Annotated in this window: 414 protein-coding genes, 6 tRNA genes, 3 rRNA genes, 1 other RNA gene and 2 pseudogenes; 132 read left to right on the forward strand and 294 right to left on the reverse strand. The window is 64.9% G+C overall.

The genetic code is table 11. From position 1 onward, the window contains the following. Positions 1-14: 14 nt before the first annotated feature. Positions 15-587, forward strand: a complete 573-nt coding sequence (locus ATC04_RS10850) for a hypothetical protein (protein WP_082123870.1) — start codon at positions 15-17, stop codon at positions 585-587. Here the strand turns inward: ATC04_RS10850 and ATC04_RS10855 are convergent. Then, on the reverse strand, positions 584-1498 hold the full coding sequence (locus tag ATC04_RS10855; RefSeq protein WP_047118898.1) for a glycosyltransferase family 2 protein: 915 nt from the start codon (positions 1496-1498) through the stop codon (positions 584-586). The two genes, ATC04_RS10850 and ATC04_RS10855, sit on opposite strands and share 4 nt — an antisense overlap. Before the next feature lie 127 nt (positions 1499-1625). Between ATC04_RS10855 and ATC04_RS10860 the strand changes: the two genes are divergently transcribed. From ATC04_RS10860 to ATC04_RS10875, 4 genes are read left to right on the forward strand one after another with little or no spacing between them, the layout of a single operon-like run. Continuing rightward, positions 1626-2588, forward strand: a complete 963-nt coding sequence (locus ATC04_RS10860) for a glycosyl transferase (protein ID WP_231735963.1) — start codon at positions 1626-1628, stop codon at positions 2586-2588. Then, positions 2585-3577, forward strand: a complete 993-nt coding sequence (locus ATC04_RS10865) for a glycosyltransferase (protein WP_047118896.1) — start codon at positions 2585-2587, stop codon at positions 3575-3577. Before ATC04_RS10860 ends, ATC04_RS10865 begins: the two co-directional genes overlap by 4 nt. Next, positions 3574-4680 (forward strand): glycosyltransferase family 4 protein, encoded by a 1107-nt coding sequence (locus tag ATC04_RS10870; protein ID WP_052772330.1) that lies wholly within the window; start codon positions 3574-3576, stop codon positions 4678-4680. Before ATC04_RS10865 ends, ATC04_RS10870 begins: the two co-directional genes overlap by 4 nt. A gap of 2 nt (positions 4681-4682) precedes the next feature. Beyond that, positions 4683-6011, forward strand: a complete 1329-nt coding sequence (locus ATC04_RS10875; RefSeq protein ID WP_047118895.1) for an oligosaccharide flippase family protein — start codon at positions 4683-4685, stop codon at positions 6009-6011. A gap of 452 nt (positions 6012-6463) precedes the next feature. On the opposite strand, the gene ATC04_RS10880 is transcribed toward ATC04_RS10875, so the two are convergent. From ATC04_RS10880 to ATC04_RS10905, 6 genes are all read right to left on the reverse strand, one after another. Further along, positions 6464-10303 carry a LamG domain-containing protein gene (locus ATC04_RS10880; protein WP_052772329.1) on the reverse strand — a complete coding sequence of 1280 codons (3840 nt, stop codon included), beginning with the start codon at positions 10301-10303 and terminating at the stop codon, positions 6464-6466. Continuing rightward, positions 10300-11064: a hypothetical protein gene (locus ATC04_RS10885; protein WP_047118894.1), complete on the reverse strand. Its 765-nt coding sequence runs from the start codon at positions 11062-11064 to the stop codon at positions 10300-10302. Before ATC04_RS10885 ends, ATC04_RS10880 begins: the two co-directional genes overlap by 4 nt. Next, a complete protein-coding gene (locus tag ATC04_RS10890) occupies positions 11061-11903 on the reverse strand; it encodes a CDP-alcohol phosphatidyltransferase family protein (RefSeq protein ID WP_082123868.1) in 843 nt (280 codons plus the stop codon). The genes ATC04_RS10885 and ATC04_RS10890 overlap by 4 nt, the downstream gene beginning before the upstream one ends. Positions 11904-12089: 186 nt before the next feature. Further along, positions 12090-13241: a DUF1972 domain-containing protein gene (locus ATC04_RS10895; RefSeq protein ID WP_047118893.1), complete on the reverse strand. Its 1152-nt coding sequence runs from the start codon at positions 13239-13241 to the stop codon at positions 12090-12092. Positions 13242-13322: 81 nt separating this feature from the next. Then, entirely contained in the window at positions 13323-13811 is a 489-nt protein-coding gene (locus ATC04_RS10900) for an adenylyltransferase/cytidyltransferase family protein (protein ID WP_047120683.1), read from the reverse strand. Positions 13812-14201: 390 nt separating this feature from the next. After that, positions 14202-16358, reverse strand: coding sequence for a helix-turn-helix transcriptional regulator (locus ATC04_RS10905; RefSeq protein WP_231735964.1), 2157 nt, complete (start codon positions 16356-16358; stop codon positions 14202-14204). A gap of 552 nt (positions 16359-16910) precedes the next feature. On the opposite strand from ATC04_RS10905, the gene ATC04_RS10910 reads away from it, so the two are divergent. After that, complete coding sequence (locus tag ATC04_RS10910; RefSeq protein WP_052772327.1) at positions 16911-22625, forward strand: DUF4082 domain-containing protein; 5715 nt, start codon at positions 16911-16913, stop codon at positions 22623-22625. Positions 22626-22756: 131 nt separating this feature from the next. Here the strand turns inward: ATC04_RS10910 and ATC04_RS10915 are convergent, their stop codons facing one another. The 4 genes from ATC04_RS10915 to ATC04_RS18845 form a co-directional block, all read right to left on the reverse strand. Continuing rightward, positions 22757-23788 carry a hypothetical protein gene (locus ATC04_RS10915; RefSeq protein ID WP_047118890.1) on the reverse strand — a complete coding sequence of 344 codons (1032 nt, stop codon included), beginning with the start codon at positions 23786-23788 and terminating at the stop codon, positions 22757-22759. Further along, entirely contained in the window at positions 23788-25104 is a 1317-nt protein-coding gene (locus ATC04_RS10920) for an MFS transporter (RefSeq protein WP_113607804.1), read from the reverse strand. Before ATC04_RS10920 ends, ATC04_RS10915 begins: the two co-directional genes overlap by 1 nt. A 3-nt stretch (positions 25105-25107) precedes the next feature. Next, the gene (locus ATC04_RS19885) at positions 25108-25848 is read right to left on the reverse strand and encodes a hypothetical protein (protein ID WP_146956118.1); all 741 of its coding nucleotides are present in this window, start codon (positions 25846-25848) and stop codon (positions 25108-25110) included. 345 nt (positions 25849-26193) lie between these two features. Then, a complete protein-coding gene (locus ATC04_RS18845; RefSeq protein WP_200899414.1) occupies positions 26194-27390 on the reverse strand; it encodes an acyltransferase in 1197 nt (398 codons plus the stop codon). Positions 27391-28696: 1306 nt separating this feature from the next. Here ATC04_RS18845 and ATC04_RS18850 point away from each other — a divergent pair. The 5 genes from ATC04_RS18850 to ATC04_RS10950 all read left to right on the forward strand — a co-directional run bounded on the left by ATC04_RS18850 (position 28697) and on the right by ATC04_RS10950 (position 35919). Then, positions 28697-29374: an acyltransferase gene (locus ATC04_RS18850; RefSeq protein ID WP_082123865.1), complete on the forward strand. Its 678-nt coding sequence runs from the start codon at positions 28697-28699 to the stop codon at positions 29372-29374. Further along, positions 29349-32048, forward strand: coding sequence for a WecB/TagA/CpsF family glycosyltransferase (locus tag ATC04_RS18855; protein WP_082123864.1), 2700 nt, complete (start codon positions 29349-29351; stop codon positions 32046-32048). Before ATC04_RS18850 ends, ATC04_RS18855 begins: the two co-directional genes overlap by 26 nt. Beyond that, positions 32048-33415 carry a hypothetical protein gene (locus ATC04_RS10945; RefSeq protein ID WP_152666821.1) on the forward strand — a complete coding sequence of 456 codons (1368 nt, stop codon included), beginning with the start codon at positions 32048-32050 and terminating at the stop codon, positions 33413-33415. The genes ATC04_RS18855 and ATC04_RS10945 overlap by 1 nt, the downstream gene beginning before the upstream one ends. Before the next feature lie 297 nt (positions 33416-33712). Then, positions 33713-35098: an O-antigen ligase family protein gene (locus ATC04_RS18860; RefSeq protein ID WP_160309075.1), complete on the forward strand. Its 1386-nt coding sequence runs from the start codon at positions 33713-33715 to the stop codon at positions 35096-35098. Between the two features lie 128 nt (positions 35099-35226). Continuing rightward, on the forward strand, positions 35227-35919 hold the full coding sequence (locus tag ATC04_RS10950) for a chain-length determining protein (RefSeq protein ID WP_152666820.1): 693 nt from the start codon (positions 35227-35229) through the stop codon (positions 35917-35919). A gap of 57 nt (positions 35920-35976) precedes the next feature. Here ATC04_RS10950 and ATC04_RS10955 read toward each other — a convergent pair whose 3' ends face one another. The 14 genes from ATC04_RS10955 to rfbB all read right to left on the reverse strand — a co-directional run bounded on the left by ATC04_RS10955 (position 35977) and on the right by rfbB (position 56254). Continuing rightward, positions 35977-36864, reverse strand: coding sequence for a DUF6492 family protein (locus ATC04_RS10955; RefSeq protein WP_152666819.1), 888 nt, complete (start codon positions 36862-36864; stop codon positions 35977-35979). Between the two features lie 70 nt (positions 36865-36934). Continuing rightward, positions 36935-37768, reverse strand: a complete 834-nt coding sequence (locus ATC04_RS18865) for a glycosyltransferase (protein ID WP_160309074.1) — start codon at positions 37766-37768, stop codon at positions 36935-36937. Positions 37769-38111: 343 nt separating this feature from the next. Beyond that, positions 38112-39380 carry a glycosyltransferase gene (locus ATC04_RS18870; protein WP_047118885.1) on the reverse strand — a complete coding sequence of 423 codons (1269 nt, stop codon included), beginning with the start codon at positions 39378-39380 and terminating at the stop codon, positions 38112-38114. Continuing rightward, a complete protein-coding gene (locus ATC04_RS10970) occupies positions 39377-40897 on the reverse strand; it encodes a lipopolysaccharide biosynthesis protein (RefSeq protein WP_231735965.1) in 1521 nt (506 codons plus the stop codon). Before ATC04_RS10970 ends, ATC04_RS18870 begins: the two co-directional genes overlap by 4 nt. Further along, positions 40894-42027, reverse strand: a complete 1134-nt coding sequence (locus ATC04_RS10975) for a DegT/DnrJ/EryC1/StrS family aminotransferase (RefSeq protein WP_047118884.1) — start codon at positions 42025-42027, stop codon at positions 40894-40896. The genes ATC04_RS10970 and ATC04_RS10975 overlap by 4 nt, the downstream gene beginning before the upstream one ends. Then, positions 42024-42716 (reverse strand): NeuD/PglB/VioB family sugar acetyltransferase, encoded by a 693-nt coding sequence (locus ATC04_RS10980; protein ID WP_047118883.1) that lies wholly within the window; start codon positions 42714-42716, stop codon positions 42024-42026. Before ATC04_RS10980 ends, ATC04_RS10975 begins: the two co-directional genes overlap by 4 nt. Position 42717: 1 nt before the next feature. Beyond that, the gene (locus ATC04_RS10985) at positions 42718-43872 is read right to left on the reverse strand and encodes a DegT/DnrJ/EryC1/StrS family aminotransferase (protein ID WP_047118882.1); all 1155 of its coding nucleotides are present in this window, start codon (positions 43870-43872) and stop codon (positions 42718-42720) included. Positions 43873-43940: 68 nt separating this feature from the next. Continuing rightward, on the reverse strand, positions 43941-44951 hold the full coding sequence (locus tag ATC04_RS10990) for an NAD-dependent epimerase/dehydratase family protein (protein ID WP_152666923.1): 1011 nt from the start codon (positions 44949-44951) through the stop codon (positions 43941-43943). An 8-nt stretch (positions 44952-44959) separates the two neighbouring features. Next, a complete protein-coding gene (locus ATC04_RS10995) occupies positions 44960-46054 on the reverse strand; it encodes a Gfo/Idh/MocA family oxidoreductase (protein WP_047118880.1) in 1095 nt (364 codons plus the stop codon). Then, positions 46055-47584, reverse strand: coding sequence for a sugar transferase (locus tag ATC04_RS11000; RefSeq protein ID WP_052772322.1), 1530 nt, complete (start codon positions 47582-47584; stop codon positions 46055-46057). It abuts the gene before it with no gap. A 580-nt stretch (positions 47585-48164) separates the two neighbouring features. Continuing rightward, positions 48165-50837 carry a LuxR C-terminal-related transcriptional regulator gene (locus tag ATC04_RS11005; RefSeq protein ID WP_047118879.1) on the reverse strand — a complete coding sequence of 891 codons (2673 nt, stop codon included), beginning with the start codon at positions 50835-50837 and terminating at the stop codon, positions 48165-48167. Beyond that, positions 50834-53278 (reverse strand): helix-turn-helix transcriptional regulator, encoded by a 2445-nt coding sequence (locus tag ATC04_RS11010; protein WP_160309073.1) that lies wholly within the window; start codon positions 53276-53278, stop codon positions 50834-50836. Before ATC04_RS11010 ends, ATC04_RS11005 begins: the two co-directional genes overlap by 4 nt. 523 nt (positions 53279-53801) lie before the next feature. Beyond that, the gene (locus ATC04_RS11015) at positions 53802-55235 is read right to left on the reverse strand and encodes a bifunctional dTDP-4-dehydrorhamnose 3,5-epimerase family protein/NAD(P)-dependent oxidoreductase (RefSeq protein ID WP_047118877.1); all 1434 of its coding nucleotides are present in this window, start codon (positions 55233-55235) and stop codon (positions 53802-53804) included. Beyond that, positions 55232-56254, reverse strand: coding sequence for a dTDP-glucose 4,6-dehydratase (gene rfbB / locus ATC04_RS11020; RefSeq protein ID WP_047118876.1), 1023 nt, complete (start codon positions 56252-56254; stop codon positions 55232-55234). Before rfbB ends, ATC04_RS11015 begins: the two co-directional genes overlap by 4 nt. Positions 56255-56356: 102 nt before the next feature. Here rfbB and rfbA point away from each other — a divergent pair, with 102 nt between their 5' ends. Then, on the forward strand, positions 56357-57265 hold the full coding sequence (gene rfbA, locus ATC04_RS11025; protein ID WP_047118875.1) for a glucose-1-phosphate thymidylyltransferase RfbA: 909 nt from the start codon (positions 56357-56359) through the stop codon (positions 57263-57265). Positions 57266-57271: 6 nt separating this feature from the next. Here rfbA and ATC04_RS11030 read toward each other — a convergent pair whose 3' ends face one another. Next, positions 57272-57700, reverse strand: coding sequence for a hypothetical protein (locus ATC04_RS11030; protein ID WP_047118874.1), 429 nt, complete (start codon positions 57698-57700; stop codon positions 57272-57274). 113 nt (positions 57701-57813) lie between these two features. Here ATC04_RS11030 and ATC04_RS11035 point away from each other — a divergent pair, with 113 nt between their 5' ends. Continuing rightward, positions 57814-58425, forward strand: coding sequence for a hypothetical protein (locus ATC04_RS11035; RefSeq protein ID WP_047118873.1), 612 nt, complete (start codon positions 57814-57816; stop codon positions 58423-58425). 100 nt (positions 58426-58525) lie between these two features. Here ATC04_RS11035 and ATC04_RS11040 read toward each other — a convergent pair whose 3' ends face one another. From ATC04_RS11040 to ilvD (ATC04_RS11060), 5 genes are all read right to left on the reverse strand, one after another. Further along, the gene (locus tag ATC04_RS11040) at positions 58526-59224 is read right to left on the reverse strand and encodes a methyltransferase domain-containing protein (RefSeq protein ID WP_047118872.1); all 699 of its coding nucleotides are present in this window, start codon (positions 59222-59224) and stop codon (positions 58526-58528) included. Positions 59225-59362: 138 nt separating this feature from the next. Next, a complete protein-coding gene (gene ilvC, locus ATC04_RS11045; protein ID WP_047118871.1) occupies positions 59363-60394 on the reverse strand; it encodes a ketol-acid reductoisomerase in 1032 nt (343 codons plus the stop codon). 143 nt (positions 60395-60537) lie between these two features. Then, the gene (gene ilvN / locus ATC04_RS11050) at positions 60538-61056 is read right to left on the reverse strand and encodes an acetolactate synthase small subunit (RefSeq protein WP_047118870.1); all 519 of its coding nucleotides are present in this window, start codon (positions 61054-61056) and stop codon (positions 60538-60540) included. Positions 61057-61059: 3 nt separating this feature from the next. After that, positions 61060-62943: an acetolactate synthase large subunit gene (locus ATC04_RS11055; RefSeq protein ID WP_047118869.1), complete on the reverse strand. Its 1884-nt coding sequence runs from the start codon at positions 62941-62943 to the stop codon at positions 61060-61062. 299 nt (positions 62944-63242) lie between these two features. After that, positions 63243-64946 carry a dihydroxy-acid dehydratase gene (gene ilvD, locus ATC04_RS11060; protein ID WP_047118868.1) on the reverse strand — a complete coding sequence of 568 codons (1704 nt, stop codon included), beginning with the start codon at positions 64944-64946 and terminating at the stop codon, positions 63243-63245. 510 nt (positions 64947-65456) lie between these two features. On the opposite strand from ilvD (ATC04_RS11060), the gene ATC04_RS11065 reads away from it, so the two are divergent. Further along, positions 65457-65918: a hypothetical protein gene (locus ATC04_RS11065; protein WP_047118867.1), complete on the forward strand. Its 462-nt coding sequence runs from the start codon at positions 65457-65459 to the stop codon at positions 65916-65918. Positions 65919-66020: 102 nt separating this feature from the next. Here ATC04_RS11065 and ATC04_RS11070 read toward each other — a convergent pair whose 3' ends face one another. From ATC04_RS11070 to ATC04_RS11080, 3 genes are read right to left on the reverse strand one after another with little or no spacing between them, the layout of a single operon-like run. Beyond that, positions 66021-67943, reverse strand: coding sequence for a glycosyltransferase (locus ATC04_RS11070; RefSeq protein ID WP_047118866.1), 1923 nt, complete (start codon positions 67941-67943; stop codon positions 66021-66023). Beyond that, positions 67940-69643: a hypothetical protein gene (locus tag ATC04_RS11075; RefSeq protein WP_047118865.1), complete on the reverse strand. Its 1704-nt coding sequence runs from the start codon at positions 69641-69643 to the stop codon at positions 67940-67942. The genes ATC04_RS11070 and ATC04_RS11075 overlap by 4 nt, the downstream gene beginning before the upstream one ends. Then, positions 69633-71540 (reverse strand): cellulose biosynthesis cyclic di-GMP-binding regulatory protein BcsB, encoded by a 1908-nt coding sequence (locus ATC04_RS11080; protein ID WP_047118864.1) that lies wholly within the window; start codon positions 71538-71540, stop codon positions 69633-69635. Before ATC04_RS11080 ends, ATC04_RS11075 begins: the two co-directional genes overlap by 11 nt. A 274-nt stretch (positions 71541-71814) precedes the next feature. Between ATC04_RS11080 and ATC04_RS11085 the strand changes: the two genes are divergently transcribed. Both ATC04_RS11085 and ATC04_RS11090 read left to right on the forward strand, forming a co-directional pair. After that, on the forward strand, positions 71815-73326 hold the full coding sequence (locus tag ATC04_RS11085) for an EAL domain-containing protein (RefSeq protein WP_047118863.1): 1512 nt from the start codon (positions 71815-71817) through the stop codon (positions 73324-73326). Positions 73327-73417: 91 nt separating this feature from the next. Next, positions 73418-73807 (forward strand): hypothetical protein, encoded by a 390-nt coding sequence (locus ATC04_RS11090; RefSeq protein WP_152666818.1) that lies wholly within the window; start codon positions 73418-73420, stop codon positions 73805-73807. Positions 73808-73890: 83 nt separating this feature from the next. Here the strand turns inward: ATC04_RS11090 and idi are convergent, their stop codons facing one another. From idi to ATC04_RS11130, 8 genes are all read right to left on the reverse strand, one after another. Beyond that, positions 73891-74412, reverse strand: a complete 522-nt coding sequence (idi, locus tag ATC04_RS11095) for an isopentenyl-diphosphate Delta-isomerase (RefSeq protein ID WP_047118861.1) — start codon at positions 74410-74412, stop codon at positions 73891-73893. Between the two features lie 79 nt (positions 74413-74491). Continuing rightward, entirely contained in the window at positions 74492-75352 is an 861-nt protein-coding gene (locus tag ATC04_RS11100; RefSeq protein WP_047118860.1) for a prenyltransferase, read from the reverse strand. Beyond that, a complete protein-coding gene (locus tag ATC04_RS11105) occupies positions 75349-75696 on the reverse strand; it encodes a lycopene cyclase domain-containing protein (RefSeq protein ID WP_047118859.1) in 348 nt (115 codons plus the stop codon). The genes ATC04_RS11100 and ATC04_RS11105 overlap by 4 nt, the downstream gene beginning before the upstream one ends. Then, positions 75686-76033: a lycopene cyclase domain-containing protein gene (locus tag ATC04_RS11110; RefSeq protein WP_047118858.1), complete on the reverse strand. Its 348-nt coding sequence runs from the start codon at positions 76031-76033 to the stop codon at positions 75686-75688. Before ATC04_RS11110 ends, ATC04_RS11105 begins: the two co-directional genes overlap by 11 nt. Beyond that, complete coding sequence (crtI, locus tag ATC04_RS11115; protein WP_047118857.1) at positions 76030-77628, reverse strand: phytoene desaturase family protein; 1599 nt, start codon at positions 77626-77628, stop codon at positions 76030-76032. Before crtI ends, ATC04_RS11110 begins: the two co-directional genes overlap by 4 nt. Then, a complete protein-coding gene (locus tag ATC04_RS11120; RefSeq protein WP_082123860.1) occupies positions 77618-78595 on the reverse strand; it encodes a squalene/phytoene synthase family protein in 978 nt (325 codons plus the stop codon). The genes crtI and ATC04_RS11120 overlap by 11 nt, the downstream gene beginning before the upstream one ends. Before the next feature lie 2 nt (positions 78596-78597). Then, positions 78598-79692, reverse strand: coding sequence for a polyprenyl synthetase family protein (locus tag ATC04_RS11125; RefSeq protein WP_052772321.1), 1095 nt, complete (start codon positions 79690-79692; stop codon positions 78598-78600). Between the two features lie 7 nt (positions 79693-79699). After that, entirely contained in the window at positions 79700-80206 is a 507-nt protein-coding gene (locus tag ATC04_RS11130; RefSeq protein ID WP_052772320.1) for a MarR family transcriptional regulator, read from the reverse strand. 111 nt (positions 80207-80317) lie between these two features. On the opposite strand from ATC04_RS11130, the gene ATC04_RS11135 reads away from it, so the two are divergent. Both ATC04_RS11135 and ATC04_RS11140 read left to right on the forward strand, forming a co-directional pair. Continuing rightward, on the forward strand, positions 80318-81130 hold the full coding sequence (locus tag ATC04_RS11135) for a hypothetical protein (RefSeq protein WP_047118856.1): 813 nt from the start codon (positions 80318-80320) through the stop codon (positions 81128-81130). Further along, a complete protein-coding gene (locus ATC04_RS11140) occupies positions 81127-82605 on the forward strand; it encodes an SDR family oxidoreductase (protein ID WP_047118855.1) in 1479 nt (492 codons plus the stop codon). Before ATC04_RS11135 ends, ATC04_RS11140 begins: the two co-directional genes overlap by 4 nt. Here ATC04_RS11140 and ATC04_RS11145 read toward each other — a convergent pair. From ATC04_RS11145 to ATC04_RS11165, 5 genes are all read right to left on the reverse strand, one after another. Then, on the reverse strand, positions 82602-83192 hold the full coding sequence (locus tag ATC04_RS11145; RefSeq protein WP_231735966.1) for a MarR family transcriptional regulator: 591 nt from the start codon (positions 83190-83192) through the stop codon (positions 82602-82604). The genes ATC04_RS11140 and ATC04_RS11145 overlap by 4 nt on opposite strands. A 156-nt stretch (positions 83193-83348) precedes the next feature. Continuing rightward, positions 83349-83433: transfer RNA gene (locus ATC04_RS11150), tRNA-Leu, on the reverse strand. A gap of 90 nt (positions 83434-83523) precedes the next feature. Beyond that, positions 83524-84018 carry a thioredoxin-dependent thiol peroxidase gene (gene bcp / locus ATC04_RS11155; RefSeq protein WP_047118853.1) on the reverse strand — a complete coding sequence of 165 codons (495 nt, stop codon included), beginning with the start codon at positions 84016-84018 and terminating at the stop codon, positions 83524-83526. Between the two features lie 64 nt (positions 84019-84082). Beyond that, positions 84083-84155, reverse strand: a tRNA-Lys gene (locus tag ATC04_RS11160). Positions 84156-84418: 263 nt separating this feature from the next. Then, positions 84419-84898 (reverse strand): hypothetical protein, encoded by a 480-nt coding sequence (locus tag ATC04_RS11165; RefSeq protein WP_047118852.1) that lies wholly within the window; start codon positions 84896-84898, stop codon positions 84419-84421. 129 nt (positions 84899-85027) lie between these two features. Here ATC04_RS11165 and ATC04_RS11170 point away from each other — a divergent pair, with 129 nt between their 5' ends. After that, entirely contained in the window at positions 85028-85840 is an 813-nt protein-coding gene (locus ATC04_RS11170) for a hypothetical protein (RefSeq protein ID WP_152666817.1), read from the forward strand. 132 nt (positions 85841-85972) lie between these two features. Here ATC04_RS11170 and ATC04_RS11175 read toward each other — a convergent pair. Both ATC04_RS11175 and ATC04_RS11180 read right to left on the reverse strand, forming a co-directional pair. Beyond that, positions 85973-86045: transfer RNA gene (locus ATC04_RS11175), tRNA-Lys, on the reverse strand. A 47-nt stretch (positions 86046-86092) separates the two neighbouring features. After that, positions 86093-86165: transfer RNA gene (locus ATC04_RS11180), tRNA-Lys, on the reverse strand. 172 nt (positions 86166-86337) lie between these two features. On the opposite strand from ATC04_RS11180, the gene ATC04_RS11185 reads away from it, so the two are divergent. The 3 genes from ATC04_RS11185 (at position 86338) to ATC04_RS11195 (ending at position 90882) form a co-directional block, all read left to right on the forward strand. Beyond that, positions 86338-87270 carry a 2-hydroxyacid dehydrogenase gene (locus ATC04_RS11185; RefSeq protein ID WP_047118851.1) on the forward strand — a complete coding sequence of 311 codons (933 nt, stop codon included), beginning with the start codon at positions 86338-86340 and terminating at the stop codon, positions 87268-87270. 177 nt (positions 87271-87447) lie between these two features. Then, entirely contained in the window at positions 87448-89304 is a 1857-nt protein-coding gene (locus ATC04_RS11190) for an ABC transporter substrate-binding protein (protein ID WP_047118850.1), read from the forward strand. A gap of 87 nt (positions 89305-89391) precedes the next feature. Further along, a complete protein-coding gene (locus ATC04_RS11195; protein ID WP_181728162.1) occupies positions 89392-90882 on the forward strand; it encodes a malate:quinone oxidoreductase in 1491 nt (496 codons plus the stop codon). 90 nt (positions 90883-90972) lie between these two features. Here the strand turns inward: ATC04_RS11195 and ATC04_RS11200 are convergent, their stop codons facing one another. After that, a complete protein-coding gene (locus ATC04_RS11200; RefSeq protein ID WP_047118849.1) occupies positions 90973-91263 on the reverse strand; it encodes a hypothetical protein in 291 nt (96 codons plus the stop codon). A gap of 29 nt (positions 91264-91292) precedes the next feature. Further along, entirely contained in the window at positions 91293-91733 is a 441-nt protein-coding gene (locus ATC04_RS11205; RefSeq protein WP_047118848.1) for a hypothetical protein, read from the reverse strand. A 216-nt stretch (positions 91734-91949) separates the two neighbouring features. Between ATC04_RS11205 and ATC04_RS11210 the strand changes: the two genes are divergently transcribed. Beyond that, positions 91950-95408, forward strand: coding sequence for an efflux RND transporter permease subunit (locus ATC04_RS11210; protein ID WP_047118847.1), 3459 nt, complete (start codon positions 91950-91952; stop codon positions 95406-95408). Between the two features lie 77 nt (positions 95409-95485). On the opposite strand, the gene ATC04_RS11215 is transcribed toward ATC04_RS11210, so the two are convergent. Next, entirely contained in the window at positions 95486-96247 is a 762-nt protein-coding gene (locus tag ATC04_RS11215) for a hypothetical protein (RefSeq protein ID WP_047118846.1), read from the reverse strand. Between the two features lie 54 nt (positions 96248-96301). Continuing rightward, the gene (locus ATC04_RS11220; protein WP_060617025.1) at positions 96302-97225 is read right to left on the reverse strand and encodes a PRC and DUF2382 domain-containing protein; all 924 of its coding nucleotides are present in this window, start codon (positions 97223-97225) and stop codon (positions 96302-96304) included. A gap of 530 nt (positions 97226-97755) precedes the next feature. Between ATC04_RS11220 and ATC04_RS11225 the strand changes: the two genes are divergently transcribed. Next, positions 97756-98004 (forward strand): hypothetical protein, encoded by a 249-nt coding sequence (locus tag ATC04_RS11225; RefSeq protein WP_047118844.1) that lies wholly within the window; start codon positions 97756-97758, stop codon positions 98002-98004. A gap of 477 nt (positions 98005-98481) precedes the next feature. Here ATC04_RS11225 and csrA read toward each other — a convergent pair whose 3' ends face one another. The 30 genes from csrA to ATC04_RS11375 form a co-directional block, all read right to left on the reverse strand. Beyond that, the gene (gene csrA, locus ATC04_RS11230; RefSeq protein WP_047118843.1) at positions 98482-98742 is read right to left on the reverse strand and encodes a carbon storage regulator CsrA; all 261 of its coding nucleotides are present in this window, start codon (positions 98740-98742) and stop codon (positions 98482-98484) included. 48 nt (positions 98743-98790) lie between these two features. Next, complete coding sequence (locus ATC04_RS11235) at positions 98791-99762, reverse strand: hypothetical protein (RefSeq protein WP_047118842.1); 972 nt, start codon at positions 99760-99762, stop codon at positions 98791-98793. Further along, the gene (locus ATC04_RS11240) at positions 99746-101797 is read right to left on the reverse strand and encodes a flagellar biosynthesis protein FlhA (RefSeq protein WP_047118841.1); all 2052 of its coding nucleotides are present in this window, start codon (positions 101795-101797) and stop codon (positions 99746-99748) included. The genes ATC04_RS11235 and ATC04_RS11240 overlap by 17 nt, the downstream gene beginning before the upstream one ends. 15 nt (positions 101798-101812) lie before the next feature. Continuing rightward, the gene (locus ATC04_RS11245) at positions 101813-102904 is read right to left on the reverse strand and encodes an EscU/YscU/HrcU family type III secretion system export apparatus switch protein (RefSeq protein WP_047118840.1); all 1092 of its coding nucleotides are present in this window, start codon (positions 102902-102904) and stop codon (positions 101813-101815) included. Next, positions 102901-103665: a flagellar biosynthetic protein FliR gene (fliR, locus tag ATC04_RS11250; protein ID WP_047118839.1), complete on the reverse strand. Its 765-nt coding sequence runs from the start codon at positions 103663-103665 to the stop codon at positions 102901-102903. The genes ATC04_RS11245 and fliR overlap by 4 nt, the downstream gene beginning before the upstream one ends. Then, entirely contained in the window at positions 103665-103940 is a 276-nt protein-coding gene (locus ATC04_RS11255; protein WP_047118838.1) for a flagellar biosynthetic protein FliQ, read from the reverse strand. The genes fliR and ATC04_RS11255 overlap by 1 nt, the downstream gene beginning before the upstream one ends. Positions 103941-103943: 3 nt before the next feature. After that, entirely contained in the window at positions 103944-104777 is an 834-nt protein-coding gene (gene fliP, locus ATC04_RS11260; protein WP_047118837.1) for a flagellar type III secretion system pore protein FliP, read from the reverse strand. After that, positions 104774-105292 carry a flagellar biosynthetic protein FliO gene (locus ATC04_RS11265; RefSeq protein ID WP_047118836.1) on the reverse strand — a complete coding sequence of 173 codons (519 nt, stop codon included), beginning with the start codon at positions 105290-105292 and terminating at the stop codon, positions 104774-104776. The genes fliP and ATC04_RS11265 overlap by 4 nt, the downstream gene beginning before the upstream one ends. A 2-nt stretch (positions 105293-105294) precedes the next feature. Further along, complete coding sequence (gene fliN / locus ATC04_RS11270; protein WP_047118835.1) at positions 105295-106041, reverse strand: flagellar motor switch protein FliN; 747 nt, start codon at positions 106039-106041, stop codon at positions 105295-105297. Positions 106042-106043: 2 nt separating this feature from the next. After that, entirely contained in the window at positions 106044-106961 is a 918-nt protein-coding gene (locus tag ATC04_RS11275) for a flagellar motor switch protein FliM (RefSeq protein ID WP_231735967.1), read from the reverse strand. Between the two features lie 97 nt (positions 106962-107058). Beyond that, positions 107059-107898, reverse strand: coding sequence for a flagellar motor protein MotB (locus tag ATC04_RS11280; RefSeq protein ID WP_047118833.1), 840 nt, complete (start codon positions 107896-107898; stop codon positions 107059-107061). Continuing rightward, positions 107895-108707 carry a MotA/TolQ/ExbB proton channel family protein gene (locus ATC04_RS11285; RefSeq protein ID WP_047118832.1) on the reverse strand — a complete coding sequence of 271 codons (813 nt, stop codon included), beginning with the start codon at positions 108705-108707 and terminating at the stop codon, positions 107895-107897. The genes ATC04_RS11280 and ATC04_RS11285 overlap by 4 nt, the downstream gene beginning before the upstream one ends. A gap of 15 nt (positions 108708-108722) precedes the next feature. Then, entirely contained in the window at positions 108723-108962 is a 240-nt protein-coding gene (locus ATC04_RS11290) for a flagellar FlbD family protein (protein WP_047118831.1), read from the reverse strand. A 67-nt stretch (positions 108963-109029) separates the two neighbouring features. Next, a complete protein-coding gene (locus ATC04_RS11295; RefSeq protein ID WP_047118830.1) occupies positions 109030-110208 on the reverse strand; it encodes a flagellar hook protein FlgE in 1179 nt (392 codons plus the stop codon). Positions 110209-110265: 57 nt separating this feature from the next. Further along, positions 110266-110808, reverse strand: a complete 543-nt coding sequence (locus ATC04_RS11300) for a flagellar hook capping FlgD N-terminal domain-containing protein (RefSeq protein WP_082123855.1) — start codon at positions 110806-110808, stop codon at positions 110266-110268. Between the two features lie 17 nt (positions 110809-110825). After that, complete coding sequence (locus ATC04_RS11305; RefSeq protein WP_152666816.1) at positions 110826-112295, reverse strand: flagellar hook-length control protein FliK; 1470 nt, start codon at positions 112293-112295, stop codon at positions 110826-110828. Then, positions 112292-113113 (reverse strand): C40 family peptidase, encoded by an 822-nt coding sequence (locus ATC04_RS11310; RefSeq protein WP_047118828.1) that lies wholly within the window; start codon positions 113111-113113, stop codon positions 112292-112294. Before ATC04_RS11310 ends, ATC04_RS11305 begins: the two co-directional genes overlap by 4 nt. Next, positions 113110-113532 (reverse strand): flagellar FliJ family protein, encoded by a 423-nt coding sequence (locus tag ATC04_RS11315; RefSeq protein ID WP_047118827.1) that lies wholly within the window; start codon positions 113530-113532, stop codon positions 113110-113112. The genes ATC04_RS11310 and ATC04_RS11315 overlap by 4 nt, the downstream gene beginning before the upstream one ends. Then, positions 113532-114860: a FliI/YscN family ATPase gene (locus ATC04_RS11320; RefSeq protein ID WP_047118826.1), complete on the reverse strand. Its 1329-nt coding sequence runs from the start codon at positions 114858-114860 to the stop codon at positions 113532-113534. Before ATC04_RS11320 ends, ATC04_RS11315 begins: the two co-directional genes overlap by 1 nt. Next, positions 114857-115438 carry a FliH/SctL family protein gene (locus tag ATC04_RS11325; protein WP_052772315.1) on the reverse strand — a complete coding sequence of 194 codons (582 nt, stop codon included), beginning with the start codon at positions 115436-115438 and terminating at the stop codon, positions 114857-114859. Before ATC04_RS11325 ends, ATC04_RS11320 begins: the two co-directional genes overlap by 4 nt. A gap of 16 nt (positions 115439-115454) precedes the next feature. Beyond that, complete coding sequence (locus ATC04_RS11330) at positions 115455-116477, reverse strand: FliG C-terminal domain-containing protein (protein ID WP_082123853.1); 1023 nt, start codon at positions 116475-116477, stop codon at positions 115455-115457. Then, entirely contained in the window at positions 116474-118075 is a 1602-nt protein-coding gene (fliF, locus tag ATC04_RS11335; protein ID WP_047120666.1) for a flagellar basal-body MS-ring/collar protein FliF, read from the reverse strand. The genes ATC04_RS11330 and fliF overlap by 4 nt, the downstream gene beginning before the upstream one ends. An 8-nt stretch (positions 118076-118083) precedes the next feature. Then, entirely contained in the window at positions 118084-118389 is a 306-nt protein-coding gene (gene fliE / locus ATC04_RS11340) for a flagellar hook-basal body complex protein FliE (RefSeq protein ID WP_052772314.1), read from the reverse strand. Next, complete coding sequence (locus ATC04_RS11345; protein WP_047118824.1) at positions 118389-118784, reverse strand: flagellar basal body rod C-terminal domain-containing protein; 396 nt, start codon at positions 118782-118784, stop codon at positions 118389-118391. The genes fliE and ATC04_RS11345 overlap by 1 nt, the downstream gene beginning before the upstream one ends. Next, entirely contained in the window at positions 118781-119122 is a 342-nt protein-coding gene (locus ATC04_RS11350) for a flagellar basal body protein (RefSeq protein WP_047118823.1), read from the reverse strand. Before ATC04_RS11350 ends, ATC04_RS11345 begins: the two co-directional genes overlap by 4 nt. A 123-nt stretch (positions 119123-119245) precedes the next feature. Next, positions 119246-119569 carry a hypothetical protein gene (locus ATC04_RS11355; RefSeq protein ID WP_047118822.1) on the reverse strand — a complete coding sequence of 108 codons (324 nt, stop codon included), beginning with the start codon at positions 119567-119569 and terminating at the stop codon, positions 119246-119248. After that, positions 119562-119975, reverse strand: coding sequence for a flagellar export chaperone FliS (gene fliS / locus ATC04_RS11360; protein ID WP_047118821.1), 414 nt, complete (start codon positions 119973-119975; stop codon positions 119562-119564). The genes ATC04_RS11355 and fliS overlap by 8 nt, the downstream gene beginning before the upstream one ends. Further along, a complete protein-coding gene (gene fliD / locus ATC04_RS11365; RefSeq protein WP_047118820.1) occupies positions 119975-121279 on the reverse strand; it encodes a flagellar filament capping protein FliD in 1305 nt (434 codons plus the stop codon). The genes fliS and fliD overlap by 1 nt, the downstream gene beginning before the upstream one ends. 147 nt (positions 121280-121426) lie before the next feature. Beyond that, the gene (locus tag ATC04_RS11370) at positions 121427-122293 is read right to left on the reverse strand and encodes a flagellin (protein ID WP_047118819.1); all 867 of its coding nucleotides are present in this window, start codon (positions 122291-122293) and stop codon (positions 121427-121429) included. Positions 122294-122406: 113 nt separating this feature from the next. Continuing rightward, positions 122407-123225, reverse strand: a complete 819-nt coding sequence (locus ATC04_RS11375; RefSeq protein ID WP_047118818.1) for a sigma-70 family RNA polymerase sigma factor — start codon at positions 123223-123225, stop codon at positions 122407-122409. Between the two features lie 257 nt (positions 123226-123482). Between ATC04_RS11375 and ATC04_RS11380 the strand changes: the two genes are divergently transcribed. The 6 genes from ATC04_RS11380 to ATC04_RS11405 all read left to right on the forward strand — a co-directional run bounded on the left by ATC04_RS11380 (position 123483) and on the right by ATC04_RS11405 (position 128453). Then, positions 123483-123974 (forward strand): flagellar protein FlgN, encoded by a 492-nt coding sequence (locus ATC04_RS11380; protein ID WP_047118817.1) that lies wholly within the window; start codon positions 123483-123485, stop codon positions 123972-123974. Between the two features lie 9 nt (positions 123975-123983). After that, a complete protein-coding gene (flgK, locus tag ATC04_RS11385) occupies positions 123984-125396 on the forward strand; it encodes a flagellar hook-associated protein FlgK (RefSeq protein ID WP_047118816.1) in 1413 nt (470 codons plus the stop codon). Positions 125397-125405: 9 nt separating this feature from the next. Further along, entirely contained in the window at positions 125406-126281 is an 876-nt protein-coding gene (gene flgL, locus ATC04_RS11390) for a flagellar hook-associated protein FlgL (RefSeq protein ID WP_047118815.1), read from the forward strand. Beyond that, positions 126278-126652, forward strand: a complete 375-nt coding sequence (locus ATC04_RS11395) for a flagellar assembly protein FliW (RefSeq protein WP_047118814.1) — start codon at positions 126278-126280, stop codon at positions 126650-126652. Before flgL ends, ATC04_RS11395 begins: the two co-directional genes overlap by 4 nt. A 222-nt stretch (positions 126653-126874) precedes the next feature. Next, the gene (locus tag ATC04_RS11400) at positions 126875-128011 is read left to right on the forward strand and encodes an LLM class flavin-dependent oxidoreductase (protein ID WP_047118813.1); all 1137 of its coding nucleotides are present in this window, start codon (positions 126875-126877) and stop codon (positions 128009-128011) included. Then, the gene (locus ATC04_RS11405) at positions 127995-128453 is read left to right on the forward strand and encodes a MarR family transcriptional regulator (RefSeq protein WP_231735968.1); all 459 of its coding nucleotides are present in this window, start codon (positions 127995-127997) and stop codon (positions 128451-128453) included. Before ATC04_RS11400 ends, ATC04_RS11405 begins: the two co-directional genes overlap by 17 nt. A gap of 78 nt (positions 128454-128531) precedes the next feature. Here the strand turns inward: ATC04_RS11405 and ATC04_RS11410 are convergent, their stop codons facing one another. After that, on the reverse strand, positions 128532-129008 hold the full coding sequence (locus ATC04_RS11410) for an SRPBCC domain-containing protein (RefSeq protein ID WP_047118812.1): 477 nt from the start codon (positions 129006-129008) through the stop codon (positions 128532-128534). Between the two features lie 117 nt (positions 129009-129125). Here ATC04_RS11410 and ATC04_RS11415 point away from each other — a divergent pair, with 117 nt between their 5' ends. Beyond that, complete coding sequence (locus ATC04_RS11415; RefSeq protein WP_047118811.1) at positions 129126-129731, forward strand: dihydrofolate reductase family protein; 606 nt, start codon at positions 129126-129128, stop codon at positions 129729-129731. A gap of 28 nt (positions 129732-129759) precedes the next feature. Here ATC04_RS11415 and ATC04_RS11420 read toward each other — a convergent pair whose 3' ends face one another. After that, on the reverse strand, positions 129760-130269 hold the full coding sequence (locus tag ATC04_RS11420; RefSeq protein WP_047118810.1) for an N-acetyltransferase: 510 nt from the start codon (positions 130267-130269) through the stop codon (positions 129760-129762). A 433-nt stretch (positions 130270-130702) separates the two neighbouring features. Between ATC04_RS11420 and ATC04_RS11425 the strand changes: the two genes are divergently transcribed. Next, complete coding sequence (locus ATC04_RS11425) at positions 130703-132292, forward strand: MFS transporter (protein WP_047120663.1); 1590 nt, start codon at positions 130703-130705, stop codon at positions 132290-132292. Positions 132293-132303: 11 nt separating this feature from the next. Here ATC04_RS11425 and ATC04_RS11430 read toward each other — a convergent pair whose 3' ends face one another. The 5 genes from ATC04_RS11430 to ATC04_RS11450 are packed head-to-tail and all read right to left on the reverse strand — an operon-like array spanning position 132304 to position 138085. Continuing rightward, positions 132304-133449, reverse strand: coding sequence for a cysteine desulfurase family protein (locus tag ATC04_RS11430; protein WP_047118809.1), 1146 nt, complete (start codon positions 133447-133449; stop codon positions 132304-132306). Next, positions 133446-134312, reverse strand: coding sequence for a carboxylating nicotinate-nucleotide diphosphorylase (gene nadC, locus ATC04_RS11435; RefSeq protein ID WP_082636917.1), 867 nt, complete (start codon positions 134310-134312; stop codon positions 133446-133448). Before nadC ends, ATC04_RS11430 begins: the two co-directional genes overlap by 4 nt. Continuing rightward, entirely contained in the window at positions 134309-135988 is a 1680-nt protein-coding gene (locus ATC04_RS11440) for an FAD-binding protein (protein ID WP_082123849.1), read from the reverse strand. Before ATC04_RS11440 ends, nadC begins: the two co-directional genes overlap by 4 nt. After that, complete coding sequence (nadA, locus tag ATC04_RS11445; protein ID WP_047118807.1) at positions 135985-137286, reverse strand: quinolinate synthase NadA; 1302 nt, start codon at positions 137284-137286, stop codon at positions 135985-135987. The genes ATC04_RS11440 and nadA overlap by 4 nt, the downstream gene beginning before the upstream one ends. 58 nt (positions 137287-137344) lie before the next feature. Further along, the gene (locus tag ATC04_RS11450; protein ID WP_047118806.1) at positions 137345-138085 is read right to left on the reverse strand and encodes an NUDIX domain-containing protein; all 741 of its coding nucleotides are present in this window, start codon (positions 138083-138085) and stop codon (positions 137345-137347) included. A 180-nt stretch (positions 138086-138265) separates the two neighbouring features. Between ATC04_RS11450 and ATC04_RS11455 the strand changes: the two genes are divergently transcribed. The 3 genes from ATC04_RS11455 (at position 138266) to ATC04_RS11460 (ending at position 140042) form a co-directional block, all read left to right on the forward strand. Continuing rightward, the gene (locus ATC04_RS11455) at positions 138266-138970 is read left to right on the forward strand and encodes an alpha/beta fold hydrolase (protein WP_160309072.1); all 705 of its coding nucleotides are present in this window, start codon (positions 138266-138268) and stop codon (positions 138968-138970) included. A gap of 131 nt (positions 138971-139101) precedes the next feature. Further along, positions 139102-139785 (forward strand): hypothetical protein, encoded by a 684-nt coding sequence (locus ATC04_RS19365; RefSeq protein ID WP_152666814.1) that lies wholly within the window; start codon positions 139102-139104, stop codon positions 139783-139785. Then, positions 139785-140042 carry a hypothetical protein gene (locus ATC04_RS11460; RefSeq protein ID WP_047118804.1) on the forward strand — a complete coding sequence of 86 codons (258 nt, stop codon included), beginning with the start codon at positions 139785-139787 and terminating at the stop codon, positions 140040-140042. The genes ATC04_RS19365 and ATC04_RS11460 overlap by 1 nt, the downstream gene beginning before the upstream one ends. 21 nt (positions 140043-140063) lie before the next feature. Here ATC04_RS11460 and ATC04_RS11465 read toward each other — a convergent pair whose 3' ends face one another. Further along, on the reverse strand, positions 140064-140843 hold the full coding sequence (locus ATC04_RS11465; RefSeq protein WP_047118803.1) for a helix-turn-helix transcriptional regulator: 780 nt from the start codon (positions 140841-140843) through the stop codon (positions 140064-140066). Positions 140844-140927: 84 nt separating this feature from the next. Here ATC04_RS11465 and ilvD (ATC04_RS11470) point away from each other — a divergent pair, with 84 nt between their 5' ends. The 6 genes from ilvD (ATC04_RS11470) (at position 140928) to hpaD (ending at position 151273) form a co-directional block, all read left to right on the forward strand. Further along, positions 140928-142856: a dihydroxy-acid dehydratase gene (gene ilvD, locus ATC04_RS11470; protein ID WP_047118802.1), complete on the forward strand. Its 1929-nt coding sequence runs from the start codon at positions 140928-140930 to the stop codon at positions 142854-142856. 826 nt (positions 142857-143682) lie between these two features. Further along, complete coding sequence (locus ATC04_RS11480) at positions 143683-145266, forward strand: HNH endonuclease signature motif containing protein (protein WP_047118800.1); 1584 nt, start codon at positions 143683-143685, stop codon at positions 145264-145266. Positions 145267-146422: 1156 nt separating this feature from the next. Beyond that, the gene (locus tag ATC04_RS11485; protein ID WP_047118799.1) at positions 146423-147925 is read left to right on the forward strand and encodes a fumarylacetoacetate hydrolase family protein; all 1503 of its coding nucleotides are present in this window, start codon (positions 146423-146425) and stop codon (positions 147923-147925) included. Further along, the gene (locus ATC04_RS11490; RefSeq protein WP_047118798.1) at positions 147925-148584 is read left to right on the forward strand and encodes a GntR family transcriptional regulator; all 660 of its coding nucleotides are present in this window, start codon (positions 147925-147927) and stop codon (positions 148582-148584) included. Before ATC04_RS11485 ends, ATC04_RS11490 begins: the two co-directional genes overlap by 1 nt. A gap of 52 nt (positions 148585-148636) precedes the next feature. After that, positions 148637-150142: a 5-carboxymethyl-2-hydroxymuconate semialdehyde dehydrogenase gene (gene hpaE, locus ATC04_RS11495; protein WP_047118797.1), complete on the forward strand. Its 1506-nt coding sequence runs from the start codon at positions 148637-148639 to the stop codon at positions 150140-150142. A gap of 33 nt (positions 150143-150175) precedes the next feature. Next, positions 150176-151273 carry a 3,4-dihydroxyphenylacetate 2,3-dioxygenase gene (gene hpaD / locus ATC04_RS11500; protein WP_047118796.1) on the forward strand — a complete coding sequence of 366 codons (1098 nt, stop codon included), beginning with the start codon at positions 150176-150178 and terminating at the stop codon, positions 151271-151273. 112 nt (positions 151274-151385) lie between these two features. Here hpaD and ATC04_RS11505 read toward each other — a convergent pair whose 3' ends face one another. Beyond that, the gene (locus tag ATC04_RS11505) at positions 151386-151679 is read right to left on the reverse strand and encodes an META domain-containing protein (RefSeq protein WP_047118795.1); all 294 of its coding nucleotides are present in this window, start codon (positions 151677-151679) and stop codon (positions 151386-151388) included. Between the two features lie 140 nt (positions 151680-151819). On the opposite strand from ATC04_RS11505, the gene ATC04_RS11510 reads away from it, so the two are divergent. The 4 genes from ATC04_RS11510 (at position 151820) to ATC04_RS11525 (ending at position 155899) form a co-directional block, all read left to right on the forward strand. Beyond that, positions 151820-152296 carry an HD domain-containing protein gene (locus tag ATC04_RS11510; RefSeq protein ID WP_047118794.1) on the forward strand — a complete coding sequence of 159 codons (477 nt, stop codon included), beginning with the start codon at positions 151820-151822 and terminating at the stop codon, positions 152294-152296. A 44-nt stretch (positions 152297-152340) separates the two neighbouring features. Next, on the forward strand, positions 152341-153006 hold the full coding sequence (locus tag ATC04_RS11515) for a phosphoribosyltransferase family protein (protein WP_047118793.1): 666 nt from the start codon (positions 152341-152343) through the stop codon (positions 153004-153006). A 32-nt stretch (positions 153007-153038) separates the two neighbouring features. Then, positions 153039-154679 carry an ABC-F family ATP-binding cassette domain-containing protein gene (locus ATC04_RS11520; RefSeq protein WP_047118792.1) on the forward strand — a complete coding sequence of 547 codons (1641 nt, stop codon included), beginning with the start codon at positions 153039-153041 and terminating at the stop codon, positions 154677-154679. A gap of 122 nt (positions 154680-154801) precedes the next feature. Then, the gene (locus ATC04_RS11525; RefSeq protein ID WP_060617026.1) at positions 154802-155899 is read left to right on the forward strand and encodes an acyl-CoA desaturase; all 1098 of its coding nucleotides are present in this window, start codon (positions 154802-154804) and stop codon (positions 155897-155899) included. Positions 155900-155921: 22 nt separating this feature from the next. Here ATC04_RS11525 and ATC04_RS11530 read toward each other — a convergent pair whose 3' ends face one another. The 7 genes from ATC04_RS11530 to ATC04_RS11560 form a co-directional block, all read right to left on the reverse strand. After that, positions 155922-156299 (reverse strand): META domain-containing protein, encoded by a 378-nt coding sequence (locus ATC04_RS11530; RefSeq protein ID WP_047118789.1) that lies wholly within the window; start codon positions 156297-156299, stop codon positions 155922-155924. 85 nt (positions 156300-156384) lie between these two features. Further along, positions 156385-157875 carry an MFS transporter gene (locus ATC04_RS11535; RefSeq protein ID WP_082123847.1) on the reverse strand — a complete coding sequence of 497 codons (1491 nt, stop codon included), beginning with the start codon at positions 157873-157875 and terminating at the stop codon, positions 156385-156387. A gap of 140 nt (positions 157876-158015) precedes the next feature. Then, entirely contained in the window at positions 158016-158759 is a 744-nt protein-coding gene (locus ATC04_RS11540) for a TetR/AcrR family transcriptional regulator C-terminal domain-containing protein (RefSeq protein ID WP_047118788.1), read from the reverse strand. Positions 158760-158811: 52 nt separating this feature from the next. Continuing rightward, complete coding sequence (locus ATC04_RS11545; protein ID WP_152666813.1) at positions 158812-159801, reverse strand: hypothetical protein; 990 nt, start codon at positions 159799-159801, stop codon at positions 158812-158814. Between the two features lie 84 nt (positions 159802-159885). Beyond that, positions 159886-160779, reverse strand: a complete 894-nt coding sequence (locus tag ATC04_RS11550) for a sugar ABC transporter permease (protein ID WP_047118786.1) — start codon at positions 160777-160779, stop codon at positions 159886-159888. Beyond that, complete coding sequence (locus ATC04_RS11555) at positions 160779-162374, reverse strand: ABC transporter permease subunit (RefSeq protein WP_047118785.1); 1596 nt, start codon at positions 162372-162374, stop codon at positions 160779-160781. Before ATC04_RS11555 ends, ATC04_RS11550 begins: the two co-directional genes overlap by 1 nt. Before the next feature lie 129 nt (positions 162375-162503). Further along, the gene (locus tag ATC04_RS11560) at positions 162504-163766 is read right to left on the reverse strand and encodes a maltose ABC transporter substrate-binding protein (RefSeq protein WP_047118784.1); all 1263 of its coding nucleotides are present in this window, start codon (positions 163764-163766) and stop codon (positions 162504-162506) included. A gap of 266 nt (positions 163767-164032) precedes the next feature. Between ATC04_RS11560 and ATC04_RS11565 the strand changes: the two genes are divergently transcribed. Together ATC04_RS11565 and ATC04_RS11570 are read left to right on the forward strand one after the other, a co-directional pair. Continuing rightward, entirely contained in the window at positions 164033-165712 is a 1680-nt protein-coding gene (locus ATC04_RS11565) for a glycoside hydrolase family 13 protein (RefSeq protein WP_047120660.1), read from the forward strand. Positions 165713-165823: 111 nt separating this feature from the next. Then, positions 165824-166837 (forward strand): LacI family DNA-binding transcriptional regulator, encoded by a 1014-nt coding sequence (locus ATC04_RS11570; RefSeq protein WP_047118783.1) that lies wholly within the window; start codon positions 165824-165826, stop codon positions 166835-166837. 119 nt (positions 166838-166956) lie between these two features. Here the strand turns inward: ATC04_RS11570 and ATC04_RS11575 are convergent, their stop codons facing one another. Continuing rightward, entirely contained in the window at positions 166957-168327 is a 1371-nt protein-coding gene (locus tag ATC04_RS11575; protein WP_047118782.1) for an MFS transporter, read from the reverse strand. 279 nt (positions 168328-168606) lie between these two features. Here ATC04_RS11575 and ATC04_RS11580 point away from each other — a divergent pair, with 279 nt between their 5' ends. Next, positions 168607-169302, forward strand: coding sequence for a helix-turn-helix domain-containing protein (locus ATC04_RS11580; protein ID WP_047118781.1), 696 nt, complete (start codon positions 168607-168609; stop codon positions 169300-169302). A 105-nt stretch (positions 169303-169407) separates the two neighbouring features. Here the strand turns inward: ATC04_RS11580 and ATC04_RS11585 are convergent, their stop codons facing one another. The 3 genes from ATC04_RS11585 to ATC04_RS11595 form a co-directional block, all read right to left on the reverse strand. Beyond that, positions 169408-170637, reverse strand: a complete 1230-nt coding sequence (locus ATC04_RS11585) for an MFS transporter (RefSeq protein ID WP_231735969.1) — start codon at positions 170635-170637, stop codon at positions 169408-169410. A gap of 158 nt (positions 170638-170795) precedes the next feature. Next, the gene (locus tag ATC04_RS11590) at positions 170796-173900 is read right to left on the reverse strand and encodes an SMC family ATPase (protein ID WP_047118779.1); all 3105 of its coding nucleotides are present in this window, start codon (positions 173898-173900) and stop codon (positions 170796-170798) included. Continuing rightward, positions 173897-175063, reverse strand: a complete 1167-nt coding sequence (locus tag ATC04_RS11595) for an exonuclease SbcCD subunit D (RefSeq protein WP_047118778.1) — start codon at positions 175061-175063, stop codon at positions 173897-173899. Before ATC04_RS11595 ends, ATC04_RS11590 begins: the two co-directional genes overlap by 4 nt. A gap of 52 nt (positions 175064-175115) precedes the next feature. Here ATC04_RS11595 and ATC04_RS11600 point away from each other — a divergent pair, with 52 nt between their 5' ends. Further along, complete coding sequence (locus tag ATC04_RS11600) at positions 175116-176057, forward strand: ADP-ribosylglycohydrolase family protein (protein ID WP_052772310.1); 942 nt, start codon at positions 175116-175118, stop codon at positions 176055-176057. Between the two features lie 70 nt (positions 176058-176127). Here the strand turns inward: ATC04_RS11600 and ATC04_RS11605 are convergent, their stop codons facing one another. From ATC04_RS11605 to ATC04_RS11625, 5 genes are all read right to left on the reverse strand, one after another. Continuing rightward, positions 176128-176517: a hypothetical protein gene (locus tag ATC04_RS11605; protein ID WP_047118777.1), complete on the reverse strand. Its 390-nt coding sequence runs from the start codon at positions 176515-176517 to the stop codon at positions 176128-176130. Positions 176518-176613: 96 nt separating this feature from the next. After that, positions 176614-177615 (reverse strand): exonuclease domain-containing protein, encoded by a 1002-nt coding sequence (locus tag ATC04_RS11610; RefSeq protein ID WP_047118776.1) that lies wholly within the window; start codon positions 177613-177615, stop codon positions 176614-176616. A gap of 331 nt (positions 177616-177946) precedes the next feature. Continuing rightward, positions 177947-178630, reverse strand: a complete 684-nt coding sequence (locus tag ATC04_RS11615) for a hypothetical protein (RefSeq protein WP_231735970.1) — start codon at positions 178628-178630, stop codon at positions 177947-177949. An 8-nt stretch (positions 178631-178638) separates the two neighbouring features. Beyond that, on the reverse strand, positions 178639-179556 hold the full coding sequence (locus ATC04_RS11620; protein WP_047118774.1) for an ABC transporter ATP-binding protein: 918 nt from the start codon (positions 179554-179556) through the stop codon (positions 178639-178641). A 36-nt stretch (positions 179557-179592) separates the two neighbouring features. Beyond that, complete coding sequence (locus tag ATC04_RS11625) at positions 179593-179952, reverse strand: GntR family transcriptional regulator (protein WP_047118773.1); 360 nt, start codon at positions 179950-179952, stop codon at positions 179593-179595. A 333-nt stretch (positions 179953-180285) separates the two neighbouring features. Here ATC04_RS11625 and ATC04_RS11630 point away from each other — a divergent pair, with 333 nt between their 5' ends. From ATC04_RS11630 to ATC04_RS11640, 3 genes are read left to right on the forward strand one after another with little or no spacing between them, the layout of a single operon-like run. Beyond that, positions 180286-180954, forward strand: coding sequence for a DUF4956 domain-containing protein (locus ATC04_RS11630; RefSeq protein ID WP_082123846.1), 669 nt, complete (start codon positions 180286-180288; stop codon positions 180952-180954). Continuing rightward, positions 180951-181742, forward strand: coding sequence for a polyphosphate polymerase domain-containing protein (locus ATC04_RS11635; RefSeq protein WP_047118772.1), 792 nt, complete (start codon positions 180951-180953; stop codon positions 181740-181742). Before ATC04_RS11630 ends, ATC04_RS11635 begins: the two co-directional genes overlap by 4 nt. Before the next feature lie 11 nt (positions 181743-181753). Continuing rightward, the gene (locus tag ATC04_RS11640) at positions 181754-183439 is read left to right on the forward strand and encodes a CotH kinase family protein (protein WP_052772309.1); all 1686 of its coding nucleotides are present in this window, start codon (positions 181754-181756) and stop codon (positions 183437-183439) included. 81 nt (positions 183440-183520) lie between these two features. Here the strand turns inward: ATC04_RS11640 and rdgB are convergent, their stop codons facing one another. From rdgB to ATC04_RS11655, 3 genes are read right to left on the reverse strand one after another with little or no spacing between them, the layout of a single operon-like run. Next, positions 183521-184156, reverse strand: a complete 636-nt coding sequence (gene rdgB / locus ATC04_RS11645) for an RdgB/HAM1 family non-canonical purine NTP pyrophosphatase (protein WP_047118771.1) — start codon at positions 184154-184156, stop codon at positions 183521-183523. Beyond that, complete coding sequence (gene rph, locus ATC04_RS11650) at positions 184153-184887, reverse strand: ribonuclease PH (RefSeq protein WP_047118770.1); 735 nt, start codon at positions 184885-184887, stop codon at positions 184153-184155. The genes rdgB and rph overlap by 4 nt, the downstream gene beginning before the upstream one ends. Before the next feature lie 45 nt (positions 184888-184932). Further along, positions 184933-185592: a helix-turn-helix domain-containing protein gene (locus ATC04_RS11655; RefSeq protein ID WP_152666811.1), complete on the reverse strand. Its 660-nt coding sequence runs from the start codon at positions 185590-185592 to the stop codon at positions 184933-184935. Between the two features lie 90 nt (positions 185593-185682). On the opposite strand from ATC04_RS11655, the gene ATC04_RS11660 reads away from it, so the two are divergent. From ATC04_RS11660 to ATC04_RS11670, 3 genes are read left to right on the forward strand one after another with little or no spacing between them, the layout of a single operon-like run. Further along, positions 185683-186156 (forward strand): hypothetical protein, encoded by a 474-nt coding sequence (locus tag ATC04_RS11660; protein ID WP_052772567.1) that lies wholly within the window; start codon positions 185683-185685, stop codon positions 186154-186156. Next, a complete protein-coding gene (folE, locus tag ATC04_RS11665; protein ID WP_082123845.1) occupies positions 186153-186815 on the forward strand; it encodes a GTP cyclohydrolase I in 663 nt (220 codons plus the stop codon). Before ATC04_RS11660 ends, folE begins: the two co-directional genes overlap by 4 nt. 56 nt (positions 186816-186871) lie before the next feature. Beyond that, entirely contained in the window at positions 186872-188104 is a 1233-nt protein-coding gene (locus tag ATC04_RS11670; RefSeq protein ID WP_047118769.1) for an FAD-dependent oxidoreductase, read from the forward strand. A gap of 100 nt (positions 188105-188204) precedes the next feature. Here ATC04_RS11670 and ATC04_RS11675 read toward each other — a convergent pair whose 3' ends face one another. The 5 genes and pseudogenes from ATC04_RS11675 to clpS form a co-directional block, all read right to left on the reverse strand. Then, positions 188205-188654 carry a PACE efflux transporter gene (locus tag ATC04_RS11675; RefSeq protein WP_047120653.1) on the reverse strand — a complete coding sequence of 150 codons (450 nt, stop codon included), beginning with the start codon at positions 188652-188654 and terminating at the stop codon, positions 188205-188207. A gap of 381 nt (positions 188655-189035) precedes the next feature. Further along, a pseudogene (locus ATC04_RS11680) lies at positions 189036-189830 on the reverse strand (MBL fold metallo-hydrolase); the annotation flags it as partial. Continuing rightward, on the reverse strand, positions 189827-190750 hold the full coding sequence (gene murI, locus ATC04_RS11685) for a glutamate racemase (RefSeq protein ID WP_047118767.1): 924 nt from the start codon (positions 190748-190750) through the stop codon (positions 189827-189829). The pseudogene ATC04_RS11680 and the gene murI, both read right to left, overlap by 4 nt. A gap of 5 nt (positions 190751-190755) precedes the next feature. Then, on the reverse strand, positions 190756-191334 hold the full coding sequence (locus tag ATC04_RS11690; RefSeq protein WP_047118766.1) for a DUF2017 domain-containing protein: 579 nt from the start codon (positions 191332-191334) through the stop codon (positions 190756-190758). 2 nt (positions 191335-191336) lie between these two features. Further along, positions 191337-191621 (reverse strand): ATP-dependent Clp protease adapter ClpS, encoded by a 285-nt coding sequence (gene clpS, locus ATC04_RS11695; RefSeq protein ID WP_047120652.1) that lies wholly within the window; start codon positions 191619-191621, stop codon positions 191337-191339. A gap of 143 nt (positions 191622-191764) precedes the next feature. Between clpS and ATC04_RS11700 the strand changes: the two genes are divergently transcribed. Together ATC04_RS11700 and ATC04_RS11705 are read left to right on the forward strand one after the other, a co-directional pair. Next, positions 191765-193063, forward strand: a complete 1299-nt coding sequence (locus ATC04_RS11700; RefSeq protein WP_047118765.1) for a nicotinate phosphoribosyltransferase — start codon at positions 191765-191767, stop codon at positions 193061-193063. Between the two features lie 89 nt (positions 193064-193152). Continuing rightward, the gene (locus ATC04_RS11705) at positions 193153-193746 is read left to right on the forward strand and encodes an isochorismatase family protein (RefSeq protein ID WP_047118764.1); all 594 of its coding nucleotides are present in this window, start codon (positions 193153-193155) and stop codon (positions 193744-193746) included. A 76-nt stretch (positions 193747-193822) separates the two neighbouring features. Here ATC04_RS11705 and ATC04_RS11710 read toward each other — a convergent pair whose 3' ends face one another. The 5 genes from ATC04_RS11710 to ATC04_RS11730 are packed head-to-tail and all read right to left on the reverse strand — an operon-like array spanning position 193823 to position 199236. Beyond that, complete coding sequence (locus tag ATC04_RS11710; protein ID WP_052772308.1) at positions 193823-194545, reverse strand: DUF998 domain-containing protein; 723 nt, start codon at positions 194543-194545, stop codon at positions 193823-193825. Then, entirely contained in the window at positions 194542-195417 is an 876-nt protein-coding gene (locus tag ATC04_RS19370) for a hypothetical protein (protein ID WP_052772307.1), read from the reverse strand. Before ATC04_RS19370 ends, ATC04_RS11710 begins: the two co-directional genes overlap by 4 nt. Further along, complete coding sequence (locus tag ATC04_RS11720; protein ID WP_047118763.1) at positions 195417-197108, reverse strand: phosphatidylglycerol lysyltransferase domain-containing protein; 1692 nt, start codon at positions 197106-197108, stop codon at positions 195417-195419. The genes ATC04_RS19370 and ATC04_RS11720 overlap by 1 nt, the downstream gene beginning before the upstream one ends. Positions 197109-197159: 51 nt before the next feature. Continuing rightward, a complete protein-coding gene (locus ATC04_RS11725) occupies positions 197160-198926 on the reverse strand; it encodes a DEAD/DEAH box helicase (protein ID WP_047118762.1) in 1767 nt (588 codons plus the stop codon). Positions 198927-198984: 58 nt separating this feature from the next. Continuing rightward, a complete protein-coding gene (locus ATC04_RS11730; RefSeq protein WP_047118761.1) occupies positions 198985-199236 on the reverse strand; it encodes a DUF3039 domain-containing protein in 252 nt (83 codons plus the stop codon). 310 nt (positions 199237-199546) lie between these two features. On the opposite strand from ATC04_RS11730, the gene ATC04_RS11735 reads away from it, so the two are divergent. Continuing rightward, positions 199547-201484 carry an HNH endonuclease signature motif containing protein gene (locus ATC04_RS11735; RefSeq protein WP_060617027.1) on the forward strand — a complete coding sequence of 646 codons (1938 nt, stop codon included), beginning with the start codon at positions 199547-199549 and terminating at the stop codon, positions 201482-201484. 78 nt (positions 201485-201562) lie between these two features. On the opposite strand, the gene ATC04_RS11740 is transcribed toward ATC04_RS11735, so the two are convergent. The 4 genes from ATC04_RS11740 to ATC04_RS11755 all read right to left on the reverse strand — a co-directional run bounded on the left by ATC04_RS11740 (position 201563) and on the right by ATC04_RS11755 (position 206638). Continuing rightward, positions 201563-203128, reverse strand: a complete 1566-nt coding sequence (locus tag ATC04_RS11740) for a hypothetical protein (RefSeq protein WP_047118759.1) — start codon at positions 203126-203128, stop codon at positions 201563-201565. Next, entirely contained in the window at positions 203104-203868 is a 765-nt protein-coding gene (locus ATC04_RS11745) for an ABC transporter ATP-binding protein (protein WP_047118758.1), read from the reverse strand. Before ATC04_RS11745 ends, ATC04_RS11740 begins: the two co-directional genes overlap by 25 nt. 140 nt (positions 203869-204008) lie before the next feature. Then, complete coding sequence (locus tag ATC04_RS11750; RefSeq protein ID WP_047118757.1) at positions 204009-204920, reverse strand: tetratricopeptide repeat protein; 912 nt, start codon at positions 204918-204920, stop codon at positions 204009-204011. Between the two features lie 2 nt (positions 204921-204922). Next, on the reverse strand, positions 204923-206638 hold the full coding sequence (locus tag ATC04_RS11755; RefSeq protein ID WP_152666809.1) for a hypothetical protein: 1716 nt from the start codon (positions 206636-206638) through the stop codon (positions 204923-204925). A gap of 161 nt (positions 206639-206799) precedes the next feature. On the opposite strand from ATC04_RS11755, the gene ATC04_RS11760 reads away from it, so the two are divergent. Further along, positions 206800-208203 (forward strand): AI-2E family transporter, encoded by a 1404-nt coding sequence (locus tag ATC04_RS11760; RefSeq protein ID WP_082124043.1) that lies wholly within the window; start codon positions 206800-206802, stop codon positions 208201-208203. 27 nt (positions 208204-208230) lie between these two features. Here the strand turns inward: ATC04_RS11760 and ATC04_RS11765 are convergent, their stop codons facing one another. Beyond that, entirely contained in the window at positions 208231-208611 is a 381-nt protein-coding gene (locus ATC04_RS11765; RefSeq protein WP_047118755.1) for a hypothetical protein, read from the reverse strand. 60 nt (positions 208612-208671) lie between these two features. Between ATC04_RS11765 and nucS the strand changes: the two genes are divergently transcribed. Both nucS and ATC04_RS11775 read left to right on the forward strand, forming a co-directional pair. Then, positions 208672-209367, forward strand: a complete 696-nt coding sequence (nucS, locus tag ATC04_RS11770; protein WP_047118754.1) for an endonuclease NucS — start codon at positions 208672-208674, stop codon at positions 209365-209367. Positions 209368-209376: 9 nt separating this feature from the next. Beyond that, positions 209377-210585: an N-acetylglucosamine-6-phosphate deacetylase gene (locus ATC04_RS11775; protein WP_047118753.1), complete on the forward strand. Its 1209-nt coding sequence runs from the start codon at positions 209377-209379 to the stop codon at positions 210583-210585. A 171-nt stretch (positions 210586-210756) separates the two neighbouring features. Here the strand turns inward: ATC04_RS11775 and ATC04_RS11780 are convergent, their stop codons facing one another. The 20 genes from ATC04_RS11780 to argS form a co-directional block, all read right to left on the reverse strand. Continuing rightward, the gene (locus ATC04_RS11780; RefSeq protein ID WP_052772306.1) at positions 210757-211185 is read right to left on the reverse strand and encodes a DUF2550 domain-containing protein; all 429 of its coding nucleotides are present in this window, start codon (positions 211183-211185) and stop codon (positions 210757-210759) included. An 8-nt stretch (positions 211186-211193) separates the two neighbouring features. Beyond that, positions 211194-211463, reverse strand: a complete 270-nt coding sequence (locus ATC04_RS11785; RefSeq protein ID WP_047118752.1) for a F0F1 ATP synthase subunit epsilon — start codon at positions 211461-211463, stop codon at positions 211194-211196. 2 nt (positions 211464-211465) lie between these two features. Then, the gene (atpD, locus tag ATC04_RS11790) at positions 211466-212914 is read right to left on the reverse strand and encodes a F0F1 ATP synthase subunit beta (RefSeq protein ID WP_047118751.1); all 1449 of its coding nucleotides are present in this window, start codon (positions 212912-212914) and stop codon (positions 211466-211468) included. Positions 212915-212947: 33 nt separating this feature from the next. Then, complete coding sequence (locus ATC04_RS11795; RefSeq protein ID WP_047118750.1) at positions 212948-213841, reverse strand: F0F1 ATP synthase subunit gamma; 894 nt, start codon at positions 213839-213841, stop codon at positions 212948-212950. A gap of 78 nt (positions 213842-213919) precedes the next feature. Beyond that, entirely contained in the window at positions 213920-215557 is a 1638-nt protein-coding gene (atpA, locus tag ATC04_RS11800; RefSeq protein ID WP_047118749.1) for a F0F1 ATP synthase subunit alpha, read from the reverse strand. A gap of 124 nt (positions 215558-215681) precedes the next feature. Next, the gene (locus tag ATC04_RS11805) at positions 215682-216494 is read right to left on the reverse strand and encodes a F0F1 ATP synthase subunit delta (RefSeq protein ID WP_047118748.1); all 813 of its coding nucleotides are present in this window, start codon (positions 216492-216494) and stop codon (positions 215682-215684) included. Continuing rightward, positions 216494-217048: a F0F1 ATP synthase subunit B gene (locus tag ATC04_RS11810; protein ID WP_047118747.1), complete on the reverse strand. Its 555-nt coding sequence runs from the start codon at positions 217046-217048 to the stop codon at positions 216494-216496. Before ATC04_RS11810 ends, ATC04_RS11805 begins: the two co-directional genes overlap by 1 nt. Positions 217049-217128: 80 nt before the next feature. Further along, positions 217129-217335, reverse strand: a complete 207-nt coding sequence (locus ATC04_RS11815) for an ATP synthase subunit C (RefSeq protein WP_022876338.1) — start codon at positions 217333-217335, stop codon at positions 217129-217131. 105 nt (positions 217336-217440) lie between these two features. Then, complete coding sequence (gene atpB, locus ATC04_RS11820) at positions 217441-218232, reverse strand: F0F1 ATP synthase subunit A (protein WP_082123843.1); 792 nt, start codon at positions 218230-218232, stop codon at positions 217441-217443. Between the two features lie 284 nt (positions 218233-218516). After that, positions 218517-218951, reverse strand: a complete 435-nt coding sequence (locus ATC04_RS11825; RefSeq protein WP_047120647.1) for a hypothetical protein — start codon at positions 218949-218951, stop codon at positions 218517-218519. 166 nt (positions 218952-219117) lie between these two features. Continuing rightward, entirely contained in the window at positions 219118-220236 is a 1119-nt protein-coding gene (locus tag ATC04_RS11830; protein WP_047118745.1) for an MraY family glycosyltransferase, read from the reverse strand. Beyond that, entirely contained in the window at positions 220233-220919 is a 687-nt protein-coding gene (locus ATC04_RS11835) for an L-threonylcarbamoyladenylate synthase (protein ID WP_047118744.1), read from the reverse strand. The genes ATC04_RS11830 and ATC04_RS11835 overlap by 4 nt, the downstream gene beginning before the upstream one ends. Before the next feature lie 37 nt (positions 220920-220956). Further along, the gene (prmC, locus tag ATC04_RS11840) at positions 220957-221832 is read right to left on the reverse strand and encodes a peptide chain release factor N(5)-glutamine methyltransferase (RefSeq protein WP_047118743.1); all 876 of its coding nucleotides are present in this window, start codon (positions 221830-221832) and stop codon (positions 220957-220959) included. A 17-nt stretch (positions 221833-221849) separates the two neighbouring features. Next, positions 221850-222923 (reverse strand): peptide chain release factor 1, encoded by a 1074-nt coding sequence (gene prfA, locus ATC04_RS11845; protein ID WP_047118742.1) that lies wholly within the window; start codon positions 222921-222923, stop codon positions 221850-221852. 155 nt (positions 222924-223078) lie between these two features. Next, positions 223079-225277, reverse strand: a complete 2199-nt coding sequence (rho, locus tag ATC04_RS11850; protein WP_047118741.1) for a transcription termination factor Rho — start codon at positions 225275-225277, stop codon at positions 223079-223081. Between the two features lie 337 nt (positions 225278-225614). Beyond that, a complete protein-coding gene (thrB, locus tag ATC04_RS11855) occupies positions 225615-226544 on the reverse strand; it encodes a homoserine kinase (protein WP_047118740.1) in 930 nt (309 codons plus the stop codon). Between the two features lie 139 nt (positions 226545-226683). After that, positions 226684-227784: a threonine synthase gene (gene thrC, locus ATC04_RS11860; RefSeq protein ID WP_047118739.1), complete on the reverse strand. Its 1101-nt coding sequence runs from the start codon at positions 227782-227784 to the stop codon at positions 226684-226686. A gap of 1 nt (position 227785) precedes the next feature. After that, positions 227786-229075, reverse strand: a complete 1290-nt coding sequence (locus ATC04_RS11865) for a homoserine dehydrogenase (RefSeq protein ID WP_047118738.1) — start codon at positions 229073-229075, stop codon at positions 227786-227788. Then, on the reverse strand, positions 229076-230497 hold the full coding sequence (gene lysA, locus ATC04_RS11870) for a diaminopimelate decarboxylase (RefSeq protein ID WP_047118737.1): 1422 nt from the start codon (positions 230495-230497) through the stop codon (positions 229076-229078). It lies immediately after the preceding gene. 6 nt (positions 230498-230503) lie between these two features. Then, on the reverse strand, positions 230504-232147 hold the full coding sequence (gene argS, locus ATC04_RS11875; protein ID WP_047118736.1) for an arginine--tRNA ligase: 1644 nt from the start codon (positions 232145-232147) through the stop codon (positions 230504-230506). 152 nt (positions 232148-232299) lie between these two features. Between argS and ATC04_RS11880 the strand changes: the two genes are divergently transcribed. Further along, positions 232300-232375 (forward strand) — tRNA-Arg (locus tag ATC04_RS11880). Positions 232376-232521: 146 nt separating this feature from the next. Here ATC04_RS11880 and ATC04_RS11885 read toward each other — a convergent pair. The 3 genes from ATC04_RS11885 to ATC04_RS11895 form a co-directional block, all read right to left on the reverse strand. Beyond that, on the reverse strand, positions 232522-233313 hold the full coding sequence (locus ATC04_RS11885; RefSeq protein ID WP_047118735.1) for an ABC transporter ATP-binding protein: 792 nt from the start codon (positions 233311-233313) through the stop codon (positions 232522-232524). Next, positions 233306-234226, reverse strand: coding sequence for an ABC transporter permease (locus ATC04_RS11890; RefSeq protein WP_047118734.1), 921 nt, complete (start codon positions 234224-234226; stop codon positions 233306-233308). Before ATC04_RS11890 ends, ATC04_RS11885 begins: the two co-directional genes overlap by 8 nt. Before the next feature lie 102 nt (positions 234227-234328). Next, complete coding sequence (locus tag ATC04_RS11895; protein WP_047118733.1) at positions 234329-235327, reverse strand: ABC transporter substrate-binding protein; 999 nt, start codon at positions 235325-235327, stop codon at positions 234329-234331. Positions 235328-235726: 399 nt separating this feature from the next. On the opposite strand from ATC04_RS11895, the gene hrpA reads away from it, so the two are divergent. Then, positions 235727-239719: an ATP-dependent RNA helicase HrpA gene (gene hrpA / locus ATC04_RS11900; RefSeq protein WP_047118732.1), complete on the forward strand. Its 3993-nt coding sequence runs from the start codon at positions 235727-235729 to the stop codon at positions 239717-239719. A 136-nt stretch (positions 239720-239855) separates the two neighbouring features. Here the strand turns inward: hrpA and ATC04_RS11905 are convergent, their stop codons facing one another. The 3 genes from ATC04_RS11905 to ATC04_RS11915 form a co-directional block, all read right to left on the reverse strand. Further along, entirely contained in the window at positions 239856-240284 is a 429-nt protein-coding gene (locus tag ATC04_RS11905; protein WP_047118731.1) for an HIT family protein, read from the reverse strand. Between the two features lie 76 nt (positions 240285-240360). Then, the gene (locus tag ATC04_RS11910; protein WP_047118730.1) at positions 240361-241203 is read right to left on the reverse strand and encodes a sulfurtransferase; all 843 of its coding nucleotides are present in this window, start codon (positions 241201-241203) and stop codon (positions 240361-240363) included. Continuing rightward, on the reverse strand, positions 241200-241940 hold the full coding sequence (locus ATC04_RS11915) for an MBL fold metallo-hydrolase (protein WP_047120646.1): 741 nt from the start codon (positions 241938-241940) through the stop codon (positions 241200-241202). The genes ATC04_RS11910 and ATC04_RS11915 overlap by 4 nt, the downstream gene beginning before the upstream one ends. A 169-nt stretch (positions 241941-242109) precedes the next feature. On the opposite strand from ATC04_RS11915, the gene ATC04_RS11920 reads away from it, so the two are divergent. Beyond that, a complete protein-coding gene (locus tag ATC04_RS11920; protein ID WP_047118729.1) occupies positions 242110-242514 on the forward strand; it encodes a Fur family transcriptional regulator in 405 nt (134 codons plus the stop codon). Positions 242515-242732: 218 nt separating this feature from the next. Here the strand turns inward: ATC04_RS11920 and ATC04_RS11925 are convergent, their stop codons facing one another. Beyond that, positions 242733-242924 carry a hypothetical protein gene (locus ATC04_RS11925; RefSeq protein ID WP_047118728.1) on the reverse strand — a complete coding sequence of 64 codons (192 nt, stop codon included), beginning with the start codon at positions 242922-242924 and terminating at the stop codon, positions 242733-242735. 467 nt (positions 242925-243391) lie between these two features. Between ATC04_RS11925 and ATC04_RS19890 the strand changes: the two genes are divergently transcribed. Further along, positions 243392-243637: a hypothetical protein gene (locus ATC04_RS19890; protein ID WP_231735971.1), complete on the forward strand. Its 246-nt coding sequence runs from the start codon at positions 243392-243394 to the stop codon at positions 243635-243637. Between the two features lie 170 nt (positions 243638-243807). Here ATC04_RS19890 and ATC04_RS11935 read toward each other — a convergent pair whose 3' ends face one another. The 4 genes from ATC04_RS11935 to ATC04_RS11950 all read right to left on the reverse strand — a co-directional run bounded on the left by ATC04_RS11935 (position 243808) and on the right by ATC04_RS11950 (position 248121). Then, positions 243808-244665, reverse strand: coding sequence for a metal ABC transporter permease (locus tag ATC04_RS11935; RefSeq protein ID WP_047118727.1), 858 nt, complete (start codon positions 244663-244665; stop codon positions 243808-243810). A gap of 2 nt (positions 244666-244667) precedes the next feature. Continuing rightward, positions 244668-245540: a metal ABC transporter ATP-binding protein gene (locus ATC04_RS11940; RefSeq protein WP_231735972.1), complete on the reverse strand. Its 873-nt coding sequence runs from the start codon at positions 245538-245540 to the stop codon at positions 244668-244670. Between the two features lie 194 nt (positions 245541-245734). Then, positions 245735-246805, reverse strand: a complete 1071-nt coding sequence (locus tag ATC04_RS11945; RefSeq protein WP_047118725.1) for a hemolysin family protein — start codon at positions 246803-246805, stop codon at positions 245735-245737. Then, positions 246802-248121 (reverse strand): hemolysin family protein, encoded by a 1320-nt coding sequence (locus tag ATC04_RS11950; protein ID WP_047118724.1) that lies wholly within the window; start codon positions 248119-248121, stop codon positions 246802-246804. Before ATC04_RS11950 ends, ATC04_RS11945 begins: the two co-directional genes overlap by 4 nt. Before the next feature lie 430 nt (positions 248122-248551). On the opposite strand from ATC04_RS11950, the gene ATC04_RS11955 reads away from it, so the two are divergent. Beyond that, positions 248552-252286, forward strand: coding sequence for a multifunctional oxoglutarate decarboxylase/oxoglutarate dehydrogenase thiamine pyrophosphate-binding subunit/dihydrolipoyllysine-residue succinyltransferase subunit (locus ATC04_RS11955; RefSeq protein ID WP_047120645.1), 3735 nt, complete (start codon positions 248552-248554; stop codon positions 252284-252286). A 169-nt stretch (positions 252287-252455) separates the two neighbouring features. Then, positions 252456-253061 (forward strand): GDSL-type esterase/lipase family protein, encoded by a 606-nt coding sequence (locus ATC04_RS11960; protein ID WP_181728173.1) that lies wholly within the window; start codon positions 252456-252458, stop codon positions 253059-253061. 293 nt (positions 253062-253354) lie between these two features. Here ATC04_RS11960 and rsrA read toward each other — a convergent pair whose 3' ends face one another. Next, positions 253355-253615, reverse strand: a complete 261-nt coding sequence (rsrA, locus tag ATC04_RS11965) for a mycothiol system anti-sigma-R factor (RefSeq protein ID WP_047118722.1) — start codon at positions 253613-253615, stop codon at positions 253355-253357. Between the two features lies 1 nt (position 253616). Continuing rightward, the gene (locus tag ATC04_RS11970; protein WP_047118721.1) at positions 253617-254264 is read right to left on the reverse strand and encodes a sigma-70 family RNA polymerase sigma factor; all 648 of its coding nucleotides are present in this window, start codon (positions 254262-254264) and stop codon (positions 253617-253619) included. A 194-nt stretch (positions 254265-254458) separates the two neighbouring features. On the opposite strand from ATC04_RS11970, the gene aroA reads away from it, so the two are divergent. The 7 genes from aroA (at position 254459) to crcB (ending at position 259930) form a co-directional block, all read left to right on the forward strand. Beyond that, a complete protein-coding gene (gene aroA, locus ATC04_RS11975; protein WP_082123842.1) occupies positions 254459-255904 on the forward strand; it encodes a 3-phosphoshikimate 1-carboxyvinyltransferase in 1446 nt (481 codons plus the stop codon). Beyond that, positions 255904-256998, forward strand: a complete 1095-nt coding sequence (locus ATC04_RS11980) for a ribosome small subunit-dependent GTPase A (protein ID WP_181728172.1) — start codon at positions 255904-255906, stop codon at positions 256996-256998. Before aroA ends, ATC04_RS11980 begins: the two co-directional genes overlap by 1 nt. A 12-nt stretch (positions 256999-257010) precedes the next feature. Continuing rightward, positions 257011-257814: an inositol monophosphatase family protein gene (locus ATC04_RS11985; protein WP_047118720.1), complete on the forward strand. Its 804-nt coding sequence runs from the start codon at positions 257011-257013 to the stop codon at positions 257812-257814. Positions 257815-257820: 6 nt separating this feature from the next. Further along, positions 257821-258447: a metal-dependent transcriptional regulator gene (locus tag ATC04_RS11990; protein ID WP_047118719.1), complete on the forward strand. Its 627-nt coding sequence runs from the start codon at positions 257821-257823 to the stop codon at positions 258445-258447. A 57-nt stretch (positions 258448-258504) separates the two neighbouring features. Continuing rightward, complete coding sequence (locus ATC04_RS11995) at positions 258505-258981, forward strand: universal stress protein (RefSeq protein ID WP_052772303.1); 477 nt, start codon at positions 258505-258507, stop codon at positions 258979-258981. A gap of 62 nt (positions 258982-259043) precedes the next feature. Next, positions 259044-259550 carry a CrcB family protein gene (locus tag ATC04_RS12000; protein ID WP_082123841.1) on the forward strand — a complete coding sequence of 169 codons (507 nt, stop codon included), beginning with the start codon at positions 259044-259046 and terminating at the stop codon, positions 259548-259550. Beyond that, positions 259547-259930, forward strand: coding sequence for a fluoride efflux transporter CrcB (gene crcB / locus ATC04_RS12005; RefSeq protein ID WP_047118718.1), 384 nt, complete (start codon positions 259547-259549; stop codon positions 259928-259930). Before ATC04_RS12000 ends, crcB begins: the two co-directional genes overlap by 4 nt. A gap of 88 nt (positions 259931-260018) precedes the next feature. Here the strand turns inward: crcB and ATC04_RS12010 are convergent, their stop codons facing one another. From ATC04_RS12010 to ATC04_RS12075, 14 genes are all read right to left on the reverse strand, one after another. Next, positions 260019-260525 (reverse strand): DUF2568 domain-containing protein, encoded by a 507-nt coding sequence (locus ATC04_RS12010; RefSeq protein ID WP_047118717.1) that lies wholly within the window; start codon positions 260523-260525, stop codon positions 260019-260021. A 171-nt stretch (positions 260526-260696) separates the two neighbouring features. Further along, positions 260697-261065, reverse strand: a transfer-messenger RNA (tmRNA) gene (gene ssrA / locus ATC04_RS12015). A 130-nt stretch (positions 261066-261195) separates the two neighbouring features. After that, the gene (gene smpB / locus ATC04_RS12020) at positions 261196-261675 is read right to left on the reverse strand and encodes an SsrA-binding protein SmpB (RefSeq protein ID WP_047118716.1); all 480 of its coding nucleotides are present in this window, start codon (positions 261673-261675) and stop codon (positions 261196-261198) included. A gap of 54 nt (positions 261676-261729) precedes the next feature. Then, positions 261730-263163 (reverse strand): M23 family metallopeptidase, encoded by a 1434-nt coding sequence (locus ATC04_RS12025; protein WP_047118715.1) that lies wholly within the window; start codon positions 263161-263163, stop codon positions 261730-261732. 59 nt (positions 263164-263222) lie between these two features. After that, the gene (gene ftsX, locus ATC04_RS12030) at positions 263223-264137 is read right to left on the reverse strand and encodes a permease-like cell division protein FtsX (RefSeq protein ID WP_047118714.1); all 915 of its coding nucleotides are present in this window, start codon (positions 264135-264137) and stop codon (positions 263223-263225) included. Beyond that, positions 264134-264940 carry a cell division ATP-binding protein FtsE gene (gene ftsE / locus ATC04_RS12035; RefSeq protein ID WP_047118713.1) on the reverse strand — a complete coding sequence of 269 codons (807 nt, stop codon included), beginning with the start codon at positions 264938-264940 and terminating at the stop codon, positions 264134-264136. Before ftsE ends, ftsX begins: the two co-directional genes overlap by 4 nt. Before the next feature lie 328 nt (positions 264941-265268). Then, positions 265269-266384 (reverse strand): peptide chain release factor 2, encoded by a 1116-nt coding sequence (prfB, locus tag ATC04_RS12040; RefSeq protein WP_047118712.1) that lies wholly within the window; start codon positions 266382-266384, stop codon positions 265269-265271. Between the two features lie 49 nt (positions 266385-266433). Beyond that, positions 266434-266895: a hypothetical protein gene (locus ATC04_RS12045; protein WP_052772302.1), complete on the reverse strand. Its 462-nt coding sequence runs from the start codon at positions 266893-266895 to the stop codon at positions 266434-266436. Beyond that, the gene (locus ATC04_RS12050; RefSeq protein WP_047118711.1) at positions 266888-267334 is read right to left on the reverse strand and encodes a hypothetical protein; all 447 of its coding nucleotides are present in this window, start codon (positions 267332-267334) and stop codon (positions 266888-266890) included. Before ATC04_RS12050 ends, ATC04_RS12045 begins: the two co-directional genes overlap by 8 nt. Continuing rightward, positions 267327-267746: a TadE/TadG family type IV pilus assembly protein gene (locus tag ATC04_RS12055; protein WP_047118710.1), complete on the reverse strand. Its 420-nt coding sequence runs from the start codon at positions 267744-267746 to the stop codon at positions 267327-267329. The genes ATC04_RS12050 and ATC04_RS12055 overlap by 8 nt, the downstream gene beginning before the upstream one ends. A gap of 7 nt (positions 267747-267753) precedes the next feature. After that, complete coding sequence (locus tag ATC04_RS12060) at positions 267754-267987, reverse strand: hypothetical protein (protein WP_231735973.1); 234 nt, start codon at positions 267985-267987, stop codon at positions 267754-267756. A 55-nt stretch (positions 267988-268042) separates the two neighbouring features. Next, complete coding sequence (locus tag ATC04_RS12065; protein ID WP_047118709.1) at positions 268043-268984, reverse strand: type II secretion system F family protein; 942 nt, start codon at positions 268982-268984, stop codon at positions 268043-268045. Next, positions 268981-269832 carry a type II secretion system F family protein gene (locus ATC04_RS12070; protein WP_047118708.1) on the reverse strand — a complete coding sequence of 284 codons (852 nt, stop codon included), beginning with the start codon at positions 269830-269832 and terminating at the stop codon, positions 268981-268983. Before ATC04_RS12070 ends, ATC04_RS12065 begins: the two co-directional genes overlap by 4 nt. After that, on the reverse strand, positions 269829-270029 hold the full coding sequence (locus tag ATC04_RS12075; RefSeq protein ID WP_197413533.1) for a hypothetical protein: 201 nt from the start codon (positions 270027-270029) through the stop codon (positions 269829-269831). The genes ATC04_RS12070 and ATC04_RS12075 overlap by 4 nt, the downstream gene beginning before the upstream one ends. Before the next feature lie 97 nt (positions 270030-270126). On the opposite strand from ATC04_RS12075, the gene ATC04_RS12080 reads away from it, so the two are divergent. From ATC04_RS12080 to ATC04_RS12130, 10 genes are all read left to right on the forward strand, one after another. Then, a complete protein-coding gene (locus ATC04_RS12080) occupies positions 270127-271536 on the forward strand; it encodes a recombinase family protein (protein WP_052772301.1) in 1410 nt (469 codons plus the stop codon). 748 nt (positions 271537-272284) lie between these two features. Continuing rightward, on the forward strand, positions 272285-272443 hold the full coding sequence (locus ATC04_RS19375) for a hypothetical protein (protein WP_157359287.1): 159 nt from the start codon (positions 272285-272287) through the stop codon (positions 272441-272443). 749 nt (positions 272444-273192) lie between these two features. Further along, positions 273193-273654: a hypothetical protein gene (locus ATC04_RS12095; RefSeq protein WP_047118704.1), complete on the forward strand. Its 462-nt coding sequence runs from the start codon at positions 273193-273195 to the stop codon at positions 273652-273654. Positions 273655-273657: 3 nt separating this feature from the next. After that, the gene (locus ATC04_RS12100) at positions 273658-274125 is read left to right on the forward strand and encodes a hypothetical protein (RefSeq protein WP_047118703.1); all 468 of its coding nucleotides are present in this window, start codon (positions 273658-273660) and stop codon (positions 274123-274125) included. A gap of 4 nt (positions 274126-274129) precedes the next feature. Then, positions 274130-274741 (forward strand): hypothetical protein, encoded by a 612-nt coding sequence (locus ATC04_RS12105; RefSeq protein ID WP_047118702.1) that lies wholly within the window; start codon positions 274130-274132, stop codon positions 274739-274741. Then, the gene (locus ATC04_RS12110; RefSeq protein WP_047118701.1) at positions 274738-275166 is read left to right on the forward strand and encodes a helix-turn-helix domain-containing protein; all 429 of its coding nucleotides are present in this window, start codon (positions 274738-274740) and stop codon (positions 275164-275166) included. The genes ATC04_RS12105 and ATC04_RS12110 overlap by 4 nt, the downstream gene beginning before the upstream one ends. A 400-nt stretch (positions 275167-275566) precedes the next feature. Beyond that, positions 275567-276304, forward strand: a complete 738-nt coding sequence (locus ATC04_RS12115) for a hypothetical protein (protein WP_152666808.1) — start codon at positions 275567-275569, stop codon at positions 276302-276304. Beyond that, positions 276301-276768, forward strand: coding sequence for a hypothetical protein (locus tag ATC04_RS12120; RefSeq protein WP_047118699.1), 468 nt, complete (start codon positions 276301-276303; stop codon positions 276766-276768). The genes ATC04_RS12115 and ATC04_RS12120 overlap by 4 nt, the downstream gene beginning before the upstream one ends. Before the next feature lie 4 nt (positions 276769-276772). Beyond that, positions 276773-277537: a hypothetical protein gene (locus ATC04_RS12125; RefSeq protein ID WP_060617028.1), complete on the forward strand. Its 765-nt coding sequence runs from the start codon at positions 276773-276775 to the stop codon at positions 277535-277537. A 4-nt stretch (positions 277538-277541) separates the two neighbouring features. Continuing rightward, positions 277542-277802: a hypothetical protein gene (locus tag ATC04_RS12130; protein WP_152666807.1), complete on the forward strand. Its 261-nt coding sequence runs from the start codon at positions 277542-277544 to the stop codon at positions 277800-277802. On the opposite strand, the gene ATC04_RS12135 is transcribed toward ATC04_RS12130, so the two are convergent. Further along, complete coding sequence (locus ATC04_RS12135) at positions 277799-278179, reverse strand: hypothetical protein (protein WP_047118696.1); 381 nt, start codon at positions 278177-278179, stop codon at positions 277799-277801. The genes ATC04_RS12130 and ATC04_RS12135 overlap by 4 nt on opposite strands. Before the next feature lie 225 nt (positions 278180-278404). On the opposite strand from ATC04_RS12135, the gene ATC04_RS12140 reads away from it, so the two are divergent. The 3 genes from ATC04_RS12140 (at position 278405) to ATC04_RS12150 (ending at position 284080) form a co-directional block, all read left to right on the forward strand. Further along, positions 278405-278995, forward strand: coding sequence for a recombinase family protein (locus tag ATC04_RS12140; RefSeq protein WP_047118695.1), 591 nt, complete (start codon positions 278405-278407; stop codon positions 278993-278995). Between the two features lie 91 nt (positions 278996-279086). Beyond that, positions 279087-279563 (forward strand): hypothetical protein, encoded by a 477-nt coding sequence (locus ATC04_RS12145; protein WP_047118694.1) that lies wholly within the window; start codon positions 279087-279089, stop codon positions 279561-279563. Positions 279564-279700: 137 nt separating this feature from the next. Further along, positions 279701-284080, forward strand: a complete 4380-nt coding sequence (locus ATC04_RS12150; protein ID WP_152666806.1) for a phage tail tape measure protein — start codon at positions 279701-279703, stop codon at positions 284078-284080. Positions 284081-284093: 13 nt separating this feature from the next. On the opposite strand, the gene ATC04_RS12155 is transcribed toward ATC04_RS12150, so the two are convergent. From ATC04_RS12155 to ATC04_RS12170, 4 genes and pseudogenes are all read right to left on the reverse strand, one after another. Beyond that, positions 284094-284783, reverse strand: a complete 690-nt coding sequence (locus tag ATC04_RS12155) for a hypothetical protein (RefSeq protein ID WP_152666805.1) — start codon at positions 284781-284783, stop codon at positions 284094-284096. 169 nt (positions 284784-284952) lie between these two features. After that, positions 284953-286065, reverse strand: a complete 1113-nt coding sequence (locus ATC04_RS12160) for a site-specific integrase (protein ID WP_047118692.1) — start codon at positions 286063-286065, stop codon at positions 284953-284955. 126 nt (positions 286066-286191) lie between these two features. Continuing rightward, on the reverse strand, positions 286192-286443 hold the full coding sequence (locus ATC04_RS12165; protein WP_047118691.1) for a hypothetical protein: 252 nt from the start codon (positions 286441-286443) through the stop codon (positions 286192-286194). A 120-nt stretch (positions 286444-286563) separates the two neighbouring features. Further along, positions 286564-287541 (reverse strand): annotated as a pseudogene (locus ATC04_RS12170) (ATPase, T2SS/T4P/T4SS family); the annotation flags it as partial. A gap of 285 nt (positions 287542-287826) precedes the next feature. On the opposite strand from ATC04_RS12170, the gene ATC04_RS12175 reads away from it, so the two are divergent. Further along, complete coding sequence (locus ATC04_RS12175) at positions 287827-291549, forward strand: FHA domain-containing protein (RefSeq protein ID WP_047118690.1); 3723 nt, start codon at positions 287827-287829, stop codon at positions 291547-291549. On the opposite strand, the gene ATC04_RS12180 is transcribed toward ATC04_RS12175, so the two are convergent. Continuing rightward, the gene (locus ATC04_RS12180; RefSeq protein ID WP_047118689.1) at positions 291550-291963 is read right to left on the reverse strand and encodes a hypothetical protein; all 414 of its coding nucleotides are present in this window, start codon (positions 291961-291963) and stop codon (positions 291550-291552) included. A gap of 349 nt (positions 291964-292312) precedes the next feature. Between ATC04_RS12180 and ATC04_RS12185 the strand changes: the two genes are divergently transcribed. Together ATC04_RS12185 and ATC04_RS12190 are read left to right on the forward strand one after the other, a co-directional pair. After that, on the forward strand, positions 292313-292561 hold the full coding sequence (locus tag ATC04_RS12185) for a WhiB family transcriptional regulator (protein WP_047118688.1): 249 nt from the start codon (positions 292313-292315) through the stop codon (positions 292559-292561). A 202-nt stretch (positions 292562-292763) separates the two neighbouring features. Next, positions 292764-294983 (forward strand): Stk1 family PASTA domain-containing Ser/Thr kinase, encoded by a 2220-nt coding sequence (locus ATC04_RS12190; RefSeq protein ID WP_047118687.1) that lies wholly within the window; start codon positions 292764-292766, stop codon positions 294981-294983. An 88-nt stretch (positions 294984-295071) separates the two neighbouring features. Here the strand turns inward: ATC04_RS12190 and ATC04_RS12195 are convergent, their stop codons facing one another. Continuing rightward, complete coding sequence (locus ATC04_RS12195; RefSeq protein ID WP_047118686.1) at positions 295072-296463, reverse strand: class II 3-deoxy-7-phosphoheptulonate synthase; 1392 nt, start codon at positions 296461-296463, stop codon at positions 295072-295074. A gap of 104 nt (positions 296464-296567) precedes the next feature. Then, complete coding sequence (locus ATC04_RS12200) at positions 296568-297242, reverse strand: lysophospholipid acyltransferase family protein (RefSeq protein WP_047118685.1); 675 nt, start codon at positions 297240-297242, stop codon at positions 296568-296570. 145 nt (positions 297243-297387) lie between these two features. Between ATC04_RS12200 and ATC04_RS12205 the strand changes: the two genes are divergently transcribed. The 3 genes from ATC04_RS12205 (at position 297388) to ATC04_RS12215 (ending at position 300513) form a co-directional block, all read left to right on the forward strand. Next, entirely contained in the window at positions 297388-298161 is a 774-nt protein-coding gene (locus ATC04_RS12205) for an alpha/beta fold hydrolase (RefSeq protein WP_047118684.1), read from the forward strand. Then, complete coding sequence (locus ATC04_RS12210) at positions 298158-298592, forward strand: hypothetical protein (RefSeq protein ID WP_047118683.1); 435 nt, start codon at positions 298158-298160, stop codon at positions 298590-298592. Before ATC04_RS12205 ends, ATC04_RS12210 begins: the two co-directional genes overlap by 4 nt. Positions 298593-298701: 109 nt before the next feature. Next, a complete protein-coding gene (locus tag ATC04_RS12215) occupies positions 298702-300513 on the forward strand; it encodes an AMP-dependent synthetase/ligase (RefSeq protein WP_047118682.1) in 1812 nt (603 codons plus the stop codon). Here ATC04_RS12215 and ATC04_RS12220 read toward each other — a convergent pair. Beyond that, positions 300486-301028: a hypothetical protein gene (locus ATC04_RS12220; RefSeq protein WP_047118681.1), complete on the reverse strand. Its 543-nt coding sequence runs from the start codon at positions 301026-301028 to the stop codon at positions 300486-300488. The genes ATC04_RS12215 and ATC04_RS12220 overlap by 28 nt on opposite strands. A 134-nt stretch (positions 301029-301162) precedes the next feature. Next, positions 301163-304615 (reverse strand): pyruvate carboxylase, encoded by a 3453-nt coding sequence (locus ATC04_RS12225; RefSeq protein ID WP_047118680.1) that lies wholly within the window; start codon positions 304613-304615, stop codon positions 301163-301165. A gap of 352 nt (positions 304616-304967) precedes the next feature. On the opposite strand from ATC04_RS12225, the gene ATC04_RS12230 reads away from it, so the two are divergent. Further along, positions 304968-305783 carry a ParA family protein gene (locus ATC04_RS12230; protein WP_047120635.1) on the forward strand — a complete coding sequence of 272 codons (816 nt, stop codon included), beginning with the start codon at positions 304968-304970 and terminating at the stop codon, positions 305781-305783. A 97-nt stretch (positions 305784-305880) separates the two neighbouring features. Here the strand turns inward: ATC04_RS12230 and ATC04_RS12235 are convergent, their stop codons facing one another. The 4 genes from ATC04_RS12235 to ATC04_RS12250 form a co-directional block, all read right to left on the reverse strand. Next, a complete protein-coding gene (locus ATC04_RS12235; RefSeq protein ID WP_047118679.1) occupies positions 305881-306471 on the reverse strand; it encodes a MerR family transcriptional regulator in 591 nt (196 codons plus the stop codon). Between the two features lie 247 nt (positions 306472-306718). Further along, complete coding sequence (locus ATC04_RS12240) at positions 306719-307201, reverse strand: bifunctional nuclease family protein (protein WP_047118678.1); 483 nt, start codon at positions 307199-307201, stop codon at positions 306719-306721. A 41-nt stretch (positions 307202-307242) separates the two neighbouring features. Beyond that, positions 307243-307998 carry a MerR family transcriptional regulator gene (locus ATC04_RS12245; RefSeq protein WP_231735974.1) on the reverse strand — a complete coding sequence of 252 codons (756 nt, stop codon included), beginning with the start codon at positions 307996-307998 and terminating at the stop codon, positions 307243-307245. A 74-nt stretch (positions 307999-308072) separates the two neighbouring features. Then, positions 308073-308525: an FHA domain-containing protein gene (locus tag ATC04_RS12250; protein ID WP_047118677.1), complete on the reverse strand. Its 453-nt coding sequence runs from the start codon at positions 308523-308525 to the stop codon at positions 308073-308075. Positions 308526-308763: 238 nt separating this feature from the next. Here ATC04_RS12250 and ATC04_RS12255 point away from each other — a divergent pair, with 238 nt between their 5' ends. Beyond that, positions 308764-309123 carry a DUF488 family protein gene (locus ATC04_RS12255; RefSeq protein WP_047118676.1) on the forward strand — a complete coding sequence of 120 codons (360 nt, stop codon included), beginning with the start codon at positions 308764-308766 and terminating at the stop codon, positions 309121-309123. Positions 309124-309316: 193 nt separating this feature from the next. Here ATC04_RS12255 and ATC04_RS12260 read toward each other — a convergent pair whose 3' ends face one another. Together ATC04_RS12260 and ATC04_RS12265 are read right to left on the reverse strand one after the other, a co-directional pair. Then, positions 309317-311206, reverse strand: a complete 1890-nt coding sequence (locus tag ATC04_RS12260) for an FAD-binding monooxygenase (protein ID WP_047118675.1) — start codon at positions 311204-311206, stop codon at positions 309317-309319. Positions 311207-311356: 150 nt separating this feature from the next. Next, positions 311357-313072 (reverse strand): ABC-F family ATP-binding cassette domain-containing protein, encoded by a 1716-nt coding sequence (locus ATC04_RS12265; RefSeq protein ID WP_052772299.1) that lies wholly within the window; start codon positions 313070-313072, stop codon positions 311357-311359. Positions 313073-313305: 233 nt separating this feature from the next. Between ATC04_RS12265 and ATC04_RS12270 the strand changes: the two genes are divergently transcribed. Next, the gene (locus tag ATC04_RS12270) at positions 313306-313761 is read left to right on the forward strand and encodes a hypothetical protein (RefSeq protein ID WP_047118674.1); all 456 of its coding nucleotides are present in this window, start codon (positions 313306-313308) and stop codon (positions 313759-313761) included. 26 nt (positions 313762-313787) lie between these two features. Here ATC04_RS12270 and ATC04_RS12275 read toward each other — a convergent pair whose 3' ends face one another. The 9 genes from ATC04_RS12275 to ATC04_RS12315 all read right to left on the reverse strand — a co-directional run bounded on the left by ATC04_RS12275 (position 313788) and on the right by ATC04_RS12315 (position 321856). Next, positions 313788-314618 carry a PhzF family phenazine biosynthesis protein gene (locus ATC04_RS12275; protein WP_047118673.1) on the reverse strand — a complete coding sequence of 277 codons (831 nt, stop codon included), beginning with the start codon at positions 314616-314618 and terminating at the stop codon, positions 313788-313790. Between the two features lie 74 nt (positions 314619-314692). Next, positions 314693-314769: transfer RNA gene (locus tag ATC04_RS12280), tRNA-Pro, on the reverse strand. A 102-nt stretch (positions 314770-314871) separates the two neighbouring features. Further along, positions 314872-316404 carry a ribosome biogenesis GTPase Der gene (gene der / locus ATC04_RS12285; protein ID WP_047118672.1) on the reverse strand — a complete coding sequence of 511 codons (1533 nt, stop codon included), beginning with the start codon at positions 316402-316404 and terminating at the stop codon, positions 314872-314874. A gap of 66 nt (positions 316405-316470) precedes the next feature. After that, a complete protein-coding gene (cmk, locus tag ATC04_RS12290; RefSeq protein ID WP_231735975.1) occupies positions 316471-317166 on the reverse strand; it encodes a (d)CMP kinase in 696 nt (231 codons plus the stop codon). Then, positions 317163-318263 (reverse strand): prephenate dehydrogenase, encoded by a 1101-nt coding sequence (locus ATC04_RS12295; protein WP_047118670.1) that lies wholly within the window; start codon positions 318261-318263, stop codon positions 317163-317165. Before ATC04_RS12295 ends, cmk begins: the two co-directional genes overlap by 4 nt. Before the next feature lie 3 nt (positions 318264-318266). Further along, positions 318267-319400 carry a pseudouridine synthase gene (locus ATC04_RS12300; RefSeq protein WP_047118669.1) on the reverse strand — a complete coding sequence of 378 codons (1134 nt, stop codon included), beginning with the start codon at positions 319398-319400 and terminating at the stop codon, positions 318267-318269. A 98-nt stretch (positions 319401-319498) separates the two neighbouring features. Continuing rightward, positions 319499-320089: an SMC-Scp complex subunit ScpB gene (gene scpB / locus ATC04_RS12305; protein ID WP_047118668.1), complete on the reverse strand. Its 591-nt coding sequence runs from the start codon at positions 320087-320089 to the stop codon at positions 319499-319501. After that, complete coding sequence (locus tag ATC04_RS12310; RefSeq protein ID WP_047118667.1) at positions 320082-320999, reverse strand: segregation/condensation protein A; 918 nt, start codon at positions 320997-320999, stop codon at positions 320082-320084. Before ATC04_RS12310 ends, scpB begins: the two co-directional genes overlap by 8 nt. Next, positions 320999-321856, reverse strand: a complete 858-nt coding sequence (locus ATC04_RS12315) for a ParA family protein (protein WP_047120632.1) — start codon at positions 321854-321856, stop codon at positions 320999-321001. The genes ATC04_RS12310 and ATC04_RS12315 overlap by 1 nt, the downstream gene beginning before the upstream one ends. A gap of 307 nt (positions 321857-322163) precedes the next feature. Here ATC04_RS12315 and ATC04_RS12320 point away from each other — a divergent pair, with 307 nt between their 5' ends. Further along, entirely contained in the window at positions 322164-322547 is a 384-nt protein-coding gene (locus ATC04_RS12320) for a VOC family protein (RefSeq protein ID WP_231735976.1), read from the forward strand. Positions 322548-322690: 143 nt separating this feature from the next. Here the strand turns inward: ATC04_RS12320 and ATC04_RS12325 are convergent, their stop codons facing one another. Further along, on the reverse strand, positions 322691-323992 hold the full coding sequence (locus ATC04_RS12325; RefSeq protein WP_047118666.1) for a cation:dicarboxylase symporter family transporter: 1302 nt from the start codon (positions 323990-323992) through the stop codon (positions 322691-322693). A 69-nt stretch (positions 323993-324061) separates the two neighbouring features. On the opposite strand from ATC04_RS12325, the gene ATC04_RS12330 reads away from it, so the two are divergent. The 3 genes from ATC04_RS12330 to ATC04_RS12340 all read left to right on the forward strand — a co-directional run bounded on the left by ATC04_RS12330 (position 324062) and on the right by ATC04_RS12340 (position 327476). Then, a complete protein-coding gene (locus tag ATC04_RS12330) occupies positions 324062-325873 on the forward strand; it encodes a sensor histidine kinase (protein ID WP_052772298.1) in 1812 nt (603 codons plus the stop codon). Positions 325874-325918: 45 nt separating this feature from the next. Beyond that, the gene (locus ATC04_RS12335) at positions 325919-326668 is read left to right on the forward strand and encodes a response regulator (protein ID WP_047120629.1); all 750 of its coding nucleotides are present in this window, start codon (positions 325919-325921) and stop codon (positions 326666-326668) included. A gap of 67 nt (positions 326669-326735) precedes the next feature. Continuing rightward, positions 326736-327476, forward strand: coding sequence for a VIT family protein (locus ATC04_RS12340; RefSeq protein WP_047118665.1), 741 nt, complete (start codon positions 326736-326738; stop codon positions 327474-327476). Positions 327477-327557: 81 nt separating this feature from the next. On the opposite strand, the gene ATC04_RS12345 is transcribed toward ATC04_RS12340, so the two are convergent. Continuing rightward, positions 327558-329474: an AMP-binding protein gene (locus ATC04_RS12345; RefSeq protein ID WP_047118664.1), complete on the reverse strand. Its 1917-nt coding sequence runs from the start codon at positions 329472-329474 to the stop codon at positions 327558-327560. Positions 329475-329661: 187 nt separating this feature from the next. Between ATC04_RS12345 and ATC04_RS12350 the strand changes: the two genes are divergently transcribed. The 6 genes from ATC04_RS12350 (at position 329662) to ATC04_RS12375 (ending at position 334938) form a co-directional block, all read left to right on the forward strand. Further along, positions 329662-330306 carry a GntR family transcriptional regulator gene (locus ATC04_RS12350; RefSeq protein WP_047118663.1) on the forward strand — a complete coding sequence of 215 codons (645 nt, stop codon included), beginning with the start codon at positions 329662-329664 and terminating at the stop codon, positions 330304-330306. Between the two features lie 7 nt (positions 330307-330313). Further along, positions 330314-331831: an MmgE/PrpD family protein gene (locus ATC04_RS12355; protein WP_047118662.1), complete on the forward strand. Its 1518-nt coding sequence runs from the start codon at positions 330314-330316 to the stop codon at positions 331829-331831. 2 nt (positions 331832-331833) lie between these two features. Then, positions 331834-332763: a methylisocitrate lyase gene (prpB, locus tag ATC04_RS12360; RefSeq protein ID WP_047118661.1), complete on the forward strand. Its 930-nt coding sequence runs from the start codon at positions 331834-331836 to the stop codon at positions 332761-332763. Between the two features lie 112 nt (positions 332764-332875). Beyond that, positions 332876-334018 (forward strand): bifunctional 2-methylcitrate synthase/citrate synthase, encoded by a 1143-nt coding sequence (locus ATC04_RS12365; protein ID WP_047118660.1) that lies wholly within the window; start codon positions 332876-332878, stop codon positions 334016-334018. Between the two features lie 168 nt (positions 334019-334186). Beyond that, on the forward strand, positions 334187-334684 hold the full coding sequence (locus tag ATC04_RS12370; protein ID WP_047118659.1) for a DUF2975 domain-containing protein: 498 nt from the start codon (positions 334187-334189) through the stop codon (positions 334682-334684). Continuing rightward, positions 334684-334938 carry a helix-turn-helix transcriptional regulator gene (locus ATC04_RS12375; protein WP_047118658.1) on the forward strand — a complete coding sequence of 85 codons (255 nt, stop codon included), beginning with the start codon at positions 334684-334686 and terminating at the stop codon, positions 334936-334938. The genes ATC04_RS12370 and ATC04_RS12375 overlap by 1 nt, the downstream gene beginning before the upstream one ends. On the opposite strand, the gene ATC04_RS12380 is transcribed toward ATC04_RS12375, so the two are convergent. From ATC04_RS12380 to ATC04_RS19740, 10 genes are all read right to left on the reverse strand, one after another. Further along, positions 334925-335422 carry an NUDIX domain-containing protein gene (locus ATC04_RS12380; protein WP_047118657.1) on the reverse strand — a complete coding sequence of 166 codons (498 nt, stop codon included), beginning with the start codon at positions 335420-335422 and terminating at the stop codon, positions 334925-334927. The two genes, ATC04_RS12375 and ATC04_RS12380, sit on opposite strands and share 14 nt — an antisense overlap. A gap of 21 nt (positions 335423-335443) precedes the next feature. Then, positions 335444-336343 (reverse strand): site-specific tyrosine recombinase XerD, encoded by a 900-nt coding sequence (gene xerD / locus ATC04_RS12385; protein WP_353580005.1) that lies wholly within the window; start codon positions 336341-336343, stop codon positions 335444-335446. Positions 336344-336383: 40 nt separating this feature from the next. Continuing rightward, positions 336384-337046 (reverse strand): NUDIX hydrolase, encoded by a 663-nt coding sequence (locus tag ATC04_RS12390; protein ID WP_047118655.1) that lies wholly within the window; start codon positions 337044-337046, stop codon positions 336384-336386. A gap of 155 nt (positions 337047-337201) precedes the next feature. Continuing rightward, complete coding sequence (locus ATC04_RS12395) at positions 337202-338884, reverse strand: CTP synthase (protein ID WP_047118654.1); 1683 nt, start codon at positions 338882-338884, stop codon at positions 337202-337204. Positions 338885-338991: 107 nt separating this feature from the next. Then, positions 338992-340746: a DNA repair protein RecN gene (gene recN, locus ATC04_RS12400; RefSeq protein ID WP_047118653.1), complete on the reverse strand. Its 1755-nt coding sequence runs from the start codon at positions 340744-340746 to the stop codon at positions 338992-338994. Between the two features lie 125 nt (positions 340747-340871). Continuing rightward, positions 340872-341900 (reverse strand): NAD kinase, encoded by a 1029-nt coding sequence (locus tag ATC04_RS12405; protein ID WP_047118652.1) that lies wholly within the window; start codon positions 341898-341900, stop codon positions 340872-340874. A gap of 91 nt (positions 341901-341991) precedes the next feature. After that, positions 341992-342783, reverse strand: a complete 792-nt coding sequence (locus ATC04_RS12410; RefSeq protein ID WP_047118651.1) for a TlyA family RNA methyltransferase — start codon at positions 342781-342783, stop codon at positions 341992-341994. After that, a complete protein-coding gene (locus tag ATC04_RS12415) occupies positions 342780-342983 on the reverse strand; it encodes a hypothetical protein (RefSeq protein ID WP_047118650.1) in 204 nt (67 codons plus the stop codon). Before ATC04_RS12415 ends, ATC04_RS12410 begins: the two co-directional genes overlap by 4 nt. After that, a complete protein-coding gene (locus ATC04_RS12420) occupies positions 342980-343996 on the reverse strand; it encodes an HAD-IIA family hydrolase (protein WP_047118649.1) in 1017 nt (338 codons plus the stop codon). The genes ATC04_RS12415 and ATC04_RS12420 overlap by 4 nt, the downstream gene beginning before the upstream one ends. Positions 343997-344042: 46 nt before the next feature. Beyond that, positions 344043-344849, reverse strand: a complete 807-nt coding sequence (locus ATC04_RS19740) for a hypothetical protein (RefSeq protein ID WP_047120628.1) — start codon at positions 344847-344849, stop codon at positions 344043-344045. Here ATC04_RS19740 and ATC04_RS19745 point away from each other — a divergent pair. Further along, on the forward strand, positions 344802-346196 hold the full coding sequence (locus ATC04_RS19745; RefSeq protein WP_047118648.1) for a hypothetical protein: 1395 nt from the start codon (positions 344802-344804) through the stop codon (positions 346194-346196). The genes ATC04_RS19740 and ATC04_RS19745 overlap by 48 nt on opposite strands. 461 nt (positions 346197-346657) lie before the next feature. Here ATC04_RS19745 and rrf read toward each other — a convergent pair. The 8 genes from rrf to argH all read right to left on the reverse strand — a co-directional run bounded on the left by rrf (position 346658) and on the right by argH (position 359454). After that, positions 346658-346774, reverse strand: a 5S ribosomal RNA gene (rrf, locus tag ATC04_RS12435). A gap of 151 nt (positions 346775-346925) precedes the next feature. Continuing rightward, positions 346926-350064: ribosomal RNA gene (locus ATC04_RS12440) — 23S ribosomal RNA — on the reverse strand. Between the two features lie 579 nt (positions 350065-350643). Further along, positions 350644-352169, reverse strand: a 16S ribosomal RNA gene (locus ATC04_RS12445). Together the 16S, 23S and 5S rRNA genes form the textbook arrangement of a ribosomal RNA operon. Positions 352170-352685: 516 nt before the next feature. Further along, positions 352686-354005 carry a tyrosine--tRNA ligase gene (tyrS, locus tag ATC04_RS12450; protein ID WP_047121191.1) on the reverse strand — a complete coding sequence of 440 codons (1320 nt, stop codon included), beginning with the start codon at positions 354003-354005 and terminating at the stop codon, positions 352686-352688. 159 nt (positions 354006-354164) lie between these two features. Then, a complete protein-coding gene (locus ATC04_RS12455; RefSeq protein WP_082124115.1) occupies positions 354165-356444 on the reverse strand; it encodes an AAA family ATPase in 2280 nt (759 codons plus the stop codon). 106 nt (positions 356445-356550) lie between these two features. After that, complete coding sequence (locus tag ATC04_RS12460; RefSeq protein ID WP_047121190.1) at positions 356551-357090, reverse strand: adenine phosphoribosyltransferase; 540 nt, start codon at positions 357088-357090, stop codon at positions 356551-356553. Between the two features lie 106 nt (positions 357091-357196). Continuing rightward, a complete protein-coding gene (locus ATC04_RS12465) occupies positions 357197-357937 on the reverse strand; it encodes a maleylpyruvate isomerase family mycothiol-dependent enzyme (RefSeq protein ID WP_047121189.1) in 741 nt (246 codons plus the stop codon). A gap of 98 nt (positions 357938-358035) precedes the next feature. Further along, on the reverse strand, positions 358036-359454 hold the full coding sequence (gene argH / locus ATC04_RS12470) for an argininosuccinate lyase (protein ID WP_047121188.1): 1419 nt from the start codon (positions 359452-359454) through the stop codon (positions 358036-358038). Between the two features lie 296 nt (positions 359455-359750). Between argH and ATC04_RS12475 the strand changes: the two genes are divergently transcribed. Then, entirely contained in the window at positions 359751-360302 is a 552-nt protein-coding gene (locus tag ATC04_RS12475; protein ID WP_047121187.1) for a macro domain-containing protein, read from the forward strand. Between the two features lie 321 nt (positions 360303-360623). On the opposite strand, the gene ATC04_RS12480 is transcribed toward ATC04_RS12475, so the two are convergent. The 6 genes from ATC04_RS12480 to argC are packed head-to-tail and all read right to left on the reverse strand — an operon-like array spanning position 360624 to position 366598. Further along, a complete protein-coding gene (locus ATC04_RS12480; protein ID WP_047121186.1) occupies positions 360624-361127 on the reverse strand; it encodes an arginine repressor in 504 nt (167 codons plus the stop codon). Positions 361128-361129: 2 nt separating this feature from the next. After that, on the reverse strand, positions 361130-362089 hold the full coding sequence (gene argF, locus ATC04_RS12485) for an ornithine carbamoyltransferase (protein ID WP_047121185.1): 960 nt from the start codon (positions 362087-362089) through the stop codon (positions 361130-361132). A 29-nt stretch (positions 362090-362118) separates the two neighbouring features. After that, positions 362119-363327, reverse strand: coding sequence for an acetylornithine transaminase (locus ATC04_RS12490; protein ID WP_047121222.1), 1209 nt, complete (start codon positions 363325-363327; stop codon positions 362119-362121). A gap of 56 nt (positions 363328-363383) precedes the next feature. Further along, positions 363384-364322 carry an acetylglutamate kinase gene (gene argB / locus ATC04_RS12495; RefSeq protein ID WP_047121184.1) on the reverse strand — a complete coding sequence of 313 codons (939 nt, stop codon included), beginning with the start codon at positions 364320-364322 and terminating at the stop codon, positions 363384-363386. A 33-nt stretch (positions 364323-364355) separates the two neighbouring features. Further along, positions 364356-365528, reverse strand: a complete 1173-nt coding sequence (gene argJ, locus ATC04_RS12500; protein WP_047121221.1) for a bifunctional glutamate N-acetyltransferase/amino-acid acetyltransferase ArgJ — start codon at positions 365526-365528, stop codon at positions 364356-364358. Positions 365529-365566: 38 nt separating this feature from the next. Next, a complete protein-coding gene (gene argC, locus ATC04_RS12505) occupies positions 365567-366598 on the reverse strand; it encodes an N-acetyl-gamma-glutamyl-phosphate reductase (protein WP_047121183.1) in 1032 nt (343 codons plus the stop codon). Between the two features lie 178 nt (positions 366599-366776). Between argC and ATC04_RS12510 the strand changes: the two genes are divergently transcribed. The 3 genes from ATC04_RS12510 to ATC04_RS12520 all read left to right on the forward strand — a co-directional run bounded on the left by ATC04_RS12510 (position 366777) and on the right by ATC04_RS12520 (position 369087). Beyond that, on the forward strand, positions 366777-367745 hold the full coding sequence (locus ATC04_RS12510; RefSeq protein ID WP_052772615.1) for a quinone oxidoreductase: 969 nt from the start codon (positions 366777-366779) through the stop codon (positions 367743-367745). 77 nt (positions 367746-367822) lie between these two features. After that, positions 367823-368107, forward strand: coding sequence for a hypothetical protein (locus ATC04_RS12515; RefSeq protein WP_047121182.1), 285 nt, complete (start codon positions 367823-367825; stop codon positions 368105-368107). 62 nt (positions 368108-368169) lie between these two features. Continuing rightward, positions 368170-369087 (forward strand): amidohydrolase family protein, encoded by a 918-nt coding sequence (locus tag ATC04_RS12520; protein ID WP_047121181.1) that lies wholly within the window; start codon positions 368170-368172, stop codon positions 369085-369087. A gap of 68 nt (positions 369088-369155) precedes the next feature. On the opposite strand, the gene ATC04_RS12525 is transcribed toward ATC04_RS12520, so the two are convergent. The 3 genes from ATC04_RS12525 to ATC04_RS12535 form a co-directional block, all read right to left on the reverse strand. Next, entirely contained in the window at positions 369156-370670 is a 1515-nt protein-coding gene (locus ATC04_RS12525; protein ID WP_082124113.1) for a DUF5129 domain-containing protein, read from the reverse strand. Positions 370671-370886: 216 nt separating this feature from the next. Further along, positions 370887-371267, reverse strand: a complete 381-nt coding sequence (locus tag ATC04_RS12530) for a hypothetical protein (RefSeq protein WP_047121179.1) — start codon at positions 371265-371267, stop codon at positions 370887-370889. Further along, the gene (locus ATC04_RS12535; RefSeq protein ID WP_047121178.1) at positions 371264-371608 is read right to left on the reverse strand and encodes a PadR family transcriptional regulator; all 345 of its coding nucleotides are present in this window, start codon (positions 371606-371608) and stop codon (positions 371264-371266) included. The genes ATC04_RS12530 and ATC04_RS12535 overlap by 4 nt, the downstream gene beginning before the upstream one ends. Before the next feature lie 331 nt (positions 371609-371939). Between ATC04_RS12535 and ATC04_RS12540 the strand changes: the two genes are divergently transcribed. The 3 genes from ATC04_RS12540 to ATC04_RS12545 all read left to right on the forward strand — a co-directional run bounded on the left by ATC04_RS12540 (position 371940) and on the right by ATC04_RS12545 (position 373054). After that, positions 371940-372464, forward strand: a complete 525-nt coding sequence (locus tag ATC04_RS12540; protein ID WP_047121177.1) for a phosphoribosyltransferase — start codon at positions 371940-371942, stop codon at positions 372462-372464. Positions 372465-372546: 82 nt separating this feature from the next. Beyond that, on the forward strand, positions 372547-372777 hold the full coding sequence (locus ATC04_RS19895; protein WP_231736124.1) for a hypothetical protein: 231 nt from the start codon (positions 372547-372549) through the stop codon (positions 372775-372777). Further along, the gene (locus tag ATC04_RS12545) at positions 372746-373054 is read left to right on the forward strand and encodes a GNAT family N-acetyltransferase (protein ID WP_052772614.1); all 309 of its coding nucleotides are present in this window, start codon (positions 372746-372748) and stop codon (positions 373052-373054) included. The genes ATC04_RS19895 and ATC04_RS12545 overlap by 32 nt, the downstream gene beginning before the upstream one ends. On the opposite strand, the gene ATC04_RS19380 is transcribed toward ATC04_RS12545, so the two are convergent. Continuing rightward, on the reverse strand, positions 373012-373230 hold the full coding sequence (locus ATC04_RS19380) for a hypothetical protein (protein WP_146955850.1): 219 nt from the start codon (positions 373228-373230) through the stop codon (positions 373012-373014). The two genes, ATC04_RS12545 and ATC04_RS19380, sit on opposite strands and share 43 nt — an antisense overlap. A gap of 146 nt (positions 373231-373376) precedes the next feature. On the opposite strand from ATC04_RS19380, the gene ATC04_RS12550 reads away from it, so the two are divergent. Then, on the forward strand, positions 373377-373982 hold the full coding sequence (locus ATC04_RS12550) for a class I SAM-dependent methyltransferase (RefSeq protein WP_047121176.1): 606 nt from the start codon (positions 373377-373379) through the stop codon (positions 373980-373982). A 65-nt stretch (positions 373983-374047) separates the two neighbouring features. Here the strand turns inward: ATC04_RS12550 and pheT are convergent, their stop codons facing one another. The 8 genes from pheT to infC all read right to left on the reverse strand — a co-directional run bounded on the left by pheT (position 374048) and on the right by infC (position 381810). Continuing rightward, positions 374048-376588, reverse strand: a complete 2541-nt coding sequence (gene pheT, locus ATC04_RS12555; protein ID WP_047121175.1) for a phenylalanine--tRNA ligase subunit beta — start codon at positions 376586-376588, stop codon at positions 374048-374050. Between the two features lie 3 nt (positions 376589-376591). Continuing rightward, positions 376592-377671: a phenylalanine--tRNA ligase subunit alpha gene (gene pheS / locus ATC04_RS12560; protein ID WP_047121174.1), complete on the reverse strand. Its 1080-nt coding sequence runs from the start codon at positions 377669-377671 to the stop codon at positions 376592-376594. A 142-nt stretch (positions 377672-377813) separates the two neighbouring features. After that, positions 377814-378458 carry a DUF3153 domain-containing protein gene (locus ATC04_RS12565; RefSeq protein WP_047121173.1) on the reverse strand — a complete coding sequence of 215 codons (645 nt, stop codon included), beginning with the start codon at positions 378456-378458 and terminating at the stop codon, positions 377814-377816. Between the two features lie 63 nt (positions 378459-378521). Beyond that, complete coding sequence (locus ATC04_RS12570) at positions 378522-378971, reverse strand: NUDIX domain-containing protein (protein ID WP_047121172.1); 450 nt, start codon at positions 378969-378971, stop codon at positions 378522-378524. A gap of 35 nt (positions 378972-379006) precedes the next feature. Continuing rightward, positions 379007-379885, reverse strand: a complete 879-nt coding sequence (locus ATC04_RS12575) for an RNA methyltransferase (RefSeq protein WP_047121171.1) — start codon at positions 379883-379885, stop codon at positions 379007-379009. Positions 379886-379982: 97 nt separating this feature from the next. Then, on the reverse strand, positions 379983-380663 hold the full coding sequence (rplT, locus tag ATC04_RS12580; protein ID WP_047121170.1) for a 50S ribosomal protein L20: 681 nt from the start codon (positions 380661-380663) through the stop codon (positions 379983-379985). 99 nt (positions 380664-380762) lie between these two features. Further along, positions 380763-380957 carry a 50S ribosomal protein L35 gene (gene rpmI, locus ATC04_RS12585; protein ID WP_047121169.1) on the reverse strand — a complete coding sequence of 65 codons (195 nt, stop codon included), beginning with the start codon at positions 380955-380957 and terminating at the stop codon, positions 380763-380765. Between the two features lie 169 nt (positions 380958-381126). Then, entirely contained in the window at positions 381127-381810 is a 684-nt protein-coding gene (gene infC / locus ATC04_RS12590; RefSeq protein WP_152666956.1) for a translation initiation factor IF-3, read from the reverse strand. Positions 381811-382101: 291 nt separating this feature from the next. Here infC and ATC04_RS12595 point away from each other — a divergent pair, with 291 nt between their 5' ends. Then, complete coding sequence (locus ATC04_RS12595) at positions 382102-382467, forward strand: DUF1844 domain-containing protein (RefSeq protein WP_047121167.1); 366 nt, start codon at positions 382102-382104, stop codon at positions 382465-382467. A gap of 120 nt (positions 382468-382587) precedes the next feature. Here ATC04_RS12595 and ATC04_RS12600 read toward each other — a convergent pair whose 3' ends face one another. From ATC04_RS12600 to ATC04_RS12630, 7 genes are all read right to left on the reverse strand, one after another. After that, complete coding sequence (locus ATC04_RS12600) at positions 382588-383922, reverse strand: MFS transporter (RefSeq protein WP_047121166.1); 1335 nt, start codon at positions 383920-383922, stop codon at positions 382588-382590. Positions 383923-383956: 34 nt separating this feature from the next. Further along, a complete protein-coding gene (locus ATC04_RS12605) occupies positions 383957-384838 on the reverse strand; it encodes an SseB family protein (protein ID WP_047121165.1) in 882 nt (293 codons plus the stop codon). Positions 384839-385192: 354 nt separating this feature from the next. Continuing rightward, positions 385193-385930 (reverse strand): bifunctional 1-(5-phosphoribosyl)-5-((5-phosphoribosylamino)methylideneamino)imidazole-4-carboxamide isomerase/phosphoribosylanthranilate isomerase PriA, encoded by a 738-nt coding sequence (priA, locus tag ATC04_RS12610; protein WP_047121164.1) that lies wholly within the window; start codon positions 385928-385930, stop codon positions 385193-385195. Positions 385931-386106: 176 nt separating this feature from the next. Then, positions 386107-386742 carry an imidazole glycerol phosphate synthase subunit HisH gene (gene hisH, locus ATC04_RS12615; protein WP_047121163.1) on the reverse strand — a complete coding sequence of 212 codons (636 nt, stop codon included), beginning with the start codon at positions 386740-386742 and terminating at the stop codon, positions 386107-386109. After that, the gene (gene hisB, locus ATC04_RS12620; RefSeq protein WP_047121162.1) at positions 386743-387363 is read right to left on the reverse strand and encodes an imidazoleglycerol-phosphate dehydratase HisB; all 621 of its coding nucleotides are present in this window, start codon (positions 387361-387363) and stop codon (positions 386743-386745) included. 21 nt (positions 387364-387384) lie between these two features. Further along, positions 387385-388491, reverse strand: coding sequence for a histidinol-phosphate transaminase (locus ATC04_RS12625; protein ID WP_047121161.1), 1107 nt, complete (start codon positions 388489-388491; stop codon positions 387385-387387). Positions 388492-388581: 90 nt separating this feature from the next. Continuing rightward, positions 388582-388935, reverse strand: a complete 354-nt coding sequence (locus ATC04_RS12630) for a LysM peptidoglycan-binding domain-containing protein (protein WP_047121160.1) — start codon at positions 388933-388935, stop codon at positions 388582-388584. Positions 388936-389191: 256 nt separating this feature from the next. On the opposite strand from ATC04_RS12630, the gene lexA reads away from it, so the two are divergent. Continuing rightward, a complete protein-coding gene (lexA, locus tag ATC04_RS12635) occupies positions 389192-389911 on the forward strand; it encodes a transcriptional repressor LexA (RefSeq protein WP_047121159.1) in 720 nt (239 codons plus the stop codon). A 112-nt stretch (positions 389912-390023) separates the two neighbouring features. Here the strand turns inward: lexA and ATC04_RS12640 are convergent, their stop codons facing one another. Together ATC04_RS12640 and hflX are read right to left on the reverse strand one after the other, a co-directional pair. Beyond that, on the reverse strand, positions 390024-392021 hold the full coding sequence (locus ATC04_RS12640) for an ATP-dependent DNA helicase (protein WP_047121158.1): 1998 nt from the start codon (positions 392019-392021) through the stop codon (positions 390024-390026). Next, entirely contained in the window at positions 392014-393582 is a 1569-nt protein-coding gene (hflX, locus tag ATC04_RS12645) for a GTPase HflX (RefSeq protein ID WP_047121157.1), read from the reverse strand. The genes ATC04_RS12640 and hflX overlap by 8 nt, the downstream gene beginning before the upstream one ends. Before the next feature lie 420 nt (positions 393583-394002). On the opposite strand from hflX, the gene ATC04_RS12650 reads away from it, so the two are divergent. Continuing rightward, complete coding sequence (locus tag ATC04_RS12650) at positions 394003-394611, forward strand: methyltransferase (protein ID WP_047121156.1); 609 nt, start codon at positions 394003-394005, stop codon at positions 394609-394611. Positions 394612-394645: 34 nt separating this feature from the next. On the opposite strand, the gene dapF is transcribed toward ATC04_RS12650, so the two are convergent. The 20 genes from dapF to dapA all read right to left on the reverse strand — a co-directional run bounded on the left by dapF (position 394646) and on the right by dapA (position 414392). Then, positions 394646-395575 (reverse strand): diaminopimelate epimerase, encoded by a 930-nt coding sequence (gene dapF, locus ATC04_RS12655; RefSeq protein ID WP_047121155.1) that lies wholly within the window; start codon positions 395573-395575, stop codon positions 394646-394648. A gap of 39 nt (positions 395576-395614) precedes the next feature. Further along, the gene (gene miaA / locus ATC04_RS12660) at positions 395615-396532 is read right to left on the reverse strand and encodes a tRNA (adenosine(37)-N6)-dimethylallyltransferase MiaA (RefSeq protein ID WP_047121218.1); all 918 of its coding nucleotides are present in this window, start codon (positions 396530-396532) and stop codon (positions 395615-395617) included. A 4-nt stretch (positions 396533-396536) separates the two neighbouring features. Continuing rightward, positions 396537-398066, reverse strand: coding sequence for a tRNA (N6-isopentenyl adenosine(37)-C2)-methylthiotransferase MiaB (gene miaB / locus ATC04_RS12665; RefSeq protein ID WP_047121154.1), 1530 nt, complete (start codon positions 398064-398066; stop codon positions 396537-396539). A gap of 64 nt (positions 398067-398130) precedes the next feature. Beyond that, a complete protein-coding gene (locus ATC04_RS18885; protein WP_231735977.1) occupies positions 398131-398928 on the reverse strand; it encodes a regulatory protein RecX in 798 nt (265 codons plus the stop codon). 98 nt (positions 398929-399026) lie between these two features. Further along, on the reverse strand, positions 399027-400079 hold the full coding sequence (gene recA / locus ATC04_RS12675) for a recombinase RecA (RefSeq protein WP_047121153.1): 1053 nt from the start codon (positions 400077-400079) through the stop codon (positions 399027-399029). 233 nt (positions 400080-400312) lie between these two features. Next, positions 400313-400576, reverse strand: a complete 264-nt coding sequence (locus tag ATC04_RS12680; protein WP_353580028.1) for a DUF3046 domain-containing protein — start codon at positions 400574-400576, stop codon at positions 400313-400315. A gap of 62 nt (positions 400577-400638) precedes the next feature. Then, positions 400639-401052 (reverse strand): helix-turn-helix transcriptional regulator, encoded by a 414-nt coding sequence (locus ATC04_RS12685; RefSeq protein WP_047121151.1) that lies wholly within the window; start codon positions 401050-401052, stop codon positions 400639-400641. A 195-nt stretch (positions 401053-401247) separates the two neighbouring features. Further along, positions 401248-401730: a CinA family protein gene (locus ATC04_RS12690; RefSeq protein ID WP_047121150.1), complete on the reverse strand. Its 483-nt coding sequence runs from the start codon at positions 401728-401730 to the stop codon at positions 401248-401250. A 79-nt stretch (positions 401731-401809) separates the two neighbouring features. Further along, positions 401810-402418, reverse strand: a complete 609-nt coding sequence (gene pgsA, locus ATC04_RS12695; protein ID WP_047121149.1) for a CDP-diacylglycerol--glycerol-3-phosphate 3-phosphatidyltransferase — start codon at positions 402416-402418, stop codon at positions 401810-401812. A 5-nt stretch (positions 402419-402423) separates the two neighbouring features. Beyond that, positions 402424-405453 (reverse strand): DNA translocase FtsK, encoded by a 3030-nt coding sequence (locus ATC04_RS12700; RefSeq protein ID WP_047121148.1) that lies wholly within the window; start codon positions 405451-405453, stop codon positions 402424-402426. Between the two features lie 99 nt (positions 405454-405552). Then, complete coding sequence (locus ATC04_RS12705) at positions 405553-406464, reverse strand: ABC transporter substrate-binding protein (protein ID WP_047121147.1); 912 nt, start codon at positions 406462-406464, stop codon at positions 405553-405555. Beyond that, positions 406461-407228 carry an ABC transporter permease subunit gene (locus tag ATC04_RS12710; RefSeq protein WP_082124109.1) on the reverse strand — a complete coding sequence of 256 codons (768 nt, stop codon included), beginning with the start codon at positions 407226-407228 and terminating at the stop codon, positions 406461-406463. Before ATC04_RS12710 ends, ATC04_RS12705 begins: the two co-directional genes overlap by 4 nt. After that, positions 407225-407923, reverse strand: coding sequence for an ABC transporter permease (locus ATC04_RS12715; RefSeq protein ID WP_047121146.1), 699 nt, complete (start codon positions 407921-407923; stop codon positions 407225-407227). The genes ATC04_RS12710 and ATC04_RS12715 overlap by 4 nt, the downstream gene beginning before the upstream one ends. Beyond that, positions 407920-408753 (reverse strand): ATP-binding cassette domain-containing protein, encoded by an 834-nt coding sequence (locus ATC04_RS12720; protein WP_047121145.1) that lies wholly within the window; start codon positions 408751-408753, stop codon positions 407920-407922. Before ATC04_RS12720 ends, ATC04_RS12715 begins: the two co-directional genes overlap by 4 nt. A 237-nt stretch (positions 408754-408990) precedes the next feature. Further along, a complete protein-coding gene (locus ATC04_RS12725) occupies positions 408991-409395 on the reverse strand; it encodes a TM2 domain-containing protein (protein ID WP_082124108.1) in 405 nt (134 codons plus the stop codon). Positions 409396-409557: 162 nt separating this feature from the next. After that, entirely contained in the window at positions 409558-409992 is a 435-nt protein-coding gene (locus ATC04_RS12730; protein WP_152666955.1) for a hypothetical protein, read from the reverse strand. A 94-nt stretch (positions 409993-410086) separates the two neighbouring features. Further along, on the reverse strand, positions 410087-410584 hold the full coding sequence (locus tag ATC04_RS12735; protein ID WP_047121143.1) for a hypothetical protein: 498 nt from the start codon (positions 410582-410584) through the stop codon (positions 410087-410089). A gap of 187 nt (positions 410585-410771) precedes the next feature. Then, the gene (locus ATC04_RS12740; protein ID WP_146955854.1) at positions 410772-411506 is read right to left on the reverse strand and encodes a hypothetical protein; all 735 of its coding nucleotides are present in this window, start codon (positions 411504-411506) and stop codon (positions 410772-410774) included. A 248-nt stretch (positions 411507-411754) separates the two neighbouring features. Continuing rightward, positions 411755-413461: a ribonuclease J gene (locus ATC04_RS12745; protein WP_047121141.1), complete on the reverse strand. Its 1707-nt coding sequence runs from the start codon at positions 413459-413461 to the stop codon at positions 411755-411757. Positions 413462-413480: 19 nt separating this feature from the next. Continuing rightward, positions 413481-414392, reverse strand: a complete 912-nt coding sequence (gene dapA, locus ATC04_RS12750) for a 4-hydroxy-tetrahydrodipicolinate synthase (protein ID WP_047121140.1) — start codon at positions 414390-414392, stop codon at positions 413481-413483. A 67-nt stretch (positions 414393-414459) separates the two neighbouring features. Here dapA and ATC04_RS12755 point away from each other — a divergent pair, with 67 nt between their 5' ends. Continuing rightward, positions 414460-415647, forward strand: a complete 1188-nt coding sequence (locus ATC04_RS12755) for a heparan-alpha-glucosaminide N-acetyltransferase domain-containing protein (protein WP_052772613.1) — start codon at positions 414460-414462, stop codon at positions 415645-415647. Positions 415648-415746: 99 nt separating this feature from the next. Here ATC04_RS12755 and ATC04_RS12760 read toward each other — a convergent pair whose 3' ends face one another. Beyond that, the gene (locus ATC04_RS12760; protein ID WP_047121139.1) at positions 415747-416202 is read right to left on the reverse strand and encodes a tetratricopeptide repeat protein; all 456 of its coding nucleotides are present in this window, start codon (positions 416200-416202) and stop codon (positions 415747-415749) included. After that, complete coding sequence (gene dapB / locus ATC04_RS12765) at positions 416199-416957, reverse strand: 4-hydroxy-tetrahydrodipicolinate reductase (RefSeq protein ID WP_047121138.1); 759 nt, start codon at positions 416955-416957, stop codon at positions 416199-416201. Before dapB ends, ATC04_RS12760 begins: the two co-directional genes overlap by 4 nt. Positions 416958-417200: 243 nt before the next feature. Here dapB and ATC04_RS12770 point away from each other — a divergent pair, with 243 nt between their 5' ends. Both ATC04_RS12770 and ATC04_RS12775 read left to right on the forward strand, forming a co-directional pair. Next, positions 417201-417554, forward strand: a complete 354-nt coding sequence (locus ATC04_RS12770; RefSeq protein ID WP_152666954.1) for a hypothetical protein — start codon at positions 417201-417203, stop codon at positions 417552-417554. 48 nt (positions 417555-417602) lie between these two features. Continuing rightward, positions 417603-418385 (forward strand): alpha/beta hydrolase, encoded by a 783-nt coding sequence (locus tag ATC04_RS12775; protein ID WP_052772612.1) that lies wholly within the window; start codon positions 417603-417605, stop codon positions 418383-418385. 18 nt (positions 418386-418403) lie between these two features. Here the strand turns inward: ATC04_RS12775 and ATC04_RS12780 are convergent, their stop codons facing one another. Both ATC04_RS12780 and ATC04_RS20035 read right to left on the reverse strand, forming a co-directional pair. Further along, positions 418404-419768: a pitrilysin family protein gene (locus tag ATC04_RS12780; protein ID WP_152666953.1), complete on the reverse strand. Its 1365-nt coding sequence runs from the start codon at positions 419766-419768 to the stop codon at positions 418404-418406. 197 nt (positions 419769-419965) lie between these two features. Further along, complete coding sequence (locus ATC04_RS20035) at positions 419966-420112, reverse strand: LPXTG cell wall anchor domain-containing protein (RefSeq protein ID WP_286158848.1); 147 nt, start codon at positions 420110-420112, stop codon at positions 419966-419968. 34 nt (positions 420113-420146) lie between these two features. Here ATC04_RS20035 and ATC04_RS12785 point away from each other — a divergent pair, with 34 nt between their 5' ends. Then, positions 420147-420644, forward strand: a complete 498-nt coding sequence (locus ATC04_RS12785) for an arginine deiminase family protein (protein WP_353580027.1) — start codon at positions 420147-420149, stop codon at positions 420642-420644. A 91-nt stretch (positions 420645-420735) separates the two neighbouring features. Here ATC04_RS12785 and ATC04_RS12790 read toward each other — a convergent pair whose 3' ends face one another. The 15 genes from ATC04_RS12790 to ATC04_RS12860 form a co-directional block, all read right to left on the reverse strand. Continuing rightward, entirely contained in the window at positions 420736-421503 is a 768-nt protein-coding gene (locus ATC04_RS12790) for an SDR family NAD(P)-dependent oxidoreductase (RefSeq protein ID WP_047121135.1), read from the reverse strand. Further along, positions 421500-423179, reverse strand: coding sequence for an FAD-dependent oxidoreductase (locus ATC04_RS12795; RefSeq protein ID WP_047121134.1), 1680 nt, complete (start codon positions 423177-423179; stop codon positions 421500-421502). Before ATC04_RS12795 ends, ATC04_RS12790 begins: the two co-directional genes overlap by 4 nt. Next, positions 423176-424261, reverse strand: a complete 1086-nt coding sequence (locus tag ATC04_RS12800) for an alcohol dehydrogenase catalytic domain-containing protein (RefSeq protein WP_047121133.1) — start codon at positions 424259-424261, stop codon at positions 423176-423178. Before ATC04_RS12800 ends, ATC04_RS12795 begins: the two co-directional genes overlap by 4 nt. Positions 424262-424307: 46 nt before the next feature. Continuing rightward, positions 424308-424592, reverse strand: a complete 285-nt coding sequence (locus ATC04_RS12805) for a YciI family protein (RefSeq protein ID WP_047121132.1) — start codon at positions 424590-424592, stop codon at positions 424308-424310. A 28-nt stretch (positions 424593-424620) separates the two neighbouring features. After that, positions 424621-426399 carry an FAD-dependent oxidoreductase gene (locus ATC04_RS12810; protein WP_060617056.1) on the reverse strand — a complete coding sequence of 593 codons (1779 nt, stop codon included), beginning with the start codon at positions 426397-426399 and terminating at the stop codon, positions 424621-424623. A 69-nt stretch (positions 426400-426468) separates the two neighbouring features. Next, positions 426469-427299 (reverse strand): TIM barrel protein, encoded by an 831-nt coding sequence (locus tag ATC04_RS12815; protein WP_047121130.1) that lies wholly within the window; start codon positions 427297-427299, stop codon positions 426469-426471. Positions 427300-427325: 26 nt separating this feature from the next. After that, positions 427326-428489, reverse strand: coding sequence for a Gfo/Idh/MocA family oxidoreductase (locus ATC04_RS12820; RefSeq protein WP_047121129.1), 1164 nt, complete (start codon positions 428487-428489; stop codon positions 427326-427328). Positions 428490-428555: 66 nt separating this feature from the next. Continuing rightward, entirely contained in the window at positions 428556-429422 is an 867-nt protein-coding gene (locus tag ATC04_RS12825; protein WP_047121128.1) for a shikimate dehydrogenase, read from the reverse strand. A 1-nt stretch (position 429423) separates the two neighbouring features. Continuing rightward, positions 429424-430785, reverse strand: a complete 1362-nt coding sequence (locus ATC04_RS12830; RefSeq protein ID WP_047121127.1) for an MFS transporter — start codon at positions 430783-430785, stop codon at positions 429424-429426. A 98-nt stretch (positions 430786-430883) separates the two neighbouring features. Beyond that, on the reverse strand, positions 430884-431786 hold the full coding sequence (locus tag ATC04_RS12835; protein WP_047121126.1) for a LysR family transcriptional regulator: 903 nt from the start codon (positions 431784-431786) through the stop codon (positions 430884-430886). 16 nt (positions 431787-431802) lie between these two features. Then, positions 431803-433560: an FAD-binding protein gene (locus tag ATC04_RS12840; protein WP_047121125.1), complete on the reverse strand. Its 1758-nt coding sequence runs from the start codon at positions 433558-433560 to the stop codon at positions 431803-431805. A 168-nt stretch (positions 433561-433728) separates the two neighbouring features. Continuing rightward, positions 433729-436248, reverse strand: coding sequence for a polynucleotide kinase-phosphatase (locus ATC04_RS12845; RefSeq protein ID WP_047121124.1), 2520 nt, complete (start codon positions 436246-436248; stop codon positions 433729-433731). Then, positions 436245-437666, reverse strand: a complete 1422-nt coding sequence (locus ATC04_RS12850; RefSeq protein WP_047121123.1) for a 3' terminal RNA ribose 2'-O-methyltransferase Hen1 — start codon at positions 437664-437666, stop codon at positions 436245-436247. The genes ATC04_RS12845 and ATC04_RS12850 overlap by 4 nt, the downstream gene beginning before the upstream one ends. 144 nt (positions 437667-437810) lie before the next feature. Then, complete coding sequence (locus tag ATC04_RS12855) at positions 437811-438188, reverse strand: hypothetical protein (protein WP_047121122.1); 378 nt, start codon at positions 438186-438188, stop codon at positions 437811-437813. 133 nt (positions 438189-438321) lie between these two features. Further along, positions 438322-438813 (reverse strand): S-ribosylhomocysteine lyase, encoded by a 492-nt coding sequence (locus ATC04_RS12860; RefSeq protein ID WP_047121121.1) that lies wholly within the window; start codon positions 438811-438813, stop codon positions 438322-438324. A 125-nt stretch (positions 438814-438938) separates the two neighbouring features. Between ATC04_RS12860 and ATC04_RS12865 the strand changes: the two genes are divergently transcribed. Next, positions 438939-439499 carry a purine-nucleoside phosphorylase gene (locus tag ATC04_RS12865; protein WP_047121120.1) on the forward strand — a complete coding sequence of 187 codons (561 nt, stop codon included), beginning with the start codon at positions 438939-438941 and terminating at the stop codon, positions 439497-439499. 68 nt (positions 439500-439567) lie between these two features. Here the strand turns inward: ATC04_RS12865 and ATC04_RS12870 are convergent, their stop codons facing one another. From ATC04_RS12870 to ATC04_RS19385, 4 genes are all read right to left on the reverse strand, one after another. Further along, positions 439568-439798, reverse strand: a complete 231-nt coding sequence (locus ATC04_RS12870; RefSeq protein ID WP_047121119.1) for a hypothetical protein — start codon at positions 439796-439798, stop codon at positions 439568-439570. Positions 439799-439870: 72 nt separating this feature from the next. Further along, positions 439871-440368: a hypothetical protein gene (locus ATC04_RS12875; protein ID WP_047121118.1), complete on the reverse strand. Its 498-nt coding sequence runs from the start codon at positions 440366-440368 to the stop codon at positions 439871-439873. Then, a complete protein-coding gene (locus ATC04_RS12880) occupies positions 440365-441201 on the reverse strand; it encodes a hypothetical protein (protein WP_047121117.1) in 837 nt (278 codons plus the stop codon). The genes ATC04_RS12875 and ATC04_RS12880 overlap by 4 nt, the downstream gene beginning before the upstream one ends. A 48-nt stretch (positions 441202-441249) precedes the next feature. Continuing rightward, on the reverse strand, positions 441250-441447 hold the full coding sequence (locus tag ATC04_RS19385) for a hypothetical protein (RefSeq protein ID WP_152666950.1): 198 nt from the start codon (positions 441445-441447) through the stop codon (positions 441250-441252). Between the two features lie 243 nt (positions 441448-441690). On the opposite strand from ATC04_RS19385, the gene ATC04_RS12885 reads away from it, so the two are divergent. The 3 genes from ATC04_RS12885 (at position 441691) to ATC04_RS19395 (ending at position 444086) form a co-directional block, all read left to right on the forward strand. Beyond that, positions 441691-442968, forward strand: coding sequence for a DUF2254 domain-containing protein (locus ATC04_RS12885; protein WP_047121116.1), 1278 nt, complete (start codon positions 441691-441693; stop codon positions 442966-442968). A 199-nt stretch (positions 442969-443167) separates the two neighbouring features. After that, complete coding sequence (locus ATC04_RS19390) at positions 443168-443572, forward strand: hypothetical protein (RefSeq protein WP_047121115.1); 405 nt, start codon at positions 443168-443170, stop codon at positions 443570-443572. Between the two features lie 229 nt (positions 443573-443801). After that, positions 443802-444086: a hypothetical protein gene (locus ATC04_RS19395; RefSeq protein ID WP_157359288.1), complete on the forward strand. Its 285-nt coding sequence runs from the start codon at positions 443802-443804 to the stop codon at positions 444084-444086. 350 nt (positions 444087-444436) lie between these two features. Here the strand turns inward: ATC04_RS19395 and ATC04_RS12900 are convergent, their stop codons facing one another. The 4 genes from ATC04_RS12900 to ATC04_RS12915 all read right to left on the reverse strand — a co-directional run bounded on the left by ATC04_RS12900 (position 444437) and on the right by ATC04_RS12915 (position 450433). After that, on the reverse strand, positions 444437-446662 hold the full coding sequence (locus tag ATC04_RS12900) for a polyribonucleotide nucleotidyltransferase (protein ID WP_047121114.1): 2226 nt from the start codon (positions 446660-446662) through the stop codon (positions 444437-444439). 392 nt (positions 446663-447054) lie between these two features. After that, positions 447055-447744: a FadR/GntR family transcriptional regulator gene (locus ATC04_RS12905; protein WP_047121113.1), complete on the reverse strand. Its 690-nt coding sequence runs from the start codon at positions 447742-447744 to the stop codon at positions 447055-447057. Between the two features lie 5 nt (positions 447745-447749). After that, entirely contained in the window at positions 447750-449036 is a 1287-nt protein-coding gene (locus ATC04_RS12910; protein ID WP_047121112.1) for an MFS transporter, read from the reverse strand. Between the two features lie 128 nt (positions 449037-449164). Continuing rightward, positions 449165-450433: an MFS transporter gene (locus ATC04_RS12915; RefSeq protein ID WP_047121111.1), complete on the reverse strand. Its 1269-nt coding sequence runs from the start codon at positions 450431-450433 to the stop codon at positions 449165-449167. A gap of 242 nt (positions 450434-450675) precedes the next feature. Here ATC04_RS12915 and ATC04_RS12920 point away from each other — a divergent pair, with 242 nt between their 5' ends. The 5 genes from ATC04_RS12920 to ATC04_RS12940 all read left to right on the forward strand — a co-directional run bounded on the left by ATC04_RS12920 (position 450676) and on the right by ATC04_RS12940 (position 456169). Next, a complete protein-coding gene (locus tag ATC04_RS12920) occupies positions 450676-451470 on the forward strand; it encodes an IclR family transcriptional regulator (protein ID WP_047121110.1) in 795 nt (264 codons plus the stop codon). Positions 451471-451619: 149 nt separating this feature from the next. Beyond that, positions 451620-452600 (forward strand): PDR/VanB family oxidoreductase, encoded by a 981-nt coding sequence (locus tag ATC04_RS12925; RefSeq protein WP_152666949.1) that lies wholly within the window; start codon positions 451620-451622, stop codon positions 452598-452600. Between the two features lie 9 nt (positions 452601-452609). Further along, the gene (locus tag ATC04_RS12930; RefSeq protein ID WP_047121109.1) at positions 452610-453809 is read left to right on the forward strand and encodes a cytochrome P450; all 1200 of its coding nucleotides are present in this window, start codon (positions 452610-452612) and stop codon (positions 453807-453809) included. 144 nt (positions 453810-453953) lie between these two features. Beyond that, on the forward strand, positions 453954-455312 hold the full coding sequence (locus ATC04_RS12935) for an MFS transporter (RefSeq protein ID WP_047121108.1): 1359 nt from the start codon (positions 453954-453956) through the stop codon (positions 455310-455312). A 443-nt stretch (positions 455313-455755) separates the two neighbouring features. Then, positions 455756-456169 carry a hypothetical protein gene (locus ATC04_RS12940; RefSeq protein ID WP_060617032.1) on the forward strand — a complete coding sequence of 138 codons (414 nt, stop codon included), beginning with the start codon at positions 455756-455758 and terminating at the stop codon, positions 456167-456169. A gap of 172 nt (positions 456170-456341) precedes the next feature. Here ATC04_RS12940 and ATC04_RS12945 read toward each other — a convergent pair whose 3' ends face one another. Then, positions 456342-457277, reverse strand: coding sequence for an MBL fold metallo-hydrolase (locus ATC04_RS12945; protein ID WP_047121106.1), 936 nt, complete (start codon positions 457275-457277; stop codon positions 456342-456344). Between the two features lie 37 nt (positions 457278-457314). After that, positions 457315-458694, reverse strand: a complete 1380-nt coding sequence (locus tag ATC04_RS12950; protein ID WP_047121105.1) for an aldehyde dehydrogenase family protein — start codon at positions 458692-458694, stop codon at positions 457315-457317. A 179-nt stretch (positions 458695-458873) separates the two neighbouring features. Between ATC04_RS12950 and ATC04_RS12955 the strand changes: the two genes are divergently transcribed. Beyond that, a complete protein-coding gene (locus tag ATC04_RS12955; protein WP_047121104.1) occupies positions 458874-459674 on the forward strand; it encodes an SDR family oxidoreductase in 801 nt (266 codons plus the stop codon). Positions 459675-459765: the final 91 nt, after the last annotated feature.

The following is a 459765-nucleotide window of genomic DNA, read 5'->3' on the forward strand; positions in this document are numbered from 1 at the left end:
CGAGGGATGTTCACATGTTTCAAATGCTGGTGCTGTGCCAGGCGAACGTCTGCCGCTCGCCCTTTGCGCAGACCCTGCTGGCCAATGCGCTGAGCGAAGATCCCGGGGTGCACATCGCCAGCGCTGGCGTGCAGACCAGGCCAGGATACGAATTGTGCCAAGTCGCCGGGCGGCTGCTCGGGACAGCCGCACCGGCAGAGCATCTTTCCCGCCCCGTCAGCGAAGAGCTGGTCATGGGTTCCGATCTCATACTGACCATGGAGCCCGAGCACAGCGCCATGGTCTCGGCACTGTGCCCCAGCGCCAGGCACCGCACCTACACGCTCGTGGAAGCTTCCGCCTTGGCTGTCGAAGCCAAGGCGCGGGGCATGCTCTCCGGCCCCCAGTGGGTCCGGCAGCTGCCAGAAGTCCTCAATGACCTGCGCGGACTGGTCCCGGTTCCCGAACTGCAGAATCCACGCGGACGCTGGCGCGGCCGCCTTGGGCCGGGGCGCATCGCCGACGGACACGGGCTTGGCTATACGGCCCACGAGCGGGTCCTGCGCCAGGTGGAGCAGCATGCCAAGGACCTGGTCGGGCAATCCTAGCGTTTCGGGCCCCGGACATCCCGCAGTCCGTCATACAGCCCGCGAACCAGCGCCCGCCACGGGGCAAGGGATCCAAGCAGCTGTCGTCGTCCGCCACGCAATATGACGTCCCATGAAGCCCGCAGGGATCCGCGGATCCAGCGGCTTTGTTCCGCGCCGGTCAACCAGATGCGAGCGAACAGCATCCGGTTGCGGATGTTGTAGTAGTAGTACACCTCGGATTTGGCCCGTTGTCCGCCGGCTTGCTGGGTTCCGCCTTCGTCATGGACCACCAGGATGTGCGGCGCGTAGTGGAGTTCCGCCCCGGCGTGCACCGCGCGGAACGAGAAGTCGACATCTTCCCAGTACAGGAAATAGTCGTCGGAGAATCCCCCGAGCTTGCGCCATAGCGACGGGGCGAAGGCCAGGCACGCTCCGGTCAGCCACTCCCGGTAGACTCCGTCGGCCCTGCGCTTCGGCGAGGAGGCGCCCAAGGTTCCGCCGGTCTGCATGTCCAGCAGGGCGCCGGCGAAAAAGACCTTGCCGGCAGTGTCCTCGATGCGCGGGCAGACCAGCCGCTGTTCATCCTCGCGCACCGCATCGGCCAATTGCCTCAGCCCGGAGGCATCGATCACCGCATCCGGGTTCAGCAAGACGATGGTTTCCGGATCAAGGTCCAGTGCATAATCGACCCCGACGTTGACCCCGGTACCGAATCCCAGATTGATCCCGCTGGTGACTAGATCCCAGCCGCGTTCCTCGCACAGTGCGCGGATCTCGCGCCGCTCGGCCTCGGTGCTGAAGTTGTCCACCACCACCATGGCCACGCCGTCTTCCCGCCGCGGGAGGGTGCTGAAATTCCGTGCAATCAGTTCATGGGAACCGTAATTCACCACGAGCACGACACACCAAATGGACTTTTTCTTGGACATATCCTGAAGCCTTACGATATTTACGCTATCGTGAGTTACATTACTTGAGATCGATTCTGTGGGGGGAATCATGATCGTCTTGCAGGGCTTTCCGCCCAATCGCACCACGACAAATCCTTATCTAGTCATGCTCGCCGAGACGCTGCGCGCCCAGCCTGACGTTGAAGTCCAGAACTTCACTTGGAAGACGGCGCTGACCGGCACTTTCGACGTCTACCATGTGCATTGGCCAGAGAACTTGGGCTCCGGCAGTTCGTCGTTGAAATCATTGGCGCGCCAGCTGCTCACCCTGGCTTTCCTGGCCCGGCTGAAGGCCAAGCGCATCCCGATTGTCCGCACGGTGCACAACCTGGAGCGGCCCAGCGGACTGGGACGCCTGCAGCACCGGATCCTGGATATCTTTGAGAACCAGACCGCGGTGCGGATCCGTCTGAATCGTCATACGCCCTGCCCGCCGGGCAGCGCGGTGCGGCTGATCCCGCACGGCCACTACATCGACTGGTTCAGCCGGTTCCCCGCACCGCAAACGGTCCCCGGGCGTATCGCCTTCACCGGGCTGGTACGCCGCTACAAGGGTGTTGAATCCTTGATCACCGCCTTCCGCGCACTGCGCGGCCCCGGGCTGTCCCTGCATGTCGCCGGCAATCCGAGCTCCCAATCGATCAGCGGCGAGATCCGCAGGCTCTGCGGGGACGACCAGCGCATCCATTTGAGCTTGGCATTCCAGTCCGAGGAAGATTTCGCCCGCGAAATCCGCGAGGCGCAGCTTGTGGTGCTTCCGTACAAGCTGATGCACAATTCCGGCGGAACCCTGGCGGCGCTGTCGCTGCAGCGGCCCGTGCTGATCCCCGACAACGAGATCAACAGGGAGCTGGCCCGCGAAGTCGGACCGGGATGGGTGCACCTGTTCTCCGGCGAACTGACCACCGAGGATCTGCAACGCGCGGTGGATGCCGTTGAGCAGAATCCCCCGGCCCAGGCGCCGGACTTGTCGAGCCGCGGCTGGGAGCACACCGGCCGGGCGCACGTGCGGGCCTACGAGCAGGCGCTGCACCGTATCGGCGCGTCCATTCCGGGAGTCCCGGCATGAGCGGGGTCCGGCTCGATGCCGCCATTGCGGTGCTGACCTACCACCGTCCCGACCGGCTTCCCTTGACCATCCATGCACTGCTTGAACAGATCAAGGGATTGCCCGAAGACCTGTCGTCCATGCTCCGGGTTCACATCCGTGTCATCGACAACGCAGAGCAGCCCGAAGCCCAGGACATTGTCGGCCTAGATCCGGCGCGCATCACCTACCACCATGAGCCCAGGCCGGGAATCTCCTCGGCGCGCAACCGGGCCTTGGACGAGTCCGCCGCCGACAGGCTCCTGTTGTTCGTGGATGACGACATCATTCCCCAGCCGCGCTGGCTCGAACTGCTGCTGTCACTCTGGCTCAAGGAACGCTGCCAGGCGGTCAGCGGGCATGTTTTGCCCGAGCTTCCGGCAACGGCCGAGCCGTGGGTGGCGGCGGGACGGTATTTCAACCGTCCCGAACGCGCCACCGGCAGCGCGGTCCCGGCGGCGGCCAGCAACAATCTCCTGCTGGACATGGATTTCCTGCGCCGACACAACCTGCGCTTCAGCCTTGAATTGGGACACATCGGCGGTGAGGATTCCCTGCTGACCCGGCAGCTGGTCGCCTGCGGCGGCCGAATCCTGTGGTGCAACGAGGCTAAGGCCGTGGATCCGGTGCCGGCAGATCGCGCCACCAAGCGCTGGGTTCGCCAGCGCAGTTTCAGGGTTGGCAGCAGCGAAGCACTAGTCGCGCAGTTCCTGGACCGCAGCCCCGGCCACCTGCGCAGCCGCGCGGTATTCCTGGCCGGGGGCCTGGCGCGCATGGCATTCGGCACCATGCGCAGCCTTGCCGGCAAGCTGGCCTCCGATTTACCCAGGCAAGCCCGTGGCGCCCGGACCGTCTACCGCGGCGCGGGACAGCTGGTCGGCGCCTGCGGCTACGCCTACCAGGAGTACGGGCGCGGCAAGAAGTCGATCCGGAAGGTCCATCGTCCTGCGGTCTTGGAGCATGCGCGGTGAGCCGCCGCAGGAGCCACGAGGTACTGGACGCCATCAACGCCTGCGGCGGACGGGTCAAGATCTACCAGACCATCCGCACCGCCCATCTTGAACGCGCCACCGAGTTCGCGCCGGCCGTCTACCTCTACCGGCAGCGGCGCTACGATTTCGATGCCCAGCTGGCCAGCCGGGTCAAGGCCTACCAATCATCCATCTGGCAGACCGCATGGCTGCTGCTGCGTGCCCGGGTCAGCTTCCTGGAGGTCAACGAGCCGCTGATGCGCGAAGGCCTGGCCGGCAGCCTGCTGGCCGCCCTGGCGGTGCGGCTGAACCCGGGACGCAAGACGAAGGTGGTCAGCTACGCGCTGGAAAACCTCGACCCCTTCTCGCGGCCGGCAGCCACCTGGAAATCGAAACTCCGCATCCAAATTGACCGCCGCCTGTCCCGGTCGCTCGCGAGCCGCTTGGACCGGTTGTGCTACGGAACGCCCGGGGCCGAACAGCTCTACCGGACCCTGCTGTCACCCGGCAGCGACATCAAGCAAGAGCTGATCCCGGCCCTGCCGGCAACCTGCCATTGCGAAGAACTGCCGCGCGCCGGGGTGCCAACTCTGGTGTTCATCGGGGATTTCAGCCCGCGCAAGGGATTGGACGCCGTGCTGGCGGCCTGGCCAACGGTCAGGGATGAGCTTCCCGAGGCGCGCATGGTGCTGATCGGCAAGGGGCAGTTGACCGCCCAGGTCCAGGAGCTCGCGGCCGCGGATGAACGCGTGGAGATCCACCTCGACCCGCCGCGCCAACTCATCCATGAGAACCTGCGCCGAAGCCATGTGCTGGTCCTTCCCTCGCGCAGGACCCCGCGCTGGCGCGAACAGGTGGGTCTGCCCATTGTGGAGGCGCTGGCGCACGGCTGCCATGTGGTCACCACCGACGAAACGGGCCTGGCCAGCTGGCTGGACGAGAACGGCCACACGGTCATCGATCATCGAGATTTGGATGTTGAATTGGCATCAAAGCTCAGCACCGCGCTGGCCCAAGCGGCAGCGCAGCTCGAAACCCCTGCGGTATTGCCCGAGGTTGACGGGCGGCATGCGGCAGACCTCTGGATGCATCGGGAGGGCTGAGCATGTGGCGCATCATGGGCAGCACCGCGCTGGCCAAGCTCCTGATCATGGGCATGGGCGGCCTGCTGGCAATCATCACCGGCCGGTTGATCATCTCCAACTTCGGCGTGGACGCCTACGCCCAGTACGGGCTGCTGGCCACGTTGCCGGCGTTGATTCCCTTTGCGGATCTCGGTGTCGGGGCGGTGGTCATCAACGCGATTTCGGCGGCCAAAGATCCTGTCGAGGACGAGAATGTCACCGCCTCGGTAGTCTCGGCGCTGCGCATCCTGGTGATCTCCGGGCTATGCATCGCCGCGGCCGGCGTGCTGTTTTTCCTCACCGGGACCTGGCCGCTGATCCTCGGCGGATCGGTCCTCGGGATCGAGGGGGAAATCGCCGCCACCCTGTGCGCCGTGGTGTTCGGGCTGGCCCTTCCGCTGGGCATTGCCCAGCGGCTGCTCATCGGACTGAAGCGCACCACCAGCCAGACCACGAGCCAGGCGGTGGTCGCGCCCTTCATGCTCGGCATGGTGGCGTTGTGCGTGATCCTGGCGCTTCCCGCCGGGCCATATCTCGCGCTCTTCTCCTACCTGGCTTCGGTGCTGGTCTCGCTGATCTGCCTGGCCATGGTGGCCTGCAGCCTGCCGGGCATGGTGCCGGTGTACTTCCGCCGGATCTTCATGGTCCGCCGCTACCCGGGTGTGCCCACCATGGGCCTTGCCTGGCCCATGCTGCTGCAGATGATTGCCCTGCCGCTGGCCATGCAGACCGACCGCATCCTGCTCAGCCACCTGCGCGGCACCGATGACGTGGCGGAGTACAACCTCGCCGCCCAGCTGTTCGGCATGGCCATCCAGGTCATCAATGCCGGCGGCATGGTGCTGTGGCCCCACTTCTCCAAGGCCCGCAGCGACGGAGTCATCCATTCGCCGTTCAGGATCACCGTGGTGTTCCTCGGCTTCGGACTGGTCATTTCCGCGGTCTTGGCAGTGCTCGCTCCGTGGCTCGCCCAGTTCATGTCCAGCGGAAAAATCACGCTGTCCCTCGGCCTGCTGCTGGCCTTCGTGCTGCTGACCACCCTGCAGGCGGCGAAATATCCCATGGGCATGTACATGACGGATTTCAACGGCCTGCGTTTCCAGGTGCTTCCGATTTTCTGCATGGTGCCGCTCAGCCTAGGCCTGTCCATCTACCTGATCGGCATCTGGGGTCCGGCCGGCACCGTCATCGGTTCATGTATCGCGGTCTTCGCCTGCCAGGTGATCCCGAACTTCTTCTACGTGCGCCGGGACCTGCGCCGGAGGGCGCAGCAGGCGACCGCACCGGTCGCCGCTCCCCCGGCGAGCTGAGCCCTTTCCGGCGGTGCTGTCTTCCTGAAATGTATCAGTACCTATGCATTGCCTGATCGGGTGCCCGCGGGCGTCGGCTCGGACATCTGAGCCGCGCAGCCTCCGAACCGGTTCCCATCCAGCGATGGAGCCATGCCTTTCTTCCCCGTCGCTACGGTGTACAGAGCAGCAGTCAAATCTCCGGTGCCACGCGACGTCCGTTGCCCTGCCTCCTGGCTCCTGATTCAACCTGTGACCCTGCCTGTGCCCCGGTCTCTGACTCCGCCATGCTTCGTTCACCTGGCGGCGCAGCGTGCCGTGACACGGCGGGCGGCGGTTTCCTTACAGCATCCGAAACGCGCCGGACCCGATAGGCGCCGCGAAAACCTGGCTAAGCACGCAGCCGCGGGCTTCAGCATTGTCGCTGAAGCCCGCGGCTGCGTGCCATGTCCCCGGCAATCCGCCGGAGCGGATTATTCGGAATCCACCGCCACATCCAGGTACGAGACCTGGATCGGGCCGTTCGTGGTGGATCCGGACAGGTAGTTCGTCACCGCCACGCCGCCCGGGGTCTGCATGGCCGCGGTGGAGTCGGTGGCCGTGACCTGCCAGGCGGCAGGCTCCGCGGTCCCCTGCTTCCAGGCCTTGGCCGACAAGGTGGTCGGTGCCGTTCCGGAGACATTGAGCTTGATGTTCAGCTCGTCCCCGGCGGTGAATCCGATGGACGACAGCGTCACCACCGCCAGCTGGTTTTCACCGCCCTGGACCCGCTGCAGGAACAGCTGCATGCCTCCGGACAGCGACCGGTAGTACTTCACCTGGTAGTCGCCGACCGTGGGAACCGCGCGTCCAACCACCGAACCGTAGATGCCGCCGGCATTCTGGTTCTTGTCGATGGACAGCTTCACCGTGGTGACGGTGTCAGTGGTGGACACCGCCGGCAGGTCCGCGCGGACGGTGCGTCCGGCCGGGACGCTGAACTTGCCCGCGCCGCCGCCGACCGAGGCCCGCGAGGTGGAGTAGCTGTTCAGCAGCCAGTCGCCGCCCTGGTCCGCACCACCCCAGCCGGTGACCAGGGTGCGATTGAATGCATCCCTTGCCAGCACCCCGGCGCCGGCCGGCGCCTGGACCACAACCTCCTGGGTGCTGCTGGCGGTGGCCTGCTCGTTGTCGGTCACCGTCAGGGTGACCGAGTAGGTTCCCGCCTTGGCGTAGGTGTGGGTGGCAGTCTTCGCGGTGCCGCTGACCGGAGCCGTGCCGTCGCCGAAGTTCCAGGAGTACCCGGTGATGGTTCCATCCGGGTCGCTGGAGCCGGCGCCGTCCACGCTGAGCTTCAAGGCGTCGGTGGCGGTGGTGAACACCGGCACCGGCTTGGCGTTCTGCGGAGCGGCGGCCACGGTGACCTGCTTGGTGAGCACGTTCACCGCACCGTTGTTGTCGGTCACCGTCAGCGACACGGTGTAGTCCCCGCCGGCGGCGTAGTCATGCGTGGTGGAAGCGGTGGTGCGCTCCACCGGCGCCGTGCCGTCGCCGAAGTCCCACAGGTAGGAGGTGATGCTGCCGTCCGGATCAGAGGAGCCGGAGGCGTTCACCGCCAGGCGCAGGTTCTGGGTGCTCGCGGTGAACGCGGCCATCGGAGCCTGGTTGGCGGTGACGGTGACCGACTTGGTCGCCGTGTCGGTGGCGCCGTCCGCATCGCTGACCCGCAGGGACACCGTGTAGGTTCCGGCCTTCGCGTAGCTGTGGCTCGCGGTAGCCGAGGCGCCGGAAACCACCGGGGTGCCGTCGCCGAAGTCCCACCGGTAATCTGTGATGCCGCCGTCGGGATCCGAGGATCCCGCCGCGTCGACGCTCACATCCAGCTGGTCGATGGTGCTGCTGAAGGCGGCGGTCGGCGCCTGGTTGGGTGCGGTCCCGGTGCCCAGGGCCGCGTGGGCGGAGACCTGCGCGGCGCTCAGCGCCTTGTCGTAGGTGGCGACCTCGTCGATGGTGCCGTTGAGGTAGTCGCTGGACCCGCGTCCAGGCCAGCCGCTGAGGTTGTCGCCCCCGACCCGCCAGTAGCCTGCATAGCCCTGGCCGGTGGTGGTGTCGGAGCGTTCGCCCTGCAGCTGCCCGTCGACGTACAGCTTCATGCCCGCCGGGCCCATGGAGGCCGCGACGTGGTGCCACTTGTTGTCGTTGTAGGCGGTGGCGGTGTTCACCGTCCGCACTTGGCCGGGGTACACGCCGAAGTAGATCTGCCCGTTGCCTGCCATGTAGACATGCCGGTCGTAGGAGCTGGAGCTTCCGGCGGCCGCGTTGCCGAAGCCGATGATCTTGCCCCCGCGGGTGCTGGAGGTCTTGACCCAGGCTTCCACGGTGAACTCGTCAGGGCCCTGCACGGCTTCGCCGGAGGCGGAGGTGCCGCTGCTGGATCCGTTGAAGCCGGTGGCGGTGTCGCTGTCAGTGGGCAGGGCCCCGCTCTGGCCGCTGGTGGTGCCGGAAGCCAGGTTCAGCGGCGCGCCGCCGGCCCAGTTCTCCGAGGTGTTCCCGCCGGGCTGCCCGAGGCGCCAGTAGTTCTGGGCCCCGTCCTGCCAGACCTTCGAGACGTAGCCGCTGATGGTTCCGGTGCTCGAGATCTTCACGCTCACCGATTCCGAGCGGGAGATGTTGCCCATCGGGTCCTTGACGAACACCCGGTAGGTGTGCGTGGAGCCGGGCTCCAGTCCCAAGTCCCGATAGGTCATGGTGCCCAGCTGCCAGAACGAGGAAGCGCGGGTCGCGGTATGGATCGGGGTGGCCAGGTTGCCGTCCCGGTACACCTCATAGGTGAGGTTCTGGTTGTCCATGTCCCAGGTCACCGGCCAGGAGATGCTGGCCATGCCCTTGGCGTAGGAGGTCACCGTGGGGTTCAACGCCGCGCCGTCCGCTACCGGACCGCGCTTGTTCGGCGCCTTGGAGCTGACGGCGAAACGCACCAGCCCCTGCTGCCTGGTTCCGTTGACGCTCGGGAACTCGCCGCCCATGACGACATAGTCGTTGGTGCCGGTCACCGACCAGGCGGCCTGCGACTGGCCGGTGAAGGTGCCCACGGAGAAGTCCGGGTACCAGGCCAGCAGCGATGGGCGCTTGGTGCCCGCGTAGTTGAAGTAGCCGTACGGGTCAGCGGTGATGGTGCCGGTGGGCTTGGTGCCGAAGGCCAGCGCATGGTGGAAGCTCCACGGCTCGGTCTGCGGAAAGCCGCCGATATTGCCGCAGTAGTGCGCATGGCTCACGGTGTAGACCGCTGTGGCCCCGCCATAGACGCCGTAGGTGTCGCCGTGGCAGTCTTCCAGCCAGGTGGTGTTGCCGGTGTTCCAGTCGGTGGCGAAGGTGCCCTCGAAGTTGCCCTCCGGGCCGCCGAAGTGGTAGCCCGTGCCGTAGAGCGTGCCGCCCTGGGTGTCGAAGTCCAGCATGGCCGCCTTGGTGCCGGCGTTGCGGACCAGGGAGTTGGTGGCGAAGGGCAGCAGCTGCCCCACCCCGTCGGTGCTCAGCATCGCCATACCCCAGCCGGGGTTGGTGGAGCCGTTCACCGACTTGAAGTTGCCGCCCACCACGATCCTGCTGCCGTCGGCGTTCAGCTCCATGGCCATCACGTCGCCGCCGTCGGTGAGCACCGGGTTCCACGGCAGCAGCGCCGCGTTGGAGGCGGAAACGGCTGCCAGCTTGGTGCGCTGGGCCGACCCGACGTTGTTGAACCAGCCGCCCATGTAGACCTTGTCCGCCGTGGCGGCCAACGCGTACACCCGCGAGCCCACGTTCGGGGCCCAAGAGGTGATCAGCGCGCCGGTGGTGGGATTCAGCGCCGCCACGTAGCGGCGGGCCTGCCCGTTGACGGTGGTGAAGGCGCCGCCCACGTAGATGCGCGAGCCGTCCGGGGCGATGGCGATGGACTTCGCCTGCCCGTTGAGGTTCGCATTGAACGCGGTTTTCAAGGCACCGGTGGTCAGGTCGTAGGCGAGGATGTTGTTCCGCGCCACGGTCTGCGTGCCCGGTGCGGCACCGGCAGGGCGCGCGGTGGTGAAGCTGCCGACCGCGTAGACGGTGTTGCCGTAGATCGCCTGCTGCCAGACCACCCCGTCGATCTGCACCGTGGGCAGCGCGTCGGCGCTGACCGTGGCAGGAGTCGCCGGGTCGGCCGGATTGGCCGGGCTGGTGTCTGCGGCCGCGCGCGGCGCGTACACCAGTCCCAAGGCAATCACCATGGCCAGGCTGGCCATGAATGCCAGCAGGGCGCGCCCCATGCTGCGCCCGTTCCGGACCGCCCCCAGCGGTTCCGGGATGTTTATGCTCATTTCTTTACTCCTGCTGCGCCGGGCCAGGTGCCCTCGAAAACTGCGAGTGGATCGGCGGCACGGTAGTTCACCGTGACGCGAACGGTGGTGCCGGCGTTGTCCGGAAGCACCACGACATAGGTTGCGGTTGCCGTGGCCCCGGGGGCCAGGTTCACCGGAAATTGGTCATTCTCCGCGCTGATCAGCGGAATGCCGGGCAGCTGGTCCTTGCCGAAGAAGATGTCGGTCACCACGTCCCGGGTCAGGATGTCGGCATCCGTGTTGTTGGTGATGCTGACGGGAACCTGGATTGCAGGGCCGCCGATTTCCCCGGGCAGGCTCGCTTCGGCCGTGACCGCACGGATCTTGCCCAGCTCCACCACCACATCGGGAACTACTTGCACCTCGGCGCCCAGCTTGGCGGTCTTGTGCTGCTTCTGCGGCTGCTGCGCCAATTTGGCCTGCGAGGTGGCATCCGGTTCCGAGGAGCGCGGTGCTTCGCTGACTCCGTAGGAATTCTCCACGCCTTGGGAGCCCTGAACCGCCTTGACCTCCGGGGAGGTAGCCTGCTCGGAGGGTTCCACCGGCGCGCCGGAGCTCGTGGCCGGGGATCCGGTGGGCGCCGCAGAGTGCGTATCCGTCCCTGCGGATTCCTGGCTTGTCGCCGCTCCGGCGTCGGTGCCAGTGCCGGTGGTGCACGAGGCGCAGAAGCCCAAGGCGCCTGCCACCAGCACGGCGGCGGCAAGCCGCGAAATCCTGCGGCGAACCGGCCGGGCGCTCATGACGCGTCCTTGGGCTCACGGACCAGCGCGGTGATTTCCTTGAACCACTTGCGCATCGCCAGCACCAGGAAGCCCGCGGCGCCAAGGGTGATCAGCGCGTAGACCGGCAGGAAGAGCTGCGGAATCCCCCACAGCACAAACACCCAGCACATCACGCCGTAATCCATGGGCAGCACCAGCAGTGCGCGGAGAATGCTCGGCTTCGCGCCGTTTTCCGCGCTCACTCCCTTGACGCCCAGCCGCAGCCTGAACTGCTCGGTCAGGATCATCAAGAAGAAGGTGGAGGCACCGATCACGCAGGCAGCCAGCGGGACCAGCAGATACCACTGCGGCTCGATCTGCGCGCGGTACAAGCCGACCGCGACGGCCAGCGGCAAGGCACTGGTCTTGACGGCGTCCACGCAGTGGTCGAGCCATTCGCCGGCCAGCGAGCCGCTGCGCTGCAGCCGCGCGACCTGGCCGTCCGATGAATCCAGTGCGTAGCCCACCGCCAGCAGCACCGCTGCGGCAATGCCCGCGCCGAGGCCTACTGGCACCAGCGCGATCAGCAGGATGCCGGCGGTGGTGAACAGCGCGCTGAGCATGGTGATCTGGTTCGGGCTGACGCCCAGCGGCACCGCAAGGGCGGCGAAGAGCCGGCCTATTTTGCGGTTGACATAACGTGAGTAGGCTGGTGCGCTCTTCGAAGCGCCCTTTTGAGCCTGAGACAGTTCGCGCCATCCCGCAGCCACCTGGGCCGCATAGCTGGAACCGGATGCGCTCGGCGAGCGATCCGCGTCCGCGTAGTTCTGGGCGTCGGGCCGGGCATTTGCCGGCGCACCGCGCTCAATATTCCCCATATGTTGCACACTCCCCCAATGTGACTTTGCTCCGTCGCAGAATCCGTGCCTGCACTGGGCGGTGGCACGGATTTCTGTGTGGAGTATCCCCTACCTTAGGTATTCCAGAATCTTTTGGCACGAGTAAACCCGCAGTAGGCATACTCGAAAATTCAAGTAGTTAGACCGTATGCACGGTACGCACCGCTAGGCCGCGCGAATGTGCTTGACCTCGGCATTTTCCTGCTGCCGGCGCGTCTGGCGCGGATCTTCCACCAGGTCCCGGCACAGCTGTTCGTATCCGTCGGTGACAAGCTCCCAGTCATAGCGTGCAGCTTCGGCTTCGGTGGCCTTGCGCAGCCGGTGCAGCTGCACCGGATCCTGCTCCAGCTCGGTGAAAAGTTCTGCGGCGTGGCCAGCATCGGTGAAGAACCTGCCCGCGGCCCCGGCAACTTCCCGGTTGAAGGACACATCGAACCCTGCCACCGCCGTGCCCGAGCCGAGCGCGCGCAGCAGCGAGGGGTTGGTGCCGCCGACCGAATGGCCGTGCCAGTACACGTAGGCATTGGCATACAGCTCGTTGAGCAGCTCCTGGTCCCAGACGCCACCGAGGAAACGCACCGATTCCGAGGCCTGGGCTTTCACCCGTGCGGTGTATTCATCCGCATAAGGGCTGGACCCCACAACCACCAGCGGCATGGTGCTGCCGGAGCGCCGGTGGCCCTCCACGATCATCTCCACGTGGTTTTCAGGCTCGAACCGTGCCACCACCAGGTGGTAGCCCCGTGGCTTGAGATCCACGGCTGCAAGCCTGCGGTGGCCCACTGCACGGCAGTCCGGGGCGCCGTAGGCAATCAGGTACGACTCCGCGGAGAACTTCTCGGTGTAGTAGTCGGCGATGCCCTGGGCATCGGAGATCAACGCCTTGGACCACTTCACCGCCAGGCTCTCGCAGATCCGGTAGTAGCGCTTTCCGACGCCGCCCCATTTGGCGCGTTTCCATTCAAGGCCGTCCACGTGCGTGGCCGCCGGGATGCGAGCCGCCTTCAAAATCGGAAGCCAGACGGCATTCGCCGCGTTGAATACCAGCGCCGCGTCGGTCCGATGCGCCGCCAGGTGAACGGCCGACAGCCCTGAATGGGTCAGCGTTTCCAGCGACTTGGTATGCAAGGCGGGAAGGTGCACCAGTTCCATGCCGAGGTAGCTCTCCTGCCGCTCGACTTTCGCACTGGTGTCGCGGCAGTAGACCACAACTTCATGGCCGCGCTCAACCAGCCGCTTTCCGACCTCTTCGATGGCCGTTTCAAATCCTCCATAGGTCGCCGGTACCCCGCGCGTACCCATCATTGCTATCCGCATGAGTTCCCCCTCATCTCCGCTTTCGGCTGTTGCTTTCGCTTGCCGGCGCCCACCGTACAGAGGCGGGAGCCGTTTTCCTTCCTATTGCGAAGCTGCCTCCGATTCCTTGGCGGATGCGCTGTCCAGGGACTGCAACGCGCGGCGCAGCAGACTTGAGGAGGTGTGGACCGTGTACGGGAAGTACTGGATCTGCACACCGACTTCGGCGAATCGGCGCTCCAGGTCACGGCCCTTGGCGGTGCCCTTCCAATCGTCGCCCTTGAAGAACACGGTGAAGCCTAGCTCTTTCCATGTCTCAAGACGGTCTTCGTTGGTTTCGAGCACAGCACGGTCGACAATGCTCAGGTTCTTGACGATTTCCAGTCGTTCATATTCCGGAATGACCGGGCGGGCACCCTTGGTGCGCTCCAGCACTTCGTCGCTGACCACGCCGATAATGAGTTCATCGCAGTGTTCCCGCGCCTGCTTGATCAGGTTCAGGTGGCCAATGTGGAACAAATCGAATGCTCCAACTGCGTAGCCAATGCTGCCTTTGTTGTTCCCCCGTGGTTCATGTCCGGCTCGACCCATCGGTTTCGCCCCCTTCTTCCCCTGCTTCGCTGCCCGCGGCATCTTGCGATTCCGCCAGCCCCCAAGAAGCTCTTTTGACCAGTCAAAGTCCTAATGCAGGGTTCACACCCGGTATTAACCGAGTGCCAAGTAGTAAGAAGCGAGGTCAGCCGGTTGCTATCCGAGCCAACGATTCCCCTACGCCGTCTACTACTTAGATCTTTTTGTTGCCGGCAGCGAACTCCCAACAACAATCCCCCAAAGAACGTATTCATCTGTAGATAAATCATCAGATGAAATTTGTATCAGTCTAGTCAGCGCAGGCCCCCGAGAGAGCCAGGTCTGATACCCAAATTTGGGAATACTCGAAACCAAGTAATTATTGGGTACCCGGAACAGGTGGGAAGAAAATTAGGGATCGAGCACTATGCGAGTGAGCTCGTCACGAGTGTCGATGTCCAGCTTTCGAAATGCACGGTACAGATGGCCTTCAACCGTCCGGCGGGAAAGATACAACTCATCCGCAATTTCCCGGTTGTTCGCACCCTGCTGCGCCAGTCGGGCGATTTGCCGCTCGCGAGCGGTCAAGACCGCAGGGGCGACCGGGGGTTCGGGAGTTCGGAGGCCCGATATTTCCGACAGGTCCCGCTCAATCTGCTGCAGGCCGCCTGCGACACGCGGATCCATGGCAATGTCGCCCCGCGGGCCGGGACCCGCGAACGGATTGTTGACCAAGAGGTACGCGGCGAATCGATGACCCCGTTCATAGAGATCCTTGACTTCCTCGAATTCGACGGGAAGTTCCGGATTCATGAAGCCAAGCACTGCACCCAAAGTCCATTTCCACGGGCATTCCACTTGCTGTTCAAGGAGTTGCAGTTGCGCGAGCGTCTCGTCCCTGGGGCGGATCCTGCGGTTGGCTATTGCGGCCGACAGTGCCTGGAACCACAACGGGTGGGCAACCCCAGCAACGTCGCCGTTGAGGCTCTGGCCGGCGAGCGCCTTCAAGTCGGCATTAACGGCGTGGTCATGGGCCTCGTCTGCGTGGTGGCTGCTCAGGGAATCGGCGAGGAAAACTGCAACCGGATACAGTCCCAGCGAGTCGTTGCCTGCGAACTCGCTGGCCGCCTCGCATGCGGCGCTGTGGGCGGCCCTGAAATTTCCAGCCGAATTATGCACGACGGCGGCACAAAGCGACAGCGTGGCGCCATTAAGTTCGCTCCATAGCGGCGGGGCGCTGCGAACTACCCGTTCCAGGAATTCTTCGGCTTGTGGCGGCCCGTCGATGGTCATGAGCGCCAAAAGGCCGTAAATCGTTGAACGCAAGCGCGGGTACCAGCGCCCGGGATGCCCGGTGGACCAGCGGCTCAGCTGCAGGGCAGACTCAGCCGCGGCGTCAAGGTTCATGGCGGAGAAGGATTCATTAATTGAGGCAAGGAGCCTTGCGGGTTTCTCGTCGCCCAGCGGTGCGGGGCGGTAGTCGCCAACCATTTCCCGGGCTGCCGGGATCAGGAGCATAGCGCCTGGTTCGGGGTTCGGGCCGGCTTGCTGCTTGAGCACCTGCTCGTAATTGCCCCGGTCCAGGGCCCGGGCGATGGAGCCCGAATCCGCAGGAAGGTTATTGTCGACAGCAGGTGCCTGGAGCTCCTTGGCGCTGGATTCGCGCTCGGCCAGCAACTGGATGAGCACGTCGGCAGTTGCCGAGATGCTCCCCTGGTCCGCGCGCAGATATCCGCTGTTCAGCAGCCGCGCCAGCTGGACCGGCTCCGGCAAGGAGTCCACGTCGATGGACTGCGTAGGGCTGGTCGCGATGCGTTGCAGCAGCGAGGAAAGTTCCGGATCCATCCTTCCAATCAGGTCGCCCAGCACCAGTCTCAGGTTTTCCGTCAGTTCGCAGCGCAGCAGGTGCGCGGCCCACGGGCCGGTTTCCGCAGGTGGACTGCAGCGGAGCAGTTCGGGGGTGATGGCCTCGACCAAGGCGGGGATTCCCCCCGACAGGCGCAGGACAAGGCGTGCAGTTGAAACCGTGACCTCGCGCTGCGCGAGCCGGGACACGCGTTGCCGCACCTGGTTCAATTCCAGGGGCCCGAGGACTATGACGTTGTCCGGGGCTTCGGACAAGAGCACCTCGTTGACTTCAGCATTCCAGTCCAGACGGGTTGAGAGCACCACCAGTTGGAGCTTGTGCATCGAAGCCACGGTCATCAGGACATAAGCGCTGGCGGGATCCAGGTACTGCCCATCCTGCACCACCAGCAGCTGTCGGCTTGTCTCATTCGCCAGGTGAAGGCTCAGCAGCCTCGCCGCATGGGGAATGGTGATGGAGGCACCCTTGGACAGCTGCAGCAGCTCCGCCAGCGCGCCTAGCGGTTCATTCATCCCCGCCGGGTCGCATTTCAGCATTGCCGGCTGCTCACCGGGATGAGTGATCCGCATGGTCTGGGTCAGGAGCTCGAATTTCCCCATGCCCGGCGAACCGAGGATCAGCACGGTCGGGCAGCCTGGTGTCGCCAAAAACGTCGCAAGCTGGTCCGACGGCTGGCCCAGGGCGAACATCGGCTCAGGCATTTTCGGCACCTCGCGGTCTTTGTCCGCGTAGTGCCGCATACTGTTGCGAAGCACAACTAGTGATGGAGGGGATTTTGGAATAAGTGGTCGATTCAGCGATCATTATTCCCCTCTGGTGCGAGCCCATGTACCGGCGCCTTGAAAATCGCCGTCTAACTACCAACAATATTTCATTGGCACACTAAATGGGCGCGTAGGAGACGAAACCTATGCCCTCATCTGCGATCTGACCTGCCACTGGATCCGGGCCCCGAAAACCCGATTCGGGTTGCGACCTGCGCAATTCCGATTCCCCGAGTCCACGGATGCTTTCCACATGGCGCAAAATTCATACTCAGTAATTTCTCGATTCTCCAATTCGCATACGTTAAGGGTTGTATTTAGCCGTATGCTGGGCATGCCCCGGAGAATTGCTGATTCGGCGGCATCCACGCTCGCGCGTCGTCAGACGCATCATTGGGGGATGAAATGGGCTTTGTCATGGGGATGACACGCCGCTTTATAAAGACACTCAGCCGGACCGCGAGGATCGCCGCGGCGGCTTGTCCTGCGTTGGCACTGGTCGCCGTCGGATTGACGGCGGTTCCCGCAGTTGCGGTAACACCCGGTTGCGGCCCGGACGTCAACGCCATCGTCTGCGAAAACTCCAAAGCGGGGACGTCCTTCGACGAATGGGACATCGACGGTGCCGGGGACGACTCCATCCAGGGATTCGCCACCGACATCAGCGTCAACGTGGGCCAGCGCGTCGACTTCAAGATCGACACGGATGCCAGCGCCTACACCATAGACATCTACCGCACCGGTTGGTACCAGGGCCTGGGCGCCCGCAAGATTGCCTCGGTGCAACCTAGCGTTCCGCTCCCCCAACACCAGCGCGATTGCCGCACCGACGTCACCACGGAACTGACCGACTGCGGCACATGGGATGTCTCCGCGTCCTGGGACGTCCCGGCTGACGCCGTCTCCGGGGTGTACCTGGCCAAGCTCACGCGCAAGGACACCGGCGGATCCAGCCACATCACCTTCATCGTGCGCAACGAGGCAAGCACTTCCGACGTGCTGGTCCAGACCTCGGATCCCACCTGGCACGCCTACAACCTGTACGGCGGCTCGGATTTCTACTCCGGCGCGGACAACGGCCGAGCCTTCAAGCTCAGCTACAACCGGCCCTTCGCCACCCGGGCGGGCGTGGAGGCCCGCGACTTCTACTTCGGGGCCGAATACCCGCTGGTGCGCTTTCTGGAGCGCAACGGCTACGACGTCAGCTACTTCTCCGGCGTGGACACGGACCGGCACGGGCAGCTGCTGAAGAACCACAAGGTCTTCGTCTCCGTGGGACACGACGAATACTGGTCGGGCCAGCAGCGCAAGAACGTCGAGGACGCCCGGGACGCAGGCGTCAACTTGCAGTTCCTGACCGGCAACGAGGTGTACTGGCGCACCCGCTACGAGAAGTCGCCCACTGACCAGAAGGACTACCGCACGCTGGTCACCTACAAGGAAACCTGGGGCAACAACAAGATCGATCCGGCCACCGAATGGACCGGAACATGGCGCGACCCGCGCTTCGCCTCGACCGCCAACGGCGGCGGACTTCCGGAAAACGGACTGACCGGCACCGCCTACGTGGTCAACAGCGGGGATTTGCCAGTGACAGTGAATGCCGAGGAAGGCAAGATGCGCCTGTGGCGCGATACGCCGCTGAATGCGCAAAGCCCGGGCAGCAAAACCGAGCTTGCCCCGCACACCGTGGGCTACGAATCAAATGAAGATCTGCCCAACGGCTTCCGCCCGCCGGGATTGATCCACCTGTCCACCACCACTGGCCAGGTGCCCGAATACCTGCAGGACTTCGGCAATACCGTGGCCGCTGGCAATACCACCCACCATACGACCATGTACCGCGCGGCTAGCGGGGCACTGGTCTTCTCCACCGGCTCGGTGCAGTGGTCCTGGAGCCTGGACCAGTGGCATGACGGCAATGGCGCGCCGGCCGACTCCCGCATGCAGCAGGCCCAGGTCAACCTGCTCGCTGACATGGACAGCCTGCCGACCACCTTGATGAGCGGGCTGGTTATGCCCACCGCCCCCAAGGACACCACGGCGCCCACTGTCAACGTGACCACCGCGCCCACCGGATCGGTGCGCAACGGAGAGAAAATCACCGTCAAGGGCACAGCCAGCGACACCGGCGGCAGGGTCGCCGCCGTGGAGTACTCCTTCGACGGCGGAACCACCTGGAAGGCCGCCCAGGGATCGAGCAACTGGAGCTTCACCGCGGTGCAGGAAGGCAGCGGCGAGGAGCAGCTGCTGGTGCGCGCGGTGGACGACTCCGCGAACTATCCGCAGCAGGCCACCGAAGTGCCGCTGCAGATCACCGGGCCCTACAGCGTCTTCGGCCAACGGGTGCCGGACACCGCTGATGCCGGCGACTCGGCGGCAGTGGAACTGGGCCTGCGATTCACCGCGCAGACCGACGGGTACGTGACAGGGGTGCGCTTCTACAAGTCCAAGGCCAACACCGGCACGCACACCGGAACGCTGTGGTCGCTGAACGGCACCGAGCTGGCCACCGTGACGTTCTCCAACGAATCCGCCGAAGGCTGGCAGACCGCAAGCTTCGCCAAGCCGGTGGAAGCCCGGGCCGGAGACGAGTTCGTGGTCTCCTACCACGCGCCGAACGGGCACTACTCGGCGGTCACCCAGGACTTCGCCTACCGCGGATCCGAGGCGAACCCGATCGGCGCCGCCGGAGGCTTCGGGGTCCCGTCGGCAGGCCTGTTCACCAGCGGCACCGGCTTCCCCACACGTGACTGGGACCGGGCGAACTACTTCGTCGACGCGGTCTTCGAAACCGGGGAATCCATCAGCCTCAACGCCTACGGCCACTCCCCAATCGACACCGCGCGCAGCGTCCCGACCACCACACCCATCACGGCCACCCTGTCCAAGAAGGTGGATCCCGGGTCGGTCCAGATCACGCTGAAGGACGGCTCCAATACGGCAGTGCCGGGCAGCACCGCCTATGACGCGGCAACACGCAAGGCGGTTTTCACCCCGCAGGCGGAACTGTCCAAGGGCACCACCTACACGGCGCAGGTCACCGCCACCGATACCACCGGCAACGCGGTGAGCAGCGGAGGCACCTGGAGCTTCACCACGGTGCTTGCCACGCCGGCGGATCCCAACGACTGCCCGTGCGGCCTGTACCGGGATGCGGAAGTTCCCGCCGTGCCGGCCGTCAATGACGGCCAGCCGGTCACCCTGGGAACCCGCTTCTCCGCCACCGAAGACGGACAGCTGCTCGGACTGGAGTTCTACCGCAGCCCGGGTGAGACCGGAGCGCACACCGGATGGCTGTATTCCGCCACCGGACAGCAGCTCGCCGAAGCCACCTTCCCGGATGACTCGGCCGTCGGCTGGCAGTACGCCGCCTTCGACACCCCGGTGACCATCTCCGCGAACACCGAGTACGTGGCGGCCTACCGCAGCAACGGTATCTACCCGGTCTCCCCCGGTGCACTGGGCAGCCCGACGCAGGTCGGCCCGCTGCGCACCAGCGCTTCGGCAGGGCACTACACCTATGGCGACCAGTTCCCCAACGCGATGGTCTCCAGCAGCTACCTGGTGGACGTCCGCTTCCAGCCGAAGGGCAAACCAGTCAGCCTTGACCAGCGCACCCCGGCCAGCGGCGTCTTCGACGCCCCGGTCGACTCGCGGGTCACCGCGACCTTCAGCCAGCCGCTTCAGGCTGGGGCGCAACTGGAGGTCAGCTCCTCAGGCAACGCCATCGCCGGAACCACGGCGGTGTCGGAGGATGCGAAGAAACTGACCTTCACCCCTGCCGCGCCGCTGCCCGCGGCGAGCGTCATCACCGTCACGCCGAAGAACATCTCCGGTGTGGACACCGGTGCGGCGCAGATCCCTGCGTGGACCTTCCGCACCGCGGGCGGCGATGAGCAGCTGCGCACCTTCCTGGGCGCCCAGGAACCGGCAAACCTCGATCCGTCGGATTCCGCGGCGACTGAGCTTGGCATCAGGCTCACCAGCAGCCAGGACGTCGAGATCCAGGCGCTGCGCTACTACCAGGGTCCGCTGGGATACGGCGAGCACACCGGCAGCGTCTGGGATGCGCAGGGCAACCTGCTGGGCACCGCCCGCTTCCCGGCCACCACCGCCCAAGGATGGCAGACAGCGTTCCTGAGCACCCCGGTCACCTTGGCCGCGGGCGCCGAGTTCACGGTCTCCTACCAGGCACCCAAGGGCGGGTACGTTTTCACCGGAGCTGACTTCGCCAACGGCAAGTCCGATGGCATCCTGTCGCTGAAGGGCTTCAACGGCGTCTTCGGCTACGGCTCCGGGTCCATGCCAAGCAGTTCCTGGAACAACAGCAACTACTTCGCAGACCTGGTCTACCGAAGCCTCTCCGGCTCCGGGCAGCCCACCGAAACGCCATCCCCGAGCAGCTCGGCACCGAGCGACCTGAAGGTCACCTCCCGCAGCCCCGAAGCGCAGGCTTCATCGGTCCAGGCCACCTCTCCGGTGTCCGCCACGTTCAACCGCGCGGTGGCCGAGGGCTCGACCCTATCCCTGAAGCAGGGCGGAACTGCCGTGGGCGGTGCCGCGGCGCTGAACACCGAGCGGACCACGTTGACCTTCACCCCGCAGGCCCCGCTGCAGGCGGACACCGTCTACACCGTGGAATTCTCCATCAGCGGGGAACCCGAAGGCTTCGCCAACCCGTCCTCCTATTCATTCCGGACGGCCGCGGTGCCGGAGGATCCAGCGAACTGCCCGTGCGGACTGTTCGGCAACACCGAGACACCGACAGTCCCGGCGATAGACGACGGAACGCCGGTGACCCTGGGCACCAGGTTCTCCTCGGACGTCGAAGGAAAGCTGACCGGGCTTGAGTTCTACCGGAGCATCGGAGAAACCGGAACGCATACCGGCACGCTGTACTCGACCACGGGCGAGGTGCTGGCAACTGTCCAGTTCCCCGACTCCAACGTTTCCGGCTGGCAGTACGCCGCCTTCGAGACACCGGTGCAGATCCAGCCGAACAACGATTACGTGGCCGCCTACCGCAGCAACGGCATCTATCCGGCGACCCCGGGCAAGTTCGCTGCGGCAACGCAAACCGGGCACCTGAAGACCAGCGCGCAGGCCGGCCACTACACCTACGGCACAGGCTACCCAGCCGGCTCGGTAACCACCAGCTACCTGGTGGATGTCAGGTTTGTCCCGAAGGCCGAGCCGGTCACCGTCACCGAACGCAACCCGGAAGCCGGAGCCTCGAACATCGCCCTGGACAGCACGCTGAGCGCAACCTTCAGCCAGGCGCTGGAAAGCGGAGCCTCGCTGAAGGTCAGCGGCCCGGACGGCGAGATCCAGGGGATCTCGCAGCTGGGCCAGCAGGGCACCACCCTGACGTTCACCCCGGCGGCCGCCCTGCCGGAAAGCAGCGTGCTGACAGTGACGCCGCAGAACATCCGGGGAGTCGACTCCGCCGCGGCCTCCATCGCGCCCTGGACCGTCCACACCTCCGGTGCGGAGATCCAGCTGGACTCCTTCCTGGGAGACCAGGTCCCGCAGACGCTGGATCCGCAGGATACCGGCGAGGTTGAGCTGGGAATGCATCTGGAGGCTTCCGCGGACCTGACGGTCCACGCCATCCGCTACTACCGCGGCAGCACCGGAACCGGGGCATCCAGCGGAAGCCTATGGGACTCCCAAGGCAACCTGCTGGCCACCACGACCTTCGGGCCGGCCGCGGCTCCAGGCTGGTACACCGCCTACCTGAGCGCACCGGTGGCGATCAGCTCCGGCGAGCAGTTCACGGTCTCCTACCACGCGCCCAACGGCGGGTATGTCGTCACTGGTGCGGACTTCGCCAACGGGAAGAGCAACGCGGCGTTGAGCCTGTCGGGCAGCAACGGGTTGTACGCCTACGGCTCCGGCAGCAGGCCGACCAGCTCCTGGAACCACAGCAACTACTTCGCGGATCTGCTGTATTCGGTGACGCAGGCCCCGGCGGCCCGGAAAGCCGCGGGCGGCCCTGCCCCGGCGAAGCAGGACTCCGGTACGCCAGCCGAATCCCCGGCACCGGAGACAACGACGCCGTCTCAGACTGCCGCTTCCTCCGGGCCAGACCAGCCCTCGGAAACTGCCACACCCACCGCGGACGCCGATGAAACACCAACCCCGACGCCAAGCGACACGGACCACGCGGCGCAGCAGCCCTCCAGGCCACCTGAGGCTTGAGAGCAATAGGAGAACCGCAGACGCGGGCACACGGGTTGCAAAGGGAGCAGACGTCGAAAAACATGCGTGGCCGGGGAGAAACATTTCTCCCCGGCCACGCATTCTTTTGTCCCGCCCCTGGCGCCGCCAGGCTAACCGGCCGTTCGCACGACCGATGGCGACCATGCGTGCTCGATGAGCACTTCGGGTTCTGCCTCCGCACGGGCATCAATGACGTAGACGTCGCTGTCGCCCATTTCTCCGGCCCGCGGAACACCGTAGAGCAGCCGGTCGTTGTCCAGCCATTCAAGCTGGTCGTCGAATCCGTCACGCAAGCCGATGATCGTTTCCTTGCCGGTTTTCAGATCAAGCACAGCGATGTCCCAATGCACCGTCGCTCCCAAACCGGTGCGTTTCTTGTAGGCGACACGGCTCCGGTCCGGGGATACCGAAGGGCACTCGGCGTTCTCGATGACCGACGTCAAGGTCTTGGCGGAGAAACTCCCCCTCATCAGCCAGGTTTTGCCTCCGGAGGCGACGGTCACGTAGAACTCGTTTTCGGAGACGAAGCTGACACCCCAGACGTTGCGGTCCACGGCAGTGAGCTCCTCGCCGTCAACCATCATGGTGAAGTCTTCAAGGTTTCCATACCCGGTGCCGTCGGCCCTGGTCACCGTGGTCTCGGTGGAAAAGCTCCCGGCCGCGTAGGAATGACCTGTCACGAATGACGTGGTCGCCACCAGCCCGCCGTCAGAAATACGGGTGCGGCTCGGGATGCCCGGAAGCGGCAGGGTTTCAACAAGATTTCCCTCAGCGTCGAGCACGTCGTTCTCGAAGGTCGTGGGGATTCCACGGCGTGTCTTCATGCATGACACCAGCCCCGCGCGCTCGGCCACCCGGTCGCAGGAGATGTCCGTCAAGGCACGCTGGCCTGACGGCGCATTCAGGGCAACGGCGGCCATTGAACCGTAGCCCTCGCCCGGGGCGGTATTGCGGAAAACGATGCGGTCACCTTCCGGCATGGAATCGCGCAGTGCAGCCGCCGAGGCGCCGCTTGTGCGTTCCTGGTAGCGCTGGAAGGCCTGCACGCTGTAGACGCCGGCAGCACCGAGCACCAGCACCGCAATGACTATCAGGACCAATGTCCTCTTTTTTCCTAGGCCCTTGGGCTCCGTATCGCTCATCAGTTCTCTTCAGCTGGCTGGGAGGATTTTCCGAGCAAAAGATACCAAGCCAGCGGGACTACGAGCAAAAGCAGGGCTGCGGCGCCGAGCAGGGCGAGGTTCGCCCCGAACAACACCCACAGCACGCCGAAGCCCGTGGCGGACAGCAAGCGGGCCACGGCCACCACCGTCTGCGCAGCGCCGATGCCAGTGGACACCGACCCCTCCGGCGACAGCTGGCCAGCCAGGGCCGCCAGCACGCCGTCGGTCGCCGCGTAGAACAGCCCCAGCGCCGCCAGCGCCGAAACGATGAAGATCAGCGATCCTCCCCCGCTGGCGCACAGGTACGCGAGAGCCAAGGCGAGATGGCCCAAGACGAATACCGCGGCCCGGGACGTCCGGTCTGCGAGCTTGCCCAGCGGGATTGCCAGTAGCAGGAACACCAGGTTTGAACCGACGAATAGCAGCGGGAACCAGAAGTAGTCCATCGTCCCGTGCGCCATCAGCGCCAGGTATACGAAACCGTCGCCGACCGTCAGCAGTCCGAGCAAGCCGGCGGCGCACAGCATCCTGCCCATCCGCCCGCGGGACAGCATCCGCAGCATCGGCTTGAATTTCAGCGCCCGGATGCTCCGTCCCGGCTCCTCCGCCGTAGCAGCCGGCGAGTTGTGGGCCTGCGCTGCAGGAAGCGGCTTCGCTCCCAGCTTGCGATTGGGCACTACCAGCACGAGTACCGCAACACCGAGAATCGCCACGGCCAATGACAGTACGAAGACCGCCCGGTATCCGTCCGGTACCAGGAGCAGGACGACAAATGCCAGCATCGGACCCACCGTGGCTCCAATGGTGTCCAGCAGCCGGTGCAGGCCGAAGGAGCGCGCCAAATGCTCGGGCTGGGAGGCCTGCTGGATCATTGCATCGCGCGGTGCCGTGCGGATGCCCTTGCCCACGCGGTCCACGCCGATCACCGCCGCGATGCCGGCGAAGCCCGTGGCAAACAGCAGACCGACACGGGCCACCATTGACAGCCCGTAACCTGCGACAGCTACCGGTTTGGGCCGGCTGGTCTGGTCAGCGGCGTAACCGGCGGCGATGCGGACCAGCGCGCTGGCCGACTGGTTCAGGCCTTCGAAAAATCCATAGGCAATCATGGACAGTCCCAGTGCACCGGTGATGTACATGGGAAGGATGGCAGCGACGGATTCCGAGGAGATGTCGGTCAGCATGCTCACGATGCCCAGGGCAATGACCGTCGGAGAGGCCTTGAACGCCACCTGGGCGGCCCGCGAAGTGTTGGACGCCTTGTTGCTTCTCCAATCCGAGAGGCTCAGATACATTCCCTAGTCCTCGACCTTGAAAACGCCGGCGGCGTTGATTTCGGTCAGTCCTGTGGGCAGCTGGTGCAGCGTCACCGTGGCCGTGTCCTGACCGAATCCCGCCTGCAACCGGGTGCTCCCGTCAGCGTCGGTACTGGTGCTCGCCAGCCACTGGAGATCCTTGAAGTGCGACTCGTAGAACGCGAGGACGTCCTCTACGCTCTGCTTGCTTCGCCCCTGCACTCCAACCATGACCATCGAAGACTGCACGGATACCGAAGACTTCTCTACATCGGAAGATTGTGGCAAAGGAAGCGCTTTTTTGGGGAATCCCTTAGTCAGTTTCCCTTCTGCGGTGGCGGCTTTTGGCGCCTTTTTCAAGACGTCCGTGCGTGGTTCCGTTGAAGGTAAGCCACTTGGTGACGGCGACGACTCAGCCTTGATTTCCAATCGCCTGTCCGGCGCGCTCGGCTTCGGATCCCAACTAGGCCTCGTCGGCTGTGCCTGAGGATCTACTGCAAGACTGTCTTTGTCAGACTGATTGCCGTCTGCAGATGAGGTCGGAGCAGCAGTTGTATTCGTCTGCGGTGTTTGCGAAACCTGAGGTGATTCATCGGCTGCTTTGTCGCTTGATTGCCCGTCCGGAGAAATTTGATCCGTCTGGTCTGATGCTTTGCTATTGCCGGCCTGATTTAGCCCGTAACCGACGCCAAAAAGTAGCGCCGCGATTGCAAGCATGACGATGATAATTGTCCTGATTTTCATTTTTCCCCCAACGTTACCCCTTCCCCCAAGAAGGCACGATAACTCCCACAATCAAGCTTATGACAGTGTCACCGTCTGGCATAGCACCTGTGCGAATTCAGCGCTCATGTCCGACCAAGACCAGCCGTATCAACTGATGTCTGGGGACCGCTGACTCCAAAATTTCTCGCCGGCCAGCCACCTTTGCCGATTTCGAGCAGGCTGGCGTTGGCTACGGCGGAAGTTTGGAGCGCGGCGTTGGGACAAGATGAGTCGGGCCGGAGCACATTCTCTATCGTGTTCGATTCGATTCACCTTGCTTCCGGCAAATTTGCGGACGTGCCGCTTCGGGCCGCGTCTTACACTCTACGAATTTTCAGCGGCAGCCGATGGGGCCTTACGCTCGGCTTTGGTGTAGAAGCGATCCTTGAGTTTAAGACATGGTTTTTCCATCCATGCATAGGAAGCGGCCGGAACAGCTAGGCAGAGTACCGCCTTGGCTGCCAACGCTCCTGGTGAGGATCCGAGAAAAGCCAACGCGCCAATAAGAGGTAAGTTCCACAAGTAAATCCCATAGGAACGTTGCCCCACCCAAACTATGGGTTTACTACTTAAGAATCGATGTACAACACCGCGAGTTCGTTGTGCGGCCCAAACAACAATGACCAATCCCAATAGCGGAATTAGAATGATTCCACCTCTTGAGTAGACATTGACAGGAATCCGGCCGTCCACGAAGGCAAAACCGACAAGCACCACGGCGCTCCCCAGAGCCACAACGGATGGAATCTTAACTTGCATTCGATTAAGAAGAAGGGCTGCTGCACACCCAACGAGGAGTTGCCCGGCACGAGTATCCGGCGCGTAATACAGCCGATCTTGACTCCAACCGGCCGTCAAGAACATGATGACCGGATAGACGAGCACAAGGCCAAGCATGGTGAAAGCGACCCAGCGCCATTGCTTGGGCAACTTGAATCCAAGAACCAGCAAGATCGGCCATACAAGATAGAAATGTTCTTCGACGCTGAGTGACCAAGTGGGAAGCATCGAGCCAAGATCGGCCGCGTGGTTGGCGGCGATCCATGAAGACGAATAAGTGATTGCGGCAGCCGTCCCGACAAGCGATTCATGAGCTTGAGGAATTCCGGGCACCAACCAATAGATCAGCGCCCAGACTGATGCAACTAAGAAGAGTGCTGGGAACAATCGCAGAGCACGACGAAGATAGAAGTTCTTGAAACTAAACGCTCCCGAACGCATGATTTCGGCGCTGATGATCTGAGTAATCAAAAATCCGCTGAGCACGAAAAATACATCAACGCCTATATAGCCGCCTGGTAACAAGGTCGTGCGCGCGTGAAATACAACGACAGCCAAGACGGCTAATGCCCGTAGACCGTCAAGCTGAGGCAAGTACTTCATTTTTAGAGGCGCTGCAGATTCGCTAGCATCTTTTTCCACAGCTGCCTCGACCTCCAGATTCCGGCAATTCTGATTCATCTGATCAATATGGATAGAACCTTGCATTTGACCACTTGAGACACTGTCAGGCGTCATCATCTTCTTTTTTGGAAGCCACACAAAATTCCTCATCAAAACCCTAAGCGATATTTTTGGGGTCGAATCAGCAACTTCGCGATTCGATTTAAAGACAATTCTTGCACCACACTATCGACCGCTACTTGAACACACAATCAATCTTCCATAAATTACAAAAAATGAATCGCTTAGAATGCCCGCAAATGAGCAGATATGGACCTGTGGAGTCTCGGCCAATTATTCACAAAATTAAAGATGGATCAATTCGCGAGACTGAGGTGAACTATAACACTTTCTTGTACTCTAAAAATACTCAGACAAGCGCGATTTCGTCCTCTATTTACACCGGTAATAGAGGAGCTTCTTTCCCCGACTATTATAAGAAACTATCCATAGCCGTATCAAAAATTTGGCTCCTCCGACTTCGCTTGGTCAATCAGCTGAGACGCAACTTTGATTTTCTTAATGCTCAGGTCACAACAACTTGAGAAATCATCCCCGAATTCATTTTCATATCCAGCTGCAAATCAACCTTCCATTCCTCAGATCCGGACCATTCCGATGGCGCCAAACCTCATCGGCCTACACCCTGCGGTTCGCTTTAACTCGCGACTAGTGGAAGGCCGATGGTGGTCCAACTCATTCCCAGTCGACGAGAACACACACGCGGCTTCGGCCTTGCCCCAGCTCGGATACGTTGCGCAGGCTCACTCGCTTAAGTCCTACTCAAACTCAACTTTTCGTCGTCTTTGACGGATAACGAGGGGCCACCAGCCCAAGGGCCTGGCTGACGAGTTTGCCGCACGTTGCTTGGGAGGCCATACACGCAATGTCGACATTTCGATGATGCGAAAGAAGCGACCCTTGATTAGAAGTTCTAGTTTTGGATTCGCGAATGTTATGGCTGTGCATCCGTGCCGCCTTTTGATGAGCATCAGACACAGGCATCCAGAAAATTGGAGATTCATTTATAAAGAAGGGCCGAATGTTGTTACTGCGCTCCACCCGTATATCTGAAAATGGCGCCAGGCGATTCCGCGTCGCTCCGTGCCCAGAGTTCTCACGGGTTTAGCTTCCGATTTCGCGTTGCCGATCAGTCACTTGAAATTCTAAGTAATTGAACCATAACCATTGGGAAGCACACTTGCAACCACTTGAAAAACACTGCAATCATCCTGTCGAAGTTCTCGAATAGCACCGGAAGCAACCACGTTGCCTTGCCTGGCCACATTCGAAAAACTAATCTCGACCTTGTCAACGGTCAGCCAGCTGAGCGAACCGTTCTGACCGCTCCTATCTATTTGGAGCGTCATTTCTTGGGGGAAAAATGACTCATATTGAACGCAGCGCCGATGTTTCCGAGCTGTCGGAAATCGGTGAAAATACTAATGTCTGGCATCTGGCGCAGGTCCGAGAAGGTGCGGTTGTAGGACAGGGCTGCAACATTGGACGCGGCGCATACATTGGTCCAGGTGTGACCGTAGGCGACAACTGCAAAATCCAGAACTATGCCTTGGTCTATGAACCCGCACAGTTGGCCGATGGAGTCTTCATCGGCCCGGCTGTGACGCTCACCAACGACTTGAATCCGCGGGCCGTCAATCCCGACGGCACCGCCAAGTCGCATGATGACTGGGACGCAGTAGCGGTAGTAGTGGAAACAGGAGCAGCAATTGGCGCCCGAGCCGTTTGTGTGGCGCCGGTAAGAATTGGGGCATGGTCCACTATCGCGGCCGGAGCCGTGGTCGTAAAAGATGTTCCCGCACATGCACTGGTTGCCGGAGTGCCAGCTAAGCAAATCGGCTGGGTCGGCAAAGCCGGCTACAAGCTCGTGGAAACCTCACCCGGGCTCTGGGTCTGTCCTAAAACAGACGAGTCCTATCGACTAGCAGGCGGCGTCCTGGCAGAGTGCCCAGAGGACGATTCTGCGAACCTACAGCAACCAATTCAAAATCGCTCGCATCACCTTGAGGTGTCCAATGAATCACCTGCATCCACGCATTAAATTGTCGGGCATCGTCGTTGACCTCATGGATCAAAGCGAAGCCGTTCAACATATCATTAACCATGCTTCAGACCCGCAAGACAGCGCTCTTTCTGTGGTTTCAGCCAACCTGGACCATATCGTGCAATTCGGGCATGGCAGCCGCTGGGATGGCAGTATCGGCCATTCACTAAATCCGACATTCCCACTGCGGGATACAGACACCCTGCAAGATCCGAAGGCAATGTCTTGGTTGACCCTGCTTGATGGTGCTCCTTTGGTTAAGCGATCACGCCAGCTCACGGGACGACAGTGGCCCCGTCTGGCGGGCAGCGATCTCATCGGCCCGATTCTTGACGAAGCAGAATCCAAGAAGTTGTCAGTAGGGTTCTTGGGAGGCTCGCCGCACGTACAGCAGCAGCTTGCGCATCAGCTGGCAGAACAGCGACCCGATCTAGAGGTCACAGGATTCTGGGCGCCGGATCGCAAAGACCTTCAAGACCACGAATACAGCGTTTCGCTCGCGACGCAGATCAAGGATTCGAAGACCGATATTCTCGTCGTTGGACTAGGCAAGCCTCGACAGGAACTTTGGATGGCTTCCTACGGATCATCAACCGGGGCCAAGGTGCTCCTAGCCTTTGGCGCAGTCGTTGATTTTCTTGCTGGCGCCGTCAAGCGAGCTCCATCTTGGGTTGCTCTGAACGGTATGGAATGGGCTTGGCGCCTTGCCTTGGAACCAAAGCGGCTCTCGCAGCGCTACCTCTTGCACAACCCTCTTGGACTTGCCATGATCAGACAGGATGGAAGCATGTTGGCAGCTTCAGGGCCGGTTCCAATGCCCACAAACTATGCAGTCGCGCCTGTGCGTGGACTCAAAGCGTTCGGCCGCTTTGTCGGACCCGACGCGCATGCGGATGTCACCGTCTTAGCTGTTACTTATAACAATGCAGATTCCGTGGAAGCACTGATAGCAAGCCTGCGCGAGCAGGCGCTGACGTTGGATCTGCGTGTCATCGTCGCAGACAACGGCTCCACAGATGAAACCGTTGCGATGCTGGGCACTTATCCAGATGTGATCTGCGTGCCGACCGGTGCCAATCTGGGCTACGCTGGCGGGATCAATCATATCCGGGGGCTTTCCGGAGATTGCGACGCCGTACTGGTCCTCAACCCGGATCTGACCGTAAATCCGGGGGCGATTTCCGCCATGCTTCGAAGGATGCAGCTGTCGGGTGCAGGCATCGTCGTTCCGCGCTTACTTCAACCAAACGGCGAAACATACGTTTCACTGCGCAGGGAACCTACGATCACGCGCGCAGTGGGTGACGCGTTCTTTGGTGAGCGTTTTTCGCAGCGCCCAGGCTGGGCCTCGGAAATCGATTTTGATCGCGAAAGTTACGAGCATCCACACCGAGTGGAATGGGCAACTGGCGCAGCCGTTATGGTGGAGCGCAGGCTTCATGAACTGCTTGGTGCCTGGGATGAACAGTTTTTCTTATATTCCGAGGAGACTGACTACTTCAGACGTGCCAGAGAAGAGGGCGCGCAATGCTGGTACGAGCCAAAAGCTGTCATGATGCATCAAATGGGTGGATCTGGGTCTTCCACAGCACTGAACGCCCTTATGGCAGTGAACCGAGTGAAGTACGTTCGAAAACATCATTCGGCGCGCTTCGCCCAGCTGTATCTGCAAATTGTCCGTTTACACGAGTTGCTGCGCATTACGCGCCCTGCCCACCGCGGCATCTATCGAATCGTGGCCAACGAACGACTGTGGGATAGTCTTCCTGCAGCAGAGACCGATTCAGTAGAACTGGGTCATTTTCCGTTCGGAAGCATAATTATCCCGGCGCACAACGAGTCTGATGTTATACGTCAGACGCTGATGCCGCTTGCTGAATTGGCGGAGCTCAATTTGGTAAAGGTCGTTGTCGCCTGCAATGGATGCACCGACAACACCGCTCAAATTGCCAGGTCCTTCAAGGGAGTGGAGGTTCTTGAAACTGAAGTACCGTCAAAGGTCTTTGCGCTGAACCTGGCCGAAGAAGCCGCCGGAGACTGCTTTCCTCGGCTTTACCTTGATGCTGACATCGTTATCACTCCGTCGGCTTTACGAACGACCTTTGAACACCTTGGGGCGGAAGCAACACTATCTGCGCGACCTGCGTTCGAATACGATTCGAAGAACGCAAGCCCGCTGGTGCGTTCCTTCTACCGTGCCAGGCGGCGTATTCCCTCCACCAGCACGGCGCTGTGGGGGGCCGGGGCCTATGCCCTGAGCCGCAACGGCCGTTCCCGTTTCGCGGAGTTCCCGAGCTTGACAGCAGATGACCTCTACATCGACGAATTGTTCTCGGCCGAAGAGAAAGCCATCTTGCCTACCATTCCCGTCCGCGTTCAGACACCGCGTAACGTGTCCTCTTTGCTTCGGGTCTTGACTCGGAACTACAGGGGCCAACGCGAGGCAAAGAAAGACAAAGACGTACGAAACGAAAGTTCACGACGCACTCTAAGTGAATTGGTCTCCAGCGTCAGTGGTTTTCAGTCACTAGGCGATGCCTGCACCTATGCGTCCTTGGTTTTGATTGCCCGTCGCCGGGCAAAGGCACTGGAAGCGACGGTAGCGCCCCTCTGGGAACGGGACGATTCAAGCCGCACGCAGGCACAAAGCATCGACAAGCAGGGTACCTGATGACAATTCGCCGACGTATTCACACCAGCGGAATTCTGGCCCTGTCGCTGATTCTCGCCGGGTGCAGCAGTGCACCCGGCGAACAACCTGTGAAGTTGAATGCGGAGCCGAATAAACAAGTCAAAGAAAAGGTGTTCGAATCAACGGGTGTTCCTACACCTGAGGAATCGACAGTGCTCAAGACGGTACCTGTCGACGGTGCGAAATCATCAACCGAAAAATTCAAGCACCCGTTGCCCACCTCTGATGGATTCTTTCCCTTGGGTGTATGGTTCGCCACCGCTGTGGAGCCCGCAGATATTCAACGGGATAAGGAGATGGGGCTGAATACCTATGTCGAGTTGACCGGGGGCTCAGATGTCGACGCTATTCGAAGCGCAGGCATGATCGCATTCACCAGCTCAACAGTTCCTGAAGCCAATGGGTTCGTTCTCCCCGACGAAGTGGATATGTGGGGACGCGGCGGAGATGCCAAATGGACCGGCAATTCTCCAGGTGAGGGAACTATTTGTGACCCCGCCGAGCAGGCCTGCGGATTTACAATTTTGGAGGAACTCGGCAAGAAAAAATCTCCTGGGCAGATTGACTACGTCAATTACGGCAAGGGTGTCACTTTCTGGGAATCTGCGGAAACGGCTACGCGATTCGTCAGCGACTTCGGCGACATCGTCTCGGCCGACAATTACTGGTTCACGGATACGAACATCTGCGGCGCATCGGAAGGCGGGACGTTGCTTCCAGAGCAACGGGATCTAAGCACCGAAGAATGCAGAAAGGCTTCAAACTACGGTTGGACCATCGATCGACTACGCGATTTGGTCAGGCCTCAAGGGTCGAAGCCCGTGTGGGCCTTCGTCGAAGTAGGTCATCCTGCGGGTGAAGAACAAAGTCCAACTATCAAGCCAGAACAGATCGAGGCAGCCGTATGGAGCAGCATTGTTCATGGCGCCAGAGGAGTCGTCTACTTCAACCATAGTTTTGGAGGGAGCTGCGCCTCTCACAATGTTCTGCGGGACTGCGGCGACGAGCCGAAAGCGACTGTGACTGCACTCAACCAGCGAATTTCAGAACTGGCGCCAGTTCTAAACGCCCCAACGGTGGAATCAGGAGTCTCGGTGACAGGAAATGTCGATGCTCTGGTCAAGTTGAAAGGCAAGAAACTATACATCCTGTTGACGGCGACATCATCTGGTAATCAAGAATATGAGGTGCACGTCCCATGTATCGACGAAGGAACTGCGGTAAAGAGCTTCGCCAAGAAACAAGTTCCAATCTCAGGTGGCAAATTTGCCGATGTCCTGACATCGCATGACCAGCTGGCAGTATTTAGCATTGACGCATCAACCTGCAAGACCACGTCCGGATAGGCAGGCAAGCGTCGATGCACGAAAGGTACACGAGATTCTCGGGTAATGCAGTCGTTTCTGCAAATAACCGCTTCCGGCTTTGCCGGATCAAGGATATCGTGTACTTATAGGGGGAAAAATTGGGGAAAATATGTTGTATAAACGAGTGTTCAAACGCAGTTTTGGGGACTGCGGAGCAATGTCCAGTCATGTATCGGCAGCATGTCTTGTACATAGCTGCTGCCAGACATGACTAAGCCGGGGATCCGTCCGGAATCGAAAGACTCGCACAACACAGTAGCAATATCTAAAGTCCATATGGCCGAAAAACTGATACGTGGCAGTATCACGCAAACTTCGGATGATGGCCGTGGATACTACTTATTGAAGATCGCATTGTTCTCGATCTTCGCCATTCCGTCAAGCATGGTGTTGGAACCAATTGGTGCGTCTGGATCAGTCCCGATGTTGCTCGCGTTGTCGTTGTTTGCAGTCTGGTTCGCTTCAAGTATTTTCGGACTCCATAACCCACTGGAAGATAAACATCCAGGGCGTTTCGCTTTGGGAGCGCTGGTGATAGCAACGTGCCTATCCTATGTTGCGATGTTTTCCGGTTGGACAGGCGGTAGCAATATCACCACGCGGGCAGCCGCTGATCGCTGGTTGCTCCTAATCGCAGCAAGCGCTGGATTGATGCTGACAGTTACCCATGCTGCGCGTTCCGTTGACGGAATTTTGCGAATCGTACGCCCGTTCATAGCTGGCGCTGTAGTCTGCTCAGTCATTGCGGCCATTCAGTTTACGTTGCGAATCAATCCAGTGGAATGGATCCAGCAGGCTATGCCCGGATTCACCTACAACGGTGGGGATACCACTTTTCAGGTTCGCGGAACTTTTCTTCGTGTTGCCGGCACCACTTTTACATCAATTGAGCTGGCAGTTGTCTCTGCGATGGTGCTTCCTCTTGCAATCTGGCGGGCGTTATACGATCCCAAAGGTAGCAAAATGCTTCACTGGCTAGGTTGCGCACTGCTGACGTTCTCGATGGTGGCAACTGTCTCCCGATCGAGCATTCTCGGCCTAGTAGTCTCCCTTCTCATCTTCTTTCCTTTCCTGCCGGCACTTGCCCGAAAATGGGCAACCTTAATTATTCCTGTGGTTGGAGCGCTCGTATTTCTCACGATACCGGGAATGGTGACCACACTGACAGGATCTCTATTCTCTGGAACATCTGACCCTTCCATCAGCACACGAACCGATAATTATCCTCGTGTTGCTCGGATGATCGACGCAAATCCTGTATTGGGGTTAGGCCCTGGCAACTACATACCGGACTTCGCCATCTACTTCCTTGACAATCAGTATTTGAGTGCCGCAGTGACGTTGGGCTTAGTCGGGATGGTAGCCACAATCATGTACTTCGCTGTGCCGGCAGTCTCCACGGCTGTTGCCGCCTGTTCGCTGAAAGACCCAGCGCTCAAATGCTTTGCCGGTGCCGTAACTGCGGGAATTTCAGTGGGCGCTGCGTGTTCGCTAACCTTTGACTCCCTCTCATTTCCAGTTTTCGCCTTGGCATTCCCGGTCTTGTCGGGACTTGGTGGAGTTGCTTGGAATTTGGCCCGCGGAAGACCGTCGCACAAACACAAACTCAGTGGTGCAACAACTTCTACTAAAAAACACAATCGCAGAAAGGTGGGTACCTAATCATGGATCCGCTAGCCGTCCTTAAGACACTTTGGACTTACAAGTTTTGGGTACTGCCTGTACTCATAATTACCATCGCCTCGGGCGTCTATGTCTACCAATTCGGCCCTCGGTCCTACGAATCGAGCATGAGCGTTGCGGTAGTAAATCCAACATTGCCTAGCGAGCGAGAGTTGGAAAAGAATCCAGCCCTGGCGAAATTGAACAAGGACAATCCATACTTGCGTTCATCGGATCCGTCTTTGATCACCGATGTCATGGTTACCCAGCTGAAATCAGCCAGCACGGCGGCTGAAATTGAAGGTGCCGGCCTTGGACCGGAGTATGCGGTGGGCCAGGGCGTGAATAGCAACGGGTTCGTCATCGATATTTCTGGCGTGGCCAGTACCCCGGAGAATGCTGTCGCAACTGCGGTGGCGCTAGGTAAACATCTAGAAAAGAATTTGTACGATGCCCAGAAGATCAACGGGGCTGATGACATGTATCTCTTTACGTCGCTGACTGTGGTCGCTCCAGAGAAACCTACCGAACAGTTTTCAAGCAGGCTACGTTCGGTCATCGTAGTGTTCATCGGCGGCGCCGTTCTCATGCTGACAAGCGTCTCGCTGGGTGTGGCGGTCAAGAAGGCTCGGCTTAGAAAACAGGCTCGCAAGTCCTCTTCTAAGCACAACGGTTCGGACGCGAATGCTGCAGATGCAACTGATGATGCCTCCTCGCACGCGGCTGCTGAACAACCAGATACATCGCAGGAAAACAAGACGGTCGCCCAAGGGCCAGTTCTGGTTCCTGTTGAACGCACACGCAGGATTAGTTCAAGATAGCCAAAAAACCTGCCGGAAATACCCTGAGGTATTTCCGGCAGGTTTTCGTTTCGGAACCTAACCGTGGAACTCTGTGAAAGCCTGACGTCGAACTTCCGAAGGCGTGTTGGACCTAGCCGAAATCATGACTGCAAGATGCTCGCCTCGCACGCCACTTAGGAATTCCTTCATCCCGTCCTGGTCCAACGGTACTTCGTCCCAATAATTGTGAACCTGGCTAGCATCCGTAGTCAGTAGTGGTTCTGCCTGATCATGGAAGTGTTCTGCGTATACGCCATAGAGCATCATTTCTGAGAAGTGCAGGTTGCGCCCGATTGCGGTGGCCCAATGCTCGCCCGTGGTAATTTCTATGTGTTCCAGCAAATTGGAGACCATTGTTGGCTCCCACAAGCAAGGACACGTTATGTAGTCGGGAAGAGGGCAGGGCCCAGGGTCTTCGAGGCCCAAAAGTCGATGAGAGACTTGATGCCAGATAACGTGCCTCTGCATGTCTTCGGTCACTCCTCCCCTGCGCCGGAACAAGGGGGCTTCCCCCTCATGCGTGTAGCTGTCTGTCGTGACAGGGTTGATGAAGACAATGTCTGAATCGATCAACAGCGCCAAGTCTGCAGCCAAAGAAGCCACGTAGCCCAGCTTCACCAGTTGTTGCACGATCCATCCTCGTAGAGGAGGGAACGGACGAGCCAAATTGATCCAAAGGTTCGCACCGGGAATCCTGAAAATATTCTTGGGAAGAAGGCTATCCACCCCGATAATTTTCGTTCGTTCATTGGCCATGTCGGCGAAAAGGTTCAAATCGCGATTGGGCACGAGGATATGGTGTTCGATGTCAGGTGAACAATACTTCATGACAGAAGCATTGAGGTCACGACAAAGTTCCGCATCTGGGCGATAGCTGGGTGTCACAACCACCATGGTTTTTTTGGGTCTGGTTGAATCAGTCATCTTAACCCCTCGCTTTCTACCGGGTCGATAATCGGGATTGACCGAAGAATCGGCCAGCCTTGATAAGAAACTACGGTTCCTTAATTGTCGATACGCTCTTCAACGTGCCTTGAGCTTCTCCGTGTTCCGATGGCGTATTACCAACGGGCGAATGGCCAATCAGTTCGGAGAACTGGCGGGCCCGTTGGCGCCAGCTATGGTTCTTGGCGAAATTGCGCCGTTGTTCTTCCTCGGCCATGTCCCACGAAGCGTCCAAAAGTTCGAGCGTACGCCCGACAAATGAAGCAGTGTCTTCTGCCCCGTAGATTTGGTCGCATTGCAGCCAATCCACAGCTGGTGAAGAGGTAGCCACAACAGGGACTCCGGCGGCCAGATATTCCAGGGTCTTGAGCGGAAAACTCGATCGATTGAATTCGGTATCAGCGTATGGAGTGATACCCACACTGATTCTTGCGAGATACTGCTGGAGCTCGGTAGAAGAAACCGCGCCGACCCATTGGACATTCTCGGATTCCAAAAATCTCGTCAGCTTCGAACCAAAGGCTTTGTCAGTATCGGTGCGCGGTCCAGCCACGAGTATACGAACGCCGCTAAGCTGTAGCTGCTCAAGAATTTCGAGATCCAGTCTCTCGTTCAGTTGCCCAAACAGGCCTATTTCCCGGCGACGGCGCACTTCACCCCGTGGAGATATTTCGGGGCATCCATTGGGAAAGACAATTCCCCTCGTAAATGATGCGGTCTTATTCAGGCTCTCCAGAAGTACCGGGGTAACAGCAGCGACAACATCTGCCGCGCTAAGGTTCCGGGCAACGATTTTTCGCATGTATTGCTGCGAGAATCCAGTCAGGTGTGCGCTGCTTAGCCAGTCATCGGTGACGTAGAAGATTCGTTGTCCAGTGTTCATGGATGGAAACCGGGCTATCGGAAAAGCTACGACTGTTGCAATGGGACTGCGCCCCATCGTCCGCAAGGCAGTCTGAATATTTCGTTGGAGTATCCAACTAGTAATTCTTCGTATTACAGGTCTGGTAATACCAGGCAAAGTGTAGATGGGCAGGCGCCAAACTCGCGGCTGAACTTGCTTGATCTCTTGAGAGGCAATAGCACCCTTTGGGAGTCGCACCGGTGGGTCAACCCAAATTACGTCAAAGTGCTCTGCAAGCTCGTCAACAAGTCGACGATCTGTACCTGGAACGCTGTCCCATGACGTACCTGCAATCCAAAGAATTGTGTCTGGGATAGCCATACTATTCAGCCCCTACGCGGTGTACTTGTGGACGTTCCGTGACGATCGGGGAAGCATTAAAATCATCGTCTTTTATGGTCCTCCCTCGCAGGTTGGACCATCGTCGGCGGAACTCATAATTTGCTAATTTATACAGGCTCGCAAGCCCATGAAGGCGTTCGTTGGCCCGTTGCGGAGAACTATTCAGAGCTGCTTCATAGGCTTCCAGTTGGATCTGCGCTGCACGTTCTAGCGAATAATGCTCCAGCACTGTTTCGAGGGAAAATTGCCCCAGTCGCTCACGTAGGACCGCGTCTGCGATGAGCTGGTCAAGAATCTTTGCCAAACGTTCCGGTCCAGCGTGCAAGCTATCGCCGCGACCGTACCACCCGTGCCATCGGAAATCAGGAAGTGAGCGCGAAGTCAGCAGCTTCCAATACCCATTTTCACCTTGAACTATCAATGGCTTTTCAAACGCCATGGCACGGAGAGCGGAACCACCCATGCCTAAGACGACATCAGCGGCCGCATAGGCTTCTCGGGGATCGTTCAGTGAGCCAGTCATCACTACTCGGTGGGGAGTCGCCCCAAGGCCGGCGCTTTCGATTGCGGCTCGCACCTCGGGCTCGGAAGGTCCGTCGCCGACAATGACCAGCTGCACGGGCTGATTGCTTCCAAGCAATGGCAGGGCCTTGATCGCGGCTAAGATTCCCTCAAGTTTTAGTTCAGGAGCAAGCCGTGAAACGACTGCAACGGTGAAGGCCTGATGCGAAAGGTTCCACCGTTCAAAGAACGCATCGGTGGATCCGACCGCGCCCAAGCTGTTATGGTCCAAGTCCACGGGTGGCTCCTGGACAGTTACGATCGAACGACCGGACTCGCGTTCATGATGGGCAATAGCCTCGGTGCCGACGATCAGTGGAGTAGTTCGTGGAATGAACGGCGCAACCGACATCGACATCACGGTAGAAACGTGCCTCGTTGCTGGACGCAGATGGCTAGCGATTGCGCATTCAAGGCTCGGTGGCCATTCAAATCCGTGAAGTATTTGAATATCGCGTTCGTCAATAATCTGAACCAGGGCCTTAACGATGCTCGGCGTAGGTCGAACTCTTGGACGTGGAGCTTCGATGTATTCGAGACCGAGCTCCGAGATCCGGCCGTTGAGCTGACCCGGGTTGCCAAAGATGACACACTCATGTCCCTGATCCCTCAGCGTCGCGGCGATCTCTACCGCGTTCAGCTGGCTGCCGCCGATACCAAAATCGTGTGGAAAAACAAGAATCCTCATTGAAGCTCCTCTTTGGCAACACTTACTGTTGTTGCATCGCCTACTGGTTCCGCCTCGGTTTTGGCCTGTCCAATACCTCGAACTACAGCCAGATCGGCTCGTCGCACATAAAGCATTGTTGCGGTGCAAATGAACGCCAGCGTCCCACCCGCTGCCAGACCCCAGAATGTCGACGGGATAGACAGCGTGATGTAGTAGGACGCGATTCCCACTCCCAGCCCGATTAGGACTGGCGATAGTGCACGGCGGACAATGGCTGAGATCTTGACCCCAGCCCGCGAAAGCTGGAAGCCGTACATTGGCAGGATTACCAACCAGGAAACCAAAGCGTGCGCAGCGCTCAGGCCGACCAACCCGCGGAGATATCCACCCAGCAGCAAGGCCGGAACCATGATGCAGAGGCTCACGAGCTGCACCGCGAAAACTGTTCCGGTGCGTCCAAGAACTACCAGGTAGTCGTACATCAGTTCATAGGCAAGGCGCACCAGCGCCGAGAAAACCAAGAATGACAGAACCGCAGCTGACGGAAGCCATTGGGAACCGTAGATAAATTCAACAAGGGATCTCGAAGCGCCGGAGACGAATGCGAACAACGGAACAGTACACACCGCAAGCAGCCCCATGAGCGTACTCACGGTACGTCCCAACCCCGCGGGGTTCGCTTGCAGATGCGAGAATGCCGCCGGTGCAACCCGCCGAAGCGGTTGGGAAACGATGCTCATCGGCCAGCTGGACAGATTGAAGGCCAGGACATAGAAGCCCAGCGCCGTTGCGCCCAGAGCAGCGCCAACGGTCAATTGGTCTGCATAACCAACAGCGAAAACGACGATACTCGAGCCTGCAAGGGGAAGACCGAATCGGAGAAGTTGCGGGGCAACTTCTCGATTCCAGCCGAAGCGGTAAGGAAGCGGCGACGCGGCCAGGAACATCACGCCGGAAATCAATGATCCAGCGAGCCGGCCGATCGCAAGCGACATCGCCCCGAATCCCATCAGCGCAAGAACAAGGGAAATGATGGCCCCGACCCATACATTGGTCTGGTCAATAACCATACGCGTGCGTTCTTGGAATCTGCGCTGAAGCAGAGCAGCCGGCGTTGCGACCGCACCGTTGATCAAGACACTGACCAGAAGCAGCTGGATCACCTTTGTAGCTTCGGGATCCCCCATTGCCGTGGCTACCGCCGGTGTCAGGACATAGGCACCGCAGAAAATGATGATGCTCGCGACAACGGATATCGTATTGACCGTGGGAGCGATGTGTTTGGGGTCTTGAGGCCAACGCACGATTGCCAGGCTGACGCCCAGCTCGTTGAAGCTCAAAATGGCCATGAGAACGACCAAGGCTACCGCAAAGGTGCCAAACTCTTCCGGTCCGAGAACACGGGCCAAAACGATCCCGATGCCAAGCGTGGCAAAACGCGCCACAATGGTGTTCAGAAGGCTCCACCCGAAGGCGCTTGATGCTCCGGGACCTCCTCGTCTTTTTTCCAGACGCCGACGGCCTTTGGTCTTCATCGTGATACTGCCGCATTGAGGGCCTGGACCACCCGCTGCTGCTGTTCCTCGGTGATGTGCGGGTACAGCGGCAGCGACAGGATTCGCCCGGCGGCCTGCTCGGCCACGGGGAAGGAGCCTGCGCCGTAGCCCAGGTGCTCGAATGCAGGGGTCAGGTGCACCGGATCCGGGTAGTGGATGCCGGCGCCGATGCCCGCCTCGTTCAGTTCGGCCAGCACCCGGTCGCGTTCCTCGACCTGGACGACGTACAGGTGCCACACGTCCTCGTTGCCCTCGGCCTGCTGCGGCAGGACAACACCCGGAACATCCGCCAGCAGTTCAGAGTAGCGGGCCGCGGCGTCGCGGCGCAGCTGGTTCCAGCCGGCCAGGCGCTCCAGCTTGGCGCTGAGCACCACCGCCTGCACCGCATCCAGCCGGGAATTGCGTCCCACTGCCTCGTGCACGTACTTCACGCGGCTGCCGTGGGCCGAGAGCAGGCGGACCCGCTCGGCGAGCTCGGGGTCGTTGGTGAGCACCGCGCCGGCGTCGCCGGCCGCGCCCAGGTTCTTGCCCGGGTAGAAGCTGGTGCCCGCAACGCGGCCCAGGGTTCCGGCATTGCGCCCGAAGCGGGTGGCGCCCTGCGACTGCGCCGCATCCTCGATGATCACCGCGCCGCAGGCGGCAGCGATGGGCTCAAGTTCCTCCACGAAGGCGGTCTGGCCGTACAGGTGCACCGGGATGATCGCCTTGGTCCGCTCGGTGACGGCTTCGGCCGCAGCCAGCGGGTCGATGAGCAGATGCTGCGGATCAACATCCACTGGCACCACGATGGCTCCTACCAGGCTGACGGCCTCGGCGGTGGCCACGAAGGTGTTGGCCGGGATGATGACCTCGTCCCCGGGGCCCACCCCGGCGGCGCGCAGCGCGAGCTCCAGCGCGTCGGTGCCGTTGCCCACGCCGATGCAGTGCCCCGCCCCGACGAAGCCGGCGTACGCCTGTTCGAAGTCTGCCACGGCCGCGCCGCCGATGAATGCCGTATTCTCAAAGATCCGGGCCAGTCCTTCATTAACCTGGTCCTGGACTTCGCGCTGCTGGGCCTTCAGGTCCACCAGCGGAATGGGTGCGTGGGTCGTCATCGCGTTGTTGCTCATCGAGTGGCCTCTTTCAGGCTTGCATTCAAAAGTGTGTTGTTGGTCGGTTCCGGGTTGCGGCCCGGAATCCGGGAGTCCAGCGGGCGGGCCGGATTTCCGGCCCAGGTCTGCCCCGCCGGCAGGTCGGTGATCAGCGCCGCGGCCATGCCGAGCACGGCGCCGCGTCCGATGCGGAGGTTTTCGCGGACCGTGCTGTTGGTTCCCAGATAGGCTTCAGCGCCCACGTGCACGGTTCCGGCCATGGCCGCGCCGGCGGCGAGCGTGGCGTAGTCCCCCAGCACGTCGTCGTGGGTGAGCACCACCCGCGGCATCAGCACCACATGGCGTCCGATGCGCACGTCGCTGGTGGCCACGGTGCCGGCCAGGATGATGCTGCCGGCGCCCACGGCGACCGTGGAGCCCAGCACCGCGTGGGCGCTGGCATGGGTCGCGTAGCGTTCCTCGGGCAAATCCAGCCGCCGGGCGATGGCCGCCCGCGAGGCGCCCTTCCCTGCGCACAGCAGCAGCTTTTCGCTGCGCCGCACGGCCAGGTCGAGTCCCCCGAGCACCGGCACCCCGTTCACTGAGGTGCCGTGCAGCGCTGCATTGTCATCCAGGATCCCGAGCACCTGGTGGTCGCCTGTCTGCCGGATGGATTCGAGTGTCTCCCGGGCCAGCCCGCTGGCGGCCAGGAGCAGGATTTTGGCCATGCTAGGCTCCGGCGGCGGTCAGCGCGCTGGCGGAGAGCACGCTGGAGATCACGCGGTCCTGTTCCTCTTCCCGAAGGTCGTGGTACAGCGGCAGGATCAGCGTGTTGGCGGTCAGCCGCTCGGTGACCGGCAGCGCAACCGTGTACCCGCTGTGCCCGGCGTAGGCAGGCTGCAGGTGCGAGGCCATGATGCCGCGGCGTGCGGAGATCCCGTCCTCGGCGAGCTTGGCCAGCAGCCCCTCGCGGTCCAGCGGGAACGGGCGGCTCACCTCGATCCAGAATGACTGGTAGTTGGAGGTTCCGTACTCCGGGTCCTGCACGAAGCGCAGCCCCGGCACCCCTGCCAGCTCCTGCTGGTAGCGTGCGGCCAGTTCGCGCCGGCGCACCACCATCTGCTCGAGCTTGGAGAGCTGGACCAGTCCCACGGCCGCCTGCATGTCGGTCATCCGGAAGTTGTAGCCGATCTCCCCGTAGCTTTCCTGCGGGGCCAGTGTGGAGCCGTGGCGGTCCGCCGCGGAGACGTCCATGGCGTGTTCACGCAGGCGCCGGGCGCGCTGCGCCCACTGCTCATTGTTCGTGGTGAGCATGCCGCCCTCGCCGGTGGTGAGCAGCTTGCGCGGGTGGAACGACCACGCCGACACGTCGGCGCCCACGCCCACGGGCGCGCCGCGGTAGGTCGAGCCCGCACCGCAGGCGGCGTCCTCGACCAGCGCCAGCCCGCGCTCGTCGCACAGCCGCCGCAACGGCTCCAGGTCCAGCGGCATGCCGCCCTGGTCCACGGCGATGATGGCGGTGGTCTTCGGTGTCAGTGCGGCTTCGATGGTCTGCGCGCTGACATTTCCCGTGGTTTCCTCGACGTCCGCGAACACCGGGCGCGCGCCCAGGTAGGTCGGGGCGTTCGCGGTGGCGATAAACGAGAATGAGGGGAGAACCACATCATCCCCTGCCTGCACCCCGGCGACTTTCAAGGCCAGGTGCAGCGCGGTGGTGCAGTTCGAGGCCGCTACCGCGTGCCCCACCTGCTGATGTTCGGCAAATGCCTGTTCAAATGCTGCGGTGCGCGGGCCTTGTGCGACCCATCCCGAGGCGATGACCTCTGCTACCGCGTCGGATTCGGCCGTCCCCAGCCATGGCTTCATGACGCTGATGCGATCCATGATTCTTCCCCCAAAAAATCGGTGTTCGCGTGATTATTCACAAATGTAGTGCGTACGCGGTGTTTTGCCTAGTGGCTTGCGGCAACCGGCTTCTTCAGCAGCCGGCCGGCGGCGACTTCCTCACGCAGCGGCTCCCACCAGGTGACCAGCCGGCGCAGTCCCTCTTCCAGGCCCACGGTGGACTCGAAGCCGAGGTCGCGGCGGGCCGCGCTGGTGTCGGCCAGGCGGCGGACCACCGAGTTCACCGAGCGCTCCGGCCCGTACTCGATATGCAGGTCCGAACCCATGACCTTCAGCAGCGTTTCAGCCAGCTCCTTCAAGCTGGTTTCGGTGCCGCTGGCCACGTTGTAGATGCCTTCGCGGATCGGGCTGGCCGCGGCCAGCAGGTTGGCGCGGGCGATGTCCTCGGAGAACACGAAGTCCATGGTCTGCGAGCCGTCGCCGAAGATCAGCGGCGGCAGCCCGTCGGCAATGCGCTCCATCCAGCGCACCAGCACCTCGGTGTAGGCGCCGTGCACGTCCATGCGCGGTCCGTAGACGTTGAAGTAGCGCAGCAGCGTGTAGTCCAGCCCGTACATGGCGTGGAAGCTCTTGAGCAGGCCCTCGTTGAAGGTCTTGGCCGCGCCGTACAGCGTGTCGTTGTTGTACGGGTGGTGGCGTTCGGTGGTCGGGAACTCCTCGGCCATGCCGTAGACCGACGCGCTGGATGCGGCGATGACCTTCGGGATCTTGGCCTCCACCGCCGCCTCGATGACGTTGTAGGTTCCGTTGACCATGACGTCCACGGCCAGGCGCGGCTCCTCGGCGCACTGGGTGATGCGGATGGCCGCCTGGTGGAAGACCACGTCCTTGCCTTCGGTGACCTCGCGGACCAGTTCGCGGTCGGCAATGTCGCCCTCGATGAGGTTCACGCGGCCGCTGGACAGGGCTTCGGTAATGTTGCCGCGGCGTCCGCGGACCAGGTTGTCCAGGATGTCCACCTGTTCGGCGCCGGCGGCCAGCAGCTGGTCGACGATTTCTGAACCGATGGTGCCGGCGCCGCCGGTAACCAGGAATTTCTTGCCTTCAAGGCGTGCCAGTGACTGGGTCATGATGCGTTCTCCATTGCGGAAGTCTCGGTGCTGAACTGCGGTGCGGATCCGTTGGCCAGGCTTGCGCTGGCGTCTTCCAGGACGCGCAGGACGCGCAGTGCGGATGCGCCGTCGGTGGGTGCGGGCTTGTTGCCGCGGATGCTGGCTGCGAACTGCGAGACCATGAGCCCCAGCGGTTCGAATTCGGACAGGGCCGGCGACCAGGTGTCGCCCAGCCGGTAGGAGATCGTGGCTCCCTTGCGGTCCTCGGTGTCGGTGCGGATCATTTCTTGGCGGTCCAGGTCCACGCCGCGGTCGAAGATGCTCAAGCGCTGCTGCGGGTTCAAGTCGTCCCAGATCAGGGTCTTCTTGCTGCCGCCGATCACCATCTGGCGGATCTTGGTCGGCGAGAGCCAGTTGACGTTCACGTGGGCCAGCGCCCCGTTGTCCAGCGGCATGCTCAGGTAGCCGATGCAGGACTTGCCCGCCTGCAGCGGGTCTGCCCCCTGTGCGGTGACCGACAGCGGGCGCAGGCCTCCGGGAAGCACGAAGTCCAGGATGGACAGGTCGTGCGGGGCAAGGTCCCAGAACACGTCGACATCCGGCTGGACCAGTCCGAGGTTAATGCGGGTCGAATCGATGTAGAGGATCTCCCCCAGCTCGCCGTCGGCCAGCAGGTCGCGGATCTTCAGCACCGCCGGCGTGTAGCAGTACGTGTGGTCGGCCATCAGGATGGTTCCGGCGCCGGCCGCCGCCTGCACCATTTCCCGTCCGTGCACGCTGTTGTCCGCCAGCGGCTTTTCCACCACTACGTGTTTCCCCGCGGCGATGGCCTGCATGGCGATGGCGTAGTGGGACCGCGCCGGCGTGGCGATGGCTATGGCATCGATGTCGTGGTTGGCCAAAAGTTCATCCAGCGATCCGGCGACCGCGGGCTCTCCGGTCTTGCGGGCCAGTGCCCGGACGCGTTCCAGGTCCATGTCGCAGATGGCGACAAGTTCCCACTCACTGCTCATTGCAAAGTTTCGCGCCAGGTTAGGTCCCCAGTATCCTGCACCGACCACCGCGACTCGCAGTGCGGGGTTGATGCTTGTATCCGGTGCGATGCTCATTTAGTAGGCTCCATCTGGCTTGATCATGACTTTAAAGGTGCGCCACACGATGCGCAGGTCGCTCAGAACCGTCCAGTTTTCTGCGTAGTACAGGTCCAGGCGGATGCTTTCGGCCCAATCCAGATTGGATCGTCCGCTGACCTGCCACAGCCCGGTGACGCCCGGCTTCAGGTACAGGCGACGGTGGTCGTGTCCCGTGTAGGCTTCGACTTCCTTGAACAGCGGCGGCCGCGGCCCGACGACCGACATCTCGCCGCGCAGGACGTTGATGAACTGGGGTAATTCGTCGAGCGAGTGCTTGCGCAGCAGGCGACCGATGCGGGTCACCCGGGGGTCGTCCTTGAGCTTGAACAGGGGCCCTGCGCCCTCATTCTGGGCTTCGAGCTCCGCCAAGCGCTCCTCGGCGTTTTCCACCATTGACCGGAACTTGAGCATGTGGAACGGAAGTCCGTCCAGGCCTGCGCGTTCCTGCTTGTAGAAGATCTTTCCCGGGCCGTCCAGGCGGATCAGCAAGGCGATGACGAGGAATACCGGGCTCAGGCCCAGCAGAGCCAGCGAGGCGAAAACGATGTCGAATCCGCGCTTGAGCAAGAACCGCCACCCGGTGAACCGGGCCAGCTCGACGTGCAGCAACGGCATTCCGTCGACCGGGCTGGTCCGCACCCGGCGGCTGGCGACGTTGGTGAGCGAGGAGACGACGATCAGCTTGGTGCCGGTCTTCTCCAAGCGCCATCCGAGTTCCTGCAACGCGGAGTTTCCTCCGGTCAGCGGGCCGGCCACCACCACGGAGTCCGCTCCGTAGCGAAGGACCTCATCCTCGATGGCTCCGGTGTCGTAAGACAGCGGAAGCGTCGGATCTGCCATTCGAAGAACCTGCTCGGAGTCTTCGTCCTGTGCGCCGTCGAGCAGCACTCCCACCACGCGGTAGGCAGGGCCGGACTGCTTGGAGATCTGTCGAACCACGTACGGCGCGTCCTTGATCTGTCCGTACACCAGCACGTTGCTCAGCGCGAAGCCGCGCTGGCGCTGCCGCGCCAGCCATTGCCGCCAGCCCCAACGCCCCAGGAGCAGCGCTCCGAGGCCAACCGGCAGGCTCAGCAGGATGAACAACCTGTAGTCCAGGTTTCCAGTGATGAGGGCGATCAGCCCAATGCCGCCGGCCACTGCTGCGGTTGCGTAGACCAGGAATTTGTATTCCTGCATGCCTACGGCAATCCGTCCGGCAGCGCGGGTCTGGAAGAAGACCAGGCTGAGAATCCAGGCCAGTGCTACGACGGCCCCGGTCAGCGCGAAGTGCTGCGACAGCTGCTGGGCTTCAGGATTCAGCTGGCCACCGGCCAGGACGAAAACCTCCGGCAGGATGCTGGCTACGGCGATGATGACAAAATCGGTGACGGCAAGGCGTCGAACGTAGCGACGCCCGTCGACTGCTGCGGTTGATGCTGCTGCCGGCTCTGCCGGGCGGGTTGCACCGAAGAGCTTCGATGATCCAAAGTTATTGCTTTCAAGGCGTCCGCTAATCTGCGACATTACCGTACCCCGCTACCTGCGAAGATTCCGTTGCGCGGGCGCAGGCGCGTGAAAGCCCCCCAAAAAATACACATATCGTGCAATCCCCCAAAAAGATGCAAATTCCCCAGTTGAGAGCCGCTTCCCCTTGCGTAGTCCCGCAGCTCTCGTTGATCCGAGCTTATGACGCAAGGTACTTAGTCGCACGAGTGGAGGAACACTCGAATCCTGTGAAGAAACCTTGAGAAGGTACTCGTCTGATACCTAGGAGATACCTAGAGAACACTTGCGCCGCTAAATACCGTTAAATACAAAACAGGTCCCATACCAGTGATCGGGGGAGATCCGGTATGAGACCTGTTTCGCATAAGGGGCGAACGGTTGCGCTGGGGGGTAATCCTTGCGGATTCGCTAACCGCCGCCCCGTCTAAGGGAAGGAGTCCTCAGGGATATTAACCACGTGCATGGTCCCCAGTTCTCTCGTGGACAGTCCAGGATCCATGGATCCGGCGCTGCTCCCTGACAATAGAGACTACTGAAACTCGATAATCGTCCGCACGCGTGTTTCTTACTTCAAGATTGCTTGAAACACGTAGTCAGCTTACTGGGCTGTCCCAAAATCAAGTTCGGCGACGACCAGCTCGGAGCGTTCGGAAATACCCAGCTTCGAGAAAACCCTGTAAAGATGGCCCTCAACCGTACGCTGGGAAACAGTTAACACGCGCGCGATTTGCGCATTGTTTTTTCCTGACAGCGCCAACTGGACGATCTCTGCCTCCCGAGCGGTCAGCTCGGTCAGCGCGAGAGCACGCGCAACATATTTGTTCGGATTGATCCGTTGCTCGTTAACTACTCGCGATGCCTGGCGAAGCAGGGTCCCGCACGTACGCGACTCCCCCGCCTCCGAATAGCGCACCGCAGCACGTGCCAGCGCTTCGACGCCAATGAGCACTTCCTGGCTTCTGAACGCCTTCTGAGCGAGCTCTTCCAACGGCTGAGGCTCGCTCTGCGCGCGATACCTGCTCAGCTGCAGCAGGAGCTGCGACTTCGTGCCTTCGTGTTCATCGCAGAGCTCAATCAGGCGTCTGAGGTCCTTGCTGCCGGCAAGTTCTTCATCTGGCAGATGCGAAATCTTGTGGGCCAGAGCCATCCGTTCGAAAACAGGGAAGTCCTTGAGCTTCTCACTGCCTTGGGGCCTGCCGATTGTCGCGGCCGAAGCCCTGGCGAAGACTCGCTGGCGCGACGGGGTCTCCCCCATGAGCTCAGGCGGCTGTGGTTTGCTTTCCAGAGCTCCGGAAGCCGTGCCTGTCCCGAGACTTCCCCCAAACTCATGAGCCATCGCGTGCAGGTTTCTCGCGAACGTCAGCACCTGGGCGGGATCTCCGAATCGCAACTCGGTGACCGCCTCCGCAAACCTGCGAAGGGCCGACTGGTTGCGTCCCTGCAACAGGTCGGAAAGACCCAGCATTAGAACTACGGCACCTTGGTGTTGTACACCGAAGCGTTCTCCGCCGTAGCGATAGGTGTCCAGCAGTTGCTGCGCTTTCTGGTTCTCCCCCAGCTGCAACAGGTTCCAGCACTGCAGGAACATCAGACGGGTTTCATACAGCGCCCGGATCTTCGGGTCATCGGAGATCAACTCGATGGCTTCCCGGGCGATGGACAGCGCTCGCTCGGAGTGCCCCATAACGCTTTCGGCGTCGCAGTACATCAAGCGGGCAATGATTTGGCCTTCGTCCGGGAAATTTGGATCATTGATGATCCGCTCGAATTCCTTGGCCTCGGGGAACTGTCCGTCGATCGAGTTCACCCGCACCCACAGATCCAGAAGTTGCTGTGCGAATTGCTGGTCCATCACGGCCTTCGCCGATTCGGCATCGGAAGGAAGGCTCGACACCCATTCCTTCCACTGCTGGATGTAGTCGCGCATCAGGGGCAGGTTGTTGCCCAGATTGGTGACGACGACCAGCAGCTGGCTGAAGGCCGAGGTCAGCAGGTGAGGCGCTTTGGCCGTTCCGACGAACCTCAGCAGGATGTTTCGCGCTGACTCGAACCGTCCCAAGCCGAGCAGTACATCCGCTTCGAACAGTGCACCGTGGCCGCTCGAATGGGCAACGTTTCCGGCACGGCAAAGTTCCCATGCCAACGGATAGTTGCCCTCATCCAGGGCCGATGATGCAGCATCCAGAATCCGCTCAGTTGGGAAGGATTGTCCCACTTCGAGGCCCCAAAGAACGTGCGACGCTGACTGTTCCATACCCAGTTCACTCGTGCACTGCTGCCATGAATCGTACAGCTCCGCACTTCGCTGCGCGGGAACCATCAGGCGCAGCACCCGGCGGTGAAGCTCGGAGGCCAACGCCACGGTGTCGTCCGGCAGCTCATGCAGCTGGCCGGCGTCAATCATCCGACGGTAGTCAAGCCGTCCGCAGTCGAGAACGAGCTTAGGCGCCGGTCCGCCCAAGGCCAATAGTTCCAGCGTGCGCCGTTCGTCTTCGGTGCTCAACCGTTGGATCTCGCTGACAAGATTCGTCAGCCGCGAGTCAACACCGATGGTGTCCTGGCTCAGGAGCCAGATGCCCTGTGGTGCGCTGGGACCGTAGTCCATTTCCTTGTCCCGGATCAGCAATCCCTGTTCCAAGCTTGAAGCGATCAGGGCCTCGACGAAGCTCGGGTTGCCTCCCGACAGCCGGTGGATCGTCCCGACTGAGCTTTCGCTGAGGGTGCCCCCGAGCATGGATTCAGCAACGGTCCGGATTCCTGAAACGTCCAATGGCTGCACAACGATCGTCGACATCAACGGCGACTGGGCCAGCTGCCCCACGATCGATTCCGATTCCAAGACGCCTGCGCCGAGCGCGATGAGCTTGATTGCCGCGTTCTCCATCAGGGTTGAAAGCACGAAACAACTCTGGGCATCCAGGTACTGTGCGTCTTCGACAACAACAATCCGCGGCTGGTCGCTATCAGGCACGCTGGCCAGTACGTGGTTGATCTCGCGCAGCACCTGCACAGGTTCGTCCACTGAAGCCAACGCGTCAAGATACGGCGACAATACCCCGTAGGGAACCGCAGCAAGCGTCGGGCTGCAGTAAAGCGTCATTGCGGGCTCGCTGAGCCCGGTGCTGGTCATGACCGCGTCAACCAGGCTGGTCTTTCCCATGCCCACGCCGCCGAGAACCAAGGCACCGCTTGGTTCCGGCGTGCTGACCACGTGCAGCAGGTCCTGGTACTCGCTGGATTTACGTCGGCTCTTGTAGTCTATTGCGTTCACAGCTGTCCCGCCGCACGTCGGCTGGCACGATCAAGTGCAGTCAGTTCTTGCCTATTGCGAACCTGAAGCTTCGAATACACCTGGTACAGGTGCCCTTCAACGGTCCGAATTGAAACGCCGTTGATGCGGGCAATTTCAAGGTTCGTTTTCCCCGAGATCGCCAGCAACGCGATCTGCGACTCGCGCTTCGTCAGGTCTCCGGCCCACGTTGGGGCACCGGTCTTCCCAGATGCCAGCGCATCGGACCTGCTGTTGTCAGCGAGGTACGCAGGACGCTTGACAGTGCCCACGAGCTTTGCCAACTTCCGCTGGTCCTTGGTTGTCAATGACGAAACCAGTGCATTGCCGGATACCGCACCCATCAGAATATGTCCGGAAGCCACCAGATTGCGAAGCACCGCAAAAAGGTCCGCCGATTCTCCATGGTGCTTCTCCGAAAGCTCCGCGTACATTTCAGCCGTAGCCCCTTGGCAGTTTGCGGCCACCGCGCCCAAACGGGAATCGGGATCCGCATAGCCCAGCCGAAGCGCGCAGGCCAACGCGCCCATCTCCAGGGTGAGGTAGCCGCCAGCGCGGGACTTATCGGCAAATGACATCAACTTCGCAATCGCCTGTTCAGGCGATCCGATGAGGGCCAGGCTCATGGCCGAAAAGACTTCGGCCACCCAACTGTGGAAGTTCACCTGCGACGAGGTCGAGATGTCGTCCTGTTCCTGGCTGAGCAGTTCCGTCGCCTCGCTCCGTCGCCCCAGGACCATCAGCGAATGGGAAACCACGGCTTCCATCGCAATCTTCCCTGCGGTTTCTTCCTGCTGGCGCGCCTGAGACAGGCACGGTTCAAGAATTTTCAGAGCACGTTCGTGATCACTTTGCAGTGCGAACAGGATGCCCCGTGCACTCTCGGCCCGGGCGATCAGCTGCGGATATGCAAATTTCCCCGCCGCAAGTTCTGTCGCCCTGACGAGCGCCTCGGAATATTTTCCGCACAGCATTTCAGTCATGAGCAGCTGCTCTTCGATCTCTGCCAGGTCTTCGGCGCACATTCCCCCGTAGGAAGCCATTCCCAGGCGGCGGTTTCGCAGCTCGTTGCCGATATGGTCGACAACTGTCTGGGCGTCCGTCTGGCGTGCGCGCGCCGCGCAATTCGTCGACTGCAGGGCCATGGCACGCAAGTGCAGTCCCCGGGTCATCCACCCCTTCAGCTGCGCCGGAGTGTCGTCGATATGGCAGTCTTCCGACCCTGCATTAACTTCTGCCTGGGCAGAATCAACCAGCTGGGTAAGCAAGTCGAGCTCTTGCTGGGCGCGCAACAGCCGGTCCTGGGACCATGCATCATCAATGGCAGCCAGAAGGTTCTCGTGTGCAAGCCGGATGAGGCTCACGGCAACCGGGACGTCCCCCTGCTGAAGCAATGCGCCAATGTGCAACTTCAGAATTCGGATCCGGGCGAACGGCGCCACAACCCATTTCCCGCTGGCGTATCCGCTGCGCGAATACTCTTCAGCGATGTCGAGCAACGTGGAGTTTTGCCCCAGATCCGACAATAACGACATCGCCGAAAGTGCCACGGCGGTCTCTGGATCCTTGTGCAGGTGTGCCACGACTTCGTTGCTGCGACGCTCCATCTCCGGATCGATGTTCTGCCGAAGCATCAGGCGCAGCAATGGAACCGCAATCATGACGCGGTGGTCCGCCTGCGGCACGACCTTCACGTGGTCCTTGGCGATCAACTGATCCATGGCCTTGGTCTGTTCTGCACGGTGCACCATGTCTCGGGAGACTGCACCACCCATGGCCAGTGCATACAAGAGTACTCGTTCGGAATCTTCAAGCCCCGAGGTCATGGAATTGAACATGGTCTGCACTGCAGGACCATTGCCAAGGTCCAGATCCCGAAGAACCCAGGTTCCGGACTCCTGGCTCAGCTGTCCGTTGGCAATCCAGATCCGCGCCAGCTTGAGAATCAATCCGCGGTTGCTGTCGGCGAGATACTGCAACGTCGAAGCAGCGAAGGCGGAGATTGGCCCTTGAAGCTCGGACTCCAGAAATGCCCGCGTCTCCAAGGTGCTCATCCGGCTGATGCTTACATGCTCCATCTGCCCGGTACGGAACAACGAAAGCAGATCCTGTGGAAGGTCCTGGATTTCGTCGCAGATGACGATGAGCTTGATCTTGTGCATCGCAGCAAGCTGGGCAAGCAACGACCCGGATTCCTCATCGATGAGCTCTGGCTTGCCGAGCAAGACCACGGATGGCTTGCCATCCGGGCACAGTGCCCGCGCAAGCCCATGCACGAGTTCGTGCCGGCTCGGCTGTTCAGCTGTTTCAAGCTGCGCCAGCAGGAAGGCCAGAACGCCCATGGGCATCTTTTGCCCGAAGCTGCTCCCGTTGAGCCGAATAAGTTTTTGCGGATCAATAAGTTGGCTGTGCGCAGCTTCCACGCTTGCACGGCGCCCGCTGCCCGATGGTCCGGAGACTACCGCTCCGGACTTTGCAGGATTCTCTAGGATCCTGCCGATCTCGGTAATTGCATCGGTTGGAGTTGCGACCAATGCGTTGGTCTCGCCCCAGAGCCTGCGTGAATTCCGAGTATCGTCCCCGATAAGTACTCTCGAGTACTCCATTTAAAAACCGCCCCAATCGGTTCATTCCCCAAATATGACTGCGGATGGATCCCCCGACCAATCCGCGTGTTTTCATCCTAGGCTCGCAGTAGATAAAAATCACCATATTTCAGGCCGCTGCGGCAATTCCAAGTACAACTACGCGATAAATCAAGTACTAGTGCACCGAAGCCCCGAAACCTCTGAATTTGGCGGACGCCCTCGCGATAAGGTCCTGACTAGAAGATTTGTAACTTCCATCAAGTTTGCGAACCCTTCTTTTACTTGCGCGCTGTCACGAATCCCTCGAACACAGGACGACTTACTCGTTATTTACTGAGTTACGTGGTGTGTCCGATAGTTAGTCGACCATTTGATTGGCATCCGACTTTGCCTTAAGATATTCCGCCAGACGAACTAAGTACGAAGACGGGCTGTACCCGGTTCCTCGGATCTTTTCGAGACTAAAAGTACTATTCCTAGGACGTGGCGCTGCCAGGTCAACTGAGCGTGAGTACTCGCTTGCGGACGTTGGCTTCACCTGCTCTGGATCGTGTCCAGTGAGTTCATAGATCGTTCTCGCCACTTCGAACCAGCTGGTAGCCGGACCGTCGCATTGAAGATGGTAGACACCGCCAAGCTGCCACGTATCGATCAGGTGCAGAATGGCTCCAGCCAAATCCTCTGCAAAGGTCAGCCTTCCGAATTGGTCGTCAATCACCTGCGGCGAGATGCCGCGCATTGCTAGCTTGAACATCGTGTCGACGAAGTTCTTGCCATCCCCGACAACCCAGCTCGTTCGCACCACCGTGTGTTCGGGGTGTGAGGAAACTGCGGCCTCGCCGGCGGCTTTGCTTTGGCCATATACGCCCAGTGGTGCAAGGGGATGGTCTTCGCCCACGTACTCGTCTTTTCCGTCGAATACGTAGTCCGTGGATACGTGAACAAGCTTCACATCATTCTGGGTGCAGCGGGCCGCCAGATCCGCGACAGCTGTGGCGTTGACCCGCCAAGCATTTCGCCGGCCTTGAGGATTTTCGGCCTCATCCACGGCTGTCATGGCCGCGGCATTAATGACATGGCTGTACGTAGACCAAGGGAAACCGTCGAGGAAATCAGGCCTTTCCAAATCGACCTCGGCGCGAGTGAACACCTCGATCCGCGGATCCTGCTGGCCCATTTGTGCAAGCGCACGTCCCAATTGCCCGTTGCCGCCGAAGACCGCAATTTTCTTTGGCAACACCGGCTTGGCTTTGTCCAACATCGGATGGTTCCGATCCGCGTCGGAGATCACCGCTTCTTCGATAGCAATCGGCCAAGCGATTCCCAAAGCGGGATCCGCCAGGTTGACGTAGCTGTACTCCGAGCGGGCCTGTTCGGTCCAGTGCTCGGTCACCAAGTACGAATAGACCGTTCCTTCTTCAAGAGTCTGGAATCCGTTAGCGACCCCTCGCGGAATGAACAATGCAGAGTCCGGCCCGACAACTGCGGTGTGGACTGCGCCGAATCCCGGACCGGGGCGCAAATCCACCCAGGCTCCGAAAATCTTGCCGGAGAGCACCGAGATGTACTTGTCCCAGGGCTCTGCATGAAGCCCCCGGGTCGTTCCGCGCTCGGCGTTAAAAGAGACGTTGTTCTGCACCGGGCGAAAGTTGGGAAGCCCCGCGGCAACCATTTTTTCGCGTTGCCAGTTTTCCTTGAACCACCCACGCGCGTCTCCGTGCACGGGCAGCGTCAGTTCCAGCAGACCCGCGATCTCGGTTGGTTGGACGATCAGCTCTTTGGCCTCGTTCATGCGGTAGCCGCCTGAGAAGCGTTGCGGAGTTGCTGCGCATATCGACGCTCCGTGTTCGCCTTGCTCGGCTCCCACCAGGCCTGATTACTCCGATACCAGTCAATGGTCTGCGCGAGGCCGCGCTCAATGTCCGTGTACTCAGGCACCCAGCCCAGCTCGGTACGCAGGGTCGTGGAATCGATGGCGTAACGCAGATCATGGCCCGGGCGATCCAGCACATGCTCGAACGCATTCTCCGGCTCGCCCATGAGCCGCAAGATCATCTTCAGTACCTCGACGTTGTTGCATTCACCATCGGCGCCGATCAAATAGGTGCGTCCGGCCTGTCCCTTCTCGACGATACGCTGGACCGCCGAGGAATGGTCCCGAACATGGATCCAGTCGCGGACGTTGGTTCCGTCGCCGTAGAGCTTCGGCGTTTCCCCGATCAGGACATTGGTGATCTGTCGTGGAATGAACTTTTCGACGTGTTGGAACGGGCCGTAGTTGTTGGAGCAATTTGAAAGCGTCGCATTGATGCCGAATGACCGCACCCACGCGCGCACCAAAAGGTCACTGGATGCCTTGGTTGACGAGTACGGGCTCGACGGATTGTAAGGAGTGGTTTCGGTAAACCGCTGCGGGTCATCCAGCGCCAGGTCGCCATAGACTTCGTCGGTGGAAATATGGTGGAAACGCACGTTGTGCCGGCGTACGGCTTCAAGCAGTTCAAAGGTACCCACGACGTTGGTCCGCACGAAGACCCCTGGATCATGCAGCGAGTTATCGTTGTGCGATTCCGCCGCGAAATGCACAACGACGTCGTGCTTCGCGACCAGTTCGTCCACGAGAGCCGCGTCGGCGATGTCGCCGACGACTAGTTTGACCCTGTTGCCTGGAAGGCCTTCAAGAGACAGCCGATTGGCCGCATAGGTCATCTTGTCGAGGATGGTGATGGCGCTGTCGGAGTGCTCGATCATGTGGTGGACATAGTTGACCCCAATGAATCCCGCTCCCCCAGTCACAAGGATTCTATTCATAGCTCTACGCTAACCAGCAATACGCGCGTGATGTGCAGACCTAGAGAATTTCGAGTACGGATACTCTGACAACCAGTATTGCGCCGTTGCTAGGCTCGACTCATGAGGGGAATCATACTTGCTGGGGGAACTGGGTCGCGCTTGCACCCAATTACGAAGGGCATTTCAAAACAACTGGTGCCGGTCTTTGATAAGCCCATGATTTACTACCCGCTATCTACATTGATGCTGGCTGGTATTCGGGACATTCTGGTCATTACGACGCCTCAGGACGAGGCCCAATTTCGAGACTTGCTCGGCGATGGTTCGCAGTTCGGGATCGAGCTTAGCTACAAGGTGCAGCCAAAACCGGAGGGGCTGGCACAGGCGTTCATTATCGGTGCCGAACACATCGGGGACGAGTCTGTTGCTCTGGTCCTGGGAGACAACATCTTCCACGGGCCGGGCTTCGGCACGCAGCTGCGGAAATATGTAGACCAGCCGGGGGCCACGGTGTTCGGATACTGGGTCAAGGATCCGCGGGCCTATGGTGTGGTGGAATTCGACGAATTCCACCGAGCGATCTCGCTGGAGGAAAAGCCGGCAGAACCGAAGAGCCACTACGCAGTGCCGGGGTTGTACTTCTACGACAATTCCGTGGTCGGCAAGGCGCAAACGCTTGCGCCTTCACCGCGTGGCGAATTGGAAATCACGGACATCAACCGCCTGTATCTCGACGAGGGAAACCTGAATGTGAATGTCCTCGCGCGGGGCACCGCGTGGCTGGACACCGGGACTTTCGAGTCGCTGAACGACGCGTCCAATTTCATTCGTACCGTCGAGGCACGGCAAGGCTTGAAAATCGGCGCACCGGAAGAAGTCGCCTGGCGCCAGGGGTTCATCGATGACGCCCATCTGCGCGGTCTGGCCGTCGCGCTGGGCAAGAGCGGCTACGGCGATTATCTCAATGAGCTGCTCGATCACAGCTTCGCAGACCCATATCATGCGGCCACGGATCCGCTCGGCGTCTAGGCACGTTCACATACGATACATACAGATGCGGGAGTCTTGGAACAACCACACGATTGTTCCAAGACTCCCGCCATCATTTTTGCCAAGTCGCGGCAGACCTACCCCTTGTAGTGGCCAGTTCGACGTCTTCGTCAGCACGGTCCTAATGGCGTCCAAGCCTGCCTGCCTGCCTGCCTCCACATCGTGCATGATCTTCAGTTCCTTGCAGTAGAGCGTACCTGGATGGGAGCCGATTTCTCCAATATAGATGACCTTGGAAGTATGCAGGAATGCACGCAGCTGAAATACAGCCAGACCTTTGGTTTCCAGCGGATAGGTGAATTTCTTCGATCTGATCTGGTCACGAGAATGACAAAAGGCACCCGGAGGGAGCACTGTCGAGCCCTGTGCATACCGCACGAGATGGTTCGCCAAGACGTCCGACGCAGCACCCACCTTGCTTCTTTGCGACGGCGGTAAACCAAGTTTCTCCGAGGTTCATCGTTCGACTAGACTCAGCTTTGACATGAGGATTTTCATCTCGGTCATCATCACTTCCTGGGGGAAAAATGAATAAGATCTTGCAGCGGGCACTTATCGTCCTCGCTTCCGGTGCGCTCGTCTTCTCGGGTGCATCAGCCGCCACGGCCCAGCCGCAGGCGGCCGCACCAACCGCCATCAGCGTGGTTGCCGCCAAGAAGGCAGCACCGGCCGTTTCAATCAAGAAGATCGGCAACAAGTCGGTTTCCGGATCGGCAAAGGCCACAATCAAGCCGAGCTATTCCAAGGCGAAGAACGTCAAGGTCAAGTCCGCGACGCTTACCGTGAAGAAGGGCTCCAAGACTGTCGCCAAGAACAAGGCTTCAGTCAAGCTGTCTACCGGGACGTACAAGGTTACGACGTCGGTCAAGTACCAGCTCAAGGGCAAGACCTCGACCGTGAAGAAGACCGAAACCGTGAAGGTGACCAAGAAGGCCGCGAAGAAGGCGCCGGTTTCCAAGAAAGGCTACGGCTACAAGTGCCCGGCCGGCTACCCGGTCAAGGGCAACCGCACTGGCAGCAAGAAAGAGTGGAAGTACCACGTCAAGGGCGGTGCATTCTATGACCGCACGAAGCCCGAGGAATGCTTCAAGAACACCAGCGATGCCCGCAAGGCCGGCTACCGAGCTTCCAAGCGCTAATTTCGGCTAGCCCCACCAACGGCCGGGCACGAACGCGATCTTCGCGTTCGTGCCCGGCCTTTGTCGATCAATCGATTGCTTCCTATTCCGATGCAGCTGTTCAGGTTCGAAGAGAGAAGAAAAGAAAACTCAGGAACGAATCGCGCTCGCGCAGCTTCTCCGGCACGATCTGCTCTGGCGCATCCTTGGAATACGGCGGTTCCCAAATTCTCTCGATGCTGAACCCGGCCTGCAGAAAGGCGTTGGCCATGTCGTGCAAGGGGTGGTGCCAGTAGGTGAGCTCTGCGGGCTGTCCGTTGAAGGTGAATTCGTCGGTGTACTGCGTCGCCTTGAAGTAGTCCTTGCCCGGATGGTTCCACGGATAGAGGAGTGGATGGTTCACCGAAAGGATCAATCGACCGCCAGGCTTCAGGATTCGACGCACTTCCAGCAACGCCTCGTGCCACGTCGGCAGGTAGTGGAAAACGAGCGAGGCCACCGCATCGTCAAAGGTGTCCGATTCGTAAGGCAGAGCGTCACCAAGTCGGGCGACGCTCAGCTCGACGTCCTCCCCCACTCTGCGCTGTGCCAGATTGATCATCGCGACACTCGAGTCGAAGCCCTCGACGCGGGCACCACGATCCACCAGGGCCGCCGCCAGCGGTCCCGACCCGCAGCCGATGTCCAGGATCCTGCGCCCTGAAACGTCTCCGGCAAGCTCTAGCATCGCGGGCCGCTCATAGTAGGCGTTGAGCAGGCTGGAATCGTTCTCGTCCGAATAGGCCTGTGCGAAATCGTCGTAGTTGGTCTGCGTGGTCACCGGTCAGCTCCTTTGGTTTTCACCGAGCCTAGTGACCAGACCTGAAATTTCCCGGAGAATGACAAGGCGCCTGTTGCCGGCATTAATCATGCCGGCAACAGGCGCCTTGGTCGTGAAGACTGCCCGGTCAGGTTCCGCTTAGCGGGCTACGGAACCGTCAACGTAGTCATCGCTCGATGCGTCCGAGATCCAGGAGAACAGCGAGCGCAGCTCGCGGCCGGTGGTCTCGATCGGGTGGGCTTCGCCCTTGGCGCGCAGTTCCAGGAACTCCTTGGCGCCGTTGGCCTGGTCATCCATGAAGCGCTTGGCGAAGGCGCCGGACTGGATGTCGGCCAGGACAGCCTTCATGTTCTCCTTCACCTCCGGGGTGATGACGCGCGGGCCGGAGACGTAGTCGCCGTACTCTGCGGTGTCGGAGATCGACCAGCGCTGCTTGGCGATGCCGCCTTCCCACATCAGGTCGACGATCAGCTTCAGCTCGTGGAGCACCTCGAAGTAGGCGATCTCCGGCTTGTAGCCGGCCTCGGTCAGCACCTCGAAGCCGTACTGCACCAGCTGCGAGGTACCGCCGCAGAGCACAGCCTGCTCGCCGAACAGGTCGGTCTCGGTCTCTTCGGTGAAGGTGGTCTCGATGACGCCGGCGCGGGTGCCGCCGATGCCAGCTGCGTAGGACAGTGCAAGGTCCTTGGCGCCGCCCGTGTAGTTCTGCTCCACGGCGATCAGGTCAGGGATGCCGCGGCCTGCCTCGAACTCGCGGCGCACGGTGTGGCCCGGAGCCTTCGGGGCAACCAGTGCCACGTCGACGTTTGCCGGCGGCTGGATGAAGCCGAAGCGGATGTTGAAGCCGTGGCCGAAGAACAGGGCGTTGCCCTCTTCCAGGTTCTCGGCGATCGAGTCGGCGTAGACCTTGGCCTGGACCTGGTCCGGGGTCAGGATCATGATGACGTCGGCCCACTTGGCGGCCTCGGCAACGGTGGCGACCTTCAGGCCTTCGGCCTCGGCCTTGGCGCGGGACTTGGAGCCCTCGGCCAGGCCGACGGTGACGTCCACACCCGAGTCGCGCAGGCTCAGTGCGTGCGCGTGGCCCTGGGAGCCGTAGCCGATGATGGCTACCTTCTTGCCCTGGATGATCGAGAGGTCTGCGTCGTCGTCGTAGTACAAATCAGCCATGTGAATTGCTCCTTGGTTGTTTCGGAACGGAAGTTTCTGTTGCTGGCACCAGCATCTATGTTCAAGTGTGGTGCCTTGGATTGTGAAATTTGGTGTTCGTGTCCGAAGAAGTCGTATTCGCCTTCTTCGGACACGCTCCGGCGCTAGGCCGAAAGGCTCTTCAGGGCCCTGTCGCTCATCGACTTGGTACCGCGGCCCACGGCCAGGGTTCCTGCCTGGACGATCTCGCGGATGCCGAAGGGCTCCAGCACCGAAAGCAGCGCCTCGATCTTGGCCGCGTTGCCGGTGGCCTCGATGACCAGCGAGTCGGTGGCCACGTCGATCACCGACGCGCGGAACAGCTCAGCGGCCTGGGTGACCTGCAGCCGGGTGGCGGCGTCGGCGCGGACCTTGACCATGATGTGGTCGCGCTGCACGGAGGATTCCGGCAGCAACTCCACGATCTTGATGACGTTGATCAGCTTGTTCAGCTGCTTGGTGACCTGCTCCAGGGAGTCCCCCTCGGCGTCGACCACCACAGTCATGCGGCTGATGCCCTCGATTTCCGTGGGTCCCACGGCCAGCGAGTGGATGTTGAACGCACGGCGGGCGAAGAGGCTGGCAACTCGGGTGAGTACGCCGGGAACGTCTTCGACCAGCACGGACAGCGTGTGCTTTGCCATTCTCTAGTCTTCCTCTTCCCATTCTGGGGTCATGCCCTTGGCGATCTGGATCTGGTCGTTGCTCACTCCGGCGGGGACCATCGGCCACACCATGGAGTCCGCGGAGACCACGAAGTCGATGACCACCGGGCGGTCGTTGATCTCCAGCGCCTTCTGGATCGTGGCGTCGATGTCCTCGTCGCGTTCGCAGCGCAGGCCCACGCAGCCGTAGGCGTCGGCCAGCTTCACGAAGTCCGGAACGCGCGCGGTGCCGTGGCCCGTGTTCAGATCCGTATTCGAGTAGCGTGCGTCGTAGAACAGGGTCTGCCACTGGCGGACCATGCCCAGCGAGGAGTTGTTGATCACCGCGACCTTGATCGGGATGTTGTTGATGACGCAGGTGGCAAGCTCCTGGTTGGTCATCTGGAAGCAGCCGTCGCCGTCGATCGCCCAGACCACGCGGTCCGGCTGGGCCACCTTGGCACCCATGGCGGCGGGCACCGAGTAGCCCATGGTGCCAAGGCCCGCGGAGTTCAGCCACGAGCGCGGACGCTCGTACTTCACGAACTGCGCGGCCCACATCTGGTGCTGGCCCACGCCGGCGACGTAGACGCCCTCCGGGCCGGTCAGCTCGCCGATGCGCCCGATGACGTTCTGCGGGGCAGACAGGCCATCGTGGGTTTCGGTGTAGCCGATCGGGTAGGTTTCGCGCAGGCGGTCCAGCAGCGACCACCAGTTGGACAGGTCCTGCTGCGGCTCGGTCTCGAACCGGGTCTGGCAGGCCTCGATAAGCTGCGGGATGATCTCGTCAAGCGATCCCACGATCGGCACGTCGGCCACGCGGTTCTTGGAGATCTCCGCCGGGTCGATGTCCGCGTGGATCACCTTGGCGTTCGGCGCGAACGAGGACAGCACGCCGGTGACGCGGTCGTCGAAGCGGGCGCCGAGGGTGATCAGCAGGTCGGACTGCTGCAGCGCGGTCACCGCGGAGACGGCGCCGTGCATGCCCGGCATGCCCACGTGCTGCGGATGCGAATCCGGGAACGCCCCGCGGGCGGTCAGGGTGGTGACCACCGGGGCGTTGATGAACTCGGCGAAGGCCTTGAGTTCCTCGTGCGCGTTGGCCTTGATGACGCCGCCGCCCACGTAGAGCACCGGGCGGGTGGCGCCGGCGATCAGCTTGGCGGCTTCGCGCAGTTGCTTGTTGTGGCCGCGGGTGACCACACGGTAGCCGGGCAGCTCGACCTTCGGTGGCCACGAGAAGGTCATCTGCGAGGTCTGGGCATCCTTGGTGATGTCCACCAGCACCGGGCCGGGACGGCCGGTCTGCGCCAGGTAGAACGCGCTGGCCATGACCCGCGGGATGTCCTCCGGGTCGGTCACCAGGAACGCGTGCTTGGTGATCGGCATGGTGATGCCGACGATATCGGCTTCCTGGAACGCGTCGGAGCCGATGAAGGCGCTGTTGACCTGGCCGGTGATCGCCACCATGGGCACGGAGTCCATGTTGGCGTCCGCCAGTGCGGTCACCAGGTTGGTTGCGCCGGGTCCGGAGGTGGCGATGCAGACGCCGACTTCCCCGCTGACCATGGCGTAACCCTGTGCGGCATGGCCGGCACCCTGTTCATGGCGGACCAGGATGTGATTGACCTTGGTCGAGTCCATGAGCGGGTCATAGGTGGGAAGGATGGCCCCGCCTGGTAACCCGAAGACGTCCTTGACGCCCAATTCTTCCAGCGAGCGGACGATGGCTTGTGAGCCCGTCATCTGCGTGGGAGCAACGATGTTATTCGGACCCTGGACCGGGTTCGAAGCTTCCACGACGGAAGAGACAGCGGCGGCGGCATCCTTGGGTCGACTAATTGACTTCGCAACCGACGCCGGATTGGCGGGTGTGGAGTTGCTCATCTGGATCCTTTCCATTTCTATCTCTTCATCTGCGCATAAAAAACGCCCCACGGCCGTCACTGCTGACGAAAGGGGGCTGCGCGTCACCGACGTCCTGCTTGGCGGCAGAACTGGTCTCAGGCTCCGCGCCTGATAACTAGTAGTACATCGGTGGTTGTTTGCATGTGTCTAATCTTTCTTTACCTAGTGGTAAAGATCAACTCGCACCCCGTGCCATCTCATTATATGAGACGAATGTCCATTGGGTGGACGCATGACACGCCCACCCGCGGACAAACTTCTGATTTTCCCCGCAGCTGCTAGCCGCAATAGGCACCTGTGGAGGCCGACTTCACCAGCTTGGCGTACTTGGCCAGCACGCCGGAGGTGAACTTGGCGGGCAGCGGCTCCCAGCCGACCTTGCGGGCCTCGAGTTCCGCCTCGTCGACCAGCAGGTCGAAGCTGCGCGCCTGCATGTCCACGCGGATCCGATCCCCGTCCTTCACGAACGCAATCGGTCCCCCGTCCACGGCTTCCGGAGCCACGTGCCCGATGCACAGGCCCGTAGTGCCTCCGGAGAACCGGCCGTCGGTCAGCAGCAAGACGTCCTTGCCCAGGCCCGCGCCCTTGATGGCGCCGGTGATGGCGAGCATTTCACGCATGCCGGGTCCGCCCTTGGGCCCCTCGTAGCGGATCACCACCACGTCCCCGGCCCGCAGCTCGCCGCGGTCCAGCGCATCCAGGGCGCCTTGCTCGCGCTCGAAGACGCGGGCGGTGCCCTCGAAGACATCCGCGTCGAAGCCAGCGGACTTCACCACGGCTCCCTCCGGGGCCAGCGTCCCGTGCAGGATAGCGATGCCGCCGGTTTGGTGGATCGGGTCCTGCATGGCGCGCAGGATCTTCCCGTCCGGATCCGGCGGGGCGATGTCCGCGAGGTTTTCCGCCACGGTCCTGCCGGTGACTGTCAGGCAGTCCCCGTGCAGCAGCCCTGCATCCAGCAGCGCCTTCATGACCACCGGGACGCCGCCGATGCGGTCCAGGTCGTTCATGACGTAGCGGCCGAAAGGCTTCAGGTCCGCCAGGTGCGGCACCTTGTCGCCGATGCGGTTGAAGTCCGACAGCTGCAGATCCACCCCCGCCTCGCGGGCGATGGCCAGCAGGTGCAGCACCGCGTTGGTCGAGCCGCCGAAAGCCATGAGCACCGCAATGGCGTTCTCGAAGGCCTGCTTGGTCATGATGTCGCGGGCGCGGATGCCCTGGCGCAGCATCTGGACCACGGCCTCGCCGGAACGCCGGGCGAACATGTCGCGGCGGCGGTCGGCCGAGGGCGGGGCGGCGGAACCCGGAAGGCTCATGCCCAGCGCCTCGCCGATGGAGGCCATGGTGTTGGCCGTGTACATGCCGCCGCAGGCGCCTTCGCCGGGGCAGATGGCCTTCTCGATGCGCTCGAGGTCGGTCTCGCTCATCTTGCCGGCGGCGCAGGCGCCCACCGCCTCGAAGGCGTCGATCAGGGTGACGTCCTTTTCCGTGCCGTCCTCCAGCTTCACCCAGCCTGGCATGATGGAGCCGGCGTAGAGGAAGACCGCGGAAAGGTTTAGCCGGGCGGCGGCCATCAGCATGCCGGGCAGCGACTTGTCGCAGCCGGCCAGCAGGACCGAGCCGTCGAGGCGTTCGGCCATCATCACGGTTTCCACCGAGTCGGCGATGACCTCGCGGGAAACCAGGGAGAAGTGCATTCCCTCGTGGCCCATGGAGATGCCGTCGGAAACGGAGATGGTGCCGAACTGCATTGGGAACCCGCCGCTGGCGTGGACGCCTTCCTTGGCGCCCTGCGCCAGGCGGTTGAGCGAAAGGTTGCACGGGGTGATTTCGTTCCACGAACTGGCGATGCCGATCTGCGGTTTGGCGAAGTCCTCATCCCCCATGCCGACCGCGCGCAGCATGCCGCGCGACGGAGCAGCGTGGATGCCATCGGTCACTGCACGCGACCGCGGCTTGATGTCCGGGCTGGAGTCATGGCTCATAAAACATCATTCTAGGAGTCAATATGACCACTTGGGCAACCCATGACGCGCACATGACACAAATAGGTTGCCGAAAGCACTGATCAGATTGCCCAAACGCTGCACTCCGGGAAGGTCCGCCGCTTCTCCTGGTCTTGTTGCGGTGGCACGCATGCCCGGCCGGCAAGCGGAAAATGCTGACGCACTTCCTCCTCCCCGTCCTCCAACCCCTCCTGCCTCCCTGTTCCCGGTGAAGGATTCATGGGCCGTGGCACTCTATTCCGGTCCGATGGGACAAGCTCAACGTCGTGTCGCCCCCATCGTCACCGCTGCCTTGCGTGCGCCCGGTACACCACCTGTAGACACGTAGGCAGGGCAATCGGTTCTACGGCAAGCGGAGCGCAACGGCACGAAATATTCTCGGTGCGCTCGGGCCACTAACCGCTGATCTGGTGTCGTTCACCTGAGAATTCCATGTGGCCAGCCCGCTGCCTCACCGGCCTGTAGGTATTACTTAGTAGAGTGAGATACATGGACACCAGCCCAGCCGAGAACCCGACCGAGCAAGTCAAGACCCGCCTGCACCATGTCTTCGACTCGCAGATCCCGAATTTCGCCAGCTACAACCTGGTGGCTGGAACCGGCATCGCCGGCTCCGGAGGGCTCAAAGTCATCGGCTATCGCCGGCAGCCGGCCGAACTGGTCCTCGCGCCGGTCAACTCCAGCGATCTCACCGCTTCCGAAGACGCCATCACGATCAACAACACCAACGTCAACCAGCTCGCCCTGCTCAATGACGGCGAGTACGAGGTAGCGACCTCCACCGGACGGGTATTCCGATTCTCCATCCCGCTGCACCCGGGCATCGATCTGCAGCTCGATGACGCCGTCTCGCTGTCGACGGTCATCGACCAGGAAGACGATGCCAAGGACTTCGCGGATTTCATGGACCACTTCATGAACACCATCGAGGGCACCGAGAACTTCGTTTAACAGCCCGCACCTAGGCCTGGAAAGAACAACCCCGACACAGCTACCCCGGCATCCCGCACCCAAAGGGGGCAGGATGCCGGGGCTGTTGAGCACCGCTGCTACTCAGCTGGCCAGGAACTCGTCATCTTCATCCAGTCCATGCGGGGTCTTCTCCCACACGTGCGGGGTACGGACCATTTGGTAGGCCGCGCGCCATGCCGCGATGGAATGCAAGACCCAATAAGCGGGGTTCAGCAGCGCGAAGGCCGCCACCCGCGCCCCGTAGCGTCGCCACGCGACGATACCGGAGACCACAATCATCATGGCGTTGCCGAAGATCATGGTGCCCCAGCCCAGGGCGAGCAGGCCTTGGGGAAGATCCAGTCCGATGAACTGCACGCCGATGTAGGTCACGATGGTGAAACCAAGCACCAGCGGATACGCCAAGAACGCCAGCGGGGTTCCGGCAATCAACCCGATCATGCCGACGGCGCCGCCCAGCCCGGTGCGTTTGGCGAAACGCAGCGGGCGGCGCATGTTGACCGCCGCGGTCACCATGTAGCCCTTGATCCACCGGGTGCGCTGCCTGATCCACGCCGGGACCTTCGAACAGGCCTCCTCCCAAGTGGTCGAATTGATGATGCCCACCCGGAAGCCGCGCACGCTGGCGCGAAGCCCCAAATCGGCGTCCTCGGTCACGTTCCACGGATCCCAGCCGCCCAATTCACGCAGCTGGCGCGCACGGAAGTGGTTGGACGTGCCGCCCAGAGGCAGCGGAATCCCCGTGCCTTCAAGGCCGGGAAGCATGGAATCAAACCAATGCGAATACTCGACCGCGAACATCTTGGTGAGCACGTTGTGCTCCGCGTTGAAATAGTTCAGCGCCGCCTGCACGCACACCAGCGGGCGCACGGTGCCGTCAACCTGCGACCTGATCCGCTCGTCTTCGCGGAACGCATCGATCGCCTTGCGAAGCTGGTCCGGTTCCGGCCGGTCCTCCGCATCATAGATCACCACGAACTCTCCCTTAGCCATCGCCAATCCGTAGTTGCAGGCACGGGGCTTGGTCTGCGGCACACCGCGCGGGACCACCAGGATGCGCACATTGCTCGGCGGGGCCGCCGCCTTGGCCGCGGCGATGGTTTCCTGGTCGTCTTCTTCCAGCAGCAACAGCACTTCCAGCTTGGATTTCGGGTAATCCAGCGCGCCGATGTTCTCCAGCAGCTTGGCGATGATGTTCGCCTCGTGGAACGCGGGGATCAGGATGGTGTAGATCGGCAGTTCGTCGTCGGGGATGTGATCCGTGCTCGGCGCCTTGACCCCGTAGCGCCTCCGCCACAGCCCTAGGCTGCGCGCGGCCACCCGGCGGCGGGCGCGCTGGATCGGGGCATTGATGCTGGCAACCGTCTTGAACAGGATGCTTGTGGCAAAGCTGATGTTCGCCGCGAAGAGGACCACGATCATCGTCCGGCGGAAGTCCACCACGAGTCCGGCGATGAACACCGCCAGCAGGATCGCGGGAAGGACCATTTGCCAAATTGTCAACGCGACTTTCGCTGAGTGGGCGGGGTCGTCCACGGACAGCCGGTCCGCCGCGTCATAGAGCATTTCCCGACGGAAGCTCGCCTGGAGCGCCTGCTGGATGTCCCAGTCGGTCGTCGCCACGACATCCACCGGCGCGCCGAGAAGTTGCCGGGCTTCCGCCAGGACGGCAGGGGTCGGCGCAGTGCAGGTAGCGATCGTGATCCGCCCGTCATCCTGCCGCCGGTAGGGCAGCCAGGCCGAAGACAATGCCCATTCATGGTCGAGTTCCGCCAGCAGATCCGGTTGCGGCGGATCTTCGACCAGGTCAACCAGCGTGGTGCCCCACTGTCCGGCGAGCGCGGCGTACATGTCGCGGCGTTGCACGGCCCCGGCCAGCAGCAGGTGGCGGCCGAGCAGTCCGCCTTCGCGGCGCTGGTCTTCCAAGGCCCGGTCGATGTCGGACTGGGTTGCCAGATGCTGATCCACCAGCAGCTGCCCCAAGGGCTTGTAGGCGGAGTTCATCGATCGATCCTTTGCAGCACGGCGTGCGTGGGCGAGGTGTAGACGGTTCGGTAGCTGGCCCGCGCAGAGGGCCGCGCGATGAACGCCTGGTCGACCAGGTCCACCGGCCCTGAATTGACCGGCGCCCCGTCCTTTTCGACATTCAGCAGCACCCAGCGGGCATGCGCCGCCGGGTTGTCCAGGGCCTGGGTGAAGTTGTCCCCGGAGGCGCGCAGGAAGATCTGCGAGATATCGATGCCCAGCAGCGGCACGATCGCGTTGCCTCGGGCGCTTTCATCAAGCAGCAGCCCGCCGCCGTCGTAGTTCTGCGCCAGCCACTGCGCCGCCTCGGTGGAATACCGGGTGGAGCCGGCGCTCATGGCGGCCTCGGCCAGCACCGGCGCGCGATCGACGGGACCGGCAATCCACCAGCCAAGCTGCAGCAGCACTGCCGCGCCGAGCCCGGCCGCCGCGCCCGCGCGCAGCACCTGCCGCGCCTGAAGTCGCCAGTTGTCCTTCCGCGTGAGCCACTGCCCGGCGGCGTCCACTGCCAGCGCCGCCGCCAGCAGGAAAAACGGCATGGCGGTCATGGCGAAGCGGTTGTTCCACCAGGTGCTGGGCAGCGAATGCGCGTTGTTGATCGCTGTCTGGCCCAAGTACATGCTCACCACCGCGAAGACATAGGCGCTGGAGGTCAGCCAGAGCACCAGCCCCGGCGTTTGCAGGCGCCACCGGTAGGCGGCGACCAGCAGGCCCGCACCGGCGAGCACGAGCAGCAGCACTCCGGCGGTGCCCAGCACCGAGGAATGGAACGTGAGCAGGGTCAGCCCCAAATTGCCCTTGGTGGGCAGCAGGCCGCTGCTGCTGATGGAGGACTGCTGGGCGCTGGCCGAGTAGGGGCCGAACATGAATTCCAGCGCATCCCCGTAGATCCCCCAGTTGTAGGCCAGCCACCAGCACACCGCCAGCGCGGGAATCCATGCGTATCCGGCGGCCATGATGATCATCTGCTGGAGCGAACGGGTACGTCGCAGGGTCACCACGCACACGAAAATGGTGCCGGTCAGCGCCAGCATCCATCCTTCGTAGCGCGAGAGCATGGCCGCCGCGGTGGGAATTCCGGCGAAGACCGCCAGCTCCCCGGCGCTCATCCTGCGCGGCGCCAGCGCCCAGCGGCTCAATCCGGACAGTGCGGCGACGAGGAACAGCAGCAGCACCGGTTCGGTCAGCGCCGTGGTGTAGAGATACAGCACGCTGGGGTTGGCCAGCAGCAGAACCAGCATCGCCAGGCGGCCGGCACGGCCGATGCCCAGACGGGCCGCGATGCGGTAGAGTCCCGCGGCAGTACCGGACAAGGCGGCGCTTCCCAGCAGGGCCGCGGCCCACCCGGTATGGAAGAGCGGGTCGATCGCCACCAGCGGGATCAGCAGCAGGTGCGGCACCGGCAGCCATACGGTGCCCAGCTGTTCGAAGCCGGGAGCCATCGAGTCGATCACGCGTCGCGCGATGGTCAGGTGGCTCTGGGCGTCGGAGTAGGCCATGGCCCAGCCGCTGGGGACGGTGACGGCGCTGGCCGCCAGTCCGAGCAGCCCGGCGGCAAGCGCCACCAGCACGGAGCCGGGCACCTTGCGCACCTCCGGCGGGGCGCCCAGCAGCCGCCAGGCACGCTGCAGCCGCGAAACTATTGATTGTTTCGGGGCCGTGCCGGTGCTAGCGCTCATTGGATGAGGGTACGGACTGCGCGCCCCCGGCTGCCGCCTCCGCGGCCGCCTGCGCCTTGGCTCGGCGGTTGGACCTGCGCAAGGCGAACGCGCCAGCCAGACCGGCCAGGACCAGGGCCGCGACGCCTCCGGCTGCCCACCAGGCGTAGGGGCGATAGTCGTCGGTGAGCGAATCCTGCGGGATCAGCGCATTGCTTTCCACCAGGACCGGCGCGGCGCCCTCCTGCGCGACCAGCAGGTTGCGCGAGAGCGAAGACCAGCCGCCGGCGGCTGGCGCCACCCGGTCGGCTAGATCGTGGTACAGCGCGTCGGTGTTTGCTCCGTCAGGCGACCAGCCGCCGGCCAGCAGCACGGCGCGGCCCGAATCCTCGAAGGCCTGCAACGCGGCGTACGGCTCCTCGGTGCCCACCCCCGCGGAGAGCACGGAGGATTCGATGGTGCGGAAACGTTCCAGGCGCAACGGCGCGCCGAGCTCATCGGCAAGCTGCGCATCGCCTCCCACCACCACGGTGCTCAGCGGCGAGCCGGCGACATCCTCGATGGCAAGGTTCTGCACGTGCAACGGCACGGCGCTGGCCTGTTGCAACGAGGCCAGCAGGCTGGTGGCGAGCGCATTTGCCGTCTCCGCGGAAGTCCCGGCGCCCAGGGCGAGGCCCACTTCGCCTGCGGTTTGCTGCGGCAGCATCTCGAAGCCCGCGGCGCGGCCCGCGCCGTACTGCGGGGTCACGGTGCTGGCGCTACCATCCAGATGCACCTGGACCGGCAAAGTGCCGGCGATGGCGCAGTTTGCGCCCTGCGCCGCGGCATCCAGCTGGAGGCGCAAGCCGTTGCGCGAGGTGACCAGCGACTGCGGGATCTGGATGTCCGCGTTGAGCGCGGTGCTCTGATCCAGCACGAAGGAATCGACCAGCTGGTCGTTCCAATACACGTTCAGGGCCGCTTCGGTATTCTCCGGGATGGCGCTGTGCGTCCCGGACAGATGCACCTGGGCTCCGTCTAGGCTTGAACCGAGCTGGGCCTCGTCCACTCCGATGTACAGCGAGGATTGGCCGTAGCCCTCCAGCTTCGGTGCGGTGGCGCCGAGATCCGCGAAGCTCATCACCTCCGCCGGGGTCCAGCGCTCGCCCTGGACCGGCGCTGCCTCGGCGTCTACGTGGCGGCCGACCGCCAGGGTGAGTGCCCGGCTGCGGATCACGGTGTCGAGCTCTGCCAGCTGCTCCGCGGTCCCGCTGATCCGCAAGGTGGTTCCGGCGCGATCCAGGGCAAGCTTCATGCCCTGCTCTGCGAGCTCGAAGGCGACGGTGTAATCCGCATCCGCGGCATTCCAGGAGATATCGGCGGACGGGAAGGCAGCGGCCAGAGCGGGGACCGCGCTCAGCGCAGCCTGCGAGGCTTCGCCTTCACCCTGGATGGACACCGAGCCGGGCGAGCTTGCAAAAAACTGCGCCACCGATTCAGGGGCCTTGGCCTCGCCCGCAGCCTGAAGCTGTACCTGGGAGAGCTCAACCTGCTGCGGTTCGACGCTCAGGCAGCGGCCTTCCCGGGACTCGGGAAGCCAGCGGACCGCGACATCCAAGGTGCCGTTCTCCGCCGCGTGCTTCGCGTTCAGCGGCAGGTCGAATGCGCCGGACTGGGCGACCGGCAGGGTCTTGATGATGTCCTTGCCGACGCGCAGCTGCAGCTGCCCGTCCGTGGCCGTGGTCGAGACCCGGCCCTTGATCGACGCAGGCTTCAGCCCCTGTGCCACGGGCACCGTAACGGTTGCCCAAGCTCCGGTGTCGCTGGTGGAGGCCGGCTGGCTGACCTTCACGGATTCATCGGCCAGCGCAGGTGCCGAAGGCAGCAGGCTCAGCATGAGCGCGGAGCCGAGGACAGGGACCAGGATTTTTCGGTTCACATTTCTCCAAAGGGCCGGGCCCGAAACTTTCGAGACCGGTGGCTAGGACACAGACAGCTGCGGTACCCCACCTAGAAAGACCCGGCAATCCCGATCCAGCGTGCTGCAATCCCCAGAGCAGTGTGCACGTCGTGGCTGCCGCCGGAACCGTTTCCGGACCGGCCTGTCAAACTCCGCACTCTAAAACTACTGACCGTTATGGGCAAAAACAAAAAATAATGTGCTAGAACTCTAGTTGGCTTGGACACAAGCCGGACAATGAAGGGACGCACCTGTGCATGAGTCGGCCGATGACCCGAGGATCAAAGAGCTCATCGACGCAATCCTTCGCACCGCTACCGGGGATTTCAGGACGTTTCTGGAACCCAGCAGCCGGCGCGACGGCATCGATGCGATTATCGTGGGGTTCAACGCCATGTCCGCGCGGCTGTCCGAACTCTATGGCCGGCTCGACGAACAGGTGGTCCGGCGCACCGCCCAGCTCGAATCGGCCGGAGAGCAGCTGCGGATCCTGGCCTACAGCGATCCGCTGACCGGGCTGGCCAACCGGGCGGAGCTGGGCCGGCATCTTGATTCCCAGCTTGCCGAGGTGTCTCGCGGTGAGCCTGCCAGCGCTTTGTTCGTGCTGGACCTCGATTCCTTCAAGCTCATCAACGACACCCACGGCCACCATCTGGGCGACCTGGTCCTGCAGGAGATCACCACCCGTCTGCGGCGCATCGTGCGCGACACCGATGTCGCGGCGCGCCTGGGCGGGGACGAATTCGCGCTGCTGGTGCATCTGGACTCCTCCGATGCCCCGGGCTTTGCCGCACGGCTGCTGGCCGAGCTGAACCAGCCGATGGTTCTGGAGTCAATCGTCATCAATCCCGGGGTGAGCATCGGCTACGCCCAGGCGGATGCGTCATTGGATGCCGAGCAATGGATGCAGCAGGCCGACACCGCCATGTACGAGGCCAAACGTTCCAAAACCGACAAGGTCCAGCGTTTCGCGCAGCACATGCTCGTTGAGCGCGTCACCAAGTCCCGGCTGATCGCGGACTTGCGCAGTGCGGTGCGCACCGAGGAGATTTACGCGGACTACCTGCCGATCGTCGATCTTGAAACCTCACGCGTCCTGGCGTATAAAGCCCGTGCCCGGTGGGATCATCCGGAGAAAGGCCTGATCCCGCCTGAGATCTTTGTACCTCTGGCGAAGCAGTCCGGGTTGCTGCCGGCGGTGCGCCACCGCATGGTGCGCAATTCACTGGACGATTTCTCCTCGTGGCGCCGCAGCGGGGAAATTTCCGCGGACTGCCGCCTGCATCTGAATATCAACCACATCGCCTTGCGGGAGGATGCGTTCGCCGCGCAACTGGGCGAGGAGCTGGCCGCACTGCAAATGCCCGCCGCGAACCTGGTCCTGGAGGTCACCGAGGGGCATTTCATCTCGGAAGACGGCGCGGAATTGCGCACCATGCGCAAGCTCAGGGAGCTGGGCATCCAGGTGTATCTCGACAAGTTCGGTGCCGGATACTCGTCCTTCGGCTATCTCGCGAGACTGCCGTTGGGCGGCATCAAGCTCGATAAGTCCCTGACCAATGGCATCGAGACGGATCGGGTCAAGCACGAGGTGCTGCGCGCGATCGTGGCCATGGCTGATGCCCTGGCACTGGATTGCATTGCCGTGGCGGTGCGCACCGACCAGCAGGCGCAGGCGCTGCGGGCACTGGGAGTGGGCACAGCGCAGGGCTACCACGTCGGCGCCTCGGCGAAACGTGCTTCGCTCCCTCCTGAGCGTGGGTAGACTAGGCATATGCGGGAGCAATCCCCCGGTGGCCTGACTCGCACTCGCGGCACCCGGCGGGGCCCCGTTCACACTGAGCATATGGGGATCTATGAATCAATCATCAATGGCCGGAGCGACCGGCACGTCCGCGCGGGCGTGGAGCATCACGCGCTTACCGGGAAAACTTCTCGAAGTCACCTTCAGCCCGGGCATGAGCCTCGGCGCAGACGACACCGCGCGTCTGGTGCAGAGCCTGCAGCATCATTCGGGCAGCCATCCAGCGCGGGTGCTGATCAACGTTTCGGGCCTGAGCAATGTCTGCCCTGAGGTCGCAGGGGTCCTGTCCTCCAATTCACGACCCACACGGTTGGCCTTCCTGGGCGAGAGCCTGATGGACGAGGTGCTTGCCGGCTTCATCCTGCCCGAGCTGGACGACGCGATCACCTCGCACTACTTCACCGCACGGGCCGCCGCGCTGGCGTACCTCGGCCAGCGCTGAACCGCCGCAACGCCGCTGGGCCCCGGACACGACTGGACGTCGTGTCCGGGGCCCGGCTGCAAGCACGGCGGAGTAATGGCGGTTTAGCCGCGAAGGCCGTAGAGGTCCATGTCCGGGGCCTGCGTGACCAGCCACGGGCTGAACGCCCAGGGGGTGGCGGTCATGGCCCTGCCCAGTTGCAGCGGATCCACCCAGTGGTAGTCCATGACTTCATCGGGCGCCGGAGCCAGCTCCGAGTCGATCACCGCGGTGAACACCGGGCAAATCTCGTTTTCCACGATGCCCGAGGCATCAACAGCCCGGTAGCGGTAGTCGGGCAGCACCACGGACAGGCCGCTGATCTTCATGCCCAGTTCGCGTTGGGCGTGGCGGCTGATGGCGTCCTCGAAGGACTCGCCGGGCTGCGGGTGGCCGCAGAAGGAATTGGTCCAGACCCCGGGCCAGGTTTTCTTGTCCAGCGACCTGCGGGTGACCAGCACCTGTCCCTCGGTATTGAGAACATGGCAGGAAAACGCCTGGTGCAGGGCCGTGTCGGTAGTGTGTACAAGTTCCTTGGGACATGTGCCGATGGGTTCGCCGGTCTCTGAAAGCAGGATTACGTCCATGATCTCAACCGTACCCGAGCTTTCGCGGCCACGGGGCCCGGGCTCGCCAGCGCTGCCGGACGCGGCGGTACCGCGTAGCTCACCCAAAACTCAGCACCGCGATGATCAGCATGGTCAGCAGGAACCCGCAAACGTAGTTGATCCACAAGAACCGCTTCCAGGCCTTGTTGGCGCTCCCCGAGGTCTCATCCGTGACACCCAGGTGGGGCAGGACATTAAGCACGTAGGGAATGGCCAGCAAGCCGGCCAGCGCGGGCAGCCCGTCCAGCGAGGCGAACAGCAGGATGCCCGCCGTCAGGTACGCGATGAGCACCAGGTAGAGCGTGGTCCTTGCCGAGCTGACGGTGGCGATGGATCCCAGCCCGGCCTCGCGGTCCGGGATGATGTCCTGGATGGCCCCCAGCGCGTGGCTGGCGATGCCCCACAACAGGAAGGCGGTGAAGACGAGCCACTGCGCGGCGCCCAGGGCGGTGCCGGCCAGCACCCAGCCGTACACCGCCGGGGAGACGAAGTGCACCGCGCTGGTCACCGAGTCCAGGCCCGGGCGTTCCTTGAAACGCAGCTTCGGCGCGCTGTAGGCGAGCACCGCGGCCAGCGACACCAGCAGCACCAGGTTCGAAGCAGCCGTCCCGGCGAGCGCCAGCACCAGCACGAAGGGCGCGGTGGTCAGCAGGCACCAGCGCAGCACCGCCGTGTGCGATTCCTTCGCGAGCAGCGCGCCCTCGACACCGCCCTTGCGCGGGTTGCGCAGGTCCGATTCGTAGTCGAACACGTCGTTGACCCCGTACATCAGCAGGTTGTAGGGAATCAGGAAGAACAGCGTGCCGACCACGAATTTCCAGTCGATTCCGCCGCCGGCCAGCAGGTAGGCGGCGGCGAAGGGGTAGGCGGTGTTCACCCAGGAGATCGGGCGGGAGGTGAGCAGCAGTTCCTTGATCATCGTGCGCTCCTCGCGGTGGGTTCCGGTCTCGTGTCCTGGTCGCGCGGGGCGGCTGAGAGAAGCCACCAGAGCCCGGAGACGAACAGGACCGCGCACACCGGGTAGAAGAAATCCTCGATCGGCGCCAGGCCGATGCGCACGCCGGTCAGCGTGTGCTGGCCGTAGTCGAAGAGCCCGGCGTAGATCATGAGGTTGTCGAAGATGGCGGTCAGCACCACCATGACGGCCAGCGCCGCTCCCAGCTGGCCCGCGACCCGGCGCAACGGGATCCGGCGGACCAGCAGGGCGGCGGCCAGTGTCAGCGCTGCGGCGGCGGTGAACCAGAGGCTGAGTTCAAGAAACATTCTCCGCTCCCTTCCGCCGCAGTGTGCGGCGCAGCCAGGTGGTGGCCACCGGCCAGCCGGTGACCACGATCATCGATGAATAGCACAGGAACAGCAGGAAAAAGACTTCTTCCAGCGGGAACTGGTCCCCCACCATCAGCCCGGTCATCAGCTCGGACTCGCGGTGCAGGAAGATGCCCCGCTCGATGGCCAGTACGTCCCAGAAGGCGAAGAAGCCGGTGCCCGCGGCCAGGGCGATCACCGCGCGCAATGGGTGGCGGAAGATGAACAGTTTGCCCTTCGCGTCGCACAGCAGCATGCAACCCAGCAGGGCGATCAGAATGAGCAGGTAGATCATGGGGCCGTCCTGTCCCGGGTCGCGAAGCCTGCCGGGTCCAGCGCGCCCGGGGCGCTGATCCCCTCGACGGCCTTGGCCGCCAGCTCGCCGCTGATCAGGCACATGGGCACCCCGACGCCGGGGCGGACGGTGCTGCCTGCATAGTAGAGCCCGTCGACGGTGGAACTGCGGTTGGACGGGCGGAACATGGCGCTTTGGCGCAGGGTGTGCGCCAGGCCCAGGGCTCCGCCCCGGTAGGCGCCGTACTGCTGTGCGAAATCCTCGGGGCCGATGCTCTGGCGCACGATGATCCGCTCGCGCAGGTCCGGGATCTTCGCCCAGCGCGACAGCTGGTCGATGGCTGCGTCCGCGACCTGCTCCACGGCCGGGTCCCCCTGCCCGTCGGGTCCGCCGGTTCCCCAGGCGGCCGCGGCCGGGGCGGGAACCAGGATGAACACGTTTTCGCATCCGGCCGGCGCGACGCCGGGGTCGGTAGCGCTGGGTTTGCACACGTAGATGCTGGTTTCCCCGCGCAGCGGTTGGCCTTCGCGGATGCGGGCGAAGTTGTCGTCCCAGTCCTTGGTGAACAGCAGGTTGTGGTGTTCCAGCTGCGGCAGCGTGCCGGTGATTCCCAAGCAGAGAAGCACCGCGCTGGGGCCCGGGTCCAGGGATTCGAAGCGTTTGGCCGTGTGGGTGTGCAGCTGCTGCGGCAGCAGCGTGGAATCCAGGTGGCGGGCGTCGGCGGCCCCGATCACCGCGTCGGCCGTCGTGTGCTGTTCCCGGCCTTCGGCGTCGATCCAGCGCACCGCGCGCACCGCAGGCTTGTGTCCGTCACGATTCTGGCCGGTGTCGATCCCGGTGGCCGTGGCGCCGAGCTCGATGCGTGCCCCGTGGCTGCGGGCCAGGTCGGCCATCGCGTCGGCCACGGCGGCGAACCCGCCCAGCGGGTACTGCACCCCCTGGCTCAGGTCCAGGTGGCTCATCAGCTGGTAGAGCGCCGGGGTGCGCCGCGGGCTGGAGCCCAGGAACACCGCCGGGTAGCCCAGGATCTGGCGGGCGGGTGTGCTGCAAAAGCGCCGGGCGATGTGCCCGTGCAGGCTGCCGGCCAGCAGCGGAAGCAGCTGCGGCAGGTGCTTGAGGATGCCCGGGCGCAGCAGGCTCCGCGGGTGGTGGAAGTCGTCGTAGAGGAAGTGCTCCAAGGCCAGCTGGTAGCCGGTGGCGGCGCGGGCCAGGTAGGACTCCAGTTTCGCGCCGCTGCCGGGTTCCAGCTGCTCGAACAGCTCGCGCGCCGCCTGGCCGGTGCCCACGTCCACCGGTTCGGCGCCGTGCTCGAAGAAGGTGCGGTAGCCCACCGGCAGCCGGCGCAGCTGCAATTGCTCCGGCACGCTGCTTCCCATCAGGGCGAACCAGTGCTCGAAAACCTCGGGCATCAGGTACCAGGACGGTCCGGTGTCGAAGCGGAAGCCCTCGCGTTCAAGGCGCCCGGAGCGCCCGCCCACGTGCTCGTGCTGTTCGAGCACGGTGACCTGGTGGCCGCGCGCGGCGAGCAGGCCGGCGCTGGCCAGGCCGGAGAATCCGGCGCCGATGACCACGACGTGCTTGGGTTCAGGCTGCATGCGGTCCCCCGCTCAGCGGAAGCTGCGCCACGTGCGGGGCTTGCCCGGCGGGCCCGGGATTGGGTTCGGGGTCGGGGGCGCGCCAGCGGTGCCCCGTGGCGAGCACGCGGGCGGCGATCAGCGCCTTGCGCGGTGCGGAGACCGAGATGCGCGCGGTGAGCAGCTGCTCTGCCGGGGCCTTGTCCAGCTGGCGGTTCAGCCGGGCGAACAGGTCGTGGGCCATGCGCACCGCGCGGGCCGCGGCCGGCGCCAGGTAGGGCAGCCCGGCGCGGGCATGGGCCAGGTCCGTCTCGATGTCCGCCACCAGCTCCCGCTTGCGCGCTTCGGTGAAGTGCGCGGGATCGATGCCCGGGAAGTACACGCGCTCCAGCTGCCGGCTGTCGGTGGCCAGATCGCGCAGGAAGTTCACCTTCTGGAAGGCGGCGCCCAGGCTGCGCGCGGCACGCTCGGCCAGCTGCGCCTGCGCGGGCGTTTCGGCCGGGGCCGAGGGCATGGCCCGGAACACCTGCAGGCACATCAGCCCGACCACCTCGGCGGAGCCGTAGATGTATTCGCGCAGGCTCTGCTCGCTGTGCCGGTGCACACTCAGATCCGCGCGCATCGAGGCGAAAAACGGGTCGGTGAGCCTTTCGGTGATGCCGGTCTCGCGGGCGGTGAGCGCGAAGGCGTGCACCACCAGATTCGTGCTGTAGCCGCGCTGCAGGGCCAGGGCCGTCTGCGCCTGCAACTCGTCCAGGCAGTCGCCCACCGCCTGCGGGTTCAGGCCGGCCTGGCTGGCGACGCCGTCCACCACCTCATCGGCGAGGCGGACCAAGGCGTAGATGTTCGCGATATGCGCGGCGCTGGCGGCATCCAGCATCCGGCAGGCCAGCGAGAAGGAGGTGGAGTACTCCCCGAGCACCAGCCGGGCGCTGCGGGCCGCGGCGCGGGAGTAGGTCTGCAGGGCGGTGGGGCGGGCCGCGGCCATGCTCACCAGCTCCTTTCCAGGATCAGCCGGGTGCAGTGGTGCAGCCGGTATTGGGCGTCTTCGGGCAGGCGCAAAAAGGCCGCCGAACGGGTGGCTGAAGTGCACAGCTGGCGGGCCAGCTGGCGGGCGAAGGCCTCCGCGTCCTGCTCGGCCATCGCCTGGCGCACCTCTTGCGCTGCGACGTTGCCGGCGCGGAATTCATGCAGCAGCACCGCGAAACCGGGATTCTCCGCGGCCAGCGAAAGCAGGATGGTGCTCTTGAATTCGCGCAGGTCCGAATCGACGGGCTTGCCGGTATCCTGCGGATCGCCGAAGGTGCCCAGCACGTCGTCGATCACCTGGTAGGCGACCCCCAGCTTGGAACCGATGGCTCCGAGCAGCTGCGCCTGCAGCGCATCGGCCCCGGCCAGCAGCGCTCCGGCCTGCAGCGGCAGCTGGAACGAGTAGGCGGCGGTTTTCAGCTCCTCCATGTGCAGCACATCGGCTGTGGTGGCCGGGTGCGGGTGCAGCGAGTACAGCAGATCTTCCAGCTCCCCCGCGCCGGCCTGCTCGATGGCCTGGAAGAAGCAGGCTTCGACCTGCTCCTCGTTGTCCAGGCCCGCAGCGGCCCGGGCCGCGACCTTGATGGCTTCGGTCAGCAGCAGGTCTCCGGCGATCAGCGCGGCGCTGTTGCCCACGTGCTCGGCATCGGTGCGGCTGCGCCCGTAGCCGGACGCCTCGTCGCGGTAGACCGCGGAGATGGTCGGCGCCCCGCGGCGCAGGAAGTCTCGGTCGATGATGTCGTCGTGGATGATCAACGCGTTGTGCAGCAGCTCGAACGCGCAGGCCAGGTCCAGCGCCCGGCGGCGGTTGCGCCCGCCAAAAGCCTCGTAGCCGAGCATCACCAGGCCGGGTCTGGCCAGCTTGCCGGTAGCCAGCCGCTCGCCCAGCTGGTCCCAGAGCTGCGCCCCGTGCCGCGAGTAGTTGGCGGTCCGCTGGCGAGCCGATGCGGTGAGGTGTCCTAGATGGCCGGAAATTTCCGACAGCGTTGCGTCATCGGCGAATGCGACGCTGCGCTGCACCGGCTGGGTGTCCGTGCGGTCTGCATGTGTGGTCATGGTGTCCCTACTTCGCTGGTTCATCGGTCTGCGTCGGTGCCGGCCCGGCGGCCGGCAGGGAGGATGCGGCAAGCTCTTCGCTGGCCTGCCGCAGCAAGTCGGCAACCCGGGAGCGGCCGGGCTCGTCCAGTTGTTCACAGAGTCTATGCAGATTGCGCAGCAGCGCCAACCCCGGACCTGTACAGTGCGGATAGTTGGCCCCGGGCCCGATCACGGTTCGGCGGCGGTCTGCGCCATGCGCATGCCGGGAGACGAATCCGCGTGATTCAAGCCGGTCGAGCACGGTGGTTGAGCCGGCCGAGGAAAGGCCCAGGTAGCGCCCCAGGGTCCCGGGGCTCACCGGATCCACCGTCCGCAGCAGGTTCAGTGCCCGCAGGTCGGAATCATTGAGCTCAAGCTGGGAACGGTAACGATTTTGAGCCAGGTCGTAGGACAGGCACAGTTGCTGGACCAGCCGGAAGAGGTCCCCGGTGGAGACCTGAGGGTCGGGCGGAACTTGTGAATTCTCTGGCATGGTATCTCACTTGGTTGATATTTAGCCTGTCTAGATACATCATGGTTTAAGTATTCGGATTTGTCGACTCTTCCCGGAAAGTTTCTCAGCTGACACCCAAGGAGATGGATCATGCAGCAGTCGATAGCAGTCCCCCGCCGGCCAGTCCTGGCGGCCCAAATAGGCACCGCGCTCGCCATTGCGCTGGCCATCTACGGATCATTCCTGGGCAGCGGCGCCGCCGGCGGCACCCCCATCCAAAATGCCGCCGGCGGATACCTCAGCGCGGATGCCACCCTGCTGGCACCGGCCGGCCCCGCCTTCTCCATCTGGTCCCTGGTCTATGCAGGCCTTGCCGTCTTCGCGGTATACCAATTCACTCCCGCCGGCACCCGATCCGAAACCCTGCACCGGCTGCGCGGCCCGGCCTCGCTGTCGGCCCTGCTGAACGCGGCTTGGATCCTGACCGCCCAGGCCGGATGGCTCGCCGTGAGCGTCGCAGTCATCTTCATCCTGCTGGCGTCGCTGGTCTGGGTCGCCATGCTCCTGCGCACCCACGGCAGCGCGACGCGGACTGAGCACTGGATCATGTGGATCACCTTCGGCGTGTACCTGGGCTGGGTCTGCGTGGCCAGCCTGGCGAACACCGCCGCGTGGCTTTCTTCGCTGGGAATCGGCGCCAACGCCTCCTGGCCCGTTGCGGCCGCAATCGTCCTGCTGATCGTGGCCGCCGCCATCGCAGTGGCGCTGACCGGCTACACCCGGGGCCAGCTGGCTCCCGCGGCGGCTATCGCCTGGGGCTTGGCATGGATCGGGGCCAGCCGGCTGTCGGGAACCAATGAATCCACGCTCGTCGGCATCTCGGCGCTGGCCATCGCCGGCCTGGTGCTGCTGGCGGCGCTCGCCGTCGCGGTGCGCGCCCGCAAGGAACGGAGCCTGCCGTGAAGCTGATAGCCGTCACCGGAGCCACCGGCTACATCGGCGGACGGCTGGTTCCGCTGCTGCTGCGCCGAGGACACCGCGTCCGGGTGCTGGCCCGCGACGCCCAGCGGCTGCGCGATGTGCCGTGGCGGGACCAGGTCGAGGTGGTCGAGGGCAGCCTGCAGGATGCCAACGCGGTGGCCGAATTCTGCCGCGGGGCCCACACCGTCTACTACCTGGTGCATTCAATGTCCGGCACCAAAAACTTCATGTCCGACGAGGAACGCTGCGCGCAGACCATGGCCGATTGCGCCAGGAAAGAATCCGTGGCCCAGCTGATCTACCTCTCCGGACTGCACCCGGAGGGCGAACTGAGCGAGCATCTCGCATCCCGGGTGCGGGTGGGCGAGGTGCTCCAGGACAGGAACCCGGATCCGGACGGGCTTCATACCTTGATCCTGCAGGCGGGGCTGGTGATCGGGTCAGGCTCGGCAAGCTTCGAGATGATCCGCCACCTGAGCGACGTGCTCCCGGTGATGCCGGCCCCGCGCTGGGTGAAAAACCGGGTGCAGCCGATCGCGGTGCGCGACACCCTGCACTATCTGGCTGCCTGCGCCGAGCTGGACACTCCGGTGAACGACACCTTCGACATCGGCGGGCCGCGCGCCTACAGCTACGCGGACCTCATGCGCATCTACGCCAAGGTGGCGGGGCTGCGCGAGCCGAGGATCTGGGCCTTGCCGGTGCTCACCCCGCAGCTGGCGTCGCACTGGGTCAACCTGGTCACTCCCCTGCCGCACACCCTGGCCACCGCACTGGTCGGCTCGCTGCAGCACGACTGCGTCATGGGTTCGCACCGCATCGATCAGCTGATCCCCCCGCCCGAGGGCGGACTGACCGACTACCCGGACGCGGTGCGCCTGGCCCTGGAGAAGATCGCCTCCGATTCGGTGGAGACCAGCTGGGCCACCGCGCATCCGGTCTCGGCGCCGGCCGAGCCGCTGCCCTCGGATCCGCAGTGGGCCGGACGCAAGATCTACATCGACCAGCGGACCATGGAAACACAGGCTGATCCCGCAGACCTCTACCAGGTCATCGGACGCATCGGCGGGGAATCAGGCTATTTCGTGTTCCCGAGCCTGTGGCGGATCCGCGGGCTGATGGACAAGCTCAGCGGCGGGGTGGGCCTATTGCGCGGGCGCCGCTCGCGCAGCACGCTGGCCTTGGGAGATGTCGTCGACTGGTGGCGCGTCGAAGCGCTGGAACGCAACCAACTGCTGCGGCTGCGCGCGGAAATGCGGGTTCCAGGCCAGGCCTGGCTTGAATTCCGCCTGGAGCAGCGGCCCGGCGAGCGGGTCCAGGTCACCCAGCGGGCGATCTTCGTGCCCCGCGGGCTGGCCGGGCGGGCCTACTGGTGGTCGGTGAGCCCGTTCCACGCATTCATCTTCTCCGGCATGCTCAAGAGCATCGTGCAGCAGGCCGAGGGAACGAGCCCCTAGGATTGACCGGCTTCAGGTTCCTTGCCCTGATCATCGAGAGCGGTTTGCGCGCCGTTCATGCTGTCCTCCATGGCATCCGAGGTCCGGGCAAGGAACCTGATAATCACCTCGCGCTCGGCGTCGGTGAATTCCCGCGCCACCTCGAACCGCTGCGCATGGTGGCGCCCCACCTGCTGGCGGGCCATCAGGTGCGTCGGCCCGGTGACTTCGATGCACCAGGAGCGGCGGTCGGTGGGATGCGGGCGGCGTGCGACATGCTCGCCCTCGATCAGCCGGTCGATCATCTTGGTGACCGAAGCGCTGGAAATACCCAAATAGCGGGCGAGCTGGCCGGGGGTGACTGCGGTGCCGGCGTGCTTGGCGGAAATCAGCATGCGCAGGGCGCGCATGTCGGTCTCATTGAGCTTCATGAAGCTCTGGGAATTGCGCATGATTTGGCGTTCAAGCTGGCGCATGCGTCCCATCTCGGCCATGATGCGGTCGATCTGCTCCAAGTCTTCCGGGCTCACTCCCTCGCGCTTGATCAGGTTCTGGTCCGGGTCGGATTCCGCCAGACCATACATCGTGGGCAGCTTTCGCTCGTTCACCGTTCCCCCTATCCAATTCATTTCCCGCGCAGTCTCCTATTCGGCCGCGGCCTACCGGCGTTTCTTCGATGGTAAGCCCTGAGGCTACCGGGCATGCTGAAGACTGCGGTGAAATGCGGAAACCCTGCGACCGAAATCGGTTCGCAGGGTTTTCATTGGTGCGAGTAGAGAGACTTGAACTCTCACGTCCGAAGACACTGGAACCTAAATCCAGCGCGTCTACCAATTCCGCCATACTCGCTCGCGCTACACCGGAAAACGGATTTCCGAATGACGACCTCATTTAGTGTAGCGGAAGTGCCAGTCGATAAGAAATCGACTGCACCGGCTATTACTTGGGGTCAATTCCCAAGTCACGGCGGAGCTTTGCGACATGCCCGGTGGCTCGCACGTTGTACTGCGCGAGCTGGACCTTGCCGTCTTCGTCCACCACGATGGTCGAGCGGATCAAACCTTCGTAGACGCGGCCGTAGTTCTTCTTCTCGCCCCAGGCTCCATAGGCCTCGGCGACAGCGTGGTCCTCGTCGGAGAGCAGTGGGAAGTTCAGTTCTTCCTTGGCCACGAACTTTTCAAGCTTGGCGACGCCGTCCGGGGAGATTCCCAGCACCTGGTAACCGAGGCCGGTGAGTGACTCGATGGAATCACGGAAGTCGCACGCCTGCTTGGTGCAGCCCGGGGTGGAGGCGGCCGGGTAGAAGTACACGATGGTCTTCTTGCCTCGGTAGTCGGACAGCGAGACGGCGCTGCCGTTCGAGTCATTCAGGGTGAAGTTCGGGGCCAGACCTCCGACGGAGAGTCGTTCGGTTGGTGCTGCGGCGGTGCTCATCGGTTAAACCTCGTTTCGTAGCTATACAAAAAATCCGGCCTGATGAATCAGGCCGGATCTGCTGTGCGCCCTCCGGGACTCGAACCCGGAACCTAATGATTAAGAGTCATTTGCTCTACCAATTGAGCTAAAGGCGCTAACTTCACTCTGACTAGTTATTTTCGAACCGGTCTTTGCGACGTAGATAATCATACGCAGAAGTCGCAGAAAATCAAAAATCAGCAAATCCGCAATCGCGACTACAGAAGACACTAGTCAGAGTAGGTTCTTGCAAGATTGACGGCAGTGAAGTAATCCATGTCACTCTAGAAATCTAACCCCGAACCAACCATGCCCCAGTTGCATGGGTGAAATCATCCAGCCACCTCTTCAAATAGACGAGATGGGCCGGTTGGCGCAGTTATCCCTTAGCCCGCTCCATCTTGATTGTCTTGGTTGTTCCCTGAATCGAGACCTCGAAACTAATTACGTCGCCTTCGTGAGTGAACTCCTTAGTGTCGCTCCCTGCGGCCAACAAGGCACTTTCAGTCTTTTCCTTGTCGCGCTTAGAGGTCCACGAATAGGAATTTTCGCCACCTTTCGGTGCCTCGTATGAACCAATCCAATAAACGGCTTTCATATCTTCACTTGCGAGGTTCCAATCAACACTGATTACACCATTCTTTATTTCCGCAACCATGAAGTCTTCATCGCTGTTCGAATTGCTCTGTTTCCACTTGCCTGTCAGATCCAAGGCTTTCATAGTCGCCCCGGGAGCGGATGCCGCCGCATTGTCGGATCCAGTTGCCTGCGCTGGAGAGTTCGACATGGAGTCATCATTAACCTGCGCACAGGATGTCAGAAGCAATGTAGCAATGAAGAGTGAAGCAAATTTTTTCATACGCCCATTTTGGCATGATAAACCAATCCCGGTAACCAAAATGAAGTTACAGCTAAGGTAAGAGCCCGCAACGGATTGAACATCGTCACTAAATACTATCCAGTTTAGTAACCCTGATAATCTGATTAAATGCCATCAAAACTAACTAAAACTAAATCGTTCCTCGCTATCACTAGCGCGACGCTCTTGTTGTCTGCCTGTGCCAGCGGGTCATCGACGAATGAAACTGCGTCGCAGGATTCCCAAACCCAAAGTTCATCCGCCGCCCCAACTTCAGCAAGTGCCGAAGCGAAGGCGCAGAGTTCAATCGAGCCGTTGGCTTTCAACGACTCCCCTCTGTTAGGCGGCCCCGCGAAACCGAAATTCGACGAAGGAAATCCAGGCGAAGTCGGTGTGGTTAAAGTCGGCCCCCTTCTGAAAGAACAAGGCACACTCCTCTTCGCATTCAGGAATAACACCGGTGAAGCAATTTCCCATGTTGACTGGTCCGCCACTGCACGAAGCGAGGGCTCCCTCGTCGGTAGCGGGACTAGCCAGGGAACGACGCCGTCACAGATACAGCCTGGCGAAGTCGGGCTGGCCTACATCTACTTTGAGAATGCCGAGGATTTCCCAAAGGGCACCGATTATGAATTCAAGGCCAAGACTTCTCCGGCAGACACCAGCTTCTACAACACTGCCCCGTTTGCGATAGATGAGGTCAACTTTATCGGGGAATCGATTGTAGGTAGCGCAACGAACAGGACAGGCGCAGCTGCGACCGGACCCTACAGTGTCAGTTTCTACTGCTTCGACGATGGAAAGATGGCGCATCAATCCACCGACTACGCCGCAGAAAGCGACCAAGATGTGGCGGACGGAGAAAGCGTGTCTTTCTCAACCAAAATATACGGTCACGAATGCTCTGAATATGTCGTCGGAGTTAGCGGCTACTTTTCATAAGCCGCGAGACATTCGGGCAAATTCATGAAACTTCCGCTCCGGATCTTCCCAGCGATTGGAGATCCGGAGTAGTGGACCGACGAGCAGCTTTAGAAAACACAAAAGGCCAGACCAAAAGTCTGACCTTGCTTGTGCGCCCTCCGGGACTCGAACCCGGAACCTAATGATTAAGAGTCATTTGCTCTACCAATTGAGCTAAAGGCGCATATTCATTTGTGTAAACAATGACTTCTAGAACAAAGAAATTGTTCGTGCGCCCCCCGGGACTTGAACCCGGAACCTAATGATTAAGAGTCATTTGCTCTGCCAATTGAGCTAGAGGCGCCCGCTGCGATGTTCTAGAAGCTTTTGGGCTTCGCGCTTTCGCAACGAGATAAAACTCTACCAGCTTTTGAGCTTCGCGCAAATCGAGAGCCCTCTTTTCGGCGGTGAGCTACATTACATGAGATGACTAGGGGTTACTACCACCGCGACGACGGACTTTGTAGAGTGAATTCATGACTACCCAACGTACGGTTTCCTTCCCCACCCAAGATCTGCTCGACGCCGTGGGCGAACTGCCCGCGAACCTGGAACCGGTCATTTGGGACCTCGAATCAGACCCGGATTCACCGCTGGAAGACATCGACATCGCGATCTTCCCTTATATGGCAGATCCGGAATTCCTGAAGAATGTCCGCAGAGCCGAGAATGTCTCGGTAGTGCAGACCCAGACCACCGGTTACGACGGAATGGTCGACATGATCGGCGATCGCGCGAAAATCAATACCGCATCGGGCGTGCACGCCGCAGCGACCGCGGAGATCGCCCTCGGGCTGGCGCTCGCATCGCTGCGCGGATTCCCGACCTCCGTCCGCGATCAGGACCAGGGACAGTGGAATCCGATGCGCTGGCCGGGCTTGGCCGACCGCACCGTCGGCCTTGTCGGTGTCGGCGGCATCGGCGAGGAAATCCGCAAGCGGCTGGACCCCTTCGAGGTGAACCTGCTGCGTTTCGGCTCGACCGCGCGCACCGACGAGCACGGAGAGGTTTACAGCACCGAGCAGCTGGCCGACTTCGCAGGCCAGATCGAGGTATTGATCCTCATCGTTCCGCTGAACGACTCAACCCATCACCTGGTCGACGCCGAACTCATGGCGAAGCTGCCGGACGGGGCGACCATCGTCAACGTCGCCCGCGGACCGGTGGTCGACACCGACGCGCTGGTCGCCGAAGTCTCCAGCGGACGACTGAACGTCGCCTCCGATGTCTTCGACCCGGAGCCGCTGCCGTCGGACCACCCGCTGTGGAAGTGCCCCAATGCGTTGATCACCCCGCACAACGGCGGCAACACCCAGGCGTTCTTCCCGCGGATGGTGAAGCTGCTCAAGCGCCAGCTGCAGGCCTGGTCCCAGGGGCAGGACGGCGAGAATCTGGTGCACCGCCCCTAGCCACGAGCTATTGCTAACATTTTGATCTCATTGGCGGCATCCCGGGCAGGTTCACGGGGTGCCGCCAGTTCGTTGCGCTATCTTTGATAGATATCCCTGAGCATCCCGCAGTCTTTGCGCACTCGCACAATGCCCTCGCGGTGCGCCTCGGGGAGCCCTGCCTGCCAGATTAGGAAGTTGAGCCGCATCGTGCCCGAAAAGCCGCAAAACCTCGTCTCACGACGCGCATTGTTGACCGGCACCCTGGCGGGCACAGCCCTGGCCCTCACCGCTTGCACCCCGTCGCCGAACAGCTCCGCGACAGCTTCGCCGACGGCCACCGAGGCGGCCGCCGAGGTTCCGCGCACCCTGCGCCTGGCGGCCCCCGCTCCCCCGTCGGGACTCGATCCGGCGATCACCGGTGACAACGAGTCCTTCCGCATCTCGCGGCAGATCTACGAAACGCTGATCTCCATCGACGCCAACACCGGCAGCCCGATCGCTGGTCTGGCCGAATCCTGGACCCAGTCCCAGGACGGGCTCACCTATACCTTCACCCTGCGCCGGGGAGTCCTCTTCCACGACGGCACCGAGATGGACGCCGAAGCGGTGGTTGCGAACTTCACCCGCTGGGCCTCGCTGCCCCGGGAGCTCTCGGACTACTCCAGCCAGGGCTTCACCGACGTCTTCCACCACGTGGACGACATCCCCAAGCTCCCTTCCGAAAAGGACCTGCAGCTCAAGGTCGACGACGAGAACCCACCCACCGAACGCGACCTGGCCGCGCAACAGCAGCGCTTGGAGCAGCTCGCGGCACTGAAGCCGATCTTCGAGCAGGAGCTGTTCACCGGCAAGTCCTCCGCCGGCAGCGCCAGCTACTTCGGCTCGGTCAAGGCCACCAGCAAGTACCTGGTGACGCTGACGCTGCGCCGCCGCCTGCCCATGCTGATCGACGCGCTGTCGCTGCCCGGCATGGCCATCGCCGCCCCGTCCACGCTGACCGGCGGACCCAAGGCGAACCCTGCCAAGTCCCTGCTGACCGCACCGATGGGCACCGGCCCCTACCGCTTCATCTCGCACAAGGACCAGACGGTGCGGCTGGAGCTCTTCAAGGACTACTGGAACCGCGGACGCCTTGAGGCGAACAGCCAGCACCCGCAGGTGGCGCTCATTTCCTCCGTGCCTTCCCCCTACAACCGCGAGAACGCCATGAGCGCGGACGAGATCGACGGCTTCGACCTGGTGTCCGTGGACGTCATGCGCGACCTGGTGCGCAGCGCCAAGCTGGTGGTGCAGCGCGACCCGTTCTCGGTGCTCTACCTGGGCATGGACCTGCGCAACAAGTGGCTGGCCAAGCGCGAGTTCCGCCAGGCCATCGCGCACGCCGTGGACAGCGGCCAGCTGGCCGGCAAGCTATTCATCCAGGGCACCAAGGCCGCGGCGAGCATCATCCCGCCGGCGCTGTCGGTGCCGGAACCCGAGGCGCGCTACAACCACGACGAGAACACCGCCCTCAAGCTGCTGGAACAGGTCGGCTACCGGGGCGAGGAGATCGAGTTCGCCTACCCGCTGCGCGTCTCGCGCAACTACCTGCCGCTGCCCGAGCGCGTTTTCGCCCAGCTGGCCGAGGACCTGGCCAAGGTCGGCATCCGGATCCGTCCGCGCCCGATTCCGTGGACCGAAGGCTACGTGGATACCGTGCGCTCGAACCGGTTCACCGGCCTGCACCTGCTGGGCTATTCCGGCGGCTATCGCAGCGAGGATGATTTCCTATCGGGCATCCTGTCCAGCAAGGCCAATGAATTCGGCTATAGCTCGGCGTTACTTGACTCACAAATCCTCGCCGCCCGCTCGCTGGATCGGGGCGAGGAGCGCACTGCCGCCTATGCCGCAATCCTGCAGACGCTGAACTACGACCTGCCGCTGCTTCCACTGGTATTCCCCATTTCGGCGCTGGCTTTCAACCCGAACGTGGCCTTCTACCCGTCCTCGCCGATGCTCAACGAGTGCTACGCCGATGCGCAGATGAGCAATTCACCGGCTATCTCAAGTTAGCCACCACTGACCCATCTGAGTCAGTTAAGGATTTCTAACCGGCGGGGATATAGGTCTACTCTGGGTTAGAGCAAAGTATCACTGTCGATGGAGATCCTCGTGCCTTCTGTAACGTCAACCGAATCTTTTGACGTAGTACTAATTGGAGCCGGCGTCATGAGTGCCACGTTGGGCACCCTGATCAACCAGCTGGAACCAACCTGGTCTATCGGACTTTTCGAAAACCTTGACCAGGCCGGGCTGGAATCCTCCTCCCCGTGGAACAACGCAGGCACCGGCCACTCGGCACTGTGCGAGCTGAACTACACCGCGGCGAAGGCCGACGGTTCCGTGGATCCCGCCAAGGCCATCGGCATCAACGAGCAGTTCCAGATCTCCCGCCAGTTCTACGCGTGGGCAGTTGAAAACAAGCGCGTGGCAGGCAACGGCTTCATCAACGCCCTGCCGCACATGTCCTTCGTCATCGGCGAAGACCACTCCAAGTACCTGCAGACCCGCTACGACGCCCTGAAGCCGAACGTCCTGTTCGACGAACTGGAAATCACCAACGACCTGGACACCATCAACGAGTGGACCCCGCTGGTCGCCAAGGGCCGCGACGAGTCGCAGAAGGTTGCAGCTTCCCGCGTAGTCTCCGGCACCGACGTTGACTTCGGTCGACTCACCGCCGACCTGACCAACTCGCTGGGCGCAGCCGGCGCCTCGATCAACTTCGGCCACAAGGTCAAGAACCTCAAGCGCGACGGCGCCGGCTGGGAACTGACCGTCAAGGACAAGGCCTCGGGCGCGGTCAAGACCGTGAAGGCCAAGTTCGTGTTCGTCGGCGCCGGCGGCGGTGCGCTGCCGCTGCTGCAGAAGTCGGGCATCGACGAGATCAAGGGCTTCGGCGGCTTCCCGGTATCCGGCCAGTTCCTGCGCTGCACCGATGAGACCATCATCAACCAGCACCACGCCAAGGTCTACGGCCAGGCTTCGGTCGGCGCCCCTCCGATGTCGGTTCCTCACCTGGATACCCGCTTCGTCGACGGCAAGCGTTCGCTGATGTTCGGCCCGTACGCCGGCTTCTCCATGAACTTCCTGAAGTCCACCGGGCAGATGGACCTGCCGCTGTCGCTGCGCCCGCACAACATCATCCCGATGCTTGCAGTGGCCAAGGACAACATGGACCTGACCACCTACCTGATCAAGGAAGTGCTCAAGTCCCGCGCCAAGAAGGACCTGTCGCTGGCAGAGTACTTCCCTCAGGCCGACGGCTCCAAGTGGGAGCTGATCACCGCCGGCCAGCGCGTGCAGGTCATCAAGAAGGATGCCAAGAAGGGCGGCGTCCTGCAGTTCGGCACCGAGGTCATCACCTCCTCGGACGGCACGATCTCGGGCCTGCTGGGTGCTTCACCAGGCGCATCGACCGCCACCCCGATCATGATCGGCCTGCTCTCGCGCTGCTTCCCGAAGCAGTTCGCCGGCTGGGAGTCGAAGCTGAAGGACATCGTTCCTTCCTACGGCCAGAAGCTGAACGACAACCCGGCGCTGTACGCCGAGGTCAAGGCAGCCACCGACAAGGCGCTGGGACTGAACTAGTCGCCGCCTAAACTGATGGCCCACACACCAGCTGGTGTGTGGGCCATCAGTCGTTTCCGCCAGCACCGCATTGCTCGGAAGACAACAAATTCAGGATGCACGCCGGTATTCCAGCTGCGGCCGCAGCTGGAGCAGTACATCGATATAGTTCTCATTCGGCATTTTCAGCCTCTTGTTGAGGTCGGCCACGAATTCCGCATCTTTCGCCAGGCTGCGCAATCTCGAAATCGGAAGCGGCTTGCTCAACTGAACACCACGGCTATCCAGCACCACGAAGATGCCGGGCTCGACTTCGTCCAATGTCAGCGCCAGCTCCGGCGTATCGGTATTGCCCACTGATCGTGAGGTCATGGCCCACTCACCTTCTTCATGTGCTTCCATGTTATTCCTTTTCAGTTTCGCGCTGGTGGTCAGTTCGGCTGTGGCCTTCCGCTGACGGGTTGCTCAAGGTCTTCAACAACGAACTCAGCCACAATCAGTTCGGAAGCCAGCGACCTGACTATCGCCAGCTCCGCCCGGTTCACATGCCACCGGGTTCTTGCCCTCCATCCGTATTTCACGATGTCCTTGCCGTTTTTCCACGCAAGCTCAGGCGCAGCAGTTCCGGCCTGGACCTTCAACAAGCCTATTCCCGTGGCATGCAACGCCTGGTTCTCGCTATCGAGAAGCAGGATCGCATATTCAACACGTTTCCACCATTGGTCAGCATGATCCACGCGAGTCCGCAGTCGCAAGGTACGAACAGCGGCCCACGCCGCGGCTGCCGCAACTATCGGGGCAACCGCCGGCGCAAACTTGCCCAGGCCCTCAATGCCGGGCCCCATCCATTCCCAGAGAGAATCGATCTCCATCCCTGCATGGTATTCGGATAATTGGCACCCGGAAATTGTTTATCCACAGCAGCCGGTGCCGAACGCCCGGCTGGCTAGGCAACCCGTCGCCGCAAGTATCCTCCATTCGGATGATCTTCGGCTCAAACGCCCCCGGATTTTCGGTTGTTTTCGGCCAACGAACTAGAGTTAAACTGATCCCACCCCATTTCGCGACACCGCTAGGACCATACCCGCATGCAGCGCTTGGCCATCTTGTCTCTGAAAAACCGGGCGCTCATCGCGCTGGTCACGGTCTTTGCCGCCGTCTTCGGCGTCATTTCCATGAGTTCGCTCAAGCAGGAGCTCATACCCTCCCTCGAGTTCCCGCAGATCTCCGTCATGGCCACCCAGACGGGCGCGAGCCCCGAGGTCATCGACGAGCAGGTCGCCGGCCCGCTGGAGACCGCCCTGCAGGCGGTGGAGGGCCTTGAATCCTCGACCGCGACCTCGCAGACCGGCTTCACCCGCATCTCGCTGATGCTGGAGTACGGCACGGACATGGACCGCGCCCGCTCCCAGGTGGACCGCGCGATCGCGAACGCCAAGTCCAGCCTGCCGGAAGACGTGGAGCCCACGGCCTTCGCCGGCTCGATCGCCGACTTCCCGATCATGCAGATGGCGATCTCCTCCGACAAGTCGCTTCAGGCGCTGAATGACGACGTCGAACGCATTATGCTGCCCAAGCTGCAGAAGATCGACGGGGTGCGTGAGGCCTCCGTCTCCGGCGGCGCCTCCCAGCACATCGCGGTGATCCCGGACGACGCGAAGCTGCGCGCCGCCGGGCTGACGGTGGCGGATCTGAAGGACGGCATCGAGAACGCCGGTTCCCCGATGCCCATCGGCACCCTGGACGTGGACAACCTGACCCTGCCGGTGATCGCCGGCTCCGCCCCGGACACGCTGGCGGCGATCAAGGAAATCCCGCTGCCGGCCGACAAGGGCCCGGTGCTGCTGCAGGATGTCGCCAAGGTCTCGGTGCAGGCCGATACGGCCACCAGCATCACCCGCACCAACGGCGCCGAAACGCTGTCGGTGGCAATCACCAAAACCCCGGACGGGGACACCGTGGGCCTGTCCCACGAGATCACCGGCATGCTCGACGAGCTGCAGGCGGAGCTCGGCTCCAATGCCAAGATCACCACCATCTTCGACCAGGCCCCGTTCATCGAGTCCTCCATCGAGTCGCTGACCACCGAGGGAGCGCTGGGCCTGGGCTTCGCGGTGCTGGTCATCCTGGTCTTCCTCTTCTCCATCCGCTCCACCCTGGTCACCGCGATCTCCATCCCGCTGTCCCTGATGGTCACCTTCATCGGCATGAACGCCGGCGGCTACACGCTGAACATGCTGACCCTGGGCGCGCTGACCATCTCGATCGGCCGCGTGGTGGACGACTCGATCGTGGTCATCGAGAACATCAAGCGCCACCTGGCGCACGGCGAATCCAAGTCGCAGGCGATCCTGCTGGCCGTGAAGGAAGTCGCCGGGGCCATCACCGCCGCGACGCTGACCACCGTTGCGGTGTTCCTGCCGATCGCGCTGGTCGGCGGCATGGCCGGCGAGCTGTTCCGCCCGTTCGCGATGACCATGACCATCGCGCTGCTTGCCTCGCTGGTCGTCTCGCTGACCATCGTGCCGGTGCTTGCCTATTGGTTCCTGCCGCACCGCCCGGGCAGCGCCGCCACCCAGACCGTGCACCTGGCCGAGGACAAGTCCTGGATGCAGCGCGCCTACGCCCCGGTGCTGCGCGGCACCCAGAAGCACCCGGTCATCACGCTGCTGGCCTCCGTGCTGATCCTGGCCGGCACCGTGGCGATGACCCCGCTGCTGCAGACCAACCTGCTGGGCAACACCGGGGAGAACTCGATCTCCATCACCCAGAAGATGGCCCCGGGCACCTCGCTGGAAACCACCCGCAAGGAAGCCGAGAAGGTCGAGGCCGTGCTGCGCCAGACCGAGGGCATCACCGACGTGCAGATGACCGTGGGCTCGGCCAGCGGCTTCGCGGCGATGTTCTCCTCCGGTTCGGACACCGCGAACTTCACCGCGATCACCGACCCCGACGCCGACCAGCTGGCGCTGGCCGACACGGTGCGCGCCGAGCTGGATACGCTCACCCTGCCCGAGGACTCGTCCCTGAAGTTCTCCGGCAGCTCAGGGGGCATGATGTCCTCCGACGTGACCGTGGAGGTGAAGGCCCCGAACGAGGACATCCTGCGCGATGCCGCCGCCAAGGTCAGCCAGGCCATGGAGGGCACCGAGCACGTCACCCAGCTCAGCGACAACCTCTCCGCGATGCGCGAGCAGGTCAGCATCGACATCGATGCGAAGAAGGCCGCCGCGGCCGGGCTGACCGAGACCGAGCTGTCCGGGATCGTCGCCTCCCAGGTCTCCCCGGTGCCGGCCGGCACGCTGCGCCTGGAATTCACCGACATGAGCGTGCTGATCGGCGAGGGCATGGACTTGACCTCGCTGAAGGAGCTGCAGGAGCTGCAGATCCCGACCGCCTCCGGCGTGAAGCAGCTGCAGGACCTGGCCACGGTGGAACGCACCGACGTGGTCCGCCAGGTCACCACCTCCAACGGCCAGCGCATCGCCACGGTGTCACTGACGCCGCAGGAGAACATGCTCGGCTCGGTCTCCCGGCAGGTCACCGAGCGCCTGGCCGACGTGGAGCTGCCCGAGGGCGCGACCGCGCAAATCGGCGGCGCCGCCACCGAGCAGGCCGAGTCCTTCAACCAGCTCTACCTGGCGCTGCTGGCGGCCGTGGCGATCGTCTACGTGATCATGGTGGCGACCTTCAAGTCGCTTATCCAGCCGCTGATCCTGCTGGTCTCCATCCCGTTCGCCGCCACCGGCGCGATCGGCCTGCTGCTGGCCACCGGCATCCCGCTGGGCCTGCCGTCGCTGATCGGCATGCTGATGCTGGTGGGCATCGTGGTCACCAACGCGATCGTGCTGATCGACCTGATCAACCAGTACCGCCATGCGACGCCCGAACGCGCGGCGATGAGCCTGCAGGACGCGATCACGCACGGCGCCCGCCAGCGCCTGCGCCCGATCCTGATGACCGCGCTGGCCACCATCTTCGCGCTGATGCCGATGGCGCTGGGCCTCACCGGGCAGTCAGGCTTCATCTCGCAGCCGCTGGCCGTGGTGGTCATCGGAGGCCTGGTCTCCTCCACCCTGCTGACCCTGGTACTGGTGCCGGTGCTCTACCACCTGGTCGAATCCCGCAAGGAGCGCTCCGCCCAGCGCCGTTTTGCCCGCCGCGACGCGCAGCGCCAGGCGACCTCGGCTGAGGACCTGGCAGCTGCCATGGACGGCGCGACCGCGCGCATCATCGCGCCGGGTCGGGACAGCGAGTCCGGCCAGCTCGGCGTCGCGGCCAGGCCCGGCAAGTCAGACAAGCCCGCCAAGCCGGCCAAGGCCCCGAAGCAGCCGAGGAAGCAGTCCGGCGCGGATGCGGTTCCCGCGCCGAAGCCCGCTTCCGAGGCGGCCAAGGACAGCGGCCAGATCGTGAACCCGGCGACCGGCCAGTTGCCACTCTCCCGCAAGGAGCGCAAGGAATTCGAGCAGATGCTGCGCGGATCCGCGCAGGACCAGCCGGATTCCGGGGATCCCGGCGCTTCCGGGGAACCGGGCACGCGCCGCTAGGCCGCGGCGCGCAGAAGCCGGGGCGGGTGCATCGACTGATGCTCCCGCCCCGGCTTTGCCGTGCACGGACCCTGGGCCTAGCTGACCTGGCTCCCCGCCTTGTCGACCCGGCGGTGGAAGCGCATGCCTGCCAGCCCTCCGAGCACGGCTCCCAGCAGCGCCACCGCGGCGACGACCACCAGGGCGATGATTCCCGCCGCACTGAGCGTTCCCTCGTTCACCGGAATCCTCGGGAAGCTGTTGACCTGCGCCAGCACGTTGTACTGGCTGCCGCCGATCCAGCCCAGCAGGGCGACAACAGCGGAAATCACCAGCGCCCACAGCCAGACCGCCACACCCTGCCGGGCTCCGTGGAAGCGGGCCATCCGCCCCGCCACGTAGCCTCCGCAGTAGTAGGAGACCAGGACGATGGCGGCCAGCACGATGATCCCGAGCATTCCCACGGTCTGCGGGTCCTGGTTCAGGCTCTGGGCCACCTCATCCGGGTTGGTTCCGGTGCTGACCCCGACGGCCGTCCCGGCCGCGGCCACCAAGGCGGTGAGCACCACGCCCATGCCGGTGGCGCTCAGCCAGCCGAAGAAGGCCGAGCCGATCTTCATCCCGCCGTACAGGTGCTTTTCCCTTTCCACCGCCGCATTCCGGCTTCGCGGCGGATCCTGCGCCCCGGGCCGGTCAGGGCGAGGCGTCGCGTCCGGCTCGTACCGTTCGCTGCCCGCGAGATTCCGGCCTTCGGCCGCGTCCCGGTCCCGGGGCCGGGTCCCATCGTTATCCATTGGCATGCGGTGCGCTGGTTCCGACGCGCCTTCGCCGCGCGGATCGTTTCCTGCACTGGTGCTCATGATTCCTCCTAGCTGACTTGGCCTGTGCCGTCGCCCTGCGACAGGCGGCCCGGGCTAGATCCCGTCATCCCGGGACCGGTCGCGGTTCGCCGGATCCACGCGTCCGGAATCCCCCTCGGTTTCCACTTCTTCCTTGCGCAACCGCTCGGTCACCTGCTCATCCTCGGTGACCGTCTCGGTGCCCAAACTGACCTTCTCCACCGGAACGGCTTCCTTCTCCACGACCGGGCGTTCGGCATGCAGGGTGACTTCTTCTTCCTGCTCGCCAAGCTCGGTCTCGCCGGCCACGCCTGCGGCGCCGTCTCCGGCCAGCGGCTCACGTTCCACCCGGACTTTCTCGTGGCTGACCGGAACCGTGGTCGTGACGTCCTCGGTGACCACGTACTTGCGCAACCTGACTCGCCCGGTCTCCACCGACTCGGTCCCGACACGCAGCTGTTCCTCGGAGCGGGTCATGGACTGGTCCGCGCCATGGCCCGCCACTGGCTCGTCCTGTCCGCGAACCGGGTCCATCTCGTCTTGGACGCCCGCGCTCTCGCCTGGTGCCAGGGTGCCGACACCGCCGCCCAATGGATCGTCGGCGGTGCGGTCCATGCCGGACTCGCGATCCATTCCCGTGCCGCGGTCTGCTTCGATTCCCTCAGGCCCCGTGGCATCGTAGGCGCGGTTGTAATAGCGGTAGAGTTCCTGTTCGTCCGCCGGGCTCAAATGCCCGTCCTGGTCGTCTATGCGCGGTGCGCCCTTGACCGTCTGCTTGTCGAATGGCACGGTCACGGTGTCGCCGTCCACGCTGGCCTCATCCAGCGGGACGAAGCTCTCGGAAAGTCCGAACAACCCCGTGCGCACGGTGACCCACTGCGGTTCTCCGGTCTGGTCATCCAAAAAGACCTGGCCGAACTTGCCGATCTTCTCCCCGTCGGCTCCTACGACTGTTCCGTCGTGGTGCAGCAATTCGTCAATCTGGTGCTTGTCAATCATGATTTCGTTCCTCCCGTGGCGGTATTCGGTAGTTCGATATTCCGGAAAGCGTTGGCTTCACGGATGATCCTGCGCCCATGCCGGGCGTGACGTCGTACCATCGATCCATCCGGCGCCGCGGATTGCGCGGCAGCCGGAGCGTGGATATTTCGTACCCAAGGCAGCGTTGATGCCCTTGGGCCACCGTTTTCCCTTCAGCAGGAAGCACCGGCAGGTACGACTATTGCACCCTGCGTTCTGGCCGGTCCGCTGTCTTGCAGCCGCATGGACGATGCCTTGGCAACGACTGTGAACTTGTAAATCTTCTGCCATCGCCACCGGTTCGGTGACATATTTTGCCGTTTGTTCTCGGCCGTTTGTTTCAGGCATCGCGGCGGGCGAATCGGGCCGTCCCGGCAGCCAGAAGCGCCCCAGGCGACAATTATCTAAAGCGCGGTCCTGAACCGTAGGACCCGGCCGCACCAGTGGCCATGAAGGTGGCGGCGTTCTTCGGAAGATTCTAGTTCAGCGGTTTTCACGCCCTGCAAAATGTGGACAACAAGGTCGTGGCCCTGTCCGTGGAAGATTTCTGTAACATCTCGGTGGGCATGGACTGTTCCGAGGTTGCGCGGTCGGTTGACGCGCCGGGACTGGAAAAGCCGTTCTTCACCATCTCCTCGACCATGGCACCGTCGGAATCCACCTGTTGCGACTACGCGGCACGCACCAGGCTGCTGAGCTACGTGCTGGTTTCCGCAGAGCATCTTCATCCCTTGAAGGAGAACTGCCGATGCCCCTGAACGAAACCGATCCCGTCCGCGTCCTCGTTGCCGAGGATAACAACTCGATCCGTGCCGGGTTGCGCACGGTCCTGTGCACGGACAATACAGTGCAGATCGTCACGGGTTGGAAAACGGCTACCGTTGCATCGGGCATGCCCAGCGTCTGGAACCGGATGTCATGCTGCTGGACCTCCGCATGCCCCAGTTTGACGGGCCCTCGGTGCTTGAGAAGCGGCGAACCCAAGACAGCGCACCCAAGGGAACGCAGCCACGGTCCTGATCCTGACGGCCTTCGGCGAGGAAGACTACATCGACCGAGCCTTGCCCGCTGCATTTGTCGCAACCTTGACCGGACGCGAACTTGAGGTACTGGTCCGGCACGGTTCGGGCAATTCGAACGTCGAAATCGCGGCACCCAGGGTTATCATGGAGGCCACGGCGACGGGCTATGTCATCGCCACTGCGAAGGTGTCGCATGCGCGGCCTTTGCCGGCGCTAGTCAGTCTCGCCGGCGGGCGGCCGGGAAGCCGGGGCGGCGAGCAGGTTGGCAAGCCGGGCGGCTGCGGCATGATCGCTGGCCGAGGCCTTCTGGTTCTCCTCGATCACTGCGGCCAGGACTTCGGCACGATGGATTTTCACACCCTTGGGCGCGTCAATTCCTACCTTGATCGAATCGCCTTTCGACTCAAGGATCGTCACTACGATGCCCTCGCCGATCAGGACCTGTTCTCCGACTTTCCGAGTGAGTACCAGCACCTGACTATCATATCCGTCCGAAAGAGTTCGGGTGTCACCACGAAGCCCTCAGTCGGGCAGCCTGAGCACCGGGTACCCCAGCGATTCGACGGTTTCAGGAGTGGAAGTTTGGTCCGAATACAGCGCGATAATGCACGCTACCGCGTGATGTTCGGCCACCTGCCCCACCCAGATGGCGGTGTCCTCGGCCTTAAGGCGTGCATCGACCACCAGTACCATCCGATCCGCGCCCACACTGCGAATCTTCTCCTGCTCGGCTTGGCTACCTGCCGCCGCGAGCTGCATGGCAAGCAGCACACACGTTTCCTCGGCCACCGCCGCGGCCCGGGCCTCCAGCGCCGCTCGTCGGCCGGCAACTATCCGCACCTGACGGCCCTGGCCGATTCCGGGCGCCGCAGGGCCGCCGGAAGCCATCGGCTCGGTTTGGGCGATCAGGTTGCTCCCGTCGTCCAGAAGCATGGACGCGGTGAGAGCGTCGGCGTCCTTGCCGATCAGCAGCACCAAATCCCCCGGCTGTCCCTGGAAGACCTGCTGATTCGTCGTGGTCGTCGCAGCCTTGCGTTGCGGCTGCCGGGCAGGGGCAGCAGGTTCCGGGTTCGCCGCCCGCCGGCCCGCCGCCGGGTAGAGGGAAAAACTCTGGGCATCGAGCACCGCGTCGAAATCCACGGCCTTTGCGGGTTCGGATCCTTGACCGGCAAGCTGCAATTCGGCAGCCTCGGCGCGTTCAAGCAGCTGGCCCACCACGCTCTGGCCAGCGGCCGGCGCCTGACGGGCAGGAGTCGGCTCCGCGGGCTTCCGCGGACCGCGGAGCACCGGGACCAGCCGATGGCGGCGCACCGGTGCCGGGACTGGTTCCTCACGGACCTGGATCACCGCTTCGTAGTGGAATTCGCGCAGCAGGCCACCTGCGCGCGGGGTTGTGATTTTTTCCGCCGAGACCAGATAGGCCTGCGGACCGAAGTCCGCAATGGCCTTGTCCTGGAGCTCCTGCAGGCTGCGGCCCTTAAGCAGATATTGCATCGGCACCGCGCACCACCCCTACCGTCTCGATCTGGGCCCCGCCGGCGGTGGCCTCCTGGTAGGAGAGCACCGCGTCCAACCCAGAGGCCGGGCCGATCAGCCGACGCACCGCGGGCCGCAGCGCCGGCGCGCACACCAGCACGGCTGACACACCGCGGTTCTGCAGGTCGGCTGCGATCTTCTTGACCGAGTCCAGCACCGCTTCCAGCCTCCGCGCATCGAACATGATCTGGCTTCCGGCGTCCCCCGGACGCAGGGCTTCCAGCATTCCCTGTTCCACCACCGGGTCGATCATGACGACCCGCAACGTGGATCCCTGCAGGTATTTTGCGGCGATCGCCGGACCCAGCGCCTCGCGGGCAGACTCGATCAGGTTTTCCGGCGCGGTGCCGGTTTTCGCCTGCAGCGACAGGGCTTCGAAGATGCGCGCCAAGTCGTTGATGGCCACGGCTTCGCCCAGCAACCCCTGCAGCACGCGCTGCACTTCAGCAAGAGAGAGCAACGAGGGCACCAGCTCTTCGACTGCGGAAGGGCTTTGCTCGCGCAGCGCGTCGGTCATGACACGCACGTCTTCGCGGGTGAGCAGGCGCGGGGCCTGTTCCTGCACGATGGATGACAGGTGCGTGATGATCACCGAGATCCGGTCGATCGTCGTAGCTCCGGCCATGTCCGCGGTGTGCCTTAATTCGGCGGGCACCCATTTGCCGGCCAGCCCGAACACCGGCTCATGGACCAGCTGTCCGGGCAGCGAATCCAGCTGGTCGCCCAGGGCCAGCACCTTGCCGCGCGGAGCGGTGCCGCGTCCGGCTTCCACCCCGGCGATCAGGATCGCGTAGGTGGCCGGGGGCAGCTCCACGTTGTCGCGGGTGCGCACCGGGGGCAGCACGATGCCCAGGTCCATGGCGATGCGCCGGCGCAGGGCGCGCACCCGGGCCAGCAAGTCGTCTCCGCCGCCGTTGACCACGTCCACCAGGTCTGCTGCCAGCTGCACCTCGATGGCATGGACCTTCATGCGTTCAAGCAGTTCGGCCGGGGTCTCCGGGGTGGCGCCCTGCGGTTCTGCCGCCGCCTGCGCGGCGGCCTGCGCCTCTTTCTCGTCCCGGGCCTTGATCCGGCCGGCGAACCAGAGCAGCAGCCCTCCGATGAATACGAAAGGCAGCTTGGGCATGCCCGGCACCAGCGCCAGCGCCACGGCGCAGCCCCCGGCAATGAGCAGCGCCGCCCGCGACTGCCCCAGCTGCGCCGACGCGGTGGCACCCATGTCGTCGGCCGAGTTGGAGCGGGTGACGATCATACCGGTGGAGACCGCCATGAGCAGGGCCGGAATCTGGGTGGCCAGGCCGTCGCCGATGGTCAGCAGCGCATAGGTGTTCAACGCGTCGGCGATCTCCATGCCGCGCGAAAGCATGCCGATGCCGATGCCGCCAAGCAGGTTGATGATGATGATCACCAGGCCGGCGATCGCATCGCCCTTGACGAACTTGCTCGCGCCGTCCATCGCCCCGTAGAAGTCGGCTTCCGCAGCGACTTCCGCGCGGCGCTCCCGCGCTTGGCTGTCGGTGATCAGCCCGGCGTTCAGGTCCGCGTCGATGGCCATCTGCTTGCCCGGCATGGCGTCCAGCGTGAACCGCGCTCCCACCTCGGCCACGCGTTCGGCGCCCTTGGTGACCACCACGAACTGGATCACCACCAGAATCAGGAAGATGACGAACCCGATGACCAGCGATCCGCCGATGGTGATGTGCCCGAAGGCCTCGATCACCTCACCGGCATAGCCCTGGCTGAGCACCAGCCGGGTGGAGGCCACGTTCAGCCCCAGGCGCAGCAGCGTGGCCACGAGCAGCAACGAGGGAAACACGGAGAAGTCCAGCGGGCGCTTGGCGAACATGGTCAGCAGCAGGACCACCAGGGACAGCAGAATGCTGGTGGCAAAGAGGATATCGAGCAGCGCCGCGGGGATGGGCACCACGAGCAGCAGCACGATGCCCACCACGCCCACCGGCACGGCGATCTTGGACAATTGCGAGTAGTTCATCGAGGTCTTCCTGTGCTAGCTGCCGGATCCGGCGGCGGGTGCGGTATGAATGCCTGTGGAGGCGCCACGGGATTTGAGTTTCATGACGAAGGCCAGCACCCTGGCCACGTCGGTGTAGCTGTCAGCGGGGATCTCCTCGCCGACGTCGCACTGCGCGTGCAGGCCGCGCGCCAGTGGAATGTCCCGGATCATCGGAACCCGGTGCTCGGCGGCCACTTCGCGCAGTCGGGCGGCGATGTCCCCTGCCCCCTTGGCCACCACGGTGGGCGCCGAAATGCCTGGCTGATAACGCAAGGCGACCGCCACGTGGGTCGGGTTCACGATCACCACGTCGGCGTCTGCCACGGCGGCGATCATCGCATTGCGGCTGAGCGCCAGCTGCCGGGCCCGGCGCTGGGACTTCACCAGCGGGTCCCCTTCGCTGCGCTTGTGCTCGTCGGTCAGTTCCTTGCGGGTCATCCGCGTGTGCTTGCGGTTGCGCCGCATGACCACCAGCACGTCCGCGGCGGCCAGCACCAGCCCGGCGGCCACCGAAGCCTGGATCAACCAGCCGGCCCCCTGTCCTCCGGTGCTCAGCAGGGAGGACAACGGCAGCGCCCCGGACTGCAGCAGCATCGGCATCAGGGACTGCACCACCAGCCACAGCACCAGCCCGATCACCGCGACCTTCAGCAGCGCCTTGATCCCCTGCCACAGTGCCGCGAAGCCGAACACCCGGGACAGCCCGGCAACCGGATTGAGATTCGACGGATCCAACCGGAACTGGCGGAAACGAATGCCTCCCTGCAGCGCGGAGACAGCGATCACAACCACCAGGCCCACGAGGAACAGCGGGCCCACTGTCGCAGCCATGGATCCCAGCGACTGGGCAAGCAGCGCCACGGCTGCCTCGGGGTCCGGGTGCGCGGCCAGCGGGCGCAGCGCGGCGAAGTGGACTGCCCCGGCTTCCCTGGCGCGTTCAAGCACTCCTGGCACCATCAGGGCCGCGGCACCCAGTCCGAGCCAGGCGGCCAGGTCCTGCGAGCGGCTCATCTTGCCCTTGGAGTGGACTTCCTTCATCCGCTGGCTGGTCGCCTTTTCGCTGCGCTCCCCCGAGTCCGGCGTCATCGCGGCACCATCGCCGGCAGTAGTTCCAGCCCGTCGCGCACCAGCGCGGAGACGATGGAGGGCAGCACCACGAACACCGTTCCGGCCAGGGCCAGGGTGATAAAGATCTTCAGCGGAAAGCCCATGGCGAACGCATTAAGCGCCGGTGCGGCGCGGGTCAGCAGCCCCAGCCCGAAATCCGCGAGCACCAGGACCACCAGCAGCGGACCGGCGATCTGGACGGCCGCCACGAACATCTGCGGCACCGCGGCGGCCAGGGACTGCGCTGCGCCGGACAAGGCCAGCCCGGCGCCCAGCGGCACCGCGGAGAACGAGGTGAACACCCCGGCCAACACCAACTGGTAGCCGTCGGAGGCAACCAGCAGCGCGAGCGCGGCGAAATGGAAAAAGCGGGCGAATTGGGCGCCGTTGACCATGGACTGCGGGTCGAAGCCCTGGGCCATGGAGAAGCCGCCGAACAGGTCGATCAGGTTGCCCGCGGACTGCACCGCGGCGAAAACCAGCAGGATCATGAATCCCATGCAGGCCCCGGCCGCCAGCTCCAGCACCAGCAGGCCAAGGTACCCGGCGGTGTTCGGCGACACGTAGTCCGGGGCAAGTTTCGGGGTCACCGCCAGGGCCAGGGCCACGCCGAGCATGCCCTTGATGCGCAGCGGGATCGAGTTGTGGGAAAAGGGCGGGGCGAGCATCAGGAAGGCGGTGATGCGCACGGCGGCGAGCATCAGCACCTCAAGGAAGTGCAGCTGCAAAGTGAAATGCATCAGCTGCCATCCAGCAGCAGGGGCAGCTTGCCGAACAGCTCGTGGGTGAACAGCACTGCCTCGGAGATCATCCAGTGCCCGCAGACCACGAGCGCCACCGCCACTGCCACCGCCTTGGGCACGAAGGACAACGTGACTTCCTGGATCTGGGTCATCGACTGGAACAGCGAGATGGCGAAGCCGACCACCAGCGAGGTGATCAGCACCGGGGCGGCCAGCTTGGCCGCCAGCATCAGCCCGGAGAGCCCGATGTCCAGCACTGCATTGGAATCCATGGCTCACCCGCCTGCAATCTGGTAGGAACCGACCAAAGCGGTGATGATCAGCGACCACCCGTCGACCAGCACAAACAGCAGGATCTTGAACGGCAGCGAGATCATCACCGGAGGAAGCATCATCATGCCCATGGACATCAGCGCGGAGGCGACAACCAGATCGATGACCAAAAATGGCACAAAAATCACGAAGCCGATGATGAATGCTGCGCGCAGCTCGGAAATCATGAACGCCGGGATCAGGGTGGTCAAGTCAACATCGGCGGGGCTTGCGGGGTTGGGCAGCTGGGCGGCGCGCGTCATCAGCGCGATGTCCGCTTCCCGGGTATGGGCCAGCATGAAGTCGCGCAGCGGCTCCATGCCGATGTCCAGCGCTCCATTCAGATCCAGCTCCCCGGACAGGTACGGCTGCACTCCCAGCTCGTTCATCTGGCCGAGGACCGGCCCCATGATGAACAACGACAAGAACAGGGACAGCCCGGCCAGCACCTGGTTGGGCGGGATGCTCGGCAGCGACAGCGCGTTGCGGGTCAGCGCCAGCACCACAAAAATCTTGGTGAATGAACTCATCATGAGCAGCAACGCCGGGGCCACCGACAGCAGCGTGATGGCGATCAGCGTGACGATCGCGGAATTCGGGGTGCCGTTCGGGCCGTTGATGTCCACCGAGATGCCGCCGCCGGGCACGGCAGGCTCCGGGGTGGCGGGGGTCGCCAAGGCCGCCGGGGCGGCCAGCAGCAACCAGGCCAGATAGGCGGCGGCCAGTACGGCGGCAACCAGCAGCCGCAGCTGGTTCCCGGACCCGGCAGCACCCCGGTTCGCCCGGGGGCGCCTCACCGGCGCGGCCCTCGGCGCAGCGCATGCTGGGCGTCGCGCCAGGTCTGGACGTCCAGGATGGAGCCGGAGAGCATACCCGGGCGCGTGGAGGCCTGGGAACTGCGGCGCAGCTCGGCTTCGAACGCGTTCACTGCGCGCAGGCTCTTGCGGGTGGGCGCCGCCGGCGGGGTGTCGCGGTCCTGTTCGCCGTCCGGCAGATCGTCAACCAGCACCGGGCCGGCGGCAGGCTGCCCGGGCTGCGTGGCCGATTCGGCGACCTGCGCTGCCGCGGGGGCGTCATAACTGTCGATGACGTTGACCGCGGCTTCGCTGACGCCCAGCAGATAGCGCCGGCCCTCGACGTCGATCAGCACCGCCGAGGATTTCGGGCCCAGCGGCTGCCGCTGCACCACTGACAACAGCGAGCTGCCCGGGGTGCCGAGACGGGTGGAGAATTTCCTTCGCAGGTAGAGCAGCAGGCCGAAGACCGCGGCGAGCGAGAGCACTACCCTCAGGAACAGGAGAATGCCGTCCACGCTCAGGCGCCCGCCGAATCCATGTCAAGGATCTTGGTAATGCGTACGCCGTAGTCCTGGTCCATGACTACCACCTCGCCCTGGGCGATCAGCCGTCCATTGAGCAGTACGTCCGCCGGGGCCCCGGCGGAACGGTCAAGCTCGATGACGGCGCCCGGTTCCAGGTTCAGCACATCGCGCACCGACAATCTGGTGCGTCCAATCTGGACGGTCAGCGCCATCTCCACATTCGAGATGCGGCCCAGCCGGCTGGCCATGTCCTCCGGCTCCTCGGCGGAGGGGGCCGGGCCGGAGACCGGGGCGGTTTCGCGAAGGCGCAGGGCGAAGAAACCGGCGTTCTCCCCGGACTGGGTGCGCAGCATGAAGCCCACCGTGTCTGCCGCGGAGAGCGTGCCCTGGGCGTTCTCGCCGGATTCCAGGCTCAGCACCCCGATGCCCAGCACGCCGGTTGCAGCTTCCAGCGCGGGGCGCAGCAGGTCCTCGGTACCCACGCGGGCGGTGCGGCGTTCGGAGGAGCCTCCAAGCTCGCGCTCGGCCACGTGCAGCACCACGTCGGCTGACTGCTCCCCGACAAAGGTCGCGCAGAGCACAGCCCCGGCAGCCGAGGCGACCCAGTCCTGCCGCGGCCCGGTGTGCAGCACCGCGCTCAGCGAGGTGGCGGTGGGCAGCATCGCGGCCAGCGCCTGGGCGGCGGAGGTGTACAGCGCGGTGGAGTGGAGGACCGCGGAGGTCTCGTTGAAGGCTGGCATGGTTAACTTTCCTGATTCGTGACGATGACGGCGGCTGCGCGGCCGTCGCGCGATCCCGCGGCGGCGGTACCGACGCGGTGCCCGCCGGCGAGCAAGTCAAAGGGCTGGTGCACGCGGTGGCCCAGGGGCAGCACGTCTCCCACCGCAAGCTCCAGGATTGCTTGGGGCTTCACCAGGTTAGGGACGGTGGACAGCTGCACCTGCAGCGGGACCGTCCCCAGGGACTGGGCCAGCAGCTCTTCGGAGTTCTCCGCGTCGGACCGCGGGTTGGCCTCGCCGAGCTGTTCAAGCAGCAGCTCGGCCGGCAGCGCCACCGAGGCGCCGGCGCTGCGCTCGCCCACCCTGATCCCCAGCCGGGCGACGATCATCACCTGCGACTTCGCGGCGGCTTGGGCGAACTGCGACTGGTGGGCGATGGAGGCAACGACAAGCCGTTCGGAGAGCAGCGTTCCCAGCGAATAGTGCAGGTCCTCCAGCGCCTCGCCCATCAACGAGCGGATCAGCGTCGCTTCGATGCGGGTAAAGGCCCGGTCCGGCAGGTCGCCGGGGGCATGGCTGCCGAGCATGTGGCAGACCCAGCTCAGCGCCTCGCTGGCGGGGAACTGCAGCACGCTGCGAGCCTCGGTGCTTTCGGCGGCGCAGAGCACCATGGTGGTCAGTGGCGGCAATCCTGCGACGTAGTCGTCATAGGTCTGCATCTGCACCGATTCGAAACTGACCTGCGACATCACCCGGATCTTGGCGGTCAGCTGGGTACCCCACTGGCGCGCAAAGGTCTCGAAGGCAAGTTCGAGCACACGCGCGTGTTCACGGGCAAGGGTCGTGGGGCGGCGGAAGTCGTACACTTCGGCCAGCGCATGCGCGGACGTGGTATCCCGCGGCACGCCGTAGCCCGGGCCTCCCAAAGGCAAAGATGTCACGGTGGCTACTCTCGGCAGCCGGGCGCTGATCGTTAGCCGGTTTCGGCAGGTTGTTCGCCGCCGGCCCCCGACATGGGCTTTTCATCACCCAGGGGTGCTATCCATCGAGTTCCGGGAGTTTCTCGCGAACCGCCTCGCTCTTGTTGGACAGCACCACGATGTCCACCCGGCGGTTCAGCGACAAGTCCCCGCGGTCCTTCAGCGGCCGCGCGTCGCCGTAGCCCACCGAGGAGATCCTGCCCGGCTTGATGCCGCCGTCCTCCACTAGGACCCGCAGGACGCCGGTGGCCCGGCTCGCCGAAAGCTCCCAATTGGTCGGATACGGGTGGACCGGCTGGCGCACGTCAGCGAAGCCCTCCACGGCGATGTTCAGGTTCGCCTGCTTCAGCACCGGTCCGATGGCGTCGATGATCCGGCCCGCTTGGCGAGTCAGCTCGGCGCTGTTGGGGACGAAGAAGGTTTCGGCGCTGACCAGCCGCACCGTCAAGCCGCGCTGGTCGATGCGGTAGACCGCGGCATCGGGGTAGCCCTGCTCGACCAGGGCGTCCTGGATCTGCTCCTTGAGCTTGAGCAGCTTCCGGGTTTCCGCGCTGGCCATGGCTTCCAGCTGCTCGCTGCTCAGTTCCTCACCGGTGCCGGTGCTGAGCAGCCCCTGGGCGCCGGCCATATCGGCCGGGACCACGATGCCTTCGGCGGTATCGGCGAACTGGGTTTCCTGGACGCCGAAGCCGGTGGCCAGCGAATTGCGTAAGGCCGCGAATTTGTCCTGGTCCACCGTGGACATCGCATACAGCACGATGAAAAGGCACATCAGCACGGTAACCATGTCCATGTAGGAGGCCATCCAGCGCTCGGAGTTCTCGGAATGGCCCTGCTGCGCCGATCGCCTGCGGCGGCGCGAACGCCCCGCGGCACGCGATGATCCGGGACGGCTCATGCGGCTTCCTCGAAGTCCTGCTCAGCCAACCTGATGGAGTCCTTGGATCCCGAAGCCTTGGCCGAGTCGGCCGGGAGCATGCCTTCGAGTTTTTCACGCAGCACGAGTGCCGGGGTGCCGGACTGGATGGCCATGAGCCCCTCGACGGCGAGGTTCAGCTGCTCGGATTCAAGTTCGGCCAGCCGTCCCAGCCTCGCCCCGATGGGAAGCCAAATGAAGTTCGCCGAGACCAGTCCCCAGAGGGTCGCAACGAAAGCGGCGGCGATCATGTGCCCCAGCTCGTCGGGTTTGGACAGATTTTCCAGCACGTGGGTCAGGGACACCACGGTGCCGATGATCCCCACCGTGGGCGCGTACCCGCCCAGAGTGGCGAACCACTTGCTGGCCACGGATTTCTCGCGCTCCTGGGTGTCGATGTCGTCTTCGAGCATGTCGCGCAGGTCGTCGGCGTCGACCCCGTCGGCCATCGCCTGCAGGGCGCGGGCCACCAGCGGGTCCTTGGCCTTGGCCACCTCGGCTTCCAGGGCCAGCAGCCCGTCGCGCCGCGCCACCTCGGCGAACTGGACCAGCTGCTCGACCAGATCCCGGGGGTTGCCGATTTTGCCTCGGAACGCCTGCGGCAGCGCCTTGAACGCCGCGAGCATGTCCTTGATGGTACCGCTGGCGATGCCCACCGCGATCGTCCCGAAGAACACGATGATCATCGGTGCGGGCAACAGGATGGAGGACAGGCTGGCGCCCTCCATGAACAGCATGGTGAACATCGCGCCAAAGGCGAGCAGCAAGCCGATAATTGTTGCCGGATCCATGGATATCTCCCCTTATTAAGGCGCTCCGGGAGCCGGCGCCGCACCGGCAGCCTGAGCGGCTGCGGTGCGGGCCGCGGTGAGCACCCGGGCCCGGTAGTCGACGGTCAGGGCAATGATCTCGTCCAGGGTTTCGCGCACCACGTACTGGGCGCCGTTGGCCATCACCACCACGGTGTCCGGCGACTGCGCGATCCGTTCGATCAGGTCCGCGTTCACGGCCAGCCGGGTGGAGTTCAACCTGGTTAACACGATCATGGTGCCCTCACCTCATTAGTCCACTGTCAACTGTCGGCGCCCGGGCGCCGGACGTTAGCCGGAGCGCTTAGCGCTTGAGGTTCGACAGCTCCTGCAGCAGCTCGTCGCTGGTCGTGATGATCCGGGCGTTGGCCTGGAACCCGCGCTGGGCGACAATCAGGTTCGTGAATTCCTGGGACAGATCCACGTTCGACATCTCCAGCATGCCGCCGGCCAACTTTCCGAAACCCGGGCTGCCGGCGGTTCCCAACTGCAGGGTGCCGGAGTTGCCCGTCAGTGTGTAGGAGGACCCGCCGGCCTTTTCCAGCCCGGCAGGATTGGTGACGTTGCCGATGGCGATCTGCGCAACCACCTGCTGCGCGCCGTTGGAGAAGCTGCCGGTGAGGGTGCCGTCTGCCCCCAGGGTGAATCCTTCCAGGGTGCCGGCCTTGTTGCCGTCGACCCCTGAGATGCTCGCGGTGTTCAGTTCCGCGAAGCTGGTCAGGCTGCCCAGGTCCACGGCCACCGCGCCCACCCTGAGCACAGCGTCGGACAGGTTCCCGGAGGCGTCTTCGGTCAGGTTCTGGGTGGCGGTCGCTCCACTGGCGCCGTTTTTGCCTGCCACGCTCCAGCCGGTGGCGGTCCGCGTGAAGGTGAGGGTCAGGGTGTGCTCGGATCCGTCGGCGGCGAAGATCTGGGCATCGCGGACCAGGCTTTCGCCCACTGCGGTGTCCTTGGGCAGGTTGCCGCCGACGCTGGCCTTGCCGGTCGCGGTGCCCGGAGCGATGAGGTTGTTCGGCAGGGTGATGTCGCTCAGTTCCCCACCGGTCGCCAGCTGCCCGTTGGCCCCGGCCATCCAGCCTTGGACCAGTCCGCCGTCCGGGCTGACCAGCCGCCCGTTGGCGTCGAAGTCGAAGGCGCCGGCGCGGGTCAGCGAGGTCGTGCCGCCCGAGCGCGTAATGAAGAATCCGTCGCCGGAGATCATCATGTCCGTGGATCGGCCGGTGTTCTGGCTGGACCCCTGGGCGAAATTGGTGGAGATGCCGGCGACCTGCACGCCCAGACCCACTTGGGCCGGGTTGGATCCGCCCTGGTTGGCGGCCGGGCCCGTGGCGCCCTGGGTGAGCTGCGAGAGGGTGTCCTGGAATTGCACCGAGGACGACTTGAACCCGGTGGTGTTGACGTTCGAGATGTTGTTGCCGGTGGCATCCAGCATGGTCTGGTGGGCGCGAAGGCCGGAGATTCCCGAATAAAGTGAACGCAGCATGAGGGGGGCTTTCTGCGAGTGGAATTTAATTGTTTAATGGGGCAGCTCGGCGGCGGCCTAGCTGGGCAATACGTTGGGCAACGAGTTTGGCAAGGAGGCCGCCGCGTTGGGGTTCGCGGGGGCAGTTTCCTCAGGAGACCTGGTGTTTTCGAGAAGATCGTTGTGCTGCGCCGCAGCGGGGGCTTCGGTCTTCTGCGGGTCCCGGACCGCAATCACGGTGGTCAACGCAATCTGCTTCTCCCCCACGCTGAGCACCGGTCCGTTGGCAGTGAAGGTGACCGCGGTGACGATTCCTTCCACCGGCGGCTGGTCAGCCGAGGTCACGTGCTGTCCCATGAAGGACGAGGCCGCGGTGCGCTGCTGGACTTCCAGCGAGGTCTGCTGCGCGGCAGTCAGCGTGTTGAGCCGTTCCATGGTCGCCAGCTGCACGGTCTGGGAAATCATTTGATTGGTGTCCATGGGCGCACTGGGATCCTGGTTCGCCAACTGGGTGACCAGCAGGTGCAGGAACACTTCCGAGTCCATGGTCTGTTTGGGAACACGCTGCCTGGCGGCGGCGGCTGCCGTGCCGCCTGATGCGTCGAGGGGGCTGATAGTCATCGTCGGAGGTCTTTCGGTTAGGCCAGCAGGTCGAGCCTGGCGACGGGGCGAGCGGGTGGAGCGGGTGTGCCAGGCAGGGCTGGATTCTCCGTTGCAGGGGCGGTATCCGCGCCCTCGGCCAGTGGGATTCCAGGGCTCGGATGCTGCCGGGCGGGAGCGTTGTCGGGGTGACGCTGCTGGAAGTTCCCCTGGCCGGAGCCGGCGAATCCCTGGCCCGCACCGGAACCGGTGTTCCCCGTGGACGCGGCATTCTCTGGCGAGAGCACCTGCACGCTGCCCTGCCCGAGCGCTGCCATCTCACGGCGCAGTTCCGGCAGCAAGGCACGCAAGGCGTGGGTTCCCGCATCGGTCGGTGCCGACAAGTCGACCCGAAGTCCGGAGGGACCCAGCTGAGCGCTGACGGTGATCGGTCCCAACGTTTCCGGTGCCACATGGATATTCATGGTTCGCTGGCCAGGGACGGCACTGAGGACGGTCACGAGCGGCGCGGTGAGCTGCTTCAGCAAGGGCGGGTGCACGGATGCCGGGCGTGCGGTCGGGACCTCTTCCAGCGGTGGCAGGCCGTCAGCCCGCTGCGGCGGAGCGGTTCCCTGCAGGTTGCCAGCGCTCGCCAGCGCCACCGCGGGAAGCGGCGATTCGGGCGGGGCCTGCGCAAGCCGCTCCCCTGCTCCTGCGGCGACCGCACCTGTTGGTTTCGGCTCACCGGCCACGGCAACCTCGGGCAGTTGGGGTGCATGCTGGTGCGGGAGCGCGGGGGGAACTTGGCCCTCGGAAACCTCGAGCGGGGCGGCATCTGCTTCTCTCCCGCCGCCAACAGCGTTCTGCGGCAGCGCGGTTGCGGTCGCGGTCGCGGGGTTCTGCACAGGAATCGTCCCGACAGCACCCGGAATAAAGGTGCCGGCAGGCATCCGCCCTGCCGCTTGCGCGCCGGCGGAGGCGGGGGCGGTGAGCGCAGCCACGGCGGACCCCGGAGCGGCGCTCGGTATTGCCGCGCCGGCCGGCTTCTCGGTCGGGGCGATGCTCCCCGTGGAAGCAGGATCGGCCGAAGGCTCCACCGGCAGCGTGATGCCTGCGGCGGGACCGTCCAACGGCTGGATGCGGGCAGGGACCTTGCCCTGCTGCTCGACTGTCCCGGATGATTCGGTCCCTCCGGACGCACGGTCGAGCACCGGCAAGGACCCAGGCCCGGCTCCCCCGCTGGTTTCGGGAGGCAGCTCGATGGTCAGCAACAGGTTCTGCGCGAGAACCGGCGGCATTGATGATTCCGGCGCGGCGGGCGGGACTGCGGCTTCTGCAGGTAGTGCGCGATGATCCGGCTCCGGCACGGGCAGGGTCCGAGGATCCAGTGCGGCCGCCGGCTCATCCCCGGCCCGGGCCAGCAGCCCGGCGAAACGCTGCGCTCCCGAAGCCTGGCCCGGCGGCATCTGCGCGACAGGTGCCGGAGAGTCCGCCAATTGGAGCGGCAAGGTGGAGGGGATCCTGGTCATCGTAAAACCGCCCGCGCGCTGTCGAACAGTGCCCGCTGCGCGGCCCGTGCGTCAGCTGGACCGGAGTTCGCGGCTGCCTCAGAGGGCACGATGCGGCGGATGGTCATGATGTCCTTGTCGGTTTCGAACAGTTCGCGGATGCTCACGCTCTCGCCCGGCCGCGGGGCATGAATCATCTTGTTCCCACCCAGGTAGATGCCGATATGCCCGCCACCGCGGGTGACAATCAGGTCGCCGGGCCTGGCCTGGGCCAACGACGGCACCTCGGTGCCTTCCTTGGCTTGCTGCCTGGCGACGCGCGGGAGCTGGATCCCCAGATCGCGGAAGGTGTGCTGGACAAAGGAGGAGCAGTCAAGGCCCACCTTCGGGTTGTTGCCTCCCCAGACATAGGGCACTCCCAAGTACTTTTTCGACGCGGCGACCACCCTGGCGCCGTCGACGCCCCCTGCGGCCGCAGGTTCGGAGGCGCCCTGCGCACGCGTGGTAGGTGCAGTCTTGCCAACTGCCTCGCGCTGTCCCCGCTCGGCTTCCCTGGCAGGTCCGGCGCCGGCAGCTGCGGGCGCGGCGCCGTTCGCCGAGGCATCCAGGGCGTTCTGGAGCACCTGCTGGAACTCAGTTCCGGCGGGGGAATCGAACGTGATGCCCGCATTGGTGCTGTTCGCCGCGGCATTCGCCGTCCCCTGCAGGGATCCGCCCAGAACGTTGCCCGCGGTGGCGGCAGACCTGGTTTCAGGCGCGGCGGGCTTCGGAAAGCCGGCCACCCGGGCCAAGTTGGATTCGATGGCCCCGATACGCGCGGCGACGTCAGCGTAGCTCACTGTCGAGTCCTTTCCCGAGCGGTTCCTGCCAGTTCGTCAAGGAGGTGCTGCTCCCGGGCAAGATCTGCGTGCTGCACCGCCTGGTGATGGCGTGCTTCGAGTTTTTCCAGCGCTTTCACCCCGCGGCGCTGTGCGCGGTAGGCCTCGGCCGCCAGCTCGCGGTCCTCGGCCAGCTGGGCTTCCAGCGCCTGGAGATCCGCCAGCGCCGATCGCCCGGCTGACCGGGCGGCGGCAATGGCCAGCAGCGATGCGCTGTCCACCGGATCGTTGGCGCTGCCGTGCAGTTCCTGCAGGGTCTGCTCGCGCTGCAGCGTGTGGGCGCGCACCGCCTGGTTGGCCTCGGCCACGGCGCGCGCCGCCTGGCGTTCGCCGATCTGCCGCAACCGCAGCAGGGACGCCAACGAGAATTTCCGGCTCATCATTCAACTCCCAACCGGGCAAGCAGCGCTGTCAGCTGCGCCCATGATTCGTCGACCGGGCAGCCTTCATCCAGCGGCTGCTGCAGGAAGGCGTCGATGGCCAGCCGATGCTCCACCGCGGCATCGGCCAGCGGGTTCGAGCCGCGCTGGTACGCCCCCACGTCGATCAGGTCCTGTACGCTGCGCCCGGCCGCCATCACCTGGCGCAGCCGCCCCGAGGCGGCCTTGCGGGAGGGATCGTTGATTTTCGAGGCCAGCCGGGAGACCGAGGCCAGCGCGTCGATGGACGGGAAATGCCCCTGCATCGCCAAGGCGCGGTCCAGCACCACATGCCCGTCCAGCAGCGAGCGCGCCGCGTCGGCCACCGGTTCGTTGTGGTCGTCGCCGTCCACCAGGACCGTATAGATTCCGGTGATCGCTCCCTGCTGCGCGGTGCCCGCCCGTTCAAGCAGCCGGGCGAGCAGCGAGAAGGTCGAGGGCGGGTAGCCGCGGGTCGCCGGGGGCTCGCCGGCCGACAGCCCGATCTCGCGCTGCGCCATGGCCACGCGGGTCAGCGAGTCCATCATGAGCAGCACCTGCATGCCGCAGGCGCGGAAATGCTCGGCGATGCGTGTTGCGGCCAGCGCGGCGCGCAACCGCATCTGGGCGGGTTCGTCCGCGGTGGAGACCACCACCACCGACCGGGCCAGGCCTTCGGGGCCCAGGTCGTCTTCGAGGAATTCGCGCACTTCGCGTCCGCGTTCACCGATCAGCGCGATGACGTTCAGCTGCGCCGTAGTCCCCCGGGCGATCATGGACAGCAGCGAGGACTTGCCGACGCCGGATCCGGCGAAAAGCCCAAGGCGCTGCCCGGCGCCCACCGTGCACAGGGTGTCCAGCACCCTGACCCCCAGCGGCAGCGGCCGGGTGATGCGGTGGCGTTCCATGGCCGGCGGGCTGTTATTCTCGATCGGGACCAGCTCGTGCTCGCCCAGTGCGCCAAGTCCGTCGATCGGCTGGCCCAGGCCGTTGAGCACGCGGCCCAGCAGCCCCGGCCCGGCGGGCACCAAGTGCCCGTGGCGTCCGCGGCGCACCGGGTCCCCCAGCCGGATCCGCTGCAGCGAGGCCAGCGGCATGCAGTGCAGCCCGCGGCCGGTGGCCGCAACAACGTCGACCGCAACTTCCTCCGTGCCGACGCTGAGCACCGACCCGACCGGGGCGTCCAGTCCCTGCACGCCCAGGCCCAGCCCGATCAGTTCGCTCACCACCCCAACGCGTTCGGGTGCCGCGGCGGACAGCGCCTGCGCCCAGTGCGGCTGCAGCAGGTTGTGGTGCGCCGGCGCGCTCATGGCGCACCGCCGCACAGCGCGTCCTTGGCCCGGCGCAGCGCGGTGGAAATCCTCGCGTCCAGGAATCCGTGCTCCAGCTCCGCCACGGCGTCCCCGGCGGACAGCGCCGCATCCGCGCGCAGCTCGATCCCGCTGCCGGGAAGTGTCTTCCGTCCCAGCAGCTGCAGGTCCTGCGGGTTCAGCCGCACCGCGCACACCGGCTCGGTGCCTGACAGCTTCGCTGCGCGTTCCATCGCCGCGCGGGCGGCGAACTGCTCATCGCACAGCACCTGCCCGATGATCGCTTCGGCCAGTTCCACGGCCGCCGCGGTCAGCGCAGCGGCGGATTCCTGCACCGGCGGAACTGCCAGCGCGGCGACGGCCCGGCCGGCGGCGCGCAGGGCGGCCAAGGCCTGGGCCTGTTCCTCGGCCTGCCGGGCCTGGGCCTGGGCTGCCTGCAGCTCAACGGCTTCGCGCTGGGCCCGGGCCGCCTGTTCCGCGGCCCGGATCCCCGTCGCGTAGCCCTCGGCGTAGCCGGTGGAACGCGCGTGCGCCAGGACCTGTTCCTGCGGCGCGGAGTCCAGGGAGCGGAAGGCCACGGGACGGAAATTCTGTTCAGGAGACAAAGTCGTCTCCGTCGCCGCGTCGGACGGTGATTTCGCCGCTGGCTTCCAGCGCGCGGATCTGCTGCACAATATCGGCACGGGCCGCCTCGACTTCGGAGACCCGCACCCGGTCCATGACCGCGATTTCCGAGTCCAACAGCTCGGCGGTGCGTTCGGAGATGTTCTCGCGGATGACCGCCTCCAGCTCGTCGGCCGCGCCCTTGAGTGCGAACGCCAGCGTCGTGGCGTTGACTCCGCGCAGCACCCTTTGGATGTCGCGGCGCTCGAAACGCAGCAGGTCGGCGAAGGAGAGCAGCCGCGAAGTGACCTCCTCGGTCAGCGCGGCGTCGAATTGGCCCAGCGAGGCGAGGATCTCCTTTTCCACGGCGATATCCGAACGGTTGATGATGTCCACGAGCGGCTGGATGCCTCCCACCTGTTCCACCGGTTCGTGGCGGGCGACCAGGCTGCCGGTGCGCCGCTTGAGCTCCTCGGAGACCACCCGGACAGCTTCGGGCACCGCGGTACCCATGGTCGCCAGCGCCGCGGCGATCTGCGTGCGCAATTGCGAGGGCAGCCCGGCGAGCACCTGCGAGGCGACCTCGGGGCGAAGGTAGCCCAGCACCAGGGCCGCGGTCTGCGGCAGCTCGCCGTCCAGCAGCGAGATCAGGTGGGCCGCATCGGTTCCTTCGAGAAACTCGAAGCTGCTGCCGGCGGTCGAGGAGGACAGCCGGTTCATGACGATGGTCGCCTTCTCGTTGCCGAACGACGCTTCCAGCAGGCCGGAGGCCGCGTCACGGCCGCCGACCAGGCTCGCGGTGGCCAGCTCGTGGACTTCCCCCAAGGTGCGCTGGATGACCTCGTCGTCCACCCGCCGCAGGCGCAGCAGCTCGGCGGCGATCTCCTCGGATTCGAATTCGTTGAACTGGCGCATCACCTCGGCGGCCTGCTCCTGGTCCAGCTGCATCAGCACCACTGCGACCTTCTGGATTCCGCTCAGTTCACGGGGCGTGCTATCTGTTTCCTGGCTCATGCATCACCCTTTGAATCCATCAGGCTGCGCAGGTGCTGGGCCATCTTGGCGGGGTTCTGCGCGGCCAGGGCGCTCAGTTCTTCGCGTTTGGTCTGGGCGTCCAGCTGCTGAACGTGCGGCGTGCTGACGGTGGCGGGGATCTGGCTGATGGTGGTGGTCGGGGTGTCGGCCACGACGGACACCGCCGCGCTGGGCTCGCGCAGGCTGCGCAGGTCCTGCAACTCGCCCAAATCCACCAGCTCGCTGCTGGGCCGGTTGCGGCGGCGCAGCAGCAGGTAGACGGCCAGCAGGACCAGCACCAGCACGATCGATCCGGCGATGACCAGGGTGCGCAGCAGCTCCGCGTCCCGTGCGGCTTTCGCGGCGTCGGAGGCCTCGGTCAGCGCGTTTTGCGCCGCGGTCGCCGATTCGGTGCTGAACGGCAGCACCGAGACGTTGATGGTGTCCTTGCGCCCGGTGTCGATTCCGGCGGCGGCGCTGATCATGGCGGTCAGCTCCTGCACGTCCAGGCCGGAGGCGGCCTGCGCGTCCAGCGCAACCGAAACGCTCTGCCGGTTCAGGTTCCCGGAAGGCACCAGCCGGTTCTCGGTGACCTTGTTGACCGCGTTGGTCCGGTCGGTTTCGGAGGAGGTGAACGTCCCGTCCTTGGCCTCATCGCTGGGCACCGCGATGTTGTCCGGACCCAGGACACCCGCTTCGCCGCTGCCGTTGCCGCTGCCCTGGTAGTCTTCCTTCTTGCTTTTTTCAGCCAATACCGGGTTGTCCTTGGGTGCGCTGAAGCTTTCCTCGGTCCGCTCCGCAGATTCCAGCGACACGTCGGCGGCCACCGCCACGGTCGCGTTGCCGGGGCCGACCACGCGGTCGAGCATCGTCTGGATCATGGAGCCCACACGCTGCTCGTACTCCGAGGCCTGCTTGCCGGCAGATCCCTCCACGCCAACGCTGGCGGCCGAGAGCAGGGTGCCGTTCGAGTCGACGACGGAGATGTCGGCAGGCTTCAGCCCGTCCACCGCGGCGGAGGTGAGGTGCACGATGGCCTGCACCTGGTCGGCGGTGAGCGTGGTGTTCGGCTTGGGCTGGACGAAGATCGACGCGGTCGGGGTGGTCGCGGAGTCCACGAACACCGTCTGCTCCGGGATGGCGAGCTTGACCGACGCCATGCTGACCGAGTCCAGGGCCATGATGGTGGAGGCCAGTTCGCCCTCCAGCGCCCGCTTGTAGGTCACGTCCTGCTGGAACTCGGAGGCCGTGACACCCATCTGGTCAAGCAGCGAATAGCCGCCGGCGCCCGCGGTAGGCAGGCCGGCGGTGGCGGCCTTCAGCCGCGCTTCGTACACGTTCTCCTGCGGGACCAGGATGGTTCCGCCGGCGCCGGTGATTTCATAGGGCACCGCGTCGGCCTGCAGCTGCTCGACGATGCCCGACGCGTCCTCGGCGGAGAGCCCGGTGAACAGCGGCGTCATCTTCGGCTGGCTGGCGAAACTCACCAGCGCGACGGTTCCCAGCACCACGATGGCCAGGCCGATGACGGCGATGGTGCGCTGGGCAAGGGTGAAACCGCGGATGCTTTCTCCGAGCTTCACCAGGGCTTTGGGCATGGTTGCCACTAGGCTTGCATCCTCATGATCTCGTTGAAGGCTTCCACGCCGCGGTTGCGGAAGGTCGCTGCCGTTTCAAGGGCCAGCGAGGCGCGCGCGGAGGCCAGGGTCGCGGTATGGATGTCGGCCAGTTCGCCGGTGACTGCCTTGAGCGACAGGTCGTTGGAGGTCGACTGCAGCTGCTGCACCTCGGCCAGCGCGCTGCCCAGCGTGGCGGCAAAGGCCGAGCCGTCGCTGCTGCGGGGTTCCGCCTGGCGGTAGCCGGCAGGGGTTGTCGGGGTGGTGGCCGACACGGGGGTGATCTCGAAGTTCATTACTGGCCACGTCCAATCTGCAGGGCGGCTTGATAGCTTTCACGGGCACGGTCGACCACGGCGGCGTTGACCTGGTAGCCGCGCTGGGCAAGGATCAGGGAGCCCATCTGTTCCGACAGGTCGATATCGGGATAACGCACGTTGCCATCGGCATCGGCCAACGGGTGGTCGGGCTCGTGCACGATCCGGCCCTCGGCGTCGCCGCGTTCGATGCCAGCGACGTACACCCCGTTGGCGTCGTCCCCCGCCCGCGCCAGGACGTACTGGGCGCGAAAAGCCTCGTCGTCGGTGCTGCGCGCGGTGTTGGCGTTGGCCAGGTTGTCCGACACCGCGTCCAGCCACTTGCGGTGGACGGTCAGGCCGGTTCCGGCGATTCCGATGGCGTCGAACATCAGCTGCCCTTCAATGCGGTGCGGATGGAGCTGAAGGTGCCCGAAGCGGCCTGGGTCGCGAACTGGTAGCGCAGCATGGTGTCCACGTTGGACAGCGTCTCGGTGTCAAGGTTGACATTCGAGCCGTCCAGCCGCGTGGGTTCCAGGGACCGGTTGGTGCTGGCGACGGCCTCGCCGCTGCCTTGCGAAATCGATGCGGCCAGCGCGGACTCGAAGTCCACCCGACGGGCTTGGTACCCCGGGGTGTTCACGTTCGCGATGTTGTTCGCGATGGCGCGCTGGCGCAGGGAGAGCGCGTTCAGGGCGCTCTCCATCGCTGCAGAGGTCACAGATTCAAACAAGACGTGTCGCTCCAGAGTCTTCAGCTGGGCCCTTCCGTGGGCAACGGGGCTTGCGAGCGATCCATGCTCCCCCATGACAGAAGCAACTATCGGTTGCTTTGCGGACCCGGTTAGCCGAATTCCCTAGCCAACCGCGTCAAGGTACACGGCGGCGTCCAACGGCGGACGGGGCACGCTGTCAACGGCCCTGAGCTGGGCGGCGATGTCGTTTCTGCGTCGGGCGTAGGCATCGATCAGCTCGCCCAGCTGCCCCAGGACCTCGGCGGCGCGCTGGCGAAGCCGGGCAGGAAGCGGCATTCCGGATTCAGGGGCCTTCCAGGCGGCGATGTCCAGGTCGACGAGCTGTGCGTCCACGTGCAGCGCGGCGGCCAGACGGGCGCAGCGGGCCTCAAGTTCGTCGAGCAGCTGGTCCCAGGTGCTGCACTGCGATGCAAGTACTTCAGCCAACGTTGACCCCTGCGTGCTGCACTGCCGGGCCGCCCGGGGAAGCCGCGGCCTCGTGCCATGCTTCCTGCAGCGGCTTGAGCAACTCGATGGCCTGGGCGGTGAGCTGGATGTTGCGCTGGATGTTCGCATCGATGAGCAGCTGGGTGACGAAAACGTAGAGGGATCGCAGCCCCGCGCCGCCGGACCACGCCGAGTCGTCGAGGCTGGAGGACAGCTCGGCAATGATCGCCTGGGCGTGCAGCAGGTTCTCTGCCGCTGCGCCCCAGTTTGCCGAGTCCTGGGCGCTCTTGGCCCGATGCAGGTCGACCATCAGCCGGTCGTAGAGCATGGTCAGCAGCTTGGCCGGGCTGGCGGAAAGGATCGCCTCCCGGTTCAGTTGCGCGATCTTCTGGGCAGGATTGAGCATTATTTCTCCTTGGTGCTCGGCAGCGAGGCAAGTTGCGAAGCGAGGTAGGACTGCTGGGCGTTCATGTTGCTCAGCTGCACTTCCAGGGCTGAATAGATGCGCTTCAGGCTCGCTTCCCGGCTTTCCAGCCGGCGGTCCCAATTCAAGATCTGGTCATTGAGCCGGGTGATCGTCGTTTCCTGCCCCTTGATGCGCGAGCTGATGTCCCCGGAATACTTGTCGGACAGTTCGCTGCTGACAGTTTCCACGCGCTTGGCCAGGGTGGCGAAGGCCGACTGCACCCGCGCTGGGTCGGCGTTCAGCGCCTTGGTGAATTTCTCTTCGTCGAAATCGAGTTTTCCCTCTCGGGTGATCGAAATGCCGATTTCCGATGGCGAACGCCCGTCCACCGGCCTGATCGCCGCATCCGTGAGGCGCTGCGTGATGCTTCGGACCATGCTGTCGCCGGTGAAGATCATGCCGCTGGTGGCGCCACCGGTGCCGATGGTGACCGAGGAGTTGGCGGAGATGAAGTTCAGCAGTCCGTTCAGCGAGTCCACCAGGGAGGAGGCTTCCTTGGCGGCCGCTGCCATGTCGCGCTGCACGGTGAGGGTGACCGGTTCGCTCGACGTCTTGGAAACGCTCACGTCGATACCCGGCATGAGCCCGGCGAAGGTATTCGACGCGGAGCTGACTGTCTGCTCCGCGGCGCTGCCGGCCCAGAGCGTGACCGTGGCATCCTGCGCGGCACGGATCTGGGTGAGGGGAACGGCCGTGCCGGCCACTGAGAAGGAATTCGCCGCTCCGCTGGCGTCCGCGGTGAACTGCACGCGGTACGTTCCGTCGCCGACCGCGAATTTGACGGCCTTGACTCCCGCCTCGGAAGCGTTGACCGCGGTGATCACGTCGTCCAGGGACGCGGAGACGGCGGTGATGCTGTAGTCCTTGCCGGCCGAGCTCAGCGTGAAGGAGGAGCTGTCCCATTCGGTGAGCGGTCCGGTGACGGTAACCTGCTGCTGGGCGAGCTGGCCGACGGTCAATTCCAGAGATCCAGTCGCGGCCCCGTCGGAGGTCTTCACGGTGACCGAGTTTGAGCTGGATACCGAGGTGAATTTCTGCAGCGCCTCGGGTTTGGCCAGGGTGGCCGAAAGTTTGGCTACGTCCGCGACGCGGGTATTCAGCGACTGGAGCGCCGAGACCATGGTCTGCGTTGCGGTGACCCGATTTTTCAGCATGGTCTGGGGAATCGCTTCGACCTGCATCAGCGACTTGATGAGGGCGGCGGTGTCCAATCCACTGGCCAGGCCATCAAGAGAAATTCCCACGGATACTGCCTCCCGGACTGTGAAAGATGATGTACGTGCCCGCGTGCCCGGAAAGGGCCTCTCGGCCTCTTTCCGGGCGCGGGGCGCCAGGCTGCCGGATTCCGGCGCGCCGACGCGCGCGGCCGGCAGCGGCTAGCCAGCGGGTGGTTAGCCCAGCAGCTTCAGGACGCCCTGGTTGGACTGGTTGGCCTGAGCGAGCATGGCGGTACCAGCCTGGGACAGGATGTTCGAGCGGGTGAAGTTCACCATCTCGCCGGCCATGTCCACGTCGCGGATGCGGGACTCGGCCGCCTGCAGGTTTTCGCGCGACACGTTCAGCGAGTTGATCGCCGATTCAAAGCGGTTCTGCACTGCGCCCAAGGCCGCGCGGCCACTGGACACGCTGGTGATGGCGGTGTCGACGGTGCCGATGGTCGCTGCCGCAACCGAGGCCGACGCGAACCCGTCGGTGGTCACGATCGCGGCCTTCAAATCGGTGGCCAGGGTCTTGATGTCGATGCCGCCCTGGCTCAGATCCAGCGTAATCTGGCTGTCGCCGCCGGTGCCGGCGCCGATCTGGAAGGACATGACGCCGTTGCCGGTTGAGCCGGCAGTGGCATCAAGCAGGTTGATGCCGTTGAAGTTGGTCGTGTCGCCGATGCGTCCCAATTCGTCGACCAGGGCGGTGACTTCGGTGGTGATGGCCTTGCGGGATTCCGCATTGTTCGAGTCGTTGCCGGCCTGTACTGCCAGATCGCGCACACGCTGCAGGATCGAGTGGACCTCGGTCAGCGCGCCTTCAGCGGTCTGGATGACGGAGATGCCGTCCTGGGCATTGCGGGCGGCAACGTTCAGGCCGTTGACCTGCGAACGCAGCCCTTCGGAGATGGCAAGTCCGGCGGCATCGTCTGCCGCGCGGTTGATGCGCAGGCCCGAGGACAGCTTTTCCAGCGACTTCGACAGGTCGTTCTGGGTGTTGGACAGGTTGCGGTGAGCATTCAGCGCCGCGAGGTTGGTGTTGATCTGCATACCCATGATGTTTTCCTCCGTGAGAACGGGTGTTGTTTACCTAGGTCCGTCCATGGACCTCGTGAACAACTATCGGCCGTACTCCGCGAGCGGTTAGCGGGATGCTTCCACCTCGAACATCACGCAATATCCGCTGTCATCGGCGGACCGGTCCAGTCGTCCAAGCGTCCGCCTGTTGCCTGGTGGGCAAACTCGTCGAGGTAGCTGTCGCGCCGCGCCTGGGCGGACTTCGTGAGCTTGGGCTGCACGACGGGCGGCCGGTCGGTGAGGTAATGCGTCTGGATGGCTTCGTGCAGCAGCTTGAGGGCGACGGTGCGCTGCTGCGAGATTGCCGAATGCGTCACGCCCGCCTCGGCAGCAATCTGCTTGACCGTGGCGCCTTCGAAAAAGAGTCGGCGGATCAGGATCTGGAGTTTCTGGGGCAGGCACTGCACGGCCGCATGGATCACGCTGATGCGTTCGCGGTGCAGGATGTTTTCTTCCGGGATCCCCATCTCGGACAGGAGGCTGTCATGCATGGTTTCCTCCAGCGCCACCACGCTGCGCTCGGCATCGGCCATCACCGCACGCACGTCCGCGCTGCTCACGCCCATGGCGTCGGCCAACTCATGCTCCGATGGCTGGCGTCCCAGAACACCGGTCAAGGCTTCCTGGACGTTGCGGGTTGCAGTGATTTTCTGGCGCGCCCCACGGGTCGCCCAATCGTTCGAACGCATATCGTCGGCAAAGGCACCCATGATCCGGCGGCGGGCGAAGGCGCCGAAAGGCACTCCACGGGAGGGGTCGAATGATTCGGCAGCGCTGATCATCGCGATGGTGCCGACGGAGACGAGATCTTCGCGCGAAAGATGCGTCGCTTTCGCGCAAAGTTCAGCTGCTAGATATCCGACAAGGGGGAGGTTTGCCAAAACCAATTCATTGCGTGCTTCAAGCTCCACTGTGCCGGAGTCCTTTATCTCAGAGTGCGATTGGCTATGTGTCTACCCCAACTAGACAATCGGCCACGCGAACTAACATTAGAACTACATGAGGGTTTTTGACAAACGCTATTTATGAGGCGTTTTCGGACGTATTGTCTCCGGTTTTTCGGGCCTTCGTAGGCGCCTGTCGACCCGGCGCCGCTAACCGTCTTCCACTCGCCGCCGATACTATTGGTTATCGAGGCATTTTGGGGAAATGCCAGAATTGGAGAATCATGACCAATCGGGTAAATGAGCTGTCGACGCTCCTGTTCAAGGAACGGGAATGCCTTGAACTGCTCCATTTCAAACTCGAGGAACAGAATTTACTGCTCATTGCCGGCAAAACGCAATGGCTTTCGGCAGCGACTCGAGAAATCGAACATGTGCTGGAACGCATGCACCATACCAGCCTGGAACGCACGCTGGTCGCCCGCGAGGTGGCCGAAAGTTGGGGCGGCGACCCGGACTCGTCGCTCTCCGAATTGGCTGCGCTCGCGCCAGTGGGGCCGTGGGGAGAGATCCTCACCTCCCATTTGACGGCGATCCATGAATACACCAACGTCATCGCGGCGACTCGCGACGCCAATGAGCAGTTCCTCCGAGCCGCTCAGCGCTCGGCCCAGGAAACCCTTGCGAACCTCGGCGATTCGGCATCGACCTATGGCCGCAGCGGAGCGGCCGATGTTCCAGGCACCGACGCCCGCATACTCGACACCAATGTCTAAGGAATCCAGATGAGCACCTTCGGGAGCCTGAATACCGCCCTGTCGGGGCTCAACGCGGCGCGAGCTGCCATGGAGGTTGCGGGGAACAACTTGGCCAATGTCGCCACCCCGGGATACACCCGGCAGCGTGCCGAGTTCCAATCCGCAGGGGCGGTGGCCTCCACCGGCAAGATCACCTCGTCCGGGCGCATCGACCAAGGCGTCGTGTTCACCGGCATCGCCCGATTGGCCGACGCCAGCCTGGACGCCCGCGTCCGAGGCACCGTCGCGCTGGCCTCGCAGAGCTCGGTGCGCGCCGATGCGATGGCAGATCTCGAATCAATCCTGCGCGAACCGGGCGAGAACGGCCTCTCCGCGTTGCTCAACGATTTCTGGGCCGGATGGGAAGACGTGGCAGGCCAGCCAGGCGACGCCGCCGCGGGGGCCGTGCTGCTCCAGCGCGCGCAGTCGGCGGTCGACCGCATCGTCCAGATGGATGCCGAGATCAACGGCCAGTGGACCTCCCAGCGCCAGGACCTGAGCACCCGCATCGACGATCTGAATGCCACCGCGCAGGGCGTCGCGGCGCTGAACGGGCAGATCCGTTCGCTCACCGCCGCCGGTGGTTCGCCCGCTGCGCTGCTCGACCAGCGCTCGCAGCTGGTCGAGCGCCTGGCCGAGCTGTCCGGCGCGAGCGTGCGCGAGCTGCCCGATGGAACCGTGGACGTACTGCTGGAGGGCAGCCCCCTGGTCACCGGGACTACTGCCCGCTCGCTGCAGCTGTCCGGAGGCCGGAACAGCGAGGACGCCGCGGTCTCCGTGCGCTGGTCGCACCGGCCTGACGACCAGGTGTCGCTGGATGCCGGCAGCATCGCGGCAGGGCTCGCGGTGCTCTCCCCCGCCACCGGTTCCTACAGCTCGGGGCCGCTGGCGCAGGCTGCCGCGCAGCTGGACCGGATCGCCCTGCGCCTTGCCGAGGCGGTCAACCAGGTGCACCACTCGGGATCGACCAGTGCCGGCACGCCTGGCGGCGACTTCTTCGGCATCGATCCGGCAAACCCAGCCGGCAGCATCAAGGTGCTGCTCCACGACGGGTCCCAGCTGGCCACCGGCTTGCCCGGCGGCGGCGCGCTGGACGGCTCGAACGCCCAGAAGCTGGCCGAGCTGGGCAAGGCGCCGGACGGCGCCGACGCGCTGTGGTCGCGGCTGGTGATCGAGGTGGGAACCACGAGCCGCGCCGAGGCAACCCAGGCGCTGTCCAGCGCGATGGCCGCGGACGGTGCCGTCACCGCGCGCCACAGTGCCTCCGCGGTGTCGTTGGACGAGGAGAACATCGCCCTGCTCAGCCACCAGCATGCCTACCAGGGCGCTGCCCGAGTGCTCACCGCACTGGACGAAATGCTGGACACCCTGATCAATGGCACCGGCCGTGTTGGACGATAGGACCTGCAGATGACACGCATTACCACGTCGGCGCTCAGCTTCAATGCCGAACGCAACCTCGCCGCCGCGGCCGCCCGGCTGGCCACGATCCAGGACAAGATCGGCTCCAACAAGCAGATCAGCCGGCCCAGCGACGACCCGGCGGGGGCCGCCGAGGCGATGGCGGTTCGCACCGAGCAGCGCCAGAACGCGCAGTTTTCCCGGAACGCAGCGGATGCCAATGGCTGGCTGTCTTCCACGGACGTCGCCTTGTCCGCCGCGACCAGCCTGCTTCACCGGGTGCGCGACCTGACCGCCCAAGGAGCCAACGACGGAGCGCTCGGACCGGAGGCCCGGGAAGCGATCGCCCTTGAACTCGACCAATTGCGTGAGCAGATGGTCGGGGTGGCCAACACCCAGTACCGCGGGCGCTTCCTGTTTGCCGGCACCTCGGATGCCGGCAGCGCGCTGGATGAGAACCTGCAGTTCTCCCAGGGCAGCGAGGTCCTGCGCCGGATCGGGCCGAATTCCTCGGTGCGCGTGGACGCCGACGGCGCTGCCGCCTTCGGCCAAGGCCCGGACAGCGTCTTCAGCCTCATCTCCTCCATCGCGCAGGATTTGCGCAATGGCGTCAATGTGTCCTCACGACTTGAAACGGTGGATGCCCACTTGCAGAACATCCTTGCCACCCAGGCCTCCGTCGGCGCCAGCCACGCCACGGTGCGCACGGCCGAGCAGAGCCTGCTGGGCGATGCGGTCAACCTCGAGGCCCGGCGCGCGGGCACCGAGGACATCGACCTCGCCACCGCCATCCTGGAGCTCAAGAGCCAAGAGGTCGCCTACCAGGCGGCGCTGTCCGCCGCGGCCCGCACCCTGCAGCCTTCACTCATGGACTTCCTGCGATGAGCCGCAAACTGATCCCGTCCTCCGCCCTGCCCGGATTCCCGCAGGCGCAAACGCTGGAGCTTTGTGCAGTCGACGGCGCCCCGGGCCTCTTTGCGCTGTCATCCCCCGAGGCGCCATCATTGCGCTGGTTCGTCCTCGAGACCGCAGTGCACCTGCCGCACTACACACCGCAGTTCTCCGAAGACCACCTGGCGGCGGTCGGCCGGCCGGCGCAGAACGCGCGATTGGTCCTTGCCGTGGTCAACACCGCCGACCAGCGACCCAGCGCCAACCTCTTCGCGCCGCTCTTGGTCAACGACGACACCGGGCAGTGCGCCCAGGTCCTGCTTGAATCGCAGGATTGGCCTTTGCGCCACGACCTGAGCGCCTAGCCTCGAACTCCGGCGGAAGGATTGTTTACCTTCCTTCCGGCGGAATTTTCTTTTCCGCCTGGATACTGCATAGTAGCGATTCAGGCGGAATCCGATTTGGTCTCTGCGTCGCAGCTTCCCACCTCGGGAATAATTGACGCCTCAACTTGTTGTTACATGCATACGCATATAAATTGGAGACGAGCACACGATGTGACGTTTCACCAGCTAATAGGAGTAGGCATGCAGTTCGGAGTTTTCTCAGTCAGCGACATCACCCGCGATCCCACCACCGGTCGTGTGCCAACAGAGAAGGAACGCATCGACGCCCAGGTCGCCATCGCCAAAAAGGTCGAGGAAATCGGCATGGATGTCTACGCCATCGGCGAGCACCACAACCGCCCGTTCTTCTCCTCCTCGCCGACCACCACCCTGGCCTACATCGCGGCGCAGACCGAACGCATCATCCTGTCCACCACGACCACGCTGATCACCACGAACGACCCGGTGAAGATCGCCGAAGACTTCGCCATGCTGCAGCATCTGTCCAACGGCCGCACCGACCTCGTGCTCGGCCGCGGCAACACCGGCCCGGTCTACCCGTGGTTCGGGAAGAACATTCAGGACTCGGTCAACCTGACCGTGGAGAACTACAACCTGCTGCGCCGCCTGTGGGACGAGGACGTGGTGAACTGGGAAGGCCGCTTCCGCACCCCGCTGCAGAACTTCACCTCCACCCCGCGCCCGCTCGACGACGTGGCCCCGTTCGTCTGGCACGGCTCGATCCGCACCCCGCAGGTCGCGGAAATCGCCGCCTACTACGGCGACGGCTTCTTCGCGAACAACATCTTCTGGCCGAAGGAGCACTACCAGCAGCTGATCAATCTGTACCGCGAGCGCTACGAGCACTACGGTCACGGCCGCGCCGACCAGGCGATCGTGGGCCTGGGCGGGCAGTTCTACATGGCCAAGGAATCGCAGCAGGCGGTCAAGGAGTTCCGCCCGTACTTCGACAACGCCCCGGTCTACGGCCACGGCCCGTCGCTGGAGGACTTCACCGCCCAGACCCCGCTGACCGTCGGTTCCCCGCAGCAGGTGCTGGAGAAGACGCTGAGCTTCCAGGAGTACTTCGGCAGCTACCAGCGCCAGCTGTTCCTTATTGACCATGCGGGCCTGCCGCTGAAGACCGTGCTGAACCAGCTGGACATGTTCGGCGAGTACGTGCTGCCCGAGCTGCGCAGGGAAATGGACGCCCGCGCGCCGAAGGACCTGACCCCGGCACCGACACATGCAGGCCTCGTGGCCGCTCGTGAGGCTAAACTGAAGGCTGAGCAAGCCAACGCCCCAAAGGAGCCTGAAGTCAGTGACCGGGACCAGTAACACCCCCGCCCCCGTGAAGGTCACCATCGACGCCTGGGAGTCGCTCTTCCGGGCGCAGGTGGCCGTCATGAGGAAGGTCAGCGCCAAGCCGGAGTTCCACAAGCTCTCCATGCGCGAATACGATGTGCTGTTCAACCTTCGCATCTGCCCGGGCGGCCGCAGCCGCCTGGTCGACCTGAACCGCTACCTGCTGATCTCGCAGCCGAGCCTGAGCCGCATGGTCACCCGGTTGGAGGACAAGGGCCTGATCACCCGCGAGGCCGACCCGACCGACCAGCGCGCGATGCAGCTGTCGCTGACTCCCAAGGGGCTGGCGGTCCAGCAGGAGATCGGCCGGGAACACGTCAAGCACATCTACGAGCAGATCGGCACGGCGCTGAGCGAAGACGAGTTCATCCAGCTGCAGCAGCTGACCTCCAAGCTGCGCAGCGCCATCCAGTAGCGCGCACGCCGAACGCCGGCGGATCCAGTCCTGCGGGGCGGTTCCGCCGGCGTTGCCGCGTTATTCGTCCGGCCGCCGCTACTTGTAGAAGCCCTCGCGCAGCACGATGCCGTATTCCAGCCAGCACTTCATGGCCGCGAGCATGCCGGTCCAGCCCTCGCAGTTGCCGAAGGCCGCCGTGGCACCCTCGGCGGTGTCCTGCCACGCGGATTCGGTGATCACGACCTTGGTGCGCGAGTTGTCGTCCTGGGGCTGGAAGTCGAAGGTGACGGTGTTCTGCGCGTCGGGCGCCGCGGAATGGTTCGCTTCCCACTGCAGCACGATGCGCCGCGGAACCTCGGCTTCCAGCACCTTCACCGGGAAGACGCCCGGGAAGTCGTGGAAGTCCCAGCTCACGGTCGCGCCGGTTTCCAGGCGGCCCTTGGCGCCGCCGGTCGTGAAGTAGGCGGAGAGCTGCTCGGGATCTGCCACCGCTTCGTACACCTGGGTGCAGGTCTTGGCGATGTGTCCCGAAACGCTGAAGGACAGCTGGCTGGGGGCTGGGTCGTGGCTCACGGCACTTTTCTACACCTCGTGCTCCCAGCGGGGCAAGAGCCCGTCGCGCATTCCCAGCCGCGGTGTCCAAGGCTATCCTGTCGCCATCGGATTCTCGAACGGCTGAGGGAGCGCATCATGGCACGGGTTACCTGCGACGTCACGATCTCACTGGATGGCTACGTGGCCGGGCCGGAGCAGAGCCTTGAACAGCCGCTGGGCCGCGGGGGCGATCAGCTGCACCAATGGCAGTTCGAAGCCCGGGACGACGACGCCGCGGAGCGCGCCGGAATCCTTGAGGCAGGAGCCTACATCATGGGCCGGAACATGTTCAGCCCCGAGCGCGGGGAGCCCTCGGGCAGCTGGCGCGGCTGGTGGGGCGAGGATCCCCCGTACCACGCACCGGTCTTCGTGCTGACCCACCACGAGGGCGAACCGCTGGCCATGGAGGGCGGCACGGTGTTCAACTTCGTGACCGGCGGGATCCGCCGGGCGCTGGAATTGGCGCGCGAGGCGGCCGGCGGGAAGAATGTCGCGATCGCCGGCGGAGCGTCGACCATCAACCAGTTCCTGGACGCGGGGCTGCTGGACGAACTGCGGCTGCACATTTCCCCGAAGCTGCTGGGCTCCGGCGAGCGCCTCTTCCAGGGCGTGTCCGGGCAGGAGTTCATCCCGCGCTCCTCGCGCAGCACCGGGCTGGTCACCCACGTGATCTACGATCTCGCACCGCGGGAATCCGCCTGATCCTGCGCAGGATTCAGGGCCGAGTGTCCTAGCAGCCGAAGGGGCTGGCGTACCGGTAGTCGCCGCGCGGCAGGGCGCTCTCGTCGAACACGCGCACCATGAAGTGCTCGCCCCAGGTCGGGTCGCTGGGGATGATGCCGCGCCCGGACGCCGGTTCGTAGCCGAAGCGGTGGTAGTAGCCCGGCGAGCCGAGCAGCACGATGCCGCTGAGCTGCGCGTTCTCCGCGGCGTCGTGGATCTGCTGCATCAGAATCGAGCCGACACCGCGGTGCTGGTACTCCGGAGCCACGGCCAGCGGGCCCAGGCCCAGCATCTGCTGCCCGTCGATCCTTCCCCAGGTGGCGATGACGTGGCCGATCACCACGGCGTCGTCGAGCGCGACGATGGAAAAGCGCGCATCGTAGCCCTCGCAGTCGAAGAGCTGCTGCAGCAGCCCGACTTCCTCGGGCTCCACCATGGGATCGATTCCGGCAAAAGCCGCATGCGTCACCGCATAGACTGCGGCCCGGTCATCGAAGCCTTCTGGACGAATCTGCATGATCGCAAACCTACCAAACCAGCATCGTCTTGGTAAATCGAATCTTGCCACCGCCCGGCCTGCTCCCCCTGCTCCTTCCGCACCCGTCCCGCCCGGATTCCTGCAGGCCACAACGCACATCCGCTGGCGGCCAGCCCTTGTGCGCAGCGGCCGGCAGGTGCCATGAGGCGTTCAGCTGCGCGGCGCGCTGCGTTGGTGCCGGGCCGCAGCGCTGGCTGCCGCTCTGTAAGAGGACCCGAACGTTGTCCATATTCAACCATTTGGTGGATGACCAGTTCGGTTTCCCGGATTACGATCATGAATTAAAGGCACACCGCACGGCAGCACGCCGGCGCACCAGCAACCACCAGAGGCCAGAGACGTGACGACAGACAAAACACGAAACACCGCACCCGGCACCGTCCCCCGCTCCGCAGCGCACCCGTGGGCGGCGCTGGGCATCCTGGCCGCAGGCCTTGGACTGGTGGTGCTGGACGGCACCATCGTCGGCGTGGCGCTGCCGACCATCATCGCCGACATCCGCCTGGATCTGGGCGACGCGCAGTGGGTCAACAGCCTCTACGCGGTGGTGCTCGCGGGCCTGCTGCTGTCCACCGGCAGCCTGGCCGACCGCTGGGGCCGCAAGAAGATGTTCATTCTCGGCGTGCTCGTATTCATGGGCGGCTCGCTGCTGGCGGCCAATGCGGATGCCGCCGGGCCGCTGATCGCCGCCCGCGCGGTACAGGCCATCGGCGCCGCGAGCATCATGCCTTCCACCCTGTCCACGGTGAACTCGTTGTTCCAGGGCAAGCAGCGCGCCGCCGCCTTCGGCGTATGGGGCGCGGTGATCTCCGGCGCCGCGGCCATCGGCCCGCTGGCCGGCGGCCTGCTCACCGAATACGCGTCCTGGCACTGGATCTTTCTGGTGAACCTGCCGCTGGGCCTGATTCTGCTGGTGCTGGGACTGATGTTCGTGCCCGAAACCAAGGGCGGAACCACCGGCCGCGGAGTGGATGTGGACGGGGCGCTGCTCAGCGCGCTGGGCATGGGCGCGTTGGTGTTCGCGATCATCGAAGGTCCGGATGTCGGATGGATTACCCCCACCAAGGAACTGAAAATCGGCTCGTTCACTTGGCCGGCCGATGCGGCGGTATCTCTGCCCGGCATCGCGCTGCTGGTCTCGGTTGTGGCCATCACGCTGTTCATCTTCTGGGAGCGGCACCGTGCCCGCAACGGCCGCGCCGCGCTGCTGGAACTGCGCTTGTTCGAGCACAAGACGTTCTCCTGGGGCAACCTGACGGCGGCGAGCGTTGCCATCGGCGAATTCGCGCTGTTGTTCGTGCTGCCGCTGTTCCTGGTCAACGCACTGGGGCTGAGCGTGCTGCATGCAGGCTTCATCCTGGCCGCGATGGCGCTGGGTGCCTTCTTCTCCGGGGCTTCGGCCCGGCACCTGGCCGCGGTGCTCTCGCCTGCCGGCACCGTGCTGCTGGGACTGGGACTGGAAACCGCCGGTGTGCTGGTGCTGGCCCTGGTGCTCAGCGCCGGGGTGTCGGTGTGGGCTGTGGCGGTCACCCTGGTGGTCTACGGGCTGGGCTTGGGGCTTGCCTCCGCGCAGCTGACCGGCACGGTGTTGGCCGAGGTTCCGGTGCAGATTTCCGGCCAGGGCTCGGCTACTCAGAGCACCGTGCGCCAGATCGGTTCGGCGCTGGGCACCGCGATCTCCGGCGCCGTGCTCTCCGCGGCGCTGGCCATCACCCTGCCCTCGCGGCTGGACGACGCCCTGGTTCCCGCCGACCAGGCCTCGCAGCTGGCCGAGTCGACCCGGCAGAGCGCCGGCACCACCATCTCCCAACTGCGCCTGCAGCCCCCGGGAGGGCAAGACACCGCGTCGACCATCGACGCCCTCTCCGCGGGATTCTCCGATGCGACCCGATTGTCGATGCTGGCCGCGGCGTTCTTCCTGCTGCTCGGCGCCGTGGGCGCCTGGCGCCTGCTCTCCGCCCAGCGGGTCGCCACCCGGCTGGCCGCGGCAAGTGATCGCTAGGATGCTCCTGGCTACGCGGCCAGGAGCCCGCCAACCGCGGCGATGACCGCGTTGGCCACCTGGCTCAGCTCGTTCTCCTTGATGCCGCGCCCGAAGGACAGCCGCACCGCGGTGTGCGCCAGCTGCTGATCATAGCCCATGGCGGTGAGCACCGGCGAGGGGTCGGTGGATCCGGCCGCGCAGGCGGACCCGGAGGAGCACAGCACGCCCTTGCGCTCCAGCTCGATCAGCACGGTCTCCCCCGCGGTTTTCGGGAACACGAAGGACACGATGCCGCCGATGCGCTGCTGCCCGCTGCCGGTCAGCTGCACGCTGCCCGGGTGCTTGGCTTCCAGCCCGCGGGTGATCTTCTCGATCAGGTAGCTGCCGAAGCCCTCGCCCAGCCCCTGCGCGCGCTGGGAAGCGCAGACCTGCAGGGCCACCGCGATGCCGGCGGCGGCCGCCGGGTTCTCGGTGCCCGAGCGCATGCCCGACTGCTGCCCGCCGCCATGCAGCAGCGGCACGAAGCGGTGCTTCCCCGACAGGTACAGCGCCCCGCTGCCCTTCAGCCCGCCGATCTTGTGCCCGGAGATGCTCAGTGCATCCACGGCGGCGGCCAGCGGCGCCAGGTCCAGCCATCCGGCGGCCTGCACCGCGTCGGTGTGCATCAGCGCGCCGGCCGCGTGGGCCAGCGCGGCGACCTGCGCCACCGGCTGGATGGTGCCGACCTCGTTGTTCACCGCCATCACCGAGACCACGGCGACGTCGTCGTCGATCAGCTGCGCCGCATGCTCCAAGTCCACCAGCCCGCCGGCGGTGACGTCGATGAGCCGCAGCGTGAAACCGTGGAAGTCCACCAGGTAGCGGCAGGCTTCGAGCACCGCGGGGTGCTCGATGGCGCTGGCCACCACCACCCGGCCGCGCGGATTACCCAGCGCGCCGCCGATCACCGCGGTGTTCGCGCCCTCGGTGCCGCCGGAGGTGAAGTAGATCTCCTCCTCGTGCACCCCCAGCTGCGCGGCGACCTGGGCCCGGGCCCAGTTGGCGGCGCGGCGGGCCTGGTGCCCCGCCTCATGGTGCGAGGCGGGGTTGCCGAAGTCGCGGGTCAGCAACGGCGAGACGGTGTCCAGCACCTCCTGGCGCGGCGGGGCGGTGGCGGCGGCGTCCATGTAGATCATTCGACAACCATATCCAGTCCCAGGTCGATCGCCGCCACCGAGTGGGTGATGGCGCCCGAGGAGATGATGTCCACCCCGGATTCGGCCACCGCGGCGACCGTGCCGACGTTGATGTTGCCGCTGGCCTCCACGATCGCGCGCCCGGCGATCAGCTCGATGGCCGCCGGGATATCAGCAGGGTCGAAGTTGTCAAGCATGATCACGTCCACCCCCGCCTCCAGCACCGCCGGCAGCTGGTCGATGGAATCCACCTCCACCTCCATGGCGGTGGTGTGCCCCAGCCTGGCGCGCACGCCGCGCAGCGCCTCGGTCAGCGCCTGCGGGGTATCGAACAAGGCCAGGTGGTTGTCCTTGGCCATGAACGCGTCGGAGAGGTTGTCGCGGTGGTTCACCCCGCCGCCGCAGCGCACCGCGTAGCGTTCCAGCGCGCGCAGCCCCGGGGTGGTCTTGCGGGTGTCGGCGATGCGCGCCTTGGTGTGCGCGACCAGGGCGACCAGCTCGCCGGTAGCGGTGGCGATGGCGCTCAGGCGCTGCAGCAGGTTCAGCCCCACGCGCTCGGCGGTGAGGATGGAGGCCGCCGGGCCGCTGACCTCGATCAGCGTGTCCCCCGCGGCGAACTTCTCCCCTTCGGCGACCAGCTGGGTGGTGGCGATGCCCGGGTCCACCGCGTGCATGGCGCGGGCGAACACCGTGCCGCCGGCCAGGATTCCGGGCTGGCGGGCGCGCACCCGGCAGGTGGCGACCGCCCCCGCCGGCACGATGGTGTCGGCGGTCAGGTCCCCGCGGGGGTTGTCCTCCTGAAGCGCGAAATTGATGATGCGGTCGATCACGCGCAGCGGGACGGGATGGATGGGTGCGTTCACGCGGTGTGTTCCTTGCTGCTTGGGCTTGAAGTGGTCAGGGGTGGAGAAAGCTGTTCGGCGGTTTGTTCGGCGGTTCGTTCAGCAGAACTCAGCTGCCAGCCGTAGCGGATGGCAGGCTGCGATTGCCCGGGCGCCGAGTCCAGCCGGTGGTGGGCGCCGAGCGATCCTCCGCGCGCCAGCGCGCCGGCCGCGGTGAAGCGGGCGGCCAGCCACAGGTTCTCCAGCTCCAGCTGCCCGCGCGGGGACTCGGCCACCGGAGCGGAGGCGCTCAGCAGCTCGGCGAAGCGTTGAAGCTGCTCGCCGGTGCGGTACACGCCGATGGCCTCGCTGGCCTCGCGCTGCAGGGTGTCCAGGTCCAGCGGGGCCTCGGCCGCACCGAGCGCGGACAGCGCCGTCGGCAGCTGGGCGACGGTCATCCCGTCAAGCCCATCGAGGTCCGCGCAGGCCCCGGGATCGTCGGAAAGCATGGCCTGCACCGCGGTGCGGGCGAACACCATCGCCTCCAGCAGCGAGTTGCTGGCCAGCCGGTTGGCGCCGTGCACCGTGGTGTTGGCGCATTCGCCGGCCGCGTAAAGCCCGGGCACGGTGGTGCGCGCGCTGGTGTCCGTGGCGATCCCGCCCATGGCGTAGTGCTGGGCAGGGACCACCGGGACCAGGTCCGCGGCCAGATCCAGCCCGCAGGCCGCCAGCCGTGCGGTGATCGAGGGGAAGCGCCGGGCGGTGAAGCCGGCGCCACGCTGCGCGTCCAGGCCGCGGGCGTCCAGGTACACCCGGCGCCCGGCCAGCAGCTGGCGGTGGATGCCGCGCGCCACCACGTCGCGCGGGGCCAGCTCGGCATCGGGGTGCTCGGCGGGCATGAAGCGCTCGCCGGTGCCGGTGACCAGCACCGCGCCCTCCCCGCGCACCGCCTCGGAGATCATGCCGGCCTCCGGGTAGGCCGCCGGGTCGACCAGCGTGGGGTGGAACTGCACGAATTCCGCGTCGGCGATCACCGCGCCGGCCCGGGCCGCCAGCCCGATCCCGTCCGCGGTGGCCCCTGCCGGGTTGGTGGTCGCGGAGTACAGCCGGCCCAGTCCCCCGGTGGCCAGCAAGACCGCGTCGGCCTCGATCCGGTGCGACGTGCCGTGCTGCAGGACCTCGACCCCGGCCACCGCACCGCGCTCGTCGAGCACCAAGGACGTGGCCAGCGCATGCTCGCGCACCGTCAGCTCGCCGGCGTCGCGGGCGCGCAGCACCGCGGCGGACAGGGCCGCAACCAGCCCCGCCCCGGTGGCGTCCCCGGCGATGTGCAGGATGCGGTGGGCGCTGTGCGCTGCCTCCAGGCCCAGCTGGTAGCCGCCCTCTGCGGTGCGGTCGAACGCGACCGCGTGGCCTTCCAGCGCATCAACCAGCTCGGCGGCCGAGGCGCACATGAAGTCCACCGCGGCTTGCCCGCAGTGCCCGGCGCCGGCGGCCAGCGTGTCAGCCGCGTGCGCGGCCACCGAGTCCCCGGCGGCGATGGACTGCGCGGTGACGGCGCTCAGCCCGCCCTGGGCCAGCTCGCTGTTCGAGTCCCCCAGCCGGTCCTTAGTCAGCAGCACCGGGTGCGTCCCGGCGGCCGCCGCCTGCAGCGCCGCGGTCAGCCCGGCAACCCCGGACCCGATGATGACCAGCTGCTTCTCCCCCGCGGCGCTCATGGCCGGGCGGCCAGCATGCGTTCCAGGGCGATTTTCGCGTCGCCCTGCTGCTCGGCGGGCACGGTGATCCGGTTGACCACGCGCCCGGCGACCAGCTCCTCCAGCACCCAGGCCAGGTAGCCGGGGTGGATGCGGTACATCGTCGAGCACGGGCAGATCACCGGGTCGAGGCAGAAGATGGTGTGCTGAGGGTACTCGGCGGCCAGCCGGTTGACCATGTTGATCTCGGTGCCGATCGCGAACACCGTGGGCTCGGTCGCGTCGGCGATCGCGCGGCGGATGTAGTCGGTGCTGCCGGCCTCGTCGGCCGCGTCCACGACCTCCATCGGGCATTCCGGGTGCACAATCACGCGCACGCCGGGGTACTCCTCGCGCGCCTTCGCGATCTGGCCCGGGTTGAAGCGCTTGTGCACCGAGCAGAAGCCGTGCCACAGGATGACCTTGGCATCGCGCAGGGTCGCCGCCTCGTTGCCGCCCAGCGCCTTGCGCGGGGTCCACATGGGCATCTGCTCCAGCGGCACGCCCATGGCCTTGGCGGTATTGCGGCCCAGGTGCTGGTCGGGGAAGAACAGCACGCGCCGGCCGCGCTCGAACGCCCATTCAAGCACCGTGGCGGCATTCGAGCTGGTGCACACCAGCCCGCCGTTGCGGCCCACGAACGCCTTCAGCTCGGCCGAGCAGTTCATGTAGGTGACCGGGATGACCGGCAGGCGCCCGTCGTCCTCCTCGTCCTTGTACAGTTCGGTCAGCTCGTCCCAGCACTGCTGGACGCTCGGCCCGTCGGCCATGTCCGCCATGGAGCAGCCCGCGGCGAGGTTCGGCAGGATGACCGCCTGGTCCTCGCGCGAGAGGATGTCTGCGGTCTCCGCCATGAAGTGCACACCGCAGAAGACGATCGCCTCCGCCGTCTCGCGGGTCAGCGCCGCGTTGGCCAGTTGGAATGAGTCGCCGACGAAGTCCGCGTACTTCACCACCTCATCGCGCTGGTAGAAGTGGCCCAGGATCACCGCGCGCTCGCCCAGAGTTTCCTTGGCCGCCAGGATGCGCGCGTCCAGCTCCTGATCGCTGGCCTTCAGGTACTCCTGCGGGATGCTGCCCTGCACCGGGTAGCCGGCAGGCACCTCGTCCGCTTCCGAGGCGCCAGGGCCGTAGCCGCCGGGGGCGTCCCAGGGGTTGGACTTCAAATCGTCCGAGCAGGTGGAGCCCGGGGCCAGCAGGTTCAGCCGCGCGATGTTCTGCGCGACCGAGGCGTTGTGCTGGGCCGAAGCCGCGTCGGTGAAGATGGTGTTGGTGCTCATGGTGCTCCCCCTTCAGGGATTCAACGGTCTAGTTGAAAAAGTGTGGTGAAGTTGCTTCTCAGCCCTGCGGCGGCTCGACCTGCAGGGGGTCGACCTGCAGCGGATCGGGCCCGTGCCCGACGTAGCGGTAGAGCCGCGGCGGGCGGTGCTTGCCGCCGGCCTGGTATTCGTCGGTCGCCTCGACGCTGGCGGTCGAGTTCAGCGTGCGCCGGAAGTTCGCCGGATCCAGTCGGCGACCGAGGATCGCCTCGTACACCCCGCGCAGCGCCGCGAGGGTGAAGCGCTCGCCGAGCAGCCGGTGCGCGATCTGCCCGTATTCGGTTTTGTTGCGCAGCCTCCACAGCGCGTAGTCCACGATCTGGCGGTGGTCGAAGGCCATCCGCGCGATCTGCGGATCGTCGATGTCGAACCACGCGACGTTCTCATCGCGCACCGTCGCGCCCACCTGGTCCACGTGCATCAGCGCGAAGTAGGCGATGGTCACCAGCCGGTGCGTGGGCGAGCGGTCGATGTCCCCGAAGGTGTACAGCTGCTCCAGGTAGTTCGGACGCAGCCCGGTGGTCTCGGCCAGCGTGCGCCCGGCCGCCTGGCCCAGCGACTCGCGCGCCCCCACCGGACCGCCGGGCAGCGCCCACAATCCCGCGTGCGGCTGGCGGATGCGGCGCACCAGCGGCAGGCACAGCTTGTCCGGCCCGCCCTCGACGCCCTCGCGGATGCCGAGGATCACCGTGGACACCGCCAGCGTCGGCGGCATGTTCCGCCGTTCGTCGACGTTTGCCCAGCTTGGTACCGATGTCATCAGGTGTGATGCCCCGTTTCAGGTTTTCCAGCAGTTTCCGCGGTCCGGACCGCGTTAGAGTCATTCTGACATTAACTACCTCGTCGCGCTAGCGCAAGACGATGTTTACCTGTTTTGTGGCCTATGATCGGTAGCATGACCCTTGATCTGAATCTCCGCGTCATTCGCACAAACTCCGAGGTGAGCGGACCATCCGTACTGCTCATCCACGGCTTCGCCTCATCCGGCGAATCGAATTGGGAACGGGCCCGGTGGACGAATTATTTCACCGACCATGGCCGCAACGTCCTGCTTGTCGACCTTCCCGGCCACGGCACCGACCCGCACCGCAACGAAGGCAGCTGGGCTCCGAGCCAGATCCGCCAGGCGCTGGCAGCCATCGTGATTGATCTGGACGAAGGTCCAGTCGACGTGCTGGGCTACTCGCTGGGCTCGCGCCTCGCATGGGAATTCGCCGCGTGGAACCCGGATCTGGTCGAGCACCTGGTCATGGGCGGCCCGGGCGCCAACGACATGCTCGCCGGCTTCGAGATCGAACAGGCCCGCAAGTTCCTTGCCAGCGGCGAGGAGATCAACGACGACCTCACCGCCATGATCATGCAGATTGTCGCCGCCGAGCCGTCCAACGATGCCGAAGCACTGTTCAAGCTGATCGAGGGCATCAAGACCGAGCCTTTCGAGCCCGAAACCAAGGTCCCCTCCACCCCTACCCTGCTGGTAGCCGGCGACCTTGATGACCTGGCTACCACGATGCCGCAGCTGCGCCGTCTGCTCAAAGACGCCGGCACCCGCAACGAGGTGCTCTGGCTGACCGGACGCAACCATGCGAACGCCGTCACGAGCCGCGAATTCAAGGAAAAGACCTTGGAGTTCTTGGGCGCCTAACCCACGTCGAAGCGCTGGCACCTTGGCCGCGGACCTCACGACCTGTCCAGCGAGGTCCGCGGCCACAAGGGTTCTCCACATCTCGAAGCGCGATTCACCGTTGATCCGCTGGCGACGACTATCGTCGCCATATGGACTTCTTCAGCTGGCTGCAGGAATTCTTCAATTCCGCTTGGATTTGGATGACACCAGGCATTTCGGCCTTGGCATCCTGGGGCGCCATTTTGCCGGCCTTGGTTGGATTTATCGCAGCCTTGGCCGCACTCCGGACATTCAAGCTCCGCGCAAGGGTCGACCATGCGGATCAGTGGCGGAAGCTCGTCCAATACGGAATCGAACTGGCAAAAAGTGATTCCACCACGGATCAGGCCTTGGGTTCCCTGATCCTAGGAACTCTTGACGGCCCCCATAAACCATGGGTGTTCAAGAATCCTCACTATTCGAAAAACCGCAATGGCCCGTTGGCCCAACCTGAGCTGCCGTTGACAGCGAAGCCAGTCGAGTCGCATTCATCGTTGCCTGACGAATCAAGCAATGTGCTGGGACGTCTCAGGGCACTTCGCCATTTCAAGAAATCACATCGTGATGGCTGGTTCGTATCGCGAAGTGAGGCCGCCATGCTGGGAGCTATGTCCCGGATCATTTCGGATGACATCTCAGGGCCAGGGAAGTCTACAACCTCGCCTGAAAATTCGAACGACAGCGCAACAGTCGATGCGCGCGAACCGGTCTGGGACGGCATACTCACCGGCTTACGTGACGTTCGGACGAAAGCTAGACTCAGGACAATAGCATCTAGAAAACGGTGGAAATAATGGCCACACGACGAAATCGGAATGCTGAAATCATCGTCGAAGACGAAGTGTCCGCCCCAGATCTGCACGTCGAAAAACGCGGCGATGACGAATACATCATTGTCGATCCAGATGACAACGTGCACTCAAAAGTGCTCAGTTATCTGGCCATGTTCGCAGCCAGGCAACACGCGAAAAATGCGGTGGCTTTCTCGCCGACCATCACGTTGAGCCCGAACATGAAGGCTCTGATCAAGTACCAAATTCCAGGCGAATAGTCCCACCTGTCACAGACAACGCTACAGCGGCGCGTAGAACAGCAGCGTCAAGTCCGAGGCTTCCGCCGGAATCAGGTTGTGCTGTTCGTAGCGGGTCAGCCCCTTGGCCGGGTGGTTGAACAGCCGCTCGCGGGTGCCGAAGCCGGCCACGTCGCGCTCCTTCCAGATCGCCGCGAATTCCGGCGAGGCCGCCGACACACGGGCGACGATGCCGCTCTCCCCCGCAGGGTTCAGCCAGCCGCGCGTCTCGGCGCGGAAGCTTCCCACGAACCCGCGGCTCTGCTCCGCCCAGTCGGGCAGCATCTGCCGCAGCGACGCATCGGTGAATACCAGCCAGAGCAGGTTCCGATCGCCCTCCTCCAGCATCTCAATCCGTGGGTACAGCTGCGCGTAGTGCTGGTTCCAGCCGATGATGCTCCAGTCCGCGGAGAGCAGGAACGCCGGGAACTCCAATGCATCCAGCAATCGCTGCAGCGCCGGGGTCATGCCCTCGGAGGCTGCCGGAATGGTGTCGCGGTGCCCGCCGAGCGAGAGCAGGTAGGTGGTTTCCACCGGGGTCAGCCGGTAGAGCCGGGCCAGCGAGTCGAGCACCTGGCGCGAGGGGTTGATGTCTCGGGCCTGCTCCAGCCACGTGTACCAGGTGACGCTGATGCCGGCCAGCGTGGCCACTTCCTCCCGGCGCAGCCCGCGCAGCCGGCTGCGGCCCACCGCCGGCAGGCCGTGCGCGGCGCGGTCCGCCCGGGCCCGTCGGTCCTTGAGGAAACCGGCGAGCTCCTCCCTGCGGCGCTGACTAGCGTTCATCGGTGCCCCGTCGTCGTCTGGTAGTAGTACTACTAGTATTGTCACCGTCTGGGTCTGCGGCAAAACCTGTGATGTGATTATGCAATGACCACACTTCGTTCCCACACCGTCACCCATGGCCGCAACATGGCAGGCGCCCGCGCCCTGTTCCGCGCGGCTGGAGTCAACGGCGCAGATCTGGGCCGTAAGCCCATCATCGCCGTGGCCAACAGCTTCACCGAATTCGTTCCGGGCCACACCCACCTGCAGCCCGTGGGCCGCATCGTCTCCGAGGCGATCACCGCCGCCGGCGGCATCCCGCGCGAGTTCAACACCATCGCGGTGGACGACGGCATCGCCATGGGCCACGGCGGCATGCTGTACTCGCTGCCCAGCCGCGACCTGATCGCCGACTCGGTCGAATACATGGTCAACGCCCACTGCGCCGACGCGCTGATCTGCATCTCCAACTGCGACAAGATCACCCCGGGAATGCTGATGGCCGCGCTGCGCCTGAACATCCCGACCGTGTTCGTCTCCGGCGGCCCGATGGAATCCGGCCGCGCCACCCTGGTGGACGGCACCGTGCGCACCCTGGACCTGGTCGACGCCATCTCCGAGGCGGTGAACGAGAACGTCTCCGACGCGGACCTGCTGCGCATCGAGGAATCGGCCTGCCCGACCTGCGGCTCGTGCTCCGGCATGTTCACCGCGAACTCGATGAACTGCCTGACCGAGGCCATGGGCCTGTCGCTGCCGGGCAACGGCTCCACCCTGGCCACCCATACCGCCCGCAAGGACCTCTACGAGAACGCCGGCAAGCTGGTTGTCGAGATCTCCAACCGCTACTACGGCGAATCCGACGACTCGGTGCTGCCGCGCAGCATCGCCACCGAGCAGGCCTTCGGCAACGCCATGGCCCTGGACATCGCCATGGGCGGTTCCACCAACACCATCCTGCACCTGCTCGCCGCCGCCCACGAGGCCGGCGTCGAGTTCGGCCTGGACGAGATCGACGCGGTCTCCCGCCGCGTGCCGTGCCTGGCCAAGGTCGCGCCGAACGCGGCAGGCGCCGGCAAGATCTACTACATGGAGGACGTGCACCGCGCCGGCGGCATCCCCGCCATCCTCGGCGAGCTGCGCCGCGGCGGCCTGCTGGACGAGACCGTGCACACCGTGCACTCCAAGACCATGGGCGAATGGCTGGACGCCTGGGACATCCGCGGCGGTGCGGCCACCGAGCAATCCCTCGCCCTGTGGCACGCAGCCCCGGGCGGCGTGCGCTCCTCCACCGCGTTCTCCCAGTCCGCCCAGTGGGAGGACCTGGACACCGACGCAGCCGAAGGCTGCATCCGCTCGGTCGAGCACGCCTACTCCAAGGACGGCGGCCTGGCCGTGCTGCGCGGCAACATCGCCGTGGACGGCGCCGTGGTCAAGACCGCCGGCGTGGACCCTTCCATCTGGACCTTCACGGGCCCGGCTGTGGTCTGCGAGTCCCAGGACGAGGCAGTCGAGAAGATCCTGAACAAGCAGGTCAAGGCCGGCGACGTCGTTGTCATCCGCTACGAAGGCCCCAAGGGCGGCCCAGGCATGCAGGAAATGCTCTACCCGACCTCGTTCCTCAAGGGCCGCGGCCTGGGCAAGGAATGCGCGCTGATCACCGACGGCCGCTTCTCCGGCGGCACCTCGGGCCTGTCCATCGGCCACGTCTCCCCCGAGGCGGCCTCCGGCGGACTCATCGCACTGGTCGAGGACGGCGACTCGATCTCCATCGACATCCCGACCCGCGGCCTGACCTTGAACGTCTCCGACGACGTCCTGGCCGAGCGCCGCGAGCGCCTGCTGGCCACCACCGGCTACCGCCCGGCCAACCGCGAGCGCGTGGTCTCCCCTGCGCTGCGCGCCTACGCCGCTATGGCCTTGTCCGCGGACAAGGGCGCGGTGCGCGACGTCGATCGCGTCGAGCGCGCCCTGCGCGAGGCCGACGAGCGCGCCGCTGCAGCAGAACGTACGGCAGCAACCGCACAGGCCTAACCCGTACTGACAGCCGCGAAGGGCTCGGAGCATTCAGATCGAATGCTCCGAGCCCTTCGCGCATTTGCGGGCCCGTTAGCTCGGCTGCATGATGCCGACAGGCCCAGAAACGACAAATGACCTGGGACTCATCCATTGTGAGTCCCAGGCCTGTCGAGATACTTTCCCACCCCCAAGTGAGCATGCATCCAACAAGACAAAATCTCTCCGCGCACCCCCAAGTGCAATTCCTGAACTGCGCCATCCCCATGGCATGAGTTCGTTGTGCGGCTGATTTCGTCTTTCACCAGTTAAGAGTGCTTCACTGCCGCTTCGTGACGCGGTTTTCTAAAAATAACTCTTTCCTTGGGAATGATTCCGCACCACTGTCCGATAAAAATGCATGTCAGAACACTTTTGCGGATAGGAGAGTCTTTCGAAATTCCACCAAGAATAACTCTCGCAGGATTCAGTCCTTGACGAATTTCTGAGCTTCATCGTTCTGGCATTCCTCCAGAAAGACGTCGAGCGAAGCCACCTGAATGCTTCCCACCGAGGCCTACGGTTCCATGGTCACCCCATGGCAGTGGTTCACGGATTCAGATAACGTCGCCCGACATGAGTTAAGGGCGGATTCGGCCAAGATCGTGACGGGGATGTCGAAATACAATCGGAAGCTTCTCTTCGAAGGCATCCAGTCACGATTAGGCCCTTGGGTGTTCCGGGGCGAAGACCGACGCCACCACCATGATTTTGAATCGAACCTGATCCCTATCGATCAGGAATGAGATATCCCAAAGTCGTAGATACTTACCCATACTGTCGGAAGACGGAGGACAATTAAGTTATGGGTATCAGAGATATTTTCGAGAATGACGACGACTCCCACCGCCTCCCGATTGAAGCACCGGGGCTGAGGGACACCGTCCAAACGACAGGTACATGGGGCGCGGCTATTCAGCGTCAGAAGTACTTCACCGGTCCCCTGGAAGTGCTGACCGAACTCAATAAGCAGATGCCTGCCCAAGACCTGGCCGTCGGGCTAGACCAACTGGCCATGCTTAGCAGGCTCCGCAGCATGCTGGATGCTAGCGAGGCAGTCCTCATGGCGGACACCTACGAACTCTTCGCGCGAGGTGTCGCTCTCCAATCCAACGGCGACAACCGCATTCAAGCAGAGGACGAACCTACCCCTGAACAACTTGCGGAAATGGGTGTCTCCGCCGACGACATTCTGGCGAATTTGTCTGCAGGCTACTATCGCGTCACCCCACATGACCAAGAAATAGCACGCTCCTCGTTTGTTGCCGAAGCATCCATCGCCATGAGAGATACAGACAATCACATTTCCAATAAACTCACCATGGCTGAAGGTTTGCGGCATCTATGCCTTGAAACCTTGAATGCGTTGAGCGCCGGTGAAATTACAACTCAGACCGCGCGCGAGATCATCAAAAATGCTCAGGACCTCGAAACTGAAGACGTGCACCGCATGGAAGAACTCCTGCTGCCATTTGCCAAACACGCCAGCGATTCGGCCGTCCGGCAACGGGCACGCCGGCTTCACGAAAAGATGCACCCGAAGCCAATCGACGAACGCCACAAAGATGCAAAAGAAACCCGGGATCTGCGTTGGTGGATGGAGAAAGACGGTATGGCGGTCGCGCAACTTCGCGGCCCAGCGGAAGATATCATTTCAGTGGTAAACACCGTCGAACATCATGTCGTTTCAAACGTCGATCCCGAAGATCCCCGAACACGCGGTCAATTAAGATACGACACACTGAGGGACGCCTTGCTGGACGGTTGGCCGGAGGGCGGCGGCAGTACGCTGAAAACCAAGGTGGCCGTAACGATTCCGGCTGTCGAGATGCTGGCAGATCCTAGAAAGGCCTTGGCAGACCTCGAAGGATACGGTCCAATCCCGATTGGAACGGCTTTGAAGCTGGCGGCGGATGCCCCGTCGATGCTTCGATTGCTGACTGACCCGTGGAGCGGCGCCGTTATCGACGTCGACCGCAAGAAGTACCGCCCACCGCAAGCTCTTCGAGACCTGCTTAGATTCCGGGATACGCAGTGCCAATTCCCGGGATGCAACCGCTTGCCAGAGCGATCCGAAGTTGAACACATCGATGACTGGGCCAAAGGCGGCGGAACCAACCGCACCAACACCAAGCTTTGCTGCAAACGACATCAGATGTTCAAGCACGCTTTGGGCTGGAACTACACTTACCTCCCCGATGGCTCAGTCATGTGGCGCACTCCTCATGGGCAGACATGCATCGAAATTCCAGGATCAGTGACGAGCGTTCAGAACTTCGATTTCAACGCAGATCGCACCCCGCAACGTCTCGTCATCGAGCTCACAGACCGCGTAAGGAAAGTTCTGGGGTACGAATTCGAAGAACCGCCTGAAGTAGACGCGAACTAGCTCTTGCGAGTTTCCAAAACAGGATTGTTGCCCCGTTCCACAGCCTCACATCGTCGAGCCTACGTATGGATTCAAGGCAGAAAACAACATGTCAATCGACATGTTCGTGTGCTTTGAATTCGGTTCAGCGCCGCGAGTAGTTGCCATCCTCGCATGAACGAATTATTGATTCAATGGACGGCGGCAGTTCGCCTACGGTTTCTGCATTTTCTCTGATCGAGCAAAAGCGACCTGCTAAATGAACAAAAATTCTGTTCATTTCCACCGCGTTATTAGTTGTCGCCGACTCTAGTCATTTGCCGCAACCCTGCAGGGGTTCACCAATATCAGGTTGGACAACTCGCCGCTTTAAGAGCACGGCACACCATCCACCCACATCCCCCGCCGGCACTGTTGTGAACAATTATTCTGTTCACTTTCCGCCATCACGCGCTCTGGATTTGAATTATCGTCATGTTCGGGTCGCATGGATTCCTGAAAGATAGGTCCGGAGTGCTGAGATCCAGAAGTAAGTAGATGCACCGCGTAAATCCAACTCCCTGGCAACAGCGGATTGCAGCATGAGCATTATTTGTGTTCATCGGCAGGACGGGGCTCTCGGATCGCCAATTGCCGGACGTTCCCCAGAGAGTCTCGAATGCACGGCGAACCGGCAGCTCGGGCGCTGGCTTTCCCCACCCGCCCTGCGCATCGCCTGTTTCAGGTGCTACGAGGGATACCTGATATTCGGGCGTCGTGCCGGTCAGCGAAGCGCTCCTATAGGAACTGAACACATTTTCTGTTCATTTTTCACCGGCAGTTCGCTTGTGGTCCATGGCGACGTCTCCACGTATTCGATCCGCCACGCCACGATAAAAGCATCGTGGCAGGCACGGGCAAACTGAGATGAACACCGTGGAAATCGCACACAAACCGAGATATTTACCAGTGCCCAATCGACGTTTGGATCGTATGCCTCTAGCTCCTCGCGTTACGGCACCGCGAAGAATTAAATCACTTGTCGAAACCCGCGGAATCGCTGGAGTTCGGAGCCCTTGGTCCGGTCCCGGAAAACAATTGTGGATTGCCATCTTGACAGTCCCTGAGATTGAGAGCACACTGATCGTATACGATTTGATGTACGAGATCATGTACGACGAAAGTGGGCAATTCACCGATGGGCACTCCGATTCCGGTCACCGAGGAAACCTTCAGCCAAGCAGGAAAGGTTCTGGCCGTACACCTGAGCTACTCTTCGCGTGCAGCGCAGCGCGGTCGCACCCCGAAGTTCCCGAGCTACTTCATGAAGGCTTCCAGCTCCCTGGCTGCCACCAACGGCACCGTTGAGCGCCCGGCCGGCACCGAGCTGTTGGCTTTTGAAGGTGAGATCGCACTGATCATCGGCAAGGCAGCCCGCCGCGTCTCCGTCGAGGATGCCTGGAGCTACGTCGGCTCCATCACCGCATCGAACGACCTGGGCGTGCACGACATGAAGTACGCGGACAAGGGATCGAACATCCGCTCCAAGTCCGGCGACGGCTACACCCCGCTGGGTCCTATGGCACTTGACGCCGCTTCGGTCGACCCTGCCAAGCTGCGCGTGCAGACCTGGGTCAACGGCGTCATCGCCCAGGACGCAGACACCTCCGAGCTGCTGTTCTCCTTCGCGCAGATCGTTGCAGACCTGTCCCAGCAGATGACCCTGCTGCCGGGCGACATCATCCTGACCGGCACCCCTGCCGGGTCCACCGTCTTCTTCCCGGGCGACATCGTCGAGGTTGAGGTCACCGACCTCGTCTCCGGTGCCACCACCGGCAAGCTGAAGACCACCGCAGTGGAAGGCACCGCCACCTTCGCTGACTTTGGCAACCAGCCAAAGGTCAACGAAAAGGACAAGGAAGACGCCTACGGCGACCGCGAGTCCGCCGGCCTGGCTCCGAAGCTGACCGGCAAGGACGTGCTGACCGACGCCATCCGCGAGCAGCTGGCCTCCGTCGCGACCGCCACCCTGTCCGGCACCATGCGCAAGCACGGCATGAACAATGTGAACATCGAAGTTTCCGGCGCCACCAAGGGCATGCAGCGCGTGATCGGCACCGCCGCCACCCTGCGCTACATCCCGAACCGCGAGGACCTCTTCAAGGCCCACGGCGGCGGCTACAACATGCAGAAGCAGGCCATCGACGCGGTCAAGGACGGCGAGATCCTGGTCATGGAGGCCCGCGGCGAGACCGGTTCGGCCACCTTGGGCGACATCCTGGCACTGCGTTCGCAGCAGCTCGGCGCCGCGGCCATCATCTCCGACGGCGGCGTGCGCGACCTGGATGCCGTGAGCAACCTGGATATCCCGGTCTTCCACAACGGGCCGCACCCGGCAGTCCTCGGCCGCAAGCATGTGGCCTGGGACCGCGATATCACCGTCGCCTGCGGCGGAGTCTCGGTGCAGCCGGGCGACGTGATCGTGGCCGATTCCGACGGCATCGTGGTGATCCCGCCGGCCATGGTCGAGCAGATCGCCGCCGAGGCGGCGGCCACCGAGGAGAACGACGAGTTCATCTTCGCTATGGTCAAGCGCGGCCACGGCATCGAGGGCCTGTTCCCGATGAACGCCGAGTGGAAGACCAAGTTCAATGCCTGGAAGGATGCAGGCAGCCCGGACCTGGACTCATGGGCGCTGTAATGACCGCTTCCAAGTCCGAGGCCGCCTATCAGCTGGTCTCCGAGCGCATCGTCAATGGCGCCTACTCCCCGGGCTACCGCCTGGTGCTGGGCACCATTGCCGACGAACTGGGCTGCTCCGTGGTCCCGGTGCGCGAGGCGATCCGCCGGCTGGAGGCTGAAGGGCTGGTGCACTTCACCCGCAACGTCGGGGCGACCGTCGCCCACGTGGATTCCACGCTCTACCTGCACACCATGCAGACGCTGATGATCATCGAACCGGCCGCCACCGCACTGGCAGCCGACGCGATGGACGCCGCGTGGCTGGCCGAAGCGCGCAAGCTGAACGATGCGATGCGCCAGTGCCTTGAGGACTTCGATCCGGTCGCGTTCACCCGCATGAACACCGAGTTCCACAAGCTGCTCTACGGCCAGTGCCCTAACCCGCACATCCTGGACCTGGTCCAGCGCGGCTGGCGCCGACTGGCGGCCATGCGGGCCAGCTCCTTCACTCACATCCCGTCACGGGCCAAGGCCAGTGTCCAGGAGCACGAGGCGTTGCTGGAGCTGATCGCGAACCACGCCACCCCGGCGCAGATCGAGACTGCATGCCGCGCGCACCGCGCGAACACGCTGAACGCGTACCTGGCTTCGGCCGGAATGCCGCCCAGCGCCATCTAGAAAACTTATCCCGCACCAATTTTTCACACCGCACGAAAGGAAATGCCCGCTGATGAGCAAGCACTTCGTTCCAGAAAATCTGCCGGCCAAGATCCAGCACTACATCAATGGCGAATTCGTCGATTCCATTGGCGGCGAGACCTTCGAGGTCCTGGACCCGGTGACCAACACCGCGTACACCACCGCCGCAGCCGGCCAGAAGGCCGACATCGACGCCGCCGTGGCCGCTGCCACCGAGGCATTCAAGAACGGCCCATGGCCGAAGATGAAGGCCCGCGAGCGCGCCAACGTTCTGTACAAGATCGCCGACGCGGTCGTCGCCCAGCAGGACCGCCTGGCCGAGATGGAAACCTTCGACACCGGCTTGCCGATCACCCAGGCCAAGGGCCAGGCCCAGCGCGCCGCGGAGAACTTCCGCTTCTTCGCCGACCTGATTGTCGCCCAGCACGACACCGCGTTGAAGGTGCCGGGCACCCAGATCAACTACGTGAACCGCAAGCCGATCGGCGTCGCAGGCCTGATCACCCCGTGGAACACCCCGTTCATGCTGGAGTCCTGGAAGCTCGCCCCGTCGATCGCTTCGGGCTGCACCGTCGTGCTCAAGCCTGCCGAGTTCACCCCGCTGTCCGCTTCGCTGTGGGCCACCATCTTCGAGGAAGCCGGCCTGCCGAAGGGCGTCTTCAACCTGGTCAACGGCATGGGCGAAGACGCAGGCGACGCACTGGTCAAGCACCCGGACGTCCCGCTGATCTCCTTCACCGGCGAGTCCTCCACCGGCCAGCTGATCTTCCGAAACTGCGCCGAGAACCTCAAGGGCATGTCGATGGAGCTGGGCGGCAAGTCCCCTGCCATCGTGTTCGACGACGCCGACTTCGACGCGGCCATCGACTCCACCCTGTTCGGCGTCTTCTCGCTGAACGGCGAGCGTTGCACCGCCGGCAGCCGCATCCTCGTCCAGCGCGGCATCTACGAGAAGTTCGTCGAGGCCTACGCGGCCCGCGCCAAGAACATCAAGGTCGGCGATCCGCACGATCCGGCCACCCAGGTCGGCGCGCTGGTGCACCCTGAGCACTACGACAAGGTCATGAGCTACGTCGAGATCGGCAAGTCCGAAGGCCGCCTGGTGGCCGGCGGCGGACGCCCGGAGAACCTGCCCGAGGGCCAGGAGAACGGCTCCTACGTCGCACCGACCGTGTTCGCCGACGTCGCCCCGGATGCCCGCATCTTCCAGGAAGAGATCTTCGGCCCGGTTGTCGCCATCACCCCGTTCGACACCGACGAGGAAGCCCTTCAGCTGGCGAACAACACCCGCTACGGCCTGGCTGCCTACGTGTGGACCAACGACCTGAAGCGCGCGCACAACTTCGCGCAGGACATCGAAGCCGGCATGGTCTGGCTGAACTCGCACAACGTGCGCGATTTGCGCAGCCCGTTCGGCGGCGTGAAGGCTTCGGGCCTGGGCCACGAAGGCGGCTACCGCTCGATCGACTTCTACACCGACCAGCAGGCAGTGCACATCACCCTGGGCGATGTCCACACCCCGAAGTTCGGCGCCTAACCACAAAATTTCTGCTTGCAAAGGAGCAACCCAATGAGCAACGAAATCCCCAAGCCAGTCGCACCAGCACCGGATATCCTGCGCTGCGCCTACGCTGAACTGGTCGTCACCGACCTGGCCAAGTCCCGCAACTTCTACGTGGACGTCCTGGGCCTGCACGTGTCCTACGAGGACGAGAACCAGATCTACCTGCGCTCCTTCGAGGAGTTCATCCACCACAACCTGGTGCTGACCAAGGGCCCGGTGGCCGCGCTGAAGGCCATGGCATTCCGCGTGCGCACCCCTGAGGACGTCGACAAGGCCGAGGCCTACTACCAGGAGCTGGGCTGCCGCACCGAGCGCCGCAAGGACGGCTTCGTCAAGGGCATCGGCGACGCCCTGCGCGTCGAGGATCCGCTGGGCTTCCCGTACGAGTTCTTCTTCGAGACCACCCACGTCGAGCGCCTGCACATGCGCTACGACCTGTACTCGGCCGGCGAGCTGGTCCGCCTGGACCACTTCAACCAGGTGACCCCGGACGTTCCGCGCGGCCGCAAGTACCTCGAAGACCTGGGCTTCCGCGTCACCGAGGACATCCAGGACGACGAGGGCACCACCTACGCAGCCTGGATGCACCGCAAGGGCACCGTGCACGACACCGCGCTGACCGGCGGCAACGGCCCGCGCCTGCACCACGTGGCCTTCTCCACCCACGAGAAGCACAACATCATCCAGATCTGCGACAAGATGGGCGCCCTGCGCATCTCGGACCGCATCGAGCGCGGCCCGGGCCGCCACGGCGTGTCCAACGCGTTCTACCTGTACATCCTGGATCCTGACGACCACCGCATCGAGATCTACACCCAGGACTACTACACCGGCGATCCGGACAACCCGACCATCACCTGGAACGTCCACGATAACCAGCGCCGCGACTGGTGGGGCAACCCGGTTGTGCCTTCGTGGTACACCGAGGCCTCCAAGGTCCTGGACCTGGACGGCAACGTGCAGGAAATCATCGAGCGCACCGACGACTCCGAACTGGAAGTCACCATCGGCGCCGACGGCTTCTCCTACACCCGCGCCGGCGACGAGGACGGCTCGTACCACGGCCAGGCTTCGAAGGGCTTCAAGCTGGGCAACCAGCTCTAAACCCTTCGCGCGAATGCAGCCCTTCCCTGGCTGCTACATGAAGAACTGCGGTTCGCACACTGTGCGAACCGCAGTTCTTTTTTGCATCCCGGGGCCCGCAATCCCGGGCGGCTCAGGATTCCAGCGGGGCCAGCCGCCCGATCTGACGGCCCTGCGCGTCGCTGATGACCAGCTGCCCGTCGACCTGACGCGCGCTGGCCAATCTTGAGAGCCAGGTGTCCACCCCCTGGCAATACATCATGGTGCTGGCCATCTGCGAGAACAGATAGCCGTCCCCCTCACGGCTCCACGAGCCCATGAGCCGGTTGCAGCCATCCGAACCGCTGGCCCGGCCGTCTTCCCAGAGCACCAGCGAGGGCTGTCCTGCGGCCTCGCTCCCCCACTGCGCGATCATCTTTTCATCCATACCACCGAGGGTAGTCCCCGTGCCCGGGCTTCCGCCGAATCGACCCCGGGTGTCGCACCGACTTGCTAGCGTGGGACCCAGGAGAAATTCTGCATCCCAAGCCCCGGCATCCCAAACCCGGGCAACCCAGGAGGAGCGCAATGGACAACCGGCAGCCGGCAACAAGCCGGGAAGACGTGGTGGCGTTGGCCCGCGCCATCGCCGCCAAGGCCCACCAGGGCCAGACGGACAAGCTCGGCGCCGCCTATATCGGCCACCCGGCCCGGGTCGCCGAGCATGCCCGGCGCCTTGGCGGCGACGAGTACGCGGTGGCCGCGGCATGGCTGCACGACGTCATCGAGGACTGCGAGGTGAGCGCCACGGACCTTTCCGCAGCCGGCATCCCCCGGGAGGTCTGCGATGCCGTGGTGCTGCTGAGCAAACGGCCCGGGCAGAGCCTGGAAGAGTATTGCACCGGGGTGTTGGCCAACCCGCTGGCGATGCTGGTCAAGCGCGCCGACCTGGCCGACAACACCGACCCGGAACGCACCAGCCTGCTGCCGGAACACACCCGGGCGCGGCTGGCGGCCAAGTACGCGCGCACTGCGCAGCTGCTGGGTGTTCGGCCGGAACATTGACGCAGGAGCATTGACTTTGTGATGCTTTGGGCAAGACTGGGAGCATGGCCCAGCAATCGCACGAGGGATACCGGGATCGCAGCCATGCCGGCGCCGCGCTGGGCATGGCGCTGGCCAGCGAGCTGCCCGCCGGCAACTACACGGTGCTCGGGCTGCTGCGCGGCGGGGTGCCGGTGGCGTCCGAGGTCGCGCGCAGCCTGGGCGGACGGCTCGGGGCGCTGGCGGTGCGCAAGCTCGGGGTGCCGAGCAACCCGGAAATCGCCTTCGGCGCGATCGCCAGCTACGGGATGGCGTCCGGACGCTACCTCGACCAGGAGATCCACCGGCGGGCGCTGCGCTACTTCGGTGAATCCGAACTGGAATCCGTGGAATTCCGCGCCACCCGGGAGCTGATGGAGCTGGCTGGGGAGTTCAAGCCCTACGCCCCGGATCTGGCAGGGCAGCAGGTGGTGGTGTGCGACGACGGCATCGCCACCGGCTCCACGATGCTGGCCGCACTGGATCTGGTGTGGCGGCTGAAGCCCAAGCTGGTGGTGGTCGCGGCCCCGGTGGCCCCGTCGGAGCTGGTGCAGAACCTGGCTTATCCGGCCGACCAGGTGGTGATCGCCTGGCAGCCGCCGGACTTCCGGGCGGTCGGCGCCCACTACCAGGACTTCGCCCCGGTGCAGCGCGAGGAGGCGCTGCGGCTGCTGCGCGCGGCAGGGAATTAGGCAGTGCCGGCAACCCACCTAGAATTGAGTCCATGACTGCAACGCTCGTCGCCAAGGACCTCGCCGGCGGCCACGCCCACCGTACCCTCTTCGCGCACCTGGATTTCACCGCCGCCCCGGGAGATGTGTACGGGGTGGTCGGGGTGAACGGCGCAGGCAAGAGCACGCTGCTGCGCCTGCTGGCGGGGGTGGACGAACCCCAGGGCGGCTCGGTGTCCACCGCCCCGGACGGCGCGTTCATCGGCTGGCTGCCCCAGGAGCACGAGCGCTTCGCAGGCGAGGACATCGCCGCCTACCTGGCCCGGCGCACCGGCTGCGCCCAGGCGACCGGGGCCATGGAAGCCACCGCGCAGGACATGGCCGAGGGCAAACCCGGGGCGGACGACGCCTACGCGGCGGCCTTCGAGACCTGGATGGCCTCCGGCGCCATGGACCTGGAGGACCGGATCCCCGAGACCCTGGCGGAGCTGGGCTTCACGCTGCCGCTGGACACCCAGACCGCGGCGCTGTCCGGCGGGCAGATGGCCCGCGTCGCGCTGGCCGCGCTGCTGCTCTCCCGCTTCGACTTGGTGCTGCTCGACGAGCCGACCAACGACCTCGACCTGGCAGGGCTGGAACGCCTGGAGCAGTTCATCATGGCGCTGCGCGCGCCGGTCATGCTGGTCTCGCACGACCGCGAGTTCCTGGCCCGCTGCACCAGCGGCATCATCGAACTCGACCTAGCGCAGAACCAGGTCGCCGTCTACGAGGGCGGCTACGACTCCTACCTGGAGGAGCGCGCCGTGAACCGCCGGCACGCGCGCGAGGCCTACGACGAGTACGCCGGGAAGAAGGCGGATCTGGTGGCGCGCGCCCGGACCCAGCGCGAATGGTCCTCGCAGGGCGTGCGCAACGCGATGCGCAAGGCCCCGGACAACGACAAGATCCGCCGCCGCGCCAACAGCGAATCCTCCCAGAAGCAGGCAGCCAAGGTGCGCCAAATGGAATCGCGGATTGCCCGGCTGGACGAGGTGGCCGAACCGCGCAAGGAATGGGTGCTGCAGTTCTCCATCGCCGACGCCCCGCGCGGCTCCTCGGTGCTGTGCACGCTGAACCAGGCGCAGGTTTCGCTGGGCGGTTTCGCGTTCGGCCCTACCAGCGTGCAGGTCAACGCCGGTGACCGGATCGGCATCACCGGCCCGAACGGCGCGGGCAAGTCCACGCTGCTGAACCTGCTGCTCGGCCGGCTGGCCCCGGACGCCGGAAGCTCGGTGCTGGGCGCCTCGGTGCTGATCGGCGAGATCGACCAGGCGCGCAGCCAGTTGCCGGCGCAGCTGCCGCTGGGCGAGGCGTTCGAAGCGGCGGTGCCGGAGTACTCCTCGGCGGAGGCCCGCACGCTGCTGGCCAAGTTCGGGCTCAAGGCGGAGCAGACGGCGTCGGCGGTGGGCAAGCTGTCCCCCGGCGAACGCACCCGCGCCTCGATGGCGCTGCTGCAGGCGCGCGGGGTGAACCTGCTGGTGCTCGACGAACCCACCAACCACCTTGACCTGCCCGCCATCGAGCAGCTCGAAGAAGCGCTGGAGGCCTACCAGGGCGCGCTGCTGCTGGTGACCCACGACCGGCGCATGCTTCAAAACGTGCGGCTGGACGCGCGCTGGCAGGTGCTGGACGGGCAGCTGTCCGCCGCCTTCTAGCTCGGCTGCGTCATCGACCAGCGGGCGCTCAGCAATCTGCCGTACAGTGAAACGCAGAGGAGCCGAGACTTTCAGTTCTTTACGACTGAGACGTCGACAGCTGCCACACCCAAGGATCCAACTTGAGTAGCACTCCCGTTTTGCCATCGCCTGCACCCTCGGTGCTGCCCGGAGACCCCAAAAGCTTTTTCCACGTCAAGAAACTGGTCGGCGAAGCCGGGCTGATCCGGCGCCGGCCCGGGCATTACCTGGGTATCGGCATCGTGCTTGCCGCGTTGCTGGCGGGCACCGTGGCAGGCATGCTGCTGCTGGGCGAGAGCTGGTTCCAGCTGCTCATGGCCGCCGCGCTTGGCCTCTTGCTCACCCAGTTCGCCTTCCTGGCCCACGAAGCGGCGCACCGCCAGATCCTGGCTTCCGGCAAAACCAACGACAAGCTCGGCCGCTTCCTGGCCAACTTCGTGGTCGGCATCAGCTACCAGTGGTGGATGAACAAGCACAGCAAACACCATGCAACTCCGAACACCATCGGCAAGGACCCGGACATCGAATGGGACACCATCTCGTTCCAGCCGGCCGACGCGAAGCGCCAGCGCGGCCTGCTCAAGTGGATCACCCAGCGCCAAGGCTACCTGTTCTTCCCGCTGCTGACCTTGGAAGGGCTGAACCTGCATCTGCAGTCGATCAAGTACCTGTTCGTCGGCCGGCGGGTGAAGCACCGCCGCCGCGAACTGATTTCGATCGGCCTGCGCATTGCCCTGTACCTGGGCGCCGTCTTCTTCCTCTTGCCGATAGGCATGGCCTTCGCCTTCCTCGGCGTGCAGCTGGCTGTCTTCGGCATCTACATGGGCGCCTCGTTCGCGCCCAACCACAAGGGCATGCCCCTGGTGCCCGCGGACGCCCGCATCGACTTCTTCTCGCGCCAGGTGCTCACGGGACGCAACGTGTTGGCTCGCTCCAGCTTCGGCAACAGCGTGCTCTCGCACGTCTACGGCGGGTTGAACTACCAGGTGGAGCACCACTTGTTCCCCTCGATGCCGCGCGCCAATCTGGCAGGGGTTTCAAGGATCGTGCGCAGCTACTGCGCCGAGCACCGGATCCCCTACACCGTTGCCAGCGTCCGCGAGTCCTACGCCCAGGTCATCTCCTACCTGAACAAGGTCGGGCTTTCGGGCCGCGACCCGTTCGAGTGCCCCATGATTTCCGGATACCGCAGCAGCTAGGGACCAGATGGACCCTGCCCGGCTACTTGCTGCGTGTGAGCGTGCCGATCTGGTCGCCCTTGGCATCCGAGAAGGTCATCTTGTCGCCGGAGATCGTTGCGGTGGCGGCCCCGCCGAGCCAGGAATCGACGCCCTCGCAGTACATCTGGGTGCTGCCCATGGCGCCGAAGTCCACGGTGCCGTCCTTTTCGGTCCACTGGCCGATGAGGTTGTTGCACCCGTCGCTGCCGCTGATCTTGCCGTCGGAGCCGAGGTTCATCCACGGTTGGCCTTCGGCCTCCGTGCCCCAGGTGCCGTCCGGGCTCGCCGGGGCCTGTTCGGCCGGGCCGCTGCTCGATCCGCATGCGGCCAGGCCCAGCGCCAGCGCTCCTGCTGCCATCAATCCTGCAAGTCGTTTCATCTCTTCCAGCTTAAGCCACGCTTAGCGCGCTGACCAGTGCAATCGCAGACCCGGAGCGTCGTTTCGGCCAGCGGTGCCAGCCCTGCTATTGAGGCTGGGCTCCGTGATGGTCGTGGCGCCAGTCGGCCACGGCGACCCAGAGCGTGGCGATCACCAGCAGGCCCGTGGCGGCGAAGGACAGCGTCATCGCCAGCGGGTAGCCGACAACCTGGTTCATGCCGTAGAACACGGCGGTGATGACCGCGATGCCCACGGCGGTGCCCACGCGCTGCGAGGTCTGCATCAGCCCGCCGGCGGAGCCAGAGTTCTGAACGGGTACCTCCATCAGGGTCAGTGCCTGGTTCGGGGAGATGATGAAGCCCTGGGCGGCGCCGATGAACGCCAGCGAGAGCAGCATCCACCAGATGCTCACGATCCCGCGCGCCTCCAGCTCGACCACGGCCACCGTGACGACCAGCCCGAACAGCGCGCTGAGCGTGCCGCCGATGACCAGACGGCGCCCGGCGGTCATCACGTAGCGGCCGGCGACGTTCGAGCTGAGCGCCGAGAGCAAGGCCGCCGGCAGCGCGATCAGCCCTGCCTGCAGCGCGCTGAAGCCCAGCGCCTGCTGGGTGTAGACTGCCACCAGCACCCAGACGCTGGACACGCCCATGAAGTACAGGCCGGCGATTACTGTGCCGTTGGTGAAGCTGCGCACCCTGAACAGCGCCAGGTCCACCATCGGGGCCGCGCCGCGCGCCTTGTAGCGTTTCTCCCATGCGATCCACAGCAGCATGAACAGCAGCGCCACCGGCAGCAGGGCCCACAGCCACGGGTTCTCGCGACCCTGCACGAACGGGAAGAGGAAGGCGAAGATGCCCAGCGCCAGCAGCAGCCCGCCCACCGGATCCAGATCGAGCCGACCGGAGGGTTTGGTGAACAGCGGACGCGGCAGCCAGATGACTGCCAGCAGCAACGCGATGATCCCGATCGGCACGTTGATCAGGAACGTGGAGCGCCAGCCTGCCTCGGCCCCCAGCCAGTTGATCAGCGCCCCGCCCATCACCGGGCCGATGGCCACGGAGAATCCGATGACCGTGCCCAGCAGCCCGTAGGCCCGTCCGCGTTCCGCGCCGGTGAAATGCTGCTGGATCAGGCCCATGACCTGCGGGTTGAGCAGGCCGGAGCCGACGCCCATGACGAAGCGGGCGATGTTCAGCATCAGCGGGTCGGCGGCCAGCCCGGCCAGCACGGAAGCCAGCGTGAAGATCACGACGCCGGCGATGAACATCATGCCGCGGCCCAGCAGGTCCCCGGCACGCCCGGCGGCTACCAGCACTACGCCGAAGGTCAGCGCGTAGCCGGCGAGCACCCACTGCATGTCGGCCTCGGTGGCCTGCAGGGTGGTTTCGATCGAGGGAAGCACCACGTTGACGATGCTGACCGAGACCAGCGACATGAACATGACGGCCAGCAGCACACCGAGCAGCTTCCAGCGTCCGGCCGGCGAAAGCGCCCCAGGCGCCGGAATGGCGGCTGCGGCGGGCGCAACCTCGGCAGCCAACGGGGGGTCTTGCGGGGGCTGGATGGCAGGCATGGCAACTTTCGGACAACGGCTGGCGGAGCTGGTTCGGTGCGCGCCGAAGCCGCCGGGCGGTTCATGGCACGCGCTGGGTATAGCGCCCGGGGGCACCGGGATATTCCCCGCACCTGCTGCGGGGCTGGCGTTTGCTCTGGTCAGTCAGCGGCTGGCAGCGCGTCCAGCATTCCCTGGATGGAGAGGATGCGCAGCTGGAGCAGCTCTTCGAACAGGTCGTCGCTGTCCATGCGCGGCTGTTTCAGGGATTCGCGTACCAGCGGGGCCTCGGCCTCCGGGTAGCGCTCCAGCCAAGCCTGCGGCACCACACGGGAGATGTAGTCGTTCCGGCCTTCCGGGACACGGTCCAGGAAGTAGTCCGCCTGCAGGGCAAATGACATGATGTCGCGGCTGAACGCCCGGATCAGGGTCAGCGCCTGCGGCATCTCGAAGCCCATGTCCGTGTAGAACCGCAGCAGCCGTTCCATCATCTCGATGTAGCGCGGTCCGCCGTCCACCTCCACGCGCTCGGAGATCGGAACCACCGCAACCAGCGGATAGGTGCGGTACAGCGCTCGGCTGACCCGGTAGAACTTGCGCACGGTGTCACGCCAATTGACCGGGTCGAACTCCAGCAGCGGCGTGCTGCGGATGAAAAGCTCCACCGCCATGTTCACGACCTCCTGCCGGTCGCTCACGTAGTTGTACAACGCCCGCGAGGTGGCCCCGAACCGTCCCGCCAGGCCGTTCATGGTCAGCGCGGTAAAGCCTTCGGAACCGATGATCTTCAACGCTTCGGAAGCGATGGCTTCCTTGGTGATGGGAACCTGGGAGGCGTCCTTGCGCGGGCGTCCCCGCCCCCGCTTCACCGGAGTATCGTCTTCAGTGCGATCCACGTCGCTCATCTGGCTACCCTTTCACGGTGTTCATCGTCCATCATCCGGCAACGACCCCTGGTTACAACAGCGCCAGCAGGTTTCGCGCCCGTTCATGCCACATGCCGGCGGCCAGGGCCAGGTGGCCGCCGGCGAAGGACATCGCCCCGGCAAGCCACGGCCACAGCAGCGGCGCTTCGTAGGTGGTCGGCAGCGCCGCGATGAAGCCCGCGACCGTGACCAGCAGGCCGGTGGCGATCAACGCGATGTGGCTCCAGCGCCGCCGCATCGGAAGTAGCAGCGCCAGGGCCGCAAGCGCCGCCGCCGGAACAAGGATCAGCCACGCATTCCCGGTGAAGCCCTGTAGGCCACGGTAGGTCGTGTAGCCGATGGCCGCAAGCAGGGCCGCGGAAGCGCAGATCAGCCAGGCCGGACCGGGGCTGGCCATGGATCCGCGCATCATCAGCAGCGGGGTAAACACCTGCGCCCAGAGCAGCACCGCCAGCGGGAGGAGGAACGCGCCCAGGCTCGCCAGTCCCAGTACGCAGGCGGCGGTGGTCGCCAACGCTCCAATGACCTGCAGGACCAGGCCGGGAATTCCGTGGACAACCAGCGGCAGCAGGCTGAAGAGCACCGGGATGAAGGCGAAAATCATCACCGCGGAGCCCAGCGACAATTCCAGCTCGGCTAGGGTGCCGAAGATCGTGCCGTCGACGTAGCCGAAGGACAACGGCTCGGCGAGCGCAACAAATTGCGAACCGAGCACCAGCAGCGCGGCGGTGAGCACCGACAGCGCGAAGATCGGCCAGGCCAGAATGCGGGTCAGGAATTGGCGGCCGCCGCTGACCTTCAGCTCCGTTGGTTCGGTAGGGGTGAACCCGGCGGCGACCGCAGCCGGCTCCCCCAGGCGGCGCAGCAGTTCGGACTTGCGCCGGCCCTTGCCGGGTAGCCGGGATATCTGTTCGCGGGTATGTGCAAGGATCTCGGTGCGCTCGGCGTCGGAAAGAAAACTCAATTCCCGACGCAGCTGTTCAAGATAGTTGCGCGCGGCCCGCGGCAGATGAGATTGCATCCATCCAGCTTACGTGGCCAGCCTGAGAGTTGGCGATCGTCTGGCGGTTCGCGCGGCGCGCTCCAGCTGCACGGGGGCGACGCGCTATTTTCCCGCGCCGGCGGTCAAACCGCCCACGATGTACTTCTGCAGGAAGAGGAAGAGCACCATGACCGGCAGCGCCGCCAGTACCGCCCCGGCGGCGAACACCGACCAGTTGGAAGTGAACTCCTCGGACACGTAGGAGTACAGCCCCACCGCAAGTGTCTGGTTTTCCGGCGAGACGAGCACAACCGAGGCGATGACGAAGTCCGACGTGCTGGAAATGAATGACAGCAGCCCCACCACGGCCAGGATCGGTGCGACCAGGCGCAGGATCATGGTGAAGAAGATCCTGGCGTGGCCGGCGCCGTCGATCTTGGCGGCTTCGTCGATCTCCACCGGGATGGTGTTGAAGAATCCGTACATCAGGTAGGTGTTCACGCCGAGCGCTCCGCCCAGGTACACCATGATTAGTGCAATCTTGTTGTCGATCCCCAGAGCCGGGTACACATCGCCCAGCGAGGTCAGCAGGATGAAGATGGCCACGACTGCCAGCAGCTGCGGGAAGATCTGGACGACCAGCAGGCTGACCAATCCGAAACGGCGCCCGGTGAAACGCATGCGCGAGAAGCTGTAGGCCGCCAGTGCGCCGAGGAATACCGAAGCGGCGGCGGTGGTCAACCCGATGAGCAGGGTGTTTCCGAACCAAGCGGCGAAGGGCCGCTGCTCGTTGCGGAACAGGTCGACATAGCTTTGCAGGCCGAGCTGGGTGAACAACCCGTTGGATGAGAGCAGCGTTCCGTTGGGGTTCAGCGACGCCGAGAGCACGTAGAACAGCGGGAACGCCGCGTAGATGCACAGCGCCACGCCGATCAGGTGGCGCCAACCGGTAGTAGCGAACCATTTTCCGAAGCTGCGGCGTGTTGCGGGCTGCTGGACGGGAGTTTGCGTCGACATTAGTTCAGCTCCTCCAGAGCCTTGGTCTGCTTGAAGCTGATGACCGCGATGACGGAGACCAGCACGAAGATGATGATGGAGAATGCACTGGCCAGGCCGTAGTCGCGCTGGGAGCCGACGAAGGCGACCTTGTAGACCATGGAGATCAGGATGTCGGTGGAGCCCACGTTGAGCCCTGCCCCTTCGAGCCGCGGTCCTCCCTCGGTGAGCATGTAGATCACGTTGAAGTTGTTGAAGTTGAACGCGAACGAGCTGATCAGCAGCGGGGCCACAGAGACCAGCAGCAGCGGGAGCTTGATCAGGCGGAAGACCTGGAACGGCTTGGCACCGTCGATCTTGGCCGCCTCGGCCAGTTCATCCGGGATCGACTGCAGCGCCCCGGTGCAGACCAGGAACATGTAGGGGAAGCCGAGCCAGAGGTTGACCCAGAGCACGGAGAACTTCGCCAGCCACGGATCGGTCAGCCATGGGATCGGCGCACCGCCGAAGAGCACCTGGTTCACGAAGCCGAAATCCTTGTTGAGCATGCCTGCCCAGACCAGGCCGCCCAGGAACGCCGGGAAGGCATAGGGCAGGATCGAGATGACTCGGTAGATCTTGCGGCCCTTCATACGCAGGTCGTTGAAAACCAGCGCCAGGAACAGGCCCAGGAAGAAGGTGGTGGCCACCGACAGCAGGGCGAAGGCGAAGGTCCATGCGGTCACCGATCCCAAGGCGGTGCGAATGGAGGAGTCGGTGAAGGCCTTGGCGAAGTTGTCGAAGCCCACGTTGATCGACCAGCCGGGCATCAGCTGGGTGCCGTCCGGGGCGGTGAAGGCGCCGACGCCGGTGTCGCTGTAGACCACCGAGGTGGTGGAGTCCGTCATGGTTCCGGCGGCCTCGTCGTAGACCAGGTTCGACGTGTACTGGTAGGCGGTGCGCCCGTCGGAGGTGCACAGCGACCCCTGGGCCGGGTCATCGCTCATCGGCACCGCCAGGGAGGTGACTTCCTGCTGGCGGCCGAGCAGGTCGGCGAAGCTGAGCTGCGTGTATCCGGCAAGCTCATCCGCGGTGATCGGCTCCAGCGGCTGCTCCGTGGTGCCTGCCATCTGCACCCCGTCGCGCTCGACCAGCAGCGACAATTCACCGCCGTCATCCAGCACCGTCACGGGCAGCCCCGGGGAGTCCGGGACGCGGCTCTGGTTGGACTGGAGCAGCGCCATGACTGCGTCGTCCTTGTCCGAGTTGTGGCCCGAACCGTAGTTGGTGAAGGCGATATAGCCGGTGTAGCCGATCACGAACACCTGGAAGATCAGCAGGAAGATGGTGCCCGGCAGCAGGTACTTGGCCGGCAGCCAGCCCCGCTTGAAATACACGACGTTGATCACCAGCGTGATCACGGCAACCACGGCGGCGATTGCCCAGGCCTCGCGGCCGATGGCGGTGAACAACGCGAAAATGGCGGTGGCGTCCACGATGCCGATCATCGCGATCTTGGCCAGGATCAAGCCGGTGGAGGTTGACGCTGCGGTGGCCAGCCGCTGGGCGACCGGGGACAGGGCGCCGGCCTGCGCCGTGTCGCCGCTGCGCGGCGGCTTCTGGTGGGTTAGTGACATTTGTGGCTTGTTCCTGGGTCGGAGGTCGGCGAACGCGCGGTGCGAGGAGTGCCGCACTGCAGAGGGCTGGACGCGTCGGAGCGGCGGCTTGCCGCTCCGACGCGTCACGCACGCGGACGTGCTGCGGTGCTACTTTGAGATGGCCTTCTCGATATCGGTGGTCATCTGCTTCCAGCGCTTGGCCGGATCGGCCTTGCCGGAAATGATCTCTGCTTCGGCGACTCCCCAGAATTCCCAAACGGCCGCCATTTCAGGGATATTCGGCATCGGAACCCCGTCTTCGCCGACCGCGCCAAAGGCTGCGATGGTTTCATCGGACTTGGCCGCCTCGAAGGCTTCCTTGTTGGCGGGCGGACGGTTGCCCACTTCGTAGAGCTTGGTCTGGACCTCGGCGCTGCCGATGTAGTTGGTCAGGAACTCCGTTGCCGCCAGCAGGTTTTCGGTCTTGGAGGAAACGAAGAAGCCCTGGACTGCTACGAACGGCTGCGCCTCGTCGCCGCCGGCGCTTGGGATCGGGTCGATGGCCAAGTCGATCTTGGCGTCTTCGACGGCGTCCACATTCCATGGGCCGGTCAGCAGGAATGGCGAATCACCGGAAATGAACTTCTCCTTGGCGATATCCGCATCCACGGAGGTCTTCAACGTGCCGGCCTCGCCCTGGTCGGCAAGCCACTGGGCGAATTCAAGGCCACCCTCGTTGCCGATTCGAAGGTCGCTGGGATCGTAGGCGCCGTTTTCATCGGTTCCGAAAACCGGAGCGTCAAAGGAGGTCTGGAACGGGTAGGCGTGGAACGGGTCGCCCAGCTCCGAGACCTGGACCAGGAACGGGAAATCGGTGCCCGCTTTCTCGCCCTCGGCGATCATCTCGTCGAAGGTTGCCGGGGCCTTGTCGACCAAATCCTTGTTGCGCAGCAGTGCCAGGTTTTCCGTTGCGTACGGGACACCGTAGGTGTTGCCCTCGTAGCTCATCGCGTCGATGGCGACATCCTGGAAGTCGGCGCTCTTGTCGCCGAGCTCTACCGGCTGGACTACGCCGTTGTTGACGAGGTTGCCCAGCCAGTCGTGGGCGCCGATGGTGATGTCCGGGCCCTTGCCGGTCGGCACCTGCTTGAGAAAGTCTTCCTGGATCTTGGAGAAGTCCTTGATCACCAGATCGACCTTGACGCCCGATTTGGCCTGGAAATCCGCTGCGGCTTCCTTCAGGACCGGCTCGCGGTTGGCATCGACCCACACGGTCAGCGATCCGGCTTCGGCGGCGGCCGGCGAGGACTGCGCAGCCGTTTCCGAAGGCTGCGGGGCTGAACTGTTCGAACCACCGCAGGCGGTCAGGGAAAGCGCCGCAATTGCGGTCACCGCCCCACCCAGAAGAAGGGAGCGCTTGTTCACCATCATGGGGTGTCCTTTCGTGACAACTTTGTCCAGAGGACCGGATCGACTGCGATTCACCGCGGTATGGGCCGGTCGGTTCTTTCGAGTGCGAGTGGCAACTCGAATGTAAGCGTTTCCAGAGTGGCATAGATCATGCCCTTTGACAAGAATTTCACGTAAATCAGTCATTTTCGTACCAGATTCCCTAAAACAGGCAACACCTAGCGGCGTCTAGTTGGCCAAAAATGCAAGCGTTTACATATGCTGAAAATTCGTTTATGGTTACCGTCATGACTGAAATCCGCTCCCTCGCAGAGACCCGAGAGCCTGAGGCAGCAGCCGAATGGTGGCGCTCCTCGGTGATCTACCAGATCTATCCACGCTCCTTCGCTGATGCAAACGGCGACGGCATGGGTGATCTCCCCGGAATCACTGCACGGCTGCAATCCTTGTCAGACCTCGGGGTCGACGCCATTTGGCTGTCCCCCTTCTTCACATCCCCGCAAAAAGACGCCGGCTACGACGTGTCGGACTACTGCGACGTCGATCCGCTGTTCGGGACGCTGGAGGACTACGATGTGATGGTCGCCCGCGCCCACGAGCTGGGGCTGCGCGTCATCGTGGATCTGGTGCCGAACCACTGTTCGGATCAGCACCCGTGGTTCCAACAGGCGCTGGCGGCCGCGCCGAGCTCCCCCGAGCGTGAGCGATTCATCTTCCACGATGCGCCGGATGAAGGTCTCCCGAACAACTGGGAATCGGTCTTCGGCGGTCCCATGTGGACGCAGACGGAAAATCCTGACGGCACCCCGGGACAGTACTATCTGCATATCTTCGATTCCTCGCAGCCGGACTTCAACTGGCACAACGAGGAGGTCCGGGCGATGTTCCGTGACGTGCTCCGGTTCTGGCTGGACCGCGGAACCGACGGCTTCCGGGTGGATGTGGCGCATGGGTTGATCAAAGCCGACGGACTTCCCGATTACGAGGTCGACCCGACCGGCGCGTCGATGGGCGGCACGGAGGAGCTCGCCCCGTGGTGGGGCCAGGATGGCGTGCATGAAATCTACCGCGACTGGCGCAAGGTACTGGATGAATACGAGGGCGAACGCGTGCTGTGCGCGGAAGCCTGGGTCAGCCCGCTGTCCCTGATGGCCAAGTGGGTCCGCCCCGACGAAATGCACCAGGCCTTCAATTTCCCGTACCTGTCCTGTGACTTCGACGCCGCCCAGATCCGCACCACGATCGACGAATCGCTGCGGGAATTCGCGGCCGTCGGCGCACCGAGCACCTGGGTGCTGTCGAACCACGACGTGGTCCGCCATGCAACCCGGCTGGCGCTGACCGAGGACAACCCCCAGGGCGAGGGCATCGGCCCGCTGACCCCGAACCTCCCTGATCCCGCCGTCGGCCTGCGCCGCGCCCATGCGGCCAGCACGCTGATGCTTGCGCTGCCCGGCGGAGCCTACCTGTACCAGGGCGAGGAACTCGGGCTCCCGGAAGCCGTCGAGCTACCGGACGAAGCGCGCCAGGATCCGACCTGGTTCCGCACCAACGGCAAACGCTACGGCCGGGACGGTTGCCGGGTCCCGATCCCTTGGGAAACAGGAGCACCCGCTGCGGGCTTCTCCCCCACTGGAAACAGCTGGCTGCCGCAGCCCGCGGGGTGGGAAGACTACGCCCGGGACGTTCAAAGCGCGACCCCCGACTCCACCCTGAACCTCTACATATCTCTACTCCGACTGCGCCGCAATCACGATCTGGGGGTGGGGACACTGGAATGGCTGGACACCGGCGACCCCGACGTTCTGGCCTTCAAGAACAATGACGTGGTGGTGGTCTCCAGCTTCGCAGGCTCCGAGCGCGAGCTGCCTGCCTGCACCATAGGCTTGACCGTCATCGCCTCCAGCGCACCTCAGCCGTCGGAACGGCAGATCGCAGCGGAATCCACTGTATGGTTACGCGGCTGATCGCCCCAGCAGGTAGTCTGGTGAACAGGGCGCGACTGGCCTTCCCGGTTCCGTCGCGCCCAGTCAAACCTATTTTGTATTTTCATCCACCACTGTGTCGGAAGGAATTTCTTGGCCGGCATCAAGGACGTAGCCCGAGCCGCGGGCGTCTCCGTGGCGACCGTTTCGCGCGCGCTTTCCGGACGCGGCAACGTTTCCCCTAGCGCGCTGGCCGCGGTCCAGCAGGCCGCCCACGATCTGGGGTACGTGGTATCTTCCACCGCCTCGGGGTTGGCCTCCGGGCGCACCCGGAACATCGGCGTACTGGTACCGGTAATCAACCACTGGTTCTACGCCAGCGTGCTGGAGGGCATCTGCACGGCCCTGATGCGCGAGGGCTACGACACCACGCTTTACCAGCTGACCAAGGATCCCGCACAGCGGCACCAGATCTTCTCCGATTTCCTGCAGCGCCAACGGGTCGACGCAGTTATCGCAGTGAACGTCGAACTCAGCGAGACCGAAGTGGTGGCCCTGCACGCACTGGACAAGCCGCTGGTCGGAGTAGGTGGTCCGCTGCCGGGTGTCCCGACTTTGCAGGTGGACGACGAAGCGGTATCCGCGCTGGGCACGGCGCACCTGCTGTCCCTGGGGCACACCCGAGTGGGCTACATCGGTGGTTCATCGGAAACCGATGTGGATTTCCGTGTCCCTTCCCACCGGCGCATCGGCTACGAACGTGCGCTGGCCGAAGCTGGCATCGACCTCGATGAGGCTCTGTGCGTCGGCGCAGACTTCACGATGGCCCAGGGATACACGGTGGCCAAGCAGCTGCTGGGAAACCCGGATGCCCGTCCCACCGCCATCTTCGCAGCCAGCGACGAAATGGCTATCGGCGCCATCCTAGCTGCCAGGGATCTGGGAATGCAGTTGCCCCGCGAGCTTTCGGTGGTCGGCGTGGACGACCACGAACTGGCCGAGTTCTTCGGACTGACCACCATCCGGCAGCTTCCGCACGAGCAGGGTGAACTCGCCGTTGCGATGCTGCTGCGCTCCATCCGCAAGGAGGAACCAGCACGGGCCCACACACTGGGCCACGAACTGATCGTACGCAACTCCACCAGCCGGCCGCCGGCCGACCATTAGCCACTCCTGGAAGCAGCCCTATTTGCTCCCAGGTTTACGTCCCGAAAAGGGCCAGGCGGCCCGCGTCGAACGCGGGCCGCCTGGGCCTTGGATAGCTACGCCGGCATCGGCGGCTGAGACTAGTTCGAGTGGTGCTTGCGCTCGACCTCTGCCTCGTGGGCGGCCGCGGCCGCCAGCTCCTCGTCGATGTCCTCCACGTGCAGGTTACGCCCGCGGGTCTCGCCGACCCACAGCACAGCCGCCACGGAGATGATGGTCAGCACCATGATGTAGATGGCGATGGAGATCGAGTTGCCGGTGGCTTCGAGCAGGATCTGCGCCACGGTGGCAGCGAACGCGCCGCCGAGGATCGCACCCAGCGCGTAGCCAATGGAGATGCCCGAGTAGCGGATGTGCGCCGGGAACATCTCGGCGTACATGGCCGACTGCGGCCCGTAGGACAGGCCCAGACCGATGGTCAATACGAAGACCGCCACGCCGTAGAGCATGATGTTGCCGGTATTCACGAGCAGGAACATCGGGATCATCCAGACGAACACCAGCGCGTAGCCGATCACGAATGTCGCGCGGCGGCCGATGACATCGGACAGCCAACCGCCAACCAAGGTGAAGATCAGCCAGCCGAACGAGCCGATGGTGGTCGCAAGCAGGACCGGCGCGACCGGCATCTTCAGCACGGACGTGGTGTAGGAGATGAAGAACGCGATCACCAGGTAGCCGGCGGCGTTGTTCGAGATGAAGATCAGTGCGGCCTGGATCACCTGCTTGAAGTTGCTCCGCATGAGCTCCTTCAGCGGGGTGTGCTCCGAAGCCTTGCGCAGTGCCATCTGCTTGAAGATCGGGGATTCCTCCACCGCGCGGCGGATCATGTAGCCGACGATGATCAGCACGACGGACATCAGGAACGGGATGCGCCAGCCCCACGCCTGGAACTGCTCGGGAGTCATCGAAATGCGCAGGACGTACAGCAGACCGGTCGCCAGGATCATGCCCAGGGGCACACCGATCTGCGGGAAGGCGCCGAAGTAGCCACGACGGGTGTCCGGGGCGTGCTCAACGGCCATCAGGGCCGCGCCGCCCCACTCTCCGCCGGCCGAGAAGCCCTGGATGATGCGCAGCGCCACGAGCATGATCGGTGCCGCGATGCCCACGGCAGCGTAGGTCGGCAGCACACCGATCAACGCGGTGGCTACACCCATCAGGATCAGTGTCAGGACCAGAATGCGCTTGCGTCCATAGCGGTCACCGAGGTGTCCGGCGACGATGGCGCCCAGCGGGCGGAAGAAGAAAGAAATGCCGATCATGGCGAAGGAGAGAATCTGTGCCAGACCCGGGTTCGATTCGCCCAGCGGGGCGAGGAACAGCGGAGTCAGCAGCGTTGCCGTCAGCTGGGCGAAGATGAAGAAGTCGTACCACTCGATCGTGGTGCCCACCAGGGTGCCGGCAAGGACCCGGCGCTCCTCCTGAGTGCGCGAAACGTTCTGAGACATAGTGAATGATCCCTTGATGCGAATTAAGTTACCGACCGTTCGGACAGTTACGTAGACAACACTATAAACGACAAGTGAATCACCTCACAACATGGAGTGATCCATATTTCACAGCAGCGAGGTCCGGGTCACGAAAAATCGCCGGGTTACCCACGAAATTAACGAACCGCCAGCGCGATCTGTTCTAATAGAGAACACGAGGACCAGAATTCCCATTCGCTTAAACCAACGGTGCCCGGCCCTGTTCCTGGTCCGCCCCGCGCCAGAATGACTATCGACATGCCAACTTCGCAGACACTTTCCCGAGGCATTCGCGTGCTGGAAATCGTCGCCGCCTCACCGACCTACCTGTCCATCGCCGAGGTCGCCGCCGAGCTCGAAGTGCACCGCTCGATCGCCTACCGCATTATCCGGACGCTGGAAAACCACCGGTTGCTGAGCCGGGACGACGCCGGGCTTATCCGACCCGCCTCCGGACTTGCCGTGCTGGCCCGTTCGGTGCAGCGCGATCTGCAGGCCGCGGCGACGCCCGAACTGACCACGCTGGCCAACAAGCTCTCCATGACCGCGTTCCTCGCGGTGTGGGAACACGATTTGTGCACCACGCTGCAATCCGTGGAACCGCTGCATTCGCACAGCGCCATCGTGCACCGGCCCGGATCCGTGCACGGCATGGATGTCGGCGCCGCAGGCATCGCCATCCAGTCCATGTACACCAAGGAACAGTGGCAGGGGCTGGATACAGAGATCGAATACCGGGCGCAGGCGCGCGAAGCCCGGATCGACGGATACGCCACGAGCGAGAACGAGGTCATCCAAGGCGTTGCGTCCATCGCCGTGCCGATCCCCAGCCCGCTCACCACCCCGGCGTCGCTCGCAGTGGTATTCGCGGCCAGCACCGTCACCGACCGGAACAGCGTGATCCGCGCACTGAAGGAAGCAGCGCTGAACATCGCCGAGGAGCTGGGCAGCTAAGCGCCAGCCGGCTGGACACGCTGGCTGAAATACGAGCGCGAAAAACAAACCCGCCGATGGAATCCGGAAATTCCATCGGCGGGTTCGTGCGTGAAGCTGCAGGTCCTAGCGGACGCGCTTCAGGGAGGCGGCCCGGGAGGCGAGGACCTTCATGATCACGCCGGCCAACAGGATCACGAAGGCTCCCCCGGTGGCGACCCAGAATGCTCCGAGGTAGCCCAGCGAGTCGGCCAGCAGGCCTGCCAGTCCGTTGCCGATGGCGGTGCCCACGACGATGCCCGCCGAGAGCATGGTCATCACGGTGGACAGTCGCTGCGGCGGCGCGACCTCGCCGCCAAGGGTCATCACGGTCACGATCACCGGGCCCACCGCGAAGCCTGCCACGAACAACGCGGCCAGCATCCAGGGGGTCGAATCGGCCACGTGCAGCCCGAAGCTGAGCACGCTCAGCGCGGCGCCGCAGGCGATCCAACGGCTGATCTGGCTGAAGCCCTGCGGCCAGGCGGCGACGGAAATCGCGGCGATGGCGCTGGAGACGCCCATGGCGCCGTAGAGCAGGCCGCCCTGGTTCGAGTCGCCCTGCGCCCCGGCGAAGGCCAGGGTGCCGGCGGCGGTTGAACCGAAGACGGTGCCCAGCGCGATCATGCTCAGCACCAGAGAACCGATCGCGGCAACCTGTCCCGCGGTGATCTTCACCTTGGCGGCGGAATGGGCGGCGGCTCCCGGCTGCAGACCCCCGGCGGTGCGGTGCATGGCGAACAGCGGCACGAGCACGATGGTCAGCGCGGCGGCCAGATACAGCGGAAGCACCGGGGAGACCAGCGAGGCCAGCAGGCCGACCGCCACCGGTCCGAACACGAAGCCGAGCTCGTCGAGCATGGATTCCAGGCTCAAGGCGGCGGTCAGCGTCTTGGGTTTCTGGTTCTGCCTGCGGGACATGGCGATCCAGCGGACCCTGGACATCGGGCCGACCTGCGGACCGGTGGCGCCGGCCAGCAGGCTCAGGGCGACCAGTGTTCCGACGGCGAGCTCGGAGCCGGAATTGGCGAACAGCGTGAAGGTGACCAGCAAGATGGTGTGCAGCACCGCGGCGGCCAGCAGCACCGGACGCTGTCCGCGCCGGTCGGCCAGGTAGCCGATGCTCGGCCCGCCCACGGCCGAGCCGAGCCCGACCATCGCAGCGGCCAGGCCGCCGAGGCCGTAGGAACCGGTGTTGGCGGTGACCAAGGTCATCGAACCGATGGTGAGCATGGCCAGCGGAAGGCGGGCCAGGAAGGTCAGCGGAATGTATGGCAGTCCCACCATGGGGACCAGCGCCGAATATCCGGATTTCATCGCGGATTCCTCAGCATTTTCGCGCGACAAGATATGTTGAGACAACACAACTCCATGACGAAGCGTGCGTCGTCCCACACCCCCCGACGCACAATCTGCCCAAATATGCCGATTGGCACTATCCTCAACATAGCCAGCCCCACCGGACATGTCCAGTTCTAGATGGACACCAGCGGCTGCACCTCGCGTTCGATGCGCGAACCATGCTGGGTCTTCACCACCGTCACCCGGTTGGTGATCCGCTGCTTCATCTCCGCCACGTGCGAGACCAGGCCGATGGTCCGCCCGCCGGCGCGCAGGTTCTCCAGCGCGCTCATGACCTGCTCCAGGGTCTCGGCGTCCAGCGAGCCGAAGCCCTCGTCCACGAACAAGGTCTGCATGTCCACCGCGCCGGAGTGGTGCGAGATGACGTCGGCCAGCCCCAGGGCGAGGGCCAGCGAGGCCATGAAGGTCTCGCCGCCCGAGAGCGTCTGGGTTTCGCGGTGCTTGCCGGTCCAGGCATCCAGCACGCGCAGGCCGAGCCCCGACTTGTTGTTGCCCTGCTTGGAGTCGTCGTGGTGCAGCGAGTAGCGCCCGCCGGACATGACATCCAGGCGCTGGGAGGCGGCCACTGCTACCTCCTCCAGGCGCGCGGCGAGCACGTAGGTGCTCAGCGTCATCTTGTAGAGGTTTTCTCCCCCGCCGCGGATGACGTCGGCCAGCCCGCGAAGCCGCCGGTAGGCCTCGATCACCGGCCCTGAATCCGCGCGCAGCGCCTCCAACGCCGCCACCGACTGCTCGTGCCGGGTGGCGGTGGTCTGCGCCAGCACTTCGCGCTCGCGGGCCTGCTCGAAATCGGCATCCGCCTGGGCCACCGACTCGGCGGCCAGTTCGAGATCCAGTTCGGTGGGAGGCTCGATGCCCTCGGCGGCCAGCTTCGCGGCGCGACGGCAGTCCTCCGAGGCTTCCAGGGTGGTGATGGAGCTGGCCCGGTCGGCATCCGCGGCGGCCAGCGCGCGCAGCTGTGCGCGCTCGGCCTGAGGAAGCAGCGCGGCCTCGTGGGCGGCCGGATCCGGGAAGCCTGCGGCCTTGCGCTCGGTGTGCCAGGTGTTCTCCGCCTTCAGCGCCGCCGCATCGGCCTCGCGATAGTGGTAGACGGCGTTGTGCCCCCGGGTGTAGTCGGCCACGGCCCGCTGCAGCTTGTCGACCAGCTGCTCCAGGCTGCCTTGGCCCTGGCGGACCTTCTCCAGCTTGGCATCCAGGTCCGCAAGCTTCTCGGCCAGCGCCTCGGCGGCCTTCACCGCGGCTGCATGCTCCACCGCTGCCTGCGTGGCGCGCTCCGCTTCCGATTCGATCCGGGTGCGCAGCCGATCGATTTTTTTGATCACCGCGGCGATCCGGGCCTGTTCCTGCTCGGCGGTCTCCAGCTGCTTGGCGCCGGCGGCCAGCTGCTCGCCGAGCACGTCGACGGGCTGCCCGGCGGCCGCTTCGCTGGCGGCCTCGAACTTGGTGACGGCGATGTCTCGTTTGCTGGTGGCCGCATCCAGCGTGGCGCGTTCGGCGCGGACTGCGTCGTCGAGCCGCTGGATCTGCTCGTCATCGACCAGCTCCGCTCCGGCATCGGCCTGGGCGGGGTTCGGATGCTCGGTGGCGCCGCAGACCAGGCAGGCCTGGCCGTCTTCCAACGCCGCGGCCAAGCGCAGGGCACTCTGTTCCAGCTGCTGGCGCTGCAGCGCAACCAGCGACTTTTCAGCCTCGACAACTTTCAGGCTTTGTGCGGCGAAGTCCGATTCGGCCGTTGCCAAGGTCTTTTCCAGCTTGTCGCGGGTCTTCGCATGCTCCAGACGGCTGGCCAGCAGCTGGGTGGATTCGCGCAGCTGCTGCACCAGCGCGGCCGCGGATTCCTGGTCCAAATCCTGTTCTTCCAGAGCTGCGCGTTCGGCGCGCAAGACGGCAAGCTGCTGGTCGGCTGCGGTTTTGGCGCTCTGCTGGGCGGCGACCTGGGCGGTGAGCGCGTCGAGCTTGGACACGAGCCCGGCACGGCCGGCCTCCTCAGCGGCCGCGTCCTTAGCCCGGGTCAGCTCCGCTTCGTTGTCCTTGAGCAGCTTGGCCAGCCGCTGCTGGGTGTCGGCGTCGGCCTGGCCGGTGACATCCCATTCCTTGGCAAGCTTGGCCTGGATCTCGCGCCAGGCGGCGGCTGTGGCCCGGTGCTTCTGCGCGGCCTGGTCGGCCTGCTCCTTGTAGGCCTTGACGGCAACGGCCCGGGCATCGCGGTCGAGTTTCTCCCCGGCGGCTTCCGCGGCCGGATGCTGTTCGGCGTAGGCCGCCTTCAGCTGCGCCAGCTCCTGCCGGCGGGCGAACACCCGGACCTGCTCGGCCAGGTTGGCCGAACGCTCCCGCGCGGCGGACAGCTTGGTGCGCAGCTGGCCTGCGGCGTCGGCGAGCCGGTGGTGGGTGCGCACGATCCGCTGTTGGTAGGCCTCGAATTCCTGCTCCACGCCGATTGCCTCGGCGGCCGGGTCGTCCCCGATTTCCTCCGCGATGTCCACGGCGGGCTCGGCGCCGCCACCCGTTTGTGCAACCGGTTCGAGAACCTCATGGACGGCCAGGAAGCCGGTGGCCTCGGCGCGGATCGCATTCTCGCTGGCGGCCAGCGTCGATTCCAGCGCCTCGGTCTTCTGGCGCTCGGCGGCCAGGCGTGCGGCGAATTCGACCTCGATGGCGGCATAGTCGCTGGTGTCGAAGAGGTTGGCCAGCAACTCCTCGCGGTCCTTGGCCTTCGCGCGCAGGAAATCTGCGAAGCCGCCCTGCGGCAGCATCACGACCTTGGTGAACTGGTCGCGGTCAAGCCCCAGCAGCCCGCCGAGCACCTGCCCGACCTCGTCGTTGCGGGTGGAGAGCTGCTCCCAGGCGCCGCCGGTGAATTCGCGCAGCAGGCTCACTGCCTTCTGCTCGGTGACCTTGTTCTTGCCGCGCTTGGCCGGGCGCATCCACGCCGGGGAGCGGGTCACCTCGAAGCGGCGGTTGCCAATGGTCAGTTCGCAGACCACCTGCGGTTCAAGCCCGGCGGCGGCGTGGTCCGAGCGGATCTGGCGGCTGCCGGTGCGGTTGCCGGGCAGCGAGCCGTAGAGCGCATAGCAGATGGCATCCAGGATGCTGGACTTGCCGGCGCCGGTGGGTCCGTCGAGCAGGAACAACCCGCCCTCGGCGAGCTCGTCGAAGTCGACCACCTCGGTTTCGGCGAACGGGCCGAACGCCTGGATCTGCAGCTTGTGGATTCTCATCGGCTGACCTGTGCCTCTCGGGTGCGCTGGATGACTGACTGGAGGATGTCGCGTTCGGCTTCATCGGCCGCGCGTTCGCGCACGTGCTCGATGAAGTCCTGGACAACCTCCTCGGTGCTGGCTGCCTTGGCCAGCCGTTCGGCGTAGCTGGTCGGCTTGTCCTTGTCCTCGATTCCCTGCGGGTCGAAGTTCAGCACCACGGTGTCCGGGAAGCGGCCGCGGACCGCCTGCATGGCGTCGGCAGGGCGTTCCGGGTCGGTGAGCGTGACCTGGCACCAGGCGTTCACCGCGTATTCCAGCTCGGGGTCCGCCAGCAGCTGCTGCAGCTCGCCGCGCAGGATCACCAGCTGCTTCGGGACACCCAGCAGCACCTCCTCGATGCCGGCGATCCCCTGCGGGCCGGTTTCGATAATCCACACGCCCTTCTTGTGGTTCGCCTCGGAAAAGGAATAGGCCAGCGGCGAGCCCGAGTAGCGCACATGCTCGCGCACCTGCTGGCGGCCGTGCAGGTGGCCCAGGGCCGAATAGTCGAAGTGCTCGAAAAGCTCCACCTGGACCACGTCCAGGTTGCCGGTGCTCAGTTCGCGTTCCGAATCGCTGCCGACTCCCCCGGCGGCGAACAGGTGGGCCAGCGACACGCAGACCACCGCGGTGCCCTCGGCGCGCAGCTGTTCGAGGTGCTCGTCGATGAGGGTGATGGCAGCGGCCACCACCGCCTGGTGGGTGGCCTTCTGCACGCCCAACTGGTCCATGACCATCCGCGGCTCCAGGTACGGAATGCCGTAGATCGCCACCCGGTGGTCCGGCGCGTCGAGCACCGCCGGCTGCAGCATGCGCTCGAGATCCGCGATGATGTGCACCCCGGCGGCGTCCAGCAGGTCCGCGCCGAAGTTCAGCCGCGAGGCGGAGTCGTGGTTGCCGCTGGTCATGATGATCCGCGCCCCGGTGCCGGCCAGCTCGCGCAGCGCCCAGTTGCACAGCTTCACCGCATCCACGTGGGGCAGCGCCCGGTCGTAGATGTCCCCGGCAATCAGCACCGCGTCGATGTTCCGCTCGCGGGTGATGTCGATGATCTCCTGGAGGACCGCCCGTTGGGATTCAAGCAGCGAAGCGCCGTGGAAGGTGCGGCCCAAATGCCAGTCTGAGGTGTGAAGCAATCGCATAAAACCCACCTTATGCAAAACCACCGACACAAAGGACATTAGACTGGGAGATGTGAATGAAACCGGTGAAATTGCACTCCTGCCAGAGAACTACTCAGACAAGGTGTTCGCCATCCTGCTCGGCTTGGCCGACGGCGCAACCCACGCCCGCGACGACATCGATCCCGGTGCCACCGAAATCCTCCCGCTCTACCTGGCCGACGGCCTGCTCGAAGCCCTCGAATGGGCCAACGACGGGGTGGCCAGCGACGAAGCCGCCTGCATGTGGCTCGCCGCGCTGCGCGGCTACAACAAGCTGGCCGGGTCCTTCCCGGACAACGCCCCGCAGCCGCTGAACCGCTGGATCGACGAGGAATTCTCCCGCGTGGAGATCTTCGAGACGATCCACCCCGGCGACCCGCTGAACCTTGCCGGCCTGGACTCCAAGGACATGGGCCAGCCCGGGCGCCCGACAGGTCCCGGCGCCGACTCCACCGGCGTGCTGCCGCGCGCCGCGATCGCCGCGCTGCTCGGGCGCGTGCCGGTGAGCACCACCGCGACCCTGGCCCGCGCTGCCGCGTACCTCACCCACGACGCCCAGGCCGCCGAGACCTGCATCGCCGCCGCGAAGATCATCCGCTCCGCCATGGAACGCGGCGAGGACGCCGCCGCCGAGTGGCAGCAGCTGCTGGAGCCGCTTCAAGGCACCGCCGCGCAGGCGCTGCGCGAGATCGTGTCCCGCGTCGGCGAGGGGCTCGGCCAGTCGCCGGTCGACGCCTACAACGCCTACTTCGCCGAGGACGAGCAGGAGCAGGCCGAGGAGGACTCGGACATCGCCGCCATGCCGGCAGCTTCCTCCCAGGCCGAGGTGGTCCGCGATCCGGAGGTCGACGCCTACGCGGTGGCCCTGCTGTCGGCCATCCACGGCTCGGATGCGGTGGGCGAACGCCCAGCCAGCGCGCTGGATGACATCATCTCCGAGCTGCACGACCGCTGGATGGCGCTGCTCGTCTAGCCCGCACCAAGCCCGGATAAAAACGCCGCGCACCCTTCGGGGTGTGCGGCGTTCTGTTTTAGGTGGCCTGCTATGCGTGCGTGCCGTGCGGGTCGGCGCTTCCCGGCTGCGTGGTGCGCAGTCCCGGGGCGAAGCTAAGGAACGCTGCGGCGGCTCCGGCCAGGCCCAGCCACAGCGCGGTGTCGAACACGGTTTTGGCGACGATCCCGCATTCGCCGGCCGCGGCGCCCAGATCCAGTGCCCCGGCGGGCATGCCGCAGGCGGCCCCCTGGAAGGAGAGCGGACACAGCATGGCCAGCGCTGCAGCGCCGGTCAGCAGGACCGCGCCCCCGGCGATGCAGGCGCCGCAACGGGCCATGCGGGTGCGCCGGGCCAGGAAGATGGCCAGGCAGGCGGCGAAAAGCAGTCCCGCCAGCGACAGGACAAAACCTGCCGGCGGTTCGGAAAGAAAATCGATCATGCACAGTGCTTCGTTCGGCGGCTAGTTCAGTGCAAACCTATCAGCTGCGCGGCGTGCCGGAGGTGAACACCAGCAGTATTCCCAGTGAACTGGCACCTAGGCGGTCAGCCCGAAACCGCCGACCATCTGCAGGAATTCGCCCTCGGAGATGATGGACACGCGCTGGCCCTTTTCGCGCAGGCGCAGCACGTGTTTGGCCTTGTTGGTCAGCCGGCCGGTGGCCAGATCCTGCGGGACGAAGCCGTCGCCGACCACCAGTGCGGTGGTGGCGCGGGTGACGCGGGATGCCGACTGGGCGCCGTGCTCGGCCGCCATTTCCTTGGCCTTGGGCCGCGGCAGGCTCAGGTTGCCGGTGAACACGATGACCTGGCCGTAGAGCGGGTGGCTGGGATCCGAATCCAGGTTCGGCTGCGGGTTGGGGCCTTCCTGCGGCCAGTTGCCGAACTCACCCTGCGGGGGCAGCGGGTTGCCGGAGGCAAGCCAGCCCTGCGCGTCGCGGGTGGCACGGGAAAGCGCGTCGCCCGGGTTCCAGGCCTGGGTCAGGCCAAGCCCCACGCGGTAGTGGTCGGCGGTCTGCAGCACCGAGCTGGTGCCGCTGCGCTCGGCCATGTCGATCATCGCCCAGGCGCAGGCCACGGAGTCGGCGAGCGCCTCGTGGTGGTTCTCGATGGGATGGCCGGCTTCTTCGGCCACGAACGGCAGCGAGTAGCTGGGCAGGTCGTAGGCCTTGCGGGAGAGCTTGACGGTGCACAGGTGCGCGATCTGCGGCACCGGGCGCTCGCTGGCCTCGGAAGCCGCGCGGATCACCCCGGAGTCGAAGGCGGAATTGTGCGCCACGAGCACGTCGGAGCCGACGAAGTCCAGCAGGTCAGGCAGCTTCGTATCCACGCGCGGAGCGTCGGCGACCATGTCTGCGGTGATGTGGTGGATGGAGACGTTGCGCGGGTCGAAATGGTCGAATCCTGCCGGCGGCTTCATGAGCCATTGCTCGGTTTCAACGATGCGCCCGGAGCGTACCTTAACCAGGCCGACCGAGCAGGCCGAGCCGATAAATCCGTTTGCTGTCTCAAAATCTACTGCAGTGAAGTCCAAAGCCACGCCACACAGTTTACTCTGCTTTGCAGCTCCTGGCTGTGACGCAGGCCTGGTGGGGCGCGCTCCCGGCGGCACCTTCTCGTGGGCGGACGGGTTGCGGGCCGAGTTGCCAAGGTGCCGCTCCAGATCCCCGCATCTTCGTGGTGACCAGTGTTTTCATCGGTATTCGGACGGCCTGCCGGGCCGCGACTACTTTCTGGTTTCCGCATCCACCCCGCAAGGCGTCTCACATGGCCGCACGACGAGCGGGCATGGCAACGGCGGACCGGGGTCCTGCCGCATTCCGCACAGGCTCCCCGGTCCGCCGTATCTCCAGGACTTCGTCTCCCGTGCCCTAGATGGTGGCCTTGCGCAGGGTCAGGTAGGACGATCCCGCCAGCAGGACGGCCAGTCCTGCGCCGAGTGCCGTGACCCCCGCCGCGGTCCAGCCTGCCAGCCAGCGGCCGACCTCGGGCCAGCTTTCGGTCAGCGTGATCAGCGCAACCGTTCCCAGCAGGGCAAGCCCCAGTCCGATGGTGAAGACCAGCACTCCGGTGGTCCGCCAGCGCATGTACAGCGTCGCGGCGTAGAAGCCGACCATGAACAGCAGCACCGTGAGCATGAAGTAGAACAGGATCTGCGTCAGCCAGTTGTTCTCGGCGATCCACTGCAGGGCGAAGAACCGGCCGTCCACTCCCCAGCCACCGGTGGCCTCCTCCAGCAGGCCCATCAGGTAGTAGAAGACTGCCAGCACCATGGCGCAGCCGCCGAACAGCGCGAGAGTTCCCAGGTAGAAGCTGCGCCGCGAGACGCTCATGGCCATCGCGAACGGGAAGGTGAGCGTCAGGGCCTGGATGCCGAGGGCCAGGAAGTACCACATGGGCGCCTGGGCACCTCCGCCGTAGAGGGTTCCTTCGCCTCCGCCGCGGCGTACCAGGTACCAGACGGCCAGGGTGAACAGGAACGATCCGGCCAGCACGATCAGGGGGATGCCGATGAACGTCCACTTGTTGATCAGTTGCATGCGTGCGACTTTCATGATGCGGCTCATTTGATGGCCTGCCTCTCGGTAGTCTGTTCCCGGTCCGATTGGGAGCTCAGCGTGCTGCGGACCACCAGCTGCTGCAGCGATACGGGGCTGAGTTCCAGCCCCAGGATCTGCGCCCGTTCGCGCTGTTCGGCGGTGAGCCGGGCGCGGATGGAAATACTGGCCAGCGAGCCCAGTGCATCGCGGTGGATGACCGGGTAGCCGGCGATGAATTCCTCGACCTTCTGGGCGCTGCCGGTGACGGTGACCGCCGCGCCCTGCAGATCCTCGGCCTCGGAATCGATGATGATCCTGCCCTGGTCGATCACGATCACGTGCTCCAGCAGGTTGGCGACCTCGTCGATCAGGTGGCTGGAGAGCACGATGGTGCGCGGGTGCTGCGCGAAGTCCTCGACCAGGCGGTCGTAGAAGATCTGCCGGGCCACGGCGTCCAGTCCCAGGTAGGGCTCGTCGAAAAAGGTGATCTCGGCACGCGAGGCCATCCCGATGATCACGCCCACCGCGGAAAGCTGGCCGCGCGAAAGTTTCTTGATCCGCCGATTGAGCGGAAGGTTGAAGGCCTTCACCAGGTCCTGGGCGAGCTGCTCGTTCCAGTTCTCGAAGAAGATAGCCGCGGCGCTGAATGCCTGTCGGACCTTGAAATCGTCAGGGTACTTCTGCGATTCGCGGATGAAGCACAGCCGCGCCAAGGTGGGGTCATGCTCAAAGGGTGTGTGCCCGAAAATTTCAGCCGTGCCCCGGTCCGCGAAGTTCTGCCCGGTGAGGATGGACATCAACGTGGTTTTGCCCGCTCCGTTGCGTCCGAGCAGCCCGTAGATCCGGTTCGGCGCGAGATTGAGGCTGACCCCATCCAGCGCCCTGACATCCTTGTAGGTCTTGGCCAGGTCCCGGGTGGTGATGGCTGGTGTTTCACTCATGGCTCATTCCTGCCTGTGCTTCTAAGTCCGGCGGTGTTAACCGGCCGAGGTTGATTTGATCATGGCAATCAGTTCATCCATTTCGATCCCGAGCTTGGCCGCTTCGGCGGTCAAGGGTGTGACGAACTGTTTGGCGAAGTGTTCCCGGCGGCTGCTGCGCAGCTTGGCCGGCGCGCCCTGGGCGACGAACATTCCGATGCCCCTTTTCTTGTACAAAAGCCCCTCTTCCACCAGCCTGTTGATGCCCTTGGCGGCGGTTGCCGGGTTGATCCGGTAGAAGGCGGCGAACTCGTTGGTGGATGGAACCTGCGACTCTTCGGGCAGGGTTCCGGAAATGATGTCGTTTTCGATCAGTTCGGAAATCTGCATAAAGATCGGCTTGGAATCATCGATCATCTTTGCTCCTCTCCACGCCCGATCCCACACCTTACTTAGTGGGTTCGTTACTCATGTAACTAACCATAGGACCTTGGCAATGGTGACGCAATACCTCGGGGCGAATGGATTCTAAGAATTCTCAAACTGCTTGCTCAAGCAAAGTCGTCCAACGCCCGGATTCCCGCGGAAATCCAGCGATTCCATTCACAGCAAAAAGCTCCGCCGGAAGCCCGTTGACCCGCATCTGACCTGCGCCTTAGGTGTTTCAGGAGGCAGCCAAAGAAAGCACACAGTCACTGGTACAAAGCTGAAAGCGCCCCTCCCCAACGTCCCCTCCAAGGAAGAAACCCCATGAATATCCTGCTTTTCGCCGCCGTGGACCTGGTAGCCATCGCGGTGCTGGCCATCGGCCTCTACCTGCCCCGGCATCGACGACGCGATCTGGTGGTGTCCTACTTCGGCATCAACATCGGCGTTTTCGCCGTGGCCGCGGCCCTATCCGGCAGTTCCGTCGGCATCGGCATGGGACTCGGCCTGTTCGGCGTTCTGTCGATCATCCGCCTGCGTTCCACCGAGCTTGAGCAGCATGAGATCGCCTACTACTTCTGCGCCCTGGCCATTGGCCTGATTGCGGGCATGGCCCCGGATCCGCTGTGGCTGCCGATCGCGCTGATCACGCTGATCCTGCTGGTCATGTTCGCCGCCGACGGCTCCAAGGTGCTGCCCCGCTACCGACACCAGGAAATCGTCCTGGACCGGGCCGTGGGCGGCGACGAGGAGCTGCACGCCTATCTGTCCTCGGTGCTTCCCGGTGCCCGGATCCACCAGTGCACGGTGCAGCAGGTGGACCTGGTCAATGACAAAACGATCGTCAAGGTCCGCTTCTCCGCCGCCGCGCCGTCCAGCGGGCTTGGCGGCCCTGCTTCGGCCAGACCCGTTCCGCCGCTGCCGCACACGAAGCCGGCCGGCACCGCACTGACCGCCGAAAACCACGAAGTCATCTCCCAGGAGTCGCGATGAACCGGGAAACCGTCACGGATTGGGTCCATCAGCTTCCCTCCATCACCTTGGAGGAGCTCAACGACAACGCGGCGCTGCAAACCCGTGTCGACCGCAAGTACATCCTCACCGCAGCGCAAGCAGGTCAGCTGCTCCCGGCGCTGGCCGCCGGGGCCCAGGTGCTGCAGATCGACCAGCTGCGCAGTTTCAGGTACTCGTCGGTCTACTTCGACACCCCCGAATTGGTCAGCTTCCACCTCGCGGCCCACCCGCGCCGGCGGCGCTTCAAGGTCCGCACCCGAAGCTACCTGGACACCGGTGCCTGTTTCCTGGAAGTCAAGACCGAAGGCGCACGGGAGCAGACGGTCAAGGAGCGCATCGAACACAACCCGGCTGAACGCAGCAATTTGGACGCCGAAGCCCGCGACTACGTCCGGCAGACGCTGGAGCACGAACTGGGCGACTGCCGAATCGACGTGGAACTGCTCGCACCGGTCATCGAGTCCTCCTACCGGCGCACCACCCTCTACCGGGCCGAATCCGGCAGCCGCGTCACGATCGACGAGCAGCTGCGCTGGGCCGATCCGCTCGGGGACGGCCTGCTGCGCTGCAACGAGGTGGTGCTGGAGACCAAGTCGGCGCTGAATGCCGGGGAGGTCGACCGGCTGCTGTGGCGCCACGGGGTGCGCCCCTCGCGCATCTCCAAGTTCGCCACCGGAATGGGCCTGCTGCACGCCGGGCTCCCGGCGAACCGCTGGCACCAGAGCACCAAATACAAGATCACCACCGAGTTTTCCCTCCAGGACTAGGAGCACGGAACATGTATCCCCGCGACAAATTCACGCATTCCGCCCCCGACGGTCCCCGGCGCGGCGCCCGCAACCTGATGACCATGGCCGCGACGCTGTCCATCGCCGCCATGGCGCTGGCCGGATGCAGCCCGGTCCCCGGCGCCCAGGCCTCCGACGGCATCGTCAACACCCAGGTCAGCGCCGAGACCGCGAGCTTCTTCAACAGCGACTCGGTGCACGAGATCAACGTCGAGGCCGACGAGCAGGACGTGGCCGCAGCGCTGGAGGCCTATGAGTCGGAGCAGTCCAAGGAATGGATCAGCGCAACCGTCACCATCGACGGCACCGTATTCCTGAACGCCGGCCTGCGGCTGAAGGGCAATTCCACGCTGCGCCAGGCGGACACCGGTTCGGACCCGCAGGACCTGCCCTGGCAGATCCGGCTGGACAAATTCGTCGACGGCCAGAGCTACGCGGGCCGCACGCAGTTCGTGGTGCGCACCAACACCTCGCAGACCTCGCTGAACGAGGCAGTGGCGCTGGCGTTGCTCGGCGAGGCGGGGCTGGCCACCGAGCAGGCGGCGGCCACCCGGTTCACGCTTAACGGCTCCGCGGCCCAGCTCCGGCTGGTCATCGACAATCCCTCCGATGAGCTGTACAGCGCGGCGGTGTTCACCGGTGAAGGCATCACCTACAAGGCCGATTCCAGCGGCGACTACTCCTACCGAGGCGCCAGCGGCAGCGACTACGACAGCGCCTTCAGCGTGGAGTCAGGGGCCGAGGACCTGACGCCGATCGCCGAGTTCCTGGACTTCGTGAACAACTCCTCCGACGCGGACTTCGCCGCACAGCTGGCCGAGCACCTGGACGTCGACCAGTTCGCGACCTATCTGGCGATGCAGGACCTGGTCGCGAATTCCGATGACATCGACGGGCCGGGCAACAACTCGTTCCTGCGCTACGACACCTCCAGCGGCACGATGACCGTGGTCGCGTGGGACCAGAACCTGTCCTTCGGCGGCATGGGTGGCATGGGCGGTGCTCGCGGCGGCGCCGACGGCCCAGTCGGGAGCGGCCCGGGGACCGACGCGATGCTCGAACGCTTCCTTCCCGCCGGCGCGGATGTGCAGGCGGCGACGGCGCAGATCACGCAGGGGATCTTACCCGAGGGCGCGGCCCTGCCCGAAGGCATGAAGCTCACCGGGGACACCACCTTGCTGCAGGTGCTGCAGCAGCTGGGCAAGGGCGAGCTGCCCGCCGGCCTGTCACCGCAGGACGGGCAGCGCCCCGGGCAGCAGGACGCAGGCGGATCTGCCGACCCCGAGGCGCAGGGCGACGGGCAGGGCGATCTCCAGGCAGGGCGCCCGCGCGCAGCGAACGACAATCCGCTGGTCACCCGGTTCCTGGCCAACACGGACTTCAGTGCCAAGGTCGAACAGGCGAAAACCGAACTGACCGCGAAGCTCTACGATTCGGGGGCGGCGCAGCAGATCCTGGACACCTGGAGCGCGCTGCTCACCAGCCAGGCAGGCGACCTGGTCGACGCGGATACGGTGGCATCGGAGGCGGAAGCGATCAGCGCCTACTTCACCAAGGACACCGGCTCGGGCGCGAGCCAGGCGCCGGGTCTGGTTCCAGGCCAGGCTCCGCAACGCGGTGCCCGGCAGGACGAGGCGACGCAAAACACGGCGGACCCTGACTCCGGCCAGTCCTGAACCATCCAGAGGCAGGAAAAAATCCGGCATCCCGCCGCTGCGAGGCGGAAGGATGCCGGATTGTGATGTGGCAGCCGGCTGCTAGCGGGCGGCGAGCGCCCTGGTCACCTCATCGATGATCACCGGCAGCAGCGCGGCGAACGCGCGGGCGCGGTGCGAGATCGCGTTCTTCTCCTCGGGGGTGTGCTCGGCCATGGTCTTGCCGGAGCCCTCGGGTTCGAAGATCGGGTCGTAGCCGAAGCCGTGGGATCCGGCGCGCTGGGTGCGCAGCACTCCGGCCGAGGTGCCCAGTTCCACGTGCTCGGCACCGGCCGGGGTGGCCAGCGCGGCGGCGCAGACGAACTGCGCGGCGCGGTGCTCTGCGGCGATATCCCCCAGCTGCGCGAGCAGCAGGTCGATGTTCGCCTCGTCGTCGCCGTGCACGCCCGACCAGCGGGCGGAGAAGATGCCCGGGGCGCCGCCCAGCACGTCGACGCTCAGCCCGGAGTCGTCGGCCAGCGCGATCAGCCCGCTGGAGGCGGCGACCTCGCGGGCCTTCTTCAGTGCGTTGCCGGCGAAGGTGACCTGGTCCTCGACCGGGTCGCTGGCCCCGGCGGCGGCCGCGTCGATCACTTGGGTGTCGACGTCCAGCCCCGGCACCTTGCCGCGCAGCAGCTCGCGCAGTTCGCGCAGCTTGCCGGCGTTGTGCGAGGCCAGGACCAGCACGGGCGCGCTCACTGGGCGGCCCGCAGGGTCTCCCGCTGGATCTGCGCGAGCTCGTTGGTGCCGCCCAGGGCGAGGTCCAGCAGCGCGTCCAGCTCGGCGCGCTTGAACGGCGCGCCCTCGGCGGTGCCCTGCACCTCGACGAAGTCGCCGGAGCCGGTGACCACGACGTTCATGTCGGTCTCCGCGCGCACGTCTTCCTCGTAGGGCAGGTCAAGCATCGGGGTGCCGTCGATGATGCCCACCGAGATGGCGGCGACCGAGTCGGTCAGCACCTTGGCGTTCTGCTTCAGGATGCCCTGGGAGCGGGCCCACTCAATGGCCTCGGCCAGCGCCACATAGGCACCGGTGATCGCGGCGGTGCGGGTGCCGCCGTCGGCCTGCAGCACGTCGCAGTCGAGCACGATGGTGTTCTCGCCCAGCTGCTTGGTGTCCACCACGGCGCGCAGCGAGCGGCCGATCAGGCGGGAGATCTCATGGGTGCGCCCGGAGAGCTTGCCCTTGACCGATTCGCGGGAGTTGCGGGTGTTGGTGGCACGCGGGAGCATGGCGTATTCGGCGGTGACCCAGCCGGTGCCCTCGCCCTTCAGCCAGCGCGGCACGCCTTCGGTGAACGACGCGGTGCACAGCACGCGCGTGTTGCCGAATTCGATCAGGGCCGAGCCTTCGGCCTGGGCGGACCAGCCGCGGGTGATGGTAATGTCTCGAAGTTGCGCGGCGCCTCGGCCGTCGGCACGTAAAGTCATGCTTCCATCCTATCCACTGGCCGGGCTCCGCCGCGCACATCGGGCCTACGCTTCGGGGTGGATCACCACACAGCAGCGCCCCTTGGCGGGGCTGAGCTCGGCGCGCCGCGCATCGCAGCGGCATCCGGCGAGCACCCCGGAGACCAGCTCCTGGTTCATCGAGCAGACCATCTGGGTCTGGTGCTGGGCCACCAGGTGGAAGGGGCAGTTGGCCATGGTGATGTCGCCGTTCTCCTCCTGCACCGGCTCGTAGCCCAGCTCGCGCAGCAGCTGCATCAAGTTCTCGCCCGACTCCCCCAGCTCGATCCCCGCGCTGCGCGCGGCGGCCAGCAGCGCACCCATCACGACGCCGCTGCTATCGCTCGCGGCAGCGGTGGCCAGCAGGCTTCCGAGCAGCCGGTAGTTGCGCGGTGGCACGGTCAGCGAGATCTCCTGCTGCGCAGGCTCGTAAAGCTTGGCCGGACGGCCGGCGCCGGGCCCGGTTTTCCCCTGCAGCCGGGCATAGGTATTCGCGAGCAGCCCTGCCTCGCTCAGGTTGTCCAGGTGGTAGGCGGCCAGCGTGCGGCTGATCCCGGCCGCGGCCGCCGCCTCGTCCCGGCTAACCGGCTCGCTACGGGAAAGGACGTAGTCGAAGAGGCGGCGGCGCACCGGATCCGTCAGCGTTTTGAGCATTTGCTGGGTCATGGGTTTCTGCATCTTCGACATGACCGAATTCTATCAACAATAGATCTTGACAAATAGGGTTAAGCGGAGAATTCTAAGATGCACATAGATTAGTTTTAGAGGGTGGTGATCATGAATGCTGCCTACAGCGGACGTCTCCCTGCGTCCCTGGCCCCGGCAACTTTTGGTGCGCGGATCTTCAGTGATCCGTCGTTCGGTGCGTTCTGGATCTTGCGCATCGGTTTTGTCCTCCTGCCGCTGCTGATGGGCGTGGACAAGTTCATCAACGTCATGACCTACTGGCCGGACTACCTGGCCCCGTGGGTTCTCTCGCTGCTGCCGTTCTCGGCGGCCACGGCGATGTACCTGGTCGGGGCGGTGGAGATCATCGCAGGCATCGCGATCGCGATCAAGCCGCGCTATGCCAGCTACATCGTTGCCCTCTGGCTGCTTGGCATCATCGTGAACCTGTTGCTGCTCGGCGGCGTGCTGGATGTCGCCCTGCGCGATGTCGGGCTGCTCGTCGCGGCGCTGGCGCTCTCCCGCCTCGCCGCGGAATTCGATCCGCCCTTCGGTGCGCGCCAGCGGAAGGCACGCACCTCATGAATCCACTCGACCAACTCGACGAGGCCTTGGCCGAGGTGGAGGAACTCGACGGGCAGGCTCCCAGCCTGCCCACCCGGTTGCTGTCTCCTCAGCAGGCCGGGGAAATGGACCTCGCGGCCGCCGAACACGCCGCCGGCGAATTCCTGCGCGCGCTGGGCATGGACCTGGGCACGGCACATCTGCAGCGCACCCCCGCCCGCATGGTGCAAGCCTGGGCGCAGATGCTGACCCCGCGCGACTTCACCTTCACGACATTCCCCAACGAGGAGCACTACGACCAGCTGGTGGTGCTGCGCGATAATCCGGTGCGCTCGGTGTGCGAGCACCACCTGTTCCCCTTCACCGGGCGGGCCTGCGTGGGCTACCTGCCCGGCGAGCGCACCGTGGGCCTGTCGAAGCTGGCGCGCATCGTCGAGCACTTCGCCTGCCGTCCGCAGACCCAGGAACGGCTGACCCAGCAGATCGCCGATTGGCTGCGCAAGGTGCTGAGCCCGCGGGCGGTCGGAGTGGTGATCTCCGCCGAGCATTCGTGCATGAGCCTGCGCGGGGCCAACACCCCGGGCACCAGCACGGTGACCTCCGCCCTGCTCGGGCACCTGCGGGACAACGCCGGCGCACGCCAAGAATTCCTGTCCTTCTCCGGCCTGATGAACAACTGAGATTCCGGCTCGACAGCGCTTTGCCCGGACTGCACGCCTAGTGAAAGGAACATCCAATGAGCACCGATGGACATCTGGTGATCGTCGGCGGTGGGTTGGCCGCGGCAAAGAGCGCAGAGCACCTGCGGCTGCAGGGCTACACGGGGCCGGTCACGATCTTCGCCGGCGAGGACCACCTGCCCTACGAGCGCCCGCCGTTTTCCAAGGACTACCTGCAGGGCAAGTCTGAGTTCGACCAGGCGATGGTGCACCCCAAGCAGTGGTACGCGGTCAACCACGTCAACGTCCGGCAGGCTACCAGCGTCGTGGCGCTCGACCCGGTGGACAAGAAGCTGCGGACCTCGGCCGGGGACACGGTTGACTGGGACGCCATGATCCTCGCCACCGGTTCCGCCCCGCGCCGCCTGCCGCTACCCGGCACCGACGCTCAGAACGTCTACTACCTGCGCACCGTCGAGGACTCCACCGCGATCCGCGAGCACTTCGGGCCCGGCCGGCGGCTGGTGCTCATCGGCGGCGGCTGGATCGGACTCGAGATCGCCGCCGCAGCGCAACTGGCAGGAACCGAGGTGACCATCCTGGAGGGAGCCGCGCAGCCGCTGCTAGCGGTGCTCGGCCCGGAGATCTCCCCGCACTTCGCCAAGCTGCACACCGACCACGGGGTCAACCTGCGCTGCAGCGTGAAGATCACCGAGGTCGCCACCCAGAACGGCAGGGCCGCCGGGGTCCTGCTGGCGGACGGCGAGCTGGTGCCGGCCGATGCGGTGGTCATCGGCATCGGCGTCGCCCCGCAGATCGAGCTGGCGCAGGCCGCCGGGCTGAAAACCGAGAACGGCGTGCTGGTGGATTCCGCGTTGCAGACCAGCAATCCTGACATCTACGCGGTGGGCGACATCGCGAACCACAACCATCCGGTCCTCGAACGCAGGGTGCGCGTGGAGCACTGGGCCACGGCGCTGAACCAGCCGGCCGCCGTGGCGGCGAGCATCACCGGCACACGCACCGAATACACGGAGCTGCCCTACTTCTTCAGCGACCAGTACGACCTGGGGATGGAATACATCGGGCACGCACCCAACGGGTCCTACGACCGCATCATCGTGCGCGGGGATCCGTCGGTGCGCGAATTCATGGCGTTCTGGGTCAATGCCCAGAACCAGGTGCTCGCCTGCATGAACGTGAACATCTGGGATGTCATGGACGACTTCAAGGCGCTGATCCTGTCCCGGAAGGGCGTTGATCCGGCCAAGCTCGCCGATCCGTCAGTTCCCTTGGGCGATCTGTTCTAGGAGATCCGGTCAGGCACCATCAGGTTAAAGCAGTCGGCCATCCGGAACCTCCCTTCTGGGAAGTCCCGGATGGCCGATTGCCTTGGCCGGCAGCCAACGGCTACATGCTCGCGCAGTGCTCCGTGGACGGCGCGGCTGCCTTCTGCTTGGCGCGCGGGACGATCTTGTCGAAGACCCAGGCGAAAACGAAGGTGTAGATCAGGAAGAAGACCAGCAGGCCTGCTTCCAGCATCAGCGCCTCAAGAATCGTGACGCCGAGGATGAGCGCGAGGATGGGGACCAGGATGACCACCAGTCCGCCCTCGAAGCCCAGCGCGTGGGCAATGCGGCGGCGCAGCGTACGCTCGGTGTTGTCCTGCCGCTGCTCCCACGCGTCGAACATCATGTTGAAGAGGTAGTTCCAGATCAGCGCGACCGCCGAGGAAACGACTGCGACGGTGGATGAATGCGATCCGGAAAACCCGAGAAGCGAAAGGCCGAAGGTGGTCGCGACAATGGCGATGAGCTCATAGCTGACGACGTAAACAACCCGGCGAAGCGTGGCGGACACGAAAATCTCTCCCAATACGTTGATGCCACAGGAAGTCCTCGATGAGGTTTCGCGTCCATGGTCAGTGAATAAACCGGCAAGGCGGCGGTAATCCTGCCTGCCCTGCTGATTTAACGCTAGCACCAAGGAAACACCGGGGCATTAACTGGTAATCAAGCTCACCACCTGTGCATTAACTCATCAGGCCCGAAACCGGTGATACCGGTTCCGCGCCTGATGCGCGTTGCCGCGCTGCTACTTCTTGCGCTTGAGCAGCGGGAACTTGCGGGTCTTCTCGTACTTGACCACCGGCAGCGTGCCGGTTTCCGAGACGATGTAGTCGGTGCCGCGGTCGCCCTTGAACAGCTCCGGATCCTTGCCGTCCTTCAGGCTGCCCGAGTACACGCCGTAGGTGACACCGGAAACCGCCACGGCGATGCCGCGGTCGTAGGTTTCCCGGGCCTCTTCGACCACCTTGTTGATGTCGGTCCACACCGGGATGTGGGTCAGCAGCATGCGTTCGGCCTGCGCGGCGGTCGCCATTTCGCCGGCGCGCTTGCCGGTCAGGTGCACGCCGTCGATCGCGTCGTCGCGGCCTTCCTCGAAGGCTGCTTCGCACAGGAACATGTCCGCCTTGTGGGCTGCATCGACCAGGCCCTGGCAGGTGTCGGTGTCGCCCGAATAGGTGAGCACGCTGGTCATGATCTCGCCCTCGGGGGTCGGTTCGCGGGCCTCCACGCGCAGGGCGTAGGCCTCCTCGATCGGGTGGCGCACCGGGTACGGGGTGATCGTGAACGGTCCAAGGTGCACCGGCGTCAGCGGCTCCCAGACCTGGAAGTTGTAGTCCTGGTGCATGGTGTCGCCCTCGGGCAGCCCGTAGGCGGTCTCGATGCGGTTGGCCGTGTCGGCCGGGCCGTGCACCAGCATCTTCTCGCGGCCCCAGCCGGTGGGATCCCAGCGGATCGCCACGTGCAGGCCGCACAAGTCCATGCAGTGATCCGGATGAAGGTGCGAGATCATGATCCCGTCGATGTCCTTCAGATCGGTGTAGCGCTGCAGGACGCCGAGCGCGCCGGAGCCCAGATCCAGCAGGATCTTCCAGTCGCGCGTGCCATCAAAGGCCGACACCAGGTAGCAGGACGCGGGAGAGCCCGGCCCCGGGAACGACCCGGTGCATCCAATGATGGTCAACTTCATTCGGTTCTCGCTTTCGACGCGGCGATCATCTGCGGGGTAATCCGCGCGATGGCTCCGGTCGGATAGTGGGCGGCCACATGGTCCACATGGCGCACCTGCAATACCTCGGGGCCGAGGAAGCGGCGAGCCAGTACCCCAAAGCTATCAGCGTTGCCCGTCGCAAGGAATTCGTGACGCGCCGTCGCCCCGTCCTCGCGGACCAGGGAATGCTTGGTCAGCGCCCTGAACGCGTCCTTGGCGGTCTCCTCCGCGGAGGACACCAGGGTCACCGAATCCCCCATCACGTAGGAGATCACGCCGGTGAGCAGCGGGTAGTGGGTGCAGCCCAGGATCAGCGTGTCCACGCCCTTGGCCTGCAGCGGGGCCAGGTACTCCTCGGCGATGCCCAGCAGCTCCGGTCCGGCGGTGATGCCGGATTCGACGAACTCCACGAACCGCGGGCACGCCACGGAGGTCACTTCCAGGTTCGGGGCGGCGGCGAAGGCGTCCTCGTAGGCGCGCGAGCCCACGGTGGCCTGGGTGCCGATGATGCCGATCTTGCCGTTCTTGGTGCCTGCCACCGCGCGGCGCACGGCCGGCTGGATGACCTCGACCACGGGGATGCCGTAGCGGGCGGTGTAGCGTTCACGGGCGTCGCGCAGCACCGCGGCGGAGGCCGAGTTACAGGCGATGACCAGCAGCTTCACCCCGGCGTCCACCAGTTCGTCCATCACGCCCAGCGCGTTCGCGCGCACCTGGGCGATGGGCAGCGGGCCGTAGGGAGAGTTCTTGGTGTCCCCGACGTAGATCAGCGACTCCCCGGGCAGCTGGTCGATGATGGCGCGGGCAACGGTCAGCCCGCCCACGCCCGAGTCGAAGATGCCGATGGGGGTGTCGGCGTCCGGTGCGGAAACCTGTCCGGTGGCGAAAAATGAGTTCACGTGTGCTAGTACTCCGCATTCATCAGCGCGTGCATCAAGGTGTCCTGCACCCAGGAAACCAGGTTGTAGACCAGGCCAAGGTATTCCTCCGGGGTGGTCACGTCCTTGGCGTCGTTGATCTGCGAGATGCGCTCGGAGTCCGCCTCGCTGCGGATTTCCAGCCGCTCGGAGAGCACCAGGCGCACGTCGTTCAGCGCCTGGGCGAAACGCCGGGCCCCGGCCGGGTCGAGCACGATCTTGTCGGTTTCCAGCAGGAATTGCGCCTCGCGCAGCCGGCCGATCTTCTCACCGATCAGATCCGATTCGGTCAGCCGGCGGTGCTCCTCGGCAACCTGCGGGTCATCGCTCGCGTCGGGCAGCAGCCGGGCCAGCGCCGGGTCGCTGATCGGCGGCAGCTTCAAGTCCGCCGGGCGCATGCCGGTCAGCGCGTACAGCGGATCGATGTCCTCGGGCAGGCGGTGCATCTCGGCGCGCTCTTCGAGCATGTGGATGATGTCGGAAAAGAGGTCGCGCAGCAGCTTGCGCTCGGCCGAATGCAGCGAGCCGGTGATGCCCCGCGAGCCGTACTTGAAGGCTTTCGCCACGCCTAGGCCTCCTGGGTCATGGTGGCCTGCAGTCCGAATCCGTGCATGGCGTGCACGTCGGACTCGATCGCCTCGCGCGCGCCGCTGCGCACGGTGCAGAAGCCGTCGTGATGCACCTGGAGCATCAGCTTGTCGGCTTTTTCCGGGCTGAAACCAAAGTACGAGCGGAACACGTAGGACACGTAGCTCATCAGGTTGACGGGGTCGTTCCACACGATCAGGCGCCAGGCCTTCTCGGTGGATTCCCGGATTTCAGGGGAGGAAAGTACATCGGGCATTGCGGTCATGCCAACCATTTTACGCCCGCTTCCTGAGCGCGGCGCCGTCCGGCCCGAATCACGGCAATGCGGTCAGCCGTTATACAGTAAAAGCTGGTTCGCCTCCTGGGAGGCGGCAGAGTCCAGAGCACACACACGATTCAGGAGCGTTCATGCGCACCAGCCTCTTCACCGACCACTACGAGCTGACCATGCTGCAGGCCGCCTTGGCCTCCGGCGCGGCGCACCGCCCGAGCGTGTTTGAAGCCTTCTCCCGCCGGCTGCCCGAGGGACGCCGCTACGGCGTGGTCGGCGGAACCGGCCGCCTGCTCGAAGGACTGGCCGACTTCCACTTCGGCGATGACGAGTTGAAGTTCCTCTCGGACAACAAGGTCGTGAATGCCGAGACCCTGAAGTACCTGGAGAACTTCACCTTCACCGGCACCATCACCGGCTACGCGGAGGGCGAGCTGTACTTCCCGAACTCGCCGCTGCTCATGGTCGAGTCCACCTTTGCCGAGGCCTGCGTGATCGAGACCTACCTGCTCTCGGTGATGAACCACGACTCGGCCATCGCCTCCGCCGCCTCGCGCATGATCGCCTCCGCCGCGAACCGCCCGTGCATCGAGATGGGCTCGCGCCGCACCCACGAGGAATCCGCGGTCGCCGCGGCCCGCGCCGCGATCATCGCCGGCTTCGACTCCACCTCCAACCTGGAGGCCGGGGCCCGCTACGGCTTGAAGACCGTGGGCACCTCCGCGCACTCCTTCACTCTGCTGCACGACACCGAGCGTGCGGCCTTCGAGGCGCAGGTCGCCTCGCTGGGCCGCGACACCATCCTGCTGGTGGACACCTACGACGTGGAAACCGGCGTGCGCACCGCGGTGGAGGTGGCCGGTCCCGAGCTGGGCGGCGTGCGCCTGGACTCTGGAGACCTGGTCCAGCAGGCCGGCTGGGTGCGCGCCCTGCTGGACGATCTGGGCAACTGGAACACCAAGATCACCGTCACCTCGGACCTGGACGAATACGCCATCGCCGCGCTGGCCAGCGCCCCGGTGGACTCCTACGGCGTGGGCACCGCCCTGGTCACCGGTTCCGGCCACCCGACCGCCTCCATGGTCTACAAGCTGGTCTCCCGGCAGAACGACGCCGGCGACTGGATCCCGGTGGCCAAGGCCGCCGCGAACAAGGCCAGCGTGGGCGGACGCAAGTACGCGATGCGTGAGCTGAACGAGCGCGGCCGCGCCGTCGCCGAGGTCGTCTCCACCTCCGAGTACACCACCGGCGGACCCGAGCGCGACCTGATGGTCCCGCTGGTGGTCAACGGCGAGATCGATGCTTCGTTCATCGGCCCGCAGGGCGTGGCCAAGGCCGCCGCACGCCACCGCGCCTCGATCCAGGAAATGCCCGGCGAGGCCCGCAAGCTGCAGCGCGGCGAACCGGTCATCCCCACCGTCATGGTGCGCAGCTAACCCGCACCCGGCGCCCACCACACGCACAGCGGCGGGCGTTAAGATCCATCCACCCGAGCGTTATACCGCCACGCCCCAAGGAGGCTGCCATGAACCGCGCCCTGCTGATCATCGACGTGCAACCGGACTTCTGCGAAGGAGGTGCGCTGGCCGTGGCCGGGGGCAACCTGGTCGCCGCGGGCATCGCCGGGGACGTGCGCTCGCGCCGCGCAAGCTACGCCGCGATCGCCACCACCCAGGACTGGCACATCGATCCCGGGGCGCACTTCTCGCAGGAGCCGGACTTCATCGACTCCTGGCCGGTGCACTGCGTGGCAGGGAGCGACGGGGCGGCCCTGCACCCGCAGATCGCCGGGCTCCAGGTCGACGCGCATTTCGCCAAGGGCCGCTTCGCCGCCGCCTACTCGGGCTTCGAGGCGCGCCGGCTCGACCCGGCCGCCGACCCCGCCGACGAGTCCGGTGCGCTGCTGGGCGACTGGCTCACCGAACGCGGCATCACCGCCGTGGACGTGGTGGGCCTGGCCGCCGACCACTGTGTGCGCGCCACCGCCCTGGACGCGGCCGCGGCGGGCTTCGCCACCACCGTGCTCGCCCCGCTGACCGCCGCGGTTTCCCCGGAGAACATGCCGGCGGTGAACGACCAGCTGCGCGCCGCCGGGGTCACGGTGCTGACCCTGGGCTAGCTTTCCCCTCCACGCTCCTGCGGCAGTCCGCCGCCGGTTTTCCGGCGGCCTGTTGCGTTGCGCTGACTGGTACCGCCTAGCACGGTGCGACGGCGTGGGCCGGGCCGCTGCTGGCCGGATTGCTGCGGGCAAGGTCCCGGCGGGCGAAGTCCACGCACAGCGCGCTGAATCCCAGGGTGTAGAGGCGCTGCACGGTGCCCGGGTGCAGCTTCGGGGAAACCAGGCTCGCCGCGCTGGCCGCCAGCAGGCCCAGCACCGCGGGAGCCGCCAGCCGGCGGCGCGCCGAGGCCCCTGGCTGCCGGCCGAACTCCCGCCAGTAGCTCGCCACCAGCGCCATCGAAGCGGCCGAGGCCAGCGCCGTGGTTACATAGTGGCGCCCGTGGCTGGCGCTGGTTCCGGAACCGTCCGGGCGCTCGGCGCGCCGCGGGGATCCTGGATCGTCGAAGGACACCGGGTAGTCCAGCGGGCTGAGCGCATCGCCGATGGTCGCGGCCCCGAAGGCGGCCAGCGACGCGCTCAGCAGCCCGCGCGGATCCGAGTCCCCCGGACGCGAGGCGCAGGCCGCCACCAGGTAGCACCCGGCCGAGGCCATATCTGTCCATTGGAAGAGCCCCCGATGCCAGCGGTCCCGGGCCGCCAGCTCGGAGAGCATGGCGGTGCGCGGATCCAGCGGCCAGCCAAGCACCGCCTCCCCCAGGATGCCCAGCGAGTAGGCCGCGGCGCCCGCGCCCAGCGCCGCCGCCCGGATCCTCGCACGCCGCAGTTCCGCGCCCCCGCCAGGGTCTTGGATTTTGTTCATTCTCCTGCGCTCCCTTCGCCGTGCTCCGCTGCGTCGTGCTCCCTCTCGGAGCCGCCCACCTTCAGCGCCGGCTCGGCCGGCAGTCCTGCGCCCGGGCTGCCCAGGGTCAGCCATAGGCAGGATCCAAGGCTCAACGCGATGGCGCCGTACTTGGCCAGCTCCCAGCCCTCGCGGGCCGCATCGCCCAGCAGCAGCATGCCTGCAATGCCCGGCACCACCACCTCGATCACGGTGAACACCGCTGTCGCCGGTCCCACGTGGCCGAATTCCAGCGCCCGGGTGTAGCCGGCCATCGCCACCACCCCGAAGCCGAGCACCAGCCAGAGCATCGGCTCGCGCAGCAGCTGGATCACCCCGCCGTCCAGCACCAGCCCGCGGGCGCCCAGCGCAGCGCCGGAGGCGGCCAGCCCGGCGAGCACCGCGGTCGGCATCGGCGCCCGCTTCCGGTAGAGCACTGCCAGAGCCGCAGCGAGCACCGGCAGCGCTCCGGCCAGCGTCCAGACCAGCGGCTGGGCGGCGGGCTGCGCTGGCTGGGTTCCGGTGGACAGGGCGAGCACCGCCAGCCCTGCGATCAGCAGGCCCATGGCGAGAAGCTGCGCGCGGCTCAGCTCGCTGGCGAACACCCAGCGCGCCAGCAGCATGGTGACCACCAGCGATCCAGCCAGCAACGCCTGCACCGTGAACAGGGTCAGATCCTGCAGGGCCCGCAGCGAGCACAGCCAGGCCAACAGGTCCAGGCCGATCCCGGCGAGGTAGAGCGGGTGGGCGTAGACCTTCGCCCCGCCGACCCGGCGCGCCGCCACGGCTTCCAGCACCGAGGCGGTTCCGTAGCCGATGCTGGCGGCCAGCGCCGCGGTGAGCCCCGGCAGCATCAGGCACGCTCCGGACGCAGCCTGGGCAGCGCCGGCAGCTCGGCCAGCCCCTCGGCCTGGGCCATGCGCAGGCCCTGGGAGAGCCACAAATCCACGGTGCCCACCGCGGCGTAGCGTGGCTGCCAGCGCGGATCGTACTTCGTATTGAAGCGGTACAGCGACTCCACCTGGGCGTGCTTGGAAGCCTGCTTGGCGACCAGGCGTTCGAACCAGCCGCCGGCTGCCTGTTGCCCGCCGGCCACCGCCTCGCGCAGCACCGCGAAGTTCAGCCCCAGCTCGCCGCCACCCTCGCCCGCCAGCTTGCCGAGCATCTCGATGATCAACAAGTCCATCAGGCCGCCGGGCAGCTGCCCGGAGGTGCTGCGCCGCATCACATCCAGCGACCAGCCGCGCAGCGCGGGGGCCGGCACCCACTGGATGAACGCCTGCGGGGTGCCGGCCCCGTCGTAGGCGATGGACAGCAGCAGGCCGGTGTCCGCCGGGTCGAACAGGCGCGAGAGCGTCATGGAGAAGCCGCGCTCAGCCTCCCCGCGCCGGCTCTCGCCGGCCAGGTCGGCCAGCCGGGCGCGCACCGCCGGATCCAGCCGCAGCGGGTCCACGTGTTCGACGCGGTAGCCCGCGCGCAGCAGCCGGGCGTGGGATTGGCGCAGCGACTTGGATTTCTTGCCCGCCAAGCTGAAGCTTGCGCTGTCCACGATCGCCTCGTCGCCCAGGTACACCGTGCGCAGGCCCGAGCGCTCGTAGGTCTCCAGCCAGTTTTCCGCGGCGCCCAGCACGCTGACCGACCAGCCGCGCTGCTCGGCGAACACCATGAATTCGGCCCAGGTTTCCCCGCGCTCGGCGGCCGGCCCGATGGGATCCGGGGAGACCAGGCAGACCGAGCCGCGCACCGCGTAGGCGATCACGCTCTGCCCCAGGAAGAACCAGCGCTTGTCGTCGCGCAGCGCGAAATAGTCAAGGGTGCCGCCGCCGTGGCGGGCGACGATCTCCCGTGCCCGTTCGCGGTCGGCCAGGTGCGCGGCGGCATCGGCGGGGGCGGTGTGCGAGCCGGTGTACTGGTACCACCACAGCAGCCCGGCCAGGCCCAGCAGCACCGCGGCGACCAGCGCGAAGCTCAGCGCCAGGTGGTGTTCATGCAGTTCGGCGTCCAGCACCGCGGCGAACTGCCGGGCGCCGGAGCCCAGGTCCTGGTCGGTGGCCAGGGCCAGGCGCAGCACCAGCGCGCCGACCAGCAGGCTCGCCAGCGCCAGCGCCGCCCCGGCCACCAGCAGCGCGCGCTTCAAGGCCAGCCGCCCGGGCCAGACCGGGAAGGCGCGGTATTGCAGCCCCAGCCAGAGCGCGGCCGCCGCGCAGAGCGCCGCCAGCGGCCAGTCAGCGCGCTTGCCCGCGTGCAGCACCGCGATCAGCGCCAGCAGCAGCACCGATCCGGCCCAGGCCACCCGGTTGCCCGAGCGCAGGTAGCGCGCGAGGACGAACAGGCCGAAGGAGCCGAACACCACGTAGATCGCGGAGACCTGGATGAGGAATTCGGGCAGCACCGCCAGCGGCCCGTGCAGCCACGAGTGCAGCGGGCGCAGCAGCGCGGAGAGCAGGCTGAGCAGCCCGAGTCCGATGCCCAGGTACGCGGACGCCGCCCGGGAGCGGTCGCGCCGCTGCACCCGGACGGCGATGGAGGGATTCCTGCTGGTCATAGCAGGAAGTATGCCACTTAAGCCGGGCGGCGTGCGCCCGGTTCCGGCGGCTTATTTGCGGCCGACGAACCAGTCGGAGAGCTTGTCCAGCCGAGCCTGCAGCTGCTCGGCCGTGGCCTGCGGCACGGCCGGCCCGCCGCACACGGTGCGCAGCTTGGTGTGGATCTGCGCGTGCGGGGTTCCGGTGCGCGCGGACCAGGCCGACACGTTCTTGGACAGCTTGGTGCGCAGGTCCATCATCCGGCGGTGGTCGGAGACCGGGGCGGGCTTGGAGGCGCCGCGGCTGATCTGCTTGTTCTGCTGCGCGCGCAACAGCTCGGAGACCTGCTCGGTGTCCAGCAGCCCGGGGATGCCCAAGAAGCCCAGCTCCTCGTCGCTGCCGATGTCGGCGCCGGTGCCGAACTCGCCGCCGTCGAACAAGACGCGGTCGAAGGAGGCTTGCGAGTTCAGCGCCTCGAACTTGTTGCGCGTCAGCTCGTCGCTGGCCTTGTCCTCCTTGTTGGCTTCTTCCAGCAGCGCATCGTCCAGGCCGTCCTCGACCTTGTCGCCCTCGCGGTCCAGCGCGTGGTCGCGCTCGACCTCCATCTCGTTGGCCAGCGCCATGAGCACCGGCACGGAGGGCAGGAACACGCTGGCGACCTCGCCGCGCTTGCGGCTTCGCACGAAGCGGCCCACGGCCTGCGCGAAGAACAGCGGGGTGGAGGTGGAGGTGGCGTACACGCCCACGCACAGCCGGGGCACGTCGACGCCTTCGGAGACCATGCGCACGGCGACCATCCAGCGCGAATCGGACGCGGAGAATTCGTCGATCTTTTCCGAGGCCTTCGGGTCGTCGGAGAGGATCGTAGTGACCTTCTCCCCGCAGATCGCCTCCAGCTGGGCCGCGTAGCCGCGCGCATCCTCGTGGTCGGTGGCGATCACCAGGCCACCGGCGTCCTTCACGGTGCGGCGCACCTCGGACAGGCGGCGGTCGGCCGCCTGCAGCACCGAGGGGATCCAGTCGCCGTGCGGGTCAAGCGCGGTGCGCCAGGCGTGCGCGGTGACGTCCTTGGTGAAGCCCTCGCCGAGGTTAGCCTCCATCTCCTCCCCGCCGGCGGTGCGCCAGCGCATGTTGCCCGAATAGGCCATGAACAGCACCGGGCGCACGACGTGGTCCGCCAGCGCGCTGCCGTAGCCGTAGGTGTAGTCGGCCTTGGAGCGGCGGATGCCGTCGCCCTCGTCGACGTACTGCACAAAGGGAATCGGGGCCGCGTCGGAACGGAACGGGGTGCCGGTCAGCGCCAGGCGCCGGGCGGCGGGCTCGAAGGCCTCGCGGATGCCATCGCCCCAGCTGAGTGCGTCGCCTGCGTGGTGGACCTCGTCCATGATCACCAGGGTGCGCGCGTTCTCGGTTTTCGCGCGGTGCACCGCGGGCTTGAGCGCCACCTGGGCGTAGGTCACGACGACGCCCATGTAGTGCGAGCCGTGGCGCCCGTCGGAATTCTTGTAGTTCGGATCCAGCGCGATGCCCACGCGCGCCGCCGCGTCCGCCCACTGCTTCTTCAGGTGGTCGGTAGGCGCGACGACGATCATTCGGTTGATCTTTCCGGAGTCGATCAGCACCTTGGCCAAGCGCAGCGCGAACGTGGTTTTGCCCGCTCCGGGGGTCGCCACGGCCATGTAGTCCTTGGGCTCCGCCTCGAAGTACTTGGCCAGCGCCTCGGCCTGCCAGGCGCGGAGCTTCGGCCCGGTGCCCCAGGCCGCTCGCTCCGGATACGCTACCGGTAGCTTGTCTTCCAGAGGAAGCTTGTCACCAAAGTCAAAAAGTGCCTGCGTCATTTACCCTTTTCCCGGCCGCGTGCAGAAGTTGTAGGAAGTGCGTGCTTGAAACGCCGCACTACCCCATCAAGGATTCGTAGATTTCCTTGCACTCCGGGCATACCGGGAACTTCTTCGGGTCGCGGCCAGGGGTCCAGACCTTGCCGCACAGGGCGATCACCGGCTCGCCGGACAGCGCCGACTCCATGATCTTGTCCTTCTGCACATAGTGCGCAAAACGCTCGTGATCGCCGGCCTCGACGCTCTGGGTCGTCTCGGTGCGTTCGATCGTGGCCGTGCCACCGCGGGTTTCTTCAGACTGTTCCACCATGCCATCCAGTCTAGTACGTACGACGCTTTCATGGGGCGCACAGGCATGGGAGCTTGTCCACATCGCCCGCTCCTCCCCCGCCTCCCGGCGCTTCCGCCGCGCACGGTATCTACAGGTCACAGAGTGTTCTATCGATGTTCGACCGCTCCGTCGGCCCGCCGCATCCGCGCCGGACAGCGTCCAATGCCGTGTCCCACACGCCATGGTGCCGCGTGGCATGTCCGGAACCCGCAAAAAAATTTTCCGGCACTTCTCCACAATCCGCACCCCACCCACCACCAGCCAGTGCGCCCGGGCGTTCACTGGAGCCATGAACACCACCGCACTGGCTCAAGGCCTCACCAGCCTGCACCACGTACTGACCCAGGTACGTCCCGCGCCCGGTGCCGCCCTGCCCGAACTATCGGGCACCCAGCTGCGGGATTTGGCCACCAGCCTGCTGGACACCTTCGCCGCCCTGCGCGAAACCCTCTCCGATACCACCGATCCCCGCCTGGCCCTGGAACTGGCGACCACCGCCCAGCAGCTCGGCTTCGAAGCGACCCGCATGGATTTGGTCGCCGCCGAACGCACTGCCGCCACCGCCGCCCACACCCTGGCCCACACCGAACTGGAGCACTTGCGCGAGCACCCCGCCGACACCACCAGCACCCCGGTGCGCGCCTGCGGACGCGCCTGCTACCGCAACCCCGAAGAACTGCTGGCCTCCTGGACCCGCGCCCCCTACTGGCACACCCACCGCCTCATCCTGGATTCCATGGACTTGGTGGGGCGCAAGGACTTCACCGGGGCCCGGGTTGCCCCACGGTTCGAGCACCTGGCCGCCCTGCTCTTCGAGTCCGGGGTGGATCCGACGGTGGTGCGGCAGGCCAGCCGGAAACTGGCCAAGGTCGAACCCGAAGACCGCACCTTCGAAGGCACCGCCACCAGCCCGACCCTGTTGCATGCCGATGGGCGCACCGTGGAGGAACACGCCGCCCACGTCCTGGCCGAGGAGTTCATCCCGTTCGCGGCGGTGAAGAAGATCGCCTGCCTGATCCTGGAGGCCATCAACCGGTCCGGGCCAATCCCGCCGGCCTCGCTGCGCCGTGGCGTGTTCCCGCTGCCGATCCGCAGCCCGCACTTCCGCGAGTTTTTGGTGCGGACTTCCACGGCGGAGGGGGCGTGGGTGGATGCGTTGATCGCGGCGGCGAACAAGGCCAGCACGCAGGCCGGGCAGGCCGCGCGGAGGAACCCGGCCTCGGCGAACCCGAACCGGGGGCCAGGCTCAGGCGGGCCGGTGGCGGGGGCGTCGTTTTTCAAGGACCCTGCCGACAATCCGAACCAACCCACGGGGCAGGACCCGCAGCCGCAGGCGGATGCCGCCACCGAGAGCGAAACCACCGGGGCCGGAGCTACCGGGGCCGGCCCCGACGGGGAAGGCGGCTGGTCCATCCAGGACCTGCTGCCCGAAGGATCCGAGCAGCTGCGCTGGGACGATGACGAGTTGTTCATCCCCGAAGCGACCCCGCCCGAACGCGCGTTGAACGCGCTGCTGGAGATCCTGCTGGACGCCACCGGCGACGACCCGCCCGGAACCGCCTTCGGGGACGGCGGCCCGGGCCAGGGATCCCTCTTCGATTCCGACCCCGCGAACGCCGACGAGGACAGCGCCGGCAAGGCCGACTGGGCCGAGGACGGAGACGAGCGCTCCGCCGGGGACCCCGACAAATCCCCGCCACAGCACAAGCGCAAGCGGTTGCGGCCGGTGGTCATCGCCCACCTGCAGCTGAACGACCTGCAACACTTGGCGTCCTCCACGGCGCAGACCGCGCACGGGGTGGACCTGCCGCCGGCCGCGTTGCGGCAGCTGCTGTGCCAGGCGGATCTGATCCCGGCGGTGTTCAACACGGACGGGGTGCTGCTGGACTTCGGGCGGACCAAACGCTTCGTGCCCGAGGTGCTGCAGCGTGCGGTGCTGGCCAGGGACCGGTACTGCCTGGTGCCCGGGTGCACCGCGACGGTGGAGCAGCTGGAGTTCCACCACACCGACCCGTACGCCTTGGGCGGGGAAACGAACTTGGACAAGATCGCTCCGGGGTGCAAGAACCACCACATCGAGTTCGACCATGAGGTGATCAAGATCGTGTGGGTGAAGGGCCTGCCGTGGGTGCTGCTGCCCAAGGACAGGGATCCGGCGCAGCGGTTGCGCAGGAATTACAGTCCACCGGGCGTCCCGACCAGCATCCCGCTACCGGACTCCGACTGATTCCTCTCCCAGCGGTACCCACGAAAAAGTGGGGTTGCCATTCGACTATTCGAATGGCAACCCCACCATGTGCACCAGCTATCGGTTGATCATGACCGCTTGCATGAGTTCAGACTGGCGGCGATCGAACCACTTGCCACCCAAATGCACGCCACCGATCAGCATCCCGACTCCGAGCAGGAGTCCAATACCCAGTGCGATGAACCCTGCGACCTGCGACTGCGTCGTCCAGGAAATCACAGCCGGGATGATCACTGGAATCAGCAGCACTGCCATGAAACCCATGGTGCCCATCTGGGTCAGCGCTACACGCAGGCCGTTGCCCGGAGGTGTCTTCATCGGGTTCTCGCCCGGCAGCGGCACGGCGTAGGTGTAGCGTGCCGAGACAACGGATGAGACGCCCAGCGATACCAGGAACGCGGCAAGCGACAAGCCCAGATCACTTGGCAGACGCCACAGCTGGTCGGACAGGATGGCAGGAAGCGTTGCCGCCAGCAGCAGCGGGAAGATGCCGATGGCGAAGCAGGCCATGACGCGTCCAGCCCGGTCGGCCTTGCCCGATACCCCCGTCAGCACATGCAGGGCGAAAGCGGTGTTGTCATAGGAGACATCGGCGGAGATCGCGAAACCCATCAGGATGCCGATCAGCGGGCCGAGCGCGAACATCATCGTGTACTCCCCCGACTGGCGTCCGGCGAACCAGAAGATCAGCGGCAGCATCGGCACCATCAGGATGCTCAGCGCGTACCGCGGATCCTTGAACCAGTAGGTCAGCGAGCGTGCCGCCACGGCTCCGGTGGGAGTTGCCGGCAGCAGCTTGAAGAATCCCAGCCCGCGGGCAGTGGCCGCACGCTGTTGCGCAGGGGGCGCGACGGTCGCGGCCCCGGTAGCCCGGACCAGCAGCAGATACAGGCCCACCAGGTAGACGACTCCCAGCACAGCGCACAGCGCCAGCTGCGCCATGTTCCCGGTGGCCAGTGCCCCAGGCAGGGCGGCGAAGGCGCCGAGCGGCGTGTAGGCGAGCACCGCGGAGATCGGGTTGATCCAGTCGGCGATGCTCTCCGCCGCGGCGAACACCGACGACAGCAACGGCCCGAGGGAGACCAGCAGCAGGAAGAGCAGGGCGAAGGTCAACTCGCGGAAACGCCGCTTGGAGCGCAGCGCAGTGGCCATGATGGTCAGGTACTGGCAGACCAGCACCGCCATGATCGCGGTGGCAACCGTGCTGACCATGGCCAGGGCGAGCACCGCCGGATCCAGCCGCCACATCATGGAGGCGCCCAGCAGGCCCAGGAAGGTCAGCACGGCGGGCACCGAGATGAACCCGGCGAGCACCAGCGCGGGGGCCAGCACCTTGGTATCGATGCCGAAATGCACAAAGCGGGCCGGCTCCAGCGTCAGGTCGACACCGGTGAGCAGCGGAGGAATGACCGCCCAGCCCAGCACCACGGCCGAGCCGATGATGATGGTCAGCTGGCCCGGGAACGGGTTCTGCTCCGCGGTAGCCCAGCTCGCCCCGGAGAGCAGCACGACCATGCCCAATGCATAGAGGCCGCCGATGATCACCGCGACCAGCTGGCCGGTGGACCGCTTGAAGCCGTTGCCCAGCAGACGGAGTTTCAGTTGGAGGATGTGCGCAACCATGACAGCCCCTCGTTCGTAGCTCGTCCGCCGACCAGGTCGACGAAGCGTTCTTCCAGGGACTTGCCGGCGCGGACGTCGTCGACGGTTCCCTGGGCCTTGAGCACGCCGTCGGCGATCACCGCGACGTGCGTGCACATGCGCTGGACCAGGTCCATCACGTGCGAGGAGACGATGACGGTGCCGCCCAGCTGGACGTAGCCGTTCAGGATGTCGCGGATGTTCGCCGCGGAGACCGGGTCGACCGCTTCGAAGGGCTCGTCGAGCACCAGCAGGTTCGGCGAGTGGATCATCGCGGTGGCCAGCGAGATCTTCTTGGTCATGCCCGCGGAATAGTCGACGACGAGCTTGTCGCCGTCCTGCGTCAGGTCCATGACGCGCAGCAGGTCTTCGGTGCGGACCGCGACTTCCTCGCGGTCCATGCCACGCAGCAGGCCCGAATAGGTCACCAGCTGGCGGCCGGTCAGCCGGTCGAACTGGCGCACCCCGTCGGCCAGCACCCCGAGGGTGGCCTTGGCCGCGTGCGGGTCCGCCCAGATGTCGATCCCGTTGACCAGCGCGGAGCCCGCATCCGGGCGCAGCAGCCCGGTGGCCATGGAAAGCATCGTGGTCTTGCCGGCGCCGTTGGGCCCGACCAACCCATAGAAGGAGCCGGCGGGAACCTGCAGGCTGACGTTGTTCACTGCGACCTTGGCTCCGAACTGCTTGGCCAGGGAGCGAATATCTAGTGCGATCGGATTCATGCCTCGAGCCTAGCAACAGCCCAAGTCATCCATCATCATCCTTTTGAATTAATCCGCGATCGACAAAGGGCGCCGATGCCTCACGAGAATACTTCTCGAGGTGCACCGGCGCCCTGGGCGTTGGCGTGGAACCGCGTTTGCTAGAAGAGCACGCGGGCCAGCTTCTGGCGCGAGGCGGCGACCCGCGGATCGTTCGTGCCGATCACCGCGTAGAGCTCGACCAGGCGGCGGCGGACGCGTTCGCGGTCCTCGTCGGCCAGTCGGGCCACCAGCGACACCAGGCGGGAGAAGGCATCCTCCACATGGCCGCCGACGATGTCCAGGTCAGCCACGTTCAGCTGGGCGTTCAGGTCGTCGGGGTTCGAGGCCGCCTCGGCGCGGGCCTGGTTCAAATCAAGGTTCTGCGTACGCGAAAGCAGGCGCACCTGATAGAGGCCCACCTGGGCTTCGTGGTCGTTCGGCTTCTCGTTCAGGGCCTGCATGTAGGCGGCCTCGGCGGCGGCGTAGTCGCCCTCCTCGATGGCGTCCACTGCCTTCTGGTGCAGCGGCGGCAGCGCAGGCTCCGCAGGGGCTCCGGCGAACGGAGGCACGGTGCCGCCCAGCCCCTGCTGCGCGGCCAGCTGCTCCAGCTGCCCGAAGACCTGCTCGATCTGCTCCTCGCCGGCCGGGCCCTGGAACAGCGGCACCGGCTGGCCGTTGACCAGCGCGACCACCAGCGGGATCTGCTGGGCCTGGAAGGCCTGGGCGATCTGCGGGCGCGCCTCGGCGTCGACCAGGCCGAGCACGAACTTGCCGCCGCGGGCGTCGACGAGCTTGCGCAGCGAGGCGTCCAGCTCGGTCGAGGCAGGCACGCGCGGGGAACCGAGCGACACGATGGCCGGAACCCGCTGGGACAGGCCCACGAACTGCTGGAATGCCGCTTCGTCCAGCTCCATGGTCCAGGTCGCGCCGGCTTCCGGCGCAGTCGCGTCGGTGGCCTGCAGGCGGTGCGAGGACAGCGCGCTGAGGTCCACGGCGCCGCGGGACGATGGGATCGTTGGCTCTTCGCTCACGGTTACTTCACTTCCTTCACGTTCAGCAGCACTACCTCGGCCGCAATCAGCTGAATCTTATCCTCCGAGCCCTCGGCCGGCAGGTAGAACATGACCGGTTCGGCGTAGTTGATTTCCACGTCGCCGGTGGAGCTGGCCTTGCCCAGCAGCTTCTTGGTCAGCTCGTCAGTGCCCTCCAGCGGATCGGAGTCCTCGGTGCGCTCGAACACCGCGCGCTGGTTCAGCTTACCGGTCACGATCGCGCCGCCGTCGGGGGTGGAGACTACGCGGGTGTCGCCCTCGGTCACGGTGCGCGCGTACTTGACCTTCGCCTCGTTCGCGTTCTGCGACTCGGTCTTCTGGCCCGCGTGGATGGCCTTGATGAACTCGGACTCGGCGAACTTGTCCTTGTTCTTCGACTTCTCGTTGGTCAGCACGTCGGCCAGCGACTTCAGCGCGTCCTTCGGGGTCTGCTGCAGGCCCTTGGCGTTCGCGTCCAGCTGCTTGATCGACGGGTCGCCGACGGCGATGCCCGGGAAGCTGGCGCCGGGCAGCATCTGCTCGGCGAAGATCACCTGGTAGTTGTCGCGGGCGGTGGCCTGCACCAGGGTCAGCGCCTGCGGCAGGGTCTCGGCGTCCGAATCCTTGGCGGTCACCACGGTGATCACGCGCGGGAAGCTGGCGTCCGAGGTGTTGGGCACGGCGGCCGAGCGGATCACCGAGGTATTCAGGGTCAGCGGCTTGGCGACCTTGATGTCGTCGTTCAGGATGTCGTAGCGGCTGGAGCGGATGTACTTGAACGCGCCCGCTGCACGGGATTCGAGCAGCTTCTTATCGCGCTTCTCATCGGCGTTGCCGATCTGCTTCTGCACATCGCCCAGGATGCGGGTCAGCTGCTCCTCGGTGACCACCGGGAAGGCGGTCGGCTCGGCCTCGGCCGGGGCGGATGCCTCGGCGGACTCGCTGGCCTGCTCGGTGGCGCTCGGCGAAGCGCTTTCGGTGGCGTTCTGGGCCGGCGACTGCGAGGCGTCCTCGGACGGGGCCATCGGCAGGGCCACGCCGGAGACGGCCAGCGCGACGACGGCCACGGCGGCCACGGAGTTCTGGGTGGTGCTCTTGGCCTTGGCCGGTGCGGCGGCGCCTGGCTTTGCGGTGCGCATCACCAGCAGCGCCAGCCCGAAGACCAGCAGCAGCGCGCCGGCGATGATCAGCGGCAGCGCGAACGGCATAGCTTCGTCGTTGGCGTAGGTGACGGAGATGTCCACCGGGGCGGCGTCCTTGCCGCCGGCGGCCAGCAGCAGCGACCAGTCGCCGGTGTCCGGGGCGGTCCAGCGGTAGGTCATGGTGCCCTGCGCGGTCTGCGAGTCGAAGAAGATGTCGGCGTTCTTCGGATCCGGCGCGGTGGCGTCGCCCTCGACGAAGTTGGCCTGCATCTGGTGGTTTTCGGTGTCGATGCCGGTGACGGCTGCGTGGGCGGTCTTGCCTACCCAGGCCTCGACGTCGTAGCTGCGTCCCAGCGAGGCGGTGAATTCGCCCTCGCCGCTGATGACCAGTTCGACCGGGGCGAGCTTTTCGGAGTTCACGCTGGATTCAATCAGCGTCAGCGGGGCCTTGCCGTCGAACTGCGGCATGGTAGCGGTCACCGTTTCGGGCGGAGCCCAAAAGGTCTTCTGCCCGATGCCGACAATCAGGGCCGCGGCCCCGAGCAGCATCGCGATCACGGAGATTACTTTTCGCACGATTTCACCTATTCACCTACGTCTCACAGCTGTACTATCCCCAGTCTAACGAGTCCGGTGCCCGCATGGTTCCTGCCACTGCCTGTGAACTGCCTCAATCGCCCAAGTCCGCGGTGTCTTTGGGCACACCGAAAAGCCGTTTGCGCGGTATGCTCGGTGCCATGCAGTCAGATCAGCCGCACGAGCCACACGAGCCAGCTCCGCACACCGGCCAGATCCCCTCCGCCGCGGGGGAATCGGACGGCCGGCAGAACCCGTCGCCGGCCGATCCGCTGCACCAGCTTCCCCGTCGCCAGCACCGCGACCCTGACGCTGAATCCGCCGCTGAGCATCCGGCGCCTGATACCGCATCAACTCCGAGGGTTCCCGGGACGCAGCCTGCGGCCCCGCGCGGCGAGTCCCCCGCCCCAGCCGAGAAGGCTTCGCTGCGCCGCCGGCTCGCCCGGCGTCTGACGGCCATGCTGAACACCCCGCGCCACGATGCGCTGGGCGAGGTGCCTTATGACGACCAGGGCGCACCGGATCCGATCCCGGCGCTGCACCCGATCGCCATGGGCTTCCTGGGCACCACCGGCGTGGGCCTGGCCCTGGGCGGATACTACGTGCTGACCAATGTCGGATCGCTGCTTACCTGGATCGCGATCGCGTTGTTCATCGCGCTGGGACTGGACCCGGTGGTGCGCTGGATGGTCTCGAAGGGGCTCAGCCGTCCGCTGGCGGTGACCGCCACGATGTTCGGCATCCTGGCGCTCTTCGGCGGATTCATGGCGCTCATCATCCCGACGCTGGTCACGCAGATCACCTCGTTCATCACCGATGCGCCGACCATCATCAACAACTTCCTGAGCAGCGACTGGCTGGTGCAGATCGACCGCCAGTACGCGTTGACGCAGCGGCTCGACGACGAGGTCAACCGATTCTTCGGCGACTCCGGCGCGATCACCAACGTCTTCGGCGGCGTGCTGGGCGTCTCGCAGACCGTGGCGCAGTCGATGTTCGGCATCCTGATCGTGCTGGTGCTGGCGATCTACTTCCTCGCCTCGCTGCCCGCCATCATGGCCTTCGGGCTGCGCCTGGCCCCGCGTTCCAAGCGCGAACGCGCCGGCGAGCTGGCGGTGCGCATCACCAGTTCGGTCGGCAACTACGTGATGGGGCAGGCCACCGTCGCGTTCCTCAATTCGCTGGTGGCGCTGCTACTGATGACGATCCTGGGCGTGCCGTTCGCGGCGCTGCTCACCTTGCTGGTCGCGGTGCTGGCGTTCATCCCGCTGGTCGGCGGGGTCATCGCCGGCATCCTGGTCACGCTGGTGACGCTCTCGCTGGGCTGGCAGACGGCGCTGATCTACGCGCTGTGCTATTTCGGCTACCTGCAGCTCGAAGCGTACTTCGTCTCGCCGCGCATCATGCGCCGCGCGGTGGCGGTGCCCGGCGCCGTCGCGGTGATCTCCGTGATCGCCGGCGGCACCTTGGCCGGGGTGACCGGAGCCCTGATGGCCATCCCGGTCGCCGCCAGCGCGATGATCCTGCTGCGCGAGGTGTTCATCGCCCGGCAGGACCGACTCTAGGAATTCCCTGCGGCTGTCCTGCGGCAGCTAGTACTTGTAGGAGCGGGTTTCCCAGCAGCGCGGATGCCAGTGGCGCCGGGCGGTGGCCGCTGCGTCGTCCCCCGACCAGTGATCCGCGCGCCAGGCTACCAGGTGCGCCACTCCCACGGTGATCTGCCGGTGGCAGCCCGGGCAGGTGTAGGTCTTCTGGGCGTTCAGCGGGGAAATCTTGCGCACATGCCACTGGCCGTCGGGCGCGTCCTGCAGCATGACCACCCCGTAGCGGGCCCGTTGCATCCAGTCGTCCTCGCGGCGCGCCGACCCGAAATCCGCCTCGGAGTCGGCCTCGTAGCGCGATCCTCCGCCGGAGGCACCCCGGGAATTGCCTCGGGGTTTGGACTGGCGGCGGGGGCGGTTCGAACGTGGCATGTCATTAATCATGCCGTATCCCGGGCGCGTGCACCGCACGCACCTAGTAGAGTGTGTCAGGTGCGTTTAGTGGTTGCGAAGTGTTCAGTAGATTACGAAGGCCGCCTGCGGGCCCACCTCCCATTGGCTACCCGCCTGATCATGGTGAAGGCCGACGGCTCGGTGCTCATCCACTCCGACGGGGGCAGCTACAAGCCCCTGAACTGGATGAACCCGCCGCTGACCCTGCGGGAAGGCTCCCCCGACGAGGAGGCCGCCGCACTGGGCTCGGTGACCACCTGGACCGTGGCCAGCGCGAAGACCGACGACCGGCTGATCATCCAGTTCCACTCGATCGAGCACGACTCGGCCCACGAGCTGGGCAACGACCCGGGCCTGATCAAGGACGGCGTGGAGGCCGACCTGCAGCGCCTGCTGGCCGAGCAGATCGAGCTGCTGGGCGCCGGGCACAAGCTCATCCGCCGCGAATACATGACCGCGATCGGCCCGGTGGACATCCTGGCCCGCGACGGCGAAGGCGCCACCGTAGCCGTGGAGCTCAAGCGCCGCGGCGACATCGACGGCGTGGAGCAGCTGACCCGCTACCTGGAGCTGCTCAACCGCGATCCCCTGCTCAAGCCGGTCTCCGGGGTGTTCGCCGCCCAGCAGATCAAGCCGCAGGCCCGCACCCTGGCCGAGGACCGCGGCATCCGCTGCCTCACCCTCGATTACGATGCAATGCGCGGCGTCGATGACTCGGAGGGCCGTCTCTTCTAAGCTAGGAGCATGACTGCTTCGCGCTTAGTACTGTTCGCCACCCTGGTCTCCGACGGAATGAAGGTCACCGATGGCGCACTGGCCATCGAAGATGACCGCATCGCCTTCGCCGGCAACCGCGACGACTTCCTCGCCAAGGAGGACGCCGGCCAATTCGCCGTGCATCCGGTGCCCGAGGGCGCCGTCCTGATCCCCGGACTGATCGACTTGCACTGCCACGGCGCGGTGGGCGCCGATTTCGCGGCCCCGGAGCACCAGGCGGTCACCGAGGCCCTGGGCTACCTGCACAAGGCCGGCACCACCACCTTGCTGGCTTCCCTGGTCACCGCCGATCGCGGCGCCATGGTGGAGGCGGCGGAAATCCTCGCCGAATTCGCCGAAGAAGGGCTGATCGCCGGCATCCACGCCGAAGGGCCGTTCCTCTCCGAGGCGCGCTGCGGCGCCCAGGACCCGCGCTTCCTGTCCAATCCGCAGCCCGAGTTCGTCGACGAGCTGTTCGCCGCTTCACGCGGCCAGCTGCGCACCATGACCTACGCCCCGGAGCTGGAGGGCAGCGAGGAGCTGATCAGCCAGCTGGTTTCCTACGGCGTGGTCCCGTCGCTGGGCCACACCAACGCCACCGCCACGCAGACCTCCGATTCGCTGCTGTTCGCCCGCGAGCAGCTGCGCAGCGCCGGCGTGGACGGCTTCACCGAGAAGCCGACGGTGACCCACCTGTTCAACGGCATGCCGCCGCTGCACCACCGCGAGCCCGGTCCGGTGGCCGCCTGCCTGGAGACCGCCCAGCGCGGGGACGCCTACGTGGAGCTGATCGGCGACGGGGTGCACCTGTCCCCCGATACCGTGCGCCTGATGTTCAACCTCGTGCGCGCCCGCAGCATCCTGCTGGTCAGCGACTCCATGGCCGCCACCGGGCTGGCCGACGGCAGCTACTCGCTGGGCCCGCAGGAGGTCAAAGTCGCCGACGGGCAGGCGCGCTTGGCCACCGACGGCTCGCTGGCCGGCGGCACCGCCACGCTGCTGCAGATCGTGCGCGAGACAGTGGCCGCCGGCATCCCGCTGGTGCAGGCCGTCTACGCGGCCACCGTGAACCCCGCCTCGCTGATCGGGCTGGCCGACGAAGTCGGCTCCCTGCATTACGGCTTCGCCGCCGACGTGCTGGTGCTCGATGCCGAGCTGCAGCTGGTGGAAACCTTCCGCAAGGGCCAGCTGCTCTAGCCGCAGCGCCGTCCGCATGATGCATCGGGCCCGCCGCCTCGGAACCAGCTTCCGAAGCGGCGGGCCTTTGCCGTCTGCCTCCAGGACCGCTGACGGCATAAAAAAATCCCGCTCCGGGCGGCCGTTCCACGAAGGGAACGGCCGCCCGAAGGCGGGATCAGAAGTTTTTGTCTAGATCTGCCAGGAGCCGGCAATCGGCCCTGCTTCGAGCCAGGACGAGAACCCGGTATAGTCCCGGTAGTCCATCGCCAGCAGCAGGGGTTCGCCGTTGCGGGTCAGCTCGACGATCACGAAGCCCGGCGGAATCCGCAAGGCCTCCTGCTCGTCGGCGCGACGCCACCCCGTGACATCCAGCCCGCGGCGCTCGACCACGAAGCTGGGGATCGGCGAGACAGAGAAAAACCGCAACAGATCCACATGTCCGCCGCCGTAGCGGCCGATCACCATCATCCACTTGCCCTTGGGCGTGAGGATGGAGGCGTCGAAGGTGCCCAGCGTGCGCCGCAACTGAATGCGGCGCACGGCCATGGCGCCAAAAAACATGACGATGCCGGCTAGAACCAGCAGCGCTATGAGAACTGGTGCGGTAATCTCAATCAATTCATCGCCTACGCTGCGTTTTCCAGAACAGCGTTGTCAGCAACGATCACGACGCGATCCGAGTCGACCGAGAAGAACCCTCCATCGATCTGGACCGTGAAGCGGGATGCGGAAACCGGATCGATTTCCAGATCCCCAGCGGCAAGCACCGACAGCATCGGGACGTGACCGGGCAGAACTCCGATCTCGCCGTCTACCGAACGAGCCTTGACCAGCTTCGCCGGGCCGGACCACACGAAGTGGTCGGCCGCAACGATTTCGACCTGAAGTTCGGCCATCGTTACTTGCTGGCCTTCTGGATCTCAGCCCACTGGCGCTCGACGTCGTCCAAACCACCGACGTTGAAGAACGCCTGCTCTGCGATGTGGTCCAGGTCGCCATCGCAGATGGCGGTGAAGCCCTCGATGGTGTCCTTGATGGAAACGGTCGAACCCTCCACACCGGTGAACTGCTTTGCGGTGTAGGTGTTCTGCGACAGGAACTGCTGGATACGACGTGCACGTGCCACGACGACCTTGTCCTCTTCGCCCAGTTCGTCGATGCCGAGGATCGCGATGATGTCCTGCAGTTCCTTGTTCTTCTGCAGGATGGCCTTCACGCGGATGGCCGTATCATAGTGAGCCTGACCGATGTACTGCGGATCCAGGATTCGCGAGGTCGAGGTCAGCGGATCGATTGCCGGGTACAGACCGCGCGACGCGATTTCACGCGACAGCTCGGTGGTTGCGTCCAGGTGGGCGAAGGTTGCCGCCGGAGCCGGGTCGGTGTAGTCATCGGCCGGGACGTAGACTGCCTGCATCGAGGTGATCGAGCGGCCCTTCGTCGAGGTGATGCGTTCCTGCAGCAGGCCCATTTCATCGGCAAGGTTCGGCTGGTAACCCACGGCGGAAGGCATGCGGCCCAGCAGGGTCGACACCTCGGAACCGGCCTGGGTGAAGCGGAAGATGTTGTCGATGAACAGCAGCACGTCCTGGTTCTGCACATCGCGGAAGTACTCCGCCATGGTCAGAGCGGACAGTGCCACGCGCAGGCGGGTTCCTGGTGGCTCATCCATCTGGCCGAACACCAAGGCGGTGTCCTTCAGAACGTTGGCCTCGTCCATTTCGACCCAGAGGTCGTTGCCTTCACGGGTGCGCTCGCCTACGCCGGCGAATACCGAAGTACCACCGAAGTTACGTGCAACACGGGTGATCATTTCCTGGATCAGCACGGTCTTACCCACGCCTGCGCCACCGAACAGACCGATCTTGCCACCCTTGATGTAGGGGGTCAGAAGGTCGATCGACTTGATGCCGGTTTCCAGCATCTCGGTCGAGCCCTCAAGATCGGAGAACTTCGGTGCCTGGCGGTGGATTGGCCAGCGCTCGGTGACCTGGATCTCCGAGTTGTCAACGTCCAGGGCGTCGCCCAGCACGTTGAAGATGTGGCCCTTGACGCCGTCGCCAACCGGGACGGAGATCGAAGCGCCGGTGTCCTTCACGGCTGCACCGCGGACCAGGCCGTCGGTGGCCTGCAGCGATACTGCGCGAACCAGGCCGTCACCGAGGTGCTGGCTGGTTTCGAAGGTGATGGTCTTGGTTACACCGTTGAGGGTCAGCTCAGCGGTGAGTGCGTTGTAGATTGCAGGCAGTGCATCGGCAGGGAACTCGACGTCCACGACCGGGCCAATCACGCGGGCAATACGACCGGTGGCCCCTGCGGTAACCTGCTCGTTGAGTTGGGCAGTCATCTTTCTCACTTCTTGTCTGGTAGGAGGTTTCGGCTAGTCGTTCAGCGCGTCTGCGCCGGCGACGATTTCCGAAAGCTCCTGGGTGATTTCAGCCTGACGGGCGTTGTTACGCAGTCGCGTGTACTTCTTGATCAACTCGCCGGCGTTGTCGCCTGCGGCCTTCATCGCGCGCTGACGTGCAGCGAGCTCGGAGGCTGCGGCCTGCAGCTGGGCGTTGAACAGACGCGAATCGATGTAACGCGGCAGCAGTGCGTCCAGCACTTCCTCCGGCGACGGCTCGAATTCGTACAGTGGCAACAGCTCGTCGGTAGGAGTCTCGGTTTCACCCTCGACAACCTCCAACGGCAACAGACGGATAACCGTCGGTTCCTGCGTGACCATCGACTTGAACTGGGTGTAAACAACGTGGATCTCGTCCACGCCACCCTGCTCGTAATCGTTAGCGAAGTCCTCAAGGAGGATTTCGCGCAGCTCGCGTGCGGTTTCAAATTGCGGGGAATCGGTGTTCCCGGTCCACACTCGGGCGTACTCGCGCGAACGGAAATCGAAGTAAGCCTGGGCCTTGCGGCCGACCAAGTAGGTCTTGACTTCCTTGCCATCTCCACGCAGGAGTTCCACGAGGTGCTCTGCCTGCTTCAGAACGCTGGCGGAGTAGGACCCGGCGAGTCCGCGGTCCGAAGTCATCACCAGCACCGCGGCACGGCGAACATTCGCCGGTTCCGTGGTCAGCGGGTGTTCAACATCGGCCTGGGACGCGACGGCGGTAACTGCACGGGTGATCGCATTGGCGTACGGCAGCGAAGCCGAAACACGGCTACGTGCCTTGCCGATGCGGGATGCAGCGATCAGTTCCATCGCCTTGAAGATCTTGCGCATCGACGAGGTCGAGGCAATCTTCTGGCGGTAGACCCGAATCTGGGCTCCCATGTGTGTCCTTTCCTTATTCCCAACGTTTGGGGTGCGGCGCCGTCGCCGACGCCGTACCCCTAAACGTCAAGGAAATTGTCAGCGCTTCTGCTTGACGATCTGTTCCTGGTCGACGGACTCGGCATCCAGAGCGTCGTGCTCTTCGTGACCTGCGGCGACCAGCTGGTCGTCGCCCTGGCCGAAGAAGCCGGCCTTGAAGTCAGCAATGGCCGCCTTCATGGCGTCGACGGTCTCGTCTTCCAGCTTGCCGGTCTGAGCCAGAACGGTCAGAACCTCGGTGCGGTGACGCAGGTAGTCGATGAACTCGCGCTCGAAGCGCAGCACGTCTTCCACCGGAACATCGTCCAGGTAGCCGTTGGTGCCGGCCCACACGGAGACAACCTGATCCTCGACGGCGTACGGCTGGTACTGGCCCTGCTTCAGCAGTTCCATCAGACGTGCACCACGGGTCAGCTGCTGCTTGGAAGCGGCATCCAGGTCCGAAGCGAACATGGCGAAAGCCTGCATGTCGCGGTACTGAGCCAGTTCCAGCTTCAGGGTACCGGAGACCTTCTTCATGGCCTTGACCTGTGCGGCGCCACCCACGCGGGAAACCGAAACACCCACGTCGACAGCTGGGCGCTGGTTGGCGTTGAACAGGTCCGACTGCAGGAAGATCTGGCCGTCGGTGATCGAGATGACGTTGGTCGGAATGAAGGCCGAGACGTCGTTCGCCTTGGTTTCGATGATCGGCAGACCGGTCATCGAACCTGCGCCCAGCTCGTCCGAAACCTTGGCGCAACGCTCAAGCAGACGGGAGTGCAGGTAGAAGACGTCGCCCGGGTAAGCTTCGCGTCCTGGCGGACGGCGCAGCAACAGCGACACGGCGCGGTAGGCTTCAGCCTGCTTCGACAGGTCATCGAACACGATCAGAACGTGCTTGCCACCGTACATCCAGTGCTGGCCGATGGCCGAGCCTGCGTATGGTGCCAGGTACTTGAAGCCGGCAGGGTCGGATGCCGGGGAGGCCACGATCGTGGTGTACTCCAGGGCGCCCTGCTCTTCGAGGGTCTGGCGCACGGCTGCGATGGTCGAAGCCTTCTGGCCCACTGCAACGTAGATGCAGCGAACCTGCTTGGTCTGGTCGCCGGTGGCCCAGTTGGCGCGCTGGTTCAGAATGGCGTCGACGGCGATAGCGGTCTTGCCGGTCTGGCGGTCGCCAATGATCAGCTGACGCTGGCCACGGCCGATCGGGATCATGGCGTCGATGGCCTTGATGCCGGTCTGCAGCGGTTCGTGAACCGACTTACGCTCGGTCACGCCTGGTGCCTGGAGTTCCAGTGCACGGCGGCCCTCGGACTCGATCGGGCCCAGGTTGTCCAGTGGCTCACCCAGCGGGTCAACCACGCGGCCCATGAAGCCGTCGCCGACTGGAACCGAGAGAATCTCGCCAGTGCGCTCGACCTTCTGGCCCTCTTCGATGCCGGTGAAGTCACCGAGCACCACGACGCCGATTTCACGGGTGTCGAGGTTCTGGGCCAGGCCCAGGGTGCCGTCTTCGAACTTCAGCAGCTCGTTGGCCATGACGGAAGGAAGACCTTCCACCTTGGCGATGCCGTCGCTTGCTGCGACAACGCGTCCCACCTCGGTGCGCTCTGCCTTACCCGGTTCGTAGGAAGATGCGAACTCGTTTAGGGCATTACGGACGTCGTCGGCATTGATGGTCAAATCGGCCATCTGCAGTCCCTGCTCTCCTAAATTGTGATCCACCCAAAATCATTGGTGGATCGATGTGAATGAAGTCTGTGTTGGTCCCGGCGAGCCGGAACTTTTGCCAGGGGCACAGCCCCTGGCAAAAGTTCTAGCCGGCCAGGGCGCGGCGCAACTCGGCCACACGAGATGCCACGGAAGCGTCGACAACTTCGTCGCCCACCTTGACTACCAGGCCGCCGATCAGCGACGGATCGGTAGTGACGTTGAGCTTCAGCTGGCGACCGTAAACCTTGTTCAAGCTGGTCTCCAGGCGCTCAAGCTGAGCCTCGGAAAGCTTCACAGTGCTGGTCACCGAGGCGATCCAACGCTGCTGGCGCTTGGCCACAAGCTCAACGAAACGCTCAATCAGAGCAATGGGCTTCAGCCCGCGAGGGGCCGAAATTGCCTGGGAGATCAACACCTGCGCGGTCCGCGACGCGTTGGGCACGAGTTTGAGCGCCAGAGCGCTCTTTGCCTCGGCTGGGGCCTGCGCATCATCCAACGCACGCTGCAGTTCGTGGTTAGAACGAACTACCTCGATGAAGGAGAACAGATCCTGCTCCAGCTTGGCCAGCCCCGAAGCGCCGTCCTGCTGCTCGGCCACTGCGGTCACCGCAGTGACAGCCAGCGTTTCGAGCGCATCGCTAATGTCGCGTTCCGAGCTCCAGCGAGTGGAAGCCAGCTGGGCGACGGTGGACTCGGCGTCAGCCGAAACCTTTCCGCGCAGCAGCTGTGCCAACAGGCTTGCCTTCTCGGCAGCTTCACGGGCCGGATCAGTCAATGCTCGGCGAAGACCGGCATTTGCATCCAGTACTTCCAGGACCGCGAACAGTTCCTTCGGCAGCTCCAAAGATGCCAGTGCCAACTTGGGTTCCAGGAACTCCAAAGCCTTTGCCAATGACTCGCTCGATACACTTGCCATTAGTTCGATGCACCTGCGTTCTGCTGAGCTTCCAAATCGTTCAGGAACTGATCAACCACGCGCTGGGCACGGGCATCGTCCTTCAGAGCTTCGTCAACAATCTTGCTTGCAAGTTCGGTGGCCAAAGCGCCCACGTCGGTGCGAAGCGACGACAGAGCGGCGGTGCGCTCGGCCGAGATCTGACGCTGAGCCTGCTCGCTGATGCGAGTAGCCTCGTCGGTTGCCTTGGTCTTCAGATCCTCGAGGATCTGAGCACCTTCGCTGCGAGCTTCCTCGCGGATGCGGTTAGCCTCGGTGCGAGCTTCCAGAAGCTGGGCCTTGTACTGTGCCAAGGTCTCCTCTGCTTCCTTCTGTGCTGCCTCGGCCTTCTCCAGGCCACCTTCGATCGCGGTGACGCGATCTTCGTAGGACTGCTCGAACTTCGGAGCAATCACCTTGATGACGATGAACAGAAGGACCGCGAAACCAACACCCGTGACGAGAATTTCCCACGGATTTGGCATCAGCGGATTGACCGATTCGCCCGCAGCGAGGATGAAGTCAGTGCTATTCATACTCACCATTCCTTATCTATTAGTTTCCACTTGTGTGTACGCCTCGCGATAGTGGCGAGGCCACTACAGCCGGGAAAGACTTACTTGATAACGAAGGCGAAAACCAGGCCCAGGATGGCCAGTGCTTCAGCAAGTGCGAAGCCGAGCATAGCGATTGGCTGCAGGATGCGCTGTGCTTCTGGCTGACGTGCAACGCCGTTGATGTAAGCAGCGAAGATCAGACCAACGCCGATAGCCGAACCAATTGCTGCCAGACCGTAACCGATCATATTCAGGGAGCCGCTCATGCGATTATTCCTTTCAAGATACCGTGCTTCTTGCCGGTAGGTTGTGAGGTTTTCCTTGAATCAATCAAGGAAGAACTATTGGGTTTGAGTAAAGAAGAAATGGCCTTAGTGGGCGTCGGCTTCAAGCGCGCCTTGGATGTAGATCGCGGTCAGCAGCGTAAACACGAACGCCTGCAGAACCATGATCAACAATTCGAGGAAGTACATAGCTACCGAACCGGCGATGACCAGAACACCAACACCATTCAGTGCCAGCGATTCCTGAACGACGATCAAGTGGCGTGCACCTGAGGCTGCCAGCATCACGATGATGTGGCCTGCCAGCATCGTTGCCATGAGACGCAGCGAGTGCGTCAGTGGGCGGACGATAAAGTTCGAAATGATTTCCAAAGGCACCAGCAGGATCAGCATCACCGGGCTCACGCCCGCTGGAGTAACTGCCAGCTTGAAGTAACGAATACCGTGATTCTTCAGACCTACGGCAATCCAGGTGCCGTAGATGATGATTGCCATTGCGTATGCAGAGCCAGCGTGTGAGAACGATGGAAGCTGCAGGAACGGGATGGCACCGAAGAGGTTATTCAGCAAGACGAAGAAGAACGTCGCGAACAGCAGCGGAATCCAAGGACGGAAGTTCTTTTCGCCGATGATGTCGCGGCCGATGCCGTTACGCACGAAGGCGTAGCCGGACTCAGCGAGGTACTGCATCTTGCCTGGAACCAATTTAGGGTTCTTGATAGCTGCGGTGAAGAACCAAGAGATAAGCACGATCGACAGGACGATCATGAGCATCTGCTTGCCGAAACCCGTACCGTACTCAGCCATCCACGGGAAAATCTCCGGGAGGTGGGTATCGGATACGGTTGGCGGGACAAATCCGCCTTCTTCTGAGGCCATTGGGAGCGCAAACGCGAACAACGCGCTGTCCTCTCTGCAGTAACGGTCACGGGCAAAAGGCGGTGACTGGCGGTAACTGCCTTTCACCGTGTGAAGAAAAGATCAAACGGGTACTTCTCACAGCTGTCGCCGGTAGCATCAACTCTGATAAGTGCGACCCCGGGTTTCCCCGAGGATGTTTCCGATTCGTCCGCAGGCAATTAAGCGCACGGCCGAAAATGACCCGTTAGTAAGCTTATCAAACTCACAGCATCTCTCTGACATAAGCGTCAGAGCTCTTAGCCCTATTCCTCGTTATAGATGGCAAGGCGAGCCTTCATGAAGGCTCGGACCTCGCCGACCTGCCAGGCAACAAGGGATACGGCTGCAGCGAGTACGAAAGCCTGACGATCAACCCAAGCGGGCAATCCCAGGCTCAACAGAACGAAGGCGACGCCGAACACCTTGATGACGAATGTCGCCAAGAACGCGGGCATGGCCCACGAGCGGCGGATTCGTCCTGCAGCTTCAGCGATCAGAATGCCAATAGCGAAAAAGCCAATAACCACACCGGCGGCAAAAGCGCCGGATAACGCGTACTCAAGATCGGCAAGCAGCCAAGAAATCAGGAAAAAGGCTGCGGTCGCGATGATCGAGTACACCATTGACAGGCCCAGAATCGGCAACCAGATGGACTTCGATCCAGACGAAGCACTGACGCGGGCAGAACCAGAAGCCAAGTCCGCATCCTTCCTTCGTCTAAATCGATGATCCATGGTGCACCTATCGATGCTGATGAAACTCAAAACCCCCTGCGAACGAAACTGTTCCGGGAGAAGATCCATATTGAATTCTACACGAGATAGAAACAGTTTGTGGGAGGCGGCGGCATGATACCCGAATTGGCTACTTGGACAACTTCTTGCGTAGCGCACCCAACCGGTCGACCACCAGTGGTTTCCATGTGGCAAGTCCCACACCGATAAACAGCAAGATGACGATCGGAACCATCAGAACGACGGGGATGAACGCGATCGAGACCACCGATACGGCGATGAAGCCGGCCCACAGGTACAGCAGGATCACCGCACGGCGCACCGAGTGACCCTGCGCGAGCATCTTGTGGTGGATGTGCTTGGCGTCCGGCGAAAAGGGTGAGCGTTTGTTGGCCAGCCGGCGCAGCACCGAGAGCACAAGGTCCAGTACTGGTAGGAAGACGATCACCATCGGCAGCAACATCGGCATGTAGGCCGGGATGTTGCGGAAGCGCTGGGCTTCCAAGCCCTGCACGTCACCGGTCACCGCGATCGTGGCCACCGAGAGGATCATGCCGATGGCCAGCACGCCGCTCTCCCCCATGAAGATGTTCGCGGGGTTGAAGTTGTGCGGCAGGAAGCCCAGGCACGCGCCCAGCAGCAGGGAGCACAAAAGCGCACCCATGTTGGCGTAGTCGTCGGCGCTGACGTGCGTGGCCAGCACATAGGAGTAGACGAAGAACGTGGCCGCGCCGATGGCCGCGAGCCCGGCGGCCAGCCCGTCGAGCCCGTCGGAGAAGTTGATCGCGTTCATCGTGAGCACGATCAGGAAGATGGTGATGGCGATCTGGATCCAGGTGTGCTCGATTTGCCAGGAACCCACGGGCAGCGACTGGATCACGATTCCGTGCCCGGCGATGATCCCACCCACCAGGACTTGGCCGCTGGCCTTGATCCACCAGCGCAGATCGAACATGTCGTCGGCGAGCCCCAGGATGAGGATCACCAGCAGCGCCAGCACGATGCCGGTGATGGGTTCGGTGTTCCCGAAGACCCCGCGGAAGAAGCTGAGCTGGCTGGCCAGCCCGAGCCCGAGCGCGAACGCGGCGATGATCGCCACGCCGCCGAACTTCACGATCGGCTTCTCGTGCTGGTCGCGGGCACGGACCTTCTGGTTGCCGGTGAACCTCTCGCCCACCGAGCGTACGATGGGGGTAAGCAGGAAGGAGACCGCGAAACTGAACGCGATCAGCAGGACGTAGCTTCTCATGCGCCCTGGCCGGAGTCGTCCTGTCCCAAGTCGAGAATGGCGGGGACGACCACGCGCAGCTCCTCGATGGAGATGGCGCCGGAGCGCACGACCTGCAGCCGCGCGCCGGTGCAGTCCACGATGGTCGAGGGCAGGGTCTCGGCGTCGTCCTGTGCGGCACGCGAGCCGCCGTCCAGGTACACGTCCACCGAATCGCCCAGCTGGGCCACGGCCTCGTCGGCGGTGGTGGCGGCCGGGTTGCCGGTGCGGTTGGCGGAGGAGACGGCCAGCGGACCGGTGGCGGCCAGCAGCTCCAGGGCGGTTTCATCGTTCGGGACGCGCAGCGCCACGGTGCCGCGGGTCTCCCCCAGGTCCCAGGTCAGCGAGGGCTGCGCCTGCAGGATCAGGGTCAGTCCCCCGGGCCAGAAGGCCTCGGCGAGCTTGCGGGCCTCGTCAGGGATGTCACGGGCCAGCCCGTCCATGGTGGCGGCCTGGGCGATCAGCACCGGCGGCGGCATGGTGCGGCTGCGGCCCTTGGCCGCCAGCAGCATCGCCACGCCCTGCGCGCTGAACGCGTCGGCGCCGATCCCGTAGACCGTATCGGTAGGCAGGACGATGCAGCGCTGGGCCGACAGCGCGGTGCGCGCCGCCTCGATGCCTGCAGCGTGTTCCTGCTCGTTGCTGACCAAAAATCGTGTGCTCACGGGATCATTCTTTCATGTGGGGTGGTGGGTGGGTAGTTCAGCGCGGCGCGCGGCCGCTGGTCGAGCGCGGGCGCCCGGACAGGTCCGGGTGCCCGGCGACGGCCGTGAAACCAGCGTCGCGCAGCAGCTGGGCGGCGGAATCCTGCTGCACCTCGGCGTGCTCCATGACGAACAGTCCCCCGGGGCGCAGCAGGCGCAGCGCCTCGGCGGCGATGGCGCGCGGGATCTGCAGCCCGTCCTCGCCCAGCCCGTAGAGGGCCATCTGCGGGTCGTGGTCGCGCACCTCTGGTTCGCGCGGCACCGCATTGGGCGGGATGTAGGGCGGGTTGGAGATCACCAGGTCCATGCTGCCGTGCAATGGCGCCGGCAGCGCGGAGGCGTCGCGGTGCAGCACCGTGACGCCCAGCGGCTCGCAGTTGGCCCGAGTGTAGCCGATGGCGTCCTCGGAGAGCTCCACGGCCCACACGGAGGCCTGCGGGACCTCGCTGGCCAGCGCGGCGGCGATGGCCCCGGAACCGGAGCACAGGTCCGCGCAGCGGGGGGCCGCAAGCCCTTGCTCGGCCAGGAAGTCCAGGCCCAGCTGGACCACGGTCTCGGTTTCCGGGCGCGGCGAGAACACTCCGGGCCCGACCTTCAGGGTCAGGTAGCGGAAGTGGCCTTCGCCGGTCAGGTGCTGCAGCGGGATGCGCGCGGCGCGGCGTTCGAGCAGCGCGGCGTACTGCGTGAACTGCGGCTCGGAGAAGGAATCCCCGCGCAGTTCGCGCAGCTTCAGCTCGGAGCGCTCGATGCCCAGCACGTGGCAGGCCAGCAGGTCGGCGTCGACCGCGGGGCTGGGCACGCCGGCTGCGGCGAGCTGTCCCAGCGCGGCGCGGCGCACGGCGGACAGCTCGCGGACGGGTAGCGGATTCTCCACGGGTGCGCGGGCGCCTGCTACTCGCCCAGCGCCGCCAGGCGCTCTTCCTCGTCCATCTGGATGCAGGATTCGATGACCGGCTCCAGGTCGCCGTCCATCACCGCGTCCAGGTTGTAGGCCTTGTACCCGGTGCGGTGGTCCGCGATGCGGTTTTCCGGGTAGTTGTAGGTGCGGATGCGCTCGGAGCGGTCCATGGTGCGGATCTGGCTGGCGCGCACGGCGGAGTTCTCTGCGTCGATGATCTCCTGCTGGTGGGCCAGCAGGCGCGAGCGCAGCACGCGCATGGCGGCTTCGCGGTTCTGGATCTGCGACTTCTCGTTCTGCATGGCGACCACGATGCCGGTAGGCAGGTGGGTGATGCGCACGGCGGAATCGGTGGTGTTCACCGACTGGCCGCCGGGGCCCGAGGAGCGGTAGACGTCGATCTTCAGGTCGTTGGCGTGGATGTCCACTTCTTCGGGCTCGTCGACCTCTGGCAGCACCAGCACGCCGGCGGCCGAGGTGTGGATGCGGCCCTGGGATTCGGTGACCGGCACGCGCTGTACGCGGTGCACGCCGCCCTCGAACTTCAGGTGGGCGTAGACGCCCTCTGCCGGGTCGCTGGACTTGCCCTTGATCGCGACCTGGGCATCCTTGTAGCCGCCGAGGTCGGACTCGTTGTAGGAGATCATCTCGACCTTCCAGCCCTTGTGCTCCGCGTAGCGGGTGTACATGCGCAGCAGGTCCGCGGCGAACAGGGCGGCCTCGTCGCCGCCCTCGCCGCCCTTGACCTCGAGGATCACATCGCGCGCGTCGTTCTCGTCGCGCGGGATCAGCAGGCGGCGCAGCTTCTCCTCCAGTTCGGGCAGCTGCGCGGTGAGGGTTTCGACCTCTTCGGCGAAGTCCGGATCTTCGTCGGCCATTTCCTTGGCGGCTTCCAAGTCCTCGGTGGCGCTGTTCCACTTGTTGTAGGCCTCGACGATGCCGTTCAGCTGCGCGGAGCGGCGGCCGAGCTTGCGGGCCACTGACTGGTCGGCGTAGACGGACGGGTCGGAGAGCTTCGCCTGAATCTCGGCGTGCTCCTCAAGTAGCGACTTGACGGATTCAAACATGGGGCTGCTCTTCCTTTGTTCTGCGCGGCTCTGGCCAGCGGCCACGAAGGGCCGGGTTAAATTCTATGTCTTAAGCGCCATGGTAGGTGACGCGCCGATGGCGTCCAGCCGGCCGGACAGGTGCCGGCCGGCTGGACGCCATGGGTTTTTGAACGCTAGTGCTTGTCCGGTGTGGTCTTGTTCACCAGCATCAGGAATTCTGCGTTGGACTGGGTCTCGCGGATCTTGCCGGTGAGAACCTCCAGCGCCTGCTGCGGATCGATGCCCGAGAGCATGCGGCGCAGGCGCCACATGATGCGCACCTCTTCGGCGCTCATCAGCTGCTCTTCGCGGCGGGTGGAGGACGCGTTGACGTCGACCGCCGGGAAGATGCGCTTCTCGGCCAGCTGGCGCGACAGGCGCAGCTCCATGTTGCCGGTGCCCTTGAACTCCTCGAAGATGACCTCGTCCATCTTGGATCCGGTCTCCACCAGGGCGGTGGCCAGGATGGTCAGCGAGCCGCCGTTCTCGATGTTGCGGGCGGCGCCGAAGAAGCGCTTGGGCGGGTACAGCGCCGCGGAGTCCACGCCGCCGGACAGGATGCGGCCCGAAGCCGGGGCGGCCAGGTTGTAGGCGCGGCCCAGGCGGGTCATCGAGTCAAGCAGCACGACGACGTCCATGCCCATTTCCACCAGGCGCTTGGCGCGCTCGATGGCCAGCTCGGCCACGGTGGTGTGGTCGTCGGCCGGGCGGTCGAAGGTCGAGGCGATGACCTCGCCCTTGACGGTGCGCTGCATGTCGGTGACTTCTTCGGGACGCTCGTCCACCAGCACCATCATCAGGTGCACCTCTGGGTTGTTGGTGGTGATCGCGTTCGCGATGGACTGCAGGATCAGGGTCTTGCCGGCCTTCGGAGGCGAGACGATCAGGCCGCGCTGGCCCTTGCCGATCGGTGCGACCAGGTCGATGACGCGCGGGCCGACCAGCTTCGGATCGGTCTCCAGGCGCAGGCGCTCGGTCGGGTACAGCGGCACCAGCTTGTTGAATTCGACGCGCTCGCGGTTGTCCTCCGGCTTCTTGCCGTTCACCGAAGTCAGCTGCACCAGGGCGTTGAACTTCTGGCGCGGGTTCGGGGTCTCGCCCTCGCGCGGTGCGCGAATGGCGCCGACGATGGCGTCGCCCTTGCGCAGGTTGTACTTCTTGACCTGGCCCAGGGTGACGTAGACGTCGTTCGGGCCGGGCAGGTAGCCGGCGGTGCGGACGAATGCGTAGTTCTCCAGCACGTCCAGGATGCCGGCGATCGGCAGCAGCACGTCGTCCTCGCTCAGCTGCGGCTCGTCGTCCTCGCGGCGGCCGCGGCGGTTGCGGTTGTTCCGGTCGTTGCGATCCTGGTTGCGGTCATTGCGATCGTTGCGATCGCGGCGGTTGCCGCGCTCGCTGCGGTCGTTGTTGCGCTCACGGCGGTTGGCGTTGCGCTCATTGCGCTCGTTGCGCTCCTGGTTGCGATCGCGGCGCTCCTCCGACTGCTCGGACGCGTCCTGCTCGGAAGACTCGTTGCGGTCGCCGCCGCGGTCATTTCGGTCGTTGCCACGGTCGTTGCGGTCGTTGTTGCGCTCACGGCGGTTGCCACGCTCACGGCGGTTGCCGCGCTCGCGGCGCTCTTCGCGCTGCTCGCCGGACTTCTCCGCCTCGGCGTTCTCCGCGGCATCGGCTTCGGCCGGAGCGGTCTTGGCCTCGGCGGCCGGGGCGTCGGCATCCTGTGCCGGAGCCTCGGATGCCTGCTCTGCCTTAGCGGCGCGGGTGTTGCGGCGCTGGCGCGGTGCGCGTTCCTTGGCCGGTGCGGCGGCTTCCTCGGCCGGCGCGTCCACTGCGGCTTCGGCCTGGGCCGGTGCCTCGGTGGTCGCTGCCTTGGCGGCGTCGTCCTTGGCGGTGATCTTGCCGGAGTCGGTCACGCGGCGCGAGGTGCGGCGGGCGCGGGCCGGCTTTTCAGCCTTCGGCTCGGCGGCCTGCGGGGCCTCAGCTGCTTCCTGGGCGGGGGCTGCGTCGGCCTTCGGGGCCTCTGCAGCGGCCTTCGGTGCGCGACGGGTACGGGTGGTCTTGGCCGGCGCTTCCTTGGCGGCTGGCGCCTGGGCTGCGTCGGCCTTCGGCTCGGCGGCCTTGGCAGCTTCCGCGTCCTTGGCGGCGATCGAGCCGCCGCGCTGGTGGGAGCTGATGGCGGCGACCAGGTCGGCCTTGCGCATGCGCGATCCGCCGGTGATGCCGAGCTGCGACGCCAGCTGCTGCAGCTGGGTCATCTTCAAGGAGGCCAGGCCGGAGCTCTTGGTCTCGGAAGTCTTGGTGTCCACGCCTTCGTTGAGGCTCGTGGTTTCGGTCACGAAAATTCCTTCTGACTCGTAGGATGGGCTGCCTGCGGCAGTCCCACTGTGCCGTAAATATGAGGTGTTGCAGCCCAGAATGAGAGGCTGTTCCACCGAAAACCCGACCCGCCCTCAGGTATCACCGGTGATGGCGGGAAACTGGGTTTGAAAACTGATATCTCGACGGCACGACTGTGCATGGATGTGGGATATCAAGGGTGCTGCGAGCTGCAGGAAAAATCCGGAACGGCTGGACGGCTGCGACAGGCACGGTGCGCCGATCGCGTCCGCTTCAACACTCGCCATAAGGTTCATCATCGGGCTGGCGCCCGCATGATCCGGTCTGCCTTGAGTGCTACAGCACTTCTACTGTAACACCGTTGGCGGCCAGGCGCGGAAATTCAGCACGCCAGGAAACCGAAGATTGTGCGGAGAACTGCTCGATGAGCTCCCCTGCCAGGCGTTCCTGGGCGTCGCCGGCCACCAGCGCAAGCACTGTCGGGCCCGCCCCGGAGACCACCGCGGCCAGCTGGTGCTCGCGCAAAAGCGCGATCAGCGCGCTGCTTTCGGGCATCGAAGCGGCCCGGTAGGACTGGTGCAGGTAGTCGACGGTGCCGCCGAGCAGGTGGGACGGGTCGTTGCTCAGCGCGTGGATCAGTAGCGCGCCGGAGGCAGTGTTCGCCGCCGCATCTGCGTGGGCGATCTGCGCGGGAAGCACCCCGCGGGCCACCTCGGTGGACAGGCCGTTGGACGGGATCGCCAGCACCGCGCGGACCTGCGTGTGCACCGGGACCAGGGCGCAGCTGAAGGTCCCGCCGGCATTGGTCGCGGAAATGCTCAGCCCGCCGTAGACCGCCGGGGCGACGTTGTCCGGGTGGCCTTCCCAGGCCGCGGCGGCCTGGAAGACTGCGTCCAGTCCCCCGCGCTCGGCGGCTGGCAGCAGCGCATCGGCCGCGGCGTAGGCGGCGACGATCGCGGCGGCGGAGGAGCCCATGCCGCGGGCGTGCGGGATGTTGTTGGCCGCCTTCAGCTCGATGCCGACCGGCGCGAAGCCGCGCTGCTCCCAGTAGCGGTGCATCTCGCGGATGATCAGGTGGGATTCGTCACGCGGCAGGCTGTCGGCCCCGTCGCCGCTAATCTGCACGGTGCTCTGCGGCGCGGTGCGGATCTCCAGCCGGTCGCGGAATTCCAGCGCGAGGCCCAGCGAGTCGAACCCGGGGCCCAGGTTGGCGGTGGTGGCGGGCGGGGCGACGACCAGGTGCTGGCCCAGGGCGATCTGCTGCATGGGTTCCTTCGAGGTGGTGAGCTTCAGGTGGTGAGCTAGGGGTGATGAGTGCGGAGGGGCGCCGGAACGCGCAGCGGCCCGCCACGGCCGCACCTGGTGCCGGTGCGGCGGCGACGGGCCGGCAGGCAGCGGGCGGCGTCTAGGACAGGCCCAGTGCGGTGGCGACTTCCACCACGTCGAAGCCGACCTTGGTGGGGGCGACGGCCGAGCCGTCGGCCTGCTTCAGGGCCCAGTCCGGGTCCTTCAGGCCGTGGCCGGTCACGGTGATCACGATCTTCTTGCCCGACGGCACGTTGCCTGCGGCGTGGTGCTTGATCAGGCCCGCGACGCCTGCCGCGGAGCCCGGCTCCACGAAAACGCCCTCGCGGGAGGAGAGCCAGCGGTGCGCGGCGAGGATCTCGTCGTCGGTCACCGAATCGATGAGGCCGCCGGACTCGTCGCGCGCTTCCTCGGCCTGGGCCCAGGAGGCGGGGTTGCCGATGCGGATGGCGGTGGCGATGGTGTCCGGCTCGGTCACCGGGTGGCCCAGCACGATCGGTGCGGCGCCGGCGGCCTGGAAGCCCCACATGATCGGGGTCCTGGTGGATACCGGGGCGAGCACGGCGCCGGCCTGGTTGGTGAACTCGGAGGCGTACTCTTTGTAGCCCTTCCAGTAGGCGGTAATGTTGCCCGCGTTGCCCACCGGCAGCACGTGGTAGTCGGGGGCGTCGCCCAGGAAGTCGACGACCTCGAAGGCGCCGGTCTTCTGGCCCTGGATGCGGGCCGGGTTCACGGAGTTGACCAGGAACACCGGATAGTTCTCGCTCAGCTTGCGGGCGACCTCAAGGCAGTTGTCGAAGTTGCCGTCGATCTGGATGATGTCGGCGCCGTGCGCGATCGCCTGGGAGAGCTTACCCATGGAGATCTTTCCGTCCGGCACCAGCACCGCGCACTTCAGCCCGGCCTGGGTGGCGTAGGCTGCGGCGGAGGCGGAGGTGTTGCCGGTGGAGGCGCACACCACTGCCTTGGCGCCGGCGGCGACCGCGGCGGTCATCGCCATGGTCATGCCGCGGTCCTTGAAGGAGCCGGTCGGGTTCATGCCCTCGACCTTCAGGTACACCTCGCTGCCGGTCAGCTGGGACAGGGCGGGGGCGAAGACGAGCGGGGTGCCGCCTTCGCCGAGCGTGATGACCTTGGTGTTCTCGTCTACTGGCAGACGGTCGGCATATTCGCGGATGACTCCGCGCCACTGGTGGGCCACGTTAGTTTCCTTCAACTCGCATAACGGATGTAACAGAGTGCACCGCGTCCAGCGCCGCGACGGCGTCGACGGTGGTGCGCAGGGCCGCTTCGGCGCCCCGGTGGGTCAGGATGCGCAGCGCGGAGCCCTCGCCGTCGGCATCGCTGTGCTGGCTCATGGACTCGATCGAGACGCCGTGCTCGCCGAAGACCGCGGCGATGCTCGCGAGCACGCCCGGCTGGTCCTTGACCGACAGCCCGATCCAGTAGCTGGTGGTGATCTGCTCGAAGTCCAGCAGGTTCACCGGCTGGTCCGCCGAGCCGTTAGGCAGCCCGGCCCCGGCGGCCAGCTGGCGGGCCACGGCGACGACGTCGCCCATGACTGCCGAGGCGGTCGGGTTGCCGCCCGCGCCGGCGCCGTAGAACATCAGGTCCCCGGCGTTTTCCGCCTCGACGAACACCGCGTTGAACGCGCCGCGGACACTGGCCAGCGGGTGGCTGCGCTTGATCAGCGAAGGGTAGACGCGCACCGAGACTCCGGCTTCGGCGTGCTCCGCGATCGCCAGCAGCTTGATGACGTAGCCGGCCTCGGCGGCGGCGGCCACGTCCTGCGCGCTCACCTCGGTGATGCCTTCGGTGTGCACCTGGTCCGAGGAGACGGTGGTGTGGAACGCCAGCGAGGCGAGGATCGCGGCCTTCGCGGCGGCGTCGTGCCCGCCCACGTCGGCGGTCGGATCGGCTTCCGCGTAGCCCAGCGCCTGGGCCTGGGCGAGCACGTCGTCGAACGCGGCGCCGGTGGAGTCCATGGCGTCCAGGATGAAGTTCGTGGTGCCGTTGACGATGCCCATCACCTTGGTGATGTGATCGCCTGCCAGCGAATCGGCGATCGGGCGCAGGATCGGGATGGCCCCGGCCACGGCCGCCTCGTAGCGCAGCTGGGCGCCGTGCTCGGCGGCCAGCTGGTTCAGCTGCGCGCCCTGGGCGGCGATCAGCGCCTTGTTGCCGGTGATAACGCTCGCCCCGCGCTTCAGCGCCCGGGCGATGTAGTCACCGGCCGGGTGCAGCCCGCCGAGCAGCTCGATGACCACGTCGGCCTGGTCGATCAGCGAATTCGCGTCGGTGGTGAACAGCTCCGCGGGCAGCTGCACGTCGCGCTCGGAGGCGGTGTTGCGCACGGCGATGCCGGTCAGCTCCAGCGCCGCGCCGCTGCGGTCGGCCAGCGCCGCCGCGTCCTCAAGCAGGATCCGCGCGACCTGCGCGCCGACCGTGCCGCAGCCCAGCAGGGCGACCTTCAGGCTCTTTTCAGCGGTCAATTAAACTCCCATGTCGCGGGCCAACAAATCAGCTTCCGTTTCCCTGCGCACGATCAGACGGGCTTGGCCGTCGCGTACGGCTACCACCGCGGGGCGGGTGAGGTAGTTGTAGTTGCTCGACAGGGCCCAGCAGTAGGCTCCGGTGGCCGGCACGGCCAGCAGATCGCCGGCGGCAACGTCCTCGGGCAGGTAAACGTCCTTCACGACTATGTCACCTGACTCGCAGTGTTTCCCAACTACGCGAGAAATAATTACGTCGCTGCGCGTCACACGGCTGGCCAGCACCGCGGTGTACTGGGCGTCGTAGAGCACCGGGCGCGGGTTGTCGCTCATGCCGCCGTCCACCGACAGGTAGCGGCGCGGATGCAGCGTGCCGGAGGCGTCCTCGACCTGGACGTCCTTGCGCACGCCCGCCTCGTAGAGGGTGAAGGTCGACGGGCCGGCGATGGCGCGGCCCGGCTCGATGGAGATGCGCGGGCAGGCCAGGTCCAGCTCGGCGCACGTCGCGGAGACGACCTGCGCCATCTGCGCGGCCAGCTTCACCGGGGTGGAGGGATGGTCCTGCAAAGTGTAGGCGATGCCGTAGCCGCCGCCGAGGTCCAGTTCGCCCAGTTCGACGCCGTGGAGCTGGCGGATCTGCGCCAGGATGCCGAGCATGGTGCGTGCGGCCATGGCGAAGCCCTCGGCCTCGAAGATCTGCGAGCCGATGTGCGCGTGCAGTCCCAGCAGGTTCACGTTGTCCGCATCCAGGGCGCGGGCCACGGCGTCCAGCGCCGGGGAGGTGCCCGAGTCGTTGGCCAGGATGGACAGGCCGAACTTCTGGTCCTCGTGGGCGGTGGCAATGGCCTCGTGGGTGGAGGCGTGCACGCCGGGGGTGATGCGCAGCATCACGTTCGCGCGCTGGCCCAGCGCATCGGCGATGCGGATGACGCGTTCCAACTCGTCCAGCGAGTCCACCACGATGCGGCCCACGCCGGTTTCGATGGCGCGGGTGATTTCCGCGGCCGACTTGTTGTTGCCGTGCAGCGAGAGGTTCTCCCCCGGTACGCCGGCCGCGGCGGCCACTGCCAGCTCGCCGCCGGAGCAGGTGTCAAGACGCAGCCCCTCGGCGGTGACCCAGCGGGCGACCTCGGTGCACAAGAACGCCTTGCCGGCGTAGTAGACGTCCACCCCGCCGCACAGGTCCTTGAAGGCCGCGTCGAACGCGGACTTGAAGCCGGCGGCGCGGGCGCGGAAATCGTTCTCGTCGAGCACGAACAGCGGGGTGCCGAATTCCTGCGCCAGCTGCGCGACGGGGATGCCCTGCACGGCCAGCTGGCCATCGGCGCCGCGGGCCACACCGGTGGCCCATTCGATCTCGCGCAGCGTGTTTACGTCGTTCGGGAAGTTCAGCCAAGCTGGAGCCAGCGGCGATGCGGCCATAGGGTATTACATCCTCTCCGGGGCGGAAACGCCCAGCAGTTCCAGGCCGTTGGCCAGGACGGTGGTGGTTGCGTCGTTCAGCCACAGGCGCGCGGAATGCACCGGCAGCACGTTGGTGTCCTCGCCGATCGGGGTGATGCGGGTGGCGGCGTACCACGAGTGGTAGGCGCCGGCGACCTGCTCCAGGTAGCGGGCGATGCGGTGCGGTTCGCGGAACTCGGCGGCGCCGGCAACCACCGACGGGAACTGGCCGAGCACTGCCAGCAGCTCGTTCTCGGTGGGGTCGGTCAGCTCGCTGGCGTCGAAGGACTCGCGGGTCACGTTCTTCTCCGCGGCGTTGCGGGCCGCGGCGGCGGAGCGCGCGTGGGCGTACTGCACGTAGAACACCGGGTTGTCGTTGGTGTTCTTCTTCAGCTGCTCAGGGTCCAGCGCGATCGGCGAATCGGCAGGGAAACGGCCCAGCGAGTAGCGCAGCGCGTCGGCGCCCAGCCAGTCGATCAAGTCGCGCAGCTCGATGATGTTGCCCGCGCGCTTGGACAGCTTCGCGCCGTTGACGCTGATCAGCTGCCCGATCAGCACCTCGATGTTCTTTTCCTTGTCGTCGCCCGCGCAGGCGGCGATGGCCTTCAGGCGGTTGACGTAGCCGTGGTGGTCGGCACCGAGCAGGTAGATCTTCTCGGTGAAGCCGCGGTCCTTCTTGGACAGGTAGTAGGCGGCGTCGGCCGCAAAGTAGGTCGGCTCGCCGTTCGCGCGGATCAGCACGCGGTTCTTGTCGTCGCCGAAGTCGGTGGTGCGCAGCCAGACGGCGCCCTCCTGATCGAAGATGTGGCCCTGTTCGCGCAGGCGCGCCACGGCGTCGGCCACGGCCCCGCCCTCGTGCAAGGAGGTCTCGGAGAAGAACACGTCGAAGCTGACGCCGAAGTCCGCCAGGGTCTTCTTGATGTCTGCCATCTGCGCCTTGTAGGCCAGCTCGCGGATCTGCGGCAGCGCGGTCTCCTCGTCCAGGCCCTTCAGCTCGGGGGCTTCGGCCTCGACGATGTCTGCCAGTTCCTTGATGTACTCGCCCGGGTAGCCGCCCTCGGGCACCGGCAGGCCGTGCATGCGGTTGTAGACCGAACGGGCGAACACGTTCATCTGGTTGCCGGCGTCGTTGATGTAGTACTCGCTGGTGACATCCGCGCCGGAGGCGCGCAGCACGCGGGCGATCGCATCGCCCAGCGCGGCCCAGCGGGTGTGGCCGATGTGCAGCGGGCCGGTCGGGTTCGCGGAGACGAACTCCATGTTGACCACATGGCCGGCCAGGGAGTCGTTGGTGCCGTAGGCCTTGCCGGCCTCGACGATGGTGCGGGCCAGCTCGCCGGCGGCGGCGGCGTCCAGGGTGATGTTCAGGAAGCCGGGGCCTGCGATGTCCACGGCGCCGACTCCCGGTACCTCGGCCAGGCGGTTGGCCAGCAGCTGCGCGAAGTCGCGCGGGGCCATGCCGGCCTTCTTGCCCAGCTGGAGCGCGATGTTGGTCGCCCAATCGCCGTGTTCACGGCTCTTGGGTCGCTCCACGCGCACGACGTCGGGGATGTCGACGGAGATTTCGCCGGCTGCTACGGCCTGGGTGAGGCATGCGGATATTGCTGCGGAGAGTTCTTCAGGAGTCACCCATCAAGACTACCGGTTTTTCGCGCTCCCCACGGGCATTCATGACGCCGCAGGCTGTGATCATGTAGGCATTCGGCGCGCAAACCGCCGTTGGCGCGGATTCCACGTTTGGCCTTGCGACCTGATAGTATTTTTTCGTTGCCCGGCAACACGCCTCTGTAGCTCAGTGGATAGAGCGTCTGCCTCCGGAGCAGAAGGCCGAAGGTTCGATTCCTTTCAGGGGCACCACCTCACCGCAGGTCCTGGTTTACGCCGGGACCTGCGGTTTTTTTGCGCCCACCCGGACGCCGCCCGGTGGCGGGGACGGCGACGGCCCCGCCGGCGAGGAGTATTCCCATCCGGCGGGGCCGTTGCCAGTTCAGCGACGCGGGCTGCTACTGCAGCATGGTGCGGTCATCGAGCTGGGCGCCCTTGATCTTCTCGAACTCGCCCAGCAGGTCCTTGACGGTCATCTGCTGCTTCTGCTCGGAATCCAGGTCCAGGATGATCTGCCCGTCGTGCATCATGATCAGTCGCGTGCCCAGTTGCAGCGCCTGCTCCATGTTGTGCGTGACCATCAACGTGGTCAGCTGGTGGCGTTCGACGATCTGGTTGGTCAGGCGCGACACCAGCGCGGCGCGCTGCGGGTCCAGCGCGGCGGTGTGCTCGTCGAGCAGCAGGATCTTGGGCTCGGAGAACGTGGCCATGAGCAGGCTCAGCGCCTGGCGCTGGCCGCCGGAGAGCAGGCCGACCTTGGTCTTCAGGCGGTTCTCCAGCCCGAGCTCCAGGGACTTCAGCTCTTCGACGAACAGCTCGCGGCGCTTGGCCCCGACCCCGGCGCCCAGTCCGCGGAAGCGTCCTCGGGCGTAGGCCAGGGCCATGTTCTCCTCGATCGACATGGTCGGCGCGGTGCCGGCCATCGGATCCTGGAACACGCGGCCGATGTATTTGGCGCGGCGGAAGTCGGCCAACTTGGTGACGTTCTTCCCGTCGATCGTCACCGTTCCGGCGTCCGGCTGCAGCTTGCCGGCCACCATGTTCAGCACCGTGGACTTGCCGGCGCCGTTGGAGCCGATCACGGTGACGAATTCGCCGTTCCCCAGAGTCAGGTTGATGTTGCGCAGCGCCTTGCGTTCATTCACCGTGCCGGGGAAGAACGTGCGAGACAGGTTCTTGATCTCAAGCATTGGTGCGAACCTCTTCCTTGGAGTCGGTGACGGGCGCCGGGGTGCGCTTGAAGGACTTCACGATCTTCTGGAAGCCCTTCCACTTCGGCAGCAGCAGGGCGATGACGACCAGCACGGCGGAAATCAGCTTCATGTCATTGACCTCCAGGCCGGCGACCAGGGCCAGCTGGATGACCAGGCGGTAGAGCACCGCGCCGATGACAACGGCCAGGGCCGCCAGCCAGATGTAGCGCTGGGTGAGGATCGCCTGGCCGACGATGACCGAGGCCAGGCCGATCAGGATCACGCCGATGCCCATGCCGACGTCGGCGAAGCCCTGGTATTGGGCCACCACCGCGCCGGAGGCGCCGACCAGGCCGTTGGACAGCGCCAGGCCCAGGATCTTCTGGTTGTCGGTGCTCACGCCGAAGGAGCGGATCATTTCCTGGTTGTCGCCGGTGGCGCGCATGGCCATGCCCATCTCCGTGTGCAGGAACCAGACCACGGCCGCGACCAGCACGAGGCTGACCAGGAAGAAGATGCCGATGGAGGTCCAGGAGCCGAGGATGCCGGCGGCGCGCATCGGGCTGATGAGCGTTTCCTCGCCTAGCAGCGGCGTATTCGCCTTGCCCATGATGCGCAGGTTGATCGAGTACAGCGCGATCATCGTGAGAATACCGGCCAGCAGGCCGTCGATCTTGCCCTTGGTATGCAGCAGGCCGGTGACGGCGCCTGCGGCCATGCCGGCGAGGAATGCCAGCAGGGTGCCCAGCCAGGGATTGACCCCGTTGACGATGCTGACAGCCGCCACGGCGGCGCCGGTGGTGAAGCTGCCGTCGACGGTGAGGTCGGGAAAGTCCAGAATGCGGAAGGTCAGGTACACCCCGAGCGCCATGATGGCGTAAATCAGCCCGAGTTCAACTGCGGTGATCATGTTCGGATCCTTGAGTTGTCAAAATTTGTGGGTAGTCGCGACGAAGGCGGGGCGGCATGGTGCGCGCCCCGCCTTCGTGCCGCAGGTTTGGTCCGGCGAGCCTTAGTAGGTCTGCACGGCCTTCGACTTCATGTCGTCGGAGAACTCGATGCCGACCTTCTTGGCAGCTTCCTCGTTCAGGTACAGCTCGACCTGGGAGATGGTCTCAACCGGCATCTCGGCCGGCTTGGCCTCGCCCTTGAGGATCTTCACGGCCATGGCGGCGGTCTGCTCGCCCAGCTTCTCGTAGTTGATGCCGTAGGTGGCAGTCGCGCCGCGCTTGACGGACTCGCCGTCGGCGGAGATGACCGGAACCTTCTTGGACTGGGCGGTCTGCAGCAGGCCTTCCAGGGCGGAAACCACTGCATTGTCGGTCGGCACGTAGAACGCGTCGACGTCCAGCGAGCTGGCCGCCTGCTGAACCTCGCTCGGAGCGGAGATCGCGGATTCCTTGATGGTCAGGCCCAGCTCAGCGGCGGCGTCCTTGGCCCACTGGACCTGGACTGCAGAGTTCGCTTCGCCCGAGGAGTAGACGATGCCGACGTTCTTGGCTTCAGGCGCCAGTTCCTTGAGCAGCTCCAGCTGCTCCTTGACCGGGTTCTTGTCCGAGGTGCCGGTGACGTTGGCGCCCGGCGCCTCGTTGGAGGCGACCAGCTTGGCGTCCACCGGATCGGTGACGGCGGAGAAGACCACCGGGACGCTGGTGATCGCCTGGGCGGCGGCCTGGGCGGTCGGGGTGGCGATGGCCAGGACCAGGTCGATGTCGCTGTCCGAGGCGAGCTTGCCGACCATGGAGGTGTTGGTGGCCTGGTCGCCCTGCGCGTTGTTTTCGTCGTAGGAGATCTTGTCGCCGGTGTAGCCGGCGTTCTCCATGCCCTTCTTGAAGCCACTGGCCACGGCGTCCAGCGACGGGTGGGACACGTACTGGGCGATGCCGATCTTGACCGGCTCGTCGGTCTTGGCTGCGTCGTTGTTGCCGGAATCGTTGCTGCCGCAGGCGGTCAGGGCCAGGGCGCCGGTGGCGGCGATGGCCGCGAATTTCAAAGCCGTAAAGCGCTTCATGAAGGTTCCTTTCAAAGTTCCCTATGCGAGTGATAACCACCGAGACTTCACTGGTTCCGGAGAGCCGCCAGGCTCGCTGTCGGCTCGGGAACGATCCGGACCAGGTGACGGTGATTACCCCCGATCTTACATGTGAACGACCTCACCTTGACTACAATCAACGCCGTATTGAAGACATTTGCGTGTTGATCGGGCGCAAACGCCGCACAAAATCGAGCGCAAAACCGCGCAATGGACACCTTTTGTATTCCACAGCCTCAAGCTGGCGACGATTGTTTGGACGAAATGCGAACTTGACTTGCGTCGAACGCGATCCGGGTCACGTCGGTTCGCGAAGCGAAAAGCCGCTCCGGGGCGCGGCGGGCGACGCGGCGCGAACGCGCATAGAATGGGGGCATCATGGCGCTAACCATTTCCTATCCCGAAGCCCTGCCCGTCTCCGGTCGCCGCGAGGACATCCTCGACGCGGTATCCAAGAACCAGGTGGTCGTGATCGCCGGCGAAACCGGTTCCGGCAAGACCACCCAGCTGCCCAAGATGCTCATCGAGCTCGGGCTGGCCGAGAAGGGCATGATCGGCCACACCCAGCCGCGGCGCCTTGCGGCGCGCACCGTGGCCGAGCGCATCGCCGAGGAAATGGGCACGAGCATCGGCGAGGAAGTCGGCTTCCACGTGCGCTTCACCGGCGAGGTTTCCAAGCGCACCAAGCTGAAGGTGATGACCGACGGCATCCTGCTGGCGGAGATCCAGCGCGACAAGCTCCTGAAGAAGTACTCGGCGATCATCATCGACGAGGCGCACGAGCGCAGCCTGAACATCGATTTCCTGCTGGGCTACCTCAAGCAGATCATGCCCAGGCGCCCGGACTTGAAGATCATCATCACCTCCGCGACCATCGACCCCGAACGCTTCGCCGCGCACTTCGGCACGCTGGACGCGGAGGGCGAGCTGGTCCCGGCGCCGATCCTCGAGGTCTCCGGGCGCACCTTCCCCGTGGAGCTGCGCTACCGCCCGCTGGCCGCCGAGGTCGACCTGGACGAGGACGCGGACGCCGAGTCGCTGGAGGACGACCGCGACCCGCTGGATGCGGTGACCGACGCGGTCCGCGAGCTGGCCGGCGAGGCCCCGGGCGACATCCTCATCTTCTTCTCCGGCGAGCGCGAGATCCGCGACGCCGCCGATGCGCTGCGCGCGCTGGTCGCCTCCAACAAGCGCCTGCCGCGCTACGAGGTGCTGCCGCTGTTCGCCAGGCTCTCGCTGGCCGAGCAGCACCGGGTCTTCCACCCGGGCGCCGCCCCGCGCATCATCCTGGCCACCAACGTGGCGGAAACCTCCCTGACCGTGCCGGGCATCAAGTACGTGATCGACACCGGCACCGCGCGCATCTCGCGCTACTCGCACCGCACCAAGGTGCAGCGCCTGCCGATCGAGCGCGTCTCCCAGGCCAGCGCGAACCAGCGCTCTGGCCGCTGCGGCCGCGTGTCCGAGGGCATCGCGATCCGCCTCTACTCCGAGGACGACTACCAGAGCCGACCGGAGTTCACCGACCCGGAGATCCTGCGCACCAACCTGGCCAGCGTGATCCTGCAGATGATCTCCATGGGCGTGGTGGCCTCGGCCGCGGAGGTCTCCGAATTCCCGTTCGTGCAGCCGCCGGAATCGCGGGCGATCTCCGACGGCGTGAACCTGCTGCGCGAGCTGGGGGCGCTGGATGGCCAGAAGCGCGCGGGCATCACCCCGGTGGGCCGCCAGCTGGCGCAGCTGCCGCTGGATGTGCGGCTGGGCCGCATGATCGTGGAGGCCGCCGGGCGCGGCGTGGCCAAGGAGCTGATGGTGCTGGCCGCGGCGCTGAGCATCCAGGATCCGCGCGAACGCCCCTCCGAGGACACCGGCCAGCGCGAGCGCGCCGCCGAGCTGCACAAGCGCTTCGCCGACGACAAGTCGGACTTCACCGCGCTGCTGAACCTGTGGGCGTACGTGCGCGAGCAGCAGAACGAGCTGTCCTCCTCCGCGTTCCGCCGGCTGTGCAAGGCCGAGCACATCAACTACCTGCGGGTTCGCGAATGGCAGGACTTGTTCACGCAGCTGCGCCAGCTGGCCAAGCCCCTGGGCATCACCGTGGCCGCCGCGCCGATCGAGCCGGCCGCCAACGAGGACGCCGTGCACAAGTCGCTGCTCTCCGGGCTGCTGGGGCACATCGGGCTCTACGACGAGCGCAAGCGCGACTACGTCGGAGCGCGCGGCACCCGCTTCGCGATCTTCCCCGGCTCCGGGCTGTTCAAGAAGTCGCCGACCTGGGTGATGGCCGCCGAGCTGGTGGAGACCTCCCGGCTGTGGGCGCGCACCAATGCGGTGATCGATCCGGCCTGGGTGGAGGAGCTGGCCCCGCACCTGCTCAAGCGCACCTATTCGGAGCCGCACTGGTCCAAGCGCAACGGTTCGGTGATGGGCTACGAGAAGCTCACGCTCTTCGGGCTGCCGATCGTGCCGCGCCGCCAGTTCCACTACTGGCGCGTGGACAAGGCGCTGGCCCGCGAGCTGTTCATCCGCCACGCGCTGGTGGAGGGCGACTGGCGCACACACCACAAGTTCTTCGCGAAGAACCGCGCGCTGCTGGAGGAAGTCGAGGAGTTGGAAACCCGCATGCGCCGGCACGACCTGCGAATCAGCGATGAGGACCTGTTCGCGTTCTACGATGCCCGGCTGCCGCAGGACATCCTCTCCGAGCGGCACTTCGACCGCTGGTGGAAGAAGGCGCGCGCCGCGGATCCGGCGCTGCTTGACTTCGATCCCGAGGCGCTGCTGGCCGCCGACGCGCAGGCGCTGGACGAGACCGCCTTCCCAAAAACCTGGGCGCTGGGCAGCATCCACCTGCCGCTGAGCTACGAGTACAACCCGGCCGCCGCCAGCGGCGAGGGCGACGGCGTGAGCCTGACCGTGCCGGTGGTGTTCCTGAACCAGCTGGATCCGGCGCGGTTCGCCTGGCTGATCCCGGGCCTGCGCCACGAGCTGCTCACCGCGCTGATCCGTTCCATGCCCAAGGCGATCCGCAAGAACTTCGTGCCCGCCCCGGACGTGGCGGGCAAGGCGCTGGCGATGCTGGAGGCCGATTTCGATCCCGCCACCGACGACCTGGCGCAGTCGCTGGCGCTGGTGCTGCGCCGGCTGCGCGGCATCGTCGTGGACCCGGCCGTTTTCGACTTCTCCACGCTGCCCGCGCACCTGCGTTTCGGCTTCACCGTCACCGACGCCTCCGGCAAGGTGCTGGGCCAGGGCGACGACCTGGGCAAGCTGCAGTACAAGCTGGCCGCGGCCAACCGCGCCGCGCTGGCCAGCGGGGTCAACTCCCCCGGCGCAGCTCTTCCGGGCAAACCAGGCAAGCCGGGGATCCCTGCCGCAGCCGCCAAGGGCGGGCAGGGCAAAACGGCCACGGGCCGGCAGGGCAACAAGGCCGGCAAGGGCACCAGGGGCGCGAAGAACGCCGCGGGGGCCTGGGACCAGCAAAAGCTCGATGCCTGGCCGCAGCTTGACGCCGCCGGGGACACGCTGGGCGACAGGCTGCCGGACAAGGTCACCACCACGGTGATGGGCCAGCAGATCACCGCGTACCCGGGCTTGATCGCCCAGGGCGAGCGCGTGGACCTGACGGTGTTCCGCTCGGCCGTGGAGCGCGACGCGGCGCACCGCACCGGCGTGATCCGGCTGCTGATGCTGCGCCTGCCGCCGGCGGCGAAGTTCGTGATCTCGCACCTGGACAACACCGAGAAGCTGGCGTTCACGCAGAACCCGCACGGCTCGATCGAGCACCTGATCAGCGACTGCACCATGGCGGCGGTGGACAAGCTGGTGCCCGAGCAGCTGCCGATGGACCGCGCGGCGTTCGAGGCGCTGTTCGAGGTGGTGCGCGCGGAGCAGATCGACACGGTCTTCTCCATCACCGCGGTGGTGGCCAAGGTCTTCGCCGCGGCCACGCGGATCTCCAAGGAGCTGAAGGCCACCCGCTCGTTGGCCATGTACGCCGCGATCACCGACATCCGCTCGCAGCTGGAGCAGCTGATCTACCCCGGGTTCATCGCCGCCACCGGTGCGGCGCACCTGCTGCGCCTGCCGCGCTATCTGGCGGGCATCGAGAAGCGGCTGGAGAAGCTCGCCGGCGGCGCGGTCACCCGCGACTCGCAGGCGCTGGTCGTGATCCAGAAGCTGGAGGACGAGTACGACGCCGCCCTGGACAAGGTCCCGGAGGGCGCGCGCCTGCCGGCGGGGCTGCGCGAGGTGAAGTGGATGCTGGAGGAGATGCGCATTTCGCTGTTCGCCCAGGAGCTGGGCACCGCGTATTCGGTCAGCGAGAAGCGCATCCGCAAGGCCATCAAGGACGGCCTGTCGGCGCTGTAGCCGACGGCCTGGAGCCGACGACGCTCCAGCCGCCGGCGCCCCGGCCCGCGCCGGGGCCAGAAAATGCCCGCCGGAGCCGACCTGCATGGCCGGTTCCGGCGGGCATTCGGCGTTCTTGAGCCGGGGGCCGGCGGCGCTAGTCGGCCGGGACGAATTCCGAGTGGCCGTCGGCGCGCAGCCCGTCGCGCAGCGTCTGCGCGTTCGCGTCCATCTGCGCCGGGTCCGGGTTGACCGCGGCATTGGCCAGATCGAAGTCGGCCAGCGAGTTGGTCGGCCAGACGTGCACATGCAGGTGCGGGACCTCGAAGCCGGCGATCATCAGCCCGGCGCGGGCGGAGTTGAACACGCGCTTCTGGGTGCGGCCGATCTTCGTGGCGACCAGGGTCAGGTGAGAGACCAGCTCGTCGGGCGCGTCGGTGAACTCGTTGATCTCCGCGCGCGGCACCACCAGGGTGTGCCCGTCGGACAGCGGGCCGATGGACAGGAAGCCGACGCATTGCGCATCGGACCAGACGAAGCGGCCGGGGATCTCGCCGTTGATGATTTTAGTGAACAGCGTACTCATGGGCTGCCTTTCTGCCCGCGTCGGCGGGCGGTTGCGGGCGCGCGGCGGCCCCTGGTGGAGCGCGCCGCGCGGACATCTAGTGGCGGTGCTGCTCGTCGCTGGTGGCGACCGGGGCCTCGGGGTGCGAGCAGTACTCGGACCAGCTGCCCGGGTACAGCGCCAGCTCGATCCCGGCGGTGTGCGCGGCGAGCACCTGGTGGGCCGCGGTGATGCCGGAGCCGCAGTAGGCCGCGGCGTCCCCGGTGTCAACGCCGAGCTTGGCGAAGTCGGCGCGCAGCACCGCGGCGGGCAGGAAACGCGCCTGCGAGTCGAGGTTGTCGGTGGTGGGGCGGTTGCGGGCGCCCGGGATGTGGCCGGCGACCGGGTCGATCGGCTCCTCGATGCCCAGATAGCGGGCGGTGGCGCGCGAGTCGATCAGCGTGCCGGAAAATCCGGCCAGCTGCTCGAACTCGATGACCGGCATGCGCCCCCAGGACAGGGTGACGTCGCCCGGGGTGTTCGACTGCTCCCCGGTGGCCAGCTGCGTGCCGGGCAGCGCCCTGTAGGCATCCAGTCCTCCGTCCAGCACGGCCGCGTTCTCGAAGCCTGCATGGCGCAGCAGCCACCAGGCGCGGGCGGCGGCCAGCGCGCCGGAGTCGTCGTACACCACCACCTGCGAGTCCTGGCTGATCCCCCAGCGCCGGGCGGCGGCCTCGAAATCGGCCGGCAGCGGCAGCGGGTGGCGGCCGGTCTGGTGCCCGGGGGCGGAGGACAGCTCGCGTTCCAGGTCGACGAACACCGCGCCGGGGATGTGCCCGGCGGCGTAGAGCTCGCGCCCGTCGCTGCGGCCCAGCGACCAGCGCACATCCAGCAGCACCGGCCCGGGGCCCGGAGCGTCGAGCAGCGCGGCCAGCGCGGCGGCGGAAATCAGCGGGTTCATGCGTGCCCCTCCACGCTGCCCGCGTCGGTCTGCGAGGACTCGGCGGCGGCCAGCAGCTCAGCGGCGCGGTACTCCGTCAGGGGCTCCAGGCGCTGGTAGTTCGCCCCCTGGTGCGCGGCGATCGCGCCGAGCTGGCGGTCGAACAGCCCGGTGCCGCGGCCATTGAGCAGCCCGTCGTGGATCGGCACCCAGACCGGGGCGCCGAGGGCCGCCGCGAAGTCGGCGGCCTCGGCCATCTTGCCCCAGGGGCCCATGACCGGCAGCAGCAGCACGTCCGGTCGCACGCCGATCGGCACCTGGTAGCTGTCCCCCGGGTGGAAAACCTGCACCCGGCCCACGGCGCCGTCGCCCACCAGATAGCCCACGTTCGCGATCGGGTCGATCGAGTGGTGGATGGTGGCGTGGGTGCCGCCAAAGGTGCGCACCCGGATCCCGCCGACGATGAAGTCCATGCCTTCGTGCACGGTGTGCACCTGGGCGCGGCGCGCGGCGGGCAGCTCGGTGCGCAGCGCGTCGGCCAGCCCGGCCGGCGCGTACACCTGGAGCACCGGGTCGGCCTCCAGCGCGGCGGCCAGCGCCGGATGGTCGGCGTGGTCAGGGTGCTGGTGGGTGACCAGCACCGCGGCCTTGTTCTCGAACGCCCCGTCCAGATCGCTGAAGGATCCCGGGTCCAGCAGCAGCGACCCGTCGACGGTGCTCAGTTCCAGGCACGAATGCCCTCTGGATGTGATACGCATGTCCTTAGCGTAGGCTCCGGCGGCGTACCGTGCCACCACCAGACACGCCCTGCGGCCCAAAGTTGGCTAAAATTGGGTTAAACCGCCGGTGGCTGGGGTCGATTCAACACCCGCAGGCCGGCGCGGCAACCACGAACATCCCCTAGCAGGAGAGGAATGGTGCACGGCCATGGCACAGCCCGAAACCCGGATCACCAAGCAGCGGGTCGCGGTGGAGGAGGCGCTGGAACAGGTCGACGACTTCGCGACCGCCCAGGAGCTGCACCGCTGGCTGCAGGAGGCCGAAAAGAAGGTCTCGCTGGCCACGGTGTACCGCCTGCTGCAATCCATGTCCGACGACGGACTGGTCGATGTGCTGCGCAGCGCCGACGGCGAGGCCCGCTTCCGCCGCTGCATCACCGAGGCGCACCACCACCACCTGATCTGCCGCGTGTGCTCCAAGACCGTGGAGGTGCTCGCCCCCTCCGTCGAGCGCTGGGCCGCCCGGGTCGCGGCGGAGAACGACTTCACCGACCCGGAGCACACCGTGGAAATCTACGGCATCTGCGCCGCCTGCCGCGAAGCCGGCGACTAGGGCTCAGGGGACCCGGTGCCGGCTGGGGACCAGCCGATCCGGGTCCCGGCCGGCGCACGGCAGGCGCTGCGTGAAGCCTGTCCGGCGCCCCGCGCGGTGCCGCGAAGGTGCGCCACCACCGGGTCGGGCCCTGGATGCGGCAAAGCCCCCGGGCGGTCCGTCGCGGCGCAGTGCGACGCTGCGCGGAACCGCGCGGGGGCTGGGGCGAGAGGGCGGAACTAGCGCTCCTCGTTCCCCTCGGTTGCGGGGCCGTCGGGCGTGGCGCCGCCTTCGTCGGTCCAGTCGTGTCCGACCTCGTCGTTGCGGGCCGGATCGGACAGGTGGTCCCGCTGGGCAGCGGCCGCTTGGTCCTCAGCTGACTCGGGCTGCACGGCATCGCCGTGGTTCGGGAAATCCGCGTTGTTCTCCATGTCGGTGCTCCTTTCATCGGTTGCTGACACCGTAGCAATGAGTGCCGCGGCCGCTCCAACATCGTCAGCTGGTTCCCAGCAAATACCCATACTCCGGATGCGTGCCCGTCGCGGGCGTACCCGCGGTGCTCGCCAGGCACCGCCTCGGGCAATAGCTCGGATCCACGCCCTCGGAACCCCCAGCACCGGGGATCAGCCCTGGCAAGGAGAAGGCGGCATGGAGAACTATTTGCGGGTCGTGAAGGAATCGGAGCAGGAATTGATCCGGGAACTCGTGCCGGCTCGGCTTGAACCGCTGGACGAAGAAGAACTGCTGGCACTGCACCGCCGGGTGCGCCGGGCCAGGAAGAAGCACCCAAGAACTACCGCCGCAAGGCGGCAGCCTCCGTGGCCGAGGAAGCCGGGCGCGGGGCGGCGCACCCCAAGCGCGGCAAGTCGCGCCATCGCGCCGAAGCCCTCGAAGAGGCATGTCCATCGTGTCGGCCAGGCTGGCCGCCGTCGCACGCCAGGAAGCCGAGCGGCTGAAGGCCGAGCGCCCGGCGATGGCGCAGGCCAACCGCAACACCGGGCCGGACGGCGCGGGCGACGCGGTCTCGGGCGCCGGGGTGGGTGCGGGCATCGCCCGCGAGCACTCCAAAATCACCGGAGGGATCAAGCGCGATGCCTCCAGCGCCTCGCAGGGCGCGCAGCGCCAGGCCAAGCGGGACCGCTAGCCTGCAGCGCGCTTAAACCAACCGCGGCCCCGTCACAAGACTGACGGGGCCGCGGTTGAATCATCACTCGCACCTTTTGAGGTACTTTCCACGATACGACCCCCGGCTATGAGAACGCTGAGTCCGCGCCGTGCGCCAGCCCATAGTTACGGCGCAGGGCGGGCACGGCGCTAGACCTGGTGGCGGCGTGGGGAGCGCACCGCCTCGATCGCCCGGCAAACCAGGTAGATCACGAAGGAGATGGTGGTGACGTAGGGGCTGATCGGCAGCGAGCCGGCCAGCGCCAGCAGGATGCCGCCGACCACTGCCAGCTCGGCGAACACCACCGAGAGGATCACGGTGAGCACCGGGGTGGAGCTCACGCGCATCGCCGCGGCGGCCGGGGTGATCAGCAGCGCGAGCACCAGCAGCGCGCCGACCACCTGGATGGTCACCGCCACGGCCAGCGCCAGCACCATCATGAAGATGATCGACAGCCCCGAGGTGCGCACGCCGCGCGCGTTGGCCACCACCGGGTCGGCGCTGGCGAAGGTCAGCGGCCGCCAGATCAGCGCCAGCGCGAGCACCACCACGGCGCTGAGCACCAGCATGCCGCCCAGCTGCACGTCGTCGACCGCGACGATCTGGCCGGTGAGCAGCCCGAACTTGTTGGCGCTGCGCCCCTCGTAGAGCGAGAGGAACAAGATGCCCAAGCCCAGGCCGAAGGGCATCAGCACGCCGGTGATCGAATTGCGGTCGCGTGCCCGGGTGCCCAGCATCCCGAGGATCAGCGCCGCGATGAGCGAGCCGAAGACCGAGCCGGTGACCACGTCCGCGCCGATCAGCAGCGCGAAGGCGGCGCCGGCGAAGGACAGCTCCGCGATGCCGTGCACCGCGAAGGCCATGTCGCGCATCATGATGAAGATGCCGATCAGCCCGCCAACGACGCCCAGCGCGGCGCCGGCGATCAGCGAGTTGCTGACCAATGGCAGCAGCAGCGCGTAGTCCTGGAAGTTGAAGGCCTTCTCGATGAGGTCTGCGAAATCCATGCTCAGGCCCGCTTTCCGGTGGTGTTCGGCGTTCCGGCGGCCGGGCCGGCGTCCTCGGCGTGGTCGTGCCCGTCCGGCGGCAGGGCGCGGTTGCCGTCGCCGCTGACCACCACGATGCGCCCGTTCACGCGCAGCACCTGCACCGGGGCGCCGTAGAGCTCGCTGAGCACCTCGGTGCGCATGACCTCGTCCACGCTGCCCAGGTGGAAGCGGCCCTCGGCCAGGTAGAGCACCCGGTCCACGTAGGGCAGGATCGGGTTGATCTCGTGGGTGACGAAGATGACGGCGCTGCCGCGCTGCACCGCCTGGTGGTGGATGACCTCGCTGATGGCCTGCTGGTGGTGCAGGTCAAGGGAGAGCAGCGGTTCGTCGCACAGCAGCACCTTGGGGTTCCCGGCCAGCGCCTGGGCCGCGCGCAGCCGCTGCTGCTCGCCGCCGGAGAGGTCACTGACCGCGCGGTTGGCGTAGCCGCTGGCGCCGACCAGCTCGAGCAGCTCGTCGACCTTGGCGCGCACCGCGCGGCGGGCCAGCCGGATGCCCGGCTTGGTGCCGTCGATGCCCAGCGCGACCAGGTCGCGGGCGCGCAGCGGCACGTTGTCCCCGAAGGGGCGCTGCTGCGGAATCAGGCCCACCGAATCCGAGCCGCGGCGCACCGGGGCCCCGTCGATGGACACGGTGCCGGCGTCCAGCGAGGTGGTGCCCAGCATGGTGTTGATGAAGCTGGTTTTGCCCGAGCCGTTGGGCCCGAGCACCGCCAGGAACTCCCCCGGCTGCACCTGCAGGTCCAGGCCCTCCCAGAGGACCCTGGATCCATAGGCCAGTCGCGCGTTGTCGAAGGTGACGATCGGGTTCGGGATCATCGGGGTAGGGCTCATGGGGGCGGCTTTCTAAGCAGGTGCTGCATGCGGCGTCCCCCGTCCGGGGTGCGCCCAGCGGGTGCGGATTCGGGCGGGAATGAAAAACTGCGGCACCGCCGAAGCGGTACCGCAGTTAATCCTACCAGTTGCGAGTCATTCGCAATACGCGATCGGCCGGAGGCTGAATTGAAACCCCCTCCGGCCCGGTTGGATCAGCCCTCCGGGTGGCTGCGCGGCGGGGCCACGCGCTTCCGGGTGGAGTCGCTGATCTCGCCGACCAGCACCTCGATGATGTCCTCCAGGAACACCACGCCCAGGGTGGCGCCGGCGTCGTCGACCACCGCGGAGAGATGGTTGCCCTCCTGGCGCATGGTCTCCAGCGCGTCCTCGATCTCGGTGTCCTGCTTCAGCTTGCCCAGCGGATGCAGGTCCAGGTCGAGCAGCGGGGCGGTTGAATGCGCATCGTCGATGAGCATCACGTCCTTAACGTGCCAGTAGCCCACCGGGACCTCGTCGCGGGTGATCAGCAGGCGGGAAAAGCCGGTCTTGCCGACCTTCTTCTCGAACTCGCGCGCGGTGGCGGCGCCCCATTCGAGGGTGAACAGGTCGTCCAGCGGCACCATGCAGGTCTTCGCGGTGACGCTGGAGAACTCCAGCGCCTTGGTCAGGCGCAGCGCGTCCTCCTTCTCCAGCGCCCCCTCCTCGGAGGAGGTGTGGATGATGGTGCGCACCTCGGCGGCCGTGTAGGAGCTGGCCACCTCGTCCTTGGGTTCGATGCCGAAGGCGTGCAGCACCAGGTTCGCCGCCCCGTTGAGCAGCGCGGTGAACGGCTTGAGCACCTTGGACAGGCCCACCAGCGGCATGGCCAGCAGCAGCACCGCCTTGTCTGCCACGGAGACCGAGATGTTCTTCGGCACCATCTCGCCGAAGGTCACGTGCAGGAAGGTCACCAGGACCAGCGCGATCAGGAACGCGACGGTGTCCGCCGCGGCCTCCGCCAGGCCCAGGGCCATCAGCGGCTCGGCCAGCAGGTGGTGGATCGCAGGCTCGGAGATGTTCAGGATCAGCAGCGAGCAGACGGTGATGCCCAGCTGGCACACTGCCAGCATGATCGACACGTGCTCCATGGCGTACAGCGCGATCTTCGCGCGCTTGTTGCCGGCCTCGGCCAGCGGCTCGATCTGCGAGCGGCGCGCGGACATGACAGCGAATTCGCCGGCCACGAAGAAGGCGTTGAACGCCAGCAGGATGACCAGCCAGATCAGTCCCATGAAGTCGCTCATTCGTCCTCCTCCTGCGGCTGCGGCGCCGGTTCGAAGCGGATCTGCGCGATGCGCCGCCCGTCCAGCTCGGTGACGGTGAAGATGCCGGCCGCGGTGCAGACCTGGTCGTTCAGCTCCGCCAGGCGGCCCAGCTCGGCGAGCATGTAGCCGCCGATGGTTTCGTAGGAGGCGTCATCCGGGATGACCTCGCCGCCCACGTGCTCGTTGACCTCGTCCGGGCGGTACATGCCCGGGAAGAGCCACTTGCCGTCGGGCTGGGTGACTGCTTCTTCCTCGTCCTCGTCGTGCTCGTCGGACACCTGCCCGACGATCTCCTCGACCAGGTCCTCCAGGGTCACCAGCCCGGCGGTTCCGCCGTACTCGTCCATCACAATGGCCAGCTGGTACTCGGCCTCGCGCAGCTGCTCCAGCAGCACGTCGAGGTGGATGGTCTCCGGGACGTAGAGCGCGTCGTGGGCGAACTCCCCCACCTGCAGCGCGGCGCGGCGTTCGCGCGGCACCGAGACGACCGCCTTGATATGGCAGACGCCCTGGATCTCGTCGCTGGATCCCTCGGTGACCGGAAAACGCGAGAAGCCGGTTTCGGCGCTGACCGCGATCAGTTCCGACAGCGGCGCCTCGGAGTCGATCGTGGACATCGAGGTGCGCGGGGTCATCACGTCGGCGGCGGTGCGCTCGGAGAATTCGATGGTTGACTGCACGAAGCGGGCGGTCTGCAGGTCCAAGGTGCCCAGCTGCGCCGAACGGCGCACCAGCGAGGCCAGTTCCTGCGACGAACGGGCCGCAGAGATCTCCTCCTTGGCCTCGAGCCCGAAGAAGCGGTGCAGCACCGCGTTGGAGAATCCGTTCAGCACGACGATGGCCGGCTTGAAGACCGCGGTGAACACCAGGTGCGGGCGGGCCAGGGCCTTGCCCACGGCCATGGCCTGGGCGATGGCCATGTTCTTGGGGACCAGCTCGCCGATGAGCATCGACAGCAGCGTGGCGATCAGCATGGAGACGACCACGGAGATCGCGGTGGCGCTGGTCCCGGCGATGCCGACGGCTTCCAGCAGCGGGGCCAGCAGCTTGCTCAGCGAGGGCTCGAGCACGTAGCCGGTGAGCAGCGTGGTCAGCGTGATGCCCAGCTGGCAGCTGGACAGCTGCGTGGACAGCGAGGTCAGGCACTGCATCAGCGGCTTGGCACCGCGTTCTCCGGCGTCCACCGCCTGCTGCACGGTGCTCTTATCGAGTGCGACCAGCGCGAATTCCACTGCCACGAAAAAGCCGGTGCCGAGAATCAGCAGCAGGCCGAAAAGTATGTAAAGCCATTCCATGGGTGGTTAGCTCCACCCGCGCAACGGTTGAGGTGATATTTCTCCGATGCCCAGTTGGGGGCAACTAGAAGGCTCCAATGCGGCGCCGGAACTTAACGGAGATGGACTGACGTGGCCGGCGCTGCGCCTACGGGCGTCGGGCCGGCTAGGAGAGTGTGATTCCATAGTGCGACTCAGTCTAACTAATGGAGCCGAAATCCGCATTACCCCGCGCGGCTGGCGACCAGCGGTATCTGCCACCCGATGAACGGGATGTCATTCGCGCCACTTTCGTGAGTTTTGATACGTGCCGTGGCCAAGCGCGTAGAAAAGTTACTAGACTGGTCGGCAGGTCTAGAAATCAAAGTGAGTTCGGCGGTCATTATCACGTCCTCGTCAGACCACCGGCTCAAGCTAGAACAACGTAGAAATCAGGGAAGAGGCGTTGCACGTGCCAGAGCAAGCACACCACCGGCTGACTGAAGAGTTCGGTGGAAACGAATGGCTAGTAGATGAGCTGTTCGAACAGTATCTCGTTGACAAGAACTCGGTAGACAAGAAGTGGTGGGAGATTTTCGAGTCCCTCGCTGCGGAGAAGTCGGCCCCGGCCGCACCGGCATCGAAGCCGGCAGCCGCCGCTCCAGCCGCACCAGCAGCTCCTGTCGTCAAGGGCGCTCCGCGCGCGGCCGCAGAAGCCCGCGCCTCGGAGCCGGCCCCGGCATCCGCAGCACCAGTCAAGAAGGCCGAGCCGTCGCCGAAGACCGCTCCAATTCCAGCTCAGGCCCCGAAGCCGACCCCGTCGACCGGGCTGTTCGGCGAGGAAAAGCGCACCGCGCTGCGCGGCCCGATGAAGGCCATCGCGACCAACATGGACGCCAGCCTCACCGTGCCGACCGCCACGACCGTGCGCGCCGTGCCGGCCAAGGTGATGATCGACAACCGCATCGTCATCAACAACCACCTCAAGCGCGCCCGCGGCGGCAAGATCTCCTTCACCCACCTGATCGGCTTCGCCGTGATCCGTGCGCTGAAGCAGATCCCTTCGATGAACGTCACCTACGACGTGATCGACAAGAAGCCGACCGCCATCCAGCCGGCCCACGTCAACTTCGGCATCGCTATCGACATGCCCAAGCCCGACGGCACCCGCATGCTGGCGGTGCCGAACATCAAGGCCGCCGAGACCCTGAGCTTCAACGAGTTCTGGGCCACCTACGAGGACCTGATCAAGCGCGCCCGCGGCAACAAGCTGACCGCCGACGACTACGCAGGCACCACCGTGTCGCTGACCAACCCGGGCGGCATCGGCACCGTGCACTCGGTGCCCCGCCTGTCCAAGGGCCAGGCCGCCATCATCGGCGTCGGCGCCCTGGAATACCCGGCAGAGTTCCGCGGTTCGGCCGAGACCACCGTGGCCCGCATGGGCATCGGCAAGCACATCACCCTGACCTCCACCTACGACCACCGCGTCATCCAAGGGGCGGGTTCGGGCGAGTTCCTGAAGCTGGTCGAAAGCCTGCTGCTCGGCGAGCAGGGCTTCTACGACGAGATCTTCGAGCAGCTGCGCATCCCGTACGAGCCGGTGCGCTGGGCCGTGGACAACCAGGTCGACATCGACCTGCAGGTCAACAAGGTCGCCCGCATCCAGCACCTGATCAACTCCTACCGCGTGCGCGGCCACCTGATGGCCGACACCAACCCGCTGGAATACGTCCAGCGCAAGCACCCGGACCTGGACATCAAGTCCTACGGCCTGACCCTGTGGGACCTGGACCGCGAGTGGATCTCCGGCGGCCTGGGCGGCAAGGACCGCGCCCAGCTGCGCGACATCCTGGGCATCCTGCGCGACGCCTACTGCCGCACCATCGGCACCGAGTACATGCACCTGCAGAACCCGGTAGAGCGCGAGTGGTTCCAGTCCAAGCTGGAGCGCGGCTACGCCAAGCCGACCCGCGAAGAGCAGCTGCGCATCCTGTCCAAGCTGAACTCCGCCGAGGCTTTCGAGACCTTCCTGCAGACCAAGTTCGTCGGCCAGAAGCGCTTCTCGCTGGAAGGCGGCGAATCGCTGATTCCGCTGCTTGACGCCATCATCTCCGACGCCGCCGACGAGCAGCTGGACGAGGTGGCCATCGGCATGGCCCACCGCGGCCGCCTGAACGTGCTGACCAACATCGCCGGCAAGACCTACGCACAGGTCTTCCGCGAATTCGAAGGCACCGCCACCCCGGGCTCCGTCCAGGGCTCCGGCGACGTGAAGTACCACCTGGGCACCGAGGGTTCCTACACCTCGGACGCCGGCAACGAGACCAAGGTGTACCTGGCGGCCAACCCGTCGCACCTGGAAGCCGTGGATCCGGTGCTCGAGGGCATCACCCGCGCGAAGCTGGACCGCCTGGGCTCGGGCAACGCAGTGCTGCCGATCCTGGTGCACGGCGATGCCGCATTCGCCGGACAGGGTGTGGTCTCCGAGGTTTTGGCCATGAGCCAGCTGCCGGGCTACAAGACCGGCGGCACCGTGCACGTGATCGTGAACAACCAGATCGGCTTCACCACCGCGCCGTCCTCCTCGCGCTCCTCGGTCTACGCCTCCGACGTGGCCCGCACGGTGCAGGCCCCGATCTTCCACGTCAACGGGGACGACCCGGAGGCAGTGGTGCACGTGGGCCAGCTGGCCTTCGAGTACCGCCAGAAGTTCGGCAAGGACGTCGTCATCGACCTCATGTGCTACCGCCGCCGCGGGCACAACGAGGGCGACGATCCGTCGATGACCCAGCCGATCATGTACAACCTGATCGAGGCCAAGCGCTCGACCCGCAAGCTGTACACCGAGGCCCTCGTCGGCCGCGGCGACATCACGCAGGAAGAGGCCGACAACGCACTGGCGGAGTACAAGGCCAACCTGGAGCGCATCTTCGCCGAGACCCACGCGGCGCAGACCTCGCCGATCCCGATCATCACCCCGGGCTCGACCATCAACGACCTGGAGAAGCCGTTCGCCCAGGCCGCAGACGAGAACACCATGGACGGCGCCCGTCCATCGGCGATCTCCGCGCAGACCCTGGCCCACATCGGCGACGCCCACTCGGCGATCCCGGAGGGCTTCGTGATGCACACCAAGCTGAAGTCGCTGCTTGAGCGCCGCACCAAGATGTCCCGCGAAGGCGGCATCGACTGGGGCTTCGCCGAGCTGGCAGCCCTGGGCTCGCTGTCCATGGAAGGCGTGCCGGTCCGCCTGGCAGGCCAGGACTCGCGCCGCGGCACCTTCGTGCAGCGCCACGCGGTCTTCCACGACCGCGAGAACGACAACGAGTGGTACCCGCTGAAGAACCTGTCCGAGGACCAGGCATCGATGTGGATCTACGACTCGCTGCTCTCCGAGTACGCCGCCCTGGGCTTCGAGTACGGCTACTCCGTGGAGCGCCCTGACGCGCTGGTCATGTGGGAGGCGCAGTTCGGCGACTTCGTCAACGGCGCCCAGACCGTGATCGACGAGTTCATCTCCTCGGCCGAGCAGAAGTGGTCGCAGTCCAGCTCGCTGGTCATGCTGCTGCCGCACGGCTACGAGGGACAGGGCCCGGACCACTCCTCGGCCCGCATCGAGCGCTTCCTGCAGCTGTGCGCGGAGAACAACATGGTAGTGGCCCAGCCGTCCACCGGCGCTAACCACTTCCACCTGCTGCGCCGCCAGGCCTACGCCCGTCCGCGCAAGCCGCTGATCGTGTTCACCCCGAAGCAGCTGCTGCGCCTGAAGGCGGCCGCCAGCGCGGTGGAGGACTTCACCAGCGGCGGCTTCCAGGAAGTCATCGGCGACGCCTCGATCACGGATGCGAACGCCGTGGACAAGGTGCTGCTGTGCTCGGGCCGCGTGTACTACGACCTGCTGGCCGCACGCACCAAGGCCGGGGACTCGAAGACCGCGATCGTCCGCGTCGAGCAGCTCTACCCGGCACCGGTCGAGCAGATCGCCGCCGAGCTGGCCAAGTACCCGAACGCGACCGCGAGCTGGGTCCAGGACGAGCCTGCGAACCAGGGCCCATGGCCGTTCTTCGGCCTGTACGTGGCACCGAACCTGGACCAGAAGATCAACCTGGTCTCGCGTCCGGCATCGGCCGCCACCTCGGCCGGCACCGCCAAGCGCCACGAGGCTGAGAACGCGGTGCTGATCCAGCAGGCCTTCGCCCGCTAGTCCGCCCCGCGTCTGCATCGCATACCCCGACCGGCGAACCGGCTCCCTTTCCAGGGGGCATGGTTCGCCGGTCTAGGTGTTTAATGGGGTGCGACATCCCCGAGCACACGCTGCAACACTGATAATGTTGACAGCGATTCACCTTATTACCCAACGAAAGGCCGCCAAGTTGGAGTTACGCACCATCCGCATTACCGCAATCGGTGATGAACTTCTGGCAGGCCACGGCGACCCGCGGGGCCTGGGCTGGTTCGGCCGCGTCATGGCCCGCACCCAGGACCCGGCCCTGCGTCTGCAGTCCTTCGTGCTCGCCGCCCCCGCCGAGGGCTCCGAAGCCCTGGCCGAACGCTGGCTGGGCGAAGCCTCGCGCCGGTTCAGCGACCAGTTCGAGAACCGCCTGGTGATCGCGCTGTCGGACCGCGACGTCGACCTGGGCGTCAGCACCGCGCGCAGCCGCCTGAACCTGGCCAACATCCTCGATTCGGCCTCCCAGATGAACATCAAGGCACTGCTGGTCGGCCCCGCCCCCGGCTTGGACGACGCGCGCAACGACCGCGTGGCCGAGCTGAACCGCGTGTACGCTGACGTGGCCATGCGCCGCAACCACCACTACGTGGACACCTTCGCCCCGCTGCGCACCCACGCCCAGTGGCGCGCGGACCTGAACGCCTCCGGCGGCGTGCCGGGGCAGGCCGGCTACGGGCTGATGGCGTGGCTGGTGCTGCACCGCGGCTGGTACTCCTGGCTGCAGCTGCCCGAGCCCAGCGCAGGCTAGCGGCGGCGCCTCGGCGAGACCCGGCCCACGCGGGCCCCGTTAGGCTTTTGCCACCGGAATGTGAAAGACTATTAGTCGGCTCGATACCCATCGAGCAGTTTGAAATGATCCCTCTAAGGAGTCACCATGTCGAAGCGCGCTCGTAAGCGTCGCGATCGCAAGCGTGGCGGTGCCAACCACGGCAAGCGCCCAAACAGCTAAGCGATGCGAACAGACGAAGAACCCCGTACCACTCGAAATCTTTCGAGCGATACGGGGTTCTTTCCACGTTCCGGTGCGCGCCGCGCCGGATGCTAGTGGCCGGATTCGATCCTGATCTGCGAGATCCGGGTGATGATGTTGGCCTTGAGCTGTTCCGGGGCGTGCTCCTGGCAGCTGCGGCGCACCACCGAGCGGATGATGCACTCCAGATCGTACTGCTCGGCGCACTCCGGGCAGTGGTCCAGGTGGGCCTTGACCTCTTTCAGGTCGGCCAGCGTGAGGGCGCCGTCGAGGTACTCGTAGATGCGCACGATGCGCGCGTCGGAGCAGTCCCCCAAAGAATTGCAGTCCATCTTACTTCGTCCCTCCATCGACCTGGGCTGCGGGGTTGGCCGCCGCCTGGATTCCGCGTTCTGCGGCGTAGTCCGCCAGCAGTTCCCTCAGTTGCTTGCGCCCGCGGTGCAGCCGCGACATGACCGTGCCGATCGGCACCCCGAGGATCTCCGAGGCTTCCTTGTAGCTGAAGCCCTCGACGTCGACGAAGTACACCGCCAGGCGGAAATCCTCGCCAATGGACTGCAGGGCCGCCTTCACATCCGAATCCGGGAGGTGGTCCAGCGCCTCGACTTCGGCCGAGCGCAGGCCCGTGGGCGAATGCTCCATCGCCTGGGCCATCTGCCAGTCCTCCACCGTGTCCGTGCTGGTGCGCAGCGGTTCGCGCTGGCGCTTGCGGTACAGGTTGATGTAGGTATTGGTCAGGATCCGGTACAGCCAGGCCTTCAGATTCGTGCCCGGCTTGTACTGGTGGAAGGCTGAATACGCCTTCGTGTAGGCCTCCTGGACCAGGTCCTCGGCATCCGACGGGTTGCGCGCCATGCGCAGCGCGGCAGAATACAACTGGTCCACGTAGACCAGCGCGTCCCGCTCAAAGCGCTCGCGGCGCTGCGCCTCGGACTCGGCGCCCGCATCGGGAAGGTTCGCGTCCACACTCTCGTTAGTCATCGCCCTCGAGTCTACGCGCTGTCCGGGGTTTCCGGACAGGGAACGCCCCGGACGCCGGGTCTCCTGCGCGGGGCCTCCGGCGCCTGCCAGGGTGCTGATGTCTTCAATCGTCGTCACACTCAGTTCAACGAACGGCGTCCAACCCTTATTCCCGCGCCGATCTCGGCTAGGATTTAAGCAGGCGGGACGGGGCGATGAACGCCCCGGCAGGCGCCAGAACATCCCATGCTCCGACGCCGCAGCAGCCAGGCCCCACAGTTAGGATCAGCCCCATCAACACCGCACCCAGCACTGGAACCACCCCTTCGCACCATGTCGAGCCGCAGTGGTGGCCCGCCCCCTTCGCCGCCGCGCCGCTGGACGCGACGGTGCTCGTGCCGGCTTCCAAGTCGCTGACCAACCGGTATCTGATCCTCGCCGCGCTGGCCTCCTCCCCCTCCACGATCCACAACACGCTGATCAGCCGCGACACCGAGCTGATGCTCGACGCCTTGGAAGCCTTCGGCGTGCAGCTGGAGCGCACCGCGCAAGCCGACGGCTCCACCACCGTGCGCGTGGTGCCTCCGGAGCGGCTGGCGGCCGGGCCGCTGACGGTGCAGTGCGGGCTGGCCGGCACCGTGATGCGTTTCGTCCCGGCGCTGGCCGCCGTGGCCGGCGCGCAGGCCGACTTCGACGGCGACGCGGCGGCCCGCGTGCGCCCGATGGCCCCGGTGCTCGACGCCCTGGCAGGGCTCGGGGTGCAGTTCAGCTTCCACGGGGCCCCCGGCATGCTGCCCTTCACCATGGACGCGCGGCGGCTTGAGGCCGGCGCCGACGTGCAGATCGACGGTTCGGCCAGCTCCCAGTTCATCTCCGCGATGCTGCTGGCCGCCCCGTCGCTGCCCGGCGGGCTGCGCCTGCGCGCCGCCGAAGGCCCGCTGGCCTCGCCGGACCACATCGCGATGACCGTGGCCACGCTGCGCGAACTCGGTGCCGTGGTGGACCTCGATGAGGACGGGCGCGGCTGGAGCGTGCAGCCGCAGCGGATTGCGGGCTTCACCGTCACCGTGGAGCCCGACCTGTCCAACGCCGGGCCGTTCCTGGCCGCCGCGCTGGCCACCCGCGGCGTGGTGCGCGTGCCGTTCTGGCCGGCCACGACCACCCAGGTGGGCGGCAAGTGGGTGCAGATCCTCCAGGCCATGGGCGCGCAGGTGTCCCTGGGCGCGGATTCGGTGCTCACCGTGCGCGGCACCGGGCCGATCCGCGGCATCGAGTACGCGGATGCCTCCGAGCTGGCCCCGACCCTGGCCGCGCTGTGCGCGCTGGCCGACTCCCCCAGCAAGCTGACCGGCATCGGGCACCTGCGCGGGCACGAAACCGACCGGCTGGCCGCGCTGCAGGCCGAACTGGGCAAGGTGGGGGTGCAGGTAACCGTCACCGACGACGGGCTGGAGATCACCCCGGGCCCGCTGAGGCCCGGCGACCTCGACAGCTATGAGGACCACCGCATGGCCACCGCCGGCGCCCTGCTGGGCCTGGCCATCGACGGGGTGCGGGTGGAAAACATCGCCACCACCTCCAAGACCATGCCGGACTTCCCGCAGCAGTGGGCGGCGATGGCGGCCACCGCCGCGAACCCGGCCGCGGAAGGCTCCCGCTGATGCGCTACTCCGACTACGACGAATCCTCGGTCCGCGTCCGCCCGAACAAGAAGGGCTCGCGCCCGCGCACCAAGGACCGCCCGGCCCATGAGAAGGCGGTGATCGGGCGCATCATCACCGTGGACCGCGGCCGCTACACGGCGATCCTCGACGAGGACACCGCCGCCGAGCGCATCGTGATCGCCGCGCGCGCCCGCGAGCTGCGCCGCCAGGCCATCGTGCCCGGGGACATGGTCGCACTGGTCGGGGACACCTCCGGCAAGCCCGACACGCTGGCGAGGCTGGTGCGCATCGAGGAGCGCAGCACGCTGCTGCGCCGCAGCGCCGACGACACCGACGCCACCGAGCGGGTGGTCGTGGCGAACGTGGACAAGCTGGTCATCGTGGTCGCCGCCGCCAACCCGGAACCGCGCACCGGCTTCGTGGACCGCGCGCTGGTCGCCGCCTACGACGCCGGCATCCAGCCGGTGCTCTGCGTGACCAAGGCCGACGTGGCCGACCCTGCCGAGTTCCTGGCGCACTACGAGGGCCTGGAGCTGCCGGTGGTCATTTCCCGCACCACCGCCGCGGAGGCCTCCGGCATCGACGCGCGCAGCGCCGACGGGGCCAGCGCCCGGCTGGACTCCGCGGCGCTGGAGCAACTGCAGGGCATGCTCGCCGGCTGCGTCTCGGTGGTGCTGGGCCATTCGGGCGTGGGCAAGTCCACCCTGGTCAACGCCCTGACCGGCGCCGAGCGCGCCACCGGGCACGTCAATGCCGTCACCGGGCGCGGACGCCATACCTCCTCCAACGCGCTGGCGCTGCGCCTGGGCGACACCCCCGGCTCCTGGCTGATCGACACCCCTGGCATCCGCTCCTTCGGGCTGGGCCTGGTGGACCCGGAGAACATCCTGGCCGCCTTCGAGGACCTGGCCGACATCGCCACCGGCTGCCCGCGCGGCTGCACCCACGCCGCCGGCGAGGCAGGCTGCGCCCTGCAGGCCTGGGCCGACGACGAATCCACCGGCGCCCAGGCCGCCGCCCGGCTGGCGTCCTACCGCCGGCTGGTCACCACCGAGGAAACTACGCACGAAAAGGAGCTCGGCGCGCACTAGCGCCGCACCACCATGGCTGAATACACCCTGCAGCAGGATCTCGACTTCGCCCTCGCGCTGGCCGACAAGGTCGACGCGTTCACCCTGGCCCGCTACGGCGCCAACGACCTCAAGGTCGAGACCAAGCCTGACATGACCCCGGTCTCCGACGCCGACCGCGGCGCCGAGCAGCTGATCCTCGCGCAGCTGGCCGAGCACCGCCCGGAGGACTCCGTGCTCGGCGAGGAGTTCGGCGTGCACGGGGACTCCTCGCGCCGCTGGGTCATCGACCCGATCGACGGGACCAAGAACTTCGTGCGCCGCGTGCCGGTGTGGGCCACGCTGATCGCGCTGCTTATCGACGACGAGCCGGTGCTCGGGGTCATCTCCTCCCCGGCGCTGGCCCGCCGCTGGCACGCGGCCACCGGGCTGGGCGCGTTCGTCACCGAGCCGGGCGCCGAGGTCGGCTCCACCGCCACCCGCCAAATCAGCGTCTCCGGGGTGAGCGAGCTGTCCGACGCGTCGCTGTCCTACGCCTCGCTGAACGGCTGGAAGGATGCCGGCAAGCTCGACGGGCTGCTTGAGCTGCTGGAGACCGCCTGGCGCACCCGCGGCTACGGCGACTTCTACTCCTATGCGCTGCTGGCCGAGGGCGCGGTGGACGCCGCGTTCGAACCCGAACTGGAGCTCTACGACATGGCGGCCCTGATGCCGGTGGTGCGCGAGGCAGGCGGGCGCTTCACCTCCGTCGCCGGCGAGGAAGGCTGCCATGGCGGCAACGCGCTGGCCACCAACGGCGCGCTGCACGAGATCATCCTGCCCTACCTGAACCGCTAGCCGCCCATGCCCCGCAACCGCGACCCGCGCGCGCTGACCACCAGCGAAGAGGACTACCTCAAGGCCCTGTACCTGCTCACCGAGTGGGAGGACACCGAGGTGAGCACCGGCGCACTGGCCGACCAGCTGGGCCTGACCCCCGCCTCGGCCACCCCGATGGTCCAGAAGCTGGCAGCGAAGTCGCTGGTGCACCACGTGCCGCGCGGGGCCATCACGCTCAGCGAGACCGGGCGGCGCGAGGCGCTGCGCATGGTGCGCCGCCACCGGCTGCTGGAGACCTTCCTGCGCGACGAGCTGGGCTACGGCTGGGACGAGGTGCACGACGAGGCCGAAGCGCTGGAGCACACCGTGACCGACCGCTTCATCGACGCGCTGGACCAGCGCCTGGGCCGGCCGCAGCGCGACCCGCACGGGGACGCGATCCCCGCCGCCGACGGCACGCTGCCTGCCAGCCGGGCGGTGCGCCTCGACCGCTTCACCGGCGGCGCCGCGATCGTGGACCGGATCAGCGACGAGGACCCCGACTTCCTGCGCCGGGCCAGGGACCGCGGGCTGGTGCCCGGCGCGGCGATCACCCTGCCGCACGGCCTGGACTTCGTGGACGCCTCGCTGGTATGGGTGCGCCCGGCCTGAGCGCCCGGGCGTGTGCAAAAATGGTGGCAGGACCCCGCCGGCAGACAGGAGCACCCGATGACCGACAGCTCCGGCGTGCTGCTGCTCGGCGTCTGCCGGGAGCAGGATCCGTCCGCCCCGGCCCAGGCCGCCGCCCTTGCCGCGCAGCTGGGCGCCGAACTGCACTGCGCCTGGGTCGATCCCGCCCGCTACACCGTGCAGCGGCTTGCCGACGGCACCGTGCGCTCGGCGCCCATCGACCCCGAAGTGCAGGATGTAGCCGTCCAGCCGTTCCCGCCGCAGCTGAACGCGCAGCTGGCAGCGCTACTGGACCCGCTGGCGGTGCGCTGGCGGACCCATGCGCTGGCCGGGAGCCCCAGCGCAGAGCTGTCAGCCCTGGCCGAACGGATCGAGGCCCGGATGATCGTGATCGGCGCGAGACGGCCCTCGCTGCGCGCCTCCCTGCACGAACTGCTCAACGGCTCCGTGGCGGCGCAGCTCGCCCGGAACCAGCTGCGCCCGGTGCTCGTGGTTCCCGCCGCGCAGCGCTCCTGAGCCCGGGTCGTGACCGTGCCCACCGCCTCGTGCCCCCATCCGCTACCGACGAACGCTGAGCAATGACCGAAGACCTCCCCCAGCCGCTGCCCCCGGGCCCCGAGCCGGCCGACGCCCTGCGCGCGCAGCGGCGCCGGAAGCGCCGGGCGCACCTGCGACCGGGCCAGCTGCTGCTGGTGTTCCTCGGCGGCGCGGCGGGAACCGCGGGCCGCGAGGCCGTGACTCTGCTGCTCCCTGCGCTGCACGGCTTTCCGAGCGCCACCTTCGCCGTGAACATCCTCGGTGCGCTGCTGCTCGGACTGCTGCTTGAATCGCTGGACCGCGCCGGCTCCAGCCCCAAGAGCGCCCGGCGGATGCGGCTGCTGCTGGGCACCGGGTTCATGGGAGGCTTCACCACCTACAGCACCTTCGCGGTGGACGCTGCGTTGCTGCTGGGCGCAGGCTCCGTCGGCCTCGGCGTGCTGTACGCGCTGGGCTGCGTCGTGCTCGGCGCGACGGCCAGCTGGTGCGGCATCCTGCTCGGGGCCACGCGCCGCCGCCGCGGAGCCCGCGCGGAGGATGCCCGATGACCGCCACGTTATTCATCGTTTTGAGCCTGTGCGGCGGCCTCGGGGCCTGCGCCCGCTACGCGCTGGACGGATTGGTCGCCTCCCGCCTTGCAGGGTCCATGCCGTGGGGCACGATCCTCATCAATCTCAGCGGATCATTCCTGCTGGGCCTGCTCGCGGGCTTGGCCGCCGGCAACCTGCTTCCCGCGGCGTGGCAGCTCGCAGTCGGAACGGGGTTCCTGGGCGGCTACACGACCTTCTCCACCGCCAGTGTCGAGACTGTGCGATTACTGCAGGCTCGCAAGCCGGTAGCCAGCGCGGCTAATGCCTTCGGCACCCTGCTCGGCGCCCTCGCTGCGGCCGGGCTCGGACTGTGGGCCGCCGCATGGCTGTGCTCGTGACCGGACTAACGATTAGTAAGCACGATGAAAAAGCATGAGCCAGGCCTGTCGGCCTGGCTCTACTGATTGAAAACTCGGGTGGTGCGGCTCAGCGTGCGGCGCGGCGGCCGCGGGCTGGTGCTGGCGACTGCGCGGACTGGGCAGTTCGGGCGCCCACCGGCTGCGGTTGTGGCCGGGGGCTGGGCTGGGGCTTGGTCCGGTCATGCGGTACTACGTAGCCGCCGGTGGCGAGGATCAGGATCGCGCTCACGCCTGTGAGCACGAGCATGGCGATGGCCCAGATCTGCGACTGCTCGGTGAACGACCGGTCGATGCTCAACCAGAGCACATAGGAGCCGACCAGGTAGATCAGGTGGATGAGCGTGAGCCTGGTGCGCAGGCGAAGCTTGACGACGGCCTTCGGCGAGAAGAACACCGACCAGAGCGCCAGCAACGGCACCACCACCACGAGGATCGCGGGGATCGTCGGCCAGGGCACATAGGCGATGGCCGCAAGTGCCGCGGCGAACAGCAAACCGACCTCCAGCAGGAAGGCGACGGCCGCGTAGAGCGAAGAGAGGATGGGTGAAACCTTCTGGGTATTGCTCTTGCCCATGGCTGACTGCCTCACTCTAATTCCGCATGTTTTCGCCCAAGGATGCTCTCGGTATCTACTCAATTCTATGTGGTAAACAGAACGCCCGCGAGCAGGCTCGCGCGAGAGGTACAGCACCTCCAACCCGATTCCGGGCAGCAAAAGGCCCCGGAACCGAAGTTCCGGGGCCGTTGGTGGAGATGGGGAGAATTGAACTCCCGTCCGATGTAGTGTTGCCAGGTCTTCTCCGGGCGCAGTTTGCTGCGGAATTTCTCTGCCCCAGCCATCACGCAAACAAGTGGCTGGTCCGGGCACAGTTGCCTAGATATGTACCCAACAGCGGCAACAACTGCCGGATACAGTGGCTATCTAAATGACGTTAGGAACAGGGGCGATAGCATCCCCTGGCTAACGGACTGTCTGGCTGCTTAGGCAGCGAGAGCGAAGTCAGTGCGCTTAGATTCGGCACTTATTGTTTTGCAAAGAGCGTTTACGAGATAACTTTGCGTCCTCGGCCCGCTTCATCTGTCGCGACTTACACCGTCGAAACCGATCATCCCCGTATTTTGTTGTCAGTTCCGGGTTTCCCCGGATGCAACCGCACCGAAGTGCGTTAATCAATCATAGCGCACCTCCCGCTGGAACCCCAACGAGAGATGCGCCACCGATTCAGCGCGTAGCTACAGCCCGATCAGGCATGACCGCGGTTGCGCTCGCGCATGGCACGCAGTGCTTCACGGTTGTCCTGCTTCTCGCGCAGCGTCTGACGCTTGTCGAATTCGCGCTTGCCTCGCGCGATGCCGATCTCGATCTTCGCGCGCCCCGACTTGAAGTACAGGCTCAGCGGCACGATGGTCAGGCCGGCTTCGGAGATCTTGCGCTCGATCTTGGTGAGCTCCTGGCGGTGCAGCAGGAGCTTGCGACGGCGACGAGCCGCGTGGTTGGTCCAGGAGCCGTTGAGGTACTCCGGGATGTAGCAGTTCTCGATATACAGTTCGCCGCGATAGAACTGGCCGAAGCCGTCCACCAGCGATGCCTTGCCTTCGCGCAAGGACTTCACTTCGGTGCCGGTCAGCACCATACCGGCTTCGAATGTGTCGAGAATTTCATAATCGTGGCGAGCTTTGCGGTTGCTCGCGATGACACGATCTTCCTGGTTCTTCTTGGCCATGACACTCCTTGCATGTCGCGGGCGGTTTCCCGCGCACAAATATCAAGTCTAGCGTTAGAGAAGTCCCAATGGGTTCACGGCTTGGCCGTTGACAATCGTTTCGAAGTGCAGGTGGCATCCGGTGGAGTTGCCGGTTGTGCCGACGTATCCGATGACCTCGCCCTGGGAGACCTTCTGCCCGACGCTGACGGCGATCTTGGACATGTGGTGGTAGTTCGTTGCCAGCGCCTTGCCGTTGACGACGCCGTGCGAAATTGTCACCTTGTTGCCCGAGGAGCCTCCCCAGCCTGCCATCCAGACTTCGCCGTCGGCGGCTGCAGTGATCGGCGAACCGCACTGGCCTCCGAAGCCCCAATCGAGACCGGCGTGCACGTAGCCGCCGCGTCCGCCGTAGTCGATGGTGCCGGCAGGCGTCGGGCGCCAGCCGAAGCTGGACGTGATCCGGTTGCCGGTAGTCGGCTTGACCAGTCCCCAGGCGCTGGAGCCTGACGACTGCGGCGCGGCCGGAGCGGAGGTTTCCTTGGGAACGTACTTCTTTTTGGTATAGGTCTGCTTCTTGGCCTTGGCTTCCGCGGCCAGCTTGGCCTGCTGGGCCTCGTAGGCCGCTTTGCGCTTGGCTTCGGCTTCGGCCGCCTTGCGCTTGCGTTCCTGCTCTTCGCGCAGCAGGCGCTCCTGGCGCTCCTTGATATCGGCCTGCACCTGCGCGTACTCGGCCTGTTGGGCCTTCAGCTTGGCCTGGATCTGTGGCTTCTTCGCTTCCAGCTGCGCGCTGAGGGACTCGGTGCTGACAACAAGCGCATCCAGCTCGTCCTTGGCGGACTGCGCCGCATTGCGGGCGGATTCCTCCTGGGCCAGCGCTTCTTCAGCCTGTGACTTCAGCGAGGAAATTTCCTTCTCCACCGCAGCCAGTCGGACCTTGTTGTTCTCGTTGTTCGCCTTCTCCTGCGCCAGATCGTTGTAGGCGGAGTTCTGCGATTCCATGGCGCGGTTGGCCATGTCGAGGCCGTCGGCCATGGCCGTCGCCGATTCCATGTTCAGGATCATGTCCAAGCCGCCGGATACGCCGCCACGCTTGTACGCTTCGGAAGCGATCTTGGCCATGGCGTCTTCCGCCTTGGCCATTTCCGCGTTGTTCGCTTCGATCTCCGCTGCGACCTTGTCACGGGTTCCCTGGGCGCTGATCAACCGGTCATTCAGGTCCGCCACGGTTGCCTGGGCGTTGGCGACGCGGTTCTGCGCATCGGCCAATGCCGCCTGCAGGACCGGGACCTGGGACTGCTGGTCACGCAGCTTCTGGTCGGTTTCCTGGATGTCTGCATCCAGGAACTCCATGTCCTGTTCCAGGTTGTCGATGTTCTCCTGAACCTCGACCTTCTTGTCATCGAGTTCATCGGCGACAACGAGACCAGCTGGCAGTGTCAGGGCGAGAGCCATTGCTCCACCGAGAGTGGCGCGCAGGAACTTGCGCCGAACTGCGTTGGACAGCATAGGTCTCCTTAGAGAAGTGCGAAAAGCAGGTTGAACACGACACAAAGGTCGAAGTGAAGCTAAACCTTCAGGTAACGCTTCAACGTTACCACTGATGAAATTGTTGCCAAAACGATACCAATTATCAAGAGCACCGGAGCTATGAGCCAGACCTCACCGGTGGAAATGAAAGCCACTCCGACGTTCTCACTTGCGAGTTTGTCCTCAACGAGGAACTTCATCAGCAGCCAGAGCGTCCCGGAAGCCAGCACGCCGCCAATGATGGAAGCAATAACGCCCTCGATGATGAACGGAAGCTGGATTGTTGCCTTGGAAGCGCCCACCAGACGCATGATCGTGGTTTCCAGCCGTCGATGCATGGCCGACAGCTGGATCGTCGTGCCAGTGAGGAGCACGGCGCAGGCGATCATGACGATCGCCACGATGGCGGCTGCGGCAGAGGCGACGCGAACGAGCTGGAAGACCTTTTCCAGCAGTTCGCGCTGGTCGACCACCGAATCCACGCCTGCAACGGTTGAGAATGCCTCGTTGATGACCTGGTATTTCTCAGGATCGACCAGGGCGACGCGGAAGGACTCGGGCAGCTGGTCGGCCTTGACCTGGTCGACGAGCGAGGAGTTCTTGTACTGGTCAAGGAAGTTCTTGTAGGCGTCTTCCTTGGACTCGTAGGCGATTTCCTTGACGTACGGCGCGAGCTGCTCGGATTCAAGCATGGCCTTGATGGAGTTGCGCTGATCGTCGGTGACCGGCTTGCCTGCGCAATTCGGCGAAGCGCTGGTGTCGTCGCAGAGGTACACGGCGACCTCCATGCGGTCGTACCAGTAGCCCTTCATCTGGTTGATCTGCAGCTGCAGGAGCGCCGAAGCGCCGACGAAGGTCAGCGACACGAAGGTCACCAGCACCACCGAAACGACCATGACGACGTTCTGGCGCAGGCCCTTGACGGCTTCGCGCAGGATAAATCCTAGTCTCACTGGTCTTCGTCCTTCTTTTCATCCATGGCTTCAAGCGGTTCGCGCTCTTCGTTCGGCTCGGCAGAGGCATCGCCGAAGAGCAGCGCGCGGGATCCGTCCTGGTTCACCACGGTCGTCATCGGCGTGTACTGGCCCTGCGCTTCATCTCGCACAACGCGTCCGGAGCTCAGCTCGATGACGCGGTGGCGGTACTCGCTGACCAGCTCATGGGCGTGCGTCGCCATCAGCACGGTGGTGCCGTTCTGGTTGATGCGGTCCAGCACGTTCATGACTTCGATGCTGTTCTTGCGGTCGAGGTTGCCGGTGGGCTCATCGGCCAGCAGGATGGCGGGCTTGTTCACAATCGCGCGGGCGATGCCTACGCGCTGCTGCTCGCCGCCGGAAAGTTCGGTTGGCTTGCGCCGGGCTTTGTCCTCGAGGCCTACGAGCTTCAATGCGTCGGGGACCCGGTCGCGGATCTGCGCGCGGGAGGCGCCGATGACTTCCATCGCGAAGGCGACATTGTCGAAAACTGTGCGTTCGCGCAGCAGGCGGAAGTCCTGGAAGACGAAGCCGATGTTGCGGCGCAGTTTCGGAACGCGGCGGCTCGGGATACGATTCAGGTTCTGGCCGGCCACGTAGACCGCACCGTCGGTGGCGCGCTTCTCACGCAGGACAAGGCTGAGGAAGGTAGATTTACCGGAGCCGGATTCGCCGACAAGGAACGCGAACTCGCCGCGGTTGATCTCGATGCTCACGTCGTCCAGGGCAGCGTTTTTCTGCTTGGGCTCGTAAACCATCGAGACGTTTTCGAATTTAATCATGTCTTCAATCGCCAGTTTTCGTCGGGGCGCGACCCACGAAAACCAATCTCGAGAGCAAACGTCTTCTGATGCGCCAATCAACCAAACCTTATCGGGGCGCGGCGGCCATCATGAAAGCATTCGCGGGTGTGTTGCCAGATTCATCAGCTACTAACAGCTGACCCAAATTTTGTTCCGGCCGCCGAATCCTGCGCTGGCAACCAGTTTTTACCGGTCGCTGTCGCAGGATCAGCAGGCGGCCTCGGGGACGTGAGTTTTCTCAAACATCCGGTCCCCCGGACCTGCGGAAGCGACCCGCGCCGGCGCGGGTCGCGAGGGATCGTGCGGGCTACTTGCCCGGGCGGCGCTGCGTGGCGCGCCAGCGGATGCCGGCGTCGATGAAGTCGTCGATTTCCCCGTCGAGCACTGCAGCGGTGTTTCCGACTTCATGCTCGGTGCGCAGGTCCTTGACCATCTGGTACGGGTTGAGCACGTAGGAGCGCATCTGGTCGCCCCAGGACGCCTTGACGTCGCCGGCCAGTTCCTTCTTCTGCGCGTCCTGCTCGGCCTTCTTCTGCAGCAGGATTCGGGATTGCAGCACACGCAGCGCGGCGGCGCGGTTCTGGATCTGCGACTTCTCGTTCTGCATGGACACCACGATGCCGGTCGGGATGTGGGTCATGCGCACAGCGGAGTCGGTGGTGTTCACGCTCTGCCCGCCGGGACCCGAGGAGCGGAAGACGTCGACCTTGATTTCGCTTTCCGGGATCTCGATGGAGTCGGTCTGCTCGATCAGCGGGATGACTTCCACCGCGGCGAAGGAGGTCTGGCGGCGGCCCTGGTTGTCGAACGGCGAGATGCGCACCAGACGGTGGGTGCCGGCTTCGACCGAAAGGATGCCGAACGCGTAGGGCGCGTCGATTTCGAAGGTGGCGGACTTCAGCCCGGCTTCTTCGGCGTAGGAGGTGTCCATGACGGTCGCGCTGTAGCCGCGCTTCTCCGCCCAGCGCAGGTACATGCGCAGCAGCATTTCAGCGAAGTCCGCGGCGTCGACGCCCCCGGCACCTGAACGGATGGTGACCACGGCGCCGCGGGCGTCGAACTCGCCATTGAGCAGGGTGACGATTTCCAGGTCGTCCAGCGACTTGCGGATGGCGAGCAGTTCCTTGTCGGCTTCCGCCAGGGTGTCCGCGTCGTCTTCCAGCTCCGCGAGTTCGACCAGGACTTCCAGGTCGTCGATGCGGGTGTGCAGCTTGGTCAAGCGCTCCAGTTCCGACTGGCGGTAGGAGAGCTTGCTGGTGACGATCTGCGCGCTGGCAGGATCGTCCCACAGGTCTGGGGCACCGGCTTCCTCGGAAAGTACGGCGATGTCAGCCTTGATTTGATCGACGTCGCTCACCTCCTCGATGGCGGCGAAGGTCGCGCGGAGTGAGCGGATTTCAGCGGGGAAGTCAGTATTTGCCATGGTGTTCTAAGCCTACGCCATGTGCGGTTCGGTTCAGGATTTTGCGTCGCTAGCGGCTGAGTACGGTTCGCGCGGTGGAATGCACGGTAATGGGGATCCCGGCGGGCACGATCCAGCCGATGATGGGCGGGCTGACGGTGCCGGTAAGCACGATTTCGGCGCCCTGTCCCCCGGGCAGCACGTGGACCGAGGCGATGCCCAGGTTGTCGACGCGCCCCGAAGCGCCGACGTCCGCCAGGTAGCGCCGGGCTCCTTGCTGGACCTGGTCTGCGGTGAGCTGGATGCGCGGGGCGCCGCCGTCGGCGACGAATTCGAATTCGTCCACCGCCGCCACGATGGCCCCGTCGGCCAGGGAGAGCAGCTGCCGCGCTTTGAGGTTCACCGCGCTGGCGGCAAGGACCACGGAGATGGTCAGCAGCGTGATTGCGCACAAGCCGATGGCCAGCACCAGCGACTGGCCCTCTTCGCGCCGCGCGGCCAGGCGCAGCCGGCGCAGGCTGCGGCTAGCCAAAACGGTCAACCCTTTGGGCCGCGGTGGCGTCCACGGTGAAGGCCGAGGCGGAGATGTAGTCGGAGACGAAGGGCAGCGGGACGTCCAAGCTGACGGTGACGGTCACTACCGAGCCCGGGCTGAGGCATTCGCCGCTGCAGGCGATGGCGGTCTTCGATTCGCTGAATCCGAAGTTCGCCATGGCCCGGTCGGCCGCCGCCAGCGCGTTGGACCTGGCCTGTGCCGGGTTCTCGGACACGGCGAACACTTTGGCGGCCTGGTCAGCGGCGGAGACCACCGCGTAGCTGCCGCCTTCCAGCGCCGCGGCGGCCAGCACCAGATAGATCATCGGGATCAGCAGGATCGTGGCGGCGAAGATGAACTCCACGATCGCACTGCCCCGCTCCGCGGCGGCCGCCGTGCGACACCGGCGCAGCAGCTGGCGGCTGGCCCTAGCCATAACGCACCGCATCCGAGCTGACGCTCAGCTCCCACCCGTTGGGCAGGAAACCGATCAGCGGCACCCTGGTGTTGACGGTGACTGTCACCAGCTGGGTGCCGCCGATGGCCGTGGTTGACACGGACACGTCCCTGGCAAAGCCGGCGTGCAGCGATTCGGTGATGAGCGTGCGGGTGCGGCCTGCCGCGTCGGCGGGCGAACGGTTTGCCAGCGCGCCGTAATGGGCGCCGTTGGCGGCGGCGTCGGTGAGCGTATTGCGCACGTGCAGCGCCAAGGCCAGCTGCATGATCGAGAAGGCCAGCACGATCAGCAACGTGGTGATCATGACGAATTCGGCCACGGCCGAGCCGCGTTCCCCGTCCTGCCCGAGCCTGCCGGCGCTGCCGGTACGCCGGCCCGTACGGTTGCGCATGCCGGTCCTAGCCCAACCCGGACACCCTGTCGATGGCCTGGTTGAACAAGTCCTGCAGCCGGGGTCCGGCGATCGCCAGCAGGGCGGCCACCAGCAGGGCGCTCATCAACGTGATCATGACCCATCCGGGCACGTCGCCGCGCTGGTCGCGGGCCCGGGCGGCCGCCCGGTCCCAGAGGTCCCGGCCCGCGTCGGCGACGTGCAGGCTGAGGGTGAACATCATCATGTGGAGCCGTGACATGGTGGCCCCTCCTTCGTGTAGGTGGTGCGGTGTGATGGTTTCAATGTCGGACCCGTCAATAGCTCATCTCCAAAAGCGCTAGTCCCGGGAAGATCGCGAAGACGATGGTCAGCGGCAGCACGCCGAAGATGATGGGCACCAGCATGGAGATTTCGCGTTTGCCGGCGATCTCCATCAGCTCGCGCTTGGAGGCATCGCGCACGTCCTGCGCCTGATCGCGCAGCACCTGCCCCAGGGGTGTGCCCCGTTCGGTGGCCACGACGATGGCGTCCACGAAGCGGGTCATCGCGCCGATCTGCACCCGGTCGGACATGTTGGACATGGCCTGCACCATGCTGGTGCCGGAGTGGATGTCGTTGAGCGTGTGGGTGAACTCGGCGCCGATGTCGCCGTGGCAGATGCGCGAGATGCGCTCGACCGCGCCGGTGGTCGATTCCCCGGCGCCCACGGTCAGCGCGAGCACCTCGGCGACGGTGGGGAACTGCGTCAGGATCCGGCGGGCGCGGCGCTTGACCTGCTCGCCGAGCCACCAGCCGCGCAGGAAGTAGCCCATGACCGCGCAGCCCAGCACCACCGTCACCGCCAGCGGCAGCGACACCGGCTGGCGGAAGGCCAGCAGCGCCATCAGCGCCGAACCGATGACCAGCCCGGTCAGCGCGCACAGCAGCTCTTGGGAGCGGTAGTCGACCAGGCTCAGGCGCAGCCCTGCGGCTTGCAGCCGCTTGCGCACGGTGGCCGAGGAGGGGCTGTGCACGTTGGCCAGTTTCCTGGCCTGCTGCAGCAGCGGGCGGGCCAGCTGCCACAGCGCCGGGGTGGCCGAATCCTGCTGCCAGGAATCCTGCAGCATGCGCGAGGAGCGCACGCCGACGCGGATGTGCGGGGCGACCCGGTCGGCGAAGGCCATGGGACGCCAGGCCGGAAGCCGCAGGAGCATCAGGCACAGCCCGGCCCCGAATCCCAGCCCGCACAGCGCCGCCCACGCGGTGTAGTTGTTCATGACAGCACCCGTTCCTCGATCGGCAGCGCGCCCAGCCGCAGCATCACCCGGTAGCAGAGGAAGGAGACGACCAGCCCTGCCAGCAGCACGAAGACCCCGGCCGGGGTGAGATAGGCGTCCTTCGCCGCCGGCTGGGTGCCGAGCACCAGCAGCAGGATCCACGGGGCGGCGACGGCCAGCCGGGCGGCGGAGACGATCCAGGACTGGCGGGCGGCCAGCTCGCCTCGGGTACGCACGTCGTCGCGCAGGAACGCGGCCAGCGTGGCCAGCGTCTGGCCCAGGTCGGTGCCGCCGACCTCGCGGGTGATGCGCAGCGTGGTCAGGATCTTGTCCGCCACGGGGTCCGCAAGACGTTCGCCCAGCTGGTCCAGCGCCGTGCTGAAGTTCGCGGTGGCTCGGTAGTCCAGGGCGAAGTCGCGGAACACCGGGCGCAGTGTCTCGGGTCCGACCTGCGCCAGCTGGCTGAGCGATTCGGGCAGCGACAGGCCGGCGCGGATGGCGCTGCGCAGGTGGTCGACGACCTCGGGCCACTGCTCGTGCAACGCGCTCTGGCGCTTGGCCGCCTGGTGGCGCAGGTACACCCACGGGGCCAGCACCCCGAAGATCGCGAAGACGCAGGCGAACAGCCAGGAGGCGGTCAGACCCAAGGTCAGCAGCGCGAACACCACCCCGCTGGCCAGGCAGATCAGCATGAACTTGGCCGGGCTTACCGCGGTGACCCCGGCGCGCAGCAGCGCCTGCCCGATCTTCGAGTGCCGGCTGCGGGTGCGTTCCCAGGGCACGAACAGCAGCCAGTCGGCCAGCAATGCCAGCCCCAGCCCGCCCAGCAGCCCCAGGAAAATGCTCATGATTCCTGCCCCAGCCGCTCGGCGACGTTCAGCCCGGCCAGGTTGAACTTCTCATGCGACCAGTCAGCGCCGGAAGCCGGCACCAGCTCCCCGGCCCGGCGTTCGAACAGCGTGGAGGTTTCGATCGCCCCGCCCTCCACCCGGTTGCGCACGGCGAGGATCTCATTGACATAGCGGTTGCCGGAGGCATCGCGCACGCAGTGCACCACCAGGTCCAGGCAGGCGGCGACGGTCTTGATCGTGAAGTCGCTTGGTAATCATGTCAACCTACAGCAAGCCGAGTAAACTAGGATTATGGCTGAAAACTCGCATGATTCCGCGGTTATCTACTGCAGAATATCCAAGGACGAACACGGCACTTTCAAGGGTGTGGACCGCCAACGAGAGGACTGCCACCAACTCGCCACAGCCCGCGGCCTGCAGATCTCCAAGGTCTACATCGACAACGACATATCGGCCTACAGCGGCGCCGTGCGACCCGCCTACCGGCAGATGCTCTCCGACCTACCCCAGCTGAAACCCGCGTTCATCATCGCCTGGCACACCGACCGGCTACACCGGCACCCCCGCGAGCTCGAAGAATACATCGACGCCACCGAACGCGCCGGCACAAGCACGCTCACCGTCAAAGCAGGAGAGATCGACCTCTCCACCGCATCCGGCCGCGCAGTAGCCCGAACCCTCGGCGCCTGGGCCCGGTTCGAATCCGAACACAAATCGGACCGCATCAAGCGCAAGAAACTAGAACTCGCCAAAGAGGGCGCATTCACCGGTGGCCCGGTCCCCTACGGCTACGAGCGCCAGCACGACAAGTCACTGGCGCTACACCCCGAGGAATCCAAGGACGTGGCCAACGCCTACCGCGACTTCCTGAACGGGGTATCCATCGGCAGCATCGTCGACGACTTCAACGAGCGCGGCCGGCTCACGCGCCGCGGCCTGCCATGGAACCATACAGCCATGCGAAACCTCTTGAAGCGGGCCACCTACGCCGGCAAGAGCACGCACCAGGGCAAAGTCATCGGCGACTCGAAAGCGCCGGCCATCGTTTCGGAAGCTGACTGGCTGGCATCCTGCCAAATCCTCGCGGACCCTACGCGTCGCAGGAACGCCGAATCCAAGGTGCGACGGCTATTGGTCGGCATCCTACGTTGCGGCGCTTGTGGCGAGCCTATGAGAGGGTCCACGCGGTCATCCAAGGCTCAGATCAAGAACAAGGAGTACTACAAGTGCGCGACCCGCGGCACCGGCCACAGCTTCCAAACAGCGGATCCCATCGACGAAATGGTGACTGAGCTTGTCCTGGCGCGCTTGTCCGATGATGACGTGCGCACCCGCTTATCAGCTCCACAGGACATGAAACGCGTGATCCAGCTGCAGACAGAGCTTGTTGTGTTGCGCGGCCGGCTAGACCAGGCTTCGAGCGCTTTTGCCGAGGGACTGATCGAAGCGTCGCAGCTGGCCACGATCAGCGCTTCGCTGCGGCATCAGACGCAGGCAGCGCAGAACGAGCTGGCAGCGCTCAGCAGCGGTTCGGCGGTGCCACCGGTGGAGGTCGGCAATATCCGTAACTGGTGGGAGAACGCGAGTATCGAGAGCCGGCGCGCAGTCATCAAGGCGATGATGGATATTTCAATCAAGGCCGTGAACATCGCGGCGCCGCGGCGGTTCGATCCCCGGCGCGTGGAAGTGGTTTGGAAGTAGGGATCGCCATTAACTCGGCTGTTGACGAGCTTGTGGAAAGTTGATTTTGAGACGGCTTTAGGCATCGAAAAAGCGCGCTCCTGCTGGTGATTCCGGCAGTGGGCGCGCTTTCTCGTTTATCCGCGATTTTTGGCACTCGGAAATATATTTCAATATTTTTTGTGCCGCCCAGAGAACTGTGAAAACTTCGCGACTGCCTACCAAGTGATAACCGAATGCCAATTGCATAGCTTCGCTGATTACCTGATTCCATCAGCGGTTATTTTGTGAACGCGGTTGGAACTTGTGATTACTAGAGCCGGGTTTGATAACCAACCGCTTTCCAAAACGAATAGAGTAAAGCTCCAGTAATCACTGATAACCACTGGTCAGAACGGATTTCTCCGGGCGACAAACTCGTAAAAGCATGATTATAGTGGTGTCACAAGGTGCACAAAGCGCCAGAAACCCCGGGCGGTCCTGCAAAGACCACCCGGGGTTCAAGAACCGGAGAAGCTGCAAACAACTCCGGCTCAAACATTCACCGCTAACCCGTCTCGCCAGAAACGAGGGAAACAGAAAATGGTCATCCCTAAGGATCACATTTTTCATTCTATCCGAGCCATCGCCGACCACTACGAAGTCAGCCGCTCCACCGTCCAGCGCCGAATCAAAGACGGCACGCTGAAGGTGTACCGGTTAGGGCCCCGCTCGGTCCGCATCAGGCTATCGGACGCCGAAGCTGCTTTCCGGAGCCAGGACTAACGCTATGTCCGCCGAAGAACTGAATATCGAAACCGACCGCATCCCAACGATTGCGGAACACGTGCGCGCCCTCGTGGCCGCCGCGCCACGCCTCACAGACGAGCAGATCGCAAACATCCGCTTCCAACTCGCACCAGGCGCCTCGGCATCGAAAGCAGCATGAACTATTCCAGCTGCACAATTCCCGCCGAGCCCCATCCAATGAAAGTGAGGTGACCCCGTGGGCGCCAGCAACGTAGCAATGGTATTCGCGCATTGGGCGCACCTCGACCACCGAGAAGCCAGAGCACTCACCTACATGGCCAATGTATCCCTGGACGCTGACTTTCCACCCGTGTATTTCGGAGGTTGGGAAGCTCTCGCTGCGGCTCTTGGCGCTGATATCGATAGCAAGCGGGAGAGCTCACGCCGGACCGCAGTTCGAGTCCTCGGCGCCCTGGCCAAGGCCGGCGCAATAGTGTCTAGCGGCAAGGCCCGGACCGGTGTGCGCGCTGAGTATGCCCTAGCTTTGGACCCGAAGTTCTCGTTTGTTCCGAGTGGTACTGGTCGAAATATCGAATGGCAGCAGGTGCCCAGAACGCTCGAACCTGAGACAGCTACGGGTACCCAGGGTGAGACAGCTAGAGGTATCCACCATGAGACAGCTACGGGTACCCAGGGTGAGACAGCTACGGGTACCCAGGGTGAGACAGCTACGGTTCCGAACCTGAGACAGCTAGAGGTACCCCTAGGAACAACACCAGGAACCACGGAGGAGTACTTGGAGGAGAAATTAGAGGAATACCATCAGCCAGCCTCTCAACTTACGACCGCGCACGCGCACGAAATTGCTGCTGAACCAATAAGCCTCGAAGAAGAACGCAAACGGCAAATGCGCGAACTCGAAAAACTGATCCCCAAGGACCTCCGACCATGATCACCAGAACACAAGCCGCATCACTCGCCATGTTGCTCGCCAACATTCGAACGGACTGGCAACCAAAGAGCATCATGACCTTGCTTGAAAAGAATCATGAAAAATTCGAATTTCCCGCGCTCGCGCAAGCTGCAGTCAACGCTGCAGTAAACCCCGCCAACAGGACACCGGCAATCATTTTCTTGCCAGGGCCTCACTGGGACGGCCAAGCGAACGGCGGCGCATATCTGACGAGCAGCGAACGCCGCCTCAACTACGGCCGCAAAGTCGCAGAGCGGGCCGCCAACCGCCAACCGATGCCCAACCCATTCGAAACATCAGAGTTCGACATAGCCCAAAACAAACTCCTGGCACTCCCGGACTGCGGCAACGAGCTCCTGCAGCAAGTGAAGACCGAGCACCCCGAATCCACATATGCCGAACGAATCAAGCTCGCAGCCCAGAAACTAGGACGCTAACCCATGGACCTCCACACGCTGATCGAAACCCACAAAGACGGCCGCAGCTACCAAGCGCTAGCCGACAGCAGCAACGGCGCCATCAGCCAAAAAGCATTCCAAGCAATCGCCACCCGCGAAATCAAAGCATTCCCCAACGCCGAAACCATCAAAGGCATCGCCCGAGCACTCAACGTCCAAGAACGCCGAGTCATCAGCGCCCTCGCCGAATCCCTCGGCCTATGCCAAGACGACCCCACCGGCCCACGCTCGCCCCAAGCCGTTGCAGACCTCGAAGAACAACACTCCAAGCTGCTCGAAAAGCTCCATCACCTTAAAGAGCAAATCTATTTCTGGCAAAACCACGCCGCCACCTACCGCAAATACCGGCAACACTTCACCCGTCTACAGCCAATCGCCCAACAACGCCCCTGGCTAATCGCCGGCACCCAACACCAGGCAGACCACATGAACGCCAACGAAAGCAGGTGACCCCATGGAACCGACACCGAAACGCCAGTGCAAAGCCAAAGCCAAGGGCACCGGCCAGCAGTGCAAGCGCTCCCCCATCATCGGTGGCGACGTTTGTTCCAAGCACGGTGGCGCAGCCCCACAGGTGGCAGCTAAGGCGGCGGCACGCGCCCAGCAGGACGCCATACGCGGCCTATTGGAGAATCTGGGCACACCAGCCCCGATAGACCCCGGACAAGCGCTCCTAGAGCTGATCGCGGCGAAGAACGGCGAAGTGCAGTGGCTACGCGCCGTCGTCAAAGAACAGGAGCAGGCGGCCCTCGTGTGGGGGCGAGCTGACTATGAAAACGGCATTGGCCCCATGGGCCCGGTCGACAAGTACACCGACAAAGCCGCCGTGAACATCTGGTGGGACATGCTGCGCAAGGCTGAGGACCAGCTGGCCAGCTATTCAAGCCAGGCACTACGAGCAGGCATCGAAGAACGCCGCATCAGGCTAGCCGAGCGCACCGGCAACCAGGTCGCTATGGCCGTGCGCCGGATTCTCGACCGGCTGAACCTGAACACTGCCCAGCAAGGTTTGATCGGCACCGTTGTTCCCGAGGAACTGCGCAAGATGATCGAGGTGGAGCCATGACCTACGTAGCCAAAGACCGGTCCGCACTGCAGCGGGCAGTCATCTCCCCGGCCACGGCCTATGCGATCCTGCGAGTCGTCAAGCCCGAAGACCTGCGGCGCGCATTCCAGAATGTACCCGACAATCTGATCTGGCTACGCGAGCAGGTCAACACCGAGGTGCAGGAATTGATCGTAGCGGCCCAGATCCACAGCGAGCGCATAAACACCCACCGACCGGAATCTGAGCCGTCTACGCCCAGTGGCGAGAGCCCAGAGCCATGGATGACGGTTGCCGAGGTCGCTCAGATGCTCGGCAAGACTGATCGCACCGTTCGAAACTACATCAAGGCCGGTGTGCTGGAAGCCAGGCGCAAGGATGAAAAGTCCTATCTGGTCGATAGGGCAAGCGCCGAGGTGCTGGCCACTGCCAAGAACGCAGCCTAAGGCATTGCCGATAACTCATGTGCTCGCCGAGCTTTTGGGATCCAGGACAGCGGACACCCCATTTCGGTTATGGCAATGAGTTTTAGGACAGGTGACAGGGGTCTGCGCAGTCAGCGCGCAGCACCCCCGGTATTCTCCACACCAACCCGGCATCACTCCCAAGAACTCAATGTTTTTGGCAACCGCGCATGTTCTCCCCTTTCTGGGGGAAAACCGCCCGAGTCGGGGGTATTTCCGGAAATGCGGAAAATCTGAACAGCAAGCCCTGAACCTCGGCAGACTAGGGAATGTGAGGCCGCGCTTTTCCTCCTTTTCGGCGGTCAGCGTGGGGCAAGTTCGCCGGTACCTGAAAAGGGAACTTGCCCCACCATCACCACCGCAACCGAATAGGACTCAGACAATGAGCAAAAAGCACATCACTACGGATATGTACGTGGCCGCCAACCACGGCCGCGACCTTCTCGCTGAAGCAGCCGACCAGGATCTAATCAAGGTGCTCAATGGCCAGCCGACCAGCGCCGAGGAAGCGAAGAACACGCGCCTAGTCGAAGCTCTGCAGGGCGGCCCCTCGACCGACGACGACGCTCTAATCGGTCTTCTGAACGGCAAGTCCCAGACGCTGCAGCTCAACGAAGCCGGCGACCGAACCCCGAACTTGTGGATCGCTGACTTGGCTCTCGAAGCCGCAGACAGCGCCCTCGGCACCGCAATCATGCGCAAGCACCCCGGCATTGTCCCCACGACTCTAGCTAAGCAGGCACGCACCATCCTGCAGGAGTGCTACGACGAAGCCGGGAAGATCGCCGGCGACGAAGCTGAACGCCGACAGGTGGCGGCCGACAAGGCCAACCAGATCGCCGCCGAGATGAACCGCCCAGCCGCGCCAGCCGCCGGCACCATGGCCCAGGAATCCAAGGAAGCAGCCAAGAGCATGGACCCCATCACCGAAGCCAAGCAGCCGGCCACCGGTGACAGCCCCATTGTTGTCATCTACGAAAGCCTGGACGGCAAAGAACTGTCACGCCGGCGCATGACCGCTGCGGAAGCCGACAAGCTGGCCGCCCAGCCGAACGGCGAGCTTGTCATCGAGCAGGCCAAACGCATCCACGAGGTTACCAAGGGAATCGTCACCCCATGATCGCCAGCATACGAGAGAAAGCACTCGGCATCGGCGGGAAGATCCACCCACTCATGGGGCCGATCTTCACCGGCCGCCCGAACGCAACCAGCACCGGCGACCCATGCGCAATGTGCGTAGGACTCGCAGCCACCCCAGCCGATACCGTCATCCGGCGCCGCAACGGGTCCAAAGCGTACCTGTGCCTAGAACATGACCTCATGCTCCACCAAGCCGTGAGCGACCTAGACAGAACCATGAACGCCTACGAGCAGCAGGTACTCGCCCAGATCCTCTACGGGGCCGACCAGCCCCGCTGGATGCCCGCCAAGCTTTACAAGCGTCTTTTGAGCAGGGCGCGGCACTGGGCCCACGTCTGGACGCTCCACATCATCTTGGATCTCACGCAGCGGTTGTTTGAACAGAACGAACAACGACTGAACGACGCATCCCTACGACTACGCACCGAAACAGAAAGAGGATAACCCCATGAGTCTATTCACCAAGCCCATCGAGACCGCCCGCAAGAACCGCGACCAGGCACTAACCGACGCCGCGCAGTGGGAAGCGCAGGCCGCGGCCAAGCGTGCCGAAGCCGACCAGCTGGACGCCGACGCCGCGCAGTGGGAAGCGCAGGCCGCGGCCAAGCGTGCCGAAGCCGACCAGCTGGACGCCGGCGCCAACGCCGCAATCCTCGCAGACGAAAGCGCCGCCGAACGCATCACCGCCCAGGTGCTCACGCTGCAGCGCAAGGCCAGCGCCTACGACCAGGCAGCACGCGAAGCACGTGCCAAGGCCGCCGACGCCGCACGTGACTCGCTGCGCGTGGAAGCCGACGAGCTGGACAAGGCAGCGACGAAAAAGAAGCAGGAGGCCGCGAAGATCGACGCCGAGGTCGACAAGCTGCGCGCCAAGCTCGAAGAATACGACGGGTGCCCGTACATCCGACAGGTCGAAGAATCCGACTGGGATGCCGTCGACGGCCGATACCGAACCACGGTCCGACACCATGGGAAGTCCTTTGCGAGCAAGCAGGAAGCCCTGCACTTGACCACTCAGTCGCAGGTGATCCGCTATTGGCTCGACGAGGGCACCCTGCCAACCAGCTTGGGAGACCTCAACGACAAGTACGGCGCAACCCATAACGTGTTGGCCGGGTGGCGCGGAGATACCCCCATCAGCCAGTACGGCGAACCGATCACCGACGGCCTACGCGAAGCCATGGCCGCCATTACCGGACAAGGGGAAGAATAGACTCATGGCGAAAATTGGAGACTTCCCACCACGTATGGACACGAGCCCGTTTGAAGCGGCCGCGCAACTGATCGAAACCGGCCAGTACCCCATCGGCGGAACCGACCCTACAACGCTCGTGCAGCACACCGCGAACAGCCTACGCAACATGCTGCAGCTGCTCGACAACGACCCCGAATACGCGAAAACCCTGGGCATCAACGCCCAGGGAATCGCTTACCTACACGGCGCAGCAGGCGTGCTCGCCCAGTTCGCCAACGACTAGTTTTCTTGGTCAGCTTCTTCATGCCAGGCCCGGAGAAGTTCCCGGTGCCTGAGCATGTAGAAGCCGCGCAGGGTAGCCGGCATTGTTGCGTTTGCGATGCTCGGGTCCTCGGCGTAGAGACGGTCTACAATGTCGGTCGTATTCGCCCGCAGGTTCTTCACGAGTAGTGGGTCGCTAATCTTTGTGAAAGCCAGGAAGTCATCGAACACAGCATTCATTGCATCCATGTCCCCTGCTGACTTCGCATAGGATTCGGACAGCTTCGCGAGTAGCGATTTCACTTGTCCACGCTTGAAGTGATATTCCCGGTCTCGACCTTGAATAACCATGATGCCGCTTAGGTCTTTCGGTGCTTCGAATCGCATGTTCTGATCCATGCCCACCCCTTTTCTATTCTGGTGCTTCCAGCCTAGTCGTAGGGGCGTGCATTTCCGGCCGGATTTCCGAATTATCGGACAAGATTCTCATAACCTATGGATTCTTGAGAATGCGCTGACTAGGGATAATAAACCAATTTTTTAAACGTGTTGCATTCTCATAACCCATTGCCATAAGCTGTACCCATAACCAATAGGCAATCACGAGTTACTGGGAGTCACCACGTGGGCAACATCATCGGCTACGCCCGAGTCAGCACCGCCAAGCAAGCAGCACATGGCACCTCGCTTGAATCACAAGAGAGCGCACTGACCGACGCTGGCGCATTCAAAATCTTCACGGACCGCGGCGTCAGCGGTGCCAAGGCTCAACGCCCAGCGCTCGATGAAATGCTCGATTACCTACGTCCCGGCGACACGGTGCTAGTGACCAGGCTCGACCGCCTAGGCCGTTCCATGCGCCACCTCGTGGAGCTGGTCAACGAGCTGAAAGACAAGGGCATCGGATTCAAGTCCCTGCAGGAGGGTATCGACACCGGCAACATCAACGGCCAGCTGGTGTTCAACATCTTCGCCTCGCTCGCTGAATTCGAACGCGGCCTAATCATGGAACGCACTGCCAAGGGCCTGCAGTCCGCACGCGAGCGCGGCAAGCTCGGCGGACGACCACCCAAACACGACGCCGAAAAGATCGCCCTGGTGAAGAAACTGCACGAGGCCGGCGAGCTCACGCCCAAACAAATTGCCAGCGCTGCGGAAATCAGCGTCTCCACGATGTACCGGCTTCTCAAAAAGGACGAAGCTGGGACTAAATAAGCGGGCCCAATGCCCGAATGTAGGGCGGTGCTGACCTTCCGCCAAGAACAATCAGCACCGCCTAATTCCACCCCGACAAGGAGTAAGAATCATGAACAATCATAACCACACCCCAAAGACTTCGACGACCGGCATCTGGTCCGGTCTCTTCCACAGCACTTTCACGAGCCTCTTCGCTCGCTCGAAGTACCGCGGAATGATCCGCGTCGTGAACACCCCTGCCGAAATTCCCACCGGCGGCCTCGGCGCATGGCACTGGGAACGCATGTTCCCTGCTTCCAGCGCCGACCAGACCAGCTACGTCGCCCTGACTGTCCTGGACGGTTACGACCCGAAGCACCACGGGGGAATCACCCTCGAAGCGATCATTGCGCACATGCTCGTGCACGTAGAGCGCGGGACCCAATGCACCGCAGCTGACCCCCTGGACTGGACCGACGAATGCAAGGCCACTCATTGGGAAGCCATGAACCGCATGGGATGGTCTGCATGGAAGTGCGACAGCTACGATCCGGAAACCGAAGAATGGATTGAATACGTTCCAAACGTCCCGGAAATCGTCGAATAACGCCGTAATCCCGCCATAGTCCTCCCCTAGTAAGGATCTCCCCCACTTCCGCATTTCCGGAAATTCGAAGCAGAGATTCGACTCAGTCGAAATACTGAATCTAGGAGTCACCCTAAATTTCAAGGGGAGGATTCTGCGTGGCGTCACGTGACATAGTAATTCGGGTTAAGGCCGAGATCGGCGCTTTCAAGCGGGATATGGACGCCGCGGCGGCCAAAGCCAAGGAGACAGCGAAGAAGACCGAGGACGCCGGCAAGGCCTCCGAATCCGGTATCGGCCGGCTCGCGCAGACCGCGAATGCTCACGAGCAAGCCTGGAACCAGGTATCCACTGGCATGGTCGCGTCCGGCACCGCTGTTGTCGGCGCGCTGACCCTTTCTACCAAGGCGGCCATGGACTGGGAGTCCGCGTGGACTGGCGTCACCAAAACAGTGGATGGCACCCCGGCGCAGATGGCGGAGATGGAAACCGGGCTGCGCAAACTCGCCCGCACCCTACCGTCAACGCATGCGGAAATCGCTGGTGTGGCCGAAGCCGCCGGCCAGCTCGGTGTAGCTCGCGATGACATCCTCGGATTCACCAAGACCATGGTCGACCTGGGGGAATCCACCAACCTGACCGCGGAGGACGCCGCCACCAACATCGCCCAGATCTCCAACGTGATGGGCACGATGGAACGCGAAGGCGCCAAGGGCGTCGAACGGTTCGGCTCCGCACTGGTCGCCCTCGGCAACGACGGCGCATCCACCGAAGCCGAAATCCTGTCCATGGCCCAGCGGATCTCCGGCGCTGGCGCAACACTGGGGGCGACCGAAGCCGACGTGCTCGCCCTATCCAACACCCTGGCATCCATGGGTGTCCGGGCAGAGCTCGGCGGCGGTGTCACCACCCGCGTCCTGCTCAAGATGCGGTCCGCCGTGGACGAGGGCGGCGAATCCCTCGAAGCATTCGCCAAGATCGCAGGCCTGTCTGCAGACGAATTCGGTGCCAAATTCAAGGCCGCACCAATCGAAGCGCTCGACCTCGTGTCCAAAGGCATCTACCGGGTCAACGAGGCAGGCGGCAACGTCACCGCCACCCTCAAGGACATGGGCATCAAGGGAACCGAGGAAACCCAGGTCATGCTCGCCCTCGCCAACTCTGGTGACCTACTCGCTGACTCGCTGGAGCTCGGCGCCAAGGCATGGTCTGAGAACAGCGCTCTGGTCGACGAGGCAACGAAGCGGTACGAGACCGCGGAGTCCAAGGTCAAGATCGCTTGGAACAACATCAAGGACGCCGCCATCAGCGCGGGCTCCGTGATCCTCCCGGTGGTCGCTGACATTGCTGGTGTGGTCGCTGACCTTGCCGGCGCGTTCTCCGACCTGCCAGGCCCGGTGCAGACCGCGCTTGTGGTGCTCGGCGGACTGGCCGGTGTAGGCGCGCTGGTCGCCGGTGGACTCATGAAGCTTGTACCAGCAGTCACAGGAACTATCACTGGACTCAAGGGTCTCGACGCAGCCCTCGGCGGTGGAATCATCCCCGGCTTCGGCAAGGCTGACCGCGAGGCCCGCCGGACCGCTACCAGCGTCGCCAACTTCGGCAAGAAAGCCAGCGCAGCACAAATCGCAACGGCCGGACTCAAAGGCGCCCTTATCGGGGCTGCCATCGGCTTTGGTGCATTCACCACTGCAGCCGCCCTGCACAACCGAGGACTTGAAGCCGCGAAGGGACCAGGCCACTACGTCCTCGAACTGCAAAAAATCGGCGATGAAGTATCCAATGTAGATAACCTTTTCAAGAACCTTGATTTCGGGGATTCCACAGCTTTTGAGGGGAAGATCAACGGGATTGGGGACGCTCTCAAGGAGCTGAACCGCGGCGGCCTGGATCACTTCGCCGCCGACATGGGCGCCCGAAACCACATCGCCATTCTGCGAGAGAACGTTGAAGGACTGGACCAAGCTCTCGCAACAGCGGCCGCTTCCGGCAACGCGGAATCCACGGCCAAGGCCTGGGAACAGATCACTGCAGCAGCAGACGGGCAAGGAATGTCCGTCGAGAAGCTGGAGTCATTGTTCCCTGAGTATGTGGATGCACTCAAGAGTGCGGAAGCAGCATCGTCTGGTGCTGGCGGCGGCATGGCTGGCCTCGCCGAGAGCTTGGACGCAGCCGGCGCCTCCGCGGAATTGGCCGCGGAGAAGATCGACAACTTCTACAACGACCTTGTCAACAAGGGCATGGTCGTTATCGGTGAGAATGAGGCCCTTCGCCGGTTGCAGGAGTCGATCAACTCCGCATCGGACACCATCGCCGAGAATGGCAAGGTCGTCAACAAGAACGGTGAAGCCTACGACAAGACGTCGAAGAAGTACCTCGAAAGCTCTGCTGCCCTGGACGGGATCGCATCCAGCACGCTAGCCGTCATCGACCCAATGCGGGCCGCGGGAGCATCCACTGCTGAGATGTCCGACGAGATCGCTCACGGGCGTGAGAACTTCATCAAGCAGGCCGTGGCCATGGGTTACAGCGAGAAGGCTGCGGCGGCCTACGCTGACCAGTTGAACCTGATCCCGGGCGCGGTGTACATCCAGTTCGATTCGAACACGGACGACCTCGCCGGGAAGCTCACGGAGATCCACGAGCTGGTGAAGTCCACCCCGAACGGCAAGGTCACGATCGACGAAAACAGCCCCGCCGTCATCTCGGCGCTGGAAGCCCTCGGCTACATCGTCACCACCCTGCCCGACGGACGCATCCAGGTATCCGAAACCGGCACCGACGCGACCGGCAAGAAGATCGACGAGACCGCGGGCAAGAAACGCACCGCGAAAATCAACGCCGAAGCAATCACCGGCGCCGCAGAGAACGCACTGAACAACGCAGCACGTGACCGTAGCTCCACGATCCACACCCGAGTGGTGACGACCAAGGAAACCTACGAATCCACAGGCCGCGGCGGACGCGGCGGCCAGACCGTCGGCGGTTACACCGGAGGCCTCGTCGGCCAACTCATTAAGGGTGCGGCCGATGGCGGGCTCGTCCCCGGTGTCGTGCCGCTGAACTCCCAAGGCGACAACATCCTCGCAACCGTAAACGGCAAGCCCTTCGGTTTGCGATCCGGCGAGATGGTCGTCAACGAGGAAGCCACCAAGAAGAACTACCCGTTGTTAAAAGCCATCAACGAAGGGGCCGTGGTGAGCCTGCCAGGGCTCGCCGGTGGTGGACTCGTAGGCAAGGCCGAGAAGCGTGTGAAGTCGGCTCAGAAGGCCTACAACTCGATCGACGGGAAGAAAGCCAACAAGGTCCGCAAGCAGGCCGCCAAGGACCAGCTGGAAGCTGCGAAGGCTGAACTGAAAGCGGCCAAGGAGTCGAAGAAGAAATCCGACGAAGCAGCCAAGGAAGCCCGCGAGCGTGCCGGCCGCCTGGGTGAGCTGCGCTTCGACCTTGCCAGGGACCTGAAACGAGGAGACATCACTAATGCCTTCACCTCGGGATCCGGGATGTCCGTCGTTGATCGACTGTTTGAGCAGTCCAAGAACAAGGACCTGTCCAAGGGCAAGCGGTCTGCGTTGCGGTCTGTCGCGTACGGCATGGAATCACAGTTGCTCGGGCTTGAGAAACAGTCGAAGAAGCTGGAAACCCAGCTGGACAAAGCAACCGCGGCCCGCGACCGACTGCTCGAAGTGAGCAAGTCGGTAGCGTCCGGCCTGCGAGGCGAATACTCGCTGGGCGGGGTGCTGTCCAACCTGCTGTCCGGTGAGCAAAAGGGTCCGCTGTCCGCGGGCTCGTTTGTGAAGTCGGCGCAGGGCAAGGCCGCCCAGTTCAAGCGGTTCGGCAAGATGCTGGAACGGCTCCGGAAGAAGGGCTACAACGAGGCCATCATCCAGGAAATCGCAGACCTGGGCACCGTGGAAGGAACGCAGGTTGGCAACGCTCTGCTGAATGCCACCGGCAAGGAACGCCAGCAGCTCAACGACGCGTACAAGTCGATGGATTACTGGTCCGGGCAGGCTGGCGACGAGGTCACCAAGTCTATGTACCGGGGCGGTATCGACGCGGCAGACGGTCTCGTGCGTGGCTTGGAAGGCAAGTCGAAGGATGTGGAAGACGCTTTCTACAAGCTCGGCAAGAGCGCGGAGAAAGCCTTCCGCCGATCTTTGGACATGCATTCCCCATCACGGACGCTCGCGGTCAGCGGACGGGACGCGTTGGACGGGATTCTGGTGGGCCATGATGACCGCCGGCAGGCAGTTATCGACGCATACGCAGGCCTCGGCCATGACGTGGCAGCAGCGTACCAGCCGAACCTCGCACTGGCGGTTCCACCGTCGTACGAGGTCGCCCGGTACGCGCAAGCACAGGCCGCGCCGATCGACTATGAGCGTTTGACGAACATGGTGATTGCTGCGGCCCGGGCCACGCCGGTTGAAGCGTCGATCCATTTGGACGGCGTGAAGCTCGGAAAGGGCATCGCGTATATCCAGAATAATGCGACTCGCGGAAAACCGGCCGCGCCTTTCTTAGCTCGTATATGATGCCTAGGTGGGCTCACTCAAACTCGGGTGGGCTCGCCTTCTTCCGCCGCATCACAAGGCGCAGTTTACCCAAGCATTCCCTGATCCAGCTGGTTCTGGTCGTATTCAGAAGAATCGCAATATGGTCAATAATCTCGGTGAAGTTCTCCCGGAATTCTAAAGCATCGACGTATGAAGATTCCGGCGTATGCCCTTCCTTTTTAAGGGTCAAAGCATGTATCGAGTTGTCCGTGAATTCGGACCAAAGAGAGGCCAACTTCTGATATGCAGCTTGAACGTCTGCTGATGTTGAGTTCACTTTGCCCGCAGTTAAGAGATTCTTAAGCCGTTCGGCATCCTCCCGGTTTTTTCTGCCGGAATCTGTTTCGACGAACTCTAAGAGATCGCTAATCTGCGCTCGATAGTAGAACGGAAAAACCGTGATCATACTGTTGGTCCATCGCTCTAAGACTTGCGCGGTTTCCTCAAGGCGAACTCGTTCCGCACCAATCCGTGTGTAATCATGATTGAGTCGGGCAAGCCTGACAGTGTGCCTATTGGTGGCGAGTACGCCGAGCAAGGTTCCCCCAGAGCCAATCGCAGCGGGAATTACCAACTCACTAAGATCCATAGGATCAAGATATCCCAGCTGGCACCCAAGGGTGAGCTTTGCTTGTCCCCTGCCCCGAAACTTCCCGAATCCACCGCCCATTGTCTGATTCATTCCAGCACGATTAGCTCGCCTCCATTTTGGGGGCGAGCTTGTGCATCCCGTCTTGTGCGCGTGGCCTTTGCGCGACGGTCTAGCGCCGGTTCCGCTAGCGATATGGGTATGACCGGGGATTCATCGTTTTAGGCGCTGAGAATCGAGAAGAGCGCGCTAGGAGAGGTTCTTAGGCTCCCGCCTCGGGGAACGAGAATAGTTCTTCGGAGACTTCGGCCAGGCGGTCATCGTCACCGAACCACATGTGCGCGTAGGTTCGCAGGGTTTCGTTGGCGTCTTTGTGCCCTAGACGTGCGGCTACGGCTACCGGGGAGAATCCCTTAGAGATTAGGGCGCTGGCGTGATAGTGGCGCAGCTGGTGCCAGCCGGGGCCGATTTCTTGGACGTGTTCGCGTGCGTTCTTCCATGCGACTTGGAAGTGATTGCGCAGCAGTGGTTCGCCCGCGCTGTGGAACAGCCGGCCATGGCGCCCAGCGCTGGCACACAGACCGCGGAGCAGTTCGGCGGCCTTGGGCCCGAACTTGATGTTCCGCACCGAGTACCGGGTTTTCAGTGGCCCAGTCTTGATGTTCGACCTGCTGGTGCTCGCGTCCTGCACTCTGAGGTTGATGTGCCCGGTCCGGAAGTTGATGTCTTGTTTGCGCAGCCCGATCAGCTCCCCCGGCCTTAGCCCGGTCGCAGCGCCGAGACGGGCCGCGGTATCGAATGGCGCCGGGAGTACGGCCAGCAGCTCGCCCAAGACTTCGTCGGTGAGTCCTGTCTCGGACTGCTCGAATTGCTCGGGAAGCTTGATCTTTAGGCATGGGGATTCGTTGACCTGTTTGCAGTACACGGCATCGTTGAACACCTGCCGTAGATATGTCAGCGTGAGCTTGACAGTGGACGGGGCCAGCTGGCCGGCCCACTCGTTGACCGCTGCTTGCACGTCTTCCCGCGTGATTTTCTGGATGTACTTGCCCTCGAACGCAGGGAGGATCCAGTTACGCCCCTGGGCATCGAGAGACTTCAACGAGCCTGCCCGCTGGTGCGTCTGTTTGTCGCGCCAGGTCTTCCAGTACGTAGCGAAAGGTACGTCTTTCCGCAACGTGTATGGGTTTCTGGTGGACTCGTAGATCTGTGTGTCGATCCACGCTTTCGCGCCATCTTTCTGCAGGAATGAGCGTTTGGTGACGTTGCCGTGCCCGTCGCTCCAAATAGCCTGCCACCGCTTGCCGATTCCATAGCGTGACGTTGGGGTCTTGTCTTTCGTATGCCAAAGATCGTTGATTCGTCCGGTTCCCATGTCGCCTCGCTTAGATGATGACCGGCGCGCCCGCGGCGGCGCAGATTGCCTGGGGAATGATGACGAGCAGGGCGAAGATACCGCCGAAGAAAACGAGGCGCGTGGTTGACTGCAGGAGGGCGCGCATCAGTTGCTCACCTCGAATGCGACGAGCTCGAAAGCACTGCGGGGTACGTCCCGGCGGACGAATGTCAGGTTGGGGCCGTGGTCGTTTTCGACGGTCAGCCACAGATCAAATTCTCCGGAGGGCCGGAAGCGTACTTGCACGGCGGTGTTCTCTGGGAACGTGAAAGACTGGGCCGGCGCAGTGCCGGGGGCCGAGTGAAAGACAGCTTTTCCAGTGGTGCGCGCATTGGTGCGCAGGGTAGTATTAGACACGTGATCGCTCCTACTAAGCGGTTGCCGTGCCCCGGACTGTTAGCGCAGTGCCGGGGCTTTCAATTCGTTGCCAGTGGTATCGGGAACCCGTATATTCTCTAGCTGTGTCTAAACTTAGTTGGCACTGGTGATGTTCGGCCCGGCCAGCAGCGGCAGCGTGCAGATCTTGATGATCGCGTCGCGGGCCGAGTTCGCGTGCAGCGTGCACAGGCCGGCCACACCAGAGTTCAGCGCAACCAGCAGGTCCAGGGATTCGGCCTCGCGCACCTCGCCGACGATGATGCGGTCAGGGCGCATGCGCAGCGCCTCCTTGACCAGCCGACGCATCGTGATTTCGCCGGTGCCCTCCAGATTCGCCAGCCGCGTCTGCATCGCCACGACATCGCGCAGCGCCAGGTTCAGTTCGAAGATCTCCTCGATGGTGATGACCCGTTCGCGCGACCCGATGGAGGAGGACAGCGCGTTGAGCATGATGGTTTTGCCGGCCTGGGTCGGCCCGGTGACGATGACGTTCAACCCGGCGGAGATCGCCCAGCCCAGGTAGGTGGCCGCCGCGGGGCTGAGCGACTTGAGATCCACCAGGTCTTCGAGCCGGGCGGCCCGGGCGATGAACTTGCGGATGTTCACCGCCCAGTGCTCGTGGGTGATGTCCGGGATGACCACGTGCAGCCGGGAGCCGTCGGGCAGCTGGCAGTCCACGAACGGCTGGGACAAATCCAGCCGCCGCCCGGAGGACTTGAGCATGCGTTCGACCAGTCCGGCGACCTCCGCGGCGTCCAGCCTGATGTGGGTCAGCTCGCTTTGCCCGCCGCGGGCGCAGAACACCTGGTGCGGGGAGTTGATCCAGATTTCCTCCACGCTCGGATCGTCGAGCAGCTGCTGCAGGGCGCCGAATCCGGCGACGTTGTCGTAGACCGTGCGCCGGGCCTGCTCCAGAGATCCCAGGGCAGGGACCGCGCCGAGCAGCGCGCGTTCGTCGTAGTCCCGCACGACGTCCTCGATCAGCGACTTCATCAATGCGGGCTGCTTGGCAGGGTCCAGGCCGCGGCGTCGGACCAGCTCTCGCACTTCATCTTCCACGATGGACAGGGCATCCACGTCAAGATCCTTCGGGCCTTGTGGGAGTTCGGCGTTCCCGGAATTCTCGGGGTCCATCGGCGAGCGCGCGGCCGGTGCAGCGGTGGGCCTCGGGACCGGCCCGAGCCCTATTTCTGGATATGTCTGTGGAGCCTAGCCCCGACGCCAAGTCCTTTCAAGACGTTTCGCGAATTTGTGGATAAAGCTACTGGCGGTTATCCCCAGTCCGGCTTTCGCTGACCCGGTAAAAGCGGTGGTCGTGATGGGCTGGTCAAACTGCTGGACGCGGCCGGGCTGGGAGGGAAGATGCTGCATTATGAACTGCTGCTGTCCGCGCGCACGCTGCTCAATCCCAGGCAGCTGCTGCTGCGGGTCTCCGCGGCCCTGGACGGCCCGCAGCTGGCGTCGGTGCTCGACGAGCAGGTGCCGGGCACCCGCTGGTACGTGGGATCGACGCCGCTGGCGGATCTGGGAGCGCTGGTTCCGGGCAGGCCGCTGCTGCTGGCCGATGTCCCGGGCCCCGGGTTCGCGGCGTCGGCCGGCAGCACGCGGTTGAAGTTGTTCGTCCCCGAGGGGCCGGATGCCGGGGCCTGGATGCAGTTGGAGCGAGGCGCCTACGACATCGGCCGCGGCGCGCCGCTGCGCCTGGGCGATCCGCAGGTTTCGCGGGTGCACGCCCACCTGCTGGTCGACGAGCGTTCCCTGCGTGTGCGGGCGGCTGGCGGACAGCGGCTGCTGGTGCTCTCCGACCGGGGTGCGGTGCCGGTTCGCGGGGAGGTGGAGCTGCATGCGGGCAGCCGGATCCAGCTTGGCGGCACGGTGTTGGAGGTCGGCGATCCCGCGCGCACCGAGGCGGGTTTGGCGGTGGAGGACGGCCAGCTCCAGTTCAGCCTCCCGCCGCGTCCCGAGCTGGGCCGGTTGGTGACGCTGTGCGTGGCCGCGCTGGTCCCGGTGCTCTCCGGGGTGCTGCTGGCGGCGCTGACCGGGTCCATGCTGTTCCTTGCGGTCACCGGGCTCTCCGCGCTGCTGGGTGTGGTCCCTGCGGCGCAGCTGCTCGGCGAGCGCCGCCGGTGGAAGCGCGCGGTGCGTGACCAGCAGCGCAGTGTGGTGCAGGCGCGCGGCCGTTTCGCCTGCCCGCTGGGGGTCGCAGTGGTCGCTGGCATCGACCGGGCGCAGCTGGGGGTGCTTCCCGCGGGGCTGCCTCCCCTGGTGTTCGGCCGCGGCAGCTGGCAGCTTCCGGGAGGGAAGCCTCCCCGGGCGGGCGGCGCCCGGAGGATGCGCAGGGTGCCCGGCGGTAGGCGCTCTGCTCGCAGGATCGCCGGCGTCCCGGTCTTCGCGCCGGCCGCCGCGCAGGTGTGGCAGTTGCGCGGCGGCGACGACCCGGCGGTGGACCGCCTGCTGGCTGCGCTGCTGGCCAGGTTCCTGCCGCACGTGGCCGCCGGCCGCATCGAGCTGGTCGTCGATCCGTCGGTCACCCGGCTTCCGGCAGAGCTGATGCTGTTGCCGCATGCACGCCAGGGCACCGCCGGGCAGCTGGCTCGGCACGCTGAGCCGGCTCCCGGTGCCGCCGGGGCATCGGGCGGTCTCGGGAACACGGCAGCGCCGGAACCGGTGATCGAACGGATTTTCCTGACCATGCTCAGCCCGGTCCGGCTGCCGCGCACCTTGGTGATCAGCCTTCATCCGGTGCCCGCGGCGCAGTGCGACTACTGGGTTGATCCGGTGGGTTGCCGCGCCCAGCTGCCCGACGGGAGCCTGCATCTGGAATCGCCGGACCGCTTGGATGCGGGGAGGCTGGCCCGGATCGTCCAGGCCTGCCTGGCGCTCCGCCCGGATGAACCCGCGCCAGCCGGGCCGCCGCCGGAGCAGGCAAGATTGGCCGCGGTGATCGGAGAGGATGATTCCCATGGGCAGCAGCTACTGGACTTCGACGCGGACGGGCCGCATGTGCTGGTGTGCGGCACCACCGGGTCGGGCAAGTCCGAGGCCTTGCGGCGGATCATCGCGGATCTGGCCGGCCGGTGCAGCCCCGAGCAGCTGGCGTTCGCCCTGGTCGACTTCAAGGGCGGCGCGGGCTTGGCGGTTTTCGAGCCGCTGCCCCACGTGCAGCTGTCGGCCAGCGACCTGGATGCCGCCGGAGCCCAGCGGACCTTGGCGCAGCTGGAGCGGGAGGTGGCCCGCCGTGAACGCCTGCTGGCAGCGCATCGTTGCAGCGACCGCTCGGAGTACGTCCGGCTGGCCGATGTGCCCGCGCTGCCCCGGCTGCTGGTGGTGGTCGACGAATTCAGGGTGTTCACCGAATCCCTGCCCGAAGCCGCCGCGCGCATTGACCGGCTGGCGGCGGTCGGCAGGTCCTTGGGCATCCATCTGCTGCTGAGCACCCAGCGGGCCGCCGGCTCTCTGTCCGGGCAGACCCGCGCGAACCTGAACACCGTCATTGCGTTGCGGGTCCACGACGCGGCCGAGTCCATGGAACTGGTCGGTTCCCCGGCCGCCGCCCGGCTGTCCGGCCCGGGCAGCGCGATCATCGCGGGTCCCGGTCATGCCAACCGCCAGGTCCAGTTCGCCCTGGCGGTCAGCCCCGCCCCGCACGGGAGCGTTGCCGAACGCGGCCCCGGGAACCTGGTGCTGCATCCCGTGGGAAGCTTCGGCCGGCCTGATCCCGAGGCGGAGGGACAGGCCCTGCGCCGGCAGGTGCGCCTGCTGGCCGAAACCTGGGAGCATTCGCACCTTCCACCGTGCCCCTTTGCCCCGCAGCTGCCGCCGCCCCAGAGTGCGGCGCCGTTGCCGGAGCAGTGGGAGGGCGCCGAGGGCGGCACCATCTACTGCGGAGTCGTCGACAACCTCGCCGCGGGCCGGCTGGAGGACTTGAGCGTAGATCCAGCCCGCGGCCAGGGATTGCTGGTGTGCGGCGTCCCGGAGGCCGGCGGCCGCCGCCTGCTCGAGGGGTTCGCCCGCCTGGAGCGCCGGATCCTGTGCTTCGGCGAGGCCCTGTTCCCGGATCCCGCCTTAATGCCCGGGGTGCGCACCGTGGGTGGAGAAGACCAGTATCAATTCCTGGAAGCGCTCGACTATCTTGAGTCGCTGCCCCCTGACCGCCTGACGCTGGTGCTGGTGCACGGCATCGCCCGGCTGCAGTCCCAACTGGATCCGGCAGTCTTCCAGCGATTCGACCAGGCGCTCATCGAACTGTTGCGGCATGGAGCTTCGGCCCCGGCGCAGCTGGTCCTGCTGGCCGACCGCGACCTGAATCTGCTCAAGGCCGCCGGGCTGTGCGCCGAGCAATGGTACTTCCCGCTTAATGCCACCGATTCCCTGCGCATGTCCTGGCCCAAGCTTCCGCCTGCCAGCCAGTTGCCAGGCCGAGGGGTCAGGTTCAGTCCCGCCAACGGGCCGATGACCATCCAGTTGACGGCCGTGACCGCCAAGCAGGAACCGGATTGCCTGCCCGGGACTTTGTGGCCCGCGCGGCAGCCGTTCGTGGGCGATGGGAATCCGCGCGATCTTGCGGTGGGGCGGACCGCATTCACCGGGCAGGCTTTCGGCTTCGACCGACCCCAAACGGCACTGGCCATCTGCCCTCGCGAACGCGACAGGCAGGAGCTCGCTGCCTTCCTGGCCGAACGCTGGCAGGCGGCCATGGTGGATGGCGCCGCGCCCTGGCTGCGCTGGGTCCAGGAGTTCGAAACTGAAGGCGCGGGACCTGCAGCGCCAACGATCTGCGTCGTGCTGCACGACACCACCGACCCCAGGCTTGCCGAGCTGCGCCAGCGAACCGCCGCGCTGGGCACCCTGGCGGTGCTGTTTCTCCCTCCCTCGGCCAGGCTCGCCTACGATCTGGGGTTGCCGGGCATGATGCTCGATGACCGGCAGGCGATTGCCGTGGAGGCATGCCATCCGCAGGACCTGTTGCCGCTGGCCTGGCGCCCGCTGCCTCCTGCGGCAGGCCGCGGCTCGTGCGGGAAAAGGCAATGGCGCGCGATCGCCGGCTTTGCCGGGCAACCACGCGCGATCATCATCGGGCCATGACTACTGCGAGGGACGGTCTCCGAGGAATTGAGTGGTCTTCGGCGCGAACAGCAGCACTACGGTCGTTCCGGCCACAATGATCGACAAAACCGCCGCGGAAATGACGATCGGCATATCGGACTGGAAGAAGGAGACCGAGAGGATCAACTGGAACAATTGCCAGACGATGATCGGGGCTCGGGTGTACGCCCTGCCGCGGAAGAAGTTGATGGCCACCGAGCCCTGCCAGATGGCCAGGAAGAGGCACAGCGCAAGCATGAAAAGACGCCCGCCGATGTTCACCGCGCCATCCGAGGTGAGATGGATGGCGTAGTCGACAGCGTAGGCAAGCACCGCCAGCGCCTCGAACATCACCAGTGCTGCGACGGCAATGACACTGCTCGGACGCGGGATTTTAGTTTCTTCGTTGCTCACCCCAACCATTTTCGTTGAGGCGCTTGCGGAACTCAAACGACAGCGCCGCAACGGGCTTGTAGCCCCTGCCACATCCGCGTCAACTAGCCTAAGCCTAGGCCGATTTCCATGTGAGAAAGCACTCAGGCAATACGACATATTTCGCATCACTGACCCTTGTTTACTTTCTCGTAACATGAAAACCTTATGTGGTTGGCAAAACGATGACCCCGTCGTTCACGTCCGACGATGCGAAAAGCACTACGGCATTAACACCGTCCCCCGCTGACCTTTCCAAGGCGGGGCGTTCGTGTGTTCAGATCATGAGCATTTCGTCCCCCCTCAAAGATTTCAAGGAGCATCAATAAGCATGGATTGGCGTAGCCGCGCGGCGTGTCTGGATAAGGACCCGGAACTTTTCTTCCCGGTGGGTAACACCGGTCCGGCCCTCTTACAGATCGAAGAGGCCAAAAGCGTCTGCCGTCGGTGCGAAGTGACCGAAACCTGCTTACAGTGGGCCATCGAGTCCGGTCAGGACGCTGGTGTGTGGGGTGGAATGAGCGAAGACGAACGTCGCGCTCTGAAGCGCCGCGCTGCACGTGCCCGCCGCGCATCCTAAGAGACCGCTCCCGAGGTAGATCTCGCAACCCGGGAAGCTGCACGAAATCCGCCAGAGGTAGACACCACTGGCGGATTTCGGCTTTAAACCGGAAATTCTCAGGTCGGCTGGGTACATTAAAAGGTAGTAAGCATGTTCGAAAGGAGCTGTGGGTGAATCACGCCTATGCGGCGCGCCATCCCAAGTCAGGAGTGCGTGCACCATGAGCCCTGCTCTTGCCGACCCCAATCTGGGTACGACCCTCGATGACCGTTACCGCATCGACCACCTGCTCGCGCTGGGCGGGATGTCCAGGATCTACCGCGCCATGGACAAGCGCCTGCACCGCGCGGTGGTCGTGAAGATCCTGAACGACAACTTCGCCAGCGAGTCCACCGTCCGCGAGCGCTTCGAATCAGAAGCCGTGATCGCAGCGAACATCACCCACCCGAACGTGGTGTCGATCCGCGACCACAACGTCACGGACAACATCGTCTACCTGGTGATGGAGTACGTCCGTGGACGCAACCTCGACCAGGTGATCTCCGAACGCGGTCGGTTCACGCCGCGCCAGATGCTCAGCGTGCTGGAGCAGGTCTGCCACGGGCTGGGCGCCGCCCACTCAGAAGGCATCATCCACCGCGACATGAAGCCGGCGAACGTGCTGCTGGCGGATACCGGCGAGGTCAAGGTGACCGACTTCGGGCTGGCCCGCGCGGCCAGCGCCCACACCCAGTCCGCAACGCTGGTGGCCACCCTTTCCCATGTCTCCCCGGAGCTGGTCTCCGGCGCACCGGCCGATTCGCGCAGCGACATCTATGCGGTCGGCATCATGATCTACCAAATGCTCACCGGGCGCCTGCCGTATTCGGAAACCAATGCGGCCGCGCTGATGAAGCACCATCTGGACTCCCCCATGCCGCTGCCCTCGGATGTCGTGCCCGGGCTGGCCACCGATCTGGACGAGCTGGTGCAGTGGTGCACCGAGAAGGACCCCGAGAAGCGGCCGCAGAACGCCGAGCTGCTGCTGGACGAGGTCATCCAGATCCGTTCGACGCTCAGCGAAGAGCAGCTGGACTTCGACGCGGACACGCTGGGTGGCATCGAGGACCTGACCCCTGGCTCCATGGCGCACATGCCCACCACCGTGCAGCAGCGCCTGGACGACTGGCAGCGCGAGCGCGAGGAAGCCCGCGAACGCCGTTGGCAGCTGCAGGGAACCGGCGCCACGGCGGACAGCTATTCGCTGGACGCGCAGCCCGATCAGGAAGAGACCACCATCATCGCCGCGTCGGATGCCACCGAGGTGCTGGATCTGCGCGATGCGCAGGCCACCGTGGTCCACGCCCCAACGGCCGGCGCAGGCTCCCCTGGAGCAGATGCCACCGCCGCCTACTCGCGGACAGACATCGAAACCTTCGGCGCCGATGAGCCCAACGAGCAGGATCCACAGCCGGCCGCGCGCTCCCCGCGCGGCGAGAAGCGGGCTACCAAGGCGGCGCAGAAGCAGTGGCGCAAGGAAGCCCAGGTGCCCACGCACCGGCTACGCAAGCCCAGGACCGCAGCGCAGAAGACCGGGTTCATCGCGGCATGGGTGCTGATCGTGGCGCTGGTGGCCGCCGCAGGCTGGTTCTTCGGGCGCGGACCCGGAACGGTGATCCGCATCCCGTCGCTGAACGGCCTGCTGCAGGAACAGGCGGTTTCGCAGATGTCCGAGCAGGGCGTCCCGGTCAGGCTCGGCTCCGCCTTCGACGACGAGATCGCCATCGGGCGCGTCGTCGACTCGCATCCGGCCACCGGCGAGAACATCATGAAGTTCCAGGGGGTCGAGCTGATCGTCTCGCAGGGCCCCGAACGCTTCGAGATCCCGCAGGTAGCGGGCAAGAGCCTCCAGTCGGCCACCGAGCTGCTGGCGCAGCACGAGCTGACCAAGGTCAAGGAGGTCCGCGAATACTCCTCAGAGGTGGAGAAGGGCAAGGTCATCTCCTCCTCGCCGGCCGCGGGCAAGACCGCCGCGCGCAAGGACGCCATCACCCTGACGGTGTCCAAGGGACCGGCCCCGGTACAGGTTCCGGCGCTGCAGGGCTTAAGCGAAGACGACGCCGCTGCGGCCCTCGAGTCAGCGGGACTGCGCCTGCAGGTGGGCGATCCGGTGTATTCCCGCGAGGTCCCTTCGGGCCTGGTCGCCGCGCAGTCACCTCAGAACGGCACCGCCGAGGTGGGAAGCTCCGTGACCGTGAACCTGTCGCAGGGCCCGGAGTTCGCCCAGGTCCCCTCGGTGATCGGGCTGGGTGTCGAGGAGGCGACCCGCGTGCTGGAAGAGGCAGGGTTCACCGTCAAGGCGCACCATGTGCTCGGCGACTTCTCGCAGACGGTGCGCATGCAGTCGCCGCTGAACCAGAGCATCGAGCTGGGCAGCGAAATCAGCATCTACGCGTTCTAGCAGGCAACAGCCGGTGCACGCAAAAGGTCTGGCCCATCATCCCCGCGAGGGGTGACGGGCCAGACCTTTTCAGTTCTCCGGTGCGCGCCTAGCGGCGAGCGCGGCTCTGCAGCGCCGAGGAGACCAGGAAGGCCATTTCCAGGGACTGGCGGTGGTTCAGGCGAGGATCGCAGACCGACTCGTAGAGCTCGTCGAAGTCCTCTTCGCGGATCGGATCGGCGCCGCCGAGGCACTCGGCCACATCGTCGCCGGTCATCTCCACGTGCAGGCCGCCCGGGTTGGTGCCCAGCGAGTCGTGCACCTCGAAGAAACCGCGGACCTCGTCCATGACGTCGTCGAAGTTGCGGGTCTTGTAGCCGTTCTTGCTGGTGACGGTGTTTCCGTGCATCGGGTCGGTGACCCACAGGACCTGCGCACCGGTGGCGGTGACCTTCTCCACCAGATTCGGCAGCTTCTCGCGGATGTTCTTGGCGCCCATGCGGGTGATGAACGTCAGGCGGCCGGGCTCGCGGTTCGGATCCAGCTTCTCGATCAGGGCCAGGGTGTCCTCGACCGAGGTGTTCGGGCCGAGCTTCACGCCGATCGGGTTGCGCACGCGGGACAGGAAGTCCACGTGGGCGTGGTCCAGCTGGCGGGTGCGCTCACCGATCCACAGGAAGTGGCCGGAGGTGTCGTACGGCAGGCCGGTACGCGAATCGGTACGGGTCAGCGCACGCTCGTAGTCCAGCAGCAGCGCCTCGTGGGAGGCGAAGAACTCGGTACGGGTCAGGCCCTCGAAGCCGGCGCCGCAGGCGTCCATGAAGCGGATGGCGGAGTCGATTTCGCCAGCCAGCTGCTCGTAGGCCGAGTGCGCCGGATTGGCCATGAAGCCGCGGTTCCAGGAATGCACGCTGCGCAGGTCGGCGAAGCCGCCCTGGGTGAACGCGCGGATCAGGTTCAGCGTGGCCGAGGAGGTGTTGTAGGCCTGGACCAGGCGCTTCGGGTCGTGGGCACGGGACTCCGGGGTGAAGTCGTAGCCGTTGACGATGTCACCGCGGAACGCCGGCAGGGTGACGCCGTCGCGGGTCTCGTCGTTCGAGGAACGCGGCTTGGCGAACTGTCCGGCCATGCGGCCCATCTTGATCACCGGCATCGAGGCGCCGTAGGTCAGCACGACGGCCATCTGCAAAATGGTGCGCACGCGGGCGGAAATCTTGTCCGCGGTAGCGTCGGCGAAGGTCTCGGCGCAGTCGCCGCCCTGAAGCAGGAAGGCCTTGCCCTGGGCCGCCTGAGCCAGGCGTTCACGCAGAACGTCGACCTCGCCGGCAAAAACCAGTGGCGGACGCGAACCCAGTTCAGCAATGGAAGCGCTATAGTCCGGGTGCTCACTCCAGGTGGGCTGTTGGGCAATAGGCAGATCACGCCACAGATCAAGTTGCGGGTCGGTGGCGGGGCCGGCTACGGATGAGCCGGGCAATGGGGTTCGGTTTTCTTCGCTCACCTTGACAAGTCTACGTGCCTTGCGCGCAAAGCACCGCGTGCAATGTAACAACCGGACGTAACACAGGGCACGCTCCCCGCTGGTTCCCCTGCCCCGGGCGCCGGCTACTTCTTTTTGGCCTTGGTCGGCGCGTAGACGTCGACGTAGCTCTGCCCGGACAGCACGTTGATGGCCTTGCGGATGTCGTCTGCCACCTGGCGCAGCACCGCCGGGTCACCTGACTGCTCGGCGAGGTGGGAGAAGTCCAGCGGCTTGCCGATCTTGATGCCGATGCGGCCCGGGTGCGGCAGGCGCTGGCCGATGGGCTGCACCTTGTCGGTGTTGATCATGGCGATCGGGATCACCGGCACGCGGGATTCCAGGGCCAGCTTGGCGACGCCGAGCTTCGCCCGGTAGAGCCGGCCGTCGGGTGAACGGGTGCCTTCGGGGTAGATGCCCAGCAGCTTGCCCTCGGCCAGGGCGGTATTGGCGCTGGCCAGGGAGGCGGCCGAGCCACGGCCGCCCGAACGGTCCATCGGCAGCTGGTTGATGTTGCGGAAGAACCAGGCGACAAGCCGTCCCTTGGGGCCCTTGCCGTTGAAGTAGTCGTCCTTGGCCAGGAACACGACCGGCCGCTCGATCATCGCCGGCAGGAACACCGAATCACTGACCGAGAGGTGGTTGGAGGCAAGGATCGCGCCGCCCGCGACGGGAATATTATTGATGCCCTGGATGTCAATCTTGAAGAAGATTCGCAGCAGCGGCTTGACCGCGAAGCGTTTCAGAAAGTCGTACAGCACGATGGGGCGGTTCCTTCTTCTCGTCATCAGGCGTCGTGGGCGGACACGCCCGTCGAGGTGTTGACTGGCGTGGGTCCGTACCCTTCAATTGTGCACTACGCTCGAATAAGAATGCAGTACAACGCAGCACCTCAAGGGGGACGTGATGAGCCACGACGTACATCAGGGCGCGGCTGGCCAGCCGGCAAGGAAGCCTGCCGTACTGCTGATCCACGGGTTCACCGGATCCAGGACCGCCATGCTGCCGTGGGCGCAGGCGCTCGAGTCCGCCGGATTCGACACCCTGTGCCCGGTCCTGCCCGGCCATGAGACCTCCTGGCAGGACATGATCGGCCGGAATTTCTCCGAATGGATCCTGGCCACCGAGCAGTCGTTCGACGAACTTGCAGCAACGCACGAGCAGGTGTTCGTCGCGGGGCTGTCGATGGGCGGCGCGCTGGCGTTGCACCTGGCTACCCGGCGCAACGTCGCCGGGGTTTCGCTGGTGAATCCGGGGCTGGTCGTGGACAGTCCGCTGGCCCCCTATACCAAGTACCTGCGGCGTATGGTGCGTTCGGTCGCCCCGATCAGCAACGACATCGCCAAACGCGGGGCCGACGAAAAGGCCTACGGGCGCACCCCGGTGGCCGCGGTGCACCAGCTGTACCAGCTGTTCGCGCAGACCCGCAGCAGGCTTGGCCTGGTCACCGCGCCGGTCCAGCTGTTCCGTTCGACGGTGGACAACGTGGTCTCCGACGCCTCGGTGCACGCGCTGACCGAAGGGCTGAACCCCGGCACCCTGGCCGAACACCACCAGCTGCTGCATTCGAAGCATGTCGCGACCCTTGACTACGACGCCGCGCAGATTTTCGAGGAATCCGCCCGGTTCTTCCACCACCTAGCCGCGCAGGCCACGCACTCCCCGAAGGGCAGGCCATGAACCCTGCAGAAAATAAGCCGTCCGGCGCCGACGATCCGCGCTGGGACGAACTCGTTGAGAATTTCCGCACCCTGGACCAGGGCACCCCGCGCGAACCGAGCGCCGCAGAGCGCCAGGCCGAGCTGCGCCAACTGTTCTCCACCGGCCCCGGCGCGGTCACCGGCCCCCGCGACTACGAGGTCGAGGACACCGAGGAGGAGTTCATCCCCGACGAGCCGGCGGCGCTGGGCTCCGGCAACCCGATGGTCAACCTCGCCTGGACGATGGCCGCCGGCGGGCCCATCGGCTTGCTGCTGTGCGTGATCTTTTTCCGCTCGGCCCCGGCCTTCGTCTACATCGGCCTGGTCGCGCTGTCGATCATCGGCGTGATCTACCTACTCAGAAGGCTACCTACCGAACGCGATCCGGGAGATGATGGAGCAAGGGTCTGATCGACTTTGAACCCGAGGAACGCTAGGTTACTGTAGAGTAATAACAATGTGATGCGGATTACCCCGCATTGCCCACCGGGTCACACCGAGTTCAGGAGATGAGACACAGATGCGCGAATACAGCACTCCGCTACGCATCCACTCGCCGGCAGAGTCGAACATCACCGACCTGCTGCTGCGCCACGCGAATTCAGCTGCTAATCCGGCGCTCTTCTCCAAACCGGCTCCCGGCGGCACCTGGCAGGACGTCACCGCCTCGCAATTCGCCGCGGAGGCCGCAGCCATCGCCAAGGGCTTCATCGCCAACGGCATCAAGGCCGGCGACCGCATCGCCCTGATGGCGCGTACCCGCTACGAATGGACGCTCGTCGACTTCGCGATCTGGTACGCGGGCTGCGTCACCGTCCCGATCTACGAGACCTCCTCCCCTAGCCAGGTCGCCTGGATCGCCGCGGATTCCGAAACCGTGGCAGTGGTCGTGGAAAGCCCCGCCCACGAAGCGGTGGTCCGCGAAGCCGCCCACCAGGAGCAGCTCGAATGCCTGGACCACGTCTGGCAGTTCGACGAGGGCCTGGCCCAGTTGGCCGAGGACGGCAAGGACGTCAGCGACGAAGAGCTGGAGCAGCGACGTTCCTCGGCGAACCTGCAGGACATCGCGACCATCATCTACACCTCGGGCACCACCGGACGGCCCAAGGGCTGCGAACTGACCCACTCCAATTTCGTCGAGCTCGCGGAGAACGCGGTGGCTGAACTGCCGGCGGCCGTGTATCCCGGCGCTTCCACCATCATGTTCCTGCCGCTGGCCCACGTCTTCGCGCGCTTCATTTCGGTGGTCAACGTGGCCGCAGGCTGCCGCACCGGCCACACCCCTGACGTCAAGCACCTGCTCGAAGACCTGCAATCCTTCAAGCCGAACTTCATCCTGGCCGTGCCGCGCGTGTTCGAGAAGGTCTACAACTCAGCCATGCTCAAGGCCGAGGATGGCGGCAAGTCCAAGATCTTCCACGCGGGCGTGGATGTCGCGGTGAAGTACTCGCGGGCCGAACAGTCCGGCAAGATCCCGCTGGGCCTCAACTTGAAGCACAAGCTCTTCGACGCACTGCTCTACAAGAAGCTGCGCGGGGCCATGGGCGGCAACATCCGCCACGCGGTTTCCGGCGGCGGGCCGCTGGGAGAGCGCCTGGGCCACTTCTTCAATGGCATCGGCGTCACGGTGCTCGAAGGCTACGGCCTGACCGAGACCACCGCCCCGGTCACCGTGAACACCCTGGACCGCATCAAGATCGGCACCGTGGGCAAGCCGCTGCCGGGCAACGCGGTGCGCATCGCCGAGGACGGGGAGATCCTGGCCAAGGGCGTGTGCGTCATGCGCGGCTACCGCAACCGCCCCGACCTGGAAGCCGAGACCTTCACCGACGGCTGGCTGCATACCGGAGACATTGGCGAGCTCGATTCGGACGGGTTCTTGAAGATCACCGGCCGCAAGAAGGAAATCATCGTCACCGCCAGCGGCAAGAACGTCATCCCCGCAATGCTCGAGGACCAGATCCGCGCCGATGCGCTGGTTTCCCAGTGCGTCGTCGTCGGCGAGGGGCGCCCGTTCATCTCGGCCCTGGTCACGCTGGATCCCGAGGCGGTGCCGGGCTGGCTGGAACGCCACCACCTGGACAAGAACCTGTCCATGGACGAGCTGTCCACGCACCCCGAAGTGCTGCAGGCCATCCAGAAGATCATCGACAAGGCGAACACCTCGGTCAGCCGGGCTGAATCCATCCGCGCGTTCCGCGTCGTCTCCGAGGACTTCACCGAGTCCTCCGGACACCTGACCCCGTCGATGAAGATCAAGCGCGCCGTGGTCCTCAGCGACTACGATGCGCTGATCGAGGACATCTACTCGGCACCCAGGCCCGTGGCATAGTCCAGCACGGCTCCGGCAAGCTCCCACGATGCGCGGGAGGAAGCGGCCCAGGGAAACCTGAGGCCGCTTTTCCGTGCCTCGGCGGCGAAATTCCGCTCAAGCACCACACGGGCGAAGGCCGGCGCCGGGCGGTTCTTGGGCTGGTGGCCCAGCTGGGCGAAGACGAGGTTCTCGGCCAGCGCGCGGCGCCCGTTGGCCAGCAGCCATTCAACCAGATCCATGAGCCGGTCCTCGGTCTCGACGCCCGCGTCCCCCAGCACCACCAGCACGTCGATTCCGGTGAACTTGCCGTCCATGACCGCGGCAACCCGCTGCGGTCCTGCGATGGCGACTCGGGAGGGCAGCTGCAGTTCGGCAAATTGCTCGGCCAGCTGCTCGGCGAGCTCCGCCAGCGGCAGGGCCGGGTCCAGAGTGAACAGCAGCACGCCCAGTTCGGCGCGCAGGGCGGCGACCTCCTTGGCCTGCTGCTGCCGCGCGGCAGGGACGCCGTCGGAAGTGTTCCTGCCAGCTTTCATATTCCCTCCTGGGTAGTTCGTGGCCGGCGCCGGGTGGGGTGCCGCCTCCATGATCGTGCCATAAACAAGCCGTGGCCCACGACTTTCGTCGTGGGCCACGGCTTGTTTGCGGCAGGTTCGCGTTGCCTAAGATGCTACTTCGGTTCGATGACCACCAGCAGATCCCCGCCCTGGACCTGGCTGGTGCCGTTCAGGGTGATCTGGGTGACGACGCCGGAAGCGTTGGCGGTGATGCCTGCTTCCATCTTCATCGCCTCGATGGTCGCCACCGACTGGCCGGCTTCGATCAGGTCGCCGACCTGGACGTTGACGGTCACGGCGCCGGCGAACGGCGCGGCCACGTGGCCGGCGTTGTTCGGGTCGGCCTTCGGTGCGGACTTGACGGTGGATTCCACCGACTCGTCGCGGACCTTGATCTGGCGGGACTGGCCGTTGAGCGTGACCACAACGGTGCGCATGCCCTTTTCGTCGGCTTCCGAGACGGAGACCAGCTTGACCAGCAGGCGCACGCCGGTGCCCAGCGAGATGACGTGCTCGTGGCCGCGGACCAGGCCGAAGAGGTAGTCGCGGGTGTGCAGCACCGACAGGTCGCCGTAGTTCTCCACCGAGGCCGCGAAGTCGCGGGTCGGGCCGGCGAACAGCAGGCGGTTCAGGGTTCCGCGGATTGTGTCCGAGTCGCTGGTCAGCGCCGCGGCATCCTCTGGGCTCAGGTCCTCGATGTGGGACTTCACGTTGCGGCCCTGCAGCGCCTTGGTGCGGAACGGCTCAGGCCAGCCGCCTGGAGGGTTGCCCAGCTCGCCCGAGAGGAACTGGATGACCGAATCCGGGATGTCGTAGTTCTGAGGGTTGGCCTCGAAGTCCGCGGCCGGAACGCCGGAGCCGACCAGCTGCAGCGCCAGGTCGCCGACCACCTTGGAGGACGGGGTCACCTTGACCACGTTGCCCAGCATTTCGTTGACTGCGGCGTACATCGATTCAATGGCCTCGAAGCGCTCGCCCAGGCCCAGTGCGATGGCCTGCTGGCGCAGGTTCGAGAGCTGGCCGCCGGGGATTTCGTGCTGGTACACGCGGCCGGTCGGCGCCGGCAGGCCCGACTCGAACGGCTTGTACATGGCGCGCACGGCTTCCCAGTACGGTTCCAGCGAGGCGACGGCGTCCAGGGACAGGCCCGGGTCGCGTTCGGTGTTCTCCAGCGCGGCAATCAGCGCGGAGGCCGAAGGCTGGGAGGTGGTGCCGGCCATGGCGGCGCTGGCCACGTCCACTGCGTCCACGCCGGCGTTGATGGCTGCCATCAAGGTGGCCATCTGACCGCCGGAGGTGTCGTGGGTGTGCAGGTGCACCGGCAGATCGAAGCGCTCGCGCAGCGCGGTGACCAGCTTGGCCGCCGCGGCCGGGCGCAGCAGGCCTGCCATGTCCTTGATCGCGATGATGTGGGCGCCGGCGTCGACGATCTGCTGCGCCAGGTCCAGGTAGTAGTCCAGGGTGTAGAGCTTCTCGTTGGCATCCAGCAGGTTGCCGGTGTAGCACAGGGCCACCTCCGCGACCGCGGTGCCGGTCTCGCGCACTGCCTTGATGGCCGGGGCCATCTGGGACACGTCGTTCAGCGCGTCGAAGATGCGGAAGATGTCGATGCCCGCGGCGGCGGCCTCCTTCACGAAGGCGTCGGTCACCTCGGTCGGGTACGGGGTGTACCCCACGGTGTTGCGGCCGCGCAGCAGCATCTGCAGCGGGATGTTCGGCAGCTCGGCGCGCAGCAGCTCAAGGCGCTTCCACGGATCCTCGCCCAGGAAGCGCAGCGACACGTCGTAGGTCGCACCGCCCCAGACCTCCATGGAGAACAGCTGCGGCACGGTGTGCGCGTAGGCGGGCGCGGCGGCCAGCAGGTCCCGGGTACGCACGCGGGTGGCCAGCAGCGACTGGTGCGCGTCGCGGAACGTGGTGTCGGTGATGCCCACGGCGGTGGACTCGCGCAGCGCCTTGGCGAAGCCTTCCGGACCCAGCTCCAGCAGCTTCTGGCGCCAGCCGTCGGCCGGGTGCGCGGTCTTCGACGGGCCGTCGAACGGCGAACGCTCCGGCTCGTCGGACTTGTCGCCCGGGAAGGTCGGCAGCTTCTTGCGCGGGTCGATGCCTTCGATGCGCGCCCCGTTGGGCTGGTTCACGGTCACGTGCGCCAGGTAGTTCAGCGCCTTGGTGCCGCGGTCCTGGGACTCGTTGCCGGTCAGCAGGTCCGGGCGCGAGTCGATGAAGTCGGTGGCGACGTCGCCGGCGATGAACTGCGGGTCGTTGAGCACGTTCTGGATGAACGGGATGTTGGTGGCCACGCCGCGGACGCGGAATTCGGCCAGTGCGCGGCGGGCGCGGGCCACGGCGGTGGCGTAGTCGCGGCCGCGGCAGGTCAGCTTCACCAGCATCGAGTCGAAGTGCGGGGAGACCTCGGCGCCGGTGTAGATGGTGCCGCCGTCCAGGCGCACGCCCGAACCGCCGGCGGAGCGGTACACGGTGATGGTTCCGACGTCCGGGCGGAAGCCATTGGCCGGATCCTCCGTGGTGATGCGGGACTGCAGGGCCCAGCCGCGGACCTGGATGGAGTCCTGGGAGATGCCCAGATCGGCCAGCGATTCACCCGAGGCGATGCGCATCTGCGCCTGCACCAGGTCGATGTCGGTGACTTCCTCGGTCACGGTGTGTTCCACCTGGATGCGCGGGTTCATCTCGATGAACACGTGCTGCCCGGCTCGCTCGCCCACGGTGTCGACCAGGAACTCGACGGTGCCGGCGTTCTGGTAGCCCAGGGCCTCGGCGAACTTCACGGCGTCGCGGAACAGCGCCTGGCGGATGCTCTCATCCAGATTCGGCGCCGGCGCGATCTCCACGACCTTCTGGTGGCGGCGCTGCAGCGAGCAGTCGCGCTCGTGCAGGTGCACGATGTTGCCCTGCTCGTCGGCCAGGATCTGCACCTCGATGTGGCGCGGGCGCAGCACTGCTTGCTCCAGGAAGACGGTCGAGTCGCCGAAGGCGGTGCCGGCTTCGCGCATGGCGGCGCCCAGCGCCTCGGGCAGGTCTTCGCGCTTGTCGACGCGGCGCATGCCGCGTCCGCCGCCGCCTGCAACGGCCTTGACGAAGATCGGGAACCCGATCTTGTCAGCTTCGGCAATGAGCAGCTCAGCATCGTCGCTGGGCTCGGAGGAGGCAAGCACCGGAATGCCGGCAGCCTTGGCGGCCTTCAGTGCGGCAACCTTGTTGCCTGCAAGTTCAAGAATTTCGGCCTTCGGGCCAACGAACTTAATGCCGTTCTCGGCAGCGGCGCGGGCCAGGTCGGGGTTTTCCGACATGAAGCCGTAGCCTGGGTAGATTGCATCTGCGCCGGCTTCCTTGGCGACGCGGATGATCTCGTCAATATTCAGGTAGGCGCGGACCGGATGGCCCTCTTCGCCGATCTGGTAGGCCTCGTCGGCCTTCTGGCGGTGAACGGAGTTGCGGTCTTCGTGCGGGTAGACTGCAACGGTTTTTGCGCCTAGTTCGTAGCCTGCACGGAAAGCGCGGATTGCGATTTCCCCGCGGTTGGCGACCAAGATTTTTTCAAACATAGTGTCCCTACATCGAATCAGCACACATGGGTCCGAGCCGCGTTTCGGAAGGCAACTCCCGGAACTTCGATGGCCCGAGACCGGTGTGTCGGGTCTCTCAAAAATGCTCGTTCGAGCACGTTCTTCAATCACCCTACACGGACGAGGCCTAGATCACCCAAACATTTCTCCCTGTGGTCTGACCATAGGAAATATTGACCGGTGCTGAAGTTTTAATCACTAAGTTGTGTCAAACCTCGAAATCGACCGTTGCAAAGTCGGGGAATCCACACCGGGCACACTATGATGAGGAGAGACTAAAATATTCGGCGGGACGTTCAAGAATCGAACAGCGAAAGGCGTGGTCTGGTCCGTGCACGTAGTGAGCATCAGCAGCCTCAAGGGTGGTGTAGGAAAGACCTCCGTAACACTCGGTTTGGCTTCGGCAGCACTGGCCGCAGGGATTCCGACCCTCGTAATCGATCTCGACCCGCATGCAGACGCAAGCACCGGTCTTGGTGTGCGCGCCAACGGCAAGCAGCCTATCGGGCAGATGCTGAAGAACGCCCGGCGCGTGCGGCTGCAGGACAACGTGGTTGCGTCCGCCTGGCAGTCGAAGGCCGCTGAAAAGAAGTCCCGTACCCGCATTCCAGTTCTGGACGTTGCGGTGGGTGACGCGTTCACTGGGATCTACGACCGACCGGACCTGCGAACCAGGGATCTTCGACGCCTCACCCAGCTGCTCAGCCGCACTAGCGGCTACCAGCTGGTCCTCATTGACTGCCCGCCATCGCTGAACGGCTTGACCCGCATGGCATGGAGCGCCTCGGATCAGCTGGTCCTCGTAGCCGAACCGAGCCTATTCTCCGTTGCCGGAACCGAACGCACCCAGCGTGCCCTGGAACTGTTCCGCCGCGAGTTCGCCCCGTCGCTGGGCCCCGTGAGCGTTGTCGCCAACCGTGTGCGCAAGGACTCCGCCGAGCACACCTTCCGCCTGTCTGAAATGCGCCAGATGTTCGGCGATTCCATGGTCAAGCCTGAAATCCCCGAACACCCGGAATGGCAGCAGATCCAGGGTGCAGCGTACTCGGTGCATCAATGGCCTTCCAAGACCACCGCACCGATGCTCACGCAGTTCGACGCCCTGCTCAAGGACGTCATGGAGAAGGCTGCCCTGCCGAACTCCTAATGGGCTCGAAGCCAGACGTCAAACAAAAAGGCATGGTCCGGACCTCCCGAGGGAAGTCCGGACCATGCCTTTAATGTCTATTAGCCTGGCGCACCTGCTAGCCGACCTGGCGAGCCGCCTTGGCTGCGCGGCGTGCCGCCAGCTCATCTTCCGGCGCTTGCTGCTCGGAGTTCTCCGAGGGAAGCTGCGCCAGCGAACCTTCAACCTCGCGCCAAACTCGGCCTACCGCAATACCGAAGACGCCCTGCCCCTTCTGGACGAGGTCGATGACCTCGTCGGCGCTGGTGCACTCGTAGACCGAGGCACCATCGCTCATCAGGGTGATCTGTGCAAGATCTTCAACACCGCGTTCACGCAAGTGAAGGACCGCAGTGCGGATCTGCTGCAGTGATACCCCGGTGTCCAGCAGGCGCTTGACGACCTTGAGGACTAGGATGTCGCGGAACGAATACAGCCGATGGCTGCCCGATCCCTTGGCGCCCCTCACGGCTGGCTCGACGAGCCCGGTGCGGGCCCAGTAGTCGAGCTGCCGGTAGGTGATTCCTGCGGCCTTGCAGACGATTGGCCCGCGGTAGCCCGCGTGCTCGTCCAGTTGCGGCAGGTCATCCGTGAAGAGCAGGCCTTGGGCATTGGATCGCTGAACGCCGCCGCGAGCCCCGTGATGTGGGCCTGTCTGGCTTGTCTCCATCCAATTGCTCCTTGCGTGTAAGCACGTACCGTTTGCGAGTGTCAAAATATTCGCCGTCCGGCAAGGTGCGAGTGATGAACGACCACGAAACCGGGTGAGCGAAAAATATCCCTATGCAATGACGGTACGGCCATATTCAACCCGGGTCAAAGACCTTCAAGTTTAACTTTAAGGCGTGTCGGAATTTACCGGCGACCTCCCGCAGCACAGCAGTCCGGATGCCAAGCGGCAAAGTCGGTCTGGCGGGCTAGGAGGAGAAGTCTTCCGGGTCGATGTTGTCGAGGAATTCACGGAACTCGCGCATCTGCTCTTCCGGGGCTTCTTCGCCTTCTGCGGCCCCTTCGATGATGACTCCGGCTTCCTGCATGACCTCTTCGGTGCACTTGATGGGGCACTGCACGCGCACTGCCAGGGCTACCGCGTCGGAAGATCGGGAGTCCACGCGCTTGCCGTTGGAGAGCACGAGTTCGGCGGCGAAGACGGCGTTCTGGACCGAAATGATTTCAACCCGGTCCAGGGTGATGCCCAGCGCTTCGAAGACGTTGATCATCAAATCGTGGGTCATGGGGCGCGGAGGGGTCAGCCCCTGCTCCGACATCGCGATGGCCGATGCTTCGGGTGCACCGATCCACAGCGGCAGATAAAGTTCTTTTTCGTGTTGCTTAAGCAGCAGCAGCGGTTGATTCGCCGGCAGTTGAATGCGGATTCCCGCAAACTCCAGATCCAGCATGATAGCCCCCTGAGGGTTGAAAACTCGTTGCTGACTTCAGCTTAGCGATCGATCTGGGAAATAGCACGCTGCACCAGAGCTTCATGCAGCTCCAGGCACTGGCGTGAAATTTCCTGGGCTTCTTCGGCAGCCCGCGCCCTGGCGGATACTTCGGGCTTGCGTAGCTCGTTGCCCACGATCGATTCGATCAGCGAGAATTCGCGTTCAGCAGCGGTGCGGAACTGGCGCAGGTGGCGCGGCTCGATGCCGTGGTTGGAAAGCTGGACTGCAGACTTGGTGATGCGGATGCCGTTGGAATCGAACAGTCCGCCCTGCGTCTCGATCAGCCCGAACTTCATCAGGTCGTGGATGAGTGTCTCGCTGGCACCGGTGATTCCTTGCAATTCCGCCATGGATACCGAGCGGGAATGGTTTTCCACGGCTTCGGCCATGTCCTTACCGACGGCGACCGGCGCCACCGGAGCGCCGCCTGGCAGTGCTGCCGGGGCTTCGCCGCGGTCCACGGCGTCCAGATGGTCCTTGATGACCTTCAATGGCAGGTACTGGTCGCGCTGTACGGACAGGATGAAGCGCAGCCTGCTGACATCGCTAGCGCTGTACTTGCGGTAGCCCGCCGAGGTGCGCTGCGGGATGATCAGGCCCTTGTCTTCGAGGAAGCGGATCTTCGAGGCGGTGACCCGCGGAAATTCATCCTTGAGCTCGGCCAGCACCTCGCCGATGTTGAGCGCGGCCTGCCGCACGCCCTCGTGACGGATCGCCTCGAGTCGTGGGCTACTGGCTGCATTGAACATCGGCAAAGAACTAACACCTCGGTGATTACGTGGTTGCCGGCGCGATCGATGCAGGCAACAAGACCTCTAACTGAACCAGTTTAAAGGTTAGGCACGCTTTGGTAGAAATTGAGTCGGAACTTCCCGATCTGAACCTGGACACCGTTGGTCAGGGTAATGGAGTCGATGCGGTCGCCGTTGATGTAGGTGCCGTTCAGCGAACCGATATCGGTCAGCGTGAAGCCCTTCTCGGTGCGGGTGAACTTGGCGTGGCGGCGCGAGACCGTGACGTCGTCAAGGAAGATGTCAGCGTTCGGGTGGCGGCCGGCGATGCTTTCGTCGGTGTCCAGCAGGAAGCGGGCGCCCTTGTTCGGTCCGGTGTGGGCTACCAGCAGTGCGGAGCCGGACGGGAGCGCGGCGACGGCGCGCTTTTCATCCTCGCTCAGCGTGTAGATGACGGCAGGCTCGGAGGAGCTCTGGAACGAGGGAAGCGAAATATTGGTCGTCTCGGACGCAGACTCGTTGTGCGGGGTTACCGGCCCATTTTCCGACATTTGTGGTCCTCCAGAAGTTCTGCGTTAAGTTCGTGCAAGACGACCTTGAATCAACATTAGTTCGATACGCTCTACCAAACTATTTCCAGATTAGCCTACTCAAGAGGTCGGCGATAACAGAAAAGCCGATATTTCCAGCTCCCCCCATGCTCATTCGTGGGATCATGCAAGTATTGGAGATGGTTCGGGGTCCAAAACATCCGCGAGCCCCGTGGTGCGTAGTGAAAGGGTGAGCGTCATGACCAGGATTCTCCTGAAGCGTGCCTATGCGGATCCTTCGGATTCAGATGGCTACCGGATTCTGGTGGATCGCCTCTGGCCTCGTGGTTTGACCAAGCAGCAACTGGAAATCGAGAAATGGGCCAAGGCGGTGACTCCGAGCTCGGAGCTGCGCAAGGCCTGGCACCACGACCCTGAGCGGTTCTCCGAGTTCGCCGAACACTACCGGCAGGAGCTGAACCAGAATCCTGCGGTGGACGAATTCCTGGAGCTGCTAGCGCAGCACCCGACGGTGACGTTTGTTTACGGAGCGAAAAACGAAGAGGTCAATCACGCGGTGGTGCTGCGGGACTATCTTCTTCCGCAGCTCCAGTCGTAGCAGCGGGTACAAAGCACACGCCGTCGACACAGGCCATGTCCGATTCGACGACGTTCTGCAGGTTGAACGAAAATTCCTGGCTCATGTTTCCCCTTGATGGATTGCCTTCGTCAAGAATCAACTCCCGGCCGGGAGTAAAAATTCCGAAGCGGGCCCTCGGGAGCCCTGAGGCGCCCGCTGGCCCGCTTCTGACCTAGCGCTGTTCGCGCAGCACAGGGGTGAAGAAGTCGCGCAGCTGGTCGGTTGCCTGCAGCGGCAGGATGTTGGCCACGTACATGTCGGGTCGCACGATCACGATGGCTCCCTCGTCGGCGATGCCGCGCTGGGCGAAGATGCTGTTGCCTTCCAGCGCCGTGTACACCTTCTGGTAGTCCATCAGGCCGAACTGGCCGCAGTGCGGGCGGAAGACCGCTGGCGCGTCATTGAGGTTGATGGTGGTGTAGTCCTGGCGGTAGATGACCTTGACGTCGAAAATCGAATCTATGTCGGCGCCGGCCGGAGTGAAGCGTCGCAAGGGCGAATCCTCCGAGTCCAGCAGCCAGTCCGACAGTTTCGCCACGGCTGATAGGGCACCGGCCGCCGCCTGGTCGGCGAATACGTAGATGCGGTAGCGGCCGTCGGCGCGGTGGTGGTGGCCCAGGTGCACCGGGTTGTTGTCACCAAGCCGCATGACCTCGGCCGACTTGAAGCGCTTGCCCACCGGAAATCCCGTGGCCAGGTGCTGGAACTCGTTCACGGCAGTCAGCTCCGACGGCTGGTATTCGGTCATGAAGCCGGCCGGGAATTCAGCGGTGCGGACGTAGAATTCGGCGACGCCTTCCTCGCCTTCGAGCTCCTCGGGCTTTGCGGCCATCAGCGAGGACCATTTCTTGTCGAAATCGATCAGGTCCTTGGCGATGACCTTGCGCTCGGCGGAATACGTGGACAGCAAGCTTTGCGGGGACCGTCCGCTGAGCACGTAGCCCAGTTTCCAGGCCAGGTTGAAGCCGTCCTGCATGGACACGTTCATGCCTTGGCCCGCCTTGGCCGAGTGCGTGTGGCAGGCGTCGCCGGCAATGAAGACCCGGGGATCCCGCATTCCGATCTCCTCCAGCGGCACATCGTCGAAGCGGTCGGTGAGCCGGTGGCCGACCTCGTAAACGCTGTGCCAGGCAACGTTCTTCACGTCCAGCGTGTAGGGCTGCAGAATCGCCCGCGCGCGCTGGATGATCTCATCCAGCGAGGTCTGCCGCACCTTTCCGTTGTCGTCTTCCGCTACCTCGCCCAGGTCGACGTAGAGGCGGAACAGCTGGCCGCCCTCGCGCGGGATCAGCAGGATCGACCCGTTGCTCGAATGAATGGCCGACTTGGTGCGCACGTCCGGGAAATCGGTCAGGGCCAAGGTGTCCATGACGCCCCATGCGTGATTCGCCTTGTCGCCCGACAAGGTCGCGCCGATGGAACGGCGCACCCCGCTGCGGGCGCCGTCCGCACCGACCACGTACTTGGCGCGGACCTCGCGGCTTTGCCCGAGGTTGTTCTCTCCGGTTCCGGTGACGGTGACCTTGACCGGGTACTCCCCCTCGTCTTCAATCACCAGGGTCTCGAAGTCCCAGCCGTAGTCCGGTTCGATGCGCGCGGATGAGTTCCGGGCGAAGTCGGCGAAGTAGTCGATGACGCGAGCCTGGTTCACCACCAGGTGGGGGAATTCGCTGACACCGCTCGCGTCGTCCGGGGTGCGGTCGGTGCGGATGATGTGCTTTGGGTTCTGCGGGTCCGGGTTCCAGAAGGTGGTTTCGGTGATGCGGTAGGCTTCGGCGGTGATGCTCTCAGCGAAGCCGAAGGCCTGGAACGTCTCTACTGTGCGCGACTGGATGCCGTCGGCCTGGCCGATCTGCAGGCGGTGCGGACGGCGGTCGATGATGCGGGTGTGCACGTCCGGGAACTGGGAGAGCTGGGCTGCGGTGATGATGCCGGCCGGGCCTGCACCCACAATGAGCACGTCCATGGTGTCGGGCAGGTCGATGGGACGATCGACCCCGGTCCCCTCCGCAGGCTTGATGCGCGGATCTTCCGAGACGTATCCATTGTGATGAAACTGCACTGTTTCTCCCCATTCAGCTGAGTCGAGTAAATCTTATGTTCAATAATCGAACGCCACGTTCTCATATCGCACTACAACTGTAGCCGAGGCGTGAACCAAGGCACAACAAGACACTTCACAAAAGGCGGGCGCCGCGCAGGCGCCAGCGGTTCATCGGTCGAAGCGCACCTGCCCCTGCTTGACTTCAAGGAGCCGGACCCCGCGATGCACACCTTGCTTTTCCCTCCAGCGTCGGTCGTGGGTCACTGTGACAACGGCTCCGGGATAATCCGCCACCGCATCTTCCAACTGCTCGACCAGGTCCGGAGAAAGGTGGTTGGTCGGCTCGTCCAACAGCAGCAGGTCCGCTTCCCGGCTGACCGCGATGGCCAGTTCGAGCCGGCGGCGTTGTCCTGCTGACAGCGCCCTGGGGTGCACAAAGAGATCGCGCGGGGCAAAGAGCCCGAGCGTGAAAATCCGCGACACCGCCTCGTCCTGGTAGATCCCCAGCGCGGCCGCGAACGCCTCGATCACGGTTTCCCCGGGCAGCTTGCCGAGTTCCTGCCGCAGCCATCCGATGCGCAGCCCTTCCCGGCGGCTGACCAGGCCTCGCTCTACGGGAAGCTCTCCGGCCAGCACCTTCAGCAGCGTGGTTTTGCCGGCGCCGTTGGGTCCGCCCACAAGCCAGCGATCCCCCGCGGCCAGCGTCATGTCGCCAAGAACGAGCCGCGGGACTCCCAGCCGCGCCGCACCGGTGGAGTGCAGCAACGGCTGCCGTGGTTCTTCGGGGGTGTCGCCGCCGTGCGGCATCCTGAATTCGAGCTGTTCCGCCGGCCTGGGCGCGGGGTTTGACGCAAGTTCTTCAATCCGGGATTTTGCCTGCCGAATCTTGCTGGTTGATCCGTGGTCCCTGCTGCGCAGCCTGAAGGAGCCGTGCCCAAAACCAGCTTTGTCCTGCTTTCGCGGGATGGCCGCCACGCGTGCGGCGTTCTTCGCGACCAGGGTTTCGGAGCGTTCAAGCTCGTCGCGCCAGCTGTCGAAGGCGGCGATGGCGGCGGCCCGTTCGGCGGCCTTGGCCCGCAGGAATCCCCGGTAGCCGTCGCCGTAGGCTGTCAGGCCGCGGTTTTCGACCAGGATGATGCGCCGGGCGAAACGCTCCAGGAAGACTCGGTCGTGGCTGACGAGCACCAGTGCGCCACGGTGCCGCCGGAGCGTGGTTTCCAGCCAGTGGAGCGCGGTGTCATCGAGGTCGTTGGTGGGTTCGTCGAGCAGCAGCAGTTGCGCACCGGAGCTGAGCACGCAGGCCAGCGCCAACCGCGAGCGCTGGCCCCCGGACAACGTGCCAACCGGCGTCCCGCAGGGAATGCCTCCGAGCCCGAGCTGCTGCAACGAACTGTCCAGCCGCGGACCGACGGAGTATCCGTCGGCCGCCTCGTACAGGTCGGTCACCAGCTGGAGCTGGGCCAGCAGCCGTTCAGCCTCGGCGTCTTCGGCCTGCGCGAGCCGGGCCCCGATGGCGCCGATCAGTTCTTCCAGCTGCCGCAGCCGGTGATGGTAAGAGTCGATGACCTCGGCGATGCTGGCGGTGCCGGGGAATTGCGGATTCTGCGCGGCGTAGGCGATGGCGCCGGGCACGGTGGCGCGCCGCTCGCCGCGGTCAGGCGCAAGCGTGCCTGCCAATACACGCAGGAGCGTTGATTTTCCCGAGCCGTTGTCGCCGAGCACCGCGATCCGATCGGCCGGTCCGATCGCCAAGTCGATGTTTTCCAGGACGTCGCGGTCGCCGAAGCTCACGCTCAGGTCCAGAAGTTGGCAGGTGAATTCCGCTGAGGGCACCGCGGCCTGCTCAGCCGCAGGGATATTCGAGGGGTCGTGTTGTCGGGTCATGGCCATCCGTCATCTGCTGGCGGCCCGCGAATCAGGCGGAACCGGTACGTTCAAGGGTGCCGCCGCAGGTGACCTGCGGCGGATCGGAACTGTCCATCGCGGAGCACGGCTCAACGCGGCGGCAGTCTTAATGATGCAACGTACCCATGGATTCAGCCTACTCTCAGCCGCTGGTGCGGGCAATGAGACCGTGCGGCAACTAGAATTCAGAGTGCGGCAATCCAGGAGGTTCAATGCGCAGGCTCGCAGTTCCCAGCGTCCTGCTGCTCGTCTGCGCCCTGGTTGGTTGCGCGCCGCTGGAGTTCGAGCCGAGTTCGCCCACGGCCCCGGCGGTATCCCCCAAAGAGCAGACCGAGCTGGAGCGGAAACGCGGCGAAGCCGTTGAGGGCCAACGCTGGGCGGACCAGCTGATGGAAGCCTATTGGCTGCGCGATGATTCCTCGGTGCAGCTGTGGATGCCGGGGACCGCCGAACGCCAGATCGTCAGCTGGGGAGCCTCGAAGCCCGGCGAGCTGGAACTGAGTGTGAACGGCTCGGAACCCACCACGGATCGGGATCTGAAATACTTCGCGCTGCGGCTGCTGGAAGAGTTTGGCGATCCGTCGCTGAAGTCCGTGACGGTGTCCGTGCTGGGTACCGAAGTGAGCGTGGTGGCCAGAACCGAGGAGCTTGACACCAGCCAGGCCTGAATCCGGCAGGACTGCCGCCGCGGTGCTCAGAGCTCTATATGGCCGTCGATCAGCACGTGGGTTGCGCCTCCGGTCCACAAGGCTCCGTCCTCCTGCTGGAATCGAACCAGTCCGCGACGGCCCAGCACGGTGCCCTGGCGGTTGCAGAACGGGGCTTCGGCCAGCTGGTGCGCGACGAGCCACTCGGCCGCGGCGGCGTTCAGGCTGCCGGTGACCGGGTCTTCGCGCACGACGCCGTCGGCGAATTTCAGCGCGCGGACCTCGAAGCCACCGGACTCCAGCGGTCCCAGCACCCCGATCTTCCACATGCCGGGATGGCGCGACGCATCCGGCGCCAGCGCCAGCACCGCGTCGGCGTCCTCCAACAGCACCGCGCGCCACCCCGGACCGTTGTCTGCCCAGAAGGCGGCGGTGATCGCCCCGGCGTCGATGCCCAGGATCTCGCTGATCTCCCGGACTTCTGCCTCCTCCAGCGCCTCGGAGCGCAGCAACGCAGGGCTCTGGAAGAACAGCAGCTCGTCCTGCACCCGCACGGGAACCGGGCCCGCCTGGCATTCGGCGATCACCTCGGCAGCGTTTTGCGGTCTCCCGCCGGCGGCCAGCCAGGCTTTCACCGTGCCCAGGGTGGGGTGGCCGGCGAAGGGGAACTCCTGCTCGCCGGCGAAGATCCTGAAACGGAAATCCGCGCGCCCGTCGCTGGGCGGCAGCACGAAGGTGACCTCGGAGAGGTTGGACCAGCTGGAGTAGTCCTGCATCTGCGCGGTGTCCAGCCCTTCGCCGTCCAGCACGACCCCCAGCGGGTTGCCCTTGTACGGGTCTCGGCTGAACACGTCGACCTGCATGAATCTGCGGCGCATCGTTTTTCCCTTGCTCGGCGGGCGGTTTTCGGGCATGAAAAACCCCGGCGAGAATCTCGCCGGGGTTGATCCGCTGGTCGGGCTAACAAGATTTGAACTTGCGACCTCCTGACCCCCAGTCAGGCGCGCTACCAAGCTGCGCCATAGCCCGATGCCTTCGCAGCCGTTATCCCCAAGTCGTGAGAACCAAGGGTGCCGTCTGCGAAAAGCTCCTAGATAAGCCTACACCAAGTCGGGTGGACTTTTCGAACCGTTACCTGTTGCGGCCGCGGCGTTCGCGGATTCGCATCGATACTTCGATCGGGCTGCCGTCGAAACCGAAGGTCTCACGCAGGCGGCGGGTGATGAAGCGGCGGTAGCCCGGATCCAGGAATCCGGTGGTGAACAGCACGAACTTCGGCGGGCGGGCCGAGGCCTGGGTGCCGAACAGGATGCGTGGCTGCTTGCCGCCGCGCACCGGGTGCGGGTGGGCCGCGACGAGCTCGCCCAGGAAGGCGTTGAGCTTGCCGGTCGGGATGCGCTTGTCCCAGGATTCCAGCGCGGTGTGCAGCGCCGGGATCATCTTGTCCTTGTGCCAGCCGGTCTTGGCCGACATGTTCACCCGCGGCGCCCAGTGGATGTGGGCCAGGTCGCGGTCGATTTCCTGCTCCAGGTAGTAGCGGCGGTCCTCGTCCACCTCGTCCCACTTGTTGAAGACCACCACCAGCGCTCGGCCGGCCTCGATGGCCAGCTGGATGATGCGCACGTCCTGCTCGGACACGGTTTCGTTCGCGGCCAGCAGCACCACGGCGACCTCGGCCTTCTCCAGGGCCGACTGGGTGCGCAGCGAGGCGTAGTAGTCCGAGCCGACGGCCATGTGCTGACGGCGGCGGATGCCCGCGGTGTCCACGAAGCGCCAGACTTCCCCGCCCAGTTCGACCAGTTCGTCCACCGGGTCGCGGGTGGTGCCCGCGTAGTCGTCGACCACCACGCGCTGCGAGCCTGCGAGCTTGTTCAGCAGCGAGCTCTTGCCCACGTTCGGGCGGCCGATCAGCGCGATGCGGCGCGGGCCGCCGGAGGGGATGACTCCCCCGTAGGCCGAGTGGGTGGGCAGCTTCTCCATGACCGCGTCCAGCAGGTCTGCGGTGCCGCGGCCGTGCAGCGCGGAAACCGGCCACGGCTGGCCGAAGCCCAGGCCCCAGAGCACTGCGGCCTCGGCTTCCTGGTTGAAGTCGTCGACCTTGTTGGCCACGAGGAAGACCGGCTTGCCCTTGCGGCGCAGCATCTTCACCACTGCCTCGTCGGTGGCGGTGGCCCCCACATGGGAGTCGACCACAAACATGATGGCGTCGGCCACGTCGGCGGCGATCTCGGCCTGCTCGGCCACGGAGGCGTGGATGCCCTTGGCATCGTGCTCCCAGCCACCGGTGTCCACAATGGTGAACGGGCGTCCCATCCACTCGGCGGAGTAGGACACGCGGTCGCGGGTCACGCCCGGGGTGTCTTCGACGACCGCTTCGCGGCGGCCGATGATGCGATTGACCAGGGTGGACTTGCCCACGTTAGGGCGCCCGATGACGGCGAGCACCGGCGGGATGACAACGTCCTTCTCATCCTCGTCGTACTCGTCCAGGCCCGCGAGCAGCGCGGCGTCCTCGTCGTCCAGGTCGTAGTCGTCCAGGCCCGAAAGCAGGGCCTGGGTGCGAATCGCGGCGTCTTCTTCGCTCAGTTCGGCAAGGCGCTCGGCGATATCGTCGTCTCCAACGGGGATGTATTCCTCGTCGTGGGTGGAGTTGTTCTCGCTCATGATTTTCCCTTCACAGCGATCGGTAATCTTCATCGGCTCTCGCCGAGGATGGGCACCAGCTCGTGGCTAGTTGGTAGTGGCGGTCTCGACGGCGTCGAGCACGGCGGCAATGGTCTGTTCGAAATCCAGGTCCGAGGAATCCACGGTCATCACGCCGTCCGCGGCCTGGGTGAAGTTCACCACGGTCGAGTCCTTGGCGTCGCGCGCCAGCACCTGGGTAGCCAGCTGCGCGTCGTTCTGGGTGCCGCCCAGCTGCAGTCCGCGGCGGCGCAGGCGCGCCTCCTCGGACGCGGTGAGCAGGATGCGGGCGTGGGCGTGGGGGGCGACCACGGTGGTGATGTCGCGGCCCTCGGCCACGATGCGGGTGTTCGCAGCGATAATCTCCTGCTGGCGGCGCACCAGTTCGGCGCGGGCCTCCAAGTTGGTGGCAACCGTGGAGACCTGCTCGGAGATGCGCGGTTCGCGGATGGCGGCGGTCACGTCGGTGTCCCCGATGACCACCAGTTCGGCGTCCGGGTCCACCGAGATGCTCAGCTTGGCGTCGCGCACTGCCTGGGCCACGGCGGCGGCGTCGGCCAGGTCGGTGCCGTCGGCGAGCACCGAGTAGGTGATCGCCCGGTACATCGCTCCGGTGTCAAGGTAGGCAGCGCCCAGCTTGCGGGCCACTGCCTTGGACACCGAGGACTTGCCCGAACCGCTGGGTCCGTCGATGGCGACGACGAGCTTGGCGTCCGCGAGGTCCTGGTTGTTCTCGATGCTCACTGGGCAACCTTCCATCCGTTGAAAATCAATGCGTTTATCAGTTCGTCGCGGCGCCCCGGCAGCACCGAGACGTCCACCAGTCCGACCTGATGGCCCGCGGAGTGCTCCATGCGCAGGTCCTCGATGTTGATCCCGGCCTCGCCGATCTGCGCCAGCAGCGCGGCGATCTGCCCGGGCTTGTCATCCACGACCACGGTGACCAGGGCGAAGGCCTGCGGCGGGGCGCCGTGCTTGCCCGGGATCCGGGCGCGGCCGGCGTTGCCCTCGGTCATCAGCTGCGAGAGGTCAAGCAGCGCGCCGGGTTCCTCCGGGTGCTGCAGGGTGTTGATCAGCCGGTCCAGGTCTTCCTTCATGCCGGTCAGGATCGGGATCAGCGCCTTGGAGTTGTGCGCGAAGATCTGGATCCACAGCTTCTCGTCGCTGGCGGCGATGCGCGTGGTGTCGCGCAGCCCATTGCCGGCCAGGGCCAGCTGGTGGCCCTCGGCGTTCAGCAGCCGAGAGGCGATCATCGAACTGGCGGCCTGCGGGAAGTGGCTGATCAGCGCCACCGACTCGTCGTGCTCGGTCACCGACATGCGGTGCATGGTCGCGCCCAGGTCGATGGCCAGCGATTCGGCGGCAATGACGCGGTCCGGCTGCGCGTTCTGGTGTGCGCAGATGACCCACGGCATGGCGGTGAACAGCTCGCCGCGGGCGGCGGCCGGGCCCGACTTCTCGCGTCCGGCCATCGGGTGGGTGCCCACGTAGCGCGAGGTTTCCGCCTCGCCCAGCCGCTCGTCAGCAAGCACCGCGTCCAGGATCGAGCCCTTGACGCTGGCGATGTCCACCACGGTGGCGTTCGGGTAGGCCAGCAGGGCGTCGCCGACCAGACGGGCGGTGACGTCCGGCGGGGCGCCGATGACCACGAGCTCCGGAGCGATCTTCTCCCCGTGCAGCACCACGCCGGCGCCGATGTCCTGGGCCACGCCCTGGGCGGTCGGCGAAATGTCCTGCAGGTAGACGCTCACGCCCTTGGCGCGCAGCCCCAGTCCCACGGAGGTGCCCAGCAGTCCGGTGCCGATGACCAGCACCGGCCCGGCGAGGTGTGAGGTGGCCATGGGCTACATCCCCACCATTTTCATCAGGTGGCCGACTTCCTGGTTGCCCAGGGAGCGGATGACGCCCTGCTTCTGGTCGCCGAGCTGGATCGGGCCGATGGCCACGCGCACCAGGCGCTCGACCGGGTGGCCCACGGCGTCGAACATGCGGCGCACGATGCGGTTGCGGCCCGAGTGCAGGGTCACTTCCACCATCACGTGCTTCGGGGACTGGTCGATCAGCTTGAAGTCGTCGACCTTGATCCAGCCGTCCTCCAGCTTGACGCCGTCGCGCAGCTGCTTGCCCACGGAGCGCGGCAGCGGGCCGGGGACCTGCACCAGGTAGGTCTTGGGGACCTCGTACTTCGGGTGCTGCAGGCGGTTGGCCAGCTCCCCGTCGTTGGTCAGGATGAGCAGGCCCTCGGTCTTGTAGTCCAGGCGGCCGACGTGGAACAGGCGCTGGGAGAGGTGCTCGTTCTTGAAGTAGTCCGCAATGGTGCGGCGGCCCTCGGGGTCGTCCATGGTGCACATGACGTGCTTGGGCTTGTTGAAGACGTAGTAGCGGGCGGCCTTGTTCAGCTGGATGCGCATGCCGTCCACGTGGATGGAGTCCTTCGCCGGGTCAATGCGGGTGCCCAGCTCGACGACCAGGTTGCCGTTGACCTCCACGCGGCCTTCGAGGATCATCTTCTCGCAGACGCGGCGCGAAGCGACCCCGGCGTTGGCCATGGCCTTCTGCAGGCGCACGCCGTCCATCAACTCGCCGTACTGGGCGCGGGCGGCCTGGCTCTCGGCGCGGGCCTGGGCGCGGGCGCGCTGGGTCGGGCGGGCGTAGTTGGTCGGCACCGAGTTGCCGAAGCGCTCCTTGGAGAAGGCGCGCTCGGAGTTCTTGCGCGCCGCCGAGGTGTTGCGCTTGGCCGAGCCGCCGGCCTGCTTGGATCCGCCTGACTTGGCGCCCGCGGACTTGCCGTAGGGCTTGGAGTCGGCCGGCTTGCCGTAGGGCTTGGCCGGGCCGGAGCCCGGGCGTCCACCGGTCTTGCCGAAGGACTTGCCGCCGGCGCCGGGCTTGCCGCCCTGTCCCGAACGGGAACCGGCTGGCTTGCCGAAGTTTGAATTGTTGCCGCGTGGGTTGCGGCCGGAGGAGGATCCCCTGCTCATGCTAAGACTTGTCCCTTGCTGTTACGTATTCGCGCGCCTGCGGCCGGTGGGCCCAGGCGTCGTTGGTCCTGTCGGGCAATGCTGCACAGCTGCATTGCCTAGTCGTCGTAGGTTGCCGAATCCAGCGATTCGAGATCGGCCACCCCGGGCAGATACGGGGACAGCGCGGGCAGCTCCTGGAGCGAGCCCAGTCCCAGTCGTTCCAGGAAGTATTCGGTCGTTTGGTAGAGCGTCGCTCCACCATCGCCCATCTCCGGATACTCCGTGATCAATCCGCGGGTGAGCAGTGTGCGCACCACCGAATCGACGTTGACACCTCGAATCGCCGAAATACGTCCACGCGAGACCGGCTGTCGGTAAGCGATGACAGCCAGGGTTTCTAGGGCGGCCTGTGACAGGCGTGCTGTTTGCCCGTCGAGCACATAACTGGAGACGAAATCGGCATAATCGGCCCGCGAATAGAAGCGCCACCCGGAGGCGACGCGTCGCAGTTCAAATCCGCGCGGGCGATCCTTACTATCATACTCGTTCGCCAGGTTCTCCAAGGCGGCAGCGATCCGGGGTACCGGCACCTCGAAGATTTCGGCCAAACGCGCCGAGGATACGGGGGTATCTGCGACCATCAGCACCGCTTCGAGCCCCGATTCCAGGCCTCCGGGAAGCTGGTCAATGGGTGCAATCTCACTCATGATCCGCCTCACCACTCCCCTCGTAGTCGTCCTGCACCGCGTCGGCGTCGAAGTCAGACTCCCCGGCCAGGCTGATCTGCAGCGGGCCGAGCGGGTCCAGCTGCTCGAAGCTGATGACCTTTTGCCTGAACATCTCCAACAATGCCAGAAAACGCACCACGACCACCAGATGCTCGGCGGCGTCGGCGACCAGCGCGGTGAAGTCCATGGCCCCGTGCGCGGCCAGCAGTTCCGCGATGGACTCCGCCTCGGCGGCGATGGTGACGTTCGCTCCATGCAGGTGGCCGAGCCCCACTTCGGTGATCGGCTCGGGCTTCGGCGCAAGCGCGCCGGCGGCGATCTGGGCGAAGCGTTCGGGGCCGATCGAGAAGATCAGCTCGGGCAGCAGCGCGGCGAATTCCGGCTCCAGCGCCACCTCGCGCGGACGGCGCGAGCCTTCGGACTCGTAGCGCTCCCCCAGGAAGGCGGCGGCGTGCTTGAACGCCTTGTACTGCAGCAGCCGCGCAAACAGCAGGTCCCTGGCTTCGAGCAGCTCGAAGTCCTCCTCGTCGGCCATTTCCCCACGCGGCAGCAGCCGGGCGGCCTTCAGATCGAGCAGCGTGGAGGCGACGACCAGGAATTCGGTAGTTTCATCCAGGATCTTCATCCCGTCGCTGCCGGCTTCGCGGCTGCTGTCCTGCAGCTCGCGCAGGTAGGCGATGAACTCGTCCGTCACTTCGGCGAGCGCCACCTCGGTGATGTCCAGTTCGCGTTTGGTGATCAGGTGCAGCAGGACGTCAAAGGGCCCGTTGAAATTTGCCAGGGCAAGGCGAAAACCGCCAGCCGATTCCCCCTGGCCCGTGTCGGGGCTTTCGTCGGGGGTGCCGGTGGCGGTTTGTTCGCGTTGGTCCTCGCTGAGCATGGTGCTCATTACGGGGCACCACCACGCCAGATCAGCTCGCGGGCCAGGTTGCGGTAGGCCTCCGCGCCGGGGTGGTTGGCGGCGTAGGAGGTGATCGGCTCTGCGGCCACGTTCGCGTCGGCGAACTTGATGGTGCGCTTGATGACGGTTTCGAAGAGCTTGTCGCCGAAAGCCTCATCCAGGCGGGTGATGACCTCGCGGCTGTGCAGGGTGCGGGCGTCGTACATGGTGGCCAGCACGCCGTCGAGTTCCAGCACCTGGTTCAGGCGGTCCTTGACCTTGTCGATGGTTTCCATCAGCAGGGCCACGGCGCGCAGTGCGAAGAATTCGGCGGTCAGCGGGATGATCACGCCGTGGGCGGCGGTCAGCGCGTTGATGGTCAGCAGGCCGAGGGATGGCTGGCAGTCGATGAGCACCACGTCGTAGTCGTCGATCACGTGGCGCAGCGCGCGTTCGAGCACCTGCTCGCGGGCGACCTCGTTGACCAGCTGCACCTCGGCGGCGGACAGGTCGATGTTCGCCGGGAGCAGGTCGATGTTCTCCACATCGGTCTGGCGGATCGCGTCGGTGATCTTCACATTGCGGTCCATCAGCACGTTGTAGACGGTGACGTCCATTTCATGCGGGTTGGTGCCGAAGCCCGCGGACAACGCGCCCTGCGGGTCGAAGTCCACCAGCAGCACCTTGCGGCCGTACTCGGCGAGCGCTGCGGCCAGGTTGATGGTCGAGGTGGTTTTGCCCACCCCGCCTTTCTGGTTCACCATGGCGATGACGCGTGCCGGGCCGTGGGACGGCAGGGCGGCGGGTACGGGGAATTCCGAGAGTGGTTTGCCGGTGGGGCCCACCGGGCGGGGCTCCTTGAGCATCCCGGCACCGCGGACCTTGCTTGCCTGTTCCTCGCTCACGATGGGTCAACCACACTTCCCGTTATTCCTGACAAAAACTTCGAGCTTTCGGCTCATTTAAAGGTTATCGGGCGGGAGGGACATTCGGCGTATTTTCAACTTTTTCACGGCGAGCCTTTACCTTGAACCTTAACTCAAATGTTGTATGGACGCTGGGTATTTTCTCCGACGCTCCGAAAGGCAGCGAACCCCGGACTCGGGGTCCTCGCGAGGGCACGGACCGTTGCGGACAACGTACCCGAGTGCTCGAATCATTGGAGACTGCACTATGGCCACATCGCAAAAGGAGATTGGGATGTTCAAAAGCTTGCTTGCCAATTGCACGGTTTCGGATCTAAAACGCGCCGAGCAGTGGTACATGAGACTGCTTTCCCGCGAGCCGGACCGCCGCCCGATGGATGGGCTGCTGGAATGGCACCTCGGTCACGGGTTCGGGCTTCAAGTCTGGCATGAGCCTGAACGCGCCGGCCGCTCTACGGTCGTGTTGGAAGTTTCCAATCTCGATTCGGAGGCACTTCGGCTATCCAAGGCGGGATTCGTCCATGGCGGACCGGAACAGGGCGGTGAGGCACGGATCCTGCAGCTGGCAGATCCCGATGGCAATCGGATAGTCATCGCCGGCCCCGGCGTCATTCCGGACCCCGGCGAGTGAACGCACGGCCAATCTCAGTTCCACACCGTGCATAACCCGTGGCCTGTGCAGAGCGGCGTTCCAGTGGCGGTTAATGAGAAACATCCGCCCTCCCGCTGGGTGCGGGAGGGCGGATGCTTGCGAGGCTGGTGGCCGGTTGGCGGCTAGTGCATGCTTTCTTCCATGAGCGCCTCGTCGAACGGGCGCTGTCCGGAGAGCACTGCCTTGGCCTGGTCCAGGTCTACCTCGTGGGTCCACTTGCCGATCAGCAAGGTGGCTACCGCGTTGCCGGTGAAGTTGGTCAGCGCTCGGGCCTCGGACATGAACTTGTCGATGCCCACGATCACGCCCATGCCGCCGAGCAGCTCCGGGCGGTGCGCCTGCAGGCCAGCGGCCAAGGTGGCCAGGCCGGCGCCGGTCACGCCGGCTGCGCCCTTCGAGGCGATGATCATGAAGACCAGCAGGCCGATCTGCTCACCGAGGTTCATCGGCATGCCCATGGCCGTCGAGACGAACAGCGCCGACATGGTCAGGTAGATGGCAGTGCCGTCGAGGTTGAACGAGTAGCCGGTCGGGACGGTGATGCCGACCACCGGCTTCGAGACACCCACGTGCTCCATCTTGGCGATCAGGCGCGGCAGGGCCGACTCGGAGGAGGAGGTCGAGAAGATCAGCAGGTACTCGCGGGCCAGGTACTTCAGCAGCAGGAAGATGTTCAGGCCGGTGACCAGGCGCAGCATGGTGCCCAGCACGAAGACGATGAAGATGATGCAGGTCAGGTAGAACGCGCCCATGAGGATGGCCATGGAACCGATGGCGGCCCAGCCGGTGGCGCCCACGACGGCGGCGATGGCGCCGAAGGCACCGATCGGCGCAACCCACATGATCATCATCATGATGCGGAAGACGACCTTCTGGATGGCCTGGATGCCGTGCAGCACCGGTTCGCCACTCTTGCCCATGCCCTGCAGCGCGAAACCTACGAACAGTGCGACCACCAGGGTCGGCAGCACCGGCAGGGATCCCGGGATCAGCGACATGAAGAAGTCGACGGTGCCGTTTTCGGTCTTCGGCTTGTTCGGATCGTAGGGCTGCAAATCAAGGCCCTCGCCCGGGTGGATGATGTTGCCCACGACCAGGCCCAGGGCCAGCGCGAAGGTGGACATGCCGATGAAGTACAGCAGCGCCAAGCCGCCGACCTTGCCCACGGTCGCAGCCTTGGCGATGGAACCGATGCCGAGCACGATGGTGCAGAAGATCACCGGGGCGATGATCATCTTGATCAGGGCGACGAACCCGTCGCCCAGCGGCTTCAGGGCCTTGCCCAGATCAGGGGCGACCAGGCCGATGATGGCGCCGAGCACCACCGCGGCGATCACCGAGATGTAGAGCCAGTGCGTCCGGTCCTTCTTCTTTGCCTGCTGCGGCGCATCGGATGCCGCCGAATCGTGCTCGGTGATAGCCATGAAAGTGACCTGTCTTGTGAGTGGGAACCGCGACGGCGTCGTTGCCGGACGGCATTCCGTAGAATCGTTATGTCCATCGTGCGCGCCTTCGTGATTTTCATCTCCGTTGAGTTCATATTGGTCACGCACACCAGTGCAGCCACGGCCGGCCGGCCGCGCGGCGGCCACGCGAAGGGGGAAGCCTTGACCGATCATTTCGCCGATCACCCCTTGCCCCGCCCGCTGGATTCCCGCAACGACCCGGCCCCGCTGACCCGCGACGGCTGGTCCTTCGCGGTGCTGATCTTCTCGGCGCAGATGCTCGTGGTGCTGCTGGTGGTCGCCGGGCTGGCGATCGCCACCTACCAGCAGCAGAACCGGGTAATCCTGGAGGACAAGCAGTCAACGGTGGCGGCCATCTCCATCACCCTGGCCAACGACCCGTTCGTCAGCCAGGCCCTGGCGGGCAAGAACCCCACCGAACAGCTGCAGCCCTATGCGAACGAGATCCTGAACCGCGCCCCGGTGGTGGACTTCATCACGATCATGACCCCCGACCGGATCCGCGTCACCCACCCCGACCCGGAGCAGATCGGCAGACCCTATTCCGGCTCCACCAGCCAGGCGCTGCACGGTGAGGTCTACAACGAGCAGGCCGTGGGAACGCTGGGCAACTCGGTACGCACCATCGCCCCGGTCTACCACCAGGGCAGGCTCGTGGGCATGGTGTCCACCGGCATCACGCTGCACAACCTGCAGCTGATCTACCGCAGCGAAATCCCGCAGATCCTGCTGGTCTCCGCGCTGACCCTGCTGCTGGCAGGCTTCAGCGCCTGGTTCTTCTCCCGTTACGTCAACCAGGCCACCCTGGGTTTCGGCCCGCACGGGCTGCGCCGGCTGTACGCGTTCTACTTCTCCGCCCTGCACTCGGTGCGCGAGGGGCTGGTGCTGCTGGACCGTCGGCACCGCATCGTGCTGTACAACCAGGAAGCGGCCCGGCTGCTGGGCTTGCCCGAAGAAGTCCCCGGCGAGGGCATGGATCCGCAGGAAGTGCAGATGCCCGAGACCCTGCGCGAGCTGATGGTCACCGGGCGCAGCTGCAAGGACGAAATCCATCTGGGCGCCCACACCGTGCTGTCAGTTTCCCAAGGCCCGGCGAAGCTGACCAATACGAACCTGCCGCGCGTGGGCGGTTCCTGGCGCGGCTGGTTCGGCATCCAGCCGCTGACCGGGCAGGTGCTCACGCTGCGCGACCTGACCGAGGTGCAGGAACTGGCCGGCGAGCTGCAGTCGCTGAAGACCTTCTCCACCGCGTTGCGCGCCCAGACCCACGAGCACGCCAACCGGCTGCACACTATCGCCACGCTGATCGAGAACGGCAAGGTCGACCAGGCGCTGGCCTTCGCGGTGGACGACCGGCAGCACTCGCAGCAGCTGACCGACGCGATCGTGCACAGCATCGACGACGTCTACCTCTCCAGCCTGCTCGTGGCCAAGGCCGCCCAGGCCCACGAACGCGGCATCCAGCTGGACATCAGCGCGCAGGGCGTGATGCCCACCGACGCGTTCGCCGCCACCGACATCGTCACCATCGTCGGCAACCTGCTGGACAACGCGCTGGACGTCTCGGTAGGCACCGAGGATGCCACGGTCTGGGTGGAGGTCACCGCACTGGACGACGAGCTGATCATTTCGGTGGCCGACTCCGGACCTGGCATCGAGCCCGAGTTCCTGGAGAACCTGCTGCGCTTCGGGGTCAGCACCAAGTCCGGGGCGCAGCCGCGCGGGCTCGGGCTGGCCCTGGTCCAGCAGGCGGTGCTGCGCCTGGATGGCACAATGAATGTGGACAACGACGCCGGGGCGATCTTCACGGTGACCTTGCCCTTCACCCCGCGCAGCTAGCCCGCGCCGAGGGCACAACGATTTCGGGAGGAGCCGATGGGCACCATGCAGACCGCGAACACCCCCGGGCCGGGAACCCTGCACCCGCTGCGGGTGCTGGTCGTCGACGACGAACCTGACACCGCCGCCGCCCACGCGGCCTTCGTCAACCGCATCGAGGGCTTCACCGCGGCAGCGGTGGCGGGCAACGGGCAGCAGGCGCTGAGCCTGCTGGCCGACGCGGTGCAGGCCGGCGAGCCCTTCGACCTGGTGCTGCTGGACATGACGCTGCCCGACCTGCACGGCATCGACGTGGCCAAGCGCATGCGCGGGCGCGGGCTGACAACCGACATCATCGCCATCACCGCGGTGCGCGACCTGGCGGTGGTGCGCTCGGCGGTGGCCACCGGCATCACCCAGTACCTGATCAAGCCCTTCACCTTCGCGGTGTTCGCCGAAAAGCTGGAAAACCACCGCCGCTTCATCGCCTCCATGCGCTCCACCGGGCCGGACGCCAGCCAGGCGGCCCTGGACACCGCCTTCTCCGCGCTGCGCACTTCGAGCGCCTCCACCACGCTGCCCAAAGGGCTGATCCCCGAAACCCTGGCGCAGATCAGCGAGCATCTGAATGCGAGCGCCGGCACAGCCTTCTCCGCCACCGAGCTGGCCGACCAGCTGGGCATGTCCCGGGTCACCGCCCGCCGCTACCTGGAACACCTGGCCGAGTCGAAGGCCGCGGTCAAGCAGCCCCGGCACGGCACCCGCGGACGCCCGGAATACGAGTACAGGGCCGCGTCCGCGTTCTCCGGCAGGTAACCCATGCCAAACTTACCCAAGCCAAACCATCCTTGTCAGCGCCCGATCCACGGCGCATGATGGCAGTATGAGCAATGAAAACCAGGAGATCATCTCCGCGATCCAGCACCCCGGCGAAGCCCACGGCGAGCAGAACGTGGGCCAGCGGCTGAACTGGCTGCGCGCCGGAGTGCTCGGCGCCAACGACGGCATCGTGTCAGTGGCCGGCGTGGTGGTGGGTGTCGCCGCGGCCACCCCGAACAATCTGGCAGCCATCGCCACCGCTGGCATCGCGGCCCTGGTCGCCGGCGCCTTCTCCATGGCCGGAGGCGAATACGTCTCGGTCAGCACCCAGCGGGACACCGAGCGCGCTCTGCTGGCCAAGGAACAACGCGAGCTGCGCGAGCAGCCGGAGGAGGAACTTCAGGAGCTCGCCGGGCTGTACCGCCAGCGCGGGCTGTCCGAAGAGCTGGCCCTGCAGGTCGCCCGGGAGCTGACCAGCCACAACGCGTTGGCGGCGCACGCGGAGGTGGAGCTGGGCATCGACCCGCAGGAGCTGACCAGCCCGTGGCATGCCGCGCTGTCCTCCTTCATCGCCTTCACCGTCGGCGCGCTGATCCCGCTGGCCATGATCCTGCTGCCCTTCGGCAGCGAAATCATCAACACCGCGTTGGCTGTGGTGCTGGGACTGTACCTCACCGGCTGGATCAGCGCGCGGCTGGGCGGCGCCCCGCTGGTTCCGGCCATCGTGCGCAATGTCCTGATGGGTTCGGCCACCATGGCCGCCACCTACCTGATCGGCCTGCTCTTCGGCGTCGCGGTCAGCTGAGGCTTCCGCCCCGATTAAACACCCGTGCCCTGCCTGCGACGATTCGCACGCAGGGCACGGGTGCTTCGGGGTCGCCGGGCTCTAGGCTTCCGGACGCAGCAGCGGCATCAGGTCATCGAGCACCGCGGTGTCCTCGATGGTCGAAGGCACGGTGTATTCCTTACCGTCGGCAATCTGGCGCATGGTCTTGCGCAGGATCTTGCCCGAGCGGGTCTTGGGCAGCGCGGCGACCACGGTGACCTCGCGGAAGTCGGCCACCGGGCCGATGTGCTGGCGCACCAGGGCCACGATTTCCTTCTTCAGCGCTTCCTCGTCGGCTTCGACGCCGGACTTGAGCACCACGTAGCCGCTGGCCCGCTGGCCCTTGAGCGCGTCGGCCAGGCCGATGACCGCGCATTCGGCCACGGCCGGGTGGCTGGAGAGCACCTGCTCCATGGCGCCGGTGGACAGCCGGTGGCCCGACACGTTGATCACGTCGTCGGTGCGGCCCATTACGAACAGGTAGCCGTCCTCGTCCAGGAAACCCGAGTCGCCGGTGAGGTAGTAGCCTTCCAGCTGGCTCAGGTAGGTGTCGATGAAACGCTGGTCGTCGCCCCACAGGGTGACCAGGGCGCCCGGAGGCAGCGGCAGGCGAACCACGATGTTGCCTTCCTCGCCGGTGGGCACCTCATCGCCCAGGGCGTCGCGGATCTGCACGTCGAAGCCCGGCACCGGGGTGGTGGGGCTGCCGGCCTTGGCGGGAAGCTGTTCCAGGCCCAGCGGGTTGGAGGCGATCGGCCAGCCGGTTTCGGTCTGCCACCAGTTGTCCACCACCGGGATGTTCAGCAGCTCGGAGGTGAAGTGGTAGGTGTCCGGGTCAAGGCGTTCGCCGGCCACGAACAGCGCCCGCAGGCTGGACAGGTCGTGGGAGGTCATCAACCCGCCGGTCGGATCCGCCTTGCGCACCGCGCGCAGCGCGGTCGGGGCGGTGAACATGGTGGTGACCTTGTGGTCTGCGATGATGCGGCCGAACACGCCGGCATCCGGGGTGCCCACCGGCTTGCCCTCGTAGAGCACCGTGGTGGCGCCGGCGATCAGCGGCGCGTAGACGATGTAGGAGTGTCCCACGACCCAGCCCACGTCCGAGGCGGTGAACATGGTGTCCCCCGGGTGCACGTCGTAGATGGCGTTCATGGAGAACTGCAGCGCGGTGGCGTAGCCGCCCGTGTCGCGCACCACGCCCTTGGGGGCGCCGGTGGTTCCGGAGGTGTACAGCACGTACAGCGGGTGGGTGGACGGCACCGAGACCGGCGCGGCAGGCTGCGCGGTTTCAGCCAGCTGGTCCCAGTCAAGCCAGTTGATGTCCTGCCCGTTGATCGGCTTGCCGTGGTATTCCTCGATCGAGTGGGCGAAGCCGTCGCGGTGCGCGACGATGACGTCCTTGACCGCAGGCTCGGCGAGGCTCAGCGCCTCGGCGACGGCCGGCAGGTACTCGATGCGGCGCGAAGGCTCGATGCCGCCGGTCGCTGCCACGATGGCCACCGGCGCGCAGTCGGTGATGCGCGCTGCCAGTTCCTTGGGGGCGAAGCCGCCGAAGACCACCGAGTGCACCGCGCCGATGCGGGCGCAGGCAAGCATGGAGACCAGGGCCTGCGGAACCATCGGCATGTAGATCAGCACGCGGTCCCCGGTCTTGACTCCGCGTGCGAGCAGCACGCCGGCGAAGATCTCGACCTCGCGCAGCAGCTGCGCATAGGTATAGGTCTGGACTGTCCCGAGCATGGCCGAATCGTAGATCAATGCGGCCTGGTCGCCACGTCCGGCGGCCACGTGGCGATCCAGCGCATTGACCGACAGGTTCAGCATGCCGTCGGGGAACCAGCTGTACAGCGGCTTGCGCGAAGCATCGACGGCTGATGTCGGCACCGTATCCCATTGGATATCCTTGGCGGCCTCAAGCCAGAATGTCTCCGGATCAGTGCTCGCGTGATCAAAGGCCTGGCGGTAGGTCTGCGCCATGGTGTTCTCCTCCGGCGTCGGGCGTCGCTGCCCGGCATCCTGTTAAATATCTGGACTCGTCCTCGTATACATAAGCCTATGACTACAGTCACACAATCACAACATCCGTGTATACATATTTCGTACTTTTCTAAAATATTTTCCGAGCTTTGCCCCATTTGACTCGGTTTGTGTATACACTCGAAGCATGAGAGCAAGTGACAAGGTCTACGAAAGCCTGCGCACCGACATCGTCGAGTGGCGCTTGCACCCTGGAACCGTACTTGCCGAGGTTGAACAGTCGGAACGACTAGGTGTTTCCCGCACTCCGGTACGCGAAGCCCTGGCCCGATTGGTGGCCGACGGATTGGCGGTTCCTCAGCGGGGCCGCGGAGTGGTGGTTTCAGAGGTCAGCGAAGACCATCTGGAAGATCTCTTCGTGCTGCGCCGCGCACTGGAAATCACCAGCGCCAGGCAGGCCGCCTTGTCGGAAAACCGTGCTCAGTTCGCATCCCTGGCCGAGGATTTCGACCGGTCGGTGCATCTGGCGGATCTCTCCGGGGCCCGCGACGACTACTACCAGCTGGTCGCCCGACTCGACGAGATGGTCGACGACGCGGCCAACAACCCGTACCTGGCCACCGCGCTGCGCACCCTGCGCGTGCATCTGCAACGGGTGCGCCGGCTGGCCAAGGACAATCCCGACAGGCTGCGCGACTCGGCCCGCGAACACGCGGCCATCGCCTGGGCGATTGCCGAGGGGAACGCAGAGGTGGCGGCGGCCGCCACCACCGTTCACCTCCACAAATCTTTTACACACATCAAGACATACACAGTTGGATCCGAAAGGTAGCATCTCCATGATCAACCACCCAGTACGCGTATACCGCTCCGAGGAAAACCTGGCCCGCGAAGACCAGCTGGCCCACAAGATCGCCACCGTCGCCGCCGACCCGGTCGAGGTCACCAGCGAAGTCACCGAGATGATCATCAACCGCATCATCGACAACGCCTCGGTGGCCATCGCGTCGCTGAACCGCGGCCCGATCGTCGCGGCCCGCGCCCAGGCGCTGACCCACGCGCCGTCCACCGGCGGCCAGGGCGCCTCGGTGTTCGGCATCTCCGAGAAGGTCTCCCCCGAGTGGGCTGCCTGGGCCAACGGCGTGGCAGTGCGCGAGCTCGACTACCATGACACCTTCCTGGCCGCCGAGTACTCCCACCCGGGCGACAACATCCCGCCGATCCTGGCCGTGGCGCAGCACACCGGCGCTTCGGGCAAGGACCTGATCCGCGGCATCGCCACCGGCTACGAGATCCAGGTCGACCTGGTCAAGGCCATCTGCCTGCACAAGCACAAGATCGACCACGTGGCGCACCTGGGCCCATCGGCCGCAGCCGGCATCGGCACCCTGCTGGGCCTGGACGTCGAGACAATCTTCCAGGCCGTTGGCCAGGGCCTGCACACGACCACCGCCACCCGCCAGTCGCGCAAGGGCGAAATCTCCACCTGGAAGGCCCATGCCCCGGCCTTCGCCGGCAAGATGGCAGTTGAGGCAGCCGACCGCGCCATGCGCGGCCAGACCTCCCCAGTGCCGATCTACGAAGGCGAAGACGGCGTCATCGCCTGGATGCTGGACGGGCCGGACGCAGCCTACGAGGTTCCGCTGCCTGAGGCCGGCGAAGCCAAGCGCGCCATCCTCGACACCTACACCAAGGAGCACTCGGCCGAGTACCAGGCGCAGGCCTGGATCGACCTGGCCCGCAAGCTGCACGGCGAGCACCCGGAAGCCGCGGACCCGAAGAACGTGAAGTCGGTGCTGATCAAGACCAGCCACCATACCCACTACGTCATCGGCTCCGGCGCCAACGACCCGCAGAAGTACGATCCGACCGCTTCGCGCGAGACCCTGGACCACTCGATCCCGTACATCTTCACCGTTGCACTGCAGGACGGCGCATGGCACCACGTGGATTCCTACTCCCCTGAGCGTGCCGGCCGCGCCGACACCGTTGAGCTGTGGAACAAGGTGACCACCGAGGAAGACGCCGAGTGGACCCGCCGCTACCACTCGCTGGACATCGCAGAGAAGGCCTTCGGCGGTTCGGTGGAAATCACCCTGAACGACGGTACCGTGATCACCGATGAGATCGCCGTCGCCGACGCGCACCCGCTGGGCGCACGTCCGTTCGCCCGCGAGCAGTACATCAACAAGTTCCGCACCCTGGCCGAGGGCCTGGTCGACGAGGCGGAGATCAACCGCTTCATCGCCGCCGCCGAGAACCTGGAGAACCTTGCAGCCGGCGAGCTGGACCAGCTGAACATCCAGGCCGCCGACGGTGTCATCAACCTGGAAACCGCACCTAAGGGACTGTTCTAATCATGTTGTACTCAACCAAGACCCCAGCCGCGAAGCGCGTAGCGCTGCGCGAAATGCTGACCCCGGGAGCTGCCCGCCAGTTCCCCGGAGCCTTCAACCCGCTCTCGGCCAAGCTGATCAGCGAGAAGAACTTCGACGGCGTCTACATCTCCGGTGCGGTGCTGGCCAATGACCTGGGCCTGCCGGACATCGGCCTGACCTCGCTGACCGAGGTCGCCACCCGCGCCGGGCAGATCGCCCGCATGACCGACCTCCCGTCGATCGTTGACGCCGACACCGGCTTCGGCGAGCCGATGAACGTGGCCCGCACCATCCAGGAGCTGGAATACGCCGGCCTGGCCGGTTGCCACATCGAGGACCAGTTCAACCCGAAGCGCTGCGGGCACCTGGATGGCAAGAACGTGGTGGATACCGAAACGATGCTCAAGCGCATCGCTGCCGCCGCCGACGCACGCATCGACGAGAACTTCCTGATCATGGCCCGCACGGACATCCGTGCGGTCGAGGGCCTGGCTTCGGCCGTGGACCGCGCCAAGGCCATGGTGGATGCCGGCGCGGACGCGATCTTCCCGGAGGCCATGAAGAACGTGGCCGAGTTTGAGGCGATCTGCAATGCAGTGGACGTGCCGGTGCTGGCCAACATGACCGAGTTCGGCAAGTCCGAGCTGTTCAACCGCCAGGAACTGGCAGATGCCGGCGTCGCGCTGATCATCTACCCGGTCACCCTGCTGCGCAGCGCCATGGGCGCGGCGGAGCGGGTGCTGGACGCGATCAGCGAAGACGGCACCCAGCAGCGCGAAGTGGATAACATGTTAACCAGGTCACGTCTGTACGAGCTGGTGGACTACGAAGCCTACAACCGGTTCGACACCGGAATCTTCAACTTCCAGGTCCCAACCCTGGACATCGAATCCAACAGCGCGAATCTCTAAACAGGAGCCACCGCACTGTGGCAGCGTCCGGTTGCGCGGGCCGTCTGAATTCTTCGACGGCCCGCGCTACCGGCCTAAAAGTCTTGAAAGACAATTCAGGAGGAGTACGACCATGAGCACGAGCACCGAAGACATCAAGAAGGGTCTGGCTGGAGTCGTCGTCGACTACACCGCCGTATCCAAGGTCAACCCAGAGACCAACTCCCTGCTCTACCGCGGCTACCCGGTACAGGACCTTGCAGCATCCAAGTCCTTCGAAGAGGTTGCCCTGCTGCTGTGGAACGGCGAACTGCCGTCCCAGAGCGAACTGACCGAATTCACCGCCTTCGAGCGCGCCAACCGCACGCTGGATCCGGCCGTCAAGGCCGCCATCGACCTGTTGCCGGCCGACTGCCACCCGATGGACGTGGGCCGCACCGCGGTCTCCGTGATCGGCGCCAACCACTCGCAGTCGGAGAACTCCTCCGTCGAAGCCGAGCTACTGAAGTCCAAGGAGCTGTTCGCCGCCTTCCCTGCTGTCGTGGCCTACGACCAGCGCCGCCGCCGCGGCCTGGACGTCGTTCCGCCGCGCGACGATCTGGATTACGCAGCCAACTTCCTGTGGATGACCTTCGGCGAAGAAGCAGCGCCTGAGGTTGTCGACGCTTTCCGCGTCTCCATGGTGCTGTACGCGGAGCACTCGTTCAACGCGTCGACCTTCACCGCTCGCGTGATCACCTCGACCCTGTCGGACCTGCACTCGGCAGTCACCGGCGCCATCGGCGCCCTGAAGGGCCCGCTGCACGGCGGCGCCAACGAGGCCGTCATGCACACCTTCACCGAGATCGGCATCGACAAGGACGAGTCCCGCGAGGACGCCGCCAAGCGCGCCAAGGCCTGGATGGAAGAGGCCCTGGCAGCCAAGAAGAAGGTCATGGGCTTCGGCCACCGCGTCTACAAGCACGGCGACTCCCGCGTTCCGACCATGAAGGCCGCACTGGATCGCATGATCGAGCACTACGGCCGCCACGAAATGCTGGGCCTCTACGACGGCCTGGAAGCTGCCATGGACGAGGCCAAAGCCATCAAGCCGAATCTGGACTACCCGGCAGGCCCGACCTACCACCTGATGGGCTTCGACACCGAGATGTTCACCCCGATCTTCATCGCGGCGCGCATCACCGGCTGGACCGCACACATCATGGAGCAGCGCGCCTCGAACGCCCTGATCCGCCCGCTCTCTGCCTACAACGGCCCGGAGCAGCGCGCACTGTAAATAGTAGCGCCTTGCCGCCGGCCCGGACCTCGCGTCCGGGCCGGTGGTTTTTTGTGTCCGCCGCACGTCCCCACGGGCGAGCGCCTCCGAACGGGATTGCCTGAATATCGATCAGGAGTTATCGTTTAACGATAGATACCATCTGTTAAACGATAAGTAAGGTGAACTGTGAGCCGATTCAGCATTGTGGCACTCAGGGGGATTTTGGCTGTGGTCCTGGCTGGGACGCTTTTTGTCCAATTGGTCATGGTGCCGATGATCGCGGTGAACGAGGTGTCGCGCCCCGGAGCTCCGGACGTGCCCGCGGTCGCGCTGCTCGCGTACTTGGTCCTGGCCGGGATCGTCATCGAGATCTGCTCGGTCTGCGTCTGGAAGCTGGCCACCCGCGTGGCCCGCAGCACGGTGTTCGACCCGGCATCGTCCAAATACGTCGGACCGATCATCTGGTCGATCGCCGCCGGATCGCTGGCCACCTTCGCCCTTGCAGCCCTGCTGGCGCCCGGCGAGGATATCGCCCCGGGAATGGTCTTGCTCATCGGCGGCTTCGGAATCCTGCTGGCCGGAATCTCGGTGATCGTGTTCGTCTTACGCCAGCTGCTCATCCAGGCCACGCAGACCGAAGCGCAGGCCGCCGCCCTGCGCACCGAGCTCGGCGGTGTCATCTGATGGGCATCCGTGTCGATATCGACGTCATGCTCGCCAGGCGGAAGATGGCGGTCGGAGAGCTGGCAGAACGCATCGGCATCACTCCGGCCAATCTGGCGGTATTGAAGAACGGGCGGGCCAAGGCGGTCCGCTTCACGACCTTGCAGTCGTTGTGCGAGGTCCTGGGCTGCCAGCCCGGGGACCTGCTCGTCTACGAACCCGACAGCGCCCAAGCCGAAGCCGGGCAGGACACCACGCCAGCTACCAGGGGCTGATCTGCACCGACTCGACGCCGAGGTTGTCCTGCGCCATGATTACTGTCGCGGTGAACATCTCGCCGCCGATGATGAGCGGAAGCCAGCGCTCCGCGTCTTGCCACATGTGATCGACCGGCAGGTTGGCCACCGGGTACCAGCGCGGTTCCAGCTCCTCGCTGGCCACCGGCTCACCCTGGTAGCTGGTCGCCAGGAAGACTTGGCAGTCCATGTCCGAGGCAGGCCGTGCGGGAAAACGGAACAGGATCGTGGCCCGGTGGACCGGGGCGCCTTCTGTGACTTGCAGCCCCGTCTCCTCTTCCAGCTCCCGGATCGCGGCGGCCGCGGCCTGCTCCCCCGGCTCGATTTTTCCGCCGGGGGCCACCATGTTGCCGGCCCCGAAGCCGGTGAGCTTGCGGCCCAGCAGCACCTCCTGCCGCTCGCCCTGGCCACGCAGGACCAGCATCAGCACCACCGGCTGGGGATGGATCTTGTTTGCGCTCATGATTGCTCTCCTGCTGGGACTCTAGTTCACGCGCGGGTGCGCCAGCTGATAGGCCTCGCGCAGTGAATCGACGCTGACCTTGGTGTAGATCTGGGTGGTGGTCACCGATGCGTGTCCCAACAGCTCCTGCACCACGCGCACGTCCGCACCGCCCTCCAGCAGGTGGGTGGCGAATGAATGGCGCAAGGTGTGCGGCGAGACTTCGGTGCTGATACCGGCCCGCTGCGCGGCCTTGGACAGGATCATCCAGACGGACTGCCTGGAGAGCCGCCCGCCGCGCTGGTTCAGGAACAAAGCGGGAGTGCCTTTGCCCCTGGCCGCCAAGCCGGGACGGGCGCGGACCAGGTAGTCGCTGACCGCGCGCTGGGCATAGGCCCCCACGGGGACTACTCGTTCCTTGGAGCCCTTGCCGAACAGCCTGACGACCGAGTCATCGGAAAAATGCAGATCGTCTACGTCCAGCGCGACCACTTCGGAAATGCGCGCCCCGGTGGAGTACAGGAATTCAAGGATTGCGCGGTCGCGTAGCCCGGCCGGGGTGTCCACCGCGATTGACTCGAGGATGCTCGTGACCTCGGCGATGGAAATGGCCTTGGGCAGCGATTGTCCCACCGCGGGAGGCTGCACCTCGCGCGCCGGATTAGGGGCGCAAATGCCTTCCAGTTCCCAGTACTTGTGCAGCTGCCGCACCGCCACGGTATGGCGGGCCACCGAGCGGGCGCCGAGCGGTGGGTGCACCTCGTCGCCACGAGCCAGCTGCTGCAGGTACCCGTTGACGTGCGCCTCGGTGATGGCGTCGGGAGTTCCCACGCCGGCCTCTTCCAGCGTTTCAAGATAGCGGGTCAAATCCCGCCGGTACGAGGACAGCGTGTTCTCGGCCAAGCCGCGTTCAATCGCCAGGTGCTGCAGATAACGGCGCAAACCGGGGGCCAGCGAGGGGCCCAAAGCGGTTTCGGCTGGCTTACTGATTGCGAAGCCCCGGGTGCACGTCGAAGGGCTCCTCGGCATCGCGCAGCGTGGCATAGCCAGTGGCGCGGGCCGCGTTGGCCGCCAGCAGGCCGATGACCGCCGTCGGGTTGTGGATCTTTCCGGCTAGCACCTGGGCGATGGCTTCGTCCAGCGGCACCCATTCGGTGATCATTTCTGCTTCCTCGTCGGTACGGATGTGGCGATGGTCTTCGGGGACCAGCTCGACTCCGCGGGCCAGATAGATGCGCACGGCTTCGGAGGATGAGCCCGGGCTCAGAAACACGTCGGTGAGGATCGACCACTGCTGCGCGGTGCGGTCGGCTTCTTCCCACAGCTCGCGCTTGGCGGCGTCCAGTGGCGGCTCCCCCGCGATGTCCAGCAGACCGGCTGGCAGCTCCCACAAACGCATCCCCACCGGGTGCCGGTACTGGTTGACCATGAGCACACGTTCGCTCTCGTCGATCACCAGCACGGTGACCGCTCCGGGGTGCTTGATGTAGTCGCGTTCGATGACGGCGCCTTCGTCGGACAGCTCCACGGAATCATGCAGCACATTCCAGATCCGGCCTTCGTACACGGTTTCGCGGGCGACCAGTGTGCGCGGGGAAAGTTCGTCCGAGATCTGCTGGCTCTGCACGTTGTGGTCCTTGCTCATGAAACTTGGTTCTCCTGTACTAGACGGCGGGTCCGAAAATTCGGCTGGCTCCATGTCCAGCTTAAATGCATACGCGCCGGTCACGATGACCGGCGCGTATGGCTTCAGCTCTGACGCTGCCTGCGAGGCGCCGTCAGCGGCTGAAGTGTGGCTGTTTAGACGTCGCGCTGAGCGATTGCCGCTTCCACCAGACCAGCGAACAGCGGGTGCGGGCGGGTTGGGCGGCTGGAGAGCTCAGGGTGGGCCTGGGTGGAAACGTAGTAAGGATGAACGTCCTTCGGCAGTTCCACGTACTCGACCAGGCTGTTGTCCGGCGAAGTTCCGGAGAAGACCAGACCTGCTTCCTCCAGCTGCGCGCGGTAGGCATTGTTGACCTCGTAGCGGTGGCGGTGGCGCTCTGCGACCTCGGTCTTGCCGTAGGTCTCGGCGACGACGGAGCCTTCCAGCAGCTTCGCGTCGTATAGGCCAAGACGCATGGTGCCGCCCAGGTCGCCCTTGCCCTCGACGATGTCCAGCTGCTCTTCCATGGTCGCGATGACCGGGGTCGAGGATGCTGGATCGAATTCGGTTGAGGAAGCCTCCGGCAAACCAGCCATGTTGCGAGCGTACTCGATCACCATGGACTGCAGGCCAAGGCATAGGCCCAGAGTAGGCAGCTTGTTCTCGCGGGCGAACTTCAGTGCGCCGAGCTTGCCTTCAAGGCCGCGGATGCCGAAGCCGCCCGGGACGCAGATCGCCTCCGCGCCGGCCAACGCCTTCTTGGCACCGGCTTCGGTGGCGCATTCGTCGGATGGGACCCAACGGATGTTGACCTTGGCCTGATTGGCGAAGCCGCCAGCCTTCAGTGCTTCGGTGACGGACAGGTAGGCGTCCGGCAGGTCGATGTACTTGCCGACCAGCGCGATGGTCAGTTCGGTCTTCGGATTGTGCACCACGTCCAGCAGGCGGTCCCAGTCTTCCCAGTCCACATCACGGAACTTCAGGTCAAGGGTCTGCACAATGTAGGCGTCCAGGCCCTGGGCGTGGATGACCTTCGGAATGTCGTAGATGCTCGGGGCATCGGCGCAGTTGATAACCGCTTCGGTATCCACGTCGCAGGTGCGGCCGAGTTTGGCGCGCATCTCGTCCGGGATCTCGCGATCCGATCGGATGACCAGCGAGTCAGGCTGAATGCCGATCGAGCGCAGGGCTGCGACCGAGTGCTGAGTAGGCTTGGTCTTCAGTTCCTGGCTTGGGCCGATGTACGGAACCAGGGAAACATGGACGAAGAACGCGTTCTTTCGGCCGATGTCCTGGCGTACCTGGCGTGCTGCCTCCAGGAATGGCTGGGACTCGATATCGCCAACGGTGCCGCCGATTTCGGTGATGATGACGTCGGGAGCCGACTTGCCTTCACCCGGTTCGGTGGCGGCCAAGCGCATACGGCGCTTGATCTCGTCGGTGATGTGAGGGATGACCTGGACGGTGTCGCCAAGGTACTCGCCGCGGCGTTCGCGTTCGAGGACGGTGGAGTAAACCTGTCCGGTGGTCACGTTGGCGCTGCCCGGTAGGTTCTCATCCAGGAAACGCTCGTAGTGTCCGATATCCAGATCGGTTTCGGCGCCGTCGTCGGTAACGAAGACTTCACCGTGCTGGAAGGGGTTCATGGTACCTGGATCGACGTTCAGGTACGGATCGAGCTTCTGCATGGTCACAGAAAGACCACGAGCTCGAAGAAGATGTCCAAGGCTGGATGCCGTCAAACCCTTACCCAGGGAGGAGGCCACACCGCCGGTGACGAAGATATGCTTTGTCGTTTCAGACGACCGAGAATCACGAGTATTATTACGCTGCACCACGGGATTTCATCCTATCACCATTCTTTTACCAAGCATCCACACTCACTGTAGTGCACGGGTTCGCGAAGCCCTAGTTTGCTTCGAGATTTGCGCGCCGACGTTGAAAATCAAGGCTTCTTCGATTCGCTGGCGGTGAGCGAACACACTAATTTTTGCGCATCCGCCAGCAATTCTTCAGCATGCGCCTGCGCCGTATCGGATTCTTCCTGCCCGGCAAGCATGCGCGCCAGCTCGCGGATGCGGGCTGGCTCATCGAGAGCGACGACGTCGCTGGCGGTGAACCCGGCCCCAGCGTTGGATTTAGCATCCGAATTCTTGATGACACGGATGTGCCGGTCGGCGTAGGCGGCGACCTGCGGCAGGTGGGTCACGACGATAACCTGGACATGACGGGCCAGCATGGCCAAACGTTCGCCGATGCTGACCGCCGCCTTGCCGCCGACGCCTTGGTCGACCTCGTCGAAGACAAATGTCGGCACGGGATCCACGGCCGCCAGCACCACTTCGATGGCCAGCATGACGCGGGAGAGCTCGCCGCCGCTGGCGCCCTTGCCCAGCGGGCGCGCAGAAGCCCCGGCATGCGGCGCGAGCAGCATGGAAATCGAATCCTGGCCGAAGGCTCCCGGTTCTTCGAGTTCGTTGACCTCAATGACGAGCTTGGCATCAGGCATGGCCAGTGCGGTCAACTCCGCCGAAACTCGGGTCGACAGCTTCTTGGCGGCCTTGCGGCGGGCGTCGGAAAGGTCGGAGGCTAGCGCCGCGACCTTCTGTTCCAGCGCGACGACCTCATCTTGGAGCACTTCGATGCGCGAGTCATCCCCTCCCAGAGATTCCAGGCGTTTACGAGCGGTCTGCGCCCACTCGATGACTTCGTCGATGCTGGGTGCGTATTTGCGCAACAGCTTGCCCAGGTCTGCGCGGCGCGCCTCGACCTGCGCCAGCAGCTCGGGGCCTTCCTCGTCCAGATCCGCCACGTAACCGGCAAGATCGCTGGAAAGCTCCGACGCCAGAATGCCGAGTTCAGCGGCCCGTTCAGCAAATCCGGAGAGCACCGGGTCGTCCCCGCTCGCCTGGACCAACACTCCCCTGGCTGTTTCAACAAGGGTGGTGATTCCAGGGCTCTCGAAGTCCTCGGAGTCGATGACAGCCTGGGCCTGCAGGCTGGCGTTGCGCAGGGACTCGATATTGCCCAGCTTCATGGACTGCTCGCGCAACATGTCGTCTTCTCCGGGCTGCGGATCCAGCGAGTCGATTTCATCCAGTGCCAGGCGGAGGTTCTCGGCCTCCCGCACCCGGTTGCGCGAATCCTGCGTCAACGAGGCCAGCTCCTTGGTGGCTGCGCGCCATTGGCGGTAGCTGCGCTGGTAGCTGCCGAGGATACGGGCTACGCCGCTGCCGGCAAATCGGTCGAGCGCGTCACGCTGGGCCCCGGGCTCCTTAAGGCGGATCTGGTCGGACTGGCCGTGCACGGCCACAAGCTCCTGGCCCAGTTCAGCCAGCAAGCCGACAGGCGCGCTGCGCCCGCCTACGGTGGCCCGTGAGCGCCCCTGCGCCGACAGCGACCGCGAGAGCAGCAGTTCACTGCACTGGCCAGCCGGTTCGATGAAGGCGCCGGCCTGGGCGGCCGCGTCGAGCACGTGGTGGTCAGGGTCCAAGTGGATGACGGCCTCCGCCAGGGCATGGTCAGCCCCGGTGCGCACGGCGCCGGCATCTGCGCGGCGTCCCAGCAGCAACGAGAGCGCGGTGATCACCATCGTCTTGCCTGCACCGGTTTCACCGGTGACAACCGTCAGCCCGGGGCCGAGCGGCAGGGTGGCATTGGTGATGACGCCCAGGTTGGAGATCGAGATTTCCTGAATCATGGCCTGCTCCCGAAAGTCGAGTTCAAGTTCAAACGTGCACGATTAGTATATGTGTTCTAAGTGCACTTTCGTAGCTAGATTCGAAGAAGTGGAAAACTTATGGCGTTTTCCGCTGCAGGGAAGGTCTATGGGCGAGGCTCGTCCCCGCTGCCGACCATGGGGATTCCGGGCTCGTCCTTATGGTGCGGTTCGACGCTCTGCAGACCCGGACCGATCACCGGAAGCGCGGTGGTGGCGGCCCGCCGCATGTCGTCCTTGGCCGGCCCGCGCCAGCCGGTGATCGGCAGTTCGAACTTGTTCACCAGGCGCTCGGAGAACGGGGTGGTATTCAACCGCGCAAGGCGCACCGGCGTGTCGCTGCGCGTGACCTCGATACGCGCTCCCGGCGGCAGGTCGATGGTGCGGCGGCCGTCGCACCACAGCACTGCTCCTGCATCCGTGCGCGTGAGCATTTCCACGGCCATCACCGAGTCGGGCGACACGACCAAGGGTTTGGCGAAGAGCGCGTGGGCGGAGATCGGAACCATGATCAGTGCAGCCACGTCTGGCCAGACCACTGGGCCGCCGGCAGAGAAGGAGTAGGCCGTCGAGCCAGTCGGAGTGGCCATGACGACGCCGTCGCACCCGAAGGTGGAAATCGGTCGGCCATCGACCTCGATGACCACCTCGACCATGCGTTCACGGTTGGCCTTTTCCACCGCTGCTTCGTTCAGCGCCCAGGTTTCGGCCAGGCAGATATTGTCTTGCCAGACCTTGACCTCAATGGTCATGCGCTCCTCGACGGTGTAGGTCTTCTCGACCAGCGCCTTGACGGTGGCTGCCAATTCGGTGCGCTCAGCTTCGGCCAAGAATCCCACGTGGCCCAGGTTCACGCCGACCAGCGGCAAAGGGGCGGCGCGGACCAATTCCGCGGCGCGCAGCACCGATCCATCGCCGCCGAGGACCACACCCAACTCGATGTCTTCCACCGCGCAGTCGTCATGCAGGATTTCAACACCGGGAACAGGCTCTCCGACAGCGCGAATCACCGCTTCCTGGTCCTTGGCCCGCATGACCGGTACGGTTCCGGCTTCGGCAAGCAGTTCGCAGGTTTCCAGCGCTGCAGCGATCGCTTCTTTTCGGCCGGTGTGGGCGAAGACTAGGATCTTGCGCAAGGCGGCGTGCCCCTCTCAACAGTGATGAGTGATTGGCTCTGCGATATGCAGTCGGTTTCCCTAAGTTCTCGGAAAACGCCGCATCTCTTAACTAAGAATAGTCAACGGCATGGATCATTGCGGATTTCTCGGCATCATCCTGCGATTTCGCTGCAGCGCTGAGCCAGAGGAAAAACTCCATGTTGCCGTCCTGGCCGGCCAGCGGGCTGCGCGCCAGACCTCGCAACGCGAGACCGCATTCAGCGGCCTTGGCGACCACTGATTCCACCGCGCCTTGGCGCAGCTGGGGGCTCGTGACAACGCCGGTGCGGTTCAGGTGTTCGCGCCCGACCTCGAACTGGGGCTTGACCATCAGCACCAGCGAGCCGCCGGGACGCGTCGCCCCGGCCAGCGCCTCGAGCACAAGGCGCAGCGAGATAAAGGACAAGTCCGCTACAACCAAGTCGACATCTCCACCGATATCCTCCGGCGTCAGGTATCTGACGTTCAGCCCCTCATGGACCGATACGCGGGGGTCAAACCGGATTTCGTCGACGAGTTGGCCATGGCCGACATCGGCGGCGACCACGTGGCCGGCTCCCCGCCGCAGCAAGACGTCAGTGAATCCTCCGGTGGAAGCCCCTGCGTCAAGGCAACGCAAACCTTCAGGAGAAATGGTGGTAAATACATCCAGGGCGCCGGCAAGTTTGTGCCCCGCCCGGGAAACGTAGTGCTCCCCTTCGACCTGGGTGAGCACTACTGACGTTGAGTCGGATACCTTCTTGGACGCCTTGGAGGTTTGCAGCCCATCCACGAGCACCCTGCCTGCCTCGATGAGCTTGGCGGCTTCGGTGCGCGAGCGCGCCAAGCCGCGTACCACCAGCTCCTGGTCCAGACGGTTCACGAGCCTGACTCCGATCGATTCAGTTCCTGCTGCAGGCCGCCGAGCAGCTGCTCGTAGATGCCCGCATGCTCGGTAACGTCATGGTCTGCCAGGGAGGAGAGCGCGGCTTCCAGCGCCTGCTCGTCGAACTGGGGCGCACCGCCGTGCATGGCGCCGGGGACCCCGGGACGCGGCGTCGGCGCGGAAGGAAGATCGCTCACTGCTTTTCACCGTTCTTGCGGCGCAGCATCTGCAAGCCGCGCGAGGTGAATTCGATTTCAGGGGATTCATGGGTGCTCTGGCGCGGGTGCGCGAGCCACCAGGCGTGGCAGGCCGCACGCCAGGCGTTGAGATCCGACTCGTTGCCGTCGACGGCGATCTTGCCGTTGTCGATGCGGGCCACCGCATCACCGACCTGCACGCCGTAGCCCAGCACCTTGATGGTCGGGTAGGGACGGTAGATGTCGGCCAGCGTGGCAATTAGGTAGTTCGGGCGTTGCTCCACCGGTGCACCGAGTGCGGTGGCAGGGGTATCGACACCCGTGAGCACCATGGCGGTGGAGAATCCGGCATGGAATCCGCCGAGGATATCGGTGTCAAGGCGGTCGCCGAGCACCAGCGGGCGCTTGGAATCCAGGCGGTCCGCGGCGCGGGAGAAGAGATAGGATTCGGGTTTGCCGGCCACACGGGGGGTTACCCCGGTGGCCAGCTTCACCGCGTGGACCAGCGATCCGTTACCCGGGGCAATGCCCTCGGCGCGCGGAATGGTCAGGTCCGTATTCGTGGCAACCCATTTGGCGCCGTTCTGGATTGCGTAGGAGGCCTCAGCCAGGTCGTTCCAGGAGACCTCTGGATCGAATCCCTGGATAACCGCTACCGGTTCGTCCTTGTGGGATTCGACCACTTCAAGGCCCCGTACCGCGATGCATTCTCGCAGATACGGGGAGCCCACCACCAGCACCCTGCTGCCGGGATTCAATTCACGGGCCAGCATCTCCGCCCCGGCATCTGCCGAGCCGAAGACCTGTTCCGCGCTAGTCTTCACGCCCAGCTGGCGCAGGTGCGCCGCGACCGACATGGGCGAACGTCCGGCGTTGTTCGTGATGAACGCGTGTGCCACGTTCACCTCGGCCAGCGCGTTCAGCGATTCCACTGCGTCGGGAATCGCGTTCGGTCCGGCGTACACGACGCCATCCAGGTCGGAGAGGACAGAATCAAATCCGGAGATCAGCATGGGGAGGTGGTTCCTACTTCATCAAACGACGGGTACTACTGCGAGTCTACTTTGCGGCGTCCTCGTCGGTGATCTCCGAGACCTCGTCGGAGATGTGATCAGCGTCAACCTCGGCCAGGCCGTCTTCCTCGTCGATACCGGTTTGCTCGGCGGCCGATTCGGTGTCGTCCTCTGCGTCGGATTCGGCGGTTTCCCCAGACGAAGCGCCCTCTTCAGGGGTTTCGTCGGAGTCAGCTGCTGCCTCGGAATCGACCAGATCACGGGCACGAGGAGCTTCTTCTTCCTCCTCGTCCATCTCGGGAGCAAGATCGACGATGAAGGACTCGGTCTCTTCCTCGATGCCCAGGGCACGTTCGGCTACTGCAACCTGCTTCTCCCAACGGGCGGCTTCCTCGGTGCGGCCGGCGGCTGCGAGCAGCTCGGCGTAGACGGCGAACAGGCGAGGGCTGAAGGAGAAGGCGCGGTTGAAGTTCAGCTGCTCCAGGGACTCCAGTGCGGCCAAGGCCTCATCAAGCTTGCCGAGGTCTGCGAAGCAGCCGGCCAGGACGATCTGCATCTCGACCTTGACCGATGGTTCCAGATTGGCGGACTCTTCGGATTGGGCCAGCTCGATGGCCTTCTCCACACGGCCCAGGCCGCGCAGCGAATCAGCGATCAGCGGCAGGTTGTAGTCCGAGCCGGAGATACGGCGGTGGGTGCGCAGCTCGCGCAGCGAATCGGCGTACTTGCCTGCGTGGTAGGCGGCGATGCCAACGGCCTCGCGGACCACCGCCACGCGTCCGCCACGGCGGGAAGCAGCCAGGGTGTGCTCGTAGGCCAGCTCTGGATCCTCTTCCAGCAGACGGCCGGCCATCACCAGGTGCTTGGCAACCCAGCTGGCGGACCGTTCTTCCAGGTAGCGCAGCTGGGCGCGGGCGACGCGGTCCAGTTCCTTGCCGGTGACGTCCTCATCGATCTCCGGGGACTGCGAGCGGTCTGCTCGGTTCGAAATACGCAGATCACCAGGGTTGTGCGCCTTCGGCTCCTGGGCACGGGGATCTTCGAACTTCTTCTCGCCACGAGGCTTGAAGTCACGATCGTTGCGCTTGAAATCGCCGCCACGATTGTCGTCGCGGCGCTTGAAGTCGCCTCGGTCGTTGCTGCGCTTGAAACCGCGATCATCATTGCGGTCATCGCGGCGCTTGAAGTCGCCTCGGTCGTTGCTGCGCTTGAAACCGCGATCATCATTGCGGTCATCGCGGCGCTTGAAGTCGCCTCGGTCGTTACTGCGCTTGAAACCGCGATCATCATTGCGGTCATCGCGGCGCTTGAAATCGCCGCCACGGTTGTCGTCATTACGGCGGAAGCCACCACGGTCATCATTGCGATCCCCGCGGAATCCGCCACGGTTATCGTCACGGCGCTTGAAGTCGCCCCCACGGTTATCGTCACGGCGCTTGAAGTCGCCCCCACGGTTGTCATCGCGACGTTCGCCACGGAAGCCACCGCGGCTGTCGTCGTTACGGCGGAAGCCACCGCGCTCGTCATTGCGGTCATCGCGGCGCTTGAAATCGCCGCCACGGTTGTCGTCGTTACGGCGGAAGCCACCACGATCATCATTGCGATCCCCGCGGAATCCACCACGGTTATCGTCACGGCGCTTGAAATCGCCACCACGGTTGTCATCGCGACGTTCGCCATGGAAGCCACCGCGGCTGTCGTCATTACGGCGGAAGCCACCACGATCATCATTGCGATCCCCGCGGAATCCGCCACGGTTATCGTCACGGCGCTTGAAATCGCCACCACGGTTGTCATCGCGACGCTCGCCACGGAAACCACCACGGCCATCGTTGCGGTCGCCACGGAATCCACCGCGGTTGTCGTCGTTACGGCGGAACCCACCACGATCCTCATTGCGATCCCCGCGGAACCCGCCACGGTTGTCATCGCGGCGCTCTCCACGGAAGCCACCGCGGTCATCGTTGCGGTCGCCGCGGAATCCACCGCGGTTATCATCGCGGCGCTTGAAGTCGCCGCCACGGTTGTCGTCATTTCGCTTGAATCCGCCACCGCGGTTATCGTCACGACGCTTGAAATCGCCGCCACGGTTGTCGTCACGGCGCTCACCACGGAATCCGCCACGATCATCGTTGCGCTTGAAACCGCTGTTGTTGTCATCGCGACGCTTGAAACCGTCGCGGGAGTTGTTGCGGTTTGAATCTGAGTTCCGGAAGTCGCCCTGTCCATTGTCGGAACTACGGCGGAAATCGTTAGACATTTAATGTCCCCTTCAGCGGATATCTCAATACCGCAACCTTCGTGTTCGCCTCAGCGAAACACTTCACTATTTACAAATCACCATGCATCAATGGCATGTACGTCTAGTTCAAGTCTACGGGAGTAAGCACTTCTACCATAGGGATTCGCCTCTAATGTGTGCAGACACTCATGTGACCAGAAGCAGCTACTAATCCGCACCCACGATTCGGGCGAGGCTCATGAATAGGCAGCAAGGAGTTCCGCCGCATGCCCAGGTATGTTGCTTCTTTCCCTGTTAAACAAAAAAGGGGGAGCTTCTGCTCCCCCCGCCGGCCACCCAGCCAGGCCAGGCGCCCAAGCACCGACCGGGTTAAACAGCAGAAGACCCCAACACTGTTGGAGCCTCCCACCACAAGTTAAGTCCGGCGGTGACCTACTCTCCCACACCCTCACGAGTGCAGTACCATCGGCGCAATGGGCCTTAGCTTCCGGGTTCGGTATGGGACCGGGCGTTTCCCCCACGCTATGACCGCCGTAACAATCACGAAGCACACAAACCACTGGTAATCCGGTGGATTCGTCCTTGCAAAGTCTCTTACTTTTTGTGGTTCGAGGTTGTTGTCTCGTAACCGCATAGTGAACGCGAACAATCAAAAATATCATTTTGTCGACACACTGTTTTGATAGTGTGTTGTAAGCCATCGGCCTATTAGTACAGGTCAGCTACACAAGTCTTTGGTCCTTGCTTCCACATCCTGCCTATCAACCCAGTAATCTAGCTGGGGGCCTCACCCACACACAGTGGATGGAAATCTCATCTCGAAGCAGGCTTCCCGCTTAGATGCTTTCAGCGGTTATCCCTTCCAAACGTAGCTAATCAGCGATGCACTTGGCAGTACAACTGACACACCAGAGGTTCGTCCGTCCCGGTCCTCTCGTACTAAGGACAGCCCTTCTCAAATTTCCAACGCGCGCAGCGGATAGGGACCGAACTGTCTCACGACGTTCTAAACCCAGCTCGCGTACCGCTTTAATGGGCGAACAGCCCAACCCTTGGGACCTACTCCAGCCCCAGGATGCGACGAGCCGACATCGAGGTGCCAAACCATGCCGTCGATATGGACTCTTGGGCAAGATCAGCCTGTTATCCCCGAGGTACCTTTTATCCGTTGAGCGACGGCCCTTCCACGAGGTGCCGCCGGATCACTAGTCCCGACTTTCGTCCCTGCTCGAGCTGTCACTCTCACAGTCAAGCTCCCTTGTGCACTTACACTCAACACCTGATTGCCAACCAGGCTGAGGGAACCTTTGGGCGCCTCCGTTACATTTTAGGAGGCAACCGCCCCAGTTAAACTACCCATCAGGCACTGTCCCTGAACCAGATCATGGTCCGAAGTTAGGTGACCGGTACAGCCAGAGTGGTATTTCAACGATGACTCCACCCGAACTAGCGTCCGAGCTTCACAGTCTCCCACCTATCCTACACAAGCTGCACCGAACACCAATACCAAACTATAGTAAAGGTCTCGGGGTCTTTCCGTCCTGCTGCGCGTAACGAGCATCTTTACTCGTACTGCAATTTCGCCGAGTTCATGGTTGAGACAGCGGGGAAGTCGTTACTCCATTCGTGCAGGTCGGAACTTACCCGACAAGGAATTTCGCTACCTTAGGATGGTTATAGTTACCACCGCCGTTTACTGGGGCTTAAATTCTCAGCTTCGCACACAAGTGTGCTAACCGGTCCTCTTAACCTTCCAGCACCGGGCAGGAGTCAGTCCGTATACATCGTCTTGCGACTTCGCACGGACCTGTGTTTTTAGTAAACAGTCGCTTCCCCCTGGTCTCTGCGGCCCACACCCGCCTCCCCACCGCAAGGGTGGTTCACGGGGCAGGCCCCCCTTCTTCCGAAGTTACGGGGGCATTTTGCCGAGTTCCTTAACCATGATTCTCTCGATCGCCTTAGTATTCTCTACCTGATCACCTGTGTCGGTTTAGGGTACGGGCGGACTGGGACCTCGCGCCGATGCTTTTCTAGGCAGCATAGGATCACCGAATCACCCCACAAACGGGGCGCCTATCAGGTCTCAGAAACAATGAACAGCGGATTTGCCTACCGTTCTTCCTACACCCTTGGACCAGGTCAATTCCATTGCCTGGCTCGGCTACCTTCCTGCGTCACACCTGTTAATACGCTGACCTCACAACATCGGTTCCCACCACACCAACCAACAAGACACCTAAAAGGCATCAACGCTGGAATCCGTCATGGTTAGCATCCATTGCTCAGTATGGGCGGTCCTTCGCCGGTACGGGAATATCAACCCGTTGTCCATCGACTACGCCTGTCGGCCTCGCCTTAGGTCCCGACTAACCCAGGGCAGATTAGCTTGACCCTGGAACCCTTGATCATTCGGCGGACGGGTTTCTCACCCGTCATTCGCTACTCATGCCTGCATTCTCACTCGTGTGGCCTCCACCGCTGGTTTCCACCGCGACTTCACCGTCCACACGACGCTCCCCTACCCATCCAAACCACTGGACCACAAAGGCCAATGACATGTTTGAATGACGCAACTTCGGCGGTGTGCTTGAGCCCCGCTACATTATCGGCGCGGAATCACTTGACCAGTGAGCTATTACGCACTCTTTCAAGGGTGGCTGCTTCTAAGCCAACCTCCTGGTTGTCACAGCAACTCCACATCCTTTCCCACTTAGCACACGCTTAGGGGCCTTAGTTGGCGTTCTGGGCTGTTTCCCTCTCGACTATGAAGCTTATCCCCCACAGTCTCACTGCTGCGCTCTAACTTACCGGCATTCGGAGTTTGGCTAAGGTCAGTAACCTTGTAGGGCCCATCGCCTATCCAGTAGCTCTACCTCCAGCAAGAAACACGCAACGCTGCACCTAAATGCATTTCGGGGAGAACCAGCTATCACGAAGTTTGATTGGCCTTTCACCCCTACCCACAGCTCATCCCCTCCATTTTCAACTGAAGTGGGTTCGGTCCTCCACACGCTCTTACACGCGCTTCAACCTGGCCATGGGTAGATCACTTCGCTTCGGGTCTAGATCACGCCACTGAATCGCCCTATTCAGACTCGCTTTCGCTACGGCTTCCCCCCACGGGTTAACCTCGCGACGTAACACTAACTCGCAGGCTCATTCTTCAAAAGGCACGCCATCACAACCACAAGTGGCTGCTCTAACGGATTGTAAGCGCACGGTTTCAGGTACTATTTCACTCCCCTCCCGGGGTACTTTTCACCATTCCCTCACGGTACTGATTCACTATCGGTCATCAAGTAGTATTCAGGCTTACCAGGTGGTCCTGGCAGATTCACACAAGGTTTCACGGGCCCCGTGCTACTCGGGCATCCACACAAGAACGGCAGACACGCATTACACCTACGGGACTATCACCCTCTCTGGTCCGGCATTCCAACCGATTCACCTATACGCCTGCACCTCATCCCACCAGCGTAGATAGAACTGGTACATGTGGACCCCACAACCCCGATGATGCAACGCCTATCCGCTATCACACACCAACCGGTTTAGCCCCATCCGCGTTCGCTCGCCACTACTAACGGAATCACTATTGTTTTCTCTTCCTGCGGGTACTGAGATGTTTCACTTCCCCGCGTTCCCTCCACACAGCCTATACATTCAGCTGCAGGTCACACCACATAACATGGTGCGGGGTTCCCCCATTCGGAAATCCTGGCCTCAACGTCCGGTTATCGACTCCACCAGGCTTATCGCAGATTCCCACGTCCTTCATCGGCTCTTGATGCCAAGGCATCCACCGTGCGCCCTTAAAAACTTCAACACAAAACAAAGTTCTCAAAAATTGAGCTATAAAACAATCAACAAAATCACTACAAACAAGACTCAAACACCACACACACCCAGGACAGGCGCACACGGCTCATCTTGTCTGCAAGATGCTCGCGTTCACTATACAGTTCCCAAACAACAACCCCGCACCCCCAACAACAGCACCCCACACACCAGCCCCAAAAGGACCAGCCAGGACACCATGCCAGCAGACACAGGACAAACACCGAAACACCAAGCACCCAACCACCAAACCCCGCAAAGGGACCAGGCGGCCAGGAGGCTTGTTGCCTCAAAACCCAACAGTGCACCAAACATACCCATTCGCATCACACGACCCATGCGCCCTTCCAACACCACCAACCCCACAAGAGGGCCGGCACTGCGTACTAAACCACACACGCCACACAACACAAACCATGCCAACACCCGAACCTCCGAAAACAACCACACGATCGCCCTCGAAAACCCGTTTCCCGGTGTTGAGTTCATTGACATTCCACCCTCGAGCAACCCACCTGCACCACACTCGGGCACAGACATGGGCAACCAAAACTGGTTAGCTCCTTAGAAAGGAGGTGATCCAGCCGCACCTTCCGGTACGGCTACCTTGTTACGACTTAGTCCCAATCGCCAGTCCCACCTTCGACGACTCCCCCCACACAAGGTGGTTAGGCCATCGGCTTCGGGTGTTACCAACTTTCGTGACTTGACGGGCGGTGTGTACAAGGCCCGGGAACGTATTCACCGCAGCGTTGCTGATCTGCGATTACTAGCGACTCCGACTTCATGGGGTCGAGTTGCAGACCCCAATCCGAACTGAGACCGGCTTTTAGGGATTAGCTCCACCTCACAGTATCGCAACCCATTGTACCGGCCATTGTAGCATGCGTGAAGCCCAAGACATAAGGGGCATGATGATTTGACGTCATCCCCACCTTCCTCCGAGTTGACCCCGGCAGTCTCCCATGAGTCCCCGGCATAACCCGCTGGCAACATGGAACGAGGGTTGCGCTCGTTGCGGGACTTAACCCAACATCTCACGACACGAGCTGACGACAACCATGCACCACCTGTGAACCAGCCCCGAAGGGAAACCCCATCTCTGAGGCGATCTGGAACATGTCAAGCCTTGGTAAGGTTCTTCGCGTTGCATCGAATTAATCCGCATGCTCCGCCGCTTGTGCGGGCCCCCGTCAATTCCTTTGAGTTTTAGCCTTGCGGCCGTACTCCCCAGGCGGGGCACTTAATGCGTTAGCTACGGCGCGGAAAACGTGGAATGTCCCCCACACCTAGTGCCCAACGTTTACGGCATGGACTACCAGGGTATCTAATCCTGTTCGCTCCCCATGCTTTCGCTCCTCAGCGTCAGTAAATGCCCAGAGACCTGCCTTCGCCATCGGTGTTCCTCCTGATATCTGCGCATTTCACCGCTACACCAGGAATTCCAGTCTCCCCTACATCACTCTAGTCTGCCCGTACCCACCGCAGATCCGAGGTTGAGCCTCGGACTTTCACGATAGACGCGACAAACCGCCTACGAGCTCTTTACGCCCAATAAATCCGGATAACGCTTGCGCCCTACGTATTACCGCGGCTGCTGGCACGTAGTTAGCCGGCGCTTCTTCTGCAGGTACCGTCACTTTCGCTTCTTCCCTACTGAAAGAGGTTTACAACCCGAAGGCCGTCATCCCTCACGCGGCGTCGCTGCATCAGGCTTGCGCCCATTGTGCAATATTCCCCACTGCTGCCTCCCGTAGGAGTCTGGGCCGTGTCTCAGTCCCAGTGTGGCCGGTCACCCTCTCAGGCCGGCTACCCGTCGTCGCCTTGGTGAGCCATTACCTCACCAACAAGCTGATAGGCCGCGAGTCCATCCCCAACCGATAAATCTTTCCACCCTCAACCATGCGGTCAAAAGTCATATCCGGTATTAGACCCAGTTTCCCGGGCTTATCCCAGAGTCAGGGGCAGGTTACTCACGTGTTACTCACCCGTTCGCCACTAATCCACCCAGCAAGCTGGGCTTCATCGTTCGACTTGCATGTGTTAAGCACGCCGCCAGCGTTCATCCTGAGCCAGGATCAAACTCTCCATAAAAAACAAAAAGCCACCACAACCCCACCGGAAAAAGACGGGACCACACGTGGTGATGAAATCCTGGCGAATAAAAACACTCGGAACAACACACGGGGGTGCATCATCCCAAGCAAAATGTTTCGTATTCACCAAACAAAAAATAATTTGGTATCAACAAACTTGGCACACTATTGAGTTCTCAAACAACAAACACTCTCGACACCGCATCCCGAACCCAAAGGGTTCGAACTGCTTCGCTCCGGAGCAACTTTTCAAGCTTACCACCTCGTTGACCAGTGTCAACTCGGCGTTCCAAGCCTGTTCGCTTCGCGTTGACTTCCCGTCCGTTTCCGTTCGGTCCGTGTCAGCGGCGCGAGATAAAACTCTACACGCCCTGTACCCCCACGCAAAATCCGCCTAGTACTCCCGGAAACTAACCCATTTACCAGTCTGACTAGGTATTTCATGTTTCGGGTACAACAAAACCGCCAAAAAAGTGTGGTGGTTCACAGATTCTTTGGCGGTTTTGCTTGGTTTTTACTTAGTCAGTTCGACGACAGCCATGTTCTTCTTGCCGCGGCGAACGATGGCGTAGCGGCCATGGAGGAAGTCGGCTTCAGACAGTTCGCTGTCGATGCCCTCGACCTTTTCGTTGTTCACGTAGGCGCCGCCCTCGCCGACGGTGCGTCGCGCAGCAGACAAGCTCTCGCTGAGGCCCGAAGCGTGCAGCACGTTCAGGATGCCGAGGTCGTCGGCCGCCACCTGGACGATTGGCAGTTCGGCAATCACTGCCTGCAGGGTCGACAAGTCGATCTCGCCCAGTTCACCATTGCCGAAGACCGCGGCGGAAGCAGCGATCACCTTGGTGGTGGCGTCTTCGCCGTGCACCAGGCTGGTTACCTGCCAGGCAAGCTCGCGCTGGGCCTGGCGCTTGAACGGACGCTCGGCAACTTCCACAGCCAAGGCCTCGATCTGTTCGCGCGACATGAAGGTAAAGACCTTCAGACGGTCGATCACATCTGCATCGGCGGTGTTCAGCCAGAACTGGTAGAAGGTGTACGGGGAGCACATCTCCGCATCCAGCCAAATCGCGTTGCCCTCGGACTTGCCGAATTTGGTGCCGTCCGAGTTGGTGATCAGCGGGGTACCGTAGGCGTAGGCGGACTTGCCCTCCACCTTGCGGATCAGGTCGGTGCCGCTGGTCAGGTTGCCCCACTGGTCCGAGCCACCAGTCTGCAGGGTGCAGCCGTACTGGCGGTACAGCTCCAGGTAGTCGTAGCCCTGCAGCACCTGGTAGGAGAACTCGGTGTAGCTGATGCCCTCGTCGGAGTTCAGGCGCGCGGCCACGATCTCCTTCTTGATCATCGTGCCCACGCGGAAGTACTTGCCCACGTCGCGCAGGAAGTCCAGGGCGGACAGCGGCGCGGTCCAGTCCAGGTTGTTGACCAGGCGCACCGCGTTCTCGCCCTCGTTGGACAGGAAGCGCGAGACCTGAGCCTGCAGCTTGGCAACCCACTCGGTGACGGTCTCCTTGGTGTTCAAGGTGCGCTCGGCTGTCTGGCGCGGATCACCGATCAGACCGGTGGAACCGCCCACCAGTGCCAGCGGCTTGTGGCCTGCCAGCTGCAGGCGGCGCATGTTCAGCAGCTGCACCAGGTTGCCTAGGTGCAGCGACGGCGCGGTGGGGTCAAAGCCGCAATAGTAGGTAATGGTCTCCTCGGACAGCGCCCGCTCCAGCTCGGCCTCGTCGGTGGACACGTGCACCAGGCCGCGCCACTTCAGCTCCTGCCAGACATTCGCGAAGGAGGAATCATTACTCTGTCCCGCAATAACGGGATTCTGATTGGTTTCAGACATGCTAACTTTGACCATTTTTCTGTCTATGTTCTGCCCCTTTGCTCCCGCTGCTTCCAGCGGAAGTTCACTACGGCGCAGCCAGTTGGGGTTTCCTGGCGTGCGCACTTCCTAGATTATCGGTTCGCGGCGGCTGTATGCCAGTTCGCGCGGCCGACGCTCCTAGGCTTCCATCCCCTCGGGCAGCTCGCCGGTGTAAACCACGCGCAAGCGCTGGGTGGTGCGGGTCATCGCCACGTACAGGTCCCCCACTCCCCCGTCGACCTCGGCCACCAGCTGCTCGGGTTCCAAGATGATCACGCCGTCGAATTCAAGGCCCTTGGATTCGCGGGCGGAAATCACCACGATGTCCTGGCTCAACCCGCCGGAGCCTTCCCCGACACGGTCCCCGTAGGCTGCGGAAATCACGTCGCGCGTATGGGCCAGCTGGTCCTGCGGGACGATGACCGCCTGCAGGCCTCCGGCGGAATACTCCAATTCCTCGGCCAAGGCCGCGCGCAACGTGTCATCCAGCTGCGCGCCCGTGGTCTTGGTCAGCAGCGGAGGCCAGTCGCCCTCGCGCACGGCGCGCGGGGTGGTGATGTTCAGCCCGGCGGCCTGGGCCACGCGCACCGCGGCGTCGGCGATCTGCGCCGGCGTGCGATAGTTGACCGTCAGCTCCTCCAAGGTGAAGCGTTCGCCGAAGAACGGCGACAGCGCCTGCGCCCAGCTGGTCGCGCCCGAGGCCGCGGAGGTCTGGGCGATGTCCCCCACGATGGTGAAGGACTTGATCGGGCAGCGGCGCAGCAGCAGGCGCCACTGCATGGGCGAGAGCTCCTGCGCCTCGTCCACCACGATGTGCCCGTAGGCCCAGGTGCGGTCGGCGACCGCACGCTCGGCTGCGGTCTGGCGGGCGGCGGTCTCCTGGTTGACGCCGGCGACCTGCTCCGCGGTGACCACCCCGTCGATGCCTGCGTTTTCCAGCATGGTATGCATGTTCACCAGCGCGGCCTGCGCGTTTTCCACGTCGCGGTCGTACTGGGCCTGGTTGCTGGCGGCGTGCGGGTCCTCGAACTCGCCCAGCAGCTCGGCGGCCTCGTCAAGAAGCGGCACGTCGGCCTCGGTGAACGGCGCATCGACGCGGCGGTAGAGCGCGTCGCGGTCGGCTTCGGAAAGCTTCGGCGCGGCGGCGGCCAGCAGGTGCGGGTTGGCGAACAGCTCGCGCACCAGCTTCTGCGGGGTCATCGGCATCCAGCACAGGTTCAGCGCCACGCGCACGTCCCAGGACTCGCGCACTTCCTGCGGCAGGTAGGAGCGGTCGGTGGTCGAGGACTGCCCGGCCGATTCCTCCAGCTTGCGGCGCAGTTGCTCGACCAGGTCCCCCACGAGCACCTTCACGAAGGTTTCGCGGGCCTGGTTGTACGGCTTGTGGGTGTGGCGGGCGCGTTCGCGCGCGTTGAGCACCATCTTGCGGGTCAACGTCAGCCGCGTGCCTTCGACCACCACGGTGCGGTCCTCGGGAAGCACGCGCTGGCGGTTGCGCACGGCGGCGGAGATGACCCGGGCCATGGAGGGCCGGCCCTTGAGCCGGGCCACGGTGCGGTTGGTTTCCGGCACTGCCTGCACCCCGTGGTACAGCTCGCCCACGGAGGACATGACCACGCCGGTCTCGCCCAGCGAGGGCAGCACGCGCTCGATGTAGCGCATGAAGGAATTCGAGGGCCCGACGATCAGCACGCCGGCGTTCTTCAGCCGTTCGCGGTATTCGTAGAGCAGGAAGGCGGCGCGGTGCAGCGCCACGGCGGTCTTGCCGGTGCCCGGCCCGCCCTGGACCACCACTGCCCCGGGCAGCGGCGCGCGGATAATGGCGTCCTGCTCGGCCTGGATGGTGCCCACGATGTCGCCCATGCGGCCGGTGCGCTTTTCGCGCAGCGCCGCCATGAGCGCGCCTTCCCCGTGGTGGGTGTGGCCCTCGTCCAGCCAGGTCTCGTCCAGCACGTCGTCCTCGATGCCTGCCACGGTGCGCCCGGAGAGCATCAGGTGGCGGCGGCGGCGCACGCCGCGCGGGTTCAGCGCGGTCGCCTGGTAGAACGGCGCGGCCTCGGCGGCGCGCCAGTCGATCATCAGCCGGTTGAGGTCCTCGTCGCTCAGGCCGATACGCCCGATGTAGCGGATGCGGTTCTCCTCCGCCTGGGGATCCCCGTTGGAGCCGTTGGCCGCGGCCATGTCCAGGCGGCCGAAGACCAGCCGGTCCTGCACTGCATCCAGCTGCGCGATGCGGTCCTCGTACAGGGTCGCGAAGGAGTCGCGCTCGGACATGTTCTGGAAGCTGCCCACGGCGCCCTGCGCCCGGGTGCGTCCGAGCTGCTCCACCTTTTCGGCGCGCAATTCATCAAGCCTGGCGTACAGTTTCCCCACGTACTCGGTTTCGACGGACAGATCCTGTTCGATCGTTTCGGACAACCCAGTTTCCCCTTGCGCTAAATTCACAGGACAGACAATTCTACGCGTGCCGCGGCGGCGGCCGGTAATCCGCTTCGCGGGCGGCGTAACCAGCCGACGTGTTACTTCAGGAGTGCACCAGCTGCAGCGAGACGACCTCGTGCCCGTCCAGCTTGGCGCGGCCGTCTAAGCCGTCGAGTTCCAGCACCACGCCGATGCCCGCGACCACGGCGCCGGTCAGCTCGACCAGGCGCACCGCCGAGCCCACGGTGCCGCCGGTGGCCAGCACATCGTCCAGGATCAGCACCCGGGTGCCCGGGGCGATCTCGTCACGGTGCATTTCCAGGCAGCCGGAGCCGTATTCCAGGGTGTATTCGTCGCGGTAGACCTCGCGCGGCAGCTTGCCTGCCTTGCGGATGGTCAGCATTCCCTTGCCGGAGGCGTAGGCGGCCGCCGCGGCGAGCACGAAACCGCGGGCCTCCAGCCCTGCCACGATGTCGAACTGGCCCTCGAACGGGGCGATCAGCTCGTCGACCATGCGGCGCAGGCCTGTTGGGTCCGCGAAGACCGGAGTCAAGTCCTTGAATGAAATTCCGGGCTGCGGGTAGTCGGGGACAATCGCGCATAAACGGTCCAGCAGGTCGGTAATGCTCTCAGTAGTATTCACGCCTCACAATTTTAGCCGTACTCGGGGCTCTTCGAACCACGCGACTTAACTGCCTCGGCCGCAGTTCCCGGAAGGGAACTGCGGCCTCGGTTTCGGCGGCCCGGCACTAGCGGTTCATCAGCCGGTCGCTCGGCCAGGGCAGCAGCTCGGGGTAGTCGGCGGCGTCTGCGGCCGCGGTGGCCTGCACCGGACCGGCGGCCGGACGGCCGGCAAGCCATGCTGCCAGATCAAACTCGGTTCCGGAGAGCACCCAGGAGTTCTCCCCGGCGCCCAGCACCACCGGGGACTTGCCGTGGGGCTGCAGCACCAGGCGGTCCTCGGAAGGCACCCGGGCGGCCAGCGCGCGGAAGAGATGCTCAGAGAATTCGGCCGGCCAGCTGGAAGCAGGGCGCACGAACTCGTCAAGGTCGGTGGCGTGGATCAGCATCTCTCGCCAGGTGGCGTACATCATGTCCGCAACCTTCGCGCCGGGGCGGTAGCCCACCGATTCCTCCCACTTGCCGGCGGCGGAAGGCAACACCTCGCGCAGCTCGGCCAGCGCGGTGTTGGTCAGCTCCAGCAGCGCCTCGGGGCGCATCAGCGCTGTCATGTTGATGGCCTCGATGCGGCCGGCCGCTCCCCCGTCGTACATTTCCAGCGGCGGTTCCTGCCCGGCGCGCTCGAACTGGCGGCGGGCTGCCTTCGCGAAGGAGGCCAGGTGCGCAATGAGCTGGGCGGTGCTCCAGCCCGGCAGCGAACTGGCCTTGGGGTAGTTCTGGAAGTCGACGCCGCGCACCTGTTCGCGCAGCTCATCCAATGCGGTGGTGACCTGAGAAATGAGTGCGTCCGGCGCCAGTATCTGTGTCATGACCCACACTGTATCGCGAGTAGGGCTTAAATGCGTAGGCGGCCGGATCCGCGCCGCATGATTCCTGCGGTGCGGCTCCGGCCACCGGCCGGTCCAGGCTACTTGGCGATCCAGCCGCGGACCTCGTCAAGCTGGCGCTCGAACTCGGTGATCTGCTGCGCGACAGCGCTCGGGGCGGTGCCGCCCTGGCCGTTGCGGGCGTTGAGCGAGCCCTCGGTGGAGAGCACTTCGCGCACCGCCGGGGTCAGGTGCTCGGAGATGCCTGCATAGTCCTCGTCGCTCAGGTCCCACAGCTCCACGCCGCGCGATTCGGCCAGCTGCACGGCGGCGCCGGAGAGCTCGTGGGCGTCGCGGAACGGCACGCCCTGGCGTACCAGCCACTCGGCGATGTCGGTGGCCAGCGCGAAACCCTGCGGGGCCAGGCCGGCCATGCGCTCGGTGTTGAAGGTCAGGGTTTCGATCATGCCGGCCACGGCGGGCAGCAGGATTTCAAGGGTGTCCGCTGCGTCGAACACCGGCTCCTTGTCTTCCTGCAGGTCGCGGTTGTAGGCCAGCGGCAGCGCCTTCAGGGTGGCCAGCAGGCCGGTCAGGTCGCCGATCAGGCGTCCTGCCTTGCCGCGGGCGAGCTCCGCGATGTCCGGGTTCTTCTTCTGCGGCATGATCGAGGAGCCGGTGGAGAAGGCGTCGTGCAGCTTCACGAAGCTGAATTCCTTGGTGGCCCAGAGGATGACCTCTTCGCTCACGCGGGACAGGTCCACGCCGATCATCGCGGCGATCCAGGAGAACTCGGCGAACACGTCGCGGGCGGCGGTGCCGTCGATCGAGTTGAACACGGCTGAGTCGAAGCCCAGCTCGTCGGCCACGAAGTTTGGGTCCAGGCCCAGGGTCTGGCCGGCCAGCGCGCCGGAGCCGTACGGGGAGACTGCAGCGCGCTTGTCCCAGTCCACGAAGCGCTGCACATCCCGCAGCAGCGGCCAGGCGTAGGCCAGCAGCAGGTGCGAGAGCAGGATCGGCTGGGCGTGCTGCAGGTGGGTGCGGCCCGGCATCGGCGCGTACGGGTGGGCCTTGGCCTGGCCCAGCAGCGCGTCGAGGGTGTCAATGACGCCGCCGGCGATGATACGGGCGTGGTCGCGCAGGAACATGCGGCCCAGGGTGGCGATCTGGTCGTTGCGCGAGCGTCCGGCGCGCAGCTTGCCGCCCAGCTGGGTGCCGGCGCGCTCAAGCAGCCCGCGTTCCAGCGAACCGTGCACGTCCTCGTCGGAGTGCGCGGCGGTGTAGGTGCCGTCCAGCACGTCGGCCTCGAGCTTGTCCAGCGCGGCGATCATGTCGGCCAGTTCCTGCTCGGTGAGCAGGCCGGCACGCTGCAGCACCTTGGCGTGGGCGCGGGAGCCGGCGATGTCGTAGCTGGCCAGGCGCCAGTCGAAGTGGGTGGATTTACTCAGCGCGGCCATTGCGTCCGCGGGACCGTCGGAGAAACGGCCGCCCCAGAGCGATCCTTCATTTGTTGACGAGGCCATGGCTCGTTCCTTTCTGCTGCCCGGATTCCGCCGCGCGCCCAACCGGTTTCGCCGGCGGGCGCGGTGGAGTTTATTTCGCTGAATCCTACTCTAGCAAAGGTTTATGCAATGTTGCTCATAAATATGCATCAACCTCAGGTGAGTTCCCCCAGGCCTTGCGAAACCCCTTCCTGTGGAAAGTGGAAGAAGTCCCGTCGCGCTCGCCAACAGTTGGCGGCTTCCCTCTTCCACGAAGCATGGCCCCGGCGTAAGGTGAAGCCATAGTCGTATACGGATACGTCGTTGGAGGAAATCAAATGGATATCCAGTTGTTCCGCGGTGACATCACCACCCTGAGCGTGGACGCCATCGTCAACGCAGCCAACCCGTCCCTGCTCGGCGGCGGAGGCGTGGACGGTGCCATCCATGCAGCCGCGGGTCCGGCCTTGCTGGCCGCATGCCGCGAAGTCCGCGCCAATCGCTATCCTGACGGCATTCCCTCGGGTGTCGCCGTGGCAACCAAGGCGGGAAACCTCAAGGCCAAGTGGGTCATCCACACGGCAGCCCCGAACCTGGCCCTGATCAAGCCGAACCCCAAGATCCTGGCCGATTGCTTCAAGAACTCCTTGTATGTGGCAGCCCGCCACGAGGCGCATTCGATCGCCTTCCCCGCGCTGGGCGCCGGGGCATTCCGCTGGGATCCCAAGCAGGTTGCGCAGATCGCCTTCACGGCCATCAACGAGTGGGTCCAGACCAACAAGCACATCTCCCCGATCCACCGGATCGTCTTGGTCGCCTACAACGACGAAGTGCAGACGGCCTTCGAGGAAGCCTTCACGCTGAACGCCGTCGAGGAGCTGGCAGCCTAGCAGCGCGCGGCTCCCAAAGCCGCTCATGATGCACAATAGCCGCCGCGGACCGCAAGGTGCGCGGCGGCTTAGCTGTCTTGGCAGCGCGATTGCGGGGCGCCGCCCGGGCGCACCGGCCGCGCTTGGGGGATGCTGCGGCGCGGGCCCGGACGGCTAGGACGGCCGCGCCGGGCAAGGCGCCCGCGGCACCGCGGGCAGGGCCGAGGCCGCCCTTGCACCGATGATGGCGCACCGAGCGCGGGCGCAACGATGCCGGGCGCAGAATGTGGATAACATTCTGCGCCCGGCATCGTCATTGGGCTGCGGAGGATCCGCCGTGTTCTAGCTCGGCTCGGCCAGCTGCAGGAAGCGGGCGGCCACCTCGGCGCCGCCGTCCACCTGGCGGGTGGTGACCATGATGGTGTCGTCCCCGGCGATGCAGCCGAGGATGGAAGGCATCTGCGAGTGGTCGATGGCCAGGGCCAAAAGGTTCGCGGCGCCCGGAGGGGTGCGCAGCACCACGATGTTCCCGGAGGCCTCGGCGGTGACCAGCTGCTCGGCGCAGATCTTGGCCAGCCGGGCGTCCAGCACCTCCTGGGTGATGGCGGTCTGCGGAGAGCGGTCCCCGCCTTCCTGCCGCACCGCGTAGATCAGCTGGCCCAGGTTGTCGCGGATGCGCACCGCGCCGATTTCCACCAGGTCGCGCGAGAGCGTGGCCTGGGTGACTTCCAGCCCGTCGTCCTTGAGCAAGCCAAGCAGCTCGGCCTGGGACTTGACCGAGTTGTTGCCCAGGAATGCGCGGATGCGCGCCTGGCGGGCGGTTTTCGTACTGGGCTGCGAAGCCATGTTTACAGCTCCACCCTGGGGTCTTCGGCCAGGCCGGAGGCGACCATGAGCCAGGTCATGACCGCCTTCTGCGCGTGCACGCGGTTCTCGGCCTCGTCGAAGACGACCGACTGCGGGCCGTCGATGACCTCTGCCTCGATCTCGTAGCCGCGGTAGGCCGGCAGGCAGTGCAGCACAATGGCGTCGTCCTTGGCGTGCTTCATCGCCGCGGAGGTGACCGAGTAGTCGGTGAACAGCTTCAGGCGCGCTTCCTTCTCCTCTTCCTGGCCCATGGAGACCCAGGTGTCGGTGGCGACCACGTCGGCGTCCGCCAGCGCGGCGGCGGCGTCGGTGGTGATGGTGACCGAGCCGCCGGTCAGCGCGGCGCGCTCCTGCGCCGCGGCGACGATGGAGGCCGCCGGCAGGTAGCTTTCCGGTCCGGCGATGGCCACGTGCATGCCCGCGGTGACCCCGGCCAGCAGGTAGGAGTTGGCCATGTTGTTGGCAGCGTCGCCCAGGTAGGCCATCTTCAGGCCTGCCAGCGCGCCCTTGTGCTCGCGCACGGTGAGCAGGTCGGCGATCAGCTGGCAGGGGTGGTAGTCGTCGGAGAGCGCGTTGATCACCGGCACCGAGGAGTTCGCCGCCATTTCCTCCAGGCCCGACTGGGCGTAGGTGCGCCACACGATGGTGGAGACCATACGCTCGAGCACCTTGGCCGAGTCGGAGATGGACTCCTTGTGGCCCAGCTGGGACTCGGCAGAGTTGATGATCAGCGGGGAGCCGCCCAATTCGGCGATGCCGGCGTGGAAGGAGACCCGGGTGCGGGTGGAGGTCTTGTCGAAGAAGACCGCGACGGTCTGCGGGCCGGCGTACGGGGTGAAGCCGTACTTGTCGGCCTTCATGGCCAGTGCCAGGTCCAGCACCTTGGTCTGCTCGGCCTGAGTGAAGTCCAGGTCGGTCAGGAAGTGGCGGGTTGCGCTCATGGTGTGTTCCTTAAAGTCTCAGGTGGTTCTTAGGCTGCGGCAGCGGCCAGCAGGCCGGGCAGCGCCGCGATGAAGGTGGCCAGCTGCTCGCGGGTGATGACCAGCGGCGGGGCCAGGCGGATGGTGCGCTCGTCGGTGGCGTTGATGATGAAGCCGGCGTCCAGCGCGGCGGCGACCATCTTCGGCGCCGAGCCGTTCAGCAGCTCGAAGGCGTTGAGCAGGCCGGCGCCGCGCACCGCGCCCACGCCGTGAACGCCTGCCAGCTGCTCGCGCAGCCAGGCGCCGGTCTCGCGCACGTGGGCCAGCAGGTTGTCCTTTTCGATGGTGTGGATGACCGCCAGGCCGGCGGCGCAGGCCACCGGGTTGCCGCCGAAGGTGGTGCCGTGGTCGCCCGGGGTCAGCCAGGAGGTGTTGGCCTCGCCAAAGACGATCATCGCGCCGATCGGGAAGCCGCCGCCCAGGCCCTTGGCCAGAGTCATCACGTCCGGAATCACCGGCGCGGAAGCGAAGAACTCGCCGGTGCGGCCCATGCCGGTCTGCACCTCGTCGAAGACCAGCAGCGCGCCGGCCTCGGTGGTGATCTCGCGGGCCGCCTGCAGGTACTCGGCGGACAGCTCCAGTACACCCGCCTCGCCCTGGATCGGCTCGATGAACACTGCCGAAACGGTGTGGTCCACCGCCTCGCGCAATGCCTGGATGTCCCCGGCGGGGATCCAGGTGACGTTCTCGGGCAGCGGCGCGAACGGGGCGCGGTACTTCTCCTTGTAGGTCAGCGACAGCGCACCCAGGGTACGGCCGTGAAAGGCATGCTCCAGTGCGATCACCTTGGTGCGCGGCGCCTGCTCGGTGCCCGCGTTGCGGCGGGTGAGCTTCAGCGCCGCCTCGTTGGCCTCGGTGCCGGAGTTCGCGAAGAACACCTTGGAGCCGGCCGGGGCGGCGGAGATCTGCAGCAGCTTCTCGGCCAGCGCGATCTGCGTGGGCGAGGTGAAGAAATTGGAGACATGCCCCAACGTGGCAAGCTGCGAGGTGATCACGGAAGTCAGCAGCGGGTTGCTGTGGCCCAGGGTGTTCACCGCGATGCCGCCGAGCAAATCCAGGTACTGGTTGCCGTCGGCGTCCCACACGTGGCAGCCGGCCCCGCGCACCAGCACGCGCTGCGGCGCGCCGAACACGCCCAGCAGGCTGTTGGAGTAGCGCTCGGCCAGCGCGGCCGATGACTGGTTGCCCAATCCGGCCAGGTCGGCGGCCTGGGAGTTCCGGCTCGGTGTTGCTTCGGTTGCGGCGGCGCTCTCGCTCACTTCTGGCCCTTCTGGTTTGTTGGTGTGGCGGGGACCACCTGGGTACCCACGCCGGCGGTGGTGAAGATTTCTAGCAGCATTGAATGCGGTTCGCGGCCATCCACGATGTGGGCCTGGCCCACGCCGGAGTCCACGGCGTCCAGGCAGGCGCCCATCTTGGGGATCATGCCCGATTCCAGGGACGGCAGCATCTCGCGCAGCTCGTCGGTGCTCAGCGAGGTGATCAGCGAGGACTTGTCGGGCCAGGCGCTGTACAGGCCCTCCACGTCGGTGAGGATCACCAGCTTGGAGGCGCCCAGCGCGGTGGCCAGGGCGCCGGCGGCGGTGTCGGCGTTGACGTTGAGCACCGCTCCGGTCGGTTCGCCCTCGGCGTCGAATTCCGGAGCCACGGTGGAGATCACCGGGATCATCCCTGCGACGATGAGCGAGTCCACCTGGTCGGTGCGCACGCGGGTCACCTCGCCGACCAGGCCCAGGTCCACGGGCAGACCGTCGATGATGGTGCCGGTGCGGATGGCCTGCAAGGTGGCGCCGTCCTCCCCTGACATGCCCACCGAGTAGGGGCCGTGCGAGTTGATCAGGCCGACCAGGTCGCGCTGGACCTGGCCGGTGAGCACCATGCGCACCACGTCCATGGCTTCGGGGGTGGTCACCCGCAGCCCGCCGCGGAATTCCGACTCGATGCCCAGGGTGTCGAGCATCTTGTTGATCTGCGGGCCGCCGCCGTGCACCACCACCGGGTTGATCCCGGCGTGGCGCAGGAACACGATGTCCTCCGCGAAGGCGCGGCGCAGCTGCTCGTTGACCATGGCGTTGCCGCCGTACTTGATGACCATGGTGGTGCCGGCGAAGCGCTGGATCCAGGGCAGGGCCTCGATCAGCGCCTCGGCCTTGCGCTGGGCCAATCCGACGTCGGTGCGGGTGTTCTGAGGCATGTGCTCTTCCTTTGTCCTCGTCGAGGGACGGGCCTAGCTGGAGTAGGCGGAGTTCTCGTGGACGTAGTCGTGGGTCAGGTCGTTGGTCAGCACCGTGGCCTGCGCGGTGCCCGCGTTCAGGTCGATGTCGATGGTGACGTTGCGATCTTCCAGCGAAACCAGCGAGCGGTCCTCGCCCACGCCGCCGTTCTTGCAGACCCAGACGCCGTTGATGGCGACGTTCAGCTCGTCCGGTTCGAAGGCGGCCTGGGTGGTGCCGACCTCGGAGAGCACGCGTCCCCAGTTCGGGTCCTTGCCGAAGACCGCGGTCTTGACCAGGTTCGAGCGCGAGACGGCCTTGGAGACCTCCAGAGCGTCGGCCTCGGTGGCGGCGTTGAAGGTGCGGATCGCGATGGTGTGCTCCGCGCCCTCGGCGTCGTCGATCAGGCGGGCTGCCAGCTCCTGACAGGCGTCGGTCAGCGCGGCGGTGAATTCGGCGGCGTCCGGGGTGATGCCCGAGGCGCCGGAAGCCAGCAGCAGCACGGTGTCGTTGGTGGACATGCAGCCGTCGGAGTCGGCGCGGTCGAAGCTCATCGCGGTGGCGCTGCGCAGCGCGGCGTCCAGCTGCTCGCTGGTGAGCGCCGCGTCGGTGGTCAGCACGACCAGCATGGTGGCCAGCGCCGGGGCGAGCATGCCCGCGCCCTTGGCCATGCCACCGATGATGACCTGGCCGGTGGTGGAATCCCCCACCACGCGGCTGACCTGCTTGGAGACCGAGTCCGTGGTCATGATGCCGGCGGCGGCCTGGTCGGAGGCGTCCTGGGTACCGGCCAGCGCGGCGGCGGCCGCGGCGATGCCCGGCAGCAGCTTGTCCATCGGCAGCTGCTGTCCGATCAGGCCGGTGGAGGCCACTGCGACGTCGCCGGCGGAAACCTTCAGCAGGTCCGCCACGTATTCGGCGCTGCGGTGGGTGTTGCCGAAGCCCTCGGCGCCGGTGCAGGCGTTGGCGCCGCCGGAGTTCAGCAGCACCGCGTCGATGCGGCCGTCGGCCAGCACCTGGCGGGACCACTTGACCGGGGCGGCTGCCACGCGGTTGGAGGTGAAGACGCCGGCTGCGGCGAAGTCGGGTCCGAGGTTGCGCACCAGGACCACGTCGTTCTTGCCGGTGGACTTCAGGCCCGCCGGGACGCCGGCGGCGGTGAAGCCCGCCGGGGCGGTGACGCCCAGGGCGTTGGCGGATGGGTGGGTATTGGTGTGGGCGAGGCTCACGGGGCGACTCCTTGCATGAGCAATCCGGTGTTTTCTTCCAGTCCCAGCGCGATGTTCATCGACTGGACTGCGGCACCTGCGGTGCCCTTGGTCAGGTTGTCCAGCGCCACCGAGACGATCACGCGGTTGGCGTGGGTGTCGAAGGCCAGCTGCAGCTGGACGTGGTTGCTTGCCTGCACCGCGCCGGTGGTCGGCCACTGGCCCTCGGGCAGCAGGTGGACGAACAGCTCGTTGTCGTAGGCCGCGGCCCAGGCCTCGCGCAGCTGCGCTTCGGTGACCCCGGGCTTCACCTTGGCGGTGGCGGTGGTCAGGATGCCGCGCGGCATCGGGGCGAGCGTCGGGGTGAAGGAGACGGTCACCGGTTCGCCGGCCAGCTTGGAGAAGCCCTGTTCCATCTCCGGGATGTGGCGGTGCACGCCGCCCACGCCGTAGGTGCTCATGGAGCCCATGACCTCGGCGCCCAGCAGGTGGGTCTTGGCGTTCTTGCCGGCACCGGAGGTACCCGAGGCGGACACGATCACCACGTCGTCCGGTTCCAGCAGATTGGCCGCGAAGCCGGGAGCCAGCGAGAGCTGGCCGCCGGTCGGGTAGCAGCCGGGCACCGCGATGCGCTTGGCGCCGACCAGCTTTTCGCGCTGTCCGGGCAGCTCGGGCAGGCCGTAGGGCCAGGAACCGGCGTGCTTGGTGCCGTAGAACTTCTCCCAGGCCTCGGCGGATTCCAGGCGGAAGTCGGCTCCGGCGTCGATGACCAGGGTGGATTCGGGCAGCTGCTCGGCCACGGCGGCGCTGGCGCCGTGCGGCAGGGCCAGGAAGACGACGTCGTGCCCGGCGAGGTTTTCCACGGTGGTGTCCACCAGGACGCGGTCGGCGAGCGCATGCAGGTGCGGGGCGATGCCGCCCAGGCGCTGCCCGGCCTGGGAATGCGCAGTGATGGCGCCAATTTCTACGTCGGGGTGGGCGGCCAGGATGCGCAGAACCTCGCCGCCGGCGTACCCGCTGGCACCGGAGACAGCAACTGAAATCGTCATGACCAGAGCTTACCGCAAAATATGCATAGAGGCTAATAAATATTCATAACTTAGTTTGTCATGAAGTCCGACATGGGCGCTTTCGACCAGCCACCATGCAGGCTCGAGTCATAGACTGGGCCTAGCAGTGGCCCGGGCGATGCGGGCCGACGTCAATCTTCCACAGGAGCGCTCCCCCATGCAGCAGCAAGCCATACTCGTTGCCGAACCCTCGGATGCCAAGGGGCTGGTTCTGGGACAGGCGCCCATTCCGTCCGCGGGGCCGGGGCAAGTGCAGGTGAAGGTCGCCGCCGCCGGAGTCAACTTCATCGAAACCTACCAGCGCAGCGGCGTCTACAAGGTCGACTACCCGTTCACCCCGGGCTCGGAGTTCTCAGGAGTCGTCACCGAAGTCGGGCAGGGCGTGCAGAACTTCGCCGTCGGCGACCGGGTCGCGACCGCCTCCGGCACCGCCGGCTACGCCCAGTACGCGGTAGTCGATGCCGCACGGGCGGGCCACGTTCCCGCCGGCGTAGACCTGCAGGTGGCCGCCGCGCTGCCGCTGCAGGGCATGACCGCCCACTACCTGGTGAATTCGAGCTACATCGTGCGCGAGGGAGATGTCATCCTGACCTACGCCGGCGCCGGCGGCGTGGGACTGCTGTTGACCCAGCTGCTCAAGCTCAAAGGCGCTACGGTGATCACCACCGCCAGCACCCAGGAGAAGAAGGACTTGGCCAAGGCGGCCGGTGCGGACTACGTGGTGGACTACGGGCAGGTGGCTCAGACCGTCGAAAAGGTCACCGACGGCCAGGGGGTGCATGCGGTCTACGACGGCATCGGCAAGGACACCTTCGAGACCTCGCTGACCGCGCTGCGCCGTCGCGGCACCCTGGTGCTGTTCGGCGGAGCCAGCGGCCAGGTGCCGGACTTCAACCTCCAGCGGTTGAACGCCGGCGGCTCGCTGACCGTCACCCGCCCGAAGCTCGACGACTTCATTGCCACCGAATACGAAATGCACTGGCGTTTCGGCGACATCTTCCGCTGGGCCTCCGAAGGCAAGCTGGATGTGCGCATCGGCGCGAGCTTCCCGCTGTCCGAGGCCGCGGCGGCCCACACCGCATTGGAGTCCCGCAGCACCACGGGCAAGGTGCTGCTCGTTCCCTAGCCTCGGCGCCGCGGCTGCGGGGCCTGTGCCCCGCGGCAGGCGGCCTCCCGCCATAATCGACTACCTTGAATGAGCTGTTGGCTTCACTGGCGATCTCCTGGTTTCTGGGAGCGGGCCTGTTCCTGCTGTTGTTCCACGCAGTGTTCAGTGCCAAGTCCGAGAATTCGGATGGCGGCCACGGCCGCCACGTGCATCGGAACCGGCAAAGCTCGGCGCGGGCCAAGGCCATCCAGCGCACCAGCATGCGCCAGCGCTTCGCCAATGACTTTTCCTCCTTCGGCGTCGTCGACTGGGCACTTTTTGCCGGAGCGCTGTGCTTCCTGGCTTTCGCCGTCGCCCGGACCGCGGCGCTGCTGGACTGATCCGGCCTCCGGCCCGCGGCCGGCCCTCATTTCCCCGTACCGACAACCCACGGAGTTCACCAGTGGAACATCTTCCCCGGGAGCAACGAAGCCCCGCCAATGATGCCGAGATCAAGGACTACCTGCACCGACTGGGCCTTCCGGGGCTGATCGACCTGCATGTGCATTTCATGCCGCAAAACGTGCTGGACAAGGTCTGGGCATTCTTCGATGGCCGCGAAGCGGATGGCGACCTGCCGTGGCCGATCAGCTACCGCACCGACGAGGCGCAACGCGTCGCGACCCTGGAGCAGCTGGGCGTCGCCCGGTTCAGCACCCTGAACTATGCGCACCGCCCGGGCATGGCCGACTGGCTGAACGAGTACTCGAAGAACTTCGCGGCGCTCCATCCGCAGGCCATCGCCTCCGGGACCTTCTATCCCGAGGAGGGCACCGAACAGCAGGTCAGGGACTGCCTCGAATCGGGCGTCGAGGTCTTCAAGATCCACGTCCAGGTCGGAAACTTCGATCCCAACGATCCGCAGCTGGATCGGGCCTGGCAGCTGGTGGCCGAAGCCCGCACCCCGGTCATCATCCACTGCGGCAACGGCCCGCACAAGGGGCAGCACACCGGCATCGAGCCCATCCGCCGGCTGCTGGCGCGCCATGAGGACTTGGTGCTGGTGATCGCCCATGCGGGGTTGCCTGACTACAGCGAGTTCGCCGAGCTGGCGCTGGAGCACCCGAACGTCTATCTCGACACCACCATGCTGGCCACCGATTTCACGGAGCAGTTCGCGCCGATGCCCGAAGGCTACCGCGCACTGCTGGCGCAGCTGGCAGGCAAGGTCGTGCTCGGCACCGACTTCCCCAATATCCCCTACCCCTACAGCCACCAGCTCCAGGCCCTCGACGCCCTGGGCCTGGGCGAGCAGTGGATGCGCGAGGTCCTCTGGGAAACGCCGCAGCGCCTGCTGGCCCAGGTGCGCGCGGCGGTCTAGCCAGCTCGGGCGACCGGCGCAGATCGAGCCGGTGCGGCCACCTGCTCGACAACTTCGGGTGCAGCGCCCTAGAAACGGGAGGAACCGCCGGCGCCGGAGAAACTGCCGCCTCCGGAGTAACCGGTGGAGACTCCGGAGGACGAGCTGGCCGCCTGGCGGGAACTGTCCACTGCCTTGACCGCGGATTGATAGCCGATGTTGAAAGCACTGACCCGCCAGAAGAATTCTGCCGGGCTGGTGACGTCCAGGATCGACCCGCCGCTGCGGGTTCCGGTGGAGGCGTAGCGTTGCTTGCGCAGCTTCGCGCGCATTTGCTTTTCTTCGGCCTCGGACTTGGCGTAGGCGCCGATCCGCGCGGCCGCGTAGGCGTCGAGGCGTTCGGTTAATTGCTTGCGCAGTTCGCTGAGCCGGTCCAGGGCGGTATCGACATCGATCACCTGCGCGGCCAAGTCCGTGCCGACGGCCTGCACTTCCTGCTGCGCCGTGTCGGCGAATGAGCGCAGCGCGCTCCCGGCCGGGCCCAGCTTCTTGTCCGGGCCGCCGAGCAACTCGGGGAGTTCCGCCAGGTCTTCAAGGATCGGAGCCGTCTGCGCCCGCCAGGCCTCTTGCCACGTGGCAGACCTGGTGTAGAGCGCTGCGGCGGCGATGATCGCGTCATCGGTCGCGTCCAGCTGCTGGGCGGTATCGATGAAGTCCTTGGACAGGGCGACACCGGAGCCGGAGGAGCGGGTTTTCTTCGTCGCGGCTTCAAGCTCCTGTTGCCGGGCGAACAACGTGCGGTACTTGGCCATGAAATCGGCGAAACGACGTTCCAGATCCGCCGCATGGCGCGAGCCGGTCGGCAAGGTACGGGCGGACAGCTCGGTGGTATCTAAATCCATGGTCACATTGCTTAGATGCTCCCGTCCGGTGCTGAGGTTCGCTTCGAACTCCTTGCGCCGTGAAGCCCTGACACCGAGAACCACCAAACCCGTCGCTCCCGCGGCGCCGCCGGCGACACCGGTGGTGATCCACAGGGCGGGGTTCTTGTACCATGGTCGGTTCATGATCTTCGCGCCCTTGGCGCCAACGGCGATCACGCCGTCGGTCCAGCGCGAGAGGTTGAAGTCCTCATATCCTGCCTCGTGGATGGATTCCATCTGGCTCGTTGAAACCTTGCGGTCTTCGCCGAAGTAGGTTCCGATCTGGCCGTCGCCGTGTCCCTCAACCGAGAGTGTGATGATGAAGTATCCGTCGGCCCAATAGTCGCCGTAGTCCTCGGCATCTTGCGAGATCCATTCAGGATGCTCCTCCCGGGCGAACGCGAGTGTTTCGCTGTTGATGTCGTCGGAGTATTCGCCTTGACGGGAGAAGACCGCAACCTTTGTAGGCTCGTTGAAATCGATGCTTGAGAGTGCGTCCTTGATCTTCTCATCATTGAGGACATCGGCCGTGTCGTAGACGCTGATGTCCTCCAGATTCGCTCCGGCGGCGACGCCGATCGTTGAACTGCTGGCAGCAGCTGCCGGAAGTCCCGGGGCTAGCCCCAACAGCACCACGGCCGCCGCGGCAGAGCATCGAGTCAAAGAGTGGCGAAATTGCATGTGCAGAACTCCGGTCCAATAGCAGGTCGATCATCGCAACAATGGCTTTAAGCCATCGTATCGGCTATTTCAAACGAAGTCTTGAACCTCAATTGCATTCCCAACTGACCACGCAGTTCGGATGGCCGCCGCGGGCCACGCTGAGGATGAAGCGGCCGGACCCAAGCGGCGCGAAGCCATTGTCCCGGATCGCTCGTCTCGCGAACGGCCATCGCACTACGAGACTCGGGCAGGCCGGAAGTAGTCCACCAGGAATCCAAGGAGCAAACCCGCGGCGATGACGGCGAGCGCTGGCAGGATCACCAGAGGGCCGACATAATCCCGGATATCGATCCCCGCGAGCGGTTTGCCGAAGAAGGCGCAAAGCAGGTACACGATCGCCAGCACCATGCCGACGCTGGCAATGGCCCGGCCCTGCGTGCGCCGCTTTCGTTTCGGGAACTGCTTGGCGTACTCCTCGGCAGGGCCGAATTCCGTCTCGACGGAGGTTCCCGCTGTGTTCTCATAGGACCGAACCTCTTTGAGCGTCTCAGCGATCTCCGCTTCAGTCATGCCCTGCATCCGCAGGTTGAAGGCCAGCTTCCGTTCGTAGTTCATGATTTCTCCTGGCTGGTCGTTCGGATGCTGGTCAAGGCCCGGGTCATGCCGGTCCACGCGGCTTCAGCACGCAGAAGTTCCGCCTCGCCCTGCGGCGTGAGCTTGAAGAGCTTGCGCGGAGGTCCCGCGTGCTCGTGCGTCCACAGGTGCTGCGTAAGCTTCTGTTCGTCCAACCGCTTCAGCAGCGGGTACAGCGTCCCACCCTTGATCCGCGCAAAACCGTGCTGGCGAAGCTTCTCGGCAATGGCGTACCCGTGGTTCTCCCCATGGCTCAGCACCGCAAGCACCGCCTGCGGCAGCGCGGCCCGCGTCAGTTCCGGATAGTCTTCAAAATCTTCCATCCTTAGATATCCTCACTAGCCAGGTAGCCTTACAACCCAATTCGCTGAATATAGCTCTCAGGGATGATCAGCTCCCCACTGCCCTGCGCCACTCGGCGCAAGACTCCCCGTGCCCCGCCGGCAGCTCGGACTCGCACGCGGGAGCGCAGATCGACGGTATATCAGAGATGCGGGTAACACTTCGTCCGGAACCGATGGCCTTGCAGACTTTCGAATTCAACGCTTCGTCGCATATCAGACCAGCAATAATGATGGGAGAAGAACCAAGAAATCCGAAAGGATGAAACCCTTTCATGTCAATGCGTGTTACAAGTGGTTGTAAAATCGGAGGATGACTAGCATTGACGATTCCGGCGCAGCCGTACTTCCTGAAGCCGAACGCGAAGTTCTCACCTGGGACACCTTCGGTGTGGCATCCCGCGAACTGGCACAGACCGTTGTCGACAGCGGTTTCGAGACCGACGTAGTCGTGGCCATCGCCCGCGGCGGACTGCTGTTGGCCGGTTCCATCGCCTACGCCTTGGGCGCCAAGGCCTGCGGTGCCCTGAACGTGGAGTTCTACACCGGCATTGGCACGGTTCTTGAGGAGCCAGTGGTGCTTCCTCCGATGCTGGACGAGGGCGCGCTGCACGGCAAGAACGTGCTGCTCGTTGACGACGTCTCGGATTCCGGCCGCACCCTTGCCAAGGTCGTCGACCTCATCTCCGAATGGGGCGCAAACGTCAAGACCGTTTGCCTCTACACCAAGCCGCGCACCATCATGGTTCCCGACTACGAATGGCGCCGCACCGACAAGTGGATCACCTTCCCATGGTCGGATTTGCCACCTGTCGAGAAGACCGTATCCGGCAGCTAGAACCGGCAAAGCACTCTGCTGACATGCCGAGGAATGCGAACCCTTCGTTCCATTCCTCGGCATTCACTTTTAAACTTGTCCCATGACAGAACCCGTGCGTTTGATGCCCTTTTCCACAGCGGATCATGATTTCCTGGCCAAGCTCGCCAGTGATCCGCGTGTCACGGCCTTTACCGGCGACGGCAGGCCGTGGACGGGCCCCTATCTTTCGCGACGAATGGAGCAGGCGCTGCAGGATCCGGGCGTCCAATGGTTTATCGCGTGGCAGGGAAAGGACTCCGGTGGGATTCTTCACCGCCACGCGCAAGCCTGAAGCAAGTGAAATCGGCTATTGGGTTGACCCGCAGTTCTGGGGACGGAGCATCGCCGGCCACATGATCCCCCAAGGCGTGTCATTGCTGGCCGACCAGGGCGCCACGGCGTTTATCGCCAGGGCATTAAGGAACAATACCGGTTCGCTCAAGTTGCTGGAGCGCAACGGATTCACCACGCAGGGCACCGATGCCGAGGACCTGGTCACCCTGGCTCTGCGGATCGCCCCGAATACCTACCGCTCGGCAGACTCCGAAGTTTCGGAAGACGGCTTGTAGCCGTCCCTGAATTCTTGTTCGCGCTGCTGGTCCTGCGCTGGTTCGTCCAGATGCGTTCCCGCACCGCGCTGGATCAGCAGCACCGCGCCCCACGCAATGGCGATAGCCGCCACGACAGCCATCGCTCCCAAAACCACAACGAGCAGGCAAGCCCCCGTTTTCCGCGCAGCAGACATGGGTTCCCCTTTCGCACCGAATCAACCCAAGCCACAAGTCTAGCCCGTGGACAAGGCCGGCCGTTCACGCGTTCGCATCCTAGCTAGGACGGGCTTCCTGGGATGATAATGCTCTGCATACCTCAATTACGGCGGAGGGGATCACCATGGAAATCAACTACGGCTTGTACTACCGGCTGGGCTTGCACCCCTGGGAACACTACGCCAAGCTCCACCTCGCCAACTTCGAGCATCAGCTGCAGGTCGAAATCGAGCAGCATGCAGGTGCATCCCCTGGTGTTCTCCCCCGGGCCATTGATCTCGGCTGCGGCAGCGGGATCCACTGCCGCCGCATGGCCGCGGCAGGTTTCGAGGTAGTCGGCGTGGATGCGCAGCAGCGGGCCCTGGTCCGTGCCCGTGACCAGGCCGGGCCGCACGAGACCTACGTACAGGCCGACGTGACAGACCTGTCCGAGCTGACGCCTGGGTTCAATTTCTTCCTGGATTCCGGGTGCCTGCAAGGTCTGGTAGGCGAAGCCCGCAGCCGCTACGGGCATGCGGTCGGCCGGCTGGCCGCGCCAGGCGCGACGTTCCTGGCCTTGCAATTCGGCAACTCCCGATTCAACTCGTTCATCGGAGGGATCTCCCGCGAAGAGCTGCAGGACGTCCTTCCCCAGTGGGCGCTGATCGACGACTACCCAGCCGAAACCCGCGAGCTGGGCTGGTTCCAGAAGCAATCCCGGCCGCACTGGTACCGATTCCTGTACCGCTAGCGGGCAAGGGAAACGCCCCGACTCTCCGGGGTCCGGGGAGTCGGGGCGTGCTGCGCTGTTGCGTCCTAGCGCTGGACGGCGCCGAACTTCTCGGCGGCCACGGCCACCGCGGCGGCACGCGCCTCGGAAGCCTCGTCAGCGGTCAGGGTGCGGTCGGTGGCGCGGAAACGCAGGCCGAAGGCCAGCGACTTCTTGCCGTCCTCGATGCCCTTGCCCTCGTAGACGTCGAACAGCGCGACGTCTTCCAGCAGCTCGCCGGCGCCTTCGCGCAGGGCAGCCAGCACGTCGCCGGCCACGACCTCTCGGTCAACCACCAAGGCAACGTCCTGGGTGGCCAGCGGCTGGGTGGACAGGTGCTCGGCGACCACTACTGCGGGGGCGGCGTCCATCACGGCTGCGGCATTCAGTTCGAAGGCCACGGTGCGCGCCGGAAGATCGGCATCCTTCAGCAGGGCCGGGTGCAGCTCGCCGGCGTAGCCGACGATCTCGCCGTTCAGCTTCAGCGCCGCGGCACGGCCCGGGTGGAACGCCTGGTGGCTGCCCTGGGCGATCTCCAGCTCGGTGCCCAGGATGTCGGCGACGGTGCGCGCGGCATCCAGTGCGTCGGCCCAGTCCCAAACGCGCGGGGCGAACCCGGCGGCGGCCGGAGCCTCATGGCCGGTGAACACGCCGGCGATCTGCCATGGCTGGTTCGGCACGCCGGCGAAGAGCTCGGCCAGCACCTCGTCGCTCGGCTTGGCGCCCAGCGGGGGAAGCACGCTGGAACCCAGCTGCTCGCCCGGAAGGAAGACTAAGCCGCCTTCGTACAGGGCCAGGTCGCGGAAGCCGCGGCCGTTGTTGCGGCGGGCGGTGTCCAGCAGGCCCGGCAGCAGCGAGGTGCGCAGGAAGCGGAATTCCTTGGAGATCGGGTTGGCCAGGGTGGTGGCCTTGACCTGGTCCCCGGCCTGCGCCGCGCCGAAGGTGTTGTTCTGCGCCTCGGAGACGAACGGGTAGCAGAGCACCTCGGTCATGCCGAAGTCGGCCAGGCCCTGCAGCACGCGGCGGCGCTGGGACTGGGAACGGCTCAGGCCGCGGCCCGGAGGGGCTACCGGCAGGGTGGCAGGGATCTGGTCGTAGCCGATCACGCGGGCGACCTCTTCGACCAGGTCTTCCTTGATGGCCAGGTCCGGGCGCCAGCTCGGGGCGGTCACGGTGAAGCCGGCGGCGTCCTGCGACACCTCGGCGCCGATGCCCTCCAGCGCGGAGATGATCTGCGCATCGGTGTAGTCCACGCCGATCAGCGCCGAGGCGAAGCCTGCGGGCAGCACGATCTGCGCGGCCTGCGGCACGGCTCCGGCGTCGGTGATCTTGGCGGTCTCGGTGCCGCCGGCCAGCTCGACCAGCAGGTCCACGGCGCGCTGCGCGGCGATCTGCATGATGCGCGGGTCCACGCCGCGTTCGAAGCGCTTGGAGGCTTCGGAGGGCAGCTTGTGGCGGCGCCGCGAGCGGGCGATGGACACCGCGTCGAAGTGCGCGGCCTCGATCAGCACGCGGGAAGTCGCATCCGACACCTCGGTGCTGGCCCCGCCCATGACGCCGGCGATGCCGATGGCGCCGGACTCGTCGGTGATCAGCAGGTCCTCGACCGACAGCTCGCGTTCCTTCTCATCCAGGGTGGTGAGCTTCTCGCCGGCTGCCGCGCGGCGCACGGTGATGGCGCCGGAGAGCTTGTCCGCGTCGTAGAAGTGCAGCGGGGAACCCAGCTCCAGCATCACGTAGTTGGAGATGTCCACTGGCAGGGAGATCGAGCGCATCCCGGCCAGCTGCAGGCGCGAAGCCATCCAGCGCGGGGTCGGACGGGTCGGGTCGATGCCGGTCACCTCGCGGGTCACGAAGCGGGTGCAGCCCGCCACGCCGTAGATCGGCGCGTCATCGGCGAGCACCACCGGGTGCCCGGCTTCGGCGGCGTTCGTGACCTGGACCTTGGAGGCCGGATCGGTGAACGCGGTGCCGGTGGCCAGCCCGTATTCGCGGGCCACGCCGCGGATCGAGAAGCAGTAGCCGCGGTCAGGGGTCACGTTGATCTCCGCGGCCTGGTCGTCCAGGCCGAAGAGCTCGAGCACGTCGGTGCCCAGCTCCGGGTCCAGGCCCAGGCGGGAGAGCACGATGATGCCGTCGTGGTCGTCGCCGATGCCCAGCTCGCGGCTGGAGGCGATCATGCCGGCCGAGGTGTGGCCGTAGGTCTTGCGCGGGGAGATCTTGAAGTCGCCGGGCAGCACGGCGCCCGGAAGGGTGACGACCACCTTGTCGCCCTCCACGAAGTTGTGCGCGCCGCACACGATGCCCTGCACGCCGGAGGGGTCGATGCCCTTGCCGGTCAGGGTCTGCTCGGCGCCCTCAGGCACCACGCGGACCTGGCACCAGTTGATGGTCTTGCCGTTGGAGGCTTCCTCCTTGACCAGCGAGAGCACCTGGCCGACCACGATCGGCCCGGAAAGCTCGTCGGAGGGGCGGTGGACGTCTTCTTCCTCCAAGCCGACCTTGACCAGGTCCGCCATGAGGTCTTCGGCCGAGGCATCGGCAGGAAGCTGCGTGTACTCGCGCAGCCATGACAGTGGAATACGCATAACTTAGATCTCCATCCCGAAGTGCTGGCTGAAACGTACGTCGCCCTCGATCATGTCGTGCATGTCCGGGACGTCGTTGCGGAACATGAGCGTGCGCTCGATGCCCATGCCGAAGGCGAAGCCGGAGTATTCCTCCGGATCGATGCCTGCGGCGCGCAGCACGTTCGGGTTGATCATTCCGCAGCCGCCCCACTCGATCCAGCGCGGGCCGCCTTTGGCGCCCGGGTGCCAGATGTCGAGTTCGGCGCTCGGTTCGGTGAACGGGAAGTAGGCAGGGCGCAGTCGGATCTGCGCTTCGGCGCCGAACATCTGCCGTGCGAAGTGCTCCAGGGTTCCGCGCAGGTCGGCCATGGTCAGGCCCTTGTCCACGGCCAGGCCTTCGAACTGGTGGAAGACCGGGGTGTGGGTTGCGTCCAGCTCGTCGGTGCGGAAGGTGCGGCCCGGGCATAGCACGTAGACCGGGACTTCGCGTTCAAGCATGGAGCGGACCTGCACCGGGGAGGTGTGGGTGCGCAGCACCAGATGGGCGTCTGCAGGCTCGATGAAGAAGGTGTCCTGCATTTCGCGGGCCGGGTGGTCCGGCTTGAAGTTCAGCGCGTCGAAGTTGAACCACTCGGATTCCACCTCGGGGCCTTCGGCGATCTCCCAGCCCATGCCCACGAAGATGTCCGAGACGCGGTCCTGCAAGACCGACAGCGGGTGGCGGGCTCCGGCGCGGCGGCGGCGCGGGGCGGCGGTGACGTCGACGGTTTCCTCGACAAGGATGCGTGCGGCTTCGGCTTCTTCCAGCACCACGGTGCGGGCGGCCAAGGCCTTGTTGACCCGTCCGCGGGCGCCGCCCACGAGCTTGCCGGCGACGGCCTTTTCCGACTTGTCCAGCTTGCCGATCTGGCGGTTGGCCAGCGACAGCGGCGACTTCTCGCCGGTGTGCGCCAGGCGCGCTTCCTTCAGCTCGTTCAAGTCCCCGGCGGCTTCGATGGCCGCCAGGGCGGCTTCTACTGCCTGGGAAATCGCGGCTTCATCGGTGGGGTGCGGAATGTTCGGCTCCGCGTCCGGAGCCGTTGATGGTGTCTGATCAGACATGGGATCGATCGATCCTTACTCTTATCTTGTAATTACTCGTTCAAGCACTTTGCTTCTATTCTATTGCCAAGGGCCCGTCTTCGTTTCAACGATGACGGGCCCTGAGCGTGGCACTGCTTACGCAGCTGCGGTGAAATCCGCGTTAGTGGGATTCCTTGGCGGCCTTGGGGCTGAAGGCGAGCACGAAGACCAGGGTCAGCACGAGCAGCGCGCCGCCGAAGATCGTCGAGTAGAACAGCGAAAAATCTGCCTTGCCGGTCGCCTGGTAGGTCTCGGCGCCCTGGATCAGGTCGAAGGTCACGGTGTGGTGGTCGACCTCGCCTGCGGTGGTGGAAACGATCGCGCCCGGGAAGGTCACCGCGAAGTTCGCCTCGGTGAAGCTGGAGTCCACGGCGGTCTGGCCGGTGCCCGGCATCGAGAAGCTGAACTCCTGGCCGTTGCCGGAGATGGCGACCGGGAAACCGAAGACGGTGAAGGCGTCGGCAAGCTCCGTGAAGGTCATGGTCTTGGCGGTGGTGAAGGCCAGTCCGACGTTTGTGCCGTCATCGATGTCGGTGGTGGTCCAGACGCCGGCCAGCTGGGAGTTCAGCTGGTCCATGTTGACCTGGGTGGCCAGCAGATCCTGGAAGTCCAGGCCCTGGAGCGCGTCCTTTTTCATGGTGACCTCGACGGTACCGGTGGCCCTGTCGTCGCCCTGGATGCTGACGCCGGCGTTCATGCTGACGCAGCCGGACAGGGCCAGCACGGCAGCGAATGCCAGCGCAATGACGCTAATTAGTCTCTTCACGGAGACGCTCCTTGAATTCTTGGGGACGTGGCTAGCTAGCCACTGTTGACGCTATATACCAGTCTACGGGTGTCCGGCCAGATGGCCGATTCGGCTCAGATCCAGACAGGCCCGGACGATCGGCGCATCGGCGGGAATCCACTGAACCGCTTCGCCCAGCGAATCGTCCAGGTCGAGCCACGCCAGTTGGTCGTGGCCGTCCAAAGGCTGTGGTTCCCCTTGCGTGATGACGGCGAACCAGACGCGCATCGCTGCCTTGTCGTTCAGTTGCCAGCCCTGCGCCAGCGGACCGGTAATTTCGGCCCCGAGGCTCAGCTCGACACCCAGTTCCTCGCGCAGTTCGCGGTGCACCGCTGAGGTGTCGGACTCCCCCGGTTCGACCTTGCCGCCGGGGAATTCCCACAGGCCGGCCAAGGCTTCGGGACGGTTGCGGCGCGCGGCGAGCATCCGGGTCGGCGAGGTGAGGTCGTCCACGATCGCCACCGCGACGATCTGCTTCAGTGAGGTATTCATTCAGGTTTGCTTCCCTCGGGGTCGATTGCGGTCGGTCAGCGCTGCGCGCGGGCCGAGCCGTAGAGGCAGACCGTGGCCGCGGTTCCGACATTGAGAGACTCGGCGACACCGTACAGCGGAACTGCGACGCGGAAGTCGGCCGAGGCTTTTTCGTGGTCGTCCAGTCCTTGCCCTTCGTTGCCGAACAGCCACATGGTGGCAGATTCAAGCACGGGTTCGGTTCCCTCGGAAGGGGTGGCGCTTCCAGCGTGGGCGCGCAGCACCGCCTGGTCCTGCAGGGTGTCGAGGTTGTGGGCTGCATAGCCGTCGGCTGCCAGCACCTGGACGCCGGTAGCCTTGGCAGCCGCCGCGAGGTGGTCGAATTCGATGTTGCTGAGCACCGGGAGGTGGAACAGCGAGCCCACCGTGGAGCGCACGGCTTTCGGATTGTAGATATCCACGCTGCCCTTGGTCAGCACCACCGCGTCCGCGCCGGCGGCGTCGGCTGCGCGCAGGATGGTTCCGGCGTTGCCCGGGTCCTGGACGCGGCAGAGCACAGCGATCAGTTTCGGCTTGGCTTCCAGCACCTCGCTGAGTTGCGGCTGGCTCATGGCCACCACCCCCAGGATCCCCTGCGGGCTCTGCGTATCCGCCATGGCGAGCAGCACTTCCCCGGTGACGAGGCGAGGTGTCAGCTTGCTGTCGGCCAGCAGCGCGTTGAACTCGGGGTGGCTTTCAAGGAATCCGGGAACCGCATAGATGTCCTGGATGAGGTTGTCGTTGTGCCGGTGCGCCAGCAGCGCTTCCCGCACGGCCTGCGGGCCTTCGGCGAGGAACTGACCGGTGGCTTCACGTCCCTTGCGGCTGGCAAGCCGCGCGACGGCCTTGACCCTGTCGGCGCGTGGATTGGACATGAGCTCGGGCGAATAGGTCATGATTCGAGAATACCGGTAGAAACGCCAAAGGGCAGGATCCGCACCTAGTGCGGATCCCACCCTTTGGTGTGATCTCTCCAATAAAGAGGAAGTAGATTTACTTCATCTTCTGGCGGGCTTCGCCGCCGGCAGGCTCGAAGCCTGCGGCCTTGGCAGCCTCGATGGAGTTGAACCAAACTTCAGCGTCAGTCTGCTCGTACCAAGTCGAGCCCGGTACGTGGTACTTGTTGGAGCCTGCATTGCCCTTGATGATGAAGCCCTCTGGGACCTCAGCACCTTCAACTACCTTGAAGACGCCGTTTGCTTGCGTAGCCTCTGCGGCTGGGGCCTTTGCGGCCTCTGGAGCAGCGGCAGCAGCCTTAGCAGCAGCCTTTGGGGCTGCAGCGGCTACTACCTTAGGCGCTTTTGGGGCGTTGACGTCAGCCGGCAGGGCACCCTTTGCTACCTGAACCAGAGTGGCGAATGCGTTGGAGTCCGAGACAGCCAGCTCGGCAAGCATGCGGCGGTCAACCTCGATCTCAGCAGCCTTCAGGCCCTGGATCAGACGGTTGTAGGTCAGACCGTTGGCGCGGGATGCAGCGTTGATGCGCTGGATCCACAGGCGGCGGAAGTCACCCTTGCGCTTGCGACGGTCGTTGAAGCTGTAAACGAACGAGTGGAGCAGCTGCTCCTTGGCCTTGCGGTACAGGCGCGAACGCTGACCGCGGTAGCCCTTGGCGCGTTCCATTACGACGCGACGCTTCTTGTGGGCGTTTACTGCCCGCTTCACACGTGCCACGTGTGTTCTCCTTCAAGTTGGTTCCCCAGGCCGCGGTGGCGGAATGGGAGAAGTCTATGGGTGGTGGGGTGATGCTTCCCCGAATTGCGAAAGGGAGGCTTAGAGGCCCAGCATCCGCTTGATGGTCTTCACATCGGCCTTTGCGACCAGCTGGTCAGAAGCCAGGCGACGGGTCAGTCGCGAGGACTTGTGCTCCAGGTAGTGACGGCGGTTAGCCTGCTGGCGGACGAGCTTACCGCTGCCGGTAACCTTGAAGCGCTTCTTGGCGCCACTGTGAGTCTTGAACTTCGGCATAGCTGCCGTTCTCCTTACGTGCTCCACACGGCAATTGAATGACGTGTAGGGATCATCCGAAGCGGGCCCCTTGCGAAAGGTGACCGCTGCTGTTCTCTTGTAGTTGGATCTTCCAAGGAAGTTCCTTCACCGTCTAGCGGTGACGGGCTCGAAAGCCCAACAGGCTTGGCTAGGCGCCGCCTTCAGCTGCTTGGCGTGCCTGCTCCAGCTTGGCGCGAGATTCCTCGTCCATCGCTGCTGCGACATTCTGGCCTTCGGTCTCGGCTGGAGCGTCGGTGCGGATCTTGCGCTTGGCCGAATCACGGCCACCCGACTTCTGCTGCTGTTCGCGGCGAGCCTCGGCCTTGTTCTTCAGCGGACCTACAACCATGACCATGTTTCGGCCATCGATGCGCGGGCTGGATTCAATGACGCCAACCTCGGCGACATCCGCTGCAAACTTCTCCAGCAGGCGGATACCCATCTCGGGACGCTGCTGTTCACGACCACGGAACTGGATCATGGCCTTGACCTTGTCACCGGCGCCCAGGAAGCGCAGTGCGTGGCCGACCTTGGTCTGGTAGTCGTGGGTGTCAATCTTCAGGCGGAAGCGAACTTCCTTCAGGACCGTATTGGTCTGGTTCTTGCGAGCTTCGCGAGCCTTGACAGCGGCTTCGTACTTGTACTTGCCGAAGTCCATCAGTTTGCACACTGGAGGCTTGGCGTTGGGTGCCACCTCGACCAAGTCCAGATCGGACTCGTGAGCCAGTCGAAGCGCGTCCTCGATGCGGACGATGCCTACCTGCTCACCATTGGGGCCGACGAGACGTACCTCTGGCACGCGAATGCGCTCATTAATGCGTGGATCGCTGATGTGTCACTCCTGAAATCCTAAGTTCCATACCCGCAAACGAAGAAGGCCTCCGGCTGCGATTGCAGGCGAAGGCCACAGTGACGACACAATGGATCTGCGGAAATTTCCGAGTTCCATCTTGGATATGCTCAGGCATATCCTGCCGAATTACCCGGAAGCCTCAAAACGGCGACAGCGGGTGGGAGTTGGCCTCCACTTGCTTGGCTCAATACTAATACGATCCGTCCGCCCGGCGCGAACCGGTGGACCCTGACTGCATGTATCGAGTCGGTCTGTGACAAGCTTAGCAGTATGAGTACCGAAGACACCAACTCGCATCAGCACTCCGTCGACCAGCAGGTGCGTGACATCGCTGAGGTCGCTGCAGTAGAGATCATCACGACCGCTGCCGTTCACCTGATGAGCGCCGCCGCCGTCAAATGCGGCCTGGCCGAAGGCGATGACGCAAATGAACTGAAGGATTTGGACGAAGCCCGCAAGCTGATCACCGCCCTCGCCGGCCTAGTCACCGCGGGTGCACCTGAGATTGGTTCGCAGCATGCAGCGCCGCTGCGCGACGGCCTGCGTAGCCTGCAGCTGGCCTTCCGCGAAGCCTCGCTGATCCCCGACGCACCAGGCAAGGGCCCGGGCGAAAAGTTCACCGGACCGGTCAGCTAGGCTTCGATCCGAAAAAATATTAGAGATTAAGATCATCCTCGGTCCGGCACATTGTGCCGAACCGAGGATGATTTTTTTGTTCTTGTAACCGAAGATCCGCGTAAACGGTATCTACGCCATCTACGCCGCGATGCGGGTACGGGTGCGCTGCCGGCGGACCCGGCGGCGAATCTGCTGGGCAAGCAATGCCAGGACAACAACGATGATGGCCAGCGAACCGATGCCGACGAATGCCAGCGGGGGGCCGAAATTGTCGACCATCACGCCGGTCATCGGGGACCCCAACGCCGTGCCGCCGGTCATGGCCGACCCGTACCAGCCCATGGCCTCGCCACGGCGCTTTTCAGCCACCAGGTCGGTCAGCCACTCCGAGGCGGCGGACAAGGTCGGTGCGCACATGAAGCCAGGCAGCGCGGAGAAGATCGCCAGAGACAGCGGATCCCAGGCGAAGAACATCGGGATCGTCAAGATCGCCATGAGCAGCAGCAGGACAAGGGGCGAAATATTGCGGCGCATGGCACCGTACAGCAGGCCGCCAATCAAGGATGCGCCGCACCAAAACAGGAACACGAGACCAAGCTGTTCGCTGTTCCCGCCAGCTTCAAGTTCAGCCACGATGGATACTTCGGTGCCGGTCAGCAGCATTCCTGCTCCGGAGGCCGCGATGAAGACCGCGAGCACCGAGGCGCTGACCCAGCTGAAGCGGTTTTTGAAGTTCTTGCCGCGCTTCTTGATCCTGGCACGCGCAGATTTCATACCGGCCAGAATCAATTCGCCTTCAACTTCCGGCACGCCTACCGGAGCCGCGGCGATGAAGCTCGCCTCGGCGCCGAGCCGTTCTTCGTGGGCGTTGGACTTGTTTGCCGACGCCTTGGGGTCGGCGCTGCTGGTCGGAGGGTTCAAGAGCATCATGGCCAATCCGGCCGCCGAGGCCGTCACGCCGATGACGCTCAGCCCGATGGTGCTTGAAATCTGCGTTGCCACGATACCTGCGGCTGCCGGGCCGACGATGAACACCAGTTCGGTGGCGGTGGCATCCAGGGCGAACGCGGTGCGCCGTTGCTCGCCGGTGGTCATCACGCCCAAGGCGGTTCGGACCACGGAGAAGACCGGCAGGGCGAAGAGCCCGCCGATGAAAGCCAGCGGATAGATCCATACCAGCGGGACGTGCGGGACTGTGCACCAGACCGCTGTTTCGACGATGACCGAGGGAATCAGCGCCCTGCGCAGACCCCACATGTCTACGCGGGCACCGCGCCAAGGTGCGCCGATCGCGATGCCAATGGTCATCAAGGCTGTCACCAAGCCGGCGGAAACCCAGCTCTGGTCCAGGTTCGTGACCAGATGGAGCAAAAGCAGCATGCCCAACGCCGAATGAGGAAGCCGAGCGACCATGCCGATAACCAGCAGCGAAGCGATCTGAGGCTGACGCAGGATCTGCCAGTAGTTCTTCATGACGCGGAGTATTCCTCTTCGTGTAGGCCCCTCCCTAGCTGGATGAGCTGAGCAAGCTGATTTCTATCGAGTCCACCGCCTCGGCGAACTCGGGTTTTCGAGCCAATAGCCCGTGAATATTTGTCGCGATCTCTCGCGCATCGTTTTCGCTGGTTCCTGCCGCGAAAACGAACTGCAGGTTCAATTCCGGTCCGGAGCCGCCTCCGGGCACTGCGTTGCCCTGCGCATCTCGTGAACCAACTCCTCGGCCTGGTGCTAGCTGCACTTTGCGAAGCTGGGCGTAGCCACTCGTCGCGTCCTGGACGATTTCAGCAATGCCCTGGTTCAGATAGCTCGGTGTCCATTCGATCTGCTTGGCAAGGTTCCACATGCCCGGTCGTCGAAGGACGAACGTGTAGTCGCCGCCCGGATCCAGCACCAGTAATTGGCATTCTTCGCTGACCGCAGACAACGCGGCGCGCGGGGCGTAGACCGCGACTGGTCTCGCTTCGTTGTGCCAGGCCTGGAGCCGCTCCACGGTGGTGAACACCGGCAAGGCCATGCGTCCGTCCGGCCCCTTGATCTTGACCAGGGCCATGTCGGCTTCCTTGTCGGAGGCGAAGCCGTGCTCGGTCATCGCTTCTTCGCCAAGCTGGGCTACTACTGCAACGAAAACCCGGGCGTTGGCCAGCGACTGGTGGACGCCGGACTCGCTGCCGTTGCCGGCTCGCAGATCAGCCAGCGCCTGCATCACCGCCTCATCTGCCAGTCCGTCGTCCTTGTCGAACTTGTGCAGCGGGTTTTCATCACCGGTCAGGTCCCGTCCTTCCCAGCTTTGACCTGCGGAATCAGTCGGGGAACCTGCCTGCGCCAGTGCCGCGGCGATATGTCCGGGCAGGTGGCGCTTGGGTGCGGATTCAGGTTGCGCGGTGCTCATAGATCCATGCTATCTGTGAGAACCCCGGTGGAAGAACAAGTTTCAGGGACTCGGGCATGAGCTTGCCCACGAGACCTTGGGCACACTTCAGATATTCGGGCCTGGCCACAACGCGGCGGATGTGGCATCTTGAAATGATAATGCGCAAGGACACGGAATCCGAGAGCCTGTTTGCCAGAGCAATGCCGGGCTATGTCCCGCAGGGCGCAGTTCGCGGCCTGGGCGGGGGCTCATCCGTCCCCCGCCGTTGGCCACGGACGCCGCAGGAGGTTCATATTCGGCTTCATAAAAAATCGTGGACCGGCTGGATTTTTCCAACCGATCCACGACTTCAAAGGTCTGGCTCAGACCTATTTAGCGACGGCCTGCCACATCAAGCGCCTCGGGCAGCGTGAACTGCCCCGAGTACAGGGCCTTGCCCATGATGGCGCCTTCGATGCCTTCCGGTACCAACGCACGCAGAACACGCAGGTCTTCGAGGGAAGAGATACCGCCCGATGCGACAACCGGCTTGTTGGTTTTCGAGGCGATCTCGCGCAGCAATTCAACGTTGGGTCCACGCAGGGTTCCGTCCTTCGTGACGTCAGTGACGACGTAGCGCGCACAGCCGGCATCCTCCAAGCGGGCAAGCACCTCCCAGAGGTCTCCCCCGTCCTTGGTCCAGCCATGGCCGGAGAGCGTAGTGCCACGCACATCCATGCCCACGGCGATCTTGTCGCAGTGGCGGGCAATGGCCTTGCGGGTCCACTCCGGGTTCTCCAGTGCGGCCGTCCCGAGGTTCACGCGGGTGGCGCCGAATTCCAGTGCGCGATCTAGTGACGCGTCATCACGGATTCCGCCGGAGAGCTCAACCTTGATGGACAGCTCCTGGGCGATTCGCTGGACGATCTCGATGTTGCTGCCGCGACCGAAGGCGGCGTCGAGGTCGACCAGGTGCAGCCATTCTGCACCGTCGTTCTGCCAGGCCAGCGCCGCTTCCAGAGGGTCGCCGTATCCAGTTTCGGATCCGGCTTCACCCTGAACCAGGCGAACCGCCTGTCCGCCGGCGATATCTACTGCGGGAAGCAGTTCGAGAATTGGTTGCTCACTCATGTTGTCCTTCTTCGAAAGTTTGAAACTAGAGGGTTAAGACCCATGCTGCGATGACACAACCAGCTGCCAGGCCCCACGCGGCAATGATCCACGACAGGTGCGCTTTCTGGTTCTTCAAGGAGATTGCTCCGCCGGCAAGAAATGCGCCGACCCCGAGGAGTGCGATCGACCACATTCTAGAGAGTCTCCAGCCAGTTGCTCAGCAGCTTCTTGCCAGCTTCGCCAGACTTCTCCGGGTGGAATTGCACTGCCGACAAGGCACCGTTTTCAACGGCTGCGATGAATGGGGTTCCGTGGGTGGACCAGGTAACCTGCGGCGGAGTCATTGCCGGCTGGGTGACGTCGAATTCCCACTTCTGCACTCCATATGAATGCACGAAGTAGAAGCGCTCGTTTTCAATACCTGCAAAGAGCTTGGTGTTTTCCGGCGGACGAACGGTGTTCCAGCCCATATGCGGGATGACATCAGCCTGCAGCCGCTCTACGGTGCCTGGCCACTCGCCAATACCCGCCGTCTTGACGCCGTGTTCCACGCCTTCGTCGAAGAAGACCTGATGTCCAACGCAGATTCCGAGCACGGGCTTGCCGCCGGCGATACGGCGACCGATCCAGCGCAGTGCACCGAGCTTGGTCAGCTGGTCCATGACCGATGCGTAGGCGCCGACGCCGGGAACGACCAGACCGTCAGCCGCTTGGACCTTGTCCGCGTCTGCGGTCAGCTCTACCTCGGCTCCGGCTGCTTCAAGCGCACGCACTGCCGAGCGAACGTTGCCCGAACCGTAGTCCAGGACAACAACTTTCTTTTTTGCCACTTAAAGGGCACCCTTCGTGGATGGAATCTTGTCGCCCATGCGTTCGTCGTGCTCGACGGCTTCGCGCAAGGCACGGGCGAAGGACTTGAACTGCGCTTCGACGATGTGGTGCGGGTCGCGGCCCGAGAGCACCTCGATGTGGGCACAAATCTGCGCGTGGAACGTGATCGCCTCGAAAACGTGACGGGTCATCGAACCGGTGAAGTGTCCACCGATCAGATGGTATTCCTGGCCGGCCGGCTCGCCGCCGTGCACCAGGTAGGGGCGCCCGGAGACATCTACAACGGAGCGGGCTAGTGCTTCGTCCAGCGGTGCGTAGGAAGTGCCGAAGCGGCGGATACCCGCCTTGTTGCCCAGGGCAACACGCAGCACCTCGCCGATGGTGATCGCGGTGTCTTCCACTGTGTGGTGTACGTCGATATGGGTGTCGCCGGTTGCACGCACGGTGAGGTCGATCAGCGAGTGCTTGGACAGGGCAGTGAGCATATGGTCGAAGAACGGCACGGTGGTGCTGATCTCCGAGACGCCTGAGCCATCGAGATCCAGTTCAACGAATACCGAGGATTCGCTGGTGACTCGTTCCATACGGGCGCGACGTGCGCCAATCAATTCGGCAGACATGTCTTCCTTCGCTTGTCTTTTCTACTTCTGTGCGCTGAGCAGTTCGGTCAGCCGCTCCAAGAAGGCGGTGGTTTCGGCCTCAGTTCCCGCGGTGACTCGCAGGGTGCCGGCGATTCCGTTGTCACGGATGATGATTCCAGCGTCCAGAAGCCCCTGCCAAATGGCGTGGGGGTCGTCCAGGCCGCCGAAAAAGACGAAGTTCGAGTCTGAAACCGAAGGCTTCAAACCCAGCTCGGTCAAGGTGCTCACGATGCGGTCGCGTTGGGTCTTGATTTCTTCGACCTGTGCCAGCAGAAGGTCAACGTTCTTCAGCGCGGCAATGGCGGTCGCCTGGGTCACTGCAGAGAGGTGGTAGGGCAGGCGGACAAGCCGAATCGCATCGGTGACTTCCGGTGCCGCAGCCAAGTAGCCCACTCGGGCGCCAGCCAGGCCGAAGGCCTTGGACATCGTGCGGCTGACAATCAAGCGCTGGCGTCCTCCGAGGAGGCTCAGTGCCGACTTGGTATTGGCCAGTGAAAATTCAGCGTAGGCCTCGTCGACGATGACCATGGCGTTGGTCTCGGAGGCTGCCTCGTAGACAGCCTCGATGACATCCAGTCCCAATGCCGTGCCGGTTGGGTTGTTCGGAGAGCAGAGGAAAACGATATTCGGTGTGTGCTCGCGTACCTGCGCGGCAGCAGAGTCGGCCGAGAGAGTGAAATCATCGGCGCGTTGGCCGGCGATGTATTCGGTATCGGTTCCGCTGGCCAGCAGCGGGTACATGGAATAAGTGGGGCCGAAACTCATGACGCTTCGACCGGGGCCACCGAAGGCTTGCAGGATCTGCTGCAGGATCTCATTGGAACCGTTCGCGGCCCAAATGTTCTCGCGATCCAGATCGTGGCCCAGGTACTTGGCTAGGAGTTCACGCAATTCCACGAATTCACGATCCGGGTAGCGATTCAGCGTGGCCGCTGCCTTGGAGACTTCTTGAGCGATTGCATCAATCACGGTCTGCGGAAGCGGATGGGTGTTCTCATTGACATTCAGCTGAATTGGTACGTCAATTTGTGGCGCACCGTAAGGGGACAGCCCGCGGAGATTCTCACGCAAGGGCAGCTGACTCAATAGTTCACTGCGGACATTCACGTCATTAAGTCTAATGGCGCAGTCGTCGGTTCAAGAATTGGCGACAAACCTTGGTAACAATACCTGTCGCCATTTTGAGGGTTTGACCGGCTAGTTGGCCAACACCGGGATCTCCAAGGTGTCGCCAACGCGGATCTCGCTGGAGTCCAGTGCGTTGATCTCCGTGATATGCTCCATGGCCGCATTCACGTCGTAGCCTACGGCGTATTCACGGGCGAGATCCCACAACGAGTCGCCCGGGATGACGGTCACGGCCACGGTTTCAACACCTTGCGGCGAGTTGGACGCCGCCTGGGCACTTGAAGTGAACATGGTGATCAGGAATGCGGCGGCGATGGTCAGAATGAACACCGGGACCCCAACCAGCACGGCCCAGCCGCGACGATTGATGCGGATCTTCATGTGTTCTTTGGTGCGTTTCGAGTCAAGTGCGGCGGTTGCCATGACTATTCTCCTCAACAGTGGCATGATGCGAACCTGTCTTCGAATACTGTTTTCGAAGATGTGTTCGATTCTCGTATATCTTTTCTAACAGAACTTCGCGGAAATTGTCCAGACACTTTCGAACAAATCTTTGAAAGACTCCCTCACATCGACTAAGATTTCGAAGTAGAAGAGGAACGAATACATAACATCACTGGCTTCCGACAGTTAGGCATCCGCCCAGCTCACGACCGGTGATTAGGGAAGGCTAAAGGTCATGTCAGCTTCAGAGCGCACTCCCCGATCGAATGCACGTTCGCTGACGATCCGCCAGAAGAAAATTCTCGAGACCATCCAGCGCTCGATCGGAAAGAACGGCTATCCGCCGTCGATGCGCGAGATCGGCGACACCGTGGGCCTCAAGAGCCTGTCGAGTGTCACGCACCAGTTGAGCCAGCTTGAAAAGCTCGGCTACCTTCGTCGTGATCCACGCCGACCTCGTGCCATGGAGATCCTGCTGCCGCTGCAGCTCAGCGAGGATGCCGCAGCGGCCGAGGCGCCCAAGCCAGCGGAAGAGGCCGGCAAGGAAGATGCGAAGATCATTGAGCTGAGCACCTCCGCGGACACCACTATGGTGCCGCTGGTTGGCCGTATCGCCGCTGGTGGACCGATCCTTGCAGATCAGACGGTAGAGGACGTGTTCGCGCTTCCGCGCCAGCTGGTGGGCCACGGAGAGCTGTTCATGCTTCGAGTCTCAGGAGACTCGATGGTTGATGCTGCGATCTGCGACGGCGACTGGGTTGTTGTGCGTCGCCAGCAAACTGCGAACAACGGCGACATCGTGGCTGCATTGCTCGATGAAGAAGCTACCGTGAAGACGTTCCGGCAGCGCGACGGTCATACCTGGTTGTTGCCGCAGAATTCTCGGTACGAGCCGATCCTCGGTGATGCAGCGACCGTCATGGGACGCGTTGTATCGGTCATGCGTTCGCTCTAATCCGACAAATCGAAGAGCGCTGGGGTGCAGTTCAATATGACTGCGTCCCAGCGCTCTTTGCTTCGACACGGGCTCAGCCGTGCCGGCTTCCGCGGAATGAACCAATACCGATCTAGCGGTTCGGGTCCATCCGCTTGAGGACACCGGTGATGGTCTTCTTGTCCACGGTGGGCCACATCGGCGGCAACGAGGCCTTGAGGAAACTGCCGTAGCGTGCGGTAGCCATGCGTGAGTCGAGGATTGCCACGACGCCCTTGTCCGACACGGAACGAATCAACCGGCCAGCGCCCTGGGCCAGACGGATCGCGGCGTGTGTGGCCGAAACCTGCATGAAACCGTTACCGCCGTGCTTCTGCACGTCTTCGGTGCGGGCCTTGGAGATCGGATCGTCCGGACGCGGGAACGGGATCTTGTCGATAATAACCAAACGGCAGGAGTCGCCAGGCACGTCTACGCCCTGCCAGAGAGTCATGGTGCCGAAGAGACAAGTGTCCCGTTCCTCGGCAAACTGCGCTACCAGAGACTTCATGCTCGCATCACCCTGGCAGAGGATCTCGACGTCGAGGCGCTCGCGCAAGATCGCCGCCGCTTCTTCGGCAGAACGCTTCGAGGTGAACAGCGCCAACGCGCCGCCGCCCGAAGCCTTGATCAGATCCTCGATTTCGTCCAGGGTCTCGGCGGCAAGCTGCCTGCCGGGTTTGGGCAGGTGCTTGGCGACATACAAGATGCCCTGCTTCGGATAATCGAATGGGCTGCCGACGTCGATGCCTGTCCATGACGGTGCACCGGCACCCATGAGCCCCAGTGAACCGGCCACCGAGTCGAATTGCGCGCCGATGGCCAAGGTGGCGCTGGTCAAGATGACGGTACGACCGTCAAAGAGTCCTTCGCGCAGTTTTCCGGCCACGGACAGCGGTGCCACGTTAAGTGTCGCCGGCTGGTTGTCATCCGCCTCGACATAGCCGCGGCCTTCGACAAATTCTCGCGGACGGGTCGTGTAGAGCACCTCCCGGCGGTCTTCGGCTTCGAGCATGCGGATGGCGTCATCCATGACGGCCTGCATTTGCGACCTGGCGGTCTGGCGACCACCATCGGCCGGCGCGTTGGCTTCAGGCTTCGTCAATGCGAGAATGAGCCGGGCCTGTTCCACGATGTCGTTCAGGGCGATTCCCATGTCCTCGCGCAGGCCGGTCTGCAACAACCCGGTCGGTACGCCGGTCAAGGCCTTTTCAAGTCTGTTGGTGGCTTTGACCAATTCGTCAACGTTGACGGCGCAATGGCGCTTGGCCCCGCCCGCTGCGGTGAGCACCATACGAGCCGACAGCGCCCCTGAGACCGAGCTGGTGACGCGGTCCTGGAGCTCGTGGGCCTCATCGATGATGGCGACGTCGAAGTCCGGGAGCACCGACAGCCCTTCGAAGGCGGAGACCGCCAGCAGGGCGTGGTTGGTAATCACCACGTCGGATTCGGCGGCCCGGGCGCGGGCCATCTCTGAGAAGCATTCATCGGCCATAGGGCATTTCTGGGAGCCAAGGCACTCCATGGCGGACACCGAAACCTGTTTCCATGCCTTGTCGCTGACTCCGGGGACCAGTTCGTCCCGGTCCCCTGTGTCGGTGCGCTCGGCCCATTCGCGAAGCTTCATGACTTCGCTGGCCAGCGGGGAAAATGTCTGTCCCCTGGGCGCGGCGGGCTCATCCATGGAGAACAACGTGCCTTCGTCGTCTTCCGGGTATCCGCCGCCGAGCTTGTACTGGCAGAGGTAGTTGGAGCGGCCCTTGAGCAGGGCCACGTCCATGGGTCGCGAAAGCTTGCCTTTGAGAGACTCCAGGAGCCGAGGTACGTCACGTCCGACGATCTGCGACTGCAACGCCAAGGTTGCAGTCGATACGATTACCGGTTTGGCGCTGGTCTGGGCGTGTGCCAGTGCCGGGATCAGGTAGCCCATGGACTTGCCCGTACCGGTTCCTGCTTGCACCAGCAGATGCTCTTCGTCTTCCAGCGCCGATACAACGTGCTTGACCATTTCCTGCTGGCCGGCGCGCATGGCGCCGCCCATGGAAGTTACTGCGGCTTCCAGCAGGTCAAGGGCCTGCTCTTGCTTATCCATGAAGGTTGAAAGTCTCCAACTCTGCTGCCAACGATTCTCGTACCTTGACGATTAATCTGGTTCCGTTCTCCAGATGCTCGCTTTCAAGGATTTCAGACTCACTCTGATGAAGTTTCGCGATCAGATCCCCGCGGTTATATGGGATCAGCACTTCCATCTGCACTCCCGGGCGCGGAATTGAAGAGCTGACCTTCGCCAGAAGCTCCTTGATTCCCTCACCGGTGTGTGCCGAGACAACCACGGTGTTGGATTCGCGGTTTCGGACCCTTTCAATAACAAATGGGTCAGCCACATCAGCCTTGTTCAGCACGATGATCTCGGGAATGTTCAGCGCATCGACTTCGCCCAGCACCGTACGCACTGCCTGGATCTGGCCTTCCGGATCCGGATGCGAGGCATCAACAACGTGAAGAATCAGGTCGGAATCCGCAATTTCCTCCAGCGTCGAGCGGAAAGCCTCCACCAGCTGCGTTGGCAGGTTGGACACGAAACCCACCGTATCCGCCAGCGTGTAGGTCAGCCCGTCCTCGGTGGCCGCCTGCCGCACCGTGGGATCCAGGGTGGCGAACAGCGCGTTCTCCACCAAGACCCCGGCATTGGTCAGTCGGTTCAGCAGGGAGGACTTCCCGGCATTGGTATAGCCGGCAATGGCGACCGCGGGAACTTCGTTGCGGCGGCGGTTTGCGCGCTTGGCTTCTCGGGCCGGCTTCATCGCCTTGATCTCACGGCGCAATTTTGCCATGCGGTCGCGAATGCGGCGGCGATCCATTTCAATCTTGGTTTCACCCGGGCCACGCGAACCAATGCCGCCGCCCGCGGCGCCCACCCGGCCGCCGGCCTGGCGGGACATGGATTCGCCCCAGCCACGCAGACGCGGAAGCAGGTATTCCAGCTGGGCCAGTTCGACCTGGGCCTTGCCTTCACGGGACTTCGCATGCTGCGCGAAGATGTCCAGGATCAAACTGGTGCGGTCGATGACCTTGACCTTGACAACGTCTTCCAGCGCACGGCGCTGCGACGGGGCCAGTTCGGCATCGACAATCACGGTATCGGCGCCAGTGGAGGCTACGATCTCGCGCAACTCCATGGCCTTGCCCGAGCCCAGATACGTCGACGGGTCTGGCTTGCTGCGGCGCTGCACAACACCGTCGAGTACTTCCGAGCCTGCGGTTTCCGCTAGCGCTGCCAATTCGCGCAGCGAATTCTCCGCTTCGGTGACGCTTCCATCGGTCCAGACTCCGGCCAGCACCACACGTTCAAGGCGCAGCTGACGGTATTCCACCTCGGTGACGTCTTCGAGCTCCGTAGAGAGGCCTGCAACGCGTCGCAGGGCGCGACGCTCGGCCAGGTCGTCCTGCTCACCGTCATAGGTGGAATAGCCGGAGGAAAAACGGTTCAGGGCGGTCGCCTGACCAGAGAAAATGGATTCATCATCGGATGCGAAATGCTGCACCTGAGGCCCCTGGGCCTCGTCTGCCGCAAGGATGCGGTCGATGGCGGCCTGAATCTGGGCGTCGTCCATCGACGATGGATCGTGTTCGTGTGACTCGGAGTTAGTCATGGTCTCCTTTGAAGTACTTCGCTTTCCAGAATAGTGCGGGGCACCCCCACTTCGCGACGTGGCGCGGTCGGTTTCAAGGTGTTCGTTGGTCATTGAGTATCCTTTGCAGAAATCGGTAGCAGCATTCGGTGCTGATGGTGATGCGGTTACGCAAACGCAAAGGCAAGGTGAAGACCCCAACACACTTGGGAGTCTGGAAAGTAGAAAAGACTTTGCCGCCTGCGGATTCCGCCGTCCGGGCGCGCAAGACCAGCGCCGGGGATTCGGGAATCACGGGTAACCGTGTGGGCTACGTATTAGACGAAGAACAAAGTCATAGACAAAACTCTATCAGTCTTGTGCGGCCTGGTACATATTGGCTTTGTCACGTTGCCTCCGCCCATATTTGGCCCGTGCGCACGCAACGATAAACTTTGCAGTATGAGCTCGGATCACTACTTCAGCGCCAGCCCCGCCTCGGCCGATGAACGCCGCACGATTTCAGTCGAGTTGAACGGCACCGTTCGCAAGATCCAGACCGCAGCCGGCATCTTCTCGCCTTCCGGTTTGGACAAGGGCACCGAGGTGCTGTTGAAGAACGTTCCGGCGCCGCGTGGCCGCATCTTGGACATCGGCTGCGGCTGGGGACCCATCACGATTACCGCGGCCGAGCAAAGCCCCGGTTCGGAAGTCTACGGCGTCGACGTCAATGAGCGTTCCATCGAGCTGGCCCGCCTGAATGCGCAGAGCTTGGGCCTGGACAACGTGGTGGTCGGCCGGCCGGAAACTGTGGACCCGGAGCTTGAATTCGACACGATCTGGTCGAATCCGCCGATCCGCATCGGCAAGGAAGCCCTGCATGAACTTCTGCTGCTTTGGCTGCCGCGGCTGGCGCCGGGTGGCGAGGCCTGGATGGTAGTGCAGAAGAACTTGGGCAGCGATTCCCTCCAGAAATGGTTGGTCGAGCAGTTGCCAAACGACTGGCGCGTCACCCGTGAAGCCACGGCAAAGGCCTTCCGCGTTTTGCAGGTTTCACGCCCGGCCCAGTAGCTTCGCCGTGCCAGTTGGCTGTGTGGCCCGCCTGCTAGTCCCGGCTGATGATCCCGCGCGTGACCAGTTCCGCCGGCCCGCTCAGGATGGTATCTTCCCGATCGCCGTTGGCAAGGAATGCAACCCCGACCGTGCCTCCGGGAACTTCAACCGACCAATCATTGATCAAGGCGGTGCCGCGCGCCCAGTAGCGCATCGCAGCGGCGGCCGCGCAAGCTCCGGTGCCGCAGGACAGCGTCTCCCCTACCCCGCGTTCGTGGACGCGCATCTTCACTCTGGCCCGGCCGTCTTCGATCAGCGGCTCGGCGGGAACCACGAATTCCACGTTGGTTCCGTGGGGCGGGGCCGGCGAGACTTCCGGGGCAATAAAGAGCTCCAGATCTTCCAGCATGCCTTGGTCCGGAAGCGCTACCACGGTGTGCGGATTGCCCATCGTGATGCTCAGCGCCGGCAACGCCTGTTCCCAGCCGCTGGGGCGGACCATCGAATCCACCGAGTCGGCGGCGGCCTGGTCCTCATGGATCAGGCCCCATGGCCCCAGGTTGGCTGCGTACCCGTCCGCCAGCCGGGTGACTTCCTTGACGCCGGCGCGGCTGCCGATCTGCAGGCTCTGGCCGACCGCTAGATTGACCAGGCCTTCGGCGATGAGGAAATGCACGAACGCGCGCACTCCATTGCCGCACATCTCGGCGATGGAGCCGTCGTTGTTGCGGTAGTCCATGAACCAGTAGGCCTTGGGATGCTCGATGAACTGCTGCTCATAACCGGACACCTGGGAGGTCGGCACCGCACGGATCAGCCCGTCGCCACCGATGCCGAAATGCCGGTGGCACAGGGCTGCCACCTGTTCGGCGGTGATTTGAAGTGCTCCCGTGGGATCCGCGAGCAAGACGAAGTCGTTTCCGGTTGCATGGCCCTTGGCAAATGCCTGGCCTGCAAGCTGCTGAAGTTCGCTGCGGTACATCCGTGCTCCTCGTGTTTCGTGCTTCGTTCGCTAGTTGCGTCAGTTCCGCTGGGTCCGGGCCACCAGCTCCAGCGCCTGGTCGAGCAGACCGGGCTTGGTCGGGTCGAGCCAGGAGACGCGTTCGTCCGCATTGAACCAGGTGATCTGGCGGCGGGCGAACTTCCGGGTGGCGACCACGGTCTGCTCTATGGCCTCGGCACGTTCGATCTTCCCGTCCAGGAAATCGATGTACTGCTGATAGCCGATGGCCCGCGAAGCGGTCTTGCCTTCGCGCAGTCCCGAATCGAGCAGTCCTGCGACTTCCTGGGCCAGCCCCTTGGAATCCATTTTATGGACCCGGGCTTCCAATGCTTCATGCAACGCGGAGCGCTCGTAATTTAGTCCGATCTGGACTGCAGGCTGGAAGTACTGGCGCTGGGGCATATAGGAGCTGAACGCCCGGCCGGAGATTTCGTAGACCTCCAGGGCGCGGATGGCGCGCCGCTGGTCGAGGTTCCTCGCCGCGGAGACCGGATCCACCTCCGCCAGACGGCGCCGCACCTCTCCGTCTCCATGGGCTTTGACCTCGGCTTCGAGCCGTGCCCGCACCTGTGGATCGGTTGGCGGGAAGTCGATGACGTCCAGCGCGGCACGAACGTACAGTCCGGATCCGCCGACCATGACGGGCACCTTGCCCTTGGCCCGGATCGCCTCGAAGCGTTCGCGGGCCTGAGCCTGGAAGGTTGCGACGGATGCCTCTTCCCGTACGGACATGATGTCCATGAGGTGGTGTTCGATTCCGCCTCGCTCGTCGACGGCGAGTTTGGCGGTACCGATGTCCATGCCCCGGTAGAACTGCAGCGCGTCGGAATTGACGATCTCGCCATTCAAGTTCTGGGCCAGGGCGATGGCCAGATCCGATTTGCCGGTTCCGGTCGGACCGACCACGGCAATGACCGGAAGGTGCGTGGCTTCCATCAAGCTAGCTGCGCACCTTCAGGGTCGGCATCCCCAAGTTGGTGCGTCCCGGCTCGCTGCTGGCGCCGGGAGCCGGCACGCCGCAGCTGTCGGCCTGCGAGCGGTCCCAGGCATCCCCTGCCCGTGAACGGCGCAACTGGTATTGCTCCGCGGTCGGGTCAGAAACCAGGTGGAAGGCGGCTACTTCGGTGATCGGCAAGGTGACCAGGTCGCCGGGGCGCGGCGTCTGGGCGCCCTCGGGAACCGAGAAGTGCACGAGGCGCTGATCCTGCGAACGGCCGGAGAGCCGATGGGTCGTTTCAGCCTTGCGACCGGCATGCTCGGTGACCATGACCTCGACGGTGCGTCCCAACTGCTTGGCGTTTTCCTCCTTGGCAATCCGGTCCTGCAGTGCAGTCAGTCGCTCGTAGCGTTCCTGGACAACGGCCTTGGGCAGTTGCTCGTCCATGGTCGCCGCCGGCGTGCCCGGGCGCTGGGAGTACTGGAAGGTGAATGCCGAGGCAAAACGTGAAGCTTCCACGACGTCCAAGGTGGCTTGGAAGTCTTCTTCGGTCTCTCCGGGGAACCCGACGATGATGTCGGTGGTGATCGCCGCATGCGGGATGCGCTCGCGCACCTTGTCCAGGATTCCGAGGAATTTCTTTGAACGGTAGGAACGGCGCATCTGCTTGAGCACGCGGTCCGATCCGGATTGCAGCGGCATGTGCAGCTGCGGCATGACATTCGAGGTTTCGGCCATGGCTTCGATGACGTCGTCGGTGAATGCCGCCGGGTGCGGGCTGGTGAAACGCACGCGTTCAAGGCCTTCGATTTCACCGCAGGCGCGCAGCAGCTTGCCAAAGGCCAGACGGTCGCCGAATTCGACGCCGTAGGAGTTCACGTTCTGACCCAGCAGCGTCACTTCGATGGCGCCGTCGTCGACAAGTGCCTGGATTTCGGCCAGGATCTCCCCCGGCCGACGGTCGCGTTCCTTGCCGCGCAGGGAAGGAACAATGCAGAACGTACAGGTGTTGTTGCAGCCAACCGAGATCGACACCCAGCCTGCGTAGACGGACTCCCGGCGGGTGGGCAGCGTCGACGGGAAGACGTCGAGGGATTCGAGGATCTCCAGTTCGGCCTTCTTGTTGTGCTGGGACCGGTTCAGGAGTGCCGGCAGCGAGCCGATGTTATGGGTTCCGAAAACCACATCAACCCAAGGGGCCTTCTTGAGAATGGTGTCGCGGTCTTTCTGCGCCAGGCAGCCGCCGACAGCGATCTGCATTCCTGGCCGGGATTCCTTGACCCCCTTCAGGATGCCGAGGTTGCCGTACAGCTTGTTGTCAGCGTTTTCACGCACGGCGCAGGTGTTGAACACCACGACGTCTGCGACCTCTTCAGCCAAATCTTCCGGCTTCCGCGCAAGCCCGGCATCTTCAAGCAGGCCGGAGAGCCGCTCGGAGTCGTGGACGTTCATCTGGCAGCCGAAGGTGCGCACTTCGTAGGTGCGCGGATGGTCTTGGGGCTGGGGGCTGGAAATCGGTTGTTGCTCGCTCACCTTATAAGGTTACCGAATCCGCCGGGACCCTGAAACGAAGGCAATCCTCGGCGCGCGGCGATCCTCAGTATTGCCCCTCGTGCCGTCCGAAGCGTTCATCCCATTCTTCGCGGGCCACCTTGAAAGCCATGCCGCCGTTATAGCCCTTGCGCCCCAGCAGGCCGACCAGGCGCCGCAGCGCCCTGTCCCGGTCCGCTCCCATTGATTCTGGCCGCAGTTTGGCGCGGACCAGTTCCCGTGCGCGCTGCTCTTCGGCTTCGTCGTCGATCTGTTCCAGCGCTTCGGCTGCGGTTTCGTCGTCGACGCCCTTGGTGCGCAGCTCACGTTTGATCGCGCCGCGCGCCAGTCCACGGGAACGAGCCCTTGCAGCGACCCACGTCTTGGCAAAACGTTCGTCGTCAACGAGGTTGATTTCTGCGTAGCGCTCGATCACCTCATCGGCGATCTCTTCGGGACAGTCCTTGTCAAGGAGCTTGTCCTTGAGCTGTTTCGCGGTTTTGTCGCTGGCCGTCAGTTGCCGCAGCAGGATCCCGCGGGCTTTTTCACGCCATTGGTCGTCGCTGAGTTCGTCGGTTTCCCCTGACTCACGCGCCGCGCGCCTGGCCTCGCGGGCATCCTTGCGCTCTTTCTTGGTGGGCGCCGCCGGAGCCGGAGCCGAAAGAATTTCGTACATCGCCGCACGCAGTTCGTCGACGCTTTCCGGCTTCTTCTTTTCCTGCGCCGGGAGGCTGGCGATGATCCGGCGGTTGGTTGGTGCCAACGTGTCTGAAGAAGCCTTCCTTGCGCCGGCTTCGCCGGTGCCCGGCTTCGCCGGTTGGGAAGCTTCTGGCTCGGCCGGGTCTGGCCGGGCCCACTCGGGCATGTCTTCCAGGTCTCCCTGAAATTCATTGGAAACGGACATAGCGTCCGACCCGGAATTGAATCCGGATCGAACGCTACGTCGTTTGAAGCCTGAGCTCACTACTGATCGCCCTCGACGACTCGCAGTTCTGTCTCGTCTTCTTCCACTTCTTCTGCTGGCAAGACGCCGAGCTTCTGCAGGATCTGGCGCTCCAGTTCGGTAGCCAGATCCGGGTTGTCGCGCAGGAAGCGGCGGGCGTTTTCCTTGCCCTGGCCCAGCTGGTCGCCGTCGTAGGTGAACCAAGCGCCGGACTTCTTGACCAGGTTGTGCTCAACACCCATGTCGATGAGCGAGCCCTCGCGGGAAATGCCGTGACCGTACAGGATGTCGAATTCGGCCTGCTTGAATGGAGGCGCCATCTTGTTCTTCACGATCTTGGCACGGGTGCGGTTGCCGACCGGGTTGGTTCCCTCCTTGAGGGTTTCAATACGGCGGATATCGATGCGAACCGAAGCGTAGAATTTCAGGGCCTTGCCACCGGTGGTGGTTTCCGGGCTGCCGAAGAAGACACCGATCTTCTCGCGAAGCTGGTTGATGAAGATCGCGGTGGTCTTCGAAGCCGAGAGGCGGCCGGTGATCTTGCGCAGCGCCTGGGACATCAGTCGGGCCTGCAGACCCACGTGGCTGTCACCCATTTCGCCTTCAATTTCCGCACGCGGCACCAGAGCGGCCACGGAGTCGATGACGATGATGTCCAGCGCGCCGGAGCCGACAAGCATATCCATGATTTCCAGAGCCTGCTCACCGGTGTCCGGCTGGGAAACCAGCAGGGCGTCGGTGTCCACGCCAAGCTTCTTGGCGTATTCGGGATCCAAAGCGTGTTCAGCATCGATGAATGCTGCAATGCCGCCATTGCGCTGGGCGCTTGCCACGGCGTGCAGTGCAACGGTGGTCTTACCGGAGGATTCAGGACCGTAGATCTCCACGACACGACCGCGCGGAAGTCCGCCAATGCCCAGAGCCACGTCCAGCGCAACCGAACCGGTAGGAATTACTTCAATGGGAGCGCGGGTTTCATCACCCAGGCGCATGACCGAGCCCTTGCCGAAGGCCTTGTCGATCTGGCCCAGGACAGACTCAAGTGCCTTTTCCCGATCATTATTTGCTGCCATGGTTCACCTTTGCTCATGCAAGCCATCAATCGACCTGCTCACGATTTCTTGTCCTGCATTAGACAGTATGAGCGCCTACCGACACTTTGGACCCGTGGATCCGGTAAGTGTGGACAAACTCAGAGTTTAAGTTTTCGCGGGCGTGTTCCGCCTCGTTCACAAACGATTCTATCCGAATAGATGTTCGAAAATCAATGTGGATGTTTCGAATACTCGAAACTGCCCGCCGTTGCCTAGGACTGCTTGGGCTCGATATCTACACCAAGCCAGCGGTCCACCGGCACATCCTGCGCACGGCACAACGCTTCCCACACCTGCTTCGGCGTGATGCCTTTCTTCAGGGCATCGCTCGCTGTCAGGCTGTCCAATTCGGACAGGGCCATGGTATCGGCCAGAACATGGGAATATCGCTGGCCGAATTCGTTCTCCATGTTCCGCCAGAAGTCGCTAAGTCTCACTGGAATATCCTCCCACGAATGAGGCGAGGGCCCACGCATTTGCGTGGGCCCTCGCCCGTCGGACCACCCACCTACCGAGGCCTGGTAAGTAGCGGTGAAGCTTAGACCGAAGCCAGCGGCTTGTCGTTGCGGGTTGCAGCGAACTCGTTGGCCATATCGGTTGGAACGGTGTCCGGGATCGCGATGCCTTCGGCCAGTGCGACGCGCTCGGATACTTCGCGCAGCATGAGCGAGAGCGGAATCTCCAGTGCGGAGCAGATGGAGGAGAGCAGCTCGGAGGAAGCTTCCTTCTGTCCACGCTCGACTTCCGACAGGTAGCCCAATGAGACACGGGCGCTATGGGAAACCTCGCGGAGGGTTCGGCCCTGGCGCTGGCGGACGTCTCGCAGGACGTCACCGATTTCATGACGGAGTACTACCATTTTGTGCTCCTCCTTCACGGGCTGGACCATATGGGCTTCTCCCATATCGCGCCAACGGACAACACCATTGACTGTGACGGGTTGCTTGACCATAAATTTAGCCTTTGCTCCTAGGTCCATCTCGAAGATCTGTTCATAACGGGGGCCGTCCTTGCGGCCCTACAATTCGTACAACGGCATGTCATTCGAATTTGTTCCCGTGCTATCACCCTAATCATAAATTTGCGACGTACGCCACAAATCGATGATTCATTGCGGAAATTCCCGGGAAAAGTAGTATTCCGCTCTTTACTGTGAAGAAGCTTTACCCAATATGGCAGCCAGCTGGTTGATGGCTGCGTTGGTGCTCTGCTCGCGGATCTGCGCGCGGTCCCCCACAAAATGGTGCTCCCTGGCTCCGGACTCGATTCCGGACGCCCAGCCGATGTACACGGTGCCCACGGATTTGCCGTCATGCGGTTCGGGGCCGGCGACACCAGTGGCCGAAACGGCAAGATCCGCCCCGCAGGCTCGCTGGGCTCCCACTGCCATCTGGCGTGCTACCTCGGGATCAACGGATCCCTTTTCCGCCAGCAGCTTCTGGTCCACGCCCAGCACCGAGGCCTTGACGTCGCTGGAGTAGCTGACCACCCCGCCGCGCAGCACCGCAGAGGCGCCCGGCACCTCGGCCAAGGTGGCAGCGATCAGCCCGGCGGTCAGTGATTCGGCGGTGGCAAGCTGGAGCTTGTGCTCGCTGGCCATGGAAATCACCGCTGGTGCTTGGTGCCTCATGTGTCACTCCCCTGGATATGGATGGTGCGCACCGGAATGTCCCCGATGCGCACCGGTGCTCGTCGGTTGCCGGAATGCGCTAGTTCTGTGCGTTCTTCTTGTACGCGCTGCGCAGGGCGATGGCCTTGAAGATGTACTCGACACCAGTCACCACGGTTACCGCCACGGTCAGCAGCATCAGGGCCCAGGCCACCGCGTGCAGCCAGCCGACGGTATGGGTCAGCGGCAGCAGGTACAGCCCGATGACCACAGCCTGCAGCACGGTCTTGATCTTCCCACCCATGTTCGCGGCGATCACGCCGTAGCGGATGACCACCACGCGCAGCAGGGTGATGCCCCATTCGCGCACCAGGATGGTCACGGTGACCCACCATGGGAGCTCGGCCAGGATGGACAGGCAGACCAGCGCCGAGCCGGTGAGCAGCTTGTCCGCAATCGGGTCGGCGATCTTGCCGAAATTGGTGATCAGCCCGCGGCTGCGGGCCAGGTCGCCATCCAGCTTGTCGGTGTACATGGCCACCACGAAGATGGCCAGCGCCACCCAGCGCCAGGTGCCCTGGGTGCTGTCGTCCACAAACAGCGCCCAGATGAAGAACGGAACCATGATGATGCGGATCGTGGTCAGCACGTTGGCGATGTTCAACGTCGGCACCGGATTCGGCGGCTCGTGCGAAGCTTGCTCACTCATTCGGGTCAGTTTCTCCCTGTCAGGTCCCAGGCGTCCTCGCCGGAGCCCTCGTCGTCGGAGCCGTCGAAGTAGTCGACGGCCTGCGGCCGGTCATCCAGGTCCTTGGCAACCAGGTCCTCGGCATATTCTGCCACCGGATCCGCGTGGTTCACATTCGCCTCGTCCACCAGCGCCTGCTCGGCGGCGGTGGCCTGCGTGCTGGACGGATCGTCGCCACGCATGGCGGCCAGCACCATCGGCAGGTCGTCCGGCTTGATGAGCACGTCGCGGGCCTTGGAGCCCTCCGACGGGCCCACTACGCCGCGCGACTCCATCAGGTCCATCAGGCGGCCGGCCTTGGCGAAGCCCACACGCAGCTTGCGCTGCAGCATCGAGGTGGAACCGAACTGGCTGGTGACCACCAATTCGGTGGCCTGCAGCAGCAGCTCCAGATCGTCTCCGATGTCCTCGTCGATCTTCTTCTTTTCCGCGACCGGCATGACGTCGTCGCGGTATTCGGGCTGCAGCTGGGCCTTGACGTGCTCCACCACGCGGTGGATCTCCGACTCGGTGACCCAGGCGCCCTGCACGCGCATCGGCTTGGAGGTGCCCATGGGCAGGAACAGGGCGTCGCCCTGGCCCAGCAGCTTCTCCGCGCCCGGCTGGTCGAGCACCACGCGGGAGTCGGTGACCGAGGAGGTCGCGAACGCCATGCGCGATGGCACGTTGGCCTTGATCAGGCCGGTGACCACGTCCACGGACGGGCGCTGGGTGGCCAGCACCAGGTGGATGCCGGCGGCGCGGGCCAGCTGGGTGATGCGGACGATCGAGTCCTCGACGTCGCGCGGGGCGACCATCATCAAGTCGGCGAGCTCGTCGACAATCACCAGCAGGTACGGGTAGGGCTTGAGCACGCGCTTGGAACCCTCGGGCGGGTGCACCTTGCCGGCCTTGACCGCCTTGTTGAAGTCGTCGATGTGCTTGAAGCCGAAGTTGGCCAGGTCGTCGTAGCGGGTGTCCATCTCGCGCACGACCCAGCCCAGCGCCTCGGCAGCCTTCTTCGGGTTGGTGATGATCGGGGTGATCAGGTGCGGCACGCCCTCGTAGGCGGTCAGCTCCACGCGCTTGGGGTCCACCATGACCATGCGGACCTGGTCAGGGGTGGAGCGCATCAGGATCGAGGTGATCATGGAGTTCACGAACGAGGACTTGCCCGCACCTGTGGCGCCTGCCACCAGAAGGTGCGGCATCTTGGCCAGGTTCGCCACGACGAACCCGCCTTCGACGTCCTTGCCCACGCCCATGACCATCGGGTGCTCGGTCTTGCGCGCATTCTGGCTGCGCAGCACGTCGCCCAGAGCCACAACTTCCTTGTCGGTATTCGGGATCTCGATGCCGATGGCGGACTTGCCCGGGATCGGGGACAGGATGCGCACGTCGGAGGAGGCCACCGCGTAGGAGATGTTCTTGGACAGCGCGGTGACCTTCTCCACCTTGGTGCCCGGGGACAGCTCGATCTCGTAGCGGGTCACCGTCGGCCCGCGGGAGAACCCGGTGACCTGGGCGTCGACCTTGAACTGCTGCAGGGTGTTGGTCAGCGCGTCGACCACGACCTGGTTGGCTTCGGAGGCTTCCTTGGCCGGAGGGCCCGGCGGCAGGAAGTCTGCCGAGGGCAGGGTGTAGGTGATGTCCCCGGAAAGCTGCAGCTGCTCGGTGCGCGCAGGGATGGGCGGCTGCGGGGCGCCGGAGAGCCCGGCGGCGCGCGAGGAGACCTGGTCCATGGCGCTGGTGGCGGCTTCAGGCTCGGCCTTCAGCCCGATGCTCTCCATGATCTGGGCCATCTCGGCCTCGGCCTTGGTCGGGCGCTTCACGCCCGGAGGCGGGGTCTGCGGATCCGGCTGGGCGTCCTGGTCCGGTTCGATGTCCACCGCGCGATGCGCGACGGTCGGGTGCTCGGAGGCCAGCTGCTCCCGCGAGAAGGCCTGGGTGGCCGCCTCGTCGGCGTCGAAGACCTCCGAGGAGCGGTTGCGGTGTACCGCTGGCAGCGAGGTGGTGGCGGCGTCGGCCGGCTCGGCCGAGTCCTCGTCGATGACCGCCTTGTCGTAGGCGACGTCGCCGCTGCGCTCGGAGTCCTCGTGGCCGTCCACGTCGTAGACCTCGGTGACCTTGCGGGCCGCGGCGCGGCGCTCGAAGAAGCCGGGCTTCTTTTTCTTCGGCGCCGGAGTTTCCTCTTCCTGCGGGTAGAGGTAGGACTGGTCGTGGTCCTCGGTCTCGGCGTTCAGCTCGCCGCCGCCGCGGGCGCCGGCGTGCGAGGAAGCGCGGGCCGGGCGTTCGGCATCGGGATCCTGGCCCAGCAGCCGGTTGTAGCCGGCGCGGATGCGCGTCGGGATCTGGGTGATCGGGGTGGCCGTGACGATCAGCAGCGACATGAACACCAGGAAGATGAAGACGGCCATGGCTCCGGGGACCGAAATCAGCAGACCCAGCGGGGTGCCCAGGATGGAACCGGCCATGCCGCCGGCATTCCAGAGCACGTCGAAGTCCTCGGACACCGCCGGCGAGCCATTGGCCAGCGAAGCGATGGAGGACCCGGACAGCGTCATGATCAGCAGGCCGATGCCGATGCGGTTGTTCTCGGTCACCGCCTCCGGGTAGCGGAACAGGCGGAAGGCGCCAACGAAGAGGATGATCGGCAGCAGCACGGCCATGAAGCCGAGCGTGCCGCCGACCACCGCGTGCACTCCGGTCCCGAACCATCCCGCGTCGCGCAGCCCCCACCATTCGATGATCGCCACGACGATGGCCATCAGGGCGAGGAAGAGTCCCGTGCCGTCGCGCCGCAGCTCGTACTCGGGCTTGACGGTGCCGCCGATGCGTCGGAAGGCGCCACCGAAGATCCGGGCGATGCCCATCCACACGCTGCGGATCATGCGCAGCGGCAGGGGCAGTTCCTGTTCCGGATTTTCGGCGGGTTTCTTGGAGGACGAGGTGCCGGACGCCTTGGGTTTACGCGTCGTTGGCTTCTTCGCCCCCTGAGACTGGGTACGTGGGGCCATGATTCTAGGGTATCGCCCTCCGCTGGGAACGCACCGAATTTACACGTGAACCCGGTGCTCCCTCGGCGCTAGAGAATAATCACGCCCCGTCAGGCAGGCTCAGCCGTTGCTACCCAACCACGCGCTGGCAATGTCCTGCGCGGACTTCTGGTCCACGGTGCTCTGGACATTCAGGTTGACCAGTTCCTCGGCGGAGAGCTTGGCGCTGATCGGGTTGATCACTGCCGCGAGCTCTCCGGACTTGTCGGCTTCGACCACCGGGACCACGTTGGAGGCGAGGAACAGCGCCTTCGGGTCGTCCAGGACCACCAGCTTGTCCGTCTTGATCCGCGGGTCGGCGGTGAACACGTTGGCCACGTTCACCGTTCCGGCGTTCAGGTCTTCCACGGTGGTGTCTCCCGTGGCCGAGAATGCCACGTCGACTCCGTACGTCTTGCTCAGGCCCTTCGGGCCGTAAGGCCGCTCGGCCAGCTCCGGCGGACCTCCGAGAGTGAGCTTCTGCGACACCTTGGCCAGATCCTCGATCGACGAGACGCTGTTGTCCTTGGCGAACTTCTCCGTGACCGTGTACGAATCCTGGTCCGAGGCCTGGGCCTGGTCCAGCACCGCCAGGGAGTCGGGCAGCGCCTTGCCGAGCTCGTCATACACGTCTTCCGACGCGCGGGCTGAGGTTTTCGGCTCGAAATACTGCAACAGGTTGCCGGTGTATTCGGGCATGATGTCGATGCTGCCGTTCTCCAGCTGCGGCATGTACGCATCGCGCTGCCCGATGTTGAACTTCCGTTCCACGGTGAAGCCTGCCTTCTCCAGCGCCTGGGCGTAGATCTCCGCGATGATCTCATTCGAGTAGTACGCCTGCGAGCCCACGACCACGCTCTTGTCCGATTCCCCGGAGGCTCCGGCGCTTGGCTCGTTGGCCAGCGGATCGCTGGAACCGCATCCGGCCAGCGCCAGCATTCCGGCCAGCGCCAGGACCGAGGCCGCCCGGGCCTTGTGCATTGGGAACTTCATGTTCGCGTCCTTTCAACGGGGCGATCTATCTGTAACTCGAGGGTGTTTCCGTCACCCGCGCCGTGCTCGCCGGGTGCGTCGCGGTCCCCGGCACGGGTGCTGCGCAGCCCGCGGGGAACCGACATCTTCTGGGCCAGGGCCATCAGCAGCTCCAGGATGAGCGCGAGCGCCGCGACCATGAGCGCGCCGCCGAGCACCATGTCGTAGCGCCTGAGGTTCAGGCCGGTGATGATCGGCAGGCCCAGTCCCCCGAGGTTGACGTAGGCGGCGATGGTGACGGTGGCTGCCACCTGCAAGATGGCCGAACGCAGGCCGCCCACCAGCAGCGGCAGGCCCAAGGGAATCTCGACCTTGGCCAGGATCTCGCGTTCGGTCATGCCCATGGCGCGGGCGGCGTCGATGGTTTTGCGGTCGATGGATTCAAGCCCGGTATAGGCGCCGGCCAGGATGGACGGGATGGCGAGCAGCACGAAGGTGATGAGCGCGGCTTCCGGCTTGTGCAGCACCCCGGCCAGCAGCACCAGCAGGATCAGCAGTCCGAAGGAGGGAACGGCCCGGGCCAGCCCGGAGACAGCCACCGCGATTTCGCGTCCGCGTCCGGTATGGCCGATGGCCCAGCCGGCGGGGATGGCGATGACCGCGGCGATCGCGACGGCGAGCGCCGTGTACATCAGGTGCTGTCCGAGCAGGAGCAGCAGCGAGTTCGGCCCGCTCCACTGGGCGGGGTCGGTGAGCCAGGTGAAGGCTTCGCGCAGCAGGTTCATCGGGTGCCCACTGCCTGCGGGGCGCGGTTCCGTGCGCGGCGTGCGCGCCGTGCGCGCCGCGGCTGCGCGGCGGTCCATGGCATGAGCCAGCGCCCGGCCAGCACCAGCAGCAAGTCGATGAGCAGCGCGATCAGCGCCACCGCGAGGACGCCGGCGAGCACCTCGGGGATGATGCGCCGCTGCAGGCCGTTGGTGAACAAGTAACCCAGGTTGGTCACGCCGACCAGGATGCCCACGGTGGCCAGCGAGATGGTGCTGACCGCGGTGACGCGCAGCCCGGCGAGGATCACCGGGCCGGCCAGCGGAAGCTCCACCGCGGCGAAGCGCCGGCCGGGGCCGTAGCCCATGGCCATGGCGGCCGAGCGGGTCTGCGGATCAACCGAGTCCAGGCCGTCCACCACGCAGCGGACCATGATGGCCAGCGCGTAGATGGTTAGCGCCACGATGAGGTTCGCTTCGCTGATGGCGCTCATTCCGGTGACGACCGGCAGGATCAAGAGCAGCGCCAGCGAGGGGATGGTGTAGAGCAGGCCGGTGCCGGTCACCACCAGTCCGCGTAGCGCCTTGTAGCGCCAGGCGGCCCAACCCAGGGGCAGTGAGACCAGGAAGCCGGCGGCGATCGCCCACAGGCTTTGGCGCAGGTGCTCCAGGGCCAGCGTCCCGATCAGGTCGAGGTTCTCCAGGATCCAGTTCATGCCCGGTCCAGGTCGTTCTCGTCGACCAGGCGTCCCTGGGTCCTGCCCTGGGGGTCCACCAGCACCGTGCCGGTAGGCGTCTGCTTCAGGCGCAGGGCGCGCTGCCCGCGTTCGGCCCCGATGAACGAGGCGACAAAATCGTTGGCCGGCGATTCGATGATCTGGCTGGGGGTTCCCACCTGCAGCTTCCGCGCCTGCTCGGAGAGGATGACCACCTGGTCCCCCAGCAGGAACGCCTCGTCGATGTCGTGGGTGACGAAGATGATCGTTTTGCCCAGCTCCCGCTGCAGCCGCAGCAGCTCCTGCTGCAGTTCGGTGCGCACGATCGGGTCCACCGCGCCGAAGGGCTCGTCCATGAGCAGGATGTTCGGTTCCGGGGCCAACGCCCGGGCGACGCCGACGCGCTGCTGCTGGCCGCCGGAGAGCTGGTGCGGATACCTGTCGGCCAAGCCGGAATCCAGTCCCACCGTCGCCATCAGTTCAAGTGCCCGGTTGCGGGCCTTGCCGCGGGAAGTTCCCTTGAGCCTGGGTACCGTGGCGATGTTCTGCGCGACGGTGAAGTGCGGGAGCAACCCGGCGTTCTGCATGACATAGCCGATGCTGCGGCGCAGCTGGACCGGGGACCCGGAGCCGATGTCCTGCCCGTCGATCCTGATGCTCCCGGCGGAGGGCTCGACCATGCGGTTGACCATGCGCAGCAGCGTCGTCTTGCCGCACCCGGAGGATCCGACGAACACCGTGGTGCGGTGCGCTGGCACTTCGAGGGAGAAATCGCTGACCGCCGTGGTGCCGCCCGGGTAGCTCTTGCTGACTGCGTCGAATTCGATCATGGGCGGACACCGTCCGCATCCTGGATCTGCAGCGCACGGTGCGACGCTGGCCTCAGGGGATTCGTCAGGGCGTTCATTTGCCCCATTCTGCCTAATCCGAGGCTTCCTGCACAGTCCCGCTCGCAAATCTTCAGCATTAGTTCAGTTTGTCATCCCAGATCAGGAACGTATAAGTGATCGCAAAAGAATGACCCCGCGAAATTCTCTGCGAGATTTCACGGGGTCATCGACAGCTCTTTAGAAGGACTGCCACTGATCGAGGTAGTCCGGGGCGTTCACGCTGCCGAAACCAATTCCGAGGACCAGCAGAATGATCGAAATGATCCATGCGGTCTTCTTGTGCTCTTCGTACCCGGCCAGACGGTAGCCGTACTTGTCGCGCATGCCGCCGGCAAGGATCAAGATGATGTCCACGATGAGCCAGATGCCGAAACCGCCGAGGGTGATCAGCTTGAGGATTCCGGTGCCGATCTTCCCGAGGTAGAAGCGATCGATGCCCAGACCTCCGAGGAACCACGAGAGCAGCCACGTTGCAATGAAGCTCTTGTGGCCTTCACCGTTGTTGTGCTGCTCGTAAGGGTTGGACGGATACGAGCTGGTGGAGTTGGCGTAGTAATTCGGCGGGTTTGGCGGAACTGACATGAGGAATCCTCGCGATGCGGTTGATGGTGGTGAGGCGCTGGCCTCAATGAGGATGGGAGACCAATGTTTAAGCACAACTGATCTAGAGATTCCTCGGGATCCACACTAGTGAATAGCGGCATCTCCTACCAACTACACATGGATTCACAACGGGTTGGCCTCTCAGGCCGCTGATTCGGCATTGCGTCCGGACAACCTTGGAGTGATCATCCAAACGCTTGACACGGACAGCGCGAGGTACCCTGCCGCACTCCAGATCCAGAACCCTGCAGGTGCGCCCGGCAAGAGAAGCAGCAATCCGGCGCCGGAAACAAGCAGGGTCGCCACGGCCCCGGTGGCCGCCGCACCCCGCGGGGTTGCCGCACTGCCCGGATTCCGGCGACGAGCCTGGAGCACCATTCCAGCGAGGGCGCCCAACCCGGGAATCAGCCCGGCGCCGGCACCGAGCATGGCTCCGTTGGCCAGTGCGCCGAAAGCTATGGCGAACGAATCCGTCGGCCGTCCCGCGGTTGTCAACGTTTCGACCAGTAGACCCCAGTGGTTCAGTATTCCCAGCAAAGCGCCGAGCGCTGCGCCGACAAGCACCGTTCCAGCCACTAAGCGAAGTGAAATCCGTTGAACTTCCGGTGCGGGAGCGTGTGACACGTGGGCAGAATCTTTCGTTGGGCAAATAATATGCTGGTACGGGCTGTCATGTCGCGGGCCCTTGGCTGGCATCCGTGCGGTTCAGCACCAGCAGGGTTCCGAAGGCCAAGATGAAGCACCACGCCAGCAGGCCGAAGGTGATGGCGTAGACGAATCCTAGATTTGGTTCCTCGCTGAGAACGGTTGAGAAGATCAGCACTGCGGGAATCAGCCCGCCGGCCATTGAGCCCATGCCACCGGCGGCTGCTTGCTGAAGTACCGTCGCTTCCGGGCGTCGGGCTTCGAGGATTCCCAAGGCCGCATAGGTCGCAGACCACGAGAGTATTCCCAGCGCCAAGCCGCAGAGCATCGCGGCCGGAAGCACCACCAATGCCAGATCCAGGAGGTAGCCGCCATCAAGCATCTCCTCCACTGCTGTCCCGATGAATTGGGGTCCCAACCAAGCGGCGACGGAAATCGTTCCGGACAGTACCCCGAGGCCCGCGGCTGTCCAGAACAGCCGTTTGCCCATGGTGCCGAGGTCGCGTGCTCGTTGACGGATCATGGGCCAATCCTAGCCCGGGGGCTTCGCGGTCGACGCCGAGGAATCCGGAGATGACGCCTTGTTCCGCAAACCTGCTCAGATTCGACTCGACGAGGCCTGCGGACGGCGCAAAGCCTGCATCTTCCCCTGGCTGGCGGGACGATGCAGGCTTCTGAGCAACCGGTCCGCTACGGCATCGCGGATAAGACTACTTGGTCACGGTCTTGGTTGTGGTGGGCGCGGCCCATGTTGCTGTCGGGATCGTCAGCCTGTAGCTCTTCTTCTTCGGCTGCTTCACGGTAATCTTCGCCGTGCCCTTCTTGAGGTCAACGGTCTTCAAGGTCTTCCAGGTGTTGCCCGACTTCACCTGGAACTTGGCCTTCTTGCCGTTGTACTGGGCGTAGCGGTACTTCTCCGGCGAATAAACCTGTGCCGTGGCCGTCAAGGTGACCTTGCTACCCGAGCGGGTCGCTTTCAGCGTGCTCTTGGTCTTGCCCCGCACATAGAACGTCTTGCTGCTGTAGTCGGTGTAATCGCTGTAGTCGGAGAAGTATTCGCCGAAGTACGAATCCCAGTAGTCGTACTCGGCGAAGATGTCAGCCGGTCCAACCTTGTAGGCACCCAAGCCGTAAAGGCTCGGGCAGACAGAGGCCCTGTCCGATACGCGACGTCCCTCCATCCACAAGGCATCAACCACACCGCCGTTTCGCGTGACGTCGATAATCCCATAGGAATCGACGTAGTCGCCTTTGATCTTGGTGCTGGCAGACACCGGAATATTGCGGCAGCTCGAGTCCCCGACGGTGATCGACGACACCGAATAGCCGGTGATGTCGATCGGCCGTTCGCTGGCCTGCGCCGGAGCCGCGGCCACGGCGAGGGCCCCGACCAGGCCCATCGTTGCCAGCGCGCCCATGGCGCGTGATAGTGCAGTTTTCCTCATGAGGTCCCCCAGAATGCGTGTGAGTGCGATGCCGTTGCGACATCGAGCTCAACAGAGCATATGGGAGGCATCGGAAATTTTTACTGGTTTTCGCCGGAATATTTCGCCCTGGCTCGACACCACGAATAAATCGTTGGCGTGCGGTCCTTGCCGCGCGACGGACCGGGAGACCCGCGGATCGCACAACGCAGGGTTAAACAGCGGAACCCCGCCCGGGGCAGGGTTCCGCGGTTCGGTGTTCCAGAAGCCTAGGCTTCGAGCACCACAGGTACGATCATCGGGCGGCGGCGCAGCTTGCGCGAAACCCACGAGCCGATCACGCGGCGCGTGATCTGCTGCAGCTGGTGCGTGGTGTGGTTCGGGTTGTTCGCAACCGCCTCCACGATCGCAGCGGCGATCTTCGGCTTGATCTCGTTGAAGACCGAGTCCTCTTCGGCCACGCCGCGGGCGTGGATGTCCGGGCCGGAGATGATGGTGCCGTTCTGGCGGTTGATCACGGTGATGACCGAGATGAAGCCCTCCTCGCCCAGGGTGACGCGGTCCTTCAGGTCGTCGTCGGTGATGGTGCCGACCTTGGAGCCGTCAACGTAGACGTATCCGCATTCGACCTGGCCGACGAGCTTGGCCACGCCGTCCTTGAGGTCGATGACCGAGCCGTCCTCGGCCAGCAGCACGTTCTCCTCCGGCACACCCGACTGCGCGGCCAGGCGGCCGTTGGCGATCAGGTGGCGGGTTTCGCCGTGCACCGGCAGCACGTTCTTCGGGCGCAGGATGTTGTAGCAGTACAGCAGCTCGCCGGCCGAGGCGTGCCCGGAGACGTGGACCTTGGCCATGCCCTTGTGGATGACCTCGGCGCCCAAGCGCATCAGGCCGTTGATCACGCGGAAGACCGAGTTCTCGTTGCCCGGGATCAAGCTGGAAGCCAGGATCACGGTGTCGCCCGGGTTGATCTGCACCTTGTGCTCGCCGTTGGCCATGCGCGAGAGCGCGGCCATCGGCTCACCCTGCGAGCCGGTGGACATCAGCACGACCTTGTGGTCCGGCAGCTGGTCGATCTGCTTCAGGTCGACCAGTACGCCCGGCGGGATGTCCAGGTAGCCCAGGCGTTCGGCGATGCCCATGTTGCGCACCATCGAGCGGCCGATGAAGGCCACCTTGCGTCCGTGCATGGCCGCGGCGTCCAGCACCTGCTGCACGCGGTGCACGTGCGAGGAGAAGGAAGCGACAATGATGCGGCGGCGGGCGCGGGCGAACTTGGCTTCGAGCACCGGGCCGATTTCGCGTTCGGCGACGGTGAAGCCCGGCACCTCCGCGTTGGTGGAGTCCGGCAGGAACAGGTCCACGCCTTCCTCCCCGAGGCGGGCGAAGTGGCGCAGATCGGTGATGCGGCCGTCCAGCGGCAGCTGATCCATCTTGAAGTCGCCGGTGTGCAGCACGGTGCCGGCCTCGGTGCGCAGGAAGACCGCCAGGGCGTCCGGGATGGAGTGGTTGACCGCGACGAATTCGCATTCGAAGTTGCCGACCTGGGCGATCTCGCCCTCCACCACGATGTTGCTGTTGGCCTTGATGCGGTGCTCGGCCAGCTTGGCTTCGACGAAGGCCAGGGTCAGCTTGGACCCGTACAGCGGGATGTCTTCGCGAAGGCGCAGCAGGTACGGCACCGCACCGATGTGGTCCTCATGGCCGTGGGTGAGCACGAGGCCCACCACGTCGTCCAGGCGGTCCTTGATGTATGAGAAGTCCGGCAGGATCAGATCCACGCCAGGCTGGTGCTCCTCGGGGAAGAGCACGCCGCAGTCCACGATCAACAGCTTGCCGTCGAGCTCGAACACTGTCATGTTTCGGCCGACTTCGCCCAAGCCTCCGAGGGGGACGATGCGCATGGTCCCCTTCTTCACCTTGGCCGGGGTCTGCATGCGCGCAGAATCGGCCTTTCCTACTGAACTCTCAGTCATATGCGGTTATACCCTTTCGTTACAGATCCCATCCGCCTTCACGTAGGTCCGCGCGGATGGCATCGAGTTCTGCGTCCGACGGTGCCAGCAGCGGCAGTCGGACGACGGTGTTCGGCAGGACACCCTGCCAGTGAAGTCCATATTTTGCGGCGACCGCGCCCTGGATGTGGCTCATGATGCCGCGCTGGATCGGGTCCAGCTCGAAGTGTGTAGCGCGTGCAGTGGCCAGATCCCCGGCATGCATTGCATTAACCAGCGTACGGTATTTGGCGGCCGCGACGTGAGCGGAGACCGAAACCACGCCGACGGCGCCCGCGGCCATGAGCGGCAGGGTCAGCCCGTCGTCGCCCGAGTACACATGCAGGTTGGTCTTGGCCAGCACGGTGGTGGTGGACTGGTAATCAGCCTTGGCGTCCTTCAACGCGATCACCTGCGGGATCTTCGCCAGTTCGATGATCGTCTGCGGGGCCAGCGAGATGCCGGCCCGGCCGGGGATGTCGTAGAGCATGATGGGCAGTTCCACGGCTTCGGCGATCGCCTTCACGTGGGCGATGACACCTGCCTGGCTCGGCTTGTTGTAGTACGGGGTGGTGACCAGGATGCCGTCAACGCCGGTTTCCTTGGCGGCCAGCGACAGTGCGATGGAGTGGCGGGTGTCGTTCGTGGTGGATCCGGCGAGCACCGCGGCGCGGTCTCCGACGGCCGCGACTACTGCGCGGAACAGGCCCACGTTTTCCTCGTCGGTCAGGGTCGAGGTCTCGCCGGTGGTGCCGGTGACGACCAGGCCGTCGCAGCCATCGTCCACGAGCTTGGCGGCCAGCTTGGCGGCCATTTCATAATCGACCTCACCAGCGTCGGTGAAGGGCGTGACCATCGCGGTCAGCACCGTGCCAAAGGGGAACGCCTGATTATCAATTGCACTTGTAGCCATGGGATTAAATCTACACTCGCGCATGTTGCGATGGCATCTTCCGACAATTCCGTGATGCGATAACTCCATGGACCAATCGAGCAAACCGTCACGGCTGCTGGGGGTGGATGCGGCACGTCTTGCCGCCATCCTAGGCATGTTCGCGGCCCACATTTTCAGCCTGTACGAAAGGGGGCCCGAAGGAGCCTACTCCCCTACGTTTACCGGGGCTGTAGCCGCGGGGCGGGCTTCGGTTTTGTTCATGGTTTTGGCCGGAGTTTCGCTGACGCTGCTGACGCGTTCGCTAGCGCGCAGGGGCTTTTCCAACCCCAAGGTTTACTCAGTCCTTGCCCTGAGAGCATCAATTATTGCCGTGCTCGGAATGCTGATTGGACCGTCAAATGAAGGCATTGCGGTCATTTTGGTTCACTATGGCCTACTTTTCCTGTTGCTTCCTCTGGCCCTGAGGCTCTCAAGAACAACAATTTGGGTAGTCTCAGCCCTATGGCTGCTGATCATGCCTATACTGTGGCGGCCCTTGGCGCACGCCTGGGAGGGCCAGACGCTCGGGCACAACCCGACCTTTCTCGACCTGCTCACCCCAGGGCTGCTGCTCAAGGACATCTTGGTCACCGGCTACTACCCGCTGATGGTCTGGGTCGGATTCGGGCTGCTGGGCATCGCGCTGGGGCGCACGTGCCTGGCTTCGCCGGCGACCGCCGCAAAGCTCGCCGCAGGCGGGGCGGCGGCGGCCCTTACGACGCTCGCGCTCGGCTGGGCGGCTACAAGCCGGTTTACCGAGCAGATCGCAGCCGCCGTACGGATCCCCCTGGACGACGTGGGCGCACTGGTGGCCGCCGGCCGTCTACCGCGAGTCAGACTGGATCCGTTGTTGGCGGACCCCTCCTACCTCTGGCTGCCCACCGCGCACAGCACCTCACTGGTCTTCACCCTCCATGCGGCCGCCTGCGCCGTCACGGCGATCGGCCTGATGCAGCTGGTCGTTCCGTTGCTGGGCCTGGTGGGCTGGTTCCTTGCCGGGGCGGGACGGGCCCCGTTGACGCTGTACGCGGGGCATATTCTGGTCCTGCCCCTGATGCAGGACTACCTGCCGCCGATGGCGATCTGGTGGATCCTGTGCGCGGCTACCGCGGCGCTGGGGCTCTGGCTCGGATTCACCAAGTCCACCGGCCCTCTGGAATACGTGGTGCGGGTCCTGAGCGGCGCCGACTCCGAGCCACCCGGCAGGGGCGCTTCGGCCCCGCCGTCCCGCTGAGCCGGTGGCGCCGGCTCCCGACGAACACCCAAAAGATCCCCGCCTTCCTTGGTCGAGGAAGACGGGGACCTGTGCTGTCGTAGGCAATGCGCCGCAGGATTAGACCGCTCCGGTCTTCTGCTCCTGGCGCCAGAAGCCGATGGACGTGCGCATCGAGTTGCGCGCCCGGCGCTTGTCGCCGCAGGCCTCGTAGGCCAGGGCCAGACGGTACCAGGACTTCCAGGACTCCGGGTTTTCCTCCACATCGCGTTGGTGGTTGGGGAAGTCGGCATCCGCGGCTTCACGCACGAACCGTCCCGACGGCATGCGCGGCAGGTCCTCGGGCAGTTCGCCCAGCGTGGCCAGGGTCTTGCCCATGGCTTCGGTGCGCAGTCCGAACAGGACTTCGCGGATCAGGATCCAGACGCCGAACGCGGGAACCACCAGAATGGCGACACCCATGATCTTTGCCGTCAGCGAATCGGTACCCATGAAGCGGAACGCCTGGGTGAATGCCATGCCGATATACAGGGCGAAGAGAATGAGGATTCCGCCGACCCAAAGTTTTGTTTTCACTGGCCCAGCTCCAGGTAACCGTCCAGCCCGTAGGTCAGTCCCGGGCGCGAGGCCACGGTGCGCAAGCCCAGCAGCACGCCTGGCATGAACGAGGCGCGGTCGTAGGAATCATGGCGCAAGGTGAGCTGCTCGCCCGGACCGCCGAGCAGGACTTCCTGGTGGGCGACCAGGCCGCGCAGGCGCACCGAATGCACGTGGATGCCATCCACCTCGGCTCCGCGAGCGCCGTCCAGCTGGGTTTCGGTGGCATCCGGGCTCGGAGCGACGCCTGCGGCCTCGCGGGACTTGGCAATCAGCTCGGCGGTGCGCACGGCGGTGCCGCTGGGTGCGTCGACCTTGTTCGGGTGGTGCAATTCAATGATTTCCACCGATTCGAAGTACTTGGCGGCGGTGGCCGCGAACGCGCTGGCCAGCACGGATCCCAAGGCGAAGTTCGGGGCGATCAGCACGCCGTTCTCGGGGTGCTCGGCCAGGAGCGCTTCGAGCGCAGCGCGGCGCTCGTCGCTCCACCCGGTGGTGCCGACCACCGCATGCAGCCCGTGTTCGATGGCGAAACGCACGTTCTGCTCGGTGGAGGCGGGGACAGACAGATCAACGATGTGGGTGGCTCCGGCATCGATGATCTGCTGGAGGTCGTCCCCTCGCCCCAGGCTCGCTACCAGTTCCATATCTGCTGCGTCGGTGACGGCCTTGACCGCTTCCGAGCCCATACGTCCGGCCGCGCCGAGCACGGCCACCTTGATCTGTGCACTCATGCCTTTAACCCTATCGCCAACAAAGGTGTGCGATGGATTTGCGTGACGCGCAGCTCAACTGGATGCACCGCAGGGCGCTGCCGCTGTGTTTCTGCGGACACTGCGGGCCCGTGCGGTGGGGTTGCTTGGTTTTCCCGCGCAGGCTAGGCCAAGATGAGTGCAGGCACATCACGATCGACAGGCATGGACTCAGTGGGGCAAACAATCAAGCGAATCGGATTCAGCGCGCTTTCGGTGCTGGTATTGGCATGTGGAACTACCGCCTGCGGGGCTGCCAGCGAACCTGACGCCCTGGCCGATGACCAGCAGCAGGCCATCGTCGACCTGGTCCAGGATCACGGCACTGACTTCACCGCGCCGTCGTGCCAGGTCGAGGTCTTCCGCATCGGGGATCCCGCCACCTTCGGCTGGGCAACCTGCACAGAGACGCAGGGCCCGGGCCCCGCGCCCGCCACCCAAGCAGCCTCTTTCCCGTTCAAGATCACCGGGGACACGGTTCAGAAACCCGAAGACGGCGACCGGTACCTCAAAGACGTGCACGAGATGTTTCCCGAGGACCTGTGGTCCGCGCTCGAACAGCGCCACCGCGGAGCCTGAGTGCCGCACAACCCAGCCCCGTCAGTTCTGACACCACGAAAGGCCACCGTGAGGCACGAATACTTCGGAGTACTGCCCGAGTCCCTGAAAACCCGGCTGTCGGTGCGCATGGCGGGACAGGGACCCGATGTGGTATTGATCCACGGGCTCGGCGCGTCCAGCCGGTATTTCACCCCGCTGGCCAACCTGCTCGCCGCCGACCACCGCGTGATCGTTCCTGAACTGCCGGGGCATGGAAAGAACATGGACGACGGCAGACCGGTCACGGTGGCCAGGTTTGCCCACGAGGTAGCCCTGGCGCTGCGCCAGCTCAAGGCCGAGAACGTGGTGCTGGTAGGGCATTCAATGGGAGCCCAGGTGGCCATCGAAATCGCGCGCTCCTGGCCCGGTCTGGTCAAGCACCTGGTTGTCGCCGCACCGGCAGTTAACGACCGGGAGGACACCCTGTTCCGGCAGACCCGGCGCCTGCTGGAGGACTTCCCGAACGAGTTGAATTCGGTCAAGGCAATCCTTGCGGTGGACTACCTGCGCTGCGGCATCCCGTGGTGGGCCAAGAGCTGCCGGGAGATGCTGGATTATCCGACCATCGACCTGCTGGGCACGGTCCGCTGCCCGGTGGATGTCGTGTGCGGCACCAGAGACCCGCTCTCCCCGCCGGAATTCGGGCTGCGGCTCACCGCCAAGGCCCCGGGGTCCCAGCTGACGATCCTGCGCCAGGCCGCGCATGGGTTCAATTTCTCCCATGCGCCGGAGCTGGCAGGAATCATCCGGCGGGCCGGAGCAGCCGGCCATGCAGCTGGGGTCCCCGCGGTTCCGGCCGAAGCTGCCTGACCGCAGGGCCACATCCTCCTACAGGCCCAGCGCCGCCTCGTTTTCGAACGGCCCCACAACGGTGATGACCCGTTCCCGGGCGGCCAGTTCTTGTGCCAGCGCCTGGACCTGCTCGGCAGTCACGGCATGCACGCGGGACAGGGCTTCATCAATGTCCTGGAATTCTCCGGTGATCATTTCCGCGCGCCCCAGTCGGGACATGCGGCTTCCCGGATCTTCCAGCGCCAGCACGGTGCCACCGGCCAGCTGGCCCTTGGCCTGGGACAGTTCCTCGGCAGAGATGCCCTGCTGGGCCAGCCGGTCAAGTTCAGCGCCGAGCAGCCCGATGACCTCGGCGGCCTTGCCGGGAGCGCAGCCGGCGTACATGCCGAAGTAGCCGGCGTCGGTGTACGCCGCGGAGAAGGAATAGGTGGAGTAGGCCAGGCCGCGCTTTTCGCGGATCTCTTGGAACAGCCGCGAACTCATGCCGCCTCCGAGCACGGCGTTGAGCACCGCCAGCACCTGGCGGCGGTCGTCGTGCCCGGTGATGCTGGTGCACCCGATGATGATGTTTGCCTGTTCCACCGGGCGGTTGATGACTTCGAGTCCGGGGATGCTGGTGATTTTTGCCGGCTCCGGGTTGCGGCGCGGCTCGGGCACGGCCAGCGGGTCCAGTTCCCATCCGGCGTCGCTCAGCGCGGTCATCAGCATGGAGCACAGTTCCTCGTGGTCCAGCGAGCCTGCCGCGGTGACGATCAGTTCGCTCGGACGGTAGTGGGCGCGGTAGTGCTCCATCACCGCCTCGCGGGAAATCGCCATGATCTCTTCAGGACTGCCGCCGATGGGGCGGCCCAGCGGGTGGTTGCCCATGACACGGGCGACAAAGTGCTCGTGCGCGACATCCGTGGCGTCATCGGCGTCCATGGCCAGTTCCTCGATAATGACACCGCGTTCCTGCTCCAGCTCATGCGGGTCGATGACGGCCGAGGTGACCATGTCCGCAATGACTTCCATGGCCATCGGCAGGTCGGTGTCCAGGACCCGCGCGTAGTAGCAGGTCGATTCCTTGGCGGTGGCCGCATTGGATTCGCCGCCGACGGCGTCGAAGGACTGGGCGATTTCCAGCGCGCTGCGTTTGGTGGTGCCCTTGAACAGCAGGTGTTCCAGGAAGTGGGTCGAGCCGTAGTGCCCGGCTTCCTCGTCACGCGAACCAACCGGAACCCAGAACCCCACGGTGGTCGAGCGTTGCCCCGGCATGGCTTCGGTCAAGACGCGGACGCCGCCGGGCAGGATGCTGCGGCGAACTTCCGAACCGCCCTCGCCGCGGTGAACCAGCGTGAGGTCCGCGGGGTCGAGAGGCGAAAACTGCTGATCCTCCACCGAATGCAACGGCAACGGAATCATGACCACTGGGTACGTCCTTAGATCGCTCGAAGTCAGCCAGCACCATGCTGGCAATCGTTCATTAATTCTCGCACAGCGGGCGAAAAGTGTTGGCAACTGGCACCGGCCGGCTGGCGGCAGGAAAGTGTGTTCGGTCAAAAACACCGATGGTGCCAGTCGGTTCCGACTGGCACCATCGGTGCATCAATTCAACTTGATTAGTGAGCCCGGCGCTTTCTCGCCAGGACCGCAATGGTTCCCAGCAGGATCAGCACGCCTGCAAGTCCCATCAGTGCCGCTGCAGCGATACCGGTCTGAGCCAAATCTTCGTCCTGTGGCTTGTCCCCGCTGGCGGATGGTGGCATAGGTGAGCGCACCAGCCGGCAGGCCATCACCCAGGTGGCACAGAACCTCTTCGCCGCCGGCGCCGCGCAACGCGTGGTAGTTGCCGGAATGCCGAAGCTGCGCGCCGCCATGCATCTGGATACCGTGTTCACCTTCGCCGACCGCGATGTGGTGACATATTTCCCGGACATCGTTGACGGCATCCACACCTTCTCGCTGCGCCCTGCCGGCAACGGATCGGTGGAGGTCTTCGAGGAGAAGAATCCGTTTGTGGACGTGGTGGCCGATTCGCTGGGCCTGAAGAAGCTGCGCGCCATCAAGCCGGGCGGCGGATGGTATGCCGGCGAGCGCCAGCAGTGGGACTCGGGCAACAACCTGGTAGCGGTGGAGCCCGGCGTGGTGTTCGCCTACGACCGCAACACGCATGTGAATGCGCTGCTGCGCAAGGAAGGCGTGGAAGTCATCACGATTGTCGGAGCAGAACTTGGACGCGGCCGCGGCGGCGGGCACTGCATGACCAATCCGCTCTCGCGCGAGGCCGTGGACTTCTAGCCGGTCCGGAAAACACGCGGATGCCCGGAGCCGCGGCCACGATGCTGGCTGCGGCTCCGGGCATCAACTTTGCGTCCCTGTCTCCTGGTGTTTACGCGGTGTTGCGGCCCCCGCTGAGGTCCAGCACCTGCCCGGTCATGTAGCTGGCTTCGGGCGAGAGCAGCCACAGGGCCAGCGCCGAGAATTCCGGCGGCTCCCCCACGCGTTTCATCGGAACCCGCGCGAGCAGCGCCGCATTGCGTTCGGGGCTGAGGTCTTCGAGCAGCCGGGTATTGAACATCGAAGGAGCGATGCAGTTGATGGTGATCCCGAAGCGAGCGGTTTCCTTGGCCACTGCCTTGGCCAGGGTGATCATCCCTGCCTTGGACACCGCGTAGGCGCTCATGTTCTCGTTGCCTTCGCGCCCGGCAATGGAGGAGAGCATCACGATGCGCCCGTAGTTCGCCTGCTTCATCAGCGGGAGAACCACCTGCAAACCGTAGAAGCAGCCGTCCAGGTTGATTTCAAGGGTCTTCTTCCACCCGGCCACCGGCACATCCTGTACCGCATATTCCGGGCCCTGGATGCCGTGGCAGAACAGTGCCCCGTCCAGCCGGCCGTAGGCCTCGCGAATGCTGTGTGCGGCGGCTTGCCAAGCCTGCGGATCCGCGACGTCCAAATCCAGGGACAGCGCCGCCTGCGGGGTCCGCGGCTTGACGAGGTCGGTGGCCACCACGGTGGCTCCCTCCTTTGCCAGCCGTCGCACCGCGTCGGCGCCCAGTCCTCCGGCCGCCCCGGTGACCAGCACCACCCGCCCGGAAAAGCGCCCCTCCCAGGGAACGAACTGCCCGGGGACGCCAGCGGATGCCTGATCCGTCATTTGCCAGCCTCTACCAATGCCGCTGCGGCCTGCTCCCGGGCCGCATGGGCGCCGGCAATGTGGGCGCCGGCCGCGTAGCCGCGGGTGACGGCCGAGCCCAGGGTCGCGCCCCCGCCCGGGTAGTTGTTGCGGAACACCCCTGCCGAGGCATTGCCCGCCGCATACAGCCCGGTGATCGGTTCGCCGTGGCGATCCAGCACCTGGGAATGCTCGTTGGTAGACAGCCCGCCCGAGGATCCCAGCACGCCGGGATGGATCGGCACCGCGTAGAACGGCCCCCGCTGCAACGGGGCGAGGCACGGGTTGGGCGCATTCGCGGCATCCCCCAGATGCCGGTCCTGCTCGGTGGCGCCACGGCCGAACTCGGGGTCCGCACCCGCCCGGGCGCCGATGTTGAAGCGTTCGACGCTCTCCTGCAGTGCCGCCGCGTCGATGCCCACTTCCCCGGCCAGCTCCCGCAGCGTCGGCGCGCTGTGCATCCAGTCGGGCCGTACCCCGGGCGTGGAACCGGCCACCGGGTACTTTGCGAAATAGTCAGCGTCGAAGACAAGCCAGGCTGGGCTGTTCTGCAGGGCCGAGCTGACCGGGTCGATGTTGCCGAAGACCCGGCACAGATCGTGGTAGTTCAGTGCCTCGTTCACGAACCGCCGGCCGGAGGCGTTGACGGTGATGGATCCCGGAAGGGTCATCTCGACATTCGCCATGCGTCCGGAGGGTTTGCCGTCGTACTCGGCGTCCGGAGCGGCGATCACCGGCACACCCCAGATCGCGGTCATGTCCTTGACCGCGGCGCCGGCGGCCAACGCCAGCTCCAGGCCGCTGCCCTCGTTGGACGGCGCGCTGATCGGGGTCACATCGAATGACAGGTAGGTCTCGCGCAGCCTCGGGTTCCATTCGAATCCGCCCGAGGCGATGACCACGCTGACGGCGCTGACCTGCCGCTTGCCGGCTACTTCGAGGATCCAGCCGTCCTGTTCCCGCCGCAGGCCGGTGACTTCTGCATCCAGCGCCAGCTGCACGCCGCGGTCCAGCGCGCTCGCCGCGAGCGAGCCGACCAGCGCGCCGCCCATGGTGCGCACCCCCGACGCCTTGCGCCGGGCCAGCAGTTCCGGATCCGGGGCGCGGCCGTTGAGCTCGTCGCGTTCGATCATGCTCAGCAGCGGGAAATAGGTGGGTTGGCGCAGCGCATCGGCCAGACCCGGATAGTCCTCGGTGGTGAACGGCAGGTTGTCCAGGCTGCGCCCGCCGGACGCCGCGCCCTGCCATTCCATGTGGTAGTCCGGGCGCCCCAGCGGCACCAGCCGTACCCGGGTATGAGTGTCCAGGAATTCCACCGCCTGCGCGCTGGTGTCCACGAACCAGTCGATCTCCTCCGGGCTCATCACTTGGCCGGCCGCGGCCTTCAGGTAGGCGGCGCCGGCCGCGGCGCTGTCCCGGTAGCCGGCCTGCTTGGCCAGGTGGTTGTTCGGCGCCCAGATGACGCCACCACCGGCCGAGCTGGTGCCGCCGAGCTTGCCGGCCTTCTCCAGCACCAGCACGCTGGCTCCTGACGCGGCGGCCCGGACCGCCGCGGTCAGTCCCGCGGCTCCGGAACCGAGAACCACCAGGTCGTAGCCTGAATCCAGCTCCTGAATGGCGGTCAGCGGGTTGCGAGTCGATTCGGGGGTCGTACTCATCTGGCGGTACTCCTTTCCAGGCGGGCAGGGCCGGCCTGCGGTGGGATGCCTGCTCCAGTGACAGGCAGGTCGATGACGATCTTGCCGACGGCTTGGCTGGAGTCGAGCATGGTTTCAAAGGCCTGGCCCAGCGAGTCGAAGGCGAAGCGGTGGGTAACCAGCCGCGTTGCCTGCTGCTGATGGCGGGCGAGCACGTCGAGCGCGTCGGGGATCAGGTTCAGGCTGTTGCGGCTGCCGCGGATGTCCAGCTCCTTGAAGGGAATATCGCGCAGGGACAGCGAGGCGTGGCGGGTGGAGATGCCCACCTGCACCAGGCGTGCGGTCGGCGCGGCCAGGCGGACAGCGGTTTCGAAGGACGCGGGGACGCCGGTGGCCTCGATGACCAGGGTCGGTCCCGCGGCGGCTCCCCAGGCCTCCCGCGGGATCCCGCCACCGGGTGCGAAGGCTGCCACAGCGCCGAAGTCGCGGGCCAAATCCATGCGTGCCCGGGACAGGTCCGAGGCGATGACCCGGACCCCGCGTTCGGCCAGGAACAGCGTGGCCAGCAGGCCGATGGGGCCGCAACCGAGCACCAGCGCGGTTTCTCCGGGTACCGGGGTGCCCCGGTTGACCGCTTGCATGGCGATGGATCCGGGCTCCCCCAGCGCGCCCAGATGCAGCGGCAGCCCCTGGGGCAGCGGATGCAGCTTGTCCACCGGGACGCTCACGACTTCTGCCAGCGCCCCGTCCTCGTAGCAGCCCAGGCAGGAGATCGATTCGCAGACGTTGTACCGCCCGTCCAGGCACGGCGGGCAGTGGGAGCAGTAGACCATGGGGCTCACCGCCACTTCCAGCCCGGGGACCAGCGGCAGCCCGCTGCGCGGGTCAACGGCGCCGGGATCGATCTGCTCGATGATTCCGGTGAATTCGTGGCCCTGGATGACCGGCAGCTCGGCCGGGTAGTCGTCGTCCCAGATGTGCGCGTCGGTGCCGCACAGGGCCACGTGCCGGACCCGGACCAGAGCGCGGCCGGGCGCCGGGGCCGGAGCGGGGACTTCGCGGTATTCAATGCATCGCTTGGCCGTCGTGGTGGCGGTGAGCATGGTGCTGTCCTTCCGTGGCGGCGGCTCGGGGCCGCCGCCGGGGTTCCTAGAGTTTGTCCTTGCCGAAGAAGACGTCCCAGCGGCGGATCTCGCGCTGCTCGATCAGGCCTTCGCGGGCGAACGGGTCCTGGTCCATCAGCGCCAGCGCCGCCTGCTCGGATTCGGCGCCGATGACCAGCAGCGCGCCGGCGCCGGAGTCCACCGGTCCGCTCACGCGCAGCTCGCCGTTCTCGAAGCGCTGCTGCAGGAATTCGACGTGGGTCGGGCGGACACGGTCCCGTGCGTCGCTGGTGGCCAGCGAGTAGGTGTAGGTGATGGCGTAGAAGTTCATGCTCGATGCTCCTTGTTCGATGGTCGGGTTAGCTGCGGGCGGCGGAACGCGAAGTCGGCTCGCTGGAAGGGTTTTCGGCAGAGGGGTCCGTGGCCAGGTCGCGGCCCACCAGGTAGCCGAAGGTCAGTGCCGGGCCGAGGTTGATGCCGCCGGCCGGGTAGTGGCCGCCCATGACGCTGGCCTGGTCGTTGCCGACGGCGAACAGCCCCGGCAGGGCCTCGCCCTGCTCGTCAAGCACCCGGGCCTTGGCGTCCACATCCAGCCCGGCGAAAGTGCCGAAGCTGCCCGGAACCACCTTGACCGCGTAGAACGGGCCCTTCTGGATCGGGCCGAGGGTCGGGTTGGGGGTGTTCTTGGCATCGCCGCCGTAGCGATTGAACGGGGTTTCGCCGCGGCCGAACTGAGGGTCGATGCCCTTGGCGGCGTTGGCGTTGAAGTCCTCGACGGTCTTTTCAAGCTGCGCCGGGTCGATGCCGCATTTGGCGGCGAGCTCGGCCAGGGTGTCGCCCTTGACCAGGTAGCCGCTGCGCAGGTACGGGGTCAGCGGCACCGGCAGCGGCTTGGCCATGCCCAGCGGGAAGCGGCGCACGTAGCGCGAATCGGCAATCTGCCAGGAGACCACCGGCTGGCCCTCCGGGGTGGCTTCCAGCATGCCGGCGACGTAGTCGTAGTAGCCGTTGGCCTCGTTGACGAAGCGCTTGCCGTTGGGCAGCACGCCGATGCTGCCGGGCTTGGCGCGGTCCATGATGTGCGGGAAGGTCCCGGTGCTTCCGTTGGGGTAGCGGATCAGCGAGACCGGGCACCAGGCCGCCGGGGAGGCGACGTCGGTGTTGAAGCGGGCGCCCACCGCCTGGGCCAGGCGCAGGCCGGCACCGTCGGCTTCCGGCGGGGTCAGCGTCCAGTGTTCCTTGCCCGTCGGGGTCTTGGGGAACAGTTCCCGGCGCAGCTTGGCGTTCTGCGGAAAGCCTCCGGTGGCCAGCACCACGCCGCGCGCTGCGGTGATGGTGTAGCTCGTGGCGCCGCTGCTGACCCTGACCCCGGTGATGCGACCGGTGGAATCGGTGAGCAGTTCGTCCGCGGACGTTGACACGCGGATGTCGACTCCCAGGTCGTCGGCGGACTTCATCAGGCGCCCGGTCAGCGCGGTGCCGTTGACCAGCTGCATATTGCGGCGGTAGACGGCCATGGACAGCATATGGGTGCTCACGCGCTTGGCGGCGTGGATGAGACCCGGGATGCTGCCGGTTGAGGCTGAGAGGAACTTGGAAAGGTCCGGGCCTGCCATGATGCCCATACCCAGGAAGCTGGTGGCGTAGAGCTGGTGGCGCATCTTGGCTCGCAGTTCGCGCGGGATCTTGCGGGCGTCGTAGGGCGCCGGGCCTACCGAGCGGTGGCCGGTGCCGGCGCCCGGGGTGTTGCCGTAGATGTCCTTGATCTGCGCGCCGGGGGTGAACTGCAAGCTGGTGTGGTTGTGGAAGAAGTCCACCATCTGCGGGGCTCCTTCGAGGAAGGCGTCCACGCGGTCGGCGTTGTAGTACTCCCCCAGCCGGTGCTGCAGGTAGGTGCGGAATTCCTCCCGGTCCTCGTCCACGCCATCGGCTTTGGCCAGCGGGTTGCCCGGGGCCCAGGCCCAGCCGCCGGAGTAGGAGGTCGCCCCTCCGCAGACCTTGGCCTTTTCCACCACGATGACCTTCAGTCCGTGGTAGGCGGCGGCCACTGCCGCCGATAGCCCGCCGGCGCCGGAGCCGACGACCACGACATCGGCGGCGGTGTCGGCGGTTGCGCTTCGTAGGGTTGCGGTGCTCATGGAAATCATCCGTTTCTTGGGTGTTCGTGCTTGGTGGTTCGTGTTTGGCGGTTCGGTGGGTGCCGCGGCTTAGACCGCGGCGGTGCGCAGGGTGCGGGCCCGCGCCAGGACCTGTTCCGCCCCGGCCTTGAGTTCTTCGGCCCAGCGGCGGGCGCCGATCCGGGCGACGGTCGAGTCGGAGGGGGTTTCAACACTCAGCGGCGTTCCGGCCGGCAGGGCGGCCACGAACTCTGCCAGCTGCACGGCCCCCTGTCCGGGAACCATGCGTTCGCTGCGCGATTCGAGCACCAGCCCTTCGCGGGTGTCCGGGCGCTGGGCCGGCGCGTCGCACAGCTGCAGCATGGCCACGTGCCGGGCCTGGGCCGCGAGCTGGGCGGGGCTGGCCTGGATGCGGCTCAGGTGCAGGGTGTCGGCGACGATCCGGCATCCGCTGGCCTGAGCCAGCTCGCCGGCCAGTTCAAGGGTGTTCACACTCTGGTAGGAGATGACTTCGAAGGTCGGCACGATGCCGAAGCCCTGGGCGTCCTCGGTCATCAGTCCCAGATTCTCGGTGAGCCGCTGCAGGTTGCCGTCCGAGGCGGCGACGGTCAGCGTCCTGGCCTCCAGCGCCTGCCCGGCGTCGAGCATCTGCAGCCATGCCTCGCGCTGGTTGGCGCCGTCCAGCAGGATGAATTCGATGTCGTGCACCCGTACGCCGGTGTCCCTGACCGCTTTGAGGGTTTTGGCCAGCAGCGGCGAGCCGGGCTGCAAGTTGTAGGGTTTTTCCTCCTCGGTCACCTGGCGTACGCGGGCCCCGACGAAGTCGAAGCCGGTGTCGGCGGCCAGGTAGACAAGTGCTGCCGGGGAGCTGCCCAGCAGCGAAAGCTGGGCCAGTCCGAGTTCCTGGGTGGTGGTGTTCATGCTGGGTCCTTGGTGGTCGAAAGATTCTAGGCGCGGGCGGTGGTGTAGAGCCGGTCGGCGACGGACGGCGGGACGATGGTGCGCTGGTTGGAAGCCGTAGCGAAGTCGACCGGGCGTCCGGTCCGGGCGGATTCGTAGACTGCAAGCAAGATGCGCAGGGACTTCAGCGCTTCGCGGCCGGTGACCGCAGGTTCCAGGTCCTCGCGGACCGCGGCCACGAACTGGGTGATCTGCGCCCGGTGGTGGTCCTTCAGCGCCCCGTTGATCCGGGACAGCTCGACGTTCGCGTCAACGCCAGCCGGGTGCACCGGCCGCGCGGCGATCTTGTGCTCGGATGCCTGCAGGGTCAGCCGGCCGTCGCTGCCTTCGGGGAATTCGCTCAGTTCAGCGCTGGCCCCGTTGGAGCCGGTGATGCGGATCTGCACGCCCAGCGCGGGGTCGGCGCTGGTGCTGGCGAGCACCGTGGCCATGGCTCCGCTGGTGAAGGTGATCAGCGCGGTGGCCGAGTCCTCCACCTCGATGTGCTCGCCGTGCTTGTAGGTGTTGACTTCGCCCTGCACGCGGGCCACATCGCCGAGGTACCACTGCAGCAAGTCCAGGTAGTGGATCGCCTGCGTCATCAGCACCCCGCCGCCGTCCGCAGCCCAGGTGCCGCGCCAGCCGGCGGCCGAATAGTATTCGTGCTCGCGGTGCAGCAGCACCGAGACCTGGCCGAGCACCGGGGTGCCCAGTGCGCCCGAATCGATCTGCGCCCGCAGTTCGGCGGCCGCCGGCCAGAAGCGGCGCTGGAACAGCACCCCGAGCTTCACTCCGGCCTCGGCGCAGGCCTGCACCATTTGTTCGGCCGCCGGCACGTCCACCGCGATGGGTTTCTCGCACAACACGTGCACCCCGGCCGCTGCGGCGGCCAGCACCACCTGCTGGTGGGTGGGGTGCGGGGTGCACACCGAGACGATGTCCAGACCCAGTTCCAGCAATCGCTCTACCGAATCGACGGCGTGCTCCACCGAGTATTCGGCGGCCATCGCTGCGGCCCGGGCCCCGTCCACGTCGCAGAGCGCGGCCACGGTGACCGAGTCCAGGGCTTGGAACGCTTCGAGGTGGTTGGCGCTGATGTTGCCGCAGCCCACGATGCCCACCCGCAGGGAGCGGGGTGCGTCGGTGGTGGCGGTGCGTGGCGGTGTTGGCATGTTGTGGGTCCTTGGATTCGATGTGCTTCGATAGCTGTGCGCCCGGGCCAGGCCGGGCCGCGGCGGTTAAACGGCGGCGAGCAGGTGCTGCAGCGAGCTGCGCATGCGCCGGCGGTCCGGGGCCGTGCATACCAGCAGGGCGAAGGTGTCCGCCGCCTGCTCGACGAGCATCTCGGTGCCTTTCACGGTGGTGCAGCCGTGCGCCGCGGCGTCACGCAGCAGCTTGGTGTCCACCGGGCGGTAGACCACGTCAGCCACCCAGTGGTCTGCGGCCAGCCAGGAGGTGTCGAAGGGCGTGCCGCCGATGCCTTCCATGCCCAGCGGGGTCGCGTTGACCACGCCCTGCGAGGCTGCGATCCAGCCGCGGGCCTGTTTCGGGGTGCCGGTGGACACCTGCTGCCCAGCGCCCAGGGAGGCGGTGAGCAGGTCCTTGAGCTGGGCCAGGCGCCCGGCGTCGGTGTCGATGATCCGCAGGTCCGCCACGCCGAAGTCCAGCAGCGCCGCGCCGACCGCGGAGCCGGCGCCGCCTGCCCCGAAGAGGGTGACGGTGGCGCGCTTCGCGTCGCGGGCCAAGCCCCGGCGCAGCCCGGCTAGGAAGCCGGTGCGGTCGGTGTTGTGCCCGATCAGCCGTCCGTCCTGGAGCACCACGGTGTTCACCGCGCCGATGGTGGCGGCGTCCGGGGCGATCTCGTCCAAATGCGGCATGATGGCCTGCTTGTGCGGGTGGGTGACGTTGAACCCGGTGAAGCCCTGCGCCAGCGACTCGCGCAGCACCTGTCCCAGGTCGACGTCCGTCCGCCCCTCCAGGTCGATGCGCTCGTAGCTGTAGTCGGGCAGGCCCAGCGCGTGGGCCTCGGCCTGGTGCAGGGCCGGGGAGAGCGAGCCGCCCAGGTCGTTGCCGATCAGGCCGATGCGGTGTGCGGTGCGTCGCATGCTACTTCTTCTCCTGCATCTCGCGCAGCGCCTGGACCTGCAGCTTGGTCAGCCCCAGTTCGGCGGTTGGGGTGCGGTAGGTCTCCGGGCCGGTGGCGAAGGCGATGGCGGACAGGGTGGCGAAGCCCATGCACATCCAGGCGACCGGCATCCAGTTGGCGGTGTCGCCGGAGGTCATCAGGGTGCCGATGGCCGGGGTGAAGCCGGAGACCAGCAGGCCCAGCATCAGGCCGATGGCCATGCCCGAGTAGCGCACGCTGGCCGGGAACTGCTCCGGGAAGCCTGCCATGTAGGTCGAGTTCGGGGCCGCATAGAAGACACCGATCAGGATGATCGCTGAGACGAAGATGACCGCGACATTGCCGGTGCTGATGGCATTGAAGAACATGAAGACCATGGCTCCGGCGCCCAGGGCGCCGCCGATGAATACCGGCTTGCGGCCGATCTTGTCGGCCAGCATCCCATAGATCGGCTGGGTGAAGACCGCGGCCAGGTTTGCCGCGGCGATGGCCGCGAGCATGGTGGTGCGTTCGATGCCGTTGTGCTCCACCGCATAGGCCAGGGCGAAGACGTTCACGATGGTGTTGATCATGGCAAAGGTGGAGGAGAGCATCACGCGCACCACCGAGGTCCAGTGGCGGGCGAAGAGCTCCAGGATCGGGACCTTGACGACCTCGTTGTTTTCCTTGGCTTCGGTGAAGGCCTCAGGCTCGTCCAGGTGGCGGCGGATGAAGAAGGCCAGGACGGTCAGCACCACGCTGGCCAGGAACGGGATGCGCCAGCCCCAGCTGAGCATCTGCTCGTCGGGCATGCTGGCGATCGGGATGAAGACCACGGTGGCCAGGACGATGCCGAACATCACGCCGCTCATGGTGAAGGAGGCGAAGAAGGAGCGGCGGCGTTCCGGGGCGTGCTCCATGGACAGCGAAGCGGCGCCCGGCGATTCGCCGCCGGCGGACAGACCCTGGAACAGGCGCAGGACCACCAGCAGGATCGGTGCGAAGATGCCGATCTGCTCATAGGTCGGCAGCAGGCCGATCGCCAAGGTCGAAATGCCCATCAGCAGCAGGCAGGCCATGAGGGTGTTGCGGCGTCCGAAACGGTCTCCCAGGTGCCCCCAGAGCACCGCGCCCAGCGGGCGGGCCACGTAGGCCACGCCCAGGGTGGAGATCGACAGGAGCACCGAGTTGGCACCGCCTTCAGGGAAGAAGACGTGGGAGAAAACCAGGGCGGCGGCGGAGCCGTAGATGAAGAAGTCGTAGTATTCCAGGGCGCTGCCGAGGAAGCCGGACACGGCCGCGCGGCGGGCCTGTGGACGGGCGGGAGCCTGGAGGGCATCCGGGGAAGAAGTTGCAGATCGCATGATGAGTCCTTTCTCCTCTTCGAGAGGAACATCATCTAGTGTGACCCACCTAACTTATTATGTCCACGACCTAATTGCACATTAGCTATGTGTATTAACTACATAATTCTCGTGGGCGACGGAAGCACTTCTTCGCTCAATTCGAGGAATGCGTCGCGGGCCAGCGAGCCGGGGCGCACCGACCAGGCCAGGCCGTGGTTCATGTAGTACTGCTTGCCGTGCAGCGGGACGAAGACGGCGCCCGGAGGCACCACATGGGCGATGCCCTCGGGCATGAACGCGACACCGACCCCTGCCGCCACGAGCATCATGGTCATGTAGGGGTCGGTGATTTCCTGCGACACCGTCGGATAGAACCCAGCGTCGGTGCAGGCGTAAATGGTCGACTGGTAGAGCGCGGACCCCGCGGAGATCGGCGGGGTGATGAATGAGTCGTCGGCGAAGGCGGCGAGCTCGACACCCTCCCGGTCGGCCAGCCGGTGCTCCTGCGGCAGCACCATGCCGAAGGCTTCCTGGGCCAGCAGGCGCGAATTGATGCGTGCGGAATCCACCGGCAGGCCGACGAACGCCAGGTCCAGGGAGCCCGCTTCCAGCTGGTGCACCGCGTCGTGGGTCATCACGCGGCCCACCAGCGTCAGCTCGATGTCGGGGTGGGTGCTGCGCAGCGCGCGGGTCATGGGCGGCAGGGCCAGCTGGTTGAGCACGCCGGTGAAGCCCAGCGAGAGTTTTCCGTAGACCTTCCCCTGCGGCACCTTCACCGCCTGGGCGGCGATGGTCAGCTCCTCCATAACCTGCCGCGCGTGCGGCAGCAGCGCATGGCCGGCGGCGGTCAGCTCCACCGAGCGGGTGCTGCGCACGAACAGCTCGGTGCCCAGCGAGCGCTCCAGCTTGCGGATGGTCTGGCTCAGCGGCGACTGCGCCATGCGCAACCGCAAGGCCGCATTGCCGAAGTGCAGCTCCTCCGCCACCGCGATGAATGCCTCAAGCCACCTGATTTCCATGCCTACCCGCTTTTCCCTAGTCGGTCGTCAACTCCTCCAGCGTACCGGGGCGCGGCAGGCTCCCGGTGGCGTGGCGGGCGGCGGCCCAACCGAAGGCCAGGCCGGAGCCGACCTGCACGCCGGCTCCCGGGTATTCCGAGCCCATCACGGAGGCGGCGTCGTTTCCCACCGCGTACAGGCCAGCGATGGCCTCGCCACGCTCGTCCAGCGCCTGGGCCTGCGGGTTGGTGAGCACCCCAAAGGCGGTGGCCAACGGGGTAGGCACCAAAGCCATGGCGTAGAAAGGCGCACGGGCCACCGGCCCGACGTTCGGGTTGGGCCCATGCTCGGGGTCTCCGGCCACTTGGCCGAAGAGCAGGTCGCCCTTCCCGAAGTCCTCGTCCTTGCCGGTTTCGGCGAAGCCGTTGTAGCGCCGCACGGTGGCTTCGAGGCCCGCGGGGTCCACCCCGATCTGCGCGGCCAGGCCGGCCAGCGTCTCGGATTCGTAGAGGTAGCCATCCTCCACGTAGCGTTGCAGCGCGGCCCGCGGCAGGTGCGGCATGGTGATCATGCCCAGCCCGTACTTGGCCAGCGTGCGCGAGTCGACGATCAGCCAAGCCGGGATGGCACGGCCGTCGGTGGCGTACATCGCGCGCACGAAGCGGTGGTAGGAGCAGGACTCGTCGACGAAACGCTTGCCGTCGCTGCCCACCGCGATCACACCGGGCTTGGCGCGGTCCCAGATATGCGGGAACACGACCTGGGAACCGTCGGCACGGCGCCCGATGGAGCTGGGGAACCACAGCGCGTTTTCGCCGTTGTCCTGCCCCAGCGCCGCACCGACCCCGGCGGCCAGCGCCAAGGTATCGCCGGTAGCTCCTTCGCCGGCGCGGGAGAACTGAGGGGTGGGCTTGGGCATGTATTGCTCGCGCAGCGCGGGGCTCTGCGAGAAGCCGCCGCCAGCCAGCACCACACCCTGGCGGGCGCGGATCTTCAGGGTTTTGCCCTCGTGGACCACCACGAGCCCCTCGATGCGTTCGCTGCCGCGGATTAGCTCCGTGGTGTGGGCGCTGAAGCGGAAGTCCACTCCGCGCTGGAGCGACTGGTGGTAGATGGAGGCAACCAAGCCATTGCCCATCACCAGCCGGGTACCGCGCGGGCGGGTGACCCGGTCGCGCGCCCACTGCAGCCCCAGCTTGCCGGCAAGGCCCACGGCCTTCGCACGCTCGGCGGCGCTGCCCGTGAACAGCTTCAGCAGCGCGGCAACGTCCGGGCGGCGCAGCATCAGGGTGCCGCCCATCAGCGCGAATTCGGGAACAGGGCGGCGGATGCGGCGGAATTCGGTGGCTGAGAGCTTGCGTCCATCGAAGGGCTCGGGTTCCAGCGCGCGGCCGGTCTTCCCGGTTTCGGGAAGCTCGGAGTGGTAGTCGACAACGGCCGGCGAATGCAGGAAGCGCACACCCAGTCCTTCGAGTTCATCAAGCATCTTGGGTGCGGCGTCGAGGTATCCCAGCCGGGCCTCGCGCGGCGCCTTGTCCCCCACCACCAGGTCCAGGTAGCGCACGGCTTTCTCGTAGTCGTCCAGTATTCCCTGCTCGCGCTGGAACTTGTTGTCCGGCACCCAGCAGGTGCCGGCGGAGTAGGCGGTCGTGCCGCCGAGGTACTCGGTCTTTTCCAGCGTCAGCACCTTGGCGCCGTGCGCCGCGGCGGTCAGCGTGGCGGCAAGGCCGCCGGCCCCAGTCCCCAGAACCACCACATCGTATTCGAGGTCCCATTCACTTTTCTGGCGCACCATCGCTTGCTCCTCAGTACTCGTCGCATGACATCAGTTGGTCTGGTGTTCATTATGTGACGCAGAACAATGTACTGTCCACGATGTTTTTGATCATTTATTATGTATCAAAACTACTCAATTTGGCGTGGCGGGTTCGTGGCCGCGGGTTAGGGACCCGCGGCCGGCGGCCTAAAGCCTCGGGTCCAGCGGCTCGGATTCCAGCGCGAGCACACCGAACACCATCTGGTGAACCTTCCACAGCGGTTCCCCCACCGCGGTCAGCCGCAGCGCTTCCAGTCCCAGCAGGTACTCCTGCATGGCCCGCGAACGCTTCCGGTCGGTGGCCCGCTGCTTCAAGCGCCGCAGGTTTTCTTCCTGAAGGTAGTCGGCGCCGTAGATGATGCGCAGGTATTCCCGCCCGCGCACCTTGATGCCCGGCTGCACCCAGCCCCTGGGACCGCGGGTGAGGTTCTGCCACGGCTTGACCACCATGCCTTCGCGACCTGCCATGGTCAGCTCCTCCCACCAGCGCACCGCCTGGTCCGTCGACTCCCCGGAGTCCAGTGACACCCGCATCCAGGCGGTGTCCTTGAACAGGTCCGGCGCCTGCACCGCCAGCTTCCGCGCAATGCCCAGGTGCCATCCATGGTCGCGGGTTTCATGGGTCTTGCCCTCGGAGGCCAACACCTGGAATGCGGCGAAGCGGATCTCGTCCTTGTTTCCCACGTACCGCCGGTAGGACTCGCGGAACGCCAGCGCATTCCCGCTGCGTTCACGGGTGCGTTCAAGCAGCGCGGTCAATTCCAGCCCGGTCCCAGCAGCCTTCTCCAGCAGGTCGACGGCTGCCGAGGTGGCTGCCACCGCGGCGGCGCCGACCGAAGCGTAGTTGTCCTTGATCAGTGATTCCGCCTTCAGCGACCAGGGCAGCAGCTCGCCGTCCAGGATGACCCAGTCCGAGCCCAGCTCCTCCCACAAGCCCGCCGCTTCCACGGCCTCATGCGCCCGTTGCAGCAGGGCGCGTTCCACCTCCGGAGCCAGGAAATCGCGCCCGGTGCGCGTATGCAGGGCGCCGAGCCAGCCCTCGGGCGCGTCGAAGCGCCCGGGATTGCGGGCCAGCAGCAGCACCGCGCGCGAGCCCATGTGCTTCTCTTCGCAGACGACCTCGGTGATCCCGTGCTTGCGGAAGTAGGCGAAGGCCTCGTCCGGGTGCTCCAGATACCCCGGACGCGCCGAGGACTCCGCCGGGGACATGGTCGGCGGCAGATAGCGCAGCCAGCGCGGGTCGGTAGCGAAGCGGCTCATGGTTTCCAGGGCGCCGGCGGCCTGCGCGGCGCTGAGCTTCACGGTGCCGCGCTCGCCGGCCTTTAGGTGCAGCGGGCCGGTGACGTCCGCCATGGACAGCACGCCCGGTTCGCGCTGCGGCCCGTGCGGGGATTCCAGCGGCCGCAGCGGTTCGGCGTACTGCGCCAGCGCGTCCACGGCCACGACGTCCCGTTCCGGGTAGCGCAGCGCGCTGAGCTGCCCGCCGAAGGCGCATCCGGTGTCCAAGCAGGCGGTGTTGTTGATCCAGGCGACCTCGGTGACCGGGGTATGCCCGTAGAGGACGGCGGCCGCACCGCGGTAGTCCCGGGCCCAGGGATAGCGCACCGGCAGGCCGTACTCGTCCTTCTCGCCGCTGACCTGTCCGTAGAGGGCGAAGGCCCGCACCCGCTTGGAGGCCCGCCCATGGTACTTCTCGATCAGCCCCGCGTGCGCCACCACCAGCTTGCCCTCATCCAACACCAGGTGGGAGACCAGGGAACGGGCGAAGTCCTGCACCTCGCGCGTGAATTCCGGGCCTTCGGCCTCCAGCTGTTCCAGGGTCTTGTCCAGGCCGTGGCCCAGAGTGACCTTGGCCCCGCGCAGGGCGCGCACCAGCTTGTCCTCGTGGTTGCCTGGCACCGCCAGCGCGTGCCCGGCGGCGGCCATGCCCATCACCAAGCGCAGCACGCCGGGCGAATCAGGGCCGCGGTCCACCAGGTCGCCCACGAAGACTGCCCGCCGCTGCGGGTGGACGGCGTCGACGGCGCGCCCCTGCCGGTCGCGGACCAGTTCGTAGCCCAGCTTCTCCAGCAGCAGCACCAGCTCGTCCAGGCAGCCGTGCACGTCCCCGATGACGTCGAACGGGCCGTGCTGGTCCCTGAAGTCGTTGAGCAGCTTGTGCCGGGTGATGACCGCGTCCTCGATCTCCGCCAAGGACGAGAGCACGTGGACCCGGGCGAAGCCCTCGCGGCGCAGCATCTTGAGCGACCGGCGCAGCTGCTGGTGCTGGCGGTCGATCGCCGACTTGGGCACCCGGTGCTCGCCGCGGGTCTCGTTGCGTTCAAGGCACACCTCGACTGGGACGTCCAGCACGATGGCCGTGGCCAGCACGTCGTGGCTGCGCGCCAGCTCGATCAAGCTCTGCCGGGCGGCGGGCTGGACGCTGGTGGCATCCACCACGGTCAGCAGACCGGCTTCCAGCCGCTTGCCTGCCACGTAGTGCAGCGCGTCGAAGGCCGCGGCGGTGACGGACTGGTCGGTCTCGTCATTGCCCACCAGGCCGCGGAAGTAGTCGCTGGACAGCGTCTCGAAGCGGCCGAAGTGCTTGGCGGCGAAAGTCGACTTGCCGGATCCGGAGACGCCGATGAGCACCACCAGCCCTGACTCGGGAATGGAGAATTCGTTCATGCCGCGTCCTTTCGGAAGATCGCCATCTGGGTGGGCGTGCCCGCGGAGCCATCCACCGGCCCGATGCCGCGGAACTCCACGGCGTAGCCGTAGTCCGTGGCGGCGGTCCCGGCCCAGGCCTGGAATTCCGCGCGCGTCCATTCGAAACGGTGGTCGTCGTGGCGCAGGGATCCGTGTTTCAGGTCCGGGTACTTGCTGTTGTATTCGACGTTCGGAGTGGTCATCACGACCATGCGAGGGGCGGCGCCGGCGAACACCGCGTCCTGCAGTGCCGGCAGCCGCGAGGCGTCCACGTGCTCGATGACCTCCATGAGCACCAGCGCGTCGTAGCCTGCCAGCCGGTCGTCGCGGTAGACCGCGGAGCTGTGCAGCAGGCTGATGCGTTCTTGCTGCTCGTCCGTGCGCTCCTCCAGGCGCAGCGCGGCGGCCGCCTGTTCGATGGATCGCGCGGAGACGTCGGTGCCGACGATACGGGTGAAAAACGGGTCCGCCTGCAGCCGGCGCAGCAGCGAACCTGGCCCGCAGCCCAGGTCCACCACCCGGTGGGCTCCGTATTCCTTGAGCGCGGCGATGACATCCATGGCACGCTGCACCCGCAGCGGGACGGCTGCTTCGCCGCCCGCCTGCTCCGAAATGCCCGGGCCTGCCGTGGCTTCCGGGACGTCTGGCGAATCCATCCAGGCCTCGGCCAGCGCCACCAGGTCCTTCTGGTGGGCCAGATAGCGGCGGGCGATCAGCTCCCGGTCGGGGTGGTCCTCCAGCCAGCCTTCGCCCTGCCGGGCAAGCTTTTCCGCTTCGTCGTCGTTGACCCAGTAGTGCTTCGAGTCATCCAGCACCGGCAGCAGGACGTAGAGCTGGCGCAGCGCAAGGTCCAAGCGGACCTCTCCGCTGAGCGCCAGCGCGCTGTACTGCGAATCGCCCCAGTGCGGATGCTGCTCGTCCAGGGCGATGGGCGTCTGCTCGACGTTCCAGCCCAGCGGCGCGAACAGCCGCTTGGCCAGGCCCCGGCCCGCGTGCCCGCGGGTGGAGAGCACGGGCAGCTCGAGGCGCAGCGGCAGCGGCGCGGCGGCCAGTTCCGGGTAGCTTTCGCTGGTCCCGGTCATGGCGCTGCGCAGCACCTTGCCCAGGGCCACTGACATCAGGCTCGACGCGGCGTACGGGCGGTCGTTGACGTAGTAGTCCAGGGCCCCGGCGTCGCCGCGGAAGCGCTTGCTGCGCACCAGCCCCACGGGGTCGACTTCCAAGAGCAGGGCCGCGGTGGCGCGTTGCTTGGAATATTCGGGATAGAACACGTGGGTTTGGCCCACCGCCAGGTCGAAGGACTGTACCTTGCCTGGATGCTTGCGCAGCAGATGCGACAGGGCGGTGGCGTCGATCCCCGACCCGGGGGCGGATTCTAGGGTGATTGTCAGTAGCACGGGGCGGACTTCCCAGGAGTTTTTGCTCGGTGGCTTGGCGTTTCATGCAAGACTACCGAAAAACTGGGTCTCAGGGCGCCGCGTGGCGAAGCATGCCAGTCCCGCGTGCCGCCTGGGGTGCGGAATTCCGCTCCGCCCGGCGGCTTAGTTCAGGTAGCCGCGGCCTGCGGCGTCCGCGCAGACCGGGGTCAGGTTCTCCGCGTCCCCGCTTTCGCAGGCCATGTAGACCAGGTTGGCGGCTTCTTCGGTGCTCAGCACGTCGTAGCCCATGGACCCGGGGTTGTAGGACACCGCGGTGCTCCACTCGTCGATGTTCTTGCACTCCTGCAGTCCGCGCAGCTCGGCTTCCTGCAGCTGCTCGTTCGAGGACTCGGGATTGGACCATGCCTCGTTCTGCGTTTGGATGGCCGCGCTGCAGGTGTCGCTGACCGGGGAGGTCGCCGCGGCGTCGAAGTTCGTACAGCCGGCCGCCGCCAGCGTGATGATCGACAGTACAGCGGCCGAGGACAGAACTTTTCGCATACCTGCCATGCTACCCATGCAACATAGGTATTGGCTGGGTTGCTTCAAGCACGCGCCGGCCGTGCCCGGAGCGCGAAAAATCCCGGCCACGCACACGGGCGGGGCCGGGATCCTCTGCCGCAGGGTGCTGCGGCTAGGCGATGCGGGAACGGTCGAAGGCGTCCAGGCTGATGCCCTGCTCCAGGATCACCTTGGCCCATTCCTTGGCCGAGTGCAGGCTGTGGTCGCGGTAATTGCCGCAGCTGACCGCCTCGGTGCCCGGCACGTCATCCCAGGTCACCTTCTGGACCAGGTCCTCCAGCGAGGTCTTGATGGCCGCGGCCACCTGCTCGGGGGTCGGCTCGCCCCAGGCGATCAGGTGGAATCCGGTGCGGCAGCCGAACGGCGAAAAGTCGATCAGGCCCTCGAAGCGGGTGCGGATCAGCCCGGCCAAGGTGTGCTCGATGGTGTGCAGCCCGGCGGTCGGGATCTCGCCGTGGTTCGGCTGGACGAAGCGGATATCGTAGTTGGAAATGACGTCGCCCTTAGGGCCGTGCTCGACGCCGATCTTGCGCACGTAGGGCGCCTTGACCTTGGTGTGGTCCAGCGCGAAGCTCTCAACTTCTGCAAGTTCAATATCACTCATGCCAAAAGTTTATCCGCTCACTTGGCCTCGACGCGATGATGGTTAATGAGGCGTAACCGATAGAATTTTGTGAGACTTCGGGGCGCAACAGCGGACCCCGGACTGACTTCCTAGAAGGGAACTTCATGTCGGACAAGAAGACCTTGCTCGTATTCGCGCACAGCGACGAGGCCGTGGCATTCGCCGATGTCGAGCACCTGATTTCCGGTGTGGGCAAGGTCAATGCGGCCGTGGCGCTGGCCAGCGAACTGGCCGGAGGCGATATCGAACGCGTCGTCGTGCTGGGCACCGCCGGCGTGGTCGGCCATGCAGGCGAGGACCGCCCGAGCCTCGACACCATCTACCAAGTGACCAAGCTGATCCAGCACGACTTCCCGCTGCCTTCGGCAGACGTCGAGCCAACCGGCGAAATCCTGCTCCCCGACTTCCAGGCCACCATGGCCACCGGCGACGTCTTCGTCTCCGACGACCAGCAGCGCGTGCACATCTCCGGCTTGGGCGCCTCCTTGGTGGACATGGAAGGCTACGCGTACGCCAGCATCTGTCAGCGCTTCAACGTGCCGCTGCAGATCTTCAAGATCCCGTCGGACTACGCGGACGACTCGGCGTCGATCGATGAATGGGACGACATCGCCAAGGCCAAGAGCGTGCAGCTGCGCGAGTTCTACGACAAGTTCCTGCGTTAGGAATTCGGGTACGGGCCGGGTCTGCTCCACCCGTGGAATCGCTTCCACGACAGGACGGGATCTGGCCCCTACTTGTTCCCGGGCAAAGTATTCAGGTCCCACGCCTTCTTGGCTCGTGCAGCCTTGGCTTGTGCCTCGGCCTGGGCCACGCTGGCTTCTGAATACAGGACCGGATCGACACCGAAACGCGTCGCCACTTCCACGGGAATTACCCGGCGGGTAGACCGTGATTCTGCCACCTTGTAGATTTTGGCCGGCTTCATGCTCAGGCCCTTGGACGAAGCCTGTGAATTCGTCATAGCTGCAGCCTCCAACGATCTTCCGCGCTCAGGGCTGGCGCATCGGCGCCAAACCAGATCCTACGGATAATTCTATGCCAGAAGCCTGCGCGTAGCCTTAGCAGTAAGGCATGCCAAAATCAGGAATCCAAGGCCCGCTCCGGCTGCCCAAATAGTTCGCAGGATCGGCGCGCTGGCCACGAACATGGAGGCTCCGGCCATGCTCATGAGGATCCCTGCATAGACCAGCAAGACCAGCCTGTACATCAGTGTCAGCGGCTGGCCCAGAAGGTGGTCCTGCTGGGTTGAAACATAGCCGAAGAACACCGCCGGAACCGAGAGGGTCAAGGCTGTAGTCGAATCGCCCAGCGCGTCTGCCTGGTCCGACGAAAGGCTCCCCGAAAAGAAGGTCAGCAGCACCCCCACCACGCCAATGAATATGCCGCCAAGTATTGCTGCCCAGAACGTATCCCTGCGCGAACCGACAAGTTCAAGCCAGGCCTCGGAGCGATAGGGCGGAATCAGATAGCTGGCGCGCAAGTGCAGGGTCGAATCAGTGCTCTTGCCGATCTCGTGGTCGGGCTGGATCACCGTCCGCGGCGCGCCGTCTGGGCCTGCGCCACTTGAATCGACCCGGGAATGCTCAGACCCAGGCAGCGGACATTCGCGGGTAGCCTGACTTCAAGGTGATACGCCTGGGAATCACTGGCAGCTGTCATCGGAAGCTGGATGGAGCGGTGCCCCTTGAGGAAGGTCATCGCCTTGCGGCCAACGAATTTGAAGTCCCACAAATATGAAACCCTGATAATGCCCCGGGAACCCAGATCGCGATAGGGAACCACCGCGACAAGCAAGAATCCGGCACCGAGGTTCCTGATCAATTCCGGAATCTGGGCAGTCTGCTGCAGCAGCTCATGGTCAATGATCCGATGTTGCCGGTATGAGCCTTGCTCAACCAGTTCCCGGGCCGCATTTACCGCGCCGGGTTCATCGCCGACAACCGCGAAGAGGCATTCCATCAGCTGTTCGGGGTCCACTACCAGGCCTTCGACCCGCAGCAGGAGGACAGCCAAAAGACCTGCCGACAAATCGATGTTCTGTTCCCGGGTCAGCACCGGAACGCCCGCCCCGGAACGATCGAAGGCGTCGAATTCCCGCAGCACTCCCTTGCGAACGATCGCCAGCGGAACCAGTGCCTGGGCCTCCGACGGGATTTCCTGTGCGCTGCGCAGTTCAGGGTTCAGGGCAAAGGACGGGTCACGCATCGGGGTGCAATCGACGGAATGCTGGACCTGCCCGCGATCCTGTTCTAACGGAATATAGCTGTCCTGCCGGCGATGGCACCATTCATTCCATCCCAGGACGGCGGAGGCCATGGCCTCGGCAAGCTTCCAGTCCGGATCGACTACTTCGCTCTCAGCCATGCCGCCCCCAACGATCGGTACTTGTTGACCTACTCTAGATCATCCGCGTCACACGCGAATCGAGGTCAACAAGCCCAGCTTTTCCATGATGTCCCCGAAACCCACCAACGCACGGCGTGAGCCAGGGGCAGGTGTGCCCGACAGGTTGGGGCAGCCCGGATTCTTTTCATGTAGGCAGCCTGTGGTGCGCAGTCCGTTGCAGTCGGCATCCGGGCGAAACTCGGCCAAGTGAAATTTCTCTTTCACCCACCAAAGATTCCAGCCCAAGAACTGGTGTCGTTGAACGGGGGCAGCCAGGGCGATGGATCCGCTCTCAACTTGTCACGTGCGTCGGCATTCAGCACGCTCCAGACATGGCGTGGATGGTGCGGATCCCGAATCGAAAGCACGCAAGCGCACACGGAACACCCGCCTCTTGCCGTCCTGCACACCGTGATAACATCACACGTCATACGGGGTTCTGAGGAAAATTGGGCCGAGGGAGCAATCATGACGCGCTGGATGGCTTACGCCCGCGAATCGCTGCGGGGCATTTGGTTTCGAGCCAGCCTGTTCACCGTGGTCGGAATCGTCCTGGCCATCGTGTCGCATCCGCTGGGCGAGCTGGTTCCTCCGGCCCTGTCCGGGGCCCTCGGCACCGATGCGGCGGGCACCATCCTGGAAATCCTCGCCACCTCGATGCTCGCGGTGACCACGTTCTCGCTGACCACCATGGTCTCGGCCTATGCCACCGCGACGCAGATCGGCACCCCGCGCTCGATCCAGTTGCTCATCGCCGACCGCACCTCGCATAACGCGTTGTCCACCTTCGTCGGGGCCTTCGCCTTTTCCATCGTGGGCATTGTCGCCCTGTCCATGAAGGTGTACGACGAGTCGGGGAAGGCAGTGCTCTTCCTCGGCATCATGCTGGTCATCGTGACAGTGCTGGTGACGCTACTGCGTTGGATTTCCTTCCTCACAGTGTTCGGCCGCATGTCAGACATCATTGACCGGGTGGAGAATGCGGCTTGCCGGGCCATGGAGGGCTACGCCGACGATCCGCTGATGGGCGCCAACCCGTGGACCGCTCCCCCGGCACAGGCGGTGCCGGTGGCCAGCGGCTCTTCGGGGTTCGTGACCCACGTGGACATGGCCGCGCTGCAGCGGGTCGCCGAACAGCAGGACTGCACCTTGTGGGTGCAGCACCGCGCCGGTGCGCGGATCGTCGCCTCGCACCCGGTGGTTGTCGCCGACCGCGCGCTGTCCGAGGAAGCGGCCGAGGCGGTGCGACACGCATTCGTTATCGCCGCCCACCGTACCTTCGAACAAGATCCGCGGCTGGGCCTGATCGCGTTGTCGGAGATTTCCAGCCGGGCGCTCTCCCCGGCGGTTAACGACCCGGGCACCGGCGTCGAGGTGCTCGCCGCGCAGCAGCGGGTCCTGGACATCGCGGTGCGCAGCACGGCCAAGCCGGAGTTGCAGCACCCGCGCGTGCATGTGCGCCGGATCGAAGCCGCGGACCTGCTGAAGGATGCCTTCCGCCCGATTGCCCGCGACGGGGCAGGCGTCGTGGAGGTCGCCCTGCGCATCCAGCGCGAGCTCGGGGCGCTGCTTGACGTGACCGGTGATGCCGACTGGGCACGGGCGCTGCGTGCCGCGGCCCGCGAGGCGCTGGAACGCGCCGAACACGCGCTGAGCCACGACGCGGACATCGACGATGTGCGCACGCTGCACGCCGCGGCGCTGCAGGACAGCCAGCCGACGGGCGGGCTGACCTCCCCGGAGTGAGTCGTCGGCGCGCTGGCCCGGAAGGTGATCCTGCTGGGTGGAAATATGTCCGAAGTACTCCGCCGGAACCGGGGAAGCAGGGCGGTTGATAATCGCGCCGCGCCTGCAGGCCGGCGACCAGATGACTTCATCCAGATGCCGTGCGGCAACAGATCCGAAGCACGCAAGCAGCCCTGATGCCCGGGCGTAGGATGGGCGCATGACCCGCTTCCTCATTGACCCGCCGGCGCTACTGGAGATCGTGCGGCAGGGCGCCCCGATTCACCATGATCACCAGCTTGTGGCTCCGCATGCCATTCGCGTCGAGGCCCTGGAACTGCTGCTGGCCGAGGTGGAGGCAGGCACGCTGTCCGAAGCCGCAGCGTTGGGGCTGCACGATGCGATGACCGCGGTGAAGATCCGCACCTTGGGAGACCGTGGGTCGCGGGGCACCGCCTGGAAGCTTGCGCGCAAGCACGGGTGGGGGACGCTCGGCAGGGCCGAATACCTCGCCATCGGCGTGCTGCAGGCAGACGCGCTGGTGGCGCTGGACCAGCAGCTTGCCGCCCAGGCCGCGGACGTCCTGCCGCTGGTGCCCCTCGCTGTGCTGTTTTCCGCCGACTGAGCGCTGGGCCAGACCGGGTTCACCGCTCCGGCCGGCCAAGGACCCGGCCAACCAGCCGGAGCAACAACCTGCTATCCGCCGACGGCCGCCCGGATAGCTTGGGCCCGGAGCGGAGGCACCGCTGTCCTGCGGCACGCAGAGCGGGATGAACTTCCCCGCGGCGTCGAGAACCATTGGGCGGCCTTCATGCAGGTGGCCCCAGACCCCGAAGCCGAATTCCACGGAGCTCGTGCCGATCCTGCTCACGATCGGCGCGGTGCTCACGTCCTGGCCAAAATACAGCTTCGGCACGCTAGTCGATTTCGTGGCCCACCCGTGGGGCCATGTCAAAGTAGCCCGGCTGGCCCGACTCGCGGAAGAGTTTCGCCTCGGTAGCCTCGACGAAACGCATGATCGTCGGGTTGTGCTGGTGCCCGGCGGCGTCCGTGTCGACCCGCTCGATGGTCCGTTCGATCGACGTTCCGGCAAGCCCCGGGCAACGAACTGCAAAACCTCGTCGCTGACGAAGCATTAGCTGCCGAGATACGGATCCGCTGACTTCTTGGCCACCGTTTAAATTTCCCCACCCTCTTCTTACGACTCACGTCACTTCAGCGCCATATAGCTCGAGGGCAAGACCGTTGACGAGGACCTGTCCTGCCGTCACGGAATCAGGCACGGCCGCCTCATCGCCGTTGCCGCAGCCCGAGCCGCGGCGACGCCCCCGCCGCGGATCGCGCAGGCAGCGCCGCAGGCTTCCAGAACGGATCGGGAACTCCGCTCCGGACAGGACGAGGCGGGGCCTACCCCAGGACCTTGGAAAGGGGAAAGGTCCCGCCCCACCGCATGGGTGGGACGGGACCTTTCAGACGCTAGTCTGCGAGACTACTCGGCGGCAGCCAGTTCGTCTTCCTCGACTACCGGCGCCAGCGACAGCTTGCCGCGGTCATCGATCTTGGTGATCTCGACCTGGATCTTCTGGCCAACGCCGACGACGTCTTCGACGTCCTCCACGCGCTTGCCGTCGTTGATCTTGCGCAGCTCGGAGATGTGCAGCAGGCCGTCCTTGCCCGGGGTCAGCGAAACGAACGCACCGAAGGTGGTCAGCTTCACGACGGTGCCCAGGTAACGCTCGCCGACCTCAGGAACCTGGGGGTTGGCGATGGCGTTGATGGCCGAACGGGCAGCCTCGGCGGATTCGCCGTTGGTTGCGCCGATCAGCACGGTGCCGTCGTCCTCGATCGAGATGTCAGCGCCGGTGTCTTCCTGGATCTGGTTGATCATCTTGCCCTTCGGGCCGATGACCTCGCCGATCTTGTCAACCGGGATCTTCACCGAGATGATGCGCGGAGCGTTGACGTTCAGCTCGTCCGGAGCGTCGATGGCCTGGTTCAGCACGTTCAGGATGTGCAGGCGTGCTTCGCGGGCCTGGGTCAGCGCAGCGGCCAGCACCGAGGCAGGGATGCCGTCCAGCTTGGTGTCCAGCTGGATCGCGGTCACGAACTCGGAGGTACCTGCGACCTTGAAGTCCATGTCGCCCATGGCGTCTTCGGCGCCCAGGATGTCGGTCAGGGCCGCGTAGCGGGTTTCGCCGTCAACGGTGTCCGAGACCAGGCCCATGGCGATGCCTGCAACGGCTGCCTTCAGCGGCACGCCGGCGTTCAACAGCGACAGGGTCGAGGCGCAGACAGAGCCCATGGAGGTCGAGCCGTTGGAGCCCAGCGCCTCGGAGACCTGGCGGATGGCGTACGGGAATTCCTCGCGGCTTGGCAGCACTGGAACCAGTGCGCGCTCTGCCAGTGCGCCGTGGCCGATTTCGCGGCGCTTAGGCGAACCCACGCGGCCGGTCTCACCGGTCGAGTATGGCGGGAAGTTGTAGTTGTGCATGTAGCGCTTGGACTTCACTGGGGACAGCGAGTCGATCTGCTGCTCCATCTTCAGCATGTTCAAGGTGGTGACGCCCATGATCTGGGTTTCGCCGCGCTCGAAGATGGCCGAACCGTGCACGCGAGGCAGGACCTCGACCTCGGCGGACAGCTGGCGGATGTCAGCCAGGCCGCGGCCGTCGATGCGGACCTGCTCGGTCAGGATGCGCTGGCGCACAATGTGCTTGGTGACTGCGCCGAAGGCCTTGGAGATTTCTCCCTCGCGGCCTTCGAAGGCCTTGCCTTCGCCTGCCAGTTCGGCAAGGATCTCGTCCTTGTACTCGCTGGCGGTGTTGTCGCGGTCCTGCTTGTCGGCGATGGTGTAGATCTCCGCCAGGCGGGTCGAAGCGGCGGCCTCGACTGCTGCGTAGGCATCCTCTTCGTAGTCGCGGAAGACAGGGAACTCGACGGTTTCCTTGGCGGCGCGGGAAGCCAGGTCGGCCTGGGCCTCGCACAATACCTTGATGAACGGCTTGGCAGCCTCAAGGCCCTCGGCGACGACCTCTTCGGTCGGAGCCACGGCGCCGCGTTCCTTGATCAGTTCCCAAGCGTTGTCGGTAGCCTCGGCTTCCACCATCATGATGGCGACGTCGTCACCGGCGATGCGGCCGGCGACAACCATGTTGAAGACCGAGTTCTTCAGCTCGGAGTGACGCGGGAAGGCAACCCACTGAGCGCCGTTGCCGTCGTCGACCAGCGCAACGCGAACGCCGCCGATCGGACCGGAGAATGGCAGGCCCGACAGCTGGGTCGACATCGAGGAGGCGTTGATGGCCACCACGTCGTACAGCTCGTCCGGATCGATGGCCAGAACGGTGACAACCACCTGGACCTCGTTGCGCAGGCCCTTGACGAAGGCCGGGCGCAGCGGGCGGTCCATCAGGCGGCAAGCCAGGATGGCCTCGGTCGATGGACGGCCTTCACGGCGGAAGAAGCTGCCCGGGATGCGGCCAGCAGCGTACATGCGCTCCTCGACGTCCACGGTCAGCGGGAAGAAGTCGAAGCCCTCACGCGGGTGCTTGCCGGCGGTGGTTGCCGACAGCAGCGCGGTCTCTTCGTCGATGTAGACCATTGCGGAGCCGGCGGCCTGCTTGGCAAGGCGGCCGGTCTCGAAGCGGATGGTGCGGGAGCCGAAGCGGCCGTTGTCGATAACGGCCTCGGCGAATTGGATTTCTGGACCCTCCATTAAGGGGGTGCTCCTTTCAATCGCTCCCATGCGACGGACGAGCGAACCGTATGGCCCTACCCAGATCTGGTCTTCGATCGAGACCCGCGCGTGAACCCCAGGGGGTTTCCGCGAAGATCACTACCGAGGACCGCGAAACTGGCGGTCGGGACCAACGGTCGGTCAGTCCTGGGAGTTGTTTTCTTTCGGGGCGCAGCGCACATTGCACCGGCCCACCTCTAAGCCTACCGGGAATTACCTAAAGCTGCAGTGGCTGCTGGGTCACGTGGCGTGCCCCGAGCGGGGCGAGGAGCCCCAAGACCGGCTTCGGCGGAACAAATCGTTGAGGGGTTCTGAACCCCGCAACTCAATCAAGCACCGCCAAGCTCCGGCAGCTGGCCGGCGGCGTGAAGTCAGCTGCGCTGTGCCCAGCTCATGCAGTACTCCAGATTTGCATGGACGCTGGCGGCCGCCTTTTCCTCGTCGCGTCCTTCGATGGCCGCCAGCAGCTCATCATGCCCGGCTTCCAGGCAGCCGTCGAAGCCGTCGAGCAGCCGCTGGTGCATTTTGGTGCCGTGGAAGATGTCGTTGAAACTCGTGTAGACCTCATGCAGCAGCCGGTTCCCGGAGGCTTCCGCGACCACGAGATGGAACTGCCAGTCCGCATCAATCCATCCCTGGATGTCCTTGGATTGCCAGGCGCGCCGGCGCGCGTCAAGCAGTTCGCGCAGCATGGCCTTGGTCCGCGCGTCCGCATTGAGCGCCGCCAGCCGCGCGGCCTGGGTATCCAGGGCAAAACGCAGCTGCAACACGTCCGTGTCCTTGTGTTCCCGGTAGACCTGTTGCGCGGCTCCGTCGAATTCGTTGGTAGCCCGCACATAGGTGCCGTCCCCGCGCAGGACCTCCAACATGCCTGCATGGCTCAAGGCTTTGATAGCTTCGCGCAGCGTGCCGCGGGACACGTGCAGCTGCTCCATGAGCTCGAATTCCGAGGGGATGCGTTCGTCCCGGGGCCATTGGCCGGAAACAATGCGTTCGCGCAGCCAGTCGGTGACCTCGTGCGACAGCGGGCCGCGGCGCGAAAAATTCTGCACGGAAGACATGGCTGCTATTCTCCTGCGTTGGCATCGACTTGCTCAAGCCGGCCGGTCTTGCGCATGGGCATGCTGGCACTGAGCCACAGCGCCAGCAGCACCTGCAGCGCGGCCGCTGCCACCAGCAGCCAGAGCGGCAGGGTCCAGCTGCCAAGCAGCGAGGAGAGCAACCCCAGGGAGAACGGTCCAATGGCCGCGAACACATAGCCTACCGACTGCGCTAGGCTGGACATGGCCGAGGATTCTTCGACGCTGTCTCCGCTGCGGCTGATGGCGAGCATCACCAGCGGGAACATGGTGAAGCCGATGCCAAGGAATAGGGTGGGCAGCAGGGCCAGCTGGATGGGCAGCAACTCAAGGGTCAGGAAACCCACCAGGGCAGCGCCGCTGGCAATCATGAAGGCCGCACGCAGCAGCCCCTTGGATGCCAGCGCCATGACCAGGATCGTGGCGGGGATGGTGACCAGCTGAAGCCCGCCCAGCAGCCCACCGGCGGCCGTGGCGTCCATGCCGCGGTCGACCAGGATCGAGGGCAGCCAGCCGACGATGCTGTAGACCAGCAGAGCCTGCAGCGTGAACAGCCCGGTGATCAGCAGGCCGCGCCGGGTAGCCAGCAACGGCCAGGGAGAGACGTGGACCGCGGCGTTCGACTCGTTCCGGTTCCGGCGAGCGCCCAGGGCCAGCGGCACCACCACGGCCAGGGTTGCCAGCGTCGGGATGGCCCAGACGCCCAGGGCCGCCAGCGGTGAATCCAGTTGCAGGGCAATGGGAACGCTGATGCCGGAGGCGAGCGCCGCGCCGGCGGACATGGTGATGGAGTAGAGGCTGGTGATGCCCGCGGTGCGCTGCGGGAAGTACTTGCGCACGAAGGAGGGCATGGCCACGTTGCACACAGCCAGGCCCGACATCGCCACGATGGTGCCCAGCAGGAGCATGGAGGTGGCGGGGGCCAAACGGATTGATAGCCCGGCGGTGAGCAGAACCAACGCCAACACCATGGAGCGTTCCAGTCCCATCAGCCGCATCAGGCGGGTGGTCGCCAGCCCGGCGAAGGCAAAACACAGCACCGGGATCGTGGGCAGCAGCGCCGCGACCAGCGGACCGTAACCGAGCAGTTCCTGCAGGGCCGGGAAGAGCGCGGCGGCACTGGCCACGGCGACACGGAGATTCACGCCCAGCAGCACGATGGCCACCAGGGCCAAAGCCATGGTGGACTTGCGGTAACCGCCGGAGCTGGCCGGCGCGGAGGCCTTTGCCGTTGCGGATGATGGTGCGGGGAGTGAATCTACCTGTTCGGTCATTGCTTAAACGTTAGACGTCTGATGTTTGAGGGTCAAGCCCTGCGCACTGCGCGATGCCGCGCAGTGGCGCCTGGCAATACCCACCGACAGCCGGAATGCCGCGGCAGTGCGGTAGCCTACGGGCAGGCTCAACGCGCGCCGGCACCGGACGCTTGACCCTGTGATTCGACACGCGATCCGAACGTCAAGCGACGGCGCAACAGCAGCACCAACCAGATGCCCACGGCGCTGAAGACGCAGGTCATGACCCAGGAGGCCTGCCAGCCTCCGGCCAGCACGGCAACCCAGGCCAGGATGAACGGACCGATAAAGTTACCGACGTTGAACAGCTGTTGCATCAACCCGATCACGGCACTGACCGAACCACCCGAGGGCGCCAGGTCCACGCCGATCCGGCTGAAGACCGCCGGGGCCATGCCGCCAACCAGCGAGAACACCGCGGCGCAGGCCAGCGCCCCGACCATGCCCCCGCCGATCTGTACCCACGGCAGCGCAAAGAACCCGATCGATGACACCGCCATCAACAGGAAGGCAAACACCAGCAGCACCGACGGGCTGCGGCCGGATTGCAGCATCCGCCCGGCCACCACTGCGCCAATGATATTTACCCCGCCCACGCCGGCGGAGAACAACCCGGCGGTCAGCGCAGAGATCCCGAAGGCCCCGTAAATCGCGGGCAGGAATCCCATGACCGCCATCCATTGGACGGTATAGCAGGCAAAGCCCAGCCCTGTCAGCCACGGCGCCGGCTGGCGCGCGGTGGCCACGATCTGGCCGCGCACTCCGGACTCCGTATGACGGGCGCGACGGTCATCGGGCACCAGCCTGGCCAGCGGAAGCAGCATCGCCAGGCTCAGCAGCGCCATCGCCACCCATAGCCAGCGCCAGCTGGTCCAGTCAAGCATGAGGCTCGATAGCGACAGGCCAGCCAGGGTGGCTAAACCCTGGAACGAACCCCAGGCGCCCATGGCCCTGTTCAGTTCCGTCGGCGCGCAGTTCAGCCGGATCAGCGCCGGCGCCAGCACGGTACACAGCACAAAGCCGATGCCTTCAAGCAGCCGGGAGCACAGCAGCACGAGCGCATCCGGTGATGCAGCTCCGAGCAGCGACCCGACCCCGAGCAGCAGCAGGCCGAGCATCAAGAGCCTGCGCAAGCCGTAGCGCTCGCCGCACCAGGCGGCCAGCAGGCCTCCGAGCATGCTCGCCACCTGGATGACACCGAGCAGCACCCCGGAAAAGAGCAGGTCGAAATGCAGTTCGGCCTGCAGTTGCTGCAGGGCCGAAGGCAGCTTCCAGATGTGCGTCGCGGCCACGACGCCCACTCCGACAACGCTGAGCCACGCGGCCGCGTTGGGTCCGGCCGCGACTTGCGTCGTGGTGCTGTCGCTGGTCGCCATCGATCACTCCCGTATACCTGCAGGACGGCCACCCGGCCGATCCTTCGCCAGCCTGCCGGAGGCCGCCGCGCTCGGTGCGATAGCTTTTCGCCCAATGGAAACACTAGGTCATCTTTAACCCCGGCCATGCCAGCGCCCGTACCATGGATAGACCGAGGACCGGATGGACGGTCCGGCGCCGTTCATGCAGCGTCCGCCACGTGCCAGGTGTCGCGGCATTCGAAGTTTTCCGGAGTTGTTTGATGGCCAATGCCACGCCGCGCCAAGCGCGCACCCAGTCAGCCCAGCCCTCCGCCCGCGGGCAGTCGGTGACCTCGCGGGCGCTGGCCCTGCTGGGCGCCTTCGACTCCGAACACCCGCGGCTGACCCTCAGCGAGATGTCGCGGCGCGCCGGACTTCCGGTGGCCACCGCCCACCGGCTCATCGCCGAACTGCAGGATTGGGGCGCGCTGCACCGCTCGGGCCAGGAATATTTCATCGGGCACCGGCTCTGGCAGTTGGGACTGCTGGCCCCGACCCACCAGAACTTTGCCGAGCTGGCCGCCCCGTATATGCAGGACGTTTTGTTTGTCACGCAGAACGTGGTCAACCTGTTTATCCTGGACGGCCACCAGGTGCTCCTGCTTGAACGCATGTCCGGCACCCGCGTGGGCGCCCCCTTCCGGCGCGTGGGCGACCACCTGCCACTGCATGCCTCGGCCGCAGGAAAGGTCATGATGGCCTTCGGCGAGCCCGAACTGCTGGAGGTCGGGCTCGAACACCTGAGCCGGCTGACCGACCGGACCATCACCTCGCCCTCCAAGCTGCGCACCGAGGTGTCCCGGGCGCGCGAGAACGGCTACGCGACCACCCATGGGGAAGCCGGAAGCCACAACTACGGCATCGCGGTTCCGGTGATGTCGCTGACCGGCCGCTGCGTGGCAGCGCTGGGCGTGGTCACCCTTGAACGCCCCGCCTCCGTGGGCGCCGTGGTCCCGGTGCTCCGCATTGCCGCCCGCAGCATTGCCCGTCGAATCGGCACGTCGATGGCGAACTGACAGGCGCCGAACCCGCCGCGAACGGCGATCTTCCATTGGGTGGAAAGCTCGGACAATTGTGTTGCACGCTACACCTACGCTGGGGTCACACCTCGCCTCCGGATTCCGGACCGAAAACTCGCAACAATCGCACCCAGGAGCGGTAGAGCATGACTATCACTGCCCCCATCCAGGCCCCGGCCATCATCGACACCGTCATCGATGCCGTCGAGCACCCCGCAGACGGCGTTGCGTCGCTGATCCTGCGCCGCGCCGACGGCTCGGACTTCCCCCAGTGGGCGCCGGGCTCCCACATCGACCTGTACCTGACCGATGAGCTGACCCGCCAGTACTCCCTTTGCTCCCCCACCGACGACCTGTCCACGCTGCGCGTCGGCGTGCTGCGCACCCCGGACTCGCGGGGCGGCTCGGCCTGGGTCCACGACCAGCTGCGTGCCGGCGGCGAACTGCGCATCTCCGCACCGCGCAACAACTTCCCGCTGGTGGATTCGCGCAAGTACCTGTTCCTCGCCGGCGGCATCGGCATCACCCCGATCATCCCGATGCTGCGCGCCGCCGAGGCCCAGGGCAAGGAATGGACCCTGTACTATGGCGGACGCTCGCGCGACACCATGGCCTTCGCCCAGCAGCTGGAAGACGAGTTCGGCGCGCAGAAGGTCCGCATCATCGCCGAGGACGAGTCCGGCCGCCTGGACCTGCAGCAGATCCTGGGCATGCCCCGCGCCCACATGCTGGTCTACGCCTGCGGCCCGGGCGGCATGCTCGGGGCGGTGGAGGACTTCTGCATGGGCTGGCCTCCCGGCGCACTGCACACCGAGCGCTTCGCCGCAGACACCCTGGGCGTGGGCGGCAACACCGAACCGTTCGAGGTTCAGCTCGCGCTGACCGGCACCACCCTGAGAGTGGAGACCAACCAGACCATTCTCGAAGCAGCCGAAGAGGTCGGCGTCCGGGTGCTCTCCAGCTGCCGCGCCGGACTGTGCGGCACCTGCGAAACCCGCATCATCAGCGGCGAGGCGGAACACCGCGATGCCGCCCTCTCCCAGGCGGACAAGGACGCCGGAGACGTCATGATGGTCTGCGTTTCCCGCGCCGCCGCCGGTTGCAGCAAGCTCGTTCTCGAACTCTAAAGGATTCCCATGTCAACCACGACACAAGCACCGGTGTTCCGCGAAGATCCGTTCGACGTCGCGGCGATCGCCGATCCCTATCCCTTCCTGGACCGGCTGCGCGCGGCCGGACCGGTCAGCTACCTGGAAGCCACCGGCAGCTACGCCATCAGTGGCTACGAGGAGGTCTACGAGGTCCTCACCGACTTCGAGACCTACTCCTCCGCCGGCGGCCTCGGCCCCCGGGACATCCGCAAGGACGAGGCCTGGCGCCCGCCGAGCATCCTGGAGTCGGATCCGCCGATCCACACCCTGATGCGCCGCGCACTGACCGGTGTCATCAACCCCGGTACCGTGCGCGCGCTGCGCGGTCCCTTCACGCCGCCGGCCGTTGAGCTCACCGAGCAATTGGCCACGCTTCAGGGCTTCGACGTCGTCAAGGACCTGGCCGAAAAGTACCCGATCCGCGTCTTCCCGGATGCCGTGGGCACCCCGGAAGAAGGCCGCGAGCACCTGCTGCCGTACGGAAACATGGTGTTCAACGCCTTCGGTCCGGAAAACTACATCTTCCAGCAGGCCTTCGCCGAGGCCGACGTGCACACCGCCGCGGTCATGCACGCCTGCCAACGCGAGTCGCTGTCCGAGAACGGCTTCGGGGCCAAGATCTGGGCCCGCGTCGAAGACGGCCTGATCACCGAGCAGCAGGCCACCTTGCTGGTGCGCGCGCTGCTCTCGGCAGGTGTGGACACCACGATCTTCGGCATTGGCAACACCCTCTCGGTGCTGGCCCGCGAGCCGGAGGTCTGGGCCGAACTGCGCCGCCAGCCCAACCTGGCGAAGTTCGCCATCGACGAGGCGCTGCGCCTGGAGTCGCCGTTCCAGAAGTTCCACCGCACCGTCTCCGTCGACACGGAGCTGGGCGGCGTACATCTGCCAGCCGGAACCAAGGTGCTGGTATTCCTCGGCGCGGCGAACCGCGACCCGAACAAATGGGGTCCGGACGCCGACAAGTTCAGCTTCGACCGCTCTTCCTCCGGCCACGTGGCCTTCGGAATGGGCCTGCACCAGTGCGTGGGTCAACCGATCGCACGCCTGGAGATGGAAATCGTGCTCCAGCAACTCCTGGAGCGCGTTGAAACCATCACCCCGGCCGCCCCTGCGGTGCCGATCATCCACAATGTGCTGCGCGGCTTTGAATCGCTGCCAGTGACCATCACCGCGGCGCGCTAAGCGCCGCAACCGATGGGATTCTCCGCCCACAACCACCGTTGTCCGGCGGAGAATTTCATCTCCGCCCACGCTCCTTAGGGCTTCTGCACTCCCCCAACATCCCTCCAACGGCAACGAAGCCGCCCTCACTCACTTGGGAAAACCATGACTCAGACAACTCCGGCACCCTCCGTGCCCCGCAAGTCCTCGAACTCCAATCCTGCGACGTGGAGCAGTCGAAAGCGGACCGCCTACGGGTGGCTCGTAACCGTCATGCTGCTGATTCTGATGATGATCAGCTGGGCCGACAAGGCCATCCTCGGCATTGTTGCGGTTCCGCTGATGAAGGACCTGGGAATCACCCCGGCCGAATTCGGCCTACTTGGCAGCGCGGTATTCGCGCTTTTCGGCGTCGCCCAATTCGTCGCCGCCCCCATTGCCAACCGCATCCAGGCCAAGTGGATCCTGCTGGTCCTGTGCATCGTCTGGTCGATTGCCCAGGTCCCGGTGTTCCTCTTCGCCTCGCTGCCCGCACTGTGGTTCAGCCGGCTGTTGCTGGGCGCCGGCGAGGGGCCGCTGGCCCCGATCACGATGCACGCCGTGTACAAGTGGTTCCCGATGCGCCGCTCGGCCACCCCGGCCGCGTTGGCCTCGGCCGGCGTCACCCTCGGTGTGGTCGCCTTTGCCCCGGTGATCGCCTACGTCACCGCAGAATTCGGCTGGAAGAGCGCGTTCATCTTCGTGGCCCTGGTGGGTGTCGTATGGAGCGTGCTGTGGCTGTTCATCGGCAAGGAAGGACCCTACACCTCCGTCCAGGCTGAGATGGAGATCGAAGGCACCAGCCCGCTGGAAGGTGCCAAGTCCGTGGTCGCGGACACCAAGGTCCCGTACCTGAAGTCGTTCCTGACCCCCAGCTGGCTGATCGCCGTGCTGTGCTCCTTCCTGGGCTACTGGACCTTCACCGTGGCGATGACCTGGTTGCCGGCCTACTTCGAAACCGTGATGGGCACCAGCACCCAGAAGGGCGGATCGCTGATCGCCCTGCCAGCCATCTGGGGCGCCATTTCCACCGTGGGGCTGTCCTGGCTCACCCAGGTGCTGGGCAACCGGGGCCTGAGCACCCGCGTCTCCCGCGGGCTGGTTCTGGGCGGATCGGCCGTCTTCTCCGGCGTCATGGTGCTGCTGGGCACCGCGGCCGACTCCCAAGGCGCGGCACTGGCCTTCTTCACCTTCGGCTTCGGCACCGCTCCGGCACTGTTCGCCATCACCTACCTGGTCGCGGCGGAAACCACCAGCATTGCCCAGCGTGGTGCGGTCCTGCAGATCACCAACGCATTCCTGACCGCGGGCGGCCTGTTCGCCCCGGCCGTGGTCGGCGCCATGGTCAGCGCCGCCGCCACCCCGGCCATCGGCTACGAGCAGGCGTTCGTGCTCACCGGAGTCATGATCGCGGTCATCGGCGTCGTCGCCTGCCTGGGGATCAACCAGCAGCGCGACCGCAAGAAGCTGGGCCTGGAGGTCTAATCCCCCCTCTCTTGGCCTTGAGGTCCACCGCACACTGAGCGGCCCGCCCCATTGGTGGCGGGCCGCTCAGTGTTTTGATCCGAGAGACCGGACGTGGGTGGCGGCAGCTGGGTTCGGCGTTGCGGGCACACCCTCATCGTTGTGCCATGAGACGTCCTCATGGCCACTTAACATGGCAAGGTCCAGTGCTGCGGAAGGCGGGGGCATCAGGCGTCGCGTAGGCCGCCATGGATTCCGGGCAAGAGCTCGGCGCACCGGTCAGGCATCTGGCGAGAGCCCGGGAGCGCGGCCATCAGGAAAGATGCGGCCTATGACGTGGGCCCGCGAAAACGGGCCCACGAAGACCCCGCCATGCCCAACCCACGGCACGACCCGTCGATCCGGGCCATGCTCCACCGGCCAAGGTGGGCTAGGCTGTGCGATTAACATGGCGAAAGGGTCCGATGAAAAAGACGATGCTCTTCGCCGGTGTCGCGGTATTGCTTATGCCCGCGTTCCTTTTGGCCGGATGCGCCAGCACCACCAGTCGGTGTTTGCCCGGTGCACTAGAGATTTCACCCGGCAGTGCAGTGCCCGGTTCGGCGGTGACGATTTCCTCTGAGCCCACGGCATGTGACCTTCAGATTGCCAATGGAACAATCTACGGGTACACGCTGGTCGCCGAAGCTCACGGTGACGACCCGGTTGACCTGGGATCAACGCCCGTCAACTCGGACGGTTCCTTTTCCAGCGCTGTCCTGATACCGGAAGATTTCCCATCCGGAAACGCCACCCTGCTTGTCACCGGCAGCGCCTTTGATGATTGCGTTCTTGGTGACTCCTGCGCCGCATATTCAGCGGCGTTGAGGATCAGGTAGCCTGTTTTCTTTTCGTTCCAACAGTTCAAGACGCCATCGGCAGATGAAACCAACCCTGAACCATGCTTGATGATTCGATGACGTATTGGCCCGGACGAGTCCGGTTGGGATTCGCTTAAATAGAGCCGGGGCCCTCAGATGTATCCTTGGGCCCCGGTGGGAAACGCTGCCGCTAGATGCGCGCGGCGGCTGGCGCGCCGGTCACGCTGAAGCGCTGTCCGCTGGTGGCCACGTTGACCTGACCGCTAAAGGTGCTCGCTGCGCGGGTGCGCCATTCCTCCACGCTGGCCACGCCGGCCAGATGCGATAGCACCAGCTGGCCCGCCCCGCAGGCTTCGGCGATCCGGCCGGCACCCTCCGGCGACGTGTGTGATTCGCGCTGGTGGTTGATAAATGTCGGGCTGAATCCCATGGAGGTGAAGAAGTCCAGGTTGACGGCCTCATGCACGAGGATGTCGGTCCCGCGGGCCAGTTCGACCAGCGCGGGGCACTCGGCGGTATCCCCGGAAAACGTCACCGAACCGTGCGCGGTGTCGAAGCGGAACGCAAAGGCCGGGTAGACCGGCGGGTGCAGCACCAGCACGGCGGTGACCTTCACCCGTTCGTCCTCGAACACGACGAACGGACGGTGCCCGGCACCCTGCCCGACCGAAGGGATCTCGATCTCGTGCACGTCCAGCAGCGAGGTCATTTCCGGGCGGGCCTCATCGGTCACGCGGATGTCCAGGTCGTAGGAGAATGCCTGCAGGGTATGGGAAACCAGGTCCTTGGTTCCCGAGAGCTTGTCCCCGCGCACATGCTGCGGGTCGCGTCCGGGGCCGTAGACCCCCACCGGCGAGGTGAACCCGTCCACGGGCTCGCCCCAGTTCCACAGCAGGTAGGCGGGAAGCTCGCCCACGTGGTCCGAATGCAGGTGCGTGATGAACCCGGCGACGAAGTCCTGGCCGCGCAGCCCGGCCTGGTGGGCAGCGCGAACGCAGCCCAGGCCGAAGTCCACCATGTAGTATTTTCCGTCGACCACCAGCGCGCTGGCCATGCCGTTTTCCTTGCCACGAATAGCGGGGCCGGCGGCCGTGCCCAGGGTGATGAGTTCCGTTACTGACGTCATGCTCAATTGCTTTCCTTGAAAATCTGCGAGGTGCCGGTCAGCCGTGGGTCCGGGCGTTGATGGTGCGTGGTTCCAGGTACTCGTGCAGTCCCCAGGCCCCGCGCTCTCGTCCGGTGCCCGAGGTCTTCCAACCGCCAAAGGGTGCGTCCAACTCGACCACGGTGTGCTGGTTGATCCACACGGTGCCGGCTTCGATCTCGAAGGCGGCCTGTCGTGCCCGCTCCAGATCCGGCGACCAGATGGAGGCGCCCAGGCCGAAGGGGCCGTCGTTGACATGGTCGATGACCTCGCCCAGGTCGTCGTAGCCGATGATCGGCAGGGCGCTGCCGAATTGTTCCTCGTCGACCAGTCCCATGCCCGGGACGGCGTCGGTGATGATCGTCGGCTCCATGAAGTAGCCGGGCAGGTCGCAGCCGACCCCGCCTCCGTGGGCCACCCGCGCACCGGAGGACACCGCCGAGGACACCAGTTCGCGCACGGTCTCGCGCTGCTTCTGGTTGTGCATCGGGCCCATGGTGGTTCCCTCCGCGATGCCGTGGCCCAGCGACAGCTTGGCGCTTTCGGCCACGATCGCCTCGGTGAAGCGGGCCTGCAGGTGGCGCGGCACATAGGCGCGCTTCACCGCCATGCACACCTGGCCGGCGTTGCGGAAGGCGCTGCCCACGATGCCACGCGCGGTAGCTTCCAGGTCGGCGTCTTCCAGCACAATGGCCGGGTCGTTGCCGCCCAGTTCGAGGGTGACGCGCTTGACCGATGCCGTGGCGCTCGCGGCGACCGCGGTACCGACATCGGTGGAACCGGTGAAGGAAATCTTGCGCACCTGCGGCAGGCTGGCCAAAGCCACGTTGACGGTGCGGCGGCTGCTGGTACGCACCTGCAGCACACCGGCGGGCAGGACCTCGTTGACCAGGTCCACCAGGGCCATGGTGGACAGCGGGGTGGTGGCCGATGGCTTGGCGATGACGGTGCAGCCGGCGACCAGCGCCGGGGCCAACTTGACGCACAGCAGCGAGATCGGGAAATTCCACGGGGTGATGGTTCCGACCAGGCCCACCGGGCGGTACTGCACCTGGAGGCTGCGGCCATCGCGCTGCGGCAAGTCCTCGGACTCGTTCCAGGCGAGGTCCGCATAGTAATCGAAGAGGTCAGCGGCGACGCGGAACTCGCCAATGGCCTCCATAAGCACCTTGCCCTGCTCGCGGGAAAGCAGGCGGCCAAGCTGCGGGGCCCTGGCGCGGATGCGCTCGGCGACCAGGCGCAGCATGCCACGGCGCACCTCGCGGTCCGCCGCCCAGGCCCGTGCAGCGCCGCGGGCTGTGGCGATGGCGGCTTGCACATCGTTCTCGGTGTGCTCGGGAGCCTGCCCGATCACCTCCAAGGTGGCCGGATCAAGCACATCGTAAACTGGCACAGGCATGTGCATCCTCCCTGATGAAAAACTTTGCTTGTAGTTAGCTTGTCGCTTTACGTTCGGGCGAGCGTCCCAAGCTTCCATTGGATGGAAAACGTGTCGGCGACCACTGGCCGCATGCCCGACGATGAAAGCACTACGAAGGCACGGCTTGGCCGGCGCCGACACCAGCCTAAGGAGCACACATGTCACTGACCGGCCTGCCCGTCGTCGTCACCGGAATCTCCTCCGGGATCGGCGCCGCCACTGCGGCGCTGCTGATCTCCCAGGGATACCAGCTGATCGGCGTCGACCGCACCGAACCTTCCGATTTCCCGGGCGCGTTCATCCACGCCGACCTGTCGTCCCCGCAGGGCATTGCGGACGTTGTGTCCCGGGTGCAGGAGCTGGCCCCAGCCGGGCTGCGCGGGCTGGCGAACATCGCCGGCGTCCCGGGCACCGCCCCGCTGGCGACCGTGCTGTACGTCAACGTCTTCGCGGTGCGCGAGCTGGCACGCCAGCTGGCCCCGCTGCTGGTCGAGGGTGCTTCCGTAGTCAACCTTGCCTCCTCCGTGGCCACCGGCTGGCGCACCATGGCCGAGGAATGCCGCGGCTTCGCGCTGGCCCAGGACCAGCAGGATGCAATTCAGCAGGCCGCCGATTCGCCGCAGATCGCGGACAACAGCTACTTGTTTTCCAAGCAGTGCGTCCGCCTGCTCACCGAACAGCTGGCGGCCGAGTTCGTGGCGCAGCGCATCCGTGTCAATTCCGTGAGCCCCGGCCCGGTCCAGACCCCGATCCTGGAGGACTTCAAGAAGGACCATGGACAGGACAAGGTGAACTCCGCCGCGCAGTTGCTGGGCCGGTTCGCAGTGCCGGAGGATATCGCCGAGGTCATCGGCTACCTGCTTTCCGAGCAGCCCGGATGGGTCAATGGCTCGGACATTCGCGTGGACGGCGGCCTGGTGGCCCACCGTTCAAGCACCGTGGCCATCGCGACCACATAGCCGCGCCCATTCCCGAGGAAAAACACTGGGAACAGCCGAGTGTCGCAGTTTGGCCCCAAGCATTGATGACCGTTATAGGACCGCGCATACT

The sequence above is a fragment of the Arthrobacter sp. YC-RL1 genome, from assembly GCF_001454985.1.
Classification (GTDB): domain Bacteria; phylum Actinomycetota; class Actinomycetes; order Actinomycetales; family Micrococcaceae; genus Glutamicibacter; species Glutamicibacter soli.

Coding starts and splice junctions, on each gene's coding strand:
- ATC04_RS10850 (WP_082123870.1), top strand. CDS start 15: ATGTTTCAAATGCTGGTGCTGTGCCAGGCGAACGTCTGCCGCTCGCCC.
- ATC04_RS10855 (WP_047118898.1), bottom strand. CDS start 1,498: ATGTCCAAGAAAAAGTCCATTTGGTGTGTCGTGCTCGTGGTGAATTAC.
- ATC04_RS10860 (WP_231735963.1), top strand. CDS start 1,626: ATGCTCGCCGAGACGCTGCGCGCCCAGCCTGACGTTGAAGTCCAGAAC.
- ATC04_RS10865 (WP_047118896.1), top strand. CDS start 2,585: ATGAGCGGGGTCCGGCTCGATGCCGCCATTGCGGTGCTGACCTACCAC.
- ATC04_RS10875 (WP_047118895.1), top strand. CDS start 4,683: ATGTGGCGCATCATGGGCAGCACCGCGCTGGCCAAGCTCCTGATCATG.
- ATC04_RS10880 (WP_052772329.1), bottom strand. CDS start 10,303: ATGAGCATAAACATCCCGGAACCGCTGGGGGCGGTCCGGAACGGGCGC.
- ATC04_RS10885 (WP_047118894.1), bottom strand. CDS start 11,064: ATGAGCGCCCGGCCGGTTCGCCGCAGGATTTCGCGGCTTGCCGCCGCC.
- ATC04_RS10890 (WP_082123868.1), bottom strand. CDS start 11,903: ATGGGGAATATTGAGCGCGGTGCGCCGGCAAATGCCCGGCCCGACGCC.
- ATC04_RS10895 (WP_047118893.1), bottom strand. CDS start 13,241: ATGCGGATAGCAATGATGGGTACGCGCGGGGTACCGGCGACCTATGGA.
- ATC04_RS10900 (WP_047120683.1), bottom strand. CDS start 13,811: ATGGGTCGAGCCGGACATGAACCACGGGGGAACAACAAAGGCAGCATT.
- ATC04_RS10905 (WP_231735964.1), bottom strand. CDS start 16,358: ATGCCTGAGCCGATGTTCGCCCTGGGCCAGCCGTCGGACCAGCTTGCG.
- ATC04_RS10915 (WP_047118890.1), bottom strand. CDS start 23,788: ATGAGCGATACGGAGCCCAAGGGCCTAGGAAAAAAGAGGACATTGGTC.
- ATC04_RS10920 (WP_113607804.1), bottom strand. CDS start 25,104: ATGTATCTGAGCCTCTCGGATTGGAGAAGCAACAAGGCGTCCAACACT.
- ATC04_RS19885 (WP_146956118.1), bottom strand. CDS start 25,848: ATGAAAATCAGGACAATTATCATCGTCATGCTTGCAATCGCGGCGCTA.
- ATC04_RS18845 (WP_200899414.1), bottom strand. CDS start 27,390: ATGATGACGCCTGACAGTGTCTCAAGTGGTCAAATGCAAGGTTCTATC.
- ATC04_RS18850 (WP_082123865.1), top strand. CDS start 28,697: ATGACTCATATTGAACGCAGCGCCGATGTTTCCGAGCTGTCGGAAATC.
- ATC04_RS18855 (WP_082123864.1), top strand. CDS start 29,349: ATGAATCACCTGCATCCACGCATTAAATTGTCGGGCATCGTCGTTGAC.
- ATC04_RS10945 (WP_152666821.1), top strand. CDS start 32,048: ATGACAATTCGCCGACGTATTCACACCAGCGGAATTCTGGCCCTGTCG.
- ATC04_RS18860 (WP_160309075.1), top strand. CDS start 33,713: ATGGCCGAAAAACTGATACGTGGCAGTATCACGCAAACTTCGGATGAT.
- ATC04_RS10950 (WP_152666820.1), top strand. CDS start 35,227: ATGAGCGTTGCGGTAGTAAATCCAACATTGCCTAGCGAGCGAGAGTTG.
- ATC04_RS10955 (WP_152666819.1), bottom strand. CDS start 36,864: ATGACTGATTCAACCAGACCCAAAAAAACCATGGTGGTTGTGACACCC.
- ATC04_RS18865 (WP_160309074.1), bottom strand. CDS start 37,768: ATGAACACTGGACAACGAATCTTCTACGTCACCGATGACTGGCTAAGC.
- ATC04_RS18870 (WP_047118885.1), bottom strand. CDS start 39,380: ATGAGGATTCTTGTTTTTCCACACGATTTTGGTATCGGCGGCAGCCAG.
- ATC04_RS10970 (WP_231735965.1), bottom strand. CDS start 40,897: ATGAAGACCAAAGGCCGTCGGCGTCTGGAAAAAAGACGAGGAGGTCCC.
- ATC04_RS10975 (WP_047118884.1), bottom strand. CDS start 42,027: ATGAGCAACAACGCGATGACGACCCACGCACCCATTCCGCTGGTGGAC.
- ATC04_RS10980 (WP_047118883.1), bottom strand. CDS start 42,716: ATGGCCAAAATCCTGCTCCTGGCCGCCAGCGGGCTGGCCCGGGAGACA.
- ATC04_RS10985 (WP_047118882.1), bottom strand. CDS start 43,872: ATGGATCGCATCAGCGTCATGAAGCCATGGCTGGGGACGGCCGAATCC.
- ATC04_RS10995 (WP_047118880.1), bottom strand. CDS start 46,054: ATGAGCATCGCACCGGATACAAGCATCAACCCCGCACTGCGAGTCGCG.
- ATC04_RS11000 (WP_052772322.1), bottom strand. CDS start 47,584: ATGTCGCAGATTAGCGGACGCCTTGAAAGCAATAACTTTGGATCATCG.
- ATC04_RS11015 (WP_047118877.1), bottom strand. CDS start 55,235: ATGAACGAGGCCAAAGAGCTGATCGTCCAACCAACCGAGATCGCGGGT.
- rfbB (WP_047118876.1), bottom strand. CDS start 56,254: ATGAATAGAATCCTTGTGACTGGGGGAGCGGGATTCATTGGGGTCAAC.
- rfbA (WP_047118875.1), top strand. CDS start 56,357: ATGAGGGGAATCATACTTGCTGGGGGAACTGGGTCGCGCTTGCACCCA.
- ATC04_RS11035 (WP_047118873.1), top strand. CDS start 57,814: ATGAATAAGATCTTGCAGCGGGCACTTATCGTCCTCGCTTCCGGTGCG.
- ilvC (WP_047118871.1), bottom strand. CDS start 60,394: ATGGCTGATTTGTACTACGACGACGACGCAGACCTCTCGATCATCCAG.
- ilvN (WP_047118870.1), bottom strand. CDS start 61,056: ATGGCAAAGCACACGCTGTCCGTGCTGGTCGAAGACGTTCCCGGCGTA.
- ATC04_RS11055 (WP_047118869.1), bottom strand. CDS start 62,943: ATGAGCAACTCCACACCCGCCAATCCGGCGTCGGTTGCGAAGTCAATT.
- ilvD (WP_047118868.1), bottom strand. CDS start 64,946: ATGAGCCATGACTCCAGCCCGGACATCAAGCCGCGGTCGCGTGCAGTG.
- ATC04_RS11065 (WP_047118867.1), top strand. CDS start 65,457: ATGGACACCAGCCCAGCCGAGAACCCGACCGAGCAAGTCAAGACCCGC.
- ATC04_RS11070 (WP_047118866.1), bottom strand. CDS start 67,943: ATGAACTCCGCCTACAAGCCCTTGGGGCAGCTGCTGGTGGATCAGCAT.
- ATC04_RS11075 (WP_047118865.1), bottom strand. CDS start 69,643: ATGAGCGCTAGCACCGGCACGGCCCCGAAACAATCAATAGTTTCGCGG.
- ATC04_RS11090 (WP_152666818.1), top strand. CDS start 73,418: ATGAATCAATCATCAATGGCCGGAGCGACCGGCACGTCCGCGCGGGCG.
- idi (WP_047118861.1), bottom strand. CDS start 74,412: ATGGACGTAATCCTGCTTTCAGAGACCGGCGAACCCATCGGCACATGT.
- ATC04_RS11100 (WP_047118860.1), bottom strand. CDS start 75,352: ATGATCAAGGAACTGCTGCTCACCTCCCGCCCGATCTCCTGGGTGAAC.
- ATC04_RS11105 (WP_047118859.1), bottom strand. CDS start 75,696: ATGTTTCTTGAACTCAGCCTCTGGTTCACCGCCGCCGCAGCGCTGACA.
- ATC04_RS11110 (WP_047118858.1), bottom strand. CDS start 76,033: ATGATCTACCTGCTCATTCTGATCGCCCTGCTGGGTTGCATGCTGCTG.
- crtI (WP_047118857.1), bottom strand. CDS start 77,628: ATGCAGCCTGAACCCAAGCACGTCGTGGTCATCGGCGCCGGATTCTCC.
- ATC04_RS11120 (WP_082123860.1), bottom strand. CDS start 78,595: ATGGCCGCGGCCCGCCCCACCGCCCTGCAGACCTACTCCCGCGCCGCG.
- ATC04_RS11125 (WP_052772321.1), bottom strand. CDS start 79,692: ATGACCACACATGCAGACCGCACGGACACCCAGCCGGTGCAGCGCAGC.
- ATC04_RS11130 (WP_052772320.1), bottom strand. CDS start 80,206: ATGCCAGAGAATTCACAAGTTCCGCCCGACCCTCAGGTCTCCACCGGG.
- ATC04_RS11135 (WP_047118856.1), top strand. CDS start 80,318: ATGCAGCAGTCGATAGCAGTCCCCCGCCGGCCAGTCCTGGCGGCCCAA.
- bcp (WP_047118853.1), bottom strand. CDS start 84,018: ATGAGCACCGCCGCAGCACCAACCGAACGACTCTCCGTCGGAGGTCTG.
- ATC04_RS11165 (WP_047118852.1), bottom strand. CDS start 84,898: ATGAAAAAATTTGCTTCACTCTTCATTGCTACATTGCTTCTGACATCC.
- ATC04_RS11170 (WP_152666817.1), top strand. CDS start 85,028: ATGCCATCAAAACTAACTAAAACTAAATCGTTCCTCGCTATCACTAGC.
- ATC04_RS11185 (WP_047118851.1), top strand. CDS start 86,338: ATGACTACCCAACGTACGGTTTCCTTCCCCACCCAAGATCTGCTCGAC.
- ATC04_RS11195 (WP_181728162.1), top strand. CDS start 89,392: ATGGAGATCCTCGTGCCTTCTGTAACGTCAACCGAATCTTTTGACGTA.
- ATC04_RS11200 (WP_047118849.1), bottom strand. CDS start 91,263: ATGGAAGCACATGAAGAAGGTGAGTGGGCCATGACCTCACGATCAGTG.
- ATC04_RS11205 (WP_047118848.1), bottom strand. CDS start 91,733: ATGGAGATCGATTCTCTCTGGGAATGGATGGGGCCCGGCATTGAGGGC.
- ATC04_RS11210 (WP_047118847.1), top strand. CDS start 91,950: ATGCAGCGCTTGGCCATCTTGTCTCTGAAAAACCGGGCGCTCATCGCG.
- ATC04_RS11215 (WP_047118846.1), bottom strand. CDS start 96,247: ATGAGCACCAGTGCAGGAAACGATCCGCGCGGCGAAGGCGCGTCGGAA.
- ATC04_RS11220 (WP_060617025.1), bottom strand. CDS start 97,225: ATGATTGACAAGCACCAGATTGACGAATTGCTGCACCACGACGGAACA.
- ATC04_RS11235 (WP_047118842.1), bottom strand. CDS start 99,762: ATGCAATATCTGCTTAAGGGCCGCAGCCTGCAGGAGCTCCAGGACAAG.
- ATC04_RS11240 (WP_047118841.1), bottom strand. CDS start 101,797: ATGAACTACTCGCAATTGTCCAAGATCGCCGTGCCGGTGGGCGTGGTG.
- ATC04_RS11245 (WP_047118840.1), bottom strand. CDS start 102,904: ATGACGCCGGACTCGGGGGAGCGCAGCGAAAAGGCGACCAGCCAGCGG.
- fliR (WP_047118839.1), bottom strand. CDS start 103,665: ATGCATTTCACTTTGCAGCTGCACTTCCTTGAGGTGCTGATGCTCGCC.
- ATC04_RS11255 (WP_047118838.1), bottom strand. CDS start 103,940: ATGGATTCCAATGCAGTGCTGGACATCGGGCTCTCCGGGCTGATGCTG.
- fliN (WP_047118835.1), bottom strand. CDS start 106,041: ATGCCAGCCTTCAACGAGACCTCCGCGGTCCTCCACTCCACCGCGCTG.
- ATC04_RS11280 (WP_047118833.1), bottom strand. CDS start 107,898: ATGAGCCGTCCCGGATCATCGCGTGCCGCGGGGCGTTCGCGCCGCCGC.
- ATC04_RS11285 (WP_047118832.1), bottom strand. CDS start 108,707: ATGGATCCGGCAACAATTATCGGCTTGCTGCTCGCCTTTGGCGCGATG.
- ATC04_RS11290 (WP_047118831.1), bottom strand. CDS start 108,962: ATGATCGTGTTAACCAGGTTGAACTCCACCCGGCTGGCCGTGAACGCG.
- ATC04_RS11295 (WP_047118830.1), bottom strand. CDS start 110,208: ATGCTGCGTTCACTTTATTCGGGAATCTCCGGCCTTCGCGCCCACCAG.
- ATC04_RS11300 (WP_082123855.1), bottom strand. CDS start 110,808: ATGACTATCAGCCCCCTCGACGCATCAGGCGGCACGGCAGCCGCCGCC.
- ATC04_RS11305 (WP_152666816.1), bottom strand. CDS start 112,295: ATGACCAGGATCCCCTCCACCTTGCCGCTCCAATTGGCGGACTCTCCG.
- ATC04_RS11315 (WP_047118827.1), bottom strand. CDS start 113,532: ATGAGCCGGAAATTCTCGTTGGCGTCCCTGCTGCGGTTGCGGCAGATC.
- ATC04_RS11320 (WP_047118826.1), bottom strand. CDS start 114,860: ATGAGCGCGCCGGCGCACCACAACCTGCTGCAGCCGCACTGGGCGCAG.
- ATC04_RS11330 (WP_082123853.1), bottom strand. CDS start 116,477: ATGAGCCAGGAAACAGATAGCACGCCCCGTGAACTGAGCGGAATCCAG.
- fliF (WP_047120666.1), bottom strand. CDS start 118,075: ATGCCCAAAGCCCTGGTGAAGCTCGGAGAAAGCATCCGCGGTTTCACC.
- fliE (WP_052772314.1), bottom strand. CDS start 118,389: ATGAACTTCGAGATCACCCCCGTGTCGGCCACCACCCCGACAACCCCT.
- fliS (WP_047118821.1), bottom strand. CDS start 119,975: ATGCTCAATCCTGCCCAGAAGATCGCGCAACTGAACCGGGAGGCGATC.
- ATC04_RS11370 (WP_047118819.1), bottom strand. CDS start 122,293: ATGGGTATGCAGATCAACACCAACCTCGCGGCGCTGAATGCTCACCGC.
- ATC04_RS11380 (WP_047118817.1), top strand. CDS start 123,483: ATGACCAATCGGGTAAATGAGCTGTCGACGCTCCTGTTCAAGGAACGG.
- flgK (WP_047118816.1), top strand. CDS start 123,984: ATGAGCACCTTCGGGAGCCTGAATACCGCCCTGTCGGGGCTCAACGCG.
- flgL (WP_047118815.1), top strand. CDS start 125,406: ATGACACGCATTACCACGTCGGCGCTCAGCTTCAATGCCGAACGCAAC.
- ATC04_RS11395 (WP_047118814.1), top strand. CDS start 126,278: ATGAGCCGCAAACTGATCCCGTCCTCCGCCCTGCCCGGATTCCCGCAG.
- ATC04_RS11400 (WP_047118813.1), top strand. CDS start 126,875: ATGCAGTTCGGAGTTTTCTCAGTCAGCGACATCACCCGCGATCCCACC.
- ATC04_RS11415 (WP_047118811.1), top strand. CDS start 129,126: ATGGCACGGGTTACCTGCGACGTCACGATCTCACTGGATGGCTACGTG.
- ATC04_RS11420 (WP_047118810.1), bottom strand. CDS start 130,269: ATGCAGATTCGTCCAGAAGGCTTCGATGACCGGGCCGCAGTCTATGCG.
- ATC04_RS11430 (WP_047118809.1), bottom strand. CDS start 133,449: ATGATCTACATGGACGCCGCCGCCACCGCCCCGCCGCGCCAGGAGGTG.
- ATC04_RS11440 (WP_082123849.1), bottom strand. CDS start 135,988: ATGAGCGCCGCGGGGGAGAAGCAGCTGGTCATCATCGGGTCCGGGGTT.
- nadA (WP_047118807.1), bottom strand. CDS start 137,286: ATGAGCACCAACACCATCTTCACCGACGCGGCTTCGGCCCAGCACAAC.
- ATC04_RS11450 (WP_047118806.1), bottom strand. CDS start 138,085: ATGACATCGGTACCAAGCTGGGCAAACGTCGACGAACGGCGGAACATG.
- ATC04_RS19365 (WP_152666814.1), top strand. CDS start 139,102: ATGGACTTCTTCAGCTGGCTGCAGGAATTCTTCAATTCCGCTTGGATT.
- ATC04_RS11460 (WP_047118804.1), top strand. CDS start 139,785: ATGGCCACACGACGAAATCGGAATGCTGAAATCATCGTCGAAGACGAA.
- ATC04_RS11465 (WP_047118803.1), bottom strand. CDS start 140,843: ATGAACGCTAGTCAGCGCCGCAGGGAGGAGCTCGCCGGTTTCCTCAAG.
- ilvD (WP_047118802.1), top strand. CDS start 140,928: ATGACCACACTTCGTTCCCACACCGTCACCCATGGCCGCAACATGGCA.
- ATC04_RS11480 (WP_047118800.1), top strand. CDS start 143,683: ATGGGTATCAGAGATATTTTCGAGAATGACGACGACTCCCACCGCCTC.
- ATC04_RS11485 (WP_047118799.1), top strand. CDS start 146,423: ATGGGCACTCCGATTCCGGTCACCGAGGAAACCTTCAGCCAAGCAGGA.
- ATC04_RS11490 (WP_047118798.1), top strand. CDS start 147,925: ATGACCGCTTCCAAGTCCGAGGCCGCCTATCAGCTGGTCTCCGAGCGC.
- hpaE (WP_047118797.1), top strand. CDS start 148,637: ATGAGCAAGCACTTCGTTCCAGAAAATCTGCCGGCCAAGATCCAGCAC.
- hpaD (WP_047118796.1), top strand. CDS start 150,176: ATGAGCAACGAAATCCCCAAGCCAGTCGCACCAGCACCGGATATCCTG.
- ATC04_RS11505 (WP_047118795.1), bottom strand. CDS start 151,679: ATGGATGAAAAGATGATCGCGCAGTGGGGGAGCGAGGCCGCAGGACAG.
- ATC04_RS11510 (WP_047118794.1), top strand. CDS start 151,820: ATGGACAACCGGCAGCCGGCAACAAGCCGGGAAGACGTGGTGGCGTTG.
- ATC04_RS11515 (WP_047118793.1), top strand. CDS start 152,341: ATGGCCCAGCAATCGCACGAGGGATACCGGGATCGCAGCCATGCCGGC.
- ATC04_RS11520 (WP_047118792.1), top strand. CDS start 153,039: ATGACTGCAACGCTCGTCGCCAAGGACCTCGCCGGCGGCCACGCCCAC.
- ATC04_RS11530 (WP_047118789.1), bottom strand. CDS start 156,299: ATGAAACGACTTGCAGGATTGATGGCAGCAGGAGCGCTGGCGCTGGGC.
- ATC04_RS11535 (WP_082123847.1), bottom strand. CDS start 157,875: ATGCCTGCCATCCAGCCCCCGCAAGACCCCCCGTTGGCTGCCGAGGTT.
- ATC04_RS11540 (WP_047118788.1), bottom strand. CDS start 158,759: ATGAGCGACGTGGATCGCACTGAAGACGATACTCCGGTGAAGCGGGGG.
- ATC04_RS11545 (WP_152666813.1), bottom strand. CDS start 159,801: ATGCAATCTCATCTGCCGCGGGCCGCGCGCAACTATCTTGAACAGCTG.
- ATC04_RS11550 (WP_047118786.1), bottom strand. CDS start 160,779: ATGTCGACGCAAACTCCCGTCCAGCAGCCCGCAACACGCCGCAGCTTC.
- ATC04_RS11555 (WP_047118785.1), bottom strand. CDS start 162,374: ATGTCACTAACCCACCAGAAGCCGCCGCGCAGCGGCGACACGGCGCAG.
- ATC04_RS11560 (WP_047118784.1), bottom strand. CDS start 163,766: ATGATGGTGAACAAGCGCTCCCTTCTTCTGGGTGGGGCGGTGACCGCA.
- ATC04_RS11565 (WP_047120660.1), top strand. CDS start 164,033: ATGACTGAAATCCGCTCCCTCGCAGAGACCCGAGAGCCTGAGGCAGCA.
- ATC04_RS11575 (WP_047118782.1), bottom strand. CDS start 168,327: ATGTCTCAGAACGTTTCGCGCACTCAGGAGGAGCGCCGGGTCCTTGCC.
- ATC04_RS11580 (WP_047118781.1), top strand. CDS start 168,607: ATGCCAACTTCGCAGACACTTTCCCGAGGCATTCGCGTGCTGGAAATC.
- ATC04_RS11585 (WP_231735969.1), bottom strand. CDS start 170,637: ATGAAATCCGGATATTCGGCGCTGGTCCCCATGGTGGGACTGCCATAC.
- ATC04_RS11590 (WP_047118779.1), bottom strand. CDS start 173,900: ATGAGAATCCACAAGCTGCAGATCCAGGCGTTCGGCCCGTTCGCCGAA.
- ATC04_RS11595 (WP_047118778.1), bottom strand. CDS start 175,063: ATGCGATTGCTTCACACCTCAGACTGGCATTTGGGCCGCACCTTCCAC.
- ATC04_RS11605 (WP_047118777.1), bottom strand. CDS start 176,517: ATGATCGATTTTCTTTCCGAACCGCCGGCAGGTTTTGTCCTGTCGCTG.
- ATC04_RS11615 (WP_231735970.1), bottom strand. CDS start 178,630: ATGAAAGTCGCACGCATGCAACTGATCAACAAGTGGACGTTCATCGGC.
- ATC04_RS11620 (WP_047118774.1), bottom strand. CDS start 179,556: ATGAGTGAAACACCAGCCATCACCACCCGGGACCTGGCCAAGACCTAC.
- ATC04_RS11625 (WP_047118773.1), bottom strand. CDS start 179,952: ATGATCGATGATTCCAAGCCGATCTTTATGCAGATTTCCGAACTGATC.
- ATC04_RS11630 (WP_082123846.1), top strand. CDS start 180,286: ATGAATATCCTGCTTTTCGCCGCCGTGGACCTGGTAGCCATCGCGGTG.
- ATC04_RS11635 (WP_047118772.1), top strand. CDS start 180,951: ATGAACCGGGAAACCGTCACGGATTGGGTCCATCAGCTTCCCTCCATC.
- ATC04_RS11640 (WP_052772309.1), top strand. CDS start 181,754: ATGTATCCCCGCGACAAATTCACGCATTCCGCCCCCGACGGTCCCCGG.
- rph (WP_047118770.1), bottom strand. CDS start 184,887: ATGACTTTACGTGCCGACGGCCGAGGCGCCGCGCAACTTCGAGACATT.
- ATC04_RS11655 (WP_152666811.1), bottom strand. CDS start 185,592: ATGTCGAAGATGCAGAAACCCATGACCCAGCAAATGCTCAAAACGCTG.
- ATC04_RS11660 (WP_052772567.1), top strand. CDS start 185,683: ATGAATGCTGCCTACAGCGGACGTCTCCCTGCGTCCCTGGCCCCGGCA.
- folE (WP_082123845.1), top strand. CDS start 186,153: ATGAATCCACTCGACCAACTCGACGAGGCCTTGGCCGAGGTGGAGGAA.
- ATC04_RS11670 (WP_047118769.1), top strand. CDS start 186,872: ATGAGCACCGATGGACATCTGGTGATCGTCGGCGGTGGGTTGGCCGCG.
- clpS (WP_047120652.1), bottom strand. CDS start 191,621: ATGACCGCAATGCCCGATGTACTTTCCTCCCCTGAAATCCGGGAATCC.
- ATC04_RS11700 (WP_047118765.1), top strand. CDS start 191,765: ATGCGCACCAGCCTCTTCACCGACCACTACGAGCTGACCATGCTGCAG.
- ATC04_RS11705 (WP_047118764.1), top strand. CDS start 193,153: ATGAACCGCGCCCTGCTGATCATCGACGTGCAACCGGACTTCTGCGAA.
- ATC04_RS11710 (WP_052772308.1), bottom strand. CDS start 194,545: ATGAACAAAATCCAAGACCCTGGCGGGGGCGCGGAACTGCGGCGTGCG.
- ATC04_RS19370 (WP_052772307.1), bottom strand. CDS start 195,417: ATGCTGCCGGGGCTCACCGCGGCGCTGGCCGCCAGCATCGGCTACGGA.
- ATC04_RS11720 (WP_047118763.1), bottom strand. CDS start 197,108: ATGACCAGCAGGAATCCCTCCATCGCCGTCCGGGTGCAGCGGCGCGAC.
- ATC04_RS11725 (WP_047118762.1), bottom strand. CDS start 198,926: ATGACGCAGGCACTTTTTGACTTTGGTGACAAGCTTCCTCTGGAAGAC.
- ATC04_RS11730 (WP_047118761.1), bottom strand. CDS start 199,236: ATGGTGGAACAGTCTGAAGAAACCCGCGGTGGCACGGCCACGATCGAA.
- ATC04_RS11735 (WP_060617027.1), top strand. CDS start 199,547: ATGAACACCACCGCACTGGCTCAAGGCCTCACCAGCCTGCACCACGTA.
- ATC04_RS11740 (WP_047118759.1), bottom strand. CDS start 203,128: ATGGTTGCGCACATCCTCCAACTGAAACTCCGTCTGCTGGGCAACGGC.
- ATC04_RS11745 (WP_047118758.1), bottom strand. CDS start 203,868: ATGAATCCGATCGCACTAGATATTCGCTCCCTGGCCAAGCAGTTCGGA.
- ATC04_RS11760 (WP_082124043.1), top strand. CDS start 206,800: ATGCAGTCAGATCAGCCGCACGAGCCACACGAGCCAGCTCCGCACACC.
- ATC04_RS11765 (WP_047118755.1), bottom strand. CDS start 208,611: ATGCCACGTTCGAACCGCCCCCGCCGCCAGTCCAAACCCCGAGGCAAT.
- ATC04_RS11775 (WP_047118753.1), top strand. CDS start 209,377: ATGACTGCTTCGCGCTTAGTACTGTTCGCCACCCTGGTCTCCGACGGA.
- ATC04_RS11785 (WP_047118752.1), bottom strand. CDS start 211,463: ATGGCCGAACTTCAGGTCGAAATCGTTGCGGCCGACCACTTCGTGTGG.
- atpD (WP_047118751.1), bottom strand. CDS start 212,914: ATGACTGCCCAACTCAACGAGCAGGTTACCGCAGGGGCCACCGGTCGT.
- ATC04_RS11795 (WP_047118750.1), bottom strand. CDS start 213,841: ATGGGAGCCCAGATTCGGGTCTACCGCCAGAAGATTGCCTCGACCTCG.
- atpA (WP_047118749.1), bottom strand. CDS start 215,557: ATGGCCGATTTGACCATCAATGCCGACGACGTCCGTAATGCCCTAAAC.
- ATC04_RS11805 (WP_047118748.1), bottom strand. CDS start 216,494: ATGGCAAGTGTATCGAGCGAGTCATTGGCAAAGGCTTTGGAGTTCCTG.
- ATC04_RS11810 (WP_047118747.1), bottom strand. CDS start 217,048: ATGAATAGCACTGACTTCATCCTCGCTGCGGGCGAATCGGTCAATCCG.
- ATC04_RS11815 (WP_022876338.1), bottom strand. CDS start 217,335: ATGAGCGGCTCCCTGAATATGATCGGTTACGGTCTGGCAGCAATTGGT.
- atpB (WP_082123843.1), bottom strand. CDS start 218,232: ATGGCCTCAGAAGAAGGCGGATTTGTCCCGCCAACCGTATCCGATACC.
- ATC04_RS11830 (WP_047118745.1), bottom strand. CDS start 220,236: ATGAGAAGCTACGTCCTGCTGATCGCGTTCAGTTTCGCGGTCTCCTTC.
- prfA (WP_047118742.1), bottom strand. CDS start 222,923: ATGTTTGAATCCGTCAAGTCGCTACTTGAGGAGCACGCCGAGATTCAG.
- thrB (WP_047118740.1), bottom strand. CDS start 226,544: ATGCAGCAGATCGCCCTGGGCCAGCACCTGGTCGTCGCCCCGCCCGCC.
- lysA (WP_047118737.1), bottom strand. CDS start 230,497: ATGGCCGCATCGCCGCTGGCTCCAGCTTGGCTGAACTTCCCGAACGAC.
- ATC04_RS11885 (WP_047118735.1), bottom strand. CDS start 233,313: ATGCTTGAGATCAAGAACCTGTCTCGCACGTTCTTCCCCGGCACGGTG.
- ATC04_RS11890 (WP_047118734.1), bottom strand. CDS start 234,226: ATGATCACCGCAGTTGAACTCGGGCTGATTTACGCCATCATGGCGCTC.
- ATC04_RS11895 (WP_047118733.1), bottom strand. CDS start 235,327: ATGAAGCGCTTTACGGCTTTGAAATTCGCGGCCATCGCCGCCACCGGC.
- hrpA (WP_047118732.1), top strand. CDS start 235,727: ATGGCGCTAACCATTTCCTATCCCGAAGCCCTGCCCGTCTCCGGTCGC.
- ATC04_RS11905 (WP_047118731.1), bottom strand. CDS start 240,284: ATGAGTACGCTGTTCACTAAAATCATCAACGGCGAGATCCCCGGCCGC.
- ATC04_RS11910 (WP_047118730.1), bottom strand. CDS start 241,203: ATGAACCCGCTGATTTCCGCCGCCGCGCTGGCCGCGCTGCTCGACGCT.
- ATC04_RS11915 (WP_047120646.1), bottom strand. CDS start 241,940: ATGCGTATCACATCCAGAGGGCATTCGTGCCTGGAACTGAGCACCGTC.
- ATC04_RS11920 (WP_047118729.1), top strand. CDS start 242,110: ATGGCACAGCCCGAAACCCGGATCACCAAGCAGCGGGTCGCGGTGGAG.
- ATC04_RS11925 (WP_047118728.1), bottom strand. CDS start 242,924: ATGGAGAACAACGCGGATTTCCCGAACCACGGCGATGCCGTGCAGCCC.
- ATC04_RS19890 (WP_231735971.1), top strand. CDS start 243,392: ATGTCCATCGTGTCGGCCAGGCTGGCCGCCGTCGCACGCCAGGAAGCC.
- ATC04_RS11935 (WP_047118727.1), bottom strand. CDS start 244,665: ATGGATTTCGCAGACCTCATCGAGAAGGCCTTCAACTTCCAGGACTAC.
- ATC04_RS11940 (WP_231735972.1), bottom strand. CDS start 245,540: ATGAGCCCTACCCCGATGATCCCGAACCCGATCGTCACCTTCGACAAC.
- ATC04_RS11945 (WP_047118725.1), bottom strand. CDS start 246,805: ATGAGCGACTTCATGGGACTGATCTGGCTGGTCATCCTGCTGGCGTTC.
- ATC04_RS11950 (WP_047118724.1), bottom strand. CDS start 248,121: ATGGAATGGCTTTACATACTTTTCGGCCTGCTGCTGATTCTCGGCACC.
- rsrA (WP_047118722.1), bottom strand. CDS start 253,615: ATGGACTGCAATTCTTTGGGGGACTGCTCCGACGCGCGCATCGTGCGC.
- ATC04_RS11970 (WP_047118721.1), bottom strand. CDS start 254,264: ATGACTAACGAGAGTGTGGACGCGAACCTTCCCGATGCGGGCGCCGAG.
- aroA (WP_082123842.1), top strand. CDS start 254,459: ATGAACGCCCCGGCAGGCGCCAGAACATCCCATGCTCCGACGCCGCAG.
- ATC04_RS11980 (WP_181728172.1), top strand. CDS start 255,904: ATGCGCTACTCCGACTACGACGAATCCTCGGTCCGCGTCCGCCCGAAC.
- ATC04_RS11985 (WP_047118720.1), top strand. CDS start 257,011: ATGGCTGAATACACCCTGCAGCAGGATCTCGACTTCGCCCTCGCGCTG.
- ATC04_RS11990 (WP_047118719.1), top strand. CDS start 257,821: ATGCCCCGCAACCGCGACCCGCGCGCGCTGACCACCAGCGAAGAGGAC.
- ATC04_RS11995 (WP_052772303.1), top strand. CDS start 258,505: ATGACCGACAGCTCCGGCGTGCTGCTGCTCGGCGTCTGCCGGGAGCAG.
- ATC04_RS12000 (WP_082123841.1), top strand. CDS start 259,044: ATGACCGAAGACCTCCCCCAGCCGCTGCCCCCGGGCCCCGAGCCGGCC.
- crcB (WP_047118718.1), top strand. CDS start 259,547: ATGACCGCCACGTTATTCATCGTTTTGAGCCTGTGCGGCGGCCTCGGG.
- ATC04_RS12010 (WP_047118717.1), bottom strand. CDS start 260,525: ATGGGCAAGAGCAATACCCAGAAGGTTTCACCCATCCTCTCTTCGCTC.
- smpB (WP_047118716.1), bottom strand. CDS start 261,675: ATGGCCAAGAAGAACCAGGAAGATCGTGTCATCGCGAGCAACCGCAAA.
- ATC04_RS12025 (WP_047118715.1), bottom strand. CDS start 263,163: ATGCTGTCCAACGCAGTTCGGCGCAAGTTCCTGCGCGCCACTCTCGGT.
- ftsE (WP_047118713.1), bottom strand. CDS start 264,940: ATGATTAAATTCGAAAACGTCTCGATGGTTTACGAGCCCAAGCAGAAA.
- prfB (WP_047118712.1), bottom strand. CDS start 266,384: ATGGCAAATACTGACTTCCCCGCTGAAATCCGCTCACTCCGCGCGACC.
- ATC04_RS12050 (WP_047118711.1), bottom strand. CDS start 267,334: ATGGCTAGGGCCAGCCGCCAGCTGCTGCGCCGGTGTCGCACGGCGGCC.
- ATC04_RS12055 (WP_047118710.1), bottom strand. CDS start 267,746: ATGCGCAACCGTACGGGCCGGCGTACCGGCAGCGCCGGCAGGCTCGGG.
- ATC04_RS12060 (WP_231735973.1), bottom strand. CDS start 267,987: ATGTCACGGCTCCACATGATGATGTTCACCCTCAGCCTGCACGTCGCC.
- ATC04_RS12065 (WP_047118709.1), bottom strand. CDS start 268,984: ATGAACAACTACACCGCGTGGGCGGCGCTGTGCGGGCTGGGATTCGGG.
- ATC04_RS12070 (WP_047118708.1), bottom strand. CDS start 269,832: ATGAGCATTTTCCTGGGGCTGCTGGGCGGGCTGGGGCTGGCATTGCTG.
- ATC04_RS12080 (WP_052772301.1), top strand. CDS start 270,127: ATGGCTGAAAACTCGCATGATTCCGCGGTTATCTACTGCAGAATATCC.
- ATC04_RS19375 (WP_157359287.1), top strand. CDS start 272,285: ATGTCCGCCGAAGAACTGAATATCGAAACCGACCGCATCCCAACGATT.
- ATC04_RS12095 (WP_047118704.1), top strand. CDS start 273,193: ATGATCACCAGAACACAAGCCGCATCACTCGCCATGTTGCTCGCCAAC.
- ATC04_RS12100 (WP_047118703.1), top strand. CDS start 273,658: ATGGACCTCCACACGCTGATCGAAACCCACAAAGACGGCCGCAGCTAC.
- ATC04_RS12105 (WP_047118702.1), top strand. CDS start 274,130: ATGGAACCGACACCGAAACGCCAGTGCAAAGCCAAAGCCAAGGGCACC.
- ATC04_RS12110 (WP_047118701.1), top strand. CDS start 274,738: ATGACCTACGTAGCCAAAGACCGGTCCGCACTGCAGCGGGCAGTCATC.
- ATC04_RS12115 (WP_152666808.1), top strand. CDS start 275,567: ATGAGCAAAAAGCACATCACTACGGATATGTACGTGGCCGCCAACCAC.
- ATC04_RS12120 (WP_047118699.1), top strand. CDS start 276,301: ATGATCGCCAGCATACGAGAGAAAGCACTCGGCATCGGCGGGAAGATC.
- ATC04_RS12125 (WP_060617028.1), top strand. CDS start 276,773: ATGAGTCTATTCACCAAGCCCATCGAGACCGCCCGCAAGAACCGCGAC.
- ATC04_RS12130 (WP_152666807.1), top strand. CDS start 277,542: ATGGCGAAAATTGGAGACTTCCCACCACGTATGGACACGAGCCCGTTT.
- ATC04_RS12135 (WP_047118696.1), bottom strand. CDS start 278,179: ATGGATCAGAACATGCGATTCGAAGCACCGAAAGACCTAAGCGGCATC.
- ATC04_RS12145 (WP_047118694.1), top strand. CDS start 279,087: ATGAACAATCATAACCACACCCCAAAGACTTCGACGACCGGCATCTGG.
- ATC04_RS12155 (WP_152666805.1), bottom strand. CDS start 284,783: ATGAATCAGACAATGGGCGGTGGATTCGGGAAGTTTCGGGGCAGGGGA.
- ATC04_RS12160 (WP_047118692.1), bottom strand. CDS start 286,065: ATGGGAACCGGACGAATCAACGATCTTTGGCATACGAAAGACAAGACC.
- ATC04_RS12175 (WP_047118690.1), top strand. CDS start 287,827: ATGCTGCATTATGAACTGCTGCTGTCCGCGCGCACGCTGCTCAATCCC.
- ATC04_RS12185 (WP_047118688.1), top strand. CDS start 292,313: ATGGATTGGCGTAGCCGCGCGGCGTGTCTGGATAAGGACCCGGAACTT.
- ATC04_RS12190 (WP_047118687.1), top strand. CDS start 292,764: ATGAGCCCTGCTCTTGCCGACCCCAATCTGGGTACGACCCTCGATGAC.
- ATC04_RS12205 (WP_047118684.1), top strand. CDS start 297,388: ATGAGCCACGACGTACATCAGGGCGCGGCTGGCCAGCCGGCAAGGAAG.
- ATC04_RS12210 (WP_047118683.1), top strand. CDS start 298,158: ATGAACCCTGCAGAAAATAAGCCGTCCGGCGCCGACGATCCGCGCTGG.
- ATC04_RS12215 (WP_047118682.1), top strand. CDS start 298,702: ATGCGCGAATACAGCACTCCGCTACGCATCCACTCGCCGGCAGAGTCG.
- ATC04_RS12220 (WP_047118681.1), bottom strand. CDS start 301,028: ATGAAAGCTGGCAGGAACACTTCCGACGGCGTCCCTGCCGCGCGGCAG.
- ATC04_RS12225 (WP_047118680.1), bottom strand. CDS start 304,615: ATGTTTGAAAAAATCTTGGTCGCCAACCGCGGGGAAATCGCAATCCGC.
- ATC04_RS12235 (WP_047118679.1), bottom strand. CDS start 306,471: ATGGAGACAAGCCAGACAGGCCCACATCACGGGGCTCGCGGCGGCGTT.
- ATC04_RS12240 (WP_047118678.1), bottom strand. CDS start 307,201: ATGCTGGATCTGGAGTTTGCGGGAATCCGCATTCAACTGCCGGCGAAT.
- ATC04_RS12250 (WP_047118677.1), bottom strand. CDS start 308,525: ATGTCGGAAAATGGGCCGGTAACCCCGCACAACGAGTCTGCGTCCGAG.
- ATC04_RS12255 (WP_047118676.1), top strand. CDS start 308,764: ATGACCAGGATTCTCCTGAAGCGTGCCTATGCGGATCCTTCGGATTCA.
- ATC04_RS12265 (WP_052772299.1), bottom strand. CDS start 313,072: ATGACCCGACAACACGACCCCTCGAATATCCCTGCGGCTGAGCAGGCC.
- ATC04_RS12270 (WP_047118674.1), top strand. CDS start 313,306: ATGCGCAGGCTCGCAGTTCCCAGCGTCCTGCTGCTCGTCTGCGCCCTG.
- ATC04_RS12275 (WP_047118673.1), bottom strand. CDS start 314,618: ATGCGCCGCAGATTCATGCAGGTCGACGTGTTCAGCCGAGACCCGTAC.
- der (WP_047118672.1), bottom strand. CDS start 316,404: ATGAGCGAGAACAACTCCACCCACGACGAGGAATACATCCCCGTTGGA.
- ATC04_RS12295 (WP_047118670.1), bottom strand. CDS start 318,263: ATGGCCACCTCACACCTCGCCGGGCCGGTGCTGGTCATCGGCACCGGA.
- ATC04_RS12300 (WP_047118669.1), bottom strand. CDS start 319,400: ATGAGCAGGGGATCCTCCTCCGGCCGCAACCCACGCGGCAACAATTCA.
- scpB (WP_047118668.1), bottom strand. CDS start 320,089: ATGAGTGAGATTGCACCCATTGACCAGCTTCCCGGAGGCCTGGAATCG.
- ATC04_RS12310 (WP_047118667.1), bottom strand. CDS start 320,999: ATGAGCACCATGCTCAGCGAGGACCAACGCGAACAAACCGCCACCGGC.
- ATC04_RS12315 (WP_047120632.1), bottom strand. CDS start 321,856: ATGCTCAAGGAGCCCCGCCCGGTGGGCCCCACCGGCAAACCACTCTCG.
- ATC04_RS12320 (WP_231735976.1), top strand. CDS start 322,164: ATGGCCACATCGCAAAAGGAGATTGGGATGTTCAAAAGCTTGCTTGCC.
- ATC04_RS12325 (WP_047118666.1), bottom strand. CDS start 323,992: ATGGCTATCACCGAGCACGATTCGGCGGCATCCGATGCGCCGCAGCAG.
- ATC04_RS12330 (WP_052772298.1), top strand. CDS start 324,062: ATGTCCATCGTGCGCGCCTTCGTGATTTTCATCTCCGTTGAGTTCATA.
- ATC04_RS12335 (WP_047120629.1), top strand. CDS start 325,919: ATGCAGACCGCGAACACCCCCGGGCCGGGAACCCTGCACCCGCTGCGG.
- ATC04_RS12340 (WP_047118665.1), top strand. CDS start 326,736: ATGAGCAATGAAAACCAGGAGATCATCTCCGCGATCCAGCACCCCGGC.
- ATC04_RS12345 (WP_047118664.1), bottom strand. CDS start 329,474: ATGGCGCAGACCTACCGCCAGGCCTTTGATCACGCGAGCACTGATCCG.
- ATC04_RS12350 (WP_047118663.1), top strand. CDS start 329,662: ATGAGAGCAAGTGACAAGGTCTACGAAAGCCTGCGCACCGACATCGTC.
- ATC04_RS12355 (WP_047118662.1), top strand. CDS start 330,314: ATGATCAACCACCCAGTACGCGTATACCGCTCCGAGGAAAACCTGGCC.
- prpB (WP_047118661.1), top strand. CDS start 331,834: ATGTTGTACTCAACCAAGACCCCAGCCGCGAAGCGCGTAGCGCTGCGC.
- ATC04_RS12365 (WP_047118660.1), top strand. CDS start 332,876: ATGAGCACGAGCACCGAAGACATCAAGAAGGGTCTGGCTGGAGTCGTC.
- ATC04_RS12375 (WP_047118658.1), top strand. CDS start 334,684: ATGGGCATCCGTGTCGATATCGACGTCATGCTCGCCAGGCGGAAGATG.
- ATC04_RS12380 (WP_047118657.1), bottom strand. CDS start 335,422: ATGAGCGCAAACAAGATCCATCCCCAGCCGGTGGTGCTGATGCTGGTC.
- ATC04_RS12390 (WP_047118655.1), bottom strand. CDS start 337,046: ATGAGCAAGGACCACAACGTGCAGAGCCAGCAGATCTCGGACGAACTT.
- recN (WP_047118653.1), bottom strand. CDS start 340,746: ATGATTCAGGAAATCTCGATCTCCAACCTGGGCGTCATCACCAATGCC.
- ATC04_RS12420 (WP_047118649.1), bottom strand. CDS start 343,996: ATGCTGATCTCCGGATTTGATTCTGTCCTCTCCGACCTGGATGGCGTC.
- ATC04_RS19740 (WP_047120628.1), bottom strand. CDS start 344,849: ATGGCCGGCCGTCTGCTGGAAGAGGATCCAGAGCTGGCCTACGAGCAC.
- tyrS (WP_047121191.1), bottom strand. CDS start 354,005: ATGTCTGAAACCAATCAGAATCCCGTTATTGCGGGACAGAGTAATGAT.
- ATC04_RS12465 (WP_047121189.1), bottom strand. CDS start 357,937: ATGACACAGATACTGGCGCCGGACGCACTCATTTCTCAGGTCACCACC.
- argH (WP_047121188.1), bottom strand. CDS start 359,454: ATGGCCTCGTCAACAAATGAAGGATCGCTCTGGGGCGGCCGTTTCTCC.
- ATC04_RS12475 (WP_047121187.1), top strand. CDS start 359,751: ATGGATATCCAGTTGTTCCGCGGTGACATCACCACCCTGAGCGTGGAC.
- ATC04_RS12480 (WP_047121186.1), bottom strand. CDS start 361,127: ATGGCTTCGCAGCCCAGTACGAAAACCGCCCGCCAGGCGCGCATCCGC.
- argF (WP_047121185.1), bottom strand. CDS start 362,089: ATGAGCGCAACCCGCCACTTCCTGACCGACCTGGACTTCACTCAGGCC.
- argB (WP_047121184.1), bottom strand. CDS start 364,322: ATGCCTCAGAACACCCGCACCGACGTCGGATTGGCCCAGCGCAAGGCC.
- argC (WP_047121183.1), bottom strand. CDS start 366,598: ATGACGATTTCAGTTGCTGTCTCCGGTGCCAGCGGGTACGCCGGCGGC.
- ATC04_RS12510 (WP_052772615.1), top strand. CDS start 366,777: ATGCAGCAGCAAGCCATACTCGTTGCCGAACCCTCGGATGCCAAGGGG.
- ATC04_RS12525 (WP_082124113.1), bottom strand. CDS start 370,670: ATGCAATTTCGCCACTCTTTGACTCGATGCTCTGCCGCGGCGGCCGTG.
- ATC04_RS12530 (WP_047121179.1), bottom strand. CDS start 371,267: ATGAACTACGAACGGAAGCTGGCCTTCAACCTGCGGATGCAGGGCATG.
- ATC04_RS12535 (WP_047121178.1), bottom strand. CDS start 371,608: ATGGAAGATTTTGAAGACTATCCGGAACTGACGCGGGCCGCGCTGCCG.
- ATC04_RS12540 (WP_047121177.1), top strand. CDS start 371,940: ATGACTAGCATTGACGATTCCGGCGCAGCCGTACTTCCTGAAGCCGAA.
- ATC04_RS19895 (WP_231736124.1), top strand. CDS start 372,547: ATGACAGAACCCGTGCGTTTGATGCCCTTTTCCACAGCGGATCATGAT.
- ATC04_RS19380 (WP_146955850.1), bottom strand. CDS start 373,230: ATGTCTGCTGCGCGGAAAACGGGGGCTTGCCTGCTCGTTGTGGTTTTG.
- ATC04_RS12550 (WP_047121176.1), top strand. CDS start 373,377: ATGGAAATCAACTACGGCTTGTACTACCGGCTGGGCTTGCACCCCTGG.
- pheT (WP_047121175.1), bottom strand. CDS start 376,588: ATGCGTATTCCACTGTCATGGCTGCGCGAGTACACGCAGCTTCCTGCC.
- pheS (WP_047121174.1), bottom strand. CDS start 377,671: ATGTCTGATCAGACACCATCAACGGCTCCGGACGCGGAGCCGAACATT.
- ATC04_RS12570 (WP_047121172.1), bottom strand. CDS start 378,971: ATGAATACCTCACTGAAGCAGATCGTCGCGGTGGCGATCGTGGACGAC.
- ATC04_RS12575 (WP_047121171.1), bottom strand. CDS start 379,885: ATGACCTATTCGCCCGAGCTCATGTCCAATCCACGCGCCGACAGGGTC.
- rpmI (WP_047121169.1), bottom strand. CDS start 380,957: ATGCCGAAGTTCAAGACTCACAGTGGCGCCAAGAAGCGCTTCAAGGTT.
- ATC04_RS12595 (WP_047121167.1), top strand. CDS start 382,102: ATGAGTACCGAAGACACCAACTCGCATCAGCACTCCGTCGACCAGCAG.
- ATC04_RS12600 (WP_047121166.1), bottom strand. CDS start 383,922: ATGAAGAACTACTGGCAGATCCTGCGTCAGCCTCAGATCGCTTCGCTG.
- ATC04_RS12605 (WP_047121165.1), bottom strand. CDS start 384,838: ATGAGCACCGCGCAACCTGAATCCGCACCCAAGCGCCACCTGCCCGGA.
- priA (WP_047121164.1), bottom strand. CDS start 385,930: ATGAGTGAGCAACCAATTCTCGAACTGCTTCCCGCAGTAGATATCGCC.
- hisB (WP_047121162.1), bottom strand. CDS start 387,363: ATGTCTGCCGAATTGATTGGCGCACGTCGCGCCCGTATGGAACGAGTC.
- ATC04_RS12630 (WP_047121160.1), bottom strand. CDS start 388,935: ATGGCAACCGCCGCACTTGACTCGAAACGCACCAAAGAACACATGAAG.
- lexA (WP_047121159.1), top strand. CDS start 389,192: ATGTCAGCTTCAGAGCGCACTCCCCGATCGAATGCACGTTCGCTGACG.
- ATC04_RS12640 (WP_047121158.1), bottom strand. CDS start 392,021: ATGGATAAGCAAGAGCAGGCCCTTGACCTGCTGGAAGCCGCAGTAACT.
- hflX (WP_047121157.1), bottom strand. CDS start 393,582: ATGACTAACTCCGAGTCACACGAACACGATCCATCGTCGATGGACGAC.
- ATC04_RS12650 (WP_047121156.1), top strand. CDS start 394,003: ATGAGCTCGGATCACTACTTCAGCGCCAGCCCCGCCTCGGCCGATGAA.
- dapF (WP_047121155.1), bottom strand. CDS start 395,575: ATGTACCGCAGCGAACTTCAGCAGCTTGCAGGCCAGGCATTTGCCAAG.
- miaA (WP_047121218.1), bottom strand. CDS start 396,532: ATGGAAGCCACGCACCTTCCGGTCATTGCCGTGGTCGGTCCGACCGGA.
- ATC04_RS18885 (WP_231735977.1), bottom strand. CDS start 398,928: ATGCCCGAGTGGGCCCGGCCAGACCCGGCCGAGCCAGAAGCTTCCCAA.
- recA (WP_047121153.1), bottom strand. CDS start 400,079: ATGGCAGCAAATAATGATCGGGAAAAGGCACTTGAGTCTGTCCTGGGC.
- ATC04_RS12680 (WP_353580028.1), bottom strand. CDS start 400,576: ATGCGTGGGCCCTCGCCTCATTCGTGGGAGGATATTCCAGTGAGACTT.
- ATC04_RS12685 (WP_047121151.1), bottom strand. CDS start 401,052: ATGGTCAAGCAACCCGTCACAGTCAATGGTGTTGTCCGTTGGCGCGAT.
- ATC04_RS12690 (WP_047121150.1), bottom strand. CDS start 401,730: ATGAGGCACCAAGCACCAGCGGTGATTTCCATGGCCAGCGAGCACAAG.
- pgsA (WP_047121149.1), bottom strand. CDS start 402,418: ATGAGTGAGCAAGCTTCGCACGAGCCGCCGAATCCGGTGCCGACGTTG.
- ATC04_RS12700 (WP_047121148.1), bottom strand. CDS start 405,453: ATGGCCCCACGTACCCAGTCTCAGGGGGCGAAGAAGCCAACGACGCGT.
- ATC04_RS12705 (WP_047121147.1), bottom strand. CDS start 406,464: ATGAAGTTCCCAATGCACAAGGCCCGGGCGGCCTCGGTCCTGGCGCTG.
- ATC04_RS12710 (WP_082124109.1), bottom strand. CDS start 407,228: ATGAACCTGCTGCGCGAAGCCTTCACCTGGCTCACCGACCCCGCCCAG.
- ATC04_RS12715 (WP_047121146.1), bottom strand. CDS start 407,923: ATGAACTGGATCCTGGAGAACCTCGACCTGATCGGGACGCTGGCCCTG.
- ATC04_RS12720 (WP_047121145.1), bottom strand. CDS start 408,753: ATGATCGAATTCGACGCAGTCAGCAAGAGCTACCCGGGCGGCACCACG.
- ATC04_RS12725 (WP_082124108.1), bottom strand. CDS start 409,395: ATGTCAGTTCCGCCAAACCCGCCGAATTACTACGCCAACTCCACCAGC.
- ATC04_RS12735 (WP_047121143.1), bottom strand. CDS start 410,584: ATGATCCGTCAACGAGCACGCGACCTCGGCACCATGGGCAAACGGCTG.
- ATC04_RS12740 (WP_146955854.1), bottom strand. CDS start 411,506: ATGAGGAAAACTGCACTATCACGCGCCATGGGCGCGCTGGCAACGATG.
- ATC04_RS12745 (WP_047121141.1), bottom strand. CDS start 413,461: ATGACTGAGAGTTCAGTAGGAAAGGCCGATTCTGCGCGCATGCAGACC.
- dapA (WP_047121140.1), bottom strand. CDS start 414,392: ATGGCTACAAGTGCAATTGATAATCAGGCGTTCCCCTTTGGCACGGTG.
- ATC04_RS12755 (WP_052772613.1), top strand. CDS start 414,460: ATGGACCAATCGAGCAAACCGTCACGGCTGCTGGGGGTGGATGCGGCA.
- dapB (WP_047121138.1), bottom strand. CDS start 416,957: ATGAGTGCACAGATCAAGGTGGCCGTGCTCGGCGCGGCCGGACGTATG.
- ATC04_RS12780 (WP_152666953.1), bottom strand. CDS start 419,768: ATGATTCCGTTGCCGTTGCATTCGGTGGAGGATCAGCAGTTTTCGCCT.
- ATC04_RS20035 (WP_286158848.1), bottom strand. CDS start 420,112: ATGCCACCATCCGCCAGCGGGGACAAGCCACAGGACGAAGATTTGGCT.
- ATC04_RS12790 (WP_047121135.1), bottom strand. CDS start 421,503: ATGACGGATCAGGCATCCGCTGGCGTCCCCGGGCAGTTCGTTCCCTGG.
- ATC04_RS12795 (WP_047121134.1), bottom strand. CDS start 423,179: ATGAGTACGACCCCCGAATCGACTCGCAACCCGCTGACCGCCATTCAG.
- ATC04_RS12800 (WP_047121133.1), bottom strand. CDS start 424,261: ATGCTCACCGCCACCACGACGGCCAAGCGATGCATTGAATACCGCGAA.
- ATC04_RS12805 (WP_047121132.1), bottom strand. CDS start 424,592: ATGAACTTCTACGCCATCACCTACACCTACTCGCTGGCCACCAGCGAC.
- ATC04_RS12810 (WP_060617056.1), bottom strand. CDS start 426,399: ATGAGCACCGCAACCCTACGAAGCGCAACCGCCGACACCGCCGCCGAT.
- ATC04_RS12815 (WP_047121130.1), bottom strand. CDS start 427,299: ATGAACACCACCACCCAGGAACTCGGACTGGCCCAGCTTTCGCTGCTG.
- ATC04_RS12820 (WP_047121129.1), bottom strand. CDS start 428,489: ATGCCAACACCGCCACGCACCGCCACCACCGACGCACCCCGCTCCCTG.
- ATC04_RS12825 (WP_047121128.1), bottom strand. CDS start 429,422: ATGCGACGCACCGCACACCGCATCGGCCTGATCGGCAACGACCTGGGC.
- ATC04_RS12830 (WP_047121127.1), bottom strand. CDS start 430,785: ATGCGATCTGCAACTTCTTCCCCGGATGCCCTCCAGGCTCCCGCCCGT.
- ATC04_RS12835 (WP_047121126.1), bottom strand. CDS start 431,786: ATGGAAATCAGGTGGCTTGAGGCATTCATCGCGGTGGCGGAGGAGCTG.
- ATC04_RS12840 (WP_047121125.1), bottom strand. CDS start 433,560: ATGGTGCGCCAGAAAAGTGAATGGGACCTCGAATACGATGTGGTGGTT.
- ATC04_RS12845 (WP_047121124.1), bottom strand. CDS start 436,248: ATGAACGAATTCTCCATTCCCGAGTCAGGGCTGGTGGTGCTCATCGGC.
- ATC04_RS12855 (WP_047121122.1), bottom strand. CDS start 438,188: ATGCGAAAAGTTCTGTCCTCGGCCGCTGTACTGTCGATCATCACGCTG.
- ATC04_RS12860 (WP_047121121.1), bottom strand. CDS start 438,813: ATGAGTGATATTGAACTTGCAGAAGTTGAGAGCTTCGCGCTGGACCAC.
- ATC04_RS12865 (WP_047121120.1), top strand. CDS start 438,939: ATGTCGGACAAGAAGACCTTGCTCGTATTCGCGCACAGCGACGAGGCC.
- ATC04_RS12870 (WP_047121119.1), bottom strand. CDS start 439,798: ATGACGAATTCACAGGCTTCGTCCAAGGGCCTGAGCATGAAGCCGGCC.
- ATC04_RS12880 (WP_047121117.1), bottom strand. CDS start 441,201: ATGGCTGAGAGCGAAGTAGTCGATCCGGACTGGAAGCTTGCCGAGGCC.
- ATC04_RS12885 (WP_047121116.1), top strand. CDS start 441,691: ATGACGCGCTGGATGGCTTACGCCCGCGAATCGCTGCGGGGCATTTGG.
- ATC04_RS19390 (WP_047121115.1), top strand. CDS start 443,168: ATGACCCGCTTCCTCATTGACCCGCCGGCGCTACTGGAGATCGTGCGG.
- ATC04_RS12900 (WP_047121114.1), bottom strand. CDS start 446,662: ATGGAGGGTCCAGAAATCCAATTCGCCGAGGCCGTTATCGACAACGGC.
- ATC04_RS12905 (WP_047121113.1), bottom strand. CDS start 447,744: ATGTCTTCCGTGCAGAATTTTTCGCGCCGCGGCCCGCTGTCGCACGAG.
- ATC04_RS12910 (WP_047121112.1), bottom strand. CDS start 449,036: ATGACCGAACAGGTAGATTCACTCCCCGCACCATCATCCGCAACGGCA.
- ATC04_RS12915 (WP_047121111.1), bottom strand. CDS start 450,433: ATGGCGACCAGCGACAGCACCACGACGCAAGTCGCGGCCGGACCCAAC.
- ATC04_RS12920 (WP_047121110.1), top strand. CDS start 450,676: ATGGCCAATGCCACGCCGCGCCAAGCGCGCACCCAGTCAGCCCAGCCC.
- ATC04_RS12925 (WP_152666949.1), top strand. CDS start 451,620: ATGACTATCACTGCCCCCATCCAGGCCCCGGCCATCATCGACACCGTC.
- ATC04_RS12930 (WP_047121109.1), top strand. CDS start 452,610: ATGTCAACCACGACACAAGCACCGGTGTTCCGCGAAGATCCGTTCGAC.
- ATC04_RS12935 (WP_047121108.1), top strand. CDS start 453,954: ATGACTCAGACAACTCCGGCACCCTCCGTGCCCCGCAAGTCCTCGAAC.
- ATC04_RS12940 (WP_060617032.1), top strand. CDS start 455,756: ATGAAAAAGACGATGCTCTTCGCCGGTGTCGCGGTATTGCTTATGCCC.
- ATC04_RS12945 (WP_047121106.1), bottom strand. CDS start 457,277: ATGACGTCAGTAACGGAACTCATCACCCTGGGCACGGCCGCCGGCCCC.
- ATC04_RS12950 (WP_047121105.1), bottom strand. CDS start 458,694: ATGCCTGTGCCAGTTTACGATGTGCTTGATCCGGCCACCTTGGAGGTG.
- ATC04_RS12955 (WP_047121104.1), top strand. CDS start 458,874: ATGTCACTGACCGGCCTGCCCGTCGTCGTCACCGGAATCTCCTCCGGG.